Source organism: Streptomyces sp. NBC_00377 (assembly GCF_036075115.1).
Classification (GTDB): domain Bacteria; phylum Actinomycetota; class Actinomycetes; order Streptomycetales; family Streptomycetaceae; genus Streptomyces.
Genome location: NZ_CP107958.1, coordinates 2,574,723 through 3,036,095 on the forward strand (window position 1 = coordinate 2,574,723; position 461,373 = coordinate 3,036,095).

Annotated in this window: 376 protein-coding genes, 6 tRNA genes, 3 rRNA genes, 3 pseudogenes and 2 riboswitches (2 of these 390 running past the window's edge); of the genes and pseudogenes, 120 read left to right on the forward strand and 268 right to left on the reverse strand. The window is 71.0% G+C overall.

What is annotated here, in order from left to right:
* From OHS71_RS11605 to OHS71_RS11630, 6 genes are all read right to left on the reverse strand, one after another.
* Window positions 1-939 carry the 5' portion of a solute symporter family protein gene (locus OHS71_RS11605; protein ID WP_328479308.1) on the reverse strand. 654 nt of this gene lie to the left of the window's left edge, so only the first 939 of its 1,593 coding nucleotides appear in the window; the start codon lies at window positions 937-939; its stop codon lies beyond the left edge, outside the window.
* Complete coding sequence (locus OHS71_RS11610) at window positions 936-1,514, reverse strand: DUF485 domain-containing protein (protein ID WP_328479309.1); 579 nt, start codon at window positions 1,512-1,514, stop codon at window positions 936-938. The genes OHS71_RS11605 and OHS71_RS11610 overlap by 4 nt, the downstream gene beginning before the upstream one ends.
* Window positions 1,515-1,593: 79 nt before the next feature.
* Entirely contained in the window at window positions 1,594-2,277 is a 684-nt protein-coding gene (locus OHS71_RS11615; protein ID WP_328479310.1) for a response regulator transcription factor, read from the reverse strand.
* Entirely contained in the window at window positions 2,274-3,425 is a 1,152-nt protein-coding gene (locus OHS71_RS11620) for a sensor histidine kinase (RefSeq protein ID WP_328479311.1), read from the reverse strand. The genes OHS71_RS11615 and OHS71_RS11620 overlap by 4 nt, the downstream gene beginning before the upstream one ends.
* Window positions 3,422-3,946, reverse strand: a complete 525-nt coding sequence (locus tag OHS71_RS11625) for a DUF1453 domain-containing protein (protein ID WP_328479312.1) — start codon at window positions 3,944-3,946, stop codon at window positions 3,422-3,424. Before OHS71_RS11625 ends, OHS71_RS11620 begins: the two co-directional genes overlap by 4 nt.
* 193 nt (window positions 3,947-4,139) lie before the next feature.
* Window positions 4,140-6,260 (reverse strand): DNA gyrase/topoisomerase IV subunit B, encoded by a 2,121-nt coding sequence (locus tag OHS71_RS11630; RefSeq protein ID WP_328479313.1) that lies wholly within the window; start codon window positions 6,258-6,260, stop codon window positions 4,140-4,142.
* Window positions 6,261-6,706: 446 nt separating this feature from the next.
* Here OHS71_RS11630 and OHS71_RS11635 point away from each other — a divergent pair, with 446 nt between their 5' ends.
* The gene (locus tag OHS71_RS11635; RefSeq protein WP_328479314.1) at window positions 6,707-6,937 is read left to right on the forward strand and encodes a DUF7455 domain-containing protein; all 231 of its coding nucleotides are present in this window, start codon (window positions 6,707-6,709) and stop codon (window positions 6,935-6,937) included.
* A gap of 123 nt (window positions 6,938-7,060) precedes the next feature.
* Here OHS71_RS11635 and OHS71_RS11640 read toward each other — a convergent pair whose 3' ends face one another.
* The 7 genes from OHS71_RS11640 to OHS71_RS11670 all read right to left on the reverse strand — a co-directional run bounded on the left by OHS71_RS11640 (window position 7,061) and on the right by OHS71_RS11670 (window position 19,040).
* Window positions 7,061-7,927: a S1 family serine peptidase gene (locus tag OHS71_RS11640; protein WP_328479315.1), complete on the reverse strand. Its 867-nt coding sequence runs from the start codon at window positions 7,925-7,927 to the stop codon at window positions 7,061-7,063.
* Window positions 7,928-8,061: 134 nt separating this feature from the next.
* Window positions 8,062-9,603 (reverse strand): RNA polymerase sigma factor, encoded by a 1,542-nt coding sequence (locus tag OHS71_RS11645; protein ID WP_328479316.1) that lies wholly within the window; start codon window positions 9,601-9,603, stop codon window positions 8,062-8,064.
* A gap of 424 nt (window positions 9,604-10,027) precedes the next feature.
* On the reverse strand, window positions 10,028-10,915 hold the full coding sequence (locus OHS71_RS11650; protein WP_328479317.1) for a FadR/GntR family transcriptional regulator: 888 nt from the start codon (window positions 10,913-10,915) through the stop codon (window positions 10,028-10,030).
* 162 nt (window positions 10,916-11,077) lie between these two features.
* Window positions 11,078-13,519: an ATP-binding cassette domain-containing protein gene (locus OHS71_RS11655; protein ID WP_443061143.1), complete on the reverse strand. Its 2,442-nt coding sequence runs from the start codon at window positions 13,517-13,519 to the stop codon at window positions 11,078-11,080.
* Window positions 13,520-13,641: 122 nt separating this feature from the next.
* Window positions 13,642-14,400 (reverse strand): NUDIX hydrolase, encoded by a 759-nt coding sequence (locus OHS71_RS11660; protein ID WP_328479319.1) that lies wholly within the window; start codon window positions 14,398-14,400, stop codon window positions 13,642-13,644.
* Between the two features lie 129 nt (window positions 14,401-14,529).
* The gene (locus OHS71_RS11665; protein ID WP_328479320.1) at window positions 14,530-16,455 is read right to left on the reverse strand and encodes a glycogen debranching N-terminal domain-containing protein; all 1,926 of its coding nucleotides are present in this window, start codon (window positions 16,453-16,455) and stop codon (window positions 14,530-14,532) included.
* Window positions 16,456-17,096: 641 nt separating this feature from the next.
* Window positions 17,097-19,040: a DUF4192 domain-containing protein gene (locus OHS71_RS11670; RefSeq protein WP_328479321.1), complete on the reverse strand. Its 1,944-nt coding sequence runs from the start codon at window positions 19,038-19,040 to the stop codon at window positions 17,097-17,099.
* Between the two features lie 164 nt (window positions 19,041-19,204).
* Here OHS71_RS11670 and OHS71_RS11675 point away from each other — a divergent pair, with 164 nt between their 5' ends.
* Window positions 19,205-21,370: a RecQ family ATP-dependent DNA helicase gene (locus OHS71_RS11675; protein WP_328479322.1), complete on the forward strand. Its 2,166-nt coding sequence runs from the start codon at window positions 19,205-19,207 to the stop codon at window positions 21,368-21,370.
* A gap of 343 nt (window positions 21,371-21,713) precedes the next feature.
* Window positions 21,714-22,334, forward strand: coding sequence for a hypothetical protein (locus tag OHS71_RS11680; RefSeq protein WP_328479323.1), 621 nt, complete (start codon window positions 21,714-21,716; stop codon window positions 22,332-22,334).
* Window positions 22,335-22,723: 389 nt separating this feature from the next.
* Here the strand turns inward: OHS71_RS11680 and OHS71_RS11685 are convergent, their stop codons facing one another.
* The 3 genes from OHS71_RS11685 to OHS71_RS11695 form a co-directional block, all read right to left on the reverse strand.
* Window positions 22,724-23,362 carry a hypothetical protein gene (locus tag OHS71_RS11685; protein ID WP_328479324.1) on the reverse strand — a complete coding sequence of 213 codons (639 nt, stop codon included), beginning with the start codon at window positions 23,360-23,362 and terminating at the stop codon, window positions 22,724-22,726.
* A gap of 68 nt (window positions 23,363-23,430) precedes the next feature.
* Window positions 23,431-24,132 carry a ribonuclease HII gene (locus tag OHS71_RS11690; RefSeq protein ID WP_328479325.1) on the reverse strand — a complete coding sequence of 234 codons (702 nt, stop codon included), beginning with the start codon at window positions 24,130-24,132 and terminating at the stop codon, window positions 23,431-23,433.
* A 93-nt stretch (window positions 24,133-24,225) separates the two neighbouring features.
* Window positions 24,226-24,849: a TetR/AcrR family transcriptional regulator gene (locus tag OHS71_RS11695; protein WP_328479326.1), complete on the reverse strand. Its 624-nt coding sequence runs from the start codon at window positions 24,847-24,849 to the stop codon at window positions 24,226-24,228.
* Between the two features lie 187 nt (window positions 24,850-25,036).
* Between OHS71_RS11695 and OHS71_RS11700 the strand changes: the two genes are divergently transcribed.
* Complete coding sequence (locus OHS71_RS11700) at window positions 25,037-26,584, forward strand: MFS transporter (protein ID WP_328479327.1); 1,548 nt, start codon at window positions 25,037-25,039, stop codon at window positions 26,582-26,584.
* 352 nt (window positions 26,585-26,936) lie between these two features.
* Here OHS71_RS11700 and OHS71_RS11705 read toward each other — a convergent pair whose 3' ends face one another.
* The 3 genes from OHS71_RS11705 to OHS71_RS11715 all read right to left on the reverse strand — a co-directional run bounded on the left by OHS71_RS11705 (window position 26,937) and on the right by OHS71_RS11715 (window position 29,250).
* A complete protein-coding gene (locus tag OHS71_RS11705) occupies window positions 26,937-27,842 on the reverse strand; it encodes an ADP-ribosylglycohydrolase family protein (RefSeq protein ID WP_328479328.1) in 906 nt (301 codons plus the stop codon).
* Window positions 27,843-27,854: 12 nt separating this feature from the next.
* Window positions 27,855-28,514, reverse strand: a complete 660-nt coding sequence (locus tag OHS71_RS11710; protein ID WP_328479329.1) for a histidine phosphatase family protein — start codon at window positions 28,512-28,514, stop codon at window positions 27,855-27,857.
* A 130-nt stretch (window positions 28,515-28,644) separates the two neighbouring features.
* Entirely contained in the window at window positions 28,645-29,250 is a 606-nt protein-coding gene (locus OHS71_RS11715) for a YdbC family protein (RefSeq protein ID WP_328479330.1), read from the reverse strand.
* Window positions 29,251-29,406: 156 nt separating this feature from the next.
* On the opposite strand from OHS71_RS11715, the gene OHS71_RS11720 reads away from it, so the two are divergent.
* The gene (locus tag OHS71_RS11720; RefSeq protein WP_328479331.1) at window positions 29,407-29,940 is read left to right on the forward strand and encodes a TerD family protein; all 534 of its coding nucleotides are present in this window, start codon (window positions 29,407-29,409) and stop codon (window positions 29,938-29,940) included.
* Window positions 29,941-30,069: 129 nt separating this feature from the next.
* Here OHS71_RS11720 and OHS71_RS11725 read toward each other — a convergent pair whose 3' ends face one another.
* The gene (locus OHS71_RS11725) at window positions 30,070-32,970 is read right to left on the reverse strand and encodes a vitamin B12-dependent ribonucleotide reductase (protein WP_328479332.1); all 2,901 of its coding nucleotides are present in this window, start codon (window positions 32,968-32,970) and stop codon (window positions 30,070-30,072) included.
* Between the two features lie 164 nt (window positions 32,971-33,134).
* Window positions 33,135-33,704 carry a transcriptional regulator NrdR gene (gene nrdR / locus OHS71_RS11730; RefSeq protein ID WP_328479333.1) on the reverse strand — a complete coding sequence of 190 codons (570 nt, stop codon included), beginning with the start codon at window positions 33,702-33,704 and terminating at the stop codon, window positions 33,135-33,137.
* A gap of 582 nt (window positions 33,705-34,286) precedes the next feature.
* Between nrdR and lexA the strand changes: the two genes are divergently transcribed.
* Window positions 34,287-35,066 carry a transcriptional repressor LexA gene (gene lexA / locus OHS71_RS11735; protein WP_328479334.1) on the forward strand — a complete coding sequence of 260 codons (780 nt, stop codon included), beginning with the start codon at window positions 34,287-34,289 and terminating at the stop codon, window positions 35,064-35,066.
* A 156-nt stretch (window positions 35,067-35,222) separates the two neighbouring features.
* On the opposite strand, the gene OHS71_RS11740 is transcribed toward lexA, so the two are convergent.
* From OHS71_RS11740 to OHS71_RS11755, 4 genes are all read right to left on the reverse strand, one after another.
* Window positions 35,223-37,199 (reverse strand): ATP-dependent DNA helicase, encoded by a 1,977-nt coding sequence (locus tag OHS71_RS11740; protein WP_328479335.1) that lies wholly within the window; start codon window positions 37,197-37,199, stop codon window positions 35,223-35,225.
* A 166-nt stretch (window positions 37,200-37,365) separates the two neighbouring features.
* A complete protein-coding gene (locus OHS71_RS11745; RefSeq protein ID WP_443047162.1) occupies window positions 37,366-38,067 on the reverse strand; it encodes a GNAT family N-acetyltransferase in 702 nt (233 codons plus the stop codon).
* Entirely contained in the window at window positions 38,064-40,007 is a 1,944-nt protein-coding gene (locus OHS71_RS11750) for an IucA/IucC family protein (RefSeq protein WP_443046908.1), read from the reverse strand. Before OHS71_RS11750 ends, OHS71_RS11745 begins: the two co-directional genes overlap by 4 nt.
* Window positions 40,008-40,164: 157 nt before the next feature.
* Entirely contained in the window at window positions 40,165-41,724 is a 1,560-nt protein-coding gene (locus OHS71_RS11755; protein ID WP_328479337.1) for a diaminobutyrate--2-oxoglutarate transaminase family protein, read from the reverse strand.
* Window positions 41,725-42,194: 470 nt separating this feature from the next.
* Between OHS71_RS11755 and OHS71_RS11760 the strand changes: the two genes are divergently transcribed.
* Both OHS71_RS11760 and OHS71_RS11765 read left to right on the forward strand, forming a co-directional pair.
* Entirely contained in the window at window positions 42,195-43,418 is a 1,224-nt protein-coding gene (locus OHS71_RS11760) for a trypsin-like serine peptidase (protein WP_328479338.1), read from the forward strand.
* Window positions 43,419-43,630: 212 nt separating this feature from the next.
* Complete coding sequence (locus tag OHS71_RS11765; RefSeq protein WP_328479339.1) at window positions 43,631-44,845, forward strand: trypsin-like serine peptidase; 1,215 nt, start codon at window positions 43,631-43,633, stop codon at window positions 44,843-44,845.
* Window positions 44,846-44,923: 78 nt separating this feature from the next.
* Here the strand turns inward: OHS71_RS11765 and hflX are convergent, their stop codons facing one another.
* The 6 genes from hflX to miaA all read right to left on the reverse strand — a co-directional run bounded on the left by hflX (window position 44,924) and on the right by miaA (window position 53,245).
* Window positions 44,924-46,414 (reverse strand): GTPase HflX, encoded by a 1,491-nt coding sequence (hflX, locus tag OHS71_RS11770; RefSeq protein ID WP_328479340.1) that lies wholly within the window; start codon window positions 46,412-46,414, stop codon window positions 44,924-44,926.
* A 135-nt stretch (window positions 46,415-46,549) separates the two neighbouring features.
* Window positions 46,550-48,061 carry a M1 family metallopeptidase gene (locus tag OHS71_RS11775; protein ID WP_328479341.1) on the reverse strand — a complete coding sequence of 504 codons (1,512 nt, stop codon included), beginning with the start codon at window positions 48,059-48,061 and terminating at the stop codon, window positions 46,550-46,552.
* Between the two features lie 196 nt (window positions 48,062-48,257).
* Window positions 48,258-50,444 (reverse strand): RelA/SpoT family protein, encoded by a 2,187-nt coding sequence (locus OHS71_RS11780; RefSeq protein WP_328479342.1) that lies wholly within the window; start codon window positions 50,442-50,444, stop codon window positions 48,258-48,260.
* Between the two features lie 300 nt (window positions 50,445-50,744).
* Complete coding sequence (dapF, locus tag OHS71_RS11785; RefSeq protein ID WP_328479343.1) at window positions 50,745-51,614, reverse strand: diaminopimelate epimerase; 870 nt, start codon at window positions 51,612-51,614, stop codon at window positions 50,745-50,747.
* A gap of 74 nt (window positions 51,615-51,688) precedes the next feature.
* On the reverse strand, window positions 51,689-52,198 hold the full coding sequence (locus OHS71_RS11790; RefSeq protein WP_328484477.1) for a hypothetical protein: 510 nt from the start codon (window positions 52,196-52,198) through the stop codon (window positions 51,689-51,691).
* A 108-nt stretch (window positions 52,199-52,306) separates the two neighbouring features.
* Complete coding sequence (gene miaA / locus OHS71_RS11795; protein WP_328479344.1) at window positions 52,307-53,245, reverse strand: tRNA (adenosine(37)-N6)-dimethylallyltransferase MiaA; 939 nt, start codon at window positions 53,243-53,245, stop codon at window positions 52,307-52,309.
* Between the two features lie 182 nt (window positions 53,246-53,427).
* On the opposite strand from miaA, the gene OHS71_RS11800 reads away from it, so the two are divergent.
* Both OHS71_RS11800 and OHS71_RS11805 read left to right on the forward strand, forming a co-directional pair.
* Window positions 53,428-53,733 carry a hypothetical protein gene (locus OHS71_RS11800; RefSeq protein WP_328479345.1) on the forward strand — a complete coding sequence of 102 codons (306 nt, stop codon included), beginning with the start codon at window positions 53,428-53,430 and terminating at the stop codon, window positions 53,731-53,733.
* A 24-nt stretch (window positions 53,734-53,757) separates the two neighbouring features.
* Window positions 53,758-54,027, forward strand: a complete 270-nt coding sequence (locus OHS71_RS11805; protein WP_328479346.1) for an antitoxin — start codon at window positions 53,758-53,760, stop codon at window positions 54,025-54,027.
* Window positions 54,028-54,328: 301 nt separating this feature from the next.
* Here OHS71_RS11805 and OHS71_RS11810 read toward each other — a convergent pair whose 3' ends face one another.
* The 4 genes from OHS71_RS11810 to OHS71_RS11825 all read right to left on the reverse strand — a co-directional run bounded on the left by OHS71_RS11810 (window position 54,329) and on the right by OHS71_RS11825 (window position 58,590).
* On the reverse strand, window positions 54,329-55,045 hold the full coding sequence (locus OHS71_RS11810; protein WP_328479347.1) for a class III extradiol dioxygenase subunit B-like domain-containing protein: 717 nt from the start codon (window positions 55,043-55,045) through the stop codon (window positions 54,329-54,331).
* 61 nt (window positions 55,046-55,106) lie between these two features.
* On the reverse strand, window positions 55,107-56,636 hold the full coding sequence (gene miaB, locus OHS71_RS11815) for a tRNA (N6-isopentenyl adenosine(37)-C2)-methylthiotransferase MiaB (RefSeq protein WP_328479348.1): 1,530 nt from the start codon (window positions 56,634-56,636) through the stop codon (window positions 55,107-55,109).
* A 140-nt stretch (window positions 56,637-56,776) separates the two neighbouring features.
* A complete protein-coding gene (locus tag OHS71_RS11820) occupies window positions 56,777-57,556 on the reverse strand; it encodes a response regulator (RefSeq protein WP_443046909.1) in 780 nt (259 codons plus the stop codon).
* Entirely contained in the window at window positions 57,556-58,590 is a 1,035-nt protein-coding gene (locus OHS71_RS11825; RefSeq protein WP_328479349.1) for a sensor histidine kinase, read from the reverse strand. Before OHS71_RS11825 ends, OHS71_RS11820 begins: the two co-directional genes overlap by 1 nt.
* Before the next feature lie 332 nt (window positions 58,591-58,922).
* Between OHS71_RS11825 and OHS71_RS11830 the strand changes: the two genes are divergently transcribed.
* From OHS71_RS11830 to OHS71_RS11840, 3 genes are all read left to right on the forward strand, one after another.
* Window positions 58,923-59,408: a cation:proton antiporter regulatory subunit gene (locus tag OHS71_RS11830; RefSeq protein ID WP_328479350.1), complete on the forward strand. Its 486-nt coding sequence runs from the start codon at window positions 58,923-58,925 to the stop codon at window positions 59,406-59,408.
* 4 nt (window positions 59,409-59,412) lie between these two features.
* Window positions 59,413-60,672, forward strand: a complete 1,260-nt coding sequence (locus tag OHS71_RS11835; RefSeq protein ID WP_328479351.1) for a cation:proton antiporter — start codon at window positions 59,413-59,415, stop codon at window positions 60,670-60,672.
* 345 nt (window positions 60,673-61,017) lie between these two features.
* Entirely contained in the window at window positions 61,018-62,481 is a 1,464-nt protein-coding gene (locus OHS71_RS11840; protein WP_328479352.1) for a hypothetical protein, read from the forward strand.
* A gap of 15 nt (window positions 62,482-62,496) precedes the next feature.
* Here the strand turns inward: OHS71_RS11840 and OHS71_RS11845 are convergent, their stop codons facing one another.
* The gene (locus OHS71_RS11845) at window positions 62,497-62,901 is read right to left on the reverse strand and encodes a MazG nucleotide pyrophosphohydrolase domain-containing protein (protein ID WP_328479353.1); all 405 of its coding nucleotides are present in this window, start codon (window positions 62,899-62,901) and stop codon (window positions 62,497-62,499) included.
* 99 nt (window positions 62,902-63,000) lie between these two features.
* Here OHS71_RS11845 and OHS71_RS11850 point away from each other — a divergent pair, with 99 nt between their 5' ends.
* The gene (locus tag OHS71_RS11850) at window positions 63,001-63,999 is read left to right on the forward strand and encodes a TAXI family TRAP transporter solute-binding subunit (protein ID WP_328479354.1); all 999 of its coding nucleotides are present in this window, start codon (window positions 63,001-63,003) and stop codon (window positions 63,997-63,999) included.
* Between the two features lie 9 nt (window positions 64,000-64,008).
* Here the strand turns inward: OHS71_RS11850 and OHS71_RS11855 are convergent, their stop codons facing one another.
* Together OHS71_RS11855 and OHS71_RS11860 are read right to left on the reverse strand one after the other, a co-directional pair.
* The gene (locus tag OHS71_RS11855) at window positions 64,009-65,418 is read right to left on the reverse strand and encodes a sensor histidine kinase (RefSeq protein WP_328479355.1); all 1,410 of its coding nucleotides are present in this window, start codon (window positions 65,416-65,418) and stop codon (window positions 64,009-64,011) included.
* 14 nt (window positions 65,419-65,432) lie between these two features.
* Window positions 65,433-66,119 (reverse strand): response regulator transcription factor, encoded by a 687-nt coding sequence (locus OHS71_RS11860; RefSeq protein WP_328479356.1) that lies wholly within the window; start codon window positions 66,117-66,119, stop codon window positions 65,433-65,435.
* 313 nt (window positions 66,120-66,432) lie between these two features.
* Here OHS71_RS11860 and OHS71_RS11865 point away from each other — a divergent pair, with 313 nt between their 5' ends.
* From OHS71_RS11865 to OHS71_RS11895, 7 genes are all read left to right on the forward strand, one after another.
* Window positions 66,433-67,209: an amino acid ABC transporter ATP-binding protein gene (locus tag OHS71_RS11865; protein ID WP_328479357.1), complete on the forward strand. Its 777-nt coding sequence runs from the start codon at window positions 66,433-66,435 to the stop codon at window positions 67,207-67,209.
* A gap of 64 nt (window positions 67,210-67,273) precedes the next feature.
* Window positions 67,274-68,137 (forward strand): glutamate ABC transporter substrate-binding protein, encoded by an 864-nt coding sequence (locus tag OHS71_RS11870; RefSeq protein ID WP_328479358.1) that lies wholly within the window; start codon window positions 67,274-67,276, stop codon window positions 68,135-68,137.
* A 110-nt stretch (window positions 68,138-68,247) separates the two neighbouring features.
* Window positions 68,248-68,913, forward strand: coding sequence for an amino acid ABC transporter permease (locus tag OHS71_RS11875; RefSeq protein WP_328479359.1), 666 nt, complete (start codon window positions 68,248-68,250; stop codon window positions 68,911-68,913).
* The gene (locus tag OHS71_RS11880) at window positions 68,910-69,812 is read left to right on the forward strand and encodes an amino acid ABC transporter permease (RefSeq protein WP_328479360.1); all 903 of its coding nucleotides are present in this window, start codon (window positions 68,910-68,912) and stop codon (window positions 69,810-69,812) included. The genes OHS71_RS11875 and OHS71_RS11880 overlap by 4 nt, the downstream gene beginning before the upstream one ends.
* A gap of 187 nt (window positions 69,813-69,999) precedes the next feature.
* A complete protein-coding gene (locus tag OHS71_RS11885) occupies window positions 70,000-71,622 on the forward strand; it encodes an FAD-dependent monooxygenase (protein WP_328484479.1) in 1,623 nt (540 codons plus the stop codon).
* Window positions 71,623-71,744: 122 nt separating this feature from the next.
* Window positions 71,745-71,912: a putative leader peptide gene (locus OHS71_RS11890; RefSeq protein WP_328479361.1), complete on the forward strand. Its 168-nt coding sequence runs from the start codon at window positions 71,745-71,747 to the stop codon at window positions 71,910-71,912.
* Window positions 71,913-72,003: 91 nt separating this feature from the next.
* A complete protein-coding gene (locus OHS71_RS11895; RefSeq protein ID WP_328479362.1) occupies window positions 72,004-72,531 on the forward strand; it encodes a cysteine dioxygenase in 528 nt (175 codons plus the stop codon).
* Window positions 72,532-72,983: 452 nt separating this feature from the next.
* Here the strand turns inward: OHS71_RS11895 and recX are convergent, their stop codons facing one another.
* Both recX and recA read right to left on the reverse strand, forming a co-directional pair.
* Window positions 72,984-73,772, reverse strand: coding sequence for a recombination regulator RecX (gene recX, locus OHS71_RS11900; protein WP_328479363.1), 789 nt, complete (start codon window positions 73,770-73,772; stop codon window positions 72,984-72,986).
* A 2-nt stretch (window positions 73,773-73,774) separates the two neighbouring features.
* Window positions 73,775-74,905, reverse strand: coding sequence for a recombinase RecA (gene recA / locus OHS71_RS11905; RefSeq protein ID WP_328479364.1), 1,131 nt, complete (start codon window positions 74,903-74,905; stop codon window positions 73,775-73,777).
* Between the two features lie 356 nt (window positions 74,906-75,261).
* Between recA and OHS71_RS11910 the strand changes: the two genes are divergently transcribed.
* Complete coding sequence (locus tag OHS71_RS11910; RefSeq protein ID WP_328479365.1) at window positions 75,262-76,137, forward strand: hypothetical protein; 876 nt, start codon at window positions 75,262-75,264, stop codon at window positions 76,135-76,137.
* A 24-nt stretch (window positions 76,138-76,161) separates the two neighbouring features.
* Here OHS71_RS11910 and OHS71_RS11915 read toward each other — a convergent pair whose 3' ends face one another.
* Entirely contained in the window at window positions 76,162-77,421 is a 1,260-nt protein-coding gene (locus OHS71_RS11915) for an AI-2E family transporter (protein WP_328479366.1), read from the reverse strand.
* A 60-nt stretch (window positions 77,422-77,481) separates the two neighbouring features.
* Window positions 77,482-77,676 (reverse strand): DUF3046 domain-containing protein, encoded by a 195-nt coding sequence (locus OHS71_RS11920; protein WP_328479367.1) that lies wholly within the window; start codon window positions 77,674-77,676, stop codon window positions 77,482-77,484.
* A gap of 79 nt (window positions 77,677-77,755) precedes the next feature.
* Between OHS71_RS11920 and OHS71_RS11925 the strand changes: the two genes are divergently transcribed.
* Window positions 77,756-78,700 carry a hypothetical protein gene (locus OHS71_RS11925; protein ID WP_328479368.1) on the forward strand — a complete coding sequence of 315 codons (945 nt, stop codon included), beginning with the start codon at window positions 77,756-77,758 and terminating at the stop codon, window positions 78,698-78,700.
* 74 nt (window positions 78,701-78,774) lie between these two features.
* On the opposite strand, the gene OHS71_RS11930 is transcribed toward OHS71_RS11925, so the two are convergent.
* The 3 genes from OHS71_RS11930 to OHS71_RS11940 are packed head-to-tail and all read right to left on the reverse strand — an operon-like array spanning window position 78,775 to window position 80,695.
* Window positions 78,775-79,083, reverse strand: coding sequence for an AzlD domain-containing protein (locus tag OHS71_RS11930; protein ID WP_328479369.1), 309 nt, complete (start codon window positions 79,081-79,083; stop codon window positions 78,775-78,777).
* A complete protein-coding gene (locus tag OHS71_RS11935) occupies window positions 79,080-79,826 on the reverse strand; it encodes an AzlC family ABC transporter permease (RefSeq protein WP_328479370.1) in 747 nt (248 codons plus the stop codon). The genes OHS71_RS11930 and OHS71_RS11935 overlap by 4 nt, the downstream gene beginning before the upstream one ends.
* Complete coding sequence (locus OHS71_RS11940) at window positions 79,727-80,695, reverse strand: AraC family transcriptional regulator (protein WP_443046911.1); 969 nt, start codon at window positions 80,693-80,695, stop codon at window positions 79,727-79,729. Before OHS71_RS11940 ends, OHS71_RS11935 begins: the two co-directional genes overlap by 100 nt.
* A gap of 161 nt (window positions 80,696-80,856) precedes the next feature.
* Here OHS71_RS11940 and OHS71_RS11945 point away from each other — a divergent pair, with 161 nt between their 5' ends.
* The 3 genes from OHS71_RS11945 (at window position 80,857) to OHS71_RS11955 (ending at window position 87,588) form a co-directional block, all read left to right on the forward strand.
* Window positions 80,857-85,827, forward strand: coding sequence for an ATP-dependent helicase (locus OHS71_RS11945; protein WP_328479371.1), 4,971 nt, complete (start codon window positions 80,857-80,859; stop codon window positions 85,825-85,827).
* A gap of 45 nt (window positions 85,828-85,872) precedes the next feature.
* Window positions 85,873-86,715 carry an Fpg/Nei family DNA glycosylase gene (locus OHS71_RS11950; RefSeq protein WP_328479372.1) on the forward strand — a complete coding sequence of 281 codons (843 nt, stop codon included), beginning with the start codon at window positions 85,873-85,875 and terminating at the stop codon, window positions 86,713-86,715.
* A 108-nt stretch (window positions 86,716-86,823) separates the two neighbouring features.
* Window positions 86,824-87,588 carry an SDR family NAD(P)-dependent oxidoreductase gene (locus tag OHS71_RS11955; RefSeq protein WP_328479373.1) on the forward strand — a complete coding sequence of 255 codons (765 nt, stop codon included), beginning with the start codon at window positions 86,824-86,826 and terminating at the stop codon, window positions 87,586-87,588.
* 330 nt (window positions 87,589-87,918) lie between these two features.
* Here OHS71_RS11955 and OHS71_RS11960 read toward each other — a convergent pair whose 3' ends face one another.
* From OHS71_RS11960 to OHS71_RS12005, 10 genes are all read right to left on the reverse strand, one after another.
* Window positions 87,919-88,245, reverse strand: coding sequence for a hypothetical protein (locus tag OHS71_RS11960; protein WP_328479374.1), 327 nt, complete (start codon window positions 88,243-88,245; stop codon window positions 87,919-87,921).
* Between the two features lie 205 nt (window positions 88,246-88,450).
* Window positions 88,451-88,921: a Dps family protein gene (locus OHS71_RS11965; protein ID WP_328479375.1), complete on the reverse strand. Its 471-nt coding sequence runs from the start codon at window positions 88,919-88,921 to the stop codon at window positions 88,451-88,453.
* A gap of 311 nt (window positions 88,922-89,232) precedes the next feature.
* Window positions 89,233-89,613, reverse strand: coding sequence for a helix-turn-helix domain-containing protein (locus OHS71_RS11970; RefSeq protein ID WP_190150275.1), 381 nt, complete (start codon window positions 89,611-89,613; stop codon window positions 89,233-89,235).
* 109 nt (window positions 89,614-89,722) lie between these two features.
* The gene (locus OHS71_RS11975; RefSeq protein ID WP_328479376.1) at window positions 89,723-90,268 is read right to left on the reverse strand and encodes a CinA family protein; all 546 of its coding nucleotides are present in this window, start codon (window positions 90,266-90,268) and stop codon (window positions 89,723-89,725) included.
* Window positions 90,265-91,080 carry a CDP-diacylglycerol--glycerol-3-phosphate 3-phosphatidyltransferase gene (gene pgsA / locus OHS71_RS11980; protein ID WP_328479377.1) on the reverse strand — a complete coding sequence of 272 codons (816 nt, stop codon included), beginning with the start codon at window positions 91,078-91,080 and terminating at the stop codon, window positions 90,265-90,267. The genes OHS71_RS11975 and pgsA overlap by 4 nt, the downstream gene beginning before the upstream one ends.
* Window positions 91,077-92,546 (reverse strand): 30S ribosomal protein S12 methylthiotransferase RimO, encoded by a 1,470-nt coding sequence (gene rimO, locus OHS71_RS11985; protein ID WP_328479378.1) that lies wholly within the window; start codon window positions 92,544-92,546, stop codon window positions 91,077-91,079. Before rimO ends, pgsA begins: the two co-directional genes overlap by 4 nt.
* A gap of 89 nt (window positions 92,547-92,635) precedes the next feature.
* Complete coding sequence (locus tag OHS71_RS11990) at window positions 92,636-93,475, reverse strand: helix-turn-helix domain-containing protein (protein ID WP_328479379.1); 840 nt, start codon at window positions 93,473-93,475, stop codon at window positions 92,636-92,638.
* 262 nt (window positions 93,476-93,737) lie between these two features.
* Entirely contained in the window at window positions 93,738-96,464 is a 2,727-nt protein-coding gene (locus OHS71_RS11995) for a DNA translocase FtsK (RefSeq protein WP_328479380.1), read from the reverse strand.
* Between the two features lie 164 nt (window positions 96,465-96,628).
* Window positions 96,629-97,318: a response regulator gene (locus OHS71_RS12000; RefSeq protein WP_328479381.1), complete on the reverse strand. Its 690-nt coding sequence runs from the start codon at window positions 97,316-97,318 to the stop codon at window positions 96,629-96,631.
* Window positions 97,319-97,579: 261 nt separating this feature from the next.
* Window positions 97,580-103,045: a HAMP domain-containing protein gene (locus OHS71_RS12005; protein ID WP_328479382.1), complete on the reverse strand. Its 5,466-nt coding sequence runs from the start codon at window positions 103,043-103,045 to the stop codon at window positions 97,580-97,582.
* Between the two features lie 384 nt (window positions 103,046-103,429).
* Between OHS71_RS12005 and OHS71_RS12010 the strand changes: the two genes are divergently transcribed.
* The gene (locus OHS71_RS12010; RefSeq protein ID WP_328479383.1) at window positions 103,430-106,171 is read left to right on the forward strand and encodes a SpoIIE family protein phosphatase; all 2,742 of its coding nucleotides are present in this window, start codon (window positions 103,430-103,432) and stop codon (window positions 106,169-106,171) included.
* Window positions 106,172-106,228: 57 nt separating this feature from the next.
* Here OHS71_RS12010 and OHS71_RS12015 read toward each other — a convergent pair.
* The 8 genes from OHS71_RS12015 to thyX all read right to left on the reverse strand — a co-directional run bounded on the left by OHS71_RS12015 (window position 106,229) and on the right by thyX (window position 116,504).
* Window positions 106,229-106,304 (reverse strand) — tRNA-Thr (locus OHS71_RS12015).
* Between the two features lie 75 nt (window positions 106,305-106,379).
* The gene (locus tag OHS71_RS12020) at window positions 106,380-107,042 is read right to left on the reverse strand and encodes a DegT/DnrJ/EryC1/StrS family aminotransferase (RefSeq protein WP_328484481.1); all 663 of its coding nucleotides are present in this window, start codon (window positions 107,040-107,042) and stop codon (window positions 106,380-106,382) included.
* Between the two features lie 114 nt (window positions 107,043-107,156).
* Window positions 107,157-107,273 (reverse strand): 5S ribosomal RNA (rrf, locus tag OHS71_RS12025).
* A gap of 90 nt (window positions 107,274-107,363) precedes the next feature.
* A 23S ribosomal RNA gene (locus OHS71_RS12030) occupies window positions 107,364-110,487 on the reverse strand.
* Window positions 110,488-110,802: 315 nt separating this feature from the next.
* A 16S ribosomal RNA gene (locus OHS71_RS12035) occupies window positions 110,803-112,328 on the reverse strand.
* The 16S, 23S and 5S rRNA genes sit together here, the layout of an rRNA operon.
* A 517-nt stretch (window positions 112,329-112,845) precedes the next feature.
* Window positions 112,846-114,531 (reverse strand): ribonuclease J, encoded by a 1,686-nt coding sequence (locus OHS71_RS12040; RefSeq protein ID WP_328479384.1) that lies wholly within the window; start codon window positions 114,529-114,531, stop codon window positions 112,846-112,848.
* Between the two features lie 127 nt (window positions 114,532-114,658).
* Window positions 114,659-115,558 carry a 4-hydroxy-tetrahydrodipicolinate synthase gene (gene dapA, locus OHS71_RS12045; RefSeq protein WP_328479385.1) on the reverse strand — a complete coding sequence of 300 codons (900 nt, stop codon included), beginning with the start codon at window positions 115,556-115,558 and terminating at the stop codon, window positions 114,659-114,661.
* A 205-nt stretch (window positions 115,559-115,763) separates the two neighbouring features.
* Window positions 115,764-116,504, reverse strand: coding sequence for an FAD-dependent thymidylate synthase (gene thyX, locus OHS71_RS12050; protein ID WP_328479386.1), 741 nt, complete (start codon window positions 116,502-116,504; stop codon window positions 115,764-115,766).
* A 187-nt stretch (window positions 116,505-116,691) separates the two neighbouring features.
* Between thyX and OHS71_RS12055 the strand changes: the two genes are divergently transcribed.
* Both OHS71_RS12055 and OHS71_RS12060 read left to right on the forward strand, forming a co-directional pair.
* Window positions 116,692-116,928, forward strand: a complete 237-nt coding sequence (locus OHS71_RS12055) for a hypothetical protein (RefSeq protein WP_328479387.1) — start codon at window positions 116,692-116,694, stop codon at window positions 116,926-116,928.
* An 89-nt stretch (window positions 116,929-117,017) separates the two neighbouring features.
* A complete protein-coding gene (locus tag OHS71_RS12060) occupies window positions 117,018-117,572 on the forward strand; it encodes a hypothetical protein (protein WP_328479388.1) in 555 nt (184 codons plus the stop codon).
* 87 nt (window positions 117,573-117,659) lie between these two features.
* Here OHS71_RS12060 and OHS71_RS12065 read toward each other — a convergent pair whose 3' ends face one another.
* From OHS71_RS12065 to rpsO, 5 genes are all read right to left on the reverse strand, one after another.
* Window positions 117,660-118,115, reverse strand: a complete 456-nt coding sequence (locus tag OHS71_RS12065; RefSeq protein ID WP_328479389.1) for a hypothetical protein — start codon at window positions 118,113-118,115, stop codon at window positions 117,660-117,662.
* A gap of 7 nt (window positions 118,116-118,122) precedes the next feature.
* Complete coding sequence (gene dapB / locus OHS71_RS12070; RefSeq protein WP_328479390.1) at window positions 118,123-118,881, reverse strand: 4-hydroxy-tetrahydrodipicolinate reductase; 759 nt, start codon at window positions 118,879-118,881, stop codon at window positions 118,123-118,125.
* A 46-nt stretch (window positions 118,882-118,927) separates the two neighbouring features.
* Complete coding sequence (locus OHS71_RS12075) at window positions 118,928-120,307, reverse strand: M16 family metallopeptidase (RefSeq protein WP_328479391.1); 1,380 nt, start codon at window positions 120,305-120,307, stop codon at window positions 118,928-118,930.
* The gene (locus OHS71_RS12080) at window positions 120,304-122,523 is read right to left on the reverse strand and encodes a polyribonucleotide nucleotidyltransferase (protein WP_328479392.1); all 2,220 of its coding nucleotides are present in this window, start codon (window positions 122,521-122,523) and stop codon (window positions 120,304-120,306) included. Before OHS71_RS12080 ends, OHS71_RS12075 begins: the two co-directional genes overlap by 4 nt.
* Before the next feature lie 391 nt (window positions 122,524-122,914).
* Complete coding sequence (rpsO, locus tag OHS71_RS12085; protein WP_020128575.1) at window positions 122,915-123,202, reverse strand: 30S ribosomal protein S15; 288 nt, start codon at window positions 123,200-123,202, stop codon at window positions 122,915-122,917.
* Between the two features lie 337 nt (window positions 123,203-123,539).
* Between rpsO and OHS71_RS12090 the strand changes: the two genes are divergently transcribed.
* The gene (locus OHS71_RS12090; protein WP_328479393.1) at window positions 123,540-123,836 is read left to right on the forward strand and encodes a DUF397 domain-containing protein; all 297 of its coding nucleotides are present in this window, start codon (window positions 123,540-123,542) and stop codon (window positions 123,834-123,836) included.
* 533 nt (window positions 123,837-124,369) lie between these two features.
* Here OHS71_RS12090 and eccD read toward each other — a convergent pair.
* Window positions 124,370-125,872 carry a type VII secretion integral membrane protein EccD gene (gene eccD / locus OHS71_RS12095; RefSeq protein WP_328479394.1) on the reverse strand — a complete coding sequence of 501 codons (1,503 nt, stop codon included), beginning with the start codon at window positions 125,870-125,872 and terminating at the stop codon, window positions 124,370-124,372.
* Between the two features lie 280 nt (window positions 125,873-126,152).
* On the opposite strand from eccD, the gene eccCa reads away from it, so the two are divergent.
* The 4 genes from eccCa (at window position 126,153) to OHS71_RS12115 (ending at window position 133,564) form a co-directional block, all read left to right on the forward strand.
* Complete coding sequence (gene eccCa, locus OHS71_RS12100) at window positions 126,153-130,118, forward strand: type VII secretion protein EccCa (RefSeq protein WP_328479395.1); 3,966 nt, start codon at window positions 126,153-126,155, stop codon at window positions 130,116-130,118.
* Between the two features lie 164 nt (window positions 130,119-130,282).
* Window positions 130,283-130,729 (forward strand): hypothetical protein, encoded by a 447-nt coding sequence (locus OHS71_RS12105; protein ID WP_328479396.1) that lies wholly within the window; start codon window positions 130,283-130,285, stop codon window positions 130,727-130,729.
* 5 nt (window positions 130,730-130,734) lie between these two features.
* Complete coding sequence (locus OHS71_RS12110; protein WP_328479397.1) at window positions 130,735-132,912, forward strand: hypothetical protein; 2,178 nt, start codon at window positions 130,735-130,737, stop codon at window positions 132,910-132,912.
* A 22-nt stretch (window positions 132,913-132,934) separates the two neighbouring features.
* On the forward strand, window positions 132,935-133,564 hold the full coding sequence (locus OHS71_RS12115) for a hypothetical protein (RefSeq protein WP_328479398.1): 630 nt from the start codon (window positions 132,935-132,937) through the stop codon (window positions 133,562-133,564).
* Between the two features lie 339 nt (window positions 133,565-133,903).
* Here OHS71_RS12115 and OHS71_RS12120 read toward each other — a convergent pair whose 3' ends face one another.
* The 9 genes from OHS71_RS12120 to eccB all read right to left on the reverse strand — a co-directional run bounded on the left by OHS71_RS12120 (window position 133,904) and on the right by eccB (window position 141,742).
* On the reverse strand, window positions 133,904-134,206 hold the full coding sequence (locus OHS71_RS12120; RefSeq protein WP_328479399.1) for a WXG100 family type VII secretion target: 303 nt from the start codon (window positions 134,204-134,206) through the stop codon (window positions 133,904-133,906).
* A gap of 90 nt (window positions 134,207-134,296) precedes the next feature.
* Window positions 134,297-134,635 (reverse strand): WXG100 family type VII secretion target, encoded by a 339-nt coding sequence (locus tag OHS71_RS12125; protein ID WP_328479400.1) that lies wholly within the window; start codon window positions 134,633-134,635, stop codon window positions 134,297-134,299.
* 97 nt (window positions 134,636-134,732) lie between these two features.
* Window positions 134,733-136,004, reverse strand: coding sequence for a S8 family serine peptidase (locus OHS71_RS12130; protein WP_328479401.1), 1,272 nt, complete (start codon window positions 136,002-136,004; stop codon window positions 134,733-134,735).
* Window positions 136,005-136,032: 28 nt separating this feature from the next.
* A complete protein-coding gene (locus tag OHS71_RS12135) occupies window positions 136,033-137,727 on the reverse strand; it encodes a hypothetical protein (protein ID WP_328479402.1) in 1,695 nt (564 codons plus the stop codon).
* A complete protein-coding gene (locus tag OHS71_RS12140; protein WP_328479403.1) occupies window positions 137,727-138,161 on the reverse strand; it encodes a hypothetical protein in 435 nt (144 codons plus the stop codon). Before OHS71_RS12140 ends, OHS71_RS12135 begins: the two co-directional genes overlap by 1 nt.
* Window positions 138,162-138,324: 163 nt before the next feature.
* Window positions 138,325-138,450 carry a hypothetical protein gene (locus OHS71_RS12145; protein WP_328484818.1) on the reverse strand — a complete coding sequence of 42 codons (126 nt, stop codon included), beginning with the start codon at window positions 138,448-138,450 and terminating at the stop codon, window positions 138,325-138,327.
* Between the two features lie 170 nt (window positions 138,451-138,620).
* Window positions 138,621-138,869 (reverse strand): hypothetical protein, encoded by a 249-nt coding sequence (locus tag OHS71_RS12155; protein ID WP_328479404.1) that lies wholly within the window; start codon window positions 138,867-138,869, stop codon window positions 138,621-138,623.
* A 48-nt stretch (window positions 138,870-138,917) separates the two neighbouring features.
* Entirely contained in the window at window positions 138,918-140,144 is a 1,227-nt protein-coding gene (mycP, locus tag OHS71_RS12160; RefSeq protein WP_328484482.1) for a type VII secretion-associated serine protease mycosin, read from the reverse strand.
* Between the two features lie 71 nt (window positions 140,145-140,215).
* A complete protein-coding gene (gene eccB / locus OHS71_RS12165) occupies window positions 140,216-141,742 on the reverse strand; it encodes a type VII secretion protein EccB (protein WP_328479405.1) in 1,527 nt (508 codons plus the stop codon).
* Window positions 141,743-141,945: 203 nt separating this feature from the next.
* On the opposite strand from eccB, the gene eccE reads away from it, so the two are divergent.
* The 4 genes and pseudogenes from eccE to OHS71_RS12180 all read left to right on the forward strand — a co-directional run bounded on the left by eccE (window position 141,946) and on the right by OHS71_RS12180 (window position 148,344).
* A complete protein-coding gene (gene eccE / locus OHS71_RS12170; protein WP_328479406.1) occupies window positions 141,946-143,271 on the forward strand; it encodes a type VII secretion protein EccE in 1,326 nt (441 codons plus the stop codon).
* Complete coding sequence (locus tag OHS71_RS12175) at window positions 143,268-144,113, forward strand: hypothetical protein (RefSeq protein WP_443046916.1); 846 nt, start codon at window positions 143,268-143,270, stop codon at window positions 144,111-144,113. Before eccE ends, OHS71_RS12175 begins: the two co-directional genes overlap by 4 nt.
* A gap of 328 nt (window positions 144,114-144,441) precedes the next feature.
* Window positions 144,442-144,570: pseudogene (locus OHS71_RS41330) on the forward strand (SCO5717 family growth-regulating ATPase); the annotation flags it as partial.
* 687 nt (window positions 144,571-145,257) lie between these two features.
* A complete protein-coding gene (locus OHS71_RS12180; protein ID WP_443047163.1) occupies window positions 145,258-148,344 on the forward strand; it encodes an AAA family ATPase in 3,087 nt (1,028 codons plus the stop codon).
* A 75-nt stretch (window positions 148,345-148,419) separates the two neighbouring features.
* On the opposite strand, the gene OHS71_RS12185 is transcribed toward OHS71_RS12180, so the two are convergent.
* The 9 genes from OHS71_RS12185 to rimP all read right to left on the reverse strand — a co-directional run bounded on the left by OHS71_RS12185 (window position 148,420) and on the right by rimP (window position 161,145).
* Window positions 148,420-149,364 carry a bifunctional riboflavin kinase/FAD synthetase gene (locus OHS71_RS12185; protein WP_328479408.1) on the reverse strand — a complete coding sequence of 315 codons (945 nt, stop codon included), beginning with the start codon at window positions 149,362-149,364 and terminating at the stop codon, window positions 148,420-148,422.
* A 154-nt stretch (window positions 149,365-149,518) separates the two neighbouring features.
* Window positions 149,519-153,649: a trypsin-like peptidase domain-containing protein gene (locus tag OHS71_RS12190; RefSeq protein WP_328479409.1), complete on the reverse strand. Its 4,131-nt coding sequence runs from the start codon at window positions 153,647-153,649 to the stop codon at window positions 149,519-149,521.
* Between the two features lie 291 nt (window positions 153,650-153,940).
* Complete coding sequence (gene truB, locus OHS71_RS12195) at window positions 153,941-154,849, reverse strand: tRNA pseudouridine(55) synthase TruB (RefSeq protein WP_328479410.1); 909 nt, start codon at window positions 154,847-154,849, stop codon at window positions 153,941-153,943.
* On the reverse strand, window positions 154,849-155,298 hold the full coding sequence (gene rbfA, locus OHS71_RS12200) for a 30S ribosome-binding factor RbfA (protein ID WP_328479411.1): 450 nt from the start codon (window positions 155,296-155,298) through the stop codon (window positions 154,849-154,851). The genes truB and rbfA overlap by 1 nt, the downstream gene beginning before the upstream one ends.
* 50 nt (window positions 155,299-155,348) lie before the next feature.
* The gene (locus OHS71_RS12205; protein WP_328484484.1) at window positions 155,349-155,642 is read right to left on the reverse strand and encodes a DUF503 domain-containing protein; all 294 of its coding nucleotides are present in this window, start codon (window positions 155,640-155,642) and stop codon (window positions 155,349-155,351) included.
* 261 nt (window positions 155,643-155,903) lie between these two features.
* Window positions 155,904-159,044 (reverse strand): translation initiation factor IF-2, encoded by a 3,141-nt coding sequence (gene infB / locus OHS71_RS12210; protein ID WP_328479412.1) that lies wholly within the window; start codon window positions 159,042-159,044, stop codon window positions 155,904-155,906.
* A gap of 147 nt (window positions 159,045-159,191) precedes the next feature.
* Window positions 159,192-159,488, reverse strand: a complete 297-nt coding sequence (locus tag OHS71_RS12215) for a YlxR family protein (protein WP_328479413.1) — start codon at window positions 159,486-159,488, stop codon at window positions 159,192-159,194.
* 101 nt (window positions 159,489-159,589) lie between these two features.
* Entirely contained in the window at window positions 159,590-160,597 is a 1,008-nt protein-coding gene (gene nusA, locus OHS71_RS12220; RefSeq protein ID WP_328479414.1) for a transcription termination factor NusA, read from the reverse strand.
* Between the two features lie 2 nt (window positions 160,598-160,599).
* Window positions 160,600-161,145 carry a ribosome maturation factor RimP gene (gene rimP / locus OHS71_RS12225; RefSeq protein WP_328479415.1) on the reverse strand — a complete coding sequence of 182 codons (546 nt, stop codon included), beginning with the start codon at window positions 161,143-161,145 and terminating at the stop codon, window positions 160,600-160,602.
* A gap of 224 nt (window positions 161,146-161,369) precedes the next feature.
* Here rimP and OHS71_RS12230 point away from each other — a divergent pair, with 224 nt between their 5' ends.
* From OHS71_RS12230 to OHS71_RS12240, 3 genes are read left to right on the forward strand one after another with little or no spacing between them, the layout of a single operon-like run.
* Window positions 161,370-161,993 carry a hypothetical protein gene (locus OHS71_RS12230; RefSeq protein WP_328479416.1) on the forward strand — a complete coding sequence of 208 codons (624 nt, stop codon included), beginning with the start codon at window positions 161,370-161,372 and terminating at the stop codon, window positions 161,991-161,993.
* Complete coding sequence (locus OHS71_RS12235) at window positions 161,990-162,532, forward strand: ferritin-like domain-containing protein (protein ID WP_328479417.1); 543 nt, start codon at window positions 161,990-161,992, stop codon at window positions 162,530-162,532. The genes OHS71_RS12230 and OHS71_RS12235 overlap by 4 nt, the downstream gene beginning before the upstream one ends.
* 37 nt (window positions 162,533-162,569) lie before the next feature.
* A complete protein-coding gene (locus tag OHS71_RS12240) occupies window positions 162,570-163,469 on the forward strand; it encodes an aminoglycoside phosphotransferase family protein (RefSeq protein WP_328479418.1) in 900 nt (299 codons plus the stop codon).
* A gap of 374 nt (window positions 163,470-163,843) precedes the next feature.
* On the opposite strand, the gene OHS71_RS12245 is transcribed toward OHS71_RS12240, so the two are convergent.
* The 3 genes from OHS71_RS12245 to OHS71_RS12255 are packed head-to-tail and all read right to left on the reverse strand — an operon-like array spanning window position 163,844 to window position 166,097.
* On the reverse strand, window positions 163,844-164,452 hold the full coding sequence (locus tag OHS71_RS12245) for a hypothetical protein (protein ID WP_328479419.1): 609 nt from the start codon (window positions 164,450-164,452) through the stop codon (window positions 163,844-163,846).
* Between the two features lie 29 nt (window positions 164,453-164,481).
* Window positions 164,482-165,510: a BN159_2729 family protein gene (locus tag OHS71_RS12250; protein ID WP_328479420.1), complete on the reverse strand. Its 1,029-nt coding sequence runs from the start codon at window positions 165,508-165,510 to the stop codon at window positions 164,482-164,484.
* Complete coding sequence (locus OHS71_RS12255) at window positions 165,507-166,097, reverse strand: sigma-70 family RNA polymerase sigma factor (protein ID WP_328479421.1); 591 nt, start codon at window positions 166,095-166,097, stop codon at window positions 165,507-165,509. Before OHS71_RS12255 ends, OHS71_RS12250 begins: the two co-directional genes overlap by 4 nt.
* A gap of 288 nt (window positions 166,098-166,385) precedes the next feature.
* Here OHS71_RS12255 and OHS71_RS12260 point away from each other — a divergent pair, with 288 nt between their 5' ends.
* Window positions 166,386-166,808, forward strand: a complete 423-nt coding sequence (locus tag OHS71_RS12260) for a helix-turn-helix domain-containing protein (protein WP_328479422.1) — start codon at window positions 166,386-166,388, stop codon at window positions 166,806-166,808.
* 207 nt (window positions 166,809-167,015) lie between these two features.
* A complete protein-coding gene (locus OHS71_RS12265) occupies window positions 167,016-167,234 on the forward strand; it encodes a hypothetical protein (RefSeq protein ID WP_328479423.1) in 219 nt (72 codons plus the stop codon).
* Window positions 167,235-167,593: 359 nt separating this feature from the next.
* Here the strand turns inward: OHS71_RS12265 and OHS71_RS12270 are convergent, their stop codons facing one another.
* The 7 genes from OHS71_RS12270 to OHS71_RS12300 all read right to left on the reverse strand — a co-directional run bounded on the left by OHS71_RS12270 (window position 167,594) and on the right by OHS71_RS12300 (window position 177,007).
* A complete protein-coding gene (locus OHS71_RS12270; protein ID WP_328479424.1) occupies window positions 167,594-169,294 on the reverse strand; it encodes a proline--tRNA ligase in 1,701 nt (566 codons plus the stop codon).
* A gap of 106 nt (window positions 169,295-169,400) precedes the next feature.
* The gene (locus tag OHS71_RS12275) at window positions 169,401-169,931 is read right to left on the reverse strand and encodes a GNAT family N-acetyltransferase (RefSeq protein ID WP_328479425.1); all 531 of its coding nucleotides are present in this window, start codon (window positions 169,929-169,931) and stop codon (window positions 169,401-169,403) included.
* 21 nt (window positions 169,932-169,952) lie between these two features.
* The gene (locus tag OHS71_RS12280; protein ID WP_328479426.1) at window positions 169,953-170,801 is read right to left on the reverse strand and encodes a GNAT family N-acetyltransferase; all 849 of its coding nucleotides are present in this window, start codon (window positions 170,799-170,801) and stop codon (window positions 169,953-169,955) included.
* Window positions 170,802-171,033: 232 nt separating this feature from the next.
* Window positions 171,034-172,191, reverse strand: a complete 1,158-nt coding sequence (gene ispG / locus OHS71_RS12285) for a flavodoxin-dependent (E)-4-hydroxy-3-methylbut-2-enyl-diphosphate synthase (RefSeq protein WP_328479427.1) — start codon at window positions 172,189-172,191, stop codon at window positions 171,034-171,036.
* Between the two features lie 214 nt (window positions 172,192-172,405).
* Window positions 172,406-173,710 (reverse strand): M50 family metallopeptidase, encoded by a 1,305-nt coding sequence (locus tag OHS71_RS12290; protein ID WP_328479428.1) that lies wholly within the window; start codon window positions 173,708-173,710, stop codon window positions 172,406-172,408.
* Window positions 173,707-174,960: a 1-deoxy-D-xylulose-5-phosphate reductoisomerase gene (dxr, locus tag OHS71_RS12295; RefSeq protein WP_328479429.1), complete on the reverse strand. Its 1,254-nt coding sequence runs from the start codon at window positions 174,958-174,960 to the stop codon at window positions 173,707-173,709. Before dxr ends, OHS71_RS12290 begins: the two co-directional genes overlap by 4 nt.
* 109 nt (window positions 174,961-175,069) lie before the next feature.
* Window positions 175,070-177,007 carry an acyl-CoA dehydrogenase family protein gene (locus OHS71_RS12300; RefSeq protein ID WP_328479430.1) on the reverse strand — a complete coding sequence of 646 codons (1,938 nt, stop codon included), beginning with the start codon at window positions 177,005-177,007 and terminating at the stop codon, window positions 175,070-175,072.
* 413 nt (window positions 177,008-177,420) lie between these two features.
* On the opposite strand from OHS71_RS12300, the gene OHS71_RS12305 reads away from it, so the two are divergent.
* The 3 genes from OHS71_RS12305 to OHS71_RS12315 all read left to right on the forward strand — a co-directional run bounded on the left by OHS71_RS12305 (window position 177,421) and on the right by OHS71_RS12315 (window position 181,479).
* Window positions 177,421-178,434: a LacI family DNA-binding transcriptional regulator gene (locus tag OHS71_RS12305; RefSeq protein WP_328479431.1), complete on the forward strand. Its 1,014-nt coding sequence runs from the start codon at window positions 177,421-177,423 to the stop codon at window positions 178,432-178,434.
* A gap of 188 nt (window positions 178,435-178,622) precedes the next feature.
* Complete coding sequence (locus OHS71_RS12310; RefSeq protein ID WP_328479432.1) at window positions 178,623-180,665, forward strand: glycoside hydrolase family 31 protein; 2,043 nt, start codon at window positions 178,623-178,625, stop codon at window positions 180,663-180,665.
* A 136-nt stretch (window positions 180,666-180,801) separates the two neighbouring features.
* Window positions 180,802-181,479, forward strand: coding sequence for an alpha/beta fold hydrolase (locus OHS71_RS12315; protein WP_328479433.1), 678 nt, complete (start codon window positions 180,802-180,804; stop codon window positions 181,477-181,479).
* Window positions 181,480-181,624: 145 nt separating this feature from the next.
* Here OHS71_RS12315 and OHS71_RS12320 read toward each other — a convergent pair whose 3' ends face one another.
* The 6 genes from OHS71_RS12320 to OHS71_RS12345 form a co-directional block, all read right to left on the reverse strand.
* Window positions 181,625-182,338 (reverse strand): glycoside hydrolase family 12 protein, encoded by a 714-nt coding sequence (locus OHS71_RS12320; RefSeq protein WP_328479434.1) that lies wholly within the window; start codon window positions 182,336-182,338, stop codon window positions 181,625-181,627.
* Window positions 182,339-182,570: 232 nt separating this feature from the next.
* Window positions 182,571-184,553 (reverse strand): beta-galactosidase, encoded by a 1,983-nt coding sequence (locus OHS71_RS12325; protein ID WP_328479435.1) that lies wholly within the window; start codon window positions 184,551-184,553, stop codon window positions 182,571-182,573.
* Window positions 184,550-186,772: a WD40/YVTN/BNR-like repeat-containing protein gene (locus tag OHS71_RS12330; RefSeq protein WP_328479436.1), complete on the reverse strand. Its 2,223-nt coding sequence runs from the start codon at window positions 186,770-186,772 to the stop codon at window positions 184,550-184,552. Before OHS71_RS12330 ends, OHS71_RS12325 begins: the two co-directional genes overlap by 4 nt.
* 216 nt (window positions 186,773-186,988) lie before the next feature.
* Window positions 186,989-187,924 carry a carbohydrate ABC transporter permease gene (locus tag OHS71_RS12335; RefSeq protein ID WP_328479437.1) on the reverse strand — a complete coding sequence of 312 codons (936 nt, stop codon included), beginning with the start codon at window positions 187,922-187,924 and terminating at the stop codon, window positions 186,989-186,991.
* Window positions 187,921-188,955 carry an ABC transporter permease gene (locus tag OHS71_RS12340; RefSeq protein ID WP_328479438.1) on the reverse strand — a complete coding sequence of 345 codons (1,035 nt, stop codon included), beginning with the start codon at window positions 188,953-188,955 and terminating at the stop codon, window positions 187,921-187,923. The genes OHS71_RS12335 and OHS71_RS12340 overlap by 4 nt, the downstream gene beginning before the upstream one ends.
* Before the next feature lie 26 nt (window positions 188,956-188,981).
* Entirely contained in the window at window positions 188,982-190,685 is a 1,704-nt protein-coding gene (locus OHS71_RS12345; protein WP_328479439.1) for a Tat pathway signal sequence domain protein, read from the reverse strand.
* Between the two features lie 324 nt (window positions 190,686-191,009).
* On the opposite strand from OHS71_RS12345, the gene OHS71_RS12350 reads away from it, so the two are divergent.
* Entirely contained in the window at window positions 191,010-193,880 is a 2,871-nt protein-coding gene (locus OHS71_RS12350) for a glycoside hydrolase family 3 C-terminal domain-containing protein (protein WP_328479440.1), read from the forward strand.
* A gap of 163 nt (window positions 193,881-194,043) precedes the next feature.
* Here the strand turns inward: OHS71_RS12350 and OHS71_RS12355 are convergent, their stop codons facing one another.
* The 3 genes from OHS71_RS12355 to gabT all read right to left on the reverse strand — a co-directional run bounded on the left by OHS71_RS12355 (window position 194,044) and on the right by gabT (window position 198,078).
* Complete coding sequence (locus OHS71_RS12355; protein ID WP_328479441.1) at window positions 194,044-195,489, reverse strand: aldehyde dehydrogenase family protein; 1,446 nt, start codon at window positions 195,487-195,489, stop codon at window positions 194,044-194,046.
* A gap of 39 nt (window positions 195,490-195,528) precedes the next feature.
* Entirely contained in the window at window positions 195,529-196,299 is a 771-nt protein-coding gene (locus tag OHS71_RS12360; RefSeq protein WP_328479442.1) for a phosphatase PAP2 family protein, read from the reverse strand.
* A gap of 444 nt (window positions 196,300-196,743) precedes the next feature.
* Window positions 196,744-198,078 (reverse strand): 4-aminobutyrate--2-oxoglutarate transaminase, encoded by a 1,335-nt coding sequence (gene gabT / locus OHS71_RS12370; protein ID WP_328479443.1) that lies wholly within the window; start codon window positions 198,076-198,078, stop codon window positions 196,744-196,746.
* A 237-nt stretch (window positions 198,079-198,315) separates the two neighbouring features.
* Between gabT and OHS71_RS12375 the strand changes: the two genes are divergently transcribed.
* A complete protein-coding gene (locus tag OHS71_RS12375; protein ID WP_328479444.1) occupies window positions 198,316-200,694 on the forward strand; it encodes an ATP/GTP-binding protein in 2,379 nt (792 codons plus the stop codon).
* A 549-nt stretch (window positions 200,695-201,243) separates the two neighbouring features.
* Window positions 201,244-202,947: a PucR family transcriptional regulator gene (locus OHS71_RS12380; RefSeq protein ID WP_328479445.1), complete on the forward strand. Its 1,704-nt coding sequence runs from the start codon at window positions 201,244-201,246 to the stop codon at window positions 202,945-202,947.
* A 183-nt stretch (window positions 202,948-203,130) separates the two neighbouring features.
* Here OHS71_RS12380 and OHS71_RS12385 read toward each other — a convergent pair whose 3' ends face one another.
* From OHS71_RS12385 to OHS71_RS12415, 7 genes are all read right to left on the reverse strand, one after another.
* The gene (locus OHS71_RS12385; protein WP_328479446.1) at window positions 203,131-203,583 is read right to left on the reverse strand and encodes a hypothetical protein; all 453 of its coding nucleotides are present in this window, start codon (window positions 203,581-203,583) and stop codon (window positions 203,131-203,133) included.
* A 124-nt stretch (window positions 203,584-203,707) separates the two neighbouring features.
* The gene (locus tag OHS71_RS12390; RefSeq protein WP_328479447.1) at window positions 203,708-205,126 is read right to left on the reverse strand and encodes an NAD(P)/FAD-dependent oxidoreductase; all 1,419 of its coding nucleotides are present in this window, start codon (window positions 205,124-205,126) and stop codon (window positions 203,708-203,710) included.
* Between the two features lie 29 nt (window positions 205,127-205,155).
* Entirely contained in the window at window positions 205,156-205,956 is an 801-nt protein-coding gene (locus OHS71_RS12395) for an ABC transporter permease (protein WP_328479448.1), read from the reverse strand.
* A complete protein-coding gene (locus OHS71_RS12400) occupies window positions 205,957-206,886 on the reverse strand; it encodes an ABC transporter permease (RefSeq protein WP_328479449.1) in 930 nt (309 codons plus the stop codon).
* The gene (locus OHS71_RS12405; RefSeq protein WP_328479450.1) at window positions 206,886-208,031 is read right to left on the reverse strand and encodes an ABC transporter ATP-binding protein; all 1,146 of its coding nucleotides are present in this window, start codon (window positions 208,029-208,031) and stop codon (window positions 206,886-206,888) included. Before OHS71_RS12405 ends, OHS71_RS12400 begins: the two co-directional genes overlap by 1 nt.
* Window positions 208,032-208,036: 5 nt before the next feature.
* A complete protein-coding gene (locus tag OHS71_RS12410; protein ID WP_328479451.1) occupies window positions 208,037-209,284 on the reverse strand; it encodes an ABC transporter substrate-binding protein in 1,248 nt (415 codons plus the stop codon).
* 56 nt (window positions 209,285-209,340) lie between these two features.
* Window positions 209,341-210,855 carry a gamma-aminobutyraldehyde dehydrogenase gene (locus OHS71_RS12415; protein ID WP_328479452.1) on the reverse strand — a complete coding sequence of 505 codons (1,515 nt, stop codon included), beginning with the start codon at window positions 210,853-210,855 and terminating at the stop codon, window positions 209,341-209,343.
* A gap of 222 nt (window positions 210,856-211,077) precedes the next feature.
* Here OHS71_RS12415 and OHS71_RS12420 point away from each other — a divergent pair, with 222 nt between their 5' ends.
* Window positions 211,078-211,638: an NADAR family protein gene (locus tag OHS71_RS12420; RefSeq protein ID WP_328479453.1), complete on the forward strand. Its 561-nt coding sequence runs from the start codon at window positions 211,078-211,080 to the stop codon at window positions 211,636-211,638.
* A gap of 322 nt (window positions 211,639-211,960) precedes the next feature.
* On the opposite strand, the gene OHS71_RS12425 is transcribed toward OHS71_RS12420, so the two are convergent.
* Window positions 211,961-212,941, reverse strand: a complete 981-nt coding sequence (locus OHS71_RS12425; RefSeq protein WP_328479454.1) for a DUF4190 domain-containing protein — start codon at window positions 212,939-212,941, stop codon at window positions 211,961-211,963.
* A gap of 527 nt (window positions 212,942-213,468) precedes the next feature.
* Here OHS71_RS12425 and OHS71_RS12430 point away from each other — a divergent pair.
* Window positions 213,469-214,654 (forward strand): annotated as a pseudogene (locus OHS71_RS12430) (adenosine deaminase).
* A gap of 26 nt (window positions 214,655-214,680) precedes the next feature.
* On the forward strand, window positions 214,681-215,367 hold the full coding sequence (locus OHS71_RS12435) for a glycerophosphodiester phosphodiesterase (protein WP_328479455.1): 687 nt from the start codon (window positions 214,681-214,683) through the stop codon (window positions 215,365-215,367).
* 172 nt (window positions 215,368-215,539) lie between these two features.
* Here OHS71_RS12435 and OHS71_RS12440 read toward each other — a convergent pair whose 3' ends face one another.
* The 6 genes from OHS71_RS12440 to OHS71_RS12465 form a co-directional block, all read right to left on the reverse strand.
* Entirely contained in the window at window positions 215,540-217,252 is a 1,713-nt protein-coding gene (locus tag OHS71_RS12440; protein ID WP_328479456.1) for an RNA polymerase sigma factor, read from the reverse strand.
* Window positions 217,253-217,508: 256 nt separating this feature from the next.
* Window positions 217,509-218,045 (reverse strand): hypothetical protein, encoded by a 537-nt coding sequence (locus OHS71_RS12445; protein ID WP_328479457.1) that lies wholly within the window; start codon window positions 218,043-218,045, stop codon window positions 217,509-217,511.
* Window positions 218,029-218,529 (reverse strand): RNA polymerase sigma factor, encoded by a 501-nt coding sequence (locus tag OHS71_RS12450; RefSeq protein WP_328479458.1) that lies wholly within the window; start codon window positions 218,527-218,529, stop codon window positions 218,029-218,031. Before OHS71_RS12450 ends, OHS71_RS12445 begins: the two co-directional genes overlap by 17 nt.
* Window positions 218,526-219,155 (reverse strand): class F sortase, encoded by a 630-nt coding sequence (locus OHS71_RS12455; protein ID WP_328479459.1) that lies wholly within the window; start codon window positions 219,153-219,155, stop codon window positions 218,526-218,528. The genes OHS71_RS12450 and OHS71_RS12455 overlap by 4 nt, the downstream gene beginning before the upstream one ends.
* Entirely contained in the window at window positions 219,152-219,514 is a 363-nt protein-coding gene (locus OHS71_RS12460) for a sortase-dependent protein (protein WP_328484485.1), read from the reverse strand. Before OHS71_RS12460 ends, OHS71_RS12455 begins: the two co-directional genes overlap by 4 nt.
* Window positions 219,515-219,874: 360 nt before the next feature.
* Entirely contained in the window at window positions 219,875-221,323 is a 1,449-nt protein-coding gene (locus OHS71_RS12465; RefSeq protein WP_328479460.1) for a gamma-aminobutyraldehyde dehydrogenase, read from the reverse strand.
* Between the two features lie 164 nt (window positions 221,324-221,487).
* On the opposite strand from OHS71_RS12465, the gene OHS71_RS12470 reads away from it, so the two are divergent.
* From OHS71_RS12470 to OHS71_RS12500, 7 genes are all read left to right on the forward strand, one after another.
* Window positions 221,488-222,006: an Lrp/AsnC family transcriptional regulator gene (locus OHS71_RS12470; RefSeq protein WP_328484486.1), complete on the forward strand. Its 519-nt coding sequence runs from the start codon at window positions 221,488-221,490 to the stop codon at window positions 222,004-222,006.
* Between the two features lie 19 nt (window positions 222,007-222,025).
* Window positions 222,026-223,390 carry an aspartate aminotransferase family protein gene (locus OHS71_RS12475; RefSeq protein ID WP_328479461.1) on the forward strand — a complete coding sequence of 455 codons (1,365 nt, stop codon included), beginning with the start codon at window positions 222,026-222,028 and terminating at the stop codon, window positions 223,388-223,390.
* Window positions 223,391-223,703: 313 nt separating this feature from the next.
* Window positions 223,704-224,465 carry an ABC transporter ATP-binding protein gene (locus OHS71_RS12480; RefSeq protein WP_328484487.1) on the forward strand — a complete coding sequence of 254 codons (762 nt, stop codon included), beginning with the start codon at window positions 223,704-223,706 and terminating at the stop codon, window positions 224,463-224,465.
* A complete protein-coding gene (locus OHS71_RS12485) occupies window positions 224,447-226,006 on the forward strand; it encodes a hypothetical protein (protein ID WP_328479462.1) in 1,560 nt (519 codons plus the stop codon). The genes OHS71_RS12480 and OHS71_RS12485 overlap by 19 nt, the downstream gene beginning before the upstream one ends.
* A gap of 127 nt (window positions 226,007-226,133) precedes the next feature.
* Window positions 226,134-226,553, forward strand: coding sequence for a VOC family protein (locus tag OHS71_RS12490; protein WP_328479463.1), 420 nt, complete (start codon window positions 226,134-226,136; stop codon window positions 226,551-226,553).
* 34 nt (window positions 226,554-226,587) lie between these two features.
* Window positions 226,588-227,715, forward strand: a complete 1,128-nt coding sequence (locus OHS71_RS12495; protein WP_328479464.1) for an LOG family protein — start codon at window positions 226,588-226,590, stop codon at window positions 227,713-227,715.
* A 162-nt stretch (window positions 227,716-227,877) separates the two neighbouring features.
* Window positions 227,878-228,585, forward strand: a complete 708-nt coding sequence (locus OHS71_RS12500; protein ID WP_328479465.1) for an LAETG motif-containing sortase-dependent surface protein — start codon at window positions 227,878-227,880, stop codon at window positions 228,583-228,585.
* A 115-nt stretch (window positions 228,586-228,700) separates the two neighbouring features.
* Here OHS71_RS12500 and OHS71_RS12505 read toward each other — a convergent pair whose 3' ends face one another.
* The 9 genes from OHS71_RS12505 to rpsB all read right to left on the reverse strand — a co-directional run bounded on the left by OHS71_RS12505 (window position 228,701) and on the right by rpsB (window position 238,816).
* A complete protein-coding gene (locus OHS71_RS12505; protein WP_328479466.1) occupies window positions 228,701-229,720 on the reverse strand; it encodes an ABC transporter ATP-binding protein in 1,020 nt (339 codons plus the stop codon).
* Window positions 229,720-231,393, reverse strand: coding sequence for an ABC transporter permease (locus OHS71_RS12510; protein WP_328479467.1), 1,674 nt, complete (start codon window positions 231,391-231,393; stop codon window positions 229,720-229,722). Before OHS71_RS12510 ends, OHS71_RS12505 begins: the two co-directional genes overlap by 1 nt.
* Window positions 231,369-232,451: a thiamine ABC transporter substrate-binding protein gene (locus tag OHS71_RS12515; protein WP_328479468.1), complete on the reverse strand. Its 1,083-nt coding sequence runs from the start codon at window positions 232,449-232,451 to the stop codon at window positions 231,369-231,371. Before OHS71_RS12515 ends, OHS71_RS12510 begins: the two co-directional genes overlap by 25 nt.
* A gap of 211 nt (window positions 232,452-232,662) precedes the next feature.
* Complete coding sequence (gene rlmN, locus OHS71_RS12520) at window positions 232,663-233,769, reverse strand: 23S rRNA (adenine(2503)-C(2))-methyltransferase RlmN (RefSeq protein WP_328479469.1); 1,107 nt, start codon at window positions 233,767-233,769, stop codon at window positions 232,663-232,665.
* Window positions 233,770-234,006: 237 nt separating this feature from the next.
* A complete protein-coding gene (locus tag OHS71_RS12525; protein ID WP_328479470.1) occupies window positions 234,007-235,203 on the reverse strand; it encodes a phosphatidate cytidylyltransferase in 1,197 nt (398 codons plus the stop codon).
* Window positions 235,203-235,760, reverse strand: coding sequence for a ribosome recycling factor (frr, locus tag OHS71_RS12530; protein ID WP_328479471.1), 558 nt, complete (start codon window positions 235,758-235,760; stop codon window positions 235,203-235,205). Before frr ends, OHS71_RS12525 begins: the two co-directional genes overlap by 1 nt.
* A gap of 173 nt (window positions 235,761-235,933) precedes the next feature.
* Window positions 235,934-236,692, reverse strand: coding sequence for a UMP kinase (gene pyrH / locus OHS71_RS12535; protein ID WP_328479472.1), 759 nt, complete (start codon window positions 236,690-236,692; stop codon window positions 235,934-235,936).
* A 186-nt stretch (window positions 236,693-236,878) separates the two neighbouring features.
* Complete coding sequence (gene tsf, locus OHS71_RS12540) at window positions 236,879-237,715, reverse strand: translation elongation factor Ts (protein ID WP_328479473.1); 837 nt, start codon at window positions 237,713-237,715, stop codon at window positions 236,879-236,881.
* 156 nt (window positions 237,716-237,871) lie between these two features.
* On the reverse strand, window positions 237,872-238,816 hold the full coding sequence (gene rpsB, locus OHS71_RS12545; protein WP_328479474.1) for a 30S ribosomal protein S2: 945 nt from the start codon (window positions 238,814-238,816) through the stop codon (window positions 237,872-237,874).
* 280 nt (window positions 238,817-239,096) lie between these two features.
* Between rpsB and OHS71_RS12550 the strand changes: the two genes are divergently transcribed.
* Complete coding sequence (locus OHS71_RS12550; RefSeq protein ID WP_443046921.1) at window positions 239,097-239,717, forward strand: M23 family metallopeptidase; 621 nt, start codon at window positions 239,097-239,099, stop codon at window positions 239,715-239,717.
* Window positions 239,718-239,786: 69 nt separating this feature from the next.
* Here OHS71_RS12550 and OHS71_RS12555 read toward each other — a convergent pair whose 3' ends face one another.
* The 18 genes from OHS71_RS12555 to proS all read right to left on the reverse strand — a co-directional run bounded on the left by OHS71_RS12555 (window position 239,787) and on the right by proS (window position 254,870).
* A complete protein-coding gene (locus tag OHS71_RS12555; protein WP_328484489.1) occupies window positions 239,787-240,344 on the reverse strand; it encodes a TetR/AcrR family transcriptional regulator in 558 nt (185 codons plus the stop codon).
* 127 nt (window positions 240,345-240,471) lie between these two features.
* On the reverse strand, window positions 240,472-241,314 hold the full coding sequence (gene whiG, locus OHS71_RS12560; protein ID WP_328479475.1) for an RNA polymerase sigma factor WhiG: 843 nt from the start codon (window positions 241,312-241,314) through the stop codon (window positions 240,472-240,474).
* 263 nt (window positions 241,315-241,577) lie between these two features.
* Window positions 241,578-242,735: a DNA-processing protein DprA gene (dprA, locus tag OHS71_RS12565; protein ID WP_328479476.1), complete on the reverse strand. Its 1,158-nt coding sequence runs from the start codon at window positions 242,733-242,735 to the stop codon at window positions 241,578-241,580.
* Window positions 242,732-244,357 carry a YifB family Mg chelatase-like AAA ATPase gene (locus OHS71_RS12570; RefSeq protein ID WP_328479477.1) on the reverse strand — a complete coding sequence of 542 codons (1,626 nt, stop codon included), beginning with the start codon at window positions 244,355-244,357 and terminating at the stop codon, window positions 242,732-242,734. The genes dprA and OHS71_RS12570 overlap by 4 nt, the downstream gene beginning before the upstream one ends.
* A gap of 1 nt (window position 244,358) precedes the next feature.
* Window positions 244,359-244,775, reverse strand: a complete 417-nt coding sequence (locus tag OHS71_RS12575; protein ID WP_443046922.1) for a YraN family protein — start codon at window positions 244,773-244,775, stop codon at window positions 244,359-244,361.
* Window positions 244,776-244,973: 198 nt separating this feature from the next.
* Window positions 244,974-245,282 carry a DUF2469 domain-containing protein gene (locus tag OHS71_RS12580; RefSeq protein ID WP_005311352.1) on the reverse strand — a complete coding sequence of 103 codons (309 nt, stop codon included), beginning with the start codon at window positions 245,280-245,282 and terminating at the stop codon, window positions 244,974-244,976.
* A 56-nt stretch (window positions 245,283-245,338) separates the two neighbouring features.
* Window positions 245,339-245,875 carry an NUDIX hydrolase gene (locus tag OHS71_RS12585; protein WP_328479478.1) on the reverse strand — a complete coding sequence of 179 codons (537 nt, stop codon included), beginning with the start codon at window positions 245,873-245,875 and terminating at the stop codon, window positions 245,339-245,341.
* Window positions 245,865-246,647 carry a signal peptidase I gene (gene lepB, locus OHS71_RS12590; protein ID WP_328479479.1) on the reverse strand — a complete coding sequence of 261 codons (783 nt, stop codon included), beginning with the start codon at window positions 246,645-246,647 and terminating at the stop codon, window positions 245,865-245,867. Before lepB (OHS71_RS12590) ends, OHS71_RS12585 begins: the two co-directional genes overlap by 11 nt.
* A gap of 121 nt (window positions 246,648-246,768) precedes the next feature.
* On the reverse strand, window positions 246,769-247,752 hold the full coding sequence (gene lepB, locus OHS71_RS12595) for a signal peptidase I (protein ID WP_328479480.1): 984 nt from the start codon (window positions 247,750-247,752) through the stop codon (window positions 246,769-246,771).
* Window positions 247,640-248,737 carry a signal peptidase I gene (gene lepB, locus OHS71_RS12600; RefSeq protein ID WP_328479481.1) on the reverse strand — a complete coding sequence of 366 codons (1,098 nt, stop codon included), beginning with the start codon at window positions 248,735-248,737 and terminating at the stop codon, window positions 247,640-247,642. The genes lepB (OHS71_RS12595) and lepB (OHS71_RS12600) overlap by 113 nt, the downstream gene beginning before the upstream one ends.
* Window positions 248,730-249,461 (reverse strand): signal peptidase I, encoded by a 732-nt coding sequence (gene lepB, locus OHS71_RS12605; protein WP_328479482.1) that lies wholly within the window; start codon window positions 249,459-249,461, stop codon window positions 248,730-248,732. The genes lepB (OHS71_RS12600) and lepB (OHS71_RS12605) overlap by 8 nt, the downstream gene beginning before the upstream one ends.
* Window positions 249,462-249,506: 45 nt before the next feature.
* Complete coding sequence (gene rplS, locus OHS71_RS12610) at window positions 249,507-249,857, reverse strand: 50S ribosomal protein L19 (protein WP_328479483.1); 351 nt, start codon at window positions 249,855-249,857, stop codon at window positions 249,507-249,509.
* A 137-nt stretch (window positions 249,858-249,994) separates the two neighbouring features.
* Window positions 249,995-250,828: a tRNA (guanosine(37)-N1)-methyltransferase TrmD gene (trmD, locus tag OHS71_RS12615; protein WP_328479484.1), complete on the reverse strand. Its 834-nt coding sequence runs from the start codon at window positions 250,826-250,828 to the stop codon at window positions 249,995-249,997.
* The gene (rimM, locus tag OHS71_RS12620; RefSeq protein WP_328479485.1) at window positions 250,828-251,424 is read right to left on the reverse strand and encodes a ribosome maturation factor RimM; all 597 of its coding nucleotides are present in this window, start codon (window positions 251,422-251,424) and stop codon (window positions 250,828-250,830) included. Before rimM ends, trmD begins: the two co-directional genes overlap by 1 nt.
* Before the next feature lie 105 nt (window positions 251,425-251,529).
* Window positions 251,530-251,769: an RNA-binding protein gene (locus OHS71_RS12625; RefSeq protein ID WP_005479813.1), complete on the reverse strand. Its 240-nt coding sequence runs from the start codon at window positions 251,767-251,769 to the stop codon at window positions 251,530-251,532.
* 5 nt (window positions 251,770-251,774) lie between these two features.
* Window positions 251,775-252,203: a 30S ribosomal protein S16 gene (rpsP, locus tag OHS71_RS12630; protein ID WP_189926612.1), complete on the reverse strand. Its 429-nt coding sequence runs from the start codon at window positions 252,201-252,203 to the stop codon at window positions 251,775-251,777.
* Between the two features lie 372 nt (window positions 252,204-252,575).
* A complete protein-coding gene (locus OHS71_RS12635; protein ID WP_328479486.1) occupies window positions 252,576-253,172 on the reverse strand; it encodes a hypothetical protein in 597 nt (198 codons plus the stop codon).
* A 282-nt stretch (window positions 253,173-253,454) separates the two neighbouring features.
* Window positions 253,455-254,870 (reverse strand): proline--tRNA ligase, encoded by a 1,416-nt coding sequence (proS, locus tag OHS71_RS12640; RefSeq protein ID WP_328479487.1) that lies wholly within the window; start codon window positions 254,868-254,870, stop codon window positions 253,455-253,457.
* Window positions 254,871-255,069: 199 nt separating this feature from the next.
* Here proS and OHS71_RS12645 point away from each other — a divergent pair, with 199 nt between their 5' ends.
* On the forward strand, window positions 255,070-255,945 hold the full coding sequence (locus OHS71_RS12645; protein ID WP_328479488.1) for an SAM-dependent methyltransferase: 876 nt from the start codon (window positions 255,070-255,072) through the stop codon (window positions 255,943-255,945).
* Between the two features lie 316 nt (window positions 255,946-256,261).
* On the opposite strand, the gene ffh is transcribed toward OHS71_RS12645, so the two are convergent.
* The 5 genes from ffh to nsdA form a co-directional block, all read right to left on the reverse strand.
* Entirely contained in the window at window positions 256,262-257,812 is a 1,551-nt protein-coding gene (gene ffh, locus OHS71_RS12650) for a signal recognition particle protein (protein ID WP_328479489.1), read from the reverse strand.
* Window positions 257,813-257,934: 122 nt separating this feature from the next.
* The gene (locus OHS71_RS12655; RefSeq protein ID WP_328479490.1) at window positions 257,935-260,382 is read right to left on the reverse strand and encodes a [protein-PII] uridylyltransferase; all 2,448 of its coding nucleotides are present in this window, start codon (window positions 260,380-260,382) and stop codon (window positions 257,935-257,937) included.
* Between the two features lie 26 nt (window positions 260,383-260,408).
* Window positions 260,409-260,747 carry a P-II family nitrogen regulator gene (locus tag OHS71_RS12660; protein ID WP_003997576.1) on the reverse strand — a complete coding sequence of 113 codons (339 nt, stop codon included), beginning with the start codon at window positions 260,745-260,747 and terminating at the stop codon, window positions 260,409-260,411.
* Window positions 260,744-262,087, reverse strand: coding sequence for an ammonium transporter (locus OHS71_RS12665; protein ID WP_328479491.1), 1,344 nt, complete (start codon window positions 262,085-262,087; stop codon window positions 260,744-260,746). Before OHS71_RS12665 ends, OHS71_RS12660 begins: the two co-directional genes overlap by 4 nt.
* Window positions 262,088-262,424: 337 nt before the next feature.
* Window positions 262,425-263,909: a transcriptional repressor NsdA gene (nsdA, locus tag OHS71_RS12670; protein WP_328479492.1), complete on the reverse strand. Its 1,485-nt coding sequence runs from the start codon at window positions 263,907-263,909 to the stop codon at window positions 262,425-262,427.
* Between the two features lie 447 nt (window positions 263,910-264,356).
* Between nsdA and OHS71_RS12675 the strand changes: the two genes are divergently transcribed.
* On the forward strand, window positions 264,357-265,013 hold the full coding sequence (locus OHS71_RS12675) for a bifunctional DNA primase/polymerase (protein WP_328479493.1): 657 nt from the start codon (window positions 264,357-264,359) through the stop codon (window positions 265,011-265,013).
* Window positions 265,014-265,432: 419 nt separating this feature from the next.
* Here the strand turns inward: OHS71_RS12675 and ftsY are convergent, their stop codons facing one another.
* The gene (ftsY, locus tag OHS71_RS12680; RefSeq protein ID WP_328479494.1) at window positions 265,433-266,638 is read right to left on the reverse strand and encodes a signal recognition particle-docking protein FtsY; all 1,206 of its coding nucleotides are present in this window, start codon (window positions 266,636-266,638) and stop codon (window positions 265,433-265,435) included.
* A gap of 171 nt (window positions 266,639-266,809) precedes the next feature.
* Here ftsY and OHS71_RS12685 point away from each other — a divergent pair, with 171 nt between their 5' ends.
* A complete protein-coding gene (locus OHS71_RS12685; protein WP_328479495.1) occupies window positions 266,810-267,778 on the forward strand; it encodes an LLM class flavin-dependent oxidoreductase in 969 nt (322 codons plus the stop codon).
* Between the two features lie 86 nt (window positions 267,779-267,864).
* Here OHS71_RS12685 and OHS71_RS12690 read toward each other — a convergent pair whose 3' ends face one another.
* The 4 genes from OHS71_RS12690 to OHS71_RS12705 form a co-directional block, all read right to left on the reverse strand.
* Window positions 267,865-269,283, reverse strand: a complete 1,419-nt coding sequence (locus OHS71_RS12690) for a sugar porter family MFS transporter (RefSeq protein WP_328479496.1) — start codon at window positions 269,281-269,283, stop codon at window positions 267,865-267,867.
* 216 nt (window positions 269,284-269,499) lie between these two features.
* On the reverse strand, window positions 269,500-273,057 hold the full coding sequence (gene smc / locus OHS71_RS12695) for a chromosome segregation protein SMC (protein ID WP_328479497.1): 3,558 nt from the start codon (window positions 273,055-273,057) through the stop codon (window positions 269,500-269,502).
* A gap of 259 nt (window positions 273,058-273,316) precedes the next feature.
* Window positions 273,317-273,520: a hypothetical protein gene (locus tag OHS71_RS12700; protein WP_020128723.1), complete on the reverse strand. Its 204-nt coding sequence runs from the start codon at window positions 273,518-273,520 to the stop codon at window positions 273,317-273,319.
* 379 nt (window positions 273,521-273,899) lie between these two features.
* On the reverse strand, window positions 273,900-274,181 hold the full coding sequence (locus OHS71_RS12705) for an acylphosphatase (RefSeq protein WP_328479498.1): 282 nt from the start codon (window positions 274,179-274,181) through the stop codon (window positions 273,900-273,902).
* A 198-nt stretch (window positions 274,182-274,379) separates the two neighbouring features.
* On the opposite strand from OHS71_RS12705, the gene OHS71_RS12710 reads away from it, so the two are divergent.
* Entirely contained in the window at window positions 274,380-275,546 is a 1,167-nt protein-coding gene (locus tag OHS71_RS12710) for a CAP domain-containing protein (protein WP_328479499.1), read from the forward strand.
* 20 nt (window positions 275,547-275,566) lie between these two features.
* Here the strand turns inward: OHS71_RS12710 and OHS71_RS12715 are convergent, their stop codons facing one another.
* From OHS71_RS12715 to OHS71_RS12785, 15 genes are all read right to left on the reverse strand, one after another.
* Window positions 275,567-276,808 (reverse strand): tyrosine-type recombinase/integrase, encoded by a 1,242-nt coding sequence (locus tag OHS71_RS12715; protein ID WP_328479500.1) that lies wholly within the window; start codon window positions 276,806-276,808, stop codon window positions 275,567-275,569.
* The gene (locus tag OHS71_RS12720) at window positions 276,808-277,002 is read right to left on the reverse strand and encodes a helix-turn-helix domain-containing protein (protein WP_070390434.1); all 195 of its coding nucleotides are present in this window, start codon (window positions 277,000-277,002) and stop codon (window positions 276,808-276,810) included. The genes OHS71_RS12715 and OHS71_RS12720 overlap by 1 nt, the downstream gene beginning before the upstream one ends.
* A complete protein-coding gene (repSA, locus tag OHS71_RS12725) occupies window positions 276,999-278,396 on the reverse strand; it encodes a replication initiator protein RepSA (RefSeq protein ID WP_328479501.1) in 1,398 nt (465 codons plus the stop codon). Before repSA ends, OHS71_RS12720 begins: the two co-directional genes overlap by 4 nt.
* Window positions 278,393-279,088, reverse strand: coding sequence for a DNA methylase (locus tag OHS71_RS12730; RefSeq protein ID WP_328479502.1), 696 nt, complete (start codon window positions 279,086-279,088; stop codon window positions 278,393-278,395). Before OHS71_RS12730 ends, repSA begins: the two co-directional genes overlap by 4 nt.
* Window positions 279,085-279,300 carry a hypothetical protein gene (locus tag OHS71_RS12735; protein WP_328479503.1) on the reverse strand — a complete coding sequence of 72 codons (216 nt, stop codon included), beginning with the start codon at window positions 279,298-279,300 and terminating at the stop codon, window positions 279,085-279,087. The genes OHS71_RS12730 and OHS71_RS12735 overlap by 4 nt, the downstream gene beginning before the upstream one ends.
* Before the next feature lie 5 nt (window positions 279,301-279,305).
* A complete protein-coding gene (locus OHS71_RS12740) occupies window positions 279,306-279,491 on the reverse strand; it encodes a hypothetical protein (protein WP_328479504.1) in 186 nt (61 codons plus the stop codon).
* Window positions 279,492-279,584: 93 nt separating this feature from the next.
* Complete coding sequence (locus OHS71_RS12745) at window positions 279,585-280,127, reverse strand: GGDEF domain-containing protein (RefSeq protein ID WP_328479505.1); 543 nt, start codon at window positions 280,125-280,127, stop codon at window positions 279,585-279,587.
* 3 nt (window positions 280,128-280,130) lie between these two features.
* Complete coding sequence (locus tag OHS71_RS12750) at window positions 280,131-280,445, reverse strand: SpdD protein (protein WP_328479506.1); 315 nt, start codon at window positions 280,443-280,445, stop codon at window positions 280,131-280,133.
* A 14-nt stretch (window positions 280,446-280,459) separates the two neighbouring features.
* A complete protein-coding gene (locus tag OHS71_RS12755; RefSeq protein ID WP_328479507.1) occupies window positions 280,460-280,615 on the reverse strand; it encodes a hypothetical protein in 156 nt (51 codons plus the stop codon).
* Between the two features lie 12 nt (window positions 280,616-280,627).
* Window positions 280,628-280,816, reverse strand: a complete 189-nt coding sequence (locus tag OHS71_RS12760) for a mobile element transfer protein (protein WP_328479508.1) — start codon at window positions 280,814-280,816, stop codon at window positions 280,628-280,630.
* Between the two features lie 3 nt (window positions 280,817-280,819).
* The gene (locus OHS71_RS12765) at window positions 280,820-281,002 is read right to left on the reverse strand and encodes a hypothetical protein (RefSeq protein WP_328479509.1); all 183 of its coding nucleotides are present in this window, start codon (window positions 281,000-281,002) and stop codon (window positions 280,820-280,822) included.
* Window positions 281,003-281,021: 19 nt separating this feature from the next.
* Window positions 281,022-281,675, reverse strand: coding sequence for a DUF2637 domain-containing protein (locus OHS71_RS12770; protein WP_328479510.1), 654 nt, complete (start codon window positions 281,673-281,675; stop codon window positions 281,022-281,024).
* A 73-nt stretch (window positions 281,676-281,748) separates the two neighbouring features.
* On the reverse strand, window positions 281,749-281,916 hold the full coding sequence (locus OHS71_RS12775) for a hypothetical protein (RefSeq protein ID WP_328479511.1): 168 nt from the start codon (window positions 281,914-281,916) through the stop codon (window positions 281,749-281,751).
* Window positions 281,917-281,921: 5 nt separating this feature from the next.
* Window positions 281,922-283,265, reverse strand: coding sequence for an FtsK/SpoIIIE domain-containing protein (locus OHS71_RS12780; protein WP_328479512.1), 1,344 nt, complete (start codon window positions 283,263-283,265; stop codon window positions 281,922-281,924).
* Window positions 283,266-283,267: 2 nt separating this feature from the next.
* Complete coding sequence (locus tag OHS71_RS12785) at window positions 283,268-283,594, reverse strand: SCO3933 family regulatory protein (protein ID WP_030792406.1); 327 nt, start codon at window positions 283,592-283,594, stop codon at window positions 283,268-283,270.
* 189 nt (window positions 283,595-283,783) lie between these two features.
* On the opposite strand from OHS71_RS12785, the gene OHS71_RS12790 reads away from it, so the two are divergent.
* The 4 genes from OHS71_RS12790 to OHS71_RS12805 all read left to right on the forward strand — a co-directional run bounded on the left by OHS71_RS12790 (window position 283,784) and on the right by OHS71_RS12805 (window position 287,583).
* Window positions 283,784-284,104, forward strand: coding sequence for a putative quinol monooxygenase (locus tag OHS71_RS12790; protein WP_328479513.1), 321 nt, complete (start codon window positions 283,784-283,786; stop codon window positions 284,102-284,104).
* Window positions 284,101-285,339, forward strand: a complete 1,239-nt coding sequence (locus OHS71_RS12795; RefSeq protein WP_328479514.1) for a helix-turn-helix domain-containing protein — start codon at window positions 284,101-284,103, stop codon at window positions 285,337-285,339. Before OHS71_RS12790 ends, OHS71_RS12795 begins: the two co-directional genes overlap by 4 nt.
* 627 nt (window positions 285,340-285,966) lie before the next feature.
* Complete coding sequence (locus OHS71_RS12800) at window positions 285,967-287,055, forward strand: HNH endonuclease (RefSeq protein WP_328479515.1); 1,089 nt, start codon at window positions 285,967-285,969, stop codon at window positions 287,053-287,055.
* A 240-nt stretch (window positions 287,056-287,295) separates the two neighbouring features.
* Window positions 287,296-287,583, forward strand: coding sequence for a hypothetical protein (locus OHS71_RS12805; protein WP_328479516.1), 288 nt, complete (start codon window positions 287,296-287,298; stop codon window positions 287,581-287,583).
* A 300-nt stretch (window positions 287,584-287,883) separates the two neighbouring features.
* Here OHS71_RS12805 and OHS71_RS12810 read toward each other — a convergent pair whose 3' ends face one another.
* Entirely contained in the window at window positions 287,884-288,495 is a 612-nt protein-coding gene (locus OHS71_RS12810; RefSeq protein ID WP_328479517.1) for a flavodoxin family protein, read from the reverse strand.
* Window positions 288,496-288,599: 104 nt separating this feature from the next.
* On the opposite strand from OHS71_RS12810, the gene OHS71_RS12815 reads away from it, so the two are divergent.
* Window positions 288,600-289,001, forward strand: coding sequence for a winged helix-turn-helix transcriptional regulator (locus OHS71_RS12815; RefSeq protein ID WP_328479518.1), 402 nt, complete (start codon window positions 288,600-288,602; stop codon window positions 288,999-289,001).
* Here OHS71_RS12815 and mutM read toward each other — a convergent pair.
* The 8 genes from mutM to recG all read right to left on the reverse strand — a co-directional run bounded on the left by mutM (window position 288,974) and on the right by recG (window position 296,466).
* Complete coding sequence (gene mutM / locus OHS71_RS12820) at window positions 288,974-289,834, reverse strand: bifunctional DNA-formamidopyrimidine glycosylase/DNA-(apurinic or apyrimidinic site) lyase (RefSeq protein WP_328479519.1); 861 nt, start codon at window positions 289,832-289,834, stop codon at window positions 288,974-288,976. The two genes, OHS71_RS12815 and mutM, sit on opposite strands and share 28 nt — an antisense overlap.
* An 82-nt stretch (window positions 289,835-289,916) precedes the next feature.
* On the reverse strand, window positions 289,917-290,720 hold the full coding sequence (rnc, locus tag OHS71_RS12825; RefSeq protein ID WP_328479520.1) for a ribonuclease III: 804 nt from the start codon (window positions 290,718-290,720) through the stop codon (window positions 289,917-289,919).
* 19 nt (window positions 290,721-290,739) lie between these two features.
* Window positions 290,740-290,913, reverse strand: a complete 174-nt coding sequence (rpmF, locus tag OHS71_RS12830; RefSeq protein ID WP_007493396.1) for a 50S ribosomal protein L32 — start codon at window positions 290,911-290,913, stop codon at window positions 290,740-290,742.
* 2 nt (window positions 290,914-290,915) lie between these two features.
* Window positions 290,916-291,569: a YceD family protein gene (locus OHS71_RS12835; protein ID WP_328479521.1), complete on the reverse strand. Its 654-nt coding sequence runs from the start codon at window positions 291,567-291,569 to the stop codon at window positions 290,916-290,918.
* 253 nt (window positions 291,570-291,822) lie between these two features.
* Window positions 291,823-292,875 (reverse strand): ATP synthase F0 subunit B, encoded by a 1,053-nt coding sequence (locus tag OHS71_RS12840; RefSeq protein ID WP_328479522.1) that lies wholly within the window; start codon window positions 292,873-292,875, stop codon window positions 291,823-291,825.
* A 111-nt stretch (window positions 292,876-292,986) separates the two neighbouring features.
* Complete coding sequence (gene coaD / locus OHS71_RS12845; RefSeq protein WP_328484491.1) at window positions 292,987-293,466, reverse strand: pantetheine-phosphate adenylyltransferase; 480 nt, start codon at window positions 293,464-293,466, stop codon at window positions 292,987-292,989.
* Between the two features lie 26 nt (window positions 293,467-293,492).
* On the reverse strand, window positions 293,493-294,077 hold the full coding sequence (gene rsmD, locus OHS71_RS12850; protein ID WP_328479523.1) for a 16S rRNA (guanine(966)-N(2))-methyltransferase RsmD: 585 nt from the start codon (window positions 294,075-294,077) through the stop codon (window positions 293,493-293,495).
* 166 nt (window positions 294,078-294,243) lie between these two features.
* Window positions 294,244-296,466, reverse strand: coding sequence for an ATP-dependent DNA helicase RecG (gene recG / locus OHS71_RS12855; RefSeq protein ID WP_328479524.1), 2,223 nt, complete (start codon window positions 296,464-296,466; stop codon window positions 294,244-294,246).
* Between the two features lie 166 nt (window positions 296,467-296,632).
* Between recG and OHS71_RS12860 the strand changes: the two genes are divergently transcribed.
* The gene (locus OHS71_RS12860) at window positions 296,633-298,480 is read left to right on the forward strand and encodes an HSP90 family protein (RefSeq protein WP_328479525.1); all 1,848 of its coding nucleotides are present in this window, start codon (window positions 296,633-296,635) and stop codon (window positions 298,478-298,480) included.
* On the forward strand, window positions 298,480-301,467 hold the full coding sequence (locus OHS71_RS12865; RefSeq protein ID WP_328479526.1) for a tetratricopeptide repeat protein: 2,988 nt from the start codon (window positions 298,480-298,482) through the stop codon (window positions 301,465-301,467). Before OHS71_RS12860 ends, OHS71_RS12865 begins: the two co-directional genes overlap by 1 nt.
* Before the next feature lie 51 nt (window positions 301,468-301,518).
* On the opposite strand, the gene OHS71_RS12870 is transcribed toward OHS71_RS12865, so the two are convergent.
* Window positions 301,519-303,270, reverse strand: a complete 1,752-nt coding sequence (locus OHS71_RS12870) for a DAK2 domain-containing protein (RefSeq protein WP_328479527.1) — start codon at window positions 303,268-303,270, stop codon at window positions 301,519-301,521.
* 277 nt (window positions 303,271-303,547) lie between these two features.
* On the opposite strand from OHS71_RS12870, the gene rpmB reads away from it, so the two are divergent.
* Complete coding sequence (rpmB, locus tag OHS71_RS12875) at window positions 303,548-303,733, forward strand: 50S ribosomal protein L28 (protein WP_013000438.1); 186 nt, start codon at window positions 303,548-303,550, stop codon at window positions 303,731-303,733.
* Between the two features lie 227 nt (window positions 303,734-303,960).
* On the opposite strand, the gene thiD is transcribed toward rpmB, so the two are convergent.
* Together thiD and OHS71_RS12885 are read right to left on the reverse strand one after the other, a co-directional pair.
* Window positions 303,961-304,776: a bifunctional hydroxymethylpyrimidine kinase/phosphomethylpyrimidine kinase gene (gene thiD, locus OHS71_RS12880; RefSeq protein ID WP_328479528.1), complete on the reverse strand. Its 816-nt coding sequence runs from the start codon at window positions 304,774-304,776 to the stop codon at window positions 303,961-303,963.
* Complete coding sequence (locus tag OHS71_RS12885; protein ID WP_328479529.1) at window positions 304,773-305,738, reverse strand: thiamine-phosphate kinase; 966 nt, start codon at window positions 305,736-305,738, stop codon at window positions 304,773-304,775. Before OHS71_RS12885 ends, thiD begins: the two co-directional genes overlap by 4 nt.
* A gap of 206 nt (window positions 305,739-305,944) precedes the next feature.
* On the opposite strand from OHS71_RS12885, the gene OHS71_RS12890 reads away from it, so the two are divergent.
* Both OHS71_RS12890 and OHS71_RS12895 read left to right on the forward strand, forming a co-directional pair.
* Window positions 305,945-306,178, forward strand: coding sequence for an Lrp/AsnC family transcriptional regulator (locus OHS71_RS12890; RefSeq protein ID WP_020128743.1), 234 nt, complete (start codon window positions 305,945-305,947; stop codon window positions 306,176-306,178).
* Between the two features lie 20 nt (window positions 306,179-306,198).
* Window positions 306,199-306,708: a DUF3515 domain-containing protein gene (locus OHS71_RS12895; RefSeq protein ID WP_328479530.1), complete on the forward strand. Its 510-nt coding sequence runs from the start codon at window positions 306,199-306,201 to the stop codon at window positions 306,706-306,708.
* 65 nt (window positions 306,709-306,773) lie between these two features.
* On the opposite strand, the gene OHS71_RS12900 is transcribed toward OHS71_RS12895, so the two are convergent.
* From OHS71_RS12900 to OHS71_RS12910, 3 genes are read right to left on the reverse strand one after another with little or no spacing between them, the layout of a single operon-like run.
* The gene (locus OHS71_RS12900; RefSeq protein WP_328479531.1) at window positions 306,774-307,931 is read right to left on the reverse strand and encodes a D-alanine--D-alanine ligase family protein; all 1,158 of its coding nucleotides are present in this window, start codon (window positions 307,929-307,931) and stop codon (window positions 306,774-306,776) included.
* A 59-nt stretch (window positions 307,932-307,990) separates the two neighbouring features.
* The gene (locus OHS71_RS12905; protein ID WP_328479532.1) at window positions 307,991-309,001 is read right to left on the reverse strand and encodes an NAD(P)H-dependent glycerol-3-phosphate dehydrogenase; all 1,011 of its coding nucleotides are present in this window, start codon (window positions 308,999-309,001) and stop codon (window positions 307,991-307,993) included.
* Window positions 308,998-309,933 (reverse strand): lysophospholipid acyltransferase family protein, encoded by a 936-nt coding sequence (locus OHS71_RS12910; protein WP_328479533.1) that lies wholly within the window; start codon window positions 309,931-309,933, stop codon window positions 308,998-309,000. Before OHS71_RS12910 ends, OHS71_RS12905 begins: the two co-directional genes overlap by 4 nt.
* 163 nt (window positions 309,934-310,096) lie before the next feature.
* Between OHS71_RS12910 and cofC the strand changes: the two genes are divergently transcribed.
* Both cofC and OHS71_RS12920 read left to right on the forward strand, forming a co-directional pair.
* Window positions 310,097-310,735: a 2-phospho-L-lactate guanylyltransferase gene (gene cofC / locus OHS71_RS12915; protein ID WP_328479534.1), complete on the forward strand. Its 639-nt coding sequence runs from the start codon at window positions 310,097-310,099 to the stop codon at window positions 310,733-310,735.
* Window positions 310,736-310,744: 9 nt separating this feature from the next.
* Window positions 310,745-310,948 (forward strand): hypothetical protein, encoded by a 204-nt coding sequence (locus OHS71_RS12920; RefSeq protein ID WP_328479535.1) that lies wholly within the window; start codon window positions 310,745-310,747, stop codon window positions 310,946-310,948.
* Between the two features lie 73 nt (window positions 310,949-311,021).
* Here the strand turns inward: OHS71_RS12920 and OHS71_RS12925 are convergent, their stop codons facing one another.
* From OHS71_RS12925 to leuC, 4 genes are all read right to left on the reverse strand, one after another.
* The gene (locus tag OHS71_RS12925) at window positions 311,022-311,687 is read right to left on the reverse strand and encodes an HU family DNA-binding protein (protein WP_328479536.1); all 666 of its coding nucleotides are present in this window, start codon (window positions 311,685-311,687) and stop codon (window positions 311,022-311,024) included.
* 138 nt (window positions 311,688-311,825) lie between these two features.
* The gene (locus OHS71_RS12930) at window positions 311,826-312,056 is read right to left on the reverse strand and encodes a hypothetical protein (RefSeq protein WP_328479537.1); all 231 of its coding nucleotides are present in this window, start codon (window positions 312,054-312,056) and stop codon (window positions 311,826-311,828) included.
* Window positions 312,057-312,333: 277 nt separating this feature from the next.
* A complete protein-coding gene (leuD, locus tag OHS71_RS12935) occupies window positions 312,334-312,927 on the reverse strand; it encodes a 3-isopropylmalate dehydratase small subunit (RefSeq protein ID WP_328479538.1) in 594 nt (197 codons plus the stop codon).
* A 6-nt stretch (window positions 312,928-312,933) separates the two neighbouring features.
* Entirely contained in the window at window positions 312,934-314,364 is a 1,431-nt protein-coding gene (leuC, locus tag OHS71_RS12940; protein ID WP_328479539.1) for a 3-isopropylmalate dehydratase large subunit, read from the reverse strand.
* Between the two features lie 189 nt (window positions 314,365-314,553).
* On the opposite strand from leuC, the gene ndgR reads away from it, so the two are divergent.
* A complete protein-coding gene (gene ndgR / locus OHS71_RS12945) occupies window positions 314,554-315,270 on the forward strand; it encodes an IclR family transcriptional regulator NdgR (protein WP_007384919.1) in 717 nt (238 codons plus the stop codon).
* Between the two features lie 156 nt (window positions 315,271-315,426).
* On the opposite strand, the gene OHS71_RS12950 is transcribed toward ndgR, so the two are convergent.
* Window positions 315,427-315,921, reverse strand: coding sequence for a DUF4188 domain-containing protein (locus OHS71_RS12950; RefSeq protein ID WP_328479540.1), 495 nt, complete (start codon window positions 315,919-315,921; stop codon window positions 315,427-315,429).
* A gap of 38 nt (window positions 315,922-315,959) precedes the next feature.
* On the opposite strand from OHS71_RS12950, the gene OHS71_RS12955 reads away from it, so the two are divergent.
* Window positions 315,960-316,604: a MerR family transcriptional regulator gene (locus OHS71_RS12955; RefSeq protein ID WP_328479541.1), complete on the forward strand. Its 645-nt coding sequence runs from the start codon at window positions 315,960-315,962 to the stop codon at window positions 316,602-316,604.
* 109 nt (window positions 316,605-316,713) lie between these two features.
* Here OHS71_RS12955 and OHS71_RS12960 read toward each other — a convergent pair.
* The 9 genes from OHS71_RS12960 to OHS71_RS13000 form a co-directional block, all read right to left on the reverse strand.
* Window positions 316,714-316,786, reverse strand: a tRNA-Glu gene (locus OHS71_RS12960).
* Between the two features lie 28 nt (window positions 316,787-316,814).
* Window positions 316,815-316,886: transfer RNA gene (locus OHS71_RS12965), tRNA-Gln, on the reverse strand.
* A 20-nt stretch (window positions 316,887-316,906) separates the two neighbouring features.
* Window positions 316,907-316,979, reverse strand: a tRNA-Glu gene (locus OHS71_RS12970).
* A 62-nt stretch (window positions 316,980-317,041) separates the two neighbouring features.
* Window positions 317,042-317,114: transfer RNA gene (locus OHS71_RS12975), tRNA-Glu, on the reverse strand.
* Between the two features lie 42 nt (window positions 317,115-317,156).
* Window positions 317,157-317,228: transfer RNA gene (locus OHS71_RS12980), tRNA-Gln, on the reverse strand.
* 92 nt (window positions 317,229-317,320) lie between these two features.
* Entirely contained in the window at window positions 317,321-318,049 is a 729-nt protein-coding gene (locus OHS71_RS12985) for an HAD family hydrolase (protein WP_328479542.1), read from the reverse strand.
* A gap of 200 nt (window positions 318,050-318,249) precedes the next feature.
* Window positions 318,250-319,773: a glutamate--tRNA ligase gene (gene gltX / locus OHS71_RS12990; protein ID WP_328479543.1), complete on the reverse strand. Its 1,524-nt coding sequence runs from the start codon at window positions 319,771-319,773 to the stop codon at window positions 318,250-318,252.
* Window positions 319,766-320,551, reverse strand: coding sequence for a fumarylacetoacetate hydrolase family protein (locus OHS71_RS12995; protein ID WP_328479544.1), 786 nt, complete (start codon window positions 320,549-320,551; stop codon window positions 319,766-319,768). The genes gltX and OHS71_RS12995 overlap by 8 nt, the downstream gene beginning before the upstream one ends.
* A 146-nt stretch (window positions 320,552-320,697) precedes the next feature.
* Entirely contained in the window at window positions 320,698-320,886 is a 189-nt protein-coding gene (locus tag OHS71_RS13000) for a hypothetical protein (protein ID WP_328484819.1), read from the reverse strand.
* 600 nt (window positions 320,887-321,486) lie between these two features.
* Here OHS71_RS13000 and OHS71_RS13005 point away from each other — a divergent pair.
* The 8 genes from OHS71_RS13005 (at window position 321,487) to OHS71_RS13040 (ending at window position 332,170) form a co-directional block, all read left to right on the forward strand.
* Complete coding sequence (locus OHS71_RS13005; protein WP_328479545.1) at window positions 321,487-325,278, forward strand: nitrate- and nitrite sensing domain-containing protein; 3,792 nt, start codon at window positions 321,487-321,489, stop codon at window positions 325,276-325,278.
* Window positions 325,279-325,287: 9 nt separating this feature from the next.
* Window positions 325,288-325,701: a roadblock/LC7 domain-containing protein gene (locus OHS71_RS13010; RefSeq protein WP_020128762.1), complete on the forward strand. Its 414-nt coding sequence runs from the start codon at window positions 325,288-325,290 to the stop codon at window positions 325,699-325,701.
* A gap of 114 nt (window positions 325,702-325,815) precedes the next feature.
* On the forward strand, window positions 325,816-326,214 hold the full coding sequence (locus OHS71_RS13015) for a DUF742 domain-containing protein (protein ID WP_009190816.1): 399 nt from the start codon (window positions 325,816-325,818) through the stop codon (window positions 326,212-326,214).
* Window positions 326,195-326,770, forward strand: coding sequence for a GTP-binding protein (locus OHS71_RS13020; protein WP_054239771.1), 576 nt, complete (start codon window positions 326,195-326,197; stop codon window positions 326,768-326,770). Before OHS71_RS13015 ends, OHS71_RS13020 begins: the two co-directional genes overlap by 20 nt.
* Window positions 326,771-327,146: 376 nt before the next feature.
* The gene (locus OHS71_RS13025) at window positions 327,147-330,500 is read left to right on the forward strand and encodes a sensor histidine kinase (RefSeq protein ID WP_328479546.1); all 3,354 of its coding nucleotides are present in this window, start codon (window positions 327,147-327,149) and stop codon (window positions 330,498-330,500) included.
* 10 nt (window positions 330,501-330,510) lie between these two features.
* Window positions 330,511-330,924, forward strand: coding sequence for a roadblock/LC7 domain-containing protein (locus OHS71_RS13030; RefSeq protein ID WP_037737006.1), 414 nt, complete (start codon window positions 330,511-330,513; stop codon window positions 330,922-330,924).
* Window positions 330,925-331,020: 96 nt separating this feature from the next.
* Window positions 331,021-331,608, forward strand: a complete 588-nt coding sequence (locus OHS71_RS13035; protein WP_328479547.1) for a DUF742 domain-containing protein — start codon at window positions 331,021-331,023, stop codon at window positions 331,606-331,608.
* Complete coding sequence (locus tag OHS71_RS13040; protein ID WP_026248371.1) at window positions 331,589-332,170, forward strand: GTP-binding protein; 582 nt, start codon at window positions 331,589-331,591, stop codon at window positions 332,168-332,170. The genes OHS71_RS13035 and OHS71_RS13040 overlap by 20 nt, the downstream gene beginning before the upstream one ends.
* Window positions 332,171-332,384: 214 nt before the next feature.
* Here OHS71_RS13040 and OHS71_RS13045 read toward each other — a convergent pair whose 3' ends face one another.
* The gene (locus OHS71_RS13045) at window positions 332,385-332,576 is read right to left on the reverse strand and encodes an acyl-CoA carboxylase subunit epsilon (protein WP_328479548.1); all 192 of its coding nucleotides are present in this window, start codon (window positions 332,574-332,576) and stop codon (window positions 332,385-332,387) included.
* Between the two features lie 69 nt (window positions 332,577-332,645).
* On the reverse strand, window positions 332,646-334,250 hold the full coding sequence (locus OHS71_RS13050) for an acyl-CoA carboxylase subunit beta (RefSeq protein WP_328479549.1): 1,605 nt from the start codon (window positions 334,248-334,250) through the stop codon (window positions 332,646-332,648).
* 355 nt (window positions 334,251-334,605) lie between these two features.
* On the opposite strand from OHS71_RS13050, the gene OHS71_RS13055 reads away from it, so the two are divergent.
* From OHS71_RS13055 to OHS71_RS13065, 3 genes are all read left to right on the forward strand, one after another.
* On the forward strand, window positions 334,606-335,217 hold the full coding sequence (locus OHS71_RS13055; RefSeq protein ID WP_328479550.1) for a YceI family protein: 612 nt from the start codon (window positions 334,606-334,608) through the stop codon (window positions 335,215-335,217).
* Between the two features lie 93 nt (window positions 335,218-335,310).
* Window positions 335,311-335,949: a hypothetical protein gene (locus OHS71_RS13060; protein ID WP_328479551.1), complete on the forward strand. Its 639-nt coding sequence runs from the start codon at window positions 335,311-335,313 to the stop codon at window positions 335,947-335,949.
* 276 nt (window positions 335,950-336,225) lie between these two features.
* Window positions 336,226-337,011 carry a S1 family peptidase gene (locus tag OHS71_RS13065; protein ID WP_328479552.1) on the forward strand — a complete coding sequence of 262 codons (786 nt, stop codon included), beginning with the start codon at window positions 336,226-336,228 and terminating at the stop codon, window positions 337,009-337,011.
* Window positions 337,012-337,123: 112 nt separating this feature from the next.
* Here the strand turns inward: OHS71_RS13065 and OHS71_RS13070 are convergent, their stop codons facing one another.
* The 10 genes from OHS71_RS13070 to OHS71_RS13115 form a co-directional block, all read right to left on the reverse strand.
* Window positions 337,124-338,494: a hypothetical protein gene (locus tag OHS71_RS13070; protein WP_328479553.1), complete on the reverse strand. Its 1,371-nt coding sequence runs from the start codon at window positions 338,492-338,494 to the stop codon at window positions 337,124-337,126.
* Window positions 338,495-338,556: 62 nt separating this feature from the next.
* Window positions 338,557-341,583 carry a glycoside hydrolase family 3 protein gene (locus OHS71_RS13075; RefSeq protein WP_328479554.1) on the reverse strand — a complete coding sequence of 1,009 codons (3,027 nt, stop codon included), beginning with the start codon at window positions 341,581-341,583 and terminating at the stop codon, window positions 338,557-338,559.
* A gap of 385 nt (window positions 341,584-341,968) precedes the next feature.
* The gene (gene cimA, locus OHS71_RS13080; RefSeq protein WP_328479555.1) at window positions 341,969-343,573 is read right to left on the reverse strand and encodes a citramalate synthase; all 1,605 of its coding nucleotides are present in this window, start codon (window positions 343,571-343,573) and stop codon (window positions 341,969-341,971) included.
* A 307-nt stretch (window positions 343,574-343,880) separates the two neighbouring features.
* Complete coding sequence (locus OHS71_RS13085; protein WP_328479556.1) at window positions 343,881-344,489, reverse strand: TetR/AcrR family transcriptional regulator; 609 nt, start codon at window positions 344,487-344,489, stop codon at window positions 343,881-343,883.
* A 31-nt stretch (window positions 344,490-344,520) separates the two neighbouring features.
* Window positions 344,521-345,588, reverse strand: coding sequence for an agmatine deiminase family protein (locus OHS71_RS13090; RefSeq protein WP_328479557.1), 1,068 nt, complete (start codon window positions 345,586-345,588; stop codon window positions 344,521-344,523).
* Between the two features lie 9 nt (window positions 345,589-345,597).
* Window positions 345,598-347,268 carry an urease subunit alpha gene (locus OHS71_RS13095; RefSeq protein ID WP_328479558.1) on the reverse strand — a complete coding sequence of 557 codons (1,671 nt, stop codon included), beginning with the start codon at window positions 347,266-347,268 and terminating at the stop codon, window positions 345,598-345,600.
* Entirely contained in the window at window positions 347,265-347,963 is a 699-nt protein-coding gene (gene ureA, locus OHS71_RS13100) for an urease subunit gamma (protein ID WP_328479559.1), read from the reverse strand. Before ureA ends, OHS71_RS13095 begins: the two co-directional genes overlap by 4 nt.
* Window positions 347,964-348,158: 195 nt before the next feature.
* The gene (locus OHS71_RS13105) at window positions 348,159-349,247 is read right to left on the reverse strand and encodes a branched-chain amino acid aminotransferase (RefSeq protein ID WP_328479560.1); all 1,089 of its coding nucleotides are present in this window, start codon (window positions 349,245-349,247) and stop codon (window positions 348,159-348,161) included.
* 249 nt (window positions 349,248-349,496) lie between these two features.
* Complete coding sequence (locus tag OHS71_RS13110; protein ID WP_328479561.1) at window positions 349,497-350,540, reverse strand: 3-isopropylmalate dehydrogenase; 1,044 nt, start codon at window positions 350,538-350,540, stop codon at window positions 349,497-349,499.
* A gap of 163 nt (window positions 350,541-350,703) precedes the next feature.
* Window positions 350,704-350,835, reverse strand: a complete 132-nt coding sequence (locus OHS71_RS13115) for a hypothetical protein (RefSeq protein WP_107085114.1) — start codon at window positions 350,833-350,835, stop codon at window positions 350,704-350,706.
* 406 nt (window positions 350,836-351,241) lie between these two features.
* Between OHS71_RS13115 and OHS71_RS13120 the strand changes: the two genes are divergently transcribed.
* Entirely contained in the window at window positions 351,242-352,126 is an 885-nt protein-coding gene (locus tag OHS71_RS13120) for an alpha/beta fold hydrolase (protein WP_328479562.1), read from the forward strand.
* Between the two features lie 142 nt (window positions 352,127-352,268).
* On the opposite strand, the gene pruA is transcribed toward OHS71_RS13120, so the two are convergent.
* Both pruA and OHS71_RS13130 read right to left on the reverse strand, forming a co-directional pair.
* Window positions 352,269-353,909: an L-glutamate gamma-semialdehyde dehydrogenase gene (pruA, locus tag OHS71_RS13125; protein ID WP_328479563.1), complete on the reverse strand. Its 1,641-nt coding sequence runs from the start codon at window positions 353,907-353,909 to the stop codon at window positions 352,269-352,271.
* Window positions 353,910-354,094: 185 nt separating this feature from the next.
* Window positions 354,095-355,021 carry a proline dehydrogenase family protein gene (locus tag OHS71_RS13130; protein WP_328479564.1) on the reverse strand — a complete coding sequence of 309 codons (927 nt, stop codon included), beginning with the start codon at window positions 355,019-355,021 and terminating at the stop codon, window positions 354,095-354,097.
* 164 nt (window positions 355,022-355,185) lie between these two features.
* Here OHS71_RS13130 and OHS71_RS13135 point away from each other — a divergent pair, with 164 nt between their 5' ends.
* Window positions 355,186-356,397: a PucR family transcriptional regulator gene (locus OHS71_RS13135; RefSeq protein ID WP_328479565.1), complete on the forward strand. Its 1,212-nt coding sequence runs from the start codon at window positions 355,186-355,188 to the stop codon at window positions 356,395-356,397.
* An 80-nt stretch (window positions 356,398-356,477) separates the two neighbouring features.
* On the opposite strand, the gene OHS71_RS13140 is transcribed toward OHS71_RS13135, so the two are convergent.
* Entirely contained in the window at window positions 356,478-357,068 is a 591-nt protein-coding gene (locus tag OHS71_RS13140) for a TetR/AcrR family transcriptional regulator (protein WP_328479566.1), read from the reverse strand.
* A 97-nt stretch (window positions 357,069-357,165) separates the two neighbouring features.
* Here OHS71_RS13140 and OHS71_RS13145 point away from each other — a divergent pair, with 97 nt between their 5' ends.
* Window positions 357,166-358,704, forward strand: a complete 1,539-nt coding sequence (locus OHS71_RS13145) for an MFS transporter (RefSeq protein ID WP_328479567.1) — start codon at window positions 357,166-357,168, stop codon at window positions 358,702-358,704.
* 156 nt (window positions 358,705-358,860) lie between these two features.
* On the opposite strand, the gene serA is transcribed toward OHS71_RS13145, so the two are convergent.
* The 6 genes from serA to OHS71_RS13175 form a co-directional block, all read right to left on the reverse strand.
* Window positions 358,861-360,450 carry a phosphoglycerate dehydrogenase gene (serA, locus tag OHS71_RS13150; RefSeq protein WP_328479568.1) on the reverse strand — a complete coding sequence of 530 codons (1,590 nt, stop codon included), beginning with the start codon at window positions 360,448-360,450 and terminating at the stop codon, window positions 358,861-358,863.
* 234 nt (window positions 360,451-360,684) lie between these two features.
* Window positions 360,685-361,683, reverse strand: coding sequence for a ketol-acid reductoisomerase (ilvC, locus tag OHS71_RS13155; protein ID WP_328479569.1), 999 nt, complete (start codon window positions 361,681-361,683; stop codon window positions 360,685-360,687).
* 139 nt (window positions 361,684-361,822) lie between these two features.
* Entirely contained in the window at window positions 361,823-362,347 is a 525-nt protein-coding gene (gene ilvN / locus OHS71_RS13160) for an acetolactate synthase small subunit (protein WP_057584948.1), read from the reverse strand.
* A gap of 22 nt (window positions 362,348-362,369) precedes the next feature.
* Window positions 362,370-364,217 (reverse strand): acetolactate synthase large subunit, encoded by a 1,848-nt coding sequence (locus tag OHS71_RS13165; RefSeq protein WP_328479570.1) that lies wholly within the window; start codon window positions 364,215-364,217, stop codon window positions 362,370-362,372.
* Between the two features lie 279 nt (window positions 364,218-364,496).
* Window positions 364,497-367,643 carry a putative bifunctional diguanylate cyclase/phosphodiesterase gene (locus tag OHS71_RS13170; protein WP_328479571.1) on the reverse strand — a complete coding sequence of 1,049 codons (3,147 nt, stop codon included), beginning with the start codon at window positions 367,641-367,643 and terminating at the stop codon, window positions 364,497-364,499.
* 411 nt (window positions 367,644-368,054) lie between these two features.
* Window positions 368,055-369,008, reverse strand: coding sequence for a 2-hydroxyacid dehydrogenase (locus tag OHS71_RS13175; RefSeq protein WP_328479572.1), 954 nt, complete (start codon window positions 369,006-369,008; stop codon window positions 368,055-368,057).
* Between the two features lie 75 nt (window positions 369,009-369,083).
* On the opposite strand from OHS71_RS13175, the gene OHS71_RS13180 reads away from it, so the two are divergent.
* Together OHS71_RS13180 and OHS71_RS13185 are read left to right on the forward strand one after the other, a co-directional pair.
* Entirely contained in the window at window positions 369,084-370,079 is a 996-nt protein-coding gene (locus OHS71_RS13180; RefSeq protein ID WP_328479573.1) for an aldo/keto reductase, read from the forward strand.
* Between the two features lie 102 nt (window positions 370,080-370,181).
* Window positions 370,182-371,345 (forward strand): PQQ-dependent sugar dehydrogenase, encoded by a 1,164-nt coding sequence (locus tag OHS71_RS13185; protein WP_328479574.1) that lies wholly within the window; start codon window positions 370,182-370,184, stop codon window positions 371,343-371,345.
* A 10-nt stretch (window positions 371,346-371,355) separates the two neighbouring features.
* Here OHS71_RS13185 and OHS71_RS13190 read toward each other — a convergent pair whose 3' ends face one another.
* The 16 genes from OHS71_RS13190 to OHS71_RS13265 form a co-directional block, all read right to left on the reverse strand.
* Entirely contained in the window at window positions 371,356-371,553 is a 198-nt protein-coding gene (locus OHS71_RS13190; protein ID WP_328479575.1) for a DUF6191 domain-containing protein, read from the reverse strand.
* Window positions 371,554-371,576: 23 nt separating this feature from the next.
* The gene (locus OHS71_RS13195; protein ID WP_328479576.1) at window positions 371,577-374,684 is read right to left on the reverse strand and encodes a helix-turn-helix transcriptional regulator; all 3,108 of its coding nucleotides are present in this window, start codon (window positions 374,682-374,684) and stop codon (window positions 371,577-371,579) included.
* 95 nt (window positions 374,685-374,779) lie between these two features.
* Entirely contained in the window at window positions 374,780-374,989 is a 210-nt protein-coding gene (locus OHS71_RS13200; protein ID WP_328479577.1) for a hypothetical protein, read from the reverse strand.
* Between the two features lie 195 nt (window positions 374,990-375,184).
* Window positions 375,185-375,784, reverse strand: coding sequence for a hypothetical protein (locus OHS71_RS13205; protein WP_328479578.1), 600 nt, complete (start codon window positions 375,782-375,784; stop codon window positions 375,185-375,187).
* Between the two features lie 35 nt (window positions 375,785-375,819).
* On the reverse strand, window positions 375,820-376,395 hold the full coding sequence (locus OHS71_RS13210) for a GNAT family N-acetyltransferase (RefSeq protein ID WP_328479579.1): 576 nt from the start codon (window positions 376,393-376,395) through the stop codon (window positions 375,820-375,822).
* Window positions 376,373-378,601, reverse strand: a complete 2,229-nt coding sequence (locus tag OHS71_RS13215; RefSeq protein WP_328479580.1) for an MMPL family transporter — start codon at window positions 378,599-378,601, stop codon at window positions 376,373-376,375. The genes OHS71_RS13210 and OHS71_RS13215 overlap by 23 nt, the downstream gene beginning before the upstream one ends.
* A 208-nt stretch (window positions 378,602-378,809) precedes the next feature.
* A complete protein-coding gene (locus OHS71_RS13220; RefSeq protein ID WP_328479581.1) occupies window positions 378,810-379,271 on the reverse strand; it encodes a hypothetical protein in 462 nt (153 codons plus the stop codon).
* 96 nt (window positions 379,272-379,367) lie between these two features.
* Window positions 379,368-380,882 (reverse strand): Asp-tRNA(Asn)/Glu-tRNA(Gln) amidotransferase subunit GatB, encoded by a 1,515-nt coding sequence (gatB, locus tag OHS71_RS13225; protein WP_328479582.1) that lies wholly within the window; start codon window positions 380,880-380,882, stop codon window positions 379,368-379,370.
* A 15-nt stretch (window positions 380,883-380,897) separates the two neighbouring features.
* The gene (locus tag OHS71_RS13230) at window positions 380,898-381,137 is read right to left on the reverse strand and encodes a hypothetical protein (protein ID WP_020131415.1); all 240 of its coding nucleotides are present in this window, start codon (window positions 381,135-381,137) and stop codon (window positions 380,898-380,900) included.
* Window positions 381,134-382,636, reverse strand: a complete 1,503-nt coding sequence (gene gatA, locus OHS71_RS13235) for an Asp-tRNA(Asn)/Glu-tRNA(Gln) amidotransferase subunit GatA (protein ID WP_328479583.1) — start codon at window positions 382,634-382,636, stop codon at window positions 381,134-381,136. Before gatA ends, OHS71_RS13230 begins: the two co-directional genes overlap by 4 nt.
* A 5-nt stretch (window positions 382,637-382,641) precedes the next feature.
* Entirely contained in the window at window positions 382,642-382,938 is a 297-nt protein-coding gene (gene gatC, locus OHS71_RS13240; RefSeq protein WP_007384860.1) for an Asp-tRNA(Asn)/Glu-tRNA(Gln) amidotransferase subunit GatC, read from the reverse strand.
* 105 nt (window positions 382,939-383,043) lie between these two features.
* Window positions 383,044-385,299 (reverse strand): putative bifunctional diguanylate cyclase/phosphodiesterase, encoded by a 2,256-nt coding sequence (locus tag OHS71_RS13245; protein WP_328479584.1) that lies wholly within the window; start codon window positions 385,297-385,299, stop codon window positions 383,044-383,046.
* 268 nt (window positions 385,300-385,567) lie between these two features.
* Entirely contained in the window at window positions 385,568-387,760 is a 2,193-nt protein-coding gene (gene ligA, locus OHS71_RS13250; RefSeq protein WP_328479585.1) for an NAD-dependent DNA ligase LigA, read from the reverse strand.
* A 15-nt stretch (window positions 387,761-387,775) separates the two neighbouring features.
* Window positions 387,776-388,777 (reverse strand): methionine synthase, encoded by a 1,002-nt coding sequence (locus tag OHS71_RS13255; protein ID WP_328479586.1) that lies wholly within the window; start codon window positions 388,775-388,777, stop codon window positions 387,776-387,778.
* Between the two features lie 49 nt (window positions 388,778-388,826).
* Window positions 388,827-389,525 (reverse strand): SDR family oxidoreductase, encoded by a 699-nt coding sequence (locus OHS71_RS13260; RefSeq protein WP_328479587.1) that lies wholly within the window; start codon window positions 389,523-389,525, stop codon window positions 388,827-388,829.
* Between the two features lie 18 nt (window positions 389,526-389,543).
* Window positions 389,544-390,083 (reverse strand): TIGR00730 family Rossman fold protein, encoded by a 540-nt coding sequence (locus tag OHS71_RS13265; protein WP_328479588.1) that lies wholly within the window; start codon window positions 390,081-390,083, stop codon window positions 389,544-389,546.
* A gap of 50 nt (window positions 390,084-390,133) precedes the next feature.
* Here OHS71_RS13265 and OHS71_RS13270 point away from each other — a divergent pair, with 50 nt between their 5' ends.
* Together OHS71_RS13270 and OHS71_RS13275 are read left to right on the forward strand one after the other, a co-directional pair.
* Window positions 390,134-390,472 carry a DUF427 domain-containing protein gene (locus OHS71_RS13270; RefSeq protein WP_328479589.1) on the forward strand — a complete coding sequence of 113 codons (339 nt, stop codon included), beginning with the start codon at window positions 390,134-390,136 and terminating at the stop codon, window positions 390,470-390,472.
* 38 nt (window positions 390,473-390,510) lie between these two features.
* Entirely contained in the window at window positions 390,511-391,296 is a 786-nt protein-coding gene (locus tag OHS71_RS13275) for an alpha/beta fold hydrolase (RefSeq protein WP_328479590.1), read from the forward strand.
* A gap of 33 nt (window positions 391,297-391,329) precedes the next feature.
* On the opposite strand, the gene mnmA is transcribed toward OHS71_RS13275, so the two are convergent.
* The gene (gene mnmA / locus OHS71_RS13280; protein WP_328479591.1) at window positions 391,330-392,460 is read right to left on the reverse strand and encodes a tRNA 2-thiouridine(34) synthase MnmA; all 1,131 of its coding nucleotides are present in this window, start codon (window positions 392,458-392,460) and stop codon (window positions 391,330-391,332) included.
* Window positions 392,461-392,543: 83 nt separating this feature from the next.
* Between mnmA and OHS71_RS13285 the strand changes: the two genes are divergently transcribed.
* Window positions 392,544-393,203: an N-acetylmuramoyl-L-alanine amidase gene (locus tag OHS71_RS13285; RefSeq protein WP_328479592.1), complete on the forward strand. Its 660-nt coding sequence runs from the start codon at window positions 392,544-392,546 to the stop codon at window positions 393,201-393,203.
* A gap of 316 nt (window positions 393,204-393,519) precedes the next feature.
* On the forward strand, window positions 393,520-395,103 hold the full coding sequence (locus OHS71_RS13290) for a multicopper oxidase family protein (protein WP_328479593.1): 1,584 nt from the start codon (window positions 393,520-393,522) through the stop codon (window positions 395,101-395,103).
* 84 nt (window positions 395,104-395,187) lie between these two features.
* Here the strand turns inward: OHS71_RS13290 and OHS71_RS13295 are convergent, their stop codons facing one another.
* Genes OHS71_RS13295 through OHS71_RS13305 form a run of 3 tightly spaced genes read right to left on the reverse strand, consistent with a single transcriptional unit; the run spans window position 395,188 to window position 396,880 of the window.
* Window positions 395,188-396,351 (reverse strand): cysteine desulfurase family protein, encoded by a 1,164-nt coding sequence (locus tag OHS71_RS13295; protein ID WP_328479594.1) that lies wholly within the window; start codon window positions 396,349-396,351, stop codon window positions 395,188-395,190.
* A gap of 60 nt (window positions 396,352-396,411) precedes the next feature.
* A complete protein-coding gene (locus tag OHS71_RS13300; RefSeq protein ID WP_328479595.1) occupies window positions 396,412-396,678 on the reverse strand; it encodes a DUF4190 domain-containing protein in 267 nt (88 codons plus the stop codon).
* A gap of 34 nt (window positions 396,679-396,712) precedes the next feature.
* Window positions 396,713-396,880 (reverse strand): hypothetical protein, encoded by a 168-nt coding sequence (locus OHS71_RS13305; protein ID WP_200744280.1) that lies wholly within the window; start codon window positions 396,878-396,880, stop codon window positions 396,713-396,715.
* A 122-nt stretch (window positions 396,881-397,002) separates the two neighbouring features.
* Between OHS71_RS13305 and OHS71_RS13310 the strand changes: the two genes are divergently transcribed.
* Window positions 397,003-397,629, forward strand: coding sequence for a TetR family transcriptional regulator (locus OHS71_RS13310; protein ID WP_328479596.1), 627 nt, complete (start codon window positions 397,003-397,005; stop codon window positions 397,627-397,629).
* An 88-nt stretch (window positions 397,630-397,717) separates the two neighbouring features.
* Here OHS71_RS13310 and OHS71_RS13315 read toward each other — a convergent pair whose 3' ends face one another.
* A complete protein-coding gene (locus OHS71_RS13315; RefSeq protein WP_328479597.1) occupies window positions 397,718-398,140 on the reverse strand; it encodes a hypothetical protein in 423 nt (140 codons plus the stop codon).
* Between the two features lie 163 nt (window positions 398,141-398,303).
* A complete protein-coding gene (locus OHS71_RS13320; protein WP_328479598.1) occupies window positions 398,304-399,185 on the reverse strand; it encodes a thioesterase family protein in 882 nt (293 codons plus the stop codon).
* 167 nt (window positions 399,186-399,352) lie between these two features.
* Between OHS71_RS13320 and OHS71_RS13325 the strand changes: the two genes are divergently transcribed.
* The gene (locus tag OHS71_RS13325; RefSeq protein ID WP_328479599.1) at window positions 399,353-400,591 is read left to right on the forward strand and encodes an alpha/beta hydrolase; all 1,239 of its coding nucleotides are present in this window, start codon (window positions 399,353-399,355) and stop codon (window positions 400,589-400,591) included.
* Here OHS71_RS13325 and OHS71_RS13330 read toward each other — a convergent pair.
* The 9 genes from OHS71_RS13330 to OHS71_RS13370 all read right to left on the reverse strand — a co-directional run bounded on the left by OHS71_RS13330 (window position 400,500) and on the right by OHS71_RS13370 (window position 410,630).
* Window positions 400,500-401,156 carry a trimeric intracellular cation channel family protein gene (locus tag OHS71_RS13330; RefSeq protein WP_328479600.1) on the reverse strand — a complete coding sequence of 219 codons (657 nt, stop codon included), beginning with the start codon at window positions 401,154-401,156 and terminating at the stop codon, window positions 400,500-400,502. The two genes, OHS71_RS13325 and OHS71_RS13330, sit on opposite strands and share 92 nt — an antisense overlap.
* A gap of 63 nt (window positions 401,157-401,219) precedes the next feature.
* Window positions 401,220-402,647, reverse strand: coding sequence for an ABC transporter ATP-binding protein (locus OHS71_RS13335; protein ID WP_443046927.1), 1,428 nt, complete (start codon window positions 402,645-402,647; stop codon window positions 401,220-401,222).
* Window positions 402,644-403,741, reverse strand: coding sequence for an ABC transporter ATP-binding protein (locus tag OHS71_RS13340; protein WP_328479601.1), 1,098 nt, complete (start codon window positions 403,739-403,741; stop codon window positions 402,644-402,646). The genes OHS71_RS13335 and OHS71_RS13340 overlap by 4 nt, the downstream gene beginning before the upstream one ends.
* The gene (locus tag OHS71_RS13345; protein WP_328479602.1) at window positions 403,738-404,736 is read right to left on the reverse strand and encodes an ABC transporter permease; all 999 of its coding nucleotides are present in this window, start codon (window positions 404,734-404,736) and stop codon (window positions 403,738-403,740) included. Before OHS71_RS13345 ends, OHS71_RS13340 begins: the two co-directional genes overlap by 4 nt.
* Window positions 404,737-404,846: 110 nt before the next feature.
* Window positions 404,847-406,646 carry an ABC transporter substrate-binding protein gene (locus OHS71_RS13350; RefSeq protein ID WP_328479603.1) on the reverse strand — a complete coding sequence of 600 codons (1,800 nt, stop codon included), beginning with the start codon at window positions 406,644-406,646 and terminating at the stop codon, window positions 404,847-404,849.
* A gap of 118 nt (window positions 406,647-406,764) precedes the next feature.
* Entirely contained in the window at window positions 406,765-407,772 is a 1,008-nt protein-coding gene (locus OHS71_RS13355; protein WP_328479604.1) for an ABC transporter permease, read from the reverse strand.
* A 312-nt stretch (window positions 407,773-408,084) separates the two neighbouring features.
* Window positions 408,085-408,840, reverse strand: a complete 756-nt coding sequence (locus OHS71_RS13360) for an enhanced serine sensitivity protein SseB C-terminal domain-containing protein (protein WP_328484493.1) — start codon at window positions 408,838-408,840, stop codon at window positions 408,085-408,087.
* A gap of 215 nt (window positions 408,841-409,055) precedes the next feature.
* Complete coding sequence (locus OHS71_RS13365) at window positions 409,056-409,862, reverse strand: enhanced serine sensitivity protein SseB (RefSeq protein WP_328479605.1); 807 nt, start codon at window positions 409,860-409,862, stop codon at window positions 409,056-409,058.
* Window positions 409,863-409,940: 78 nt separating this feature from the next.
* On the reverse strand, window positions 409,941-410,630 hold the full coding sequence (locus OHS71_RS13370) for an AAA family ATPase (RefSeq protein ID WP_328484494.1): 690 nt from the start codon (window positions 410,628-410,630) through the stop codon (window positions 409,941-409,943).
* 170 nt (window positions 410,631-410,800) lie between these two features.
* Window positions 410,801-410,900, forward strand: a riboswitch (glycine riboswitch).
* A riboswitch (glycine riboswitch) is annotated at window positions 410,901-411,018 on the forward strand. It begins immediately after the preceding riboswitch.
* Window positions 411,019-411,099: 81 nt separating this feature from the next.
* Here OHS71_RS13370 and gcvT point away from each other — a divergent pair.
* The 5 genes from gcvT (at window position 411,100) to OHS71_RS13395 (ending at window position 416,118) form a co-directional block, all read left to right on the forward strand.
* Entirely contained in the window at window positions 411,100-412,257 is a 1,158-nt protein-coding gene (gene gcvT, locus OHS71_RS13375) for a glycine cleavage system aminomethyltransferase GcvT (RefSeq protein ID WP_328479606.1), read from the forward strand.
* Window positions 412,258-412,375: 118 nt separating this feature from the next.
* Window positions 412,376-412,753, forward strand: coding sequence for a glycine cleavage system protein GcvH (gene gcvH, locus OHS71_RS13380; protein WP_328479607.1), 378 nt, complete (start codon window positions 412,376-412,378; stop codon window positions 412,751-412,753).
* 14 nt (window positions 412,754-412,767) lie between these two features.
* Window positions 412,768-414,045 carry a serine hydroxymethyltransferase gene (gene glyA, locus OHS71_RS13385; protein ID WP_328479608.1) on the forward strand — a complete coding sequence of 426 codons (1,278 nt, stop codon included), beginning with the start codon at window positions 412,768-412,770 and terminating at the stop codon, window positions 414,043-414,045.
* 75 nt (window positions 414,046-414,120) lie between these two features.
* Window positions 414,121-415,503: an L-serine ammonia-lyase gene (locus OHS71_RS13390; RefSeq protein ID WP_328479609.1), complete on the forward strand. Its 1,383-nt coding sequence runs from the start codon at window positions 414,121-414,123 to the stop codon at window positions 415,501-415,503.
* A gap of 72 nt (window positions 415,504-415,575) precedes the next feature.
* A complete protein-coding gene (locus OHS71_RS13395; protein ID WP_328479610.1) occupies window positions 415,576-416,118 on the forward strand; it encodes an MOSC domain-containing protein in 543 nt (180 codons plus the stop codon).
* A gap of 243 nt (window positions 416,119-416,361) precedes the next feature.
* On the opposite strand, the gene OHS71_RS13400 is transcribed toward OHS71_RS13395, so the two are convergent.
* Window positions 416,362-417,024: an NADPH-dependent F420 reductase gene (locus OHS71_RS13400; RefSeq protein ID WP_328479611.1), complete on the reverse strand. Its 663-nt coding sequence runs from the start codon at window positions 417,022-417,024 to the stop codon at window positions 416,362-416,364.
* Between the two features lie 72 nt (window positions 417,025-417,096).
* Window positions 417,097-418,107 carry a zinc-dependent alcohol dehydrogenase family protein gene (locus OHS71_RS13405; protein WP_328479612.1) on the reverse strand — a complete coding sequence of 337 codons (1,011 nt, stop codon included), beginning with the start codon at window positions 418,105-418,107 and terminating at the stop codon, window positions 417,097-417,099.
* Between the two features lie 115 nt (window positions 418,108-418,222).
* Between OHS71_RS13405 and OHS71_RS13410 the strand changes: the two genes are divergently transcribed.
* Window positions 418,223-419,179: an AraC family transcriptional regulator gene (locus OHS71_RS13410; RefSeq protein ID WP_328479613.1), complete on the forward strand. Its 957-nt coding sequence runs from the start codon at window positions 418,223-418,225 to the stop codon at window positions 419,177-419,179.
* Window positions 419,180-419,255: 76 nt separating this feature from the next.
* Here OHS71_RS13410 and OHS71_RS13415 read toward each other — a convergent pair whose 3' ends face one another.
* Together OHS71_RS13415 and OHS71_RS13420 are read right to left on the reverse strand one after the other, a co-directional pair.
* Window positions 419,256-419,468, reverse strand: coding sequence for an EF-hand domain-containing protein (locus OHS71_RS13415; protein ID WP_328484495.1), 213 nt, complete (start codon window positions 419,466-419,468; stop codon window positions 419,256-419,258).
* Window positions 419,469-419,530: 62 nt separating this feature from the next.
* Window positions 419,531-420,225, reverse strand: a pseudogene (locus OHS71_RS13420) (helix-turn-helix domain-containing protein).
* 60 nt (window positions 420,226-420,285) lie between these two features.
* Between OHS71_RS13420 and OHS71_RS13425 the strand changes: the two are divergent.
* Window positions 420,286-420,984, forward strand: a complete 699-nt coding sequence (locus OHS71_RS13425; RefSeq protein ID WP_328479614.1) for a GNAT family N-acetyltransferase — start codon at window positions 420,286-420,288, stop codon at window positions 420,982-420,984.
* 118 nt (window positions 420,985-421,102) lie between these two features.
* On the opposite strand, the gene OHS71_RS13430 is transcribed toward OHS71_RS13425, so the two are convergent.
* The 6 genes from OHS71_RS13430 to OHS71_RS13455 all read right to left on the reverse strand — a co-directional run bounded on the left by OHS71_RS13430 (window position 421,103) and on the right by OHS71_RS13455 (window position 427,754).
* Entirely contained in the window at window positions 421,103-422,299 is a 1,197-nt protein-coding gene (locus tag OHS71_RS13430) for a YncE family protein (RefSeq protein WP_328479615.1), read from the reverse strand.
* On the reverse strand, window positions 422,299-423,171 hold the full coding sequence (locus OHS71_RS13435; protein WP_328479616.1) for a polysaccharide deacetylase family protein: 873 nt from the start codon (window positions 423,169-423,171) through the stop codon (window positions 422,299-422,301). Before OHS71_RS13435 ends, OHS71_RS13430 begins: the two co-directional genes overlap by 1 nt.
* Window positions 423,172-423,353: 182 nt before the next feature.
* Window positions 423,354-423,857 (reverse strand): ATP-binding protein, encoded by a 504-nt coding sequence (locus OHS71_RS13440; RefSeq protein WP_328479617.1) that lies wholly within the window; start codon window positions 423,855-423,857, stop codon window positions 423,354-423,356.
* Window positions 423,858-424,145: 288 nt separating this feature from the next.
* Entirely contained in the window at window positions 424,146-424,913 is a 768-nt protein-coding gene (locus OHS71_RS13445) for an enoyl-CoA hydratase/isomerase family protein (RefSeq protein WP_328479618.1), read from the reverse strand.
* A 173-nt stretch (window positions 424,914-425,086) separates the two neighbouring features.
* Window positions 425,087-426,340: a L,D-transpeptidase gene (locus OHS71_RS13450; RefSeq protein ID WP_443046928.1), complete on the reverse strand. Its 1,254-nt coding sequence runs from the start codon at window positions 426,338-426,340 to the stop codon at window positions 425,087-425,089.
* Window positions 426,341-426,509: 169 nt separating this feature from the next.
* Window positions 426,510-427,754 (reverse strand): L,D-transpeptidase, encoded by a 1,245-nt coding sequence (locus OHS71_RS13455; RefSeq protein ID WP_328479619.1) that lies wholly within the window; start codon window positions 427,752-427,754, stop codon window positions 426,510-426,512.
* Window positions 427,755-427,907: 153 nt separating this feature from the next.
* Between OHS71_RS13455 and glgX the strand changes: the two genes are divergently transcribed.
* The 8 genes from glgX (at window position 427,908) to OHS71_RS13495 (ending at window position 442,923) form a co-directional block, all read left to right on the forward strand.
* On the forward strand, window positions 427,908-430,139 hold the full coding sequence (glgX, locus tag OHS71_RS13460) for a glycogen debranching protein GlgX (protein WP_328479620.1): 2,232 nt from the start codon (window positions 427,908-427,910) through the stop codon (window positions 430,137-430,139).
* Window positions 430,140-430,540: 401 nt separating this feature from the next.
* Window positions 430,541-432,427: an ABC transporter ATP-binding protein gene (locus tag OHS71_RS13465; RefSeq protein ID WP_328479621.1), complete on the forward strand. Its 1,887-nt coding sequence runs from the start codon at window positions 430,541-430,543 to the stop codon at window positions 432,425-432,427.
* Window positions 432,424-434,283 carry an ABC transporter ATP-binding protein gene (locus OHS71_RS13470; RefSeq protein WP_328479622.1) on the forward strand — a complete coding sequence of 620 codons (1,860 nt, stop codon included), beginning with the start codon at window positions 432,424-432,426 and terminating at the stop codon, window positions 434,281-434,283. Before OHS71_RS13465 ends, OHS71_RS13470 begins: the two co-directional genes overlap by 4 nt.
* A gap of 37 nt (window positions 434,284-434,320) precedes the next feature.
* Window positions 434,321-436,138: an ABC transporter ATP-binding protein gene (locus OHS71_RS13475; RefSeq protein ID WP_328479623.1), complete on the forward strand. Its 1,818-nt coding sequence runs from the start codon at window positions 434,321-434,323 to the stop codon at window positions 436,136-436,138.
* Window positions 436,135-437,940 (forward strand): ABC transporter ATP-binding protein, encoded by a 1,806-nt coding sequence (locus OHS71_RS13480; protein WP_328479624.1) that lies wholly within the window; start codon window positions 436,135-436,137, stop codon window positions 437,938-437,940. The genes OHS71_RS13475 and OHS71_RS13480 overlap by 4 nt, the downstream gene beginning before the upstream one ends.
* A 359-nt stretch (window positions 437,941-438,299) precedes the next feature.
* Window positions 438,300-440,348: a M4 family metallopeptidase gene (locus OHS71_RS13485; protein ID WP_443046932.1), complete on the forward strand. Its 2,049-nt coding sequence runs from the start codon at window positions 438,300-438,302 to the stop codon at window positions 440,346-440,348.
* Window positions 440,349-440,667: 319 nt separating this feature from the next.
* On the forward strand, window positions 440,668-442,332 hold the full coding sequence (locus tag OHS71_RS13490) for a M4 family metallopeptidase (protein ID WP_328479626.1): 1,665 nt from the start codon (window positions 440,668-440,670) through the stop codon (window positions 442,330-442,332).
* Between the two features lie 72 nt (window positions 442,333-442,404).
* Complete coding sequence (locus tag OHS71_RS13495; protein WP_328479627.1) at window positions 442,405-442,923, forward strand: DUF1990 domain-containing protein; 519 nt, start codon at window positions 442,405-442,407, stop codon at window positions 442,921-442,923.
* Between the two features lie 111 nt (window positions 442,924-443,034).
* Here OHS71_RS13495 and OHS71_RS13500 read toward each other — a convergent pair whose 3' ends face one another.
* The 4 genes from OHS71_RS13500 to OHS71_RS13515 all read right to left on the reverse strand — a co-directional run bounded on the left by OHS71_RS13500 (window position 443,035) and on the right by OHS71_RS13515 (window position 450,453).
* Window positions 443,035-444,252 carry a vWA domain-containing protein gene (locus OHS71_RS13500; RefSeq protein ID WP_328484497.1) on the reverse strand — a complete coding sequence of 406 codons (1,218 nt, stop codon included), beginning with the start codon at window positions 444,250-444,252 and terminating at the stop codon, window positions 443,035-443,037.
* 245 nt (window positions 444,253-444,497) lie between these two features.
* On the reverse strand, window positions 444,498-445,796 hold the full coding sequence (locus tag OHS71_RS13505; RefSeq protein WP_328479628.1) for an AAA family ATPase: 1,299 nt from the start codon (window positions 445,794-445,796) through the stop codon (window positions 444,498-444,500).
* 277 nt (window positions 445,797-446,073) lie between these two features.
* Complete coding sequence (locus OHS71_RS13510) at window positions 446,074-447,591, reverse strand: hypothetical protein (protein WP_328479629.1); 1,518 nt, start codon at window positions 447,589-447,591, stop codon at window positions 446,074-446,076.
* A 237-nt stretch (window positions 447,592-447,828) separates the two neighbouring features.
* Complete coding sequence (locus OHS71_RS13515; RefSeq protein WP_328479630.1) at window positions 447,829-450,453, reverse strand: glycosyltransferase family 1 protein; 2,625 nt, start codon at window positions 450,451-450,453, stop codon at window positions 447,829-447,831.
* A 289-nt stretch (window positions 450,454-450,742) separates the two neighbouring features.
* On the opposite strand from OHS71_RS13515, the gene OHS71_RS13520 reads away from it, so the two are divergent.
* The 5 genes from OHS71_RS13520 to glgB all read left to right on the forward strand — a co-directional run bounded on the left by OHS71_RS13520 (window position 450,743) and on the right by glgB (window position 460,086).
* Window positions 450,743-451,957, forward strand: coding sequence for a S8 family peptidase (locus OHS71_RS13520; RefSeq protein WP_328479631.1), 1,215 nt, complete (start codon window positions 450,743-450,745; stop codon window positions 451,955-451,957).
* Between the two features lie 192 nt (window positions 451,958-452,149).
* A complete protein-coding gene (locus OHS71_RS13525) occupies window positions 452,150-454,387 on the forward strand; it encodes a maltotransferase domain-containing protein (protein WP_328479632.1) in 2,238 nt (745 codons plus the stop codon).
* A complete protein-coding gene (gene treS / locus OHS71_RS13530; RefSeq protein ID WP_328479633.1) occupies window positions 454,384-456,102 on the forward strand; it encodes a maltose alpha-D-glucosyltransferase in 1,719 nt (572 codons plus the stop codon). Before OHS71_RS13525 ends, treS begins: the two co-directional genes overlap by 4 nt.
* 92 nt (window positions 456,103-456,194) lie before the next feature.
* Window positions 456,195-457,574: a maltokinase N-terminal cap-like domain-containing protein gene (locus tag OHS71_RS13535; protein ID WP_328479634.1), complete on the forward strand. Its 1,380-nt coding sequence runs from the start codon at window positions 456,195-456,197 to the stop codon at window positions 457,572-457,574.
* A 151-nt stretch (window positions 457,575-457,725) separates the two neighbouring features.
* Window positions 457,726-460,086 (forward strand): 1,4-alpha-glucan branching enzyme, encoded by a 2,361-nt coding sequence (gene glgB / locus OHS71_RS13540; RefSeq protein WP_328484498.1) that lies wholly within the window; start codon window positions 457,726-457,728, stop codon window positions 460,084-460,086.
* Between the two features lie 15 nt (window positions 460,087-460,101).
* Here glgB and OHS71_RS13545 read toward each other — a convergent pair whose 3' ends face one another.
* Window positions 460,102-461,373: the 3' portion of a cytochrome gene (locus OHS71_RS13545; RefSeq protein ID WP_328479635.1), read on the reverse strand. It continues 132 nt past the right edge of the window; the window shows 1,272 of its 1,404 coding nt (coding positions 133-1,404); its start codon lies beyond the right edge, outside the window; the stop codon is at window positions 460,102-460,104.

The following is a 461,373-nucleotide window of genomic DNA, read 5'->3' on the forward strand; positions in this document are numbered from 1 at the left end:
GCCCCGCACCGCCGCCGGGCCGACGATCGCCGCCGCACCGAAACCGAGGACGATCGTCATCAGGTAGAAGCCGCCGATCAGCGCGATCGACCAGACGACGGAGCGCCGGGCGGCCTGCGCGGTCGGCACGGTGTAGAAGCGGGACAGGATGTGCGGCAGACCCGCCGTGCCCAGCACCAGCGCGAGTCCCAGACTCATGAGATCGAAGCGCGCGGTCCAGTCCCCGCCGTACTTCAGCCCGGGCGCCAGGAACGCGTCCCCGTGTCCGCTGCGCTCGGCGGCCGTCCGCAGCAACTGGTCGAAGTCACCGTGGAAGCGCGCCAGGACGAGCACGGTGAGCACGATGGCGCCGGCCAACAGCAGAATTGCCTTGACGATCTGGATCCACGTGGTGGCCCGCATCCCTCCGAACGACACATAGACCACCATGAGCGCACCGACCCCGATGACCGCCCAGGCCTGGGCCGCCTCGCCGGTGTTCCCGAGGAGCAGCGCGACCAGGCTTCCGGCGCCCACCATCTGCGCCACCAGATAGAGAACGGACACGGTGACCGAGGAGGTTCCCGCCGCGATGCGTACCGGCCGCTCGCTCATGCGCGCGGCCACCACGTCGGCCAGCGTGAACCGCCCGCAGTTGCGCACCAGTTCGGCGACGAGGAACAGCACCACCAGCCAGGCCACCAGGAAGCCGACCACATACAGCAGCCCGTCGTACCCGAACAGGGCGATGAGTCCGGTGACACCCAGGAAGGAGGCGGCCGACATGTAGTCGCCCGCGATGGCAAAACCATTCTCCATGGGAGAGAACAGCCGCCCGCCGACGTAGAACTCCTCCTCCGAACCGTGCCGGTTGCGACTCACCCAGGTCGTGATCCCCAGCGTGACCGCGACGAAGACGCTGAACAGCGACAGCACCAGCGCCTGTTGGTTGCCGCTCACGACGCACCGCCCTTTGCTCCACGGGTCAGCTCCTGTGTGTCCCAGCGCAGTTCGAGGGCCGCGCGGTCCCTTCGCAGGCGTGCGTGCCGGGCATAGGCCCAGGTGAGCAGAAACGTGCTGAGGAACTGTCCCAACCCGGCCAGCAATCCCACGTTCACCGCGCCCGCCACCGGCCGGGCCATCAGCCCGGGCGCCGTCGTCGCGGTCACGACGTAGGCCACATACCAGATGAAGAATGCGGCGACGGCGGGCACCACGAAACGCCGGTACCGGCTGCGCACCTCCTGAAAGGCCGCGCTGCGCTGCACCTCGAGGTAGATCTGGGCCGCTGCCTGGGCTCCGGTCTCCCGCTGCCGACGTGCTGCGGGAACGTCGGTCACGGACGCGCCCATGACGGCCGACTCGCCCCAGCCCGAGGCGAGCGCGTCGTACCACGGGTCCTCGTAGCGCACTTCCCCTGGCACGTCGACGAACGCTCGGCCCGGAGAGTGAGGGTGTTCGCGCGCCTGTGGCGCGGGGGCACGGCTGTCGTGACCGTCCCCGCCGGCGTGGGCACGACCGTTGCTTGACTGCATGCCCAAGCATGGACAGAACGGGAAGATCCCCGACTCTTCTTCCCCCACACTTCACCCCATCAGGTGACCGACCGGGCGTTCACCCCCTGGGCGGCCGGACCAGCCCCTTCGCGTACGCGTAACGCACCGCTTGGGCCCGGTCCTTGAGTCCTGTCTTGGAGAACATGTTGTTGATGTGCGTCTTCACCGTCGCGGTGGACACGCTGAGCCTGCGCGCGATCTCCTGGTTGCTGAGTCCCTCGGCGATCAGCGTCAGCACCTCCGCCTCCCGCGTCGTGAGCCCGTCGGGGACCGCAGCGGACTCGGCCGGTTCCGGTTCGGGCGCCGACAGGCGCTCCAACAGCCTGCGCTGGACGCTCGGCGACAGGCCCGCGTCCCCGGACAGCACACTGTGCACGGCCCGTACGATCTCGTCCCCGCCCGCGTCCTTGGTCAGGTACCCGCGGGCGCCCGCTCTCAGCGCCGGGAACAGGGATTCGTCGTCCGCGTAGGTCGTGAGCACCACGACCTGCGTCCCGGGATGCTCGGCCCGGATGCGTCGAGTCGCCTCCACTCCGTCGCAGCGGGGCATGCGCAGGTCCATCAGCACGACGTCAGGGGCCAGTTCGGCGACGAGCCGCACGGCCTCCTCCCCGTCCCCGGCCGCGCCGACGACCTCGACTCCCGGCAACAGTCCGAGCAGCATCACGATGCCTTCCCGGACGACCGTCTGATCGTCCGCGACCACAACCCTTGCGGGCTTTCCCTCCGCCTCCTGGGTCATACCGGCACCTTCAGCGTCACCACGAACCCTTCCTCGTCCGGTCCGGCGGCGAGCGACCCGCCCAGCAGTTCGGCGCGCTCCCGCATACCCAGCAGACCGTACCCGCCCCCGGCCCCGGCCAGTTCGCCCGGCGGACCCCCCGAGTCCCTCACGTGCAGAGTCACTTCGTGCGAGCCGTACTCCAGCCGTACGCGAACCTTCGCGCCCGGTGCGTGTTTGCGCGCGTTCGTCAAAGCCTCCTGTGCGACCCTGCGCACCGCCTGCGACGCCTCCACCGGAAGCGGTCGGCGCTCGCCTCCCACGGTGACCTCGGCGCCGTCGGACGCGAGGACGAGGTCGGTCAGGAAGTCCTCCAGGGGCGTCAGCTCACCGCGCAGAGCGGAGAGCGACTGTCTGGTTTCCTCGAGCCCGTCGCGGGCCATCCCCCGTGCCGCCACCACGCGCTCGAGGATCTGCTCGCGATCCGCGCCCCGCTCGATCAGCAGCCGGGCCGCCTCCAGATGCACGAGCTGCGCGGAGAGACTGTGGGCCAGGACATCGTGGATCTCCCGGGCGATGCGGGCCCGCTCCGCGAGTGCGGCCGACTCGGCCTCGGCCATGCGGGCGGCCCGCTCCTGAGCGAGCAGTCGCTGTGCGTTGCCCCTGGCTTCGGCGTCCAGACGCAATGCGTATCCGGCGAGGGCCATACCCCCGATGGCGGCGGCCGTGGTCACCCCCGGATCGTCGTTGACGACGGCGAACGCCGCGAACCCGACCGAAGCCGCCGGAAGCGCCGCCCCCAGCGGCAGCCGTTCCAGTGCCGCGATGGCACATCCGCACCACAGCGCCACGGCGGGAGAGCGGAACTCGGCGGCCTCGGCCCCGGCCGCCAGCCCCAGCAGCATGAGGAGAAGGGCCAGGGACGGAAACAGCCGGTGCTCGAGCGTGGTCCGGAACAGCGCCCACGCCAGCCCACCAGCCACCAGCGCTCCGCCGGCCCCCGCGACCGCGGCCCACCCGTGTGCGCGGCTGTCGTGCAAGGCGCTCCACGACAGCGCGCCCACGACCAGCAGCCGTACAGCCCAAGCCAGCAGTCGCCTGGTGCGTGAGACTCCTCTGGGCCCCAGCGCCTCCCGTGAGGGCCAGCGTGTCCAGACGTTCTCCGTCACACGCGCTCCTTCCACAGGGACCGGGGCACGCGGTCACCGTACGCCGGGGCGTGGACGGGGGCAGGGCTCAAGGACCGCACGCGCCGGATCAGGATCCCGGAGCGGACCAGCAGGGTGGCCGCGAGTCCCAGCATCAGGTCCGAGCTGCCCTGATGGACGCCCAGCAGCGCACCGACCGCGAAGAGAGCCGCTCGCAGACCTATGCCGACGCCCCAGACGGCCACGCTCGCTCCGGTGCTCTTGCTCCACACGGCGCCCTCCGGCTCCACCCAGATGCGGGTGGTCCAGGCCCAGGCTGCTCCCATGGCAAGGGGGACGGCCAGTTCGGCGCCGAGCACCAGGACCGATGCGGTGTGGTGACCGGCGTCGAGCAGGTCGGGCTCGCGCAGCGCCATGACGGCCAGGATGCCCGGCAGAAGCCACCACCGCCGGTCTGTGTCGATGCTGCTTGCACGGAACTGCCGCACGATCACGAATGCGGTCACGGCCACGATCAGCAATGCGTTGACGAGCCCGGACATCACGGCCTCCGCGAGCGGGAAGGGGATGCCGGCAGCGAGCGCTGCCGACGCCTTCGACGCTACGCAGGAGCGCTGGTCCGCAGATCGGAGCTGGGGTGGATCATGGGTGGATCTCCGACGGCCGGGGTTCTCCACCCGCGGGTGGAGAACCCCGGCCCGAAGCGCGCGAGACCGGTTGGCCCGAACGCAGCGGCTACGCGTCGATACGGGACCGGTCCAGCGTCGCCGCCGAGCTCGAGATGAACTCCTTGCGCGGCGCCACGTCATTGCCCATCAGCAGATCGAACACCTGCTCGGCCGACTCCAGGTCGGAGAGGTTGATGCGACGCAGGGTGCGGTGGCGCGGATCCATCGTGGTCTCGGCCAGCTGGTCGGCGTCCATCTCACCGAGACCCTTGTAGCGCTGGATCGAGTCCTTGTACCGGACACCCTTGCTCTGGAACTCCATGAGCTTGTCGCGCAGCTCGCGGTCCGAGTACGTGTACACGTACTTGTCCTGGCCCTTCCTGGGCTGGACGAGCTCGATGCGGTGCAGGGGCGGGACCGCCGCGAACACCCGGCCGGCCTCGACCATGGGCCGCATGTAGCGGTGGAACAGGGTCAGGAGGAGCGTCCGGATGTGGGAGCCGTCCACATCGGCGTCGGTCATCATGATGATCTTGCCGTAGCGGGCCGCGTCGATGTCGAAGGTGCGCCCGGAGCCCGCTCCTATGACCTGGATGATCGCGCCGCACTCGGCGTTCTTGAGCATGTCGGTCACGGACGACTTCTGGACGTTGAGGATCTTGCCCCGGATCGGCAGGAGCGCCTGGAACTCGGAGTTGCGGGCGAGCTTGGCCGTACCGAGCGCGGAGTCTCCCTCGACGATGAACAGCTCGCTGCGCTCGACGTCGTCGCTGCGGCAGTCTGCGAGCTTCGCGGGCAGGGACGAGGACTCCAGAGCCGTCTTGCGGCGCTGCGCGTCCTTGTGCTGACGGGCGGCGATACGCGTCCGCGCGGCGGCGACCGCCTTCTCCATGACGACCCGCGCCTGAGCTGCGGCATCGCGCTTGGCGGAGGTCAGGAACGCCTTGAGCTCCCTGGCGATCACGGTGTTCACGATGCGCCGGGCCGCCGATGTGCCGAGGACCTCCTTGGTCTGGCCCTCGAACTGGGGCTCGGCCAGGCGGACGGTGACCACTGCGGTCAGGCCCTCCAGGGCGTCGTCCTTGACGATGTCGTCCTCGGCGACGCGCAGCAGTTTCTTCGCCCGCAGCACCTCGTTCATCGTCTTGGCGACCGCCTGCTCGAAGCCGGCGACATGGGTGCCGCCCTTGGGCGTGGCGATGATGTTGACGAACGACTTGAGGTTCGTGTCATAGCCGGTGCCCCAGCGCATCGCCACATCGACGCCGAGCTCACGGGTGACCTCCGTCGGCGTCATCTGCCCGTGCTCGTCCAGGACCGGGACGGTCTCCTTGAAGGTCCCCTGTCCGGTGAAGCGGAGGACGTCGCAGACGGGCTTGTCGGCGGCCAGGTACTCGCAGAACTCGCTGATGCCACCGTCGAAGCGGAAGGACTCCTCGCCCTTGCTGCCCCCCTCACCGAGGCCGTACTCGTCGCGGACGACGATGGTCAGGCCGGGCACCAGGAACGCGGTCTGCCGAGCACGCTGGTGCAGGTTCTCGAGGGAGAGCTTGGCGTCCTTGAGGAAGATCTGCCGGTCGGCCCAGTACCGCACCCTCGTGCCGGTGCGGTTCTTGGCGATCCTCTTGACCTTGCGCAGGCCGCCCGTCTCGAACTTGGAGTCGGGGCCGTCGGCGGCGAAAGCACCCGGCACTCCACGCCGGAAGCTGATCGCGTGCGTGTTTCCATTGCGGTCCACCTCGACGTCGAGCCGGGCGGACAGGGCGTTGACCACGGAGGCACCGACGCCGTGCAGGCCGCCGGAGGCGGCGTAGGAGCCGCCGCCGAACTTGCCGCCCGCGTGCAGCTTGGTCATGACGACCTCGACGCCGGACAGGCCCGTCTTGGGTTCGACGTCGACGGGAATGCCCCGGCCGTTGTCGCGGACCTCGACCGAGGCGTCGTCGTGGAGGATCACCTCGATGTGGTCGCAATAGCCGCCCAGGGCCTCGTCGACGGAGTTGTCGATGATTTCCCACAGGCAGTGCATCAGACCACGGCTGTCGGTCGAGCCGATGTACATACCCGGGCGCTTCCGCACGGCCTCGAGGCCCTCGAGGACGAGCAGGTGCCGCGCGGTGTAGTTGGAACCGTCCCGGTCTGCTCCTGCCAGCAGCGCTGTGGACGGCACGGACGTTTCGGCGGTCACGCGGTTCGCTCCTCGCTGAATTTCACTTGGGGCCCTTCTGGGTAAGGGCGCGGCTTGGGTAGCCGCCAAGAGGGTACCGAGGCCTGGTAGAGCCGTTGTAACGCCACCCTCGTCCCAAACTCAGACTAGTCCAGCGTCGCATGCGTGTTCGATCCCTCGTTGGAGTGAAGTACATATCACGTTCCCTTCGAGGCATGAACCATTTAGGCTCCGGGCACGTCCTCATGAACAAACCGGCAAGCCAGCCGGGAGGATGGAACCATGACCGACAGCGCGAAACCGTAAGCACTACAAGACCACGCAATACGGCACATTCGCCGCCAAACCGGCAGCAGACGGCCACCTCGGAAAGATTTTTTCGAGGACAAGCCACGAGCGGGAACGTTTTGGGGCTGGTTGGATGTTGACCCTGGTACGACAGCTCGTCGAGCTAGAGAAGAGGCGACGTGACTACTGTTCTGACCCCCGCGAGCCCGCTGACGGCCGCTGACCGCTGCGACCGCTGCGGCGCCCAGGCGTACGTACGCGTCGTGCTGCTCAGCGGCGGAGAACTGCTCTTCTGCGCCCACCACGGCCGCAAGTTCGAGCCGGAACTCAAGAAGATCGCCGCTGAGATACAGGACGAGACAGAGCGGCTGACGACCGTTCCGGCCTCCAGTTCGGAAGAAGAGCGCTGATCTGCGCGTCCCACGACGAGCCAGAACCGGCACAGGCCGGTATGCGGGCGGGCGTCCCTGCTTTCAGGGGCGGCCGCCCGCTCCTCATGGCACCTCGCGGTGCCATGAGTGGCTCAGACTGGCTCAGACGCCCTCAGAGGGCTTTGTGGAGCTTTCCGAGGTACGCGCCCACCCGAGTGTCCGGACGGCGTCCGACACGCGCGTGTAGACGCCGGGGCTTCCCGGCCTCCCACAGCCACTGCCCCACGACACGAGCCCGATGACCCGGCCCTGGGCGACCAGCGGCCCGCCACTGTCCCCCTGACAGGCGTCACGACCGCCTCGCGCCTCCCCGGCGCACACCATGCTCCGCGCGTCGTAGGTGCCGTCGGTGTTGCCGGGATACGCCCGCTCGCACTGTGCGTCGGCCAGCACATGCACCCGAGCCGCCCGCAGGGTGCGGGCGTAGGCACCGAAACCGGTCACGTCGCCCCAGCCGTAGACGACGGCCTCCGTCCCGGCCTTGTACGCCGCATCACCCTCCCCGGCCATGGCGATGACGGCACCCGCGGGAAGTGGCGCGGCAAGGGTGAGTACCGCGAAGTCCCCGGCGTTGCTGGAAGCGTCGTAGCCCGGGTTCACCCAGACACTGCGCACGGAGACCTCCTGCCCGGCGTCCGCGTACAGGTCCGTACGGCCCGCGACGACCTTCAGGTCGGCCAGTTTGCCCGGCGGTACGCCCAGGACGTCCTCGCCCATGCAGTGGGCCGCGGTGAGCACGATGGACGGGCCGACCGCCACGCCTCCGCAGAACTGCCCGGAACGCATGCCTCCGAACCGGTCACGGCTGGACAGCGCGACCGTCCACGGGCTCTGGGAGATGTCGACCGGGAAGCCCCCCACCACCACGCCGTCTGAGGCCGCCGGCGCGGCAGAGGCCATGGGTATGGCGATCGCCACGGCCGCCAGGATCAGCGGCCGGGACAGGGCCCGGACAAGGGGACGACGCATACGCGCTCCTCACTCAGAAGTGATCGATGAACACCCAGAGTGATCCAGGGCGAGGTGTCCCGCACCCCCACGCCGACGCCGAAGGCCCGGCCCCCTGACGGGAGACCGGGCCTTCGGCGTCGTACGATCGCGACCTAGTCGAGGTAGTCGCGCAGCACCTGCGAACGGGACGGGTGGCGCAGCTTCGACATGGTCTTGGACTCGATCTGACGGATGCGCTCGCGCGTCACGCCGTAGACCTTGCCGATCTCGTCGAGGGTCTTCGGCTGACCGTCGGTGAGACCGAACCGCATGGAGACGACGCCCGCCTCGCGCTCGGACAGCGTGTCGAGGACGGAGTGCAGCTGCTCCTGGAGGAGCGTGAAGCTGACCGCGTCGGCCGGGACGACCGCCTCGGAGTCCTCGATGAGGTCACCGAACTCGCTGTCGCCGTCCTCGCCCAGGGGGGTGTGCAGGGAGATGGGCTCGCGGCCGTACTTCTGGACCTCGATGACCTTTTCCGGGGTCATGTCGAGTTCCTTGGCCAGCTCCTCCGGGGTGGGCTCGCGGCCCAGGTCCTGGAGCATCTGACGCTGCACACGTGCGAGCTTGTTGATGACCTCGACCATGTGCACCGGGATACGGATGGTGCGGGCCTGGTCGGCCATCGCGCGGGTGATCGCCTGACGGATCCACCAGGTGGCGTACGTGGAGAACTTGTAGCCCTTGGTGTAGTCGAACTTCTCGACCGCGCGGATCAGACCGAGGTTGCCCTCCTGGATGAGGTCCAGGAAGAGCATGCCGCGACCGGTGTAGCGCTTGGCCAGCGAGACCACCAGACGGAGGTTGGCCTCCAGCAGGTGGTTCTTGGCTCGGCGGCCGTCCTCGGCGATGATCTCCAGCTCGCGCTTGAGCTTGGGGGCGAGCTTGTCGGCGTTGGCCAGCTTGTCCTCGGCGAACAGACCGGCCTCGATGCGCTTGGCGAGCTCGACCTCCTGCTCGGCGTTGAGCAGCGGGACCTTGCCGATCTGCTTGAGGTAGTCCTTCACCGGGTCGGCGGTGGCACCGGCCACGGCGACCTGCTGGGCGGGCGCGTCGTCCTCGTCGTCGTCGGAGAGGACGAAACCCTTGTTCTCGGTCCCCTCCTCTTCCTCCTCGCCGGGCTTGACGTCCTCGAGGACCTCTTCCTCGCCGGCCTCGGCGTCGTCCTTGCCGCCTGCGGTCTTCTTGGCCGCCGTCTTCTTGGCGACGGTCTTCTTCGCGACCGCCTTCTTGGCGGTCGTCTTCTTGGCAGCCGCCTTCTTGGCAGGGGCGGCTTCCTCTGCGGGATCGTCCACAGCGGGGGCGGCCGGGGTGGCCGGGGCGGCCGTGGCAGTGGCCTTCCTCGTGGTCACGGCCTTCGCCGCGACCGTCTTGGTGGCGGTGCGCTTGGCCGGACTCTTCGCTGCGACGCTCTTTCGGGTGCGCTTGGGCTCCGCGGCACTGACCATCAGCGTCACACCCTCTTCCTCGAGGATCTGGTTGAGGCTGCGCAGTACGTTCTTCCACTGAGTGGCCGGAATCTGGTCAGCTTCGAAGGCCCGACGCACATCGTCGCCGGCGATCTGCCCCTCAGCCTTTCCCCGCTCAATGAGCGCCATGACAGAGACGGACTCGGCGATCTCCGGCGGGAGCGTACGGGATGTGCTGGCCGACACGAACAACCTCTCGGAACGTTGGAAAACGGCTTCCGGCCCCGTCCGTGACGGACAGGAACCGACCACCGGCCTGGGGTGGGCCGACGGCGCGGGCGGGGACCGGGAGGATTCACAGCGCCTTGAACGGCGTCCGTATTCCCTCCGCGGCTGTCACCTCTTAGGTCATCGCGTTGTTTCCACAAGCGTTACGCCCAATCTTCGTGGCCCGAGTCACACCCCGTAAGCGTTCAAAAGTGATCAGACGCGGGCAGAGGAGGTCACCCGTGAAGCCTACCTGTAGCGCCGCCACCGATTCCGCCACGTAGGCCGTCGGACCCCGCAGGCCCCCTGACGGGTTCTGCGGGGTCCGACGGGAGTCCGGGTGGCGCGGCCGAGCACACGGGAGGGAGAAGGTGTCCCCGGACCGGCCCCCCGCGCGGTGCGGTCAGTGCTCGCGCGGCGCCGGGACGACGCGCTCCACCTCGGGATGAACGGTGAGCAGCTGCCGCATGGCCACCTCGGCCGCCGCCCCGTCGCCGGCCGCGAGGGCGTCCGCGATCCGCCCGTGATGTCCCAGCGACGCGTCGTTCGGCCGGTCACAGCCCGTGACCGGCCCGCCGGACACATGGAGGGCGGACGACACGATGCCGGAAAGGTGCTCCAGCATGCGGTTGCCGGCGAGCTGGATGAGCAGAGAGTGGAACTCTGCGTCGGCCCGGGAGTAGGTGAGCCCGTCGCCCTGCGCCGTGGCATGCCCCATGATCTCGACCATGTCGGAGAGCCGCTGCTGGACGTCTGCACGCCCGTGCCCTGCGGCGAGCCGGGCCGCAAGCGGTTCGATCGTCCAGCGCAGCTCGCTGAGCTCGCGCCGCTGATCGTCGCGCTGAGGGCCGAAGGCCCGCCACTCGATGATGTCCGGGTCGAGAAGGTTCCAGTCACTCACGGGACGCACGCGTGTGCCGACGTTCGGCCGGGCGCTGACCAGACCCTTGGCCTCGAGGACACGCAGCGACTCGCGAACGACGGTGCGGGACACCTCGAACCGCTGACCGATCTCCTCGGGCACCAGCGGCCGGTCGGCGCCCAGATCACCGGAAACGATCATCTGGCCCAGTTGCTGGACGAGTTGGCCGTGCAGCCCGCGTCCACGGTTGCCCGCGGTGCGGCGGCCCACACGGCCAAGCTCCGGCTCCGCGGACTCCCACACGGGGGCTCCGACGCGTTCGGTCACAGGGGCTTCGGCGAACGGATAGCGGTCGAGTTCGCCCGGGCCGGCCAGACCGGAGTCGGTGGAGCGGGCGGCGGTCATCATGGTGTGCGCAAGGGTACTCACGGATCCTTTGTCGGCGTCGCTCCCAACTCCCTTGAGGTCTTTGGTGAAAAGCACACGAAAGGGTGATCGCTCACCCCGTCGCAATTGACGCCTTATCGGAAAGAAATGGGCTTTCTCCGGGGAGTTGCGCACATACAGGGATCGGTTCGGCCCGGACGGTGGTCATCGGGCCTTGCTCCGCAGGGTCGTGAGCAGGTAAGCGCACAGCAGGGCGGTCAGGGACAACGCCATTGCCCCGCCGACCGGTTGGACGATCACACGTGCCGCAGCTGCCAGGTAGCGGTCTCCCCCGAAGGGCCACTGCATGAGAAGTGTTTCACGCAACCGGACCGAAAATCCGGTCGCCGTCCGCACGGACGCGCTCTCCACGGCCCTCTGCACGACGGGCAGGACAACGACGGGCATCGCGACCACCGCCGCGAGGCCGGCCGTGGTGGAGCGGAAGACCCCGGCGGCGAGCACACCGGTCCAGGCACAGCCGACCACGAGGCCGAGCCAACTCGCGCTCAGCGACAGCCAGTCCTCGGGAACTCGCGCGACCTCCCGTCCGTAGACGAGATACAGCGCTTCGGCGTCGCAGCCCACCGTCAGGAAGGCCAGCATCAGGGCGGTGAGCGCGGCCACCAGGAGCTTGGCGGTGAGTACCCCCAGCCTCCGGGGCACGGTACCTCGGTCCGCAGCCAGGGCGGGGTGGCGGAACTCGTCTCCGAAGGCCAGGGCGCCGAGCAGCCCCGCACCGAGCGCCGCGGGCGGCAGCGGAAGCTGTACGGGCCACCCGGCCAGCAGCCGCGCCTGTGAGGTGTGACCGACGCGGGCCAGGAGTACGGCGGTGAGGGCGGAGGCGACCAGCACCGCTGCGCCGGTGCGGAATCCGGTGCCGATGCCGGCGGCGCGACGGAGTTCGTAGCGCAGCGGACGCAACGGGCCGGGGGCGGACCGGACGGCGATAGGGGGCGGCAGGGCGGGCAGGATATCGAAGTTGCGGGACGCGGAAGGGCGCGGTGAGCGCCGGGCCGGGGCCGTGGCAGACACCGGCGGGGAGGCGGGGGAAGGGGCGGCCGGGGTGGCGCGGTCGCTCTCGTCCACCTGCTCGGGGCGCGGGAGCCCATGGGCGAGCAGGTCTGCTGGGGTGCCCGGTTCGATCGCGGGGTTCCGTCCAGGGACAGCCCGGGACTCCGTCGCGCTCGGGGTCTCGGCAGCCTGGCCCTCGGCAACCAGGGTCTCCGCGGCCACGGCCGCCGTCGCGTCCGAGGGCTCCGCAGCCGGGTCGTCTGCGGCTGTTGCGGTGACACCGGTCGAGGAGTCGCCGTCACGAGCCAGGACGTCGTCGTGAGGTGGCGCGTCGACCGGCCCGTGCGAGGTGGGGCGAGTCGACTGTGCCTCGCCGGACCCACGTGGCGCGACCGCGATGCCGGTGTGCGGGGCGCCACTCGCCGCATGGACGTCTTCCCGAGCTTGCGTGTGTTCCGGGTTCTGCTCGATGGCTGCGACGGTGGTCGGCGCCCGGTCCCCGGCGACCTGGATCGCCTGCTTCGAGGGATGCGGGGTGGCCGGTTCTCCCACCGCGGCGTTCGGCTCCGCCCGTCCCGACGAACGCCGGGTTGCCGGCTCCCCCTCCAGGATGTTCAGGTCCGCCTCCGGGGTGTTCGGATCCGCCGCTCCCGGGAAGCACGGCCCCGCCTCGGGGCGCGTCCGCCGCGCATTCACCGCGCCCGCTCCCGGCCCCATGTCCCCCGTCTCGTCCGCGAGTTGATGCACCAGGATGTTGTGCCGGAATGCCGTCTCTCCGACGTGGGCACAGCTACTGCCGTACACGGAGAGTCGGTTGCCGTCCTCCTCGATCACCTCGACGGAGCACTGTGCGGCTCGGGCCTCCCTGGTGAGCAGGGTGGCGAGACGCACGGCGTGGGGACTGCGGACGACGACCCTGGGGCGCAGCCGGGTGCGGGCGAAGTCGGCGGCTTCCTGATCCGCGACGAGTGTGCCGTGGTCCAGGGTGACGACCCGGTCGGCGGTGCGAGCGGCCTCTTTGGGGTCGGTCGTGGTCGTCAGGACCGTGCCGCCCTGGTCCGCGTGTGTGCGCAGCATCCCGTACAGCCAACGGTTCTCGCGTCCGGAGAGCCCGCGGGCCGGATCGTCGAGGACGAGAGTGTGCGGGTCCGCGAGGAGAGCACAGGCCAGGCCCAGTCGCCGGTCCATGCCGCGGGACAGGCCGCCGAGGCGTTCGTCCCGCAGGCCGACCAGGCCGACCACCTCGAGCACTTCGTCGGCCCGCCGCGCCGGAACGCCGACTGCCGCGCACAGCATGCGCAGATGGCCGCGGACCGTGCGGGCGGGATGCCCCGGCACGTCACCGAGGAGCACGCCGATCTCACGTGAGGGGTGGGCGATGCGGTGCAGCGGACGGCCTCTGAAGTAGGCGTGGCCGCGGCCCGGCTGCAATTGGAGCATCAGTCTCAGCAGTGTGGTCTTGCCCGCGCCCGGCGCTCCGAGCAGCACGGTGACGCGGCCCGCGCGCGCCTCGAAGGAGACATCGTCGACGGCGGGCGGAAGCGCCTTGCGGGAGTCGCTGGTCAGTCCGAAGGCCTGGATCACCCGTAGCAAGATAGCGACCCATATCCGATTTTTACGGACACCGCACGGGGGCATCGTCCGTCCGGTTGAGCGGAACCCGCCGCTTCGGCCGGGGTCTCACCCCCGGCTTCAGCGGCCGCGGCGGGCCGAGGTCACACCTCGGGCCGCAGCATCGGCGGGTTGAGGAGGGTCGCGCCGCCCGCCCGGAACAGCTGGGCGGGGCGGCCTCCCTGCCGTGTGGTGGTGCCACCGGTGGGCACCAGGAATCCGGGTGTGCCGGTCACCTTGCGGTGGAAGTTCCGCGGGTCCAGCGCCACTCCCCACACCGCCTCGTAGACGCGGCGGAGCTCGCCGACCGTGAACTCGGTGGGGCAGAACGCGGTCGCGAGGGACGAGTACTCGATCTTGGAACGGGCCCGTTCTACGCCGTCCGCGAGGATCTGGGCGTGGTCGAAGGCCAGCGGCGCGACCGGCTCCTCCTCCCAGCCGTACCCACCGTGCTCGAGCAGCTCGTCGACCGGGGCCCAGCGGGCGTTGCTGGCGTCTCCGCCCGCTCGCGGAGCCGGAAGGTCCGGCGCGAGCGCCAGATGCGCGACGCTCACGACGCGCATCCGGGGGTCCCGCTTGGGATCTCCGTAAGTGGCGAGCTGCTCCAGATGGGCACCGTTGTCGTGAGCCGGAGCCGAGGGGTCGTGGGCCCGCAGTCCGGTCTCCTCGGCCAGCTCGCGGGCCGCGGCCTGGGTGAGGTCCTCGTCCTCCCGCACGAAACCGCCCGGGAGCGCCCATCGCCCCTGGAACGGCGCCTCACCCCTGCGCACCGCCAGCGCGCACAGGGCGTGGCGGCGCACGGTCAGCACGACCAGGTCCACGGTGACGGCGAAGGGCGGAAAGGCTGACGGGTCGTAGGGCATGCGGCGATCATAGTCGTCTTCCTGACGATAAACACTCCCTTCGTCGGCCGCTTCCATGGCCGAACCACTCGGTACCGAACGGCCGCCGCCCCTCGACGGGAACGCAGTCCGGATGCACGTCGTACGAGGTCACACTCCCAGTTGGAGTCCCCCGGCCGCCTCCTCGACCATGGCAAGACCGAGCCGGCTGACCCGTACGGAGAAGGGGGCGCCCGCAACCCGCAGGCCGGTCAGGCCGATCTCCCCCAGGGGCGCGTTGCGCAGAGGGCGCAGGGTGACGGTCCCGGCCGGGGCATCGGGCCGGACGCCGGCCAGGGTGGTGAGAAGCAGGACCCCTGCCGCCGCTGCCGTGGCGGCGGGACGACAGGCGGCCGGATGAGGAAGGGGGGCTCCCCCGTCACCGCGCTGCTCCCCCGCGTACATCTCGGGAAGGCGGTGCCCGAAGATCTCGGCCGCCGCCAGGAGCCCTCGCAACAGTGCGGAGCCCTCCTTCTCGTAGCCCGCGGCTGCCAGACCGGCGACGGCGATCGCCGTTTCGTGCACCCGGACGGCGCCACTGCGGTGACCGAAGGGGTTGTAGCCGGTTTCCTTCGCCCCGAGGCCTCGCAGACCCCAGCCCGAGTCCATGACGGGGCTGCCCAGGAGACGGGCGAGCTGTTCGGTCTGCACCCTGTCCAACAGCCCGGCGGCATGGACGCCGCCGCCCAGCAACCCGGTGTCGAGGAGGTGGACGGCCGTAGCGCAGAGATGGGACAGCGGCCGCCCGTCCGCGGTTCGGGCGGCCGCGGGTCTGCCGCCTCCCGGGGTGTCGATCCAGAAGTCCCGCCGGAAGGTGGCCCGCAGTTTGCGGGCCCACTCCCGCAGCCCGTCGCCGCCCGGCCGGGCGCAGGCGTCGAGCAGGTCGGCGCCCAGCAGCGCGGCCCGGTGGGCGTGAGCCTGGGTCTCGCAACGGACGGGGCCGCCGGGTTGGGGATCACTCAGGTAGGGCCCCTCGCCGACCGTGGTGCGCAGCCAGGTCAGGCAGCGCTCGGCCGTCGGCAGCAGTTCCTCCGTCTCCTGATCGGGCAGGCCCCAACGGCGGGCCTCCGCGAGGAGCACCGGGAAGAGCAGGGTGGCCTCCGTTCCCGTACAGCCCGGGGGAAGGTGCGCGCCCGCGTCCCGCCGGGGGCCGGGGATCATGCCGCACCGTGGTCCCGGCCCGGTGACCTGGGTACGGGCCAGCGTGCGCAGTGTCCCGGCGGCGAGGCGGGTACCGAGCGGCAGAGTCATACGGGCCGCCGCGAGCGCCTCGGCCGGAGCCAGGCCGCAGCGCCAGGGCACCCCTGCGGCGAGATGCGTGTCCGCGGGGTGCGTGGGATCCCGCACCAGCAGGGCTTGGAGATCGGCGATGCTCGTCGCCAGGAGCGCCCTGGCGCGCGAATCGTCGCCCGCCGCACGGGCGTGGGCCAAGGGGCTGGAAGCCGCCCGGCCCACGGCCCGGGCCTGCCCGCCTGCGGCACCGTCCAGGCGGACCCTCAGCTCCACGTGCACGATGCCGCCGGGGGGCAGCTCGAACTCCCAGCGCAGCATGCCCGCGGAGGCGATCGCGTCGGTCGGGGGCGGGTCGGCGGTCACGCACGAGGCCGCGGTGGCGCAGGACCACCGCAGACCGGAGTCGTGGACGCTGGCGGGCAGCTCGGCTCCCACGGTGCCCGCCGCGATCGCCCCAAGGTCGGCCAGATCGGTGCCGAGGACCACCTCGACCGGGAGGCGCAGCGGCCGGTCGGCGGCACTGTGCAGCGTGATGCGCTCCGTGCCGTCGGCGGACCGCGTCCGTTCGACGATGACGTCCGGATCCGGGCCGCCGTGCGGGGTGACCCGCAGCGCGCCGACGAAACGGGCCCGGTCGGCCGACGTCATCCGGGCCTGGACCGCCAGCGGCTCGCGTCCCGCCACCCGGACCTGGCAGCGGGACAGGATGCGCCGACCCGCCCGGTAGAACCCCTCCAGCCCACGCCCTGTCAGCTGCCCCTGCTCCGTCGAGATGGCGAGGCCCGGCAGGGCGACGCAGATCATCGCCGTGTGGGCAGCGGGCAGGCCTACTGAGCGCTGCCGGGCCGGTGCCCCGGTCGGAGGTCCGGCCACCCTGGACGAGGGCGTCTGCGGGCGACGCGCCGTGCCCGGCGACCCGAAGGACGGCCGAGGGGCTGTACCGCGGACGCCGCGGTCGACGGACGGGACCGGGCCGCTGTCAGGCCCTGGGGCGCCCGCGGGACGGGCCGGTCCCGCAACGGTGCGGCTGGAGCGTTCGTCGGCGGCGGAGGGCGGAGTCGGCTGATGCATGCGTGACTTCTTCTGCTCTCTGTGCGCCTCGGACAGGGTCGAGGCCGGTCGGGAGGCTCCGGCAGGGCGGGGTTCGCGGTGGCGGCACGACCCGTGCAGGCGTTCCGCCACTCAGGTGAACGGGCCGGGGCTCCCCCGGGTCACGCCCCTGAGTCGCAGGCCTCACCGAATGGCCGCCGGATCGGCATGCGCCGGGCCGGTTGCGGTACGCCGGCCGGTTGCGGGGCTTGCCGGACCAGCGTGGGGGCAGGCCGGGCCGCTCCAAGGTGATGCCCGCGACAGGCGACTGAAGGGCCGGGCAGGTGCCGGTGCGGCTTCGGTCCTCGTGGGCCGACCACCGGCCCGTCCCCCGCACCACGGCGGCCGGGTTGGCTTCACCCCTTCCCCCTGCTGCCGCCGCAGTCGGGCCGCAGACCTTCCGCGGACTCGCCACGACGGCCTGTGGGTGCTTTCCCCGCAGGACGCGGACGGGATCCTCCTCGGTTCGACGCAGCCGGATGCGTGGGCTGCGGCCTCGGCGACCGATTGCGCAGGTCATTTCCCCCATGCGCACGGCGTTCCCGTTCCTGGCCCTCTTCCGCTTCGGCCGCAGCCTGTGCGTGGTCCACGCCGCCACCGGTGGGACGGACGCGGCGGCGCCTTCGAGCGCCCGGGGTCACGGCCGTCGACATGAGCTCCGAGACGTGTGCCGCCGGGCTGTGCGGGGCCGAGCCGACGGCGCCCTGCGCTTCACCGGCGCGGTCCACGTCCTCGGCGTCGCGTGCGCCGTCGCCGTCCGCCGAGGCGCCGGAGCGCATGCCCTCGCCGGAGCAGTTCCCAGGGCTGGAGCAGTTCCCGGGGCTGGGGTGGCGTCCGCGGCAGGAACAGTTCTCCCCTTCCGAACAGCTGAGGACGGCGGGCTCGTGTCCGTCCTGTGTGCCGCGGAGGCGTGCTGTTGCACGACCGTTCGAGGGGATCTCCGTCCCGGGTGTGCGCTGTGGGCCCTCGGAGTCCTCGGGCGCCACTGCACCGGCCGGGCTTCCGGCTGCTGTGTGCTCCTTGTGTCCCTCGCGCTCGGCCCGCAGGCAGCGTCGTACCGACTCGGGGTCCAGGCCTTCGTTGCATGCCTGGTGCAGCAGTCGGGCGAAGAGATAGTCCGGGTCCGCACCCAGCGCCATGGCGAGTGCCTCCCTGGCCTCGAGTTCGTCGCCGCTGGACCAGGCGACCCAGCCGGCCAAGGTCAGGGGCGCCGCCGCGTGTTCGCCGTAGGGTCCGACGCAGCGCCGCGCAAGAGCCCGCCAGAGACGAAGGGCGGGGGCCGCCTCGTCGCCCTCCATCCACTGCGCGGCCCGGTCACGCGTCACCCGGTCCTGAAGGCCGAGGATCAACGCCGCGGCTTCGTCGAACCCGAGCAGTTCGTCGTCCCGGTGGTCCGCCAGGAGGACGCCCGGGACGACCGTCGACTCGGCGTAGCGACGCATGACCCGTCGGGCCAGTTCCAGCGTCTCCTCGGCCACCGCGGGGCGGCTCGCCTCGTCGAGGATCCCCGGGACGAGCGTCTGGCCGGCGGTGTCCAGGGCGACCTCCTGTTCCAGTGCGGCACCGGTCTCCAGCGGTAGCAGCCGGGCCCGCAACTCGCGCAGGGTGCCCCGGACCTGAATCCCCGCGTAGGTCGCCGCCGCGGCCAGCACCGAGGTGCCGGGCAGCCCCATCGGTACACCTTCGGCGGGGCAACAGCCCCTGCCGCCGCAGCAGTACGACCAGAACCGGCCGTCGGAGATGCACAGCGCCTCGATCACGGGGACGTCGAGGTGTCCGCATTCGAGACGCAGTCGGTGGGCCAGCGCCTGGAGCCGTTCCATGACCTGCCGGCCTGTCTCCCCCTTCGCCGGTTCCTGGCACAGATAGGCGACCATCTGCGCGGGCCTGGTGCCCCGGCGCTCGCTGCCCTTCACCAGTCCTCGCGCCAGCTGCTGGGCCACGGCTCCCCAGTCGTCCGGGTTCGCGGGAATACCGAGCCGGGCGCGGCCACCGAACCGGCCCCGTCCGTCCCGGTCGTGCAGGGCGACCAGCACGATGCTGTCCTCCGGCCGGTATCCGAGCAGATAGGGCAGGGCGTCGGCCAGCTCCCCGGGGGTGCGCAGGGTGACCTGGTGGCCGGCGGGGCTTGCGCCGTACTCGGCGTTGGCGCCGTACATCGTGTGGTTCACGTACGCCGTGTGGTCGCCGTTCGCCGACAGTTCCTCGTCCGGGACGCTTCCGGCGCTGCCGTCGCACCCGTCCCGTCCCGTGATGTCGCCGTTTTCGGGGGAACCAGTGGTTTCGCTGTGATTCGTCATGCCCAGACGATCTCGCGGATCACGAGGTCCCGTTTGAGCCTGTGGATAAGTCCGATCAGGAGCACGTCAGACGTACGGATACACAGCGCCGCGACGCCACCGAGCGGCACCCTGCCGCGACCGTCCCCGGCCGGATTGTCGGCGCCGTCCTGTTGTATGGAGGCATGGAGCACACGAGCAACGCGGATCTCCGGGCCGACGCCGACACCGTCCTCGCCCGCCTGGTCGGGGACGCCACGGGCGTGGCCCGCCTTCGCGAGGACCAGTGGCGGGCGATCGAGGCGCTGGTCGCGGACCGGCGCCGGGCCCTGGTGGTGCAGCGGACGGGATGGGGCAAGTCCGCCGTCTATTTCGTGGCGACCTCCCTGCTCCGGGCCCGCGGTGCCGGCCCCACGGTGATCGTCTCTCCGCTGCTCGCCCTGATGCGCAACCAGGTCGAGGCGGCGGCCCGGGCCGGTATCCACGCACGCACGATCAACTCCTCGAACACCGAGGAGTGGGACACCGTGCAGGCCGAGATCGCCGCCGGCGAGGTCGACGTCCTGCTGGTCAGCCCGGAGCGGCTCAACAACCCGGACTTCCGTGACGAGGTACTGCCCGCGCTGGCCGCCGCGACCGGCCTCCTCGTGGTCGACGAGGCCCATTGCATCTCCGACTGGGGTCACGACTTCCGCCCGGACTACCGTCGGCTGCGGACCATGCTCGCCGACCTCCCGCCGGGCGTACCGGTACTCGCGACCACCGCGACCGCCAACGCGCGCGTGACCGCGGATGTCGCCGAGCAGCTCGGCACCGGCGGCACCTCGGACGCCCTGGTGCTGCGCGGACCGCTGGACCGCGAGAGCCTCAGCCTGAACGTGCTGCGCCTGCCCGACGCCGCGCACCGGATGGCATGGCTCGCCGATCACCTCGACGACCTCCCCGGCTCCGGAATCGTCTACACCCTCACTGTCGCCGCGGCGGAGGAGGTCACCGCCTTCCTCCGGCAGCGCGGGCACATCGTCACCTCGTACACCGGGCGCACGGAGAACGCCGACCGGCAGCAGGCCGAGGAGGACCTGCTGGCCAACAAGGTCAAGGCGCTGGTCGCCACCTCCGCGCTCGGCATGGGCTTCGACAAGCCCGACCTCGGGTTCGTCGTACACCTGGGCTCGCCCTCCTCCCCGATCGCGTACTACCAGCAGGTGGGCCGCGCAGGACGGGGTGTCGAGCACGCGGAGGTGCTCCTGCTGCCCGGTAAGGAGGACGAGGCGATCTGGGAGTACTTCGCGTCCCTCGCCTTCCCGTCGGAGGAGCTGGTGCGCCGCACGCTGGATGTCCTCGCCCGCACGGAGCGGCCCGTGTCGCTGCCCGCCCTGGAGCCCCTGGTGGAGCTGCGCCGCTCCCGTCTGGAGACCATGCTCAAGGTCCTCGACGTGGACGGGGCGGTCAAGCGGGTCAAGGGCGGCTGGCTGGCGACGGGGCAGCCCTGGCGGTACGAGACCGAGCGGTACGAGTGGGTCGCCCGCCAGCGCAAGGCCGAACAGGAGGCGATGCGGCAGTACGCCTCGACCGCCGACTGCCGGATGGAGTTCCTTCAGCGCCAGCTCGACGACGAGGGCGCCAAGCCCTGCGGACGCTGCGACAACTGCGCGGGGGCGCGTTACGCCGCCGAGACGTCCACGGCCTCGTTGGACGCCGCACGGGTGGATCTGGGCCGTGCGGGAGTCGAGGTGGAGCCCCGCCGGATGTGGCCGACAGGGCTCCCGGCGATCGGCGTGGAGCTCAAGGGGCGTATCCCGGCCGGCGAACAGGCGTCGACCGGCCGAGCGTTGGGGCGCCTGTCGGACATCGGCTGGGGCAACAGGCTCCGCCCGATGCTCACCGCCCAAGCACCCGACGAGCCGGTTGCGGACGACGTGGCGAGGGCTGTGGTGGGCGTGTTGGCCGACTGGGCGAAGGGGCCAGGCGGTTGGGCCTCCGCAGCTGCCGACGCCTCGCCGCGTCCGGTCGGTGTGGTCACCCTCGCCTCACGCACACGACCGCGTTTGATCCACTCACTCGGCACACGCATCGCGGAGGTCGGACGGCTTCCGCTCCTGGGCTCGGTGGAGTACAACGCCGACTCCTCGCCGGTCTCCCGGAGCAACAGCGCCCAACGTCTCAAAGCGCTCCACGGCATGCTGGAAGTGCCGCCCTCGCTCGCCGCCGCGCTCGCCGAGGCCGGCGGTCCGATTCTCCTCGTGGACGACTACATGGAGACGGGCTGGACCCTCGCGGTCGCGGCCCGGGTGCTGCGCCGTGCGGGCGCACAAGGGGTGTTGCCCCTGGTGCTCGCGGTGCAGGGTTGACCACGGGCAGCAACCGATGGTGCCCGTCACGGACGTTGCGAGCCGGCCTGCGACGGTGCTTCGGTGCCTGCGTGCCGTCGAACATGCGGCGTCAGCAGCTCTTCCGAGGCGTGGGCTGTGGGCTCACGTGTCCTTCCTCGAATCACTGGGTAAGGATATAAGTCACTCATCGTCACATAACGGTCGGTGGCCCCAATTGCTCGTTGCCGCATCCAAGTTCGACAGGAAGAATTGAGCTCCGCTCCCCGCACGGCTTGTCCGTAGTCCGGTAGGGCTCTGCTGCGGCGTGCGCTCCCCCGAACCCGACCCGCCCGCAGTGTGGGCCGTAGCCGAAGGGAGGATCGTGACCTTCGGATTCGCTCCGTCCTCGGCGGCATCGTTGTCGCCGTCCACGTCCGCCACCTCCGCCACTCGCTTGCTCGAGCCTGCCGAATGGGCCGCGGCCGGCATCCCTCTCCTGCGCAACCCGCGGGAAGTCGTCAGCGGGCTGCACTCGCGGCACAGGCCACGGCCGGCCACCGCGGTGGTGGCCGTACTGGACCCGGACGAACGGGTGCGTGCCAGCGCCTCGTTCACCCGGCGCCAGGCCTCGTCCGACGGCTGGATGTTCCGCAACGCCCTGCTCGCCCAACTGCGCCGCGTCATCCCGCACGATCTGCGACTGCGCACCCCCGTGCGCACCGCCGTGCTGCTCTACTGCCGTGACGGCGACGCGCGGTGGACGGAGGAGGACGGGGCGTGGATGTGGGGGCTGCGGGATGCGTGCACGCTGCACGGGCTGCGCTGCGGGGCGTACATCACCCTCACCCGGGACGGCTGGCAGGTCCTCGGGGAGGGGCGCGGAGGACGACGGCCGCACGCGGATTCGACGCCGGAGCCGTTCGCCCTGTCCGAGGCCCCGCCACCGCTGCCCCGGACCGGCGGTGCCGCCTCGGAGGTCCTGCGCCGCGCCGCCGCCCGCTGAGGAGCGATCGTCACGCTCGGTGGCCCTGACCACGGCCGCCGCAGGCGCCGGGCGTGAGCCGAACAGCCGGAGAAGCGCCGGCCCCGAGAGGCGCAGGCCGCCAGGGCCTGGCGTCTCTCGTCGCGCACGGTGCCGAACCGCCCTCCGCGATGCGGGGGTCCTCACTGTGGATCGGGACCGTCCGCTCGTCGGCGGTCGGTCAGCGCCCACGACATGAACTTCCTCGAGGCGCCTCAGGTCGGGCGGCCGGGAGTGCCTGCCGGGTGCACCGAGACCCACCCCGCCCCCCGGCCGTCCCAGCACTCAATAGTGCCGCCAGGGCACACGACAGAGGCGCCGCACCAGCGACGCCTCTGTGACCCTGGCGCTCGTCGGCCTGCCGGAGCGGGCTAGACGCCCACGCCCAGGGCCGCGTTGATCTGCTGCGGGTCACCACAGACGATCAGCAGGGCGGCGGCTCGAGCGCGGGCCAGCGGCAGAGCGGTGGCGGCCACGGTGTCGGGACCGCCGTTGACGGCGACCACGACGACGGGACGCACGCCCGCCCGCTCCACGGCGGCGGCATCGGCGTAGAAGACGTCGTCTGCCGCGTCGTGCTGCGCCCAGTAGGGGGCCTCGCCGAAGGACAGTTCGTGGGCGGCCCAGGGGTGCTGTTCGCCGGTGGTGAGCACCAGCACTTCCCCCGGGGCCCGGCCCGAGTCCAGGAGGACGTCCACGGCCTCCTCCGCGGCGTCCAGCGCGCCCTCGGCCGAGGCCGGGATCAACTGGACCTGGGGGGTCACCGGAGCGGGCGCGGTGACGGCAGTAACGGCCGGGGCCGAAGGCCCCGGCTTGGCGGCCGTGTCACGCGGCATGCGTTGCGCCGGCGGCGTGGGCCGAAGGGGTCCGGGACGCCCGGGACGCGACGGAGCCGCGGGACGGGGTCCGGGTACGGGTCGAGGGGTCGGCGCTGTGCGGCCGCTGGCCGGAGTGGCGCGGGGACCCTGGGCACTCTCGTGAATCTGAGGCTCCTCGGGAATGAGAGGCATGAGCTGTTGTCTATCAAACGGTGGTGCGGCGAGCGCCAGCGGGTGGCACGTCGGTGCGGCCGGAATCGTCAGAAGTCGAAGCCGAGTTGCCCTTCGACCGCCGGAGCGCTTCCGTTGGCCCAGCTGCGGGCTTTCTTGAGGTGCCGCCACTGGGGCAGCGCATCAAGATACGCCCACGACAACCGGTGGAGCGGAGTGGGGCCCCGCTCCTCCAGTGCGGCCTTGTGGACGGGCGACGGATACCCGGCGTTGTCCGCAAAGGCGAAGTCTGCATGGTCGATGCCCAGTTCTGCCATCATTTTGTCGCGCTGCACCTTGGCGATCACCGAGGCCGCCGCGACCGCCACGCAGGACTGGTCCCCTTTGATCACCGTACGGACCTTCCACGGGGCACCGAGATAGTCGTGCTTCCCGTCGAGGATCACCGCGTCCGGGCGGATCGGGAGGGCCTCCAGGGCGCGCCCGGCGGCGAGACGCAGCGCGGCGGTCATCCCCAGGTCGTCGATCTCTTCGGGAGATGCGTGGCCCAGGGCGTGGCACGTCACCCACGGCAGCAGCAGCTCGGCAAGTTCGGTACGCCGCTTGACGGTGAGCAGCTTGGAATCGGTGAGACCTACGGGGGGCCGGCGAAGTCCGGTGACCGCCGCGCAGACGGTGACAGGGCCGGCCCACGCACCGCGGCCCACCTCGTCGACACCGGCAATGATCTTCGCTCCGGTCGTGGCGCGGAGGGAGCGCTCGACGGTGTGGGTGGGTGGTTCGTACGGCATGGCGCCCTTAGATTACGCCGCCCGGGTCACCTGGCGACACCCCGGTCCGCACCTGCCCCGTACCGACCGGCCGCCGGGGAACCGGATCCACGCTCAGGGCCTGGTCGGCCGCAGCAACGGCATCATGAGCCGGTCGATCATCTCATCGAGATCTTGATCATTCCATTCACATCCGCACATTTTTGTTCGATACATCATCATGGCCGGAATGACATCGAAAACATAACCGTCCGCGGCGTCAGGCCGTACTTCACCTCGGCCGATGCCGCGGTTGACCACCTCCCGCAGGAGCTTGACGGTGGGCTCCACCACCCCTTCGACGATCAAGGTATGGAAGCGCTCACCCTGGATGGGATCGCATTCGTGAATGATCGAACGCAACGCGAAACCAGGGCGGGAGAACATCGCGTCACGCGCGTCGCGGCACAGCGCCATCAGATCCGCGCGCACGCTGCCCAGATCCGGCGCGGCATCCAGCCGGGGCAGACCGGCCCGCAGAGCATCCGCGACCAGCGCCTCCTTGGACGGCCAGCGTCGATAGACCGCGGCCTTGCCGGTCTGGGCCCCGGCCGCCACACCTTCCATCGTGAGGCCGTTCCAGCCGACGGTGCCCAACTGCTCCAGCGTGGCATCGAGAATCGCACGTTCGAGCACGGCGCCGCGCCGGCGGGGAGAGGACGCCGGGGCAGGGGCGGCCGTCCAGCGCGAAGTAACCATCTGAGTGTCTCCAGCGAGCAGAAGAAGCGGGGATCAAGGGGTGGAGCGAGGCTCTGCACGACCGCGACGGGGGATACGCCGAGAGGCGACACCGCGAGTGAACGCTTGCGTTCACTACGAGAGACTCACTACCGTTGACGGGCCAGTGAACGCCACCGTTCACTAATGCCTTTGTGGGGGACTCATCGTGACAACCTCTCAGCTGACCAACAAACAGAAACCAGGGCTGGCCCGCCGGGAGGGACACCCCGGCATCGCACTCACCGTGATCGCCGCCTGCCAACTCATGGTGGTGCTCGACGCCACGATTGTGAACATCGCACTGCCGCACATTCAAGACGCGCTCGAGTTCAGCACCACCGATCTCACCTGGGTGGTCAGCGCCTACACGCTCACCTTCGGCGGCCTGCTGCTGCTCGGCGCCCGAGCCGGCGACATCCTCGGCCGGCGCCGGGTGTTCATGGCCGGCATCCTTCTCTTCACCTTCGCCTCGCTTCTGGGCGGCCTGGCCCAGGAACCCTGGCAGCTGCTCGCCGCACGCGCCCTGCAAGGCGTGGGAGGCGCCATCGCGTCGCCCACCTCGCTGGCGCTCATCACGACGACGTTTCCCGAGGGTCCGGAACGCAACCGGGCCTTCGGGGTCTTCGCGGCGGTCTCCGCGGGCGGCGGCGCCATCGGTCTGCTCGCCGGCGGCATGCTCACCGAATGGCTCGACTGGCGCTGGGTGCTGTTCGTCAACGTACCCATCGGTGTACTCATAGCCTTCCTGGCGCCGATCTACATCAGCGAGTCCGAGCGACACCCCGGGCGCTTCGACATCGCCGGCGCCCTGACCTCGACCGCCGGGATGGCGTCCCTGGTCTACGCCTTCATCCGGGTGGCGGAGGAAGGCTGGCGGGACGGCCTGACCCTCGGCGCCTTCGCGGCCGCATTGATCCTGCTGGCGGCTTTCGTGTTCACGGAGAGGCGGGCCAAGGAGCCGATCACCCCACTGAGGATGTTCGCCGACCGCAACCGCTCCGGCACGTACGTGATCATGCTGAGCCTCGCCGCGGCCATGTTCGGGATGTTCTTCTACATCGTGCTCTTCGTGCAGAACGTGCTGGGCTACAGCCCGATCAAGGCCGGCCTCGCCTTCCTCCCCGTCACGGTCGCCATCGCGGCGGGCGCGGGGCTGTCCCAGCGCTTCCTGCCCTCCGCCGGTCCCAGGCCGTTCATGCTGGCCGGTTCGGCCCTCGTGGCGCTCGGCCTCACCTGGCAGGCCTTCATCAGCCCGGACAGCTCCTATGTCGGCGGGGTGCTCGGACCGATGGTGGTCTTCGGCTTCGGCATGGGGCTGAACTTTGTGACGGTGACGGTCACCGCCGTCTCGGGTGTCGCCCAGCACGAAGCGGGCGCCGCGTCCGGTCTGCTCAACGCAACGCAGCAGGTGGGGGGTTCGCTCGGCCTGTCCATACTGACGACGGTCTTCGGCTCTGCGAGCAGGGACGAGGCGGAGCAGCAACTGCCGAAGTTCCTCGCCGACGGATCCGCGGAGCAGAAGGCCGAGTTCGCCAAGACGCACCAACTGCCCGCTCCTTGGGGGCACGAGGTACTGGCCCACGGCATCTCGACGGCCTTCGTCCCGGCCGCCGCGATGGCCGTGCTCGCCCTGGTGACGGCCTGGTTCGTCATCCGCGTGCGAAAGAGCGACCTGGAGGCGCTGTCCGGAGGGGCTGCCCCCACGGTCGGCTGACGGGCTGCTCACACCGGCTGCCCCGGGGCCGCCAACGCCTGTCAGCGTGCAGGCGGGTCCACCGCCTCGGGGTCGGCCGGTCAGGCAACTCAGGATCACCGGCATGATCACCAACGGATCGAACCTCACACGTCACCCCCCACATCGTTCTCCGCGGACACCCGTCCCCTGCACGCGAGCGGCGCACGACGGATACCGGAAGAACGCACGGACGGTCACTCAGAGTTCCCGTCGGACACCGAGAGTTCTCACCCGACCGTCGGTCGTCGAGACGCTCGTCCGACAGTCTCGGGCGGACGTACGGCCGCCGCCGGACAAGACGGCCGTCCGACGCGATCGCGGCGGCTCGGCGTCAAGCGGGCTCGGGCACCCAGCCCGGCAGCGCCTCGACCTGCTGCTCCCAGGCCTTCGGAGGCGTCCCGGCCTCACTGGACGCCAGAATGCCGCCGACGATGGCGCAGGTGGTGTCCACGTCGCCGCCGACCTGCGCGGTCGTCCAGAACGCCGTCTCGTAGTCCCCGAGAGCGCGAGCGGCCGACCAGACCGCGAACGGGACGGTGTCGTGGGCCGACGTACGCCTTCCGCACCCCAGCACCGCGGCGACGGTGGCCGCGTCGGCGTAGTCGAGCATGTCCCTGGCGCGCCGCAGCCCGGCGCCGACGGCACTCTTCGGGACGAGGGCGATGACACCGTCCAGGAGCGCCTCGGCGCCGGGCGGGCCTCCAGGAGCGCCGGCCAGTGCGGCGGCCGCGGCCACGGCCATGGCCCCGACCACGGCCTCACGGTGCTGATGCGTGGGATAGGCGGAGATCTCGGCCTGATGGGTCGCCTGCTCGGGGTCGTCCGCGTACCAGGCCCCCAAGGGGGCGACACGCATCGCGGCGCCGTTGCCCCAGGACCCCTGCCCGTTGAACAGGGCGGCCGCCAGTTCACGCCAGTCGGCACCCTCCCGGACCAGCCTCAGCAGCCGGTTGACCGCGGGACCGTACCCCCGGTCGAAGTCGTGGTGCTGTGCGAAGGAGTGGGCCAGCGCGTCCTGGTCGATGCGGTGGTGGGCGGCCAGTACGGCGACGACGGAGCACGCCATCTCCGTGTCGTCGGTCCACTGCCAGGGCCCAGGCGGCAGCTCGCGGCGCTGGAGCGACGGATAGTTCACCGGCACGAAGAACTGTGAGCCCAGCGCGTCACCCACGGCGAGGCCGCGCAGGCTGGTCAGCGCGCGCTCGAGGCGCCGGTCGGGAGAGGAGTCAGCGGTCATCGCTCTGCCACTCTATCCGGTGATTCCGTACGGTTCCGGATCCCGCCAGCGCTTGAAGGGCCGGTCAAGCGTGTACTTGTCGTCGTCCCCGAGAACGAGCATCCGCATCTCGGCGTTCCCCGGATTGGCGAGCGACTCGAATTCCGCGACGGTCCAGTGGAACCAGCGCATGCAGAACAGGCGCATCGCCAGACCGTGGGTGACGAGGAGCACGTTCGGCGGGTGGTCGGGGGCTTCGAAGCTCCGGAAGAGGCTCTCCAGGAAGCCGCCGACCCGGTCGTAGACGTCGGCGCCGCTCTCGCCCTGCGCGAAACGGTAGAAGAAGTGCCCGTAGGCGTCCCGGTACGCCTTCTGCAGTCGTACGTCGTCGCAGTCCTGCCAGTTTCCCCAGTCCTGCTCACGCAGCCGGGGTTCCTCACGCACCCGTATGAGTTCCGGATCCAGGTGGAAAGCGCGCAGAGTCTCGTGCGTGCGCCGGTACGGGGAGACGTACACGCTGACCTCCTCGCGGCCGAACACCTCCCGGATGTTCTTTCCCGTCTCCTCCGCCTGTCGCCACCCTCGCTCGGTCAGGGCCAGGGCATGGTCGGGTTCACGCTCGTAGACGGTGTCATCAACATTGCCCGTTGACTCCCCGTGCCGGACAAGGACGATGCGCCGTGGTCGTGCCATGCCAAAACCCTAGATCGAGTGACGGCCGATCGAGCACTCGTAGGGCCTCCATACGGCGTAGGTCACACGAATCCCGCAACAGAAGGCACATAACAGTGCACGATCAACAAGGTTGCAGCGCGTCCGGTCTTCATACCGTCCAGGTCGACTCGAGCTCCACGATGTCACCGGTGAGTGAGGCGATGTCCGCCTCCGTCTGCGCGCGCAGCGCCAGCCGCTCCACGCGTTCGGTGCGGTACTTTCCGTGCTCGGCCTGCGAGCGCCACATCGAGAGCACCAGGAACTCAGGCCCCGGCGCCTCGGCGAACAGTCCCCGGATCATGCCCGGGGAGCCCGCCATGGCAGGGTTCCAGACCTTCTCCTGCATCAGGGTGAAGTGCTCGGCACGTTCCTCATGGACCCGGCACAGGGCCACCCGCAGCAGGTCGGAGTCGGTGAAGCGGGGCTCGAAGCCCGTCTTCACGTCGAAGCGGTAGTCGAACAGCCGTACCTGGACGTCCTTGAAAGTGCCCGACTGCGCCGCAGCCAGCCGGTCGTGGGAGCGCGCCATGAACGAGTCGTAGAAGGCGCGGCTCTCCCAGAACGTGAAGACATGCGCAACGGAGGGCCGCCCTCTGCTCCAGCCCCCGCCCTGCCCCCGGAATCCCGGCTCCCCCAGAAGCCCCGCCCACTTTCGCTGTCCCCGTTCGAAACCGCGGCGGTCCACCACGGTGCAGCGAATCCACTTGACCAGCACCGCGCCATGGTAAGGCCAGTCGGCGTGGCGTTGGTCACTCTCGTTCACGAAGCAGCGCTGCGAGGCCGCACGCGCGCGTGGCAGGATGGACAACCGGCCCTGATGGACGGCCCGTTCGGGGCAGTGTCAGACGGGGAAACGGGGAGGGGAATTCCGGTGAGCGGCCTGAACAAGGGAATCCGCAAGGTCGAGATGGCTCTGAAGTGGGATCCGAGTCCGTCGGGGCAGCCACCCACCGATCTGGACATCGTGGCCGCGACCTACCTGGCGAGCGATCCACACGGCGCGCCCGCCTATGTGGTGCACTTCGACAGTCGCTCTCCCGACGGCACGATCTACCTCAACCGGGACAGCAAGGACGGCAAGGGCTTCGGCTGGGACGAGGTGATGACGCTGGAACTCGACCGCCTGGACGCGCGTTACGCGCGCGTGGTCGTCGGCGTCGTCATCCAGCAGAGCCCGGCGCACCGGACCTTCGTCGATGTGCTCAACCCCGCCTTCCGGATACGGGAGGGCTACACCGTTCTGGACGAGGACGACTTCGCCGACGTCCTCGGTGCGACCGCGACGACGGTCGGGGAGTTCCAGCGCGAGTCGTCCGACGGATGGTCGTTCCACTCCGGCGTCCAGGGCTTCGACGACGACCCGGCGACGTTCACGAGGATCATGGGCCAGGTGCGCCGCTCCTGACATCGCGGAACGCGCCACCGACCGCTCGAGCTCGGTGGTGTCCCCGGACAGGACACGAGGGCGGTGGAGCCGAGAACCGGCTCCACCGCCCTCCGTCAGTTCATCGCGAACCGACCGTCACAGCCGGGATCAGCTGCAACCGCTGGTCGAACCGCAGCCCTCGCAGATGTAGCAGGAACCGGCCCGCTGCATCTTCGTCCCGCAGGAGAAGCACAGCGGCGCGTCGGCCTGGATGCCCAGCTGCATCTCCACCAGCTCGGCACTGGTGTGGGCCTGCTTCGGGGCGGGCTCCGCCACCTCGACGTCGGCCTTCGGGGCGGCGACGGCCTTCAGGTCCGTCTGGCGCGGGGCCGACTGGGCGAGCCCTTCGACGTCCACGTCCTCCTCCTCGAAGGTCGGCTCGTACGAACCGGTCTCCAGGTGGCGCTGACGCTCCTCGGCGGAGTGGATGCCGAGCGCGGAGCGCGTCTCGAAGGGCAGGAAGTCGAGCGCCAGGCGACGGAAGATGTAGTCGACGATCGACTGCGCCATCCGCACGTCCGGGTCGTCGGTCATGCCGGCCGGCTCGAAGCGCATGTTGGTGAACTTGGAGACGTACGTCTCGAGCGGCACGCCGTACTGGAGGCCGACGGAGACCGCGATGGAGAAGGCGTCCATCATTCCGGCGAGGGTCGAGCCCTGCTTCGACATCTTCAGGAAGACCTCGCCGAGACCGTCGTCCGGGTAGGAGTTGGCGGTCATGTAACCCTCTGCGCCACCGACCGTGAACGAGGTCGTGATGCCGGGGCGGCCCTTGGGCAGACGCTTGCGGACCGGGCGGTACTCGATGACCTTCTCGACCGCGGCGCGGATCGTCTCCTCGGCCTTCTCGGTGACCTCGGTCTTCTCCTTCTCCTTGGTCTTCGCGGAGAGGGGCTGGCCGACCTTGCAGTTGTCGCGGTAGATCGCGAGCGCCTTGACGCCGAGCTTCCAGGCCTCGAAGTAGATCTCCTCGACCTCCTCGACGGTGGCCGTCTCCGGCATGTTGACCGTCTTGGAGATGGCTCCGGAGATCCAGGGCTGGATCGCGGCCATCATGCGGACGTGGCCCATCGGAGAGATGGCGCGCTCGCCCATGGCGCAGTCGAACACCTCGTAGTGCTCCTGCTTGAGGCCGGGAGCGTCGATCACGTTGCCGTGGTCGGCGATGTGGGCGACGATCGCCTCGATCTGCTCCTCCTGGTAACCCAGGCGGCGCAGGGCCTGCGGGACGGTGCCGTTGACGATCTGCATCGAGCCGCCGCCGACCAGCTTCTTGAACTTGACCAGGGCGAGGTCGGGCTCGACGCCGGTGGTGTCGCAGGACATCGCCAGACCGATGGTGCCGGTCGGGGCGAGCACGGACGCCTGGGAGTTACGGAAACCGTTCTTCTCGCCGAGGCGCAGCACGTCCTGCCAGGCCTCCGTGGCGGCGGCCCAGACGGGGCTGTCCAGGTCGTCCATGCGGACGGCCGTCCCGTTGGCGTCGGAGTGCTGCTTCATGACGCGGTTGTGGGCGTCGGCGTTGCGGGCGTAGCCGTCGTACGGACCGACGACCGCGGCCAGCTCGGAGGAGCGGCGGTAGGCGGTGCCCGTCATGAGGGAGGTGATGGCACCGGCCAGGGAGCGGCCGCCGTCGGAGTCGTAGGCATGACCCGTGGCCATCAGCAGGGCGCCGAGGTTGGCGTAGCCGATGCCGAGCTGGCGGAACGCGCGCGTGTTCTCGCCGATCTTCTGGGTCGGGAAGTCCGCGAAGCAGATGGAGATGTCCATCGCGGTGATGACGAGCTCGACGACCTTCTGGAAGCGGTCGGCCTCGAAGGACTGGTGTCCCTGCCCGTCGTCCTTGAGGAACTTCATCAGGTTCAGCGAGGCGAGGTTGCAGGACGTGTTGTCCAGGTGCATGTACTCGCTGCACGGGTTCGACGCGGTGATCCGGCCGGACTCGGGGCAGGTGTGCCAGTTGTTGATCACACCGTCGTACTGGATGCCCGGGTCGGCGCAGGCCCACGCGGCCTCGGCGAGCTTGCGGAACAGCGCCTTGGCGTCGACCTTCTCGATGACCTCGCCGGTCATGCGGGCGCGCAGGCCGAACTCGGTGCCGTTCTCGACGGCCGTCATGAACTCGTCGTTCACGCGGACGCTGTTGTTGGCGTTCTGGTACTGGACGGACGTGATGTCGTCGCCACCCAGGTCCATGTCGAAGCCCGCGTCGCGCAGGGCGCGGATCTTCTCCTCTTCCTTCACCTTGGTCGCGATGAAGTCCTCGACGTCCGGGTGGTCCACGTCCAGGACGACCATCTTGGCGGCGCGACGGGTGGCGCCACCGGACTTGATGGTGCCGGCGGACGCGTCGGCGCCACGCATGAAGGAGACGGGACCGGAGGCGTTGCCACCAGAGGAGAGCAGCTCCTTGGAGGAACGGATGCGGGAGAGGTTCAGGCCGGCGCCGGAGCCGCCCTTGAAGATCATGCCCTCTTCCTTGTACCAGTCGAGGATCGACTCCATGGAGTCGTCGACGGCCAGGATGAAGCAGGCGGAGACCTGCTGGGGCTGCGGAGTGCCGACGTTGAACCAGACGGGGCTGTTGAAGCTGAAGATCTGGTGCAGGAGGGCGTACGCCAGCTCGTGCTCGAAGATTTCCGCGTCGGCGGGCGAGGCGAAGTACTTGTAGTCCTCGCCGGCCTTCCGGTACGTCTTCACGATGCGGTCGATCAGCTGCCTGAGGCCGGTCTCGCGCTGCGGGGTGCCGACGGCGCCCCGGAAGTACTTGCTGGTGACGATGTTGACCGCGTTCACCGACCAGAAGTCGGGGAACTCGACGCCACGCTGCTCGAAATTGATCGAGCCGTCGCGCCAGTTGGTCATGACGACGTCACGACGCTCCCAGGCCACCTCGTCATAGGGGTGCACGCCGGGGGTCGTGTGGATGCGCTCGATACGCAGGCCCTTGGTGGTCTTGGCACCCTTGGCACGGGTACCTCGCGCCGGACCGCTCGCCGTCTCTGTCATGCCGCCTCCCTCTACGGGCGAAAACGCCCGAAAATGCCACGCTGTTCCCATGGCACGCTGTTCTGTCTTGTGCTGTGGGCACCACGCGCTACCGCCCACAACAGGTCTTGGTCCGCCGCCGCCCGGCCGCCCCCGGGCTGGAAATCCCGGTTTCGGCCCGCCGGTCAGTCGGCGGCGTGGGCGGGCTCGGGAACCTGAACGGTCTCTCCGGGCCCGCCTTCGTCTTCCCGGCTCCCCGCGGCAGCCGCCGCGCCACTCTCGCGGTCTTCGTCGTCCGCGGCGGGGTGTGCCGTCTCGTTCCTGAGTTCCGTGATGGCCGCCTCGAAGTCCTCGAGCGAGTCGAACGCCCGGTAGACGGAGGCGAACCGCAGATACGCGACGAGGTCGAGCTCCTGCAACGGGCCGAGTATGGCCAGCCCCACGTCATGGGTGGTCAACTCGGCGCTTCCGGTGGCACGCACCGCCTCCTCGACCCGCTGACCGAGCTGGGCCAGCGCGTCCTCGGTGACAGGCCGTCCCTGACATGCCTTGCGCACGCCGTTGATGACCTTCGTACGGCTGAACGGCTCGGTGACTCCGGACCGCTTCACCACCATGAGCGAACACGTCTCCACGGTCGTGAAACGACGGGAGCAGTCAGGGCACTGGCGACGCCTTCGGATCGACGTGCCGTCGTCCGTCGTACGGCTGTCGACGACACGGCTGTCGGGGTGCCTACAGAAGGGGCAGTGCATGAACTCCAACCCTCCTCACAGCAGACTCAATGGCCTCGCCGGGCCCCATGGGCCCCTCGAAGCAGCCCCAAGCATAGGGGATCCAAGAGCATCCGAAGACACCAGGGACCACAACTTCTGGGCTGCTGGTGCAATCCAACCACTACATATGGGGGCTTGGCTCATAGACCCAGGCCGTATCGCGTGTCGCGCCCGACAGGTTCACCGCACGCGTTTCCGTGGTCACGCCGAGCACCCGGAATCCACCCGCATCACGCGCGCGTGCACCCTTATCGCGGACCGGATACGGCGATAGCGTGGGCGCCGCAGGGAGGAGGGGTGGGGCTCTCGCGGAGAGCCGGGCCGGCTCCGGCGGGACGCGGCGCCGGATGGCAGACTGGGGCCGCACCTCACAAGGTCATCCGTCTCGGTGGCGAAGAGTACGACCACGAGCCCTTCCCCCGCCGGGCAGCGCGTCAGCCATACACCCAGATACATGATCAAGTCAGGCTATCCTCGCTTTTTCACTCGAACGTGTGTTTGGCGCAACCTTTCGAAAGCCACTACCGTTGTCCAGCAGGGAGACAACCGAGAGGGGCCGACGTGACCACCACCGCAGACAGCGCCACCATCACTGCCCAGGACCGCTCCCAGGGCCGACTCGAGCCGGTGCATGCGATGAACGAAGCCATGAATCCCGAGGCACACAAGCGCTCCTTGCCTGGCCGACCGCCAGGCATCCGCGCCGACAGCTCGGGACTCACCGACCGGCAGCGCCGAGTGATCGAGGTCATCAGGGACTCCGTACAGCGGCGCGGCTACCCGCCGTCCATGCGGGAGATCGGTCAGGCGGTCGGCCTGTCGAGCACGTCCTCGGTCGCCCACCAGCTGATGGCCCTTGAGCGCAAGGGCTTCCTGCGCCGCGACCCCCATCGGCCGCGCGCCTACGAGGTGCGCGGCTCCGACCAGGCTGCCTCCGTGCAGCCCACGGACACCGCCGGGAAGCCCGCCGCGTCGTACGTCCCGCTGGTCGGCCGCATCGCCGCCGGTGGCCCCATCCTCGCCGAGGAATCGGTCGAGGACGTCTTCCCTCTGCCCAGGCAGTTGGTGGGTGACGGTGAGCTGTTCGTGCTCAAGGTCGTCGGTGACTCGATGATCGAAGCCGCGATCTGCGACGGCGACTGGGTCACCGTCCGCCGCCAGCCCGTCGCCGAGAACGGCGACATCGTGGCGGCGATGCTGGAGGGCGAGGCCACCGTCAAGCGTTTCAAGCGCGAGGACGGGCATGTGTGGCTCCTCCCGCACAACGCGGCGTACGAGCCGATCCCGGGTGACGACGCGACCATCCTCGGCAAGGTGGTGGCCGTACTCCGCCGCGTCTGAGCACGGTGGTGGACAGGCCTCTCTGGTCCACCCCCTGAACTGGGCCCCGGAATCCCTGCGCCGGTTCCGGGGCCCTGCGCTGCGCCGATGGTCCATGACGAAGGGGTTGTCCCGAATCCGGGACAACCCCTTCGTCTCACTGCGCCGCCGCCCGTCTCACTCCGCCTCCGCCTGCTTGGCAAGCGCATCGATCGCAGCGAGCGACCTGCGGACCTGTTCACGGTCGGTGGTGTACCAGAAGTCCGGCAGGGACGCCTTCAGATAGCTGCCGTAACGGGCCGTCGCCAGCCGCTGATCCAGCACGGCCACCACTCCACGGTCTCCCGACGCACGGACGAGGCGGCCAGCGCCCTGGGCCATCAGCAGTGCCGCATGGGTGGCGGCGACGGCCATGAAGCCGTTGCCGCCGGCGTCCTCCACGGCCTTCTGGCGCGCGCTCATCAGCGGGTCGTCAGGACGCGGGAACGGGATCTTGTCCATGACCACCAGCTGGCAACTGGCACCTGGCACATCGACGCCCTGCCAGAGCGACAGCGTGCCGAAGAGGCAGGTCTTCGGGTCCGCCGCGAAGTTCTTGATCAGCTCGCCGAGTGTCTCCTCCCCTTGGAGGAGGATCGGGAACTCGGGAACACGCGTGCGCAGTTCCTCGGCGGCGAGCTGCGCGGCCCGCATCGAGGAGAACAGGCCGAGCGTGCGCCCTCCGGCCGCCTGGATCAGTTCCGTCAGCTCGTCCAGCATGTCGCCGCGGTCGCCGTCCCGCGCGGGACGTGACAGGTGCTTGGCCACGTAGAGGATGCCCTGCTTGGGGTAATCGAAGGGCGAGCCCACGTCGATGCCCTTCCACTGCGGCACGTCCTCGCCCTCCGTGCCCTCCGGAGCCAGCCCCATGGAGGCACCCACACCGTTGAAGTCCCCGCCCAGCTTCAGGGTCGCCGATGCCAGGGTCACGGAGCGGTCCGCGAAGAGCTTCTCCCGCAGCAGACCCGACACGGACATCGGCGCGACACGCAACGATGCACCGAACCGGTCGTGCCGCTCGTACCAGACGACGTCCCACTCGGAGCCGTTGACGATCCGCTCCGCCACGTCGTGCACGGACTCCACGGACGCAAGGGCCTGCTTGCGGACCGCGTCCTCGTCCTGGACCGACTTGTCACGGGTCGCGCCGATGCCCGAGATGACGGTCCGCGCGGCGTCGCGCAGCGCCATGAGCGCGTACCCGAGGTCTTCCGGGATCTCCTCCAGGCGGCCGGGCAGCGCCAGCTCCATGAGCCGCTCGAAGCCCTCGGCGGCCGTCTGTAGCTGGTCGGCCGCCTTCTCGTTGACCAGCTTCGCCGCCCGGCGTACGGCCCGGTTGACCTGGCCGGGAGTCAGCTCGCCGGTGGCCACACCCGTGACCCGCGAGACCAGCTCGTGCGCCTCGTCGACGATCAGCACCTCGTGCTGCGGAAGGACCGGCGCACCCTCGATGGCGTCGATGGCGAGCAGCGCGTGGTTGGTGACGACGACCTCGGCGAGCTTGGCCCGCTCGCGTGCCATCTCCGCGAAGCACTCGGCGCCGTAGGCGCACTTCGTGGCTCCCAGACACTCCCGGGAAGACACCGACACCTGGGCCCAGGCCCGGTCGGAGACACCGGGTGTGAGGTCGTCCCGGTCACCGGTCTCGGTCTCGTCCGACCAGTCCCGCAGCCGGAGCAGGTCCTGGCCCAGCTTGCTGGTGGGTGCGGCCGCCTCGAACTGGTCGAAGAGGCCCTCCTCCTCGTCCTGCGGAACTCCTTCGTGCAGCCGGTGCAGGCAGAGGTAGTTCGACCTGCCCTTGAGCATGGCGAATTCCGGGCGGCGGCGCAGCAGCGGATGCAGCGCGTCGACCGTACGGGGCAGGTCCCGCTCGACGAGCTGGCGCTGCAGGGCCAGCGTGGCGGTCGCCACCACGACCCGCTCTCCGTGCGCGAGGGCGGGCACGAGGTAGCCGAGCGACTTACCGGTGCCGGTGCCGGCCTGGACCAGCAGATGGGAGCCGTCGTCGATCGCCTCGGCGACGGCTTCGGCCATGGTCACCTGGCCGGGGCGCTCGGTGCCGCCGACAGCGGTGACAGCGGCGTGCAGGAGTTCGGGGAGTGAGGGCTTCGTCATAGCGCGACCACCCTACGACTCGGCACTGACAAACGGGTGGTCAAGGCGGACAGGAGGGAGGGCATCAAGGCTGTGGGTTCCTCGGTGGCGGTGGGGAAGCCCGGCTTCGGCGGGAACCGATTCGACACGCGGGGCGTTCCGTCTGTGACGGCGCGATCACACAGTGTCATGTCAGATCACGCAGGGCCCGGTCCCGGACCATGAGAGCGGCCCGCTTGGTGGGCAGGTCGACCTCGGCGAAGAACCGGAAACCGGCGTTCAGGAAGGTGGTGACGGACGCAATGTTGCGAAGGTCGGGTTCGGCGACGACACGGGCACAGGCGGGCCTCCTGTCGAGGACGAGGTCGGCGACGGCTGTGAGCAGACGACTGCCCAGCCCTCGCCCGCGGTCGGTGACACACCCGATGAGGAGGTGGATCCCGGTGTCATGGGCAAGGGCCGGGTAGTGGCGCGCAAGCGGGTCGAGGTCGGCTCGATAGATCTCCCAGTAACTCATCGGCCGGCCCGCCAGCACCCCGAGGCAGGGGACGCTGCGTCCGTCGGCGAACTGGCGGCGCAGGTGTCGCCGCGTCACGGACTCGGGACCCGACAGTTCCCAGAACGCCGCGACCGCGGGGTCGTTCATCCACCGGCCGACGAGGGGGAGGTCGCGCTCCATCTGCACGGGGACGAGGCGGAACACACCTGCCGGAGTGGCGGTGGGCCCCCAGTCGCCGACGCGGTCGAGCAGGTCGGAGACGGCGGGATGGGTACGGCGGCTGTCGGTGGCTGTCTCGGCGGGAGGCACGACGGGTCCTCTCAGCGGGTCGGGTGGGACGGGCCCTCGGGGAGGCGGAAGGAGGCGGGGGCAGGTGCGGCGAGGGATCAGGAGTACAGGGGGTTGGTGATGGTGACGTACACGGACTGGGTGGCCACGGGGCCGACGAGTTCGTCGAGCCCCTGCAACCGGGTCAGCAGGTTGGCCTTGCAGCGCAGCCGGGGCGAGTCGAGCAGCCGGGCGGCCACCGAACCTCGCAGTCGGCGGGGGTCCGAGGCGGCGTCGGCGAGAAAGCGCCGGAAGGCGGCGAGCAGGAGTCGCTCGTCGGCGAGCCGCTGGGAGCCGAACGCGCCGATGAGACCGAGCACGTTGTTGATCCCCAGGTAGTAGGCGAAGCGCTCGTCGGCGACGTCGTCGGACACGAAGGTGTCGCTGTGCTCGCCGATGCCGGGCAACCGGGCTTCCAGTTCCGTGCGGCCGGACTCGCGGAAGTAGTAGCCCTGGTTGTCGCGGTAGCGGCCGCCGGCGGGCCAGCCGTCGGGGTCGAGGAGGAGAAGCGTGTTCTGCTGATGCGCCTCCAGGGCGACCCCCGCCTCACCGTCGAGCCAGAGGACCGGACGGACGACCTGCTCCAGGTAGCGCAGGAACCACTCGGCGGAGACTGCCTCCAGCGGCCGGCCCGTCCGTGCGGAGAGGCGTGTGACGAGCGCGGCCAGCCGGGAGCGGTGGCCGCACTCCCAGTCCGGCCGGGGCCCGACGAGTCCGGCGACGCAGGACACGTCGTCCGCCGGTGCGAACGGGTTGTGGCGGACCATCACATCGAGGCCCGGCAAGGGGAGGCCGTCGCGATCGTCGACCGCGAGCCAGGCAGGATCGCGGACGATGTCGAAGCCGGGATGGGCAGCCTGCCACTGTCTGGCCAGGCCCGTGCGCAGAAGCCGGTGGACCTCGACCCCGCGGCGGAGCTCTTTGCGGAGGTTCTCACGGAGGGAGTTGGTGATGCGCAGCCCCAGCGACAGTTTGAGCATCGCGGGGGCGCCGGACCGGTGGAGGGTACGCACGGAGGAGGTCGGATGCCACGAAGGACCAAGAGAGCCCAGGTCCCGGAGGAGTCCGGCGTCGAAGAGGGTCTCGACCTCGGGACGGTGCCGCGCCTCGCGCAGTTGCCAAGGGTGCACCGGCAGGGCGGCGAACCCGTCCGGCAACGGCAGCGGGACGCCGGCGAGACGGGCCGTCAAGCGGGCGGCGGGGACAGGTCGGCCGCCTTCGGTCCAGGCGGATTCGGTGGCGACGACGGAAGGAGCGACAGCCAGCCAGCGAAGGGGGAAGGAGCCACGCGACTCCGGTGAGTAGAGGCGCGCTTCGCCGTCCGACATGCCTTCGCGCCCCTTCGGCGTCGGGTGCAGCGGATGTCCGAGCAGCAACGCCTGTTCGGCCGCCAGGAACAGATCGGGTGAATCGGTCCGGTTCTCCCTGCGCTCGCTGATGAACGCCGCGGTACGGCGGACGGAGTCGGCGACGCGTGCGACGAGGTCGGTGCCTTCGGCGCCCTCTGGGCCGCTCGCGGAGGTGAGGCAGCCCGTCGGGCCGGGGTCGAGGGCTCGCTCGACCGGGAAGGCGTCGGCGCTGTCCTCCGTCATGGCGTCGACGGACGTCTCGGACAGGTGACTGTCCCGAGGGGTCTCGCGGACCAGGAGAGCCGCGACCGTGATCGCGTCCACGGCCGGGGACTGCTCGGGTGCGCCGGCCAGGCGTGGGAGGCCGAAGCGGTGCCAGCCGGTCGGCGACCAGTAGTGGACGGGGGCGAGCAGGGTGATGCCGCTGGCGGGCAGCGGCACGCGCAGGACACCGTCATGGGGCGCGGGCAGGCCCGCCTCGCGCACCCAGCAGCGCAGCAGGTTCTCCACGGCCGCGGCTTGGGCGGCCCTATGGGGATCCGGGTGGTTCAGGAGATCGGCGGCGGTGCCGCGCGGTGGTTCGACGTGAACGGCGTCTCCCGGTCGGCGGGGGTCGGCGGACTCGAGGCGGGACAGGTCGGAGGAGGTGGTCAAGGTGGTTCCTCGTGAAGGGGAGGGGTCGGCCGGGAGCAGCCGGTGGGGCGCGGACCGCTCGCTCTCGGGCCGCATGGGTGTCGCACCCCGGCGGCGAGGGCGGCACCGGTTTCGATGGCGTGCGCGTTCGCACGGGTACGCAGGCGGCTGCCCGGGGTCACCGCGCCCGGTCGGCACTGTCGCCCCGGCGCTGGTCAAGCCCGGGCAGCCGGCTCCGGCTCTGGGGCTGATGCCGATGTGGCTGCTGATCGTTCGGCCGGTCCTTGGTCCCGCGGTCCGCACCGGGAAGGTGGCTGCGGGAGACCGCCGCCATCGCGTCCGCCAGTCGGTCGAGTACCGCGGCGGCCTGTTCGTCGCTGATCGTCAGGGGCGGAAGCAGTCGTACGACGCTGGAGTGGCGTCCGCCGAGTTCGACGATCAGGCCCCGCCGCAGACACTCCCGTCGGACGGCGGCGGCCAACGCGGGGGCGGCCGGGGGCGGGGCCTGCCCGAGGGCCGAAGGCGCCGGACCGAGGGGCAGGGACTCGAAGGCCGGGCCACCGTGGGCCAAGGCGCCGGACCCGTGCGCGGCATGTGCGTCGCGCTGCGGGGCACAGGGCCCGCCGGTCCGGCTCGTCACCTCCGGGTCCACCATCTCGACCCCGATCATGAGCCCGCGTCCCCGCACGTCTCCCATGCACGGGAAGTCCTGGGCGAGACCGCGCAGCCGACCGAGCATGCGCTCTCCGAGGACGGCCGCCCGTTCGGCGAGGCCGTTCTCGCGGACGTAGGCGAGGGTGGCCGCTCCGGCTGCCATGGCGAGTTGGTTGCCCCGGAACGTGCCCGCGTGCGCTCCGGGCTGCCACACGTCGAGGGCGTCACGGTAGACGACGACGGCGAGCGGCAGACTGCCTCCGATGGCCTTGGACAGGACCATCACATCGGGAACGACCCCGCTGTGCTCCACCGCCCAGAAGGCACCGGTGCGACCCACGCCGGTCTGGACCTCGTCGGCGATCAGCGGAATCGAGCGCTCGGCGGTGATCTGCCGCATACGGCGCATCCAGGCGTCCGGCGCGGGGATGACACCGCCCTCGCCCTGCACCGGTTCGAGGATCATCCCGGCGGGGGTCCTCACCCCCGACTTGGGATCGTCGAGGACGGACTCGGTCCAGCGCGCGGCGAGTTCGGCACCGGGCTCGCCGCCGACGCCGAACGGACAGCGGTAGTCGTGCGGATAGGGCAGCCGAGCCACCCGCACGTCGGAGGCGCCCCCGGAGGCCTCGAGGGAACCTGCGGTCATCCCGTGGTAGGCGCCGGTGAAGGCCAGCACACCGGTGCGGCCGGTGGCGGCCCGGACCAGCTTGAGGGCGGCCTCCACGGCGTCCGTACCCGCCGGTCCGCAGAACTGCACGCGCGCGTGGTCGGCGAGACCGGGCGGCAGGGTGCGGAACAGTTCGGTGACGAAGGCGTCCTTGACGGGAGTTGCGAGGTCGAGGACGTGCAGAGGCGCCCCCGAGTCGAGGACCTTGCGGATGGCCTCCAGAACCACGGGGTGGTTGTGGCCGAGCGCGAGGGTGCCGGCGCCGGAGAGACAGTCGAGGTAACGGCGGCCGTCCGCGCCCTCGATGGTCAGCCCGCGTGCCCGGACCGGCACGATCGGCAGGGAACGCGCGTACGTGCGGGCCGACGACTCACGAGCCGACTGGCGTCGGAGGATCCCCTCGTGCACGGTCATGGCGCCCGTCCGGCTCCCCGCGTCGGCATCGCCGGCGACAAGGACTCCCGCGACGGGGCTTGTGCCTGCGGGTGCTTCGCGGGGAGGGGTTGCGGTGGCACACCCCGAGGGCGCGTCCTCGGGCACTGGCTCGACAGCCGCCACGGCTCCCCCTGTCCTCCGCCGGTCGGGGTTGCGGACACACAGCAGCCCCCTCGCTACCAACAGCGGACTGCCGTGCCGGTTACGGGTCGTCATGATCGATCATGTGTGGCACTCCCCTCACGAAACCGGCCCTCGTCCGGCCCTACCGGCCGTCTGTGGCGGAACAGTTGCCATTCCGTCGGGAGTCCCCGACCGTGACCGCATATCGTGTGGTGGCATCACACACGGCCGTGAGACCCGCTTGAACTCGGGGTGAGATCACCATGAGTTCCTCTGTGCGGGCCGGCCTGTGCCTCAAGTTCGTTGACAGCAGGGGGAGTCAGACCATGCGATCCATACGGCCGTCGTTCACCGTCCGTCGGGGGAGGAACGCGCGCCGCAGAACCTCCCCCGTCCTGGGCGCCATGGCCCTCGCTTCGGTGCTCGCACTCACGGCGACCGCCTGTGATTCGGGCGACACCGATGCGAACAGTCAGGCCAGCGCGACGGCGTCGACCGGCGGCGACGGCAAGATCGTGATCCCGGACGACATCAAGGACAGGCTCAAAGAGCACGGGATCGACCTCGACAAGTGGAAGAACGGCGCCTGGAAGAACTGGGACAGGGACGACTGGCTGCGCGAGGCGCAGGACTACGTCAACCCGATCATCAAGGGGCTGTGGGACCCGGACCGGATGCGGGAGGCCGACGACCCGGACCGCAGCGTCGACGAGAACGACCTCTCCGGCGACCAGGGCGTGACCGATCCGACGCCGCAGGCGGTGGACGCCAAGGCCGTCCCGCCCTCGTACCACGCGAATGCCGCCGAGGCGGGCAAGGTGTTCTTCGACTCCCCCGAGGGCACGATGGTCTGCTCGGCGACGGTGGTGAAGGACCCGGCTCACCCCGGGAAGTCAAACCTGGTGTGGACGGCGGGCCACTGCGTGCACGCCGGCAAGGGGGGCGGTTGGTACCGCAACATCGCGTTCGTCCCGTCGTACAACGACTCGGGCAAGTCGGCCGAGCAGCTGGAGACCGCGACCAAGGAGGAGGCTGCTCCGTACGGCGTGTGGTGGGGCGACTGGACGAAGACCTCCGACCAGTGGATCGCGCAGGGCGGGCAGACAGGCGGTGACGGCGCCTCGTACGACTACGCCGTCATCCATGTGACGCCGGAGGAGGGCGGTTCGGGCAAGTCCCTCGAGGAGACGGTCGGTTCGGCGCTCCCCGTGGACTTCAACGCGCCGGCCGTGCCGAAGGTGAGCAGCATCACCGCGACCGGCTACCCGGCGGCGGCACCGTACGACGGGCAGAAGCTCTACCAGTGCAAGGACAAGCCGGGGCGGTTCTCGCTCAGCTCCTCGGACCCGACGATGTACCGCATCGGCTGCACGATGACCGGCGGTTCGTCCGGCGGGGGCTGGGTCGCGACGGGGTCCGGCGGTAAGCCGGCGCTGGTGTCCAACACCTCGATCGGCCCGGTGAACGCGGGTTGGCTCGCGGGACCGCGCCTGGGTGCGGTGGCCAAGGGCGTGTACGACTCGGTGAGCGACAAGTTCGCCGGTCAGTAGCCTGATCGGCGGTGGGGTGTCTGACGGGAACCTTCACCGTCCCACCGCCGTTCGTCCCGAACTCCAGGGGCATAGTGGGGTGTTGTCCGTACTCGATCACCACGCGGACACGACTGCCCATATGTCAGGCCCATGACATTTCCCATGGCGTCGGCCTACCGGATCGCATCACTGCTCGGCGATCCATGCGCTTCAACGGGGGACATCGCACCATGCTTTCCACACGTACACCCACCGCGCACCCGCACGGCCGACGGCGGTTCGTGCTCGCGGTCGCGTCCACCGCCCTGGCTCTGACGGCGACCGCCTGCGACGGCTCCGACGCCACCGGGGCCGACGCCGCCGCCTCCCGGACCGCTTCGGCCTCCGCCTCCGCCTCCGGTGACAGCAAGGGCCACATCCCCGCCGGTGTCGCCGACAAACTCAGGAAGCACGGCGTCGACGTCGGCAAGTGGGCCGACGGCGGCTGGCGGGAGTGGGACCGGGACAAGTGGCTCAGCGCGGCCGAGGACTTCGTGAACCCGGTGATCGAGGGGCTGTGGAAGCCCGAGCGGATGCGGTCGGCGAAGGAGGCCGACAAGACCGTCACCACGAAGGACGCCACCGCCGGCCAGGGCCGGGGCGTCAGCGACCCGGATCCGACGGCTGTGGAGGCCGAGGCCGAGAAGACGCCGTACCACGAGAACGCCGCCCCGGTCGGCAAGGTCTTCTTCGACTCGCCCGAGGGGACCATGGTCTGCTCCGGCACGGTCGTCAAGGACGTGAACCACCCGGGCAGGTCCAACCTCGTGTGGACGGCCGGGCACTGCGTGCACGCCGGTGACGGCGGTGGCTGGTACCGCAACCTCGTCTTCGTCCCGGCTTACAACGACCTCGGCAAGAGCGAGGCACAGCTCGGCGACGCCACGACAGCGGAGATCGCCCCCTACGGCAACTGGTGGGCCGACTGGGCGTCGACGTCGGACGAGTGGATCGCCGGCGGGTCGGCGACGGGAGGCGCGGGCGCCCCGTACGACTACGCGGTGCTGCACGTGACTCCGGAGCAGGGCTCCAGGTCGCTGGAGGAAACCGTCGGCGCGGCACTCGACGTGGACTTCTCCGCGCCGTCCGCGACGGAGGTCGCCGCGATGGGCGCCTGGGGCTACCCGGCGGCACCGCCCTACAACGGGCTGAAGATGTTCAAGTGCATCGACCGGCCCGGGCGGTTCTCCCTCGGTTCGGCACTGCCGACGATGTACCGCATCGGCTGCACGATGACCGGCGGTTCGTCCGGCGGAGGCTGGTTCCGGGTGGTGGGCGGGAAGACCGAACTGGTCTCCAACACCTCGATCGGCCCGGCCGACAACAGCTGGCTGGCGGGACCCCGGCTCGGTCCGGAGGCCAAGGCCCTCTACCAGAGGATGAGCAGGACGTACGGCGGCCGATGAGCCGCACACGCGCGGAAGGCCCGCCCCCTGCGGCAAGCAGGAGACGGGCCTTCCATGCGTTCAGCGGACCGCGACAGCTCAGGCGAGCGGAGCCGGTACGTACGGCGCGAGGTCCGCCGCCAGCTCTTCGTGCACCCGCACCTTGAGCAGCGTGCCCTCCGCCGTGTGCTCCGCGGAGATCACCTCGCCCTCGGTGTGGGCGCGGGCGACCAGGCCGCCGTGCGTGTACGGCACGAGTGCCTCCACCTCGACCGACGGTCGCGGCAGCTCGTTGTCGATCAGCGCGAGCAGTTCGTCGATGCCCTGGCCGGTGCGGGCCGAGACCGCGATGGAGCGCTTCTCGATCCGCATGAGCCGCTGGAGCGTCAGCGGGTCGGCTGCGTCAGCCTTGTTGATCACGACGATCTCCGGCACGCCGGTGGCGCCGACGTCCCGGACCACCTCGCGGACGGCGGCCAGCTGCTCCTCCGGGTCGGGGTGGGAACCGTCCACGACGTGCAGGATCAGGTCGGCCTCGCCGACCTCTTCCATGGTGGAGCGGAACGCCTCGACCAGGTGGTGGGGCAGGTGCCGGACGAAGCCGACCGTGTCCGCCAGCGTGTACAGCCGGCCGCTCGGGGTCTCCGCCCGGCGCACGGTCGGGTCCAGGGTCGCGAACAGGGCGTTCTCGACCAGGACTCCCGCGCCCGTGAGCCGGTTGAGCAGGGACGACTTTCCGGCGTTGGTGTAGCCCGCGATGGCGACGGACGGCACCCTGTGGCGCTTGCGCTCCTGACGCTTGATCTCGCGGCCGGTCTTCATCTCCGCGATCTCCCGGCGCATCTTCGCCATCTTCTCGCGGATCCGGCGCCGGTCCGTCTCGATCTTGGTCTCACCGGGGCCTCGAGTGGCGAGTCCGCCGCCCTTGCCGCCGCCCATCTGACGGGACAGCGACTGACCCCAGCCTCGCAGCCTCGGCAGCATGTACTGCATCTGCGCGAGCGCGACCTGCGCCTTGCCCTCCCGGGACTTGGCGTGCTGGGCGAAGATGTCCAGGATCAGGGCCGTGCGGTCGATGACCTTGACCTTGACGACGTCCTCGAGGTGGATGAGCTGGCCCGGGCTGAGCTCACCGTCGCAGATGACGGTGTCCGCGCCCGTTTCCAGCACGATGTCGCGCAGCTCCTCGGCCTTGCCGGAGCCGATGTAGGTCGCCGCGTCGGGCTTGTCCCGGCGCTGGATCACGCCGTCGAGCACCAGAGCGCCCGCCGTCTCCGCGAGGGCGGCCAGCTCCGCGAGGGAGTTGTCCGCGTCCTGTGCGGTCCCGGTGGTCCAGACGCCGACGAGCACGACCCGCTCCAGACGGAGCTGCCGGTACTCGACCTCGGTGACGTCCTCGAGCTCGGTGGAGAGACCCGCCACACGGCGCAGGGCCGCGCGCTCGGAGCGGTCGAACTGGTCGCCGTCCCGGTCTCCGTCGATCTCGTGGCTCCAGGCGACGTCCTCTTCCATCAGGGCATCGGCCCGGAGACCGTCGGGGTAGGCGTGCGCAACGCGCTGGTCCTGGGAAGGGGAAGAAGAGGAGGTCATTGGGTCCTTACGTCGTGGGATGCCGGTACGGCTGCCTTCATGGAGGACAACGCACGAGTACCCCGGGAGATTCCCGTGTCCCGTGCGGCGCCGACCCGTCGATGGTCGCACGGTACGGCCCGTCTCGTCACGGCCTTATTTCTTGACCCGCCGGGCCTGCGGGGCGACCTTCGGCGCGGCCTTCGGTTCCCCCTTCCTGACCGGTGGCGCCTGCTTCCAGTCCGGGTGGCCGGGCATCGGCGGGGTCTTCTCGCCGTACAGCCAGTCCTTGAAGAACCGGGCCAGATCGCGCCCGGAGATCTCCTGGGCGAGGCGCTCGAAGTCGGCCGTGGTCGCCGTGGCGTCCCGGTGGTTGTGCACCCACGCCCGCTCCAGGTGCTCGAACGCGGTCCGCCCGATCTCCTCGCGCAGGGCGTAGAGGACGAGGGCCGCGCCGTCGTACACGTTGGGCCGGAAGATGCTGATCTTCTGCCCGGGGTTGGGGGCCTTGGGCAACGCCGGCGGGCCTCCCGCGGCGCGCCAGCGGTCCGAGGCGCCGTACGCCGCCTTCATGCGCGCCTCCAGGGTGTGCCCGGACTTCTCGTCGGCGTACAGCGCCTCGTACCAGGTGGCGTGTCCCTCGTTGAGCCACAGGTCGGACCAGGTGCGCGGGCTGACGCTGTCGCCGAACCACTGGTGGGACAGCTCGTGCACCATGATCGACTCGACGTACCACTTGGGGTAGCCGGGCTCGGTGAAGAGGTCCCGCTCGAAGAGGGAGAGGGTCTGCGTCTCCAGTTCGAAGCCGGTCGAGGCCTCGGCCATGAGCAGGCCGTACGTCTCGAAGGGGTAGGGGCCGACCTTGTTCTCCATCCAGGCGATCTGGTCGGGGGTCTTCTTCAACCAGGGTTCGAGCAGTTCGCGGTCCTTGGTGGGCACGACGTCGCGTACGGGCAGGGCGTGCGGCCCCTCGCGGTGCACGACCGTGGAACGGCCGATGGACACCTGGGCGAGTTCGGTGGCCATGGGGTGCTGGGTGCGGTAGGTCCACGTGGTCGACTCGCCCGCCCGGTCGACCCCGGTCGGCAGCCCGCCCGCGACGGCCGTGTAGCCGTTGGGGGCGGTGATCCGGATGGTGAACATCGCCTTGTCGGACGGGTGGTCGTTGCACGGGAAGACCAGGTGCGCGGCGTCCGCCTGGTTGGCCATGGCGAGGCCGTCCGCGGTCTGCACCCAGCCGCCGTCCCGGCCGTCGGTGCTCACGGGATCGCTGGTGTGCCGCACGGTGATCCGCATCCAGCTGCCCACGGGCAGCGCCTTCCCCGGGGTGATCACGAGATCGTCTTCGACGCTGGAGAAGGCCGCGGGCGCGCCGTCGACCTCGACCGACTCGACCTCGCCGTGGGCGAAGTCGAGGTTGATCCGGTCCAGGGCGGTGGTGGTCCAGGCGTCGATGGTGGTGACCGCCTGGAGCGGCTTGGTGTTGGAACCGGGATAGGTGAGGGCCAGGTCGTACGAGGCGACGTCGTACCCGGGGTTGCCCAGGTACGGGAAGAGGCGGTCGCCGACACCGAGGGGCGTCGCCGGGGCGCTCGCCGCGACGAGGCAGACCGAGACGGCCGAGGCGAGGAGTGCGGATTTCAGCCGGGCGCGAGGGGTGAGCAGCATGGACCACCGCTACCAGCGCGCCCCTCTGCCGCGTCGGCGACGCGCGACCGGCCCACCCGAACGGGTTGCGCACGCGCGTGTGGGTGACGCCCGGGAGCACGGCGGCGGCCCCGGCGTCCACGCGCGTGTGGTCACCCGCTCGTGGTCACCTGCTCGTGGTCACCGGCGCGGCTCGCCCCGCGTGCGTGGGCGGCGGTCACGCCGGCTTCGGGGAGGCCGGGGCGTGATGCTGCGCGCGTCCGACGTCGTAGACCCCCGGTACGTTCCGCATGGCGCGCATGAGGGTGGGCAGGTGGCCGGCGTCCGGGAGCTGCACGGTGTAGGTGTGGCGTACCCGCTGCTGGGTCGGTGGCTCGACCGTCGCGGAGACGATCTCAGCGCCTTCCAGTGCCATCGCCTCAGTGAGGTCGGCGAGCAGGTGGGGGCGGCCGAACGATTCGGCGACCAGGGTGACCCGGCATCCCGTGGTGTCGCCCCAGCGCACGTCGACCTCCTCGCGCCCGGCGTTCGCCATGCGTTCCACGGCGGCGCACTCGACGCGGTGAACGGTCACCACTCCCCCGCGTACCGCGAAGCCGGTGACCTCGTCGAGGGGCACGGGCGTGCAGCACCCGGCGAGGCGGACGCTCGCGTCGGGCCGGTCGGCGACGGTGATCGCGGCGCCGGGCCGCGGGCCGGGCGCGCCCGTCGTGGACGGCTCGGCTGCGGACCGTGCGGTCTCCTCGGCGGCCTTGGCCGCGCCGGGGTCCTCCGCAGGGCCGGGTCCCTCGTGCTCGGCCGGGGCGGGGTGCGTCGCCAGCCACCGCTGGATCGCGATGCGGGCTGCGGGCGTGTGGGCGTGCTCCAGCCACTCCCTGGAGGGCTCCGAGGCGGGATCCTGTCCCATCAGGAGCTGGACGGTGTCGCCGTCGCGCAGGGCGGTGCTGAGGGTCGCAAGACGGCCGTTCACCCGGGCGCCGATGCAGGCGTGGGCGTCCTCGCCGTACTGCGCGTACGCGGCGTCGACGCAGGTGGCCCCGTCGGGCAGGCCGAGCGTGCCGCCGTCGGGGCGGAAGACGGTGATCTCGCGGTCCTGGGCGAGGTCCTCGCGCAGGGTCGACCAGAAGGTGTCCGGGTCCGGCGCGGCTTCCTGCCAGTCCAGGAGGCGGGAGAGCCAGCCGGGCCGGGTGGGGTCGACGCGCTCCTCGTCGGCCGCGGTTCTCCCGCGTGTCTGCTCCTCCGGGGGCCCTGTGTAGGGATTGCCGAGGGCGATGACGCCGGCCTCGGCGACCTTGTGCATCTGGTGCGTGCGGATGAGGACTTCGGCGACCTGGCCGTCCTCGCGGGCGACGGCGGTGTGCAGCGACTGGTACAGGTTGAACTTGGGGACGGCGATGAAGTCCTTGAACTCCGAGACGACCGGCGTCATACAGGTGTGCAGTTCGCCGAGGACGGCGTAGCAGTCCGCGTCCTCGTTCACGAGCACCAGCAGACGGCCGAAGTCGGCGCCGCGCATCCGGCCGCGCTTGCGGGACGCGCGGTGCACGGACACGAAGTGCCTCGGCCGGATGAGGACTTCGGCCTGGATGTCGGCATCGCGCAGGACCGTGCGCATCGCCTCCGCGAACTCCGCCAGGGGGTCGTCCGCGCGGGAGGCGTTGTCGACGATCATTTCGCGGGTGTGCTTGTACTCCTCGGGGTGGAGGATCGCGAAGACGAGGTCCTCCAGTTCGGTCTTGAGTGCCTGGACGCCGAGACGTTCGGCGAGCGGGATGAGGACGTCACGCGTGACCTTGGCGATGCGTTCCTGTTTCTCGAGGCGCATCACGCCGAGGGTGCGCATGTTGTGCAGCCGGTCGGCGAGTTTGATCGACATCACGCGCACGTCGTTGCCGGTGGCTACGAGCATCTTGCGGAAGGTCTCGGGCTCGGCCGCCGCGCCGTAGTCGACCTTCTCCAGCTTGGTGACGCCGTCGACGAGATAGCGCACCTCGGCGCCGAACTCCTCGCCGACCTGGTCGAGGGTCACATCGGTGTCCTCGACCGTGTCGTGCAGCAGCGAGGCGGTCAACGCCGTCGTCTCGGCGCCGAGTTCGGCGAGGATCAGCGTCACGGCGAGCGGGTGGGTGATGTACGGCTCGCCGCTCTTGCGCATCTGGCCGCGGTGCGAGGACTCGGCGAGCACATACGCCCGGTGCAGCGGTTCCAGGTCGGCGTCGGGGTGGTGGGCGCGATGGGCCTCGACCACGTGGCCGATGGCGTCGGGCAGCCGGCCCCGGGAGGCCGGACCGAGCAGTGCGGCCCGGCCCAGGCGACGCAGGTCGATCCGGGGACGACTGCGCCTGCGGGGCGCTGAAGGCACTACCGGGCCTGGGGTCGCGGGGTTCGTGGCCTCCGCACTCATGGGCACCTCCGGCTGCGTGGACCGGCGGACGGGGTGTCCCAAGGCGGACACGGCTCAGGGGACTGGCGGACGATTCCCCGTCCGGGCCGGTGCTTGATGCTACCGAGCCCATCACGCGTGACTGACCGCCTCTCGCCGAGCGTGAAACGGATCACCCATTCGAGCGAAGGATCGGGGGTTTACGATTTTGAGACGCCCGAGCCGAAGCCGATCGTGCATCCGAACCCACGACTGGCTCCCGAGGCGCGCTCCTTGGCAGTACCAGGCCGCTCCCGCCTCCGATGCCAAGCCCCGGGCGCATCAGCGGACGACTGTTTCCAGCCACTCGGATTCGATCTCACCTGTGGCGACGATCACTGCCGGCCCGGTCATCTCGATCTCGCCGTCGGGCCGCTCGGTGATGACCAGGCGTCCACCGGGCACGTCCACGACGTAGGTCGCCGGCAGTCCGGTCACCGCGGGGTCGGCGTCGTCCCGGCGCGCCGCGGCCACGGCCACGGCGCACGCGCCCGTGCCGCACGAACGGGTCTCGCCCGACCCCCGCTCGTGCACGCGCAGGGCGACGTGCCGCGGGCCCCGGTCCACGACGAACTCGACGTTGACCCCGTCCGGGTAGGCCGAGGCGGGCCCGACCGGCGGCGGCGTGAAGAGGTCGCCCGCGTGTGCCAGGTCGGCCACGAAGGCGACCGCGTGCGGATTGCCCATGTTCACGTTGCGCGCGGGCCAGCTGCGCTCGCCGACGCTGACCGTGACCTCCCCTTCGGGCAGGCGGGCACGGCCCATGCCGACGGTGACGTCACCCTCCTTGGCGAGGTGCACCCTCTTCACGCCCCCGCGCGTGGCGACCGCGAGGTCCCCCTCGGTGACGAGTCCGGCGTGCTGGAGATAGCGCGCGAAGACGCGGACGCCGTTGCCGCACATCTCCGCGACGGAGCCGTCGCCGTTGCGGTAGTCCATGAACCATTCCGCCTCGGCCGCCATGTCCTTCGCCTCGGGGTGAGCGGCGGACCGCACGACGTGCAGCAGGCCGTCGCCGCCGATGCCCGCGCGGCGGTCGCACAGGGCGGCGACGGCGGCCGGGGAAAGGTCGACGGCGTTCTCCGGGTCCGGGACGATCACAAAGTCGTTCTCGGTGCCGTGCCCCTTGAGAAAGGCGATCCGCGTGCTCATTCCTCGATCGTACGGGGTGGGTACGACACCTCGTCCCCGAGCCCGCGTCGCCGGTGAGCACGCGCGCGTGCGGCTCAGCGCAGCCGGGCGACCCGCCACACGGCCAGGGCCACCACCGCGGCGACCATCACGACGTACGCGAGAACGACCCGCCAGTCGGGACGGCGTCCGGAGCCGCGCTGCGGCAGACCGGGCCAGGTGTGACCGACGCGGCGCGCGGCCGTCATCCCCCACCCGGCCGCACAGAAGCAGATCAGCAGCCCGAGCATGGCGATCATGGCGCCGCTGTCCCCGAAGTCGAAGGCGAGCGGGAACGCGAACATCAGGGAGCCGACCGAGGCCAGCGCCACGATGGGTGCGAGCTGCCAGATCCGGAGCCGACGCTGCGGGCGCAGTTCGACCTCGACCTCCGGGCCGCTCGCGAACATCTCCTCGGGCTCGGGGCCGTCGTCGCTCACGCCGCCCCGGGTGTCGTCGACGTCCGGACCGTCGGGGCTCAGACCGCTCTCCTCGGCCTCCGGTTCACCACGCCCGGTGGTGAGGTGCTCGGTGCCTTCTGCGGTGTCGCGAGGGCCGGCCTCCATCGCCACGCGCCCTCCCAACTCGGACTCCACTTGGTCGATCGAAGCTCGATGATGGCACGCCGTCGGATGCCCGGATGACGGCCTGGGCGTCCCGATGCCATGACGTGATCAGGCTGTGACCGGTCGCTCCACCAATGCCAGCGCGAGCTCCGGAAGTTCTGTGAGGTCGGCAGCGGCCCCACTCAACCAGTGCACCCGCGGATCGCGCCTGAACCACGAATCCTGGCGGCGCGCGAAGCGCTTGGTGGCACGCACCGTCTCGGCGCGCGCCTCGTCCTGTGTGCACTCGCCGGCCAGGGCCGCGAGGACCTGCTGGTAGCCGAGCGCGCGAGCGGCCGTGCGCCCCTCGCGCAGGCCCCGCGCCTCCAGCGCGCGGACCTCGTCCACGAGCCCCGCGTCCCACATCCGGTCGACGCGGCGGGCGATGCGCTCGTCGAGTTCGGGGCGCGCCACGTCGACCCCGATCTGGACGGTGTCGTAGACCGAGTCGTGACCGGGCAGATTGGCGGTGAAGGGCTTTCCGGTGATCTCGATCACCTCGAGGGCCCGGACGATACGGCGGCCGTTGCTCGGCAGGATCGCCTGCGCGGCCTCGGGGTCGGCGGCGGCCAGCCGGGCGTGCAGCGCGCCCGGACCGCGCAGCGTGAGTTCGTCCTCCAGTCGGGCTCGGATCTCCGGGTCGGTACCGGGGAACTCCAGGTTGTCGACGGCACCGCGGACGTACAGCCCGGAGCCGCCGACGAGAACCGGCCAACGGCCCTCGGCGAGCAGGGCGTCGATCCGTTCGCGGGCCAGCCGCTGGTACTCGGCGACGGAAGCGGTCTCCGTGACGTCCCAGACGTCCAGAAGGTGGTGGGGGACTCCACCGCGCTCCTCGGGCGTCAGCTTGGCGGTGCCGATGTCCATCCCTCGGTAGAGCTGCATGGAGTCGGCGTTGACGACCTCGCCGCCGAGCCGCTGGGCCAGGAAGACGCCCAGATCGGACTTTCCGGCCGCGGTCGGTCCGACGACGGCGATGACGTGGGGGGCGGGGGGTGCGCTGCTCACGGGACCAGTCTCGCAAACCCCGGCCGCCGCCCTCGAACGAGTTACGTGACGACGCCGATCCGGCCTCGTTGGCCGTTGGAAGATTCCCGTCACCCTTCGTGGGGGGCGGTGACCCCGGTGACGCAGACGGACGCACCGGCCGACGCGGGATGTCACCCGCACGAGTACCGTATGGAGTGGATATGGGCGTTTTGGCGCGACTTTTCCGGAGGTCCAGGACGACGGAGGCAACGGCTGCCGAGGCGACGAGTGCCGACGAGGCACCCGCCGGGACACCGGCGGACGGCGCCGAGGCGGAGCAGGTCGGGGAGCCCGCGACGGCGGAACCGGCCGGCACCGAGGAAGCCGTCGAGCCGGAGTCGGGGACGACCGTGAAGGGAACGCCGGAACCGGTCGCCGTCGCCGCCGCCGACGGGGTCGAGATTCCCCGGCAGCAGTCCGCCGAGGAGGCGGCCGACAGCGAAGCGGGCGAGGGCGCCCACGCGTGAAGGAACCCTCGAGGAAGGTGACCCATGGGTCTCTTGGACAGTTTGAAGGCCAGACTCACCCCGGCCAAGGGCAAGGTGTCGGGCCTCGCGCAACACCACGGGGACAAGGTCCAGCACGGTCTGGACAAGGCCGCGAGGGTCGTCGACGAGAAGACCAAGGGCAAGTACAGCGACAGGATCCACTCCGGAACCGGTAAGGCCAAGGGCGCCATGGACCGGCTCGCGCACAAGGACGGACCCGCCGGGGGCGGAGACACCTTCACCCCGCCGAACACTCCCCCGCCCACCTCCTGAGCAGTTCCTCACGCCGGCCCATCGGATCGGCGGACGGCCGCGCAGCGGAAACGCTCGCGGCCGTCCGCCGTTCCACGGGCGGGTGCGACTTCCTCGCCGGGCCGTACGGGCACCCCGTGGCGCCCGGAAAGACGGCACGACGGCACGACGGCAACGTCTCGGCCCCGCAGGGCGGCAACATCGACGCCGTTCGACAGCTGAAGCAGACGGCACGTCGAAACCGTCCGACAGCCGTCGAGGGCGACACGTCGGCGCCGTCCGACAACCGAAGGAAGGGAGGAGGAGGGCGACTTCGGGCCGCCTAGGACCAGGTCGCGACGACGTATCCCACGCCGTAGGGCGCGTCCTCGTAGAGCAGCGCGCCCGTCAGCCCGGCGTTCTCCGCGGCCCCCGCGAGCACCTGCCAGGGCGCCCGGCCCGACGCCTTGAGCTCGTACGCCAGCTCGGCGTCCAGCGCCTTGAGGGCGGCGATGTCGGCCGTGCCGAGCGCCCGCCCGACCGCCGCGTCGAACGGCGCCGCACGCTCGTCCAGGTAGCCCGGCGCCTTCAGCGTCCGGCAGGCGCTGGCGTCGCCCATTACCAGCAGCGCGACCCGCTCCGCCGCCGCGCCGATGTCCCGGCCGACTTCGACGCAGCGATCGGCCGCGAGCGGTTCGCCCACGCCGAGCCCCTCGACCGGGGCGGCCGACCACCCGGTCCGCTCCAGCAGCCAGGCGGCGACGGCGAGGGACGGCGGCAGGTCGCGTGCGGACGGCGTGTCCGTGCCGCCGCGCCCCAGCCGCACGGCGAGATCCACGCCGAACCCCCGGAACGAACCCCGGCCGCCCTCCGGATGCGGGCCGCGCCCGGCCTGCTCGGCCGGTCCCACGACCACGAGCCGGTCCGGCCGGGCGGCCGCCAGCACGGCCAGCGCGTCCGAGCAGGCGGCACGCGCGCCGTCCAGCTCGGGAGCGGCGCCCGCGGCGACCTCGGGCACCAGCAGGGGCGGACAGGGGCAGACTGCTGCGGCGACAAGCATGATCGGCAGGGTAACCCCGTACGACGTCCGCCGGGCGGCCGACCGGGTAGGGCGTCGGCCGTCAGTCGCAGCCGCAGCCGCTGCCCGTGGCCACCGGGAGCGGCGCGGGCACCCCGATCCTGGGCAGTCCGAGCAGGACGCCGGCCGGCTTGGCGGCCTTCTCGGCGGTGCGCTTCTCCCAGGCGTCGCCCGCGCGTGTGCGGCGCACGTCCTGCACGGGTCCCTCGGCCAGCAGATGGTGCGGCGCCGCGTACGTCACCTCGACGGTCACGACGTCGCCGGGGCGCACCTCCTGCTCCGGCTTGGTGAAGTGGACCAGCCGGTTGTCGGGGGCGCGGCCGGAGAGCCGGTGGGTGGCGCCGTCCTTGCGGCCCTCGCCCTCGGCCACCATCAGCTCCAGGGTGCGGCCGACCTGCTTCTTGTTCTCCGCCCAGGAGATCTCCTCCTGGAGGGCGACGAGACGCTCGTAGCGCGCCTGCACGACCTCCTTGGGGATCTGGTTCTCCATGGTCGCGGCCGGGGTTCCGGGGCGCTTGGAGTACTGGAAGGTGAACGCCTGCGCGAACCGGGCCTCGGCGACCGCGTGCAGGGTCTGCTCGAAGTCCTCCTCGGTCTCGCCGGGGAAGCCGACGATGATGTCGGTGGTGATCGCCGCGTGCGGGATGGCGGCACGGACCTTCTCGATGATCCCGAGGTAACGCTCCTGCCGGTACGACCGGCGCATCGCCTTCAGGACGGTGTCCGAGCCGGACTGGAGGGGCATGTGCAGCTGCGGCATCACGTTGGGCGTCTCGGCCATGGCGGCGATGACGTCGTCGGTGAAGTCGCGCGGGTGCGGGGAGGTGAAGCGGACGCGCTCCAGGCCCTCGATCGCGCCGCACGCGCGGAGCAGCTTGCTGAAGGCCTCACGGTCGCCGATGTCGGAGCCGTAGGCGTTGACGTTCTGGCCGAGCAGGGTGATCTCGGAGACGCCCTCGGCGACCAGCGCCTCGATCTCGGCGAGGATGTCGCCGGTGCGGCGGTCCTTCTCCTTGCCACGCAGGGCCGGGACGATGCAGAAGGTGCAGGTGTTGTTACAGCCGACGGAGATCGACACCCACGCCGCGTAGGCGCTCTCGCGCCGCGTCGGCAGGGTGGAGGGGAAGGCCTCGAGCGACTCGGCGATCTCGACCTGGGCCTCTTCCTGCACACGCGCGCGTTCCAGCAGGACCGGGAGCTTGCCGATGTTGTGCGTACCGAAGACGACGTCCACCCAGGGCGCCTTCTTCACGATGGTGTCGCGGTCCTTCTGTGCAAGACAGCCGCCCACCGCGATCTGCATCCCGGGCCGGCTCGCCTTCCGCGGCGCGAGCCGGCCGAGGTTGCCGTAGAGCCGGTTGTCGGCGTTCTCACGGACCGCGCAGGTGTTGAACACGACGACGTCCGCGTCGCCGTCCGACCCCTCGGGTGCGCGCACGTACCCGGCCTCTTCGAGCAGCCCGGACAATCGCTCGGAGTCATGGACGTTCATCTGGCACCCATAGGTGCGGATCTCGTAGCTCTTGGGTGCTTGAACGTCCACTGCGAGGCTCCGGTCGCTGCTGCTGGTCATGGCTCAAGGGTAGGCGCTCCCCGGAGAGCGCCCGTCTGCCCTGTGCACGGCCGCCACTCCGCGGCCGGCGCGGCCCGGTCGCCGGCGTGTTCGGCCGGTCGAGGGCCGGGTCCGCGGCACCCTGCCTCCCGAGCCGGGCGTCAGGGGTCGATGAGGCCGGCGCGGATCGCGTAGCGGGTGAGCTCCAGACGGTCACGCATGCCCAGCTTCTGAAGGAGGTTGGCGCGGTGCCGTTCCACTGTCTTGGAGCTGATGAACAGCAGTGCGCCGATCTCCCGGGAGGTGTGCCCCTCGGCCACGAGCTTGAGGATCTCCTCCTCGCGCTCGGTGATGGGGCGCTCCGGCAGGCCGCCGACGTCCATACCCCGGTGCAGCCGGTCCAGGTAGGAGCGGACGAGGGCCCGCTCCGCTCCGGGGTAGATGAACGGCTCGTCCCGCACCACGGCCCGGCACGCCTCGACCAGGTCGCGGTCGGCGACCGACTTCAGGACATAGCCGCCGGCCCCCGCCTTGAGGGCCTCGAAGAAGTACTGCTCGTTGTCGTACATCGTCAGGATGAGAATGCGCAGGGCCGGAAGGCGGCGGGACAGTTCACGGGCCGCCTGAAGCCCGGTCATTCTGGGCATGGCCACATCGAGGACGGCCAGGTCTATGTCTCCGGCCCGGGCGCGCTCCACCGCCTCGGCCCCGTCCCCGGCCTCGGCGACCACCGTCAGGTCGGGCTCGCCGTCCAGGATGAGCCGCACTCCCCGGCGGACGAGAGTGTGGTCGTCGGCGAGCAGGACGCGGGTCGGCGAGGACGCCGACGCCGGTGAGGCCGATGTGGCTGTCGTGCCTGGCGTGCGTGGTGTGGCTGGCGTGCCTCGCGTGGCTGGCGTGCCTGGCGTGCGTGGTGCGCCCGGTGCCGCGTCGTCCGCCATCACCGGCCTCCGAGCGGAGCCGCGACGCCCGCCGGGCCGACGCCCGCAGCGGCGGCAGCGGCGGCGGCAACAGCGCCTTTGTCGGCGTCGGCGGCGGCCCGCAGGCGTACGTCCGTCCCGTGACCGCCTTCGCCGTCCGCCCCCGACGACACCGTGAGGGTCGCGCCGATCAGCAGGGCCCGCTCCCTCATCCCCCGGATGCCTGCGCCCTCCCCGGCGGCCGGGCCCAGGCCGCCGCCGTTGTCCCGCACGAGGAGCTCGACGCCGTGGGCGACCGGGCGCAGGCTGAGTTCGGCACGGTCGGCGCCCGCGTGCCGGGCGGTGTTGGTGAGGGCTTCCTGGGCCACGCGGTAGAGCACGAGTTCCGTCTCCTCGGTCAGCGGGGGCAGGCCGGTGCGGAGGTCGGGGCGGACCGTCAGCCCATGGGTGGTGAACTCGGCCGCGAGGGAGCGCAGCGCGCTGAGCAGTCCGAGCTCGTCGAGGACGCCGGGGCGCAGCCGCCGGGCGATTCGGCGGATCTCGTCGAGGCCGGCCCGGGTGGCCTCCTGCGCCTGGCCCAGTTCCTCGCACAGGTCCTGCGGAGCCCGGTCGGCGACGCCCTTGAGCTGGAGCAGCACGGCGGTGAGGGTCTGGCCGACCTCGTCATGGAGTTCACGGGCGATGCGGTGGCGCTCGCGTTCCTGGGCGGACAGCGCTCCGGCCGCACTGGCCGCCCGCTCGGCCTCCAGCCGGTCCAGCATGGCGTTGTACGTCGTGATCAGTTCGGCCGTCTCGACCGGTCCCGAGACCACGGCACGGGCTCCGGGGTGCAGCAGGTCGGCTTCGGCCATGGCCCGTCCCAGCCGCCCCAGCGGTGCCAGTCCCACCCGCAGAACGGCCGCGTTGACGGCCAGCAGCGCGGCAAGGCCCGCCACCACGACGAGCGCCTCGCCGGGCAGTATGGGCGTGGAGACGGTGACCGGGCCCAGCAGCAGTGCGGCCGCCACGACCAGACCGATGGCGTCGAGGACGAAGATCCGCCAGAACAACGACATGTGCGTGACTCCTCCCCCTCGCCGTTCTCGCCCGGCCGGTCTGGTTCGCGTGTCCCGTCCGCTCGGTCCGGCTGATGTTGCGCGCGTGGCTCGTGATGCGCGGCCGCTTGTCCATGACACTGCCGTGACCAGCCTCTCCGCCCACCGCCGGGCCCGTCCATCCGTCACGACACCCATGTCTTCACCGTACGGGTGGATGGCAGCATGGCGGCTTTGGGCACTCGTTCCAGACGCCACAGGAACGACCGTCCCAGACGTCTTGGGGACGGCCGTTCCAGACGTCACGTGGACGACCGGCGAACGGCCGGCGACGACCAGCAAGGGGAAGAAACGTGCCTGCTCCACGCCTCCGGACAACACCGCTGCCAGGTATCGGAGTCCAGTACGACCTCGTGACGCGGGAGCAGCGCCATCTGTCCGTGGTCGCCCACCGCGACGGCGCCCGTACGGTCAATCTGTACCGGGCCGACGACCCCGACTCCTGCGCCCAGTCGCTGCGGCTGACCGGCGCCGAGGCGGGCTCGCTGATCGACGCGCTGATGCCCTCCCATCACAGCGCGAGCCTGCTCTACACCACGGACCTGGGGCTGGTGGCCGAGCGCGTCGAGGTGGCGGCCACCTCGCGCTGGAACGGTCGGCTGCTGGGCGACACCCGGATGCGCACGGAGACCGGCTCATCGATCGTCGCTGTGCTGCGGCGGGCCGAGGCGATCCCGTCCCCGGCGCCGGACTTCCGTCTCGCGGGCGGCGACACCCTCATCGTCATCGGCACCCGCGAGGGTGTGGACGCGGCCGCGGCCATACTCGGGCGGGAGTGATCGAGTGCACTCCGCAGTCCTGCTGATCGAGTTCGGTTCCATCATCCTGGGTCTCGGCCTGCTCGGCCGGTTCGCCGCCCGTTTCCGGTTCTCGCCGATCCCGCTCTATCTGCTGTCCGGTCTGGCCTTCGGCGAGGGCGGGTTGCTGCCGCTCGGCGCGAGCGAGGAGTTCGTGGCCACCGGCGCCGAGATCGGCGTCATCCTGTTGCTGCTGATGCTCGGCCTGGAGTACACGGCGAGCGATCTGGTCTCCAACCTCAAGGCCCACTACCCGGCCGGTCTCGTCGACTGCGCCCTCAACGCCCTGCCGGGCGCGGCCGCCGCGCTGTTGCTGGGCTGGGGGCCGGTGGCGGCCGTGGTGCTGGCGGGCGTCACCTGGATCTCGTCGTCCGGGGTGATCGCCAAGGTGCTGGGCGATCTTGGCCGGGTCGGCAACCGGGAGACCCCGGTGATCCTCAGCGTGCTGGTCCTCGAGGACCTGGCCATGGCGGTCTACCTGCCCATCGTGACCGCCCTGGTGGCCGGGGTCGGGCTGGCCGCCGGCAGTGTGACGCTGGCGATCGCGCTGGGTGTTGCGGGGCTCGTCCTGTTCGCGGCGGTGCGCTACGGCCGCGTCATCTCCCGGTTCGTGTCGAGCGACGACCCGGAGAAGCTGCTCCTGGTCGTGCTGGGGCTGACGATCCTGGTCGCCGGTGTGGCACAGCAGCTCCAGGTGTCGGCGGCAGTGGGTGCGTTCCTCGTGGGCATCGCGCTGTCGGGTGAGGTCGCCGAGGGCGCGCACACCCTGCTGAGTCCGCTGCGGGACCTCTTCGCCGCTGTCTTCTTCGTCTTCTTCGGCCTTCACACGGACCCGGCGAGCATCCCTCCGGTCCTGCTGCCCGCCCTCGCGCTGGCGGTCGTCACCGCGGCGACGAAGATCGCCACCGGCTACTGGGCGGCCCGGCGGGCCGGGATCTCGCTCAAGGGGCGCTGGCGCGCGGGCGGTGCGCTGGTGGCCCGCGGGGAGTTCTCGATCGTCATTGCGGGACTGGCGGTCACCGCCGGGATCGAGCCGTCGCTCGGACCGCTGGCCACCGCGTACGTCCTGATCCTGGTCGTCCTGGGCCCGCTCACCGCCCGCTACACGGAGCCGGTGGCGACTTGGTGGGCGCGGCGCAGGACGCCCCAGGAACCCGGCACGGCCGACGCCTCCGGAGTGACGGGAGCCCCCGGCCCGGCGGAACAGCAGTCCGAGGCCAGGCCGCCGGCACCGGTGCGCGACTGAGCAGCGGCGGGGGTCTGTTCGTACGCGCGGCCCCTGCGGACCCGGCGCCGGAACGCTCATGGCACCACCGGTGCGGAGGGCGGCGGGTACGGCCATGTCCGTCGAGGGCGGGGCCGGTGCACGAGGGGGCCTGGGCGGTAAGGCTCGGCGGTCGATTCGGTGCCTTTCCGGTGGCGTACGTCACACCGCAGGGTGCCGGGTTCCTGGAGTACTGACGCGACAGTCATGGCATGCTCATGGCTTGTTACCGGCCAGTAGGAATCAACCGTCAGGCCGGCCCCCCTCCTCCCACCCCCACCTCCAGGACTGACCTTGCGCAGACGCACGAGGCACCTCCGTGCCCTCATGCCCGCCTTAGCCGCATCCGCCCTCCTCCTCGCCGCGGGCTGTTCCTCCCCCTCCTCACAGGCGGAGCCCTCTTCCGCCGCCGGCACCAAGGCGGGTGCGGAAACCGCCACCTCCGCGGCCGACCGCACGCTGACCGTGGCCGCCGCTCCCCCGGGCAGCACCGCGACCGCCGCCGCCCGTGCCGGCGCCTCCGACGGGAAGGCCCATCGGACGAAGCTCAGCGTCAGCTCGTACGACAGCCGGACCCGACGGGCCGTCATCTCAGCCGGCGTTCCGTCCGACGGCTCTCATGGCTCCGACGACTCCAGCGACGACACGGGCGGAACGGGTTCCGACTCCCCGTCCTCCACACCCTCCTCGTCGGGCTCCGACTCGGCCCCGCCCGCGCCGAGCGCGTCGCGGGCGCCGCACCGGACCGCCGTCGGCGACGTCATCGCCAGCGCCCCCGCGCCCGGTGCGCCTGACGGGCTGCTCGCCGAGGTCACGAAGGTGATCGGCGAGACCGCCGAGGGCACCGAGGTGCAGACCGCGCCGGCCCGGCTCAACGACCTCCTCGGGGACGACACCGCGAAGGGCAGCGTGCCGGTCGACCCGGCCGCGTTCGACATCGACAAACTGCTGCCCCACGTCGACGTCTCCTGGTCGAAGACGACCGATACGCACGTGGGCCCGGAAGGAGCGACCGTTCCGCTCGGCAGCCTGCGCCTCGATGTGCGAGCCGACCTGCCGACCGTCAAGAACGCCTCCGGGTCGGCGGCCGCCTCCGCCTCCGTCTCCGGCTTCGTGCAGGTAGCTCCGCAGGTGGACTTCCGATACGGGGGCGAGGGCGCCGGCGCCGCACCGGCCTCGGCATACCTGGGAGTGTCCGGCGACTGGACCTCCGGCTGGTCGCTCAAGGGCCGCGCGGGCGCCTCCGCCACCCCGGTACGGATCCCCTTCGCCACCCTGCACGCCGACCCGGTCCTCCAGGTCGGCCCGGTGCCCGTCGTGGTCAACCTGGACCTGACCTGCTACATCCAGATCAGCGGTGACGGCAGGATCACCGTCGACGTGGAGCAGAACGTCAAGGGCGACTTCACGGCGGGCGGCACCTTCGGCACGGGCCGGGGCTGGACCCCCGTCAGCTCCGCGGACATGAAAAGCACCCCGGTGCGCACCTCCGTCACCACCGCGGGCAGCGTCCAGGCGGCACTCGGCGCCCAGGCGACGGTCGGCCTGTACGGCACCGTCGGCGTCGTCGCCGACCTGGCGCCCTACGTCCGCGGCGAAGGCGCAGGCAAGGTCACCGGCACCGACACGGTGTTCGGCGCCGACGGTTCCTGGGCCGTGTACGGCGGTGTCGACCTGAGCGGCGCACTGCGGCTCCAGCTGTCGGTCTTCGGCACGCCCGTGTTCCAGCGGGACATCCCGCTGGGCGCGCTGCACCGCGAGTGGAAGCTGGCGGGCGGCGGCACCTCGTAACCGGCCGCCCCGGCCTCAGGCGCCGTCGGCGGTCCATCCCTGGCGGCGCAGCACCGCGGACACGTCCGGCGCCTCGTAGTGCTCGCCCTTGAGGACCTTGCCGTCGGCACGGCGGGCGACCTGGCCGCCGGGGCCCAGCTTGGTCATGTTGGACCGGTGGATCTCGGCGAGCACCGCGTCGAGGTCCACCCCGTGCACCAGAGCCGTGCCGTAGGCCACGTAGACGACATCGGCCAGCTCGTGCGCGAGCCGGTCCAGCGGGCCGCTCACCGACACCTCGGCGACCTCCGCGGCCTCCTCGGCGAGGAGCTCCCCGCGGTGCGCGGCCAGACGGGGCGACACCTCGGTCGGCGTACTGCGGACGTCGAGCCCGAAGGCGCGGTGGAACTCACGGACCAGCTCGGCGGGCGAGGAACTCATGCACCGACTGTAACGACGGCCACCGACACCGCGGCCCCGGACCGGCCCCGTGAGCCCCGCCCTGGTCAGCACGGCGTCCCGGCTGGCAGGATCGCGTCCATGTCGCAGTTGCTCTCCCGTATCGGCAGGCGCCGCGCCCTCCAGGGCACGGCCGTCGCCGTCGTCGTGACCGGGCTGCTGCTGTGGTGGCTGCGGCCGCTGGGCGAGGACCCGCCCAGCGGGTCGATCACCTTCAGCACGGGCACGACGAGCGGGGTCTACTACGAGTACGGCAGCCAGCTGCGCGACGCGCTCGCCAAGGACATGCCCGACCTGGACGTGAACCTGACGACCAGCAACGGGTCGCCGGAGAACGTCGAGCGCGTGGCGGCGGGCGAGGCCGACTTCACCATCGCCGCGGCCGACGCCGTGCAGACGTACGAATCGCAGCACCGCGGCGCGGCCTCCCGGCTGCGCGGGGTGGCCCGGCTGTACGACGACTACGTCCAGCTCGTGGTGCCCCGCGACTCGGACATCCGCTCCATCGCGGACCTCCGTGGCAGGACCGTGGCGACGGGTCTGCCCCGCTCCGGTGTGCGGCTGATCGCCGAGCGGGTGCTCAGGGCGGCGGGCCTGGACCCGACGAAGGACATCAAGGCGGAATCGGAGGGCATCGACACCGGCCCCGCGAAACTGAAGCGGGGCGAGATCGACGCGTTCTTCTGGTCCGGCGGGGTGCCCACGGCGGGACTGGAGACCCTGGCCGACTCCTTCACCTTCCGGTTCGTGCCGATCAGCCCCGAACTCGTCGCCAAGATGCACGACCAGGACGACTCCACCGGGTTCTACCGGGCCGCGAACATGCCCGAGTCGGCCTACCCCACCATCCAGAACGGCTCGACCGTGGCGACGATCGCGGTGTCCAACCTGCTGGTGACCCGTACGGACATGGCCCCCCGGCTCACCGAGTGGCTGACCCGGACCGTGATCAAGAGCCGGGACGGCATCGGCGCGCATGTGCACTCGGCGCAACTGGTCGACCTTCGCACGGCCATCTACACCGACCCGCTGAAGCTGCACGAGGGCGCCCGGCGCTACTACCGCTCCGTCAAGCCGTAGGAACGCCGGCTAGGACCCCGGCGACCGCGGCACCGACACCGTCGCCCTGAGCCCCCCGGCCTCGTGACGGTCGTACGAGAGCGAGCCGCCGCCCGCCGCGAGCAGAGCCCGGGAGATGGACAGGCCCAGACCCGAGCCCTTGATGTTCTGATGGCGGCCGCTGCGCCAGAAGCGGTCGCCCACCCGGCTGAGTTCCTCGTCGGTCAGCCCCGGCCCGTTGTCGGTGACGACGACGGTCGAGGTCTCGCCGTCGGCCGCGACCGTGACCTCGACGCTCTCACCCTCCGGGGTGAACTTCACCGCGTTGTCGATCACGGCGTCCAGGGCGCTGGACAGCGTCACCGGGTCGGCCCACGCCGTGGTGGGCGGGCAGTCGCCCACCAGACGGACGCCCTTGGCGGCGGCGGTCGGAGCCCAGGCGGCGACCCGCTCGGCCGCCAGCGCGCCGATGTCGGTCACCCGCAGGTCGGCCTCGGCGTGCTCGGCGAGCGCCAGGTCGAGCAGGTCGTCCAGGACCTGGGCCAGGCGCTTGCCCTCGTTCCGTACGGAGACGATCTCCTCGTTGTCCTCCGGGAGTTCGTAGGCGAGCAGTTCGATGCGCAGCAGCAGTGCGGCGAGAGGGTTGCGCAGTTGGTGCGAGGCGTCGGCGACGAAGGCGCGCTGCTGCTCCAGCACGTCCTCGACGTTGTCCGCCATCTCGTTGAACGCTCCGGCCAGCCTCCGCAGTTCCGGCGGTCCGCCGGCCACCGCGACCCGGGACTTCAGACGGCCGCTCGCGATCTCGTGGGTGGTGGCGTCCAGGACGCGCACGGGCCGCAGCACCCAGCCGGTCAGTCGCAGGGCGGCGCCGATGGCCAGCAGCATCGCGGCGACCTCGCCGGCGCCGACGACCAGCCAGCCGTGCAGGATCCGCGACCGCATCGGACCGGTGGGCGAGTCCGTGACTACGACGGCGACGACGTCACCGTCCCGGATGACCGGCGACGCCACGACGAGCCGGTTGCGCTGCCACGGCCACACCTGCCGGGGGTCGTGGCTGCGCCGGCTGAGCTTGGCTTCCTCGAAGGCCTCCCGCACCTCACCCGATTCGGGGAGGTACCAGTCCCGCGGGGCATGAGCCATGGGGGTGTCGGTGCCGTAGAAGACACCGGCGCGGATGCCGTAGACGTCGTAGTAGCTGTCGAGCTCGCGGCCGAGCGTCTCGCGTCGCTCGTTCGTGGACGCCGACGCGGGCTCCCCGGGGCCGGACGGGACGGTGACGAACTGGGCGAGCGCCGCGAACCGCGCGGTGTCGTCGATGCGGTCGACGACCACCTTCTGCTGCTGGGCGCCCGCCACGCTGACGGCCAGCGGCACCCCGAGGGCCAGCAGCACGGCCGCCATCAGGACGATGAGCAGCGGCAGGAGACGGGTACGCAAAGCCGCGGCCCCCGCTACGCGGCCGGGGCGACGAGCCGGTAGCCGACCCCGCGTACCGTCTCGATCAGCGCGGGCATGCGCAGCTTGGCGCGCAGCGAGGCCACATGCACCTCCAGGGTCCGTCCGGTCCCCTCCCAGCTGGTGCGCCACACCTCGCTGATGATCTGTTCCCGGCGGAAGACCACACCGGGGCGCTGGGCGAGCAGCGCCAGGAGGTCGAACTCCTTGCGGGTCAGCTGGACGACCGAACCGTCCACCGTGACGCGCCGGGTGGGCAGCTCGATGTGCACGGAGCCCAGGCGCACCGCGTCCTCCCCGTCGGCGGCCGCGTCCTCGTGGACGGTGCGCCGGCTGACCGCGTGGATACGGGCGAGCAGCTCGCCCGTATCGTACGGCTTGACCACGTAGTCGTCGGCGCCCAGGTTGAGTCCGTGGATACGGGACCGCACGTCGGATCGCGCCGTCACCATGATCACCGGTGTCGCGGTGCGCTTGCGGATCTTGCCGCAGACCTCGTAACCGTCCTGGTCGGGCAGGCCCAGGTCGAGGAGCACGACCCCGAATCCGGGGCCCTCCGGGACGAGCGCCTGGAGTGCCTCCTCGCCGCTGCGCGCATGGGTCACGTCGAAACCGTGCCGCTTCAGCACCGCGGACAGCGCGGCGGCGACGTGGTTGTCGTCCTCGACGAGCAGCAGTCTCATGCCGGCCTCCTCCGGTTCATCGTGCCTACGGTCCGACCTGTTGCGACGGGCGGCTGTTCCTCCCGCGGGAGGAACGCGGCACGCGCGTGTGTGCATCATGGCAGTCACGCTGATGGACGAGGACGCCGTCAAGCGGGTTCCGGTTGCACCCGGCTTCCGTTATGGGCCCGATACGCCCGCAGGTCACAAGTGCTACGACACGTGTCCGATTGCTATCGGATCGTGATGCTCAGATTCCCCTCAGATGTAATGACGCTGGTCGCGGCAGGTCACTACTGTCCTCCGAAACCGAGGAGGACGGAGCCCGAGAGCGATGACCGAAGTATCGGTGACCAAGGAAGACGCGGTCGCGAGCGGTGAACTGGTCGTCCTGAGGAGCGTCAACAAGCACTTCGGCGCGTTGCACGTTCTCCAGGACATCGACCTCACGATCGACCGCGGCGAGGTCGTCGTGGTCATCGGACCCTCCGGGTCCGGTAAGTCGACCCTGTGCCGCACCATCAACCGCCTGGAGACGATCGACGAAGGCACGATCACGATCGATGGCAAGCCGCTGCCCCAGGAGGGCAAGGCGCTGGCGCGGCTGCGCGCGGACGTCGGCATGGTGTTCCAGTCGTTCAACCTGTTCGCGCACAAGACCGTGCTCGAGAACGTGGTGCTCGGCCAGGTCAAGGTCCGCAAGGCCGACAAGAAGAAGGCCGAGGACAAGGCCCGCGCCCTGCTCGACCGGGTCGGTGTGGGCACCCAGGCCGACAAGTACCCCGCGCAGCTCTCCGGCGGCCAGCAGCAGCGCGTCGCCATCGCGCGGGCGCTGGCCATGGACCCCAAGGTCATGCTCTTCGACGAGCCGACGTCGGCCCTGGACCCCGAGATGATCAACGAGGTCCTCGAGGTCATGCAGCAGCTGGCCCGGGACGGCATGACCATGATCGTCGTCACCCATGAGATGGGTTTCGCACGATCGGCTGCAAACCGCGTGGTGTTCATGGCGGACGGGCGAATCGTCGAAGAGGCTGCGCCCGACCAGTTCTTCAGCAATCCGCGCAGCGACCGTGCCAAGGACTTCCTGTCGAAGATCCTGCACCACTGACCTGTAGCACTGACGGAACCCGCACCGCACGCAGTACCTCACCACTCTTCAAAGGAAGTTCCTCATGAAGCTCCGCAAGGTCACCGCCGCCTCCGCCGCAGCCCTCGTTCTCGCCCTGACCGCCACCGCCTGCGGCGGCGACGACAACAAGGACGACACCGGCAGCAGCACCTCCAGCGGCGGCAGCGGCGGAAAGGTCAAGGTCGGCATCAAGTTCGACCAGCCCGGCCTCGGCCTGAAGAAGCCCGACGGGTCGTTCGCCGGCTTCGACGTGGACGTCGCCACGTACGTCGCCAAGCAGCTCGGCTACGAGCCGGACCAGATCGAGTTCGTCGAGACCAAGAGCGCCGACCGCGAGAACGCCCTCGCGCGCGGGGACGTCAAGTTCATCGCGGCCACCTACTCGATCAACGACAAGCGCAAGGAGAAGGTCGACTTCGCCGGCCCGTACCTGCTGGCCCACCAGGACCTGCTGCTCAAGAAGGACTCGAAGATCACCAAGGCGGCGGACCTCAACGGAAAGAACCTGTGTTCCGTGGTGGGCTCGACCTCGGCGCAGAACATCCACGACACGATCGCTCCGAAGGCGAACCTCAAGGAGGTGAGCTCCTACTCGGAGTGCATCGCCGGCCTCCAGAGCGGCGCCGTGGACGCGGTCACCACCGACGACTCGATCCTCGCGGGCTTCGCCTCGCAGGAGCAGTACAAGGACAAGTTCAAGCTCGCGGGTCTGAAGCTGAGCAACGAGAACTACGGCATCGGTGTCAAGAAGGGCGACACGGCGACCGTCGACAAGATCAACAAGGCGCTGGAGAAGATGGTCAGCGACGGATCGTGGCAGAAGGCCGTCGAGGCCAACTTCGGCCCGGCGGACTACAAGAACGAGCCGGCCCCGAAGATCGGCGTCATCGTCCCGAACGCCTCGTAACCACCGCACAGCCAAGCGGGGTTCCCGCGGTGCGCCGCCGTCCGTCGCGATCACGGCGGCGGCGCGCCCCGCCCTCCTCATACGCCACCCACCCGGAAGCGCGGGAGATCGTGTTCGACTTTCTTGAAGGTTACGACGTCCTAGGGGCGTTCTGGATGACGGTGAAGCTCACCGCCCTCTCCGCCGTGGGCTCCCTGATCTGGGGCACGCTCCTGGCCGGGATGCGGGTCAGCCCGGTTCCGCTGATGCGCGGGTTCGGCACCGCCTACGTCAACATCGTCCGGAACATCCCGCTGACGGTCATCATCCTCTTCAGCTCGCTGGGCCTCGCCGACATCTTCGGCATGACCCTGGGCGCCCACGACTTCAAGGTCCAGGGCTTCCGGCTCGCCGTGCTCGGTCTGATCGCCTACACCGCGGCCTTCGTCTGCGAGGCGATCCGCTCGGGCATCAACACGGTGCCCATGGGACAGGCGGAGGCGGCCCGGGCCATCGGACTGAGCTTCAGCCAGACCCTGACGCTCATCGTGCTGCCGCAGGCCTTCCGTTCGGTCATCGGGCCGCTGGCCAACGTGCTGATCGCTCTGACCAAGAACACCACGGTGGCGGCCGCCATCGGCGTCGCCGAAGCCGCCTACCTGATGAAGACGATGATCGAGAACGAGGCGCAGACACTCCTCATCGGCGCGGTCTTCGCGTTCGGGTTCGTGGTGCTGACCCTGCCGACCGGCCTCATCCTCGGCTGGCTCAGCAAGCGACTGGCGGTGAAGCGATGAGCTCGGTCCTCTACGACACTCCCGGCCCCCGCGCCAAGCGGCGCAACGTTGTCTTCTCGGTGGTCTTCTTCGTCCTGCTCGCTCTGCTCGTGTGGTGGATGTGGCAGAAGATGGACGAGAAGAACCAGCTCACCTCCGCCCTGTGGAAGCCGTTCACCGAGTCCGAGGCCTGGACGACCTATCTGCTCCCCGGCCTCGCCAACACGCTGAAGGCCGCGGCGCTCTCCATGGTGATCGCCCTTCCGCTGGGCGCGGTCTTCGGCATCGCACGGCTGTCCGACCACCGGTGGGTGCGGGGCCTGGCCGGCACCGTCGTCGAGTTCTTCCGCTCGATCCCGGTCCTGCTGCTGATGCTGTTCGCCAACGAGTTCTACGCCCGCTCCACGGACGTGACCAGCGATGACCGGCCCTTCTACGCCGTCGTCACCGGTCTGGTGCTCTACAACGCCTCGGTCCTGGCCGAGGTCGTCCGGGCAGGCATCCTCTCCCTGCCCAAGGGGCAGACGGAGGCGGCGTACGCCATCGGCCTGCGCAAGGGCCAGACGATGAGCAGCATCCTGCTTCCGCAGGCGGTCACCGCGATGCTCCCGGCGATCGTCAGCCAGCTCGTGGTCATCGTGAAGGACACCGCGCTCGGCGGTGTGATGATCGGCTTCACGGAGTTGCTCAACTCACGCGGCACGCTGGCGGCCAACTACGCCAACGTGGTCCCGAGCTTCATCGTGGTCGCCGCCATGTTCATCGTGCTGAACTTCATCCTGACCAGCTTCGCGAGCTGGCTGGAGCGCCGACTGCGGCGCAGCAAGCGCAGTACGGGCGCGGTGCTCGGCGTGGACAAGGTCGACGACCTGAACGCGGCCGAGGTCGGTGGCGGCTTCGGGAGCGGCGCGTCGGCCTGACGCTCCCTCAGGTGAACGCTCGGACGAGGTGACGGACGAAAGGCAGTGGCCAGCGCGCCACTGCCTTTCGTCGCTTGACGCAAACAGCGACAATGGGTTGCATACGTTCTGTGATCGTGCACCCTGCTCCAACCTGTTGTTCACTCACGTCCCCGAGAACTCCGTCGCGGGCAGGGGGCGGCACGCCGTGGACCCGGTGATCATCGTCGGGGCGGGGCCCGTGGGGCTCACCCTCGCCCTGGCACTGGCGCGCCAGCAGGTGCCGTCCGTGGTCCTCGACGAGGGACCGGGCAAGGACGAACCACGACTCGCGCGCACCGTGGTCCTGCGCGAGGACACCACCGCCCTCGTCGAGCGGCTCGCCGGAGTGTCCCTCGACAAGGCGGGGGTCCACTGGGCCGGATGGCGCTCGATGCGGCGCAAGCAGGTGACGCGCGAGGTCAGGTTCGACGACGCGACGGACCCCGCTCCCCTGCACATCGCCCAGCATGTGCTGACGGGCGCGCTGCGCGCCGCCCTCGAGGGTGAGCGGCTGGTCAGGATCGCCGTGGACAGCCGCCTGGACGGTATCGAGCAGGAGCCGTCCGGTGTCACGGCCCACACCCGCGGCCCCCGGGGCACCTGGTGGCGCGGCAGTCATCTGGTCGGCTGCGACGGGCCGCGCTCCACGGTCCGCAAACTCCTCGACATCCGTTTCCCCGGCCGCACGGCTGTGGAACGACACGCCGTGGCCGCCCTGCGCACGGAGCTTCCCTGGGCCGACGAGGCGCTGCTCCATCGGACGCCGCCGTGGCGGGTGTCGGGCCCCTCAGCCGGGGAAGTCACCGGCCGCCCGTTGCCGGACGGAGTCTGGCGCCTGGACTGGCTGCTGCCGCCCGGCAAGGACCTCGTCACGCCCGAACTGCTCGTGGCGCGCATCCGCGAGACCCTGACGGGCTGGAGCGGCGGCACCACCCCCACCTACGAACTGCTCGACACCGGCGTCCACACCGTGCACCACCGGCTGGCCCGGCGCTGGCGCGTGGGGCGGGTCTTCGTCGCGGGGGACGCCGCCCACCTGCTCGGCGCCTTCGGCACCCAGGGCCTCGACGAGGGCCTGCGGGACGCCGACAACCTGGCCTGGAAGCTGGCCATGGCCTGGCACCACGGGTCGCACGAGGCGCTGCTCGACAGCTACCAGACGGAGCGGCGGGCGGCCGTGGCCGCCCGGCTGCGCGCCGCCGACCAGGCGCTTCCGGTGCTGCGCGGCGGCGCGGGCATAAAGGCCTACGTCCCGGGCGCGGGCCGCGGCCACGACGTGCTGCTCACCGACGGCCACCTGGGCCGCGGCCCGCTCGGCGCGCCGGGCACCTATGACGGTTCACCGCTGGCGCCCCGGCACCTGGAGGCGGAGGTGCCGGTGGACACGCCTCCCGGCGCGCCGGTCGAGGACGTGCGCGTGACGGCGGAGGACGGCTCGTTCGTCCGGCTGCGCGACCGGCTGGGGCGCGGCGCCCTGCTCGTCCTGCTGATCGCGCCTGGTACGGGCGTGTGGGAGCGCAGGCACTGGGTGGGCGCCGGGATCATGCCGAGGCTCGCCGCCGCGGTGACGGCCCTGCCGAGCCCGGCCGAGCTGCTGGTGGCAGAGAGCTATCCGGGCGCGGCCGCCCACACCGTGCTGCTGATCCGGCCCGACGGCCATCTGGTCACCGCGCTGAACGGAGTACGCGCGGCGGACCTGTACGCGGCGGCCGAGGCGACGGTGGGAGGGCCGGCGGGGTCACGGGGGACGGCCGAAGCGGAGGCCACGGCGGGCTCCGCGGCCAAGTGACGGCGCCGCCCCACCGGCAACGCCCGCACCCTGCTCCCGGGCGCCCCCGGCCCGCGCGTACCCGGCCCGCGCCCGCAACGCAGCCGGCCGACCGGGCACGACGGCCGGTCGCCGAGGCACGGATGCCGCACCGGCTGTCACTGTGCGGTCCACAGGGTGACAGTGAGTTGACCGGGGTACGCCGGCATGGTCTACTCCGGATCGTGACCGACACCGATGTGCGCCTGTGGCGGAGGGTCCATATGGACCTCGTCCGCTATGCGGGCTGCGTGTGTCGCCCCTCCTGCTGAATTCGCACCCCCTTTCCCACCGGCGCGCCGCCGATGCGCACGTGTTCCCGTGCGCCGCCGCGTCCACCCGCGAACGCTCAGGACGGTATCCGTGTCTGTCTCACCCTCCGTGTCCACCACCGTCGCCGCGCCCACGCAGGCGGAACTCCTCGACTTCGTCCGGCGTACGGCCGCCGACGCCGAGCTGATCGCCTCGCTCCCCCTGGACCCGGAGGGCCGCACCTGGGTGCGTCTGGAGGGCCCCGGCGGGAGCGAGGCCTGGCTGATCGGCTGGCCCCCGGGGACCGGGACCGGCTGGCACGACCACGCCGACTCGGTCGGCGCCTTCCTGATCGCGCGGGGCGAGCTGAAGGAGTACTCACTCGCCGCGCGGCTGCCCACCGACGGCTGGAAGACCCTTGAGCTGACGGACGGTGTGGACCGGGAGCGCACGCTGACGGCCGGCCGGGGCCGCTCCTTCGGACGTCACCACGTCCACGAGGTCCTCAACCGGTCCTCCGAGGAACACGCCGTCTCCGTCCACGCGTACTATCCCCCGCTGCCGCGCATCCGCCGCTACAGCCGCACGGGACACGTCCTTCGGCTGGAGCAGGTCGAGCGTCCGGAGGACTGGCAGTAGGCGGTCCCGGCTCACCTCGGGAGGGGCGCGCCCACCCCTCCACCGGCGTCGTCACCGTCGCCGACGGAGGGGATGAGGTCGGGCAAGGCAGCGGGGAGGCCAGAAGCGGGTGAGGAGGGTACGCGCGCCCGGCGGGGTCTCCTCGACGAAGCCGTCCGGCCGGCTCACGCAGGTGGGAGCTGGTGGATCCGGTGTTCCGGCCGAGCGCGCGGGCAAGAGTCGCCCAGGTGGCCGGGCCGTGCAGGCTGAGGTGTCCAGCATGCGTGCCGGCGGAGCTGGGCGAGTGCTCTGAGCGCGGCGGGGTCGCCGAGCTCGACGGAGGCCACGGGGGGTGTGTTCCACCTCGGAGGCTCGTTGACGCCGGGGACAGGCGTACACAGTCGTCTGTGCACCGATGCTTGTGCACGGTGGCGGCCCGGCGGAAAGGGAGCCGAGGCCCCGGGGCCCTTCGCTCAGAACCCCCCGTCCTCCAGGAACTCCGCGTTCTCGCCCTCCTCCTCGAGCGCCTGCCGGACCACCCGCAGGGCCAGGCCCTCGGAATAGCCCTTGCGCGCCAGCATGCCGGCGAGGCGGCGCAGCCGCTTGTCGCGGTCGAGACCACGGGTCGAGCGCAGCTTGCGGGCGACGAGCTCGCGCGCTGTCTCCTCCTCCTGCTCGGAGTCGAGCTGGGCGACGGCCTCGCCGATCAGCACCGGGTCGACTCCCTTGGTCCGCAGCTCCTGCGCGAGCGCGCGCCGGGCGAGCCCGCGGCCGTGGTGGCGGGACTCCACCCAGGCGTCCGCGAAGGCGCTGTCGTTGATCAGCCCGACCTCCTCGAACCGCGAGAGCACCTCCTCGGCCACGTCATCCGGGATCTCCCGCTTCCGCAGGGCGTCGGCGAGTTGCTTCCGGGTGCGCGGGGTCCCGGTGAGCAGGCGCAGGCAGATCGCCCGTGCCCGCTCAGCCGGGTCCCCTGAAGGCTCCCCCCGCTCGGCCCTCGACGAGGAAGAGGTGCCTTCGTCCTCTGCGGACGGTTCTCCGAAGCCGCGCCGACGGCGTCCACGCCCACGGGGACCCCCTTCGCCGCCGCGTCGCGCCCGGCCGCCACGGGGCCGGGCGTCGCCGTCCGTCCCGTCACTCCGGTACGAGCCGCTCTCCGCCCGGCCGTCACCGACCCGGGCGGGACCGCCGTCGGCCCCGCCCCCCTCTTCCCAGGGGGTCCCGGGGTCGACGTACTCGGCCCAGTCCGTTCGTCGCGTCACGGTCAGCTCTTGGCAGCCGTGGCCTTGGTCTTGGCGGTCTTGGCCGCAGGAGCCGCAACCGCCTTGGCGGCGTCGTCCGCGGGCGTGCCCGCGGCCACCGCGGCGACCGTGGCGGACTCGGTGGCGGGCTCCTCCGGACGCACGCCGACGCCCAGCTTCTCCTTGATCTTCTTCTCGATCTCGTTGGCGAGGTCGGGGTTGTCCTTCAGGAAGTTACGGGCGTTCTCCTTGCCCTGTCCCAGCTGGTCGCCCTCGTACGTGTACCAGGCGCCGGCCTTGCGGACGAAGCCGTTCTCCACGCCCATGTCGATCAGACCGCCCTCGCGGCTGATGCCCTGCCCGTAGAGGATGTCGAACTCGGCCTGCTTGAAGGGCGGCGCGACCTTGTTCTTGACGACCTTGACGCGGGTGCGGTTGCCGACCGCGTCCGTGCCGTCCTTCAGGGTCTCGATGCGACGGATGTCGAGTCGCACCGAGGCGTAGAACTTCAGCGCCCGGCCACCGGTCGTGGTCTCCGGAGAGCCGAACATCACGCCGATCTTCTCGCGGAGCTGGTTGATGAAGATCGCGGTGGTCTTGGACTGGTTGAGCGCGCTGGTGATCTTCCGCAGCGCCTGGCTCATCAGACGGGCCTGGAGTCCGACGTGGCTGTCGCCCATCTCGCCCTCGATCTCCGCGCGCGGGACGAGCGCGGCGACGGAGTCGATGACGATGAGGTCGAGGGCTCCGGAGCGGACCAGCATGTCCACGATCTCGAGGGCCTGCTCGCCGTTGTCCGGCTGCGAGAGGATCAGGTTGTCGATGTCGACGCCGAGCTTCTTCGCGTACTCGGGGTCGAGGGCGTGCTCCGCGTCCACGAAGGCGACCTGGCCGCCGGCCTTCTGCGCGTTCGCCACGGCGTGCAGCGTCAGCGTCGTCTTGCCGGAGGACTCCGGGCCGTACACCTCCACCACGCGGCCACGCGGCAGACCGCCGACACCGAGGGCGACGTCCAGTGCGGTCGACCCGGTGGGGATGACCTCGATGGGCTCGTTCGGCCGCTCGCCGAGGCGCATCACTGCGCCCTTGCCGAACTGCCGTTCAATCTGTGCGAGTGCGGCATCCAATGCCTTCTCGCGGTCGGTTCCTGCCATGGGTTCCACCCGGTTTGCTTGAGTCGATCGCTTCACGTCAAAGACGCTAACGCCTGCCACTGACAATGCGCCCCGACGCCGGTCCCGCCTGTGGATAACTCGGGGACTTGTCCGTCCGAACCAGGACGGAACACCCGACCAAGGTCTTACCGGAGCCTCCATGAGAATGGATGTTCGATTTTCGTGTCAAGCGCACCACGCGGCACTTCCGAGGCTGCGTTCGCGGGCCGCCGACACCGCGGACCGGGCCCTCGCGTGGCCCCTTCCCGCCAGGCTCCCGGCTACTCCCCCGGGTGTACGGCCGGTGCCTTCGACCGGACGACGACGGCGTACGACGCAGCCGGGACGCTCGGTGCATGGACGAGCACAAGACCGGCCGGGCGGCAGCACGCGGCAGGGCGGCGACACGGCATCCGGCCCCGCTCCGGGGCTCCTGGCGACCCCGGCGACTCCCGCACCCCGGGGACAGCGGGTACCACCTGTCCCGTGCGCCCCGTCCGTACCGTCCGTACCGCCTCTACGAGGCGACGGCGCTCCTGCTGATCCTCTCCGGTCTCGTCCACCTCGCGGTGTTCGCCGTCGACGGCGGCCCCTGGAACGGGCCCGTCTCCTGGCGCAAGCCGGTGACCTTCGGACTCTCCTTCGGGGTGACGCTCCTCGCGGTCGTCCGGGTCACCTCGTACGTGCGGGTCGGAGCAAGGCTGCGCACGGCACTGCTCGGGGTGTTCGCCGTCGACTGCGTCGTGGAGGTCGGCGGCATCACCCTCCAGGCGTGGCGGGGAGTTCCCTCGCACCTGGACATGGAGACGTCCTTCGACACAGCGGTGTCCATGACGCTCGCGGCCGGCGGCGGGGTGCTCGTGGTGCTGCTCACCGTGTTCGCCGTGGCATCCTTCCGGCGCCCGCCGACGGGCCCGGCGGGAATGGCCCTCGCGGTGCGCTCCGGTTTCGCGATGCTGCTCGTGGCGCTCGCCTCGGGCGCGGTGATGATCGCGCGCGGGGTCGTGCTCACCCGCGCCGGACACCAGGAGGCGGCCTACCGTTCCACGGCCTCGCTCAAGCCGCTGCACGGGGTGAGCCTGCATGCCGTCCTGGTGCTGCCCGCCCTGGCATGGCTGCTGTCCCGGACGCCCTGGAGCGCGACCGTGCGGCGGCGGATCGTGGTCGCGGCGGTGTCCTGTTACGCGGCCGCGGCCGCCACGGCCGGAGTGTGGGCGGTCCTCAGCTACTGACCGGGTACCGGCTCCCGCTCCCCCTCAGTCGGCCCCCTCCCCCGACCCGCCCCGCCGGTCCCGCGCCCGCTCCCACAGACGCCCCACGCGCGCGAGCGGCCCCGGCCCCTCCCCGCGACCCCGGTGTCCGTGGACCCGGGGATCGTCCGTGACGTCGTAACGCTTCACGTAGGCACCCAGGAACGCCTGCAACGTCGCAACGGCAGGGATGGAGATCAGCGCACCGACGGCGCCCAGGAGGGCGGTGCCCGCGATGACGGAGCCGAAGGCGACGGCGGGATGGATGTCCACGGTCTTCGAGGTCAGTTTGGGCTGAAGCATGTAGTTCTCGAACTGCTGGTAGACCACGACGAAGATGAGCACCCACAGCGCGTACAGGGGCGAGACCGTGAAAGCGATCAGCATGGGCAGCGCGCCCGCGAGATAGGTGCCGATGGTGGGGATGAACTGCGAGACCACGCCCACCCAGACCGCGAGCACGGGCGCGTACGGGATGCCCAGGGCCTCGAGCAGCACGTAGTGCGCGACGCCGGAGATCAACGCCATCAGTCCGCGCGAGTACAGATAGCCGCCGGTCTTGTCGACGGCGATCTCCCACGCCCGCAGCACCTCGGCCTGCCTGGCGGGCGGCAGGACGGAACACAGTGCCCGGCGCAGACGCGGCCCGTCGGCGGCGAAGTAGAACGAGAACAGGCCGATGGTCAGCAGCTGGAAGAGACCGCCGAGGACCTGCGTGGAGACGTCCAGGACGCCGGCGGCACTGTTCTGGGCGTACTTCCTCAGCCAGTCGGAGTGCAGCAGCCCCTCCTGGATGTCCACCCGCCGCAGTTCGGTGTGGAACGTCGTGTTGACCCAGTTGATCACGGAGTCGAGGTAGTCGGGGAAGCCCTCGATCATCTTGATGATCTGACCCGCGAGCATCGAGCCGAGCAGCGTGAAGAAGCCGGCGAGCACGATCAGCAGACCGAAGAAGACCAGAAAGGTGGCGAGTCCACGGCGCATCCCGCGGGAGGACAACCGGCTGACCGCCGGCTCCACGGCGAGCGCCAGGAAGAACGCGATCAGGATGTTGAGCAGCAGGCCGATGAGCTGGTGGAAGGCCCAGGTGCCCAGCTGGAACACGGCGATGAGAGCCAGCGCGAGCACCATGGCGCGCGGGAGCCACCGCGGCATGCGTGCGCCCTGCTCGGCGCCCTCACCGGCCGGGGGCGGCCCGGTGGGCGGCGTCACGCCGCGCGGGGATGCGTGCCCGGCGGCCTGCTCGGTCTCGTCAGTGGGTGCCACGGACCAAGTCTCGCCTACGGCGCCGACAATCCGACAGCCGCCTGCGATCTTCGCGACGGATCAGCGCATCTCCTGTGGAACGTTCATCACCGTGCACACCACGCGCCACACGTCCTTGGCCTCCCAGCCGTCCGCCAGCGCATCGCGCACCGTACGCCCGCCGAGTTCCGCCATCACGTGATCGCGCGCGAAGGTCTCGGCGTACCCCGTACCGAAGTGCTCGTCCATCCGCTGCCAGAAGACCGTCAACCGCATGACACCAGTATCCCGCGCGCGGGGGTGCTGCTCGCCGGGACCGCCTGCCGAGACCGCTTTCCGCCCTACGGTCTGACGCATGGCCGAAACCGGAGCATCCCCACTCCCCCCGACGCCCCCGGCGCACTCCCCGATCTTCCGCGCCGAGCACTTCGTCTGGCTCACCGCGCGCGTGCTGGAGCAGCGCGTCTTCGCGCACGACTTCCTGCACGGCGCCGCCGACCCCGTCGAGACCGCCCTCGACGCCTACCGCAACGAAGACGGCGGATACGGCCACGCCCTGGAACCCGATCTGCGGGGCCCGGTGAGCCAGCCCCTGCACACCGCGCGCGCACTGCGCGTCCTGGACTCCATCGGGCGTCTCGGCGGGCGGCGCGTGGAGCGGGTGTGCCGCTATCTGACCTCGGTCTCCACGGGGGACGGCGCACTGCCGGCGATCCATCCCAGCCAGCGCGGGTACCCGGCGGCCCCCTTCATCCCGATCGTGGACGATCCGCCCAGCGAACTCCTGGCGACCGGGCCGGTGGTGGGCCTGCTGCACCGCAACGACGTGTGGCACGCCTGGCTGTTCAGGGCCACGGACTTCTGCTGGCAGGCGGTGGACTCCCTGGAGCGTTCCCATCCGTACGAGATCGAGGCCGCCGTGGCCTTCCTGGACTCCGCCGTCGACCGCCCGCGCGCGGAGGCGGCCGCCGACCGGCTGGGCCGCCTGGTGCGCGCGCAGCGGCTCGCCGTGCTGGATCCCGGCGACCTCGACGCGTATCCCGTCGCGCCCGGCTACGCCCCCGGCGAGCACCACTTCCCGTACGACTTCGCGCGGACCCCGCATTCCCTCGCGCGGGCGTGGTTCACCGACGACGAGATGGCACGCGCCCTGGACCATCTCGCAGACGATCAGCAGAAGGACGGCGGCTGGCCCGTCCGGTGGCGCCGCTGGGCGCCCGGCACCGCGCTGGAAGCACGGCCCATGGTGACGATCGAGGCCCTGCGCACCCTCAGGGCCTACGGTCGCGCCATCGGCTGATACCGCAGGTCTTCACGCCGGACCGGTGCCGGCACCCGGCGTCGCCGAAAGACCGCGTCCGCCCTGCCTCACCGTCACCCGCCCATGGCCCGCACCCCTGCCGTCACCACCACGGCGGCCGCGACGACCAGCAGGAAGGGGGCCCGCAGCATCAGGGCCACGAGGGCCGCGGCCAGCCCCGCGGCCCTGGCGTCCAGCACGAGCGCGTGGCCGTCCGCGAAGGTCTGCTGGGCGGTGAGGGCGGCGAGCAGGGCGACGGGGAGCAGGGCCGCGAACCGTCTGACGCGGGGACGCTCGAGAAGACCGGCGGGCACGAGCAGTCCGGCGAGCTTGACCAGATAGCAGCCGACCGCGGTCGCCCCGATCGCGATCCAGGTGTTCAACGCTTCGCCTCCCCTTCGACGTCGGCCTGTCCGGCCCGGCGCCGGCCCTCGAGGCAGAGGACGACCGGCGCGGCGAGCGCGGCCGCCAGCACGGGCACTCCGGCGGGCAGCACCGGCAGCAGGCCGAGCCCCAGGAGCACCGCGAGGCCGGCGACGGCCCGCTCGGCGGTGGTCTTCACCATGGGCGCGAGCAGCGCCAGGAAGACGGCCGGCCCGGCCGCGTCCAGCCCCCACGCGTCCGTGTCCCCGATGGCCTCGGCGCCCAGGGCGCCCAGCAGTGTGGTGAGGTTCCACAGCACGTACAGGGTCAGCCCGGTGACGGCGAAGCCGAGGCGCGAGGCGCGCCGCCCGGTCTGGGCGAGCGAGACCGCCGCCGTCTCGTCGATCACCCACTGGGCGGCGAAGGGGCGGACCGCGCGCGGGAGGGCCAGCGACTGCGACAGACGCAGCCCGTAGAAGGCGTTGCGCACACCCAGGAAGAAGGCTCCCGCGGCCGCCGTCAAGGGATTGCCGCCTGCCGCCAGCGCTCCGACGAGCGCGAACTGGGACGCGCCCGTGAACACGAGGAGACTGAGCGCGCAGGTCTGCCACACCGACAGTCCGCTGCCCGCCGAGGTCACCCCGAAGGCGAACCCGGAGAGGCCTACGGCGATCCCGACGCCGAGGGCGTCCCGTACGACGGCGGCGTCGGGCCGTCCTCCGCCGTCGGGTCGTATGTCTGTGAAAGCTGTCTGTTCTGCCACACCGACAACGGTAGGAGGAGCCCCTCGCGCGAGTCTTGTACGTTCTTGCGCTCCCGCTGGTAGGCCCCAGGGGGGACTCCGACGATCCGGGCGAAGTGGCGGTTGAGGTGCGGCTGGTCGGTGAACCCCACCGCGACGGCGGCCTCCGCGGGTGCGGTCCCCGCGTCCAGCAGCCGCCGCGCCCGCCGCACGCGCGCGTCGGTCAGCCAGGCATGGGGCGGCAGCCCGTACACGTCCCGGAAGGCCCGCAGCAGCGCGAACGAACTCGTCCCCAGATCCCCGGCCAGCTGCTCCAGCGTCGGCGGATCGGCCAACCGCTCCTCCAGCACGGCACGCGCGCGTGCGGCGACCCGCTCCCCTGCCGACCGCACCTCCCGCTGCGGAAGCGGTCCGCCGTTGAGCCGCAGCAGTCGCGTCACGGCCACCCGCAGCAGCGTGTCGGCGGCCAGCGCATTGCCCTCCTCGGCCGCCCGGAGCACCTGATGGACCAGTCCGACGGCGTACGGATCGTCCAGTACCGGGCTGGTGAACCCCACAGTGCCGCGAAGGGTCGTCGTCTCGGCCGCGATCCCGGCCACCACGTCGGGCGACGGATACACCGCCCCGTACCGCCACCCCTCCGGGACCCCGGCCCGCCCGGTGTGCGGGGTGTCCGGATTGACCAGGGCGAGCGTCCCCGCTCCCGCGTACCGGTCTGCGCCCCGGTGGTGGAAGACCTCCACGCCCTCGGCGATGGCGGCGATCACGAAGTGCTCGTGCGTGTGCCGTACGAAGGTCTTGCGGACGTACCGGGCTCGCAGCAGATCGACGCCGGGCAGCTCGGCATACTGCCAGTGCCGCGCCCGCTCACCCGACCCCGAATTCACCACCTCCCCATTCTCCGTGACGCGCCGCCGCCCCTCCGGTTCCCGCCCCCCTCTTCCCGCCCGGCCCGCCCCTGCCACTCGGCGGACGCCGGCCGCGCGGGCTGGACGACGCCACATCACCGCAGGTCAGAGCGTTTGTCAGTGGCCGGGTGCAGGATGGACGCATGGCCAGTTCCACACATCGAGCCCTCGACGGCTTCTCCCCCGCGACCCGCAGCTGGTTCACGGGGGCGTTCTCCGCGCCCACCGCGGCCCAGGCGGGCGCGTGGCAGGCCATCCGCGAGGGCTCGGACGTGCTGGTGGTGGCCCCGACCGGCTCGGGAAAGACGCTGGCCGCCTTTCTCGCCGCCCTGGACCAGCTCGCCTCGACACCCCCGCCGGCCGACCCGAAGAAGCGCTGCCGGGTCCTCTACGTCTCCCCCCTCAAGGCCCTCGCCGTCGACGTGGAGCGCAACCTCCGCAGCCCCCTGACCGGCATCCGCCAGGAGTCCGTACGCCTCGGCCGGCCCGAGCCGGAGATCAAGGTCGGTATCCGCTCGGGCGACACCCCGCCCGCCGAGCGCCGCGCCTTGTCCACGCGTCCGCCGGACATCCTGATCACGACACCCGAGTCCCTGTTCCTGATGCTGACGTCGGCCACGCGAGACGCGCTGACCGGCATCGACACGGTGATCCTCGACGAGGTGCACGCGGTGGCGGGCACCAAACGCGGCGCGCACCTGGCGCTCTCGCTGGAGCGGCTCGACGCACTGCTGCCGAAGCCGGCCCGCCGCATCGGCCTCTCGGCCACGGTCCGGCCCGTCGACGAGGTGGCGCGCTACCTCTCCCCGCACCGCAAGGTGGAGATCGTCCAGCCGAAGTCCGGCAAGGAGTTCGACCTCTCGGTCGTCGTCCCCGTGGAGGACCTGGGCGAGCTGGGCGGCTCGCCGGTCGCCGACGGCTCCGAAGGGGCGGAGCGTCCGTCGATCTGGCCGCATGTCGAGGAGCGGATCACCGACCTCGTCCAGGCCCACCGCTCCACGATCGTGTTCGCCAACTCCCGCCGGCTCGCCGAGCGCCTGTGCAACCGGCTCAACGAGATCGCCTACGAGCGGGCCACCGGCGAGCCGCTGGACGAGCACCACTCCCCGGCTCAGCTCATGGGCGGCTCGGGCGCGGCCCAGGGCGCCCCGCACGTCATCGCGCGCGCCCACCACGGCTCGGTCTCGAAGGAACAGCGCGCGCTCGTGGAGGAGGACCTCAAGGCGGGCCGGCTGCCTGCCGTCGTGGCGACCTCGAGCCTCGAACTCGGCATCGACATGGGCGCGGTGGACCTCGTCGTCCAGGTCGAGTCCCCGCCCTCGGTGGCCTCGGGCCTCCAGCGCGTCGGCCGCGCGGGACACCAGGTGGGCGCCGTGTCGACCGGAGTGGTCTTCCCGAAGTACCGCGGCGACCTCGTCCAGGCGGCGGTGGTCACCGAGCGGATGCGCACGTGTTCGATCGAATCCCTCAAGGTCCCCGCCAACCCCCTCGACGTGCTGGCGCAGCAGCTCGTCGCCATGACCGCGCTCGACACCTGGCAGGTCGACGACCTGCTGACCACGGTCCGCCGTGCCGCGCCGTTCGCGTCCCTCCCGGAGTCGGCGTTCACCGCGGTCCTGGACATGCTGGCCGGCCGCTACCCGTCCGACGCGTTCGCCGAGCTGCGTCCGCGCGTGGTGTGGGACCGCGTCGCCGGCACGGTCACCGGCCGTCCCGGCGCCCAGCGTCTCGCCGTCACCTCCGGGGGCACGATCCCCGACCGGGGCCTGTTCGGCGTCTTCCTGGCGGGCTCCGACCCCAAGAAGGGCGGGGGCCGGGTCGGCGAGCTGGACGAGGAGATGGTGTACGAGTCCCGCGTGGGCGACGTCTTCACGCTCGGCACCAGCTCCTGGCGCATCGAGGACATCACGCGCGACCGCGTCCTGGTCTCCCCGGCTCCCGGCGTCCCGGGCCGCCTGCCGTTCTGGAAGGGCGACCAGCTGGGCCGCCCGCTGGAGCTCGGCCGCGCGGTGGGCGCGTTCCTGCGCGAGGTCGGCTCCCTGTCCAAGGACGACGCCCGGCTCCGGCTGCTCGCCGCGGGGCTGGACGCCTGGGCGGCCGACAACGTGCTCTCCTACCTGGACGAACAGCGTCAGGCCTGCGGACACGTCCCGGACGACCGCACGATCGTCGTGGAGCGTTTCCGGGACGAGCTGGGTGACTGGCGGGTCGTCGTCCACTCGCCCTTCGGCGCCCAGGTACACGCCCCCTGGGCCCTGGCCCTCGGCGCCAAGCTCTCCGAGCGGTACGGCATGGACGCCCAGGTCATGCACGCCGACGACGGCATCGTCCTGCGGCTGCCCGACGCCGACCTGATGAGCCTGGACCTGCTCGACCGGGAGCCGACGCAGACCGGCGCCCTCTTCGACACGGCGGGCGGCGCCGAGGAAGCGCCGGTGGGCGCCGCGGACGTCGTCTTCGACAAGGGCGAGGTCGACCAGATCGTCACCGACCAGGTCGGCGGCTCGGCCCTGTTCGCGGCTCGCTTCCGCGAGTGCGCCGCCCGCGCGCTGCTGCTGCCGCGCCGCAACCCGGGCAAGCGCACCCCGCTGTGGCAGCAGCGCCAGCGCGCCGCCCAACTGCTCCAGGTGGCCAGCGAGTTCGGCTCGTTCCCCATCGTCCTCGAAGCCGTCCGCGAGTGTCTCCAGGACGTGTTCGACGTGCCCGGACTCGTGGAGCTGATGGGCGACCTGGAGGCCCGCAAGGTGCGCCTGGTCGAGGTCACCACCCACGAGCCCTCCCCCTTCGCCCGCTCCCTCCTCTTCGGCTACGTCGCCCAGTTCCTCTACGAGGGTGACTCCCCGCTCGCCGAGCGCCGCGCCGCAGCCCTCTCCCTGGACTCACGCCTGCTCGCCGAACTGCTCGGCCAGGCGGAACTGCGCGAACTGCTCGACGCGGAGGTCCTCACCGAACTGGAACAGGAACTCCAGTGGCTCACCGAGGACCGGCGGGCGAAGGACCCCGAGGGTGTCGCGGACCTCCTGCGTCTCCTCGGCCCGCTCACCGACGCCGAGCTCGCCGAACGCGGCGCCGAACCGCACTGGGCGCAGGAGCTGGGCGCCGCCCGCCGTGCCATCCGGGTGCGTATCGCGGGCGCCGAGCACTGGGCCGCCATCGAGGACGCCGGCCGTCTGCGCGACGCGCTCGGCACCGCGCTGCCGGTGGGCGTGCCGGAAGCCTTCACGGAGCCGGTCAAGGATCCGCTCGGCGACCTCCTCGCGCGCCACGCCCGCACCCACGGCCCCTTCACCTCCGCCAGCGCGGCCGCCCGCTTCGGCCTCGGCGTGGCGGTGACCGAGGGTGCCCTTCAGCGGCTCGCGGCCGGCGGACGCGTCGTCCAGGGCGAGTTCCACCCGGCAGGCATCGGCCAGGAGTGGTGCGACGCCACCGTCCTGCGCAGGCTGCGCCGCCGCTCCCTGGCCGCCCTGCGGCACGAACTGGAGCCGGTTTCACCGCCCGCGCTCGCCCAGTTCCTGCCCCAGTGGCAGCACATCGGCAAGGGCCACTCCCTGCGCGGCACCGACGGACTGGTGCGTGTCCTCGAACAGCTCCAGGGCGCCTCGGTGCCCGCCTCGGCCCTGGAGAAGCTCGTCCTGCCGTCCCGCGTGCGGGACTACACCCCGGCGATGCTGGACGAACTCACCGCGTCCGGAGAAGTGATCTGGGCCGGAGCGGGCGCCCTTCCCGGCAAGGACGGCTGGATCTCCCTGTACCTGGCGGACTCGGCGCCCCTGCTCCTCCCGTCTCCGCACCCCCTGGAGCTGACAGCACTGCACCAGTCGGTGCTGGACGCCCTCTCCGGCGGCTACGGCCTGTTCTTCCGCCAGATCGCCGATCAGGTGCGCGCCACCACGCACCCCGACGCCACCGACCCGCAACTCGCCGACGCCGTCTGGGATCTGGCCTGGTCCGGCCGGCTCACCAACGACACGCTCACCCCGCTGCGGGCCCTGCTGGGCTCGGGGCGCACCGCCGGCTCCACCGCCCATCGCGCCAAGCGTGCCGTCCCGCGCGGGCGCTACGGCTCGCTGACGGCGGCTGCCCGCCCCGCCTCCCGCGGCGGCCCCCCGACGGTCGCCGGACGCTGGTCCCTCCTGCCGGCCCACGAGTCCGACCCGACGGTCCGCGCCCACGCCCTCGCCCGCACCCTCCTCGACCGGCACGGCGTGGTGACCCGGGGCGCGGTCGCCGCCGAGGGCGTCGAAGGCGGTTTCTCGGCGACCTACCGCATCCTGTCCGTCTTCGAGGAGAGCGGTCAGGCCCGTCGCGGATATGTCGTCGAAGGCCTCGGCGCGGCGCAGTTCGCCATGGACGGCGCCGTGGACCGGCTGCGCGCGGTGTCGAACGCCCGTGACCGCGATGAGCCGCTGCCGGACCGGACCCCGGCCACGGGCACCTCCGACAGCTACCCCTTCTCCGACGGCTTCCCGTCCGACGACACCTGGGACACCTCCGTCCTCGACGGCCGCTCGCCCTCCCCCTTCGGCGTTCCGGCGGCTCCCGCCTCGCGCGACGAGTACGTATCGCCCCTCGACCTCGCCTCCCCCGGCGCGGGCGGCCCCCGAGGAGGCAATGGCTTCCCGGACTTCCCGGGCATCCAGAACGGCGCGGGCCGCCCCGGCCCCCACGACGCCCGACGCGCCCAGAACCGCAAGCCCTACGGCAGCGCCTCGCCCGCCTCCCGCGCCGTCGTCCTCGCCGCTGCCGACCCGGCGAACGCCTACGGCGCCGCACTGGGCTGGCCCGAGCCACCGACCGGCGCCGGGCACAAACCGGGCCGCAAGGCCGGTTCCCTGGTGGTCCTCGTGGACGGCGAGCTCACGCTCTACATGGAGCGCGGCGGCAAGACCCTCCTGGCCTGGCCCTCCACCCCGGGCGGCGAGGACGCCCCCGTCGACGACCCCCGCCTGCGCGCCGCCTCCGAGGCCCTCGCCGAGGCCGCGCGAGCGGGCTCCCTCGGCACGGTCACGGTGGAGCGCGTCAACGGCGCCTCGGCCCTCACCTCCCCTCTCGGCGCCCTTCTGGAAGGAGCGGGCTTCATCGCCACCCCACGCGGCCTGCGCCTGCGCGCGTGACCGCCGCGTCCCGACCCGCGGCGGCTCCCGTGTCACCCTTGACCCATGCCCGAAGGTGACACGGTCTGGCAGGCCGCGAAGCGACTGCACGGCGCTCTCGCGGGCAAGGTGCTGACCCGCTCGGACCTCCGGGTCCCCAAGTACGCCACCGCCGACCTCACCGGTCGCGCCGTCCTGGACGTCACTCCGCGCGGCAAACACCTCCTCACCCGGGTCGAGGGCGGGCTGACGCTCCACTCGCACCTGCGCATGGACGGGTCCTGGAAGGTGTTCGCGAAGGACCAGCGCTGGACCGGTGGACCGGCCCACCAGATCCGGGCGATCCTCGGCACCCATGACCGCACGGCCGTCGGTTACCGCCTCCCGGTGCTCGAGCTGTTGCGCACCGCCGACGAACAGCGAGCCGTCGGCCACCTCGGTCCCGACCTGCTGGGCCCCGACTGGGACCCCGAGCGGGCCCTCGCCAACCTCTTCGACGACCCCGCCCGCTCCCTCGGCGAAGCTCTCCTCGACCAGCGCAACCTCGCCGGCATCGGCAATGTCTACAAGTGCGAACTCTGCTTCCTGCTGGGCGTGACCCCGTGGCTCCCCGTCGGCGCGCTCCCCGCCGACCGCTCCTCGAAGCTGCCCGCCCTGGCGAAGAAACTCCTGGAGGCCAACCGCGACCGCCCGGTCCGCAGCACGACGGGCCGGCGCGGTCAGGACCTGTTCGTCTACGGCCGTGCGCCCCGCCCCTGCCTGCGCTGCGGGACGCGGGTCCGGATGGCCGACCAGGGGGACGGGTCCCGCGAGCGCCCGACCTACTGGTGCCCCACCTGCCAGGCCGGCCCCGCCCCCGCACCGGGCTCCCCGCCGACACGCCGCCTGCACCCACGCACCGCCCGTTGACGGTCCCCGACCGCGCGCCCTCGCAACCCCGTCGTGAGGCGCCATGTCAATGCCCGAACACACGCAGCACAATTGACGGACCGTCAGAAACCCTCGTACGGTCCTTGCATGGCCGTGAAGGCGTACGACCTCACCGGACGCACCGCGTTCGTCACCGGCGCGGCGAGCGGGATCGGCCGCGCCTGCGCCGTACTGCTCGCCGAGGCGGGCGCGACCGTGCACGGCGCGGATCGCGACGCGCGGGGGCTGCACGAAACGGCGACCCTGATCAAGGACGTCGGCGGCACGGCCCGCACCCACCACCTCGACGTCACCGACCGCGCGCAGGTCCGAGAGGCCGTCGAAGCCTGTGAACGACTGGACGTCATGGCCGCCGTCGCCGGGATCATGCACAGCAGCCCGGTCCTGGAGACCAGGGACGAGGACCTCGACCGGGTCCTGGCCGTCAACTTCAAAGGTGTGCTGTACGCATGCCAGGAGGCCGCCCGCCTGATGCTGGCGCACGACACCCGCGGCAGCATCATCACCATGGCCTCCGGCGCCGTGGACACCGGCGGCCCGGGCCTGCTCTGCTACGGGGCGGCCAAGGCGGCCGTAGTCCAGCTGACGAAAACTCTGGCGACGGAGGTCGGCCGACACGGCATCCGTGTCAACGCCGTGGCCCCCGGCTGGATCCGCACGCCGATGACCGACCGCCACGACGCAGGAGCGCAGGCTCACGCGGAGGCGCTCATGGCCCGCATGTCACCGCTGGGCCGGGTCGGCGAACCCGAGGACATCGCCCACGCCGTGCTCCATCTGGCCTCGGACGCGTCGACGTTCACCACAGGCCAGATCCTCCGCCCGAACGGCGGCGTGGCCATGCCCTGGTAGCCCTGCGACGACCACCCGCACGCCCACACGCGCTTCCAAAGACCCGTACCGACCCTCACGCGCCCCGAAGTCAACAGCACCGACCCCCGCCATACCGGCCGCCCACACCCCTGAGAACGCACCCTCCGAAACTCCGACCAGCCGCAGGACCACCGGGTCACCGGGTCACCGGACCGCAGGACCACCGGGCCACCGGGCCACCGGACCGCAGGACCACCGGACCGCAGGACCACCCACTCACCAGCTCACCGGGCCACCGGACCGCAGGACCACCCGCTCACCAGCTCACCGGGCCACCGGGCCACCGGGCCACCACGGGAACCTGAGCCGTCACCTCTCCCGCAGTCCCGCGCCGGCCTCGGACTCCTTGCCTCCCGCGTCCTCGCCCCCGGCGCTCCCACCGCCGGCTCTACCGGTCCTCCCGGTCCCCCGCCAAGCGGCCGACCACCGCCCCTCCGCGACCGCGCCCACCGCACGGGCCTTGGCCACGCAGTGCACCGGCAGCAGGCTCAGCCCCCACCCGCCGGCGGCGACAGCTCCCTCCATCACCCCTGCCCCGGGCACCACGACGAGCCTCACCACGGCCCACCACCACAGGGCGCCCAGTCCCAGGCCGAGCCCCAGCACGACTCCCTGTCCCGCCGTTCGCCCCGCCACGGTCGTCACCTCCGGCCCGAGCCTCACAACACCCCGGAAACCACGACACCCCGCGAACGCCCCCCGTCCTCGGAGAACCGAACGCCAGACGCCCGTGCCCACCCCCGGCAGAGCACCCGGGCGGCACACCGGCGCGTCACCGCGCCGCCCGCCCGTCTCGCACGTTCTTCCTCTCGCGCGTCGGGTGCCTCACACGTTGTGTGCCTCACACGTTCTCCGCCTGGAACATCCAGTGATGCTTCTCGAGATCGGCGGTGATCCCGATGAAGATGTCCTGGGTCACGGGATCCGCGTCCCCGGTCGCCCCCACCCGTTCCCGCATCCGGGTGATCACCGCGCCCAGAGCGTCGACCAGGGTCCCCACCGCGTCGGAGTCCTTGATCCAGCCCGCGGACACCGCACCGATGCCGCTGCCCGCCGACACCGTCGCCGCACGTCCGTCCGGCGAGACGCCGAGCGCGGAGGCTCGCTCCGCCACGGTGTCGGAGTGGGTGCGGGCGACGTCCACGACCTCGTCGAGTTGCAGGTGGACGGACCGGAAGCGGGGCCCGACGACATTCCAGTGGACCTGTTTGGCGACGAGCGACAGGTCGACCAGATCGACGAGGGCGCCCTGCAACGCCTGCGAGACGGTCTTCAGGTCGGCGTCGGACAGGGGACTCTTCACGACGTACATCCGTACCTCCGGTGGTAGACCCCCGTGGTGCCCCTCCACGATGACCTCAGCACCCGGCACCGGCAAACGGACGACCGACGAACGCCAGACGGACGGCGGCCGGCGAAAAGCAGAACCGGCAGCGGACACGAGCCGAACGGCTGCCGGACGACGGACGCGGAAAACCCGGACGCGAAAAACCCCGACCGCACCCTCTCCGGGTGTTCCCGGAGAAACCCCGGCCGGGGCCTCACACGTGCCTGTCGTGCCTGTCCAGGTGGTTGCGTCGCGCGTCTACACGTCCACGCGCCCGACGCCCGCACCAGCGGCTGTCACGCGGCGACCACGTCCACCGCCTCGGCGGGCGCCTTGATGGTCACCCGCTCCGGTGGCACACCGGTCACCGATACGGAACCCAGCATCGGACGAACCGACGCGGGCACAGGCTGGCTGGGGGTGGCCGCTGCAGACTGGGCCAGCTCGGCGAGAGCGAGCTCGTCGCTCACTTCCCGCATGAGCTCGGACATCCGTACGTCCAACGCGTCGCAGATGGCGGAGAGCAGCTCGGAGGAAGCCTCCTTCTGCCCCCGCTCCACCTCGGAGAGATAGCCGAGTGAGACTCGGGCGGACGAGGAGACTTCGCGCAGAGTACGGCCCTGGCGCTGGCGCTGCCGACGCAGCACGTCACCCAGCAGGCGACGGAGCAGAATCATCGGTGGCTCCCTCCTCGGACCGCGTAGCCGCATCCTTCACGCCCCACCGTACCGCCTCGCGCTGCGGCCGTGCGGGGAGCGATGTCGTGTTCACTCAGGGCTGCAAACATCAAAACCCCCCGTTCTGTTCCGTATCCTGTGCCCGCTCGTTCCGGGTCTGTTCGCCCGCAAGCTCGCTCAGGAGCAGTGCGAGTACGCTCCGTACACTCTCTCTACGAATTTCCGCCCGGTCGCCGTTCAACCGCAGGGCCTCCACTTTTCCGCCGCCGGCGGAAACGGAATCCGTTCCGAAGGGCCCGTCCACCGCCACGAAGACCGTCCCCACGGGCTGTCCGTCCTGCGGATCGGGGCCGGCGACGCCCGTGGTCGCGATGCCCCAGTCGGCGCCCAGCGCCTTGCGCACTCCGGCGGCCATCCGGGCCGCGACCTGCGCGTCCACGGCGCCGCGGGCGGCCAGCAGATCCGCGTCCACACCGAGCAGCTCGTGCTTGAGGTCGGTGGCGTAGGCGGTGACCGAACCGCGGAAGACCTTGGACGCGCCCGGAACGGTTGTGATCTCCGCCGCGACCAGGCCACCGGTAAGTGACTCGGCCACGGCGAGCGTCTCTTCCTTCACCGTGAGTAGTCGCACCACGTCCGTGGCCGGGGAATTCACGCTTGCGTCTCCTCCAACGCGGCCTTGCGCTCGGCGATTCCCTGCCTGCGCAGCACGATGGCCTGTCTTACGTAGTCGAGTCCGGTCACCACGGTCAGGACGACCGCCGCGGCCATCACCCACCATCTCAGGGTGGCCAGCCAGCCCGTGAGGGGCAGGACGTACATCCCGACGGCCACGCCCTGGGTGAGGGTCTTCAGCTTGCCGCCCCGGCTCGCCGGGATGACGCCGTACCGGATGACGAGGAAACGCAGCAGCGTGATCCCGAGTTCCCGGCCGAGGATCACGATCGTCACCCACCACGGCAGGTCGCCGAGCGAGGAGAGACAGATCAGCGCCGCTCCCATGATCGCCTTGTCGGCGATGGGATCGGCGATCTTCCCGAAGTCGGTGACGAGGTCGTACGTCCGCGCCAGGTGCCCGTCGAACAGGTCGGTGATCATGGCGACCGCGAAGGCCGCCCAGGCGAAGGCGCGCCACGCCGGGTCGTAGCCGCCGTCGGCCAGCATCAGCGCGACGAAGCCCGGCACCAGGAGCAGCCGAAGCATCGTCAGCAGATTGGCGATGTTCCAGACGCTCGCCTGGTTGACGGCGGCGGCCGCCAGCTTCGCACCACGGGGCGGTCTGGCGACGCCTTCCGGGTCGGCGCTCAGGGCGGCTCCGGCAATGGCGGCCACGTCCGAAGGAGCCGACGCGGCCTCCTCCGCCTGAGAGCTCCGGGAAGCAGACGAGGCCTGGGGGTCCGGCGAGGTCTGCGAAACCGGTGACGCCTGCGAGGAGCCGCCCGCAGCCGATGCCGGAACACCCGTCATCTGCCCGCCTCCTCACTACACCCGACCGAACCCGGCAGGGGCTCGGCCACCAGGTCGACACCTTCCGTCCCGACCACCTTCGCCTCGACCATACGGCCGACGCTCAGGTTTTCGCCCGACGTGAGCAGCACGTGCCCGTCCGTCTCCGGAGCCTGGTGCGCCCCACGGCCGTACACGCCCTCCTCGTCCACGGACTCCACCAGGACGTGCACGGTCTCGCCCACACGCTCCTCGGCGCGCTGGGAGACGAGCTCCTCGGCGAGCCGGGAGACACGGGCCAGCCGCTCGGCCACGACGTCCACGTCGAGCTTGTCGTCGTAGGTCGCGGCCTCGGTGCCCTCCTCGTCGGAGTAGCCGAAGACGCCGATCGCGTCCAGTCGCGCGCCGTTCAGGAAGCGCTCGAGCTCGGCCAGGTCGGCCTCGGACTCGCCGGGGAAGCCCACGATGAAGTTGGAGCGCACGCCCGCCTGGGGCGCCTTGCTCCGGATGGTGTCGAGCAGTTCCAGGAAGCGGTCGGTGTCGCCGAAGCGGCGCATCGCGCGCAGCACCCCGGGCGCCGAGTGCTGGAAGGACAGGTCGAAGTAGGGCGCGATCTTCGGCGTCGAGGTCAGCACGTCGATCAGCCCCGGCCGCATCTCGGCCGGCTGGAGGTAGCTGACCCGCACCCGCTCCAGGCCGTCGATGTCCGCCAGCTCGGGCAGCAGGGACTCCAGCAGACGGATGTCGCCGAGGTCCTTGCCGTAGGAGGTGTTGTTCTCGGAGACCAGCATGATCTCCTTGACGCCCTGCTCGGCCAGCCATCGCGTCTCGTTCAGCACGTCGCTGGGCCGGCGCGAGATGAAGGAGCCGCGGAAGGACGGGATGGCGCAGAAGGTGCAGCGCCGGTCGCAGCCCGAGGCGAGCTTGACGGAGGCGACCGGGGCGCCGTCGAGACGGCGGCGCAGGGGCGCGCGGGGGCCGGACTGCGGGGCGAGTCCCTCGGGCAGGTCCGTCGGCGCGCCGTGCCCCGGCAGGGCCACGTCCGGGGCCGACTGGCGCTCCGCCGGGCTGATCGGCAGGAGCTTGCGCCGGTCACGCGGGGTGTGGGCAGCGTGGATGCCGCCGTTCAGGATGGTCTGGAGGCGGTCGGAGATATCGGCGTAGTCGTCGAAGCCGAGCACGCCGTCGGCCTCGGGGAGGGCGTCGGCGAGTTCCTTGCCGTACCGCTCGGCCATGCAGCCCACGGCCACGACGGCTTGGGTTCTGCCATGCCCCTTGAGGTCGTTGGCCTCCAGCAGGGCGTCGACGGAGTCCTTCTTGGCGGCGTCGACGAAGCCGCAGGTGTTGACGACGGCGACGTCCGCGTCCTCGGCGTCCTCCACGAGGTGCCAGCCGTCCGCCTCCAAACGGCCTGCGAGCTCCTCCGAGTCCACCTCGTTGCGGGCGCAGCCAAGAGTGACGAGTGCGACGGTACGGCGTTCAGGCATGGGCTCAAGACTACTTTGTCCCACCGGCACCGGACGTCGACGGGGTTGGCGATCTCCGCCGACCCCGTCGGCCCGAAGGCACGCCCGGCTCATCCGACCTGCGGGTCGCCCTTCGTGTACGTCAGCCGCTCCACGGCACCGGGCCGGAAGTCGTCGTTGATCTTCTTGCCGTTGACGTACAGATCGATCGCGCCGGCGTCTCCGAGGACCAGGTTGATCTTCTCGCTGTCCTGGAAGGTCTCGGAGTCGCCCTTCTTGAGCAGGTCGTCGAAAAGCAACCGGCCGTTGTGGTCCTTGGCGGAGATCCAGCTGCGCCCGTCCGCGGCGACGACCTGGACGGTCACCTTGTCCTGGGGGGCCGCGGCGATGGCGCTGTCGGAGGGTTCCGGCGTCTTGTCGGCGGGTTTGCCGGTCTTCGTCGTGGGCGAGGCGGTCTTGCCGGTCGTGGGCGTCGCACCGTCGGCGACCTGGTCCTTCGACCCGCCGTCGTCGCCGCCCGTGAAGGCGGTGAAGCCGACGAAGCCGACCACGGCGACGATGGCGGCGACCATGGCCGCGGTCCAGTTCGGCCCGCGCCGCTCGGGGCGGATGCGTTCCGCCTCGAAGAGCGGCGCGGCCGGGGTCGGCGCGGGACGGCCGCCGTGGGTGTCGTCGTACCGCTCGATCAGCGGCGCGGGGTCGAGGTGGACGGCTCGGGCCAGCGTCCGGATGTGCCCTCGGGCGTAGACGTCTCCGCCGCAGGGCGTGAAGTCGTCCGACTCGATGGCGCGGACGATGGCGATCCGGACCCGGGTGGCGGTGCTGACGTCGTCGACGGTCAGCCCGGCCGCGATGCGCGCCTGGCGCAGGGCGCGGCCGATGGAGAAGGGGGCTTCCTCGGACGGGTCTTCGAACGGACGCTCGTCTTCAGGGGAGTTGCCGATGGACACGGGGGCGCCTTTCGAGCGTATAGCCACCTGTGCTGGAGGTTCAGTCTAGGGGGGGTGCCGAAGGGAGGGGCAACCGGGCGGTGGGACCTTTACGCCATCGGTATGGCCGGACACACCGATGACGGGCCGGTTACGGCCCCTGGCGAGGAGCCGTACCTGTCCTCTCGCTCAACTGGACGTATGCCGAAGGGAAACGGTTGCCCACTGTTCTCTAACGGGTGGATCACGGCCGACCCCCGCTTCCCCGGCTGACGTCTACCCCTCAGACTTCCCCGGACTCCCCCCGGATCACCGCGAGCACCCCGTCCAGCTCGTCCGGCTTCACGAGAACGTCACGCGCCTTGGAGCCCTCGCTGGGCCCGACGATGTTCCGCGACTCCATCAGGTCCATCAGCCGCCCGGCCTTGGCGAAGCCGACACGCAGCTTGCGCTGGAGCATCGACGTCGAGCCGAACTGGGTGGAGACGACCAGTTCGGCCGCCTGGCACAGCAGGTCGAGGTCGTCGCCGATGTCCTCGTCGATCTCCTTCTTCTGCTTGGTGCCGACGGTGACGTCTTCGCGGAAGACCGGCGCCATCTGGTCCTTGCAGTGCTGGACGACGGCCGCGACCTCGGCCTCGGTCACGAAGGCGCCCTGCATACGGGTCGGCTTGTTCGCGCCCATCGGCAGGAACAGCCCGTCGCCCTTGCCGATCAGCTTCTCGGCGCCCGGCTGGTCGAGGATGACGCGCGAGTCGGCGAGCGAGGAGGTGGCGAAGGCGAGCCGCGAGGGCACGTTCGCCTTGATCAGGCCGGTGACGACGTCGACCGAGGGACGCTGGGTGGCGAGGACCAGGTGGATGCCGGCCGCGCGCGCGAGCTGTGTGATGCGCACGATCGAGTCCTCGACGTCCCGCGGGGCGACCATCATCAGGTCGGCGAGCTCGTCGACGATCACCAGCAGGTACGGGTACGCCTGGAGCTCGCGCTCGCTGCCCTCGGGCGGCTTGACGGTGCCCTCGCGCACCGCGCGGTTGAAGTCGTCGATGTGCCGATAGCCGTACGCGGCCAGATCGTCGTAACGCAGGTCCATCTCGCGTACGACCCACTGGAGCGCCTCGGCGGCCCGCTTGGGGTTGGTGATGATCGGCGTGATGAGGTGCGGGATGCCCTCGTAGGCGGTGAGCTCGACGCGCTTGGGGTCGACGAGGATCATCCGGACGTCCTCGGGGGTCGCCCTTATCATCACCGACGTGATCAGGCAGTTGATGCAGGACGACTTGCCGGATCCGGTGGCGCCGGCGACCAGCATGTGCGGCATCTTCGCCAGCGAGTGCATGACATAGCCGCCCTCGACGTCCTTGCCGAAGGCGACCAGCATCGGGTCGTCGTCCTCGGCGGACTCGGCGAGCCGCAGCACGTCGCCGAGGTTGACCATCTCCCGGTCGGTGTTGGGGATCTCGATGCCGACGGCGGACTTGCCGGGGATCGGGCTGATGATGCGCACGTCGGGGCTGGCCACGGCGTACGCGATGTTCTTCGCGAGCGCGGTGATCCGCTCGACCTTCACGGCGGGGCCGAGCTCGACCTCGTAGCGCGTGACCGTCGGCCCGCGGGTGAAGCCCGTGACGGCGGCGTCGACCTTGAACTCGGTGAAGACGTTCGTCAGCGACGCCACGACGGCGTCGTTGGCCGCGCTGCGCACCTTGCCGGGGCCCCCGCGCTCCAGAAGGTCGAGCGAGGGCAGCGCGTAGGTGATGTCGCCGGACAGCTGGAGCTGCTCCGCCCGCGGCGGCAGTTCGCGCATCGTCTCGGGGGCCGACTTGGTCAGGTCGGGGACCGGCCCCCCATCGGTCCTGAGCTTCTCCTGCTTGGGCCGCGGGGCCGGTGCGGGTACGGGCGTCGGCGTGGTCGGCTCCCCCTCGCCCGCGCTGACCCCCTGGGTGAGATCGGCGACGATCCGCGAGGGCGGCATGCCGTGCAGGACCGCACCGTCGAGGTCGGCCGCCGCGGCCGCGGCGATGTCCACGGCGTCCAGCCGCCGGTCCATGGCCGGCTGCGGCACCGCCGAGCGCCGGGGACGGCCGCGTCGCTGGGAGAGCGCCTCCTGCTCGGCGTCCTCGGGGTCGTACGCCCGAGGGGCGCCCGAGCGCCGACGGGGGCGCCCGGGCAGCGCCTCGCGCCACTGTTCGTCGTAGCGCTCGTCGTCGTCGAAGTCGTCGTACTCGTCCGCCGCCGGGTCGTGCAGTACGCCCAGCCGGATTCCGAGCCGGCGCAGCCGCTGCGGGATGGCGTTGACCGGCGTGGCCGTGACCACCAGCAGTCCGAAGACCGTGAGCAGCACCAGCAGCGGTACGGCGAGGACCTCGCCCATGGTGTACGTCAGCGGGGTCGCCGCACCCCAGCCGATGAGGCCGCCGGCATCCCTTATCGCCTGCATGCCGCCACTGCGGGCGGGCGCGCCGCAGGCGATGTGGACCTGGCCGAGCACGCCGATGACGAGCGCGGACAGACCGATCACGATACGGCCGTTTGCCTCGGGCTTCTCGGGGTGGCGCACGAAGCGGACGGCGATGACCGCCAGCAGTATCGGCACCAGCAGATCGAGCCGCCCGAAGGATCCGGTCACCAGGATCTCGACGAGGTCGCCGACCGGTCCGCGCAGGTCGGCCCAGGTGCCCGCGGCGACGATCAGTGCGATGCCGAACAGCAGCAGCGCGACGCCGTCCTTGCGATGTGCGGGGTCGAGGTTCTTCGCGCCGTTCCCTATGCCGCGGAACACGGCGCCGACGGCGTGCGCCAGTCCGAGCCAGATGGCGCGCACCAGGCGGTAGACGCCCCCGGTGGGACTCGGGGCCGGTGCGGGCACGGGTTTGCGGGCCGCGGGCTTCCTGGCGGGCGCCTTCTTCGCCGGGGCCTTCTTGGCAACGGCCTTCTTCGCCGGAGCCTTCACGGGAGCAGCCGCCTTCTTGGCGGGCTGCTTCTTGGCTGCGGAAGGACGTGAGGCCATGGGTGTGAGGTTACCGGTGGAGACCACAACGGACACGTGTGCCCACTGCTTCACCCGTTCGTGTCGCTCTCCCGAAGGCGCGGAGCTGTCCCGCCCGCCCTCCCAGAAGGTGGAACTGACGCGTCCTCATGCACAACTCGATGCGTGGCACGCGCCAGTTCCGATCAGTTCTGCGACGACACCGACGCCGCGCCGCTGCCGGTGCCCGGCTCCAGGGCGTCCAGCGCCCGGCGCAGACCCGTGAGTTTGCGCTCCAGGTGCGCCGCCGTGGCCACCGCCGCCGCATCCGCGGACTCGTCGTCGAGCTGCTTGGACAGGGCCTCCGCCTGCTCCTCGACGGCCGCAAGCCGCGCCGAGAGTTCGGCGAGCAGACCCGCCGCCTCCTTGGCGCCTCCACCCGTGGCGGACTTGCCGCCACCGCCCTCCAACTGCAACCGCAGCAGCGCCGCCTGCTCACGCAACTGGCAGTTCTTCATGTACAGCTCGACGAACACCGAGACCTTCGCGCGCAGCACCCACGGGTCGAACGGCTTGGAGATGTAGTCCACCGCGCCCGCCGCGTATCCGCGGAAGGTGTGGTGCGGCCCGTGGTTGATCGCGGTGAGGAAGATGATCGGGATGTCCCGGGTCCGCTCCCGCCGCTTGATGTGCGCGGCCGTCTCGAAGCCGTCCATTCCCGGCATCTGGACGTCCAGCAGAATGACCGCGAAATCGTCCGTCAGCAGTGCCTTGAGCGCCTCTTCCCCGGACGATGCCCGCACCAGCGTCTGATCGAGCGCAGAGAGGATCGCCTCCAGCGCCAGCAGATTCTCCGGCCGGTCATCGACCAGGAGGATCTTGGCCTTCTGCACCATGGCCCGCCCTCCTCGCCCCGGCAGTGCACCGGGCGCCGCCCCTGGGGACGACTCCTTTGCGCCGCCCTTCCTTGTGCCGGTCATGGTAGCCGCACCCCGACCGTCGCCACACCCTGTCACCGTGATGTCACTGTGCACGTAGCAGGAACGCAGCAGAAGACCAGAAGGTTCCCCGGATCGCGCCCCACTACACAGCCGCGGGCACCCTGAGTCAGCAACTCCGGGCGCACGCCGAAGGTTCCCGTCACGCCGCGGGTCCCCTCACTCGTCCCGCATCCACTGCCTCATCACGGACAGCAGGTGATCGGGGTCGACCGGCTTGGTGACGTAGTCGGAGGCCCCCGACTCGATCGCCTTCTCCCGGTCGCCCTTCATCGCCTTGGCTGTCAGCGCGATGATCGGCAGCCCCGAGAACTGCGGCATCCGCCGGATGGCCGTGGTCGTCGCATAGCCGTCCATCTCGGGCATCATGATGTCCATCAGGACGACCGCCACGTCGTCGTGCTGCTCCAGGACCTCGATGCCCTCACGGCCGTTCTCCGCGTACAGCACCGACAGACCGTGCTGTTCCAGGACGCTGGTCAGTGCGAACACGTTGCGGATGTCGTCGTCGACGATCAGCACCTTCTCACCGCCGAACCGGATGCCCGCACGCGCGTCGGCCCCCGTCTCCTGCCCCCGGGCCGGCCACTGCTCCGGACGGCCCACCTGCTCGCCGCCGCTCACCAGCCGTCGGCGGCGCCGGAACAGAGCCGCGGGGCCGTTCTGCGCGTCCTGGTACGACCGCACCTCGGCCGGCATCTCGATCTCCGCCTCGGACAGCTCCGACAGCTCGCGCGCCCCGTTCTCCGAGGCCACCAGGTCACCGGCCTCCAGCGCGGGCACGACCTGCTGGTAACCCTGCGGCGGCAGCTCGCTCGGATGCAGCGGGAGGTACAGCGTGAACGTCGAACCACGGCCCGTCTCGCTCTGCGCGTGGATCTCGCCGCCGAGCAGCTGAGCGATCTCCCGCGAGATCGACAGCCCGAGGCCCGTACCGCCGTACTTCCGGCTCGTGGTGCCGTCCGCCTGCTTGAACGCCTCGAAGATCACCCGCATCTTGCTGGCGGCGATCCCGATGCCGGTGTCGGTCACCGAGAACGCGATCAGCGGCGCGTCGGCGTCGGTCAGCGAACCGGCCTCGAGCAGCTGCTCCCGGATCGCCACCGGCACCTCCGCCCCGGCCGGCCGGATGACCAGCTCGACCGACCCGGAGTCGGTGAACTTCACCGCGTTGGACAGCAGGTTGCGCAGTACCTGGAGCAGCCGCTGCTCGTCGGTGTGCAGCGTGGCCGGCAGCTCCGGCGACACCCGCACGGACAGGTCGAGGCCCTTCTCCGCGGTCAGCGGACGGAAGGTGGCCTCCACGTAGTCGACCAGCTGGACGAGCGCGATACGCGTCGGCGAGACGTCCATCTTGCCCGCCTCGACCTTCGACAGGTCGAGGATGTCGTTGATCAGCTGGAGCAGGTCGGACCCGGCGCCGTGGATGGTCTCCGCGAACTCGACCTGCTTCGGCGTCAGGTTGGTGTCCGCGTTGTCCGCGAGCAACTTGGCCAGGATCAGCAGCGAGTTGAGCGGAGTACGCAGCTCGTGCGACATGTTGGCCAGGAACTCGCTCTTGTACCGCATCGACACCGCCAGCTGCTCGGCACGCTCCTCCAGGACCTGCCGCGCCTCCTCGATCTCGGTGTTCTTCACCTCGATGTCGCGGTTCTGCCGGGCCAGCAGCTCGGCCTTCTCCTCCAGCTCGGCGTTGGACGCCTGAAGGGCCTTCTGACGCTGCTCCAACTCGGCCGACCGCTCGCGCAGTTGCTCGGTCAACTCCTGCGACTGCTTCAGCAGCTGCTCCGTCTTCGTGTTGACGGAGATCGTGTTGACGCTCGTCGCGATCATCTCGGCGAGCTGGTTGAGGAAGTCCTTCTGGATCTGCGTGAACGGCGTGAACGACGCCAGCTCGATCACCCCGAGCACCTGGCCCTCGAACAGCACCGGCAAGACGATCACCTGCGCGGGCGGCGCCTCACCGAGCCCGGAGGAGATCTTCAGATAGCCGCTCGGGGCGTTCGCGACCAGAATCGTGCGCTTCTCCTCGGCCGCCGTCCCCACCAGCGCCTCGCCCGGCCGGAACGACGACGGCATGGAGCCCATCGAGTAGCCGTACGAACCCAGCATCCGCAGCTCGTACAGGTCCGCGTCACCGTCGGCCGGCGGCATCGCCAGGAAGAACGCGCCATGCTGTGCGGCCACCAGGGGTGGCAGCTCGCTCATGATCAGCGAGGCCACGTCCTGGAGGTCGCGCCGGCCCTGCATCAGGGCGGACACGCGCGCGAGGTTCCCCTTGAGCCAGTCCTGCTCCTTGTTGGCGATCGTGGTGTCGCGCAGGTTGGCGATCATCTTGTTGATGTAGTCCTGGAGTTCCTGGATCTCCCCGGACGCGTCCACGTCGATCTTCAGATTCAGGTCGCCGCGGGTCACCGCGGTCGCCACGCGCGCGATGGCACGCACCTGCCGGGTCAGGTTCCCGGCCATCTCGTTCACGGATTCGGTCAGGTCACGCCAGGTGCCGTCCACGTCACGCACGCGTGCCTGACCGCCCAGCTGCCCCTCGGTGCCCACCTCGCGGGCCACCCGGGTGACCTCCTCGGCGAACGACGACAGCTGGTCGACCATCGTGTTGATGGTCGTCTTCAGCTCGAGGATCTCCCCGCGCGCGTCGATGTCGATCTTCTTCGTCAGGTCGCCCTTGGCAATGGCCGTCGTGACCATGGCGATGTTGCGCACCTGGCCGGTCAGGTTGGACGCCATGCCGTTCACCGAGTCCGTGAGGTCCTTCCACGTACCCGCCACACCCGGCACATGCGCCTGACCACCCAGGATGCCGTCCGTGCCCACCTCACGGGCCACCTTGGTGACCTGCTCGGCGAACGAGCTCAGCGTCCGCACCATGGTGTTGAAGGTGTCGGCGAGCTGCTGCACCTCACCGCGCGCCTCGATCGTCACCTGCCGCGTCAGGTCGCCGTTGGCGACGGCCGCCGCGACCTGGGAGATGTTGCGCACCTGCATGGTGAGGTTCTTGGCCATCAGGTTGACGTTGCCGCTGAGGTCCTTCCAGATGCCCGTGACGCCAGGTACGTGAGCCTGGCCGCCCAGGATGCCCTCGGTGCCCACCTCGCGGGCCACCCGGGTCACCTGCTCGGCGAACGACGACAGCTGGTCGACCATCGTGTTGACGGTGGTGACGAGCTCCAGGATCTCGCCCTTGGCGTCGACGGTGATCTTCTTCGACAGGTCGCCCTTGGCGACCGCGGTCGTGACCTCGGCGATCTGGCGCACCTGGATGGTCAGGTTGTTCGCCATGAAGTTCACCGACTGCGTGAGGTCCTTCCAGGTGCCGGAGACACCCTGCACCTCGGCCTGTCCGCCGAGCTGCCCCTCCGTACCCACCTCACGGGCCACTCGCGTGACCTCCTGCGCGAACGACGACAGCTGGTCGACCATCGTGTTCAGGGTGTTCTTCAGCTCCAGGATCTCCCCGCGCGCGTCCACCGTGATCTTCTGGGAGAGATCACCGCGGGCCACGGCGGTGGCGACCTGGGCGATGTTGCGCACCTGGGCGGTGAGGTTGCCGGCCATGCCGTTCACCGAGTCCGTCAGGTCCCGCCACACACCCGCGACGCCCGGCACCTGCGCCTGCCCGCCGAGCCGGCCCTCGGTGCCCACGTCCCGAGCCACCCGCGTCACCTGGTCGGCGAACGCGGAGAGCTGGTCCACCATCGTGTTGATGGTGTTCTTCAGCTCGAGGATCTCCCCGCGCGCGTCGACGTCGATCTTCTGCGACAGGTCGCCCCGCGCCACGGCCGTCGTCACCTGCGCGATGTTGCGCACCTGCGAGGTCAGGTTCCCCGCCATGGAGTTGACGGAGTCGGTGAGTTCCTTCCACGTGCCCGAGACGCCGTCCACCCGCGCCTGACCGCCCAGCCGGCCTTCCGTGCCCACGTCCCGGGCCATCCGGGTCACCTGATCGGCGAACGACGACAGCTGGTCCACCATGGTGTTCACGGTGTTCTTCAGCTGGGCCATCTCGCCGGAGACGTCCACCGTGACCTTCTGCGACAGATCACCGTTGGCCACGGCCGTGGTGACCTGCGCGATGTTCCTCACCTGTCCGGTGAGATTCCTGAACGCCGTGTTGACGGAGTCCGTCAGGTCCTTCCAGGTCCCCGCCGCGCCCGACACCTGCGCCTGACCGCCCAGCTCACCCTCGACCCCGATCTCCCGCGCCACGCGCGTCACCTCGGCACCGAAGGCCGACAGCTGGTCGACCATCCCGTTGACGGTGTTCTTCAGCTCCAGCATCTCGCCGGCCACGTCCACCGTGACCTTCTGCGACAGATCACCGCTGGCCACGGCCGTCGTCACGGCCGCGATGTCCCGCACCTGCGTGGTGAGGTTCCTGAAGACGGTGTTGACGGAGTCCGTCAGGTCCTTCCAGGTCCCCGCCGCGCCCGGCACGTTCGCCTGACCGCCCAGCTGCCCCGCGGCCCCCACCTCGTTGGCCACGCGCGTGACCTCGTCGGCGAAGGTGCGCAGCGTCTCCGTCATCTGGTTGATCGTGTCCGCGAGCTGCGCGACCTCGCCGCGGGCCGACACCGTCACCTTCTGCGACAGATCGCCGTTGGCGACCGCCGTCGTCACCTCAGCGATCCCACGCACCTGGGCCGTCAGGTTCCCGGCCATGGTGTTCACCGAATCGGTGAGTTCCTTCCACACCCCGTCCACACCGGACACCTGCGCCTGGCCGCCGAGGATGCCCTCGGTGCCCACCTCGCGGGCGACCCGTGTCACCTCGACCGAGAACGCGGAGAGCTGGTCCACCATCGTGTTGACGGTGTTCTTCAGCTCGAGCATCTCGCCCTCGACGTGAACCGTCACCTTCCGGGACAGATCACCCTTGGCCACAGCCGTCGTCACCAGCGCGATGTCCCGCACCTGCGCAGTCAGCCGGTACGCCATCGTGTTGACGGACTCCGTGAGGTCCTTCCACGAACCCGACATACCACGCACCTGGGCCTGACCGCCCAGCTTGCCCTCGGTGCCCACCTCACTGGCCACCCGCGTGACCTCGTCGGTGAACGTCGACAGCTGGTCGACCAGGTTGTTGACCGTCCGCCCGACCTTCAGGAACTCGCCGCGCAGCGGCTGCCCTGCCGCGCCCTCCGGCGTCTGCGTCCTGAGCTCCATCCGCGGCGACAGATCACCCTCGGCGACCGCCGACAGCACCCGCCCGACCTCGGAGACCGGCCGCACCAGGTCGTCGACCAGCGCGTTCGAGTTGTCGACGGCCGTCGCCCAGGAACCCTCGCAGGCACCCGTCTCGAGCCGCTCGGTGAGCTTTCCCTCACGACCCACCATCCGCCGCACCCGGGACAGCTCACCCGTCAGATGCAGATTGCGGTCCGCGACCTCGTTGAACACGGCCGCGATCTCCGACATCACGCCGTCCCCGGACACCGTGAGGCGCTTGCGGAAATTGCCCTCCCGCATGGACACCAGGGCGCCCAGCAGCCGGTTCAGGGCCGCCGTGTCCACGACGGTCGTCCCGCCGCGCGGTGTGCGCGGCCTGCTCAGAGACTGTCCGCCTTTCGCGCGCGCCTTAGTGCCCCGCGTCGCTGCGCCAGACTCCACTTGTCCCTCCCGCAGGGCTCGACCGTTACCGCTGTACCCGGGTGCTGCTGCTCGCCGTACCCGGCGCCGTTCATACCGCTCGGGTACCCGCCCGATGAAACCAGGCGGGCCCGTGGGACTGCTGCCCCCTGTACTCAGAAGACACCCGGTCTGCCCGGACCTTCACAAGAAGCCTGCCCAGTGTTTCACCCTTGCCGAACCAGGCCATAACAGTTCGGCAGCTTCGCACATCGTCCGCACACCCTCGGGCGGAAACACTGGTGACCGGCATCCGTACGGACCCGGAAGGTAAGTAACCTTGCATGCGGCTGTCCAGCCACGCCGGTCCTGCCGGCCTGGGCGGTGGCACGAGCACGAGCGGGCATCGGAGGGGCGGCCGCACACATGACCACCGGACTGATCCCGGGGGGACAGACCCCGGACCCCCGGCCTGCCGACACGCGCCCGCCCCACCAGCGGGGCGAGCCGGCCGGCCAGGGAGCCCTGCACGTCGACGACCGGCCGAGGAGTTCAGTGATCACCGCGCGCGCGGCTGCCAGCTTCGAGCCCGTCGGGCGATCGGTAGCGACCGCCCGCTCCTTCGTCCGCGACACCCTTCAGGGCTGGGGGTTCGCCGACATCATCGACGACGCCGTCGTCCTCACCAGTGAACTGGTGACCAACGCGGTCGTCCACGCCGGCACCCACGCGGACGTCCTGTGCCTGCGCAGCGCCGAGGGCCTGCGTATCGAGGTGTCCGACCGGTATCCCGAACGGGAGATCCCCCTCCAGGGCTCTCTCGCCACCATGGGCAGCCCGGACCGCGAGGGCGGCCGCGGCCTCCAGCTGTGCGCTGCCATCGCCGGCCGCTGGGGCGTCGAGTACACGCCCACCCACAAACAGGTCTGGTTCCAGCTGGACCTCCCCGACCGCCCGGTGGGCACCCGCACGGCCGGCCCGTCCCTCCCGGCCGACCTCCTCCCGCTCGCCGACAGCCGCGTCCGCGTGGCGGTCGTCCAGATCGACCGTGCGGGCGCCATCTCGGCCTGGAACGAGGACGCCGAGGAACTCTTCGGCTACTCGGCCGACCAGGTCACCGGCAAGCCCCTCACGGACCTCGCCGCCTGGCCGCACACGCCCGGCACGAGCACCGGCATCGTGGAGGCACTCCAGCTCTCCCGCTGGGAGGGCAGCTACGGCATCCGCGGCGCCAACGGCCGCGTCACCCCCGTGTACGCCTCCCACCTGCGCGTCCGCGACACCGACGGCGAACCGTCCACCGTCTGTCTCCTCGTCCGCGACCACGAACGGGCGGTCCTGCAGACCCCGTCGCGCGTCCCGGCCTCGGACTCCGGCACCACCTCCGACGGCCACAGCACCGATCCCTTCGAGGTGTTCATCGGCTCCCCTGCCCCGGACGACCTCGACGGCCTCCTCCAGCGCACGGTCGAACGCGCCCGCGACATGCTCGACGCCGACTCCGCCTTCCTCCTCCTGGCGACGGACGACGAGACGGAACTGGAGGTCCGCGCCTCCACGGGCCTGCCCTCCGCCCGCCAGCGCTTCGCGCGCGTGCCCGTCGAGGCGGGCCCCGGCCGCTACGGCTCGGCCCGCATGCCGGCCGTCCACGAGGATCTCCTGGCCGTGCCCGGCGCCGTGCCCCTGCTCAACGGCACGGGCATGCGCTCCGTCGTCACGGTCCCCCTGAAGGTCGAGGGCCGCCTCACCGGATCTCTCGGCGTGGCGGCGGAGGCCGCCGGCCGCTACTCGAACGAGGAGGCCCTGCGCCTGCAATTCGCGGCCGATCGCATCGCCCTGGCCGTGGAGTCGGCCCGCCTGGGTGAGCTCGAGCGCCTCCGCAGGGGCTCCCTCAGCTTCCTGGTCGAGGCCTCCGACCTCCTCGCGGGCACCCTGGACCGCGACCAGACACTGGCCCTCATGGCGCAGATGACCGTTCCCACCCTCGCCACCTGGTGCGCGGTCTACACGATCGCCGACCAGGCCTCCGATCCGTTCCTCTCGTACGTCCTGCACGAGGACGAGGAACTGATCGACGGCATCAAGTCGCTGCTCTCGAAGATCGCTCCCCCGGACCCGGTCCCCACCCCCGGCGCGCGGGTCTGGGCGGCTCCTGCCGCCGCCGCGCACGACGCGGCCCTGCGCAGTTCCATGCGCAGCCTCGGCCTCACCGGCGGCCCGACGCACCAATTCTCGTCCGGTATCGGTCCCACACTCGCCACCGCCTCGGCGGTGGGCGGCGAGACGGTCGTCCTCCCCCTGGTCGCCCGCAACCGCGTCATCGGCATGCTGACCCTGGGCAAGCCCACCGACGAACACTTCCGCCAGGAGATCCTGGAGCTGGCCGAGGACCTGAGCCGTCGAGCGGCCCTCGCCCTGGACAACGCCCGCCTGTACTCCGAGCGCACGGCGATCAGCCAGGCTCTCCAGCGCAGCCTCCTCCCCCCGGAGACCCCCAAGATCGACGGCGTCGAGGTGGAGGTCATCTACCGCGCGGCCGGAGAGGGCAACGAGGTCGGTGGCGACTTCTACGACGTCTTCCCCATCAGCGAGGGCGTCTACGGCTTCGCCATCGGCGACGTCTGCGGCACGGGCCCGAACGCGGCGGCGGTGACCGGCCTGGCCCGGCACGCCCTGCGCCTGCTGGCCAGAGAGGGCTTGAGCGGCCCTGCCGTTCTGGAGCGACTCAACTCCGCCATCCTCGACGAGGGAGCCCGCAGCCGCTTCCTGACCCTGCTGTACGGCGAGATGCGCCCCCACGAGGACGGCAGCGCAGAACTGAAGGTGGTCTGTGCGGGCCACCCGCTCCCCCTGCGCCTGCGCCAGGACGGCACGGTCGAGGCAGCTGCCGAACCACAGCCGCTCCTGGGCGTCATGGAGGACCTGGAACTGTACGAGCAGACGGTCACCCTCGATCCGGGGGACGTCCTGCTCTGCGTGACGGACGGCGTCACCGAGCGCCGCGAGGGCACCCGCATGCTGGGCGACGACGGCCTCGCCGACGTCCTCACGACCTGCACGGGTCTCACGGCCGGCGCCGTCGCGGCCCGCATCATGCGCGCGGTGGAACGCTTCGCGTCCGACGCCCCTTCCGACGACATGGCGATCCTGGCGATGCGGGTGGCGTGAGAAAAGAGTACGCAGGCATGAAGAAAGCCCCCGTCCGATGGACGGGGGCTTTCTTTGTGGAGCCCTCTAACGGAATCGAACCGTTGACCTTCTCCTTACCATGGAGACGCTCTACCGACTGAGCTAAGAGGGCCGGTCGCTTTTCGAGGTTTCCCTCGCGGCAACAGAACAGATCGTACCCCGAACTGGCCGGTGTTCCCAAACTCGTTCAGAAGGCGGGCTGAAGCAGTCCGCCGAGCGCGTTGCAGGCGGACACGATCCGCTGCATGTCCCGCTTCGTCAACGAGGCGTCCACCGGCAGCGCCAGGGTCTCGTCCGCCGCCAGCTCGGTCTCCGGGAGCGACACGCACCGCCGGTACTCGGGCAGCCGGTGCAACGGAGTCCTCACCGGCACCCGGCACTCAACTCCCTTGACCCGCAGCGCACGCGCGAAAGCGTCCCGGTCGGGCCGCCCGTTCCCCGGCACTCGCACGACGTACTGCTGATACGTGTGTCCGTCCCCGCCGTCCGGCATCCGCACCCCGCGCAACCGTGCGTCCAGAAAGGCGGCTCGCTCCCGACGTTGGGCGATCTCGTCGTGAGGAGCCTCGGACTCCCCTTGCTCCAACACCAGCAGCCCATGCCGCTGCCCCACCGAGTGCAACCGCCGGACATCCGCCGGCCGTCCGAAGCGGTGCACCACAACGACGGCCGCAGTGCGCGGAGTTACGGCCGCCTCGACAGTCTCCGGGTCCAGGCAGTACGTCACCGGATCGACGTCGGCGAACACCGGTTGCGCGCCGGCCAGGGCGACTGCTCCGGCGACTTCCGCATTCCCGAAGGCCGGCACGATGACCTCGTCACCCACTCCGACGCCTGCGGCCCTGAGCATTGCAGCAGTACTCATGCCGTGGATGCTCGGGGCGGAACATGAACATCAAGTGGCCGAAAACAAAAAAGGGTTGGTCCCTGAACCGAAGTTCAGAGACCAACCCTTTGAATGATTGTTCGGCGGTGTCCTACTCTCCCACAGGGTCCCCCCTGCAGTACCATCGGCGCTGTAAGGCTTAGCTTCCGGGTTCGGAATGTAACCGGGCGTTTCCCTCACGCTATGACCACCGAAACACTATGAAACTGTCCAGCCGCACCACACCGTGACCATGGCATGGGGCTGTTCGTGGTTTCAGAACCAACACAGTGGACGCGAGCAACTGAGGACAAGCCCTCGGCCTATTAGTACCGGTCAGCTTCACCCATTACTGGGCTTCCACATCCGGCCTATCAACCCAGTCGTCTACTGGGAGCCTTAACCCCTCAAAGGGGGTGGGAATACTCATCTCGAAGCAGGCTTCCCGCTTAGATGCTTTCAGCGGTTATCCCTCCCGAACGTAGCCAACCAGCCATGCCCTTGGCAGAACAACTGGCACACCAGAGGTTCGTCCGTCCCGGTCCTCTCGTACTAGGGACAGCCCTTCTCAATATTCCTGCGCGCGCAGCGGATAGGGACCGAACTGTCTCACGACGTTCTAAACCCAGCTCGCGTACCGCTTTAATGGGCGAACAGCCCAACCCTTGGGACCGACTCCAGCCCCAGGATGCGACGAGCCGACATCGAGGTGCCAAACCATCCCGTCGATATGGACTCTTGGGGAAGATCAGCCTGTTATCCCCGGGGTACCTTTTATCCGTTGAGCGACGGCGCTTCCACAAGCCACCGCCGGATCACTAGTCCCGACTTTCGTCCCTGCTCGACCCGTCGGTCTCACAGTCAAGCTCCCTTGTGCACTTACACTCAACACCTGATTGCCAACCAGGCTGAGGGAACCTTTGGGCGCCTCCGTTACTCTTTAGGAGGCAACCGCCCCAGTTAAACTACCCATCAGACACTGTCCCTGATCCGGATCACGGACCCAGGTTAGACATCCAGCACGACCAGAGTGGTATTTCAACGACGACTCCACAACCACTGGCGTGGCCGCTTCAAAGTCTCCCACCTATCCTACACAAGCCGAACCGAACACCAATATCAAACTGTAGTAAAGGTCCCGGGGTCTTTCCGTCCTGCTGCGCGAAACGAGCATCTTTACTCGTAGTGCAATTTCACCGGGCCTATGGTTGAGACAGTCGAGAAGTCGTTACGCCATTCGTGCAGGTCGGAACTTACCCGACAAGGAATTTCGCTACCTTAGGATGGTTATAGTTACCACCGCCGTTTACTGGCGCTTAAGTTCTCAGCTTCGCCACCCCGAAGAGTGACTAACCGGTCCCCTTAACGTTCCAGCACCGGGCAGGCGTCAGTCCGTATACATCGCCTTACGGCTTCGCACGGACCTGTGTTTTTAGTAAACAGTCGCTTCTCGCTGGTCTCTGCGGCCACACCCAGCTCGAGGAGCAAGTCCTCTCACCAGACATGGCCCCCCTTCTCCCGAAGTTACGGGGGCATTTTGCCGAGTTCCTTAACCATAGTTCACCCGAACGCCTCGGTATTCTCTACCTGACCACCTGAGTCGGTTTAGGGTACGGGCCGCCATGAAACTCGCTAGAGGCTTTTCTCGACAGCATAGGATCATCCACTTCGCCACAATCGGCTCGGCATCAGGTCTCAGACTATATGGCGTGCGGATTTGCCTACACACCGTCCTACACCCTTACCCCGGGACAACCACCGCCCGGGATGGACTACCTTCCTGCGTCACCCCATCACTCACCTACTAACCGCTTGGGCCGGCGGCTCCACCACTTTCCTTTCCCCGAAGGGTCCGGAACGGCTTCACGGCCTTAGCATCACGATGCTCGATGTTTGACGCTTCACAGCGGGTACCGGAATATCAACCGGTTATCCATCGACTACGCCTGTCGGCCTCGCCTTAGGTCCCGACTTACCCTGGGCAGATCAGCTTGACCCAGGAACCCTTAGTCAATCGGCGCACACGTTTCTCACGTGTGTATCGCTACTCATGCCTGCATTCTCACTCGTGAACCGTCCACAACTACCTTCCGGTGCTGCTTCACCCGGCACACGACGCTCCCCTACCCATCACAGCCGCCGTTGGGCGTATTGCTGCAATGACACGACTTCGGCGGTACGCTTGAGCCCCGCTACATTGTCGGCGCGGAATCACTAGACCAGTGAGCTATTACGCACTCTTTCAAGGGTGGCTGCTTCTAAGCCAACCTCCTGGTTGTCTGTGCGACTCCACATCCTTTCCCACTTAGCGTACGCTTAGGGGCCTTAGTCGATGCTCTGGGCTGTTTCCCTCTCGACCATGGAGCTTATCCCCCACAGTCTCACTGCCGCGCTCTCACTTACCGGCATTCGGAGTTTGGCTAAGGTCAGTAACCCGGTAGGGCCCATCGCCTATCCAGTGCTCTACCTCCGGCAAGAAACACACGACGCTGCACCTAAATGCATTTCGGGGAGAACCAGCTATCACGGAGTTTGATTGGCCTTTCACCCCTAACCACAGGTCATCCCCCAGGTTTTCAACCCTGGTGGGTTCGGTCCTCCACGAAGTCTTACCTCCGCTTCAACCTGCCCATGGCTAGATCACTCCGCTTCGGGTCTTGAGCGTGCTACTGAAACGCCCTGTTCGGACTCGCTTTCGCTACGGCTACCCCACTCGGGTTAACCTCGCAACACACCGCAAACTCGCAGGCTCATTCTTCAAAAGGCACGCAGTCACGACGCACCAAGCAAGCTCGATGCGCGACGCTCCCACGGCTTGTAGGCACACGGTTTCAGGTACTATTTCACTCCGCTCCCGCGGTACTTTTCACCATTCCCTCACGGTACTATCCGCTATCGGTCACCAGGGAATATTTAGGCTTAGCGGGTGGTCCCGCCAGATTCACACGGGATTTCTCGGGCCCCGTGCTACTTGGGTGTCTCTCAAACGAGCCGCTGATGTTTCGACTACGGGGGTCTTACCCTCTACGCCGGACCTTTCGCATGTCCTTCGCCTACATCAACGGTTTCTGACTCGTCTCACAGCCGGCAGACTGTGAAAGAGAGATCCCACAACCCCGCACACGCAACCCCTGCCGGGTCTCACACGTATACGGTTTGGCCTCATCCGGTTTCGCTCGCCACTACTCCCGGAATCACGGTTGTTTTCTCTTCCTGCGGGTACTGAGATGTTTCACTTCCCCGCGTTCCCTCCACATACCCTATGTGTTCAGGTATGGGTGACAGCCCATGACGACTGCCGGGTTTCCCCATTCGGAAACCCCCGGATCAAAGCCTGGTTGACGACTCCCCGGGGACTATCGTGGCCTCCCACGTCCTTCATCGGTTCCTGGTGCCAAGGCATCCACCGTGCGCCCTTAAAAACTTGGCCACAGATGCTCGCGTCCACTGTGCAGTTCTCAAACAACGACCAGCCACCCATCACCCCCAACCTGAGCTGGAGTGCACTGGGGCCGGCATCAGAAGGACGGCTTCACAGCCGCACCCTCAGATACCCAACAGCGTGCCCGGCACCCTCGCCACTCATGATCAGCTTTCCACGCTCCGAAGAGCAGTACTTGCAGCCCGAGATGACTGAGAATGCCGAATAATCAACGTTCCACCCATGAGCAACCAGCATCGGACGTACGCCGATGTACTGGCCTCTGACCTCACCCCGTGGGGATCGGTAAGAAGTGCTCCTTAGAAAGGAGGTGATCCAGCCGCACCTTCCGGTACGGCTACCTTGTTACGACTTCGTCCCAATCGCCAGTCCCACCTTCGACAGCTCCCTCCCACAAGGGGTTGGGCCACCGGCTTCGGGTGTTACCGACTTTCGTGACGTGACGGGCGGTGTGTACAAGGCCCGGGAACGTATTCACCGCAGCAATGCTGATCTGCGATTACTAGCAACTCCGACTTCATGGGGTCGAGTTGCAGACCCCAATCCGAACTGAGACCGGCTTTTTGAGATTCGCTCCACCTCACGGTTTCGCAGCTCTTTGTACCGGCCATTGTAGCACGTGTGCAGCCCAAGACATAAGGGGCATGATGACTTGACGTCGTCCCCACCTTCCTCCGAGTTGACCCCGGCAGTCTCCTGTGAGTCCCCATCACCCCGAAGGGCATGCTGGCAACACAGAACAAGGGTTGCGCTCGTTGCGGGACTTAACCCAACATCTCACGACACGAGCTGACGACAGCCATGCACCACCTGTACACCGACCACAAGGGGGCGACCATCTCTGGCCGTTTCCGGTGTATGTCAAGCCTTGGTAAGGTTCTTCGCGTTGCGTCGAATTAAGCCACATGCTCCGCTGCTTGTGCGGGCCCCCGTCAATTCCTTTGAGTTTTAGCCTTGCGGCCGTACTCCCCAGGCGGGGAACTTAATGCGTTAGCTGCGGCACCGACGACGTGGAATGTCGCCAACACCTAGTTCCCACCGTTTACGGCGTGGACTACCAGGGTATCTAATCCTGTTCGCTCCCCACGCTTTCGCTCCTCAGCGTCAGTAATGGCCCAGAGATCCGCCTTCGCCACCGGTGTTCCTCCTGATATCTGCGCATTTCACCGCTACACCAGGAATTCCGATCTCCCCTACCACACTCTAGTCTGCCCGTATCGAATGCAGACCCGGGGTTAAGCCCCGGGCTTTCACATCCGACGCGACAGACCGCCTACGAGCTCTTTACGCCCAATAATTCCGGACAACGCTTGCGCCCTACGTATTACCGCGGCTGCTGGCACGTAGTTAGCCGGCGCTTCTTCTGCAGGTACCGTCACTTTCGCTTCTTCCCTGCTGAAAGAGGTTTACAACCCGAAGGCCGTCATCCCTCACGCGGCGTCGCTGCATCAGGCTTTCGCCCATTGTGCAATATTCCCCACTGCTGCCTCCCGTAGGAGTCTGGGCCGTGTCTCAGTCCCAGTGTGGCCGGTCGCCCTCTCAGGCCGGCTACCCGTCGTCGCCTTGGTGAGCCATTACCTCACCAACAAGCTGATAGGCCGCGGGCTCATCCTTCACCGCCGGAGCTTTTAACCTCCACCCATGCGAGTGGAAGTATTATCCGGTATTAGACCCCGTTTCCAGGGCTTGTCCCAGAGTGAAGGGCAGATTGCCCACGTGTTACTCACCCGTTCGCCACTAATCCCCACCGAAGTGGTTCATCGTTCGACTTGCATGTGTTAAGCACGCCGCCAGCGTTCGTCCTGAGCCAGGATCAAACTCTCCGTGAATGTTTTCCCGTAATCGGGACGACACCACGAGAGCGGAACAGCCAGGCGGAATAAGCCCGGCCGTTCACAGCGTCCTCGCTGTGTTTTGTTTCAAAGGAACCTCATCCTCGGCTATCACTGCCGGGGACGGGGTATCAACATATCTGGCGTTGATTTTTGGCACGCTGTTGAGTTCTCAAGGAACGGACGCTTCCTTTGTACTCACCCGATACTCTCGGGCTTTCCTCCGGGCGCTTCCCTTCGGTCTTGCGTTTCCGACTCTATCAGATCTTTTCTCGACCCGATTTCCTCGGTGCTTTCCAGGTTCCCGCTTTTGTTTCGCGGTTTCCTTTCCGGCGGTTCCGACTTTATCAGAAGTTCTGAGTCGGTTTTCCCGGCCCTTCCCGGGGTCGGCCCTAGCGCACGAGGCGCCCGGCTTCCCGTTCTGGCGGAGCCGTAAACGTACTGGAGCAGGGCTCCTCGATGCAAATCGAGGAGCCCCGCCCCGGGTTCACGCGTACGGGATGCCGTACGTCGCTCAGACCTCGACCACGACCGGGAGGATCATCGGCCTGCGGCGATAGGTGTCCGAGACCCATTTGCCCAGGGTGCGGCGGATGAGCTGCTGGAGCTGGTGGGGCTCCACCACTCCGTCCTGGGCCGAGCGTTCCAGGACCTCGGCGATCTTCGGGGTGACGGCGGAGAAGGCCGAGTCCTCGATGCCCGAACCGCGGGCCTGGATGTGCGGGCCGCCGGTGATCTTGCCCGTGGAGGAGTCCACGACGACGAAGACCGAGATGATGCCCTCGTCGCCCAGGATCTTCCGGTCCTTCAGAGCCGGCTCACCCACGTCACCGACCGAGAGGCCGTCGACGTAGACGTACCCGGCCTGGACCTTGCCCGAGATCTTGGCCTTGCCCTCGACCAGGTCGACGACCACGCCGTCCTCGGCGATCACGATGCGGTCGTGCGGGACGCCGGTCGCGGCGCCCAGCTCGGCGTTGGCCCGTAGGTGGCGCCATTCGCCGTGCACCGGCATCAGGTTCTTCGGGCGGCAGATGTTGTAGAAGTACAGGAGCTCGCCCGCGGACGCGTGGCCCGAGACGTGCACCTTGGCGTTGCCCTTGTGGACGACGTGCGCCCCCCAGCGGGTCAGGCCGTTGATCACGCGGTAGACCGCGTTCTCGTTGCCGGGGATGAGCGACGACGCCAGGATCACCGTGTCGCCGGGCACGATGCGGATCTGGTGGTCGCGGTTGGCCATGCGGGAAAGGGCGGCCATCGGTTCGCCCTGGGAGCCCGTGCAGACCAGCACCACCTCGTGGTCCGGGAGGTCGTCGAGCGTCTTGACGTCCACGACCAGACCCGGTGGGACCTTCAGATAGCCCAGGTCCCGGGCGATGCCCATGTTGCGGACCATCGAGCGGCCGACAAAGGCGACGCGGCGGCCGTACTCGTGCGCCGTGTCCAGGATCTGCTGGATGCGGTGGATGTGGCTGGCGAAGCTGGCCACGATGATCCGCTTGCGGGCGTTCGCGAAGACGTTGCGCAGGACGTTGGAGATGTCCCGCTCGGGCGCCACGAAACCGGGGACCTCGGCGTTCGTGGAGTCGGAGAGAAGGAGGTCGATGCCTTCCTCGCTCAGACGCGCGAACGCGTGCAGGTCCGTGAGACGGCCGTCCAGCGGGAGCTGGTCCATCTTGAAGTCGCCCGTGTGGACCACCATGCCCGCAGGCGTGCGGATGGCGACGGCGAGGGCGTCCGGGATCGAGTGGTTGACGGCGATGAACTCGCAGTCGAAGGGGCCGATGCGCTCACGCTGTCCCTCCGCCACCTCGAGGGTGTACGGGCGGATCCGGTGCTCCTGGAGCTTGGCCTCGATGAAGGCGAGGGTCAGCTTGGAGCCGATCAGCGGGATGTCCGGCTTCTCCCGGAGGAGGTAGGGGACGGCGCCGATGTGGTCCTCGTGGCCGTGGGTGAGGACGATGCCCTCGATGTCGTTCAGGCGGTCCCTGATGGACGTGAAGTCCGGCAGGATCAGGTCGATTCCGGGCTGCTCCTCCTCGGGGAAGAGCACGCCGCAGTCGACGATCAGCAGGCGGCCGCCGAACTCGAAGACCGTCATGTTCCGGCCGATTTCACCGAGACCGCCGAGCGGGGTGACCCTGAGGCCGCCCGCCGGGAGCGGCGGCGGCGGGGCAAGTTCGGGATGCGGATGACTCAAAAGACTCTCCTCAACCACACACGCCACGTACCGGTGGGCACGTGGCGCGCGTGACGTTCGTGCAGTAGCAGTTGTCGTTGTGGATTGCAGGCACCGGTGGCCTGCTATTCAGTTGTGAAGTCTGTTGTCAGAGCTGTACCCCGCCCGCCGCAAGATCGATCTTGAGCTGTTCGATCTCTTCGGGCGAGCACTCCACCATGGGCGGGCGGAGCGGGCCGGCGGGCAGGCCCAGCAGGGTGAGGGCCGCCTTCGTCGTCATCACACCCTGGGTGCGGAACATGCCGGTGTAGACCGGGAGCAGCTTCTGGTGGATCTCCGTCGCCTTCTGGACGTCCCCGGCGGTGAACGCCTCGACGAGGGCGCGCAGGTCCGGCGTGACCACGTGACCGACGACCGAGACGAAGCCGACCGCGCCCACGGAGAGCAGCGGCAGGTTCAGCATGTCGTCACCGGAGTACCAGGCCAGACCGGAGCGCGCGATGGCCCAGCTCGCCCGGCCGAGGTCGCCCTTGGCGTCCTTGTTGGCGACGATCCGCGGGTGCGCCGCGAGGCGGACCAGCGTCTCGGTGCTGATCGGGACGCCGCTGCGGCCGGGAATGTCATAGAGCATGACCGGCAGCCCGGTGGCGTCGGCGACGGTCGTGAAGTGCCGGTACAGGCCCTCCTGAGGGGGCTTGTTGTAGTACGGGGTGACGACCAGGAGGCCGTGCGCGCCGGCGCTCTCGGCCGCACGGGCGAGTTCCACGCTGTGGTGGGTGTCGTTGGTGCCGACGCCGGCGACGACGTGGGCGCGGTCTCCGACGGCCTCCAGGACTGCTCGTACCAGGTCCGATTTCTCCGCGTCACCGGTGGTGGGCGACTCGCCGGTGGTCCCGTTGACGATCAGGCCGTCGTTGCCTGCGTCCACCAGATGGGTGGCGAGCCGCTGTGCGCCGTCGAGGTCGAGTGCGCCGTCCGCCGTGAAGGGCGTGACCATGGCGGTGAGGACCCGCCCGAAGGGGGTCTGCGGAGTGGAGGTCGGAGCCATGGGTAACACGCTACTCGTTGCTCACCGCAGGGTCTGCCCGCGGGGGGTACGGAAAGTCATGACAAAGATGGAACCCGGCACTGCCTGCTCGGGGGTTCAAGCAGTGCCGGGTCCGTTTGATCAGGCTAGATGAACTTCTCTAAATGCCGCAATACGGACACTTCGCGCGGATGATCCGTACATACGTCTCCGTAGCCGGGTCGCCTTACGGGGCGACGCGCCCGTTGGCGTTGAAGGCCGCGTACGTGAGAGGCATCAGCGCGGCCCACTCGGCCTCCATCTTCTCGCCCACCATCTCGATCTCCCGCTGCGGGAACGACGGGACCTTCGCCAGCTCGTGCTGGGTGCGCAGGCCGAGGAAGTGCATCAGCGAGCGGGCGTTGCAGGTGGCGTACATCGAAGAGAAGAGGCCGACGGGAAGGACCGCGCGGGCCACCTCGCGGGCGACACCGGCGGCGAGCATCTCCTGATAGGCCGCGTAGGCCTGGCGGTAGGAGTCCTCCATGGTGCGGCTCACCAGCTCCTGCTGGGCCTCGGTGCCCTCGACGAAGACGTACTTGCCCGGACGGCCCTGCTGGACGAGTTTGCGGGACTCGCCGGGCACGTAGAAGACCGGCTGGAGCTCCCGGTAGCGGCCGGACTCCTCGTTGTACGACCAGCCGACGCGGTGGCGCATGAACTCGCGGAAGACGAAGATCGGGGCACTGATGAAGAACGTCATCGAGTTGTGCTCGAACGGGCTGCCGTGCCGATCGCGCATCAGGTAGTTGATCAGGCCCTTCGAGCGCTCCGGGTCCTTGCCCAGCTCGTCCAGGGACTGCTCGCCGACGGTCGAGACACGGGCGGCGAAGAGCACATCGGCGTCGGACGCGGTGTGTTTGACCAGTTCGACGGTGACATCGCTGCGGAAGCCGGGCTTGAGGTCGTCGGCGGGACTGTCGGTCACTGTGCGGGGGTCCTTCCATCGCGTCTTCGGAGCGGCGCCAACTCTACGTGGGGCCGCCGCGCCGGGCTCCCCTGGGCGGCCACGGGATTCGCCGGGATGTCTGCCGATATGGGGCACGTTTTCGGGCACTCGCTCGTCTGTATCAGTGAACGCGTCCGACCGAGAGCCCCAGGAGGATGTACCCATCATGTTCCGCCGGCGCGAACCCGTACCCTTCGCCTTCCTCGCCGAGGCCGACAGGTTTCGCAGCAACATCGCTCCCCCACCTGTGGAACGCCCCTCCGTCGGTCAGACAGCCGGGCAGTGGCTGCTGGGGCTCACCATCGTGGCCGCCCTGGTGGGCTCCCTGGTCGTCGGGATGCCGGCGCTGAGCTCGGACCACTCCTCAACGGGGCAGCAGTCCCAGGCGTCCCAGGGGCGCTGACGCCATCCGGACCCCGATGGTGGTGAGCCGGGACACGGACGGATAGCCTCACCGGGCACAGCCCACGTATGGACGAGTGAGGACCAGCCGTGCCCCTGCCCTTCCTGACGGCCGACCACGCCTTCGACGCGGCGGACGACGTCGCGTTGCCCTTCGACGACCGTCAGCGCTGGCGGCGGCCCTACCGGCCCGGGCCCTGGCGGGTCGGAGTGGCCGCACTGGCGCTGCTGCTCGCCTCGTACGTGCTGTTCGCGGCCGTCATCATCGCGTTGACCGGGTCGGCGTCCGAGGCCGGTGCGGTGCTCGGCTGTTCCCTGGTCGTGATCGCCGGAGCGCTGCGGTTGCTGCGGGTGGGTGTGTGGGTGAGCGAGCGTGGGCTGCGGCACGTGGGTTTCCTCCTGACGCGCACGCTGCCCTGGGAGCGGGTCGTGGCCGTGCGGACCGTGCAGCAGCCGGTGCGCTGGCTGGGGCTGCCGCGCACGGTCCAGGGGCAGGCCCTGACCGTCGTACGGCGGGACCGGCCCGCCGGGGAGGCCCCGGCGCTGCTGACCACGCACGGGGCGGACTTCCTGGCGCGTGCCGAGGCCTTCGACCGGGCGGCGGACGCGATCGAGGCGTGGGCCGCGGAGAACCGGCGCGGCTGAACCCCCGGACGCACGATCGGGCGCCCGAGGGGACGCGTCGAAGGGGCCGGTCCGCACCAGGTGCGGACCGGCCCCTTCGACGTACGGTCAGGCGGTCCTGAGCGGCTTGCCGTCGTGCAGGCTGATCGCGCGCTGCATCGCCTTGCGCGCCCGGGGGGTGTCCCGGGCGTCGTGGTAGGCGATGGCGAGCCGGAACCAGCTGCGCCAGTCGTCGGGAGCCGCCTCGGTCTCGGCCTTGCGGAGCGCGAAGACCTCGTCGGCGGAGTCCCGGTCGACGCGGCCGCCCGCGGTGCGCTTCAGTTCGTCGACGGGCAGCCCGCCCTCGGCGTCGAGTTCGGCGGCGAGGGCGTTGGCGCGGCGGACGAACTGGGTGTTCTTCCAGAGGAACCAGACGCCGATGACCGGCAGGATCAGCACCGCCACGCCGAAGGTGACGGTCAGGAGCGTGCCGGACTGGATGAGCATGACGCCGCGGCTGCCGACCAGGACGAAGTAGAAGACCAGGACGGCGGCCGTGACGGCGTAGGAGAGCTTGGCGCGCATGTCGGCTTCAGCCTCGGCCGAGGTCCAGGAAGTGTTCCAGGCCGAAGGTGAGGCCCGGCGTGGACACCACCCGGCGGGCGCCGAGGAGGATGCCCGGCATGAAGCTGCTGTGGTGGAGCGAGTCGTGGCGGACCGTGAGGGTCTCGCCCTCACCGCCCAGCAGCACCTCCTGGTGGGCCAGCAGTCCGCGCAGCCGGACGGCGTGGACCGGGATGCCGTCGACGTTCGCGCCCCGCGCGCCGTCCAGACCCGTCTCCGTGGCGTCCGGCGCCGGGGCCGCGCCCGCTTCGCGACGCGCCTCGGCGATGAGCTGGGCGGTGCGGGTGGCGGTGCCGGAGGGGGCGTCCACCTTGTTGGGGTGGTGGAGTTCGACGACCTCGACGGACTCGAAGTAGGGCGCCGCGATCTGCGCGAACTTCATGGTCAGGACGGCGCCGATGGAGAAGTTGGGCGCGATGAGCACGCCCGTCCCCGGGGACTCGGCCAGCCGGGCCGTCAGGTGCGCGAGGCGCTCGTCGGTCCAGCCGGTCGTACCGACCACGGCGTGGATGCCGTGCCGTACGCAGTAGTCGAGGTTGTCCATCACCGAGGCCGGTGTGGTCAGTTCGACCACGACCTGGGCGCCGCTCTCGGCCAGGGCCTCAAGCTTGTCGCCCCGGCCGAGGGCGGCCACCAGCTCCATGTCCTCGGCGGCCTCGACGGCCCGTACCGCCTCGGAGCCGATCCGGCCCTTGGCGCCGAGGACCGCCACGCGCAGCTTGCTCATCTCTTGTGCTTCCTTACCGAAGTTGCCGAAGGCCTGGCGAAGAGGGTCAGGCGACCGCGTCGTGCAGCCGGGATGCCTGTTTGTCCTTGAGCGGGCCGATGACCGACAGCGACGGGCGCCGTCCCAGGATCTCGCGGGCCACCGAGCGGACCTCGTCCGGGGTCACCGCCGCGATCCGGGTCAGCATCTCGTCGACGGACATCTGCTCGCCCCAGCAGAGCTCGCTCTTCCCGATGCGGTTCATGAGCGCGCCGGTGTCCTCGAGGCCGAGGACGGTGGAGCCCTTCAGCTGGCCGATGGCGCGGCCGATCTCCTCGTCGGACAGGCCGTTCGCGGCGACCTGGTCGAGTTCGTCGCGGCAGATCTTCAGCACGTCGTGCACCTGGCTGGGGCGGCAGCCCGCGTACACGCCGAAGAGGCCGCAGTCGGCGAAGCCGGAGGTGTACGAGTACACGCTGTAGGCCAGGCCGCGCTTCTCGCGGACCTCCTGGAAGAGGCGGGAGGACATACCGCCGCCGAGGGCCGTGTTGAGCACGCCGAGCGCCCAGCGTCGGTCGTCCGTGCGGGCGAGACCCGGCATGCCGAGGACGACATGTGCCTGTTCCGTCTTGCGGCCGATGAGTTCGACGCGGCCGGAGGCGCGGAGCGTGCGCCGGCCGTCGCGCGGGGCGATGGGCGTGGCGTCCGTGTTCTTGAGGGCGCCGGCCTTCTCGAAGGCCGCGCGGACCTGTCGCACGACCTTGTTGTGGTCGATGTTGCCCGCGGCCGCGACCACGAGGTGGGTCGGGTCGTAGTGCTTCTTGTAGAAGCGGCGGATGCGGTCGGCGGTGAGGGCGTTGACCGTGTCGACGGTGCCGAGGACCGGGCGGCCGAGGGGGTTGTCGCCGAACATGGTCTGCGCGAACAGGTCGTGCACGCAGTCGCCGGGGTCGTCCTCGGTCATCGCGATCTCTTCGAGGATCGCGCCCCGCTCGACGTTGACGTCCTCCTCACGGATGAGAGAGCCCGTCAGCATGTCGCAGACGACGTCGATGGCGAGCGGCAGGTCGGTGTCGAGCACGCGCGCGTAGTAGCACGTGTACTCCTTCGCCGTGAACGCGTTCATCTCGCCGCCGACCGCGTCTATGGCGGAGGAGATGTCCAGCGCCGACCTGCTGCTCGTCCCCTTGAAGAGGAGGTGCTCCAGGTAGTGCGTGGCGCCGTTGAGGGACGGCGTCTCGTCGCGGGAGCCGACGTGGGCCCAGATGCCGAAGGTGGCGGAACGGACCGAGGGGAGGGTCTCGGTGACGATGCGCAGGCCGCCCGGGAGGGTGGTCTTGCGGACGACACCGATGCCGGCCGTGCCCTTGATCAGGGTTTGGGTACGGGCGACGGCCCGCGCCTCCGAAGAGGTGCGGGCCGTCGCCTGGGAGCTACTCGACGTCACTTGTCGGAGTCGTCCTTCGTGTCCTCATCAGCTTCCTCGCCCTCGATCACGGGGATCAGGGAGAGCTTGCCGCGGGAGTCGATCTCGGCGATCTCGACCTGGACCTTGGAGCCCACACCGAGCACGTCCTCGACGTTCTCCACGCGCTTGCCACCGGCGAGCTTGCGGATCTGCGAGATGTGCAGCAGACCGTCCTTGCCCGGGAGCAGCGACACGAACGCACCGAAGGTGGTGGTCTTGACGACCGTACCCAGGTAGCGCTCGCCGACCTCCGGCATGGTCGGGTTGGCGATGCCGTTGATCGTGGCGCGGGCGGCCTCGGCCTGCGAGCCGACCTGGGCACCGATGTAGATGGTGCCGTCGTCCTCGATCGTGATCTCGGCGCCGGTGTCCTCCTGGATCTGGTTGATCATCTTGCCCTTGGGGCCGATGACCTCGCCGATCTTGTCCACGGGGATCTTGACGGTGATGATCCGCGGGGCGTTGGGGGACATCTCGTCCGGCGTGTCGATCGCTTCCATCATCACGTCGAGGATGTGGAGGCGGGCGTCGCGGGCCTGCTTGAGGGCCGCGGCCAGGACGGAGGCGGGGATGCCGTCCAGCTTGGTGTCGAGCTGGAGGGCGGTGACGAACTCCTTGGTGCCGGCGACCTTGAAGTCCATGTCGCCGAAGGCGTCCTCCGCACCGAGGATGTCGGTGAGGGCGACGTAGTGCGTCTCGCCGTTGATCTCCTGGGAGATCAGGCCCATGGCGATACCGGCGACGGGGGCCTTGAGGGGCACACCGGCGTTCAGCAGCGACATGGTGGAGGCGCAGACCGAGCCCATGGACGTCGAGCCGTTGGAGCCGAGGGCCTCGGACACCTGACGGATCGCGTAGGGGAACTCCTCACGCGTCGGCAGGACCGGCACGATGGCGCGCTCGGCGAGGGCGCCGTGGCCGATCTCGCGGCGCTTGGGGGAACCCACGCGGCCGGTCTCGCCGACGGAGTACGGCGGGAAGTTGTAGTTGTGCATGTAGCGCTTGCGGGTCACCGGGGAGAGGGTGTCCAGCTGCTGCTCCATCCGGAGCATGTTGAGGGTGGTGACGCCCAGGATCTGGGTCTCGCCACGCTCGAACAGCGCCGAACCGTGCACGCGCGGGATGGCCTCGACCTCGGCGGCGAGCGTACGGATGTCCGTGACGCCGCGGCCGTCGATGCGCTTCTTCTCCTTGATCACGCGCTCGCGGACCAGCTGCTTGGTGAGCGAGCGGTACGCGGCGGAGATCTCCTTCTCGCGGCCCTCGAACTCCGGCAGGAGCTTCTCGGCGGCGAGCGCCTTGACGCGGTCCAGCTCGGCCTCGCGGTCCTGCTTGCCCGCGATGGTCAGCGCGGAGGCGAGCTCCGGGCGGACGGCGGCGGAGAGCGCCTCGAAGATGTCGTCCTGGTAGTCCAGGAAGACCGGGAACTCGCCGGTCGGCTTCGCGGCCTTGGCGGCGAGGTCGGCCTGGGCCTTGCAGAGCACCTTGATGAAGGGCTTCGCGGCGTCCAGACCGGAGGCGACGACCTCCTCGGTCGGCGCCTCGGCGCCGCCCGCGACGAGCTGGATGGTCTTCTCGGTGGCCTCGGCCTCGACCATCATGATCGCGACGTCGCCGTCCTCCAGGACGCGGCCGGCGACCACCATGTCGAAGACGGCGTCCTCGAGCTCGGTGTGCGTCGGGAACGCGACCCACTGGCCGTTGATCAGCGCGACGCGGACGCCGCCGATCGGGCCGGAGAAGGGCAGGCCGGCCAGCTGCGTGGACGCGGACGCGGCGTTGATCGCCACGACGTCGTACAGGTGGTCGGGGTTGAGGGCCATGATCGTGGCGACGACCTGGATCTCGTTGCGCAGGCCCTTCTTGAAGGACGGGCGCAGCGGGCGGTCGATCAGGCGGCAGGTGAGGATGGCGTCCTCGGAGGGACGGCCCTCACGGCGGAAGAAGCTGCCGGGGATCTTGCCGGCGGCGTACATCCGCTCCTCGACGTCCACCGTGAGGGGGAAGAAGTCGAGCTGGTCCTTGGGGTTCTTGGAGGCGGTGGTGGCCGACAGCACCATGGTGTCGTCGTCCAGGTAGGCCACGGCGGAGCCGGCGGCCTGCTTGGCCAGGCGGCCCGTCTCGAAGCGGATGGTGCGGGTGCCGAAGGAGCCGTTGTCGATGACGGCCTCGGCGTAGTGGGTCTCGTTCTCCACTAGCATTTTCTCCGTTACTTGTCGTCTTTTGTCCCTCGCTGCCCGTGTGGCAGGGGGACGGTTGCGGAGAAGCGCTCCGTCAGGTGCGGGCCGGTCTTCGATCGAAGCACCCGGGGGTCTCTTTCCCGGGGGCCACTACCGAGGACCGGCGGCGGCAAGGAGCGCTTCTCCTCGTTCGGGGGGCGTGGGACGTCTACCCGCAGTGAGTACACGTCGTCGCGCCGTGTCGTACGTATTGCGTTGTGCTACCACACTACAAAGGGTTGGTGACACTCCGCACGTCTGGGCGCTGCGCCAGGGCGTACGACGGGCCCTGTCACCGGCGCGCACCGGTGGGTACAGCAAAAGGAGCGGTCCCGATGGTCCGGGAACCGCTCCCCCTCACGGCGTCCTACTTGGCGCCCGCCGCACCGCGGCGGATGCCGAGGCGGTCGACCAGCGCACGGAAGCGCTGGATGTCCTTCTTGGCGAGGTACTGCAGCAGGCGGCGACGCTGACCGACCAGGATCAGCAGACCACGACGGGAGTGGTGGTCGTGCTTGTGCGTCTTGAGGTGCTCGGTCAGGTCCGAGATCCGGCGCGAGAGCATGGCGACCTGGACCTCGGGGGAGCCGGTGTCGCCCTCCTTCTGGCCGAACTCCGTGATGAGCTGCTTCTTCGTAGCGGCATCGAGCGGCACGCGTACTCCTCGTAGTCTTCGAACGGCCACCGAGTGCCCCCGGTCTTGGTCTCGGGGGAGCTTCGGTTACTCGTGTGGCGGGGATCCGCTGGGCGCGGCCTCCGGGACCTTCAGGGACTGCCTGAGAGTGTTTCCGGGGGTGCGTACACAAACGGCCGAAAGCCAGGGTAGCAGCCCGGCGCGCCGGGCTTGTCCGGGCCGGGCTCTGCCGTGCGGGGGCAGTGTACGGGGACAGCGCCGGGCGCGAGGGTGAACAAGGAACCTCTGAGCTGGGAGAACGACGACAAGTAGGGTTGCGGGACCGCTCGTTGGCACAGAGGAAGGGGTCGGAGCCGACATGGCCGATGCCGAGGACACGGAACTCAAGGCGCGCAAGGAACGGGAGCGGGACGAGCTGTACGCGCTCGACATCTCCGGCGTCGAGTGGCAGTGCGCGCCGGGCACCGAGGAGCACGAGGAGCGGGTCGAGATCGCCTACCTGCCGGAGGGGGCGGTCGCGATGAGGTCCTCGCTCGACCCGGCGACGGTACTGCGCTACACGGAGGCGGAGTGGCGGGCCTTCGTGCTCGGCGCCCGGGACGGCGAGTTCGACCTCGAGCCGGCGCCGGCCGACGGGGGCTCCGCCGCGCAGTAGGCGAGGCGGCCGCCGGAGCGGGGTCCACCGCCCGAGCGGGTCGGCCGCCGGTACGAGTCGGCCGCCGGTACGAGTCCGCCGCTGGTACGGGGCGGCTGCCGGTACGAGTCCGCCGCTGGTACGGGGCGGCTGCCGGTACGGGGTCCACCGCTGGTACGGGGCGGCTGCCGGTACGGGGTCCGCCGCCCGAGCGGGTCGGCCGCCGGTACGGGCCCGCCGCCCGAGCGGGTCCGCTGCCGGTACGGGTCCGCCGCCCGAGCCCGTCGGCCGTCGGTTCAGGTCGGCCGTCGGCAAGGGGCGGCCGCGCGGGCGGGCTGACCTCCGGTACTGGTCCGGTTCGCCGCGGTACAGGCCGGCGCCGCCGACCTCGCTGCGGTTCCGGCGGCTGCGGTGGCGGCGGCCGGGCTACTGCTGCCGCGGCCGCTTCCGGGTCCGCCGCGCATGCCGGGGGTCGACCGCCGCAGGACGGATGAGTCCAACCACTCCTGAGACGGGACCGGTCGCGGACCCGGTGTCGAGGAGACCTGTCCCGGTCAGCCCGTCATCGACCGGGCGGCCGCGTACACGTCGAAGACGGCCAGGGCCAGCGGTACGAGCGTCAGCAGCACGAAGCCCTCGGCGATCTCCGTGAAACGGCCCCAGAACGGGGTGAGGCCGCCGCGCGAGCCGATCAGGCCGATGGCGGTGACGACCGCGGACGCCGCCGCGATCGCCGCGACCAGCCAGACGGTCCGGATGTCCAGGTCGGTGCGGTCGCCCGTCAGCGCGTCGCGGACCGCCGAGTGCGGGGGGTGCAGCGCCAGACCGAGTCCGAGCAGGACGAGGGAGCCGAGCCCCGCCGCCAGCACCGGTGCGACCTGGGCGGTGTAGCGGAAGAGGTGGGCGCGCATCAGCAGCGCGATTCCCGTGGCCAGGGCGAGGAGCCGGGCCCAGACGTCGTCGGAGAACCCCAGGACCGCGCAGGCGCCGACCGTGATCACCGCACTGCCGCCGACCAGTCCCACCAGGAGCTCGTGTCCGCGGCGGGCCTGTGCGGTGATCCGCTCGGCGTCGACCGGTTCACGCGGGGCGGGATCGGCTCCGTACGGGCCGCGGGGAGCGGAGGCCGGCGCGTCGAAGCCGATCGGCAGACGGGCGAAGCGCATGGAGAGTCCGGGCAGGAAGGCCAGCGCGCCCACGCCGACAGGGGCGCACAGGGCGGCGGTCTCGGCCGGCGTCCAGTGCGCGAGGATCGCCGCGAACACCGCAGCCAGTCCGGTCCCGGCGGCGACCACGAAGGCGACGAACGGACCGTCCCCGCGCGGCGAGCACAGGGTCAGGAGCACCGCCGCGAGGAGCACCGCGGCGCAGGCCAGCAGGAACTGGAGTCTGCCGATGCCCTGGCCGTCCGCGAGCGGCAGCAGTCCCGAGCCCGCCACGCCGACGTTGGGCAGCGCGCCGAGTCCGAGGGCGACGGCGGAGCCCCGGTCGTCGTAGACGCGGGCCCGGACACAGGCGAGGGCGGCCAGCAGGACACCGACGACGGCCGCGAGGACTCCGGGGAGGCCGTGCATGTCGTGGCGCGGGTCGCCGGTCCAGGCGACGAAGGCGAGCAGGGCGGGCAGGACGCCTCCGCCGACGAGTCCCGCGGCACGGGTCAGCTCGCCGCTCCACAGGGTGTGCTCGCGTGTCACGGCCGAGGCGACCGCCTCCGACACGTCGTCGAAGACGGCGGGCGGCAGTGACTCGGAGAAGGGGCGCAGGGTGAGGAGTTCGCCGTCGAGGATGTGCTGGGCGGCGAACGAACGGGAACTGTCGAGGACGGTGCCGTCCCGGCGGACGAGGTGGTAGCCGACCGGGGCGCCCTCGGCCGGGCTCTGCCGGGAGAGCCTGAGGATCTCCGGGTGGATGTCGGCGACCGGCACGTCGTCGGGCAGCGCCACGTCGATCCGGCTGTCGGGGGCGACGATGGTGACCCGGCAGAAGCCGAGCCCCGTCCCCGCCGCGGGGGCGGCTCCCGCGCCGCGCCCTTCTCCGGTGGCTGCCGCGATACTCACCTGCTGCTCCCCCTCAGTGATGGTTGCGCGTCGGCGTGTTCGGCGGCGGTGGGCGGTGTGAAGGTTCCGCGACGGCTGGTGGGCCGCGCGGCCCGCGGCTGTGCTCACGCGAACATCCGGCACCCTACCGCCCCCCGGTCGTACCGGCAGTCAGTAGGATCACGCGGCGGCCTGCGTCCGTCCGGCACGGGGCGGCGGACGATATTTTCTCGGGGCCTCGCCAGAGGATTCCGCGCCCTCGCAAGGGGTTTCGGGGGCCTCGCAAGGGGATGGGTGAGCAGTGAGCCACATCGTCGTGAAGCGCCAGCCACGGGCGCTGCCGTCCGAGGTGCCCACGGGCGAGGTCGTCGTGCAGCCTCCGCCGGAACTGCCGCGGGGGCATCAGGAGAGCGTGCTGATGCAACTGCTGCCGACGCTCGGCATGGGCGGTTCGGTGGTCTTCTTCTTCACGAGCGGGCAGCCGTTCATGCGCATCATGGGCATGGTCATGATCGCCTCCACGGTGGCCATGTCGATCGCGATGGTGGTGCGGTTCCGGCGAGGGTCCCAGGGGCAGTTGGCGGACCTGCGCCGCGACTACCTGAGCTATCTGGCGCAGATCCGGCGCACCGCCCTCGACACCGCCCGGGCGCAGCGTGACGCGCAGTACTACCTGCACCCCGCCCCCGAGCAGTTGTGGGCGCTGGTCGCCGAGGGCAGCCGGGTGTGGGAACGGCGGCCGGGTGACGAGGACTTCGCGCAGGTCCGCGTCGGCCTCGGCCCGCAGACTCTCGCCACCCCGCTGGTCGCTCCGGAGACCGGCCCGGTGGAACAGCTGGAGCCGCTGACCGCGGGCGCGATGCAGCGCTTCCTCGCCGTCCACGACAGCCTGGACGACCTGCCGATGGCGGTGTCCCTGCGCGCCTTCTCCCACGTCACGGTCAGCGGCGAGCCGGGGGCGGTCCGCTCCTGTGTCCGTGCCCTGGCCGGTTCGCTGGCCGCGCTGCACTCCTCCGAGGACCTGGTCCTCGTCGTCGCGGCGGGCCGGGAGGAACTCCCGCACTGGGAGTGGGCGAAGTGGCTGCCGCACGTCCAGGCCGCGGGGGCCGTGGACGGGGCGGGCAGCCGACGGCTGATCGGCGCCGACACCCGCGAGCTGGAGAACCTGCTCGGGGCTCGGCTGACCGGTCGCCCGCGGTTCCATCCGCATGCGACGCCGCTGCCCGACGAGCCGCACATCGTCGTCGTCCTCGACGGCGTCTCCCTTCCCCCCGACTCGGTGCTGGCCAACGCGGAGGGCCTCCAGGGCGTGACGGTCCTCGAGATCGTCCCCGGTGAACTCTCGGGAGCGGGCGGTGAGCTGGACATCGTCGTACAGCCGGGCGCGCTGCGGCTGGAGTCGGGGAACGGCGCCGTCTACGAGGGGACGCCCGACGCGCTCTCCCCCGAGTCCGCGGAGGCGCTCGCCCGGCAGCTCGCCCCGCTGCGGATGGCCTCCGGCGGGGACGACGACGAACCGCTGCTGGCCAACCTGGAGTTCACCGATCTGCTGAACCTCGGGGACGCGGCGTCCGTGGACACGCGGCGCACCTGGCGGCCGCGTTCGCTGGCGGAGCGGCTGCGGGTGCCGATCGGGGTGGGCGAGGACGGCCGTCCGGTGATGCTGGACCTGAAGGAGGCGGCGCAGGAGGGCATGGGTCCGCACGGTCTGTGCGTGGGCGCGACGGGTTCCGGCAAGTCCGAGCTCCTGCGCACCCTGGTGCTGGGCCTGGCGGTCACCCATTCCTCGGAGACCCTGAACTTCGTCCTCGCCGACTTCAAGGGCGGTGCGACCTTCGCCGGCATGGCGCAGATGCCGCACGTTGCGGCCGTGATCACCAACCTGGCGGACGATCTGACGCTGGTGGACCGGATGGGCGACTCCATCCGGGGCGAGCTCAACCGCCGTCAGGAGCTGCTGCGGGACGCGGGCAACTACGCCAACATCCACGACTACGAGAAGGCGCGGGCCGCGGGAGCCGCCCTTCAGCCGATCCCTTCCCTGGTGCTGGTGATCGACGAGTTCAGCGAACTGCTCACGGCGAAGCCCGACTTCATCGAGATGTTCGTCCAGATCGGCCGGATCGGCCGCTCGCTCGGCGTCCATCTGCTGCTGGCCTCGCAGCGCCTGGAAGAGGGCCGGCTGCGGGGTCTGGAGACCTATCTGTCGTACCGCGTCGGCCTGCGCACCTTCTCGGCGGCGGAGTCCCGGGCGGCGCTGGGCGTGCCCGACGCCTACTCCCTGCCGAACGTGCCGGGTTCCGGCTTCCTGAAGTTCGGCACGGACGAGATGGTGCGGTTCAAGGCGGCGTACGTGTCCGGCGTCTACCGCTCGGGCGGTCAGCGGACCGCGCCGGGCGGCGGCCCACTGCCGGTGGACCGGCGGCCGGTGTTGTTCACCTCGGCGGAGGTGCCGGTGCGCTACGCGGCGGTGCCGGCGCCCCGCGCCTCCGGTGACGCGGAGGTGGACGACGCGCTGGCGGACACCGTGCTCGACGTGATCGTGCGCCGGCTGGAGGCGCAGGGTCCGGCGGCGCACCAGGTGTGGCTGCCGCCGCTGGACAGTCCGCCATCGCTGGACGCGCTGCTGCCGGGGCTCACGGCGGTGCCGGGCCGCGGCCTCACCCAGCCCGGTTACGAGGGTGCGGGCCGGCTGGTCGTGCCCGTGGGTCTGGTGGACAAGCCCTTCGAGCAGCGCCGTGACTCGCTGTGGGCGGACTTCTCCGGCGCCGCCGGCCATATGCAGATCGTCGGCGGCCCGCAGTCCGGCAAGTCGACCCTGCTGCGCTCGCTGATCTGCTCCTTCGCCCTCACCCACACGCCGGCCGAGGTCCAGTTCTACGGCCTCGACTTCGGTGGCGGCGGGATGGCGTCGGTGGCCGGGCTGCCGCATGTGGGCGGAGTCGCCTCCCGGCTCGACCCGGAGCGGGTGCGGCGCACGGTGGCCGAGGTGTACGGCGTGCTGACCCGCCGCGAGGAGTACTTCCGCTCGGCCGGGATCCCGTCGATCGCGGAGTTCCGGGCCAGGCGCGCCCGGGGGGACATCTCGGTCACGGACCAGCCCTGGGGCGATGTGTTCCTGGTCATCGACGGGTGGGGCAACTTCCGCGCGGACTACGAGGCCCTGGACCAGATCGTCCACGAGATCGCGGCGCGCGGCCTCGGCTACGGCGTCCACCTGGTCCTGACGGCCTCGCGTTCGATGGAGGTCAGGGCCGCTCTCAAGGACCACCTGATGAACCGCCTGGAACTGCGGCTCGGCGACACGATGGACTCCGAGATCGACCGCAAGGTCGCCGCGAACGTCCCGGCGGGCGTTCCGGGACGTGGCCAGTCGCCGCAGAAACTGCACTTCATGACGGCGGTGCCCCGGATCGACGGTCTCGCCTCCGACACGGACCTCGCCGACGCCACGCAGGCGCTGACCGCGGAGGTCTCCCGGCAGTGGCAGGCGGCGCCCGCACCCGAAGTACGGCTGCTGCCGAGGGAGTTCCCGGCCGGGTCGCTGCCGCCGGGCGGCCGCTTCCCGCAACGCGGGGTGGCCTTCGCCCTCGACGAGGACCGTCTCGAGCCGGTCTACGTCGACTTCGAACAGGATCCGTTCTTCCTCGTCTTCGGCGAGAGCGAGTCCGGCAAGTCGAACCTGCTGCGGCTGCTGATCAAGCAGTTGACGGAGCGTTACTCGGGCGACGAGTGCAAGCTGTTCGTGGTGGACAACCGGCGCTCCCTGCTGGACGTGACGCCTGATTCCCACCTGGCCGAATACATCCCGATGTCCAACTCCATGGACCACCACATGGCCGCGCTGGCCGACCTGATGAAGCGCCGGGCCCCGACGGCCGAGGTGACGGCACGGCAACTCCGGGACCGGAGCTGGTGGCGCGGACCGACGGTGTTCGTGGTCGTCGACGACTACGACCTCGTGGCGACGTCGAGCGGCAATCCACTGGCGGGCCTGACGGAGCTGTTGCCGTTCGCCCGGGACGTCGGGGTGCGGTTCATCGTCGCGCGGTCGACGGCGGGCGCGGGGCGGGCGTCGTACGAGGCGTTCATGCAGCGCATCAAGGAACTGGGCGCCCAGGGCGTCGTGCTGGCAGGCGACCCCGGAGAGGGCGACCTCCTCGGGGGCGTACGGCCTCGTCCGATGCCCGCGGGGCGGGGGGTCTTCGTGTCCCGGCGACGGGGGAAGCCGTTGGTGCAGGTGGGGTGGGTGCCGGAGGAAGGCTAGGGGGCGGTCCGTCTTCGAACCTGTCGCAGTGAACTGTGGAAACTGTGGTGAGACCCGTGAGCCCTCTTGAACTGCGCTCACGGATACGGCCTGTTGGTAGCTTGGCAAAACTGTCCCGTCCCACGGACGGGCTTCACGGGGACACCGGGGGAAGGGGTCCACGCATGGCGTGGGAAGAGTGGGAGCAGCTGAAGAGTGCGGCGGCGGAGCAGCATTCCACCCGGATGCAGCTCAACCAATACCCAGCCGACCAGGGCGGGGACGGCACGCAGGGCGACCTCGTGGTGGGCCATAAGGATCTTGAGGCGGTCGGAAAGGCAGCCCATGACCTGTTCGACGACTTCACGACCTACAGCGGGCACGCGCGCGTGGCCTCCGCGGCGGCTGCGGGCGGACTCAAGGGTGAGGGTTTCGCGCTGGGCGCCGCGCTCGACCATGTGACGGAACGCTGGAGCGAGCAAACCAAGACCCTGCTGGACGCCTGCGCCCACATCTCCAACCACCTGCGGTTCACGAAGAACCAGCACGCCGCCGACGACTCGTACATCGCCGGGGCGGTCAGCAGCATCGCCACGCTGGACGAGGGCTTCGACGACCGGAAGGGCCACTGACACCGATGGACCTTGACGCCCTGCGCCACGGGGATTTCTCCAAGCTCGGTGAAGCGGTCACCGACTGGGAGCAGATGACGAAGAAGCTCGCGGACCTGCAGAAGGACGCGGAGACCAACCTCAAGGCCAAGGCGGACACCGCCAAGTGGGCCGGAGTCAACGCCACGGTCAGCCGCGAGTTCATCACCAAGACCGCCGCCGAGTTCGCCGACGCGCATACCCAGGCCGACTCCATCACCAAGATCCTCAGCGACACCCACGGTGAACTCATCAGCTACCGGACCCAGTTGAACGCCGCGATCACGCGGGGCGCACAGCAGAACCTGACGGTGGTCGACACCGGCGAGGGCACGTTCACGGTCACCGGCAACACCCGGCCGGACTGGGCGTCCGATCCCAGTGGCAAGACCGGTGCGACAGACCAGAAGGCGGTCGTCGACCTCCGCGACGAGATCCAGGGCATCCTCACCAAGGCGACGCAGAGCGACAACAGCGCCGCGAAGGTCCTGCGGCTCCTCGTCGACCAGGCCAAGTACGGCTTCGCCGACGCCTCCTACTCCGACCGGGACGAGGCGGCCAAGGCCGTCGCGGCGGCGGAGAAGCTGGCGAAGATGGCCAAGAACCCAGCCGACATGAGCCTCGACGACATCAAGGATTTCAACCGCACGATGGAGACGTACAGCGGCGACTCCCTCTTCGCGGAACAGTTCGCCACGCGCCTCGGAGCCAAGGGGACACTCCAGTTCTGGACCGAGATGACCTCGGCCCACGCCGGCGCGAGGGGTTCGGAGCTGGAGACGATGAAAAGCCTCCAGAACAACCTGAGCCTGACCCTCGCGACGGCGTCCTTCTCGGACTCGGACGCCATGCAGCACTGGAAGAAGGATCTCGTCGGCGAACGGAACACCAACTTCCGTGCCACGAACTCGTTCAGCCCGATCGGGGCGCTGGGCTCCCAGGTCATCAGCAGCCTGATGCGCGAGGGGCAGTACGACACCGAGTTCTTGGACGATTATCGAAAGACGCTCTTCAAGGCCGACAAGGTGGGAGGCGAGAACAACACCGACGCCCTGTGGGTGAAGGGCTACGACGCCCTCGATCTCGTCTTCGGCGACGGCAACGGCCGGGACCCGCTGGAAGGGCTCCTCGAGGGTCTGTCGCACAACCCCGAGGCGGCGGTGCACGCCTTCGATTCCAAGGACGATCTCGACCGTCTGCTGGCCACCACTGCATACACAGACCGGGGGCCCTCACTTGGGCATGCGCTGGAAGCCGCAGTGACGGGGGTCGGGCTGGGAGACTCGATGGACGCGGCTCCGCCCCATAGCGAGACCCAGGTCCAGATCATGGCGAACATCATGGAGGCAGTGGCGCAGTCCGATGGCGGCTCGGATCTCGTAGGAAGAGGAATGGGCGAGAGTTTCGGGCACATGGCGGCTTCCTACATGCCAGAGATAAGCAGAGCATTCGGAGGGCCTAACTCCGAGGCGATCTTCCTGTCGCCCAGCGACAGCCCTGAGGGACTTCAGCGATCGGACGTGGCGCGATTCCTGTCAGCGACCTCATCGAATCCGTCAGGAAGGGCTGGAATCATCTACGGAGAAAGCATCTACACCGGCAGCCTCCTTGATGCGCATCTGTCGGACCCCTCTTTGTTCGACGGAAGCCGCGACCAGGTCCTTCATGGTGTCGGCAGAAACGCAGGAATCATTGAAGGGATCGTCGGCCGTTCCATCGCCGACGCGGATATCGATAAATCCGTCGAAGCCGAGAAGGCGTACAACGACAGTCTGGAAGACCAGGGAAACTTCTTCAATAGCGTGCTTTCGGCCGGCATCGGGTACGGCACTGCCGTACTTGCACCATCCGGACCGGCAGGGGCTGCGTACGCCGGGGGTGGAGGTTTTATCACCGGTGTCGCCGGCATGGCTGTTGGGCGCTTACTCGAAGGCAAGGAATTGGATGGCGCATTGGATGACGCGATATATCGAAACGGGCAAGATCTCAGCAGAGCCCAGGATTCGGTCAACCAGCAGACTCAGTGGTCGGTGCAGGACGCTTTGAAGCGACATCACGTGAACCTCCCGACGGACGGGACCAACACCCTCATCGGAAACGCCGTCAACGAGGGATGGGAGTCAAGCGACGACATCTTGAGAAGCAACAAGAAGCGACCGAACTGAGGAAGAGGTTGACAAATTCCCCATGCGCAAGAATACAAAATTCCTGACTCTCGGCGCCGCCACATTTGCCCTGACCATAGGAGGCTGGTTCTCCTATCAACACTTCTTTACGGACGGGCTCGAAAAGCTTCCGGCCAAAGTGTGCAACGAAAGCATCAAGAGAGAGACGGTTATCCGCATACTTCCGCAAACCCGATCAGCGGAGGAGGGCGCCGATATCAATGGTGTCGGGGCCAGCTTCATGTTCAGCTGTCACATCTACACCGCCGGTGATTCGATATTGTCGGGAGAAGCGCAAATCCAGGACTCATCCCAAGACGCCTGGGAAAGTTACTACAAGTCCTACGGTGGAAAAGCAAAGGGGCCGTCGAAGCAGGCTTCTTCGGGTGGGATCCATGCCCTCTCCAGGGGAGATTTCGCCAGCGTCTACGTTCCATGCGTTCCCGGCGGAAGCAAGGCCGAGGATGCGTCCCAGGCTTACGCTCTGATATCTGAGGTGCGAGTAATTGGGGACAGTCGAGCTGCGGGACTGGACTTGCATCAAGCACTGACCGACTTCGCCTATGAACTTACACAGCGTGCTTACGCCTTGGGTAAATGCGTGGATGCCCAAAGGTTCCCGACCGAACTCCCTCGATTCAAAGAGAGATGACGTCCCTCATGGCGGTACTCGAACGATTCAGCCCTCCGAGGAGGGGCCCGCGGCACCCCGATCCCTATCGGCAGGACAGCCACGGCAGGAGTACCACATCACCTTTGTATCGGCACGCCGCCGCGGACACGAGCCTGGACCGGGCCGATGACATGAGGGCTCGACAAGCCTGCTCAATCAGGCGCTGATGGTCGCGGGACAGTACGAACAGGTGACCCTTGAATAAGGCATACACAACCGCTGTCAGCACCAATCGGGGGTCGGGACCACCCGGCACAGCACAGCACAGGGTGGGCACCTCCCGTGCGTGCCCACCCTGGTGTTGCGGAGTACGTGCAACTACATGAAGTAGCTGGCGCCCTTCAGGTCGCCGCCGCGGTAGTCACCGCCGGCACCGTGGACCTGGTGCGAGATCTGGACCAGTGCCGCGTGGATGCCACGGGCGTGCTTGTTCCACTCTTCGCTCTTGCTCTGGAACTGCTGGAACGCCTCGCCGCCCCATCCCGCGGACACGTTGAGCACGGCCTGGCGCAGCGCCTCGAGGTCTTCCTCGAGCTTCCTGGCCTGGTCGCCGAGCTCGGTGGCGAGCGCGTCCATCGTGCCGTAGGTGACGGCGAGTTCCTCGTAATGGGCTCCGGACATGATTCCCCTCGTTTCTTCGAAGACGTCAGCCGGACGTCGTGGTCCGGCAACGGTCTGGTTCGGCCCTGCCAGCGGCTCGCCCGTGGCTCGTCAGTAGCTGTTGAGCGCCGAAGTCTTCCCACCCAGGTCGTCGACCGAGATCTTGTTCATGTCGGCGGTGATCTGGTCTTCGAGGTTCTGCTTGTCGGTCTTGGTCATGTGGATGCCCTCGAGGAAGTCGTCGAGCATCTTGCCGATCGCGACCATATGGCCGTTGATCTCGGTCTGCTTGACGTTGAAGGCGTTGGCGCCCTGTCCCGTCCAAGCCCGCTCGATCATGTCGATCGTTCCCTGCAGCTTCGCGAGGGAGCCACGGATGTTGTCGTAGCGGTCGATGACTTCCCTCTGGAGCTTCTGTACATCGCCGTCGTTTAGCTTGCGGTCGACCATTTCGGCCCTTCCTTTCGCTGTCGTGAGCTGTGGTTCGCTTCTGTGCGCGGGCTGGCGCCAGAACCGTTGTGTGCGGGCGGTCGTCGGGCGTGGGGCGTCATGCGCTTCGCCGGGACCGGATCACCGCGAAGGCGCCGCCGCCCAGCGCCAGGGCCGCCGCTGCCGCTCCGAGCGCGATCCACATCGTGGTGTTGTCGGAGGTGTCCGAGGTTGATGCAACCGCCGAGGTCTTGCCGCCCCCGGTGGCCTTCGAGGGCTGCGGCGCCGATGCCGATGCGGAGGGTTTGTTGCCTGCCTCGTCCGTGACGCCCGTCGCGTTCTCCCTGGCGAGCGGGTCGGTGTTGGCCGGGCCGGGGTTGAAGGCGCTGTTCTCCAGCACCTTGCGGGGACGGATCAGTCCGTAGCCGAGGTACGTGCTCGGGTCGTTCCTCGCCCAGTCGCGTCCGGCGGTGTCGATCAGGCTGGCGAGGACCTGGTTCGCGGTCCACTTGGGGTGGGCGGACCAGATGAGAGCCGCGGAGGCGGAGGCGATGGCGGTGGCTTGGCTGGTGCCCTGGCTGGTGCAGTAGGAACGGAACGTGTTGTCGCACCAAGTCGGGACGTTCAGACCGGGGGATGCCAGGTCGACATAGTTGCCGTGTTCGGAGAACTTTCCAGTTTTTCCGGATTCGTCAGATGCTGCCACACCGACTACGTAGGGGTAGGCGGCGGGGTATCCGATGAAGTTCTTCTTTTGTGCATCATTACCCGTACCGGCAATCATCAACTTCCCCTTGGACTGGGCGTACTTGATCGCCTCGAGATCTTCAGGGTCATCAATATCGCTGGTGATGGACATGCTGATGATTCGGATGTCGCTGTCGGCAATTGATTTAATCACGTCCGCCAGTACGGGTATCTTCCGCTTCTCGGTGGCGTTGTCCACTCCGCGGATCGCGACCCGAAAGGGAACGATCTTCGCCCCCGGGGCTAGGCCCTTGAGTCCTCCACCGGAGCCAGTACCAGCGATCAATTCTGCCATACTTGTTCCGTGACCCGAAGAGTCGTCCGTCGCTTTGTAATCGACAGCTCTAGGCACTTCCCCGACGAGCACCTGCCCCTTTAGCGCATTCGTCTCGGGATTGACCCCCGTATCGACAACGGCCACCTTGACGCCCTTGCCGGTACTCACCTTCCACATCTCTTCGGCTTTCATCGCCGTCAGGTACCACTGCTGGGACTGGACGTCGGTGGCCGACGCACCAGGAGCCAGACCTGCCGAGAAGACAGCCAAGGCGCCGAGCGCTGAACAGACGGCAGCAACCCGTCTCCCCTTTCGTCCCGCGAAGAAGGCGTCCTGCCCTCCACGTCGGCTGATCTTTGCAACCATGCCTCTGTCTGTCCTCGCTCTTGTCCGGTCAGTCGGTCGTCGACGCATCATCGCGCCGCTCGTCGCGGCGAGAACGAGCCTTGCCGGAACCCTGGTTGCGCCTGGAAGCACGCGCCGCTCCCCGGCCGGCCGACGCGTTGCCGTTGCTCTTGCTCTCGGCTACTCGCCCCTTCGGCGTTCCGACCACGCCGTCGGGGGTACCGACAGGTCCGCGAGCCACTTGCCCTGTCCCCGTGCCCGTCGTCGAACCGGGTGCCCCGACCACCCCCCGCCGACCGGGCCTCTCCCCCGCTGCACGCGAGGTGGACGCGGCTTCACCGCCGACAACCGTGCCGCGCGGCAACTTGGAACCGCCGGCACCGGCGGCGCTCCCGGTGACAGGTCGCCCGCCGATAACACCATCGCCGGTACGACCGGCTACCGGGCGCCCCGGGTTCGTAGCGCCCATGCCGGTTGTGGGACCGCGTGAGACACCACCAGGACGTCCTGCCGACTGCCCACCGGTTTTCGGCATCCCGCCGACTACACTGCGTCCCATGGGGCCAGTGGTGCGACCGCCCGATTTACCTGCCGCGGCGGTGCGTCCTGCCTGTCCCACGGGGCCGGTTCCCGTACGCCCTGCTGAGGTACCGCCCGGCATACCGCCCACGCGCCCCTGAGCCGCAGCTTGAGCCCTATTTCCCGGAACTCCCCCGAAGCCCGGGGCACGCCCAGCCGACCCTTTCGAGACGGGCGGTACGCCGGTGGGAGCAAAGGAAGGAACCGTTCCCGCTGGGGTTGCGCCGGGACCTGCTGTCTGGGGCGGCGTGACGGTCGTCGGCCTCGCTGAGTCCTGCAACGGCAATGTGCCGATACTGTCGATCTCCGTACCCACATGCTGTTCGGGAATCCCGACGGGCTGGCCCCCGCTCCTGGCGGATGACTGCGAGGTCTCCGCACCCGGTCGATCCAGCATGGTGTCCACAGAGTGATGACGTGTGGTTCCCGCTCCACTTGCTGCCGAAAACGATCCGTGGCGCGGCTTTTCCTTGATCGGCGTGAAGTTTTCCGGCTCCGGCACCCCCACATCCGGCATCTTGGGAAACGTCGGCTCCTCCGCCAGTTCCATCATCCCGCTCGACACCGTGTAGAACGACGCCAGTCGGTACATCTGGTTGATGGCTTCCTGGCGGTTCTTCTCCGCCGTGACCGCTGCCGTGTACTCCTCGTTGCCCTCGACCCGCTTGGGCGTCGGGATGTCCTCGGGCTTCTTGGGGTCGATGCGGCTGTCGCGTGGGGGCATCGACTTGCGTACGGAGGCGAGGCCGGCGCTTGCCGCCAGGACCTGGGTGCCCACCTCGTCGGTGTAGCCGGCGAGCGCGAGGGCGGTGGTGGTGAGGTTCATGCCCCAGGTGTAGAAGGCGGTGTGGGCCTCGCCCTCCCAGTCGACGTCGCCCAGGTTGCGGCTGAGCTCGTTGGCGGCGTCGTTGATGGCGTCCCGGGCGTCGACGAGGGCTGTGGCCGCGTTCTCCAGGGTCTCCGGGTTCGCCGACTCGACGATGTCGATCATCGCGTTGAGGTCGTAGCCCTCGAAGCTGGTCTTGCCGAAGCCGCCCGGGCTGCTGAGGGACCCGGGACTGATCACGACTGCCTTGTTCACGGCGTCGTCCACGCCGCTGTTCTGCTGGGCCGCGTCCTGGCGTTCCGTCTGGTAGTGGTCCGACTTGTTCTTGTGGTCGGCCATCAGTACCCCGCGTCGGTGTGGTCGGCGTCGTTGGTCCGCTCGGTCTGCTTGTTCAGCGCCTCTTCACGGTCCCGGTTGACCTCGGTCCGGATCTCGTGGAACCGGAACCGGAGTTCTTCTTCGAGGTTGTCGAAGGTGACGTCCACGCCGTGCACGGCGATCTGCATGGCCTCCAACTGGAGCCCGAGGGATCTGGAGAGGGCCGTGATGCGTTCGTGGACGCGCTCGTACTGGAGGTGGAGTGTCTTTGCCTCCGGGAACTGCCCCGCTCCGAACGTGCCCTCCGGCAGACTGTGCCCGCCGACCTTCGCCGAGCCGCCCGCGGATTTCTCGAAGGCCGTGAGCAGGTCGTCCACCCGTTTTTTGAACGTCGAGAGCGCCATGTATCCGCGCCGTACGTCGGCAGGGCCCCCGCCCATGTCCGCAGGAATCACGCCAGCCACTCTCCCCGTTGTCCCGCCGCCCGTCCTGGACGGCACCGCCCGCGCCTTTCATCTGTTCATGACCGCAACGCATCCACTCTAATGACTTGCTCTGACAGCCCCAACTGCCTTGTGCAACAACCCTGCCACTGCTGAGACACAAGCGGACCATTCCTCACGTTCGGGGGGGTTTCTCCTGCGTCTCCCGCATCCAGCGGCGCGCTCCGGTCTCGCTCGGGTACTCGCGGACCGTGAGCCAGGCGATCAGCCAGCCGACGAGGTAGGCGGCGAAGGCCGGCATGAGGGGGACAGCGCGCGGCAGTTAGCCGACCCGCGACGAGCGCGAGCCAGCCGCTGGGCGCGTAAGGGGCCGACGGGTCGACCTCCACGCCCAAGTCAGCGACGGCCACGGCGTAGTCGGACTCGTCCAGGCCAAGGGCGAGCAGTTCGCGCAGCTCACCGACAAGGTTCTCATCGGCAGTGACGACCTGCGGGTTGCCCACCGAGTGGTCTCGCTGCCGGGTGGGGCGGCACCGCGGGTCCCGCAAAGGGCTTGTCCACCGTGCGCCAACCGCGGGCGTCGCGGGTGTCACCGCGCATCAGGGTGGACAGGTCGAGCACCCAGTTCTCGTGCTCCCTGCTCGTCACCTTGGCAACGGTAGCCCGACGCTCGTACATGTCGATCGCGTCGGACCACGAACGCTCGCCGATTTCGGCCACCGCTGTCTCCTCACGCTTCACTCCCACGCTCGGCGAGCGGACCACCCCCTACTCCGCCCCCGCGACCCTCCGCCCCCGTCGGCGCGCGTCCCGGATCGCGACCGCCGTGCCGCTGAGGCCCGCGGCCAGTGCCGCCGCTGCCACGACGACGTAGGTGGCGAGGCGGGTGTTGCGTTCGTCGGGGGTTTCGCCGGTGTGGAAGGTGGCGGGGCTCGGGGCCTCGGCTCTGGTCAGGCCGTCCTGGGGGGCCGGGGACTCGATGGGGTGGTCGTCCTCCGTCAGGGCGCGGACCGGGTCGACGACGCCCCAGCCGACGAGCCGGTCGTGGCCCGCGATGGTGCGTTCCGCCGTCTGTTCGATCTGGGCGACGATCTCGCGGGCCGTCCAGTCCGGGTGCCTCGCCTTGAGCAGCGCGGCCACGCCCGCGACGTACGGCGCCGAGAAGCTCGTACCGTTGTCGGCGCAGTGGCCGCCCTGGGGGACCGTGGAGACGATGTCGACTCCGGGGGCCGCCACGCCGACGAAGTCGCCGGACTGGGAGAAGGAGGCGCGCTCGTTGTTGCGGTCCGAGGCGGCGACCGCGAGGACGCCCTCGTAGGACGCCGGGTAGGTCTCCTTGACGTTGCCGCCGACGCCGTTGTTGCCCGCGGACGCCACGACCACGATCTTCCGGTCCAGGGCCTCGTCGACGGCCCGTTCCAGGTCGTCGGAGGGCCGGAGCGCGTTCGACGTGTCCTGGGAGATGTTGATGACCCCGGCCCCGGCCCGGACGGCGTAACGGATCGCCTCGGCGAGGGACTTGGTGTCACCGTGGCCCTCGGCGTCGTTCTGCTGGACCGGGATGATCGTCGCCTCGGGGGCCAGGCCCACGAAGCCGGTGCCGTCGAGGGGGCGGGCCGCGATGATGCCGGCGACCTTGGTGCCGTGCCCGACGGTGTCCGTGGTGCCGTTCTCGGCGCCGCGCTCGATGGGGTCGCCGTCGTCGTCCTTGAGGTTCTTCGGCAGCAGGTTGCGGCCGGCCTTCGCGTCGACCGCCTCAATGAGCTGCGGGTTCTTCACGTCCACACCCGTGTCGATGACGGCCACGCGGACTCCTTCGCCCTTGGAGCGGCTCCACAGTTCGTCCAGGAGGACGCGCTGAAGGGCCCAGGGGCGGCCCGGGTACACGCCGTTGGGGAACGTGCACTGGTCCGAGTAGGGCAGCTTGTCCGCGGCCCACGCGGGAGGCGCGAGCACCGTGGCCGTGGCCGCCGTGAGGAGGGTGGCCGTCACCATCGGCAGCACGGCACGCAGCGCCGGGGCCGTACGAGGCGTCGTCGCCGTCCGCAGCACCGTCGTCCTCCTCCTCACGAGCCCTGGGGCTGACGGGCCGCCGCTGTCGACAGACGGGGGCCGGTGGGCAGGAACTTCGACCAGGCGGCCGGGACGGGCGCCGGGTCGACGTCCTTGTAACCCAGCAGCGTCTGGGCCTGCTGGGCCTCCTGCTGCTGCTTCGCGCGCTGTTCGGCGGTGGTGCCGATGCCCGCGTCGTCCGTCGCGCTGTCGCCGTTGGACTGCAGGACGTAGCGCAGGCCCGTGTCGGTGACGAGGAAGACCGGTCCCGCCTTGGTCGCCTCGCCCTGGAACTGGCGGTAGAGCTGACCGGAACCCGGCGTCACATAGGCGCTGGAGGAGCCGGTGGGCAGCTTGGCGGGGAAGTCCGTGCCGGCCCAGGTGCTGAGGGTCGTCGCGCCCGAGCCCGCGTTCACACCGCGCAGGACGGTGCAGATCGTGCTGCGGCTCCCGGCGGCCCCCGAGGCGTCGTTGACCGGCGCCGGGTCGCCGGTGGGCCAGCGGTGCTCGGTGCCGAACGCCTGCCCCGGCACGAGGGCACCGGGGCTCAGCTCACGGGCGTGACCGGCCTGGCCGAGGGGGGCCAGTTCCTTGCTGAACAGCAGGAGCTGGGCGACGAAGGCGGACACGGGAGCGACGCGGCCTTCCAACACCACGTAGTACTGCTCGGTGTTGTTGTCGAACGCCTTGAGCACCATGCCGACCCGGTCGGCCGACGTGTCCAGCTGGCCCGGTGCGCCGGCCGGCTCGCCCGGCTGCCCGGGGATGTCGGGGAAGGCGATCGGGTCGCCCTGGTGGAGGGTCGCCAGCCACTCCGCGGACACCCGTTGGGGCTCCCGGCCGGAACCGACCACCGCGCGCAGCAGCAACTCGTCGCTCTTGCCCACCGGGTAGGCGGTACCGTCCGCGTCCACGACGTAGCGCTTGCCGACCGGGTCCGCCACGTACAGGAGTTGGCCCCCGCGCAGACGGTCCGCGCCCTCGGTGGCCTCCTTCTCCCGGGCGGCGAGGACCAGTGCCGCCTTCTGGACGGAGCCCCCGCCGCCCGCGGCCGGCCGCTCGCAGACCACCCAGCGCTTCGCCTGGCCCGCCTCGGACGCCGAGGGCAGCCGGTCGGGGGCGTACGGGATGCCCACGGTGACGCCGTGCGGGATCTTGCCGTTGTCGAGCACCGACTCCGAGACGGTCACCACGTCGCCCTGTCCCTCCTCGAGGAGCAGTTTGGCGGAGGCCATGTTGAGGACCGGGTGCAGTTGCACCTCGTCGCCGGTCCGCAGCACGACGTAGCGCGTGGTGGACTTGCTCGCGACGATCACCTTGGCGTTGGGCACGTCCCAGCCCTTGGGCGCGGTGGGCCGGAACATGCCCCAGGCCCCGAAGACGGCCATCACGATCACCCCGACGACGATCCCGGGCAGGATCGCGCGCAACGGGCGCGGCGCCCCTTCCTCCGAGCCGTCGGGCGAGGACTGGAGAAAGGCCGCGAGCATCCGCCGCTTCGCGAAGGTGTAGGCGTTGAGCTGGTCCCGCCGAGATGCCATCTGTGCCCGTCTCTCCCCGTTTTCCGGCCGGTCCGCGCGATCCTCTGCACGGGCGGCCCGACTCCCCGTCTCCGATGTCAGAGCGGCCACCTACTATGCCCGGTATCCGTGGGGACTTGAGGAGCGGGTAGGGTTCCTGGGCCGTCGAGTGGCCCGTGCGGTGCCGGAACACGGGCGGTTCGTGAACGGAACGGGGGGACGCGGTGAGGGCTTCGGGTACGGGTGCGCGCTCGGTCGGCCGATCGCGGAGCCGCGGTCCCTCGACCCCGGGGACCAGGCCACCGGAACGGGCCGCTTCGGAGCCGTCGGCGGGCACGCTCCACCTCAGGACGCGTGCCGGCCGGGGCGGGACATTCCGGTTGCAACGCCTCGTCCTGCTGGAGATCGCGGCCGCCGTCCTGCTGGTCGGCTGGGTCGTCGGTCCGATGGTGCTCGTGGCGGCGGCGGTCGTCGCCGCCCTGCTGGTGGCCCTCGCGTTCGTTCGCCGTCGCGGCCGCTCGCTTCCCCGGTGGCTGGCCACGGTACGGGAGTTGAGGACCCGTCGGCGGCTGGCCGGCCGGCTGGAGATACCGCCCGGGACGGAACCGGGGTTCGGACCGGTCGTGGAGTGCGATCCCGGCCTGCGCACGTACGCGTACGGCGGGCGTGACCGGCGGCCCGTCGGGATCGTCGGGGACGGCACGTTCGTCACCGCCGTCCTTCAGGTGGAGGCGGACGCGACCGCGATGCGGGCCGAGCGCGGCCGGCAGCCCTTGCCGCTCGCCCTGGTGCGGGACGCCCTCGAGGTGGACGGCATCCGCCTCGAGTCCGCGCAGATCGTGCTGCACACCCAGCCCGCGCCCGCATTGCACCTGCCCCGGCAGTCGGTGGCCGTGGCGAACTACGGGCCGCTCCAGGAGCAGACCGGAGCGCCCGCGGTGCGGATCACGTGGATCGCGCTGAAGCTGGATCCGGAGCTGTGTCCGGAGGCGGTGGCCGTTCGCGGAGGCGGTCTGGTGGGGGCGCAGAAGTGCGTCGTGCGGGCGGTCGACCACCTCGCGAGCCGCCTGACCGGTGCCGGATTCCGGGCGACCGTCCTCGACGAGGAGGAGCTGACGACGGCCTTCGCCACGTCCGCCTGCGCCAACCCGCTGGTGACGGCGGAGGCCGGCCGGACCGGGGCGGTGGAGCGGCGGACCGAGGAGTCCGGCCGGAGCTGGCGCTGCGACAACCGTCGGCACACCACGTACTGGATGCGCCGCTGGCCCGCGCTGGGCGGCGGCGGCCCGTCGCTCCCGCAGTTCGTCGCCCTGGTCACGGCCGTGCCCGCGCTCGCGACCACGTTCAGCGTCACGCTCGCGCGCGGGGACCGGCAGGAGGTGCTCCTGTCCGGGCACGTGCGCGTGACGGGGCGCAGCGACGAGGAACTCGTGGCGGCCCGGCGGGCGGTGCAGGGCGCGGCCCGGCACACCGGCGCGGGGCTCGCCCGTCTCGACCGGGAGCAGGTGCCCGGCATGCTCGCGACGCTGCCGCTCGGAGGTGCCCGGTGACGGTGACGACGACGGGTGGAGCCGCCGCTTCCGGTGAACCGGAGCGGTACGGCGGCCCCGGCGGCCCCGGCGGTCCTGGCGACTCGGGAAGGTCCGCAGGGTTCGGAAGGGTAGGGAGGTTCGGGAGGTCCGGACGCCGCTCGCCGCGCAGTGGCTTCGGCCTGATCGGGCCGCGGCACGCACGGCACTCGGTGTCCGCGGACCAACTGGCGGCGCTCGCGCTGCCCATCGGGGACGACGGTGTCGTCATCGGCGTCGGCGCCGAGGGCCGCCCCGCCGTGCTGGGGATCAACCGCCCCACGCCGTACGACGTCGTCCTCATCGGCGGTCTGTGGACCGCGCAGGTCCTCGCGCTCAGGACGGCGGCGACCGGGGCCCGGGTGGCCGTGGAGACGGGCCGGCCGCAGGCCTGGGAGCAGATGGTGCACGCGATGGGCGGCGGGCAGAACGGCCTGGCGGTGTACGAGGTCGGGCGGGTGCCCCCGCAGGGCGCCTCGGCGGGTACACCGGTGTTGGTGGTGCGGGACTGCGGGATGCGCCCACCGCGCGGCCGGGTCACCTCGGGCCCCTGGCAATCCGTGCTGACGCTGCTGCCCTATCTGAGTCCGGTCGCCCCCCGACTGGTCCGGCAGGCCCGGCTGGTCGGCGTGCAGCGGATCTCGCCGGACGAATCCGCGGAACTGGGACGGGCGCTGGCCCTGCCCGGGCGGGACGTGGAGGCCCTCCCGACCCTGGCCGACGGCTTCACCCTGTGGTGCACCGACCGGGACCGGCAGTATGTGATGACCCAGCCCACGGATGCGGAGACCGGGTTGCTGGGCAACCCGAGACGGATGGACTGAGACGGCGGCTTCGGCGGGTTTTTCCTTTACCTGTGCGGCACTTCGGCCGCTATGGCCGTTTTGCCGAGTGACCCGAAGCACGCACGCGCCCCCCCGGGGGGTGCGTGACGTGGTGGACTGGTGCTGAGGGGTGGGCGGGCCTGCCGTGGCGCGCCGTCTGGTGATTAGGCTGGTACGGGGCGCGATGCCGGAAACCGTGGGGTGGACGTCGGCGTCTCCCGGGGAGGGCCGCTTCGGACGACGTCAGACGGCCTCGAACCACTCAGGACGACAAGCGAACGGTCGCCCAGGCACGGCATGAGGGTGCTCGACCACACCAGGAGGAATTGTGAGCAGCGATCGGGACGGCATCCGCGGGGGCTGGGCCACACCCGGCGATGACCAGCCCGACGCGGAGTCCGCAGTCGACGCGACGGGCGAGTTCACCATCGACTACGCGCCGCCGGCTTGGTACACGCAGAACACCGGCGGCGGTTCGGCCACGGCGCCGGAAGGAAACGCAGACACGGGCCACGGGGCGAACACCGGTGCGCCGGCCACGCCCGGCGCACCCTTCGCGCCGGCCACGCCACCGGCACCGCCCGCACCGGCTCCGACCCCGGCTCCCGAGGCACCGTTCACCCCGGGTGCACCGCCCCTGCCCGAAGCTCCGTTCATCCCCGCTGTGCCACCCACGCCGGACGCGCCGTTCGCCCCAGCTGCACCTGGTGCACCTGGTGCACCTGGCGGAGAGGTGGGGTTCGCTCCCGCCCCCGCATCGCCCGCACCGGAGGTGCCGGGCGCTCCGGTTGCCTCGCCTGTGCCCGCCCCGCCGCCGGGGGTTCCGTTCACGTCGGCCGCAGCGCCCGCGCCGGCCGCGCCTTCCGCCTCCGACGAGGCGTTCACGCTGGCCGCACCGGAGGGGCCGGTCACTCCGGCGGTGCCTTCCACTCCCCCGGCTCCGCCTGCTCCCGCTGTTCCGCCCGCGCCTCCCGGCTCGGCACCGGTCGCCGTACCCGGCCTTCCGGTGGGCAGCGGGTTCGAGCCGCAGTCCCAACCGCAGCCACACCACCAGCAGGCCGAGGCGCAGTGGGGAGCCTCCGCGGCTTCCGCGGGTGCCGAAGAGGGCGGTTCCGGGAACGGGGACCTGGAGAGCGGCGCCACCATGCGTTTCTCCGCGGCCGCCCTCAAGCGGGAGATCGCGGAGAACGCCGCGGCCGTACGGGCCGAGCCCGAGCACCCTGCGCAGCCGGACGCCGAGGCCGCCGACTCCACCTCGACGGGCTCCGTGCCGCCCGAGGATGCCGGTGCAGCGAGCACCGTGGGCACCTCAGACACCGCAGTCACTGCGGACACCGCGGACACCGCTGCTGAAGCGGGCAACGCCGGTGTGGGGAACGGAAACGAGGCTGCGGCCAGGATCGCCGAGCCCCAGGCCGCAGCCGACGGTACGACTCACGCAGACGGTGAGAGCGCCACCGCACCCGAGCCCTCCGGCGCCGGGACGCAGTCCGACGAGACCGTTTCCGAGGACGAGCCGACGATTCAGGACGCCGAGGCCGTGACGGGTCCCGCACCGGACGGCGCCGCCGTCGACGAGGATGCGGTCCCCCCGCACGTCTCCACCGCCGAGCAGCCCTCGGACGCGGTCCCCACGGGCGCCTCCGAGCCCCAGGACGGGCCCGAAGGGCCTCAGAACGCGCCGGCCGGCGCGCCCCAGGGCTCCGTTCCCGCCGCGCCGACCGCCTGGACTCCTCCGCCCGCCCCGCACAGCGAGCTGCCTCCGCTGCCGCCGTCGTACCAGCCGGCGGCGCCCGCACCGGCGGCGCAGTGGCCGGCGCAGCCGCAGCCGACCGACGTCGGGGCGCCCGTGCCTGCCCAACAGCCGCCGTTCCCGCAGCCGCCGCTCCAGCCGCCCGTTCAGCCGCAGGCAGCCCCGCCCGCGCCGGTCGGCTGGAACCCGCCGGCCCAGGAGCCGGCCCCGGCCGCACCGCAGCCGGGCTACGGCTTCCCGCAGCCCCCCGCTCCCGCCCCGGCGGCCCAGCAACCCCCTGCCCCACAGCAGCCGGGCTACGGCTTCCCGCCCCCCGGTGCCGCTCAAGCCCCTGCCCCCCAGGCGCAGCCCGCCCCGCCAGCGCCCGGCACCCCGGGCGGCTACGGCTTCCCCCCGCCCACCGACGCGCCCGCAGCCCCCACCGGCTACGGCTTCCCCCAGCAGAACACCGGCCCCACGGCACCCCCCGCCGCGCCCAACCCCCACCCACAGCCCGCTGCTCCGGCACCGCAGCCGCCCGCCCCCGGCATCCCCCGCGACGGATACGGCTTCCCCCAGCCCACCCAGGCACCGGCGCCTCCGGCCGCCCACACCACGGCGGAGGCGGCGCCCCCGGCGCCCCAGCCCTCCGTCCCCGGCACCCCGGGCGGCTACGGCTTCCCCCCGCCCACCGACGCGCCCGCAGCCCCCACCGGCTACGGCTTCCCCCAGCAGAACACCGGTCCCACGGCACCCCCCGCCGCCCCCAACCCCCACCCACAGCCCGCTGCTCCGGCACCGCAGCCGCCCGCCCCCGGCATCCCCGGCGACGGATACGGCTTCCCCCAGCCCTACCCCCAGGCACCGCAGCCACAGGCGCCCCAGCCATCGCCGCCGCAGGCGCACCCCGGTTTCCCGCAGCCGGGAATCCCGCAGCAGACGGACGGGCAGCCCCCGGCAGCCGCGCCCCAGGGACTCCCGCAGGGGGTGCCGCAAGGCGCGCCGCAGGGCTTCCCCGGCCAGTTCCCCCAGCCGCCCGCGCCGCAGGCCCCGCACGCACCGCAGACTCCTCAGCCGCCGGCGCCCGACGCCTTGCAGGCGCAGCAGCCGCACGCACCGCAACCGCCCCAGCAGCCGGTCGACCCCCGGGCCGGGGCCGCCTGGCCGCAGCCGATCCAGCACGACCAGCGGCAGCCGGTCAACCCCGGTGCCGCGCCGCTGGGTTACACCGCCGCCGTGGAGCTGTCCTCCGACCGGCTGCTGAACAACAAGAGGCAGAAGGCCAAGAGCGGCCGGCCGGCCGCCGCCTCCTCCCGCTTCAAGCTCGGCGGCAAGAAGGAGGAGGCCGAGCGACAGCGCAAGCTGGAGCTGATCCGCACGCCGGTGCTGTCCTGCTACCGGATCGCCGTGATCAGCCTCAAGGGCGGCGTCGGCAAGACCACGACCACCACCGCGCTCGGCTCCACCCTCGCCACCGAACGCCAGGACAAGATCCTGGCGATCGACGCCAACCCGGACGCCGGTACGCTCGGCCGCCGGGTGCGGCGCGAGACCGGGGCGACGATCCGTGACCTCGTCCAGGCGATCCCGTACCTCAACTCGTACATGGACATCCGGCGGTTCACCTCGCAGGCGCCGTCCGGCCTGGAGATCATCGCCAACGACGTCGACCCTGCCGTGTCCACGACCTTCAACGACGAGGACTACCGGCGTGCGATAGAGGTGCTCGGCAACCAGTACCCGATCATCCTCACCGACTCCGGTACCGGGCTGCTCTACAGCGCCATGCGTGGTGTGCTCGACCTCGCCGATCAGCTCATCATCATCTCGACACCGTCCGTGGACGGTGCGAGCAGCGCCAGTACGACGCTGGACTGGCTGTCCGCGCACGGGTACGCGGAGTTGGTCTCGCGCTCCCTCACCGTCATCTCCGGGGTGCGCGAGACCGGCAAGATGATCAAGGTGGACGACATCGTGTCCCACTTCGAGACCCGCTGCCGCGGTGTCGTCGTCGTGCCGTTCGACGAGCACCTGGCGGCCGGCGCCGAGGTCGACCTCGACATGATGCGGCCCAAGGTCCGGGAGGCGTACTTCAACCTCACGGCGCTGGTCGCCGAGGACTTCATCCGCCACCAGCAGCGCCAGGGGCTGTGGACCAGCGACGGCAACCCGCCTCCGGTGGCCGCCCCGCCCATGCCGGGCCAGCAGATGCCGGGGCAACAGATGCCGGGCCAGCAGCCGTACCCGCAGGCGGGGCAGCAGCCGTACCCGCAGGCGGGGCAGCCCGACCCGGGTCATCCGTACCCCCAACAGGGCCCCTACCCCCAGCAGCCGGGGCAGCCGTACCCGCAGCAGCCGCAGCCCGGTCAGGAGCCGTACCCCCAGGCGCAGCCCGAGCCGCAGCAGCCGCAGCCGGGGTATCCCCCGCCCGGCTACGGCTACCCGCAACAGCCGCAGGCCCCTCAGCCGGGCCGGCCGGGGCAGCCCCCGCAGCAGTGAGAACGGCGAAGGGCGGCCGGTGTCCTGGGACACCGGCCGCCCTTCGGCCGTCGACCGGCTCGCGCCGCGGAGCGGTTACCGCGCCGCCGTCAGCTCCCGGCAGCGCTGTACATCCTCCGCCATCTGGTCCAGCAACCCTTCCAGCGACTCGAACTTCGCCTGTCCGCGCACGAAGGCGAGGAAGTCCACGGCGACGTGCAGTCCGTAGAGGTCGAGTCCGACACGGTCGATGGCGTACGCCTCCACCGTGCGCTCGGTGCCGTCGAACTGGGGGTTGGTGCCGACGGAGATCGCGGCCGGCATCGCCTCGCCGTCCGCGTGCAGCCAGCCCGCGTAGACGCCGTCCGCCGGGATCGCGGTGTGGGGCAGCGTCTCGACGTTGGCGGTCGGGAAGCCCAGTTCGCGCCCCCGCTGCGCCCCGCGCACCACGACCCCCTCCACCCGGTGCGGGCGGCCGAGGATCTCGCCTGCGCCCGCGAGATCGCCCTCGGCGACCAGCCGCCGGGTCAGCGTCGAGGAGAACGGCTGACCGCCGCCCGCCTCACCGCACAGCACCAGGTCGACGACCTCGACGTCGAAGTCGTAGACCTTGCCCTGCTCGGTCAGGAATGCGACGTCGCCCGCCGCCTTGTGGCCGAAGCGGAAGTTCGGGCCCTCGACGACCGCCTTGGCATGCAGCTTGTCGACCAGGACCTTGACCACGAAGTCCGCCGGGGACAGCTTCGAGAACTCCGTGGTGAAGGGAAGGATCAGCGAGGCGTCGACGCCCAGCTCCGCCATCAGCTCGGCGCGGCGGTGGTGCGGGGCGAGCAGCGGGGGGTGGCTGCCGGGGCGGACGACCTCGCTGGGGTGCGGGTCGAAGGTGACGACGACGGCGGGAACGCCCAGTTCGCGGGCGCGGTCCACGGCATGCCGGATGATCAGCTGGTGCCCGCGGTGGACCCCGTCGTAGGAACCGATGGTGACGACGCTGCGTCCCCAGCCCTCGGGGATGTCCTCCAAGCCACGCCAGCGCTGCACTGTGACCGCTCCTCGAACCCGTGTCCGTATCTGTCATTGCCTCTTACGCAGGACTAAGGGTGCCATGCCGGGTGCTTCCGGCCCGCATCGGCATGGAGGCTGTGACCCGGCCCACGTGAGCCGGGCCACGCGAGCCGGCCACGCGAGCGACGGGTCATGCGGGCACCCGTGTGCCCGCCAGGTTCTCGATCGTCCGGCGGGCGCTCGGCCCGACCACCGCCGCCCACTCGCCCGGCGCGTCCGTGAGCCAGGCCACCACCCGCGCGGCGAAACCCGGGACGTGCCGCGCCAGGTCGACCAGGCCGCGGTCGAAACGGGTCGCGCCGTCGGGGGTGCGGACGAGGAGCAGGCCGGTGCGGTGGACGAGGGCGCGCAGCTCGTCGCCGCTGTGTCCGGCGGCCGCGTGCAGCACGGCGTCCAGGACCGCCGGGTCGCTCTCATGGGTGAGGAGGTGCTCGAGGAGTTCGCGCCGCAGGGGCCGGGACTGCGGGGTGCCGACGGCGGCCAGGACGCCCGCCAGGGCGGCCCGCACCTGCTCGGGCCCGCCGCCGTCCAGCATTCCCGTGATCAGCGGCTGGAGGACGGCCCGGGCGGCGGGGCCCTGGTCGAGGCGGCGGTCGACGTGGTCGGCCACGTGCCCGGCGGTCTCCGGCCGCCGCTCCACGGTCTCCCGGACCAGGGCGGCGACCTGGGGGGCCAGGGCCGGCGTCGTGACGTCGGCGAGCGCGCGCAGGAGAGCGCCGGTGTCCGCGCGGCCGGGGCCGCACAGACGGGACCGGACGGCGTCCAGCACCAGCTCGGAGTGGGTGTTCAGGGCGGTGAGCAGGGCGTCCGGCGGCAGGTGCGGATCGCCGGCCGTGAACCGCTCGAGTGCCTGCGGGAGGTGCCGGGAACGGGTCTCGGGGTCCCGGACGAGAAGCGCGAGGGCGCCTCCGTGCAGGGTGTGGTCGGCGGGGCGGGCGAGCAGGGCCAGGGCCGCGTGGCGCAACAGGCGGCGGTCGGCCTCCATGTGGATGTGCGGGGCGGTGCGCAGTCCGTACGTCACCGCCGCGGCCCGGCGGGCGGGCCGCTCGTCGTGCGACCACCGGTCGACGGCCCGGCACAGCGCGGACGGCTCCTCCTCCGCCAGCACGCCGAGCAGCTCGTCGGCGCGGGGATGCGCACAGTCGGCCAGCACCTCCGTGAGGTCGTCCAGCGCCCGGTGCCGGTGGGTGTGCAGCAGCGCCTGCGCAGCCGTCGCCACGGTGGCGTGCGGGGTCGCCGGCAGCGGCCGTTCGTCGCCGAACCAGTGGACGAGGTGCGCCTGTACGGCGGGGGCGTCCACGGTGAGCAGCCGGCCGACGGCGTCCAGGTAGCGGGGCCCGTCCGCGTCGCGCGGGGCGCCGTCGGCGACCACCAGCCGGCGCAGGAGATCGAGACGGGCGTCGGGTGCGAGGGCGAGCTCCGCCCAGAACGCGGGGTCGAAGTCCACGAACCGGCCGTGTGTCCGGGCCCCCGCGCCGATCAGGTCCGCCAGCAGACGCAGGACACCCGTGTACGGCGTCGCGTCCGGGACCCGTGACAGGGTCTCGGTGAGCAGCCGGGCAGCCCACCACGAGTCCGGATCGGCATCCAGAGCGTGAATCAACTCACGGAGTCGCAAGGCGAGTTGATGAGGTCCCTGATGGCGGGCGAGGAGCAGCATGGCCTGCACGACGGGGCCCACCCGATGGTGCGGCACGGGCGGACGGCGCCCTCCGTCGGGAGTGCGGCGGCGGTGGACCAGGGCGCGCAGCGCCTCGTCCAGGTCGAGGTGGATGCCCTGGATCCAGTCGGCGAGTTCCTCGTGGGCGAAGCGGTAGCCACGTCCCGCGGGCACGAGGAGGCCCTCGGTGAGGACGGCGGACGCCCAGCCGGTGCCGCCACCGAGCCGAGCGGGCGCGGGACCCCAGGGGAACACCGCCTCGAACGACGCCCGGTCCAGTTCGCCCTGTCCCGGCCCGAGACTGCGGCGGGCGGCTTCGTGCACCTGACCGGAGACCTTCGCGGCGAGGCGTCGTACGGCGGTGCCGCGCAGCCCGGTGCCGGCGGCGAGGCGCACGGCGACGCGCAGGCACATCAGGTCGAGGTAGGCGGAGAGGACGTCGTCCCGGTCGACCGGCGCCTGTTCCCATGGGCCGGGGAGGGCGGCGCGGATCTCGGAGAGCAGGCGGAGGGTGAGGGGGTGCCGGTCGTCGGGGGCGGCGAGGACGGCCTCCGGCAGGGAGTAGCGGGCGCGGGCCTCGCGCGCCTCGTCGGCGGTGAGATCGCCGAGCCGGACACAGGGCGGGAGCGTGTCCCCGGCTGCCGCGACCCCGTGCAGCAGCTCGGGCGGGAACTCCGCGCCCGCCCGTTCCCAGTACTCCGCGCGGCAGGCCACCACCAGCCGCGTCCCGGTCTCCCGCAACCAGTCGGCCGTGCCCTCGGTCCACTCGGCGAGGCGGTGCGCGAGGATCGGGGGCATCTCCTCCGGCCCGTCGAGGAGGAGCAGCAGGGGGCGTCCGGCGGCGCCCGCGAGGCGGGCCAGCCGCTCGGGACCGACGTCACCCGGGCCGCAGGCTCCGGAAGGCCCGCCCGGGGCGGACGCCGACGCCCACCCGGGAGCCGACCCCGAAGGCGACGCCGTTGCCGCCGCCCACGCCGTGCCGGACCGCGACGCCGCACCCGTGCCGGGCGGCCGGCCCGCACCCGAGGCCGGACCGGATGCCCAGGACGAACCCGGCACCGCTCCCGGCACCGCACCCGACTCGACTGCCGCCGCCCCTGCCGAGCCCGAGCCCGGGTCCCGGACCGAGCCCGGTGTCGTCACGATGCGGGCCGCGCGGTTCAGCGCGCGGCGGGCCGCGTCGGCGAGTGATTCGTCCCCGTCCCTCAGATCGGCACCGCGCAGCCACAGTGTGGGGGCCGGCTCCGCGGCCCGGGCGCGGCGGGCGGCCAGGACGGCGATGGCCGTCGTACGGCCGCTGCCCGGAGCACCGACGAGGCCGAGCACGGCCGCCGGGCCCGTGAGGAAGGCGTCGAACTCCCTTGCCGGTCCGACGCGTTCGACCGGTTCGACCCTGGTGGCGGGGAAGTCGGTCCCGGTGTGGCCGAGATGGCCGCCCAGCGCTCCGGGCGGGCCGTCCGAAGCGACCGAAGTCGCCGTCAGTTCCAGCACGCCCGCCAGGTTGAGGTCGGCGCCGTATGCGGGCACGGTGGCCGCGTTACGGGCGAGCAGCTCGGCGAGCGGACCGCCGGCCGGAGCCTGCGCCCCGGCCGCCCCGCACCTGGCCACTCCCGCCCCGGGCCCTGGCCCCCACGCCCCGGTCGACGCGCTCGCTCCGGACCCTGCCATCCGCGCGCCGGTGTCCCTCCCCGCCGCACCACCCGCATCGCCGCCCGCACCAGCACCCGCACCCGGACCGGCTTCTGCACCCGCACCCGCCCCCGTCAGCGCCTGTCCCGCACCCGCGGCCGTCAGCGCCCGCCTCGCTCCGGCGGGCGGCGGTGTCATCGTTTCGTCGCGACGTTCGTCGCCGCCCGTGAGAAGGCCCGGCGGCCGGTTCGTCCGGTCACCGGTCTCCGGGATGTCGTCGGCGACCGGGCCGCGGGGGCGCAGGGGCACCGCGAAACCGACGTCGCGGTGGCCGGACCGCAGCGCCGTGCCGAGGACCGCGACGACGGCGCCCGTCCCGGCGTCGAGGACCGGCCCCCCGGCCGCGCCCCCGCCGAGCCGCAGCGCGTCCCGGCCCGAGGTGCCGATCGCGAGTTCCAGGGCGTCGTCCAGGAGGTGGAAGCGGTCCGGGGCCGTGTAGGTCACGGACGTCTCGGCCAGTACCCGCGCCTCGCGCCAGCATCCGGCGGCCAGCCGGACGTAGGTGCCGGTCTCGACGCCCTCCCGCACGGTCACCGGCAGCGGGTCCACCCCGAGGCCCTCGGTGCGCACCAGGGCCAGGTCGAGTTCCGGGAGGGGGGTGACCGCGTCGGCGGTCACCGCACAGCTGCGGTCGCCCGCGGCGTACAGGACGAGCCGGGTCAGGCCGTCGACCGCCTCGTGGCTGGTGATCACGGTGCCGTGGTGGTCGGCGACGAAGCCGGTGCCGCGGAGCCGGCCGGCGAGGTCGCGGACACGGACGAGACATGCCTCGGCGTCAGGAACGACGGCAAAGGTGTCCGGGATGTCGGGGGATTCCGGCGACGCCGGGGAATCGGGCGGATCCGCCGGGGCCGGCCGGGTCGCGCCCGGCAGGAAGTCCCGCGGGGATGTCCGCGGGCCTCGTGCCACCATCTCCGTACCTCCCGCCGCGCCCGCGTGCCCTGGGTCCGACGGTAGGGGCGGGATGATCAGCGGGACAGATCACGGCCCGAACGCGCCCCCCTGCGCTCCCTCGGTTCACTCCGAGCGCCTGCCCGGACGGGTGAATGAACGGGGGCCGTTGGATACACCCTAGGGGTGGGGGAACCGAGGGGGGACCGTGGAGCGGCGACGCAGCAGAACCCCGTGTACGCCGCTCCACGGGCACCTCGAATGCCCGTGGCGGAACACGCCACGGGCACCGGAAGAGACTCCTCGAGCCGTTCAGCCGCCGAAGACGGCGAGGCTCTTGGCCTTGCCCTTCTGCTCCTCGACCAGGGCCAGGAAGCGGTCCTCGGGGTCGAAGACGGCCACGGCGCCCGCGCCCGCGTACGCGTCGGGCATCTCCAGGCGCACACCGTTGGTGAGCAGCTGGGCCCGTTTCGCGTCCACGTTCCAGCGGGGGAACGCGGCGGTGGCCGCCTCGGCGATCGGCATCACGCTCAGCTCCTGCTGGAGCTGGTCGAGCGTCCTCGCCGAGTCCAGTTTGTAGGGGCCGACGCGGGTGCGGCGCAGGGCGGTGAGGTGGCCGCCGACACCCAGACCGGCGCCCAGGTCGCGGGCGAGGGCCCGGATGTAGGTGCCGGAGGAGCAGACGACGGACACGACCAGGTCCAGGACCGGGGTGCCGTCCTCGGCGACGGCGTCACGGACGTCGTACACCGAGAAGGACGAGACGGTGACCGGGCGGGCCGGGATCTCGAAGTCCTCGCCGTCACGGGCCCGCTTGTAGGAGCGGACGCCGTTGATCTTGATGGCGCTGACCTTGGACGGCACCTGCATGATGGCGCCGCTCAGCTCGGCGATGCCCGCGTCGATCGCGTCCCGGGTGACCTTCGAGGCGTCCGTGGACCCCGTGATCTCGCCCTCCGCGTCGTCGGTCAGGGTCGTCTGGCCGAGCCGGATCGTGCCCAGGTACTCCTTCTCGGTGAGCGCGAGGTGCCCGAGGAGCTTCGTCGCCTTCTCGATGCCGAGGACGAGGACGCCCGTCGCCATCGGGTCGAGCGTGCCGGCGTGGCCGACGCGGCGGGTCCCCGCGATCCCCCGCATCTTGGCCACGACGTCGTGCGAAGTGAAGCCCGACGGCTTGTCGACGATGACAAGGCCGTCGGGCGGGGTCGGCTTGCGGTTCATCAGGCGGAGTCGTCCGTCTCGTCCTCGTCACCGGGCTTCCTGTACGGGTCGGCCTCGCCCGCGTAGCCGGCGCCCGCGGACACCTCGCGGACCTTCTCGTCGGCGGCCCGCGCCTTGTCGAGGAGGTCGTCGATGGTGCGGGCGGTGTCCGGCAGGGCGTCGGCGACGAAGGCCAGCGTCGGCGTGAACTTCACACCGGCCGCGCGGCCCACCTCGGAGCGCAGGACGCCCTTGGCGCTCTCCAGGCCGGCGGCCGCGGCCGCCCGCTCCTCGTCGTCCCCGTACACGGTGTAGAAGACCGTGGCCTCCCTGAGGTCACCCGTGACCCGGGTGTCCGTGATGGTGACGTGGGAGCCGAGCCGCGGGTCCTTGATCCCGCGCTGCAGCTTCTGGGCCACCACCTGCTGGATGAGGTCCGCCAGCCTCTTGGCGCGCGCGTTGTCGGCCACTGGTCCGTCTCCCGTTCTTTCTTCTTCTCTTGCGTTTCGTGGTCGGTCGGTCAGTCGTCTTCGCCGTGGAAGCGGCGTCTGACCGACAGCAGCTCCACTTCGGGGCGCCCGGCGACCAGCCGTTCGCACCGGTCCAGTACATCGGTCAGATGCTCCGCGTCACCGGAGACCACCGCGAGGCCGATCACGGCCCTGCGGTGAAGGTTCTGGTTGTCCACCTCGGCCGCGCTCACCGCGTACTTGCGCTGGAGCTCGGCGACGATCGGACGGACGACGGAGCGCTTCTCCTTCAGCGAATGTACGTCGCCGAGGAGGAGGTCGAAGGACAGAGTCCCCACGTACATGTGTAACCGGTTCACCCGCCGGTACGGGATCGACGGCCCTGCCATCCATGGGACAGGGACATCAGGAACGGTACAACGATCCGGTCGGCGGCTCGACGGGGTTTTGCCCGCCGGGCCGACCGACGCGGGTCGGACGGGTCGAGCCCGTCGGGCCCCTGGACGAGGCCGTCGGGGCCGGAACGGGAGTCCGGGGGCGCAAGCCCCCGGGACGACGTGCCGGCCGACGGGACCATGTCCCGCCGGCCGGCACGAACCGTGGGCTTACACCCGCGGCTTCTCCCGCATCTCGTACGTCGCGATGACGTCGTCGATCTTGATGTCGTTGAAGTTTCCGAGGTTGATACCGCCCTCGTAGCCTTCGCGGATCTCGGTGACGTCGTCCTTGAAGCGGCGCAGGCCCTCGATGTTGAGGTTCTCGGCGATGACCTTGCCGTCGCGCAGGAGGCGCGCCTTGGTGTTGCGCTTGACCTCGCCCGAGCGGACCAGGACACCGGCGATGTTGCCCAGCTTGGACGACTTGAAGATCTCGCGGATCTCCGCCGTGCCGAGCTCGACCTCCTCGTACTCCGGCTTCAGCATGCCCTTCAGGGCCGCCTCGATCTCCTCGATCGCCTGGTAGATGACCGAGTAGTACCGGACGTCGACACCCTCACGCTCGGCCATCTGCGCCGCGCGGCCCGCCGCGCGGACGTTGAAGCCGATGACGATGGCGTCCGAGCCCATGGCCAGGTCGATGTCCGACTCCGTGACCGCACCGACGCCGCGGTGCAGGACGCGGATGTCGACCTCTTCGCCGACGTCCAGCTGGAGCAGGGAGGACTCGAGGGCCTCCACCGAACCGGAAGCGTCACCCTTGATGATCAGGTTCAGCTGCTGGACCTCGCCGGCCTTCAGGGCGGCGTCCAGGTTCTCCAGGGAGAACCTGCGCGTCCGCTTGGCGAAGGCGGCGTTCCGCTCGCGGGCGGCACGCTTCTCGGCGATCTGGCGGGCGGTGCGGTCCTCGTCGACGACGAGGAAGTTGTCGCCCGCACCCGGGACGTTGGTCAGGCCCAGGACCTGGACCGGCGTCGACGGGCCGGCCTCGGCGACGTTGTTGCCGTTGTCGTCGAGCATGGCGCGCACACGACCGTAGGCGTCGCCCACGACCATCGTGTCGCCGACCCGCAGCGTGCCTCGCTGGACGAGGACCGTCGCCACGGCACCGCGGCCGCGGTCGAGACGGGACTCGATCGAGATGCCCTGCGCGTCCTGGCTCGGGTTGGCCCGCAGGTCGAGCGAGGCGTCGGCCGTGAGGATCACGGCCTCCAGCAGCGAGTCGATGTTCAGACCCTGCTTGGCGGAGATGTCGACGAACATGGTGTCGCCGCCGTACTCCTCGGCCACCAGACCGAACTCGGTCAGCTGACCGCGCACCTTGGTCGGGTCGGCACCCTCGACGTCGATCTTGTTGACCGCGACGACGATCGGGACCTCGGCCGCCTTGGCGTGGTTGAGCGCCTCGACCGTCTGCGGCATGACGCCGTCGTTGGCCGCGACGACCAGGATCGCGATGTCGGTCGACTTCGCACCACGGGCACGCATGGCGGTGAACGCCTCGTGACCCGGGGTGTCGATGAAGGTGATCTTGCGCTCTTCTTCGTTGACCTCGGTCGCGACCTGGTAGGCACCGATGTGCTGGGTGATGCCGCCGGCCTCGCCCGCGATGACGTTCGTCTTGCGGATGGCGTCGAGCAGTCGGGTCTTACCGTGGTCGACGTGACCCATGACGGTGACGACCGGCGGACGGACCACCAGGTCCTCGTCGTCGCCCTCGTCCTCGCCGAACTCGATGTCGAAGGACTCGAGCAGCTCGCGGTCCTCCTCCTCGGGGCTGACGATCTGAACCTGGTAGTTCATCTCGCCGGCGAGGAGGTGCAGCGTCTCGTCGGAGACGGACTGCGTGGCCGTGACCATCTCGCCGAGGTTCATCATGACCGCGACGAGCGACGCCGGGTTGGCGTTGATCTTCTCGGCGAAGTCGGTGAGGGACGCACCGCGCGACAGGCGAATGGTCTCGCCGTTGCCGCGAGGCAGCATCACGCCGCCGACCGACGGGGCCTGCATGGCCTCGTACTCCTGGCGCCTCTGCCGCTTCGACTTGCGACCACGACGCGCGGGACCGCCGGGACGGCCGAAGGCGCCCTGCGTGCCACCACGGCCACCGGGACCGCCGGGACGACCGCCGAATCCGGGACGGCCACCGCCGCCACCGAAGCCGCCACCGCCGCCGGGGCCGCCGCCGCCGGGACGACCGGCGAAACCGCCGCCGCCACCCGGACGTGCACCGCCACCGGGACCGGCCGGACGACCTGCGAAGCCGCCGCCACCGGGACGACCGCCGCCGCCGGGACGACCGGCACCGCCGCCGCCACCCGGACCGCGGCCACCGGGGCCACCGCCGGGACGCGGGCCGGCAGCGGGACGCTGCGGCATCATGCCCGGGTTCGGACGAGGACCGCCGCCGGGACGCGGGCCGCCGGGGCCTGCGCCCTGCGGACGGGGCATACCGCCCGGAGACGGACGGGCGCCGCCCGGAGACTGCGGACGAGGACCGCCGCCCTGGCCACCGGGGCCCTGCGGACGGGGACCTGCGCCGGGAGCGCCGCCGGGGCCGCCGGCCGGCCGGGGCGCGCCCTGCGGACGGGGCGCCTGCGGGCGCGCCATGCCGGCGTTGCCGCCGGACGTGAAGGGGTTGTTGCCCGGACGCGGACCCGACGGACGGGCACCGCCCGGACGGGGGGCGCCGGCGCCACCGGGGCGCTGGCCCTGCGCGGCGGCCGGACGCTGGCCCTGACCGCGGTCACCGCGGTCACCGCGGTCGCCGCGGTCCTGGCCCTGACCGGGCGCGGGACGACCACCGGGACGGGGCGCGCCGGGGCGCGGTCCCTGGGAGGCCGGACGCGGGCCGGAGGACTGGGCCGGAGCCGCCGGGGCAGCCGGCGCGGCCGGCGGAGCGGTGAACTCCGGGGCGGCCGGGGCGGGACGCGGCGCGGGCTTGGGACCCGGCGTCGGACGCGGGCCGGAAGCCGCCGGCGCGGGGGCCGACGAGGCGGCCGGAGCCGCGGGGGCCGCCGGAGCCGCGGGCGTCTGCGCCGCGGGAGGCCTGGGGGCGGCCGGCCGCGGGGCGGCCGGGCCCGGACGGGCACCCTGCGCCGGGGACGGCGCGCCGGGCCTGGGGGCTGCCTTGCGCGGGGCGGGCTTGCCGCCGCCCTGGAAGGCGTCAGTCAGTTTGCGGACAACGGGCGCTTCGATGGTCGAAGACGCCGAACGGACGAATTCACCGAGTTCCTGGAGCTTGGCCATGACGGCCTTGCTCTCCACCCCGAACTCCTTGGCGAGTTCGTATACCCGGACCTTAGCCACTTCGCTCCTTTTAGGTCCGGGTGTGTCCGGACCGTCGCTACTTCATGGGCGTACTCATCGCGTGCTCATCGAGTGCTCATCGCAATCTCGACCTACTTCCAACTCGCGGGGTACCAGAGCCGCACGGAGGTTCCGTGCGACGCCTTCTTACGGTGTTGCCTGTTCGGCAACGGTCGTCTGCTCGACGTACTGGCGCAACACCTTTGTGTCGAGCGCTCCCGGGGCTCGCAACGCCCTCGTGAACGCCCGGCGGCGTACCGCCTGGTCGAGACAGACCGGGGCGGGATGCAGATACGCACCCCGGCCGGGCAGCGTACCGCGTGGATCGGGGACGCATGCGTCCTTGATCGCCACGATGCGCAGCAGCTCCGTCTTGGCCGCCCGGTCCCGGCACCCCACACAGGTGCGTTCAGGGCATACTCCGGCGATCGTCCGGCCAGACACTGTTAAGTCTACCTCCCCGCGGCGACCTCACCCCTTCGGGCCAGGACTCGAACACTTGCCGCGTTACATCTGTCGTGATCTGAGCCCCGGCAGGCCGAGATCTATTCCCCCGCCGCCCCGTGCTGCTCGGTGGGCTGTTCGATGTCCGGACGGATGTCGATGCGCCAGCCGGTCAGCCGGGCGGCGAGGCGGGCGTTCTGCCCTTCCTTGCCGATCGCCAGCGACAGCTGGTAGTCCGGCACCGTCACGCGCGCGGAGCGGGCCCCGAGGTCGACGACCTCGACCTTGGAGACCCGGGCCGGGGACAGCGCGTTCGCCACCATCTCGGCCGGGTCGTCCGACCAGTCGACGATGTCGATCTTCTCGCCGTTCAGCTCGCCCATCACGTTGCGGACCCGGCCGCCCATGGGGCCGATGCAGGCACCCTTGGCGTTCAGACCCGAACGGGTGGACCTGACGGCGATCTTCGTACGGTGACCGGCCTCGCGTGCGATGGCGGCGATCTCGACCGAACCGTCGGCGATCTCCGGCACCTCCAGGGCGAAGAGCTTCTTCACCAGGTTGGGATGTGTACGGGAGAGCGTCACGGACGGACCGCGCACTCCCTTCGCCACCCGGACGACGTACGACCGCAGGCGCATGCCGTGCGGATACGTCTCGCCGGGGACCTGCTCCTGGACCGGCAGGATGGCCTCGAGCCGGCCGATGTCCACCAGCACGTTCTTCGGGTCGCGGCCCTGCTGGACCACACCGGTGACGATGTCGCCCTCACGGCCGGCGTACTCGCCGAGCGTCGCGTCGTCCTCGGCGTCGCGCAGGCGCTGGAGGATCACCTGCTTGGCCGTGGTGGCGGCGATGCGGCCGAAGTCGGACGGGGTGTCGTCGAACGCGCGGGGCTCCTGCCCCTCCTCGAGGTCCTCGGGGTCCTCCTTCGCCCACACGGTCACATGTCCGGTCTCCCGGTTGAGCTCCACGCGCGCGTGTCGGCGGCTTCCCTCGGTGCGGTGGTAGGCGATGAGGAGGGCCGACTCGATCGCCTCGACCAGCAGGTCGAAGGAGATCTCCTTCTCCCGCACCAGGCCCCGCAGGGCGCTCATGTCGATGTCCACGGCTACGCCTCCTCTTCCATCTCGTTCTCGTCGTTCTCGTCGTGCTCGTTCGGGTCGTGCTTGCCGCTCTTGTCCCTGCGGTTGAACTCGACCTGCACACGTGCCTTGTCGATGTCACCGAAGGGGAGTCTGCGGGCGGTGGCCTTGCGGCCCTTCACGCCGGGCACCTCGAGGTCGAGTCCCTCGTCGTCGACCGTCAGGATCCGGGCGACCAGTTCGCCGCCCTCGCTCAGCTGGAACCTGACCAGGCGGTCCACGGCGCGCACGTAGTGCCGGTGCTCGGTGAGAGCGCGCTCCGCGCCCGGGGTGCCGACCTCGAGGGTGTACTCGCCCTCGCCCATCGCGTCCGTCTCGTCGAGCTTCGCCGAGAGCGCGCGGCTCACATCGGCGATCTGGTCCAGGTCCGCTCCGGAGTCGGAGTCGACGACGACGCTCAGCACCCGCTTGCGTCCCACGGAGTCCACGGCGATCTCTTCCAGATCCAGTCCCTGGGAGGCGACGAGCGGTTCCAGGAGCTCTCGCAGCCTCTCGCTCTGGGTGGTGCTCATCCGGGTGACTCCTCGGCCGCGTGTGCTGTTGTGGGACGGTGCGCGTGTCTGGTCAAAGGGTATCCGGTCGCAGGGTGTGTTGCCGTCCACCCGTGCACGCAGGGTGGCGGACCCTCGCGGGGCGGTGCCGCTGAGTGGTGCGGGCCGGGCGCGCGGGTACGGTGATCACGGGCCCGCCGCCCACCAGGACGCCAGTTCCGTACGAGTTCCCGAGGACGCCTGCCGTGCCCTTGCCCCTCCCCTCGCGCACCCCGTCGGGGCCGCGCAGAAGATCCCTGCTCGCGTCGGCCGCGGGAGCGGCACTGCTGGTGGGCTGCACGTCCGGCACCGAGCAGACCGAGGAGAGCGAGAGCGGGACCCCGTCGGCCACCGAACGCGCACGCGCGCGTGCGGCTCAGGAGAGCAGCGCGCTGGTGGCCCGGTACGACGCCGTCCTCGCCGTCCATCCCTCGCTGGCGGGACGGCTCGAGCCGCTGCGGGCGGAGGTCGTCCGGCATGTGGAGGCGTTCGGGGGTGCGCCGAAGGCATCCCCCTCAGCCACCGGTTCCGTCACGGACTCCCCCACGGTTCCTCCCACGACCTCCACCGCGGCTCCACCCGCCGCTCCCACGGCCGGCGCTTCGGCCGGTGCTTCAACCGCGCTGTCCGCCCCGCCGTCCTCCGCGCCGTCCGCCGTGCCGATCACCGACACGGCCGCCGTCGCCTCGCTGGCCGCCGACGAGCGGGCGCTCGCCGACCGCAGGGCCACGGAACTGATGGACGCCCCGGGGGAACTGGCCCGGCTGCTGGCCTCGGTGGCGGCGGCCGGTGCGGCGCACGCCTATCTGCTGACGGAGGGGACTCGATGAGCGAGGCGACGAGCGCGGAGCTGACGGCACTCCAGGCGGCGCTGGCCGCCGAGCATGCCGCCGTGTACGGGTACGGGGTGGTCGGCGGACGGATCGGCGAGGCACGGCGCGCCGAGGCCCGGGCGGCCTACGACGCCCACCGGGCGCGCCGGGACGCACTGGGGCGCGAGGTGCGCGACGCCGGGGCCGAACCCGTCGCCGCGAGCGCCGGTTACGCCTTGCCGTTCCCCGTGCCGGACTCCGTCGCGGCCGTCCGGCTCGCCGCCGAGCTGGAGGAACGGGTGGCCGGGGTGTACTCCGACCTGGTGCGGGCAGCCGGGGCCGCACGGCGCCGGGAGGCGGCGGGTGCGCTGCGCGAGGCCGCGGTCCGTGCGGTGCGCTGGCGCGGCGGGAGCGTAGCCTTCCCTGGTCTCGCCGAGCGGGCCGGTACGGATCCGGCCACAGGTTCGGCGACCGGGGCGGCCACGGGTCCGGCGTCCGTACCGGCACCGGCCACGCCCCCTGCGGCGGCAGCGCCCTCGGGGACACCGGCGGCTTGAGCCGAAGAGGGCCGAAGAGGAAGGGAACGACTCGCGCATGGCTTTCGAACCGCCGCAGCGTCTGGTGAGGGCGCTCGGTGAGACGGCACCGGACGGTGACGGCTGGTTGGAGAAGCTGCCGGAGGCGGCCCGGCAGGCCGTCGCGCTGAGCGAGTCGACCGTCGACCGGGTGCAGGCGCCGGGCGGCCGGACCAGCCTGGTCGTGCTCGTGCGGCGGATGGACGGGACGCCGGCCGTGCTGAAGCTGGCCCCGCCCCGATTCCGGCCGGAGGCCGAGCGCGCCGCGCTGGCGCACTGGGACGGCCTGGGCGCCGTCCAGCTGCTGGAGGGACCGCAGACGGCGGGGGCGCTGCTGCTCGAACGGCTGCATCCCGATGTGTCGGTGCGGTCACTGGCCGAGGCGAAGGCGCTGCTGGAGGCGGCGGGAACGCTGCGGCGGCTGTGGGTGGAACCGCCGGCCGGCCACTCCTTCGAGTCCGTGGCCGACCGTACGGAGCGGCAGGCGGCCGCGATGCGGGCGACCGCCGAAGCACGACCCGAGACGGCCGCCCTCGTGGACGCGGCGCTCGCCGCCCGTACCGACCTGCTGGCGGCGCCGCCCGAGCACCGGCTGCTGCACGGGACGTTCCGGCAGAGCAAGGTGCTGGCCGGTGAGCGGATGCCGTGGCTGGCCGTGGGACCGGACCCGGTGGTCGGCGAGTGCGCCTTCGACCTGGCAAGGCTGGTCCGCGACCGGGTGGAGGACCTGATCGCCTCGTCGTCCGGGGCGGCGACCACCCGGCGCCGGGTGAAGCGGCTCGCGGAGTCCCTGGAACTGGATCAGGAACGGCTGCGCGGCTGGACGCTGTTCCGCGCCGTGGAGTCGGGCCTGCGGGCGCTCCGGGTGGGCCGGCCGCGCGATGCCGAGCTGCTGCTCGAATTCGCGGGCTGGCTGTAGCGGGCCGGCACCCGGCATGCCGGGCAGGGGCGCCTCCGACGGCAGCCGGACGGGCACGGGCGGGCCCTGACACGAACCCGGGCACGGGACCGCCGACGCCGGACACCGGACACCGGACCACTGCTCCGGCCTCGGGCCGCAGCACGACGTCGTACCCCTGGCCCGTCCGAGGCCGGACCGGACAGGGACGTGCCGGACGGTGCCGGAGGCCGTGCCCGACCGTGAAGCCGACGGTGTCGGCACGGGCAAGGCGACCGGACCGTGTCTCCCTGCCGGAGATGACGGCAGGGAGACACGGGGGATCCGGCCGACGTGCCTCCCGAGCCTGCCAACCGGAGTCTCGCGGGGCCGGCCGTGGCGGCAGCCGTGCGCCGTCAGTGGTCGGCGGGGCGCACCGGCGGCCGGCTGTCGGTGGATGCGATGAACTCGGCGGGTGCGGTGAACAGGGTCTCCTCCACGGCCAGCAGACGGGTGTGCCTGCGGATGTGGGCGGACTGGTCCAGGATCCTGTGGTCGTCCTGGCGCGGAAAGACCGGGGCCGGTTCCGCGAACGGGACGTGTGCGAACAGCGGGAGGTCGGCCGGTGGGAGACGCCAGGACAGTTGCCGCTCCCCGGCCACCAGCCGCAACACGTGCGTGCCGCCGGGTGCGGAGTCGGCGGCCGGGGTGATGAGGGCGCTCGAGGGGTGGAGCGCCGCCAGCCAGGCGAGCAGGTGCGCCCGCTCGTGGGAGACGCGGGCCAGTTCCCGTTCGTAGGAGTCGGCATGGCGCTGCCAGCGGGCCAGCTCCTGCCGGGTGGTGACCAGATCCAGGGCGAGGCGGTCACCCGGCCCGGTCTCCTGCCGGGCGATCCGGCCGCGCGGCCTGAGGAGGCGCAGAAGCGCGGCCGCCCGGCCGACGGGACGGTCGGCTCGGGTACGGCGGGATGGGGAGCCGCCGAACCGGGGCTCCCCGGGCCGAGGTCCCGTCGGGGGTGAGGACATGAGGTACTCCGGTGGCGATGAGCGGGTGGTCAGGTCCGACGCGGCAGGTCGGGCGGGGTCCACGGCAGGCCGTCCTCACCACCGCCGCGAGCCTCCTCGCGCACCGTCCCCGCCACCTCGGGCACCACCGGCACCACCGGCACCAGCGGCACCAGCGGCACCAGCCGAAACCCCGGGTCCGTCCCTGGTGCCGTGCCCCTCCCCGGCACCAGGGGCGGCTCCGGGGTCACCGCACGCCTGCGCGCCGCGACTCCCGGGGCCGGTGTCACGCCCCCTTCTTCGCGCGTCGCGGTCGGCTCCCGCTTCCTGGCCCGCCCGGCCGGCTTCGGCGCCTCGGCTCCGAGGGGCGCCCTGCCCCGTACCGGTGACAGCGGCCCCGACTGGGCTTCGACGTTGGCGAGCGAGCACCGCTCGAGCCGGCCGTCGAGGGAGAGCAGCGGCATCCCGTCCTGGTTGCGGGAGCCGTGGAAGTACCAGACGTCCCCGTGTGCGTCGCGCTGGGGAACGGCCAGGTCGTACGTGGCGGCGCCGAGCCGGAACGGGCGCTTCTCCGCCGCGGCGGGCGCCCTCGGCGGCGCCGTGCCGGTGCCCCGGGCCACGACGGTCACCCGGACGCCGTCGCGTTGCCCCTCACCCGTGACCGTGCGGGGGCGGGCCTCGTTCCGGACGGCCGTGATGCCGAAGTACGCGCGCCACCTGACCCATTGCGCGGGATCGTCGACGCGGAGCAGGACGCCCACCCGGTCGCCCTCGACGCGGATGCCGTGCGGACCGGGGTGTCCTTCCAGGTCGCGTGCGACGGCGCGGGCCACCCGCCGGGCCCTGGCGCAGGAGGCGTCCCAGGCCAGGGCCTGCCGTTCCAGTTCGGTGACCGGCCGTGCGGCGGGGGACCATCCGCCGTCCGGCGCCCGGTGCAGCACCACGCCGAAGGAGTGCTCGGGGTCGACGAGCAGACGGGCGGAGTCCAGCGCGTGGGCCACGGCCGTGGCCTGTTCGGGCCGGACGGAATCCAGGACCGCGTGGATCAGGCGCGCGGCATGCGGGAGGTTGCCGTTCACGCGGGCACCGCCCCGGTCGACCAGCGCAGTTTCTGGAGGGCCCGGTAGGTGAGCGTCTTGACGGCGCCGACGCTCCGGCCCATCGCCAGGGCCGTCTCCTCCGCCGTCAGTTCGTCGAGGTAGCGCAGCTCCACGCAGTGCCGTTGGTGGGCGTTGAGCGTGTGCAGGACCGTACGGAGCGTCTCATGGGCCTCGACGGCCTCCAGTTCGCGCAGGGCGAGCGCGTCGGCGCCCCGGCCGTGTTCCTGGGGGTCCCGGATCTCGCCGACGGGGGTCTCCAGCCGGGTGCGCCCGCAGGACAGTTCGTCGAGGTGGAGGTTCTTCGCGATGGTGATCAGCCAGGCGGCGAAGGCCCTGCCCTGCCAGGTATAGGCGTCGATGCGGCGCAGGGCGCGGGTGAACACCTCCTGGGTCAGATCCTCCGCCAGGTGTCTGTTGCGCGTCCGGATGAGCAGGAAGCGGTACACGACGCGGTAGTGCTCGTCATAGAGGGCGGCGAACGCCTCCCGGTCGCCGTTCCGGGCCCGGGCGACCAGTTCGGGCTCCGGGCCGGCCGGCTCGGTGGCGGCGCTGTTCGGTACGGCCATAATGACCTCCGCATCTTCAATATGCTTGTAGATGTAGATTATTTGGAGGAACCTCACCCGCACGTATGCGTCCGGGGATATCTACAGTCTTCAGGTAGATGCATATTGTGTCAAGTGGCCTACGGAGCGTGAGGGGCGGGTGGGGAGAGGCCGGGATCCGCCCTCTGGGGCATCGGGGGCGCACGACGGCGCCACGGCGGCCGCAATGCTCCGGCGTGCACCCGCAGCCCACCCGGCTGGTCTGCGATCTACTTGCGCTTGTAGATATCGATGACCGATCCTGCGATCGTGACGAACCAGCAGAGCCACCCAGGAGACCCGGATTCCGGCGACGATCCCACACGTCGGGAAGCTGACCTCGCCGCTCTGCTCGAACGACTCCTGGCCGGCGCTCCGGGGAGGACGCAGAAGGACCTCGCGGCGGAGGCCGGGATCTCGTACCCGACGCTGAACGCCTGGATGAACCGGACGCGCGGTACCTCCCGCATCGACCCGGAGAAGCTGCGCGCCATGGTCGAGGTGTTCCGGCACTGGGGCGTGCCCACGACGCCCAGGGAGTTCTTCGAGGCGGCCGGCCGTCCGATACCCGGCCCCAGCGGGGACGAGCGGGAGGCCCGACTCCTCAAGCTGTACCGGCAATTGCCCGAGTCACGCCAGCGCGCCCTGCTCAAGGACGCCGAGGCGATGCTCCAGGTCAGCCGCATCACCTGAGGTCAGCCGAGCCGGACGGGACGGGCTGCCGCGCCGACGGCGTTCACGGGGCATCACACACAAGCCTCACTCAACAGATGAATATGACGAAACCCCCCACGATCACGACCGCCATCGGTACCATCACTCAGCCGCTGGCCTCCCGGAGCGGATCACTTCACGGCGTCGTGCATCCCTGGGGAGACAGTTGTGTGCATCCGTATTTGTGTGGCAGACGATCTGCCGAGGATCGCGGTCTGGGATCCGGACGAGGTCAGCATCCGAGTGGCCAGGGGATTTCCGGCCCGCGACGTGCTCCGGGAAGTACGCGACATCCTCATGATCGATCTGGGCGCCGCTTCCGGCGGCGGTCGGCTGCGGTGCTTCTGCGGTATGCGCGTGGAACTCCCGCGCGAGCTGACGCCCTGCGTCGTCGTGGCCGGCTGAACCCTCGTCAGCTTGCCGGTACCGGGGCGAGCCGTAGGGCGAGCACCGGACAGTCACCGGCGGCCCTACGGGCCCGCTTCGCCGTGCGGGCCGGAACGGGCGTGCCATCCACCAGGGGGTAGCCCCGCTCGTCGAGCGTGAGGGCGGGCCGCCGCGGGCGGGACGGCCGCGGCCAGGGCGGCCGTGCGCCACGCACCTCTGCGGACCGCTGCCGCGGCCCCCCGTTCGTTCTCCCTGGTCGCCATGACCGTTCCCCCCGCAGTGACGTGCTGTCACGCCCTACGGTCGGGGAACGGCCTGAGAGCAGGCTGTGAGGCAGCCGTACGCCCCGGCAGAACTCTCCGGGACGTCGCTTCACGTCACGCGGTCAGCCGGGCGATCGCCTCGTCGACCGTGAGCTCCTCGCGCTCACCGGTCCTGCGGTCCTTCAGCTCCAGGACACCTTCGGCGGAGCGGCGGCCCGCCACCAGGATCTTCGGTACGCCCATCAGCTCGGAGTCGGTGAACTTCACGCCCGGGGAGACGCCGGCCCGGTCGTCGACCAGGACGCGCAGACCGGCCGCGCGCAGCTTCTCGGAGACGTCGAGCGCCAGCTCGGTCTGCAAGGCCTTGCCCGCGGCGACGACGTGCACGTCCGCCGGAGCGACCTCGGCGGGCCAGCACAGGCCCTTCTCATCGGCGCTCTGCTCGGCGAGGGCGGCGACGGCGCGGGAGACGCCGATGCCGTAGGAGCCCATGGTGACGCGGACCGGCTTGCCGTTCTGGCCGAGGACGTCGAGCTTGAGGGCGTCGGCGTACTTGCGGCCCAGCTGGAAGATGTGACCGATCTCGATGGCGCGGTCCAGGTGCAGTCCGGTGCCGCACCGGGGGCAGGGGTCGCCCTCCTTGACGACCACGACGTCGACGTACTCGCCGACCTCGAAGTCACGGCCCGCGACGACGTTCTTCGCGTGGGTGTTCTCCTTGTTGGCGCCGGTGATCCAGGCGGTGCCGGGCGCCACGCGCGGGTCGGCGATGTACCTGACCTTCTCCAGGCCCTGCGGGCCGACGTAGCCGCGCACCAGGTCCGGGCGGCCCACGAAGTCCTCGGCGGTGACCAGTTCGACGGCGGCGGGGGCGAAGTGCGCCTCGACCTTGCCCAGGTCGACCTCGCGGTCGCCGGGCACACCGACCGCGACGATCTCGCCGTCCACCTTCACCAGGAGGTTCTTCAGCGTCGCCGAGGCCGGGACGCCGAGGGAGGCGGCCAGGGTCTCGATGGTGGGGGTGTCCGGGGTCGGGATCTCCTCGAGCGCGGCCACGCCGTCGGCGTCCACCGGCTTCAGCTCGTACGTGATCGCCTCGGTGTTGGCGGCGAAATCGCAGTTCGGGCAGTCCGCGAAGGTGTCCTCGCCGGCGCCGGCCGGAGCGAGGAACTCCTCCGACTTGGAGCCGCCCATCGCGCCCGCGGTCGCCGCGCAGATGCGGTAGTCGAGGCCGAGGCGCTCGAACACCCGCTGGTACGCCTGGCGGTGCAGCGCGTAGGACCGGGCGAGGCCCTCGTCCTCGGTGTCGAAGGAGTAGGAGTCCTTCATGAGGAACTCGCGGCCGCGCAGGATGCCGGCCCGGGGACGGGCCTCGTCACGGAACTTGGTCTGGATCTGGTAGAGGATGACCGGCAGGTCCTTGTAGGAGGACGCCTGGTCCTTCACGATCAGCGTGAAGATCTCCTCGTGGGTCGGACCGAGGAGGTAGTCGCCGCCCCTGCGGTCCTGGAGGCGGAACAGTTCCGGTCCGTACTCGTCCCAGCGGCCCGTCGCCTCGTAGGGCTCGCGCGGCAGCAGCGCGGGGAGGCTGACCTCCTGGGCGCCGATCGCGTCCATCTCCTCGCGGACGATGCGCTCGACGTTGGCGAGGACCTTCTTGCCGAGCGGCAGCCAGGACCAGATGCCGGCGGCGGTGCGGCGGACGTAGCCGGCCCGGACAAGGAGCTTGTGGCTGAGGACCTCCGCGTCCGCCGGGTCGTCGCGCAGCGTCTTCGCCATCAACTGGGACATGCGCTGGACCGGTGCGTTCGCCATGGTTGTCGTACTCCTGCCGATGGGGGTCCCCGCCCCCGGGCTGGACCGAGAACGGGGAGGGTAATGGCTAGGAGGTTAGCCGGGAGCGTGGCGGGCCGGAAATCCGTTAACCCCGCAGGAGCGGAAGCGGGGCGCCCATCACCGCGTACGGGCGGGGGGCGCTCGGGAACAGCACCCGGCGTGCGAGGTCCTGGTAGCCGAGGGAGCGGTAGAGGGCGCGGGCGGGGCTGTCGGTGTCGATCGCGGAGAGGATCGAGCGGGGCTGGCTCGCGGTGTCGGTGATCGTGGTGATCAGCGCCCGGCCCGCTCCGCGGTTCTGGTACGCGGGATGCACGTGGAGTTCGGTGATCACGAAGGAGTCGTCCAGCCAGTGCTCGTTGCCCTGGGCCCGGAGGTAGGGCTGTACGACCGTCGACCACCAGTGGGTGCGGTCGTTGGGCATGCCGTAGACGAAGCCGACGAGTCGGTCCCCGGCGGTCGCGCCGAAGGCCCTCGCACCCGGGTGTGCCATGTGGCGCAGGACGATCTGTCTGCGGACGGCCACCTCGTCCGGGCCCAGTCCGAAGGCGATCGCCTGCACGGCCAGGGCCTCGTCCACATGGGCGGGGAGGTCCAAGGGGCCGATCACGAGGTCCATGGCGGGGAGCCTACAGGGGCGCTAAAAGAGGACGCTCATGAACGCCCCGACCTCCTGGAAGCCCACCCTCCTGTAGGTGCGCCTCGCCGCGGTGTTGAAGTCGTTCACGTAGAGGCTGACCACGGGGGCCACGTCGGCCAGGGCGTAGCGCAGGACCGCCGCCATGCCGGGGGCCGCGAGACCCTGGCCCCGGTACTCGGGGGCCACCCAGACGCCCTGGATCTGGCAGGCGTGGGACGTGGCCGCGCCGATCTCCGCCTTGAAGGCGACCCTGCCCCGGTCGTCGAGGCGGGCGAACGAACGCCCGGCGCCGACGAGTTCGGCGACCCGGGCCTGGTAGAGCAGGCCGCCGTCGCCGGCCATCGGGGAGACGCCGACCTCCTCGGTGAACATCGCCACGCACGCCGGCATGATCGTGTCCATCTCGTCCTTGCGGATGCGGCGGACGTAGGGATCCGGGGCGATGTCGGTGGGCATGCGGTCGGTGACCATGAGGGGCTGCTGGGCGCGGACCTCGCGGGCCGGGCCCCAGTGGGGTTCGAGGAGGCGCCAGAGCTGGGTCGTCGGCTCCACGGGGCCGACGATCGAGGAGCACCGGCGGCCCGCGCGCCGGGCGCGGTCGGCGAACGCGCGCACGGCGCGGGGGGTGGCACAGATCGGGACGAGGTTGGCGCCCGCGTAGCACAGGGACGTCAGCATGCCGTCCTCGTACCAGCCCCACATCTCCCCGCCGAGCCGCCACGGGTCGAGGCCCGCGACCTGTACCCGGGAGGTGACGAAGGCGTTGGCGACCGGCTCGCGGTCGAGGACGGCGAGCGCGGCGTCCAGGTCGCTCGGTTCGAGGACCCGGGAGGTGGTCTGGGTCAACACGCGCGGGGCCTCACACTCAGGTCTGCTGATCTCCGCACTGTACCTGCGGAAGCTTTGCGGTGCTGCCCTGTGTTCGGCTGGCGTTCGTCTGTCGTGACCGTCGGCTTGTCCGGCCGTTCCCCGGGGGCCGGCGCCCCCGGGCCCCCGTTTTCGGCCTGCACGGCCTCGTCCTCGAACGCCGGACGGGCTGCTGTGACCCGATCCCGCTCAGAGAAGGCCGAGCCCGGAAACGTCAGCCCGCCACGGAGACCGACGGCTCGCCGGACGGGGTGCCCGCCGCCTCCATCTGTTCGGCCAGCTTCATGGCCTCCTCGATGAGGGTCTCCACGATCTTCGACTCGGGGACGGTCTTGATGACCTCGCCCTTGACGAAGATCTGCCCCTTGCCGTTGCCCGAGGCGACGCCCAGGTCGGCCTCCCGGGCCTCGCCGGGCCCGTTGACGACACAGCCCATCACCGCGACACGAAGAGGAACCTCCATCCCCGTCAGACCCGCCGTGACCTCCTCGGCCAGCTTGTACACATCGACCTGCGCCCGCCCGCAGGACGGACACGACACGATCTCCAGACCCCGCTGCCTCAGGTTCAGGGACTCCAGGATCTGGTTGCCGACCTTGACCTCCTCCACCGGCGGAGCCGACAGGGAGACCCGGATCGTGTCACCGATGCCCTGCGACAGCAGCGCACCGAAAGCCACCGCCGACTTGATCGTCCCCTGGAACGCCGGACCCGCCTCGGTCACCCCCAGGTGCAGCGGATAGTCGCTCTGCGCGGCAAGCTGACGGTACGCCTCGATCATGATCACCGGGTCGTTGTGCTTGACCGAGATCTTGATGTCACGGAAACCGTGCTCCTCGAACAGCGACGCCTCCCACAGAGCACTCTCGACGAGCGCCTCCGGAGTCGCCCTGCCGTACTTCTGAAGCAGACGGCGGTCCAGCGACCCGGCATTCACCCCGATCCGGATCGGCGTGCCGTGCGCCTTCGCCGCCTCCGCGATCTCCTTGACCTTGTCGTCGAACTGCTTGATGTTCCCCGGGTTCACCCGCACCGCCGCGCAACCCGCCTCGATCGCCGCGAACACGTACTTCGGCTGGAAATGAATGTCCGCGATCACCGGGATCTGCGACTTCCGCGCAATCGTCGCCAGCGCGTCCGCGTCGTCCTGCGTGGGACAGGCGACCCGCACGATCTGACAACCGGACGCCGTGAGTTCGGCGATCTGCTGCAACGTCGCACCCACGTCGGAGGTACGGGTCGTCGTCATCGACTGCACCGACACCGGAGCGTCCCCACCCACCGCCACGGACCCGACCTGGATCTGCCGGCTCTTGCGGCGCTCGGCGAGCTTGGTCGGAACGGACGGCATGCCGAGAGAAATCGCAGTCATCTGCTGTGCAACCCCAAGTCGTGGATCAAGGCCCAGGTCCCGTCGGAAGCGGGTTCCAGGCTTCGAGATTACGGCACCGGCCCGCACGCGGGCACATCACAGCCGTCAAACCCACTCGATGGAAGACTGCCCCGCACGGCGCGGGACGGCCCGGCACGAGGAAGGTGCCGGGCCGCCGTGAACCGCGGATGACGGGGAGGTGACCCCGACCCCTCTAGGAGATCTTCACCGGGTTCACCACGTCCGCGATCAGGACCAGCACCGTGAAGCAGATGAAGATGCCTGCCACCACGTAGGCCACCGGCATCAGCTTCGCCACGTCGAACGGGCCCGGGTCCGGCCTGCGCAGCACCTTGGCGAGGTTGCGGCGCAGCGACTCCCACAGGGCGCCCGCGATGTGTCCGCCGTCCAGCGGCAGCAGCGGGAGCATGTTGAAGAGGAACAGCGAGAGGTTGAAGCCCGCGACCAGCATCACGGCCATGGCCAGTTGCTGCGAGGCCGGGATGTCCAGGGTGAAGATCTCGCCGCCGACGCGGGCCGCGCCGACCACGCCCATGGGTGAGTCCGGCTCGCGGGGAGCGCCGTCGAAGGCCGCGTTCCACAGGGCCGGGATCTTGCCGGGGAGGGCGGCGATGGAGTCGACGGCCTCCCCCACGCGGTCGGTCATCCAGGACACGGAGTCGCCGAAGTCCTGCTTGACGACGCCGGTGGCCGCGCTGAAGCCGAGGAAGCCGGCCTTGATGTACTCGCCCTGGGCGTACGTTCCGTCGGAGTTCTTCTTGGCGACCTGGTTGGTGGCGATCTTCGCGTGCAGGGTCAGTTCCTTGCCGCCCCGGTCGACGACGATGGCCACGTCCTTGCCCGCGCTGACCCGGATCAGGTCGGAGAGCGTGTTCCAGTCGTCCGTCCGCTGCCCGGCGAAGCCGACGATCTTGTCACCGGGCTTCATGCCGGCGGCAGCGGCCGGGGAGGCCGGGTCGGTCGACTTGCACGCATCGCGGTTCTCGCTCTGCGAGATGACGCAGGGGGAGACCGAGCTGACGGTGTTGGTCTGCTGCTGGATGCCGAAGCCCATCAGGACGGTGAGGAACAGGCCCACCGCGAGCACCAGGTTCATGAAGGGGCCCGCGAACATCACGATGACCCGTTTCCACGGCTTGCGCGTGTAGAACATGCGCTTCTCGTCGCCCGGCCGCAGCTCCTCGTAGGCGGCCGAGCGGGCGTCCTCGATCATGCCGCGCCAGGGCGAGGTGGAGCGGGCCGTGATCCGGCCGTCGTCGCCCGGCGGGAACATGCCGATCATCCGGATGTAGCCGCCGAAGGGGATCGCCTTGAAGCCGTACTCGGTCTCGCCCTTCCTCCGCGAGAAGACGGTCGGGCCGAAGCCGACCATGTACTGCGGTACGCGGATGCCGAACAGCTTGGCCGTCGACAGGTGCCCCAGCTCGTGCCAGGCGATCGAGAACAGCAGGCCGACCGCGAAGACGACTATGCCGAGGATCATCATCAGGGCTGTCATGCACGCGCCTCCGCGGTAACCGTCAGTTCCCGGGCCCGGGCCCGTGCCCAGGTCTCCGCTTCGAGGACGTCCGACACGGTGAGCGAAGTTCCCGTCGCCGGCGTGCCGTGCTCCTGCACGACCCTGGTGACGGTCTCCATGATCCCGTTGAACGGGATCACACCCTTGCGGAACGCCTCCACACACTCCTCGTTGGCGGCATTGAACACCGCCGGGGCCGTGCCCGCGAGCTCGCCCACGTGCCGGGCGAGGTTCACGGAGGGGAATGCCTCGTTGTCGAGCGGCAGGAACTCCCACGTCGACGCCGTGCTCCAGTCGAACGCGGGCGCGGCGTCGGCCACGCGCCGGGGCCAGCCCAGACCGATGGCGATCGGCCCCCTCATGTCGGGGGGCGTCGCCTGGGCCATCGTCGATCCGTCCGTGAACTCCACCATCGAGTGGACATACGACTGGGGATGTACGACGACCTCAATGCGGTCGAAGGGAATGTCGTAGAGAAGGTGCGCCTCGATCACTTCCAGGCCCTTGTTGACCAGGGTCGCGGAGTTGATCGTGATCACCGGGCCCATGGACCAGGTGGGGTGGGCGAGGGCGTCCTCGACCGTCACGTCGGCCAGCTGCTGCTTCGTACGGCCGCGGAAGGGCCCGCCGGAGGCGGTGACGACCAGCTTGCGCACCTCCGCGCGGGTGCCGGCGGCGAGGGCCTGGAAGAGGGCCGCGTGCTCGGAGTCCACGGGGATGATCTGCCCGGGCTTCGCGAGCGCCTTGACCAGCGGGCCACCGACGATGAGCGACTCCTTGTTGGCGAGCGCGAGGGTGCGGCCCGCCTCCAGGGCGGCGAGGGTGGGCGCGAGGCCGATGGAGCCCGTGATGCCGTTGAGGACGGTGTGGCAGTCCGAGGCGGCGAGGCGGGTGGCGGCCTCCGGTCCCGCCAGGATCTCGGGGAGCGGCTCCCCCGTCCCGTACTCGGCGGCGAGCGCCTCGCGCAGGGCCGCGACGACGTCCTCGCGGGCGACCGCGACCGTACGCACCCGCAGCCTGCGGGCCTGTTCGGCGAGGAGGGCGACCCGGCCGCCGTTGGCGGACAGGCCGGTCACCCGGAAGCGGTCCGGGTTGCGCAGCACGAGGTCGATGGCCTGGGTGCCGATCGAACCGGTGGAGCCGAGGATCACCACGTCCTTCGGGCCGTCGCCCGCGACCGGATCGTAGACGAGGTGCGGGTCGGCGAGGGGGGCTGGACTGTCACTCATCCCCCCATTGTGGCCGCACCGGGGGCGCGGCAGGACAGGGTGCCCCCTGCTCGTCCCCCTCATGGGGGGATCGGAGCAGGGGGCACCCTGCGGATGTGTGCGCGATACCTCACCTGATCGGGCGGTGGACGTTCTCCCGCTCGCTCGGTCCGGGTGTGGTGTCGGCGATCCAGGGGCCCTCGCCGGACGGGTCGACGATGCCCTCTTCCAGCCACTCGTAGGTGCCGGCCATCACACCCTTGACGACCTTGCGGTCCACGTCGTCGGTGTTGCTCCACAGCCGGGAGAAGAGGTCTTCGACGCGGAGCCGGGACTGGCGGCAGAAGGCGTCGGCGAGCTGGTAGGCCTCGCGGCCGTTCTCGCCGCGCGCGCGCAGCATTTCGGCGCGCACGCAGGCCGCGCTCATCGCGAACAGCTCCGCGCCGATGTCGACGATCCGGCCGAGGAACGCCTGCTTGGTCTCCATCCGGCCCTGCCAGCGGGACATGGCGTAGAAGGTGGAGCGGGCGAGCTTGCGGGAGTGCCGCTCGACGTACCGCAGATGCGGGGAGAGGTCGACGCCCTGCTTGAACCCGGCGAAGGACGAGGGCAGTTGGCCCGGTCCCGCGACCAGCTTCGGCAGCCACTTGGCGTAGAAGACCCCGGCGTTCGCGCCGGCCCTCGCCTTGTCCTGGAGGGACTTGTCGGGGTCGATGAGGTCGCCGGCGACGGTGAGATGGGCGTCGACGGCCTCCCGGGCGATGAGGAGGTGCATGATCTCCGTCGAGCCCTCGAAGATGCGGTTGATCCTGAGGTCGCGCAGGACCTGCTCGGCGGGGACGGCCTTCTCGCCCCGGGCGGCGAGCGAGGCCGCCGTCTCGAAGCCGCGGCCGCCGCGGATCTGGACCAGTTCGTCGGCCATGCGCCAGCCCAGCTCCGAGGCGATGAGCTTGGCGAGCGCGCCCTCGATACGGATGTCGTTGCGGTCCTCGTCGGCCATCTGGGAGGACAGGTCGAGCACCGCCTCCAGGGCGAAGGTGGTCGCCGCGATGAAGCTGATCTTCGCGCCGACCGCCTCGTGCTGGGCGATCGGCCTGCCCCACTGCTCACGGGCCGCGGACCACTCACGGGCGATCTTCAGGGACCACTTGCCCGCCGCCACGCAGGACGCGGGCAGCGAGAGCCGTCCGGTGTTGAGGGTGGTCAGGGCGATCTTCAGGCCCGCGCCCTCGGGGCCGATGCGGTTCTCGGCCGGAACGCGCACCTGGTGGAAGCGGGTCACGCCGTTCTCGATGCCGCGCAGGCCCATGAAGGCGTTGCGGTTCTCGACGGTGATGCCCGGCGAGTCGGCCTCCACGACGAAGGCCGTGATGCCGCCCTTGTGGCCCTCGCTCCTGGGCACCCGGGCCATCACGACCAGCAGGTCGGCGACGACGCCGTTGGTCGTCCACAGCTTCACGCCGTCGAGGACGTAGTCTCCCCCCTCGTCCGGCACCGCACTGGTGGCGAGGCGCGCCGGGTCGGAGCCGACGTCCGGTTCGGTGAGGAGGAAGGCGCTGATGTCCGTGCGGGCGCAGCGGGGCAGGAACCGCTGCTTCTGCTCCGGGGTGCCGAACAGTTTCAGCGGCTGCGGCACGCCGATCGACTGGTGCGCAGAGAGCAGCACGCCGATCGCGGGGCTGGCCGAGCCGACCAGGGCCAGGGCCTTGTTGTAGTACACCTGGGTGAGTCCCAGGCCGCCGTACTTGGGGTCGATCTTCATGCCGAGGGCGCCGAGCTCCTTGAGCCCGTTGATCACCTCGTCGGGGATCCGGGCCTCGCGCTCGATGAGGGCCGCGTCCACCTTCGTCTCGCAGAAGTCGCGGAGTTTCGTCAGGAACTGCTCGCCACGCCGGACGGCCTCGTCGGTGGGGAGCGGGTGGGGATGGATGAGGTCCAGCCGGAACCGGCCGAGGAACAGTTCCTTGGCGAAGCTGGGCTTGCGCCAGTCCTGCTCCCGCGCGGCCTCCGCGACCTGGCGGGCCTCGCGTTCGGTGACGGTGGGTTTCTTGAGGGGTGGTGCGGACATGAGGCTCACCTCGCCGCGAATCGGGATCTCGGACCACATTGGTTACCGATGGGTGCTACCCGATCGTTGGTACCCGATCCGGGGCCGGGTGGCCACCCCGCGCGCGTACGTCCGGCCGGCTCCGCCGGGTGCCCGCGAGCTGCGGGCGGCCCGTTTCCTCCCCGCCCCGGGCGTCGGCCCCCTTGCGGGGAGGGCGTGCGGCGCGGGCGCGCGGCCTGGGCCGAACGAGTGGTGGCCACCGTGGCCGGAAATGCTTGCCGTACTCTTCTCCACCAATCCCCCACAACTGGTTGTCGAAGCGCTTCGACAACCTATGGACACCCACCCCCGCTAGGGCTACTGTCGAACCACCCTCACCCGCCCCTGTTCGTTCTGCGCACTGTCGAAGCGCTTCACAAAACTTGGAGAGCTGGATGGTCACCCTCGCCGAGGTCGCCCAGCACGCCGGAGTCTCGGCGAGCACGGTGAGCTATGTCCTCAGTGGCAAGCGGTCCATCTCCACGACCACCCGGCAGCGGGTCGAGCAGAGCATCCGGCAGCTCGGCTACCACCCCAACGCGGGCGCCCGCGCACTGGCCAGCAGCAGGTCGAACATCATCGCGCTGATGATCCCGCTGCGGACCGACATCTATGTGCCGGTGATGATGGAGATCGCCATCGCGGTGGCCACCACGGCACGTACGCACGGGTACGACGTTCTGCTGCTCACCGGCGAGGAGGGTTCCGACGCGGTCCGCCGTGTCACGGGCAGCGGGCTCGCCGACGCGATGATCCTGATGGACGTCGAACTCGACGACGAGCGACTGCCGCTGCTGCGCTCCACCGACCAGCCGTCCGTCCTGATCGGGCTGCCCGCCGACACCACCGGTCTGACCTGCGTCGATCTGGACTTCGCGGCGACCGGCGCGCTGTGCGTGGAGCACCTGGCGACGCTCGGACACCGTGATATCGCTGTCATCGGCGAGGCACCGGCGGTCTATGAACGGCACACCGGCTTCGCCGAGCGCACGCTCGACGGACTCCGGCACCGGGCCAGGGAACTGGGGCTGCGACTGCTGCACCGCCCGTGCGAGGGCGGGTACGACGCCATGGCCGTGACCCTGGCCCGGATCCTGGACGAGCGTCCGGGCACCACCGGGTTCGTGGTGCAGAACGAGTCGGCGGTCGAGCCGCTGCTCGCGCTGCTGCGTCAGCAGGGCCGGGCCGTCCCGGAGGACGTGTCGGTGGTGGCCGTCTGCCCCGACCAGGTCGCCGTCCAGGCCTCGGTGCGGCTGACGTCGGTCGCGATCCCCGCCCAGGACATGGGCCGGCACGCCGTGGAACGCCTGGTCGCCAAGCTGGAGGGGCACGGCGGCGACGAAGTCGTGCTGATCGCGCCCGAGTTGACGGTCCGGGCGAGCACGGGGCCGGCGCCCGCCGTCTTCTGACACCCCACCGTCCTCCGACACCTCCCGCCGTCTCCTGACGCCCCACCGTCCTCCGACACGCCCCGCCGTCTCCTGCCCCCCACCGCCGTCTCCGAGACACCCGCCTGTCCCGACACATCCGCTCCACCGCTGTCGTGCCCGCCGCCAGGGCACCTCCATGTCTGCACTCCTTCTAAGGAGCACTCCACATGAACCAGCCTGCCGAAAACCAGCCTCAGGTCAGCCTCGCGCAGTCGTCTCCCACGGTCGGCACCTTCCGTGAGCAGGACGGCGCCCTGGAGTGGAGCGGCCGCCAGGAGACCCTGCGGGTCGAGCCGTGGGGTCCGGACGCCGTCCGGGTGCGCGCCCGGCTGGGCGGGCCGATCCTCGAAGGGCTGCCGGGCGCGCTCCTCGACGAGCCGCCCGCCACCGAGAGCAGCGTCAAGTCCGGTGACATGGAAGCCCATTTGACCGTCGGCGCCCTCACCGTCGAGGTGAACGCCGAGGGCATGGTCCGCTTCCTGCGGACGGACGACCGTACGGAGATCCTGGCCGAGCAGCGTGCCCACTTCTGGTGGCCGGGGCCGCGCCTCTACACCGCCGTCGGCAACGGCCACCACCGCCTGGAGCAGCGCTTCGCCGCCTACGACGACGAGAAGCTGTACGGCCTCGGCCAGCACCAGCACGGCAGGCTGGACCAGAAGGGCCTGGTCGTCGACCTGGTCCAGCGCAACGCCGAGGTGGGCATCCCGGTGCTCACCTCCAGCCGCGGTTACACACTGCTGTGGAACAACCCGGCGATCGGACGGGTCGAACTGGCCGGGAACGGCACCCGCTGGGTCGCGGACTCGGCCCGGCAGATCGACTACTGGATCACCGCCGGCGACCCTGCCGACGCCCAGCGCCGCTACAGCGCGGCCACCGGCCGCACCCCGATGCTGCCGGAGTGGGCGGCGGGCTTCTGGCAGTGCAAGCTGCGCTACCGCACCCAGGACGAACTCCTCGAAGTGGCACGGGAATACAGGCGCCGGGGACTGCCCCTCGACGCCATCGTCTGCGACTTCTTCCACTGGACCCACCTGGGCGACTGGAAGTTCGACCCGGCCGAGTGGCCCGACCCGGGTGCGATGGTCAGGGAACTCGACGAACTGGGCGTCAAGCTGGTGGTGAGCGTCTGGCCGTCGGTGTCGCCGCTGAGCGAGAACCATCCGGTGATGGAGCAGCGCGGCTACTTCATCGGCACCCAGTACGGACCGATGGCCCACGCCGACTGGCCGGACAAGGGCGTCGCCTCGACCGTCCAGGTGGCGTTCTACGACGCGACGAACCCCGACGCCCGTGAGTTCCTGTGGTCGAGGATCCGCGACAACTACCTCGCCCCGTACGGCATCACGGCCTTCTGGCTGGACGCCTGCGAGCCGGAGCTGAAGCCCGGCTTCCCGGAGAACCTGCGCTACTGGACGGGCCCCGGCCTGGAGGTCGGCAACAGCTACCCGGCCGAGAACGCCCGCACCTTCTACGAGGGACTGCGCGCGGCCGGCGAGGAGGAGATCGTCAGCCTCAACCGGTCGGCGTGGGCGGGCAGTCAGCGCTATGGCGCCGCTCTGTGGTCCGGGGACATCGGCACCGACTTCGCGACCCTGCGCCGGCAGATCGCGGCCGGCCTGAACACCGCGCTGTCGGGCATCCCTTGGTGGAACACCGACATCGGCGGCTTCCACGGCGGCGACCCGGACGACCCCGCGTACCAGGAGGTGATGGTCCGCTGGTTCCAGTTCGGCGCGCTGTCCCCGCTGATGCGCCTGCACGGCTTCCGCGACCCGGGCATGCCGCTGGGCCCGGACATGACGGGCGGCCCGAACGAGGTGTGGTCGTACGGCGAGGAGGCCGGCGCGGTCCTGGAGAAGTACTTGCGGCTGCGCGAGCGCCTCAAGCCGTACGTCCTGAAGGTCATGCGGGAGGCCCACGAGGAGGGTCTGCCGCCCATGCGGCCGCTGTTCCTGGAGTTCCCCGACGACCCGGCGGCCTGGTCGGTGGACGACTCCTACCTCTTCGGCCGGGACCTGCTCGTCGCCCCGGTGCTGACGGCGGGCGCCAGGACCCGCACGGCCTACCTCCCGGCGGGCGCGGCCTGGGCGGACGCGTGGACGGGCAAGACGTACGAGGGCGGCGCGACCGTGACGGTCGACGCCCCGCTGGACCGCCTCCCCCTGTTCCTGCGGGACGGGGCGCGGCTGCCGGTGCCGGAGTAGCCGCAGGGGAAGGGGACGCGGCCGGCACCTCGGTCGGGTGGCCGGTGTCCAGGCACCGGCGGCCGCGCCGGAGCGCGAGCGGCACCGGCGAGCCGAGGCCGGCCTCGTCCGGCCTCGTCCGGCCTACGATGACGCGGTGAAGTTCGTGATGGTGCCGGGTGGCTGGCAGGGCGGGTGGGTGTTCGACCGGGTGGCTGCCGAGCTGCGCCGGGACGGCCACCACGTCGAGGCGGTGACCCTGTCGGGGCTGGAGCCGGACGGCCCGGAAGACATGGACCGTCCGCCGAACCTCGACACCCATGTCGACCAGGTGGCCGGGCTCATCGACCGTGGCGACGGAACGCCCGTCGCGCTGTGCGGGCACAGTTACGGCGGGATGGTGATCGCCGGTGTCGCGGATCGGCTCGGCGACCGCCTCGACCAGCTCGTCTTCATCGACGCCTACGTCCCGGACGACGGGGACTCGTGCTGGTCGTTGACCAGCGACCGCTTCCGGGAGTTGTTCATGGCCGGTGCCCGCGCCGACGGTCGCTGGGTCGCGGTCCCCGAGGGCCTCGACCCTCGCGCGCGACCGCACCCACTGGCGAGCTTCGTCCAGTCGATCAGGCTGGGAGGCACCCCCGGCGGCACGCTCGGCCGGACCTTCATCAGTGGTGGCGCGTGGCCGGGCAGCCCGTTCGTGACCCTGACCGAGCGGCTGCGCGACGACTCGGACTGGCGGGTCCACGAGATCGCCGTCGGCCACAACATCGCCCGCCGCGACCCGCAGGCCCTCGCAGCCGTTCTCGGCGCACTGCCGCCCGCCTCCGCCTGACGCGCAGCCGCTCGCTCCTCCGTGTGGAGACGCGGGCCACGCCCTCGTCCAGGGCGTCCGCTCCCGCTCCTCCGACGCTCCTGCGCGGCAGGGCCACGGCCGGTCCGCGTGATCGCGGGCCGGCCGTGGCCGTCGGTGAGCGTGGTCAGCCGCTGCTGACGGTCAGGTTGTTGGTGGTGAAGTTCAGCCCCCCGGACGAGGAGGTGATCTCGTAGCCGAACTGCACGTCACCGATGGTCTCGTTGCCGAACCAGCCCTTGGTGTCCTTGATCCACTTGAGGATCGGCAGGATGTTGACGGTGCCGGAGGACGAGTTGGACGTACGGACGAAGGAAAAGACCTCGTTCGCGCCGTTGTTGCCCTTGTAGACGGTCCAGGTGTGACCGCCGAGCGTCACGTTCCCCTGGGAGGTGCCGAGGGGGCCGACGGCTCCGGTCTTGTTGACCCAGAGCATGATCTCGTAGTCGTAGTCGGTGTCCCAGATGTCGTACGACGTGTTGTACGCGCCGGACGACGGGACCGTGACGTTGTAGCTGCTGGAGAGGGAGCCCAGTGAGGTGATCGACTTGTTGATCACCTTCTTGGAGTCCGGGTAGGACTTGATACCGCCGGTGTTCGGGTGGTTGGCCCAGACACCCCAGTTGGTGCCCGAGTTGGCCCAGACGCACTGGCTGCCGGCGCCGGAGCCCCAGATGTTGTTGTAGAGCGTGTAGCCGTTGAGGCTGGTGTTGCCCCACTGGTCGCAGGTGTTCCAGACGGCGGCCGAGGCGGGGGCCGAGGCCAGGGCGACGGTGGCGCCGAGCGCGAGCGCGGGGGCCAGCAGGGCCCTGCCGATCCTGCTCAGGGTGCGTGTTGCCATGGTGTCCCTTCCATGGGTGGGGGGAAGTGCGCTTACCGGGGGGAGTCACCACGTCCCCGGGATGAGGACGTGGTCTTCTTCTCCGGCGACGCGATCGAGCGGCTGTGCGTCCGCGTCGTCGGAGGAAGTGCGGACTTCGGCGCGATGACCGCGGTGCGGCCGCGGCACGGCCCGGGCGCGGTCGGGGTCCCGCCGCAGGGGAGGGCGGGGTGCGCACGGGACGACGCGCCGGTCATGAGCGCAGCACCACCACCGAGTGGCGGCCCAGCGTGATCCGGTCCGTGGCGGTCGTCCCGGTGAGCAGGTCGAGGTGGGTGCCCGGCAGTTCGACGGTCACCGGTTCGCGGCCGTGGTGGATCAGGAACAGCAGCTCACCCCGTCGTACGGCCTCCACGCCGGGCGGGAGGCCGTAGAGGACGGGCCGGGCGCCGGCGTCCTCGGCGATCCGGGCCAGCAGCGCGCGGAACGCCTGCGGCTCGGGGAGGGTGGAGACGTACCAGGCGCGGCCCCGGCGCAGGACGGCGGGCAGTCCGTCGAGTTCCCCTCCCTTGTACGCGGCCTCGACCGAGGCGTCGTCGGTGCTCTCGAGTTCCTCCGACCACAGGGTCCCGCTGAAGCCGTCGGTCGCGGCGTGTTCCCCCGTCTCCAGCGGCCACCACTCGTGCAGGGTGCGGATGCCGAAGAGCTCGCGCAGGCGGGCGTCCATACCGCCGGGCCGGACCCGGTCGTCCTCGTCGGCCACGCCGGTCAGGAAGCCGGCCACCAGGGTGCCGCCGCTGCGGACGTAGGCGAGGAGGTTGTCGATCGCCGCGTCCGTCATCGCGTACAGCTGGGGGACGACGACCAGTCGGTAGCCGGACAGGTCGTGTGCGGGGTGGGCGAAGTCGGTGGTGAGGTGGGACTCCCACAGGGCACGGTGCCAGGCGTGCAGGACGGCCGGGTGGTCGACCCGGGTGGAGGGGCGGCCGTCCTGGGCGCCGGCCCACCAGGCGTGCCAGTCGTGCAGGATCGCGACATCCGCCCGGATGTGACCGCCCGTCACCTGTGGTCCTATGCGGGCGAGTTCGGCACCGAGCTGCTTGACCTCCTGGAAGGTGCGGCCCCGCTCCCCCGCGTGGCCGACCATCCCGGAGTGGAACTTCTCGGCGCCCTGCCGGGACTGGCGCCACTGGAAGAAGCAGACGGCGTCCGCGCCCCGGGCCACGGCCTGGAGGGACCAGAGCCGGTTGAGGCCGCGTGGCTTGGGATGGTTCACCCCGCGCCAGTTGACCGGTCCCGCCGCCTGTTCCATCAGCATCCAGGGGCCGCGCGCCTGGGACCGGGTGAGGTCCTGGACCAGTGCGCCGTGCTGGGCGCCCAGCGGGTCGCGGGGGTCCGGATAGAGGTCGACGGAGACGACGTCCTCCTCCTCGGCCCAGCGCCAGCCGTCCTGGCCGGGGAACAGGGGCATGAAGTTGGTGGTGACCGGGAGGTGCGGCGTGTGCCGGGTGACGATGTCGCGCTCGGCGAGGTAGCACTCCAGCAGCATGTCGGAGGTGAAGCGCCGGAAGTCCAGCACCTGGGTGGGGTTCTTCAGGTAGTGGGTGCGGCGGGCGGGCAGGACGGTGTCCCAGCTGTCGTAGCCCTGGCTCCAGAAGTCCGTGCCCCAGGCCCTGTTGAGGGCCTCCAGGGTGCCGTACCTGGCCCGCAGCCAGCGGCGGAAGGCGGCGGCCGCCTCGTCGCCGTGGTCGGCGGTGCAGTACTCGTTGTTGATGTGCCACATGGTGAGGGCGGGGTGGCCGCCGTAGCGGGCGGCCAGGTCCTCGGTGATGGCGGCGGCGTGGCGGCGGTAGGTGGCGCTGGAGTGCGAGAAGTGCTGCCGTCCGCCCCACCACTCGACGTCGCCGTTCTCGTCGCGGGGCAGGGTGTCCGGGTGCAGCCGCCCGAGCCAGGGCGGCGGCGCGGAGGTAGGGGTGGCGAGGACGACGCCGACGCCGTTCTCGTGCAGGAGGTCCATCAGCGTGTCCAGCCAGCCGAACTCCCTGGCGCCCGGCTCCGGTTCGAGCCTGGACCAGGAGAAGACGCCCAGGGTGACCGAGTTGACGCCGGCCTCCCGCATCAGGCGGACGTCCTCGTGCCAGGTCTCCTCGGGCCACTGCTCGGGGTTGTAGTCGCCGCCGAACAGGATGCGGCCGCGCGTGACGTCGGCGAGGCCGGGCCGGTCGGCGGTGGTCATCGGACGGGCTCCCCGTACTGGATGCCCCGGCCGTTGGTGGCGATGTACACGCGGCCGTGGATGCGCGGGTCGGCGGCGATGGTGGCGCCGGTCCAGCCCCACTGGTGGCGGTCGTCGTTGATCCGCGTCCAGGTCTTCGCGCCGTCGTCGGAGCGGTACACGGCGGTGATCGCCTCCGTGGAGCCGACCTGGTAGATCGCCGGGTATGCGGCGCCCTCGGCGGCCTTGCCGAAGGCGAGGGTGTACGAGGCCCAGCAGCTGTCGACCTTCGTGAACCCCGCCCCGCCGTCGGTGGAGCGGTGGAGGCCGTTCCACTTGGTGCTCAGCCACAGGTCGCCGGAGCGGCCGGGGGCCGCGGCCAGCTGGAACTGGCTGTCGCCGAGGGGCAGTCCGCCCGCGCGTCCGGTGAAGGTGAGACCGCTGTCCGTGCTGGCGAACAGGGTGCCCGTGTCGGTGTCGTAGGCGTAGAAGCGCGCCGGGTCGGCCGGGTCGGCGAGCGGGGTGGCGCCCTTGGGGAAGGAGGACACCTCGGACCAGGTCGCGCCGTTGTCCGTGGAGCGGTGCGCGGGGTACTTGGTGCCGTCCCGGTGTACGAGGGTCCAGAGCAGCACGCCGCCGTCGGCACTGACCGCGATCGGTCCCGGTGCCTCCTTGGCGAGGGCGGGCTGGGCCGCGAAGGGCGCCCAGGTCCTGCCGCCGTCGTTCGAGTACGCCCCGTTGCCGTGATCGCCCCAGCCGGTGCGCACGACGTACGACGGCTTCGCCGCGGCCTGGGCGAGTCCGGTCGCCGTCCCGAACACGGGGTTGGCCGCCATGCCCCGCGAAGGCGAGGCCGTGAGCCGCTCGTGGTACATCACCCCGACGTCCCCGAGCCCGCTGAGCAGGTGCGCCTCCCCGGCCGGCGGCGAGATCAGCTGCCGTACGGAGGTCTCCTCCAGGCCGCGGATCTGCGGAGCCCAGTGCTTCAGGTCCCGGGTGCCGTAGAGGGTGGCGCCGGTGCCGAAGACCAGGTGCTTCGAGTCGTACGGGTCGAGGGCGACGGCCTGGATCCACCAGCCGAACTTCGGCCGGTCGGCGCCGAAGGTGAGGAACGGGGTCTCGGACACGTCGAGGACCGCCGAGTCCTTCAGGGACGTCCAGGTGCGGCCGCTGTCGGTGGTCCGGTACAGGGTGTCGACCGCCGCCCAGCGGTTGTTGGTGGAGACGACGGCGGTGCCGGGGCGGCGGGCGTCGACGGCGACGCCGCCGTAGCCGAAGGTGTCGGCGCCCCCGTCCGGGGTCGTCCCGCCCGGCTTCACCGGGGTGACGTCGGTCCACTTCCCGTCCGTGGTGCGCAGCTTGTGCACGCTGCCGTCGGACTGACCGTTGGGACCGGGGGCGTCGGCGTACGTCACGTACAGCTCGCGGGTGTGGCAGTCGTAGGCGGCGCGGACCGGCACCCTGGCGGAGGTTCCGGTGGGCCGCCCGGGGACGGCTTCCCATGCGCCGCCGTCGGCGGTCCGGTAGAGGTTCGGGGAGCCCGCCGAGCCGTCGGTGTCGCCCCAGCCCGCGTAGACGGTACGACCGGCCGCCACGAGGAGGGTGACGCCCTGCCCGCCCGGGCCCGCAACGCCGGGGAAGCCGCCGGCCGCCGCCCAGGTGGCGCCCCGGTCGGTGGACCTGAGCAGCCCGTCGTGCCGCGTCCCGAGCCACAGCGTGTCGCTGTCGCGCGGGTCGACGAGCAGCCGCTCGCCCGCGCCCCGCCCGTCCTCGTTGCCGCCGAGCTTCACGGTGAGGTCGGTACGGGTCCAGGTGGCGCCCCGGTCCTCGGAACGCAGCACGGCTCCGTTGCCCGCCCAGGACTGGGCGTAGGTGCCGAGCGCGAGGTAGAGGCGGTTCGGGTGCGCGGCGTCGACGGCGAGGGCCTCCACACCGAGGAGGTTCCAGTCGTCCCAGCCGAGGTGGTCGGTGAGGGGCGTCCATCTCGCGGCGCCGTCGTCCCAGCGGTAGGCGCCGCCGATGTCGGTACGGGCGTAGGCGAGACCACGGACGGCCGGGTGGAAGAGAACGCCGGTGACGAATCCGGTGCCGCCGATGACCGCGTTGCGCCAGCGGTAGGCTCCGGCGGTCGTGGCGGAGCCGGCGGGTGCGGCCTGGGCCCGGGCGGGGGCGGTGGGGAGTGCGGTGAGCGCGGCGGCTGCTGCGGTGCCGGTGAGGAGGGTGCGGCGGGTGGGGCGCATGTGGGGTACCTCGGTGGGTGGGGGTTCACGGGCAGGGGCGTCGTTCGTCTGTGGTGGCGGGGCCGGTCGCGCGGTTCCCGCGCGCGTGAGCGGGGGCGGCCATGCCCGGCCCGGGCGAATCGGGGCCGTGTCGCCGTGCCGCTCCTGCGCATGGGCACGGCCGGCCCGACGAACCCGCGGCCGCCGTCACCCCGCTTCCGGCGCGGTGGGCGCCCGCTATCCCTTGACGGCGCCCGTCAGCATGCCCTTCTTGAAGTGCTTCTGGACGAACGGCGACAGCACCGCGACCGGCAGCAGTGCCATGACCATCACCGCCATCTGGATGGCCAGTCCCGACAGCTGACCGGTCCTGATGGCCTGGCCCAGGCCGACCGGCGCCTCCTGCTTCTGCACGAGCTGGATCATGACGTTCTGCAGCGGCATCATGTCCTGGTCGTTCAGGTACAGCGACGCGTTGAACCACGCGCTCCAGTACCCGACCGCGTAGAACAGGGTGATCACCGCGAGGACCGCCCGCGACAGCGGCATGACGATCTGCCAGAGGATCCGGAAGTCCCCGGCCCCGTCGATGCGCGCGCTGTCGACGAGTTCCTGCGAGATGCCCATGAAGAAGCCGCGCAGCACCAGGATGTTGAAGACGCTCACGGCGCTCGGCAGGATCAGCGCGAGATAGCTGTCCGTCAGGCCGAGGGACTGCACCAGCAGGTAGGTGGGGATGAGGCCCGCGCTGAAGAACATGGTCGCCAGCAGTGTCATCAGGATCCCGCGGTGGCCGAGGGATCCGGTGCGGGACAGGCCGTAGGCGCACAGGACGGACACCGTCATCGAGAACACGGTGCCGGTGAGCGTCACGAGGATGCTGATGATCGCGGCGCGGGTGACCTGGCCGCCGCCGAGCAGTTCCTGGTAGGCGATGAAGGTGACGCCCTTGGGCACGATCACCAGTCCGCCCGCCTCGTCGATGGTCTTCCGCGAGGACAGACTGGTGACGACGATGATCCACAGCGGGAAGAGGACGGCCAGGCAGGCGAACAGCAGGACGATGCCCTTGCCCGCCAGGCCGGCCTTCGAGGGCTCCTCCTCCCAGACCGGGCGGGGAGGTGCGGCCCAGCGGTGCGGCTCGGCGGCCGGTCGGTCGACGACGGCGGTCACTTCTTGTACACCCCCTGCTCGCCCATGAGATGGGCCACCTTGTTCGCGGTGAGCACCAGACCGATGCTGACCACGCCCTTGATCAGGCCGGCTGCGGCCGCGTATCCGAAGTCCTGGTTGCGCACGCCGTTCCACCACACGAAGGTGTCGAGGACCTCCCCCGCGTCCGGTCCGACGGCGTCGCGTTGCAGCAGGATCTGTTCGAACCCGACGGTCAGGGCGTCACCGACGCGCAGCACGAGAAGCAGGGCGATCACCGGCCGCAGGGCGGGAAGCGTGACGTGCCACATGCGGCGCCAGCGTCCGGCGCCGTCCATGGCGGCGGCCTCGTAGTGGTCCTGGGACACCGAGGCCAGCGCGGCGAGGAAGACGATGATCCCCCAGCCGGCGTCCTTCCACACGCTCTGCGCGGTGATCAGGAAGGCGAAGGTGTGGGGGTCGGTCATGATGTCGAGGCCGTCGTACCCGTGCCGGCGCAGCAGTTGGGAGAGCATGCCCGCGCCGCCGAACATCTGCTGGAAGACGGCGACGACCAGCACCCAGGAGAAGAAGTGGGGCAGGTAGAGCACGGCCTGCGCGACCGCCCGCACCCGCGGCCTGATCACGCTGTTGATGAGCAGCGCGAGCAGGATCGTGACCGGGAAGAACACCGCGATCTGGATGAGGAACAGCACCAGTGTGTTCTGCACGGCCTGCCAGAAGGCCGACGCCTCGAAGATCCGCTGGAAGTTCTCCATGCCCACGAAGGGGCTGTTGAGGATCGAGACGATGCCGTTGTCGCTGATGTACGGGTCGTAGTCCTGGAAGGCCACCACGTTGCCGAGGATCGGCAGGTAGTTGAAGACCATGACCAGCACGACGGCCGGCAGCGTCATCAGGATGAGGACGCGGTCGCGGCGGAACCTGAGCCGAGGGCTCAGCTTGCCCGTGCTTCGTTTCTCCCGGGTGCCGGTGGCGTTCTGGGACGCCACCGGGATCTTCTCCGGCGTACCGGCCTCGGCGGTGCTCCGAGGCACCGTGCTGTGGGACACGGCGTTCTCCTTGCCTCAGAGTCTCGTCAGCTCGCCGCCGGGCCGTTCTCGTCGAGGAGCTTCTGGTACCAGTCGCGCAGCTGGTCCCCGCCCTTCTTCTTCCAGTCGGAGATGGCCTGCTGCATGTCGCTGATCTTCTTGTGACCGCGGGCGATGTCGTCCTCCAACTGCTCGAAGTCGTTCGAGAGGTTGGTGTAGCGGGACGGCTCGGTGATCTGAAGGCCCCAGAAGGACGACTTCTTGGTGAAGGAGCCGACCCGCTGCTGCCACTCGACCATGCCCTTGGTGTACTCGGGGAGGTCGGGGTGGGCGATGGTCGCGGCGGGGCTCGCGACCATGACGTAGGCGTTGAGGACCTCGTTGTTGCCCTTGTCGTTCTTGACGGGCATACCGTCCTTCAGGGTGTAGTGCGTGCCCTCGACGCCGTAGTTGGTCATCATCCACTCCTTGGTGCCGTACGGCGCCGCGGTGACATCGGCGACCGCCAGCGCGTCCCGGACGACGGACTCGGAGGCCTTCTTGTTGACGAAGGCGAAAATGCCGGCCGGGTTCGCGGCCCACAGCGTCGGGTCGCCGCCGTCGTGGTTCCAGATGTCCATGCCCCAGATCTTGAACTCGGGGTTCTGGGTGGCCTGGGAGGCCTGCTGCCCGTACCAGCCGGAGATGTCGTTGTTCCAGATCAGGAACTCGCCGGCGGCGAACTTGGGGGCGGGGTCGGTGGCCGCGCTCTTGCCCAGCTTGAAGTCGGGGTGGACGTATCCGGCGGCGAACAGCTTGCGCGTCCACTCCAGGGCTTCGAGGTACTCCGGGGTCTCCATGCGGTGCACCAGCTTGCCGTCGACCACGGTCCAGCTGAGCGCCTTCTCCCCGCCGCTGATCACCCCGAAGGTGTTCATCGCGGTCCACTTCATGTCACCGCAGGCCCACCGCTTGGCCCTGGCGTTGGTGATGTCCTTGCACAGGGCCATGAAGTCGTCGGCGGACCGCGGGACTTCGTAGCCCTGCTTGTCGAAGACGTCCTTGCGGTAGAGGGGCACGATGTTCTGGACGTACGGGGCCGGCATCGGCAGACCCATCAGCTTGCCGCCGAAGATGGAGCGCTGCCAGGCGTCGCTGGGGATCGCCGCGAGGTTCGGGTACTCCTTGACCTTGTCGCCGGACAGGTACGGGCCGAGGTCGGCGAACTTGCTGATGATGGCGCTGGGTATCTTGCCCATCATGTTCCAGCCGGGGACGACCACCACGTCCGGCACGTCGCTGGAGGCGAGGACCGCGCCGAGCTTCTGGTCGTAGGTGTTGCCGTCCTGGTTGCGCCACTGGACGTCGGCGCCGATCAGGGCGTTCATCGACGTGTAGTAGGCGTTGTCGCCCTTCGGCGGCGAGCCCCAGAACGGCGACATGATGGTGACCTTGCCGCCGCTGCCGAGCTTCTTCGGCACCGAGGTCTTCAGCGTGGCGACATCGAGTTTGGCGGTGAAGCCCATCGCCGAGCCGTTCTTGGACGGGAAGTCCGGCGTCACCACGTTGCTGGCCACGTAGGCGGGGAGGATCTTCTGGGCGCCCTTGCCCGACGTGGTGCCCTCGCGCGAACCCTTGTCCGAGCCCCCGCAGGCGGCCAGCAACGGCATCCCTCCCGCCACCGCGGCGGTGGCGACCGCCGTGGAGGCGAGGAAGCTTCTCCGGCTGGGCCCGGAAGGACCAGTGGAGGGGGAAGCGGCGTTCGGCGTCATTGCGTCAACCCTTCATGGCACACCAGGACACCCGGCGGTGGCCGTCGGCTGCGGTGTCTCGAGTGGAACTGGCTGAGCCGAAGCGATCCTCCGACGCAGTGTCACGGTGTTCGCAGTCGAAGCGCTTCGATGTTGCTGCGAGGTTAAGTGAACACCCTGGGGTGCACAAGGGTCGTTCCCAACATTCCTCGCGGGTGTGCGGGGCGACCTGTTCGCATGCGCTGCTTGAAAAGCAGTCGGGTCCCCTTGACACCCACCCCGCCGTCGAATGAGCATCGAAGCGCTTCGAAAGCGCCCTCCGCTCCATCGCAAAGGGATCCCCACGTGACCGCACACACGCCGCCCACGCCGCCTTTCCGCGATCCGCAGCTGCCGTTCGCGAAGCGCATCGACGATCTGCTGTCCCGGCTGACGCCCGAGGAGAAGGTCTCCTTCCTGCACCAGTTCGTGCCCGCCGTCGAGCGCCTGGGCATCGCCGCGTTCCGCACCGGCCAGGAGGCGCTGCACGGCGTCGCGTGGATGGGCCCGGCGACGGTGTTCCCGCAGGCCGTGGGTCTGGGCGCGACCTGGAACACCGACCTCGTGCGCCGGGTCGGCGAGGCCGTGTCCAAGGAGGTCCGGGCGATGCGCGCCCGCGACGAACGGGTGGGCCTCAACGTCTGGTCCCCCACCGTCAACCTGCTGCGCCACCCCCTGTGGGGCCGTAACGAGGAGGGCTACTCCGAGGACCCGAAGCTCACCTCGGCCATCGCCACCGCCTACACGCGGGGGCTGCGCGGCGACCATCCCACGTACTGGCGCACGGCTCCGGTCCTCAAGCACTGGCTGGCCCACAACAACGAGACGGGCCGGGACGTCACCTCGTCCTCGGTCCGCCCGCGCGTGCTGCACGAGTACGATCTGCGCGCCTTCCGCGCATGCGTCGAGGCGGGCGCGGTGGCCGGGGCGATGCCGGCGTACAACCTGGTCAACGGCCGTCCCAACCATGTCTCGCCGTATCTGCGCGAGCACCTGCGCACCTGGACGCAGGAGGAGCTGCTGGTCTGCTCGGACGCGGGCGCGCCCTCCAACCTGGTGGACTCCGAGCACTACTTCGACACCCACGAGGAGGCGACGGCGGCCGCGCTCGTCGCCGGTGTGGACAGCTTCACCGACCACGGCACGGACAGCTCGAAGATCGTCGCCCGGATCGAGGGGGCACTGGAACAGGGTCTGCTCACCCGGGCCGACATCGACGCGGCGGTCCGCCGCCAGCTCTCGGTCCGCTTCCGGCTCGGTGAGTTCGACCCGCTCCACGACCCGCACGCGGATGCCGGCGAGTTCGACAGCCCGGCCCATCGCGCCCTCGCCCGGGAGGCCGCCGAGCAGGCGATCGTGCTGCTGCGCAACGACGGTGTGCTGCCGCTGGCCGCCGACACCCGGATCGCGGTGGTCGGCCTGCTCGCCGACGAGTGCAAGCTCGACTGGTACAGCGGCACTCTGCTGCACCGCTCGACGCCGCTGGAGGGCCTGTACGAGCGGTTCGGGGCCGAGCGCGTGGAGTTCGCGGAGGGTGTGGACCGGGTCCTGCTGAGGACCTCCGCGGGAACCTTCCTGAAGGTCCCCACCGCCCCCGGGGCCTTCGACGGGGTACGCGGCGCCGAGGGCGCCCTCGACCCGGCGCTGCTCGCGGGCCGCACCGATCTGCCGCCACTGACGACGGACGCGACCGGCACGGAGCTCGCGCTCGTCGACTGGGGCGAGGGGGTGCTGACGCTGCGCGCCCCCGACGGCCGCTACCTCTCCGTCGCCGAGGACGGCTTCCTGCGCGCCTCCGCCGACCAGCCCGGCGGCTGGATCGTCCAGGAGACGTTCCGCCTGGAGCCGCACGCGGACGCCGACGGGAACACCCACGGCGACGGTCACCTCCTGCGGCACCTGGGCACGGGTCGCCCTGTCTGTGTCGCCGCCGACGGCGTCCGGGTTGCCGGTCCCGGCGAGGAGACTTCCGAGGCCCTCGGGATCGTCCTCGTCGAGTCCGGCGCGGACGCGGTGACCCGGGTCGCGGCCGGGGCCGACGTGGTCGTGGTCGTGGCGGGCAACGACCCGCACATCCACGGCCGGGAGACCGAGGACCGCACCACGCTGCGGCTGCCCGACCACCAGGCGCGGCTGCTGGCGGCCGCCCGGGCGGCGAACGCGCGTACGGTGCTGACCCTGGTGTCGGCGTATCCGTACGCGATCGAGCCGGGCGGTCCGGACGCGGTGCTGTGGACGGCGCACGGCGGCCAGGCGGCCGGCACCGCCCTCGCGCGCGTGCTGGCCGGTGACGTCTCCCCGGCCGGACGACTCCCCCAGACCTGGTACGCCGACGACGCCGATCTGCCCGGCCTCCTCGACTACGACGTCATCGGCGCCCGTCAGACCTACCTCTACTTCGAGGGCGCCGCGCTGTTCCCCTTCGGACACGGCCTGTCGTACGCGTCGTTCTCCTACGCGGACCTGGCGGCACGGGTCGAGGACGGCAGGGCGCGGGTCTCCTGCACGGTCACCAACACCGGGGACCTGACGGCCGACGAGGTCCCGCAGCTCTACGTCCGTGCCGTGGACCCCTCGGTCGTCCGGCCCCGGCGCGAGCTGCTCGACCACCGCCGCGTCACGCTCGCCCCGGGCGCCCGGGCGGAACTCTCCTTCGAGGTCCCGCTGTCCGCCCTCGGCTTCTGGGACGTGGCGCAGGGCCGGTGGCGGGTGGAGTCAGGCCCGTACGAGTTCCTGGTCGGCGCGTCCAGCGCGGACGTCCGGCTGCACACGACCGTCACGCTCGAGGGTGAACCGTCCCTCCCGCGGCCGGTCCGCCGACGCGGCCTGGAGGCCGCCGACTTCGACGAGCAGAGCGGCGCCGAGATCGTCGACCGTACGAAGGTGTCGGGCGACGCGGTGACGCCGATGGCGGGCGGGGCGGCCGAACTGGTCTACCGCGCCTGCGACTTCGGCACGCAGAACGGCACGACGGGCGTGACGGTGACAGCGGCGGGCCAGGGCACGGTGGAGCTGTCGCTCGACGGCGGCCCTGTCCTGGCCACACTGACGGTCGCCGCGGCGGGGCCCTACGACCACGTCACCGCCGACGCGGCCCTCGTCGCCGAGGGCATCCGCGATCTGCGCATCGGACTGCGCGGCCCACTGCGGCTGGCGCATGTCGGCTTCTCCGGTTGAGGGGCCGGAGGAAGCCGGCACGAAGAGGGGGTCCGGCACCGGAAGGCATCGGTGCCGGACCCCTTCGGGGACGGCGATCGAGCGCCGGATCCCAGGTTAGATGAAAATGGTTCCCATTTACTGGAGCGCGGGGCCCGGCCCGCCCTGCCGCACGGGTCCCGCCCTAGAGCGCGAGGCCCGTCAGGACCAGCACGCGCTCGTACGTGTAGTCCTCCATCGCGAACCGCACGCCCTCGCGGCCCACTCCGGACTGCTTGGCCCCGCCGTACGGCATCTGGTCGGCACGGTAGGAGGGCACGTCGCCGATGATGACACCGCCGACCTCCAGCGCGCGGTGGGCGCGGAAGGCGGCCTGGAGGTCGTGCGTGAACACGCCCGCCTGGAGGCCGTACTTGGAGGAGTTGACGGCGGCGAAGGCCTCGGCCTCGCCGTCCGTCTTCGTCACGGTGAGGACCGGTCCGAAGACCTCCTCGCAGGCCAGGGTGGTGTCGGCCGGTACGTCGGTGAGGACCGTCGGCGCGTAGGAGGCGCCGTCGCGCTTGCCGCCCGCGAGCAGGGACGCGCCCGCCGCGACGGCCTCGTCCACCCACGTCTCGACGCGCTTGGCCGCGTCCTCGCTGACCAGCGGGCCGACGTCGGTACGGTCGTCGGCCGGGTCGCCGGTGACCTGGGCCTCGACGGCGGCCACGATGCGCGGCAGCAGCCGGTCGTAGACGGAGGCGTCCGCGATCACCCGCTGCACGGAGATGCAGGACTGGCCGCCCTGGTAGTTGGAGAAGGTCGCGATGCGGGTCGCGGCCCATTCGAGGTCCGCGTCGCTCGCGAAGTCGCCGAGGACGACGGCCGCGCCGTTGCCCCCCAGCTCCAGGGTGCAGTGCTTGCGCGGCACCGAGTCCATGATCGCGTAGCCGACCTTCTCGGAACCGGTGAAGGAGATGACCGGCAGCCGCTCGTCCTGCACGAGGGCGGGCATGCGGTCGTTGGAGACCGGCAGGATGCTCCAGGAGCCGGCCGGCAGCTCGGTCTCGGCGAGCAGGTCACCGATGATCAGGCCGGACAGCGGGGTCGCGGGCGCCGGCTTGAGGATGATCGGCGCGCCGGCCGCGATCGCCGGGGCGACCTTGTGGGCGCACAGGTTCAGCGGGAAGTTGAACGGCGCGATGCCCAGCACGACACCCTTCGGGAAGCGCCGGGTGAGGGCGAGACGCCCCTGGCCGCCCGCGTCGGTGTCGAGGCGCTGGGCCTCGCCCCCGTTGAACCGGCGGGCCTCCTCGGCGGCGAACCGGAACACGGAGACGGCCCGGCCGACCTCCCCGCGCGCCCACTTGATCGGCTTGCCGTTCTCCGCGGAGATCAGCCGGGCGATCTCCTCGGTGCGCTCGGCGAGCCGCTTGCTGACGTGGTCGAGGGCGGCGGCGCGCACATGGGCCGGGGTGGCGGCGAACTCGTCCCGCACGGCGTACGCGGCGGCCACGGCCTCCTCGACCTGCGCGTCCGTCGGCACGCTGACCGCGGCGACGAGCCGGCCGTCCCACGGGGAGGTGACGTCGAAGCTGTCCTCGCCGGTGGCCTGGCGGCCGGCGAGCCAGAAGGCGTGGGTGGCCCCCACGTTCTTTTCCTGCGGCATTGCGAGTCCCGGCCCTTCCGCTCAGGGGGTGTCCTGTGGTTTTCGTGCTCCACCGTAGGGCGGCGAAGCGGAAGGGTCGCTTGTCCGACTCGTACGGGTGGACGGCTCAGGCGCGCCGGATTGGCGCGGTCGGCCCCGCACCTTCCTCAGGAAGAGCCACAGCGCGCCGAGCAGCACCGTGCACAGGCACCAGCTGGCCACGACGTCCAGCGGCCAGTGGTAGCCCCGCCGGACCAGCCCGAAGGAGACGGCGAGGACGAGGAGAACGCCCGTGGCAACGGCCAGGCGTCGGGCGAACGCCGTGAGGAGCCACGGCAGCAGGATCAGCACCGCCGAGCCGTAGGCGACGGCCGCCGTCGCCGTGTGCCCGGAGGGGAAGTAGCCGGTGGCCGGCGGAACCGCGGGCGTACCGGACCGCTCGGTCCACTCTTTCAGGGGTACGACGATGAGCGGCACCACCGCCAGCAGGACCTGCGCGGCGATGGACGGCACCCACCACCGCTCCGCGTCGGCAGCCCGCGCCCTGCGGACCACGTACACCGCCACCACCATCAGCGCGGGCACCGCGATCTGGACGTTCCCCAGGTCGGACAGCAGCTCCGAGACCCGGTCCGGGTGGACGAGTGCGCGGCTGAGGCGCTCGTCCGCGCGCAGGAGGGGGCCGTCGACGGCGACCTGCCAGGTGATCAGGGCGAAGAGGAGGGCGGGCAGACCGAGCAGGACTGCGCACCAGGCCGCGGTCCCCCGCGTGGCGGGAGGGTCCTCGGTCGGCGGGCGGAGGGGGGACGACATGGAGCCCAGCTTGTCAGGAGCGGCCGGCCCGACGAACCGGGACGAAAATAGGACCCCGGATCGAGTCCGGGGTCCGCTTTTCGTGGTCAGCGCCCGAGAAGGAGGTCGGCCACCCCGGAACAGGGGGCGTGGTTCCGGGGTGGCCGTCCGGACCGGAAACCGGCCGCCCCGGGGGGTTTGGGGCGGGCGGCCGTCCGATCGGTGTGGAGATCCGAAGCCGGAAACTCCGGTTGTGTGCGCGAGGGCACGACCAGGTCGAAGCTGGGGAGGCCCCGGCCCGGTGTCCGTCCACAGTCCCCTGTGGACGGGGTGTATCTCTCATCTGGTGAGAACTTACGGCAGTGACCGGCGGTAAGACAGGCCGTATCCCGTCCCGCCATCCTCCTCGCACACGTTCTTCACACGCTGTGCGGCCGAGGGGAATCAGCTGTGCGGGCTCCGCGCTCAGATGCGCGCGAAAGCCTGCTCGATGATGTCGAGGCCCTCGTTCAGCAGGTCCTCGCCGATGACCAGCGGCGGCAGGAAGCGCAGCACGTTGCCGTAGGTGCCACAGGTCAGGACCAGCAGGCCCTCCTGGTGGCAGGCCTTGGCGAGCGCGGCGGTCGCCCCGGGGTTCGGCTTCTTCGTCGTACGGTCCTCGACCAGCTCGATCGCGATCATGGCGCCCCGTCCGCGGATGTCGCCGATGACCTCGAACTTCTCGGCCATGGCGGTGAGGCGGCCCTTCATGACGGCCTCGATGTGCTTCGCCCGGGCGTTGAGGTCGAGCTCCTTCATCGTCTCGATCGCGCCGAGCGCACCGGCGCAGGCCACCGGGTTGCCGCCGTAGGTGCCGCCCAGACCGCCCGCGTGCGCGGCGTCCATGATCTCGGCGCGGCCGGTCACGGCGGCGAGCGGCAGGCCGCCCGCGATGCCCTTGGCCGTCGTGATCAGGTCCGGGACGATGCCCTCGTCCTCGCAGGCGAACCACTGACCGGTGCGGCAGAAGCCCGACTGGATCTCGTCCGCGACGAAGACGATGCCGTTGTCGGACGCGAACTCGCGGATGGCCGGGAGGAAGCCCTTGGCGGGCTCGATGAAGCCGCCCTCACCGAGCACCGGCTCGATGATGATCGCGGCCACGTTGTCCGCGCCGACCTGCTTGGTGATCTCGTCGATCGCCTGCGCGGCGGCCTCGGGGCCGGCGTTCTCGGCGCCGGTCGGCCAGCGGTAGCCGTAGGCGACCGGGACGCGGTAGACCTCGGGCGCGAACGGGCCGAAGCCGTGCTTGTACGGCATGTTCTTCGCGGTCAGCGCCATGGTGAGGTTCGTACGGCCGTGGTAGCCGTGGTCGAAGACGACGACCGCCTGCCGCTTCGTGTAGGAGCGGGCGATCTTGACGGCGTTCTCGACCGCCTCGGCGCCGCTGTTGAACAGCGCGGACTTCTTGGCGTGGTCGCCCGGGGTGAGCTCGGCGAGGGCCTCGGCGACCTCCACGTAGCCCTCGTAGGGGGTGACCATGAAACAGGTGTGGGTGAAGTCGGCGAGCTGGGCGGTGGCCCGGCGCACGACGGCCTCGGCGGACGCGCCGACGGACGTCACGGCGATGCCGGAGCCGAAGTCGATCAGGCGGTTGCCGTCGACGTCCTCGATGATGCCGCCGCCCGCGCGCGTGGTGAAGACGGGGAGCACCGAACCCACGCCGGCCGCGACCGCGGCGGTGCGGCGGGCCTGAAGTTCCTGCGACTTCGGGCCGGGGATGGCGGTGACGATGCGGCGCTCCTGCGGAAGGGCGGTCATGAGGGGCTCCTGGGGTTTTGCGGACGCTTTCCTTCTGTTCTCGCAGGCTAGGACGGCGAGTGGGGGGTGGGCATGCTCCATGTGGGCGGTGTCGGCGGGTCGGCTTGTCCGTCATGGACAGTGCCCTCGGACGGTGATCGTCACAGGCCCGGCCGCGTAAGCGGTGAACTCCCCTTGCGGGCGCGTTAGATTGACTCGCTGGTGGTGGACGGAACGGCTGGTCAGGGGGCAGGGGCGATGGACAGCGACGGGACGCAGGACGCGCGGGGTACGCATGCGAATCCTGTGCCGCGCCCGGCGGGGCCGCCGCGGCCGCCCTCGACGCCGCCGCGGCCGGACCGGGCGCCGGGCGTGCCGCCCGCCGCCGCGCCCGCACCGCGGGCCTCGTCCGGCGTCGCCGAATGGCTCGACGAGGAGCGGCCCACGGCGCGGACAGGCATCTGGCGCTTCGGGTACCGGCCGCCGAAGGCCGCGCGGGCCACGGAGCGGCTCGCGCCGGTGACGGTCGTCGGCATGCTGGTCCCGCTGGTGATCGCACTCGTGCTGTGGTCGCTGTGGCGCCGGGGCGGCCTGCCGTACCAGTTCACCCTGCTGCGACTGTTCACCCCGGGCGACTGGTGGTGGGGCGGCACGATCGCGTCCCCGAAGTCCAACGAGGGCGCCGAGGCGCGGGTGGTCTACGACGGCGTGTTCTTCGCCGTCCTCCTCTACGCCATGGGCCGGCTGGGCAGCTGGCCGCACGCGGTGCGGCACTTCGTCGGCCGCCGGCCGCAGCCCGGGCGGGCCCTTCTCGCCCTGCTGCTCGCCCTCGCCGCCCTGAGCTTCGTGTTCCCCGGGGCCTTCGGGGTCGGCTGGGACGCCCTGCCCGTCGTCGACCCGCTGTTCTCGCTCATCGTGCTGATCTCCGGCAGCTACGAGCTGTTCGCCTCCCCCCTGTTCACGAACGCGCTGTACGCGGCCATCACGCTGCTGGTGGTGTGGCCCTTCGCCCGGCTCGGCGGCTGGTCGCCGTACGTGAAGGAACGACTCGCCGCCCGCCGGGCCGGCCCCGGACAGGCCGTGCCGGCGGCCGAGCGGCCCCGCACCCAGTGGCCCGAGCTGCGGGACGCGGGGCAGTACGAGGCTGCCGAGCTGCTGACGGCCGAGGTCGTCGCCGACCGTATGAACGACGTCGACTGTGTGCGGGTACGGCGGGCGTGGACGGCCGGGCTCCCGGACTTCCGGGACACCGTGCTGCGGCACGGCGGAGCGGCCTGGGCGCACCCCTCCGGCGCCCGCGACCTGCCCCGGCGCAGCGCGCGCCACGACCTGCTCACCGGTCAGGTGCGGGTGGGCCGCTGGGTGGCAGCCGAACGCACGGACGGCTATCACGACGCGGGCGCCGCGCTCGGCCCGGACGTGCTGGGCACCTCGCTGCTGGCGGTCGGGCCGTCCGGGTCTGGCAAGACCAGGACCCTGATCGAGCCGCTGACCGAGGCGCTGGCCCTCCAGGCGCTCACGGGGGCGTGCGCCGTCGTCGCGGTGTCCTCGCCCGGCGGCGGACCGCTCGGCTCGGACTCCGCGTTCGACGTGATCGTCCGGATGGGCGACCCGTCGTCCGTGCACGACCTGGACCCGTACGCGGAGTCCGACGATCCCGACGAGGCGGCCGCGATCCTCGCCGAGGCGCTGGTCGGCGACCTCGACACGGTGAGCGCCCAGAGCGCGACCACGGCGCTCGCCCAGCTGCTGGGCCCCTACCGGACCGTCCACGGATGCTTCCCCACCCTTCCCGAGCTGCGCGAACTCCTGGAGGGCGAGCCGGCCGCGCTGTCGGCGCTCCGGGAGGCCCTCGCCGGTGACGAGGTGATGCGGCGCGAGCTGGAGGCCCGCGTCCGGCAGACCGGGACGCCCGGCGACGCGGGGCGGGCCCTCGCGGACCGGCTGTCGCTGCTGAACCGCCCGGTGTTCGCGGAGTTCTTCGGCGGCGGCAGCAACGCGCACCGGGCGTTCTCGCTGCGCGCCGTCGCCCACCATCCGCTGCGGGTCCGCGTCGACCTGCCCGAGCGGGGTCACGAGGAGGCCGCCCGGCTGATCACCCGGCTGGTCCTGGCCCAGTTCCAGACCGTCGTACGGGAACGGCGCGACCACTTCGCCTGTCTGGTCCTGGACGACGCGACGGGCGCGGTGACCGAGGGGTCGGTGCGCCGGCTCCAGCGGCTGCGCTCGCAGAACGCGGGCGTGGTGCTGGCCCTGCGCACGGTCGGCGACGTCCCGGAGGCGCTGCACGGGCCGCTGTACGGTGCCGTCGGCTGCCGGATGGCGTTCTCCGGCGTCACCACCTGGGACGGGAGCAGGTTCGCGCAGACCTGGGGCACCGAGTGGGTGGAGACGACGGAGGTCGCCAAGCACACCGTCTTCGCCGACCAGCCGATGACCCGCGCCATCCACGCGCTGCGCAAGCTGGTGACCGGCAGGGCGGTGACCACGGACGCGGTGACCGTCCGCCAGGTCGAGCGGGAGCGCTGGTCGGCGTCCCGGCTGGCGCACGAGGTGCCGCCCGGCCACGCGGTGCTGTCCCTGACGACCGTGCGGGGCGAGCACGCGCCCCCGCTGATGGTCGACCTGCGGAGCTGAGCACGCGCCCGGGTTCGGTGGTCCACGAGGCTGAGGGCGTGCGGGGTTGCCGCCCGGCGGGGCTGAGAGGGTGCGGGGTGCGGCCCGGCAGGGCTGAGGACGCGTCCAGGGCACCCGGTGGCCTGCGGAGCCCAGGGGCCGTCCGGGTCCGGGGTCCGGCGAACCTGAGCACGCGTCCGGAGTCCGGTGATCCGCGGAGCCGAGGACGCGTCCAAGGGCCGGTGGCCTGACGAGCCCAGAGCCCGTCCGAGGTCCGGGGTCCGGGGTCCGGGGTCCGGCGAGCCTGAGCACGCGTCCGGAGTCCGGTGATCCGCGGAGCCGGGGGCGCGTCCAGGGGCCGGTGACCTGCCGAGCCGAGCACGCGTCCGGAGTCCGGTGGTCCTTCGCGCCCTGGGCTCGTCCGGGGTCCGGTGGTCCGTCGGGCCGAAGGCGCGTCGGCCGGCCGTACAGTGAGGCAGAATCGGGTGAGGCCGTTCATACACGGCGGCCAAAAGATCACACCGCCCGTCACGCCGATCACCGCCGATCGCTCCCCCGACCTGAGGGCCCATGCCTCCCACGCTCGCCTCGCTCGTCCATCACTCCGCGCTGAAGCTGACCGTGCGGGCGGGCGAGGGCCGTCTGGACGTGCCGGTGCGCTGGGCCCACGTCAGCGAACTCGCGGACCCCGTGCCGTACATGGAGGGCGGGGAGCTGCTGCTGGTCACCGCGCTCAAGCTGGACGCGGAGGACCCGGAGGCGATGCGGCGCTATGTGCGGCGGCTGGCCAAGGCCGGGGTTGTCGGGCTGGGCTTCGCCGTCGGCGTGAACTACGAGGAGATCCCGAAGGCGCTCGTGGACGCGGCCGAGGAGGAGGGCCTGCCGCTGCTGGAGGTGCCCCGCCGCACCCCCTTCCTCGCGATCAGCAAGGCGGTGTCGGCGGCGATCGCCGCCGACCAGTACCGGGCGGTGACGGCCGGGTTCGCGGCCCAGCGCGAGCTGACGAAGCAAGCGCTGACGGACGGCCCGCAGGGACTCCTCCGCGCGCTCGCCGCGCAGGTCGACGGGTGGGCGGCCCTGTACGACGCCTCGGGCGCCGTCGTGGCGGCCGCGCCGGAGTGGGCGGGCCGGCGGGCGGCGCGGCTCACGGCGGAGGTGGAGCGGCTGCGCGAACGGCCGGCCCCGGCCTCGGCGGTGGTCGGCGGCGGTGGCGGAGCGGGACCGGAACAGTCCGCATCCGACGACCGGGTCGAGCTGCACTCGCTGGGCACGGGCCGGCGTCCGCGCGCGGCGCTCGCGGTCGGCACGGCCTCGGCGCCCGGCACCGCCGAGCGCTACGCCGTGCACTCGGCCATCGCCCTGCTCACCCTCACCACGGAACGCTCCCGCCCCCTGTACGCGGCGCAGCAGCGGATCGGGGCGGCGGTGCTGCGCATGTTGCTGGCGGGCGAACCGGACCATGCGCGGGCCGTCGCCGGGGACCTGTACGGCGGTCTGCTCGACGCCCCGTTCCGGGTGATCGTCGCCGACTCGGCGCCGGCCGCGGCGGCGCGCTCACACGCGGAGGGGACCGGGCACGCGCGCGTGCCCGTGGCCGACACAAGGCAGCAGGCCGCCGTGGCCGGGGCCGGGGCCGAGGACCCTTTCGGCGGTCTCACCGAGGTCGTCGAGTCGGCGGCGGCCCGGGCGGGGGAGGCCGCGCTGGTGGTGCCCGACGGCGAGCGGCTGGTGGCGCTGGTGACCGACGGTGGCGCCGCCGTGGCGGCGTGCGCGAAGTACGCGGCGGGGCTGGAGGGAGCGCGGGCCGCCGGGACCGCCGGGCACGGTCCCGGCGGCCCCGGTGAAGAGGAGGGACTTGTCGTGGGTCTGTCCGCGCCGGCCGGTCCGATCGCGGCCGCGGCGGCGTACAAGCAGGCCGAGCAGGCGCTGTCGGTGGCGCGGCGCCGGGGCCGGGTCCTCGTGGAGCACGAGCAGCTCGCGGCGGGCTCCGTGCTTCCCCTTCTCGCGGACGACGCGGTGAAGGCGTTCGCGGACGGCCTGCTGCGTGCTCTGCACGAACACGACGCGACCGGCCGCGGCGACCTGGTCGCCTCCCTGCGGGCCTGGCTCTCCCGCCATGGCCAGTGGGACGCGGCGGCGGCCGACCTGGGCGTCCACCGCCACACTCTGCGCTACCGGATGCGCCGGGTGGAGGAGATCATCGGCCGCTCCCTCGACGACCCGGACGTCCGGATGGAGCTGTGGCTGGCGCTGAAGGCCACGTCTGCGGAGTAGGTCGCGGCGGACGACGGAGCAGGCGTCGGCGAGACGGGGAAGGGCCGTCGCCGTGGGCGTCCGCGTCGGCCGCGCGGGCGGCCGACGTGAAAGGGATCTCTCGTGCCTGCGGTCCGGGGCCGGGGTGGCTGCCCGTCCCGGCCCGGTCGGGGCCGGGGAAACACGACGGAGGCCTCCGGCCGGTCAGCCGTCCGTTCCGCTGGCCGGTCCCGCCGCCGCCTCGTGCATGGCCAGCTCGAGGAGCGAGGGGTCGGTCAGGGTTCCGGAGCCGTCCGGCTGCACCAGCCAGCGGACCCCCCGGGTGGAGCGGCCCGGGTACGGCACGACGATCCAGGTGCCGGTCCCGGCGGTGCGGATACCGGTGCCCAGCCAGCGGGCGGCCGTGCCGGGCGGCACGAAGAAGCCCATGCGGTCGTCCCCGAAGTCGACCAGCACGGGGCCCGGCCGGCCGAGGATCCGGGTGAGTACGTCGAGGGTGGGATAGCCGAGCTCACTCGGCAGGGTGAGCACGTCCCAGGCCCTGCCCGCGGGCAGCAGCGCCACGCCCAGGGGGTTGCGCTCCCACTCCCAGCGGCACGCCTCGGGATCCGGTGCGACGGCTGCCAGCCAGTCGACAGCCGTCTTCGCCCCAGCCATGAGAAGACCTCCCTTTCACGTGGACGCGCGGTCGCGTCCACGAGGGAGAGGGGGATTCACGGCGGGCATTACGCGGGTCGGGGCAACCCGTTGGAGTGAACCGGATCAGCCCGCACCGGACCGGTCAGCTGTCGAAGCCCAGCCCGAGCCTGTCCATCGCCTTCAGCCACAGGTTGCGCCGCCCGCCGTGCGCGTCGGCGCGGGCCAGCGACCACTTGGTGAGGGCGATGCCTGTCCAGGCGAAGGGCTCGGGCGGGAACGGCAGCGGCTTCTTGCGGACCATCTCCAGCGACGTCCGCTCGGTGCTCTCCCCGGCCAGCAGGTCCAGCATCACCTCGGCCCCGAAGCGGGTGGCCCCGACGCCCAGGCCGGTGTACCCGGCCGCGTACGCCACCTTCCCCTGGTGCGCCGTGCCGAAGAAAGCCGAGAAGCGCGAGCACGTGTCGATCGCCCCGCCCCACGCGTGGGTGAAGCGCACGCCCTCCAGCTGCGGAAAGCAGCCGAAGAAATGGCCGGCGAGCTTGGCGTACGTCTGCGGCCGGTCGTCGTACTCGGCGCGCACCCGGCCCCCGTAGGGGTAGACCGCGTCGTAGCCGCCCCACAGGATCCGGTTGTCGGCGGACAGCCGGAAGTAGTGGAACTGGTTGGCCGAGTCCCCGAGGCCCTGCCGGTTCTTCCACCCGATCGAGTCGAGCTGCCCGTCGGTCAGCGGCTCGGTCATCAGCGCGTAGTCGTAGACCGGGACGGTGTACGCCCGCACCCGCCTGACCAGGTTCGGGAAGATGTTGGTGCCGAGCGCGACCTGCCGGGCCCGCACCTGCCCGTAGGGGGTGCCCACGGCCATTCCGGCGCCGTAGGGCTTGAGGGTCAGGGCGGGGGTGTGCTCGTGGACGCGGACGCCCAGCCGCAGGCACGCCTGCTTCAGGCCCCAGGCGAGCTTGGCGGGGTGGAGCATGGCCACGCCCCGGCGGTCGTACAGACCCGCCTGGAAGGTGGGCGAGGCGACCTGCTCGCGCACTGCGTCGGCGTCGAGGAACTCGATGCCGTCGGCGAGGCCCTTGCCCTCGAGCTCCTCGTACCAGTCGCGCAGTTCCCACGCCTGGTACGTCTCGGTGGCGACGTCGATCTCGCCGGTGCGCTCGAAGTCGCAGTCGATGCCGTACCGGGCGATCGCCGCCTCGATCTCGTCGAGGTTGCGCGCGCCCAGCTCCTCCAGCTTGTGGATCTCCTCCGGCCAGCGGGCCAGCCCGTTGGGCAGGCCGTGGGTGAGGGAGGCCGCGCAGAAGCCCCCGTTGCGGCCCGAGGCGGCCCAGCCCACCTCACGGCCCTCCAGCAGCAGCACGTCCCGCTGCGGCTCGCGCTCCTTGGCGACGAGCGCGGTCCACAGTCCGCTGTAACCGCCGCCGACGACGAGCAGATCGCAGGTCTCGGGGCCGGTGAGCGCCGGCTCGGGGTGGGGCTTGCCGGGATCTTCCAGCCAGTACGGGACCGGCTGTGCGTCGGAAAGAGAAGTGATCCACCGGTTCATGGCGCCAGGGGCCATGATTCCAACTCCCTACAGGGCTTTTCCGGTCACGCCTTTTGCTTGTTGCGGCGATTTCCGATGACCATCGAGGTCAGGACGAAAAGTACGGCGATCAGGAACATGGCCGTACCGATGACATTGATCTGGACGGGCGTTCCGCGCTGGGCCGAACCCCAGACGAACATGGGGAAGGTGACGGTCGAACCCGCGTTGAAATTGGTGATGATGAAATCGTCGAAGGAGAGCGCGAAGGCGAGCAGCGCGCCCGCGGCGATCCCGGGTGCGGCGATGGGCAGTGTGACGCGCAGGAACGTCTGCGCCGGCCCGGCGTACAGGTCCTGGGCGGCCTGCTCCAGGCGTGGGTCCATCGACATCACGCGTGCCTTGACCGCCGTCACGACGAAGCTCAGGCAGAACATGATGTGCGCGATGAGGATCGTCCAGAAGCCCAGCTGAGCACCCAGGTTGAGGAACAGGGTGAGCAGTGAGGCGGCCATGACGACCTCGGGCATCGCCATCGGCAGGAAGATCAGCGAGTTGACGGCGCCCCGCGCCCGGAAGCGGTAGCGCACGAGCGCGAAGGCGATCATCGTGCCGAGGACGGTCGCGCCGAGGGTCGCCCAGACGGCGATCTGGAGGCTGAGCGACAGCGAGCCGCACAGTCCGGAAACCCCGCAGGGGTCCTTCCAGGCGTCGGTGGAGAACTGCTGCCACTGATAGTTGAAACGGCCCTTCGGTTTGTTGAACGAGAACACCGTGACGACGACGTTGGGGAGAAGGAGATAGGCGAGCGTGAGAAGTCCCGCGATGACCACGAAATGGCGCCTGAGCCAGTTGACGAGAGGCATTTAGACCAGATCCTCCGTCCCGGACCTGCGGATGTACAAGGTGACCATGAAAAGGATCGCGGCCATCAGAATGAAGGAGAGGGCCGCCGCGGTCGGGTAGTCCAGCACCCGGAGGAACTGTGTCTGGATGACGTTTCCGATCATGCGGGTGTCCGTCGAGCCGAGGAGTTCCGCGTTGACGTAGTCGCCGGCCGCCGGGATGAAGGTCAGCAGCGTTCCGGAGACCACACCCGGCATCGACAGCGGGAAGGTGACCTTGCGGAAGGTGGTGACCGGTCTGGCGTACAGGTCCCCCGCGGCCTCGTGCAGCCGCCCGTCGATGCGCTCGAGCGAGGTGTAGAGCGGAAGGATCATGAACGGCAGGAAGTTGTACGTCAGGCCGCAGACCACCGCGAGCGGTGTGGCCAGCACCCGGTCTCCCGCGGTCCAGCCGAGCCAGCTGGTGACGTCGAGGACGTGCAGCGTGTTGAGGGCGCCGACGACCGGGCCGCCGTCCGCGAGGATCGTCTTCCAGGCCAGGGTGCGGATCAGGAAGCTGGTGAAGAAGGGGGCGATCACCAGGATCATGATCAGGTTGCGCCAGCGTCCCGCACGGAAGGCGATCAGGTAGGCCAGCGGATAGCCGAGCACCAGGCACAGGACCGTCGCGGCGCCCGCGTAGAGGACCGAGCGCAGGAACTGCGGCCAGTACTCGCTCAGCGCGTCCCAGTAGGTCGCCAGGTGCCAGGTGACCTTGTAGCCCTCCTCCAGGGAGCCCGTCTGCACGGAGGTGGAGGCCTGGTAGATCATGGGCAGCGCGAAGAACACGAACAGCCAGAGCAGTCCGGGCAGCAGCAGCCAGTACGGCGTCAGGCGCCCGCGCTTGCGGGGCGGCTTCTTCGTGGGAGCCGTCGGTGAGAGAGGCGGGGGCGCCTCGGTGAGCGTCGCCATCACAGGGCCGCCTCTTCCTGGATGCCCGCGTCGATGTCCTGGGCGGCGTCCAGGCCGAAGGTGTGGGCGGGGCTCCAGTGCAGGACGACCTCGGCGCCGGGGGCGAGCCGGGCGTCCCGGTCAATGTTCTGGGCGTAGACCTCGAACTCGGGGCAGACGGCGCTGTCGATGACGTACTGGGTGGAGACGCCGATGAACGACGAGTTGGCGATCCTGCCGGTGATGCGGTTGCGGCCCTCGGGGATCTCGCCGGCGTCGTCGGCGTGGGTGAGGGAGATCTTCTCCGGGCGGACGCCGACCAGCACCCTGCCGCCGGCCGTCGTCGGCGCGGAGCAGCGCGACTCGGGCAGGACGAGCTTGCCGCCACCCGCCCGCAGCACGATGTCGTCGCCGTTCTTGGTGTCGACCTCTGCCTCGATGAGGTTGGAGGTGCCGAGGAAGTTGGCGACGAACGTGGTCTGCGGGTTCTCGTAGAGGTCGGCCGGCGAGCCGAGCTGCTCGACGCGGCCCGCGTTCATCACGGCGACCGTGTCGGCCATCGTCATGGCCTCCTCCTGGTCGTGCGTGACGTGCACGAAGGTGATGCCGACCTCGGTCTGGATGCGCTTGAGCTCCAGCTGCATCTGGCGGCGCAGCTTGAGGTCGAGGGCGCCGAGGGGCTCGTCGAGCAGCAGCACCTTGGGGGTGTTGATCAGGGCGCGGGCCACGGCCACGCGCTGCTGCTGGCCGCCGGAGAGCTGGTGCGGTTTCTTGCGGGCCTGCTCACCGAGCTGTACGAGTTCCAGCATGTCCTCGACCTGCTTCTTCACGCTCTTGATGCCGCGCCGGCGCAGACCGAAGGCGACGTTCTCGAAGATGTCGAGGTGCGGGAAGAGGGCGTAGGACTGGAAGACGGTGTTCACCGGGCGCTTGTACGGCGGGAGGACCGTGACGTCCTGGTCGCCGAGGTGGACGGTCCCGGATGAAGGTTCCTCCAGTCCGGCGATCATGCGCAGGGTGGTGGTCTTGCCGCAGCCGGAGGCGCCGAGCAGGGCGAAGAACGAGCCCTGCGGGACGGTCAGGTCGAGCGGGTGGACGGCGGTGAACGAGCCGTAGGTCTTGCTGATGCCGGTGAGGCGGACGTCGCCGCTGCTGTCCTTTGTCATGGTCGTCACGCCCCTGTGAGCTTCGCGAACTTCTGCTGGTAGGCGGTCTCTTCCTTCGAGCTCAGGGAGCGGAAGGCATGGGACTTGGCCTGCATGGCCTTGTCGGGAAGGATCAGCGGATTCTCCGCCGCCGACTTGTCGATCTTGGCGAGGTACGGCTTCACGTCCGCGACCGGACTCACGTAGTTGATGTACGCGGCGAGCTCGGCGGCCGGCTCGGGCTCGTAGTAGTAGTCGATCAGCCGCTCGGCGTTCGTCTTGTGGCGCGCCTTGTTGGGGATCAGCATGTTGTCGGTCGAGGTCATGTAGCCGCTGTCCGGGATGACATAGGCGACGTCCGGATTGTCGGCCTGGAGCTGCACGATGTCCCCGGCCCAGGCGACACAGGCCGCCAGATCGCCCTTGCTGAGGTCGGAGGTGTAGTCGTTGCCGGTGAAGCGGCGGATCTGGCCCTTGTCGACCGCCTTCTGAAGGCGGGCGATGACCGCGTCGTAGTCGTCGTCGGTGAACTTCGCCGGGTCCTTGCCCATGTCGAGCATGGTCATGCCGACGGTGTCGCGCATCTCGGTCAACAGGCCGACCCGGCCCTTGAGCGCCGGGTTGTCGAGCAGGTCGGAGACCGACTTCACCTCGACGCCGTCGAGCGCCTTCTTGTTGAAGGCCACGACCGTCGAGATGCCCTGCCAGGGGTAGGAGTAGGCGCGGCCCGGGTCCCAGTCGGGGCTGCGGAACTGGTCCGACAGGTTGGCGAAGGCGTGCGGCAGGTTGGACGCGTCCAGCTTCTGGACGTACCCGAGCCGGATCATGCGGGCGGCCAGCCAGTCGGTGAGGACGATGAGGTCGCGGCCGGTGTCCTGTCCGGCGGCGAGCTGCGGCTGGATCTTGCCGAAGAACTCGTCGTTGTCGTTGATGTCCTCGGTGTACTTGACCGAGATGCCGGTCTGCTTGCGGAACGCGTCCAGCGTCGGATGGTGCTTCCCGCTGTCGTCCACGTCGATGTACTCCGGCCAGTTGGAGAAGTTGACGACCTTCTCCTTCGCCGAGTGGTCGTCGGCGGAGACGCCACCCTGGGATTTGCCGGCCGCGGGGATTCCGCAGGCGCTGAGCGCGCCGAGGCCGCCCAGTGTCAGGGCGCCTCCGGTGGAGGCGCGCAGCAGCGACCGGCGGGTCATGGCCGCCCTGCCGTTGCGGAGGCTGCGCCGCATGGCGGCCACTCGGGCCGGGCTCAGGCGGTCGGGCTCGTACTGCTCCATGCGCGTGGTGCCCTTTCGGGAGGGTCGGCCGTGGTCGGCGGCCGGTCGTCGTCGCTCTAACAGTCCCCGAAGATGGTGCGGTGCCAGGGCTTGCGGGCCACCGCCGTGTTATCGAACATAACGTGCTTTACCTGTGTGTACTCCTCGAACGAGTACGCTGACATGTCCTTGCCGAAGCCGGACGCCTTGTACCCTCCGTGAGGCATCTCGCTGATGATCGGGATGTGGTCGTTGATCCACACGCACCCCGCCTTGATCTCACGCGTCGCCCGGTTCGCCCGGAACACGTCCCGGCTCCACGCGGAGGCGGCCAGCCCGTACGGGGTGTCGTTGGCGAGGGCGATGCCCTCGTCGTCGCTGTCGAAGGGCAGGACCACCAGGACCGGGCCGAAGATCTCGGCCTGGACGACCTCGCTGTCCTGGGCGGCGTCCGCGATCAGGGTGGGGCGATAGTACGCGCCGCCCTTGAGATCTCCCTGTGGCGCCTCACCCCCGGTCACCACGCGCGCGTAGGCACGCGCCCGGTCGACGAAGGCGGCGACCCGGTCGCGCTGGAGGTGCGAGACCAGCGGCCCGAGGTCGGTCCCGGGGGCGAAGGGATCACCGAGCCGGACGGTCTCCATCAGGGCGGCCGTCCGCTCGACGAACGCCTCGTAGAGCGGCCACTGCACGTACGCGCGCGTGGCGGCCGTGCAGTCCTGCCCGGTGTTGATGAGCGCCCCGGCGACCGCGCCGTTGGCCGCGGCCTCCAGGTCGGCGTCGTCGAAGACGACGAAGGGCGCCTTGCCGCCCAGTTCCAGATGCAGGCGCTTGACGGTCGCGACCGCGATCTCGGCGACGCGTTTGCCGACGGCCGTGGAGCCGGTGAAGGAGGTCATGGCGACGTCGGGATGTCCGACGAGGCGCTCACCGGCCTCCTTCCCGGTCCCGGCGACGATGTTGATCACGCCGTCGGGGATCCCGGCCTGCGTCGCCGCCTCGGCGAAGAGGAGCGAGGTGAGCGGGGTGAGCTCGGCGGGCTTGAGCACGATGGTGTTGCCCGCCGCGATCGCCGGCAGGATCTTCCAGGCGGCCATCTGAAGGGGGTAGTTCCAGGGCGCGATGGAGCCGACGACGCCGATCGGTTCACGGCGGACGTAGGAGGTGTGGTCGCCGGAGTACTCACCGGCGGACTGTCCCGCCAGGTGGCGGGCGGCGCCGGCGAAGAACGCGGTGTTGTCGATGGTGCCGGGCACGTCGAACTCGCGGGTCAGCTTCAGCGGCTTGCCGCACTGGAGGGACTCGGCGCGGGCGAACTCCTCGGCGCGGTCGGCCAGGACGGCGGCGAACCGGTGCAGGGCGTCCGAGCGCTCGCCCGGCGTGGTGCCGGCCCAGCCGGGGAAAGCGGCGCGGGCGGCGGCGACGGCGGCGTCGACGTCGTCGGCGCCTGCCAGTTCGTAGGTGAACACCTCCTCGCCGGTGGCCGGGTCGACCACGGCGTGGGTCCGGCCGGACGTGCCGTGGGTGAGACGGCCTCCGATGTACTGAGCGCCGTCCGCGAAACGTTCCTGTGCGGGGAACCGGTCCTGCATGTCGCTCTCCTCCGCCTTCGCCCCGCTGTGTGCGGCGGCGGGTGGCGTAGCTCCAGCCTGATTTGATTGCCGATCCTGACAGAGCAGGGGCACTCCAACAAGTGATTCCGTTGTTGCCTTTTGGTTACGCGACGGAATCTGTCGGCAGCGGGTCGACCAGGTGTCGAGTCACGGCGGAAAAGGGGGGACGCAGTGTCAGTGGCGCGTGCCAGACTCGCGTGCATGGAGAGGATCGACTGCCGGGAGGCCCTGGTCAGGCAGGCCCGGGCGGGGGCGAGGATCAAGTATCTGCACTTCTGGGGACACCGGCCGCGGCCCGACGGCCGCCTCGGCTCCAGCTGTCTGAGTCAGTGGTGGCCGTCACCGTTCGTGGTCGACGGGGCCGCCTATGCGACGGCCGAGCACTGGATGATGGCCGCGAAGGCACGCCTCTTCGAGGACGCCGAGGCGGAGAAGCGGGCCCTGGCCGCGAAATCGCCCGCGCAGGCCAAGAAGGAGGGGCGGCTGGTGCGCGGCTTCGACGAGACGACCTGGCAGCGGGAGCGGTTCGCGATCGTGGTCGAGGGCAGCGTCCACAAGTTCGCCGCGGACCCCGGCCTGCGGGCGTTCCTGCTCGGCACGGGCCGGAGGGTGCTGGTCGAGGCGAGCCCGGTGGACCGCGTCTGGGGCATCGGTATGGCGGCGGACGACGAGGCGGCGATGAACCCGGACCGCTGGCGGGGGCTGAACCTGCTGGGGTTCGCGCTGATGGAAGCGCGGGAGAGGCTGCGGACACAGCCCTGAGCGGGCGCCCCGCGCGATGTCTCCAGGGTCGGCTCGATGCCACCGGCCAGAACACGCCTGCCTGGATGGGTGGAGGGCGCCGGCCTGTGCCCGCCGGACGCCCAGGACCAGACGATCGGCCCCACGCCCGGTCGACCGCCCGAAGCGGCGCCGTCCCCGCCCGCCGGAAACCGCCGGCTCCGATCGGCGACACACCCGGCTCGGCCCGTGGCCCCCGCCTGCCGGACGCCGGGGGACGGGCGACGAACTTCCCCGCCCGTTCCGGGAACCTTCGCGGCCCGGGCCCGCCGGGCCCGAAGCCGGGGCGGCGCCTCGCGGAGCCTCAGGGCTGGACGATCAGCAGCACGCCCAGTCCGATCCCGAGGACGATGCCCACGGCTCCGCAGATGATCCCGGCCAGGGCCTGTCCGGCGTTCGACGCTTCACCCCGGCGGGCCTTCCCCCGGCCGACCGAGCCGAACACGACGCCGAGGATTCCGGCGATGATGGCCAGCGGCCACATGCAGAAGAGGACGGCCGAGGCGATCCCGAGCACGAGGGCGGCGACCCCCATGCCGTTGCTCTCCACCGGCCCGCCGTACCAGCCGTAGGGGCCCGGGGCGCCGCCGTAGGGGGGCGGCGGGGACGGGTAGCCGTATCCGGGTCCACCCGGACCGGGATAGCCGACCGGGCCGCCCGGGTATCCGTACGGGGCGGGTCCCGGCCCGTGGGGCGCGAGGGGCGGCGGAGGCACCGCCGCGCCGGGGGCGGGAGGAGCGAAGGGGTTGGCGGGCGGCCCCCCGGCCGCCGCCGTACCGGGGTGGGGCGGCGGGAAGGAGGCGAACGGGCCGTTCGCCGGCGGGGTCCCGACGGGAGTGGCCCAGGGCCGCGGACCGGCGTCGGCCGGCGGCGGGGTCGCCCCGGGCAGCGCGGTGACCGTCCACTGGTCATGGACAGCCGGAGGCGCCTGGTCCGGGGAGCCGGGGGCGGATGCCGGCGGTCCGCTGAAACCGACGGTCTGACCGGGCCCGCTCTGCGGACGGTCCTCCGGGGCGGCCCAGGGATTCGGCTCGACCGGGGAACCGGCAGGGCCACCCGGTCCGGAAACACCGGCGCCGTCGCCCGTCGCGGCCCAGGGATTCGACTCGACCGCGGAACCGGCAGGGCCACCCGGTCCGGAAACACCGGCGCCGTCGCCCGTCGCGGCCTTGTGCAACGGCACCTTGGGCGCCGCGTCCTGCGGGCCGTCCGCCTCCTCGGAAGCCGGCGCGGGCCACGGGTCTCGGGCGGCGTCACCGGCCGGGGTCGGCGCGTCGTCGGACATACGTGGGTCCCCTCTGTCGCCCTCTGCCCTGCGTTCGGTCCTGCGTGCCCTGCACGGCTCGCGTCCCGTCATCCGGACGGCGTTCCGTATGGCGCACGTCCCGTCATGCTACGGCCCACGACCGGAGCGCCGGGCAGCGGGCCGTAAGCCGGCCGAGGCGACAACCGCCCCCCGGTCCCCACGCCTTGGCACGCGCGGGGGGACAGCGAGGCCGGACGCGGGTGAGGCCGACAGCCGCCTCTCCTCCCTACCCGCGGCCGACGCGTACCCGAAACACCAGCCGGCGCCCCACCCCGAACCGCCGGCCCCGAGCAGGCAGCACCCGGCCGAAGCCGACGGCCGTCCCCCGTCCGCCCTGCCCGGCCGACGCGCCGGCCGGGCAGGGCCGGGCTCCACGTGAAGCAGACGGCCTCCCCCGGCACCCGCCTAGTCCTCCGCACACGGGGGCGGCACGCGGCGGACTCCGTGCTGCCGGAGGCCGACAGCCGGTCGGCGAGGGCCCCGCCTACGATGATCCCGACCCATCGATCAGCCGATCACCCGCGTCCCGTCCGGCCCGCCGGGCCGGGGCGCCGTCCCGGGGAGGACCCCATGACCGACCGCCTCGACGCATCCGCAGCAGCCCCCGGCTCCCCCGTTTCCGGCGCGGCCGCCGGTCCCACCGCGGACGCCGCGGCCGGCGCCCGGGACGTGCACGCCTTCATCGCCGGGCTGCCGAAGGCCGAACTGCACGTCCACCACGTCGGCTCCGCCTCCCCCCGCATCGTCTCCGAGCTGGCCGCCCGGCACCCCGACTCCAAGGTGCCCACCGACCCCGAGGCCCTGGTCGACTACTTCACGTTCACCGACTTCGCCCACTTCATCGACGTGTACCTGTCCGTCGTGGACCTCATCCGCACCCCGGAGGACGTCCGGCTGCTGACGTACGAGGTCGCCCGGGACCTGGCCCGCCAGCAGGTGCGGTACGCGGAGCTGACCATCACCCCGTTCTCCTCGACCCGGCGCGGCATCGACGAACTCGCCTTCATGGACGCCATCGAGGACGCCCGCAAGGCGGCCGAGGCGGAGTTCGGGACCGTGCTGCGCTGGTGCTTCGACATCCCCGGCGAGGCCGGACTCGAGGCCGCCGAGGAGACGACGCGGCTGGCGACCGACGACCGCGTCCGCCCCGCGGGGCTGGTCTCCTTCGGGCTCGGCGGGCCCGAGGTCGGCGTACCGCGCCCGCAGTTCAAGCCGTACTTCGACCGGGCGATCGCCGCCGGACTGCGCTCGGTGCCGCACGCCGGCGAGACCACCGGGCCGCAGACGGTGTGGGACGCGCTGACCCACCTGCGCGCCGAGCGCATCGGCCACGGCACCAGCTCCGCGCAGGACGAGAAGCTGCTCGCGCACCTCGCCGAGCACCGCATCGCCCTGGAGGTGTGCCCGACCTCGAACATCGCCACCCGTGCGGTCCGCACGCTCGACGAGCACCCGCTCAAGGAGTTCGTGAAGGCCGGCGTGCTGGTCACGATCAACTCCGACGACCCGCCCATGTTCGGCACCGACCTCGACAACGAGTACGCGGTCGCCGCCCGCCTCCTCGACCTGGACGAGCGGGGCCTCGCGGCCCTCGCGGGGAACGCCGTCGACGCCTCCTTCCTGGACCAGGCCGGCAAGGCGCGCCTCAGGGCGGAGATCGACGCCTACACGACGGACTGGCTCGCCCCCTGAGGACCGGCGGCCGCCACAATGGGCCCATGCAGAACGTGACTGCCGTGGCCCATCGCGGCGACCCCTACCGCTTCCGTGAGAACACCCTCGACTCGCTGCGTTCCGCGCTCGCCCTGGGCGCGGACGCCGTCGAGGTCGACGTGCGGCTCACCCGCGACGGCGTGCCCGTCCTGCTGCACGACGAGACGTTGAAGCGGCTGTGGGAGCAGGATCGGCCCCTGCGGGCGCTGTCCGCCGCCGAGGTGCGCGGGCTGACGGCCGGGGCGGTGCCGACCCTCGCGGAGGCGCTCGCGGCGACCGGGGGCAGCCGGCTGATGCTCGATCTGCCGGGGACGCGAGAGGTGCGCACGGCACGCCGGATCGTGGACGTCGTCCGCGAGGCCGGGGCGGCGGACCGGGTCTACTACTGCGCCGACGCGGCCGCGATGCTCGCCGTGCGGGCCGCCGATCCGTCCGCCGAGATCGCCCTGACCCGCACCAGCCTGGCTCCCCCGCGGCCCGCGCTGCTCGACGCGGTGAAGCCCCGTTGGCTCAACTACCGCTTCTCCCTGGTCGACCATGACCTGGCCGCCCGGGTCCACCACGGCGGCCACCTGCTCTCCGTGTGGACCCCCGACACCCGCCGCTCCATGCGCCGGCTCGTCGGGCTGGGCGTCGATTCCATCACCACCAACCGCGTCGAGGTGCTCACGGCCCTGCGGCGACAGACCTGACCGCGCGGACGGACCTGTCCGCGCGGACGGACCTGTCCGCGCGGACGGACCTGTCCGCGCGGACGGACCGACCGCGCCGAGAACTCCCACCCGCATGACTCCCCCGGTCACCGGCCGGGACGGCGCCCGGGCGCACGACCGCGGAGGCCGGAACGGCGCGGGCCCAGGACCGCTACAGGCGCGAGATCTGAGGGACCGTCGCCGGGTCGGCCGGGGTCTCGCGGGTGGCGTACTGCGGGACCGGGGTGTCGTCCTCGCCGGTGTCCCGGACCAGGCCGTAGCGTCCGGCGCCCTGGCCGGGGCCGCTCGTGACGTCCCTCTCCACGGCGTCCCAGGTCGTCGGGAAGACGTTGAGGCCGTAGTCGGCGCCCCGCTCGTTCACGGTGAGGGTGACACTGCCGGCCAGGTAGAAGTACTCGTTCTGCCACATCTGCTGGGCGCCGGACGGCAGGACGGTGTACCCGGTGGCGGTGCTGCCCATACCGGTGACCGTCGAGTCCGTGGCGCTGACGGGATCGTCCATACGGCGGCCGCCGCCGGAGGCCACGTGGAACAGCTTGCCCTTCAGGCCCGTCCAGCTCGGCATGACCAGACCGCCGGACCGGTACTGCGGGGATATCTGCCAGCGCACCAGGACATAGCCTCGGCCGCTGAGCGTCACGCGGTCCCCACGGTGGTTCAGGGTGGCGTGTGCGCCGCCGCTGCTGGTGACGCCGGGCGCGGGCCGCTGCGGCAGGTGGGCCGGCGGTTTCCCCGGATCAGGTGCGCTGTCGACGGCGTCGACGACCGACCCGTACGGGGCCGTCTTCTTCTCGCTCCTCTTCTCAACCACCGACGCCGAGGGCGAAGGCGAGGACGGGCGGGACGGTGACGGTGACGGCTCGGGCCCGGACGGCTTGGTGGTCGGTGAGTTCGCCGCCGTGGGGGCGACGGCCGCGCGGGCGGGCGGGTCGTCGGGGGTCTGCACGACGACGTAGGCGCCGCCCGCGGCGAGTGTCGCGCCGGCCGTGACCGCGACGGCCGGCTTGGTGAGCGCGGTCAGCACCTTCGCGGACCAGCCGGCGGACGCCGTGGCGGTGGCCGCGGCGGCCGTCTTGCCGCCGAGGGACAGGGAGATCGCGAAACCGGCGGGGACCGGGACCAGCGCGATCCCGACGAGCAGCCGTTCCGCTGGGACGACGGACTCCCGGGCATCGCCGCAGTAGGGGCAGCCGCGGACGTGCCGGGCCAGCCGTTTGCGCCACACCGAGTCCGGTCGGCCGTTCCAGCGGGTGGTCAGTTCGCGCAGGTCGGGGCAGGCGCCGTCGAGCGCGCGCACGATGCCGCGGGAGACTTCCAGGCGCTCCTTCACCCGCTGGACGCGGACGGCGGCGTGCTGCCGGCTGATGCCGACCGCCGCGGCAAGCTCGCGGCGCGTGAGTTCACCCGCGACCTCCAGCCACCACAGGGACAGCAGCTGCCGGTCCTCGTCGTCGAGCCAGCGCGCCGCCTCCGCGACCTCGCGCCGCTGCCCTTCCAACTGGAGCCGGATCACGGTGAGTTCGGCGAAGTCGGCGGCTTCCCCGGGCGAGGCGCTCTCGTCGAGGCGCTGCGTCGTCCTGCGGCGCTCGCGGTCCCGGATCTGCCGCATGGCGATCGCGACGAGCCAGGACCGGAAGCTGTCGGGTTCACGCAGCGAGCCGAGGTGGTCGACGGCGCGCAGCATGGTCTCCTGGACGACGTCGTCGACATCGGCGTGCCCGTTCAGGGCGCGGCCGACGACGTTGTACACCAGCGGCAGCCAGCCCGCCACCAGTGCCTCGAGCGCCCGCCGATCGCCGGCCTGCGCGTCGGCGATGGTCGCCCGCCACCGCCGGCCGGCCTCGGCGTCGGCATATGTCCTCATGCCCGCACCCTCTCAGCCGGGCCCCCGCTGTTGGCAATGTCGGAGATCACACCTTGGAGACGGCCAGGCGTGGCCACGGATAACACTTTTCGCCGCCTGGTCCCCCACGCGGAGGAGGCACTCGGGGCAACTCCCGCAGGCGGCAAGCCCGTTGCTCAGCCGTCCGTCCGGTTCCCCGCCCCGAACCGGCAGCATCCCGCCGCGACGCCGTGCGGGTACGGCCGTCCTCGGAGCCCGAGTCGCGACGCCACCGGGATCAGCGGCTCCGCTCCGGCGCGGCGGAGGGCGTGGGCGGCGCCCCCGAGGGCGTGCTCTGCCGGCTCGCCGTGAGGGGGTCGCTCGTCGCGGTCGGCTCCAGGGACCGGCTACGGCCGCTCCGGGCGGTCGGGGCAGCGGTGGCGTCGGGGGCAGGCGACGTCCGGGGGTCCGGGGCGGGGGTCGCGCCCCTCTCGGTAGGGCGCCCGGTGGTGGGCACGGGAGAGGGTGACGGCGGGGCCGCACTCGGAGCGCCGCTCACCGGCGGCGGGGCAAGCGGCACCACCGGGCGCGCGGGCCCGTCGGACGCCGTCAGGTGCAGTGGCAGCAGGACGGCGAGGGCGGCGATCCCGCAGGCGGCGCCCGCTCCGGCCGCGGTGCGCAGCAGCCGCCGCCGGACCGCGCCCCGGCGGATCTCCTCGTAGCGGCCGGGCGGCGGGCCCAGATGGCCGGCGGCGGTCGGCCGCAGGATGACGGTGAGGGGGTCGGCGGGGTCGAGGTCCGGGCCGTCGTCGAAGTCGTCAGTGGGTGTGATCAAGGCTTCTCCTCAGGTGGGCGCGGAGCAGTTCGCGGGCCGCGTGCAGGTCGGCCTTGACGGTTCCCTCCTTGCGCCCGGTCAGCACGGCCACCTCCCGGATCGGCATGTCAGCGTAGTAGTGCAGCAGGATCGGGACGCGCAGCCGGTCGGGCAGGGACTGCACGAGCAGCCGCACCGAGGGGTCGGCGGGCTCGGCGGGCGGGGCGACGGCGGCCTCGACGGTGGCCCGGCGCAGGGCCCGGCGCTCGCGTTCGAGCTTGCGCCAGTGGTCGCGGACGAGGTTGGCGGCGGTGACGTAGAGGAAGCCCTGGGGTTCGGTCACGGCCGTCCAGCGCGCCCAGAGCCGGGTGAACGCCTCCGAGGCGATCTCGTGCGCCGTCCCGTCGTCGTCGACGAGACGGCGGCACCAGCCGGCGAGGCGCGGGTAGAGGGCGGCGAACAGCTCGGACGCCGCCCTCTCACGGGAGCCGGCGGGCCGTTTCAACGTTCTCCCGCGGGAGTCAGGGCGGCGAAGACGATCACGTTGTCGCGGTATCCGTCCCCGGTACGGGGGCCGCCGCAGGTGATGAGACGCAGTTCGGGCCGGTTCACGTTCCCGTACACCCGCTCGGTCGGGAACTCCGCCTTGTCGACGGTCGTCACCTCGGTGACGGCGAACCGGGCCGTGGTGCCGTTCTCCAGACGCGCCCCGATCCGGTCGCCCCGGCGCAGCCGGTCGAGGTGCCGGAAGACGCCGTCGCCGTACCGGCCGACCGTGACATGGGCGAGGATCACCGACGGTCCGGTCTGTCCCGGTGTCGGCGAGTTCTCGTACCACCCCGCCCGGTCGTGCTCCTCGACCGGCGGCACCTGCACGGTGCCGTCGCCGGCCAGCCCCAGCCGCATCACCGGGGTGTCGACCCCGATGGCCGGGATCCGCAGCGTGACCGGCACCGAGCGCGCGAGGGGACGCGCCGCCCGGGCGGCGGGGGCCGGCGAGGTGTCCGTGGTGCGTGCGGCGGAGCCGGCGCCGCCCGTGTCCCCCGGCTCGGCCGGGTCACCGCCGCAGCCCGTGAGCAGCGGCGCCGCGAGGGCCGAGAGGATCAGTGCGCGCCTGGAGAGCGGGCTCATGCGGCGGTCGTCCTCCGGCGGCGTACGACGTAGAAGCCGGTGCCGGCCACCGCGAACACCGCGGCCGCGCTGCCGCCGATCAGTGCGCCGTGACCCTCGGAGGGCTCCGCGACGCCGGTGTCGGCGGCACCGCGCGGCACGACGCCGACCTGGCTCGGCACGGCGGACGGGTCGGTCCGGTCCCTGGTCGGCGCGGGAACCGTGCTGGCGTCACTGCCCGCCTCGGCGGGGGCCGGTGTCGCACTGCGGTCCGCCGTGGTGGCGGGGGACGGCGTCCCGCCGTCGGCCAGCGCGGGCGCAGCGCCCGCCAGCAGGGCGGTACCCGCAACCATCAGGGCGGCGAGGCCCGTTCGCGGCATGAGTCGCATGAATCGCTCTCTTTCGTCGGTCCGTTGACGGATCGAGCGAAGAGACGAGATACCCCACGACCGGGTTGTAAAGAACTGGCAAACCCCAGAACTTCGCCCCCACAAGGAGCCCGGGGAACGACGCGACCAGCCCCCTCCAGGGGCGCGGGGAACTGCGCGACCAGCCCCGACGCACCCGCACCCGAACCGCGGCCCGGCCCGGCGGGGTGGCCCGGCAGAGCGAACGACCCCCGGTCCGAGGACCGAGGGCCGAACCGACCTCCAGGGGCGCGGGGAACTGCGCGACCAGCCGCAACCCACCCGCACCCGAAACACGGCCCGCCCGAAGACCGACCGCACCCGGCGGAGCCGCTACGCGTCGAGGGACGTCATCACATGCTTGATGCGCGTGTAGTCGTCGAAGCCGTAGCCCGACAGGTCCTTGCCGTAGCCGGACTTCTTGAAGCCGCCGTGGGGCATCTCGGCGACCAGCGGGATGTGGGTGTTGATCCACACGCAGCCGAAGTCCAGCTTCTTGGACATCCGCATCGCGCGGCCGTGGTCCTTGGTCCACACCGAGGAGGCGAGGGCGTACTCGACGCCGTTGGCCCACTCGACGGCCTGGTCCTCGTCCGTGAACGACTGGACGGTGATGACCGGCCCGAACACCTCGTTCTGGATGATCTCGTCGTCCTGCTTCAGCCCGGACACGACGGTCGCGGCGTAGAAGTACCCCTTGTCGCCGACGCGCTGACCGCCGGCCTCGACCTTGGCGTGCGCGGGCAGCCGCTCGATGAAGCCGGTGACCTGCTGGAGCTGGTTGGGGTTGTTCAGCGGACCGAAGAGGACGTCCTCGTCGTCCGGCTGTCCCGTCTTCGTCTCCGCCGCCGCCTTCGCGAGCGCGGCCACGAACTCGTCGTGGATGTCCTCCTGGACGAGGACGCGGGTGGCCGCCGTACAGTCCTGGCCGGCGTTGAAGAAGCCCGCCACCGAGATGTCCTCGACGGCCTTGGCGATGGCCGCGCTGTCGAGGTCCCCGAACACCACGACCGGCGCCTTGCCGCCCAGCTCCAGGTGGACCCGCTTGAGGTCCTTGGACGCCGATTCGGCGACGGACATGCCCGCGCGCACGGAACCGGTGATGGAGGCCATCGCCGGGGTCGGGTGCTCGACCATCAGCCGGCCGGTGTCACGGTCTCCGGTGATGACGTTGAAGACGCCCTTGGGCAGGATCGAGCCGATGATCTCGGCGATCAGGACGGTGGAGGCAGGCGTGGTGTCGGACGGCTTGAGCACCACGGTGTTGCCGGCCGCGATCGCCGGGGCGAACTTCCACACGGCCATCATCATCGGGTAGTTCCAGGGCGCGACCTGCGCGCAGACGCCGACCGGCTCGCGGCGGACGATCGAGGTCATCCCGTCCATGTACTCGCCGGCGCTGCGCCCTTCCAGCATCCGGGCCGCCCCCGCGAAGAAGCGGATCTGGTCGACCATGGGAGGGATCTCCTCGGAGCGGGTCAGCCCGATCGGCTTGCCCGTGTTCTCCACCTCGGCCGCGATGAGCTCCTCGGCCCGCTCCTCGAACGCGTCCGCGATCTTCAGCAGGGCCCTTTGGCGTTCGGCGGGGGTCGTGTCGCGCCAGCCGGGGAACGCCTTGGCGGCGGCCGCCATCGCGGCGTCGACGTCCGCCTGGCGGGACAGCGGCGCGGTCGCGTACGCCTCGCCCGTCGCGGGGTTGACCACCTCGGTGGTCCGTCCGTCGGCGGCGTCCCGGAACTCACCGTCGATGTGATTGCGCAGACGACGCAGCTCGGTGCTCACTGCCGGCCCTCCAAGTTCGGTGTCCATTGACTGAGACACCCACACTAATCCTTGCCCCGACGTTTTCAACACCCCCGATCCCGCCGGGGCTGCGGAATCCGCAGATCTCACACACGTAAACAACGAATTTCATCGCATCGGCCTTGCGGAACCGTCGAGACCTCGTGCACAGTGAGGCCGTGGCCAGTCGAAGCGCAGAGCACAGGGACTCCCGCGAGTCCAGGAACGGCAGCACCCCTCACCTGGATGCCGTCAGCCTCGCCATCATCCAGCAGCTCCAGGAGGACGGCCGCCGGCCGTACGCCGCGATCGGCAAGGCCGTCGGCCTCTCCGAGGCGGCCGTGCGCCAGCGCGTCCAGAAGCTGCTCGACCAGGGCGTGATGCAGATCGTCGCCGTCACGGACCCGCTGACCGTGGGCTTCCGCCGCCAGGCGATGGTCGGGATCAACGTGGAGGGCGATGTCGAGTCCATCGCGGAAGCGCTGACCGACATGGCGGAAGTCGAGTACGTGGTGATGACGGCGGGCTCGTTCGACGTCCTCGCCGAGATCGTCTGCGAGGACGACGACCACCTGCTGGACGTCATCAACAAGCGCATCCGTGCTCTGCCGGGCGTTCGCTCGACCGAGAGCTTCGTCTACCTGAAGCTGAAGAAGCAGACCTACATGTGGGGAACCCGATAACCGTGAGGACCCGATAACAGTGAGCACCAAGGACCTCAGCCGCACCGCGTACGACCACCTGTGGATGCACTTCACCCGCATGTCCTCGTACGAGAACTCGCCGGTCCCGACGATCGTCCGGGGCGAGGGCGCCTACATCTACGACGACAAGGGCAGGCGCTACCTCGACGGCCTCTCGGGTCTGTTCGTCGTCCAGGCCGGTCACGGCCGCACCGAGCTGGCCGAGACGGCCTTCAAGCAGGCGCAGGAGCTCGCGTTCTTCCCGGTGTGGTCCTACGCCCACCCGAAGGCCGTGGAGCTGGCGGAGCGTCTCGCCGACTACGCGCCGGGCGACCTGAACAAGGTCTTCTTCACCACCGGCGGCGGCGAGGCCGTCGAGACCGCCTGGAAGCTCGCCAAGCAGTACTTCAAGCTCCAGGGCAAGCCGACCAAGTACAAGGTCATCTCCCGCGCGGTCGCCTACCACGGCACCCCGCAGGGCGCCCTGTCGATCACCGGCCTGCCGGCCTTGAAGGCCCCCTTCGAGCCGCTCGTCCCGGGCGCGCACAAGGTGCCGAACACCAACATCTACCGCGCCCCGATATACGGCGACGACCCCGAGGCCTTCGGCCGCTGGGCCGCCGACCAGATCGAGCAGCAGATCCTCTTCGAGGGCCCGGAGACGGTCGCCGCGGTCTTCCTGGAGCCGGTCCAGAACGCGGGCGGCTGCTTCCCGCCCCCGCCCGGCTACTTCCAGCGGGTGCGCGAGATCTGCGACCAGTACGACGTGCTGCTCGTGTCGGACGAGGTCATCTGCGCCTTCGGCCGCCTCGGCACGATGTTCGCCTGCGACAAGTTCGGCTACGTCCCGGACATGATCACCTGCGCCAAGGGCATGACCTCGGGCTACTCCCCGATCGGCGCCTGCATCATCTCCGACAAGCTGGCCGAGCCGTTCTACAAGGGCGACAACACCTTCCTGCACGGTTACACCTTCGGCGGCCACCCCGTGTCGGCCGCGGTGGGCGTCGCCAACCTCGACCTGTTCGAGCGCGAGGGCCTCAACCAGCACGTGCTGGACAACGAGGGCGCGTTCCTCAAGACCCTCCAGAAGCTGCACGACCTCCCGATCGTCGGCGACGTCCGGGGGAACGGCTTCTTCTACGGCATCGAGCTGGTCAAGGACAAGGCGACGAAGGAATCGTTCAACGACGAGGAGACCGAGCGCGTCCTGTACGGCTTCCTGTCCAAGGCTCTCTTCGACAACGGCCTGTACTGCCGTGCCGACGACCGCGGCGACCCGGTCGTCCAGCTCGCCCCGCCGCTGATCTCCAACCAGGAGACCTTCGACGAGATCGAGCAGATCCTGCGCGCGACGCTGACGGAGGCGTGGACGAAGCTCTGACCATCGGCCTGATCAGCTGATCAACACCGGCCCCGGCATCGACCGTTCGAGTGAGAAACGGCGGACCGGGGCCGTGTGCTGTGGTATGCCCGCCGCGATGTCCTTAGCGTGCTCGTGACCGATCGGCCCTGCCTTCGTTTCCCGTTCGTTCCCCAGGATGGGGGAGTGGCAAGGAACTTACGGATCTGAACCGAGGTGTACGCCCGTGACTCCTCCCCCACGTGACCGAGGGGGCTTCTCACTCGACCGCAGCGGGTCTCGTGACGGCCAAGCCCTGACCGCCGGCGAAGCAGAAACGCAGCGTAGTACGCCGCTGCGCGGCTCCGGAAATCAGGAGGCCCCGCCGGACAACGACGTGCTGTGGGCACGCTCCCTGTACTTCACGCACCGCGACGGCTCACCGGCGCTCGGCGGCGTCTCGCTGGGCGTGCGGGAGGGCGAGATCCTCGCCGTCAGCGGGCCGCGCGGCAGCGGCAAGACCACACTGCTGCGCTGCCTGTCCGGCCTTTCGCCCGCCCAGCGCGGCGAGGTCTGGTTCAACAGCGTCCCCGTGCACACGATGGGCCCGACGGCCCGCGAACGGCTGCGCCGCGACCGCTTCGGCTGGATCGACCCGGTGCCGGCCCTCGTCCCCGAACTCAACGTCTGGGAGAACGCGGCCCTCCCCCTGATGCTGCGCGGCACCAGCCGCCGCCGGGCCAAGGTCGCCGCGCTGGAGTGGCTGGACCGCCTGGACATCGGCGGCAGGTCGCACCACCGCCCGCACGAACTCACCCAGGCCGAACGCCAGCGGGTCTGCATCACGCGCGCCCTGGCCCCGGCCCCCTCGGTCCTCTTCGCGGACGAGCCGACGGCCCCCCTGCACCGCGCCGACCGGGCCCACGTCCTGCGCACCCTGACGACGGCGGCCCGCTCCCACGGCATCACGGTGGTGCTGGCCACCCACGATCCGGAGACCGCCGCCCTCGCCGACCGCACGGTGCCACTGCTGGACGGCCGCCGGGTCAGGACGGTCCATCTGCCCCCGGTCACGGAGTCGGAAGGCCGGGGGGCCGCGTGCTCGCTCTCCGTCTGACGCGCAGCGCCCATCCCGCCGTCCAGCTCCGCCGCCTCCTGGTCGCGACGGCCTCGGCGGGCACCGGTTTCCTCCTCCTGTGCACCCTCGGCCACGCCCTCGCCCACCCCGACGACCAGGCCGCGTCGGTGCTCCGGCTCGCCTGGTGCGCGGTCCCGCTCGCGGCGACGGTCTACTTCGCCCTGGCGGTGGCCCGCACGGACCCCGGCACCCGCCCGCGCCCCGGACTGGCGGCGATCGGCCTGGGACCGGCCCGCCTGATGGCCGTCTCGGCGATGACGACGGCCCTGTCGACGCTGCTCGGCTCCATGCTGGCCCTCCTCCTCTTCCTCCATCTGCGCGGCGACCTCACGGGCATGCCGTTCGACGGAGCGGCCGCCGACTTCCTGGCGGCGAACCAGCCCCTCCCGCTGCCGGCGTCCCTGACCCTGCTGGCACTGGTCCCGGTGGCCTCGTCCGTCGCGGTGGCGCTGATGCTCCGCCCGAGGGACGCTCGCGTGGCGGCCCAGGCGGCCCCGCGGATGTTCGGCCGGTTCGGGACGTACGGGAGGACCGGGCCGGGAGACAGGTTCGGCGAGTACGGCCGCTTCGGGGCGAGAACGAGACGACCCCGGCCGTCCGGTCCCGTTGCGGGCGTCCGTACCGCAGCCGCGGCCGGCGACCAGGGGGCGGCACCGCGGTGGTCCGCCGACGATCAGGACGGCAGGTCCGCCGATACGTCCACCGGCCCGGCGGCGAACGGCAGGCCGTCCCGCCCCGATCCGGGCCACCGCCCCGCCGAGGCGGCCGCCGTCCTGGCGGCGAACGGCGCCCCCTCGACTCCGGGCACCGTGACCCTCTCCATCGCCTCGCATCCGGAAGGCGGACCGTCGGAGGCCACGGACGGCACCCCGGCCCCGGTCCCCGCCCACCGCATGGACTCCCCGACGCATCCGCCCCACCCCACCGCCCTCCCCTGGGGCGCGGCGCTCCTCGCGGCCGGCCTTGCCGTGGAGGCGTACGCGAACCAGATCGCCGAGCCCAGCACGCTCCCGCTCCCCGGCGGCCTGCCCACCGGCCCCGTCGCGGTCCTCGTCGGCTGGATCCTCACCGCCGTGGGCCTGGCCCTCGCCGGTCCCGGCCTCACCCACCTCTGCGGCCGCCTGCTGCAAGCGGCCCGTCCGGGCGCGCTGCGCCTCCTCGCGGGCCGGGGCCTGATGCAGGAGGCGTCCCGCATCGGCCGTCCGCTGGGAGTGGTCTGCGCGGTGGCCTCGGGCGCGTACACGATGGCCATGCTGTACGACCCGGCGGACCCGTCCTTCGGCCCGCTCGCCACGCTCGGCGCCGTGATCGTGGCGGGCTGCACCGTCGCCACGCTGCTGACGGCGGCCATCGAGGCGAGGCAGGTCCGCGCCGACACCACCGCCGCCCTGCTCCGCCTCGGCGCCCCGGCCAAGACGCTGCGCAGCGCCGCCGCCCTGCGCACGGGCGCGCTGCTCGCCCTGTTCGTCCCGCTCACCCTGATCGTGGCCGAACTGGCGGCTCTCCCGCTGATGCGCTGAAGCGCACGCGCTCGAGCCGACGCGCTGAAGCAGAAAGATCTCCGTCCGCCGATTAGTTCCGCGCGTCCCCCCGGTCTACCCCACAGAAACCAGCCACCAGCAGCACGAACTCCCTGGGAGAGACCAGATGACCACCCCGGCCTACCAGCAGATGATCTTCGTCAACCTGCCCGTGAACGACCTCGACGCCTCGAAGAAGTTCTTCACGGAGCTCGGCTACTCGATCAACCCGCAGTTCAGCGACGACAACGCGGCCTCCGTGGTGATCAGCGACACGATCGTCGCGATGCTGCTCACCAAGCCGTTCTACTCGAGCTTCACCAAGAAGGAGATCGCGGACGCGTCGAGGACCAGCGAGGTCCTGATCGCCCTCAGCGCCGAGAGCCGCGAGAAGGTCGACGAACTCGTCGACAGGGCGCTCGCGGTCGGCGGCTCCCCGAGCGGCGAGACCCAGGACATGGGTTTCATGTACGGCCGTTCGTTCGACGACCTCGACGGCCACACCTGGGAGATCGTGTGGATGGACCCGTCGGCCGTCGAGAGCTGACCACCCGCCGTCCGGCGCTGCCTAGCATGGGCGGGTGCATCCGACGACACCCGCCCAGCCGTTCGACGGCTCCCACGACCGTGAGATCGAGTCCCTCGCCGAGTTCGACGAGGTGGTCCGCGCCCACGGCACGCTCTCCCACTTCCGCGTCCAGTCCGTCGACCTGACGGACCGTACGGACGCCCTCCTCGCCCTCGACACCTCGGGCGCCGTCTTCCTCGGCTGCCCGATGGCCCCGGAGGCGGCCACGAAGACCCGTGCCTCCGGCGCCCTGGTCTTCCCGCCCGTACCGGGCCTGTCCTTCGACCCGTACCGCGGTTTCGTCTACTCCCCCGACGAGTTGTTCGCGTCCCTGGACGAGGGCTACGAGGCGACCCCGGACGCCCGCACGTACGCCTGGTTCCAGCGCACCAAGGCGGACGGCGACATCTTCGGCTCCATGCTCCGCTCGATCCACGACGACGCCGTCACCGACGCGCTCGACGAACTCCTCGTAGGTGAACACGTGGTGGGTGTCATGGGCGGCCACGCCATGGCGCGCGGCACGGAGGCGTACGCGGGCGCCGCCCGCCTCGGCCGTGAACTCACGCGCGCCGGGCTCATGGTGGCGACCGGTGGCGGACCCGGCGCGATGGAGGCGGCGAACCTAGGCGCCTACGCGGCCCCCTTCGACGACGAGATGCTCACGGCCGCACTCGGCATCCTCGTCAAGGCGCCGAAGTTCACCCCCTCGGTCACCGAGTGGGCGAAGGCCGCCTTCGAGGTGCGTGCCGGCTGGCCGGGCGGCGGTCCCTCGGTCGGCATCCCCACGTGGTTCTACGGTCACGAACCGCCGAACCCGTTCGCGGCGCATCTCGCCAAGTACTTCTCCAACGCCACCCGCGAGGACGGCCTGTTGGCCCGCTGCACCGCGGGCGTGGTGTTCCTGCCGGGCGCCGCCGGGACCGTACAGGAGATCTTCGACAACGCGACGCCCAACTACTACGGGTCGCGGGGCGAGCCGACTCCGATGGTGCTGGTGGACCGGGAGCACTGGACCCAACGGCTGCCCGCCTGGCCGCTCTTGAGGTCACTCGCCCAGGAGCGGGCGATGGAGTCCCGTATCGCCCTGGTTGACCGGATCGAGGAGGCGCCGGAGGCGTTGAAACGTCTCGGAGGTTAATAAGCGGGCAAAGCCAGCCGCTCAGAGGCGTCCTCGCATTGACACTTCTTATGGAACGCTTATAGACCTGTGTGTCTGCTGGGGATGGTGACGCACTCGGCTCACCGGGGGCGCCATCTCCCCCTCCACCCCCCGCAGTTGCGCTTCCCGTAAAGGACAAACGTGTCCCTTTCCCGCCGTACCGCCGCCCGTTCGGTGCGCATGCTCGGTGTCACCGCCGCCTCCGCCGCCCTCGCGCTCAGCGCCGCCGGCACCGCGCTGGCCTGCGACATCAGTGAGTTCTCCGCCGCTGCCGCCTGTGACGGCACGAAGGGCGTCATCACCGTCACCGACAAGGACCCCACGGGCGTCCCGGCCGTCATCACCGTGTTCCTCGAGAACAACGGCGCCGACCTCCGTCAGGTCGGTGCCGAGCAGACGGTCGAGGGCTCGAAGAAGGGCGTCACCGTCTCCTTCGCCGAGGACTGGGAGCCGAACGCCGTCTACCGGGTCCACATCGTGGCCGTCAAGGGCAAGAAGACGTTCGTCGACGCCGACATCAGCCCGAACGTGACCACCCCGTCCAAGGCCTGCAAGGCCGACACGTCCACCCCGACCGCCACCCCGTCCTCGACGCCGTCGGGCAGCACCTCCACCCCGCCGCCGGCCGAGACGATCACCCCGTCGCCGTCCGGCTCGACGAGCGACGGCGCCGCGCCCGCGCCCTCCGCGAGCAACGTCCCGTCGGCCGCGGTCCAGGAGTCCAACCTCGCCGAGACCGGCGCGAGCTCCAACACCGGCCTGATCGTCGGCGTCGCGGCCGCCCTGGTCGTCGTCGGCGGCGGCGCGGTCTTCTTCGGTATGCGTCGCCGCGGCTCCAGCCACCGCTGACCCGCACCACCGGCACGACACAGGCACATGTGCGGCCCGCCCCTTCCCGGGGCGGGCCGTCCGCATTCCCGCGCCGTGTCCCGGCCCGTCGGGCGGCCCTCGATCCCGGCTGCGGTCAGTCCAGCACGACGGTTTCGGCCGGGTCGAAGGAGACCCCCACGGCGCTGCCGACCTCCGGCGCGTCGCGCAACGCGCACGCCGCCTCCAGCCTCGGTGCGCCCTCCGGCTGGAGATGCACGGCGACATGCGTGCCGCGGAACGTACGTCCGGTGACCGTGCAGCGCAGGCCCTCGTCCGCGCCCACCAGGCGCACACCGGCGGGCCGCACGAGCAGGGTGCGCGCCCCCTGTCCCGAACCGGCCGGCACCGGCACCTTGCCCCACGGGGTGACCGCGGCCTCCCCCGTGACGGTCGCCTCCACCACGTTGTCGAAGCCGAGGAAACGGGCCACGAACGCGTCCGCCGGCCGCTGCCACACCTCGAGGGGCGTACCGGACTGGGCGATCCGCCCGTCCCGCATCACCACGACCCGGTCGGCGAGCGCGAACGCCTCACCCTGGTCATGGGTGACCGCGAGCACCGTGGTCCCCAACCGGCCGAACAACTCCCGCAGTTCGACCACCAGCCGCTCCCGCAGCGACCTGTCGAGCTGACCGAGCGGCTCGTCGAGCATCAGCAGCCGGGGACGCGGCGCGAGGGCCCGGGCCAGCGCCACCCGCTGCTGCTCCCCACCGGAGAGCGCGGCCACCGCCCGGCCGGCGGCGCCGGGCAGCCCGACCAGGTCCAGCAACTCGGTCACCCGCTCGTCCCGCGCCCTCCCGGGCATGCCTCGCATCCGCAGCCCGAAGGCCACGTTGCCGCCCACGTCCCGCTGCGGGAACAGCTGATGGTCCTGGAACATCAGCCCGAGCTCCCGCTTGTGCGCGGGGACCCCCGCCTGGTCGCGTCCGTCGAGCAGAACCCGCCCGGCGTCCATCGGCTGGAGCCCCGCCACCGCCCGCAGCAGTGTCGACTTGCCGCTGCCGCTCGGCCCCAGCACACACACCACCTCGTGCTCCGTGACGGCGAGATCGACCGCGTCGAGCACCGCCCGCCCACCGAACCGCACGGTCGCGCGCTCCAGCTCCAGAAGCATCAGAACTCCCCCGTCCGGTCGGTCCGCAGCCGCTCCAGCACCAGCAGGGCCACCGCGCACACCACCATCAGAATCGTGGAAAGGGCCATCGCCTGGCCGTAGTTCATCTCTCCGGCCCGTCCGAGCAGTCGCGCCACGGCGACCGGCAGCGTCGGATTGTCGGGCCGGGCGATGAACACCGTCGCCCCGAACTCCCCCAGCGACACCGCGAAGGCGAACCCGGCGGCGACCAGCAGCGCCCGCCGCACCATCGGCAGGTCGACCTCCCGCCACACCCGCCAGGGCGACGCCCCGAGCACGGCCGCCGCCTCCCGCAGCCGCTGGTCCACCGCGCGCAGCACCGGCAGCATGGTCCGTACGACGAAGGGGACGCCGACCAGCGCCTGCGCGAGCGGCACCAGGATCCACGTACCGCGCAGGTCCAGCGGAGGCTCGTCGAGGGCGATGAGGAACCCGAAGCCGACGGTCACCGCGGACACGCCCAGCGGCAGCATCAGCAGCGCGTCGAAGCCACGCACCAGCCGGCCGGCGTCCCGCCGGGTGAGGGCGGCCGCGGCGAGCCCGCCGACGAGCACGGCGATCGCGGTGGCGACGACGGCGTACTCCAGCGAGTTGCCGATGGCGTCGATCGGAGGGACCAGGAAGACGTTGCCGTCGTCGCCGGTCAGCGCCCGGTAGTAGGCGAAGCCGGGTGCGTCGAGGGAGCGCTGCGCCAGCACCGCCAGCGGCAGCACCAGCAGCACGGCGATCGTGCCGAGCACCCCGGCCAGCAGCGCCCACTGCCCGGCCCCGCGCGGCCGCCGCGCGGTCACCGAGGCGTCGACCAGCCGCAGCGCGGTCTCGCGCCGCCGCACCGTCCAGGCGTGCACGGCGAGGATCGCGCCGACGGCCACGAACTGGACGATCGTGAGGACGGCGGCCGTGGACAGGTCGAAGATCTCGGACGTCTGCCGGTAGATCTCCACCTCGAGGGTGGAGAACGTGGGGCCGCCGAGGATCTGCACCACTCCGAAGGAGGTGAAGGTGAAGAGGAAGACCATCAGCGCGGCGGCGGCGACGGCAGGCCCCAGCGCGGGCAGGGTGACCGTGCGCCACGCCCTCGCGCGCGACGCGCCGAGCATCCGCGCCGCCTCCTCCTGCCGCGGGTCGAGCTGCGCCCACAGCCCGCCCACCGTCCGTACGACGACCGCGTAGTTGAAGAAGACATGGGCCAGCAGGATCGCCCACACCGTGGTGTCCAGCCGTACCCCCCACAGGTCGTCGAGCAGCCCGCCGCGCCCGACGAGCGCCAGGAAGGCCGTGCCGACGACGACCGTCGGCAGCACGAACGGGACGGTGACGACGGCCCGCAGCACCTGCTTGCCCGGGAAGTCGAGGCGGGCGAACACATACGCGCCCGGCAGCGCCACCAGCAGCGTGAGCGCGGTGGAGGCGAGCGCCTGCCAGGTGGTGAACCACAGCACGTGCCGGACGCCGGGCTCCGCGAGCACGTCCCAGAGGCGCCCGAAGTGCCAGACCCCGTCGGCGCCGAGCCCCCGGGCGACGATCGCGGCGACCGGGTACGCGAAGAAGACCGCGAAGAACGCGACGGGCGCGGCCATGAGACCCAGCCGCGCAGCCGCGCTCCCCCTGGCGTCCTTGCGCGGGGCTACTTCAGTACGAGCGAGGTCCACGACTTGACCCACTGGTCGCGGCGGTCGGCGATCTTCGCCGGGGCCAGGGTCTCGGGGTCCTTGGCCGCGGGCCCGTACCGGGTGAACTCGGCGGGGACGGCCGCCCCCTTCACCACCGGGTACACGAACATGTTGAGCGGCATGTCCTCCTGGAACTTCCTGCTGATCAGAAAGTCGATCAACGCCTTGCCGCCCTTGTCGGCGGACGCGTTGCTCAGCAGCCCCGCGAACTCGATCTGCCGGAAGCAGGTACCGGAGGCGACACCGGTCGGCGCGGTGGACGGCTTCGGGTCGCCGTAGATCACCTCGGCGGGCGGCGAGGAGGCGTACGACACGACGAGCGGACGGTCGGCCTTCGCCTTCTTCCCGCCGGCCGAACCGGAGAACTCCTCGTTGTAGGCCTGCTCCCAGCCGTCGACCACCTTCACCCCGTTGGCCTTGAGCTTCTTCCAGTAACCTTCCCAGCCTCCGTCGCCGTACTTCGCGGCCGTGCCGAGCAGGAAGCCGAGCCCGGGCGAGGAGGTGGAGGCGTTCTCGGTGACGAGCAGGTCCTTGTAGGCGGGCTTCACGAGATCGTCGAAGGAGGCGGGCGGGGCCAGCTTGTGCCCGGCGAAGTAGGCCTTGTCGTAGTTGACGCAGATGTCGCCGTAGTCGACGGGCGTGACCCGGTGCTTGCCCGCGTCCAGCTGGTACCGCGCGTCGACCTGCTCCAGCCCCTTGGCCTCGTACGGCTGGAACAGCCCGTTGTCGAGGGCACGGGACAGAAGGGTGTTGTCGACGCCGAAGAAGACGTCGCCCTGCGGGTTGTCCTTGGTGAGGATCGCCTTGTTGACGGCCTGCCCGGCGTCGCCGTCCTTGAGGACCTTCACCTTGTACCCGGACTCCTTCTCGAAGTCGGCGAGCACACTCTTGGACACGGCCCACGAGTCGTGACTGACCAGGGTGACGGTTGTGGAGCCCGCCGAGCCCTCCGCCCCCTTGTCGTCCGCCGACCCGCACGCGGACAGCGCGACGAGACCGAGCCCGACGGCGACGGCCACGAAGGTCTTGTTCTGCACCGGATTTTCCTCCTGGGATAGACCAGGAAGAGACGCGGCCCCGCCCGGGTCCGCACGGGACGCCGGGCAGGGCGCAACAGCTCGAGTGATGACCGAACTTCCTACCCAGAATGACCTGGGCGAGGTTCAGAGGGTCTGCGGGCCTGGATGCCGCACTCTCAGCGCTGTGGCGCTCCCCTGTCGGAATATGAAGATGTGTACGGGTCTCAGACTACCGCTCGGTGGCCGCGAGCTGACCGCACGCCCCGTCGATCTCCTGGCCACGGGTGTCCCGGACCGTGACGGGCACCCCGTGCGCCGCGATCGCCTCGACGAACGCCTTCTCGTCCTCGGGCCGCGAGGCCGTCCACTTCGAACCCGGCGTCGGGTTGAGCGGGATGAGATTGACGTGCACGGGCTTGCCGCGCAGCAGTCGGCCCAGCCGGTCACCACGCCAGGCCTGGTCGTTGATGTCGCGGATCAACGCGTACTCGATGGACAGCCGACGCCCGGACCGCTCGGTGTACTCGAATCCGGCATCCAGCACCTCGCGCACCTTCCACCGCGTGTTCACGGGGACGAGAGTGTCGCGCAGCTCGTCGTCCGGCGCGTGCAGGGAGATCGCGAGGCGGCACTTGAAGCCCTCGTCGGACAACCGGTGGATGGCGGGCACCAGCCCGACCGTCGACACGGTGATCCCGCGCTGCGACAGCCCGAGTCCGTCCGGCGCCGGGTCGGTGAGCGCGCGAATGGCTCCCACGACCCGCTTGTAGTTGGCGAGCGGCTCGCCCATCCCCATGAAGACGATGTTGGAGAGCCTGGCGGGGCCCCCGGGCACCTCCCCGTCCCGCAGCGCCCGCATGCCGTCGACGATCTGGTGCACGATCTCGGCCGTGGACAGATTACGGTCGAGACCCGCCTGTCCCGTGGCGCAGAACGGACAGTTCATCCCGCACCCGGCCTGCGAGCTGATGCACATGGTCACCCGGTCCGGGTAGCGCATCAGCACCGACTCCACGAGCGTGCCGTCGAACAGCCGCCACAGCGTCTTGCGGGTGGTCCCCTGGTCCGTCGACAGATGCCGGACGACCGACATCAGGTCCGGCAGCAGCGCCTCACGCAGCTTCTCGCGCGCACCGGCGGGGATGTCGGTCCACTCGGCCGGGTCGTGCGCGTACCGCGCGAAGTAGTGCTGCGAGAGCTGCTTGGCACGAAACGGCTTCTCCCCGATCTCCGCCACGACCTCCTTCCGCTCGGCGGGCGAGAGGTCGGCGAGATGCCGCGGCGGCTTCTGAGCTCCGCGGGGGGCGACGAAAGTAAGTTCTCCGGGCTTCGGCATAACCCCTCCAGTGTCGCAGATCAACTCGGGCAGCCCAGGCCGTAGCAGGGGTGGGGGCGGTCACCCGTGGGTCCCGGCCGTCGGCGTGGGCCGGCCTCGGACGGTGTGTCCTGCACGAGCCGCGCCGCAACGGTGGCGAGTTCCCCCGGCGGCGCTGAGGTCTTGCGGGGTGCACGGCGGCGGGCCCCCTCCCCGAGTCGCAGGGAGGGGGCCCGCCGGAGCCGCTGGGCGGGTGGGTCAGCCGGAGCCCACGAACAGGACGAGCAGCAGCCAGACCACGGGAGCCGTGGGCAGCAGCGAGTCGAGCCGGTCCATGATGCCACCGTGGCCCGGAAGCAGCGTGCCCATGTCCTTGATGCCCAGGTCCCGCTTGATCATGGACTCGCCGAGGTCGCCGAGTGTGGCGCTGGCCGCGACGGCGAGGCCGAGCAGCAGGCCCTGCCACCAGCTGCCGTCGTCGATCAGGAACTGCATCAGCAGCGCGCCGGCGACCATCGCGAACGACACCGCGCCGAGCAGGCCCTCGCGGGTCTTGCCCGGGCTGATGCGCGGGGCGAGCTTGGTCTTGCCGAAGCGCCAGCCGACGGCGTACGCGCCCGTGTCGCTGACCACCGTCAGGAGCAGGAACGTCATGACGCGGAACGCTCCGTCGTCGGCGGTGAGCATCAGGGCGACGAACGTGGCGAGGAAGGGGACGTAGAAGGCCGCGAAGACACCGGCCGTGACGTCCTTGAGGTAGCCCTCGGGCGGTTCGGTCATCCGCCAGACCAGCACCGCGAGCGCGGTGAGGGCCATGGCGACCCAGGCGCCCTCGGGGCCCCGGACGTACCCGGCGACGACCATCGCCGCACCGCCGACCGCGAGCGGCACGAGCGGCGCTTTGATGCCCTTGCGCTCCTGGAGCCTGCTGGTCAGCTCCCACAGGCCCACGACGACGGCGACTGCTATGACGCCGATGAACACGGCCTTGACGACGAACAGCGACGCGACGATCACCACGCCGAGCCCGACCCCGACACCTATGGCCGCGCCCAGGTCTCGGCCCGCGCTCTTCTTCTGCGGTGCGGGCGCCGGCTGAGGGGCGTCGGGCATGGGCTCCGGATTCTGCGGCACCGCCGCATGGGGCTGTGCCGACGGTGTGTCGTGACTTCGGGCGGCGTCGCCGTACGGCTGGTTGCCGTAGGGCGCGTCTCCGTACGGCTCGGCTGGGAACAGGGGGCCACCCAGCCGAGCGGCCCCCCGGTCGTCATCCTGGTTTCCGCCGTGCGCGGGTACGTCGGGGACGATGGGCATGGGGCGAGTCTGCTGCGCCTCAGGCGCATCGTACGCGGGACCCGCCGGGGCGGCCCCCTGGACAGGCCCCTGGTCGGCGGGCCCCCAGTACCCGGCCCGCGACCCGGCGTGTGGCGGTGAGCCCCAGGAAGAGTCGTTCATCAGACCTCGAGCAGCTCCGATTCCTTGTGCTTCAGGAGCTCGTCCACCTGGGTGACGTACTTCGCGGTGGTGTCGTCGAGTTCCTTCTCGGCACGGCGGCCCTCGTCCTCGCCGACCTCGCCGTCCTTGATCAGCTTGTCGATCGCGTCCTTGGCCTTGCGGCGGACCGCTCGGATGGACACCTTGGCGTCCTCGCCCTTGCCCTTGGCGACCTTGATGTAGTCGCGGCGGCGCTCCTCGGTCAGCTCGGGGAACACCACTCGGATGATGTTGCCGTCGTTGCTCGGGTTGACGCCCAGGTCGGAGTCGCGGATCGCCTGCTCGATGTTGCGCAGCGCGGTCTTGTCGAACGGCGTCACGACCGCCATGCGCGGCTCCGGCACGGAGAACGAAGCCAGCTGGTTGATCGGCGTCGGTGCGCCGTAGTAGTCGGCAACGATCTTGTTGAACATCGCCGGGTGCGCACGGCCGGTGCGGATCGCGGCGAAGTCCTCCTTGGCGACCACGACGGCCTTCTCCATCTTCTCCTCGGCCTCGAGGAGGGTCTCTTCGATCACCACTTGCTCCTGCGTGTCTTGAGTAGGCCCGGCTGCGGTTCCTTGCGGAGGCGGCGGCCGGCTGCGTCGCGTCTTCTTCCTGCACGGTTCCCGACCGGCAGGACATTGTCCATCCCCCGACCAGGCTCCGTCCCCCGGTCAGGTGTTGTCGTACAAGACCGGGGTTCTTCCGGTCAGGCCCGGCTGCCTTGCTCACCCACAAGCGTCCCGATCTTCTCACCCTTGACGGCGCGAGCGATATTGCCCTCGGTCAGAAGCTCGAAGACGAGGATCGGCAGCTTGTTGTCGCGGCACAGCGTGATCGCGGTCATGTCGGCGACCTTCAGGTCGCGGGTGATGACCTCGCCGTACCCGAGGGCGTCGAACTTGACGGCCTCCGGGTTGGTCTTCGGGTCGGAGTCGTAGACGCCGTCCACGCCGTTCTTGCCCATCAGCAGCGCCTCGGCGTCGATCTCCAGAGCGCGCTGGGCGGCGGTGGTGTCGGTGGAGAAGTACGGCATGCCCATACCGGCGCCGAAGATGACCACGCGGCCCTTCTCCAGGTGGCGCACGGCACGCAGCGGGATGTACGGCTCGGCGACCTGCCCCATGGTGATGGCGGTCTGCACGCGGCTGTCGATGCCCTCCTTCTCCAGGAAGTCCTGGAGGGCGAGGCAGTTCATGACCGTGCCGAGCATGCCCATGTAGTCGGAACGGGCGCGGTCCATGCCGCGCTGCTGGAGTTCGGCGCCGCGGAAGAAGTTGCCGCCGCCGATGACGACCGCGATCTCGGCGCCGTCCCGTACGACGGCCGCGATCTCGCGGGCGACCTTGTGCACCACGTCGGGGTCCACGCCCAGGCCACCGCCACCGGAGAACGCCTCTCCGGAAAGCTTCAGCATGAACCGGCCGCGTAGTTTGCCGTCGTCGCTCTTCTGGGCCTTGGTGGTCATGGGAGATCCCGCCTCTTTCACGTGGTGCACATGCGAAGAAGGCCATTGCCGGTGGGGTGTTCGCAACCCGTGCGCGGCAATGGCCTCCTCGTCAGATCTGCTGTCGTACGTCACGCACGCGCGTGACGGCGTACCGGACGACTGCGTCCGACCCTATCGGGCCGGAGCGTCGATCGCGGCACGGACTCAGATGCCGACCTTGATGCGCGTGAAGCGCTTCAGGGTGACACCGGCCTCGTCCAGGATCTTCTGGACGGACTTCTTGTTGTCCAGCGCGTACGGCTGGCCGAGCAGCGTGGCGTCCTTGAAGAAGCCGTTGAGGCGACCCTCGACGATCTTCGGCAGGGCGGCCTCGGGCTTGCCCTCGGCGCGGGTGGTCTCCTCGGCGACGCGGCGCTCGGACTCGACGACCTCGGCCGGCACGTCCTCCTTGGAGAGGTACTTCGGCGCGAAGGCGGCGATGTGCTGGGCGATGCCCTTGGCGACGTCGGCGTTCGGCTTGTCCAGCTCGACGAGGACACCGATCTGCGGGGGCAGGTCGGGCATCGTGCGGTGCATGTACGCGGTCACGAAGCCGTCGGCGAACTGCGCGAAGCGGTCCAGCACGATCTTCTCGCCGAGGTTGGCGTTGGCCTCGTCCACGAACGCCTGGACGGTCTTGCCGGGCTCGATCTCGGACGCGAGGAGCGCCTCGAGGTCGGCCGGGGAGGTCTTGACGACGTGCTCGGCGATCGCGTTGGCGACGGCCTGGAACTTCTCGCCCTTGGCGACGAAGTCCGTCTCGCACTTCAGCTCGACGAGGACGCCGGAGGAGTTGTCGTCGGCGATGATCGAGACCACGGCGCCGTTCTCGGCGGAGCGGCCCTCACGCTTGGCGACGCCCTTCTGGCCCTTGATGCGGAGCGCCTCGACGGCCTTGTCGACGCTGCCCTCGGCCTCGTCCAGCGCCTTCTTGCAGTCCATCATGCCGGCGCCGGTGAGCTCACGGAGCTTCTTGACGTCAGCGGCGGTGTAGTTCGCCATGATCTGTGAATCTCTCTCGGAGTTCGAAGTCTCGAAGATCTACGAAGATCTGGGGGCTGTGGGTGAACGGCGGGCGGTGCACTCGGCACCCCCCGCCGTCCCTTCGTCCCTAGGGCCGTACGGACGGACTGGCGCCCGTACGGCCTACGGCCTGACTCAGGCCTGCTCGCCCTCGGCGGCCGGAGCGGCCTCGGCGGCGGGAGCCTCGGCAGCAGGGGCCTCGGCCTCGGCGGCGGGAGCCTCGGCAGCGGGGGCCTCGGCGGCCGGGGCCTCAGCCTCGGCAGCGGCCTCGGCCGGCTTCTCGGCCTCGTCCGCGGTCTCGGCCTTCTTCTCGCCCTCGAGCAGGTCGCGCTCCCACGCGGCCAGCGGCTCGCCGGCGGCCTTGTCGCCCTTGTCGCCGGTGGCGACGCCGGAACGGGAGATGAGGCCCTCGGCGACGGCGTCGGCGATCACGCGGGTGAGCAGGGTGACGGAGCGGATCGCGTCGTCGTTGCCCGGGATCTTGTAGTCGACCTCGTCGGGGTCGCAGTTGGTGTCGAGGATGGCGACGACCGGGATGTTGAGCTTCCGGGCCTCACCGACCGCGATGTGCTCCTTCTTGGTGTCCACGATCCAGACGGCGCTGGGGACCTTGGACATCTCGCGGATACCACCGAGGGTCTTCTCGAGCTTGGCCTTCTCACGCGAGAGGACCAGGAGCTCCTTCTTCGTCAGACCCGAGGCGGCGACGTCCTCGAAGTCGATGAGCTCGAGCTCCTTGAGGCGCTGGAGGCGCTTGTAGACGGTCGAGAAGTTGGTGAGCATGCCGCCCAGCCAGCGCTGGTTGACGTAGGGCATGCCGACGCGGGTGGCCTGCTCGGCGATGGCCTCCTGCGCCTGCTTCTTCGTGCCGACGAACATGACCGTGCCGCCGTGGGCGACGGTCTCCTTGACGAACTCGTAGGCGCGGTCGATGTACGACAGCGACTGGAGCAGGTCGATGATGTAGATGCCGTTGCGCTCGGTGAAGATGAAGCGCTTCATCTTCGGGTTCCAGCGACGGGTCTGGTGACCGAAGTGGACGCCGCTTTCCAGCAGCTCCCGCATCGTGACGACGGCCATGGCCGTTCTCCTTGGGTTTCTCGGTTGTGCCGCGGGAACCGGGCGGCTCCCGCGCCTGACGCCCGCGATGCGCCGAGCCACGAAGGACCGAGGGGCGCGGATACCGGAAAGCCGACCGTGGCCGGCCCCCGATATCGGGGCGTGCGAAGTCGACCCGGTGACCCGGATCGCCAGAAGAAGTGTACGGGACCCGAGGGGTACCGGGTGACGCCGCTGTCCACAACCGTCGGATGGTCCACAGGTTCGGACCCGGCCCGGGGGAACGCGGGACGGTGGCGCCATGCACGCACAGCGACGAGACACACGGCGACTCCTGGCGCGGGGGCACCGCGCACCGCGGTGCCTGGCCCTGCTGCTCGGACTGTCGATCATGACGGCGGCCGCGGCGGCCCGGGCGGACCAGTGGGTTCCGCCCCGGGCCCCGGTGCCTGCCCCGCCGCCCGTCCCGGCGATCGGCCGGGCCTGGCCGGTGGGCGCCCGCCCGGCCGTGGTCCGCGGCTGGGAACCCCCGGCCGGCCCGTACGCCCGCGGCCACCGGGGCGTCGACCTCGCGGCGGCGCCGGGCGCCGATGTACGGGCGGTGGCGGCCGGACGGGTGTCCTTCGCGGGCCGGGTGGCGGGCCGGGGTGTCGTCTCGGTGGAGCTGGCGGCGACGGGCCTGCCGCCGCTGCGCACGACCTACGAACCGGTACGGGCAGCGGTGCGCAAGGGCGACGAGGTGGCGCCGGGCCAGGTCGTCGGCACGGTGGAGACGACGGGCGCGCACTGCCCCGGCACCTGTGTGCACTGGGGGCTGCTGAGAGGCGATGTCTATCTCGACCCGCTGTCGCTGCTTCCCCCGTGGCTGTGGCGGAGCGGCCCGCCCCGGCTGCTACCGGTACTCGGCGTCCCCCTGCCGTGACACCACGCGCCTCGGCCGAGCCCCGGAGTCCGCAATCGGAGTTCGCGGTTCGGTGCCGCGGGCCGTCCCTCAGCCTCGGACGCCCCTCAGCACCATCCCCACAGCCGCCTCCGTGATCGCCGAAGGATCCTCGGCCGCGCCCAGCTCGATCCGCCGCACGGCCGCGTCGACCACGCCCTGCAGCAGCATCGCCGCCAGCCGGGGCTGCGCGTGTCCCAGCTCCGCCAGCGCCTCCCCGATCATCGTCACCAGGCCGCCGTGCGCCGCCCGGATCTTCTCCCGGGCCCCCGCGTCCAGCTCACTCGCCGAGATCGCCACCACGGCCCGGTGCCGCCGGTCCCCGACCAGGGCCAGTTGCCGGCGCACATACGCCTCGACCTTGGCCTCGGCTCCGGCGGCCGCGGCCATGGCCGCCTCGACCTCCGCCGCCCACACGGGGAAGTCGACCTCGCACAGTTCCTCGACGACGGCGGCCCGCGACCGGAAGTACTCGTACACGGACGAACGCGCGAGACCTGTGCGCTCGGCGAGGGCCGGGAAGGTCAGCGCCTCCGTCCCGCCCTCGGACAAAAGGGAGCGCGCCGCGTCCAGCAGGGCGGCACGCTGCATCGACCGGTGCTCGGCCACGGAGGCCGCTCGAATCCTTGGCACGCCGACCACTCTACGGACGCCGCCCGCCCGGCGGGAGGGACTCCGCCCGCACTCGCGCCGTCCACCCGCGCCCGCGGCGTCGGGCCGGGGCGCGCGGGCCGGGTCACCGGCCGAAGCTCGCCAGTTTCGCGCGCAGCTGGAGGACGGACTTGGTGTGGATCTGGCTGACCCTGCTCTCGGTCACACCCAGCACGTTCCCGATCTCGGCGAGCGTCAGCCCCTCGTAGTAGTAGAGCGTGACGACCGTCTTCTCCCGGTCGGGCAGCGTGTTGATCGCCCGTGCGAGGAACCGTCTGAGCTCGCGGTCCTCGGCCACCTCCACGGGGTTGTCGGCGGCGGTGTCCTCCAGGGTGTCCATGAAGCTGAGGCCGTCCCCGTCCTCACCGCCGACATGCAGCAGCTCCTCCAGCGCCACCACGTTGGCCAGCGACAGCTGACTGAACACGGCGTGCAGGTCATCCACCGCGATGCCCAGCTCGGCGGCCACCTCGCACTCCGACGGGGTCCGCCGCAGCCGAGCCTCCAGCGTGGCGTAGGCACGCTCGACGTTGCGGGCCTTCTGCCGCACCGAGCGCGGGATCCAGTCGAGTGCCCGGAGCTCGTCGATCATCGCGCCGCGGATCCGGGTGATCGCGTACGTCTCGAACTTGATCTCCCGGTCGACGTCGAACTTCTCGATCGCGTCGATCAGCCCGAAGACTCCTGAGGACACGAAGTCGGCCTGTTCCACATTGGGCGGCAGGCCGACGCTCACCCTGCCCGCCACGTACTTCACCAGCGGCGAGTAGTGCAGGATCAGCTGCTCACGCAGCCGTTCGTCCCCCGTCGCCTTGTACGACCGCCACAGCTCGTCGAGCGTCGAGGGAGCGGGCGGCCGCACGCTGCCACCGTCGCGGGCGGCTGGGGGGATCGCCGCCCGGTCGGAGCCGGAGGTGTGCTGCTGCATTCGTCGCCTTGTGCCGTTCTGCCGTGAAGTGCGTGTGGTCGGTACCGCGTGGTGCAGAGGTGCCGGTCTGTGCCGTAATCCTCGTGAGCGTAGCGTGACTGGAGCGTCGCGGTGCGCGAAGGGCGTGGCCGGGCGGGTACGCAGATACGTTCCGCTCGGACCCCTCCGGAGTCGCCACGGTCATCGCCTTCGACCCGGGGGCGGGTCAACTACCGGAAACGCCAAGGCTTTCGGCGTTCCCCCGGACGGCCGAACACCCCGGGTCAACACGGACGGCGACCTCCTCGAACGGAGACCATCGCCTGGCGTGTCAACTTCCAGCCGTCGCCGTGTCGTTCGACGTAGCCGAGTGCTCTGAGTTCGTACAGCCTCGCGATCGCGTCGTCCGGTGTGGTGCGGGCCTCGCGGGCGACCTCGTCGACCGCGGCGGGCCTGCGGGCGGGCAGTGCGGCCAGGACGCGCCGGGCGGCCGGCTCCAGCAGGTCGCGCGGCAGCGCCGGGCCGCGCCGGTCGGGGGCCAGCTCTCCCATGTCACCGACCAGTTCGACGACCTCCGCGGCGTCGGTGACCAGCACCGCTTCGCCCCGCAGGAGTTCGTGCACGCCGGCGGAGAGGCCGCTCGTGGCCGGCCCCGGCACCCCCATCGTGTGCCGGCCCAACCGCTGCGCCGCCCGCGCGGTGACCAGCGAGCCGCTGCGGTACGCCGCCTCGACGACGACCGTGCCCCGGGTGAGCGCGGCGATCAGCCGGTTGCGCAGGATGAACCTGCTCGGTGTCGGATGGTCCCCGGGCGGCAACTCGCCGATCACCAGACCCTGTTCGGCGATCCTGCCGATCAACGCCGTGTGACCGCTCGGATAGGGCCGGTCGACCCCGCAGGCGAGGACGGCGACGGTGGCGCCGCCCGCGCCGAGGGCGCCCCGGTGCGCGGCGCCGTCCACTCCGTAGGCGCCGCCCGACACCACCACCCAGCCCTGTTCGGCGAGGCCGGCGGAGAGGGTGGCCGCCATGTGGGCGCCGTACTCGGTGCAGGCGCGGGCGCCGACGACGGCGACCGACCGCAGGGCCCACATCCGCAGACTCGGCCGCCCCCGCACCCAGAGCCCGAGCGGCCGTGCGTCACCGAGTTCGTCCAGGGTCCCCGGCCACTCGGCGTCACCCGGGCACACGAACCGCACCCCTGCCTCGCGCGCGACGGCCAGATCCCGTTCCGGCTCGGCCTGCTCGGCGCGCGCCCGCAGCCCGGCCCAGCGCCGCGCGGTCACGCCGGGCAGCGGCTCCCCCTCGTCCCGCAGGCGCCGCACGACCTCGCGTACCCCGCGCTCCCGCACCCACTGGCCGCTCACCTCGTCGCCGGGCTCGACGACCCGCCCGAGGAAGACGCGGGCCAGCCGGTCGTCGGCGGGCTCACCGGCGCTCATGTCAGGGCCTCCAGGGCCATCGGCACCCCGCGCGGCACCCCGGTGCGCAGTTGCAGTGCCAGGTTCACGTCCATCGGGCCGGGGCGGTCGCGGCCGACGAGGTCGGCGACCGTCCAGGCGACCCGCAGGACCCGATCGAGTCCCCGGGCGGTCAGCACCCCGCGTTCCAGGCTTCTTTCCGCCTCGTCCATGGCCCCGACCGCCGCGTGCCAGCGGTTGCGCAGCTCGCGCCCCGGCACTTCGCTGTTGGTCCGCCACGGAGTACCGGCCAGCCGGGCCGCCGCACGTTCCCGAGCGGCCCCGACCCGGTCGGCGACGGTCGCCGTGGACTCCCCGCCGGGGCCGCGGTGGGCGAACTGGGCCCGGCTGACCGGGTCGACCTCGACGCGCAGGTCGACGCGGTCGAGCAGCGGACCGGACAGCCGTGCCTGGTAGCGGCGGATCGCGGAGGGCGGACACTCGCACAGGGTGTCCCGCTGCGAGAACCGGCCGCACGGACACGGGTTGGCCGCGAGCACCATCAGGAACCGTGCCGGGAACCGCACGACGCCCGCACTACGGGCGATCACCACTTGGCCCGACTCCAGCGGCTGCCGCAGGGCGTCGAGTGCGTGGCTGCCGAACTCGGGGGTCTCGTCGAGGAAGAGCACTCCCCGGTGAGCCAGCGAGACCGCGCCCGGGCGGGCGAAGCCGGCTCCGCCCCCGACCAGCGACTGCATCGTGGCCGAGTGGTGCGGGGCGCAGTACGGCGGCACGTCGATGAGGGGTTTGCCCGGCGGCAGCAACCCGGCCACCGAATGCACCGCGGTGACCTCCAGCGACTCCTGCCTGTTCAGCCGGGGCAGCACGGCCGGCAGGCGCTCCGCGAGCATGGTCTTGCCCGTCCCCGGCGGTCCCTCCAGGAAGAGGTGGTGTCCGCCCGCCGCGGCCACCTCCACCGCGGTCCGCGCCGAGCTCTGCCCGATGACGTCGGCGAGGTCGTGATCGTGGTCCTGCTGGGCGGCGCCCAGGCCGCGCATCCCGGTGGCCGCTCCCGTGCCGGGCATCCGGAGGCCGGCCAGGAGCGGATCCGGGCGGCCCGCATCGTCCGGGTCCTCCTCGGGCACGGGCTCGTCCGCGAGGACGGCGATCAGCTGCCGCAGGCTGCGCACCCCGAGCACGGACACGCCGGGGACCAGTGCCGCTTCGGCGGCTGCGCACTCCGGCACGACCACCTGTTCGTATCCGGCGTCGGCCGCGGCCAGCACCGCGGGCAGGATGCCCCGGACCGGGCGCACCCGTCCGTCCAGGCCCAGCTCCCCGATCATGACGATGTCGGCGAGCACCCGCGGGTCGATCCGTTCGGCCGCGCCGAGCACGGCGCTGGCGATGGCCAGATCGAAGCCGCTGCCTCCTTTGGGCACGGAGGCCGGACTGAGTCCGACGGTGAGCTTCTTCTGCGGCCATTCGCCGCCCGAGTTCACCACCGCCGCCCGCACCCGGTCCCGGCTCTCGGTCAGGCTCTTGTCCGGCAGCCCCACCAGCGTGAACGCGGCCACTCCCGGTTCCAGGTCGGCCTGGACCTCGACGACGACCCCTTCGACGCCCACCAGCGCCACCGAGCACGTACGCGCGAACCCCATCTCAGGCCACCCCCCGCACATGCTCGACGACGGCAGCCCCGCGGCGGGGCAGGACGACGCCGATCAGGTCGATGCGGACGCCGCCCGGCGGGGCTCCTCCGTGTGCCTGGATCCATCGTTCGGCGAGGTCGCGCAACCGCGCGGCCTTCTTCGGGGTCACCGCCGCCATCGGGTGCTGGAATCCCCCGCCGCTGCGGGTCTTCACCTCGCAGACGACCAGGACGTCGCCGTCCGTCGCGACGATGTCGATCTCACCGGTCCTGCCGCAGCGCCAGTTGCGCTCCAGGACCGTCATCCCGGCCTCGGTCAGCCGCCGCGCGGCCAGTTCCTCGCCGTACCTGCCGCGTGCGCCTCGGGCCAGATCCGTGTTCGTGCTCATGTGGCTCATGTGGGGACCACCTCCGGCACCCACGTTCACGCATCCGCCGCCGACGAAAGGATCTTGGTGGAGAACCCGGCGGCTGTGGAAAACCCCGTCACCCGCACGGGTACCGCACGGCGGGCCCCGGCTTCGGGGCCCCGGCTTCCGGGCCCGTCAGCCGCCGAGGCCGTCGACTTCCCGGCAGGTCAGCCCCCGGGAGAGGTCGGCTCCCGGCGAGGTCGGCTCACGTGGAGGTCAGCTCCCGGGGAGCTCCAGATCGCTCTTGTTCAACTCCTCGATGTTCACGTCCTTGAACGTGAGCACCCGGACCTGCTTCACGAACCGGGCCGGCCTGTACATGTCCCACACCCAGGCGTCCGCCATCGACACCTCGAAGAACACCTCGCCCTGGACCGAGTGCACCTGCATCTCGTAGTCGTTGGTGAGGTAGAAACGCCGCTCGGTCTCGATCACGTATTTGAACAGACCGACGACATCGCGGTACTCCCGGTAGAGCTTCAGCTCCATCTCGGTCTCGTACTTCTCGAGGTCCTCGGCGCTCATGGCATGTTCCCCTTCAGCCGTGCGATCCCCCCATTGTGCGCCAGTCCCGGGTACCTCTAGACGATTTCCGTGTCGAGGGTTACGGGTCCGGCGGGAGGACCGTCGTCGAGCAGCCTGCGCAGCAGCCCGGCGAGTCTGGTCGGATACACCGTCTCATGGGTCCGGGTCAGTTCCTGACACGTCCACCAACGCGCTCCGGCGACACTGCGTCGCTCCAGCTCGGTCAGGGCCGCGGGCCGGGTCTGCGTCACCGTCGTACGCGCCAGGTGGTACCACTCGTCCTGGTCCCAGCGGCGGCCGGCGAACGGGAAGGAACACCTCCGGCGCCACAGCACCGGGCCGAGCTCGACCTCGGTGATGCCGGTCTCCTCGACGAGTTCCCGCAGAGCGGCCTCCTCAAGGGTCTCGTCGCCCTCCACACCGCCACCGGGAGTGAACCACCAGTCGTGGGCCGGATCGTCCGGTTCGTGGCCGTGCAGCAGCAGGATGCGGTCCCGCGGGTCCAGGAGGACGACCCGGGCGGCCTTGCGCAACCCGCCTGCGCAGGAGTCGGCACCCTCGGCCGTCGGTCCGCCGGCGATGTCAGCGGACAACGGCCGCCTCCGGCCCGGTGCGGGTGCGGCGGCCGGACGTCCGCTTGGCGATCGGGCCGTACGCGCCGCCGCCGAGGACCAGCACACCACCGGCGACGATCATCCAGCCGATCGTGCCCAGCGGCCCCGGCTCGGAGAGGGCGCCGAGGTCCTCGAAGCCCGTAGGCCGCTTCAGCATGCCGTTCATGGGCCAGACCACGGCGTCGACGCGGGCCTTGACGGCGCTGCGCGCGACCGTGCCCTGGGCGGCGTCCGTGAGGTGGGCGGTGGAGTCCAGGGAGCCCTCCCGCTCGTCGCCGAGCAGGAACAGCCGGCCTTCCGGAACCTTCACGGTCGGGATGTTCTTGTTCTCGGCCAGGCTGCCCGCGGGCAGATACGGTTCTTCGATCTGCTTGCCGTTGACGGTCAGCTTGCCGTCGGTGCAACAGGAGACCGTGTCACCGCCGATCGCCACCACCCGCTTGACCACGGGCGCGTTGCTCGCCCAGGTCTTGTCGGTGAAGACGACGACGTCTCCCCTGCGCACCTCGTCACCGTCGATCCGCTCGGCCAGCACGCGCTCGCCCGCGGTGATCGTCGGGCTCATGGAGCTGGTGGGCACGGTGTACGGCCGGTAGAGCAGGGCTCCCCATCCGAATCCGCCGAGGAACAGCGCGAGGCCCAGTGCGACGGCCAGTCCGGACAGACGCTGTCCGGTCCGGCTGCCCACCGGGCCACTGCTGGTGCCACCGCCACTGTGCGGGGCCGTACGCGTAGTGCTCTCGCCACCCATGGATCCGCACCCTACCCGGCGGTACCGAACCCGGTCAGCCCTTCTTCCCGGGTCTTCCCCAGCCTTGGTCACAAGCTTGGGAAAGGGTTTGCCGAGCGGAACCGGCGCGGAAGCCGCAAGGTCAGCGGGAAGCGGAGTCCTCCGTGCGCCGACGACGCCACAGGACCACCGGCACGACCCCGGCGAGGGCGAGGCCCTGCGGGGCGACCGTGAGGGCCGCGGACGCGGCGGACTGGGTGCTCAGGCCGTCCTGGTCGAAGGTGTCGGGCACCGGCAGCGTGCCCCAGCGGGTGATCGGCCAGGCCTTGACGACGGCACGGCCGACGACCTGGTCGACGGGCACCATTCCGTGGTTGCGGTCCGACTGGTTGTAGCGCGAGTCACGCGAGTTCTGACGGTGGTCGCCCATGACCCAGATGAAGCCCTTGGGGACCTTCACGGTGAACTGGCCGCCCTGGTCGTCCTGGCTGCACGGGGTGTTGCCGGCGTACACGTACGCCGACTCGTTCAGCGCCTTGCCGTTGACCGTGAGCGGACCCGTGCCCTTGCAGGAGACGGTGTCGCCGCCGACGCCGATGACCCGCTTGATCAGGTCCTTCTCCTCGGCGGACGGCATCAGGCCGATCCAGCTGAGGACGGTCTGGAAGGCGTTCGGATCGACGGTGGCCTCGCCCGCCAGCCAGTTGTCGGGGTCGTGGAAGACAACGACCTCACCGCGCTCCGGCTCGGAACCGAACCACGGGGTCAGCTTGTCGACGAGGACCCGGTCGCCCTCCTTGAGGGTGTTCTCCATCGAGGCCGACGGAATGGAGAACGCCTGTACCAGGAACGTCTTGATCAGCAGCGCGAGGACGAGCGCGATACCGATCAGGATCGGAAGCTCCTTCCAGAAGGAGCGCGGCTTCTTCGGCTTCGGGGCCGGGCCACCCGACCCCTCGCCACCGGTCCGGGGCGGCTCGTCCGCCGGCGGGCCGTCACCGCCCGCCGCGGGGTCACTCCCGGAGGTCACGGTGCTGCCGGAAGCCGGGTCGGCTGCTTCCACGGGATGACCGCGGTGCTCCTCGCCGTCGTGCCCGGACCGTGCGCCAACCGCCACATCCCCCACGCCAACTCCTCACTCTGTGCCGCTGCCTGCCCCACGTACGACGCAGGCCCACCACTCCCATAACGAGCGGGAGTTCCGCAGGGCTCGGGAGTTGTCGAATCGATCCGTTCGGATCGCCGGAGGCAACACTATGCGACGGCTGGGCGGACGCGGTCGCCGTGACCGCCGAGCCGGTGACGGAAGCGAAAGTTTGCGGTTCCTTGAGACGGACCCAGTGCCCCAGCGGCCACGCGATCACCATGGCCCGCCCCACCACCTCGTCTTCCGAGACGGTGCCCCCGTAGTCGGTGTTCTGGTGGAAGCGGGAGTCGGCGGAGTTGGCCCGGTGGTCACCCATCACCCACAGCCGCCCCTGCGGGACGGTGATGTCGAACGCCGTGGCCGAGGGCTCATTGCCCGGGTACAGATAGGCGCCCTCCTCGAGGGGGACCCCGTTGACGGTCACCCTGCCCTGGGCGTCACAGCACACCACCCGGTCGCCGCCCACCCCGACGACCCGTTTGATGAGGTCCTTCTCGTTGTCGGACGGCAGCAGACCGATGAAGGTGAGCCCTTCCTTGATCTGCTTGACGACGACGGGGTCGCTCTTCTTCGTGGTGGTCTGCTCGTCGTTGAGCCAGCCGCCGGGGTCCTTGAAGACGACGACGTCCCCGCGCTCGGGCTTGGAGCCGAACCACGGGGTGAACTTGTCGACCAGGACGCGGTCGCCGATCCGGATCGTCTGCTCCATGGAGCCGGACGGGATCACGAAGGCCTGGACGAGGAAGGTCTTGAGGACCAGGGCTATCAGGACGGCGACACCGACCAGCAGCGGTATCTCCCGGGCGGCCGAACGCCTGCGCTTGCGCTTGACCTTGCGCTGGAGCTTGCGACGCTCCGCGCGCGAGCGGCCCGCGCTCGCCCCGGCGGTGCGCCGGGCACCGGTGGGCAGAAGGTTGTCCGCGGCGCTGGTCGGGATGCCGCGCGGCCTGCCGCGGTTACCCATGGGCGCGCTCCGCGCCGGGCACACGCGCGTAGGCGCTCGGACGGGGCAGGCGGGTCAGGTGCGCGAGGGGCCACACGATCCAGTCGGCGCGGCCGATCACCCTGCCGACGGGGATCATGCCACCGCCCGGTGAGCCGAGGTGGTCCCGGGAGTCGCGGGAGTGGCTGCGGTGGTCTCCGAGGACGAACAGGGTGCCCTCCGGCACGTCCAGGTCGAAGTCCACCGTGGACGCGCTGTCGCCGGGATACAGGAACGTCGACTCATCGACCGACCGGCCGTTCACCTTGATCCTCCCCTCCTTGTCGCAGCAGACCACGTGATCTCCCCCTACACCCACGACGCGCTTGATGTAGTCGAAGTTCCCGAAGTACCCGGTGCCGTCGAACACGACGGCATCGCCGCGCCGCGGCTCGGCACCGAAACGGTACGCCAACTTATTTACGAGAACCCGGTCGCCGATCCTCAATCCGTTTTCCATGGATCCGCTGGGAATCTGGAATGGTTGGACCACGAAAGCGTTGAGGACGAGCAAAAACAGCAGGCAGATCAGCAGGGTGAGACCGGTACGGCCACCTGGGAGCCACTGCGTGATCCGCGCCGCCAACGCGAAACGCGACCGTCCCTCCGGTCCCTCCGGGTCCGGGGTCTCCTGGGAGACGTCCACGGATACGGAAGGGCGGGAGGAGCGGTCGCGCTCCGTCGTCGGCTGAGCTTCGGTGTCCATCGGGGCCAGATGCTATCCGGCCCCTCCATGAACTCCGCAGAGTGCTCAGTTGTCGCGCTTCTCCTTGATCTTCGCGGCCTTGCCGCGCAGCTCACGGAGGTAGTAGAGCTTGGCGCGACGCACGTCACCGCGGGTGACGAGCTCGATCTTCTCGACGATCGGGGTGTGCACCGGGAACGTGCGCTCGACGCCGACGGAGAAGGAGACCTTGCGGACCGTGAAGGTCTCGCGGACACCGGCGCCCTGGCGGCGGATGACTACGCCCTTGAACTGCTGCACACGGGAGCGGTTGCCCTCGATGACGCGGACGTGGACGTTGACGGTGTCACCCGGGCGGAAGGCCGGGAGGTCGGTGCGCAGCGACGCGGCGTCGACGGAGTCGAGCAGGTGAGACATTTCGTCTGCTTTCTTCGCTGATGCCACAGGTCATCAACGGAACTAGAAGTTCGGGGATTGAGTGCCGTGTGCCCGTCGAGGCGGGCGTCGTGTCCCCCTGCGGCAGGGGCGCACACCGGACGGCGCACAACAGCGACCTATTCTTCCACGCCCTCGGTCCTGCGCCAAAATCGACCGAACGGAGCACCCTCCGGGTCGGGCGTCCAGCCCAGGATGGAGAGCATCTCGCGGTCCTTCTTGTCGAAGGTCTTCGGTGCGCAGCGCTCGATCAGGTCGGGCCGGTTGGCCGTCGTGCGCCGCAGGGCTTCGTCGCGGCGCCACCGGGCGATCCTGCCGTGGTGGCCGCTGAGCAGCACTTCGGGGATCTCCCGGCCGCGCCAGGCGGGGGGCTTGGTGTAGACGGGGCCCTCAAGGAGGCTGGCCATGGCGCCGGGGGCGAAGGAGTCGTCGCGATGGGACTCGGCGTTGCCGAGCACACCGGGCAGCAGTCGCGCCACGGCCTCCGTGACGACCAGGACGGCTGCCTCGCCGCCGGCCAGCACATAGTCGCCGATGGAGACCTCGTAGACCGGGATCCGGGTGGCGTACTCGTCGACGACCCGCCGGTCGATGCCCTCGTAGCGGGCCGGGGTGAAGATCAGCCAGGGGCGCTCGGAGAGCTCGACCGCCAGTTCCTGGGTGAAGGGCCGGCCGCTGGGGGTCGGGACGACGATCGCGGGGGCGTGCGAGCCCGTCTCGTAGCCGTCGGCGAGGACCGAGTCGAGGGCGTCGCCCCAGGGGTCGGTCTTCATGACCATGCCGGGTCCGCCGCCGTAGGGGGTGTCGTCGACCTTGTTGTGCCGGTCGTACGTCCACTCCCGCAGGTCGTGCACATGGACGTCGAGCTGTCCACGCGCGCGTGCCTTGCCGACCAGGGAGACGTTCAGCGGGTCGAGGTACTCGGGGAAGATCGTGACGACGTCGAGGCGCATTACGGGCGGTCCCCGTCCGCGCCCGCGTCGGCCTCCGCGTCGGCCTCCGCGTCGGCGTCGGCGTCCCGGGAGGAGGCGATCTCCGCGCGGTCGTCGATCAGACCCGGCGGCGGGTCGATGACGGCCCGCTGCTCCTCGAGGTCGATCTCGACGACGATCGACTCGACGAAGGGAATCATCACCTCGCTGCCGTCGGGCCGCTCGACGATGAAGAGGTCCTGGGAGGGCAGGTGCGAGATCTCGGTGATCCGGCCGACCTCGAGGCCGTCCTTGGTGACCACGTCCAGGTCCATCAGCTGGTGGTCGTAGTACTCGTCGTCCTCCTCGGGCAGCTCCGTGGGGTCGACCTCGGCGATCAGGAGGGTGTTGCGCAGTGCTTCGGCGGCGGTGCGGTCGCGCACGCCCTCGAAGCGCAGAAGGAGACGGCCGCTGTGGACGCGGCCGGTCTCGATGGTCAGCGGGCCGGTCGAGGCCGGGTCCGTGGCCAGGACGGCGCCGGGCCCGAGCCGCAGCTCCGGCTCGTCGGTGCGTACCTCGACGGTGACCTCGCCCTTGATGCCGTGGGCGCGGCCGATCCGCGCGACTACGAGCTGCACTTCTGAAGTTCTCCTGTCGTACCTGTCGTCACGACTGCCGTAACGACTACGGGCCGGGGACGGCCCAGTGGCCCTCCCCGGCCCGAGCCGGTGCTGCGAAACGCGTCAGCGGACGTGATCCACGTCGACGAGGTCGACCCGGACGCCACGGCCGCCGATGGCGCCCACGACGGTGCGCAGAGCGCGCGCGGTGCGGCCGTTGCGACCGATCACCTTGCCGAGGTCGTCCGGGTGGACCCGGACCTCGAGCACGCGCCCGCGGCGCAGGTCGCGCGAGGCGACCTGCACATCGTCGGGGTTGTCGACGATGCCCTTCACGAGGTGCTCAAGCGCCTCTTCGAGCATGCTGCTCAGGCCTCGGTCGACTCAGCCGCAGAGGACTCGGCGGCAGCCTCGTCCTTCTTCTCGGCCTTCTTCTTCTGGGTGATGGCCTCACCCTTGCCCGAGTCGTCGCCGCCGAGGGCCTCGAACGACGGGCGAGCCTTCTTCGGCTCGGCGACGAGCAGCGGCGCCGGGGCGGGCTCGCCCTTGAACTTCTGCCAGTCGCCGGTCTTCTTCAGGATGGCGAGCACCGGCTCGGTCGGCTGCGCGCCGACACCCAGCCAGTACGCCACGCGGTCGGCGTCGACCTCGATGATCGACGGGTGGTACGTCGGCTGGTACTTGCCGATCTCCTCGATCGCACGACCGTCACGACGGGTGCGGGAGTCGGCGACGACGATGCGGTAGTGAGGCGCGCGGATCTTGCCCAGACGCTTCAGCTTGATCTTGACTGCCACGGAAGTGGTGTCTCCTGGTCTTGACGTGGTTGGGCACGGCGAGATGGCCGCGTGGGGTTGCGGTACCCGAGTGCCCGATGGACGCGTCAGCCGGAGGAGAGAGGGGTCCTGTGCGACTGTCGAGTACAGCTAGCCATTGTGCCACACCCTGCGGGTCGTCCTCGGCCGCGGGGTCGGCGCTCGCACGGGCATGCTTCGGCGGCACCCGGCGTCGTCACGGTGCACGCACGCCGGGTGCGCGGTCCGGCGCCGCGGGGTGCCGGCCGCGCCCGCCCGTACCGCCGGGGAGGCACGGCCGCCGCGGTGTACGGACACCGCGCGCCCTCACTGTCGACCGGCAGCCACGAGATGCCGGTGCTGGGCCGTCGGATGTTACGCCGCGCCGACGATCTCCGGGATCCGGAACGGCTTGCCGCAGCCCCCGCACACGATCGGCGCCTGGGCCAGGACCGACGGAACGACGCGCACGTTGCGCCCGCAGTCGCACACGGCCTTGACCCGGACGCCGCCGCCCGAGGAGCCGTGCCGGGCCGCGGGACCGCGGAAGGTACGGCTGGTGTCGGCGGAGGTGGCCGCCAGGTGAGCCTTGAGGGCCCGCTGGAGGCGCTCGATCGTCGGACGGTAGCGGCGCTTGGCCTCGGGGTTGAGCGTGACCAGGGAGAAACCGCTGCTGGGGTGAGGTTCCTCGGGGTGGTCCAGACCAAGCTCCTCGGCGATCGCGAGGAATCTGCGGTTGTGGTAGCGGCCGGCGCGGGAGGTGTCGCGCACGCCGCGGGCGGCGGCGATGCCATGGACTGCCTCGTGAAGCAGTCGCTCGAAGGAGAGCTCGTGACCGCAGGCGGACGACGACTCCCCGATCAGGGACTCTGGCGCGGCAAGATCCGGCAGCTCGGGGTGGTACCGCTGAATGTCGGCCCACGCCTCTGCCAGCTCTGCGGCGAGAACAGGTGGTGTCTGTGTCGTGCTCACGTAATGACAACGAGCGGAGGTGCCCCTGTGTTCCTATTCCGGGCCATCCCAAATAATTTGCACGTACCCGTCAGTTGCCGCTGATGCGTCCGGACGAGGGCGGGTGCGCTGATCTGCGGAGAAGCCTCACAGCTCCTACCAAGCTGGTGCGTAGGCCCCGTACGTCCACCCGTCTCCCGCCCTCTTGCCCGGCGCGTAGAAGCGGTCTGCGCGCCGGGGCGGGGGTGTTCCGCGGGGGCGCAAGGGGCGTTTCGGCCGCTTGCACGAGCGGAGTGCGCCGCCTCAGTAAGCGCGCGCGACGATCGCGACGTTACCGGGAGCGTCCCCGTCGTCCGGCACCGACCCGTCCTCCGCGAGCAGACACCGTACGGTCAGCGAGTGCTCGGCCAGCCCGGCCTCGCCCTCTTCGCCGAGGATCGCCCAGGGGACGCGCGCCCAGCCGCCGGCGACGGCCGCCTCGACCGCCTCGGGAATCGTCGAGACGTCCGTCGTACGGGACTCGCGGCGCTCGCGGGACTGCTCCAGCAGCAGCGCCTGGTCCTCCTCGAGGAGGGCGGGCAGCAGACCCGCGAGTGCGTCGATCGCCACCGGCTCCTTGCCTCCCGGGATCCGGCGGACCAGCATCGCCGTGCCGTTCTCCAGGTCACGGGGCCCGATCTCCACGCGGACGGGCACGCCCTTGAGCTCCCAGTCGACCGCGCGCCGCCCGAAGGGGACGTCGGTGCGGTCGTCCACGCGGACGCGGAGCCCCGCCGCCTTCAGCCGGCCGGCCAGCTCGTGCACCTTGGCCAGAACCGGCTCCTCGCCCTTGATCGCCAGGACGACGACCTGCACCTGCGCCAACCGCGGCGGCACCCGCAGCCCGTCGTCGTCGCCGTGCGTCATCACCAGGGCGCCGATCATGCGGGTGGTCGAACCCCAGGAGGTCTGCCAGACCAGTTCCTGGGTGCCCTCCTTCGACAGGTACCGGGTGTTGAAGGCCTTGGCGAAGTTCTGGCCGAGCTCATGGCTGGTGACCATCTGGAGGGCCTTGCCGTCGCCCATCATGCTTTCGAGGGTCAGGGTGTTGACGGCGCCCGCGAAGCGCTCCTTGACCGTCTTGCGGCCGGCGACGAAGTCGATCGCGAGGACGTTGCGCAGGAAGTCTCCGTAGACCTCGCGCTGGATGCGCGCGGCGAAGTCGCGGGCCTCCTCGTACGTGGCGTGCGCGGTGTGCCCCTCCTGCCACAGGAACTCGGACGTCCGCAGGAACAGGCGGGGCCGCAGTTCCCAACGGACGACGTTGGCCCACTGGTTGATGAGCAGGGGCAGGTCGCGGTAGCTCTGCACCCACTTGGAGAAGTACTCGTTGATGATGGTCTCGGAGGTCGGCCGGACGACCGCCGGCTCCTCCAGCTCCTTGCCGCCCCCGTGGGTCACCACGGCCAACTCGGGCGCGAAGCCCTCGACATGATCCGCCTCACGCGCGAGGTAGGACTGCGGGATCAGCAGCGGGAAGTACGCGTTCTCGGTGCCCGTCTCCTTGATGCGGGCGTCCATCTCCGCCTGCATCCGCTCCCACAGCCCGTAGCCGTACGGTCGGATCACCATGGTGCCGCGCACCGGCCCGTTGTCGGCCAGTTCCGCCTTGCTGATCAGATCCTGGTACCAGCGCGGGAAGTCGTCAGCCCGCGGGGTGAGAACGGGAGCCTTTGCCATGGCGCGATCGTACGGCTCCAGGTTGCCGGAATGTGAATTCTCGCCACAGTCCCGCCCGGCGCACAAGCGGGGGCCCGAGACCCCTGGACGCGGTCGCGTACGGGGAGTTACCTGGCATACGGGGGAAGTGCGAGCGCACTGCACGGGGGCCACCTGATCGGTCACCACGGCAACTCTCGGCGGAATGGGGCGCTTATCCATGACACCTACGCTCGTGCGGCAGCACCTGCCACTCGCGGGGCCCACGCCCCGCGCGGACCCGGGTGCACGCGCGCGTGACTGGTCGGAGATCCAGGAGCGGATGCTGGTCCCGCTCTACGAGGCCGTCTACGAGCGACTCGACGTAGGACCCGGCACCCGGCTCCTCGGCCTCGGCTGCGGCTCCGGCCTGGCCCTGCTGATGGCGGCCTCCAGAGGCGCGGCGGCCCTCACCGGTGTCGAGCCCGCCTCCCCCGAACGGCTGGCCCTCGCGCGCGAGCGGCTGTCCGGGAGGGAGCCCGGGGAACGGGCCGCGGGCGGGCGCCGGAACGGCGTCCACCTCACCGACCGGTCGCCCAGGTCCGTGGCCGGCCCGAACCCGTCCGCGTACAACCTGGTGACGGCCTTCGAGCCGATCGGGTGCCTCGCGGGCGACGCCGACGGGCTCGCCCGTCTGCTCGCGGCAGGCGTCCCGCTGGCCGAGCGCGGGGCGCCGGTGGTGCTCGTCGGCTGGGGTCCGCCGGAACGCTGTGCCACGTCCACGGTGCTGCGCGTCGGGGCCAAGCTGGCCGATCCGCTGCGCGGCGGTGCGGTCCGGCTGCGCCCGGCGCTGCGCGACGACCTGGAGGAGGTCGCCGGGCGGGCCGGCCTGAGGCCGGACGGATCGGGGCGGGTGGCCTGCCCCTTCGGGTACGCCGACGTGGAGAGCGCCCTCAAGGGCCTGCTGTCCACCGGCCTCTTCGACGCGGCGGTCGCGGCGACGGACCAGGAGCAGGTCGACAAGGAAGTGACCGAGGCGCTGCATCCGTACCGGCGCGCGGACGGCACGGTGTGGATGCCGAACGTGTTCCGGTACCTGATCGCCCGGACTCCCTGAGGCAGCCACGGCCCCCGGAGACCGTAGCGCCGAGCCTGCCCGCCGCACCGCACGCGTTCCCGTTCGCCCCCAGCCCGCCTTCGACCGGCTCCGGCGGGCTTCGGCGGTCGCGTGACGCCCCCGATCCGGTGGGCGTCGGCCTCCCCCGCCGCGCTCCGCGACGATCTCCGTGTCCCGTGGCCCGTGGCCGACGGCCACGGCGTGTCCGCCGCGAACGCGGCGTGGGGCGCCCCTCCGTGGCAGGAGGGGCGCCCCACGCGACGCGGATGTGCTGACGGGTCCCGGGGCCGAGCCCCGAGCCCCCGTGCGGCTGCTGTCAGCCCATGAACTTCTTGAACTCGTCCGGCAGTTCGAAGTCCTGAGCGCCCTGCTCCGGAAGCCCGAGCGCATTGCCGCCCTGGGCCTGGGCCTCGCGGCGCTGGGCCGCCTCCAGCTCCTGCTGCTTGCGCTTCATGGGGTTGCCCGAGCGCTGCTTGCCCTTGGCCTGCTTCGGCTGCTTCTTCTGCCGGCCGGCGCCGCCACCCATGCCCGGCATCCCCGGCATACCGGGCATCCCGCCGCCCTGGGCCATCCGGGACATCATCTTGCGCGCCTCGAAGAACCGCTCGACCAGGCCCTTGACGGCGCTGACCTCGACGCCCGAACCCTTGGCGATACGGGCGCGGCGCGAGCCGTTGATGATCGTCGGGTCCTGGCGCTCACCCGGGGTCATCGACTTGATGATCGCGGCCGTGCGGTCGACGTCACGCTCGTCGAGATTGGCGATCTGGTCCTTGATCTGGCCCATGCCGGGCAGCATGCCGAGCAGCTTGGAAATGCTGCCCATCTTCCTGACCTGCTCCATCTGGGCCAGGAAGTCGTCCAGGGTGAAGTCCTGGCCCTTCTTGGACGCCAGCTTGGAGGCCATTTTCTCGGCCTCTTCCTGACTGAACGTCTTCTCCGCCTGCTCGATCAGGGTGAGCAGGTCACCCATGTCGAGGATGCGGGAGGCCATCCGGTCGGGGTGGAACGCGTCGAACTCGTCCAGCTTCTCGCCGTTGGACGCGAACATGATCGGCTTGCCGGTCACCGAGGCGATCGACAGGGCGGCGCCACCGCGGGCGTCACCGTCGAGCTTGGACAGCACGACACCGTCGAAGCCGACGCCGTCGCGGAACGCCTCGGCGGTGTTGACGGCGTCCTGGCCGATCATCGCGTCGACGACGAAGAGGATCTCGTCGGGTGAGACGGCGTCGCGGATGTCCGCGGCCTGACGCATCAGCTCGGCGTCGATGCCGAGCCGGCCGGCGGTGTCCACGATCACGATGTCGTGGACCTTGGACTTCGCGAAGTCGATGGAGTCCTTGGCGACCTGGACCGGGTCGCCCACGCCGTTGCCGGGCTGCGGGGCGTACACGGCCACACCGGCGCGCTCGGCGACGACGCTGAGCTGGTTGACGGCGTTGGGGCGCTGGAGGTCGCAGGCGACGAGCAACGGCGAGTGGCCCTGCTCCTTCAGCCAGCGGCCGAGCTTGCCCGCGAGGGTGGTCTTACCGGCACCCTGGAGACCGGCCAGCATGATCACGGTCGGCGGCTGCTTGGCGAAGCGCAGCCGCCGGGTCTCGCCGCCGAGGATCGTGACGAGTTCCTCGTTGACGATCTTCAGGACCTGCTGGGCGGGGTTCAGCGCCCTGGAGACGTCGGCGCCGAGGGCACGCTCCTTGACGTTCTTGATGAACGTGCGGACGACCGGCAGGGCGACGTCCGCCTCGAGGAGGGCGATGCGGATCTCGCGCGCCGTGGCGTCGATGTCCGCTTCGCTCAGGCGCCCCTTGCCGCGCAAGTTCTTGAAGGTCGCTGAAAGGCGATCGGAGAGAGTATCGAACACGGCGGCGTCGGTCCTCGGAGTCGGGGGCAGTCTGAGCGTCTTCCAGGGTATCCGGCCGCGCAAGACATTCGTCCCCGCCTGCTGTATTCAGCGGACGGGGACGCGTGCCACGCGGCAATCGGTCACGCCCTCAGCGTCTCCTCCAGCTTGCGGGTGACGGAGGCGGCCTCGTCGCCGGGCAGGGGCGCGCCCTTGGTCCCGGTGACGTAGAAGGCGTCCACGGCGTTCGCGCCGAGCGTCGAGACGTGCATGCTGCGCACCCGCAGCCCCTCGTCCTCCAGGGCCTGTCCGATCCGGAACAGCAGTCCCGGCGCGTCCTGCGCGCGCACCTCGATGACCGTGGCGTGCCGGGAGGCGGCGGAGGCCACCGTCACACGCGGCGGCGGCGCGACCACGCCCCGGCGGCGGGGGTAGGCGGCGTCCCGTTCCGCGAGCCGTCCGGCGATGTCGAGGGAGCCGTCCAGGGCGCGGACGAGGTCGGCGCGCAGCCGGGCCGCCTGGGGCAGGGAGCCGTACTCGGCGGCGACCCGCCAGTTCAGCAGCAGGACGGAGCCCTCCACACCGGTCGGCAGGTCCAGGGCGCGCAGCTCGGCGGTGCGCACGGTCAGCCGGTGCATGGCGAGGACGCCGGCGACCGCGGGCAGCACGCCCGGCTGGTCGGGCACGGCGATGAGCAGTTCCACGCCGAGCGGTTCGGGGTCGTCCGTAGGCCGGTCCTCGGTCGGGGCCTCGGTCTGGGCGCGCAGGGCCAGCACCGGGCTGCTGGTGGCGACCGCCTCGATGGCGAGCCGCTCCTGCTCGGCCGTGGGCGCGGCGGCGGCGGGTTCCTCGGGTTCGTCCCCGGCGAGCACCGCCGCGACCCGCTTGACCAGGTCCGCCACGAGCGAACCCCGCCAGGACGACCATGCGGCGGGGCCGGTGGCCAGCGCGTCCGCCTCGGTGAGCGCGTGCAGCAGCTCCAGGGTGCTCTGCGTGCCGACCGCGTCGGCGACCGAGCGGACCGTGGCCGGGTCCTCCAGGTCGCGCCGGGTGGCGGTCTCGACCAGCAGCAGGTGATGCCGTACGAGCGCGGAGAGGACGGCGACGTCGGCGCGGTCGAAGCCGATCCGGGCGGCGACGTCCTTGGCGATGATCTCGCCCGCGACCGAGTGGTCGCCGGGCCAGCCCTTGCCGATGTCGTGCAGCAGTGCGGAGACCAGCAGGAGGTCGGGGCGGCTGACCCGGCGGGTGAACTCGGAGGCGCGCACGGCGGTCTCGATGAGATGCCGGTCGACGGTCCAGATGTGCACGGCGTTGCGCTGCGGGCGGCAGCGCACCCGCTCCCAGTCGGGCAGCAGCCGGGTGATCAGCCCCTCGGCCTCCAGCGCCTCCCAGACCTCGATGGTGGGCTGCCCCGAGCCGAGCAGGGTGACCAGTTGCTCGCGGGCCTCGGCGGGCCACGGCGCGGGCAGCGGGCGCACGGTGGCGGCGAGGCGCCGGACGGCGTGCAGGGAGAGCGGGAGGCCGGCCTGCGCTGCGGCGGCCGCCGCTCGCAGCGGGAGCACGGGGTCGCGTTCGGGGCGGGCGGCACGGGCGAGCACCACTTCCCCGTCCTGCTCCACGACGCCTTCGGCGAGCGGGGAGCGCTCGGCGACGGGCTTGCCGCCGCCGAGCATGGCGCGCAGCCGCGGCCGCACGGCGCGCGACCTCAGCACGCGCCCCACCTCGCGCCAGGTGACGTCACTCGCGTACGAGATGACGCGGGCCGCCTCGTACACCTGCCGCAGCAGTGTGTCGGCGTCCAGCAGGCCCAGCTCGGCGGCCACCTGGTCCTGCTCCTGGAGGGCCAGCCGGTCGGTGGCGCGGCCGGTGGTCAGATGCAGGGCGTCCCGTACGTCGAGGAGGCGGCGCCGGGCGTCGTCGAGGCCCTCGCGGGGCGCGTCCGCCAGCCAGGAGGCGGCGACGGCCCGCAGCGCGGTGGCGTCCCTGAGCCCGCCCCGGGCCTCCTTCAGGTCGGGCTCCAGCAGGTACTGGAGCTCACCCTGGCGTTCGGCACGCTCGGCGCAGAGCTCCTGGAGTTCGGGCAGGCGCTTGGGCGCCTGGTTGCGCCAGTCGGCGAGGACGGCCGTACGCAGTCCCGCCGTCAGCGCGAGGTCGCCGGCGAGGTGGCGGGCGTCGAGGAGGCCGAGCTGGACCTTGAGATCCTCCCCGGCGGTCTTACGGGCCTCCGCCGGGGTGCGGACGGAGTGGTCCAGTGCGAGGCCCAGGTCCCAGACGGGATACCAGAGCCGGTCGGCGAGGGCGGCGACCGCCTTGGGGTCGTCGCCGTCGTGCAGGAGCAGGAGGTCGAGGTCGCTGCGCGGGGACAGCTCGCCCCGGCCGTAGCCGCCGACGGCGACCAGGGACACGCCCTTCAGTTCCTCGGTGCCGGCGGTGAAGAGCCCGCTCAGCCAGTCGTCGGTCAGTTCCGCGAGGGCCGCACGGCGCGGCGGCCCGGACCGCGCCCCCTCGGTGAGGAGGCGCAGCCGGGCCGCCGCGTAGCCGCTGGGTCCCGAGTCCTCTGCATCCTTGCGCATGTCCGTACTCGTCACCCAGCGACTCCTGTTCTGTTCTGCCGTCAGAGCGCGTCCGGGCCGCGCTCGCCGGTGCGGACCCGCACAGCCGTCTCGACCGGGAGGGACCAGACCTTGCCGTCACCGATCTTGCCGGTCCGGGCCGCCTTGACGATGACGTCGATCAGCTGCTCGGCGTCGTCGTCCTCGGCCAGCACCTCGATGCGGATCTTGGGAACCAGGTCGACCGTGTACTCGGCACCACGGTAGACCTCGGTGTGTCCCCGCTGACGACCGTAGCCGCTGGCCTCGGTGACCGTGAGACCGTGCACGCCGAAGGCCTGCAAAGCTTCCTTGATCTCGTCGAGCCGGTGGGGCTTCACGACGGCGGTGATGAGCTTCATGCGTCCACCTTCTTGCTCGCGTCGGTGACCGCGGCCGGGGAGGCGGTCGTGCGGGCGGCGCCACCGCCGGCCCCGCTGAAGTCGTATGCGGTCTCGGCGTGCTCGGCCTGGTCGATGCCGGCGATCTCGTCGTCCTCGGAGACCCGCATACCGATGGTCTTGTCGAGGAGGAAGGCGAGGATCGCGGAGACCACCAGCGAGTAGGCGAGGACCGCGAAGACTCCGGCGCACTGCTTCCACAGCTGGTCGAAGGAGTGGTCGCCGTAGAAGACGCCCGTCGCGGTGGACTGGCCCTTGCCGGTGGCGAAGAAGCCGATCAGCAGGGAGCCGATGACACCGCCGACGAGGTGGACGCCGACGACGTCGAGCGAGTCGTCGTAACCGAACTTGTACTTCAGGCCGACGGCCATGGCGCAGAGCAGACCTGCGATGGCGCCGACGGCGATCGCGCCGAGCGGGGAGATCGCACCGCCCGAGGGGGTGATGGCGACCAGACCGGCGACCGCGCCGGAGGCGGCGCCCAGCGTGGTGAACGCGCCGTGGCGGAACTTCTCGTAGATGAGCCAGGCCAGCATGGCGGCGGCGGTGGCGACCTGCGTGTTGACGAACATCAGCGCGCCGACGCCGTCGTCGTTGCCGAGCCACGAGCCCGCGTTGAAGCCGAACCAGCCGAACCACAGCAGACCGGCGCCGAGCATGACCAGCGGCAGGCTGTGCGGGCGCATCGGGTCCCGCTTGAAGCCGACCCGCTTGCCGATGACGAGGATCACGCCGAGGGCCGCGGCACCGGCGTTGATGTGGACCGCCGTACCACCGGCGAAGTCGATGACACCCAGCTCGAAGGCCCAGCCGCCGGCGCCCCAGACCCAGTGGGCGACCGGGAAGTAGACGACCGTGGCCCACAGGGCGACGAACAGCGCCCACGCGGAGAACTTGACGCGGTCGGCGAGTGCACCGCTTATCAGGGCGGGCGTGATGATCGCGAACATCATCTGGAAGACCATGAACACGAAGATCGGGATGGTGTAACCGTCCCACAGCTCCGTCAGGCCGATGTTGCTCAGGCCGACCCAGTCGGAGTTCCAGCCGATGAGACTGCCGGAGTCGGTCCCGAATGCGAGGGAGAAGCCGTACAACACCCACAGGATGGTGACGATCCCGATGCTGATGAAGCTCATCATCAGCATGTTGAGCGTGCTCTTGACGCGGACCATGCCTCCGTAGAAGAAGGCGAGGCCCGGGGTCATGATCAGCACCAGGGCGGAACAGATGAGCATGAAGCCTGTGTTCGCGGAGGACAGCTTGGGTGCCTCCGCGGCAAGCGTGATGGCTGCTGCCATCGGCGTCTCCTCGTCGTAGGTACGGCCCCGTGCGGGCGAAGCCAGAGCGGGTTCGTGAGGGGTGGGCCGGTTATGCGCCATGAGATTCGCGCAGCGCCGTTTCGGTGGAAGCCCCTCGTTGTTTCGCCGTTGTGACGAAGGCGCCCTGCGCGTTACGCCTCGATGAACTGGCTGATGTTCGCCGAGTGGATCGTTATCGTGGCGCAACCTTCGAAGAAGGCAGGAAACCGGCCGCGGTCGGCCTTCCGATGACCTGGCATGGGGGAGCCGAGTCGGGCAGTTCGGGAGGACCGGCCGCGGCCGGGGTTCATGGGTTTTGCCTTGTGGATCAGCCGGATCAGACCGCTTCGGCGGTCTCCGGCAGCTCGATGGTGAGCCGCTCGGTCAGGTCCACGACCTCCGACAGATCCCCGAAGTCGCGTACGGCACTGTCGACCGTCTTTCGGATACGAGTGTTGACGCGCTCGGAGCGCACCTTCTTGGCCTCCTGCATGGCCTGGGTGGCGAGGGTGGCGCTCTGCTCGGGCTCGCGCCGCAGGAGGTGCACGGTGGCCATGCCGATCAGGTTCAGCACGTAGGAACGCTGGTGGTCGCGGTCGCCCGCGAACAGCTCCACGGCCTTGCGCATCAGTGGCTCGGCCAGCGAGGCGTAGGCGGGGCTGCGGCCGGCCACGTAGGCGAGGTCGCGGAAGGAGTGGCTGTTCTCGCCGTAGAGCTCGGCCTCGGAGAAGAAGCGGATCCAGTCGGGGTCCGGCTCGTCCCACTCGTCGGAGTCGGCGAAGGTGTCCTCGGCCATCCGCACCGCCCGCTTGCACCGCCCGGGCTGCCCCATGTTGGCGTAGGCGCGGGCCTCCATCGCATACAGCATGGACTGGGTGCGCGGGCTCGCGCAGTCCCGGCTGCCGTACTGCGCGAGGTGGATCAGCTCCAGGGCGTCCTCGGGCCGGCCGAGGTGGATCATCTGGCGGCTCATGCTGGACAGCACGTAGCTGCCGAGCGGCCGGTCACCGGCCTCCTTGGCCGCGTGCAGGGCGAGGACGAAGTACTTCTGCGCGGTCGGCTGGAGCCCCACGTCGTAGCTCATCCAGCCGGCGAGTTCCGCGAGTTCGGCGGCGACCTTGAAGAGTCTCCTCGCGGTGGCCTCGGGCTGGGGCTCCTGGAGGAGGTCGGTCACCTCGTGCAGCTGCCCGACGACCGCCTTGCGGCGCAGACCGCCGCCGCACTGGGCGTCCCACTGCCGGAACATCACGGTGGTCGACTCCAGCAGGTCCAGCTCGGGCCGCGAGAGCCGGCCGCGGGCCCGGCTGGTCGGCATCGAGTCCGGTTCCTCGGGGGGGGCGGGCGGCGAGGGGACGAGCCAGCGCTGCATGGGCTCGATCAGGGAGGGGCCCGCGCACAGGGCCAGCGACGTCCCGAGGAAGCCGCGCCGGGCCAGCATCAGGTCGCTGCGCGAGAACTCGCTGAGCTGGGCCACCGTCTGCGGGGCCGTCCACGGCAGGTCGACGCCGGTCGCCGAGGGCGCCTGGCGTGCCGTGCGCAGCCCGAGATCCTCGACGGAGACGACACAGCCGAACCGCTCGGAGAACAGCTCGGACAGGATTTTCGGGATGGGCTCCCTGGGGTTCTCGCCGTCCAGCCAGCGGCGCACGCGCGAGGTGTCGGTGGAGATGTGGTTGGCGCCCAACTGGCGGGCGCGACGGTTGACTTGACGGGCCAGTTCACCCTTCGACCAGCCGCTCCGCACGAACCACGAGGCGAGCAACTCGTTCGGGCGCTTGTCCGCACCCGCAGCGCTACTTCCGCTTCCGCCGTTGCCGCTCACTGGAACGCCCCCATCCCTGAGACCACTTGTCACTGAGTGCGCCAAGCCTTATCAGAATGCCGGTAAATACGGCCCGCCGTACGGTACTTGTCACCCTTCGAACGGAATGGCGACTTGCCTCCGGCATACCCACAAGCGCATGTGCCTCCAGGACCCGCACACTCAAAGTAATCCTGCGATCACGGGTCCGGCCACGAGGATCCCGGAAACGCCACCATTCGCCACCCCTTCGAATGAACTCCCGGTGGCCTGGGCGCGATTCACTTGACATAGGACGGCCGGAAGTGGGCGGAGCGGAGCACTCAGGGGCGCACGCAGCCGAGCACACCACCCGGAGCACTTCCGGACCCCGGATGAATCGAGCGGCCGACGGGAAGCGGAAGTACGCAGAGTCACGTCGTTGGACCGCTGCGTAACCATCGGTGCGTCGGACCCGTTGGAGGGGGCATGGGCTTCACGATCGGCGGCATTCGCGAGATCCGCTCCGGCGCGCGCAGGCGCGGTCGCTCGTCCGAGTGCACCACCGTCGCCGAGTTCACGGGGCTCTGGGGCTGGGACGCGGTGCCCGGCGCACGGGCCGCCGCCGGCGTCTGCTCGTGCGGACGCCGCGACTGCCCGGAACCGGGCGCACATCCCCTGGGGTTCGCCCCCCGGGTCCCTGCCGGGGCCACTCTCGACGACGTGTGCAGGGCCTGGTCGGAGTTCCCGGGAGCCGCGGTCATGCTGCCCGTCGGGCGCGCGTTCGACGTGATCGAGGTCGCCGAGCCCGCCGGCCGCCGCGCCCTGGTCCGGCTGGAGCGCATGGGTCTCCCCCTCGGCCCGGTCACCGCCACCCCCGAGGGCCGCACCCAGTTCCTCGTCGCCCCCGGCGCCGCCGCCGAACTGACCGGCCTGCTCTACCGCATGGGCTGGGACGACCCGACCGCCCTCGATCTGCACGGCCTCGGTCCCGGTACGTACATCACGGCCCCGCCCTCCGACCGCGGCGGCCTCGGCCCGGTGCGCTGGCTGCGTCCCCCCGCCCTGGACTCGGCGACCCGCCCCCCGCAGGCCCGCCTGCTGCTGGGCACACTCGCCTACGTCGCCCACCGGTCACGGGCCTAGGGGCCTGTCGTTCGGATCAAGTCGCGGGTCGCGGGGTGTGGCACGCACATCTGCCATCTGCGGCGTTGTCGTCGGTCGCCGACTCCCCCACTCTCGGCTTCGCTCGACCGGGGGACCCCCATCGCGTCGACTCCCTCCGCCGCCTTGCAGCTGCACGCACCACACCCCGCTCGGGCCGGCCCACAAGGCACCGTAAGTCAGGCCGACCTGAGCCGAACGACAGGCCTTGGCCCCGACCTGGGCCCGGCCCAGCCCCCGTCCGGCGGGCCCGTCCGGCCGCCGCGGAACGCGCGGCGGGGACGGCCGGCAGCCGGATCGCCACGGCGGCGTGGTCCGGGCACGAAATGCGGCAGCGCCCGCTCCCACTGCACCTGGGGCGGGCGCTGCTCGCGTCCGTAACACGTGTGACGGCAGGCTGGTCAGTCCCCGATCAGGGCGTCGACGAACGCCTCCGGCTCGAACGGCGCCAGGTCGTCCGCGCCCTCGCCGAGTCCGATCAGTTTGACCGGGACGCCCAGCTCGCGCTGGACCGCGACCACGATGCCGCCCTTCGCCGTACCGTCCAGCTTGGTCAGGACGATGCCGGTGATGTCCACGACCTCGGCGAAGACTCGTGCCTGGACGAGCCCGTTCTGCCCGGTGGTGGCGTCGAGGACGAGCAGTACCTCGTCGAGCGGCGCGTGCTTCTCGACGACCCGCTTGACCTTGCCGAGCTCGTCCATGAGCCCGGTCTTGGTGTGCAGCCGCCCGGCGGTGTCGATGAGGACGACGTCCACCCCCATCTCCTTGCCCTCCTTCACCGCGTCGAACGCGACGGAGGCGGGGTCGCCGGCCTCGGGTCCGCGCACGGTGTGGGCGCCGACGCGCTCGCCCCAGGTCTGGAGCTGGTCGGCCGCCGCGGCCCGGAAGGTGTCGGCGGCGCCGAGGACGACAGTGCGCCCGTCGGCCACCAGCACGCGCGCGAGCTTGCCCGTGGTGGTGGTCTTGCCGGTGCCGTTGACCCCGACGACCATCACGATGCCCGGCTTGCGCTCCGCGGGCTCGGTCCGCACGGTGCGGTCGACCTCGGTGCCGACCAGCTTGAGCAGCTCATCGCGGAGCAGGCCGCGCAGCTCCTCGGGGGTGCGGGTGCCGAGCACCTTGACGCGCTCACGCAGCCGCTCGACCAGCTCCTGGGTGGGCTGCACACCGACGTCGGCGGTGAGCAGGGTGTCCTCGATCTCCTCCCAGGTGTCCTCGTCGAGGTGCTCGCGCGAGAGCAGCGTGAGCAGGCCCTTGCCGAGGGCGTTCTGGGAGCGGGACAGGCGGGCGCGGAGGCGGACCAGCCGCCCCTCGGTGGGTTCCGGGATCTCGATCCCCGGAGCCTCGACGACGGGGGGCTCCTCGACGGCGGTGCCGGTCGAGGAGCCGTCGGGAAGATCCACCTCCTCGATGGTGCGGCGCGGTTCGTCGCGCGGCGTCTCGGCCTCGTCGCCGACCTGGGGCTCGGCCGGCGGGGCGGTGATGTCGGGCGCGGTGGGGGGCGGTGGCGGCAGCGACTTCGTCCGTCGGCTGCCGACGACGAGACCGCCCAGCACACCGAGCACGACCACGGCGATGACTACAGCAAGGATGACGGTTTCCATAACAAGGCCAGTATGCGTGACCCCCCTCCCGCCGAGGCGGGCGGCAGCCCGGGCGAACGGCGGCGAACGTCCCCTCCTCTCCGACCGTGCGCTACCCCTGGTTACCTGACGAGGTGTCAGCTAACGTCCTCCCGCATCGGCATCCACCCGCCCGGCGAAGGGGGCTCCTCCATGCCCGTCACCGTCGTCCGTTTCAATCTCGTCGCGCCCGGTGCGACCCCCGCCGAGCTCGGGCGTCGTTACCGGGCCGCTCTGGAGATGGCCGCGTACGCCGACGAGTGCGGGGTCACGACCGTGCAGACCGAGGAGCACCACGGAGCCGAGAACAACTGGCTGCCCTCGCCGTTCGCCTTCGCGGGCGCCGTGCTCGGCGCGACCCGGCGGCTCGCGGTCACGGTCTCGGCGGTGATCGGCCCGCTGCACGACCCGCTGCGGCTGGCCGAGGACATCGCGGTCCTCGACCTGCTGAGCGGCGGCCGGCTGGTCACGGTCGCCGGGATCGGGTACCGGCCCGAGGAGTACGAGCGGGCGGGAGTGGACTGGAAGCGGCGCGGGCGGCTCCAGGACGAGCTGCTCGACACCCTGCTCAAGGCGTGGACCGGCGAGGAGTTCGCGTACCGGGGCCGTACGGTACGGGTCACCCCGCGCCCGTCCTCCGAGCCGCACCCCCTGCTGCTGGTCGGCGGTTCCTCCGAGGCAGCCGCCCGCCGGGCCGCCCGGTTCGGCCTGCCCTTCTTCCCGAGCGCGCACCTTCCGGAGCTGGAGGCGTACTACAAGGAGCGGCTCGTGGAGTACGGGACGGAGGGCTGGACGATGATGCCCGCGGCCGAGACCCCGCTGCTGCACATCGCCGAGGATCCCGACCGGGCGTGGGCCGAGTACGGCGAACACTTCCTGCACGAGGCGCGGACGTACGCCTCCTGGCAGTCGGGTGAGATCCGTTCGGCGGTGCGGTCGGCGGCGGGCAGCGTCCGGGAACTGCGGGCCGAGGGGGTCTACCGGATCCTGACGCCGGACGAGTGCGTGGAGCAGGGGCTCGACAGCCTCGTGCTGCATCCGCTGGCGGGCGGGATGCCGACGGCGGAGGGGTGGCGCGGTCTGCGGCTGTTCTGCGAGAACGTGCTGCCCCGGCTCGGCTGAGCCGGGGCTGCACGTTCCACGGGGGCCGAGAAGGGGGCGGCGGGGACTGGCCCGGCTCCTCGGGTTCAGGGGCCTCCTGGGGAGGCTCAGCCCATCTCCTCCAGCGCCTTGCCCTTCGTCTCCTTGACGTACTTCAGGACGAACGGGATGGAGAGCGCGGCGAAGACCGTGTAGATCACATAGGTCGCGGAGAGGTTCCAGTCGGCCAGCGACGGGAAGCTCGCGGTGATGGCCCAGTTGGCGATCCACTGCGCGGAGGCGGCCACGCCGAGGGCGGCGGCACGGATCCGGTTGGGGAACATCTCGCCGAGGAAGACCCAGACGACCACGCCCCAGGACAGGGCGAAGAAGAGGACGAAGACGTGGGCGGCGATCAGGGCGATCCAGCCCTGCGTGGCCGGCAGTTTGCCGTCGACCAGGTCGAAGGAGAACGCCCAGGCCTCCAGTGCGAGGCCGACGACCATGCCGACGGATCCGATGAGGGCGAGCGGCCTGCGGCCGACGCGGTCCACGAAGATCATCGCGATCACGGTGCCGATGATGTTGATGATGGACGTCGTGAAGGAGTAGAAGAACGAGTCCGTCGGGTCTACGCCGACCGACTGCCACAGCGTCGAGGAGTAGTAGAACGCGACGTTGATGCCGACGAACTGCTGGAAGACCGACAGGCCGATACCGACCCAGACGATCGGCTTGAAGAAGAAGGAGCCGCCGAGCAGGTCCTTGAACGTGGACTTGTGCTCGCTCTTCATCGCGTGCTCGATCTCGGCGACGCGGGCGTCCAGGTCGATCCTGTCACCCTCGACCTCTTCGAGGATGCCGCGGGCGCGCTCGCGCTTGCCGACGGAGATCAGGAAGCGCGGGGACTCGGGGATGGCGAAGGAGAGCAGGCCGTAGAGGACCGCCGGGACCACCATGACGCCCAGCATGACCTGCCAGGCCTCCAGGCCCATGAGCTTGCCGCGCTGGTCGCCGCCCGCGGAGTTCAGCAGACCCCAGTTGACCAGCTGCGAGATCGCGATGCCGATGACGATCGCGGCCTGCTGGAAGGAGCCGAGGCGGCCGCGGTAGGCGGGCGGGGCGACCTCCGCGATGTAGGCGGGGCCGATCACGGAGGCCATGCCGATGGCGAAGCCGCCGACGACCCGCCACAGGGCGAAGTCCCAGAGGGAGAAGGGCAGGGCCGAGCCGACGGCGCTGACGGTGAACAGCACGGCGGCGATCTGCATGACCCGGATGCGGCCGATGCGGTCGGCCATGCGGCCGGCGGTCGCGGCTCCGATGGCGCAGCCGATCAGGGCGATGGCGATGACCTGTGCCAGGGCCGCGGAACCGACGTCGTAGCGGTCCCGGATGGCCTCGACGGCGCCGTTGATGACGGAGCTGTCGTAGCCGAAGAGGAAGCCGCCCATCGCGGCCGCCGCCGCGATGAAGATGACGTGCCCGAGATGATCGGGATGAGCCGTGCCGGCTCCTGACTTGTGTGCCTGCTCTGTGCTGGTCACGTTCAACTCCTCGGGCCGTCGGCAACGCCGCCGACGGGATCAACCGCTCCAGATAGGTGGTACCTGAAGGTAAAAGCAACGGTGCCGAGACTATTCCTTCAAGTGTCGAAGTCAAGAGGGGGTGACTGTGACCCTTCAGTGCGTGCGTGCAGGAAATGTGTTCAACTCTTGAAGAGACGCTCGGAGCTTTACTCCGGTTACCCCGCCACGGGCGTTTCAGCGCAGGCGCTGGCTGATGACCTTCGACACACCGTCGCCCTGCATGGAGACGCCGTACAGCGCGTCGGCGACCTCCATCGTGCGCTTCTGGTGCGTGATCACGATCAGCTGCGAGGACTCCTGAAGCTCCTCCATGATGCGGATCAGCCGCTGGAGGTTGGTGTCGTCGAGAGCGGCCTCGACCTCGTCCATGACGTAGAACGGGCTGGGCCGGGCCTTGAAGATGGCCACCAGCATGGCGACGGCCGTCAGCGACCGCTCGCCGCCTGAGAGCAGGCTGAGCCGCTTGACCTTCTTGCCCGGCGGACGGGCCTCCACGTCGACGCCCGTGGTGAGCATGTTGTCGGGGTCGGTCAGGATCAGCCGTCCCTCGCCACCCGGGAAGAGCCGTCCGAACACGCCCTCGAACTGCTGGGCGGTGTCCCGGAACGCCTCGGTGAAGACCTGCTCGACCCGCTCGTCGACCTCCTTCACCACCTGAAGGAGGTCGGTGCGGGTCTTCTTGAGGTCCTCCAGCTGCTCGCTGAGGAACTTGTGACGCTCCTCCAGCGCGGAGAACTCCTCCAGGGCCAGCGGGTTCACCTTGCCGAGCTGCTGATAGGCGCGTTCGGCCGCCTTCAGCCGCTTCTCCTGCTCGGCCCGCAGGAACCGCCTCGGCTGGTTGCGCGGGTCCTCGGGATCCTCCGGCAGCACCTCTCCCTCGGCGGGCGGCGAGGGCGGCACCGGCTGGTGCGGCCCGTACTCGGAGACGAGTCCCGCGGGCTCCACCCCGAGCTCCTCCAGCGCCTTGGTCTCCAGTTGCTCGATCCGCATCCGCTTCTCGGCCCCGAGCACCTCGCCCCGGTGGACGGAGTCCGTCAGCTTGTCGAGTTCGGCCTTGAGGTCGCGTCCGGCGGTGCGGGCGGCGGACAGCTCCTGCTCGCGCCGCGCCTTGGCCGCGTCGGCGGCGACCCGCTCCGCCTCGGCCCGCCCGACGGACACCTCGACGTGCGCGAGCAGCTGCCGCGCGCCGGAGGCCACGGCCTCCGCGACGGCGGCCTCGTGACGCAGCCGTGCCTGCCGCTGTTCGGCACGCGCGCGTGCCTCTCGTTCCGCTCGCGCGGCCCGGTCCAGCGAGTCGGCACGTCCGGACAGCCCCTTCACCCGCTCCTCGTGCGTACGGACCTGGAGCCGGGCCTCCATCTCGGTCTGCCGGGCGTTGGCCCCGTCGGCGGCCAGCCGGTCCCGCGCGGAGGTGTCGGGCTCCTCCTCGACCGGCATCTCCTCGGCGACGGCCAGCCGTTCGGCGAGCTCCTCCGCCTCCTCGACGGCCCGGTCCAGCGCGTCCTGCGCCCGCGCCGCGGCCGCCGTGGACCGCTCGGCCTCACCGGCGGCGCCCCGCGCCTGTCCCGCGAGCCGCCCGAGCTGCTGGGCCACGGCCGACTTCTCCCGGTCGGCGGCCCGCCGCCGCTCCCCCAGTTCCTCGACGAGCGCGGCGCACTCCCTGCGCCGCTCCCCGGCCGCCTGCTGCGCCCCGGTCAGCTCCTCGCAGCGCACGGCCAGCTCCTCGAGCTCGGCGGCGGCCTCGTCCACGGACGCCTGCACCTCCAGCAGGCTGGGCGCGCCGGCGGACCCGCCGTGCGCGAAGTGTGCGCTCAGCAGGTCGCCCTCGGCGGTGACGGCGGTGAGCTCGGGGCGGGCGTAGACGAGATCCTCGGCGTCCTCCAGCGTGCCGACGACGACGATCCCCCGCAGGAGTCGCCGTACGGCGGGCAGGAGTTCGGCGGGGGCCCGAACGAGATCGGCGGCGTGACGCGGCCCGTCGGTCTCCTGCGGCTCCTGGGGTACGTCGTCCGGAGCACCGCTCAGCAGCAGCGCGGCCCGCCCCCCGTCCTGCTTGCGCAGAAGGCGGATCGCCTCGGCGGCGGCGGACGGGGTGGTCACGGCGAGTGCGTCCGCCGCCGCCCCGAAAGCCGCCGCGAGCGCGACCTCGTACCCCTGCGTCACCGTGAGCAGTTCGGCCGCCGGGCCCAGCAGGCCGTTCAGCCGGTCCCGTGCGCCGAGCAGCGCGCCCGTGCCGTCCTTGCGGCGCAGGCCCATGGCCAGGGCCTCGTGACGGGCCCGGGTCGCGGCGCGGCTGCGTTCGGCCGCCGTGGCCGCCTCGCGGGCGGCGGTGAGGGCGGCCTCCGCCTCGGCGAGCCGGTGCCTGGCCGTCTCGTGCCGCTCGCCGAGCTCCTGGTCATCGGCGTCGAGGCCGTCGACCTCCGCCTTGAGCGTCTCGTACTCCTCCTGCGCGGTGACGGCCCGTTCCTGGGCCTCGTCGCGGGCGGCGGCCAGCCGGTCGATCTCGGCCCGGGCGGAGGCAGCGCGCGAGCGTGCCGCGTTGACCTGGCCGCCCAGCCGGGCCAGGCCCTCGCGGCGGTCGGCGATGGCCCGGGCGACGTCCTTCAGCCGCCGTTCCTCGAGGGCGAGCTCCCGCTCCAGGTCGGCACGGTGGGCGACGGTGTCGTCCAGCGCGTGCTGGGCCGCTTCCAGGGCGGCCTCCAGTTCGGCCTCCTGCTCGCGGACGCGGGCGGCCTCGCGTTCCATGTCCTCGGGGTCGCGGCCGCGGCGCTCCTCGGGCGGCGCGGAGGTGGCGCTCTTCACGCGCGCGTCGGCGAGCGAGATCGTGCCGCGGACGCGTTCGGCGAGCTGGGACAGCTCGTACCAGGTCTGCTGGGCGCGCTGGAGGCGCGGTGCGAGCCTGCGGACCTCGTCCTCGAGCAGTGCCTCCCGCTGGAGGGCCTTGCGCAGGTCCTGCTCGGCGGCTTCCTTGCGCTCCTTGAGGGCAGCCTCGTCGGCGACCTCTCCCCTCAGGGCCTCACGCAGAGTTACGAGATCGTCGGCGAGGAGGCGCAGGCGGGCGTCGCGCAGATCGGCCTGGATGACGGCGGCGCGGCGGGCGACGGCGGCCTGACGGCCGAGGGGCTTGAGCTGGCGCCGCAGTTCGTCGGTCAGATCCTGCACGCGCGCGAGGTTCGCCTGCATCGCGTCCAGTTTCCTGAGCGCTTTCTCCTTGCGCTTGCGGTGCTTGAGGACGCCCGCGGCCTCCTCGATGAAGGCGCGGCGGCCCATGGGGTCGGCGTGCAGGACGGAGTCGAGCTGGCCCTGGCCGACGATCACGTGCATCTCACGGCCGATGCCGGAGTCGGACAGCAGGTCCTGGATGTCGAGGAGCCGGCAGGTGTCGCCGTTGATCTGGTATTCGCTGCCGCCGTTGCGGAACATGATCCGCGTGATGGTGACCTCGGCGTACTCGATGGGCAGCGCCCCGTCGGAGTTGTCGATGGTCAGGGACACCTCCGCGCGGCCCAGCGGAGGGCGGCCGGTGGTGCCGGCGAAGATGACGTCCTCCATCTTCCCGCCGCGCAGCGACTTGGCGCCCTGCTCGCCCATGACCCAGCTGAGCGCGTCGACGACGTTGGACTTGCCCGAGCCGTTCGGCCCGACGACACAGGTGATCCCCGGTTCGAACCTGAGCGTGGTCGCAGAGGCGAACGACTTGAACCCCCGCAGGGTCAGGGCCTTGAGGTGCACGGCGCTGGACTCTACCTTCCGGGGGTGTCTCACTCCATGAACCCGCGGTTTCACCCATGAACGCGCAGGGCACACCAAACGTTAAGAGACTGAGAGGGTGCACGGGGGAGCAAAACAGCGGGGGCGGCGGCAGCGAAGACGGGGGAAAGAAAGAAGGGACGCCGAAGCGTCCCTTGCAAACTCTGACAACTTAGCGGTCCGACGCGGTTGAGACGAGCCGCCCGACCACTGCGTGTGCCGTTGTGCAGCGGTGCAGCGATCAGGTGAGCGCAGGCTCCGCCTGGCGTGCGTCGATGCTCTCCAGAAGCGATTCGTGAGAAGCGGCAGCCGTCAGCGCGTCGTTCTCGGCCTGGATCCGTCCGAGCTCGGATTCCAGATCCTGTACACGCTGCTGGAGCCGTCGCATCTCGGCGAGGAGTCGCGGGTCGGAGCCGCCGACGTAACCGAGAAGCGCCTTTGCCATGATGGATGGTCCTCCACAATGAGTGACCGACCGAAGCGGTGTGGGTCGGAGGGATTCGCACCCGCGGTGCTTGACAGGATCTTGTTGGTGCTGCCGTTCATCCATGCCAAACAGCTGAGGTGCGCGGGGTGCTTTCAGCGTCTCACCAAAAAGTTTGACGGTCAACACGATCACGCCCCGTATTGGCGGGCGACCCGGTGGCGCGCGGCTCGAACGGCGGCGCTGCGACTCCTGCGGGGCCCTCAGGGCGTGGCGATCATCCTTGCGTGGGGAGCCTCCCACTGCAAGCGATTCTTGGCAACCACCTGCAACTTTCTGCTGGGGGCAGTTGCCGCCGGCATGTTTCGGCACGCGTGCGGCGGCGTTTCGCACGGATTGCTCAGCGGATCGCGAAGCCGTCGTAGCCGCCCCGCGGTGTGTCCCATATCTCTGTGACGCCGTCCACGCGCCCGGGCGTGTCGTCACCGAGGAGCCAGCCGAGCAGTCCCTCACAGCTCTCGCGAGCCCCCTCCGCGACGACCTGGACCCGTCCGTCGGCCAAATTGAGAGCAAAACCACTCAGGCCGCCGATCTCCAGAGCCTTCGCCCTTGTGAACCAGCGGAAACCCACGCCCTGGACGTGTCCACGCACCCAGGCGACCAGCCGTACATCCTCGCTCATGGGTGCAACCTAACCGGGCAAAGTCGCTCGGAGCACTTCCTCACTCAGAGCCATGCGGTACCGTCCCGACCCAATGATTCTCATATGAAACTCACTCGATCGGGTGAGTCAGGTCGACCAGAGGGAGCAGGAGGCGCACGTCGCCCCAGCACTCCGGCCGACCGCCGAGAACACCGCTTGGACGAGGAAGGCAAGGACATGGGACGCCACCGACGCTCCGCCGCCGGCCGCGCCGCCACGAGCCGCGCCACGGGGGTCACACAGACGCACGGCTCGCACGCGGACAGTCACACATCACGGGACGAGCACACGGGCAACCGCCCGACGATGGGCATCGCTCCGTATCTGAACCCGGAGGCCTACGCCGACTCCGTCGCCAGGAGTCAGGATTACCTGTTCGCCACCGCGGGTGACGAGTACGCCCACGCCGACACCGCGGTGTTCGCGGTGGACGGCTTCCGGCCCGACGGCGGTGCGCTGCGGACCGGCCCGGCCGGACCGGTCGCGGGCCGCCGCCGCAAGAGGAAGGTCGCCACGCCGGTCAAGACGGGCCTGCTGGGCGTCTCCGCGGCGGTCGCGCTCGGCACCGTCGCCGTGGCCACGGGCGTGGTGCCCGGTCTCGACAACTACCAGCTCGGCGGCGGCGGCCCGGCCGACAAGGTGCAGGCCGCAGGCTCCCCGAGCAACTCGGCCTCCGAGCAGGGCGGCACGTCCGGCTCCGCCGACTCCGAACGCGGCTCCACGTCGACCAGCCGCGACGCCGGCCGGGCGGCCTCGCCCGCCGCCCCGCCCTCGTCATCGGCTCCTTCCTCCGCCTCCGCCTCCGCCTCCGCCTCGGCCTCCGCCCCGTCGGCGGCGCCGACCAGGACGGCCACCGAGAAGCCGCGGACCACGCCTTCCAAGAAGCCGGAAACCACTCCGTCCAAGTCGAAGAAGACAGCGACCGAAGCGCCGCAGAAGTCCGAGTCCCCGGTGACGGTCTCGGCCGAGACGCAGGCCGCGGCCGAGGTGCTGAAGCTGGTCAACGAGGAGCGGGCCAAGGTCGGCTGCAGTGCCGTCTCCGCCAACAGCGCCCTGTCGGACCTCGCCGCGACGTTCAGCGACGACATGGCCGCGCGCGGCTTCTTCGACCACACCGATCCCGACGGGGCCACCCCGTGGGACCGGGCGGCGAAGGCCGGGATAGCCGGCCTGGGCGGCGAGAACATAGCCCGCGGCCAGGCGGACGCGGCCGCGGTCATGGAAGCCTGGATGAACAGCCCCGGCCACAGGGCGAACATCCTGAACTGCGACTTCAAGACCCTGGGCGTCGGTGTCCACCTCGGCTCAGGCGGCCCCTGGTGGACGCAGGACTTCGGCTACTGAGATAACCGCAGGTCAGACGCCTAAGACTGCCCCTGGGCCGTCTCCGGGCCGTCTTCCGCAGGGTCAACGTCCTGAAAGACGCGGTCCACGGCGGCCCGGGTTCGGGTCCCGCTGGACGGCATCAGGTGCGTGTACGTGCGCAGGGTGAAGCCGGGGTCATGGTGGCCCAGGTACTCGCTGAGAGCCTTGATGCTCTCCCCCGCGTCCAGGAGCACCGAGGCGTAGAAGTGCCTCAGCGCGTGCATGCCGTTGTCCCGCCCGGTCTCCACGCCCGCTGCCCGAAGCGCCGGCCGCCACACTCGATCGTTGAAGCGGTTCCGATCGAGGGCCAGGCCCATGGAGCCGGTGAAGATCAGCGATGCCGTCACCGGAGGACCGTCGAGCGTCTTCCACGGCAAGGTGACCTTCACGGCCGGGTGACGCTTCAGATGCGCAGCCAGCGCGAAGGCCACCGACTCAGGCAGAGGCACGTCACGTTCCTTGCCTCCCTTGGGCGGAGCGAACACCGCCCGATGACGTTGCAGCAGCTTGACCTGCCGGACCACGTGCATCACCCCACCGAGGAAGTCCACGTCCTCCACGGCCAGGCCGAAGACTTCCCCCTGCCGCAGACCGCATCCGGCGGCGACATTCACGAGAGCTTGGTAGCTCTCCGGCAGAGCCGCACGCACCCCTATCACTCGCTCGGCGGGCCAAGGCTTGACCTTGCGAGGCTCGAGACGAGGAGCCCGCACCGATCGGGCCCTGCACGGGTTCTCACGAATGACCCGGTCCTCCACGGCAGCCGTGAAAACCGTGGAGACGTGCGCGAAGATCCCGCGCCGGTACCCGGCCGACAGCCCTCGATCCTCCAAGGTGCGCAGCCACAGACGGAGATGCGACGGGGTGAATGAACCGATCGGCCGCGTACCCAGGTGAGGGATCGCATGGAGCTTCAACCGGCTCTCGACAGACTCCCGCGTCAGAGGGTCCGTGATCTGCGTAGTCATCCACTCCGTGGCGTACTGCTCGAACGTGACCCTGCCAGCGTCCGGGCTGACGTAGTCACCGCGCGACATGTCCGCTTCGATGTTGACGAGCCACTGTTCCGCCTTGCGCTTCTGCTTGTCCGGGAAGCTCTTGGACTTCTCGGAGCCGTCCGGCCCTATGTAGCGGGCGCGATAGCGGAGGCCGACGCCGAAGCGGTCGGTCTTGACCTTCACGGTCTTGCCGTCCGGTCCCGGCTCGGTCTTTAACCAGCGGTCTTGGATGTGTCCGGCCATCAGGCGGCCCTTTCCATCTGGGATTCGACCCAGACGCGGACGTCTTCGGGATCGAAGCGGAGGTGCCGGCCGACGCGGAAGCCACGCGGTCCGGTCTGCTTGCGGCGCCACTGGTAGACGGTCTCGACCGGGACGCCGAGGAGATCGGCCAGGTCGACAGGGGTCAGGTAGCGATCGGGCAGCGAGCGCTTCATGTCCAGGCCTCCATGTCGTCCATGTGGTCCAGGTCGGCGAGTGCTTCGCGTGCCGTCTCCCGGTTCAGGCGCAGGTCACGAGCGATGTTGGCGGCGAGCCAGGACTCACCGGGGGTGTAGCCGTGGCCGGCGTAGGTCCAGTGGGCGAGGGTCAGGGTGGTTGCCTCCGGAGCGTCGGGGTCGGGCAGGCCGAGGGCTTCGCGTTGCTGGGCGGCTCGGTAGTCGGCGCGTGTCTGGCGGAGCGCCCCGAGGGTGGTGGAGTAGCGGCGGGACTTGGTGGAGAAGTGGCCGCGGAAGCCGAGCATGTGGGCCCAGTCGCGGAGCTTGCGGTCCGGGTAGAGCGGGTGGAGGTCGAGGCAAGCCGAGATCAGCCGGGCTGGATGGTCGGGCACACCGAGGAGGGCCAGGGCCTCTTTGTTGCCGATGCGGCGGTCAACGGTGCCGGTGGTCTCGGCTGCTTTGGTGGCGTACTTGGCGACGTAGGAGGCGACGGCCTGTTCGGTGATCTCCTCGCCGTGGCCGAAGGCGCCGATCGGCTGGACGTCGAGTTGAGTGCCCCAGCGCAGGGTTCGGGCGGGCTGGTCACCGGCCGGGGCGACGTCGACCACAACGCGGGCAGCGGCGGCATGGATCGCGTCGGTGAGGAGATCGAGGGTTGCCCACGCCGGGGGCGGATCGTCGGGGCCATCGGGTCCGTCGAAGCGGATCACGGCATGGAAGTGCACGGCCCCGCGCTTCTGGTACTCCGCGACCTTGCCGAAGGAGACCCGGGACTGTTCGCGTGCGTCCTTCTGCGTGAGGCCGGCGCGGCGGGCGATCTCGCGGCGGAGGTAGATCGAGAAGTAGCGCCACAGGTCGGATGCGTGGTTGTTCCACAACACGGCGCCGGCGTAGTCGTAGGTGTCCGGGTCGAGGGGTGTGCCGAGTTGGGGTGCGTCCTCGGTGTGGCGGGTGCCGCAGCGGCAGGGCCGGTTCCCGGGGCGGTTGTGGACCGGGCCGAAGGACGGGGCGGTCAGGGTGGCGAAGACCCGGGGGTGATCGCGGATGGTGTGCGGGGTGCCCTTGGCCGGGTCACCGATGAGCCCGGCGCGGATCAGGTGGTAGGTGTCGCCCGCGTAGGTCCAGGCGCAGGAAGGGCAGCGGGACGCGCGCCGGTTGCCGCAAGCGATGCGGAGCCAGCCGCCGGGTTCGGTGTCCGTGGCGTAGTGGTGCAGGACGTGGCCGGTGGCCTTGTCGCGGGTGACGGTCGAGCCCTGGAGATGGATGGGGTCGGAGCAGCCGCCGGTGCGGCGGATTTGGTCTTGGATGCGGTCGAAGCCGGGGGACCCGGCCAGCCTCAGCACGTCGGCGAGGGTGGCCGGGTCCAGGCCCGCCATGGTGGCGGTGTCGGTCACGCGAAGACCTCCTGGCGTGCGGTCAGGAAGGCGGTGCCGATCCAACAGGTGTAGGCGGGCGGGATCGCCTCGGTGAGTTCCTCGTGGACGTCGGTCCAGGTGATCTGCATGGCCTGTTGCATCTCGGGGACGGTGGCCTTGCCGCCGCCCTTGCCGTACGCGGCGACGTAGGGGCCTTCCCGTCGTACGCCGTGGCGGTGACCGCGCACGTAGCCCCGGTGGGGGGGGTGAGCCGGCTTGGCGGTGGCCCAGCGGCCGAGTTCGAAGTTGCGATGGCGCAGCACGCCGAGCCCGAACATCTCGCCGCACAGAGTGAGGTCCTTGCGGATCTCCGCACGGCCGTTGGGCTGTTCCATCACGTAGGGCAGCCCAGTGGCGTCGAGGAGTTTCCGGGTGGGGGCCACTAGGTCCTCGTGTGTGCCTCCCCAACCCTGCGAGGCGTTCGTGCCCACGGTCAGACCACACTTGTTCTGGCAGGGCGGCGAGGCGTGCACGAGGATGTACCGCTTGATGTCACCCGTGTCGATCAGGCGGGCGAGGTATTCCAGGGCGTCACCCCGGTGCTGCGGAAAGGGGTAGTTCGGGCGGTCGGCCAGGTCGCATCCGTCGACCGTGTACCCGGCGCGGTGATAGCCCATGGCAGCACCACCGGCGCAGGAGAACAGGTCCAGGACCCGCAACGCGGTACTCATCGCCGGCCCCTCCGTCGGTGGGCGGGGCCGTGGTTGTCGGTGTAGTCGTCGACCAGGGCCTTGACGTCGTTGTCGCCATTGGCGTGATCCTCGGCACCGCAGCTGCCGCATACGTAGTCACCCTGCGAGCGGCTGTATTGCGTGCCGCCGCGGACCCGGAGGCCGGGGCTTTCCTCGGTCGGGATGAGGTTGGCGGGCAGTTTGCGGAACATGCCGGTCACCTCCCGGCCGGGACGGTCGAGGCGGTGGCGGGGCGGGCCGTGCCGGTACCCTTGCAGGTCGGGCAGGTCACGCGGAGGGTGGCGCAGGTGCCGTCGGTGTGGCGGGTGCCGGTGGTGATGGCGGCGGTGGCGAAGCCGTCGCAGCTACGGCAGACGGGCGTGTTCCGGGCGTGCTGGGGCATGATGGGGCTTCCCTTTCGGGTCCGTTGGATCTGGATGGGGTCAGGCGCCCGGAGCGGCGGAAGTTTGGCGACCGAGGCCGCTCCGGGGGCCGTTCAGTTGTGGACGTTGCGCCTGCCGTGTCCCTTGGCCGCGTACATCCCGGCGTCGGCGGTCGACAGCGCGTCGGTGAGAGTCGGAACCGGCAGGTCGGTGCGGTGGCAGGAGCCAACCGAGGCGGAGACCGGCAGCAAGTCGCCGGCGTAGAGGACGGGCCGTGCGAGGGTGCTCCGCAGGGCGTCGAGTCCAGGGGTGTGGTGGGAGTCGCTGACGATCGCGGCGAACTCGTCTCCTCCGAGGCGGGCGGCGATGCCGTGGCCGCACCAGTGGCGCAGTCGGCGGGCGGTCGCGGCGAGGACCGCGTCCCCGGCAGCGTGGCCGTAGGTGTCGTTGATGTTCTTGAAGTCGTCCAGGTCGATCAGGACGACCAGTGCGGCCGGGTGTCGGATGAGCAGCTGTTCGGCGCGGGTGGTCCATCCGGCACGGGTGTGCAGGCCAGTCAGCGGGTCGCGGCGGGCGGTGGCCAGGCGGCGGACGAGGAGACCGCCGTGGACGGCCCAGCCGAGCGCCGGTAACGCGGCGGCGATCACGGTTTCCATCGTTCACCTGCCCTTGTGCAGGTCGTTGACGAGCCCGCGCAGGACGACCGCGACCACGGCGACGGAGACGCCCGTGATGGCGACCGCGAGCAGGAGCGAGACCAGGACCGCGCCGACGACGAGGACCACGGCACCACCGCCGGCGGCGAGGGCGAGCGCGCTGCCCGGGGTGAGCTGCACGGTGGGCCGGTTGGAGACCCGAGCGGTCGGGACCGGAGCCGGGGCCGAGGGCTGGACGGGCGCCGGGGCGTGGACTGTCGGGGCGGGGGCCGTAGCGGACGGTGCGATGTCCTGGGGCGGGTACTTCGGCGTGAACACGAGGGCGGTCCCTTCTACTTGACGATCGTGGCGATGGTGGGGGCGAGGAAGCTGTCAGCGACGAGGTAGCCGCCGAGGAGGAGCAGGGCGACCAGCCACCACGGCGGGCGGGCCAGCTTGATGCCGAGATAGCCGACGGCGATCACGGCGAGCCAGAGCGGGACGTCCATGACGAGGGCCTCCTAGGCAGTGCAGCGGTGGGTGCGGGCGGCGAGTTCAGCGGCGGCACGGTCGCGGTAGTCGGTGGAGAAGCCGCATCCGGGGGCCGTGCAGGCGGCGGTGTGCATCTCCCGGCCGCGCCCGTCGTAGTAGGTGGCGACCTGGACGGGGCCGATGCGGATGCGGTCACGGAAGCGGCGGTGAACGGCCACGGGTCAGCCCTCCCGTCGCAGGCTGCGGCCGGGGAACTCGGCGAGGATGCAGGCCGCCGCGTTCCGGTCCGGCGTGCGGTCGGCGGCTTCCTCGGCGAGGAGCCGGGCCAGAGCCGGGCGGCCGGCGTCGGCCATCTCGCGGGCAGCGTCGACGTAGTCGGCGGGGGTGTTGAAGGTCTGGGGCATGAGAGGCACTCCTGTCTGATCAGGTGAGTTGGAGTTGCGCGGCGATGGCGTCAGTCATCGGGGCGGGCAGGCTGAGCCGGGCTGCGAGCACTTCGGCAGGCATGGGGGCGCCGGTCGTCGTCCGGTGGGTGTCGGCGAGCTTGCGGGCGTGGTCCAGCAGCGCGGCCGGGATCGTCGGAGCCGCAGGAGCAGGCCGTACGGGGGCGGGGTCGAGTTCTGGTACGTCCGTGGGCGGGACGGGGATGTCGGTGCGGTGCGTCTCGACTTCCACCACGGCCGGTTCGTCCACAGGCTGTGGGTGAGCGGTCGGTTCGGCCGGGCTGTGGACCAGGAGGGTTCCGCCGAGGAAGGCGAGGGCGGGCCAGCCTGCGACGAGGATCCGCAGCCAGGACGGCACGTTGCCGAGGTCGAGGAGCCCGGCAGTCGCGATGTTCGCGCCGAGCGACGCGGTCAGGGCGATCACGAACCAGGTCCACGCGGAGCGGTCCCGGCGGGCCGTGCGCAGTCGGCGCCAGGCGGCGACCAACAGCAGGTCGACGGAGATGGGGTAGGCCCAGGCTTTCCAGCCGGTCTGTCCGGCGGCTTCGGCAAGGTCGTGCAGGTGGGCGAAGGACAGCGCGCCGGCGATGATGGCTTGGATCAGGACCGCGTCCGGGCGGATCGAGCGGGACATGTGCGCCACCTCCCTTCGAAGGGAGTCGGGCCGGGCGGGCGGAACCAGAGGGCGCCGCCCAGTCCCGGCGGATTCAGTCGGTGGGCGCTTCGCCGCTGCCGAGGCAGTTGAGGCAGAGGCCGGTCTGCTGGCCGACCGTGCGACGCTTGCGGCCCACGTGGACGGTGCGGGAGACCTCTCCAGAGCCCAGGCAGACCGGGCACTTCGTAGGTTCCGGGGCGGTGGTCTTTCGCGCGACCACGGCGATCACTCCGTGACCGGGCGGGGCTTGACCAGGGACGGACCGGTCGCCGGCGGTACCTCAGCGGGCACGAAGGGACGGAACGGGTCCAGGAAGGGCAGGTCCGGGACCAGGTGGGCGAACTCCCGGCAGACCGCCACCGCTTCGGCCTTGGAGGTCTCCGGGGTGCGAATCTTCGACCAGCCGCCGGAGACGTCCGCCGCAACGGCCGTTCCGGGGCGTTCCATCGGGATCAGACTTGCGGTCGGGACCGCGTCCGGGGCGACGTCCGCCAGACCCATTTCGGCGGTCTGTTTGTCGTTGACGCGGTGCACGACCCGGCCGGTGAGCTGGGCACGGAGCATCGTTGCGCCTTTGCCCAGTTCGGAGCCGAAGCGCTGCCCGCAGATCTCCAGGTAGATGCCGGCCGCGCGGGCCATCTGCGCCAGCCGGATCAGCGAGGTGACGAGATGCTCGCGCCGTTCCTCGTCCTTGCGCGAGGAGATCAGGAAGAGTTCCGCGATCTCGTCGACCAGGACGACCACCGGCACCGGCCGGACGCTGTCGGGCAGCTCCCACAGGTCGGAAGCGCCGTGCAGGCTCAGCAGGTCGAAACGCTCTTCCATCTCTGCGACCAGGACACCGAGCAGCGAGACGGCTTCATCCGGGGTGGTGGCCAAGGCGGAGAGACGGGGCGCGAAGCCGGACTGTTCCACACCGCGCTTGCAGTCGATGCCGACCAGCGCCACCGGCAGTTGCGCCAGCCCCTTGATCAGGTTGCGCAGGTACATGGACTTGCCGGACTGGTTCGCCCCGAGCGTGAGAGCCATCGGGGCTTTGCGGTAGTCCCGCTCGAACGCGGTCGCATCCTCGCGAAGCGCCACCGGCACGATCAGGTCGTGAGGCCGGGCCTTACGCGGCATCCGCACCCGGCGCAGCACGTCGTAGCCGGTCATCCGCAGCTCGACGAAGCCGGGCTTCGTTTCCACCACGGTCACTGAGTGCACACCCCACGCGTGACGCAACCGCTCCGAGGACGCCATGAGGTCGGCGGGCTCCAGGCCGGCCGGGAGCCGCAGAGTGACCCGCAGTCCGGTCGACGTGCCCCGCATCCGACGGATCTTCGGCGGAACCGGCTGCACCTCACGGCGGGCGACGTTGCGAGTCACGAACGCCCGCAGGCGCGAGGGCCGGACCGTCAGCCCACACACGTCCATCGTCGACCGGTACGAGAGGACGAACCGCCCCCACGTCACCGGCAGGCCGACCAGCGACCAGTACACCCCCGGGGCGTTGTACTTCGCGTAGCCGAGACCACCGGCCCCCGCTAAGGCCCCCGTGGCTTCGAGCCACACCGACAGGTCCGACATGGTCAGGCCGCCGGGGTGATCGCGACCGCGCTGAACGAGATACCCGAGCGCTTCTCACCCTTGATCACGTTCTCCCAGTCCCGGGCCTTGAGGCCGATGACCGTGACAGGCATACCGGGGGCCAGACCCTCCGGGAAGCCGTTCTCCGGAACGTTGACCTTCAGGAGGTTGCCCTCCCCCTCGTCCGAGACCAGCAGACCCACGGTCGACATGGCCCGCCCCTCAGCGTTCACAGCCCGCTCACCGGTCTGGAAGTTCTTCACCTTCGGCTCCGGCGCGGTCGCCACGAACACCAACGCGGTCGACGTGTCGATCTTGAAAGACGGCATTATGGAGTTCTCCCCTTGTGGGATGAGCCCCGGGCTGCGTTGTGATCTTGGCGGATGGCACGCAGCCCGGGGTGCCTTGTTTCCTGACAGCTTGAAGCTACTCGCAGTTTTTCTGCGGGTCAACAGAAAACCTGCGACTAGCAGCAAAACTCTGAGTCTGCGAGACTGCTACGGGAAGAAGGAGGAGTTATGGCAAACTTTGCTCTCTTTGTCCGATTCACCCTGCGCGACGGCATGGGAGATGCCTTCGATGCCCTGGTGAAGGAGACGGAAGCGGGGATTCGGGCGCACGAGCCAGGAACGCTGGTCTACGCCTGCCACACGGTCGAGGGGGCGCCCAACGAACGGATCTTCTTCGAGATCTACGCCGATCGGGCAGCCTTCGAAGAGCACGAGCGCCAGCCGCACACACTGCGCTTCTTGAGCGAGCGCACGCAGTACATCGAGAAGACCGACGTGGACTGGCTGGAGCCGTACGCCGGCAAGTACCCGGACGGGACTGCGAAGTGAGTACTCCACCGCCCACGACCGGCCAGCGGATCAAGGAGCTTCGGCGGGCCGCAGGCATGTCGCAAGCCGACCTTGCTACCGCCATGGGGCGATCCGAGAGCTGGGTGTCCCAGGTCGAGCGTGGCGTGCAGCCCGTCGAACGCCTGGCGATCCTTCAGGGCCTCGCCGATGCCCTGGGCGTCTCCGTACGAGAGATCCGTCCCGATGCCTCCCCGTCCCTGGCAGCTCCTGTAGACGAGACCGCCGAGCCGGGGAGCAACGATCTAGACGGCTTGCGCGTGGCCCTCACCGGTCACCCTGCCTTGGGCAGCCTGTTCGACCACGCACCGACTTCCCCTGTGCCCACGCTTGCCGAGTTCCGCGACCTCGTTGACCAGGCATGGGAGTACGTGCACGCATCGAGTTTTGCGGCTTTGAGCGATCACCTTGCCAAGTTGCTCCCCGAAATCGAGGTCGCGGTACGCCACGCGCCAGCAGCCGATCGCGTCGAGTTGCACTCACTCAGGGCGCGCAGTTACCAGGCAGCCGCCGCCAGCTTCACCCGGCAGGACCAGGCGGACGCCGCATGGGTTGCCGCGGACCGCGCCTTGCAAGCGGCCGAGATGGCCGGCCAGCCGCTCGAGGTGGTGGCCAGCCTCTTTCGCATGGCTCACGCGTTCATGCGGCAGCAGCGTATGGACCAGGCGGAGCAAGCCGCGAAGTCGGCAGTCGGCGTCTTGGACCCGCGAGCGGAGAACCCCGCCTGCCCACCAGAGGAACTGTCACTTCTCGGCGCCATGAACCTTGTGCTTGCCGTGATCAACGCACGGGAGGGCAACCGGTCTGACACGCAGGTTCACCTCGCCCGAGCCGGGGAGATCGCAACGCGTCTGGGAGAGGACCGGAATGACTTCGACACCGAGTTCGGCCCCACGAACGTCAGGCTTCACGCCGTGAGCACGGCCGTAGAGCTGGGGGATGCAGGACTGGCGTTGGAGATCGCGGCGGAAGTTGACGCAGGCGGACTCTCGGCCGAGCGTCAGGCGCGCTTCCTGCTCGACGTAGCCCGGGCCCATTCGCAGCGCCGACACGTAGGCGAGGCAACCGCCGCACTCTTGGAAGCCGAGACTCACGCACCCGAACAGATTCGCGATCACCACTTGGCCCGCGAGATCATCCGCGACCTGATCCAACTATCGGGCCGACGCGTGCCCGAGACGCTCAGGGAGCTTGCCGACCGAAGCGGCGTGAGCTGAGTTGTTACAGGTTTCTCTACCTCATCAAGTGCTCGCTTCGCTCGCTCCAGGTGGGCGGAGCCACGGGGGAAAGAGCACATCGACGGCGGCAGGGCCACCTGACGATTCCCGGCACCTCAAGGACTGATCAGTCTTCTCACGTCGTTCGAAAAGGGGCCGCGCACAGCGCGGCGGCGCCGGTCGCCGCCGCCGGACCTGCCCCTCCTCGTCTTCGCCGCCGGGGCTGGCCCGCCGTCGACACCCGCGCCCACAAGGGGGCGAAATACATGCCGGGGCTACAAGGGGACAGCTACACGGCTCGCCCACCAGGTGCAGGCAAGGACACATGCCTCCGGCGGGGGCGCTCAGGCTCCAGGATGGCGGGGGCACCGTTCGCGAGTGCCGGCCCGTAGATGGCGGGCGCGGGGAGGCTCCCATCCCGTCTGCCATCGACCCAGGCAGAGCCGAGCAGCCGTGGCCCAGGGCGTCAAGGTCGTTCGTACAGTGGCGCGCTCCACCTTGACGCCCTGAACCACGCCCGCTCCACGGTGTGTGGGTCGACGGCAGACGGGATGGGAGCTGGGGAGCATCGTGGTGAGGCGAGTGGCCGTCTAACGGGCTGTCAGCGGTGACACCTACCCTTCCATCATGCGCAAAGGTGCGATCAGTCGAGACGGTGTCCTCAAGGCCATAGCGGAGTACGAGGAGTTGGGTCGTGAGAGGTTCCTGTCCGAGTACGGGTACAGGCCGGCGACCGGGTACCTCCTCGTGCACGAGGATCGGACGTACGACTCGAAAGCCATCGCCGGAGTGGCCCACAAGTTCGATCAAGGCCGAGCGCTGAGGTCGGATGAGTTGATCGGGGGAAGGTCGCACGCCGCCAGGTGGCTTGCCCGGCTCGGCTTCGTGATCCGTTCGTCCCGGAGTCCCGACTGGACACGCGACGAGATCATCCTTGCCTGCGACCTGGCGATGGCCAACGGTTGGAAGCGGCTGGAGTTCAACGACCCACGCGTGATCGAGCTGTCCGAACTGCTGCAAGCCATGCCGATCCACCCTGAGGAACTCCGCAATGAGCTGTTCCGGAATCCCAACGGTGTAGCTCGCAAAACGGTTGATATCACGTCCCGGCACCCGGACTACCAAGGGAAGCCCACGAACGGCAACGCGCTCGACGTCGAAGTCATGAACGACTTCCTCACGCGACCGACCGAGATGGCGGAGGTGGCCCGACGCATCCGGGACGGCCTCACCGCGGGGGAGTTTCAGAGCCTGCCCCCGGATGGCGAGGAGGAAGACGACTACAGCGCACCCGAGGGCAGGTTGCTGATACGCCGCCACAAGAGCCGCGAGCGGGACAAGGGGCTGCGCAAGAGGAAGATCGATACCGTGTTGCGTCAGGGCCGGCAACTCGCCTGTGAGGCATGCGGCTTTGACTTCGAAGCGACCTACGGCCCCCGTGGCGCCGGATACATCGAGTGTCATCACGTCGTGCCCCTGCACGAGGCCGGCGAGGGACGGACCAAGCTCAGTGATTTGGCTCTGATCTGCGCCAACTGTCACCGGATGATCCACCGCCGCGCCCCGTGGCCCACACCCGGCGAACTTCGGAACCTCATCCAGGAGGCCGCGAACCAGGGGGTCCCGGTTCCCCTCGTACCAAGAGGCCGAGCCGAGCCGGTCATGGCCGAGGACGCGCGGCCCCTCTCCGCACTGGAAGAGCCCGCCGATCAGTGAGTTAATTGCCCGGTTTGGGTAGATCATTCAATCGAAAACGTAAAGCATTGACAAAGAGAATTGGGTCAAGTGGGGTTCGCGTGACCGTAAAGCGCTGATAAGTGTTTGTATCTGCCAATTATGCAGTAGTGGCTGGTCACGAGGGGTTCGTGTAGCTACATAAATGCAGGTGGGGGGCAATTCCGTCGGTTTGACTTGCGGCTTGGCGCGCTTTGCGCGGAGCCTCCACGAGGCTTAACCATGGGACTCACCAACAAGGACGCCCACTCCGGGGCCGAACTAGCTTTAGGCGGCGCGTACGACCCCGGGGTGGGCATGAACCTCAGGAGGCTCATCATGAGTGTCACCCTTGCCCCGTGGGGCCTGTCAAACCCCATGCTGAAACCCTGGGTGATCACGGTGGTGATCGTCGTCGTGATCACTTGGGGGGCGGCTGCCGATGTTATCGGGACAGTCGTGGGCGTCCTCGAGCTGATGGCCATGCTCTGTGCCGGGGAGGTCGTACAGCAGCGGCGTACCGCAACCTAACCGACCGAGGTTGGCTGCGGCTGGCCGTTGCCACCCTTCTGACCGGCCTAAGAGACCTCAGCAACCTCCCCGCCCGTAGTCCGCATCGAGGTGCCATGTAGAAAACCCCCGCTCGGGCCGTCTCTGGGCCGTGCGGGGGTGCTCAACGACGACCAAGGCTGACAACCGCCGACAGCTAAGTCGCAGGTCGTAGCGTTGGTCGATTACACGGCCGCAGGTCAGAGACCCGCCCCTTCACTTCTTCGGCTACTGAGGTCGCGTCAGGAACCGAACGGCGGGTGGCTGACCCCGCAGAAACGATCATGCAACCTGGGCGCGGCCGGCCAGGAAGACCCGTGCGGTCTCGGCGACCCGCCGGCCCAGGTGCTCCGCCGTGGCCACGTCGGCCTTGTGGACGGCCTCCGCACCCTCGTCGACGTTGGTCTGAGCGGCCGCGCCGAGGAACACGCCGAGCCGGTTGAGGTCGTTCTCGGAGCCGGTGCTGCTGTTCCAGCCGGGCAGCAGACCGAGGTTGACCCAGTGCATGCCCAGCTGTGCGGCCAGGATCTGGAAGAACTGGAGCGTGTGCAGCTTGTCTCCGCTCTTGGAGCCGGAGTTGGTGAACCCGGCGGCCAGCTTGTCCTTCCATGCCTGGGTGGCCCAGCGCGCCGAGGTCGCCTCGGCGAAGGCGTGGAAGGCGCCGGACGCTGTTCCCATGTAGGTCGGTGAACCGAACACGATCGCGTCCGAGCCGTCGAGCAGCGTCCACTGCTCCTCGGTGATCTCGTCGACCTTGATCAGACGCACCTCCGCACCGGCGTCGGCGGCCCCGGCACGGACGGCCTCGGCGAGGACGGCGGTGTGGCCGTATCCGGAGTGGTAGGCGACGGAGACGACGGGGACAGGAAGGACGGAAACAGCGGGGACAGACACGCGTACTCCTCGATTCGGCGGTTCAGGGCGGTGACCAAAGGAAAGCACTAACTTTTAGTTAGTGCAACCTACAAGCTAGCGCTACCTTCGCGTACGCTTGAGGCATGGACATCACCCAGGAGCGCACGGAGGACCAGGACCTCCCGTTCGACGTGTTCGCCAGGGCCTGCCCCTCGCGCGGCACGCTGGAGCACGTCACCGGCCGCTGGGGCGGACTCACGCTCGGGGCGCTGTACGAGGGCTCGCTGCGCTTCAACGAACTGCGCCGCCGGGTCGACGGCGTGAGCGAGAAGATGCTGTCGCAGACGCTGCACGCGCTGGAGCGCGACGGTCTGGTGCACCGCGAGGCCCAGCCGACCAACCCGCCCCGGGTGGACTACGAACTGACCCCGCTGGGGCGGGACGTGGCCGAGCGACTGCTGTCCCTCATCCACTGCGTGGAGGGGCGCATGGGTGATGTGCTGGCCGCCCGCGAGCGTTACGACGGTATGCGCGGCACCTTCTGACACTTCGGGCAGAAGTAGCTGGACCGGTTCATCCACGGACGGCGGCGCATCGGTGTGGCACACCGCCTGCACGGCAGACCCTCACGACCGTAGGCGTCCAGTGACCGGTCGAAGTAGCCGGACTCGCCGTTGACGTTGACGTACAGGCTGTCGAAACTGGTGCCGCCCACCGCGAGGGCCGCGTTCATCACGTCCCGCACATGGCCGAGGAGTTCCAACGTGCGCGGGCGCGTGAGGTTCCCGGTCGGACGGTCGTAGTGCAGACGGGCACGCCACAGCGCCTCGTCCGCGTAGATGTTGCCGACCCCGCTGATCAGCGACTGGTCCAGCAGAGCCCGCTTGATGGTGGTGCGTCTGCGTCGCAGGGCCTGATGGAACGCCTCCTCGTCGAACAGCGGGTCGAGGGGGTCGCGGGCGATGTGCGCGATGACGTCCGGCAGGCCGTCGGGGGTGGTGTCGTGCAGCGAGAGACCGCCGAAGGTGCGCTGGTCGACGAAGCGCAGCTCGGTGTTCACCTCGTCCGCGAAGCGGACCCTGACGCGCAGGTGCTTCTCGTCGGGGGCCTCGTGCGGCTGGACCAGGAGCTGTCCGCTCATGCCGAGGTGGGCCAGGACCGCCTGGTGCGTGTCCTCCAGCGGCAGCCACAGGTACTTGCCACGGCGACCGGGGTCGCCGACGCGGTGGCCCTTCAGGCGGTGCGCGAAATCGTCGGCGCCGGCCGGGTGGCGGCGTACGGCGCGCGGATGCAGCACTTCCGCGTCGGCGACCGTGCGATGGGCGACCCATCGCTCCAGACCGCGCCGGACGACCTCGACCTCGGGCAACTCGGGCATGGGATCCCCTGTACCGAGCGCCCGCATCCCAGTGGGGGGCGGGCGCTCGTCTCGTACCGCTGTTCTACTGTTCCGCTGCTGGTCAGGCGGAGGCGGACTCCGTGTCCGGGCTGCCGTCGGCGGCCGGGACGGCCGTGGCCGCCTTGGCTCGCTCGTCCGCCGCGGCCCGGATGGACCGCCACGCGGACTCGGCGGCCTGCTGCTCCGCCTCCTTCTTGCTGCGGCCGGTGCCGGTGCCGTACGAGACGCCTCCGACGCGGGCAGCAGCAGTGAAGGTCTTCTCGTGGTCGGGGCCGGTCTCCGTGACCAGGTACTCGGGGACACCGAGCCCTTCGGTCGCGGTGAGCTCCTGGAGACTGGTCTTCCAGTCCAGGCCGGCACCGAGGTTCGAGGACTTCTCGATCAGCGGGTCGAACAGGCGGTGCACCAGTTCGGAGGCCGCGTCGAGGCCCTGATCGAGATAGACCGCGCCGATCACCGCTTCGAGGGTGTCGGCGAGGATGGATGCCTTGTCCCGGCCGCCCGTGCCCTCTTCACCCCGGCCGAGCCGGATGAAGGAACCCAGGTCGAGGCCACGGCCGACCTCCGCCAGCGCACGCGAGTTGACCACCGCGGCCCGCAACTTGGCCAGCTGGCCTTCGGGCAGGTCGGGGTGGGTGCGGTACAGCGTGTCCGTGACGACGAGACCGAGCACGGAGTCCCCGAGGAACTCCAGCCGCTCGTTCGTCGGCAGGCCGCCGTTCTCGTATGCGAAGGAACGGTGGGTCAGCGCACGCACCAGAAGGGCGGACTCGAGCCGATAGCCGAGCCGCCCTTCCAGAAGCGTGTGGGACGAGGCCGTGTCCGCCTTGTTCTTGGCGGTCGTGTCCGCCTTGGCGTCAGACATGAAGCCTCTCACCAGCCGCTCAGACCTCGAGGACCTGGCGCTTGTTGTAGGTGCCGCAAGACGGGCACGCGATGTGCTGCAGCTTGGGCTCGTGGCAGCGCTCGCACGCAACCAGGGTGGGGACCGCAGCCTTCCACTGCGACCGGCGGTGGCGCGTGTTGCTGCGCGACATCTTCCGCTTCGGAACAGCCACGGCTACTTCTCCTGCTTCTCGTTGGCGGGCGCCGGTCGAGGCGCTTCGCCACTCATCTCGTCCTTCTCGCCGTCTTCGAGTGAACCGGCGAGTCCCTGCAGTGCCGCCCAACGGATGTCGGTGGCGTCATGGTGGTGGTCCGGGTCGTCCGTGAGCCGCGCTCCGCATTCGGAGCACAGGCCCAGACAGTCGTCCTGGCACACCGGCTGCATCGGCAGTGCGAGCACCACCGCATCACGCAGCACGGGTTCGAGGTCGAACAAGCCGTCCTCGATGAAGAGCCTGTCCTCGTCTTCCTCGGCGTCGTCGACCGGCTCCGCTTTGGGGCGGCCCCGGTCGTCGGCGTCAGGGTACGAGAACATCTCCTGGAAATCCGCTTCGAGCTCCAGCTCCAGCGGCTCCAGACACCTTACGCACTCCCCCTCGGCCTGTGCACGGGCGGTGCCTGTGACCAGGACACCTTCCATGACCGACTCGAGTCGGAGCTCGAGCTCCACCGGGGCGCCCTCGGGCACTCCGATCACTCCCTGGATCCCGAGATCCCGGGGAGCCTCGAACTCGCGGGTCAGGCGCTGTAGCGCACCGGGCCGCCGCCCCAGCTCGTGTGTGTCGAACACGAGAGGCTTGCGATGGTCGAGGCGGGCGTTCAGGGCCATTCCTGCTTTCGATCTTCCGAGCTCGGGGGACGCTGCCCCAAGGTACTGCGGGCAGCTTTGATCGCGGGCGTATACGAAGTCAGCAGAACGCACACGCGACCGAAGAGACAGGATACTGGAGCTTTCGCCCACAGCCCAATCCGGGCCCTGCCCCCCTCCCGCCCCGGTCCTGCCCGCACTCCTGCCTGCCGTCCCGCCCGGCGCTGCGCGGGCCTACGGGCACGGTCGCGCGGGCGGGTTCCGCAGCCGACGCCTACAGGCCGCGTCCCTGCTCGTAGGCGCGCAGCTGCTCGGCACTGATCATGCCGGTGTCGAAGAGGCTGGTCTCGTCGAGGGCGTACTCCTGCTGGGCCTGCTGGGCCTGCTGGGCGGCCTGGTTCGGGTCGTAGGGGGCCTGCTGGGTGTCGTAGTAGGCGTAGGGGTCGGCCTGCTGCTGGTAGCCGTACGCGTCCTGCCCGCCGTACCCCTGCTGCTGCTGTTGCTGATAGCCGCCGTAGGGGTCGGGCTGCTGCTGGTAGCCGTACGCCGGCTGCGGTTCCTGCTGGTCGTACGGCTGCTGGGCGGGCTGTGCGGCCGCGGCGTCCTGCTCCGCGAGGGCGGTCAGGTCGGCGAGGTAGTCGGCGTCGGAGGAGTGCTGGAACGTCGTGGCGTCGTCGGCGAGGGCGCCCAGGTCATCCGTGGCGATACGGCCGTGCAGCTTCTGACGGCCGCGGCCGACCGCGTCCAGGGTCTTGGCGAGGACCGCCTCGAAGGCGCCCAGCTTGGTGTCGACGTAGGCGTCGGCGTCACGGCGCAGGGTCTCGGGGTCGTGGCTGCGCTCGGGGGCGTCCTCGTCTTCGTAGCCGTTCTCGTCGACGCCGGGTCCGGTGCCGAGCAGCTTCTCGCGGCCGCGGCCGACCGAGCCGAGGGTCTTGGTGAGGACGACCTCGAAGTTCGCGAGCTTGGAGTCCACGTAGTCGTCGGCCTCCGCTCGGACCTCCTCGGCCTCCTTGCGGGCCTCGGCGAGGATGCGGTCCGCCTCGTCCTGCGAGCGGCGCGCGATCTCGGTGTCCGAGATCAGGGAGCCGCGTTCCGCATGCGCGGTGGAGATGATCCGGTCGGCCTCCTGGCGGGCCTGCTCGACCATCTGCTCACGGCCGCCGATCAGCTCCTCGGCCTGGGCGAGGGAGTCCGGAAGGGCCGCACGCACCTCTTCCAGCAGGGCGAGCAGATCCGCGCGGTTGACCACGCACGAAGCCGACATCGGCATCGACCGGGCACTGGAGACCGCCGTGACGATCTCGTCGAGCTTCTTCTGCACGTCCACCGGTTGCTCGCCACTCTCTACAGCTGTGTTGGAGACGGACGGGACGACTGTACGGCCATGCGGTGTCCGCCGGACACCGGGTGACGGGCCGTCAGGAATCCGGTCCGGGGGTCAGTCCTGGCGCAGCCGCTCGCCGAGGGCCTCCAGGACCAGCGGCGGCACCAGGTGGGAGACGTCGCCGCCCCAGGTGGCGACCTCCTTGACCAGGGAGGAGGAGAGGAAGCTGTACGTGGGGTTGGTCGGCACGAACAGCGTCTCGACGCCCGAGAGGCCGTTGTTCATCTGCGCCATCTGGAGCTCGTAGTCGAAGTCGCTGACCGCCCGCAGGCCCTTGACGATGGCCGGGATCTCGCGCTGCTTGCAGAAGTCGACGAGGAGACCGCGGAAGGCCTCGACCCGGACGTTCCCGTACTCGGCGGTGACCTGGCGGATCAGGTCGATCCGCTCGTCGATCTCGAACAGGCCCTTCTTCGACTTGTTGATCATGACCGCGACATAGACCTCGTCGTACAGCCGAGAGGCGCGGGAAATGATGTCGAGGTGTCCGTTGGTGATCGGGTCGAACGACCCGGGACAGACGGCACGGCGCACTTGTGGTCCCTCGCTCTCCAGTCCGGTCATCGTGCGTCTTCGCACGTAGAGGCGGCGCGACCGTACCAAAACGTTCCCTCGCCGTAGCGACGGGCCCGCAGTGCTTCGAAGCCGTCCGGCCAGGGGAACTCCCCGCCTCTGGTGCTGCGCTCCACGGTGACGAGGGCATCGGCCGCGAGCCAGCCCCCCGAGCGGAGTGTGAGCAGGATCTCCCGAAGATCGTCGTTCGCGACGGCGTACGGGGGATCCAGGAAGACGAGGTCGTACGGGGCCGCCGGCGCTGCCTCGATGATCTGCCGGGCCTTGCCGGCCCTGACCTCGGCGCCGGGCAGACCGAGGGTCTTCACGTTCTCCCGGATCGTGCGGGCCGCTCGCGCGTCGGCCTCGACCAGGAGGGTGTGGCCCGCGCCCCGGGAGAGCGCCTCCAGGCCCACGGCGCCGGACCCCGCGTACAGGTCGAGGACGCGTTCGCCGTCGAGAGGGCCGCCCAGCAGCGACTGCCAGGTGGAGAAGAGGCCCTCGCGTGCGCGGTCGGAGGTGGGGCGGGTGCCGGTCCCTGGCGGCACGGCCAGGCGACGTCCACCGGCTGCGCCGGCGATCACGCGGGTCATCTCGGGGTCCTTGTTCGGGGGCGGTTCGGGTACCGGTACGGATACGGGTCCAGTCTGGCAGGCGGAGGCGTCCGGGCGCCTTTGCCGGGGAGCGGCTCCGCGCCGCCCCTGTGCGGTGCCACGGGAACCGCCCGGTGCTCGCGCCCCGCACACCGGGACGGTGGCTTCAGCCCTTGTCCAGGTACTGCTCCCGCTCCTCGTCCAGGAGGGCGTCCAGGGCCGTGCGCAGACCGGGGAGGGTCTCGAGCTCCGGGTCGGCGGCGACCAGGCGGGCCGCCTCGTCCCTCGCCTCCGCGATGACCTCCTCGTCCTCGATGACCGCGAGTACGCGCAGGCTGGAGCGGGCGCCGGACTGGGCCTGGCCCAGGACGTCACCCTCGCGGCGCTGCTCGAGGTCGATCCGGGAGAGTTCGAAGCCGTCGAGGGTGGAGGCGACGGCGTTGAGCCGCTGGCGGGCCGCGCTCGCCTCCGGCATCTCGGAGACCAGGAGGCACAGGCCGGGCGCCGAGCCGCGGCCGACCCGGCCGCGCAGCTGGTGCAGCTGGGAGACACCGAAGCGGTCGGCGTCCATGATCACCATCGCTGTGGCGTTCGGCACGTTGACACCGACCTCGATGACGGTCGTGGCGACCAGGACGTCGGAGTCGCCTGCGGCGAAGCGGCGCATGACGGCGTCCTTGTCGTCCGGGGGCATGCGGCCGTGCAGGACCTCCACCCGGAGGCCGTGCAGCGGGCCTTCGGCGAGTTGGCCGGCGATGTCGAGGACGGCGAGCGGCGGCCGCTTCTCGGCCTCGTCCTCGGGGGACTGCTTCTTCGCCCGGCCGGACTTCTTGTCCTCCTCCTCGTCGCCGATGCGCGGGCAGACGACGTACGCCTGATGGCCGTTCGCGACCTCCTCGCGGACCCGCTCCCAGGCGCGGGCGAGGAAGTGGGGCTTGTCGGCGGCCGGGACGACGTGGCTGGCGATGGGTGAGCGGCCGGCCGGGAGCTGGTCGAGGACGGACGTCTCCAGGTCGCCGAAGACGGTCATGGCGACGGTGCGCGGAATGGGTGTGGCCGTCATGACGAGCAGGTGCGGGGGCTGCTTGCCCTTGCCTCGCAGTGCGTCGCGCTGTTCCACACCGAAGCGGTGCTGTTCGTCGACCACGACCAGGCCGAGATCGTGGAACTTGACCTTGTCCTCGATGAGCGCGTGCGTGCCGATCACGATGCCGGCCTCTCCGGTGACGAGGTCGAGCAGAGCCTGCCGGCGGGCGGCCATGCCCATGGACCCGGTCAGCACCACGACCTTGGTGGCGCGCTCGGACCCGCCCAGCATCCCGCCCTCGGCCAGCTCGCCCATCATCTCGACGACCGAGCGGTGGTGCTGCTGGGCGAGGACCTCGGTGGGGGCGAGCAGGGCGGCCTGTCCGCCGGCGTCGACCACGGCGAGCATGGCGCGCAGGGCGACCATGGTCTTGCCCGAACCCACTTCTCCCTGGAGCAGCCGGTGCATCGGGTGGTCCGTCGCCAGGTCGTCGAAGATCTCCTTCGAGACCTTCTGCTGGCCGTCGGTGAGGGTGAAGGGGAGGCGGGCGTCGAAGGCGGTGAGCAGGCCGTCGGGGGCGGGCACGCGGGGAACGGCCGGGAGTTGGGCGTCGGCGTGGCGGCGGCGGGCGAGGGCGACCTGGAGGACGAACGCCTCGTCCCACTTCAGGCGGGCGCGGGCGTCGGCGATGTCCGCCTTGGTGTGCGGGCGGTGGATCTTCAGGAGGGCCTCGGGGAGGGTGACCAGGCCACGGCCGTCCCGCAGGGAGTCCGGGAGGGGGTCGACCGCCTCCTGCGCGTGGGGCAGGACGGTCTGGATCGCCTTGCCGATCTTCCAGGACTCCAGTTTCGCGGTGGCGGGGTAGAGCGGGATGAGGGCGCCGGCCCAGGTCTCGACGGATTCGTCGGTGTCGGCCCGCAGCAGTTCGTAGGCCGGATGGGCCAGTTGGAGACGCCGGTTGAAGACCGAGACCTTGCCGGAGAACATCGCGCGCGTGCCGGGCAGGAGGTCCTTGTGGGGCTTGTGGACGCCGCTGCCGAAGAAGACCAGCTGGAGCCGGCCGCTGCCGTCGGTGATGGTCACCTCCAGCCGCTGGCCCTTGCCCCGGGGTGCCTTGGCCGAGGCGAAACTGTGCAGGCGGGCGTCGGCGACCTGGGCGACCACGGTGACGTGCTCGTCCATGGGGAGGTCGGCGAGGTGGGTGAGCTGGCCGCGCTCCTCGTATCTGCGGGGGTAGTGGTGCAGGAGGTCGCCGACGGTGTGCAGGCCGAGGTGCTCGGCCATCACCTTCGCGGTGGCGGGGCCGAGCACTGACTTCAGTGGCTGTTCCAGTGGTTCTTCCAGTGCGGGCACGAGATCCATTCCACACCACACCACTGACATTGCCGCATATGTGTCCCGAAACCCCTGGTCAGGCGGCTCGTTCGGGCTCTAGGATGGCGCGCTCCGGCCATCATCCGCGGTCACCGCCCCACCGGGACCGCCCGACCCCGCGCCGTGTCCTCCCCCAGCCCGCGGCGCTGCAGCGATGGACTCCCAGACCTCACAGTCATCCCAGCCGCCCCACACGTTCCAGGTCGACCTGCGTGGTCTGGTGGACCTGCTGTCCCATCACCTCTACTCCAGTCCCAAGGTCTACCTGCGCGAACTGCTCCAGAACGCAGTGGACGCGATCACCGCCCGGCGGGCCGAGGAGCCCGACGCCCCGGCACGGGTGCGGCTGTTCACCGAGGACGGCCGGCTGCGGGTGGAGGACTCCGGCGTCGGACTCACCGAGGACGACGTGCACAGCCTGCTGGCGACGATCGGGCGCAGTTCCAAGCGCGCGGAAGGGCTTCAGGACGTCCGCTCGGACTTCCTCGGCCAGTTCGGGATCGGGCTGCTGGCCTGTTTCGTGGTGGCCGAACGGATCCGCGTGGTCAGCCGCAGCGCCCGTACGCCGGACGCTCCGCCGGTGGAGTGGACGGCGCGCGACGACGGCTCCTACACCGTGCGGACGCTGCCCCATGAGGAGCGCCCGGAGCCGGGCACCACGGTGCATCTGGTGGCGCGGGCGGGCGCCGGGGAGTGGCTCACGGAGCCGCGGGTGCTGGCGCTGGCCCGGGACTTCGGGTCGCTGCTGCCGTACGACGTCCGGGTCGGCGACGAGGCGGTCACCGACCTGCCGGCGCCCTGGAACCGGTCCTACCCCTCCCCCGCCAACCGTCGGGTGGCACTGGCCCGGCACTGTCACGAGCTGTTCGGGTTCACGCCGTTGGACTCGGTGGAGCTGGACCTGCCGGTGGCGGGGGTGCGCGGGGTCGCGTACGTGCTGCCGTCGGCGGTCAGCCCGGCGCAGCGTGCCGGTCACCGGGTGCACCTCAAGGGAATGCTGCTGACCGAGCGGGGCGAACAGCTGCTGCCGGACTGGGCGTTCTTCGTGCGCTGCGTCCTGGACACCGACAGTCTGCGGCCGACGGCCTCGCGGGAGGCGCTGTACGAGGACGAGACGCTCGCGGCGGTACGGGAGGCGCTGGGCGAAAGGATCCGGTCGTGGCTGACGGGGCTGGCCGCCGGTGATCCCCAGCGGCTGGCGGCCTTCCTGGAGGTCCACCACCTGGGCGTGAAGTCGCTGGCGCGGCACGACGCGGAGATGCTGCGCACGATGCTGCCCTGGCTGCCCTTCGAGACGACGGACGGGCGGCTGTCGCTGGAGGAGTTCGCGCAGCGCCACGCGGTGGTGCACTTCACGCGGACCGTGGAGGAGTACCGGCAGGTCGCGCCGATCGCGTCCGCGCAGGGCATCGGAGTGATCAACGGCGGTTACACGTACGACAGCGAGCTGGTGGAGGTGCTGCCGTCGGTGCGGCCGGGGACGGTGGTCGCCGAGCTGGACGCGGACACCGTGACCGCCCACCTGGACGCCGTCGCCCCGGCCGACGAGCTGGCGCTCGCGGGCTTCCTGGCGGCCGCGCGGGCGAAACTCGATCCGCTGGGCTGTGACGTCGTCCTGCGGGCCTTTCACCCGTTGTCGGTGCCCGCGCTGCATCTCGACGACCGGGGCGCCCGGCACGAGCAGGCACGCGCGCAGGCCGAGGCGCAGGCCGACGACCTCTGGGCGGGCATTCTGGGTTCGCTGCGCGGGAGCGCCCCGCGCGCACGTCTGGTGCTCAACCATCTCAACCCGCTGATACGGCGGATCAGTTCGTTGAACGATCCCGAGCTGATCGGCACCGCCACGGAGTCGCTGTACGGGCAGGCGCTGCTGATGGCGCAGCGCCCGCTGCGGCCCGCCGACTCGGCGCTGCTGAACCGGGCGTTCATCGGCCTTCTGGAATGGGCCACGCACGGGGAGTCGGCGCCCGGGGAGCCGACCGAGGGACAGGGCGGTCACTGATGGGTGAGATCACGGACTTCGACTCCCTGCGCCGGGCGATGGCGGAGAACGGCGAGCAGCCGGAGGGCCCGGCCCGTAACACGCGCGCGGAACAGCTGCTGGCGGAGGCCGAGCGGCTCGGCATCCCGCTCGCCGTGATCGAGGCGCTCGGGCACCAGTTGAAGGTCTACAACTACAGCTCCGAGAAGGCGAAGATGTTCGTCCCGTTCGCGCGGCTGCTGCGCATGTGGGACGAGCGGCCCGAGGACTTCGACGAGTACGAGACGCACTCGCTGCACTGGGTCTTCAAGTGGATGTCGGCCGGCATGCTCGACCAGCCGCACGTGCCGCTGGCTTCGGTGGAGAAGTGGCTCGGCGAGATGGAGCACCGCTACCGGCTCGCCGGGCACTCCGCGCGGGCGGTGCGCAGCGCCGAGTTCAGCGTGGCCGCGCACGTGGGCGATGCGGAGCGGGCCGAGCGGGCGTTCGCCGCCTGGCTGGCCGCCGACCGTGACGCCATGGCCGACTGTCACGCGTGCGAGCTGCACGGGCAGGGCTGGTGGCTCGCTGAGCGCGGCCGGGACGCGGAGGCGCTGGACCTGTGGGCGCCGGTCCTGGAGGGCGAGTTCACGTGCGCGCACGAGCCGCACACCGTGCTCGCGTCGTCCCTGGTGCCGCTGCTGCGGCTGGGCCGCGTGGAGGAGGCCCGCGCCCACCATCTGCGGGGCTTCCGGCTGGTGCGGTCCATGGAGAGCATGCGGGGCGCCTACGCCGACCACGTCGAGTTCTGCGCGCTGACCGGGAACGAGGCGCGGGGCCTGGAACTGCTCGCGGAGCGGCCGGCCTACTTCACGGACGAGGGACACCCGCACAGCAAGCTGGAGTTCCTGAGCGTGGTGGTGCTGCTCATGGAACGCCTGTCCGCCCTCGGGCTCGCCGGTCAGCGGGTGCCCGGACCGGCCGGCCGGGAGTGGACGGCCGGGGAACTCGCGGCGCACGCGCGTGGGGAGGCCCTCGCGCTGGCCGCGCGCTTCGACGAGCGCAACGGCACGTCGTACGTCAGCGAACGGGCCCGCGCGCGGATGACACAGCAGCCGCTGGTGGACCGGCTGCCGCTGGGCGTACGGGCGGCTCGCCCCGCTGCCTCCGCGGCCCCGGCGGCGCCCGTGACCCCGGCTCCGGTTCCGCAGTCCGGCGAGCCGGACCTGCCGGCCCTGATCGCCGAGGCCCGGCGGCTGTCCGACACCCTCCAGCCGCTTGCCGTCGAGGCGTGGGCACACGTGGCGCGGCTGGCCGAGACGATGGAGGGCGTCGAGCTGGGGGCGCGTGACCGCGCGGAGATCGCCGACCACGAGGCGATCGGCCTCGGCCCGGAGGGCGCCGAAACGTTCGAGCGCGCCGCCGAGCTGTACGCGGCGGCGGGCGACCCCGGAGAGGCGCTGGCCGCACGCACGCGTGCGGCGTACGTCCGTGCGCTGGCCGGGGAGGTCGACGAGGCGCTCGCGGCGGTCGCCGACCCCTACGACCGGGTTCTCGCGCTGTACGCCGAGGGCGGCACGCAGGTGCCGCAGGCGGCGGGCGTGCTGATGGGACGCGCGCGGATCCTGATGCGTCGCGTCCACGAGGCCGAGGAAGCGGTGGAGGAGCCGGTCCTGACGGAGGCCGAGGCAGCCGTACGGGAGCTGCTGGCCCTCGTGGACGGGCGGACGGGCGACGACGTACGGCTCGCGGCCCGGGTCGCCGAGGGCCACGCGATGCTGGCGGAGCTGGCGACGCGCTCCGGCGACCCGGAGGCGGGCGCGGAGCTGTTCGCGCGGGCCGCGGCCGAGTTCGTCGAGACGGGCCTGCCGTGGTTCGCGGTGGAGTACGAGGCCCGGCTGGCCGGTCTCGCCCATCAGCTGGGCGACATGCGGGAGGCGGAGCGCGCCCTGCGGGCCGCCCTGGAGCACGGCGGGCCGTACCTGGAGGCGGTCGGGCGGGCACAGCTGCACCTCCAGCTCGCCGAGGTCGTCGGCGGCCGCGGACAGGCCGACGAGGCCGCGGAGCACGCCCTGGAGGCCGCGCACTGGGCGGACGAGGCGGGCGCGGGCCCCACGTTCGGCGCGTGGGCGCGGCACCAGCTCGGCGGGTTCCTGGTGCGCCAGGGCCGCTGGGCCGAGGCCGCCGAGGTGCTGGAGTCCGCGCTGGCGGACCTGACCGCCGAGACGCACGGCGACGGCGCCGTCGTGCAGACGCAGTGGTGGCTCGGTGACTGTCTGAGCGAGCTCGGGGACCACCGGGACGCCGCCGAACGCCGGCTCCAGGCGGCCGAGATCGCCCGGCACTGGCCGGAGCAGCACGACCACGCGACCCTCGCCCACCTGGCCGCCGAGTCACTGGGGCAGGCCGGCCTGCACACCGAGGCGGACCGGGCCTACGTGCGTGCGGGCGAGCTGTGGCGCGGTCTCGGCAACGTCCACGGGCTGGTGCGGTCCCTGCGCGCCCGCGCGTGGCTGGCTTTGCGCACGGAGGGCGGCACGGACACGGCGCGCGATCTGATGACGAGTGCCGTGGAGAGCTGCGCGGACGCGTTCGACGCGGCGGACGACGACGAGGCCCGTCTGCGGCTGATCGCCGAACTCGGCCACACGCACCGCCAGTTCGGGGACCTGCTCGCCCGTTCCGCGGCAGAGGACGCCGACGACGACTCGATCCGGGCCGCCCTGGAGGAGGCGCTGTCCCAGATGGACGAGGCCCTCGCGGTGTTCGTCGCCCTGGGCGAGGAGGCCCTGTACGCCCGGACCGGCGCCGAGCTGGCCGCGGGCTGGCTGGAGACCGACCTGGGGCGTCCCGTGGAGGCGGCCGCACGCGCGCGTGCGGTACTGAGGGCCTACGCCGACGCCGAGGCCGACCAGCACACCGGTTCCGACGCCGTCGGCGGCGAGCAGGGGGAGGACGAGCCGGTGCGGGAGCGGCGGTCCGAGGCGGAGCAGTTGTTGCAGGCGGCGAAGGAGCAGAAGGATCGTTGAACGATCCCTTCCGTCCCGCCGCCCTCTCCCGCCCTCTCCCGCCCTCTCTCCCTACTCCACCCCGATCAACAGCAACGCGCCCTGCCGTCCTCCCCGGTACACGACCGTGTCCACGGCGAGATACGCCTCTCGTACCCGTGTCTCCAGGTGCTCGGCGACGCCCCCGGGAGCCTCGTCGCCCAGCACCAGGGTGACGAGTTCGCCGCCCGCCGCCAGCATGCGGTTCAGGACGGTCTCGGCGACGGCGGTGACGTCGGAGCCGATGACCGCCACGTCGCCGTCGATCAGTCCGAGGACGTCGCCGGCCTGGCAGATGCCGGCCATGGTCCACGACTGGCGCTCGGCGACCACGACCTCGGCGTACCGGGTGGCACCGGCGGCCGAGGTCATGGAGACGACGTCCTCGTCGAAACGGCGCTCCGGTTCGTGCACGGCCAGCGCCGCGATTCCCTGGACCGCCGAGCGGGTGGGGATCAGGGCGACCCGGATGCCCTCCGTTCGAGCCTGCTCGGCGGCCGCGGCGGCGGTGTGACGCAGGTCGGCGTCGTTGGGCAGGAGCACGACCTCGCGCGCGTGGGCCCGCCGTACGGCCTCGACGAGCTCGCCACTGGCGGGTGGCTCCCCTGGACGTGCCAGCACGGTGGTCGCGCCCGCCTCGGTGTACAGCCGAGCCAGGCCCTCGCCGGGCACGACGGCGACGACCGCCCGCTGGACGCGCTCGCGCGGCGGACGCTCACCGCCGCGCGTGTGCGCGTCGTCGATGCCGAAGTGGGTGATGCGGATCCGGTACGGCCGGCCCGCCTCGACGCCCGCCTCCACGGCGGCGCCCGCGTCGTCCACGTGCACGTGGACGTTCCAGAGTCCGTCGCCGCCGACCACGACGAGCGAGTCGCCCAGGGCGTCCAGCCGCTGCCGCAGCCGCCCCACGGCCGCGTCCTCGGCCTCCAGGAGGTAGATCACCTCGAAGGCGGGACCGCCTTCGCCGTCCGTCCCGTCGGCGCAGTCCCCCACCTGACCGGGCTCCACGGCCTGACCGGGCTCCATGACCCGGGCGGGCCGCGTCGCCCGGGCGGGCACCACCTCATGGGTGAGCTCCACGCGCGCGTGCGCTGCGGACACGGCACCGGAGAGGAGCCCCGGCGCCTCCCCCGTGAACGTCTCCACCAGGGCCGCCAGCACCGCGACCAGCCCCCGGCCGCCCGCGTCCACCACTCCGGCGCGTTCCAGGACCGCCAGCTGGCCCGGGGTCGCTGCCAGCGCCACGCACGCCCCCCGGTAGGCGGCCCTGGCGACCGTCCCGCAGTCCCCCTCCACCTCCTGCGCCGAGTCGGCGGCGGCCGAGGCGACCGACAGCACGGTGCCCTCGACGGGATGGGCGACGGCCTGGCGGGCGGAGTCGGCCGCGTGCCGCAGGGCCAGCCGCAGCCCGTCTCCGCCGGTGTGAGGGGTCTCACCCTCGACGGCGAGCACCTGGGCCATGCCCCGCAGCAGTTGCGCGAGGATCGTCCCCGAGTTCCCGCGCGCCCCGATGAGCGCGCCGTGCGCCATCGCGCGTGCGGCGTCGGCGAGGGAGGGAGCGCCGACGGGTGCGGAACCGGCCTCGTACCCGGCGAACACCGCCTCGACGGCGGTCGCCGCGGACTCGACCGTCAGGTACAGGTTGGTGCCTGTGTCCCCGTCCGCGACCGGGTAGACGTTGATCGCGTCGATCTCCTCGCGCGCCCGGCCCAGTGCCGTGAGGGCGAGGCCGCACCAGGCGCGCACCGCGAGAGCATCGAAGAATGTCTGCGGCACCTGCGCCACCTGCGCCTCCCTGAAGCTGGACTGGACGCAGCGTAGACCCCGGGCGGGTGCCCGCCGGAAAGCGGGCCGGACCGGAGCGGGTGGGGGCCGGCCGGGCCGGGGGCCGGGCCCCTGAGCAGCCATGGTAGTTTCGTTGTACTGGCGCAGTCGTTGTATGCTGCTCCGGTTGCCCGATCCGCATCGGGCCATCCCCCTGGCACCGCCACTCAGATCCTAGATCCTGATCCCGGCATGCCGGGATCATCCGTAAGTGCATCTGAAGTCTTTGGAGTGACCCGTGGCTGCCAACTGCGACGTCTGTGGCAAGGGGCCGAGCTTCGGCAACAACATCTCGCACTCGCACCGCCGTACGTCCCGTCGCTGGAACCCGAACATCCAGCGCGTCCGTACCGTGGTCGGCGGGACGCCGAAGCGCGTGAACGCTTGCACCTCGTGCATCAAGGCCGGCAAGGTCTCGCGCTGACCCTCATCCCCCCACTCTCGACTCCGTTCGAGCCGGGGGGACCACCATCGCGCGCGGCCACTGCTGGTTCGCTGCATAGAGCCGGTCCACCTCGGTGGGCCGGCTTTCTGCTGTGCCCGGGCTCAGCCTCGTAGCGCTGCTGCACCGAGGCCACTCCCGCCCCAGGACTCACGGAGAAAGCGCGTGGATCACCGGGCAGGTGGATCACCGGGCAGGCGCGGCGGACATCAGACTCCGTCCGCACCCCGCGTGAGGTCCCACCCGTGGTCCACGGGACCGATGCCTGCTCCGAGGGCGAACCCGGCGGCGATCGCGCCGGTGACGTAGCGCTTCGCCGCCGCCACCGCCTCCGGCACGGATCGGCCCTTCGCCAGGTGGGCCGCGATCGCGGACGCGAGGGTGCAGCCCGTGCCGTGGGTGTGCCGGTTGTCGTACCTCGGCGCCCGCAGCCAGTGCTCCTCGTGGCCGTCCGTCAGCAAGTCGACGGCGGGACCGGGGAGATGGCCGCCCTTGATGACCACCCACCGCGGTCCGTGGGCCAGCACGGCGGCCGCCGCGTCCCGCAGTTGTTCCTCCGACTCGACGCGGACGCCGGTCAGCCGGGCCACCTCGTCGAGGTTCGGGGTGGCGACAGTGGCGACCGGCAGCAGTCTCGTGCGCACCGAGTCGAGCGCGGAGGCGGCGAGCAGCGGGTCTCCGTGCTTGGAGACACCGACCGGGTCGACCACCACGGGAGCGGGAGTGCCGGAGAGCAACTCCGCGACCGTCTCGACCAGTTCGGCCGAGGCGAGCATGCCCGTCTTGACCGCCTGGACACCGACGTCGTCGACGACGCTGCGGTACTGGGCCCGCACCGCCTCCACCGGCAGCTCCCAAGCCCCCTGCACGCCGAGGGAGTTCTGCGCGGTGACCGCCGTGATCACGCTCATGCCGTGCACGCCGAGCGCGAGCATCGTCTTCAGGTCGGCCTGGATCCCGGCCCCGCCGCCGGAGTCGGAACCGGCGACGGTGAGCACCCGGGGCGGGGTTCCGGGCGTGCTCACGACTCCATGTCCCCGAAGTGGTCCCAGCCGCCCTTGGTGGTCCAGGGCGCGCCGTCGACCGTCACCTGGGGCAGCGCGGACGGGTTGAGGACCTCGCCGATCACCTTCCAGCGGGCGGGCAGCTTCACGTCCGGCGGGAAGGTCGCCACGATCGCGTGGTCCTCTCCCCCCGTGAGCACCCACTGGATGGGGTCGACACCCACGGCCTGCCCGATGTCGTTCATCTGGGTCGGGATGTCTATGGCTCCCGAGCGGATGTCGATGCGGACCTTGCTCGCCTCCGCGATGTGCCCGAGGTCGGCGATGAGGCCGTCACTGACGTCGCACATCGCCGTGGCGCCGAGCGAGGCGGCCGCCGGACCCGCATGGTACGGCGGCTCGGGGCGGCGGTGGGCCTCGACGAAGGCCCGGGGCGAGCGGAAGCCGCGGGAGAGGACCGCATACCCGGCGGCGGACCAGCCGAGCCAGCCGGTCACCGCGACGAGGTCGCCCGGCTGGGCGCCGCCCCGGGTGACCGGCTCCTGGTTGCGCAGATCACCGAGCGCGGTGATCGACACCATGATCGTGTCACCCCGTACGACGTCACCGCCGACCACCGAGGCGCCGGCGACCTGGCACTCGTCGCGCAGACCGTCCATCATCTCGGACGGCCAGGTGACCGGCAGTTCGGCGGGCACGACGAGGCCCAGCAGCAGAGCCGTCGGCACCGCGCCCATGGCGGCGATGTCGGCGAGGTTCTGCGCGGCCGCCTTGCGGCCGACGTCGTAGGCCGTGGACCAGTCGCGGCGGAAGTGCCGGCCCTCCAGCAGGATGTCGGTGCTGGCCACGACCCGGCGATCGGGCGCGGCTACCACCGCGGCGTCGTCGCCGGGACCGACCCGGACCGCGGAGGTGGTGGTGAGACGGGAGGTGAGCTCCCTGATGAGCCCGAACTCGCCGAGCTCACCAACAGTGCCCTTCATTGCCCTTTCGCCCCTTCTGTACCTGTCTGTTCCCGGTCGCGCGTAACCAGTGTCCTCGATACGGTCGAGTCAGCCGTCAACTTCGGTCCGGTCCGCACCCCGGCGCGCGGGCCGTGGTTCCCGGAGGTCTCCCCGCGGCGAGCGGCGACGCGATACCGTGGCGTTCCTTTTCCCCACATGATCCTCGTGGCCGCCCTGGAGGTTCCGTGGTACAGGCGTACATCCTGATCCAGACGGAGGTCGGCAAAGCGTCGACCGTCGCCGAGGAGATCGGCAAAATCCCTGGCGTGGTCCAGGCCGAGGACGTGACGGGACCCTATGACGTGATCGTGCGGGCCCAGGCCGACACAGTGGACGATCTCGGCCGCATGGTGGTCGCCAAGGTCCAGCAGGTGGACGGGATCACCCGTACCCTTACCTGCCCGGTCGTGCATCTGTAGCCCCCGTCTACCCTTGGCCGGTGAACCTTTCCCGTCACCGGAACCGCACTGTCTTCGGGCTGCCCGCCCTCGTTCTGCTGATCACGATGGCGGGCTGCTCCTCAGCAGACGACAGCGCGTCGACGGTGGTTCCCAGCCCCGACGCGAAGGCCGCGAAGCTGTGCCGGAACCTGGACCAGGTACTGCCGTCGAAGGTGGACGGTGAGAGCCGCCACGATCCCGGGCCCGCCTCCGCGCTGACCGCGGGCTGGGGAGGCCCGGCGATCATACTGCGCTGCGGTGTCACGCAGCCGCCGAAGATGATCGACCCGAAGGTCCCGGTGGGGGCCGACCCGGACGCGGTGGCGGGCGGGGTGGACGGTGTCCAATGGCTGATGGAGAAGCGGGACGGCGGGGGCAACCGCTTCACCACAGCCAATCGGCTCGTGTACGTCGAGGTGACGGTGCCGGAGGGCGCGGACAACTCCGGGGCCCTCATCGATCTGGCGCCGGCCATCAAGAAGGCGATCCCCGTGGGGATCGCCGACTAGACCGTCCGGCCGGACCGGCCGGCCCTGAGGGATCCGGGACCGGTCCGGGACCGGTCAAGGCCGGATCAACGCAGGCCCGTGGACCTGCGCAGGGCCGCCTGTACCAGGCGGTCCACCAGCTCGGGGTAGCCGATCCCGGTCTCTTCCCACATCTTGGGGTACATCGAGATCGGGGTGAAGCCGGGCATGGTGTTGATCTCGTTGATGACGAACTCGCCCTCGTCCGTGAGGAAGAAGTCGGCGCGGACCAGGCCCTCGCAGGACGCCGCCTCGAAGGCCTCCACCGCCAGCCGCCGCACGTCCGCCGTCTCCTCGGGCGTCAGCGGGGCCGGGACGATCCCGGGGGTCGAGTCGATGTACTTCGCGTCGAAGTCGTAGTACGCGTGCGTGTCCGGCGGCGGGATCTCGGCCGGCACGGACGCCCGGGGGCCGTCCTCGAACTCCAGGACCCCGCACTCGATCTCGCGGCCCCGCAGCGCCGCCTCGACCAGGATCTTCGGGTCGTGGCGCTGGGCCTCGGCGATCGCCTCGTCGAGGCCGGACAGGTCGTCGACCTTGGTGATGCCGATGGACGAACCCGCGCGCGCGGGCTTCACGAAGAGGGGCCAGCCGTGCTCGCCGGCGAAGTCGACGATCTTCTTACGGGCGCCCGGCTCGTCCTGCGCCCACTCGCGCGGCCGGATCACCACGTAGGGGCCGACCTTGAGCCCGAAGGAGGTGAACACCCGCTTCATGTACTCCTTGTCCTGGCCGACGGCCGAGGCGAGCACGCCGGCGCCCACGTACGGGACACCGGAGAGCTCCAGGAGGCCCTGAAGGGTGCCGTCCTCGCCGTACGGGCCGTGCAGGACCGGGAAGACGACGTCCACCTCGCCGAGCGCCTTGGGCACCGATCCCGGCTCGTAGTAGACGACTTCGCGGTTGGCGGGGTCGACGGGGAGCACCACGCCGCCGTCCCTCGACTCGGCGAGTTCGTCGACGTCGGGCGTACGGCGGTCGGTGATCGCCATGCGCTCGGGCGCGTCGGCCGTGAGGAACCAGCGGCCCTCGCGCGTGATGCCGATCGGCAGGACCTCGTACTTGGTCCGGTCGATGGCCCGCAGGACCGCGCCTGCCGTGACCACGGAGATCCCGTGCTCGGAGCTGCGGCCGCCGAAGACGACGGCCACCCGCGGCTTGCGGACGGGCTGCTGAGGGCTCTGGGGGAGGTTCTCGGTGCTCATATCGGGTTGAGAGTACCCGGTGGCCGGGCCAGGAGGCAGCGTCCGCCCACCGGGTTCGCTCAGCGTCGTTCGGGCTTCGCGCTGCGCGACATCAGCTCCTTGAGGGCGACCACGGGGGGCTTGCCCTCGTGGACGATGCCGACGACCGTCTCGGTGATGGGCATGTCGACGCCGTGCCGGCGGGCCAGATCCAGCACCGACTCACAGGACTTGACGCCCTCGGCGGTCTGCCGGGTGACCGCGATGGTCTCCTGGAGGGTCATGCCCTTGCCGAGGTTGGTGCCGAAGGTGTGGTTGCGGGAGAGGGGCGAGGAGCAGGTCGCCACCAGGTCGCCGAGCCCGGCGAGTCCGGCGAAGGTCAGCGGGTCCGCGCCCATCGCCAGGCCCAGCCGGGTGGTCTCGGCGAGACCGCGTGTGATCAGCGAGCCCTTGGCGTTGTCACCGAGGCCCATGCCGTCCGCGATGCCCACCGCGAGACCGATGACGTTCTTGACCGCGCCGCCCAGCTCGCAGCCCACCACGTCGGTGTTGGTGTAGGGGCGGAAGTACGGCGTGTGGGAGGCGGCCTGGAGCTTCTGGGCGACGGCCTCGTCGGTGCAGGCGACCACGGCGGCCGCCGGCATGCGCGAGGCGATCTCCTTGGCGAGGTTGGGCCCGGTGACGACGGCGATCCGGTCGGCGCCCACCTTGGCGACGTCGTCGATGACCTCGCTCATCCGCATGGTGGTACCGAGTTCGACGCCCTTCATCAGCGACACCAGGACGGTGTTCGGGGCGAGCAGCGGCGTCCAGTCGGCGAGGTTGGCACGCAGGGTCTGCGAGGGGATCGCGAGGACGGTGAAGTCGGCGTCCCTGGCCGCCTCGGCCGCGTCGGCGGTGGCGCGCAGGTTGCGCGGGAGTTCGACGCCGGGGAGGTAGTCGGGGTTGGAGCGCGTGGAGTTGACCGCGTCGGCCAGCTCGGCGCGGCGCGCCCAGAGCGTCACCTCGCAGCCCGCGTCGGCGAGGACCGTGCCGAAGGCGGTCCCCCAGGATCCGGTACCGAAGACGGCCGCCTTCACGGACTTGCTCACTTGCTGTTCTCCCCCTTGTGACTGGACTTCGCGTGACTCGTCCGCGCATGGCCGGACTCGGCGCCGTTGATCTCCGCACCCTTGGCCTGTGCACCGTTGGCCGCGACGTCGGTATCGACAGCGGTACCGACACCGGTTTCGGTACCGGGTTCCGCACCGGTTGCGGCGCCGGACCCGAGGCCGGCGTCCGCCGCGGTCTCCGCCTGGGTGCGGCGGCGCTGCTCGATCCGCTCGCGGCGCGGGTCGTAGGGCCTCTCGGGCGCCTTCTCGCCGCGGATCTCCTCCAGCTGGGCGGTGACAGCCGCCATGATGACCTCCGTCGCCTCCTTCAGGAGCTCGGGGGTCATCTCGTGCCCGTAGAACCGTGTGAGGTCCACGGGCGGGCCCGCGAGCACGTGGTGGGTCTTGCGCGGCAGGAGGTCGGGCTTCCTGGCGTAGGGCGGCAGCAGTTCGTTGGCGCCCCACTGGGCCACGGGGATCACCGGGCACCTGGTCTGGAGGGCGACGCGTGCGGCACCGGTCTTGGCGGTCATGGGCCAGCCGTCGGGGTCGCGGGTGAGGGTGCCCTCGGGGTAGAACGCGACGCACTCACCGCGCTCCACGGCGTCGATCGCGGCCCGGAAGGCGCTCAGCGCGTCGGTGCTCTCGCGGTAGACGGGGATCTGTCCGGTCCCGCGCATCGCGGCACCGACGAATCCCTCCTTGAAAAGCCCGCTCTTCGCCAGGAATCGCGGCACCCGTCCGCTGTTGTACTGAAAGTGCGCATAGGCGAATGGATCTACATGGGAATTGTGGTTCACCGCGGTGATAAAACCGCCGTCGGCCGGAATGTGCTCCATTCCGCGCCAGTCCCGCTTGATCAGAACCACCAGCCAGGGTTTGCAGAGGACCGCAGCGAAGCGGTACCAGAAGCCGATTCTGCGGCGGGGCACGCGGACACCTTCCTCTAGGACTTCCCAAGGCCTGCTCCGGGGCCTGGGGCCGCACAAGTGTCACCCCGGGTTGCCGGTCTGTCGAGAACACGGTACGCCCGCCCGCCCGAGCGGCGGATGAGCCGGGTGACAATGGCGGCGACGAGAGAGGGACGGTACGCCGGTGCAGTGGACCTTGGTCATACCCCTGAAGCCCTTGGCGCTGGCCAAGAGCAGGCTCGCGGACACCGCCGCCGACGGGCTGCGCCCGGGTCTCGCTCTCGCCTTCGCCGAGGACACGGTGGCGGCCGCGCTGGCCTCACCTGCGGTGCGCGATGTGGCCGTAGTCACGGACGACGCGCTGGCCGAGCGCGTCCTGGCCGCTCTGGGCGCCCGGGTCGTCCCCGACGAGCCGCGCGGCGGCCTCAACGCCGCCCTGGCCCACGGCGCCGCCGCGGTGCGCGCCTCGCGTCCCGACGCCCCGCTCGCCGCCCTCAACGCCGATCTGCCGGCACTGCGCCCGCAGGAATTGGCCCGGGTCCTGGACGCGGCCGGGGAATTCCCCCGTTCTTTCCTCCCGGACGCGGCCGCGATCGGCACCACGCTTCTCGCCGTCGCCGCCGGCCGTGAATTGCTTCCCGCGTTCGGGACGGATTCCCGTGCCCGGCACCGCGCTTCCGGCGCCGTGGAACTCCGTGTGGAGACGGTGGATTCCGTTCGCCAGGACGTGGACACCGGCGAGGATCTGCGAGCGGCGCTGTCCCTGGGCGTCGGCCCCCGGACGGCCGCCGCGGCGGCGCGCTTGCTGATTCCGGGGCAGTAGGCTGCCGCCATGCAGGCGACCGCATACACGTACGACCCGGACACGCGCAGCGGGCAGGTGCTGCTGGACGACGGCACGCCGGTGCCCTTCGACGGGCCGGCCTTCGACGCGGGCGGGCTGCGGCTGCTGCGGCCCGGACAGCGGGTGCGGATCGAGGTGGAGGGGCCGAGGGACGGCCTGCGGATCACCCTGGTGACGTTGCAGACCTTCTGAGGACCGTGCCGGACGTGCCGCGGGCCGGGCTCCGAGAGGGAGTCCGGCCCGGCGCGTGAGTACCCCTGTGCCGTTACTTCTTGCGGGCGGTGGCCCTCTTGGCGGTGGTCTTGCGCGCTGTCGACTTCGCGGCGGGGGCCGACTTGGCCGTCGCCTTCTTGGCCGGGGCCTTCTTGGCCGTCGTCTTCTTGGCCGTGGCCTTCGTGGCCGTCGTCTTCTTGGCGGCGCTCGGCTGGGCGGTGGTCTTCTTCGCCGTCGCCGTGGTCTTCTTCGCGGTGGTCTTCTTCGCCGCCGCCGTGGTCTTCCTGGCGGTCGTCTTCTTCGCCGCCGCGGTCTTCGTCGCGGTCGCGGCCTTCTTGGTGGCGGCCTTCTTGCCCGCGGCCTTCGCGATGGTGGCCGGGGGGCCGGAGAGGCTGCCCTTGGGGGCCTTCTTGACGGCGACCTCGCCACCGCGCGGCAGCTTCTTCGAGCCGCTCACCAGGTCCTTGAAGCCCTGGCCGGCGCGGAAGCGCGGCACGGACGTCTTCTTGACCCGAACCCGCTCGCCCGTCTGGGGGTTACGGGCGTAGCGGGCCGGCCGGTCGACCTTCTCGAACGAACCGAAGCCGGTGACCGAGACCCGGTCCCCGGCCACGGTCGCGCGGACGATGGCGTCCAGGACCGCGTCGACCGCGTCGGCGGCCTGCTGGCGACCGCCCACCTTGTCGGCAATCGCTTCTACGAGCTGCGCCTTGTTCACGTCTTCCCCTTCGGAGACATTAGCCGGAACGAAAGTGTCCAAGCTTTTTCGCACGTTAGGCAGATATATACCGCAAATCAAACACGAAACGGGCTAATCACCCTTGTGCCGCAACGAAATCGGGTGCTCCGGAGACGATCAACGCTCCCCTCCGGGGATACGCCCCTCGTCGAGGTCCGTCATGAACCGCTCCAGACGCCTTGTCGCATCGGCGAGATCGTGCTTGGCCGCGGCCGTAATGACCAGCAGCTTCCGGGTCAGCGCCATCCGTACGCCCTCCGGGACTTGCAGTGCGCGCACTCTTGTGTGCGCTTCCTTGAGCTGGTTCGCGACCGCCGTATAGAGCTCGAGTTGGCCGTCGTGTTCCATGCACAGATTGTGCCATCTGGGGCGAGTTGTCGCCCGCCCAGGGGGCAACTGCCGCCTCAAACGGCCGCCCCGGAACGTGCGGCGGTCGCGACCTCACCAGGCGCGTACCCCGGCAACGACCGGCCTAACGTGGGAAGTTGGGAGGAACCGCGAAGGTTTCAGGGGGCCGAACGGGTGCAGACACAGCCGTACCCCCGATCGGACCGATCGGGGGTACGGCGGGGGTGTCGCGGTGGCCGAAACTCGACCTGTTCAGGGCCTCGTCGGGGTGCCGGGGTCAGACCTGGAGCGTCCTCGGCTTGTACGACGGACGCTTGGCCTCGTAGGTGGCGATGTCGCCCTCGTTCTGGAGGGTGATGGAGATGTCGTCGAGGCCGTTGAGCAGCCGCCAGCGGGAGTTCTCGTCCAGCTCGAAGGAGGCGGTGATGCCCTCGGCCCGCACCTCACGCGCCTCGAGGTCCACCGTGATCTCCGCCTGCGGGTCCTTCTCGGTGAGCTCCCAGAGCGCGTCCACGATCTTCTGCTCGAGAACCACCGTGAGCAGGCCGTTCTTCAGCGAGTTACCCCGGAAGATGTCGGCGAAGCGGGACGAGATCACGGTCTTGAAGCCGTAGTTCTGGAGCGCCCAGACGGCGTGCTCACGGGAGGAACCCGTGCCGAAGTCGGGACCGGCGACCAGCACGCTCGCGCCCTGCCGCTCCGGGCGGTTGAGGACGAAGGTCTCGTCCTTGCGCCAGGCTTCGAACAGACCGTCCTCGAACCCGTCCCGCGTGACCTTCTTGAGCCAGTGAGCAGGGATGATCTGGTCGGTGTCGACGTTGGAGCGGCGCAGCGGGACGGCCCGGCCGGTGTGCGAGATGAATGCTTCCATGACTGATCAGACTCCAGCGGGCGTACGGGTCTCGGCGTCGGACAGGTCGGCCGGGGAGGCCAGGTGGCCCAGGACGGCCGTGGCGGCCGCGACCTGCGGCGACACCAGGTGCGTACGACCGCCCTTGCCCTGCCGGCCCTCGAAGTTGCGGTTGGAGGTGGACGCGGAGCGCTCACCCGGCGCCAGCTGGTCGGGGTTCATGCCGAGGCACATCGAGCAGCCCGCGTGCCGCCATTCGGCGCCGGCCTCCTTGAAGACGACGTCCAGGCCCTCGGAGACGGCCTGGAGGCCGACCCGCACCGAGCCGGGGACGACCAGCATCCGTACGCCGTCGGCGACTTTGCGGCCCTCGACGATGGCGGCGGCGGCCCGCAGGTCCTCGATGCGGCCGTTGGTGCACGAACCTACGAAGACGGTGTCCACGTTGATGGAGCGCAGCGGCTGCCCGGCCTCCAACCCCATGTATTCCAGGGCCTTTTCGGCGGCGTGGCGCTCCGAAGCGTCTTCGTACGAAGCGGGGTCGGGGACGGCGGCCGAAAGCGGCGCGCCCTGACCGGGGTTGGTGCCCCAGGTGACGAACGGCGACAGTGCGGCTCCGTCGATGACGACCTCGGCGTCGAACTCGGCGTCCTCGTCCGTCCTGAGCGTCTTCCAGTACTCGACCGCCGCGTCCCAGTCCGCGCCCTCGGGGGCGTGGTCGCGGCCCTTGATGTACTCGAAGGTGGTCCGGTCGGGGGCGATCATGCCCGCGCGGGCGCCGGCCTCGATCGACATGTTGCAGATGGTCATTCGGGCCTCCATCGAGAGCTTCTCGATGGCGGAGCCCCGGTACTCCAGGATGTAGCCCTGACCGCCGCCGGTACCGATCTTGGCGATGATCGCCAGGATCAGGTCTTTCGCGGTCACACCGTCGGGCAGCTCGCCCTCGACCGTGATCGCCATGGTCTTGGGGCGGGCCAGCGGCAGCGTCTGGGTGGCCAGCACGTGCTCGACCTGCGAGGTGCCGATGCCGAACGCCAGCGCGCCGAACGCGCCGTGCGTGGAGGTGTGGGAGTCACCGCAGACCACGGTGGTGCCGGGCTGGGTCAGTCCCAACTGGGGGCCGACGACGTGCACGACTCCCTGCTCGACGTCGCCGAGCGGGTGCAGCCGCACGCCGAACTCCGCGCAGTTCTTGCGCAGCGTCTCCAGCTGGGCGCGCGAGACCGGGTCGGCGATCGGCTTGTCGATGTCGAGGGTCGGGGTGTTGTGGTCCTCGGTCGCGATGGTGAGGTCGAGACGGCGCACCGGGCGGCCGTTCTGCCGCAGTCCGTCGAAGGCCTGCGGGCTGGTCACCTCGTGCAGGAGGTGCAGATCGATGAAGAGAAGGTCGGGCTCGCCCTCGGCGCGCCGGACGACGTGGTCGTCCCAGACCTTCTCCGCGAGTGTCCTACCCATCGCTTTCCCTCCGGCCGGCAATGACGCACCGGCCCAACTAGAGATCTTGTGGAGGCGACGCCCTCTGCCCCTGTTCCCGGGCACCCGCCGCCAGGCCCGTCGGTCCGCGGGCCACCATGCGTCCAAGGGTTGCGCGTCTCACGGAAAAATGAACTTGCGTTTCACAGAGTGAGACGGGAGTATCGTTGCATGGACAACAGTAGCGGCGTCGGCGTCCTGGACAAGGCAGCCCTTGTCCTGAGCGCCCTGGAGTCCGGTCCGGCCACCCTCGCAGGCTTGGTCGCTGCCACCGGACTCGCACGACCCACGGCTCACCGACTGGCCGTGGCTTTGGAACACCACCGTATGGTGGCGCGCGACATGCAGGGCCGTTTCATCCTCGGCCCGCGGTTGGCCGAGCTGGCCGCGGCCGCCGGCGAGGACCGGCTGCTCGCCACCGCCGGTCCGGTGCTGACGCACCTGCGTGACATCACCGGCGAGAGCGCGCAGCTCTATCGCCGCCAGGGCGACATGCGCATCTGCGTGGCCGCGGCGGAACGCCTGTCCGGCCTTCGGGACACCGTCCCGGTCGGTTCCACGCTCACGATGAAGGCCGGCTCGTCGGCCCAGATCCTGATGGCCTGGGAGGAGCCCGAGCGTCTGCACCGCGGCCTCCAGGGCGCCCGCTTCACGGCGACGGCCCTGTCGGGCGTACGGCGCCGCGGCTGGGCCCAGTCCATCGGCGAGCGCGAGCCGGGCGTCGCCTCCGTGTCGGCTCCCGTGCGCGGCCCCTCCAACCGCGTGGTGGCCGCCGTCTCCGTCTCGGGCCCGATCGAGCGTCTGACCCGCCACCCGGGCCGTATGCACGCCCAGGCGGTCATCGACGCGGCGGCCCGCCTGTCGGAGGCCCTGCGCCGGACCGGCTGACCCTGCTCCCGGGAAGGGGCGGCCTCAACGCCGCGGCAGCCCTCTCCCGTACGGCAAGGTCACCCGCTCCAGGAGCGCGGGACCGTATCGCCATGCGCCTCCCCCGCGTGGGCGCGACCGCCGCGACGGCCTCGCACCCGGCACACCACAGGGCCCTTACGTGGTGGACCGATGAGCGAAACGGTCCTTCGCGGAGCGCCCCCGCCGCTCCAACGGGACCTGCCCGTGCGCGGCCGCCAGGCCGAACGCCGGCATGTCCCCGTAGATCGCCTCGTACGACCCCTCCGGCACCACATAGGTCTCGTGCCAGATCCCCACGTGGCCCCGCACCTTCCCGCCCCGCTCCAGGCGGTTGACCTTCGCCCAGGCCTTGTGGTGGAACGCGTCGGGCGCGCTCGCGTAGGCGTACAGCTTCTCCTTGGACTCCCAGTACTGGACGACGTAGTACGTCCTCGGCGAGGCCGTCAGCAGCACCCGGGAGAGCAGGCCCCGGCCCGGATCCTTCTTCAGCTCCGCGAGCATGCGCAGCATGGCCAGCATGACCGGCACCCACTGGTGCACGGCCCAGAAGTGGTTGACGCGCATCCCGATCAGCAGGACGACCACGTCTCCACGGGCGTCCGCAGTGGTACGACCGACTTCGACAGACATGCTTGGATAGTGCCGCTGTCCAAAGAAGGGCGCAAGGGATGCGGCTGTCCGAACTGAGCGAGCGCAGCGGTGTGTCCACCGCGACGATCAAGTACTACCTGCGCGAGGGCCTCGTGCCGCCCGGCCGCCAGATCAACGCCACGACCGCCGAGTACGACGAGGAGCATCTGCGCCGGCTGCGCCTGGTGCGCGCGATGATCCAGGTGGGGAAGCTACCGGTGGCCACGGTCCGCGAGATCCTCGGCCATGTCGACGACGACTCCCTGGGCCGCACGATGCGGCTCGGCGCGGCCCTGTGGGCGCTGCCGCAGGTTCCGGAGCCGGACGCGGAGGACGAGTACGTACGCGCCGCCCGCCAGGAGGCGGACGAACTGCTGCGGACCCTGGGGTGGTCGAACGCCCGACTGCTGACGTCCCTCTCCCCCGCCTACCGCTCACTGGTGGTGGAGGTGGCCGCGATGCGCCGGCTCGGCTACGACTGGAACGCCGAACTCCTCGTGTCCTACGCCCGGTTGATGCACCGGGCGGCCGTGCTGGATCTGGACTTCGTGGAGAGCCGGGAGTCGGAGGCTGAGCGGATCGAGGCGGCGGTGCTGGGCGCGATCCTCGTCGACCCGATGCTTCAGGCGCTGCACCGGCTGGCGCAGGAGGAGGAGTCGGCGCGGCGGTACGGCTTCGAATGAGGACCGGCCGGGCGGAGCCCGACGAACAAGGCCCGTCCGAAAGGCCCGGTCGAACAAGGCCGGACATGGGACAAGCCCCTCGCCGAAGCGAAGGGCTTGTCCGTTCACGTACCCCCGACCGGATTCGAACCGGCGCTACCGCCTTGAGAGGGCGGCGTGCTAGGCCGCTACACAACGGGGGCCTGCATCATGCGTTTCCGCAGATCAGAGCTGGTCTACCAGGACTCGAACCTAGAATGACGGTACCAGAAACCGTAGTGTTGCCAATTACACCATAGACCAAGGTGATTCAATGAAAAGCGTACCCCCGACCGGATTCGAACCGGCGCTACCGCCTTGAGAGGGCGGCGTGCTAGGCCGCTACACAACGGGGGCCCTAGCGATCCTGCATCGAAGTGAGGGGGAGCTACCCGAACTCTCCTCGCGGGAAGGATCAGTACCCCCGACCGGATTCGAACCGGCGCTACTGCCGTGAGAGGGCAGCGTGCTAGGCCGCTACACAACGGGGGCTTCGTGGAGTAGATCTCCACAGGTGCAGATAAGCTCTGCGAGCTGGCCTACCTGGACTCGAACCAAGACTAACTGAACCAGAATCAGTCGTGCTGCCAATTACACCATAGGCCACTGGAACGCAAGCCCCGTGGGGGTTCTTGTTCTAGCGTTGCTCCTCCGGTTTGCGGCCTTTCGGCCCGCTCCTCGGCGGCGCAGGAAGAACATTACCCGAAGGTGGACCGGGCTCCAAAACGGGTATCGGGGCCGAGGATCGCGGGCAGTTCGGCGAGCGAGACGATCCGGTGGCGTCCGGACGGCAGCTCGACGGTGGCCGTGCCGTAGCGGTCGATCCACACGGAGAGCAGCCCGGCGTCGGCGGCGCCCCGGCCGTCGATCTCCGGATGGTCGCCGACGTAGGCCACCTGGTGCGGGGCGAGCGACAGGGCCTCGCAGGCCGCGAGGAAGGCGCCGGCCTCCGGCTTGGAGACGCCCAGTTCCGCCGCGCAGAGGATGACCTCGAAACGGTCGTGCACACCGAGGACGCGCAGCTTGTGGTCCTGGACGTGGATGCTGGAGTTGGAGAGCACCGCGTGCCGGTGGCTGGCGGCGAGGGTGTCCAGTACCGGAAGGACGTCCGGGAAGAGCGACCAGGCCGCCTCGTAGTGGGAGAAATACCGCTGGAGCCAGGCGTCGGCCTCGGCGTCGGACATCTCGCGGCCCAGGAACGCCCGTACCCGGTCCCGGCGCTGGTCCTCGAAGGTGATCCCGCCCGCCGAGAACCGGGCCCAGTGCTCGTCGGTGACCTCGCGCCACCGCGCGAGCCCCGCCTCCGCGGTACCGAACCGGCCGAGCAGCCCCTCGGCCGTCAGATACGACCGCATGCCCTCCCGGTCGGCGGTCGTGTAGTCGAAAAGGGTGTCGTCCACGTCCCAGACCACGGCACGAATGCTCATGTCCCGACGGTATCGCGAGGCTGACGCGCTGAGGACATGAGCGGGTGGAGTACGTGGTCGCGGGGGCCGTCACGGTGGTCGTCGTGCTGGAGATCCTCGACGAGTCCGTCTGTCCGGTCGATGACAGCGACGCGGCCCGGGGTGAACGCGTGAGGGGCGGCACCCGGGATCCCGGTGCCGCCCCTCACGTGTGTCCCGGCTTACGCCGCGAGCCTCGCGAGGGCCGCGTCGATGCGGGCCAGCGTCTTCTCCTTGCCCAGGACCTCCAGGGACTCGAAGAGCGGCAGGCCGACCGTGCGGCCGGTGACGGCGACGCGGACCGGGGCCTGGGCCTTGCCGAGCTTGAGCCCATGCACCTCACCGGCGGCCAGGACGGCCTCCTTGAGGGACTCGGACGAGGTCCAGTCGGCGGCCGCCAGCTTCTCGCGGGCCGTCGTGAGCAGCGCGTCGCTGCCCTCCTTCATCGCCTTCGTCCAGCTCGCCTCGTCGAAGACCGGCTCGGGGAGGAAGAGGAAGTCGACGTTGTCGGTGATCTCCGACAGCACCTTCAGACGGGTCTGGGCGTGCGGGGCGATCGCCTCCCACCTGGCCGCGTCGAAGTCCTCCGGGGACCAGGGGGCGTAGGGGGCCTTCAGCCAGGGCGCGCAGCGCTCCGTGAAGTCCTTCACGTCCAGCAGGCGGATGTGGTCGGCGTTGATCGCCTCGCACTTCTTCAGGTCGAAGCGCGCCGGGTTGGGGTTGACGTCCCCGATCTCGAAGGCCGCGGTCATCTCGTCCATCGTGAAGATGTCCTGGTCGGCCGAGAGCGACCAGCCGAGCAGCGAGAGGTAGTTGAGCAGTCCCTCGGGGAGGAAGCCGCGCTCGCGGTAGAGGTTGAGCGAGGACTCCGGGTCCCGCTTCGACAGCTTCTTGTTGCCCTCGCCCATCACGTACGGCAGGTGGCCGAAGCGCGGGGTCCCCTGGGCGATGCCCAGTTCGGTCAGCGCCTTGTACAGGGCGATCTGGCGGGGGGTGGAGGAGAGCAGGTCCTCACCGCGCAGGACGTGCGTGATCTCCATCAGCGCGTCGTCCACCGGGTTGACCAGGGTGTACAGCGGGGCGCCGTTCGCGCGGACGATGCCGAAGTCCGGCACGTTCTCGGCGGTGAACGTCAGCTCGCCTCGGACCAGGTCCGTGAACGTGATCGTCTCGTCGGGCATCCGGAAACGGACGATCGGGGTGCGGCCCTGGGCCTTGTACTCCGCCACCTGCTCCTCGGTGAGGTCGCGGCAGTGGCCGTCGTAGCCGGAGGGCCGGCCGGCGGCGCGGGCGGCGTCGCGGCGGGTGTCCAGCTCCTCCTGGGAGCAGTAGCAGTGGTAGGCGTGGCCGGCGTCGAGGAGCTTGCGGGCGACGTCGGCGTAGAGGTCCATCCGCTGCGACTGGCGGTACGGCGCGTGCGGGCCGCCGACCTCGGGGCCCTCGTCCCAGTCGAAGCCCAGCCAGCGCAGCGAGTCCAGCAGCTGGTCGTAGGACTCCTCGGAGTCGCGGGCGGCGTCGGTGTCCTCGATGCGGAAGACCAGCGTGCCCTGGTGGTGCTTGGCGAACGCCCAGTTGAACAGGGCGGTGCGGACCAGGCCCACGTGGGGGTTACCGGTGGGCGAGGGACAGAAACGGACGCGTGGGGGTACCCCCTGTCCGAGCGAAGTCGAGGACTTGGGGGAGGGAGAGCCGGGTGCGCTAGCCACGCTTGACAACCTTGTTGGTGAGAGTGCCGATGCCTTCGATGGTGACGGCGACCTCGTCGCCGACAGCCAGGGGGCCCACCCCTGCCGGGGTGCCCGTGAGGATCACGTCGCCGGGGAGCAGCGTCATGGCCTCGGTGATGTTGACGATCAGATCCTCGATCGAGTGGATCATCTCGCTGGTGCGGCCGAGCTGCCGCTGCTGTCCGTTGACCGTCGCCTGGACCGTGAGGTCGCTCGCGGTCTTCAGGTCCAGGCCGGTCTCCACCCAGGGGCCCAGCGGGCAGGAGGTGTCGAATCCCTTGGCCCGGGCCCATTGCTTCTCGCGCTTCTGGACGTCGCGGGCGGTGACGTCGTTCGCGCAGGTGTAGCCGAAGATCACGTCCTTGACGCGCTCGCGCGGGACCTCGCGGCACAGCCGGCCGATGACCACGGCGAGTTCGGCCTCGTGGTGGACCTCCTCGGAGAAGGCCGGGTACTGGATGGCGTCGCCGGGTCCGATCACCGAGGTGGACGGCTTGAAGAAGGCGAACGGGGCGTCCGGCACCTCGTTGCCCAGTTCGCGCGCGTGCTCGGCGTAGTTGCGGCCGAAGGCCACGACCTTGTTGGGCAGGACGGGCGGGAGCAGGCGGACCTTGCTCAGCGGCACCTTGGTGCCGGAGAGCTCGAAGTCCGTGAACGGGATGCCCTTGATGATGTCGAGGACGAGCTCGTCCGGCTTGTCGCCCTCGACCGCGCCGAAGGCGACGTTCCCGTCGATGGAGAACCTGGCGATGCGCACGGGTTGATCGGCCCCTTGACTGAGCTGGCTGGAGTGTGATGCCTCAGGCTAACGCGGAAGGGCGTCCCCGGCCGGGGACGCCCTTGACATCCGGGGTGGCCGCTTTGAGTATTCGGCGGCCGATGCCCGTATCTCCGCTTGAAGATCTACTCGGCGACGGAGGCGGCGACCGGCGCCTCCATGAGGATGGTGCGCTTGGGATTGGCGGTCTGGGTGGGGAGTTCGACGGAGTGCTCCTGCTGCTCCGGGAGCTGGAGTTCGTCGGCGTCCTTGAGGTGCGCCAGGGTCGTGCGCCGCGGGTTGGCGATCTTGTGGAACATCGTCGTCGTCTTCACAGTTGTACGTGACCCTGTCGTGTCCGGGCGTCCGGGAAGCCCTCAAGGGCCTCCACTCGGGCGCGGTTTGTCGGATGTGCCATCCCTGTAAAGCGTCAGGCTAAACACGCGATTCCCGGTGAACGCGTGAAGGTCGCATGATCAGCGTGTGAGTTTGCTCACGAATCCATGGGCAAAACGGTCATTCCAGCCCTTCGGGAGACTGGTAAGAAACGGACATCAGGCACCTGAAGCCCCCATTCCGCTCCTGATCATGGCGACTGGGACACCGTCCGGCCGCCACCGCTTCACACACTTATGTCCGCCTTATGCGGGTGGACTTTCTACATCGCGTGACACGACCCTCACGTGGTGTCACGCTTGTCACAGCCTGGCCAACGGGCCTTGTTCGAGATTCTGCACTGTGCTGGAATTCCTCGGACCGCCGCGGGTTCGAGCCGGCGCACAGAGGGCGCTCAGGAGCGCCTGGTGGCGGCGAGATCAGGGGGAGCCAGCGCCGGTGCTCACGACGACGAGGGGGCGTATTCAGGGCGCCCCTCAACACGCCGACACCGTCCTTCCGTTCGCGGAGGGGCGCCTGGTCCAGAGGTTGCGACGCTAGTGCAGGGACGTTTCAAGAGGGATGGCAGCGCTTCGGCCGAGCCGGAGCCGCACGGCGGGACTGGCCCGATGGCAGTCGGCTCCTCGCCCCAGCACGCCCAGAACCCGGGCCAGGCTCCGACCGGTGACGGCGGTGAGCGCCCCGGGCGTCCCGGCGTGTCCGCGTCGTCGAGTTCTGCTCCCCCGACTCCTAAGAAGCCGCCGGCCGGCCCCACCGGGCCCGGTCCCCGTGTGGCGCTGCGCAACTGGCGCATCTCCACGCGTCTGGTGGCGCTGCTGACCCTGCCGGTGGTCGCGGCCACCACGCTGGGCGCGCTGCGCATCAACCAGTCGATGGACGACATCCAGCAGCTCGACAACATGAAGCTGCTGACGGACATGACCAAGCAGGCCACCGACCTCGCCGTCGCGCTCCAGGACGAGCGCGACCGTTCGGCCGGCCCGCTGGCGCACGGCGTCAAGGCGAACGAGCCGGGCATCGTCGGCTTCCGCCAGAAGACGGACCGCGCGCTGAGCGCCTTCCAGGACGCGTCGGAGGAGATCGACGGCGCCACCGCCGACGGCAACCTCCAGGGCGTCCGCGACAGCCTCGTCGGCCTGCTGAGCGACCTGGGCAACCTCGCCAAGGTCCGCACCACGGCCTACGCGGAGAAGAACAACTCCACCCAGACGGTGGAGGCCTACCACCGCCTCATCACCAGCCTGCTCGACCTCTCCCAGGACATGGCGCAGGCCACGAGCAACCCGGAGATGATCCAGCGCACGCGTGCGCTGGCCGCCTTCTCCTCCGCCAAGGAGTACGCCTCCGTCCAGCGCGCCGTGCTCGCGGCGGCGCTGCCGGCGAGCAGCAACGTCTACGGCACCCTCGCCGAGAACGACCGGCAGTACGCCGAGGCCGCGCTCGAGAACGAGGACTCCGAGCTCGCGAGTTTCCGCAGCATCTACGGCGACAGCGGCGCCGAGGAACTGCTGGCGCCCGTCGACACGGGCAACCCGGTCATCGAGGACGCCGACACCTTCGCCAACCGGGCGCTCAGCTCCGCGAACGGTCTGAAGTCGCTGGACAAGCAGTCGTACCAGGACTGGATCGACGCCAGCTCGACCAAGATCAAGCAGATGAACAACATCGAGCTCACGCTGCTCGAGGACATGGAGCAGAAGGCGCGTCAGCTGCGCGCCGAGTCGGAGCGCGAAGCGATCATCTCCGGTGCGCTCATCCTGCTCGTGCTCGGTGTCTCGCTGGTCGGCGCGTTCGTCGTCGCCCGGTCCATGATCCGTTCGCTGCGCCGCCTCCAGGAGACCGCCACCAAGGTCGCCCAGGACCGCCTGCCCGAGCTGGTCAAGCAGCTGTCCGAGTCCGACCCGCAGGACGTCGACACGTCCGTGGAGTCGGTCGGTGTGCACTCCCGGGACGAGATCGGCCAGGTGGCCGCGGCCTTCGACGACGTGCACCGCGAGGCCGTCCGCCTCGCCGCCGAGCAGGCCCTCCTGCGGGGCAACGTCAACGCGATGTTCACCAACCTCTCGCGCCGCTCCCAGGGCCTCATCCAGCGTCAGCTCTCGCTCATCTCCGAACTGGAGTCCCGCGAGGCCGACCCGGACCAGCTGTCCTCGCTCTTCAAGCTCGACCACCTCGCGACCCGCATGCGCCGTAACGGTGAGAACCTCCTCGTCCTCGCGGGTGAGGAGCCCGGCCGCCGCTGGACCCGTCCGGTCCCGCTGGTCGACGTGCTGCGCGCCGCCGCCTCCGAGGTGGAGCAGTACGAGCGCATCGAACTGGCCTCCGTGCCGACCACCGAAGTGGCCGGCCGGGTCGTCAACGACCTCGTGCACCTCCTCGCCGAGCTGCTCGAGAACGCCACCTCGTTCTCCTCTCCGCAGACCAAGGTCAAGGTCACCGGTCACGCGCTGCCCGACGGCCGCGTCCTGATCGAGATCCACGACACCGGCATCGGCCTCTCCCCCGAGGACCTCGCCGCGATCAACGAGCGGCTCGCCTCGCCGCCCACCGTGGACGTGTCGGTCTCCCGGCGCATGGGTCTGTTCGTGGTCGGTCGTCTGTCGCAACGCCACGGCATCCGCATCCAGCTGCGCCCCTCCGACTCCGGCGGCACGACCGCGCTGGTCATGCTGCCCGTGGACGTCGCCCAGGGCGGCAAGAAGCCCCAGCCCAAGCCCGGTCAGGGCAGCGTCGCGGGCGGTCCCGCCGCCGCGCAGGCCGCCGCCGGCGTCGCCGCCGCCCGTCGCCAGAACGGCTCGCAGAACGGCTCGCAGAACGGCTCGCAGGGCGGTGCCCTGGGCGCCGGTCCCGGGTCCGGTGGCCGCCTCGCGGCGGGCCAGGGTCCCCGGGCCGCGCTGCCCGGCCGTGACGGCGGTGGCCGTCCCGGTGGTCAGCCGCCGCGCGGGCCGCAGCAGCCTCCCGCCTCCCCCCAGCAGGGCCGACCGGCCCCGGCCGGCGCGGGCACCGGCTTCGGCGGCCAGGCGCCCGGCGCACCGCAGGGCCTCCAGGCGGCCGGTACGGGTTCGCAGGGCACGGACATGTTCGGCGGACGTCCGCCGCAGCGGGGCAACAAGGCCGAGCAGGGCGGCCGGGGCCGTCAGCCTCAGCTGCCGCCGCGCGGTGGTGCGCGCGCCGAGCTGCCCGGCGGCAACGGGCAGCCGCGCGTGACCAGCTGGGGTGACGAGAACGCCCAGCCGCCGGTCGGGCGCAGCCCGCTGGACGCCCCGCGCGGTCACGAGGAGCCGGACGTCGCCCAGACGTCGCGCATGCCGCGCATCGACGACCGCCAGGGTCCCGCCGCCACTTCCGAGATACCGGCCGTCCCGCGGATCGACGACCGGCAGGGCCCGGCGGGTCCCGCCGACTTCGGCCGTCCCGTCGCGAACGGTGTGCAGAACACGGGCCGGTTCCCGGCCGTGGGCACCCCCCGGGCGGACGTCGACGGAGGCCAGGACACCGGCCGGTTCCAGCGTCCCGGCACCAGTGGCCAGCAGGACGACAACGGCTTCACCCGGTCCGACGTCTTCGGCGCCCCGGGCGGGCAGAACGCTCCGGCGGTCCCGAACCAGTTCGCCCCGCAGGCGTACGACAACGGTTCCACCGGCCAGTTCGCCGTGCCCGGCTTCGACTCCTCCTCGACCGGTCAGCACTCGCTGCCCGGCCGCCAGGACCCCTCGGCCACCGGCCAGTTCCCCGCTCCGCAGACGGGTGCCTACGGCGCCCCGTCGCAGCCTCCGGTTCCGCCGCGCCCCGCCGGGCGTGCGGAGCAGGCAGGCCGGGGCGCCGGGCAGCGTGCCGACGAGGGACGGGGACCGGGCGACGGCTGGGCACTCCCGCCGGCCTCGGGTCCCGGTGACGGGCGCACGCCGCTGTACGACACGCTGGAGACCAACTGGTTCCACGGTCAGCAGGCGGGCGACGCGGCTGCGGCACCGGCTCCTCAGCAGCACCAGCAGCCGCAGACACCGGCTGCCCCCCAGCGTTCCGCAGCCGCGAATGCCTCCTGGCGCACCTCGCCGAACGACGAACTCGTCCGGCAGGCCGAGCGGGTCAGGCAGCCGGCCGCGGGCGGCGTCACCACGTCCGGCCTGCCGCGCCGGGTGCCCAGGGCGAACCTCGTCCCGGGCACGGCTCAGCAGCAACAGCACCAACCCGGTCCGCAGGTCTCGCGTGCGCCTGACGACGTACGCGGCCGACTGACCAATCTTCGTCGGGGCATCGCGCAGGGTCGTCAGGCCGGCAACGGTCAGACCGGCAGTTTCCCGAGCCCCACTCACCAGCAGGAGCGTTAGTTGAGTCAGATGAGCCAGGCGGCACAGAACCTGAACTGGTTGATCACCAACTTCGTGGACAACACCCCCGGGGTGTCCCACACCGTTGTCGTGTCCGCCGACGGGCTCCTGCTCGCCATGTCCGAGGGTTTCCCGCGTGACCGTGCCGACCAGCTGGCGGCCGTCGCGTCGGGTCTCACCTCGCTGACGGCCGGCGCCTCCCGGATCTTCGAAGGCGGCAGCGTGGCCCAGACCGTCGTCGAGATGGAGCGAGGATTCCTCTTCCTCATGTCCGTCTCGGACGGCTCGTCGCTCGCCGTTCTCGCGCACCCCGAGTGCGACATCGGCCTCGTCGGCTACGAGATGACCCTCCTCGTCGACCGCGCGGGCGCGGTCCTCACACCTGATCTGCGCGCCGAGCTCCAGGGCAGTCTGCTCCACTGACCCGCCCCGGCACTACCCGCCTCACGAAATCACCGTCCGGCCGACACAATCCCCCCACCGGCCTCGACGGACGGCACGACTGACCGCGAATCTGCTGTCCCGCCCGGAGGATCCATGACCCCGCCCACCGCCCATCATGATCCGTACGCGGAGCCGTACGGGGATGAGGGCGACCAGCCGCTGGTGCGTCCGTATGCGATGACCGGTGGCCGGACCCGGCCGCGCTATCAGCTCGCCATCGAGGCGCTGATCAGCACCACGGCCGACCCGGCAGCGCTCATGGGGCTGCTCCCGGAGCACCAGCGCATCTGCCATCTGTGCCGTGAGGTCAAGTCGGTCGCGGAGGTATCGGCGCTCCTGGCCATGCCGCTGGGGGTGGCGCGGATCCTGGTCGCGGACCTCGCCGAGGCCGGACTGGTGGCCATCCACCAGCCGGGCGGCGACGAGAACAACGGTGGCGCTCCGGACGTGACGCTGCTCGAAAGGGTGCTCAGTGGACTTCGCAAGCTCTGACGGAGGGCGGGCAACCACCTCCGCGAAGATCGTGGTGGCGGGGGGCTTCGGCGTGGGCAAGACCACGTTCGTGGGCGCCGTCTCCGAGATCAACCCGCTGCGCACGGAGGCCGTCATGACGTCCGCGTCGGCGGGCATCGACGACCTCACCCACACCGGGGACAAGACCACCACCACGGTGGCCATGGACTTCGGCCGTATCACCCTGGACCAGGACCTGATCCTGTACCTGTTCGGCACGCCCGGCCAGGACCGCTTCTGGTTCATGTGGGACGACCTGGTGCGCGGTGCGATCGGCGCGATCGTGCTGGTCGACACCCGTCGTCTCGCCGACTGCTTCCCGGCGGTCGACTACTTCGAGAACAGCGGTCTGCCGTTCGTCGTGGCCCTGAACGGCTTCGACGGCTCGCAGCCCTACCAGCCCGAAGAGGTGCGCGAGGCGCTCCAGATCGGACCGGACACCCCGATCATCACGACGGATGCCCGGCACCGCTCGGACGCCAAGAGCGCGCTGATCACGCTGGTCGAGCACGCGCTCATGGCGCGGCTGCGGTAACTTTCAAGGATTCTGTGCCGTACGACAGTTGTCGTAGACGCTTCGGAGCCGGCTGTGGCCTTTGACACGGTCGGCTCCGGTGTTCATAACGTTTCGGCAGTGGAATCGGGTGGTACCGCAACGCGTCGCGGTCACTTGGTCTCACTGTGCGCACGAAGGCCCCGCCTTTTGGCGGGGCTCGTTCTTTTTGACCGTTTTACGTGGGGCTTACATCACGTCGAACCAGCTCTTTCCCATGTTTGGAGGAGCGCTGGTCGTCATGCTGGAATGCCTGAACTGCCCAATAGTCAATGACGTACTGATGGTCGATGGCTGACCGGGCTCTGAGACACTGCGGCACGACGAAGGTGCCGACCGCCGAGAGGTTGTTGGTCGAGTGAGGCGAAGCAAGCAAAGTCCCGAGCCGGCGGCCCGGGGCAACTTCACCCCGCCGCCGCGCGGAGCGGCGCCCGCCCCTGTGCCCGGTTCGGAGCCGGCGGCCGCACCCGCGAAGAGCGGTGGCCGTCTCTCCCCGCGCAACTGGCGGGTGCCGACCAGGCTGAACGCGATCCTGCTCATACCCGTGGTGGTCGGCCTGGTCATGGGCGGCTTCCAGGTGAAGAACTCGATCGACACCTGGCAGGAGGCCCGCGACGCCGAGAAGGTGGCGAAGATCGTGGCCGCCGCCGGCGAGTACGCCGAGGCCCTCCTCAACGAGCGGGACGTCACCGCCCAGCCGCTGCTCCAGGACAAGAAGGACGACCCGGTCGTCAAGACGGCTCGCGCCGCCACCGACGCCAAGGCCACCGCCTTCCACGACGAAGTCGTCGGGATGCCGGACAAGGAAGGCCTCCAGCGCAGGCTGAAGCTGGTGGAGGAGGCCGAGCCGACCCTCACCAAGATCCGCGCGGCCGCCTACACCAAGGCCCTGGACCCGGTGAAGACCGAAGAGGGCTACGTCGCCGTCGAGCACCTGCTCATGGAGTTCTCCAACGAGCTCGGCCTCGGCACCGGCAACATCACCGCCTACGGCCGTACCGTCTACGCGGTCGCCCTGGCCAAGGGCGCCGAGTCCCTCCAGCGCGCGATCGGTATGCACCTGCTCGTCCGGCCCAGCCCCGACGAGACGGTCTACCGGCAGCAGCTCACCGCCTTCACCTCGTACGCGTACCTCGAGGGCGTCGCCCAGCAGGAGTACGTCTCCGGTGGCACCGTCGACGATGCCGCGCGGCTCGTCCAGGTCATGAAGGAGAAGACCGCAGAGGGCACGAAGCAGGCCGCCGACGCCCAGGCCAAGGCCGAAGCCGCCGGACAGGAGTTCATCCCGCCGCCCGCCATGGACAAGATGATCCAGGCGATCGGCAGCGGGCGTGACCCCGCCCAACTCGCCAAGCAGGGCATCACCGCGCAGGCGTGGATGTCCGCCGCGACGCTGAAGTTCGAGGGCTACAGCCAGGTCGAGAGCGAACTCATCGACCGCGCGGTCACCGACGCGGGGCAGATCGCCTCCGACGCCCAGCGCGACGCCATCATCAACGGCGCGATCGTCATCATCGCCCTGCTCGCGGCGTTCATCGTCGCCAGTCTCATGGCCCGCCAGATGAGCCAGGCCATGCGCCAGCTGCGCAACGCCGCCTTCGGCATCGCCGAGCAGCGCCTGCCGATGCTGGTCGACCAGCTCTCGCGCACCGACCCCGGCCGGGTCGACACCCGGGTCCAGCCGATCCCCATCAACACGAGGGACGAGATCGGCGAGGTCGCCCGCGCCTTCGACCAGGTCCACCGCGAGGCCGTCCGGCTGGCCGCCGAGCAGGCTCTGCTGCGGGGCAACATCAACGCGATCTTCACCAACCTGTCGCGCCGCAACCAGTCGCTGATCGAGGGCCAGCTGACCCTGATCACCGACCTGGAGAACAACGAGGCCGACCCGGACCAGCTGGAGAACCTCTTCCGCCTGGACCACCTCGCCACCCGTATGCGCCGCAACGGCGAGAACCTCCTGGTGCTCGCCGGCGAGGAGCCCGGCCGCCGCTGGGACCAGCCGGTCCCCCTGGTCGACGTCCTGCGCGCCGCCTCCTCCGAGGTGGAGCAGTACGAGCGCATCGAGCTGTCCGGCGTTCCCGAGGCCGAGATCCACGGCCGTGCCGTGACCGACCTCGTGCACCTGCTCGCCGAGCTGCTGGAGAACGCCACGACGTTCTCCTCCCCGCAGACCAAGGTGCGGGTCACGGCCACCCGTCTTCCCGACGGCCGGGTCATGATCGAGATCCACGACAAGGGCATCGGCCTCACCGCCGAGGACTTCGCGGACATCAACCACAAGCTGGCCAACCCGCCGACAGTGGACGCCGCGATCTCGCAGCGCATGGGCCTGTTCGTGGTCGGCCGGCTGTCGGACCGGCACGGTATCCGCGTCCAGCTGCGCCCCTCGGGCGAGCAGGCCGGCACCACCTCGCTGGTCATGCTGCCGGACGCCATCACCCACGGTGGCGGCGGCGAGCAGCAGCAGCCGGAGCGCGACGAGTTCACGGTCTCGCAGATCATCCCGGAGCAGAACTACGGCGCCGGTGAGGACTTCAACAACGGTCTGCCGATGCGTACCGCGGCGGAACTCGGCTTCGACGACAGTCAGTACGAGGTCCCCGACGACATCCGTGACCTGGACCCGGTGGGCCGCTCGCTGATGCGCGAGGAACGCCGTGCCGCCCTGGAGTCCCAGTCGGGCCAGCCCGGTCAGCCGGGTCAGCAGCAGCCCGCCGAGGCGTCCGCGTTCGGCGAGGGCTTCGACGCCCCCCAGCACCAGCAGCCGTACGACGCCGGCCAGAACGGCTACGACCCCGCCCAGCAGGGCGCCGTGGGCGGCTACGACAGCGGTGCGACCGGGTACGCCGAGCAGCCCGCGGCGTACGACCAGCAGACGGCGTACGGGGAGCAGCAGCGCCCGGCGTACGACGATCAGTACTTCCAGTCGAACGGCGGCCGTCCGCAGGGTGAGTCGTTCTCTGCGAACGGCGGCCGTCCGCAGGGCGAGTCGTTCTCCGCGAACGGCGGGCTGCCCCAGAACGAGGGCTTCTCGTCGAACGGCGGTTACCCGGACCCCGCGTATGCGGAGCCCGTCCAGGAGGACCGGACGGCGGCCCCCGCCAACGGGTCCGAGGGCTTCCAGCCGTACCAGGAGCAGCAGTCCTACCAGGACGACTGGCCTCAGCAGAACAGCCACACGAACGGTTACCGGAACGGCTACCCGGACCAGTACGCTCCGGAAGCGGAATCCGCGCAGGCCGCTGACGCGGCTGAGCAGAACCGCGTAGGCTTCGACCGTCCGGGGCCGACTCCTTCCGCCTCTCACGCGCTGACCGACGCAGGTCTTCCCCGTCGCGGATCCGGCGCCAACGGCGCGCGGCCCGCGAAGCAGGAAGCGGCGTCCTCCCCCGCGGAGAACAAGGGCGGCGGCGACATCTGGCGCTCGGCGAACGACGAGCGCTGGCAGCAGGCCTCCGCTCTGAAGAAGCCCAAGGCGGGCGGGGTCACCTCCTCCGGTCTGCCGCGGCGGGTGCCCAAGGCCAATCTGATCGAGGGCGCCGCCGAGAGCACCCCCCAGGGAGGCCCTCAGGTCTCCCGCGCCCCGGAGGACGTCCGAGGCAGGCTGAGCAACCTGCGCAAGGGCGTCCAGCGCGGACGCAGCGCAGGCAGCAGTGAAACGAACGGCCAGGGCTTCGGTCCTGACAGCACCTACAACCAGGAGCGTTAGTGTGAGCCCGATGAGCCAGGCGGCACAGAACCTGAACTGGGTGATCACCAACTTCGTGGACAACACCCCGGGGGTGTCCCACACGGTGGTGGTCTCCGCCGACGGACTCCTTCTGGCGATGTCCGAAGGCTTCCCCCGTGACCGGGCCGACCAGCTCGCGGCCGTCGCCTCCGGTCTGACGTCCCTGACGGCGGGCGCCTCCCGGATCTTCGAGGGCGGCAGCGTGAATCAGACGGTTGTGGAGATGGAGCGGGGATTCCTCTTCCTCATGTCCATCTCCGACGGTTCGTCGCTCGCGGTTCTCGCTCATCCGGAGGCGGACATCGGTCTCATTGGGTACGAGATGGCGCTTCTGGTGGACCGGGCCGGTTCGGTCCTGACCCCCGATCTCCGTGCGGAGCTCCAAGGAAGCCTTCTCAACTAACAGACGGACGGTGCGTTTTGGCGTCCCGAGGCCGTAGGGTTTCGGGACGCGGTTTCCACGTGACGGGTGCCAGGCGCAGTCGGAGGAGGAGAGAGAGTGGCAACACCCCCAGGCGGTTCGAATTCGGGTAACTGGTCGTACGGCCCTGCCCAGGGCCACGGCGACGGTTCCCAGAACCCGAACCGTTACAACTTCCCCTCCGCGCCCAGCCAGCAGCGGCCGTACACGCCCCAGGGTCCGCAGGGCCCCGGGCCGTCGCCGTACGACCAGCCTTCGGCCCCGCGCATCCAGCCCGTGCAGCCGCATCGCCGCACCCCGGAGCCGGCGCCCGCCGGGGCTTCGAACAACCCGCTGGTGCGTCCGTACGCCATGACCGGTGGCCGGACCCGCCCGCGTTACCAGCTCGCCATCGAGGCGCTGGTGCACACCACTGCGCAGCCGCACCAGATGCAGGGCCAGCTGCCCGAGCATCAGCGGATCTGCAACCTCTGCCGAGAGATCAAGTCGGTCGCCGAGATCTCGGCACTGCTGACCATCCCTCTCGGCGTGGCCAGGATCCTCGTCGCCGACTTGGCGGAGGCGGGACTGGTCGCGATCCATCAGCCCGGCGGCGACGAGAACGCCGGCGGCCAGCCAGACGTGACACTGCTCGAAAGGGTGCTCAGTGGACTTCGCAAGCTCTAGCGGGGGTCCCTCCCGCTCCACCACTTCCGCGAAGATCGTGGTGGCGGGCGGCTTCGGCGTGGGCAAGACCACGTTCGTCGGGGCTGTTTCGGAGATCAATCCGCTGCGCACCGAGGCCGTCATGACGTCCGCGTCGGCGGGCATCGACGACCTCACCCACACCGGGGACAAGACGACCACGACGGTCGCCATGGACTTCGGCCGTATCACCCTGGACCAGGACCTGATCCTGTACCTGTTCGGCACGCCCGGCCAGGACCGCTTCTGGTTCATGTGGGACGACCTGGTGCGCGGTGCGATCGGCGCGATCGTGCTGGTCGACACCCGCCGTCTCGCCGACTGCTTCCCGGCGGTCGACTACTTCGAGAACAGCGGTCTGCCGTTCGTGATCGCTCTCAACGGCTTCGACGGCAACCAGCCGTACAACCCGGACGAGGTGCGCGAGGCGCTCCAGATCGGACCGGACACCCCGATCATCACGACGGACGCGCGGCACCGTGCGGACGCCAAGTCGGCGCTCATCACCCTGGTGGAGCACGCGCTGATGGCGCGCCTGCGGTAGGCCGAAGGAGTGACACGCGGGCGGCCCCTCCCGGCTCGGGAGGGGCCGCCCACCTGTTTCAGGGGTGGCCGTCCGCGGGCTCCGCCGCGGGGGCGGGACCCCGGACGGCGTCCGTCGGCCTCTCGGGCGGGCCACGCCCTCGACGCACGGACGACGAAGGGCCCCTCTGGTGCAGAGGGGCCCTTCTCGGTGTTGCTGCGGCCGGGCGCAGCGCCTAGTGCCAGCTGTGCGGGGCGCGGAAGCCGCCCTCGCGCTCCAGGCGGCGCCAGCCGGCCTTGTGGCGGCCTCGGTGGGTTTCGGTCGGGGACGACTGGGCGGCAGCGCGGGCCAGGAGCACCGCCGTGATGGCGGCGACTTCCTCGGGCTCGGCGTGGCCCTTCTCGACGCGGATGTCGGGAGCGTTCATGGGTGCAAGTCTCCGTGGATGAGGTTTCCGCAGGGGATCCAGTGGGTTACCCGTGGTGGATCTGCCGGGTTACTGCGGGGGGTTGCCGTGCTTGCGGGAGGGCAGGTCCGCGTGCTTCGACTGGAGCATGGCCAGCGACCTGATGAGGATCTCGCGGGTCTCGGCGGGGTCGATGACGTCGTCGACCAGGCCGCGTTCGGCCGCGTAGTAGGGGTGCATCAGCTCGGACTTGTACTCCTTGACCATGCGTGCCCGCATGGCCTCGGGGTCCTCGGCCTCTGCGATCTGGCGCCGGAAGATGACGTTGGCGGCACCTTCGGCGCCCATCACGGCGATCTCGTTCGTCGGCCAGGCGTAGGTGAGGTCGGCACCGATGGACTGGCTGTCCATGACGATGTACGCACCTCCGTAGGCCTTGCGCAGGATCAGCGAGATCCGCGGCACGGTCGCGTTGCAGTAGGCGTAGAGCAGCTTCGCGCCGTGCCGGATGATTCCGCCGTGCTCCTGGTCGACGCCCGGGAGGAACCCGGGGACGTCGAGGAAAGTGACGATCGGGATGTTAAAAGCGTCACACATCTGGACAAAGCGCGCAGCTTTTTCCGAAGCCTCGATGTCCAGGACGCCGGCGAGCGCCTGCGGCTGGTTGGCCACGATGCCCACGACCTGGCCGTCGAGCCGGGCCAGGGCGCAGATGATGTTGCGGGCCCAGCGCTCGTGGACCTCCAGGTACTCGCCGTCGTCGACGATCTCCTCGATCACCTTGGTCATGTCGTACGGACGGTTGCCGTCCGCCGGGACCAGGTCGAGCAGGACGTCGCCGCGACGGTCGGCCGGGTCGCCGGACTCGGTGCGCGGGGGGTTCTCACGGTTGTTCTGCGGGAGCATCGAGAGGAGGTAGCGCACCTCCGCGATGCAGGTCTCCTCGTCGTCGTAGGCGAAGTGACAGACGCCGGAGGTCTCGGCGTGCACATCGGCGCCGCCGAGGCCGTTCTGGGTGATCTCCTCGCCGGTGACGGCCTTGACCACGTCCGGCCCGGTGATGAACATCTGCGAGGTCTCGCGGACCATGAAGACGAAGTCGGTGAGGGCGGGGCTGTAGGCCGCGCCGCCCGCACAGGGGCCCAGCATGACCGAGATCTGCGGGATCACCCCGCTCGCCCGGGTGTTGCGCTGGAAGATGCCGCCGTAGCCGGCGAGGGCGGAGACGCCCTCCTGGATACGGGCGCCCGCGCCGTCGTTGAGCGACACCAGCGGGGCGCCGGCCGCGATGGCCATGTCCATGATCTTGTGGATCTTGGTGGCGTGGGCCTCGCCCAGCGCGCCGCCGAAGATCCGGAAGTCGTGCGCGTACACGAAGACCGTACGGCCCTCCACCGTGCCCCAGCCGGTGATCACACCGTCGGTGAACGGCTTCTTGGCCTCCAGGCCGAAGCCGGTCGCCCGGTGCCGGCGCAGCTGCTCGACCTCCTGGAAGGATCCCGGGTCGAGGAGCAGCTCGATCCGCTCCCGGGCGGTCAGCTTGCCCTTGGCGTGCTGCGCCTGGGTCGCCTTCTCGCTCGGGCCGGCCAGCGCCTGGGCACGGATCTGGTGCAGCTCGGCCACGCGGCCCCGCGCGTCCGTGGGCTCCGCAGGCTCCGTGGTCGGCTCGCCGGTCGTCTCTTCCAAAACGGTCATGTAGCGACCTTACGAAGCCCACCAAGGAAAGAGGGACGTCGACTCCGTACAGTCTCCGGCGCGTTTTCCTGGTAGCCCTGAACAGAACGGTTCGGGCATGCAGCCGTTCCGACTGCTCAGAGGCCCTGGGGCTTGTAGGGGTCGCACAAACGGCAGGGCTGAGACCCGGCTCACATTCCGGGCCGGCACATGCCCCACGGGGGTGAAACGGAGAGCCCGGACGGCGGCCCCGCCCCAGGATCACCCTGCGGCCCGGCGAGACAACCGAAGATGTTGAACATTGAACGGAATAGGTCTACTGTCATCCTCGTTGAAGATTAAACATCATCGATCTCCCGTCCCCAAGGAGCACACCATGAGCATCTTCGGCCGCAAGAGCACCGACGAGACCGCCACCGTCGCCGCCGACGCCCCCGTCAGCCCCGAGCTCGCCGCCCTGACCGGCGACTACACGATCGACCCCTCGCACTCGACGTTCGGCTTCGTCGCGCGCCACGCCATGGTCACCAACGTCAAGGGCAAGTTCAACGACTTCACCGGCTCGCTGCACCTGGACGGCACCGACCCGTCGAAGTCCAGCGCCTCGATCGACGTCACCATGGACAGCATCGACACCGGGTCCGCCGACCGTGACGGCCACCTGAAGACCGCCGACTTCTTCAAGACGGACGAGTTCCCGACGATGACCTTCCGCTCCACCTCGGTGCAGGCGCTCGGCGGCGACGACTACCGGATCACCGGCGATCTGACCATCCTCGGCGTCACCAAGCCGCTCACCATCGACCTGGAGTTCAACGGCGCGGCCAAGGACCCGTTCGGCAACGAGCGCGTGGGCTTCGAGGGCAAGGCGGAGATCCTGCGCTCGGCGTGGGGCCTGACCTGGAACGCGGCGCTGGAGACGGGCGGCGTCCTGGTTTCCGACAAGATCAAGCTGAACTTCGACATCTCGGCGATCAAGAACGCGTAAGCGCTCGGCTTCATAGGGCTGAAAGCATCCAAAAGGGGTCGGAAGCGGAGAGCTCCCGGCCCCTTGGTGTGTTCCGTGTCACAGTCGCGAGACATGAGCACCAGGACCGGACCCCAGCACTACCCCGGCTCGAACCGCGACCACTGGTACCAGGACGACTTCGGCGGGGACCGCATGGAGGTCAACGCCGTCGTCCTGCACACCACCGAAGGGCGCTCGCTGCCCGACTACCAGGGCGGCTCCGCCGCGCCCAACCTGACGGCGGTGCCCGACTTCGCCGCCCGGAAGCTGAAGTGGTACCAGCACTTCGAGATCGACGTCTCCTCGCGCGCACTGGTGAACAAGCGCGGCGGGGTCGAGACCAACACGCTGAACGTCTGCCAGGTGGAGCTCGTCGGGACCTGCGCGCCCGACATCCACGCCAAGTGGCAGGCCCGCGACCAGGCCCACGTCTACTGGCCGAAGGCTCCGGAGTGGGCGCTGCGCGCCGTTGCCGAGTACCTGGCCTGGATGCACATCCACCACCATGTCCCCCTTCGCGGACCGGCCCTGTGGCCCGCCTACCCGAAGTCCGCGGGGAACGGGGGCGGCCAGCGGATGGGCGCCGAGCGGTGGAACGCGTTCAAGGGGATCTGCGGCCACATGCACGTGCCGGAGAACACGCACGGCGATCCCGGGGCGATCGACTTCGAGGCACTGCTGGGCTTCGCCAAGGCGGCGGCCCAGGACTGACCCGGCCCATGCGGTGAACCGGCGGCCGGCTTCCGGCGGGGGAAGCGGGGCCACCGGTTCACTGTGCGGCGCGGCCGCCGAACAGGCGGCGGATGGGCCCGCCGCCGACCGGGCGCGGATGGCTGAATCGGCCCCCTTGTGCGGGGGCTCGCGGGGTTCCCATAATCCAGCAACAGATTTGACCTGACCATGCCAGCGCATGGACATCTCTTTGCGGTGCGTACGTCATGTTGACATGTTCACGTCAAAGCCAACCCCCCCACGGAAGGCAGCACCATGAAGAAGCTCCTCACCGCGCTCAGGAGATTCGCCGCCGTCGGCGCGGCCGCGCTCGCGATAGCGAGCCTCCAGCCCCTCTCGTCCGCGCAGGCCGCACCCTCCCCCGTCGTCGGCGGCACCCGGGCCACGCAGGGCGAGTTCCCGTTCATGGTCCGGCTCTCCATGGGCTGCGGAGGGGCGCTCTACACCCAGCAGATCGTGCTCACCGCCGCGCACTGCGTGAGCGGGACCGGCGCCAACACCGGCATCACGGCCACGGCCGGCGTCGTCGACCTCCAGAACACCAGCGGCCGGGTCCAGGTCAGGTCGACCTACGTCTACCGGGCCCCCGGCTACAACGGCAACGGCAAGGACTGGGCGCTCATCAAACTCGCCTCGCCCATCACCACCCAGTCCACTCTGAAGATCGCCACCACCACGCAGTACAACACCGGCACCTTCACCATCGCCGGCTGGGGCTCGGCCAGCGAGGGCGGCGCCCAGCAGCGCTATCTGCTCAAGGCCACCGTCCCGTTCGTGAGCGACGCGACCTGTCGCACCTACAGCGGCTACAGCGGCCTCGTCGCCAGTGACGAGATCTGCGCCGGGTACACGGCCGGCGGCACCGACACCTGCCAGGGCGACTCGGGCGGCCCGATGTTCCGCCGGGACGCGAACAACGCCTGGATCCAGGTCGGCATCGTGAGCTGGGGCATCGGCTGCGCCCGGGCCAACGCCCCCGGCGTCTACTCCGAGGTCTCCACCTTCGCCTCGGCCATCGCCTCGGCGGCGGCCTCGCTCTGACGCACACCGCCACGCCGCACGACCTCCCGTCGTACGACGTCCTCGGGCCCGGCGCCGTCGCGCGCCGGGCCCGAGACCTGTGGCGGCCCCGGTGCCGCCACCGGGACGGGCTCTAGAAGCCTCCGCCGAAGTCACCGCCGCCGCCCCCGCCGAAGTCCCCTCCCCCGCCGCCCCCGAAGCCGCCGCCGAAGTCGCCGGGGTCGAAGTCCGCACCGGAGACGTCGCCGCCCTCGTAGCCCCCGCCGAAGTCGCCGTAGCCGGTGCCGTAGTCGGAGGCGTAGGACGGGGCGGCCATGATGCCGCCGAGCATCGTGCCGACGAGGAGGCCGGGCAGGATGCCGCCGCCGAAGTAGCCGCCCGCCCAGGGACCGTAGGCCGGACCGGCCTCCCAGTACGGGCGGCGGCCGTAGTCGCTGTCGACCTCGCGGATCACGGGGTCGCGCCCGTCGGCCAGGCGCGTCGCGTCCGCCGCGCAGACCGGGACCTCGCGGGTGGCCCCGCCGGGTGGCGTCCAGGTCGCGTCGGTGACCGACGGGCCGTGGCGGGGGTCGAAGAAGCACGGCGGACGGCGCTCGGGCAACGGCCGTCCGGTGCGGCGGGCGCCCAGCCGGGCGAGGGAGAAGCGGCCGTCCTCGAGAGCCTCGGTGACGGCGCGGACGTCCTCGGGCTTCGCAGCAGCAGCCATGAACGACTTCGCCTGCTCGTAGGCGTCCAGGGAGCGTTCGTAGTCGGCGCGCATGGCGTCGTCGGCGCCCGGTTCGGACGGGTGGAAGTCGAGGCGGTCGAGTTCCTCCCCGAAGGCCGTGATGTCCTCGTCCACGACGACCCGCAGCCGGTCGAGGGCGGCCCGCTGCTCCTCCGCCCGCCGCCGGCGGCTCCGTCGCACCAGGGTGTACGCGCCCGCGCCGCCGGCGACCAGCACCACACCCGCCGTGATCAGCGCGCTGGACGAGATTCCGTCGTCGCCTTTCGAGGAGTTCCAGCTCCCGGGGGCCGAGCCGCCCATGTTGGCCAGGGCGCGGTTCGTGAAGTCGGTCAGCTGGGTGTTGGTGTCACTCTCACCCCGGACACTGGCGACCAGGTTGCGGACGGCTGTGCGGGACAGGACGGAGGAGTCGGCGCGGGCGTCGAAGCGGTCACCGAGGCGGATCGCGTAGAGGCCGGTGACGCCGGTGGCGGTGCGCAGGTCCGTGAAGAGGTCCGCCGTGGGGTAGCCGGCCGGCAGCACGGCGACGAACAGGGGCTTGCCGGCGTTCTCGATCTGCCGCTGGAGCGCGTGCGCCTGCGCCGGGGAGAGCTGGCCGGACGCCTCCGGGTCGACGTACACGGGGCTCTCGCGCAGGGACGAGGCGATCGCCGAGACGCTCGTGTCCGCACTCGCGCGCGGGGCGCCCGCCGTCAGGACCGCCAGAGCGGTCAGGACGACGAGCGCCAGTGCGATCAGCGGTCCGGCACAGCTGCGGGCCGATAGAGCGACCTTCATACTTTCGAAGCTACCCCAAAGCCGACAGAAGAGGCCTTTTCATACGGCCGGGGCGGTTGTGGCTACGGCGCCGCCCGGTACGCCGCCGTCAGCCGCTCGACCGCCTTGCCGTACCGGCCTGTCAGGAGCAGGTGGTCCGCGTCGGCGAAGGGCTTCGCGGCCGCCGCCGTGACGGCCCGGCCCATCTTCTGCTGGACGATCAGCCGGGCCTTCCCCACGAGCGTGCGTCCCACCTCGTCGGCACCGGCCCGCTCGGCCGCCGCCGCCGCGGCCCCCAGCCCCTTCAGGGTCGCCAGGCCGCCCTCCGGGACCCTGGTCAGCGTCGTCAGACCCCAGCCGTAGGGGAACTGCGGGTCGTACACCGCGTCGCCCACGTTGATGGGCAACTGGGCCTCGGACCTCGGCCAGGTCACCGGAAGCTGTCCGGTGAAGGGCCGCCTGCCGTACAGGACGTCGGCCACGCCGTCGCCCTCCGTGCCGGGCAGCCAGGAGGCCACCAGCGCGTCGACGGCGCCGATCCGGTCACCGATCAGCTGGGGCCGGCCCGAGACGACCAGCACCGCGCATCTCATCGCGGCGCACACCTTGTCGACGGCCGCCCGGTCGGCGGCGGTCAGCTCCAGGTCGTTGCCGTTGCCGACGTCACCGACGCCCTCGGCGTACGGGGTCTCGCCGACGACCACCACACCCACGTCGTATCCGTCCGTCGGCGCCGAGGCGTCCCTGGAGTAGGTGACATCACCGCCGGCCTTCCTCATTCCCTCCAGGATCGTCGTGCCCTGCGTGATGTCGCCGGAGGCGCCCTGCCAGGTGATGGTCCAGCCGCCGGTCTGGTTGCCGAGGTCGTCGGCGTTGGAGCCCGCGACGTACACCTTCTGGTTCTTCCTCAGCGGCAGGACTCCACCGGAGTTCTTGAGCAGCACCTGCGACTCGGCGGCCGCCTGCCGGGCCACGGCCCGGTGCGCGGCCGAGCCGATCCTCGACGCGCCGCTCGTGTCGGCGTACGGCTTCTCGAAGAGACCCAGCCCGAACTTCTGGGTCAGGATGCGCGCCACGGCGTCGTCGACCCGCCGCTCGGTGATCCGCCCGGCCTTCGCCTCGTCGATCAGGGTCGCCGTGAAGTCCTTGTACGAGTACGGGACCATCATCATGTCGACGCCCGCGTCGACGGAGGTGCGGACGTGGGAGGCGTAGTCGCCGGGGAGCTGGTCGATGGCGTTCCAGTCGCTGATCACGAAGCCGTCGAAGCCCATCCGGCCCTTCAGCACACCGTTGATCATGTCGGCGCGGGCGTGCATCTTCACCGGGCCCCGGCCGTCGCCGAGGATGTCGAGCGACGAGTACGAGGGCATCACCGATCCGACGCCCCGGTCCACGGCCGTCCGGTACGGGGCGAGGTGGACGGCCTCCAGCTGCTGCCGGGTGACCTTGGTGATGCCCTGGTCGATCGTGTAGCTGCCGGTGGTGGAGGAGCCGTACGCCGTGCCGCCGTCGCCGACGAAGTGCTTGGCGGTGGCCAGCACCTTGTCGTCGTCCTTCAGGTCCCTTCCGTCGCGAGCGCCCTGGAGGCCCTGGATGACCGTCTCCATGGACTCGACGAGCGCCGGGTCCTCGCCGAAGGACTCGTACGAGCGGCCCCAGCGTTCGTCGCGGGTCACGCACAGGCAGGGGGCGAAGTCCCAGGGGACGCCCGTGGCCCGGACCTCGGACGCGGTCACCGCGCCCGTTCGCTCGGCCAGTCGCGGGTCGCGGGTGGCGCCGATGCCGATGTTGTGGGGCATGACCGTCGCGCCGGCCAGGTTGTTGTGGCCGTGCACCGCGTCCACGCCGTAGATCAGCGGGATCTGGAACCGGGTGGCCTGCGCCCGGAGCTGGTAGCCGTCGATCATCTTCGCCCAGGCCCCGGCGGTGTTGGGCGTCGGGGTGGAGCCGCCGCCGGAGAGCAGCGACCCGAGGTTGTACGAGGCGATGTCTGCGCCCGTGCCGATCGCGCCGCGCTCGGCCTGGGTCATCTGTCCGGCCTTCTCCTCCAGGGACATCCGGGAGACGAGGTCGGCGACCCGCTTCTTCACGGGCAGTCGCGGGTTCAGGTAGGGCAGTCCGTGGGCGTCGATGACGACCTGCGGGGTCTCGGCGGGGGCCTTGGCGCCGGTGACCGTCAGCCGGAGCGGGACGGTCTCGGCGGACTCGGCCCGCTTGTCCGCGAGGGTGCGGACGGCGACCGTGCGGGTGGCGCCGGAGGGAGTGCCCGCCGGGAAGGTGACGGTGCCGGCGACCGGGGTGTAGTCCCTGCCGGGCTCGGCGGTGCCGGTCGCGGCGGTCTCGTAGGCGACGGTGACGGGGTCGTCGAGGGGGGCGGCGCCGGTGGTGGCGACGGAGACCTTCACCGTGGCGGTGCCGCCCTCCTTCACCGGGTACACGGCGGCGTCGGTGGTGACGGAGGCGCGCAGCGACTGGTCCGCGCGGCCGTAGAGCTCCACGCCGTCCATGGCGAAGTCGCCCTTGACGCCGACGGGGAGGGTGAGGGCGTAGCCCCAGGTCTCGTTCAGGCCGAGGATGTGGTCGATGCCGCCGACGGGCTGGTAGTCCGTGCGGTAGGTGAAGTCGGTGAACGGGATCTCCACCTGTTTCCATCCGGTCCAGTCGTCGGTGAAGGACGTCGTCCAGAGCTCGGACGCCTCTCCGTCGGCCCCGCCGTCCTTGAGCTCGAAGGCGATCTTCCTGCCGTTGCCGCGGCCCTCCCACCAGAACCGGATGCCCCGGTGGGCGGACCAGTCGTGGGCGGGCTCCGCGAAGGCGAAGTCGTGGGTGAAGCCGCCGTAGCCACTGATCTCGTAGGTTCCGGTGAGGACCTGGTCACCCTCGGGGGCGTCCTCGCGGGCGGCCAGCCGGAGGGCGGGCGGGTCGTCGGTGTCGCCGCCCCAGGTGAAGAGACCCCCGGCGGGCGGGCTCGCGAAGGGGACCTCGCCCTCGAAGCGGTCGACGGGCACCGGGGCGGGGTCGTCGGAGCCGGGCGCGCCGGCCGCGGTGGTCATCGGGAGGAGGGCGGTCAGCAGGGTGGCGCAGGCGAGCAGGGCGGTTCTTCGCATGGAACGTCCCTCTGATCTCGTGGTCCACTCATGACTTAGATCAGACCGTGAGTCAACTGGCGGCCCGTCACGCCGTCAAGACTTCACGCCGGAACTGGTACGACGGCAACACCCGTCCAGGTAAGGGGCGTTGTCCGTTCGACAGATGAACGCGCGACCTCTTGACGCGGGCCGGAAGTCGTCATCTACTCACGCCTCGACACGCTTCCCGTCCCCCGTCTCCAGAAGGCCGGCGCTCCATGAGGAGACCCACTCGCGTCCGGCGGCTGCTCCGCGCCGGTCTGCTCCCCGGGGCCGGCCGGCCCTGCCGCGGGGTCCTGCCGCCGACCGCGTGGAGTGCCTCGGCGAGCCGGCGCGCCCGCCGAGGAATCCTGCCGGGCTCCGCCTACTCGGCCGGTTCCACCTTGGCCCGCAGCAGTCCGTACGTGTAGGCGTCCTCCAGGGCCTGCCAGGACGCGGCGATGACGTTCTCCGCGACGCCCACCGTGGACCATTCACCCGTGCCGTCGGTCGTGGAGATGAGGACGCGGGTGGTGGACTGGGTGCCGTGCACGCCCTCCAGGATGCGGACCTTGTAGTCGACCAGGTCGAGCTTGGCCAGCTGGGGGTAGATCTTCTCCAGCGCCACGCGCAGGGCGCGGTCCAGGGCGTTGACCGGTCCGTTGCCCTCCGCCGTCGCCACGATGCGCTCGCCCTTGGCCCACAGCTTGACCGTGGCCTCGTTGGCGTGGGTGCCGTCGGGGCGGTCCTCGACGATGGCCCGCCAGGACTCGACCTCGAAGTACTTCAGCGGCCGGCCCTCGACCTCGGCGCGCAGCAGCAGCTCGAAGGAGGCGTCCGCGGCCTCGTAGGTGTAGCCCTTGAGCTCGCGTTCCTTGACCCGCTCCACGACCCGGCCGACCACTTCACGGTCGCCGCCCAGATCGACGCCCAGCTCCTTGCCCTTGAGCTCGATCGACGCGCGTCCGGCCATGTCCGACACCAGCATCCGCATGGTGTTGCCGACCTGCTCGGGGTCGATGTGCTGGTAGAGGTCCGGGTCGACCTTGATGGCCGAGGCGTGCAGGCCGGCTTTGTGCGCGAAGGCCGAGACCCCGACGTACGGCTGGTGCGTGGACGGCGTCAGGTTGACGACCTCGGCGATCGCGTGGGAGATACGGGTCATCTCCCGCAGCCGGCCCTCGGGCAGGACCTTCTTGCCGTACTTCAGCTCCAGCGCCGCGACCACCGGGAACAGGTTCGCGTTGCCGACCCGCTCGCCGTAGCCGTTCGCCGTGCACTGGACGTGCGTGGCGCCGGCGTCCACCGCGGCGAGGGTGTTGGCGACCGCGCAGCCGGTGTCGTCCTGGGTGTGGATGCCGAGCCGGGCGCCGGTGTCGGCGAGGACCGTGGAGACGACCGCCTGGATCTGGGCGGGGAGCATGCCGCCGTTGGTGTCGCAGAGGACGACCACGTCCGCCCCCGCCTCGGCGGCGGCCCGGACCACCGCCTTCGCGTACTCGGGGTTGGCGCGGTAGCCGTCGAAGAAGTGCTCGCAGTCGACGAAGACCCGGCGGCCCTGTGCCTTGAGGAAGGACACCGTGTCGCTCACCATCGCCAGGTTCTCGTCCAGCGTCGTGCGCAGGGCCAGCTCGACATGCCGGTCGTGCGACTTCGCGACCAGGGTGATCACGCCCGCGCCCGACTCCAGCAGCGCCCTGACCTGCGGGTCCTCCGCGGCCTTCGCGCCCGCCCGACGGGTGGCGCCGAAGGCGACGAGCTGGGCGTGCCGGAAGTCGATCTCCTCCTGGGCGCGGGCGAAGAACTCGGTGTCCCGCGGGTTGGCGCCGGGCCAGCCGCCCTCGATGAAGCCCACGCCGAAGTCGTCCAGGTGCCGGGCGATGGCCAGCTTGTCGGCGACGGTGAGGTTGATGCCCTCACGCTGCGCGCCGTCGCGCAGGGTGGTGTCGAAGACGTGGAACGAGTCGTCGGGTTCACTGGTTGCGGTCATGGTCTGAAGGCTCCTGTGTCGGATCTCGGTCGTTACCGGAATGACCGGCTCCACCATCCCCCCATGGTCCCTCGCGCTCTCGCTCCCGGCTGTGGGTGGGCCAGAAAAGCGAAAAACCCCTCGCGGGTGCGAGAGGTCTGCGCGCGGGTCGAGGACGACGATGGCCGCTCGTACCTGGTCGTACGGAGCGGTCACTGCGGACCGGCGCGCCTGCTGCCAATAATCGTGGCGAACGAGAGCACGGCGGCAGTCTGGCACAGACCGTCCGTCCGCTCACCCTGCGTCTCAGGATGCGAGCAGCGCGCGCTCACGGGACGGGGAGGAGTCCTTCGTCCAGGAACTCGTGGACGTGCGTGAGGACCTGCTCGCGGCCGGTTCCCCGCAGTCCGATGGCCACGTGGATGGAGAAGCCGTCGAGGAGGGCGCGCAGCCGGGCCGCGAACCGTTCGGGGTCCACCCGCCGGAACTCGCCCCGTGAGATCCCTTCCGCCAGGAGGGCGGCGAGGTCGCGGTGCCAGGCGCCCTCGATGGCCGACTGGCGGTCCCTGGCGACCGCGTCGGCGTTCTGCGAGCGGTTCCAGACCTCCAGCCAGAGCGTCCAGTGCGGGTCGCGGTGGCCGTCGGGGACATACAGGTCGACATAGGCGTCGAGGCGCTCGCGGGCGGGAACGGGGCGGGCCAGCAGCCGGGCCCGCTCGGCGCCGAGCCGCCCCTCGCTCCACTCCAGGGTGCGCAGCAGGAGCTCGTCCTTGGAGTGGAAGTAGTAGAGGAGATGGCCGCTGCTCATGCCGACCTCGCGGCCGAGCCCCGCCATGGTGAGCTTCTCCAGACCGCGCTCGGCGATCATCTCCATGGCGGCGGCCAGGACGTCCTCGCGGGGCGGTGCGTTCCTGCGTGCCCGTGCCGCTCCGGCCATGTCCGGCTCCCCTGTGTCTCGTTCCCGGATCTCAGACCCTCGGCTGCTGCTGGGTGATGCAGTGGATGCCGCCGCCACCGGAGAAGATCGTACGGGCGTCCACCAGCGTGACCGTCCGCTCCGGGAACAGGCGGCGAAAAACGCCCGCGGCGAGTTCGTCGCGCGGGTCGTCGAAGCCGCAGAGCACGACGCCGCCGTTGCAGAGGTAGTGGTTGATGTAGGAGTAGTCGGCCCAGTGGCCGTCGGCCTCCAGGACGGTCGGGGCGGCGACCTCGACGACCTCCAGCCGGCGGCCGCGCGCGTCGGTCTGCCCCCGCAGGAGCCCGATGACCTCCTTCGTGACCTCGTGGTCGGGGTGCGCCGGGTCGGGCTGGTGGTGGGCGACGACGACCCCGGGGCGGGCGAAGGCGGCCACGATGTCGACGTGGCCGAGGGTGCCGTAGCCCATGGGGGTCCCCCCACGCCGTTCATGCAGCGGGGGAGGGTAGTCGCCGGTGAGTCCGCGGGGCAGCCAGATCGCCTTGCGGGTGCCGAGCATGGCGTGGATCTCCGCCTCGACGTCCTCCCGCGTCCACCCCGGATTGCGCTCCGGACCGAGCTGGACCGTCTCGGTCAGCAGGACCGTGCCCTCGCCGTCGACATGGATGGCGCCGCCCTCGTTGACCAGCGTCGAGGCGTACGTCCGCGCCCCCACCAGGTCGCAGACATACGCGGCGATCTTCGCGTCGTGCTCCCAGCGGGCCCAGTCCTGGGCGCCCCAGCCGTTGAACGTCCAGTCCACGGCCGCGAGTCGACCGTTCCCGCCGGTGAGGAAGGTGGGTCCGATGTCCCGCATCCAGGCGTCGTCGAGTTCCCGTTCGACCGTGTCGACGTCCGGGCCGAGGAGGGCGCGGGCGTCCGCCGACTGCCCGGGGCCGCACACCACCGTCACCGGTTCGAAGCGGCGGACCGCGCGGGCGACGGCGGCCCAGGCGGCACGGGAGGCGGCCAGGTCACCGGGGTCGTCGAAGGTGGGGTTGGGGCCCGGCCAGGCCATCCAGGTGCGCTCGTGCGGAGCCCACTCGGCGGGCATGTGGAAGCCGTCGGCGGCAGCAGACATCAGCGGTCCTCAGAGGAAGTACAGGCGGTTGAGGGAGACGTACTCGGCCGGCTCGGAGCGCAGCGGCTCGCCGTCGAGGGTGACCAGACCGGTGTGCCGGTCGACGTCGACCGCTCCGGTACGGGAGTTGAGGCGCAGGTCGGCGGGGCCTATGCCGCGGGTGCCGCGCACGGCGACCCGTCGGCGGCGGGTGGGCATCGCGTCGCCTCCCTGGTCGAGGGCCGCCCGGGCGACGAAGGCGACCGAGATGTCGGCGGGGGTGGCCCCGTACGCCCCGAACTGCGGTCCGAGGACGAGGGGTTCGCAGGTGTCGGTGGCGGCATTGGGGTCGCCGACCACGCCGTACGCCGGGAAGCCCGACTTGAGCACGAGCTGCGGTTTGGCGCCGAAGTACTCGGGGCGCCACAGCACGATGTCGGCGAGCTTGCCGGTCTCGAGGGAGCCGACCTCGTGCGCCAGGCCGTGGGCGATGGCCGGGTTGATGGTCAGCTTGGCGATGTAGCGCAGGACGCGCTCGTTGTCGTGGTCGTCCGGGGCGCCGAACTCGGCCTTCATCTTCCCGGCCATGGCGAACGTGCGGCGGACCGTCTCGCCCGCCCGGCCCATGCCCTGCGCGTCGGACGAGGTGATGCCGATCGCGCCCAGGTCGTGCAGAACGTCCTCGGCGCCCATGGTGCCGGCGCGGATGCGGTCGCGCGCCATGGCGGCGTCGCCCGGCAGGTCGGTCTTCAGGCCGTGGACGGAGACGATCATGCCGTAGTGCTCGGCGACGGCGTCCCGGCCGAAGGGGAGGGTGGGGTTGGTGGAGGAGCCGATGATGTTCGCGACTCCCGCCATCTTCAGCACGTTCGGCACGTGGCCGCCGCCGCAGCCCTCGATGTGGAAGGCGTGGATCGTCCGGCCCTCCAGCACCTTCAGGGTGTCCTCGACCGACAGGCACTCGTTCAACCCATCGCTGTGCAGGGCGACTTGGACGTCGTGTTCCTCGGCGACCCGCAGGGCGGTGTCCAGTGCCCGGGTGTGGGCGCCCATGTCCTCGTGCACCTTGAAGCCCGAGGCGCCGCCTTCGGCCAGCGCTTCCACCAGGGGCGCGGCGGACGACGACGAACCCCGGCCCAGGAAGCCGATGTTGACGGGCCAGGCGTCGAACGCGTTGAAGGCGTGCCGCAGCGCCCAGGGCGAGTTGACGCCGACGCCCCACACGGGCCCGAACTCCTGGCCGATGACCGTGGTCACCCCGGAGGCGAGCGATGCCTCCATGATGCGCGGCGACAGCAGATGGACGTGGGTGTCGACGGCGCCGGCGGTGGCGATCAGTCCCTCGCCGGACACGATGGAGGTGCCCGTGCCGACGACGACGTCGACCCCGTCGAGCGTGTCGGGGTTACCGGCCCGGCCGATCGCGTGGATCCGGCCCTCCCGGATGCCGATCGACACCTTCCGGATCCCCTGCACGGCGTCGACCACGACGACGTTGCTGATCACGACGTCGCAGGTGTCGCGGACGGCGGCGGCCTTGAGGTGCAGTCCATCGCGGGCGGTCTTGCCGAAGCCGGCGAGGAACTCGTCGCCGTGCCGCTGGGAGTCCGACTCGACGCGGACGACCAGCCCCGAGTCGCCGAGGCGGACGCGGTCGCCGGCCCGGGGGCCGTGGGTGGCGGCGTACTCGTACGGGTTCATCGGGTCGCTCCCTCTTCTTCCGTCCCGAGGTAGCCGCAGGCGGCGGCCCGGCGCAGGGCCTCCTCCTTCGCCCCCGGCGCGTCGAGCGCCCCGTCGACCAGGCCGGCGAAGCCGACGGCGATCCGGTCGCCGCCGATCGGCACGAGCCCGACCTCGCGGCTCTCCCCCGGCCCGAAGCGCACGGAGGACCCGGCGGGGACGGCGAGCCGCATGCCGTAGGCCCGTCCCCTAGGGAAGTCGAGCCGGGGGTTGGCCTCGAAGAAGTGGAAGTGGGAGGTGACGGAGACGGGCACGCTCGCCGTGTTCGCGACCGTCAGCCGGACGGCCGCCTCGGGCTCGGCGTGCCCGGGTCCCGGCAGCAGCGCCCCCGGCGCCCGGTCCCCGAGCGTGCCCCCGGCGATCGGATCACTGACGACCGCGAGGCGCGAGCCGTCGTCGAAGACGGCCTCGACATGGACCTCGGTGACGATGTCCGCGACGCCGGGCAGGACATCGTCCGGACCGAGGACCGACCGGGCGCGTTCGATCGCCTCGGCGAGCCGGGCGCCGTCGCGGGCGGCCTCGCAGACCGTGTCCGCGACGATCGCGGTCGCCTCGGGGACGTTCAGCCGGAGCCCGCGGGCCCGGCGGGCGCGGGCCAGCTCGGCGGCCCCGAAGAGCAGCAGCCGGTCCCGTTCGGTGGGGGTGAGCCGCACGACGGGCCCCTCCTTGCGTTCAGCGGTTTAGAGCACCACTCTAAACGTGGACGACAATGATCCGGAAGGGCCTTGGCAGACTGTTTGAGCAGCACTCCAAACATGCCTCACGGCAACAGGAAGGGCCGCACCGGACGACAAGTCCGGTGCGGCCCCGCCCAGGTGGGCCGCCGGTGTGGGCCGGCGTCGGGCCGGTCAGCCCAGCTCGTGCATCCACCCGTGCTTGTCCTCGGCCGTGCCGCGCTGGATGTCCAGCAGGGCCCGGCGGAGCTCGCGGGTCACCTCGCCGGGCTCGCCACCCGACTGCTGCCACTCGCCACCGGTGCGCTTGACCGTGCCGACCGGGGTGATCACCGCGGCGGTCCCGCAGGCGAAGACCTCCTTCAGCGTGCCGTTCTCCGAGTCGCGCTGCCACTGCTCGACGGAGACCCGGCCCTCCTCGGCCCGGTAGCCGAGGTCGCGGGCGACGGTGAGGAGGGAGTCGCGGGTGACGCCCTCCAGGATGGAGCCCGTCAGCGACGGCGTGATGATCTTGTCTTCGTACACGAAGTACAGGTTCATGCCGCCGAGCTCCTCGACCCACTTGCGCTCGACCGCGTCGAGGTAGCAGACCTGGGCGCAGCCCTGGGCGGCGGCCTCGGCCTGGGCGAGCAGCGAGGCGGCGTAGTTGCCGCCCGTCTTGGCGTCGCCCATGCCACCGGGGACGGCGCGGACGTGCTCCTCGGAGACCCAGATGGAGACGGGCTTGACGCCGCCCGGGAAGTAGGCGCCGGCCGGTGAGGCGATGACGAGGAACAGGTACTCGTTGGCCGGCTTGACGCCCAGACCGACCTCGGTCGCGATCATGAAGGGGCGCAGGTAGAGGGACTCCTCGCCGCCGTGCGCCGGCACCCAGTCCTTGTCCTGGCCGACGAGCGCGTCGCACGCCTCGATGAACGTCTCGACCGGGAGTTCGGGCATGGCGAGGCGGCGGGCGGACCGCTGGAAGCGCTTGGCGTTCTGGTCCGGGCGGAACGTGGCGACGGAGCCGTCGGGGCGGCGGTACGCCTTCAGGCCCTCGAAGATCTCCTGCGCGTAGTGCAGGACGTTGGTGGCCGGGTCCAGGGGGATCGGCGCGTACGGGACGAGCTGGCCGTCGTGCCAGCCGCGGCCCTCGGTCCACTTGATCGTCACCATGTGGTCGGTGAAGTGGCGGCCGAACCCGGGGTTCGCCAGGATCGCCTGCCGCTCGGCGGCGGTGGTGGGGCTGGCGGAGGGCTTGAGCTCGATCGTGGGCGTCGTCATGAGTGGTTGTCCTTCACCGGTTGTGTAGTGACGGGCCGCGCTCACGCCCGTACGGCCAGTGGCCGATGGTAGGACGTCCGAGCATTCCCTCATACCGCGGCTCCGCGTTCGATTATCGCAAGCGGCGGACGAGGGCCAAAACGGCGGGAATGCGACCCAGGGTTGATGGTGGCACCCGGCGGGGGACATGCGGAAGCCGCCGGGTGCGATGCGACCCGGCGGCTTCGAGAGGTTTCGCGCAGCGCGGGGTCAGCCGGCTACTCGTACGGAGAGTGCGTCACCGATCTCGGAGGTGCTGCGCGCGGGCAGCGAGCCGCGCTCCGCCAGGTCGGCGGAGACGGCGTCCTCGATGCGGACCGCCTCTGCGTCGTAGCCGAGGTGGCGCAGGAGCAGGGCGACGGACAGGACCGTGGCAGTGGGGTCCGCCTTGCCCTGGCCGGCGATGTCCGGGGCCGAGCCGTGCACGGGCTCGAACATCGAGGGGAACTCGCGGGAGGGGTTGATGTTCCCGCTCGCGGCGACGCCGATGCCGCCGGAGACGGCCGCGGCGAGGTCGGTGATGATGTCGCCGAAGAGGTTGTCGGTGACGATGACGTCGAAGCGCGCGGGGTCCGTGACGAGGTAGATCGTCGCGGCGTCCACGTGGATGTAGTCCGTGGTGACGTCGGGGAACTCCTGGGCCACCTGGTTGAAGATGTTCGTCCACAGGTGACCGGCGAAGGCCAGCACGTTGTTCTTGTGGACCAGCGTCAGCTTCTTGCGCGGGCGGGCCTGGGCGCGGGTGAAGGCGTCCCGGACCACGCGCTCGACCCCGAAGGCCGTGTTCACGGAGACCTCGGTGGCGACCTCGTGCGGGGTGCCCTTGCGGATCGTGCCGCCGTTGCCGGTGTAGGGGCCCTCGGTGCCCTCGCGGACCACGATGAAGTCGATCTCGGGCTGGCCGGCCAGCGGGGTGGCGACACCCGGCAGGAGCTTCGACGGACGCAGGTTGACGTGGTGGTCGAAGAGGAAGCGCAGCTTGAGCAGGAAACCCCGCTCCAGAACACCGGAGGGGACGCTCGGGTCGCCGATCGCGCCGAGCAGGATGGCGTCGTGCTGCTTGAGCGCCTCGGCGTCCGCGTCGGTGAGGGTCTCACCGGTGGCGTGGTAGCGCCGCGCGCCGAAGTCGTACTCCTTGGTCTCCAGCTTCACGTCCTGCGGGAGGACGGCGGAGAGGATCTTGAGACCTTCGGCCACGACCTCCTGGCCGATGCCGTCACCGGGGATCACTGCGAGATTGAGGCTGCGAGACATGCGGGAACCCTACTCCCCGTCCCATGGGATGACACGGACTGTCCGCCATGCGGACGCGAGAGAGGGAGGCCGGGTCGGAGTGCGGCGCGGAACCCGCCGTCCCGTGCGGGGCCCGCGCCGCACCCCGAGCGGGTGCGGCTCCCGGAATGCGGGGCGGTCCGGCTCAGTGGCCGGTCTCACCGCCGTTGTCACGGCGGTCGAGCGCACGCTGGAGGGCGGCGGCCGCGTTCTTGCGGTCGGACTCGCTCGTGCGGGAGGTGTGACGGACGCGGCGGCGGACGGTCGTCTCGGCCATGGGGAATCGACTCCTTCGAAATCCAGGGAGTGCCAAAGGGCTTACGAGACTCCCGCTCCGCCTGATGGGCGGGGGGTGCCCCCAAGGGCGGGGAGCGTGGCCGCAGGGATTGCCTGCACGGGCCCGGCTCACGACCGCCGTTCGCTTGGTCGAGCGAGACGTTCGGCTCCTACAAAGCTAAGGGAGGGGCACGCGCCTGTCTCCACAATTACTCGGACTTCCTACTATCTGAGACGGCACACCGGGCCACCCTGCCCCGACCTGCGTTTTCGCGGATGATCTCCACCCGCCGCCACCCCACGCCGGGAACGCGGGCGGGACCCTGGCGTCCGCGGGGGCGGTCATGCGCTCGACTAACCGTCAAAAGACTCTTGACCAGTTAGGGGTCGCATGGTGGACTCATGCCATGACCCTCGACGCCAGGCCCCAGGTCCGTCACCGCACCGTCACCGTCCGCGGCCATGAGGTGTACTACCGGGAGGCGGGCCCGGCCGACGCGCCCGTCCTGCTGCTCCTGCACGGCTTCCCCAGCAGCTCGCACATGTTCCGCGACCTGATCCCGCTGCTCGCCGACCGCTACCGCGTCCTGGCCCCCGACCACCTCGGCTTCGGCCGTTCGGCGGCGCCCGCCGACTTCACCTGGACCTTCGACGAACTGGCCGCGCTCACCGAGGAGTTCACACAACAACTCGGTCTGAAGAAGTTCGCGCTCTACATCCAGGACTACGGCTCCCCCATCGGTCTGCGCCTCGCCCTCGCCCATCCCGACCGCGTCACCGCGATCATCACCCAGAACGGCAACGCGTACGAGGAAGGACTGGGCGCACAGGCCTGGGCACCGGTACGGGCGCTGATCGCGGAGCGCACCCCGCGGACGGAAGCCCCGGTGCGGGAGATCAGCAGCCCCGAGGGAATCAGGTGGCAGTACCTGCACGGGGTTCCCCCCGAGCACCGGGACCTGGTGAGCCCGGACGCGTACGAGCACGACGCCGCCCTCATGGCCCGGCCCGGCCAGTCGGAGATCCAGCTCGACCTGATCTCCGACTACGGCTCCAACTTCGCCCTCTACCCGGCCTTCCAGGAGTACTTCCGCACCAGCCAGGTCCCGCTGCTGGCGGTCTGGGGCGCAGGCGACGAGATCTTCGTGCCGGCCGGCGCGCTCGCCTTCCGGCGGGACCTGCCCGGAGCGGAGGTGCATCTGCTGCCCACCGGGCACTTCGCCCTGGAGACGCACGCGGGACAGATCGCGGCGCTCACCCGGGACTTCCTCGAACGCCACCTGACCGGCTGAGCACGCCCGCCCGACGGCCGCCGCCACCGCCCCGCACGAGCCCCGTCACCCGCACCGCGTCTCAGTGCTCCGGGCCCCCGGACGCGGGAACGGGCCGGGTCCCGGAGGACCTGGCCCGTTCGGCACCGCAGAGCGGACCGTGTCAGCCCATGTGCGGGTACGTGTAGTCGGTCGGCGGGACCAGCGTCTCCTTGATGGCGCGGGTCAGGGTCCACCGCATCAGGTTCTGCGGGGCGCCCGCCTTGTCGTCGGTGCCGGAGGCCCGGCCGCCGCCGAAGGGCTGCTGGCCGACGACGGCGCCGGTGGACTTGTCGTTGATGTAGAAGTTGCCGGCCGCGTAACGCAGCTTCTCCATCGTGTACGCGGCGGCCGCGCGGTCCCCCGAGATGACCGAGCCGGTCAGCGCGTAGTCCGACACCGACTCCATCTGCGTCAGCATGGCCTCGTACGCGTCGGGCGCGCTGTCGTCGTACACGTGCACGGCGAGGAACGGGCCGAAGTACTCGGTCGTGAAGACCTCGTTCTCCGGGTCGGTGCACTCGACGACGGTCGGGCGGACGAACCAGCCGACCGAGTCGTCGTAGGAGCCGCCCGCCACGACCGTGCAGGTCGGGTCGGCCTTCGCACGGTCGATCGCCGCCTTGTTCTTGGCGAAGGAACGCTCGTCGATGACGGCGCCGACGAAGTTGGCGAGGTCGGTGACGTCACCCATGGTCAGGTAGTCGACCTCGGCCGCGAACTCCTCCTTGAAGCCGGAGTTCCAGATCGACGCCGGGATGTAGGCCCGGGAGGTCGCGCTGCACTTCTGGCCCTGGTACTCGAAGGCGCCACGGGTGAGCGCCGTCTTCAGGACCGCGCGGTCCGCGCTCGGGTGGGCGACGACGAAGTCCTTGCCGCCGGTCTCGCCGACCAGACGCGGGTAGGAGCGGTACTTCTCGATGTTGGCGCCGACCGTCTTCCACAGGTACTGGAAGGTCTTGGTGGAGCCGGTGAAGTGGATACCGGCGAGATCGCGGTGGTTCAGGGCCACCTCGGAGACCTCGAGGCCGTCGCCGGTGACCAGGTTGATGACGCCCTTGGGCAGCCCGGCCTCCTCGAGGAGGCGCATGAGCAGCACGGCGGCGTGGGTCTGCGTCGGGGACGGCTTCCACACGACCACGTTGCCCATCAGAGCGGGCGCGGTCGGCAGGTTGCCCGCGATCGCCGTGAAGTTGAACGGCGTGATCGCGTAGACGAAGCCCTCGAGCGGGCGGTGGTCGAGGCGGTTCCACACGCCCGGGGAGTTCGCCGGGGGCTGCTCGGCCAGGATCTGGCGGGCGTAGGCGACGTTGAAGCGCCAGAAGTCGACCAGTTCACAGGGACAGTCGATCTCCGCCTGCTGGGCGGTCTTCGACTGGCCGAGCATGGTGGAGGCGGCGAGGGTCTCGCGCCAGGGACCGGCGAGCAGTTCGGCGGCGCGCAGGATGATGGCGGCACGGTCGTCGAAGGACATCGCGCGCCAGGCGGGCGCGGCGGCGAGGGCCGCGTCGACCGCGTCCTGCGCGTCCTGCCGGGTGGCGTTGGCATAGGTGCCGAGTCGGGCCTTGTGGTTGTGCGGCTGCACGACGTCGAAGCGCTCACCGCCGCCCATCCGGTGCTCGCCGCCGATGGTGCAGGGCAGGTCGATCGGGTTGTCGGCGAGCTCCTTGAGCTTGGCCTCCAGCCGGGCGCGCTCCGGCGAGCCGGGGGCGTAGCCGTGCACCGGCTCGTTGACGGGGGTGGGGACCTGGGTTACCGCGTCCATGTCTTCCGTTACTCCTTCTGAGCGGGTGTTTCGAGCGGGGGCGGGCTCAGCCCTTGCTGATCATCGAGCGGACGAAGTGGAACCGCGGGCCGGCCGGCTTCTCCGGGAGGCGGCGCATGCTGCGCCTTCCTCCGGGGGACGACCCCCGGACCCCCGGCGGACAGGCCGCTGCACGGGCTTCGTCCTCAGCCCCGGGTGAGCATGCTGCGGGCGAAGAACCGCAGGTTGGCCGGCTTCTCCGCGAGGCGGCGCATGAAGTAGCCGTACCAGTCGGTGCCGTAGGCGGTGTAGACGCGCATGCGGTGCCCTTCGGCGGCCAGCCGCAGGTGTTCGTCACCGCGTATCCCGTACAGCATCTGGAACTCGTACTCGTCGAGCTTGCGTCCCGCCTTGCGGGCGAGCTCCTGCGCGATGGAGATCAGACGCGGGTCGTGGGAGCCGATCATCGGGTATCCCTCGCCCTCCATCAGTGTGCGCAGGATCCGGACGTACGCCTTGTCGATCTCGTGCTTCTGCTGGTAGGCGACCTCGGCGGGCTCCTTGTACGCGCCCTTCACTAGCCGTACCCGGCTGCCGCTCGCGGCGAGCCTGCGGGCGTCGGCCTCGGTGCGGAAGAGGTAGGCCTGGATGACACAGCCGGTCTGCGGGAAGTCCTTCCGCAGCTCGTCGTGGATGGCGAACATCGAGTCGAGGGTGGTGTGGTCCTCGGCATCGAGGGTGACGGTGGTGCCGATGGCGGCGGCGGCCTCGACGACCGGGCGCACGTTGGCGAGGGCCAGCTCGTGGCCCCCGTCCAGTGCCTGGCCGAACATCGACAGCTTGACCGACGTCTCGACGCGCTCGCCGAGCTCCAGCTGCGCGAGCCGGTCGATCAGCGCCAGGTAGGCGTCCCGGGCGGCAAAGGCCTGCTCGGGGGTGGTGATGTCCTCTCCGACGACGTCCATCGTCAGCTCCAGTCCCCCGGCGGTGAGCTGCTCGACGATCGGGACGATGTCGTCGACCGTCTCACCGGGGATGAAGCGGTCCACGACCTGCTTCGTCACCGGGGCCGCCGAGATCAGGCGTCGCATCCGGTCGCTGCGCGACGCGGCGAGAATCACGGGACCCAGCACGGGGAACCTCCACATACCAACCCATACGAGGCCGATACCCGACGATCGGGGAACGGCACGGAGAACCACCGTGAAACTTAAGGATCCCTCCGATCGTGGGCCATCGACAGCTGTCACGCATCCGTGCCGCGGATCTCAGACAGATGTATGAAAGGGATGCGGACATGCGGGAGAATGCCCGGGTGACAGCCGATTACCAGGGTGACCACCAGGAGCTCGTCGACGAGATCTCGGAGCTGCTCGACGCTCCCGCGACCCTGGAGAACCGGGATTTCGAGCTGATCGCCTTCGGCGCCTACGACAGCGAAGGCGAACTCGACGCGTCGGCGCTGGACCCGGTGCGCACCCGCTCGATCCTGACCCGGCGCTCCACGGCCGCCGTCCGCACCTGGTTCGAGGGTTTCGGCATCACGCGGGCGACCGGTCCGGTCCGCATCCCGCCGACCCCGGAAGCCGGGGTGTACCGGGGGCGCATCTGCCTCCCCGTGCGGCACCGGGGGGTCGTCCTCGGTTATGTCTGGCTGCTCGACGACGACCCCGGACCCTCGGACTCCCAGCTGGCGGCCGCGATGGAGGTGACCGGCCGCATCGGCGCCCTGCTCGCCGACGAGGCCCAGCACGGCGCCGACCTCACCCGGGAGCTGCGGGCGGTGCTCACCGCGCAGCCCGGCTGGCAGCGGGACATGGCGGTGGCCGAGCTGCGCACCGCGCTGGGCGCCCGTGCGGACGGCCCGCACACGGTGGTGTGCGTGACGCCCTGGCCGTCCGCCGACCCGGAAGACGCCCCCTCGCTGCGTACGCTGCCGGGGGCGACGGCACTGTGCACGGTCCCGTGGGCCGGTGGCGTCCCCCACGCCCACGAGGCGGTCGGCGAGTCCCTGGCCCTGCTCGTCCGTCTGCGCGCGACGGACACCCTCACCCCGGCGACGTCGGCGGCGGCACGGCTGCTGGAACGGGCGGGCGGGTCCGCGGCGGGAGTGGCCGCCGGGCGGCTCGGCCTGGCGGAACTCGGCGCCGCCTGGCAGGAGGCGTCGGCGTCGGCACGTGCGGCGCTGGCGGAGCCCGGCCTCGGCCCGGTCGCCCGGTGGGCGTCCATCGGCCCCTACCGCCTGCTGACCTCCCTGCCCGCGGAGACCGTCCAGGACCCCGCCGTGCGCGCCCTGTTGTCGCCCGCCCACCACGAACTCGCGCGCACCGCAGAGGTGTACCTCGACCGCGCCGGCCAAGCGGGTCGCGCGGCGGCCGAGTTGGGAATCCACCGGCAGACCCTCTACTACCGGCTGTCCCGGGTGGAACAACTGACCGGGCTGGATCTGGACGACGGCGAGGACCGGCTCCTGCTGCACATGACGCTGAAGGCGGCCCGGCTGCCCTGAGAGCCGTCCCGTCACGGCGGTACCCCTCCGGCAGGACCCGGCCCGATCCGCCGGGAGCCCCACGCGTCGCTCCGGGCGGGTCAGTTCTCCTTGGCGCCCGCGATCACCCGCCGCAGCCCCTCGGTGAGCTGTGCCGCGTCGGTCGCCGAGTCCGGGTCGAACAGCCACTGGACCATGAGCCCGTTGAGGAGGGTCTGGTAGAAGCGTCCCTCCGTGTCGACGGTCTCCTTGTCGAGCTCGTCCTCGGGGACGCCGTTGAACATGGGCACGATCCCCGACCGGCCCGCCTCCTGCGCCTCGGCCAGCAGCTTGCGCACCTCGGGGAGCCGGTCCCCCTGGACGATGAGTTCGAAGCTCAGCAGCCAGATCGCCCGCGTCCGGGGCACCGAGCCGATGATGCTCGCCCACACCTCCTGGAAGCGTTCCAGTGACCCGGCGGGCGCCGTCACCTCGCCCTCCGCGCCCCAGCCGGGGTCGAAGTCGTCGCCGGCGCCCTCGATCAACGAGACGTACGCCTGCACCAGCAGCGCGTCCTTCGAGCCGTAGTGGTAGCCGATGGACGCCAGGTTGGTCCCCGACTCCTTGACGATGTCCCGCGCGGTCGTACGCAGGAACCCCTTCTCCAGCAGACAGCGCCTGGCGCCTTCGAGTAGATCCTCACGGTGTCCCATGCCCGCCACCCTACCGCCGATCCATACAGACGTCCTAGACACATGACTTATACATTCGTTCTAGACAACCGTTTAAGACGCTCGTACAGTCACCGTCATGACCAACTCGACGCACTCCACGAACTCCACGGACCCGGTGAGCACCACCGCACCTCCCGCGGCCCGCGCGGGCCGCCGTGAATGGACCGCCCTCGGCGTGCTGATGCTTCCGCTGCTGCTGGTCTCGATGGACGTCTCCGTCCTCTACTTCGCGATCCCCGCGATCAGCGCCGACCTGGCACCGACCGGTACGCAGCAGCTGTGGATCTTCGACATCTACGCGTTCGTCCTGGCGGGCCTGCTGATGACGATGGGCTCGCTCGGCGACCGCATCGGCCGCCGCCGGCTGCTGCTGGTCGGCGCCGCCGCGTTCGGCACCGCCTCCCTGGTCGCGGCCTACGCGGACAGCGCCGAGACCCTGATCGCCGCCCGCGCGGTCCTCGGCATCGGTGGTGCGACCCTGATGCCCTCGACGATGGCCCTGATCCGCACGATGTTCACCGACCCGGCCCAGCGCGCGAAGGCGATCGGCATGTGGTCGGCGGTCATGACGGGCGGCATCGCGCTCGGCTCGGTGATGAGCGGTCTGCTCGTCCAGTACTTCTGGTGGGGTTCGGTCTTCCTGGTCAACCTGCCCGCGATGGTCCTGCTGCTCGTCCTCGGTCCCGTCCTGCTGCCCGAGTCCCGCGACCCCGCTCCGGGCCGCTTCGACTGGCCGAGCGTCCCCCTGTCGATGGCCGCCGTACTCCCCGTGATCTACGGCCTCAAGGAGATCCCGTCCGAGGGCTGGCACGCGCAGTACGTCGTCTCGGTCACCGTCGGCCTGCTCCTCGCGGCCCTCTTCGTCCACCGCCAGCGCACCACGGCCTCACCGATGATCTCCCCCGCCCTGTTCCGGGGCCGCGGCTTCGCCCCCGCCCTCGTCCTCAACCTGGTCTCCGCCTTCGGCATGCTGGGCTCGGCGTTCTTCACGACCCAGTACCTCCAGTCGGTGCTCGGCAGGAGCGCGCTGGAAGCGGCCCTGTGGGCCCTGCTCCCCTCGGTGCCGATCGGCATGGCCGCCCCGATCGCGACCTCCCTGGTCCACAAGGGCGTCGACCGCGCCTACGTCGTGACGGCCGGCTTCGCCATCGGGGCGAGCGGCTACGCGCTGCTGGCCCTCGCCGGCACCGACTCGATGTGGCTGGTGCTGACCGCCTGCGCGGTCCTGGCCTGCGGAATCGTGATGGTCCTGTCCCAGATGACGGACCTGGCACTGAGCACGGCCCCGGTGGAGCGCGCGGGCTCCGCGTCGGCCCTGCTGGAGACCGGCACCGAGTTCGGCGGCGCCCTCGGTATGGCCGTCCTCGGCTCCATCGGTACGGCGCTCTACCGCCACGGCATCCCGGCCACGGCCCCCGCCGAGGCCCGCGAGACCCTCGGCGGCGCCCTGGCGGTGGCGGGTCACCTCCCGGGGCGCACGGGAGACGCCCTGGCCGCGACGGCCCGCGAGGCGTTCACCCACGGCATGCAGGGCGCGGCGATCGCCGGAGCGGTACTCCTGGCCGGAGCGGCGGCAGCGGCTGCGGTGACCCTGCGCAGGATCCGCGTCAAGTAGGACTCATGCGAAAGGGCGCCGGTGGCTGGATCACTCCAGCCACCGGCGCCCTTTCAGCCGAGGCCGGCCATATCAGCCCGTCCGGCGTTCGAGGACGAGGCCGTTCAGGCCGAAGCGGGGGCCTGGGGGCGGCCGCCCCCGGTACGCGCGGCAACCTCAGACGAGGTTCACCGCACGCGCGGACGTCGCGCCGATCTCCTCGGCGACCTCCGCCAGCACACCCGCCGGCACGGTGTCGTCGACGGTCAGCACGGCCAGCGCCTCGCCACCCGCGGCCGCGCGGGCGACCTGCATACCGGCGATGTTGATCCCCGCCTCCCCGAAGACCCGGCCGACGGTGCCGACGACACCCGGACGGTCCTCGTACTTGAGGACGACCATGTGGTCGGCGAGCGCGAGGTCGACGTCGTACTCGCCGACCGCGACGATCTTCTGAAGGTGCTTCGGACCGGCCAGCGTGCCGGAGACCGACACCTCCTCGCCGTCCGAGAGCGTGCCGCGCACGGTGACGACGTTACGGTGGTCGGCCGACTCGGAGCTGGTGGTCAGCCGCACCTCGACGCCTCGCTCCTGCGCGAACAGCGGGGCGTTGACGTAGGAGACGGTCTCGTCGACGACGTCCTCGAAGACGCCCTTGAGAGCCGACAGCTCCAGCACCTTCACGTCGTGCTGGGTGATCTCGCCGTACACCTCGACGTCGAGGCGGACCGCGACCTCGCCCGCGAGCGCGGTGAAGATCCGGCCGAGCCGCTCGGCGAGGGGCAGACCGGGCTTGACGTCCTCGGCGATGACACCGCCCTGGACGTTGACCGCGTCCGGCACCAGCTCGCCGGCGAGCGCCAGCCGCACGGAACGCGCGACCGCGATACCGGCCTTCTCCTGGGCCTCGTCGGTCGAGGCGCCGAGGTGCGGGGTGGCCACGACCTGGTCGAACTCGAACAGCGGGGAGTCCGTGCAGGGCTCCTTCGCGTACACGTCGAGGCCGGCGCCGGCGACGCGGCCCTCCTTCAGCGCCGAGTACAGCGCCTCCTCGTCGACGATCCCGCCGCGCGCGGCGTTGACGATGCGCACGCTCGGCTTGACCTTGCGCAGCGCCTCGTCGCCGATCAGACCGACCGTCTCCGGGGTCTTGGGCAGGTGGACGGTGATGAAGTCGGAGACCTCGAGCAGCTCGTCCAGCGACAGGACCTTCACGCCCATCTGCGCGGCGCGCGCGGGCTGGATGTACGGGTCGTACGCGACGACCTTCATGCCGAAGCCGGACATGCGCTGCGCGACGAGCGCACCGATGCGGCCGAGGCCGACGACCCCGAGGGTCTTCTCGGCGAGCTCCACGCCCGTGTACTTGCTGCGCTTCCACTCGCCGTTCTTCAGCGCGGCGTTGGCCTGCGGAATGTGGCGGGCGGTGGCGAGCAGCAGACCGCAGGCCAGCTCGGCCGCGGTCACGATGTTGGAGGTGGGGGCGTTGACGACCATCACGCCGGCCTTGGTGGCGGCGGGAACGTCGACGTTGTCCAGGCCGACGCCGGCTCGTGCGACGACCTTCAGCTTCTTCGCGGCGGCGATCGCCTCGGCGTCCACCTTGGTGGCCGAGCGGATCAGGATCGCGTCGACGTCGGCGATGGCCGGGAGCAGTTCGGCTCGGTCCGCTCCGTTGCAGTGCCGGATCTCGAAGTCCGGGCCAAGCGCGTCCACGGTCGCGGGCGACAGCTCTTCAGCGATGAGTACGACAGGTTTCGAGCTCACGTGAGTCCTCACAAGTCCAGTGCGTGCGGACGGCCGTCCCGACGGCCGCAGGCGGAGGGAGGGGCTAGCCGCGTGGAAGACGCACGACGCTGTGGGCCTGAACGCGTATATAGGCAGCAGTGTAGTGCCGCGACGGAGGTCGCCTCATGCCTCCGCGGAAGGATCACCCGTCCGTGGTCGGACGGCAGGGACGACGGGGCCGGAGCAGCACGCTCCGGCCCCTGTCCCCCAGGCTCACGCCTCTTCGTTCACCCAGCTCATCAGCTTGCGCAGCTGCTTGCCGGTGGTCTCCAGCAGGTGCTCGGAGTCCGCGTCCTTGTACTCGTTGTACTTCTTCAGACCGCCGTGGTACTCGTCCATCCAGTTCTGGGCGAAGGTGCCGTCCTGGATCTCGGTGAGGACCTGCTTCATCTCGGCCTTGGTGGCGTCGGTGATGATCCGCGGGCCGGTGACGTAGTCGCCCCACTCGGCGGTCTCGGAGACGCTCCAGCGCATCTTCTCCAGGCCGCCCTCGTACATGAGGTCCACGATCAGCTTCAGCTCGTGCAGGCACTCGAAGTAGGCGATCTCCGGCTGGTAGCCGGCCTCGACCAGGGTCTCGAAGCCCGCCTTGACCAGCGCCGAGGTGCCACCGCACAGAACGGCCTGCTCACCGAACAGGTCGGTCTCGGTCTCCTCGGTGAAGGTCGTCTTGATGACGCCGGCGCGGGTGCCGCCGATGCCCTTGGCGTACGACAGGGCCAGCGCGAAGGCGTTACCGGTCGCGTCCTGCTCGACGGCGGCGATCGCGGGGACGCCGCGGCCCTCCTCGTACTGGCGGCGCACCAGGTGACCCGGACCCTTCGGGGCGACCAGGGCCACGTCCACGCCGGCCGGGGCCTTGATGAAGCCGAAGCGGACGTTGAAGCCGTGGGCGAAGAACAGCGCGTCGCCGTCCTTCAGGTTCGGGGCGATGGACTCCTCGTACACCTGGGCCTGGATCGGGTCCGGGATGAGGATCATGATGACGTCGGCCTCGGCGGCGGCCTCGGCGGGGGTCACCACGCGCAGGCCCTGCTCCTCGGCCTTCGCCTTGGACTTGGAGCCCTCGTGCAGACCGACGCGCACGTCGACACCCGAGTCACGGAGCGACAGCGCGTGGGCGTGGCCCTGGCTGCCGTAACCGATGACCGCGACCTTGCGGCCCTGGATGATGGACAGGTCGGCGTCGGCGTCGTAGAACAGCTCGGCCACTTTGGGTTCTCTCCTTGGGTGCGGGTGTTGCGTCCCACCGTATGACGGTGAGGGGAAGGGAAGTCTCGGGGTCTCGGTATCCGGGCGGTCGGCGATCACCGCGCCGCCCGGATCCGTTCGTCGCGGACCGGTTGTGTACTTATGCCGACCGGTCGAGAGCGCGCAGCGAGCGGTCCGTGATCGAACGGGCGCCGCGGCCGATGGCGATCGTGCCGGACTGGACCAGCTCCTTGATGCCGTACGGTTCCAGCATCTTGAGCATGGCGGTCAGCTTGTCGTTGCTGCCGGTGGCCTCGATGGTCACGGCCTCCGGGGAGACGTCGACGGTCTTGGCCCGGAACAGCTGGACGATCTCGACGATCTGGGAGCGCGTCTCGTTGTCGGCGCGCACCTTCACCAGAACGAGTTCACGGTGAACCGCCTGTCCCGGCTCCAGCTCGACGATCTTCAGCACCTCGACGAGCTTGTTGAGCTGCTTGGTGACCTGCTCGAGCGGCAGGGCGTCCACGCTCACCACGATCGTGATGCGGGAGATGTCGGCGTGCTCGGTGACGCCGACGGCGAGCGAGTCGATGTTGAAGCCTCGGCGGGAGAACAGGGCGGCGATCCGGGCCAGGATGCCCGGCTTGTTCTCCACCAGGACGGAGAGCGTGTGCTTGGACATGTCTTCTTTACGTCTCTCTCGCTCAGTCGTCTTCGTTGTCGCCGAAGTCGGGGCGGACGTCCCGGGCGGCCATGATCTCGTCGTTGGAGGTGCCTGCGGCGACCATCGGCCACACCATCGCGTCCTCGTGGACGATGAAGTCGACGACGACCGGGCGGTCGTTGACCGAGTTCGCCTCCTCGATGACCTTGTCGAGGTCCTCGGGGGACTCGCAGCGGATCGCGTAGCAGCCCATGGCCTCCGACAGCTTGACGAAGTCGGGGACGCGCGTGCCGGCGCTCGGCTGCTTGCCGTCCGCCTCCGGGCCGCTGTGCAGCACGGTGTTGGAGTAGCGCTGGTTGTAGAACAGGGTCTGCCACTGGCGGACCATGCCCAGGGCGCCGTTGTTGATGATGGCGACCTTGATCGGGATGTTGTTCAGGGCGCAGGTGGTGAGCTCCTGGTTGGTCATCTGGAAGCAGCCGTCACCGTCGATGGCCCACACGGTCTGTCCCGGGGCGCCCGCCTTGGCGCCCATCGCGGCCGGGACCGCGTATCCCATCGTGCCCGCGCCGCCCGAGTTCAGCCAGGTGGCGGGCTTCTCGTACTTGACGAAGTGGGCGGCCCACATCTGGTGCTGGCCGACGCCCGCCGCGAAGATCGTGCCCTCGGGGGCGAGCTGTCCGATGCGCTCGATGACCTGCTGCGGGGCGAGCGAACCGTCGGACGGCTGGTCGTAGCCGAGCGGGTAGGTCTCGCGCCAGCGGCTCAGGTCCTTCCACCAGGCGGTGCAGTCGCCCCGCTGGCCCTCGCTGTGCTCCTTCTGCACCGCCTGGACCAGGTCGGCGATGACCTCGCGAGCGTCACCGACGATCGGCACGTCGGCGGCGCGGTTCTTTCCGATCTCCGCCGGGTCGATGTCCGCGTGGACGATCTTGGCGTACGGGGCGAAGCTGTCGAGCTTGCCGGTGACGCGGTCGTCGAACCGGGCGCCGAGGGCGACGATCAGGTCGGCCTTCTGAAGCCCGGTGACGGCCGCCACCGAACCGTGCATGCCCGGCATGCCCAGGTGCTGCGGGTGGCTGTCCGGAAACGCGCCCAGCGCCATCAGGGTGGTGGTGACGGGGGCACCGGTCAGCTCCGCGAGGACCTTCAGTTCGGCGGTGGCGCCGGCCTTGAGCACACCCCCGCCGACGTACAGGATCGGCCGCTTGGCGGCGGTGATCAGCTTGGCGGCCTCGCGGATCTGCTTGGCGTGCGGCTTGGTCACCGGACGGTAGCCGGGCAGGTCCATGACGGGCGGCCAGGAGAACGTGGTCTTCGCCTGGAGGGCGTCCTTGGCGATGTCGACCAGGACCGGCCCGGGCCGGCCGGTGGACGCGATGTGGAACGCCTGCGCGATGACCCGCGGGATGTCCTCGGCCTGGGTGACCAGGAAGTTGTGCTTGGTGATCGGCATGGTGATGCCGACGATGTCCGCCTCCTGGAAGGCGTCCGTGCCGATCGCCTTCGACGCCACCTGTCCGGTGATCGCCACCAGCGGCACCGAGTCCATGTGGGCGTCGGCGATCGGCGTGACCAGGTTGGTCGCGCCGGGGCCCGAGGTGGCCATGCAGACGCCGACCCTGCCGGTGGCCTGCGCGTAACCGGTGGCCGCGTGGCCCGCGCCCTGCTCGTGCCGGACCAGGACGTGGCGGACCCTCGTCGAGTCCATCAGCGGGTCGTACGCCGGAAGGATCGCACCGCCGGGAATGCCGAATACCGTGTCGGCGCCGACCTCCTCGAGAGAACGGATGAGGGACTGCGCACCCGTCACGTGCTCGACGGTCGCGGAGTGTCCTCCGGATCGGGGCCGCGGCTGCGGATGGGCCCCGGTGGCCTGCTCGGTCATCGGCATTCTCTTCTCGATGCTGAGGGTTTTACTGAGGGTTCTACTGGGGTCGTACTGGGGTGTCGCTCGGGTCCTGCGGGGGCCGCGGCAGGGGCGCCGCGGCGGGTTTTGTGCAACAAAAAACCCCTCGTGCCAAAAGGCAAGCGAGGGGAGCGCGCCGGGTGGGGTCGCTGGGAGTTCCGGGATTCCGGAGCGTCACCAGCTTCAGCCGACGCGCTTTCCAAGTACGAGAATTCGGGTGCGCATGGCATTGACCCTCCCCCCGGCGCGCACCGACTGTCAAGTGGGTGGGACGGGCGTCTCATTATGTGAGCGAAGGGCACTTCCGCTCCCCAGGACGGCTGTGACACCGCCGGCGACGCCACCGGCGTGTACACCACTGGTGTACACCCCTGAGCCTCCGCCCGCGAACACCGGCTCGGCCGGGCCGTGCGGCACCGGATACCGGCCCGTGGCGAGGGCCCTGCGCAGCCGGTACTCGTCGAGCGGCGCGGAGAACGCCATGCCCTGGCCGTGGGTGCAGCCCATCGCCCGCAGGGCGACCACCTGCTCGGGCAGGTCCACGCCCTCGGCGACCGACGGGAGCCCGAGATCGGTGGCGATCCGCAGCAGGCCACTGGTGATCTTGTGCAGCCGCGCCGACTCGACGACCCCCTCGACCAGCGAACGGTCGAGCCTGAGCACGTCGATCGGGAGCCGGCGCAGCGCCGTGAGGGCCCCGTAGCCGCTGCCGAAGCCGTCGAGGGCGATCCGTACCCCGAGCCGGCGCAGCGCCCCCAGGCGGCGCTCCAGCTCGTCCAGCGGGACCCTCGGGTCGGTGTCGGACAGCTCGACCACCAGGGAGCCCGACGGCAGCCCGTGCCGCGTCAGCAGCGCCTCCACGGAGCCCAGCGGCATCGACCGGTCCAGCAGCCGCCTGGCGCCCACCCGCACGACCACCGGCAGGGTGAGTCCGCTCACGGCCCGGTCGGCGGCCTGCTCGACTGCTTCCGCCAGCATCCAGCGCCCCAGCTCGGCCGTCCTGTCGCTGTCCTCCGCGACCCGCAGGAACTCGGCGGGCGTGAAGAGCACTCCTTGGGAGGAGCGCCAGCGCGCCTGCGCGGCGACAGACGAGATCCGGCCGTCCTCCAGGCGCACCACCGGCTGGTGCAGCAGCGCGAACTCGCCGTCGTGCAGCGCGGCGCGCAGCCGCGTGGCCAGCTCCGCCTTGCGGACGACGTCCTGCTGCATCTGGGGCTTGTACAGCTCGACCCGGCCCTTGCCGCCCGCCTTGGCGCGGTACATGGCGAGGTCGGCGTTGCGCAGCAGCTCGCCGGCGCCCAGACCGGGTTCCGCGAAGGCGACGCCGATGGACGCGGCGACGCGGACCTCGTTGCCGTCGATGAGATAGGGCTGCGACAGCGTGAGCCTGAGGCGGTCGGCGAGTTCCGCTATGTGGCGTTCCCGGGCGGCGCGGTCGCGGGTGCCGTCGCCGACGATCAGGGCCGCGAACTCGTCGCCGCCCAGCCGGGAGGCGGTGTCCCCCTTGCGGACCGCGTCCTGGAGCCTGCGGGCGGCCTGCACCAGCAGTTCGTCCCCGGCCGCGTGGCCGATCGTGTCGTTGACCGCCTTGAAGCCGTCGAGGTCGATGAAGAGGACGGCGGTGTTGCGCAGGGCGGGGCCGCGGTCCGAGCTGCGGCGGCCGGACAGGGCCTGCTGCACGCGGCGGGTGAACAGCGCGCGGTTGGGCAGGTCGGTGAGCGGGTCGTGCTCGGCGTTGTGCTGGAGTTGTGCCTGGAGCCGCACCCGCTCGGTCACGTCCCGGCTGTTGAAGATCAGGCCGCCGTGATGGCGGTTGACGGTCGACTCGACGTTGAGCCAGCCTCCCCCGCCCGCGGCTCCGCCCGAGCGGGAGGCGCCCCCGTCACCGGAGCGGAAGCGGCACTCGATGCGGGTGGTGGGTTCCTCCTGGGGATCGGCGGCGAGGAACCGGCGCACCTCGTGCACCACACAGCCCAGGTCCTCGGGGTGGATCAGGTCGGCCAGTTCCGAACCCACCAGGTCCTCGGCGGACCGTCCGTAGACCCCGGCGGCGGCCGGGGAGACGTAGCGCAGGACGCCGCTGGGCGCGGCGATCATGATGACGTCGCTCGAGCCCTGCACCAGGGAGCGGAAGTGGTTCTCCTTCTGGGCCAGTTCCTGGGTGAGGGTGATGTTGTCGAGCAGCATGATCCCCTGTCGCACCACGAGGGCGAGCACGACCGTGCCTCCGGTCAGCAGCACCACACGGTCGACGCTGCGGCCGTTGAGGACGTTGTAGAGGATCCCCAGGGTGCAGACGGCCGCGGCGAGATAGGGCGTGAGGGCGGCCAGGGACCCGGTGATGGGCCGCGTGACGGGATACCGGCCCTGGTCGCCTCCCTGGGGGGCCGCCGGGTCGGACGTCCGTCCGGCCGGCCGGTCGGGCCGCTGCCCCGGGGCCTGCGCCGCGGTGGCGGACGCCGGTTGCGCCGGCCCGCGCGGGCGCCTTGCGGGGCGCTGGCCGGGTACGTGTTCGTGCACCACACGCGTGTGCCCCTCATCCGCGGCGGACCCCTGCCGGCGGGAGGCGGCCCAGGGCGCGTACGCCAGGAGCAGCGAGCCCGCGAACCACCCCGCGTCGAGGAGCTGGCCCGAGCGGTAGTTGTTGTGCAGCAGCGGCGAGGTGAACAGGGCGTCGCACATCACGGTCAGGGCGAGCGCACCGACGGCCGTGTTGACCGCCGTGCGGTTCACCGGCGTGCGCCGGAAGTGCAGCACCAACACCATGCTCACCAGGGCGATGTCGAGCAGCGGGTACGCCAGCGACAACGCGGCGTGGGCCACGCTCGGCCCGTCGAACTTCGCCGCCTGGGCGAGCGCGAGGCTCCAGGAGAGGGTGAGCAGCGAGCCGGCGATCAGCCAGGCGTCCAGGGCCAGGCAGACCCAGCCCGCCTTCGTCATCGGGCGGGCGGCGAGCACGAGCAGCCCCACGATGGCGGGGGGTGCGAAGCAGAGGAAGAACAGGTCGGCGAAGCTGGGGCTGGGCACGGGCCGGCCGAGGACCACTTCGTACCACCCCCAGACCAGGTTGCCGAGGGCCGCCATCGCCGAGGAGAGCGAGAACAACAGCCAGGCGGGTCGAAAGCGGACGCGGCGGGTGCGCGCGTAGAGGAAGCACGAGACGGCGGCGGTCCCCGCCGCCGCGGTCAGCCCGAAGTCGCCCATGATCAGTGCGAGTTGGTCCGATCCCCAGCCGAGCGCGGAACCGACGGCGTATCCCGCGCACAGGAAGGAGAGAAGCAGTTGGTGGATCAGGTTCGATCCGGGGCCGCCGGTGGACGACGGCGCGGTGCGCGGCGTCCCCGTCGAAGGCTGTGTCCGCAGCGCTCCGTCGAGGAGGGTCGTGGAGGTCGGCGGCGAACTCACCGGACCCTCCCGGTCCGCGTCACTCCCGGATCCCTCGGGTCCCGGGCCGCCGGTGGCGCGTGCTTCCCGTGGCTGCCGCACCTGTGACGGTGACGGCCGTGATGAGTGCCGTGACCGTGTCGGCGCGCGGTGGAGCGCCAGGGTCGCCGTCGGCGGCTCCGCCGCGTCGGATCGTTCGTCCATAGGCCGTGCATCGCCCGTCGCCCCCCTCACAAGTCTGAAATGTCCATCCCTGGCGCCGAACGTGCGCGGCGCAGCCCCTGTCGGGACGATACACCAGTCTCGTCACTCAGGGACATAGTTCCTCTACGCTGCGTGACGATCATCGGCATATGCGCCCGGACGAGGTACGGAGCGCGTCCGGGGGACTGCGGAGGGTGCCCGATTCGGGCCGCGGGAGTGCCGCGGCCGTCACGAACCGTTCGCCGTGCCCGTCGTCAGGATCACGTTGCGCAGCGGCTCCCGGTTCACGAAGCGCCCCAACTGGTCCACCAGCAGGCGCTCGGCCCGCGGCAGGAAGGCGGAGGTGGGTCCGCCCACGTGCGGACTGATCAGCACGCCCGGCGCGCTCCACAACGGGTGGCCGGGGGGCAGGGGTTCGGGGTCGGTGACGTCCAAGGCGGCGAGAAGACGGCCGCCGCGCACCTCGTTGAGCAGCGCCTCGGTGTCGACGACCGGGCCGCGCGCCACGTTCACGAGCAGCGCGCCGTCCTTCATCCGCGCCAGGAACCCGGCGTCGACCAGGCCGGTCGTGCTCTCGCTCAGGGGCGTGCAGAGGATCACGACGTCCGCCTCGGGGAGCAGGGCCGGAAGTTCGGCGATCGGGTGCACGGGACCGCGCGCCGTCGTGCGCCAGGAGCGCGCGACGCGCGCCACCCGCGCCACCTCGAAGGGGACGAGCCGGTCCTCGATGGCCGAACCGATGGAGCCGTAGCCGACGATGAGCACGTTCTTGTCGGCGAGCGCCGGCCGGAACCCGCCGAGCCACTCCCCGCGTTCCTGGGCCCGTACGAAGTCGGGGATCCCGCGCAGCGACGCGAGGGTCAGGGTGAGCGTGAGCTCGGCCGTGCTCGCCTCGTGCACCCCGCGCGCGTTGCAGAGCCGCACTCCGGGACGCAGGGACGCGAGGGCCGGCTGCACGTGGTCGATGCCGGCGGACAAGGTCTGCACGACTTCCAGTGAGCTCATGGCGGGCAACGGCCGCTGCCCGAGGGCGGCGGGCTTCATGTAGGGGACGACGTAGAAGGCGCAGTCGGCCGGGTCCGCCGGAAAGTCCTCCTCACCGTTCCAGAAGCGGTAGTTCGGCCCCTGGGGGAGGCCCTTGATCTGTTCCGGCGGGATGGGAAGCCAGACGTCAGCACTCATGGTCAGGAGGCTATGTCAGGCACGCGCGCGTCCAGAGGTTAGGTTGGGAGGCCGGGAGAGGGAGGGTCCGAGCAGGTGGAGCGCAGGACGATCGGCGCGGGGGCGCTCGAGGTGGGGGCCGTCGGTCTCGGGTGCATGCCGATGAGCTGGGCGTACAGCGGGTCGCGGCAGCGGGGCGACGAGTCGCTGAGGGCGGTGCACCGGGCGCTGGACGCGGGTTCGTCCCTGCTGGACACCGCCGACATGTACGGCCCGTTCACCAACGAGCTGTTGGTGGGGCGGGCGTTGAAGGAACGGCGCGAGGACGCGTTCGTGTCGACGAAGGTCGGTCTGCTCGTCGGTGAGCAGCACATCGTGGCCAACGGCCGGCCCGGCTATGTGAAGCGTGCCTGCGACGCTTCCCTGCGGCGTCTACAGACGGACGTCATCGACCTCTACCAGCTGCACCGGGCCGATCCCGAGGTCCCGGTCGAGGAGACCTGGGGCGCGATGGCCGAGCTGGTGCGGGCGGGCAAGGTGCGGGCGCTGGGGCTGTGCGCGGTGGGGGCCCGGGGTGGTCGCCGGTCGGGCGGGCTGTACGACGGAACGATTCGGCAGCTGCGGCGGGTCCAGCAGGTCTTCCCGGTGAGCGCGGTGGAGGCCGAGCTGTCGGTGTGGTCGCCCGAGGCGCTGGACACCCTGCTGCCATGGTGCGAGGCGCGCGGCGTCGGCTTCCTGGCGGCGATGCCGCTCGGCAACGGTTTCCTCACCGGGACGCTGACCCCGGGCCAGGGGTTCGAGCCGGACGACATGCGTGCCCGGCATCCCCGTTTCACCGCCGAGATGATGGCCGCGAACCAGCCGATCGTCGTCGGTCTGCGCCGGATCGCCGCGCGGCACGGCGGAAGCGTGACGGCCGCGCAGGTGGCCCTCGCCTGGGTGCTGGCACAGGGCGGGCGCGTGATCCCGGTCCCGGGCGCCAAGCGGGAACGCTGGGTGGCGGAGAACGCGGCGGCGTCCGGGCTGCGTCTGACACCGCGGGACCTGACAGAGGTGGCGGCGCTGCCGGGGGCCCGCGGCTCGTGGGAATAGTGCCGCTTTCGGGTCGTGACGGCGCGGATCGGGAACCCGTGAGGCCCGAGCGGCGTAGGAACAGGTGAAGCCTGCCGCGGGAACCGCCGTGCCGAAGGGACCGTGATCGTGCGACGTCGAGCTGTGTCAGCCGTGTTGGCCGCGAGTGCTCTGCTGGGGACGGCCGGCTGCTCCTCCGGCGGCGGCGGGGGGCCGTCGGGCGCCTCCGTCAGCGCGTCCCCGAGCCGCTCGGCGGCGCAGAGCTCCCCGGCAGCCGAGGAGACGCCGCCCGCGAAGGGCACGGTCGAGGTGGTGCGCACGGTCGCCGAGGGCCTGAACACCCCCTGGGGCCTGGTCCCGCTCGCCGAGGGCGGCCTGCTGGTCGCCTCCCGCGACAAGGGGACGATCACCCGGGTGGACACCAGGACGGGGAAGAAGACGGAGCTGGGCGAGGTGCCGGGGGTCTCGGCGGCCGGCGAGGGCGGCCTGCTGGGGCTGGCCCTCTCCCCGGACTACGCCTCGGACCGCATGGTCTACGCGTACTTCACCTCGGCCTCGGACAACCGCATCGTCAGGATGATCTACGATCCCGCGCGGCCCGCCGGCGACCAGCTGGGGGCGCCGGACACGGTCTTCAAGGGCATCCCGAAGGGCATGATCCACAACGGTGGCCGGATCGCCTTCGGCCCCGACAGGATGCTCTACGTCGGCACGGGCGAGAGCGGCGACCGGGGTCTGGCCCAGGACACGAAGTCCCTGGGCGGCAAGATCCTGCGGCTGACCCCGGAGGGCGAACCGGCCCCCGGCAACCCGTTCCCGGACTCCGCGGTGTACTCCTACGGCCACCGCAATGTGCAGGGGCTCGCCTGGGATGCCAAGCAGCGTCTGTTCGCGGCGGAGTTCGGCCAGAACACCTGGGACGAACTGAACGCGATCGAGCCGGGCGCCGACTACGGCTGGCCGGCGGCCGAGGGCAGGACGCAGGACGCGAAGTTCCGCAACCCGGTGGCCCAGTGGCATACCGCCGACGCCTCCCCCAGCGGCATCGCCTACGCCGAGGGCTCTGTCTGGATGGCGGGGCTCAGGGGGCAGCGCCTGTGGCGCGTCCCGCTGAAGGGCACGGCGGCCTCCGCGGATCCGCAGGCCTTCCTCGAGGGCGACTACGGCCGGCTGCGCACGGTGGTGTCCGCGGGCGGCGGCACCCTGTGGGTCACCACCAGCAACACGGACGGCCGGGGCGACCCGAAGACGGGGGACGACCGGATCCTGGAGCTACGCGTCAGCTGAGCCGAGGGCGTCACCCGTCCTCCGCCACCGGCCTGTCCGGTGCGGTCGGCTCGTCGCGCCGCACCACGACCTTCCCGGACGCGAGGTCTATCGGCCCGCGCCCGGGATCACCGTCGCCGACGTCCTCACGGGTCAGTTCCAGTCGGTTCTGCTCGTCCCGGGTGTGCTTGCGGCCCGGCGCGAAGAGGTCCTCGAAGGCGTTGAACATGCGTTCTCCCTGGTGGCCTGGGTTCACTGTCGCGCGATCAGCCGTTCTTCGGCGCCCGGCGGGAACAGTCCCAGCCGGTGGGCCACCGCCGCCGCCTCACCGCGGCCCGAGACGTCCAGCTTGGACAGGATGTTCGAGACGTGGACGCTCGCCGTCTTCGGAGAGATGAAGAGCACCTCGGCGATCTGCCGGTTGGTGCGGCCGGCGGAGACTAGCCGCAGGACATCGCGTTCCCGGCCGGTCAGGCCCAGCGCCGCCAGGGGGTCGCCCGGTGCGTCCGGCGGATCCGCGGCCGGGGTCAGCGGCAGCCGGGCGCGCCGGCCGAGGAGGGTGACGGCTTCGGTGAGGGGACGGGCGCCCAGGTGGGCGGCGACCGCGTGGACGAGGCGGAGGAGCTCGCCCGCCCGCTCGCGCTCGTCGTCGCCGCCGAAGGAGAGGAGGGCCTCGGCGAGGCGGTGGCGGGTGCGGGCGAGGTCGTAGGGACGTTCCAGGCGCTCGAAGGCGGCGACCGCCTCGGACCAGTCGTCCGGGTCCGTCCGGCCCTCGGCGCGCCTCAGTTCGGCCCGCACCCAGCGCTCGTGGGCCTGCCAGACGGGGGCGATCGTGGGGAGTCTCCTGGCGGCCGCCCGGATGCGGTCGAGGACCTCGGCACGGCCCTGGTCGGCGGCGGGCAGCGCGCGGGCGTCGCCCTCGGCGCAGGCCGCGGCGAGCAGCAGCGGCCAGGCGTAGCGCTGGGTGCCGGGCTGGAGGTCACGGTCGAGTGCTAGGGCGAAGCGGGCGCGCGCGTCCAGGGGGCGGCCCCGGGCAGCGGCGAGTCCGACGGCCAGGCGGGTGAGGGGGAGGCAGTTCTGCGGGGCGGGTTCCTGGCGGGCGAAAAAGCCCTCCGCTGAGCCCAGTTGACGTTCGGCCTCGGCGAGATCGCCGCGGACGAGGGCGAGTTCGGCGCGGAGAGTGGCGTGGAAGCCCTGGACCGCCACGCCCTGCCCCACCCTCCCCCAGCGCCTGTACGGCGCGGGGGCACCCACGGCGGCGCAGGCCCGGTCGGCCTCCGTCCATCGGCCGAGGGAGATGAGGGACTCGGCCAGGTTGCCCCGCACCCAGGCCTCGGAGTCGGGCGGGCCGTGCCTCCTGGCGAAGGCGAGGCCCTCCTCCAGGAGGGGGACGGCCTCCCGGGAGCGGCCGACGGCCTCCAGTTCGGAGGGGAGGTTGACGTAGGCGTTCAGCGCGACGGAGGGCGTGCCTTCGCCGAGGGCCTGTTCCCTGACCTCGTGCAGTTCCGCGAGTCCCGCCTCGATATGCCCGGCGTCGACCATGAGGACGCCGAGGACCTGGCGGGCGTCGAGCTCGATCTCGCGGGCGCCCACCAGACGGGCGTACTCCACGGCCCGCTCGGCAGCCCGGTAGGCGTCGGGGCCCGGGGCGTGGACCAAGGACCAGCAGGCGATGTCGGTGAGCACCTCGGCGTGCACCTCGTTGGGTGGCAGACCGCGCAACAGGTCCTGTGCGGTGGCCAGTTCCTCGCGGCCGCCGCCCCTGCCGAGCGACTGCACGAGCCTGCTGCGCTGGACCCGGAACCAGGCGGCGCGCAGCGGGTCGTCCTCGTCCTTCAGCAGGCGCAGCGCCCGCTTGGTGATCTTCAGGGCGCGTTCGCGTTCCCCGCAGTGGCGGCCGGCGACGGCGGCTTCGGCCATCAGGTCGAGGTAGCGCAGCGGAGTGGCGGCAGGATCGCAGCCGGTCGGGGTCCCCCCACGCCGTTCGGGCGGTGCAGGAGCGTACGCCTGTATGTGGTCGACGCGGCGCAGTGCGTTCCTGATGTCCTCGGGAACGGTCTCCCACAGCTCCATCGCCCGTTCCAGGAGCCGTAGTTGCTCGCTGTAGGCGCGCCGGGAACGGGCCTCCACGGAGGCGTCCAGGACGGCGGGGAGGGCTTTGGCCGGGTCATGGGCGTGGTACCAGTAGCTGGCCAGCCGCATGACGCGTTCACCGGCGGGGACGAGGCCCGGATCGTCCTGAAGGGCCTCGGCGTAGCGGCGGTTGAGGCGGGCGCGCTCGCCGGGCAGCAGGTCGTCGCTCACCGCCTCGCGGACCAGGGAGTGGCGGAAACGGTAGCCGTCGCCGTCCGGGGTGGTGAGCAGGATCTTGGCGCCCACGGCGGCGCGCAGTGCCTCGAGAAGCTCGTCCTCGGCGAGCCGTGCGACGGCGTCGAGCAGCCGGTACTCGACGGCGGAGCCGCCCTCGGCGACGATCCGGGCGACGTACTGGGCGCTCTCGGGCAGCGCCTCGACCCGGACGAGCAGCAGGTCGCGCAGGGTGTCGGTGAGGCCGGCGCAGCAGCCCTCGTGCGCCGCCACGGCGAGTTCCTCAACGAAGAAGGCGTTGCCGTCGGAGCGTTCGAAGATGTCGTCGACCTGGGCGGGGTCGGGCTCGGCGGCCAGGATGCCGGCGATCTGGCGGCAGACCTCGTCACGGGTGAAGCGGGCGAGATCGAGGCGCCGGACGGTACGCAGCCGGTCGAGTTCGGCGAGCAGGGGGCGCAGCGGGTGACGGCGGTGGATGTCGTCGGCGCGGTAGGTGGCGAGGACGACCAGACGGCCGGAGCGCAGGGTGCGCAGCAGGTAGGACAGGAGGTGGCGGGTGGAGGCGTCGGCCCAGTGCAGGTCCTCCAGGGCGACCACGACCGTGCGCTCGGCGGCGACGCACTCGAGGAGCCGGGCGGTGAGTTCGAAGAGGCGGGCCATGCCCTCCTCGTCGTGGCGCCGGCCGGGGGAGGTCTCCCGCAGTTCGGGCAGCAGCCGGGCGAGTTCCTCCTCCTGGCCGGCCGCGGCGGCGGCCACTTCGTCCGGCAGGGCTCGGCGCAGGGCGCGCAGGGCGGTGGAGAACGGGGCGAAGGGCAGCCCGTCCGCGCCGATCTCTACACAGCCGCCGAGTGCGACGACGGCGCCCCGGCGACGGGACGCCGCGGCGAACTCCTCGACGAGTCTGGTCTTGCCGACCCCGGCCTCCCCGCCGATGAGCAGGGCCTGCGGCTCTCCCGCGGAGGCACGGGTGAGCGCGTCGTTCAGGGTGTCCGACTCCTCGGCGCGGCCGACGAACACGGGGCTGACGGACCTGGTCTCCACGGTGGCGAGCATCGCACGCCGGTGCGACGACGGCCCAGCGGATATCACCGCGACCCCCGCGGGAGGGCGGCCGACCCCCGTGCGGCCGCCCTCCCCCGCCTCCGTGATCACGCGGGCCGGGCGAACCGGAGCCGGCGGAGGAAGCGGGTATGCGACTCGCTGCCGGCGCCGCCGTCCGACCGCTCGGCGGCGCCGCGTCCGGCCGTCTCACGGCGGGCGGCGCGGCGGCCGCGGACGGCCTCGCGGGCCTGTCGCTCGCCCTCGGCCCGGCGACGCAGTTCGGCGGAACGGGCCTGCTGGAGCTCGTACTCGTACATGGTGTGTCCCCTGAGATCGGTTGTTCCGGCTTCGCTTGCTGCGATGCCTCGACTTTCGTCTGCGAGGGGGGTCCGCCACATCGGGAGAGTTCCGCATCTTTCCCGGCGGACGGCGCCTTAGACGCGCCCGAGGGGCCTCAGTGACGGCCGTAAGCAGCTCACGGTCGACTAAGGCCCCTCATGACCTGCGGGTTCTCAACCGGCGGACGGCAGTCCGAGCAGAGCGTCGGTGTACTTGAGCACGGCCAGGAGCAGGCCGATGACGCCGAGCGCGACGCCGGCCCAGGACACGGACTTGATCCAGGGGGCCTGCGGCCTGCCGGGAGCGCCGAAGGCGGGCCGGGCCAGGACGACCACACCGATGACCAGTGCGGCCAGCGCGAACAGGCCGGCCCACAGTGCGGTGGTCTGCCAGGCGTCGCCGTAGACCTCCTTGATCTGGGTGGCGACATTGGCGCTGGACGAGGTCTGGAGCTGGCCGACCAGCGTCTCGCGGGCGGCGGCGACGGTGCCGATCCAGCCGCCGGTGAGCGACACGAGGCCGAGCGCGACGGAGACGACGGCGCCGGCGCCCTGGCCGACCCCGGTGGAACCCTCCGCCCGGTCGGCGCTCTCCTCGGCGAGGCCCTCGTCACCGTCCGCGGTGTCGTCGGCGGCGGTGTCCTCGACGGCTTCCGCCTCCGTCCCGGTCACTTCGTCCGGGGTCTCGCCCTTCGTGACGTCCACCTTCTCCTGGTCGCGCTTCGCCTCGGTGCCGGATTCCGCGCCGGCCTCGTCAACAGTCTTGGTTCCCATACCTCGCACCGTACGGACGCTCTCTGAGAGGTCCCTTAATGATCGTTGTGAGCGCCGCGCGCGCGTGCGTCGCGCCACTCCTGGGCGAGCACGGACCACACCTCGAGGTCGTGCCGCACCCCACGATAGGGGTACGACTGCCGGCGGACGCCGTCGCGGGTCATTCCCAGCCGCCGGGCCACGTCCAGGCTGGGCGTGTTCCCCGCGGAGGCGATCCACTCGACCCGCTGGATGCCGCGCTGCTCCACCGCGAAGTCGATCAGCACCCGCATGGCCCGGGTGACCAGCCCGCGTCCGGTGCCGGCGGGTTCCAGCCAGCAGCCGACCTCGCAGTTGGCGTCCGCGGCGTCGAAGTTCAGGAAGAGCACACCGCCCACGAGCCTGCCGTCCAGCCACAGGCCGTGCAGCGAACCGGTGTCGGCGGCGCGCATGTCGGCGTACCTCTGGAGCGCCGCCCGCGCGGTGGCCACGTCGGTGGCCTTGGAGCCGAAGGGGACGTACTGGTTGATGAACTCCCTGCCCCGCTCGAGATGGGCCAGGAACTCCTCGGCGTGCCAGGGCTCCAGCGGGCGCAGCTCGGCTCCGTCGTCACCCAGCGATATCGCGTACATCCGGCCGCCGCTCCTTCTCCAGTGCCTCCATTACCTCGGCGAGCCTCTCATGGGCGGCCCGGCACTCCGGCGGCTCGATACTGATCCGCGGCAGGTGGCGGTCGAGGCGGCGGGGCAGCCACCAGTTGGCGCTGCCGAGCAGGTGCATGAGGGCGGGCACGAGCAGGGTCCGCAGGACGAAGGCGTCGAGGGCGACGGCGGCGGCGAGGGCGATGCCGAACATGGCGATCACCCGGTCGCCGCTGAGGACGAAGGCGAGGAAGACCGAGATCATGATGACGGCGGCGGAGTTGATCACCCTGCTGGTCTCGGCGAGGCCGACCCGGACGGCGCGCCGGTTGTCGCCGGTCTCCAGCCACTCCTCGTACATCCGGCTGACCAGGAAGACCTGGTAGTCCATGGAGAGCCCGAACAGCACCGACACCATGATCACGGGAAGGAAGGGCTCGATGGGCCCCGCGCGCCCGAGCCCCAGCAGCTCGCTCCCCCACCCCCACTGGAACACGGCGACGACGATCCCGAAAGCGGCGGCGACGGCGGCGACGTTCATCACGGCGGCCTTGAGCGGTATCCCGACGGACCTGAACGCGAGCAGGAGCAGCAGACAGCCCAGGCCGATGACGACGCCGACGAACAGCGGGAGCTTGCCGACGATGACGTCCGCGAAGTCGTCGTAGCCGGCCGTGACGCCGCCGACGTGCACGTCCAGGGAGGTGCCGGCCTCGGCACGGGGCAGCACCTCGGTGCGCAAGCGGTCGACGAGCTCACTGGTGCGCTGCGACTGCGGGGCGGACTCCGGCACGACGGTGAGGTACGCGGTGCGGCCGCCGGAGGCGAAGGTCACCGGTGTCACCGAGGCCACGCCCTCGGTGGTGCGCAGGGCGGCGTCCAGGTTGTCGAGGGCGAGCCGGTCCTCGCCGTCCGCGACACGGGTGACCAGGGTCAGCGGACCGTTCACCCCGGGCCCGAATCCGTCGGCGAGGAGGTCGTAGGCCTGGCGGGTGGTGGCCGACTCCGGGCCGTTGCCCTGGTCGGAGGTGCCCAGGCGGAGCGAGAAGGTGGGCAGGGCGAGCACGGCGATCACGGCCAGGGCGAACGCGCCGAGCAGCTTGGGGTGGCGCTCCACGAACGCCGACCAGCGGGCGGCGAGGCCGGTCGGCAGCTCGGGCTGGGGTCCGTGTTCGGCGAGGCGGCGGCGTTCGCGGCGGCTGAGGGCGCGCATGCCGATGAACGACAGCAGCGCGGGGAGCAGCGTGACGGAGGCGGCGACCGTGAGGATCACGGTCAGGGAGGCGGCGATCGCCACGCCGTTGAGGAAGTCGAGCCGCAGGATCAGCATGCCGAGCAGGGCTATGCACACCGTGGCGCCGGCGAAGACGACCGCGCGTCCCGTGGTGGCGACGGCGTTCGCGGCGGCCTCGGCGACGGTGAGCCCGCGCTTCAGTCCGCGCCGGTGTCTGGTCACGATGAACAGCGCGTAGTCGATGCCGACGCCGAGTCCGACGAGCAGGCCGAGCATGGGCGCGAAGTCGGCGACGGTCATGGCGTGTCCGAGGAGCGCGATGCCCGCGTACGCGGTGCCGACGCCGACCAGGGCGGTGGCGATCGGCAGGAGGGAGGCGGCGAGCGAGCCGAACGCCAGGAACAGCACCACCGCGGCGACGACCACCCCGGCCACCTCGGCGAGATGCCCGCCGGAGGACTCGGTGAGCCCGATCGCGCTACCGCCCAGCTCGACCTGGAGGCCGTCGGTGCCGGCGGCTTGCGCGGCGTCGACGACGGCCTGCGCCTCGGTCCTGTCGACGTCCTCGGCGCGGTCCTCGAAGGTGACGGTGGCGTAGGCGGTGTGACCGTCCTTGCTGATGCGCGCCCGGCCCTGGTCGTCGTAGGGGCCGGCGACGAAGGCCACGCCCGGCAGCTCGGCGATCTTCTCCAGCGCGCCGTTCATGGTCTGTTCGACGGCGGCGGCGCGGACGGAGCCCGACGCGGTGTGCCAGACGACGGTGTCGCTGTCCCCGCCGAGGCCGGGGAAGCCCTCCGCGAGCAACCGGGTGGCGCGGCCGGACTCGGTGCCGGGGACCTCGTAGTCGTTGGAGTACGCGGAGCCGACGGCTAGCGCGGCGGTGGCGGTGCCGCCGAGGGCGAGGAGCCAGATCAGTACCGCCATGAGGCGGTTGCGGACACACCAGCGTGCGAGGGCTGCCACTTGACGTGCTCCCGGAGGGCGAATTGTGGATCTTTGACCGGGAACAGTCGTGCCTGAACTGAACAGCCCGCAAAGAACGTATGAGCGATGCGAGGCCACTCTTGCAGGTGAATATGATCGTTTGCCGCGTTCGTGGGTCTTTTCACAGGAGTGCGAGGCACGTCACAGGACAATAACGGCCGCTGTGTCATGCCTCGTCGCACACGTGTCAGTCGGCCTGGTCGCCGATCGCCATCACCATCACCCCGGCGATCAGCAGCCACAGCGCGCGCCGGGTACGGCCGCGGGAGCCCAGGAGGGCGGCGAGGGCGCAGACGGCGGCGCCGAGGGCGTAGGCCGCCGGGACGAGCGCGGGGGCGGAGCCGGTGAGGCGCAGGAGGGACGCGGCGAGTCCGGCGAGGGTGAGCAGCGCTCCGGTGCCGGTCGCCGTCCAGCGGGCCCGCCGGGCGTCCTCGACCCCGTGCGGCTCGTCCGGGTCGGTGTCCGCGTCATCCGTGCCGTCGACCGCGTCCTCGCCCGGCGTGGTGCCCGCGTCCTCGTCCGTGTCGTCGTCCGTGCCGGTCGGTTCTGGCGCGTCGGCGGCCTGGGGCGTGCCGGTCGTCCGGGGTGTTCCGGCGCGCGGGCCGCCGTGTATGTCGTCCTGGGTGTCGGAGTCGGTTCGTGCCCTCATGGCGGGCGAGCGTAGCGCGTCGAGCCGAGAGGAGAGACGCCCCGGGGGGACGCGCCGGTGCGGCGCGTCCCCTCGGGGTCGGGCGGAACGGCGGGCTCAGCCCTCGCTGACGCCCAGCTTCTCCAGGATCAGCTCCTTGACGCGGGCGGCGTCGGCCTGCCCGCGCGTGGCCTTCATCACGGCGCCGACCAGGGCGCCGGCCGCCGCCACCTTGCCGCCGCGGATCTTGTCCGCGATGCCCGGGTTGCCGGCGATGGCCTCCTCGACGGCGGTGGTGAGCGCGCCCTCGTCGGAGACGACCTTCAGACCGCGCTTGTCGACGACCTGGTCCGGGGTGCCCTCGCCCGCGAGGACACCCTCGATGACCTGACGGGCGAGCTTGTCGTTCAGATCGCCCTTGTTCACCAGCTCGGTGACCCGGGCGACCTGCTCCGGCGTGATCGCCAGCTCGTCGAGCGGGACGCCCGACTCGTTGGCGCTGCGGGCCAGTTCGCCCATCCACCACTTACGGGCGGAGGCCGCGTCGGCACCGGCGTCGATGGAGGCGACGATCAGGTCCAGGGCACCGGCGTTGGTGATCGACTGCATGTCGTTGGCGGAGATGCCCCACTCGGCCAGCAGCCGGTTGCGCCGGGCGAGCGGCAGCTCCGGCAGCCGGCCCCGGATCTCCTCGACCCACGCGCGGGACGGGGCGATCGGCACCAGGTCGGGCTCCGGGAAGTACCGGTAGTCCTCGGCCTCCTCCTTCACGCGGCCCGAGGTCGTCGACCCGGTGTCCTCGTGGAAGTGGCGGGTCTCCTGGATGATCGTGCCGCCGCCGTTCAGCACGGCGGCGTGCCGCTGGATCTCGAAGCGGGCCGCGCGCTCCACGGACCGCAGCGAGTTCACGTTCTTCGTCTCGGAGCGGGTGCCGAACTTCTCCCGGCCGTGCGGGCGCAGTGACAGGTTCACGTCGCAGCGCATCTGGCCCATCTCCATCCGGGCCTCGGAGACGCCGAGCGCCTTGATGACCTCGCGCAGCTCACGGACGTACGCCCGCGCGACCTCGGGGGCGCGCTCGCCGGCCCCCTCGATCGGCTTGGTGACGATCTCGATCAGCGGGATGCCGGCGCGGTTGTAGTCCAGCAGGGAGTGGGACGCGCCGTGGATACGACCCGTGGCGCCGCCGACGTGCGTCGACTTGCCGGTGTCCTCCTCCATGTGGGCGCGCTCGATCTGCACGCGGAAGGTCGTTCCGTCCTCCAGCTGTACGTCGAGGTAGCCGTCGAAGGCGATCGGCTCGTCGTACTGGGAGGTCTGGAAGTTCTTCGGCATGTCCGGATAGAAGTAGTTCTTCCGGGCGAAGCGGCACCACTCGGCGATCTCGCAGTTCAGCGCGAGACCGATCTTGATCGCGGACTCGATGCCGATCGCGTTGACGACCGGAAGCGCGCCGGGCATGCCGAGGCAGGTGGGGCAGGTCTGCGAGTTGGGCTCGGCGCCCAGCTCGGTCGAACAGCCGCAGAACATCTTCGTCCTGGTGCCGAGTTCGACATGGACCTCGAGGCCCATGACGGGGTCGTACGACGCCAGAGCGTCCTCGTACGACACCAGGTCGGTCGTGGTGGTCACGGTGAAACTTCCCTCTCAGCCCAGCAGGACGTCGTCGTCGCCCAGCCGCTTCAGCTCGCGGTAGAGGATGGCGAGGCCGGTGACGATGGCGACGGCGGACACGGTGGCGTCGATCAGGACCAGCGTGTCCTTCTCGGCGCGGGCCTTCTTCAGCCGCTTGGCGACGCCGAACGCGCCGAACGCGGTTCCGGCGATGGACAGGTACGTACCGGACTTGGACTTCTTGAAGCCCTTGGCCTTGTTCAGTGCGCTCACAGCGACGGAGCCTCCTCGAGAAGCGGGTGCCCCCACCTTTCCACGAAGGCGGCCTCGACGGCGGCGCCGACCTTGTACAGCCGGTCGTCCTTGAGCGCCGGGGCGATGATCTGCAGGCCCACCGGGAGGTTGTCCTCCGGGGCGAGACCGCAGGGCAGCGACATGGCCGCGTTGCCCGCGAGGTTGGTCGGGATGGTGCACAGGTCCGCCAGGTACATCGCCATCGGGTCGTCGGCGCGCTCGCCGATCGCGAAGGCGGTGGTCGGCGTCGTGGGCGACACGATCACGTCGACCTGCTCGAAGGCCTTCTCGAAGTCCCGCGTGATGAGCGTGCGGACCTTCTGGGCCGAGCCGTAGTAGGCGTCGTAGTAGCCGGAGCTCAGCGCGTACGTGCCGAGCATGATGCGGCGCTTGACCTCGGGGCCGAAGCCCGCCTCACGGGTGAGGGAGGTGACCTCCTCCGCCGAGTGGGTGCCGTCGTCGCCGGTGCGCAGGCCGTAGCGCAGGCCGTCGAAGCGGGCGAGGTTGGACGAGCACTCGGACGGCGCGATCAGGTAGTACGCCGACAGGGCGAGGTCGAAGGACGGACAGTCCAGTTCGACGATCTCGGCGCCCAGCTCCTTCAGCAGCGCGACGGACTCGTCGAACCGCTGGATGACGCCTGCCTGGTAGCCCTCGCCCCGGAACTGCTTCACGACGCCCACGCGCATGCCCTCGACGCTGCCGTTGCGGGCGGCCTCGACGACCGGCGGGACCGGGGCGTCGATGGACGTGGAGTCCAGCGGGTCGTGCCCGGCGATGACCTCGTGCAGCAGCGCCGCGTCCAGGACCGTACGGGCGCAGGGGCCGCCCTGGTCGAGGGAGGACGAGAAGGCGACCATGCCGTACCGCGAGACCGCGCCGTACGTCGGCTTCACGCCGACCGTGCCGGTGACGGAGGCGGGCTGGCGGATGGAGCCGCCGGTGTCGGTGCCGATGGCCAGCGGCGCCTGGAAGGAGGCGAGCGCGGCGGAGGAACCGCCGCCGGAACCGCCGGGGATCTTGGTGAGGTCCCAGGGGTTGCCGGTCGGGCCGTAGGCGCTGTTCTCGGTGGACGACCCCATGGCGAACTCGTCCATGTTGGTCTTGCCGAGGATGACGACGTCGGCGGCCTTCAGCCGCTTGGTGAGCGTCGCGTCGTACGGCGGGATCCAGCCCTCGAGGATCTTCGAACCGACGGTCGTCGGGATGCCCTCGGTGGTGAAGATGTCCTTGAGCGCGAGCGGGACGCCCGCCAGCGGGCCGAGCTTCTCGCCCCGCTCCCGCTTCTCGTCGACGGCGCGGGCCTGGGCCAGCGCGCCTTCACGGTCGACGTGCAGGAAGGCGTGGACCTTCTCGTCGACGGCCTCGATGCGCGCCAGGTGCGCCTCGGTGACCTGGACGGCCGTGAGCTCGCCGGAGGCGATCTTCTCGGCGGTCTCGGCGGCCGTGAGCCTGATGATGGTGACGTTGTCCGTCATGGCGGTTAGTCCTCCCCCAGGATCTGCGGCACCTTGAAACGCTGCTGCTCCTGGGCCGGGGCGCCGGAGAGCGCCTGCTCGGGGGTGAGCGACGGACGGACCTCGTCCGCCCGCATGACGTTGGTCAGCGGGAGCGGGTGCGAGGTCGGCGGTACGTCTTGGTCGGCGACCTCGCTGACGCGGGCGACCGCGCCGATGATGTCGTCCAGCTGTCCCGCGAAGTGTTCGAGCTCTTCGGGCTTCAGCTCCAGACGCGCCAGCCGGGCGAGGTGGGCGACCTCCTCGCGCGTGATGCCAGGCATGCAGCGTTCCTCTGGGGTGGAGTGAGTGTGTGGTTTGGGCCCAATCCTAGGGGGCGGGGCTGTCAACCCGTGACACGGATACTCCGAGGCTCTCCGGGACGGGGGCTACTCGTCCGACGCCGCCGCCGGGAGTGCCGCCGCCGGGCGCTGCCAGCCGCGTGAGCCGCGGGCCCGCAGCCAGGCGGTCGTCTCCTCCGGGGGCATCGCGGCGGCCACCAGCCAGCCCTGTACGGCATCGCAGCCGAGGTCGCGCAGACGCTCCCAGGTCTCGTCGTCCTCGACGCCCTCGGCGACCACCAGCAGGCCCAGCGAATGCGCGAGGTCGACCGTGCAGCGCACGATCTCCGCGTCCTCGGTGTCGACGGCCAGCCGGGCGACGAAGGAGCGGTCGATCTTCAGCTCGCTCACCGGCAGTCGGCGCAGATGCACCAGGGAGGAGTAACCGGTGCCGAAGTCGTCCAGGGACATCTTCACGCCGTGCCCCGTCAGGCCGTTGAGGGTGTCGGCGGCGCGCTGCGGGTCCTCCAGGAGGACGTGTTCCGTTATCTCCAGCTGGAGCGCCCCCGCGGGCACTCCGTGCCGGGCCAGCCGGGCCGCGACGGAGCCGGCGAAACCCGGTGTGTGGACGTCGCGGGGGGAGACGTTGACCGCGACCGGCACGTACAGCCCCTGGGCCCGCCACCGCGCGACCTGGCCGAGCGCCGTGTCCAGCACGTACTCCGTCAGGTGGGGCATCAGCCCGGAGGACTCTGCGATCGCTATGAACTCGTCCGGCGGTACCTTCCCGCGCTCCGGGTGCACCCAGCGCACCAGCGCCTCCAGCCCGGCCACCTGCCCGTCGAAGCGGACCTTCGGCTGGTAGTGCAGCTGCACCTCGTGCGCGTCGAGCGCCCGGCGCAGATCGCCCAGCAGTCCGAGCCGGTCGGGGGTGTTGGAATCACGCTTGGACTCGTAGACCTCCACGCCCGTGCGGTCCCGCTTGGCCTGGTACATCGCCACGTCGGCCCGGCGCAGCATGCCCTCCGCGTCGAGGGCGTGGTCGGGGAAGACGGCGACGCCGGCGCTGGCCTCCAGGACGAGGGTGAGGCCGTCCAGGTCGAGCGGCGTGCCGAGGTCGGCGATCAGTGCGCGGGCGACCCTGGAAGCCGAGGTCGTGGAGTCGGCGACGGGCAGTAACACGGCGAACTCGTCCCCGCCGAGCCGCGCCACCTCCGCCCCGCGCGGGAGGGCGAGCCGCAGCCGTTCGGCTATCTGGAGCAGCAGCCGGTCGCCGGCGAGATGGCCGAGGGTGTCGTTGACCGACCGGAAGCGGTCGAGGTCGATCAGCATCAGCGCGGCCCGGGCGCCGATGCGCTCGGCGTCGTCCAGGGCGGTCCAGATGCGCTCCAGGAGCCACTGACGGTTGGGCAGCCCGGTCAGCGGGTCGCGCAGTTGCTCCTCGGCACGGGCCCGGGCCATCCACAGGGTGGAGTCGAGGGCGATGAGCGGGATCGCGAACAGCGGCAGCAGGATCGGCTTGGCCACGGCCACCACGCAGATCAGCGGAGCGATCCCCAGCAAGGCGACCGCGACCAGGCCCTGTCTTACCAGGGCCGTACGGGCGACGGTGGGCAGCCCGCCGGCGCGGGGGGCGTGCAGGTACCAGAGCAGGACGCGGGTGACCGCGAGGTAGGCGACTGCCACCAGGACCACCTGGGGGCCGGTGTAGACCGTCCAGGTGTCCGGGGTCCAGGGATGTTCCACGGACGGCACCCGGCCACAGGCGGCGAGCAGCAGCGCGCCCGTGCCGATGCCGAGTATGTCCACCGCGCCGTGCAGGACGCCCTGCCGCCAGCGGTGGCGCCGGGCTATGCCGACCAGGACGACGACGGTGAGGCTCACCAGACCGGCCGGCACCCAGCCGTACAGCAGCAGGACGGCGAGGGTGAGGGCGGCGCCGGAGCCGGTGCCGCCCCACCAGCGGGCGCGGCCGAGCAGGACCAGATGGCCGACGACGACGCCGACGAGGAGGGCCAGGGCCCAGCCGGCCGTACCGGACGGGAAGAGCGCGTGGTAGCCGGTGAAGGCGCGGTAGAAGCCTGCGCCGAGGGCGAAGGCGGCCGCGGAGACGACGGTCGCGGGCAGCGCGGGCCAGGACAGGTGCCGGTCGGCGTCGGCGTCGGGCAGCCCCGGGTGCGGCGCGGAGGAGACACGGGGGTCGAGGACGGGATGCGGGGCGGTGAGGGCCGCGGTGTGCGGCGGGGGCGCCTGCACGCCCTCGGGGCGCTCGGAGCGCTCCGTCCACCGGCTTCCCCACCAGACGCCGGCAACCCGGCGTCGGCGCAGCCGTGCGTCCGGGGCGGCGCTCTCGGTCGGTTCCATTCCCGTCCCTCTCACAGCCTGCGGTGCCCGACACACGCGGCCCGTCGCCCGACAACCCCGGGCGGCGCCGCGTCGGAGAACCCGTCCCCCCGCTCACCTGGAGCACGGGGATGCCCCGGCCGCGGCTGGGCACGGCGGGCGCACGTCTCAACAGTAGGCCGCAGAAGGCTTCCACGGGCAGCGGTCGTCGACGGTTGCCCGAATGCGTCCCGGCCACCCGTATGCATCTGGTATGCGCCGATCGGGTGGCCTTCAACCGCCACTCTGGCTACTCCTCGATCGGGAGTGCCGCTTCGGCGGCCGCCTCAGGACCCTGTTCCAGCAGGACGGTGAAGCCGTCCTCGTTCAGAACCGGCACCTTGAGCTGCATCGCCTTGTCATATTTCGAACCGGGGCTGTCACCCACAACGACGAATGACGTCTTCTTGGATACCGATCCGGTCACCTTGGCCCCACGGCTCTGGAGGGCGTCCTTGGCGCCGTCGCGGGTGAAGTGTTCGAGGGTGCCGGTGACGACGACCGTCAGCCCTTCGAGGGGACGAGGCCCCTCGTCCTGTGCGGAACCCTCCTCCTCCATGCGGACGCCGGCGGCCCGCCACTTGCGCAGGATCTCCTGGTGCCACTCCTCGGCGAACCACTCCTTGAGCGAGGCCGCGATGATGGCACCGACCCCGTCGGTGGCCGCCAGCTCCTGCTCCGACGCCTGCTCGATCCGCTCGATCGAACGGAATTCGCGGGCCAGCGCCTCGGCCGCGACCGGCCCGACGTGACGGATCGACAGGCCGGTGAGGATGCGCGCCAGCGGGCGTTCCCTGGCGGCCGCGATGTTGTCCAGCATGGCGAGGGCGTTCTTCTTCGGCTCGCCCAGCTGGTTGGCGAAAACCGTGGCGATCTTCTCCTCGCCCGTCTTCGGGTCTCGCTTGGGCAGACCGCTGTCCTGGTCGAGGACGTACGCCTTGATGGGCAGCAGCCGGTCGATGGTGAGGTCGAAGAGGTCGCCCTCGTCCCGCAGCGGCGGGTCGGCCGGTTCCAGCGGATTGGTGAGGGCGGCCGCGGCGACATAGCCGAAGTGCTCGATGTCCAGCGCCCTGCGGCCGGCCAGATAGAACAGGCGCTCACGCAGCTGGGCCGGGCAGGAGCGGGCGTTGGGGCACCGCAGATCGATGTCGCCCTCCTTCATCGGCCGCAGCGCCGTACCGCACGCCGGGCACTCGGAGGGCATCACGAACGCGCGCTCGCTGCCGTCCCGCAGGTCGACGACCGGGCCGAGGATCTCCGGGATCACGTCACCGGCCTTGCGCAGCACCACGGTGTCGCCGATCAGCACGCCCTTGGCCTTGACGACCTCCTGGTTGTGCAGGGTGGCGAACTCGACCTCCGAGCCCGCCACCGTGACCGGCTCCACCTGCGCGTACGGCGTCACGCGGCCGGTACGGCCGACACCCACGCGGATGTTGACCAGCTTGGTGTTGACCTCCTCCGGCGCGTACTTGTAGGCGATCGCCCACCGGGGTGCACGCGCGGTGGACCCGAGCCGGCCCTGGAGGCGGATCTCGTCGAGCTTGACGACCACGCCGTCGATCTCGTGCTCCACCGAGTGCCGGTTCTCGCCGTAGTACGCGATGAACGCCCGTACCCCGTCGAGGTCCCCGACCACCTTGTTGTGCCGGGAGGTGGGCAGACCCCAGGTCTTGAGGAGGTCGTAGGCCTCCGACAGCCGGCCGAGGCCCTCGTAGCCCTCCAGGGCGCCGATGCCGTGCACGACCATGTGCAGCGGACGGGAGGCGGTGACGCGGGGGTCCTTCTGGCGCAGTGAACCGGCCGCCGCGTTGCGGGGGTTGGCGAAGGGCTTGTCGCCCGCCTCGACCAGACGGGCGTTGAGCTCCTCGAACTTCTCCATCGGGAAGTAGACCTCGCCGCGGATCTCCACCAGGGACGGGACGCCGTCGCCAGTGAGGCGGTCGGGGATCTCCGCGATGGTGCGCACGTTGGGCGTGATGTCCTCGCCCGTGCGGCCGTCGCCCCGGGTCGCCGCGCGCGTGAGACGGCCGTTCTCGTAGGTGAGGTTGACGGCGAGCCCGTCGACCTTGAGCTCGCACAGGAAGTGGTACGCGGAGGCGCCCACGTCCTTGTGGACGCGCTCGGCCCACGCGGCGAGCTCCAGGTCGTCGAAGGCGTTGTCCAGGGAGAGCATGCGCTCGCGGTGCTGGACGGCGGTGAACTCCGTGGCGTATGCGCCCGCGACCTTCTGGGTCGGCGAGTCGGGCGTCCGCAGCTCCGGATACTCCTCCTCCAGCGCCTCCACGGCGCGCAGGAGCCTGTCGAACTCGGCGTCGCTGATGACGGGAGCGTCCTTCACGTAGTACCGGAAGCGGTGCTCCTCGATCTGCTCAGCCAGCTGCGCGTGCTTCTCCCGTGCCTCGCTGGGCACCGTCGTCTCCGCTTGCCTGTCGCCGGCCACCGTGTTGTCCTCCCGTTACTCTGGGTTGTCCGCGAGGGATCTCGCCGCCCGGACGCAGTGGGCGAGGGCCTGACGCGCGTACGCGGGGGAAGCCCCCGCGAGACCGCACGACGGCGTGAGCGTGACCGCCTCGGTGAGAAGCCCCGGTCGCAGCCCCAGCCTGCTCCACAGCGTCCTGACACCCATGACGCTACCGGCAGGGTCCGACAATGGAGCGTCCACGCCCGGCACGACACCGGCGAACAGCCGGGTGCCCCCTTCCACCGCCTCACCGATCGCATCGTCGTCACGCTCGGTGAGGAGCGAGAAGTCGAAGGAGACCGCCGCCGCGCCGGCCCGGCGCAGCAGGGCGAACGGTACGTCCGGTGCGCAGGAGTGGACCACGACGGGGCCGCCGGCGTGCACCCCGACGACGTCCCGCAGGGTGGCCTCCACCACCTGCCGGTCGACGGCGCGGTGGGTGTGGTAGCCGCTGGCGGTGCGTACCTGGCCGCGCAGGACCGCGGTGAGGGAGGGTTCGTCGAGCTGGAGCACGAGCTGCGCGCCCGGCAGGCGGCGGCGCATCTCGTCGAGGTGGAGGCGCAGGCCCTCGGCGAGGGAGCCGGCGAGGTCGCGGCGGGCTCCGTGGTCGGAGAGCACCGCCTGGCCGTTCTTCAGTTCCAGTGCCGCCGCGAGGGTCCAGGGCCCGACGGCCTGCACCTTCACCTGGCCCTCGTAGCCCTGGGTGAACTCCTCCAGGGCGTCCAGGTCCTCCCCCAGCCAGGACCGCGCCCGTTTGGTGTCCCGCCCCGGCCGGTCCCCGAGCCGCCAACCGCTGGGCTCCACACGCGCGTACAGCTCGACGAGCATCCCGGCGGTGCGGCCGATCATGTCGGCGCCGGGACCGCGGGCCGGCAGCTCGGCGAGAAACGGGAAGTCCTCGAAGGACCCGGTGGCGGCCTTGGCGGCCTCGCGGGCGTCAGCGCCGGGCAGGGACCCGATGCCGGTGGCGGGGCCGAAACTGAAGTGTGCGTTCACAGGGGAAGCCTACGTAGGCGCGAAAGGCCCTCACGCCCCGCGCGGGGTCTCACCGCCCCGGCCGCACGGTCAGATCGTTGACCTCCGCGTCCCGGGGCAGGTCGATCGCCATCAGGATCGTCGTCGCGACCGACTCGGGGTCGATCCATTCCGCGGGGTCGTACTCCTTGCCCTCCTGCCGGTGGACCTTGGCCTGCATGGGGCTTGCCGTGCGGCCGGGGTAGACGGAGGTGACGCGGACGCCGTGCTCGTGCTCCTCGGCGCGCAGGGCGTCGGCCAGCGCCTTCAGGCCGTGCTTGGAGGCCGCGTACGCGGACCAGTCGGCGTTCGCCCGCAATCCCGCCCCCGAGTTGACGAAGAGCACATGCCCGCGTGTGGTCCGCAGCTGGGGAAGGAAGTGGCGGGTCAGTTCGGCCGGGGCGATCAGGTTGACGTCGAGCTGGTGACGCCAGGCCTTCGGGGTCAGGTCGCCGACCGGGCCGAGGTCGACCACGCCGGCGATGTGCAGCAGCGAGTCCACCCGGTCGGGGAGCGACTGGTGGGAGAAGGCCCAGCTCAGCTTGGCGGGGTCGGCCAGGTCGCCGACCAGGGTCCGGGCCCCGGGGAACTCCGCCGCGAGTTCCTTCGCGCGGCCCGCGTCGCGCGCGTGCAGCACGAGTTCGTCCCCGCGCGCGTGCAGACGGCGGGCGACGGCCGCGCCGATGCCGGAACCTGCGCCGGTGATCACATGAGTAGCCATGCCCGCCATGCTCGCATCACCGGGGGATCACCCGATGCCCTGGCTCTCCTCCAGGTAGGCCAGTGCGCCCACCGGCTCCTCGGCGAAGAACACCAGCTCGGTGAGGGGCCGGGGCAGGAAGCCCTCGTCCTCCATGCGCCGGAACTGCTCCTTGAGGCCGTCGTAGAAGCCCGCGGTGTTGAGCAGCACGACCGGCTTGTCGGTGTGGCCGTGCTTCTTCAGCTCGAGGATCTCGGTCGCCTCGTCCAGCGTCCCGGTCCCACCGACCATGATCACCACCGCGTCGGACTTCTCCAGGAGGAGCCGCTTGCGCTCGGCGAGGTCCCGGGCGACGACCATCTCGTCCGCCCCGGCCCGCGCGGTGGCCGCGAGGAAGTCGACCGACACCCCGCACAGCCGGCCGCCCGCCTCCTGTACGCCGTCGGCGACCACCTTCATCAGACCGACGTCGGAGCCGCCCCACACCAGCGTGTGGCCGCCCTTGCCGAGGAGTTCGGCGAACTCGCGCGCGGGGCGGGTGTAGCGGTCGTCGAGGTCGGCGGCGGAGAGGAAGACGCAGATACGCATGGAGCCACGGTACGCGGGAAGAACCGGGCGCCCGCAGGTGCTGTTCCGGTATGGCCAACGGACACACGATCACGATCGAGCGGGACGCCCGGCACCTCAGGGTCGTCCACGGGGGCCACGTGCTGGCCGAGACCGACCGGGCCCTCGCGCTGCGCGAGACCGGCTGTCCCGTGCGGTTCTACATCCCCGCCGAGGACGTACGGCTCGACCTGCTGACCCCCTCCGACACCCACACCTACTGCCCCTTCAAGGGAACGGCCTCCTACTGGTCCCTGCCGGATGCGGCGGACCTCGTCTGGGCCTATCCCGACCCGAAGCCGGACGTCGCCGAGATCAGGAACCATCTCTGCTTCTACGAAGTGGAAGTCGCGGAAGCCGAGGTGTCGTAGGCCGATGACCGCCGTGCCGTGCGGCAGTCTGCATGAGCATGGACAAGAAGACTGTTTCCCTCGACGGCACCGAACTCGCGTACGCACGCGCCGGTCAGGGCCCCGCGGTCATCCTGGTGAGCGGGGCGATGTCCACCGGCGGCACCATGGCGCCCCTGGCCGGGCTGCTCGCGGACCGCTGCACAGTGCTCCGGTACGACCGGCGGGGGCGTGGCGAGAGCGGTGACACGACGCCGTACGCGGTGGAACGCGAGGTCGAGGACCTGGCGGCCCTCGTCGAAGCGGCGGGCGGCGAGGCCTCGCTGTACGGCATCTCGTCGGGCGGCGCGCTGGTGCTGGAGGCGGCGGCCGCCGGGCTGCCGGTGCGGCGGGTGGCCGTGTACGAGACGCCGTACGCCCTGGACGAGGAGGGCGCGCGGGAGCGTGCCGAGTACACCGCGCGGCTGACCGAGGCGCTCGCGCAGGGGCGGCGCGGGGACGCCGTCGAGCTGTTCCTGCGGCTGACGGGGCTGGCCGAGGAGATGATCCGGGGCGCCCGCCGGTCACCGATGTGGGCGAGCATGGAGGCCGTCGCGCCGACCCTCGCCTACGACGACAGCGTCATGGGCGGCGGGCTGCTGCCCCGGGAGCGGCTGGCGTCGATCGCCGTCCCGGTGCTGGCGGTGGCCGGCGCGGCGAGTCCGCCGTGGCTGTGCGAAGCCACGCGTGCCGTCGCGGACGCGGTCCCGGACGGCACGTACCGCACGCTCGAGGGCCAGACCCACATGGTGGACCCCGGCGTCCTCGCGCCGGTGCTGGCGGAGTTCTTCGGGCAGGGGGACTGAGGCCGGGCCGCCCCGGCCCGCACGGGACCGGGGTCAGGCCACCCCGGCCGCCGCCCGTACGGTGCTCGCGATCGTCGCCGAGCCCACCACGCGCGTGTCGTCGTACAGCACGATCGCCTGGCCCGGGGCCACGCCGCGGACCGGCTCCGTGAAGGTGACCTCGAGGCGGCCGTCGACCAGTTCGGCGGTCACCTCGGTCTCGCCGCCGTGGGCGCGCAGCTGGGCCGTGTAGGTACCGGGGCCCGCCGGGGCGGCGCCGCACCAGCGGGGCTTGATCGCGGTGAGGGCGCCGACGTCGAGGGAGGCGGCCGGGCCGACCGTCACCTTGTTGTCCACCGGGGAGATGTCGAGGACGTAGCGCGGCTTGCCGTCGTCGGCGGGGGTGCCGATGCGCAGCCCCTTGCGCTGGCCGATGGTGAAGCCGTACGCGCCCTCGTGGGTGCCCACCTTCGCACCGGACTCGTCGACGATGTCGCCCTGCGCCCGGCCCAGCCGCTTCGCGAGGAAGCCCTGGGTGTCGCCGTCGGCGATGAAGCAGATGTCGTGGGAGTCGGGCTTCTTGGCGACCGCCAGGCCCCGGCGCTCGGCCTCCGCGCGGATCTCGTCCTTCGTGGTCAGGGTGTCCCCCAGCGGGAACAGGGCGTGCGCCAGCTGCCGGTCGTCCAGCACCCCGAGGACGTACGACTGGTCCTTGGCCATGTCGGAGGCGCGGTGCAGCTCGCGCGTGCCGTCCTCGCGGACCAGCACCTTCGCGTAGTGGCCCGTGCACACCGCGTCGAAGCCCAGGGCGAGCGCCTTGTCGAGCAGCGCGGCGAACTTGATCTTCTCGTTGCAGCGAAGACAGGGGTTGGGGGTGCGGCCGGCCTCGTACTCGGCGACGAAGTCGTCCACGACGTCCTCGCGGAAGCGGTCGGCGAGGTCCCAGACGTAGAACGGGATGCCGATGACGTCGGCCGCGCGGCGGGCGTCCCGGGAGTCCTCGATGGTGCAACAGCCCCGCGCGCCGGTGCGGAACGACTGCGGGTTCGCGGAGAGCGCGAGGTGGACGCCGGTCACGTCGTGGCCGGCTTCGGCGGCGCGGGCGGCGGCGACGGCGGAGTCGACTCCGCCGGACATGGCGGCGAGTACGCGAAGGGGGCGGGAGCGCTGCGAGGTCTCAGTCATAACCCTTCCAGGGTACGGGTCGCCGGGAACCGCAGCCCGCGAGTATCCGTTGACGATCTCGAGGGGCGAGGAAGGGCACGGACATGGGGGAGAAGAAGAGCGACTCCGACCGGCGGATCGGGCGGCGCGCCCTGCTGATCGGCGGGGTGGCGGCCGCGGTCGGCACCGGGGTGCTGGCGCGTGCGGAGCTGGCGCGGCTGTACTGGCGGCTGCCGGGTGTGCGCAGATCGCGGGTGGAGGGCGCGGTGGACTTCCGGGGCGCCCGGTGGATGCCGGCGTCGGAGGCGAACTTCCGCTGGGCGGACCGGCCGGACGACTACGGGATCGACATGGTCGTCATCCATGTCACCCAGGGCGATCTCGGCAGCGCGGTGAAGGCGTTCGAGGACCCGGGGCACCGGGCGGCCGCGCACTACATCGTCGGCAAGGACGGGCATGTCACGCAGATGGTCCGGGAGCTGGACGTGGCGTACCACGCGGGCAACCGGGCCTACAACGAGCGCAGTGTCGGCATCGAGCACGAGGGCTTCGTGGACCGGCCGAAGGACTTCACCGACGCGATGTACACCGCCTCCGCAGGGCTGACCGCCGCGATCTGCCGGCGATACGACATACCCGTCGACCGTGAGCACGTCATCGGGCATGTGGAGGTGCCGGGCACCGACCACACCGACCCGGGCGAGCACTGGGACTGGGACCGGTACCTGCCGCTCGTGCGCAAGGCGCTCGCCGCTGCCGCGTGACGCAGGACCGGAGCGGCTTTTCCCCGACCTGTTGCGGTTCCCGGCCGGCCCTCCGCCCTCCGCCGTCCTCGGGGCTCGGGGCTCACGCGTCAACCTGTGTGATGCAGGTCACTCGCGTGCCATATCGTGCGTAATCCCCGGGGCCCGTCCGCCCGATGTGTCCCGAGCCCGGACCTTGACCTGCGGTCCGGTCAACTCGACAGTCCTGCAAGTGAGTTGGCAACCGAGGTCGCTCACGGCGCCCGCACAGCCACCCGGGCCCGCTCCCAGGTTCGCCCCAGTCTTCACATAGCCCTCAGGTCGAGGCTCCACGGCCATGACACACACCACAGAACCCGCCTCGGGCGCGGAGCGGCCAAGCAGGGGCGCCCACGCCAGAATCGGCCGGGACGGCACGGACGGGCACTCCAAGGAGCCGAAGGGCGCGGGCGGCAAGGGCCTGCACCGGCGGAAGTTCCTCGGCGGGATGGCCGGGGCGGCCGGACTGGCCGCCGTCGGAGCGGCCGGGGCGACCTTCTCCCTGCTGACCGGCGGCAACAGCACCAAGGCGGCCGCCGCCGACGCCACGGGCACCCTCCACATCCCCGACCTGCTGGAGGGCACCGCGTCCGGGGGCACCACCACCTACACCCTGACCGCGAAGACCGGGACGAACGAGGTGATCAGCGGCGTCACCAGCACCACGGCCGGGTACAACGGGTCGTACCTCGGCCCGACCATGAAGTGGACCAAGGGCGACACGGTCCTGCTGAACATCACCAACACCCTCGGCGACGAGACCTCGGTCCACTTCCACGGCGCCCACATCCCGCCCAAGATGGACGGCGGTCCGCAGAACGCCTTCGCGGACGGCGTGACCTGGTCGCCCACCTTCGAGATCCTCGACGAGGCCAAGACCCTCTGGTACCACCCGCACGCCCTGGGCACCACGGCCGAGCAGGTCGTGCACGGCCTGGCGGGCATGATCATCGTCGAGGACGACTCGGACGTCTCGGCCGCGCTGCCCGGCGAGTACGGCGTCGACGACATCCCGATCATCCTGCAATGTCTGGCGGCCGACAGCAGCGGCGACATCAAGTACAACGTGGCCGGCTACCTCGGCGCGGGCCTCAGCTACCCGGTGCTGTGCAACGGCACCAATGTCGACTCGACCACCCTCGGCTTCACCGCCACCAAGAAGCGCACCCGCTTCCGGGTCCTCAACGCCTCCCCCGCCGACATCATGACCGTCCAGCGCGGCGACGGTGGGACCCTCACCCAGATCGCCACCGACCAGGGCTACCTCGCCGAGGCGACCGAGGTGACCACGATCCGGCTGGTGGCCGGCGCCCGTGCGGAGTTCGTCCTCGACCTCGAGGACGCCGTCACCCTCCAGGCCGTCGTCACCACCGGCTGGATCCGCGGCGGAAGCGGCACCTACGACTTCCTGACCGTGACCCCGAACGCCTCCGACACCCCCGCCGACCTGCCGAGCTCACTCAACACGATCACCCGGTACGACACGAGTTCCTTCACCGCGCGGACCATCACCCTCGGCCAGGGCACCGGCGGGACCATGACGATCAACGGCTCGGCGGGCACCACCATGGCCGGGATGGCCATGATCAGCACCACGCTGGGCGCCGAGGAGGTCTGGACGATCAAGAACAGTACGCAGCTGGAGCACTCGTTCCATCTGCACGACGTGCCCTACCAGGTGATCGAGATCAACGGTGCGGCACCGACCGGCGTCGACCTCGGCTGGTTCGACACCTTCGAGGTGGTCGGCGGCGGCTCCATCAAGATCGCGATGAAGTTCACCGACTTCACCGACGACACGTACATGTACATGCTGCACTGCCATCTGCTCCAGCACGAGGACGAAGGCATGATGGCGTCCCTCATGGTCACGGACGGCTAGCCGGAACCGGCGGGACGCTCACCGCGGCCTCCCGGGCAGGCTGCCGCCGGCGGCGGAAGCGCCGGCGGCAGCGGCCCTCGGACGTCAGGTCAGCCCGGCGGCGCGCGCCCGCTCCACCGCCGGACCGATGGCCTTGGCGACCGCCTCGACGTCGGCCTCGGTGGAGGTGTGGCCGAGGGAGAAACGCAGGGTGCCGCGGGCCAGGTCGGGGTCGGTGCCGGTGGCGAGCAGGACATGGCTGGGCTGGGCCACGCCCGCGGTGCAGGCCGAGCCGGTGGAGCACTCGATGCCCTGCGCGTCGAGGAGGAGCAGCAGGGAGTCGCCTTCGCAGCCGGGGAAGGTGAAGTGGGCGTTGGCGGGGAGCCGGTCCACCGGGTCCCCGCCGAGGATCGCGTCCGGGACGGCCGTACGGACCGCGTCGATCAGTGCGTCGCGCAGGGCGCCGATCTCGCGGGCGAACCACTCGCGCTGCTCGGCGGCGAGTCGTCCGGCGACCGCGAAGGAGGCGATGGCGGGGACGTCGAGGGTGCCGGAGCGGACATGACGCTCCTGACCGCCGCCGTGCAACACGGGCACGGGGGTGTACTCGCGGCCGAGGAGAAGGGCGCCGATACCGTACGGCCCGCCGATCTTGTGGCCGGAAACGGTCATCGCGGCAAGCCCGGAGGCGGCGAAGTCGACGGGGATCTGACCGACCGCCTGGACCGCGTCGGCGTGCAGCGGGACGCCGAACTCGGCGGCCACGTCGGCCAGTTCACGAACCGGCAGGATCGTGCCGATCTCGTTGTTGGCCCACATGACGGTAGCCAGGGCCACGTCGTCCGGGTCACGGGCGATGGCTTCGCGGAGCGCCTCGGGATGGACCCGCCCGTAGGAGTCGACCGGCAGATACTCGACCGTGGCGCCCTCGTGCTCGCCCAGCCAGTGCACGGCGTCGAGGACCGCGTGGTGCTCGACGGGACTGGCCAGGACGCGGGTGCGGGCCGGGTCCGTGTCGCGGCGGGACCAGTACAGGCCCTTCACCGCGAGGTTGTCGGCCTCGGTGCCCCCGGAGGTGAGGACGACCTCGCTGGGGCGGGCGCCGAGCGCTTCCGCGAGGGTCTCCCGGGCTTCCTCCACCGTGCGGCGGGCCTGCCGGCCGGCTGCATGGAGGGAGGAGGCGTTGCCGGTGATGCCCAGGTGCGCGGTGAGTGCCTCGACCGCCTCGGGGAGCATCGGCGTGGTCGCGGCGTGGTCGAGGTATGCCATGGTGACCCCGAGTCTACGGGGGTGGGCCGGCACGCCTCGTTGCCAGGTGAGCCCTCGCGGTCAGAAGCTCCAGGAGATCGTCGAGTCGGCCTGCATGAACGCCACCAGGACCACGAGGTCGGCGATGCCCAGGGCCAGACCCAGGTAGGCGCGGCCGCGGCGGGCCGTGCCGCGCCAGAGGGCGACGGCCGCCAGGATGATGGCGATCGGGCCGAGGAAGACGTTGAGGACGAGCAGGCCCAGCAGGCCCAGGACGAAGGACGCGACGGCCATGCCGTCGGTGTCCCGGATGCCGGTGCGGCGGGTGGCCGGTGCGGTGAGTTGCATGACGGGTCAGCTCCTGTGGACGGATGTGCGACGGTCAGTGGGTCGAGGTGTGCCGGCGGCGGCCGTGGCGCTCGCGGAGCGCGAACACGCCGAGCCAGGCGGCGATCACGGCGGCGGCGACCAGGGTGAAGGTGAACGGCGCGTGGGCCACGGTGCCCATGACGAGGCCGAACAGCAGCAGTGCGGCGACGAGGAACAGCATGGGATCGGATCCCCCTCCGTAAAGTTTGGGTGAACAGTTGTAGTTACACTTGTTCACTGACTTTTGAGTCTAACGTGCACTTCGGCTTTCCAATTCCAGAGAACAGTTGTTAACTGGATGATATGAGTCACACCCTCGGCATCCGGCAGGCCCAGAAGCAGAAGACCCGGCAGGCGCTCCTGGACGCGGCGTTGGCGCTGCTGGAGGAGCAGAGCCTGAGCAGCCTGGGCCTGCGCGAGGTCACCCGCGCCGTCGGGGTCGCCCCGACCGCCTTCTACCGGCACTTCCGCTCCACCGCGGATCTGGGTGTCGCCCTGGTCGAGGAGGCGCTGGGCAGCCTGCACCCGATGATCCGCACCACCGTGACCACGGCCGACACGAGCGAGGAACGCATCGCGCGCGCTGTCGAGTTGATCGCCGGTCACGTGAACGCGTACCCCGCTCACGTCCGTTTCATCGCCCGTGAGCGACATGGCGGAGTTCAGCCGGTGCGGGAAGCGATCCGGGAGCAACTGGCCCGGTTCGCCGAGGAGGTGAGGACCGAACTGGCCAAGGACGCGGAGGCCGAGGGCTGGAGCGACGACGACCTGCTGATGCTCTCGCACCTCTATGTCGACCAGATGCTCATCACCGCCTCGCTGTTCCTGGAGGCGCTCGAGGCCTCGCCGGAGGACCAGGAGCGGATCAGCCTGCTCGCTGCCCGGCAGATGCGGCTCATCAGCATCGGTCGCCACCACTGGCTGGGATGACACCCCGCGGCGGCGCACCGCGCGCCCGCACGGCACAGGGGCGGCGCACCCGTCGCCGAGTGCGCCGCCCCTGTGGTCGAACCGCCCGTCAGCCCTGCTGCTGAGCCTGCTGCCCCTGGCCTCCGCCCGGACCGCCGCAGCCGCCGCCCCCGCCGCCTCCGGGGCCACCCTGACCACCGCCGCCGGGCCCGCCGCTCGGCATGCCCGACGGGAAACCGGTCGGCGTGCCGGTCGGGGCGCCCGACGGCTGCCCCGACGCGGCGCCGGTCGGCGCGCCCGACGGAGCGCCGTCCGGCATCCCCGAGGCGTTGCCGGACGGCGGCCGGCAGGACTGCCGGGCGGACGTTCCGCCGTTCGACGAGGAGGAGTCACCCGAGCCGCAGGCCACCAGGGCGAGGGGCGAGAGCGCCAGCAGCGCCACCGCGGGGACGAGACGGACGGGCATCAGCGCACGCTTCATGAGGAACAGCTCCAGGAGGATGAGGAGGACCTGAGGCCGGAACTCAACCAACGGCGCTTAGGGCTTCCTTGAGCCTCGTCTGTCCCCCGCCTGTCAACCAGGTAAAGCGCACCCCAAGGCACCTTGCCCACCTGGGAGTTCACGTCAGGTGCCCGGTCGGTGCGCTGGTACAGCTCCGTGACGGAAACGGCCCGCACCGCGGGGGCGGCATCCGTCAGCCGAGCCTGGCCCGCGCCAACTGCCGTGACTGCGCGACCAGTCGGTCGGCACTGTCCCAGACCTCGGCGTCCTCCTCGAGGAAGCCGCCGGCGAGGTTGCGGGTGGTGATGGAGACGCGCAGCGGGCCGGGCGCCGGACGGCAGCGGACGTGCACCGTCAGCTCCACCGTCGGGACCCAGCCGCGCAGACCGATCTCGAAGGCGGTGGGCGGCAGGGCGTCCACCGCGAGGAGGAGGGAGAGCGGGTCGGGGTCGCGGCCGTCCTTCAGGCCGAACCAGGCCCGCATCTCGCCCTTGCCGGAGGGCTGTCCGAGCGCCCAGCCGAGGGTCGACGGATCCAGCTTGAGCATCAGACGGTCGGCGATGGCGGAGCTGCCGTCGACGGGCGCCGGTCCGTCCTCGGGACCGAAGCACTGGTCCATCGGCGGGATCGTGGGCGGCTTCGCCGTCGTGCGGACGTCGTCCGGCAGGCTGTCCAGATCGCCGTAGGAGGCGAGGACGCGGATGCGCTCGACCTCGGCGCCGTTCTCGTCGTACTGGAAGAGCGAGGCCTGCCCGGTCGACAGGGTGCGGCCGGTGCGGACGACGTCCGTGCGGACGACCGCGGGGCCGGGCTGGGACGCCGTGAGGTAGTGCGCCGAGATCGTGAACGGGTCGCGGTGCGGGAGGGCGTCCCCGAGGGCGCGGCCGAGGACGGCGAGGAGGTAGCCGCCGTTGACGGCGCTGATGATCGTCCAGCCGGCCGAGAGGTCGATGTCGTAGACGCCGGGCGCTCGTCGGGTGAGCGCGGTGTCGCGGTCGAACTCGCTGTCGCCGGTCGAGGCCGTGACGAGGGCGGTGGAGGCCCGCTCGGCTGCCGCGGTAGCTGCTTCTGGCATGGCTGAACCGTACAACAGCTGATTACTAAGCGGTAGCTTTGGTTGATTCCGGCCGGATGGCCGAACTGCACCCCCGCACGGCCGGATCGGGTGAGCGGTCGGCAATTTCTCGGTAAGTGTCCGAACTCGTCCGTAACCTCGACGCCCCGTTTTCCCTCTGCAAAGGCATGAGCCTCACCGGGACTCCGTTCCTCTACACCCTGATCGCGCTGTCCGTCGTCGCCGTGGCGCTGCCGCTGCTGATGTGGTCGCGCCTGCGCGGGCCGCGGGTCCTGCGCGCGGCGGCCCGGGTGGTGATGCTGCTGTTCGCGCAGAGCACGGCCGTCGCCCTGGTCTTCGTCGTGGTCAACAACGCCAACGGCCTGTACGACACCTGGGGCGACCTGCTGGGCACCGGCACCCATGTGCGGCAGGCCGCCGACCTGGGCGCCGACGGCACCGGCGGGATCGCGCTGGACCGGCTGCCCAAGGTCCGGCAGAAGTTCACGCAGGCCGAGGGACCGGCCATGCGCGCCGCCGGCGGGGTGCGCGTCACCCAGCTCAAGGGCCAGGTCTCGGGCATCAACGCCGAGGTCTACGTCTGGCTGCCCCCGCAGTACGCCGAGCCCGCCTACGCACACCGCTCCTTCCCCGTGGTGGAGCTGTTGCCGGGTTACCCGGGCTCCGCGAAGTCCTGGTACGGGACGCTTAAGGTGCATGAGCAACTGGCCCCGCTGATGCGCGAGGGCAAGGTCGCACCGTTCATCCTCGTCACGCCGCGCACCACTCTGCTGCCGGGGGTGGACACCGGCTGCGCCAACGTCCCGGGCACCGTCAACGCCGACACCTGGCTCAGTATCGACGTACCGAAGATGATCAAGGACAACTTCCGGGCCCAGCCCGCGCCCCAGGGCTGGGCGGTCGCCGGGTACTCGGCGGGGGCGCACTGCGCGACGAAACTCGCCATCGCCCATCCCGACCGCTACCGGGCCGCGGTGAGCCTGTCCGGATACAGCGACCCCATGAGCCAGCCCGACTCCCTCACCGCGCAGAACCCCGCGCTGCGCCGGGCCAACAACCCGTACCTGCTGCTGCGCAAGGCCGCCGTTCCGCCTGCCGTGGCCCTCTACATGTCCGGTCAGCCGAAGGACGGCTACGAGGAGGCCCTGGCGATGCGGGAGGCGGCGAAGGCGCCGACCACCGTGCACGTCGTCTACATCCCGAGCAGCGCGGGCGGCCACACCATGGGGCTGTGGCGGCCGCAGGTCGTGCCGGCGTTCCGCTGGCTGACGACGCAGCTGGACCAGCACTGGGTGACCGGCGCGGGCCGCAGAACTACTCCTCACGGACCGTCGAGCGCCGGTTCCAAGCACGCGGCGCTCGCCAGTGGAACCGCATCGCGAGAAGCCGCAGCGCGAAGGCGGTGACCGCGGCCGAGCCGCTGGCCAGCGGGGTGAGCACGTCGTAGCGGATGCAGAGCACCACCACGGTGGCGCCGACGATCGCCGGGACGGCGTAGAGGTCGCGGTCCCAGCGCAGCAGCGAGGGCACCTCGTTGGCCAGCACATCGCGCAGCACACCGCCGCCGACGGCCGTGGCGACGCCCAGCGCGGCCGCCGCGGTGAGGCCGAGGCCGTAGTCGTAGGCCTTGGTGGTCCCGGTGACGCAGAACAGGCCGAGGCCCGCGGCGTCGAAGACGTTGACCCCCTGCTGGATCCGCTCCACCTGCGGGTGGAGGAAGACGACCAGGAGAGCGGCCAGCAGCGGGGTGAGGAAGTACCCCAGGTCCGTGAAGGCGGCCGGCGGCACGGCCCCGATGACGAGGTCGCGGAAGACCCCGCCGCCCAGCGCGGTGACCTCGGCGAGCATGGCGATGCCGAACACGTCGAAGTTCTTGCGGACGGCCAGCAGCGCGCCCGAGATGGCGAAGACGAAAATGCCGATCAGGTCGAGCGTGTGCTGGACGGAGGGGCTGAATATTTGCTGGAGCACCCCTACATTCTCACCCAACACGAAGCCCCCGCCTTACATTGCAAGGCGGGGGCTCGGTGTTACTTACTTCTCCTTGGCCGAAGCGTCGCCCGTGGCGTCGCCTGAGGCGTCGTCGCCGGAGGTCTCCGAGGCGGCCTCGGCGACCGGCTCGGCGTCCCCGGTGGCCTCGGCCGCGGGGGCCTCGGCGGGCTCCGTGGCCTCGGCGGGCTCCGTGGCCTCGGCGGGCACCGTAGCCTCGGCGGGCTCAGCAGCCTCGGCCGGCTCCGCGCTCGCGGCAGCCTCGGCGGCGGCCGCTTCCGCGGCCACCTCCGCCGCCACCGCCGCCGACGTCTCCGCCGACTCCGCGAGCACCTCGTCGGCCACCAGCTCCGCCGCCTCCTTCGCGACGGTCAGCAGGACGGTGTCCTGCGGCGCCTGGTCCGCGAAGTTCTCCGGGTGGTGGCAGGCGACCTGCTGGCCGGGCCGCAGCTCGACGAGCGCCGGCTCCTTGGTCGTGCAGATCTGCGTCGCCTTCCAGCACCGGGTGTGGAAGCGGCAGCCGCTCGGCGGCGAGATCGGCGAGGGCACGTCGCCCTTGAGCAGGATCCGCTCGCTCTTGGCGTTCTTGCGGCGCGGGTCCGGGATCGGCACCGCCGACATCAGCGCCTTGGTGTACGGGTGCATCGGCGACTTGTAGAGCAGGTCGCGGTCGGCCAGCTCCACGATCTTGCCGAGGTACATCACCGCGATGCGGTCCGAGACGTGCCGGACCACCGACAGGTCGTGCGCGATGATCACGTACGTCAGGCCGAGCTCTTCCTGAAGGTCGTCCAGCAGGTTGACGACCTGGGCCTGGATCGACACGTCCAGGGCCGAGACCGGCTCGTCCGCCACGACCAGCCGCGGGTTCAGCGCGAGCGCGCGGGCGATGCCGATGCGCTGCCGCTGGCCGCCGGAGAACTCGTGCGGGTAGCGGTTGTAGTGCTCGGGGTTGAGACCCACGACCGACAGCAGCCGCTGCACTTCCTTCTTGATGCCGCCCTCGGGCTCGACGCCCTGGAGCTTGAAGGGAGCGCCGACGATCGTGCCGATGGTGTGGCGCGGGTTCAGCGACGAGTACGGGTCCTGGAAGATCATCTGCACGTCGCGGCGCAGCGGACGCATGCCGCTCACCCCGAGGTGCGTGATGTCCTTGCCCTGGAACTCGACCTTGCCGGCGGTCGGTTCGAGCAGCCGGGTGATCAGCCGGCCCATCGTGGACTTGCCGCAGCCGGACTCGCCCACGACGCCGAGGGTCTCGCCGGAGCGGACCTCGAAGTCGATGCCGTCGACCGCGTGCACCGCCCCGACCTGCCGCTGGAGCAGGCCCTTCTTGATCGGGAAGTGCTTCTGGAGCCCGGTCACCTTCAGCAGGACCTCGCCGGGGGCGGCGTCCTTGGTGAGGGTCGCGCCCTTCGCCTCGGGGGCGTCGGCCTGCGCGGGGATCTTCACCGCTTTCTCGTCGTCACTCACAGCTTCGGCGCAATCTCTTCGGTCCAGATACGCTCCCGCTGCTCCGTGCCCAGGTGGCAGGCGGCCCAGTGGCGACTGCCGACCTCGGCCAGCTCGGGCCGGACGGTGCGGGTGACGTTGTCCTTCGGCAGGTCCGCGTACGGGCAGCGCGGGTTGAAGGCGCAGCCGGACGGGATGTTGATCAGCGAGGGCGGGGAGCCCTTGACCGGGATCAGGCGCTCCTGCTGCTCACGGTCCAGACGCGGCATCGAGCCGAGCAGACCCCAGGTGTAGGGGTGCCGGGGCTCGTAGAACACCTTGTCGGCCGGGCCGCGCTCGACGCAACGGCCGCCGTACATCACCAGGATGTCGTCGGCCAGTTCGGCGACGACGCCCAGGTCGTGGGTGATGACGATGACCGCGGAGCCGAACTCCTTCTGGAGGTCGCGGATGAGGTCGAGGATCTGCGCCTGGACGGTGACGTCCAAGGCGGTCGTCGGCTCGTCCGCGATCAGCAGCTCCGGGTTGTTGACCAGCGACATCGCGATCATCGCGCGCTGGCGCATACCGCCGGAGAACTCGTGCGGGTAGCTGTCGATCCGCTTGTCCGGCTGCGGGATGCCCACCCGGTCGAGCATCTCGACCGCACGGCGCTTGGCGGTCTTCTTGTCGACGTCGTGGTGGATCCGGTAGGCCTCCACGATCTGCTGACCGATCGTGTAGTACGGGTGCAGCGCCGACAGCGGATCCTGGAAGATCATCGCCATCTCACGGCCGCGCAACTTGCGCACGTGGTCCGGGTCGGCGGACAGCAGCTCGGTGCCGTCCAGCCAGATCTCGCCGGAGATCTGCGCCTTGCGCTTGCCGTACTGGCCGGCGGTGTGCAGGCCCATGATGCCGAGCGAGGTCACCGACTTGCCGGATCCGGACTCGCCCACGATGCCGAGGGTCTTGCCCTTCTCCAGCTGGAAGCTGAGCCCGTCGACCGACTTGACCAGACCGTCGTCGGTCGGGAAGTGCACCTTGAGGTCGCGGACCTCGAGGAAGGAAGTCGGCGCGGGCGAAGCGGGGGTGGGCTCGCCCACGGCCGCTCCGCTCTTGCTGAGTTCGGTCATGCGAGCCTCACTCGGGGGTCGATCACGGCGTACATAATGTCCACCACGAGGTTGGCGACGAGCACCGCCAGAGAAGTGATCAGGGTGACGCCCAGGATGACGGGCAGGTCCTGGTTCTTGATGGCGTTCAGCACCGCCTGGCCGAGGCCGGGCAGGTTGAACGCCGTCTCGGTCAGGATCGCGCCGCCGATGAGGGCGCCCAGGTCCATGCCGAGCATGGTCAGCAGCGGGGTCATCGTGGAGCGCATGGCGTGCTTGCCGATGACGGTCTGCTCCTTGAGGCCCTTGGCGCGGGCGGTGCGGATGTAGTCCTCGCCGAGGATCTCCAGCATGGTGGCCCGGGTGATGCGGGCGTACATGGCCGCGTACAGGAACGCGAGGGTGACCCAGGGCAGGATCATCCCGCCGAACCAGCCGGTGAAACTCTCGTCCAGGGGTACGAACTGCCCGTCGAACAGGTCCAGTCCGTACACGAAGATCGACAGGGCGACCATGCCGGTGAAGTAGATCGGGAGGGAGACACCCGAGAGCGCGATCACCATCGCGCCGCGGTCCCACATGCTGCCCCGCTTGAGCGCGGAGAGCACACCGGCCGAGACACCGAGGATCAGCCACAGCACGGCGGCACCGAGCGCGAGCGCCAGGGTCACCGGGAAGCGGTCGGTCAGCACCGGCCAGACGGCCTGCTCACTGCGGAAGGAGTAACCGAAGCACGGGGCGGCGCAGTGGATGGAGTCGCCACCGCCCGTGTAGGTCCGTCCGGCGAAGATGCCCTTGAAGAACTCCCAGACCTGGGCGTAGATCGGGTCGCCCAGGCCCAGCTTCTCGCGCACACCCTCGACGGCGGCAGGGTCGGCCTGCTTGCCCACGAAGCTCAAGGCGATGTCTACGCCAGCCCACTTGGGGATGAGGAAGAAGATGCCGAAGACCACCATGACGATGACCACGAGCATCACTGCGGCGGCGAACAGCCGCCTGATGAGGTAAGCGAGCACAGCTCTCGGCCCGCCGCGGACCGCGGGCCACCGGATTGTGTCCAGTGACCCGCGGATCCGCCGCGCCGGCCTTCACCTGCCTTTCGTGCCGTTCGGCGGGTGTGCCGGGACTACTTCTTCGGGTTCTTCAGACCGAGGTTGACGAAGTCGTACTGACCGCTGTAACCGTCGGTGGTGTAGACGTTCGCCAGGTTGTCCGAGCGCCAGTTGATGAACCGCTCGAAGACGAAGGGCAGGTAGTACGCACCCTCCATCACCTTGTGGTTGATCTCCGTGGCGATCTTGGTCTTGCCGGCGTCGTCCAGCGTGGTGACGTACGACGAGAACAGGCCGTCGATCGTCTTGTCGTTGATGAGCGCGTAGTTGTTGTTACCGCTCTGAGCGATGTACTTGCTGCTCCACAGCGGCAGACCGAAGCCCTGGACGGACGGGAAGTCCGGACCCCAGCCCATGATGATGATGCCGTAGCCCTTCTTCTTCACGTTCGAGGGGCTGCCGATGATGCCGGCGGTCTGCGAGCCGTCGTACTGGTCGATCTCGGCGGTGATGCCGATCTTCTTCAGCGACGCCTGGAGGGACTGGGCGGTGGCCACCTCGACCGGCTTGTTGTTACGCACCGCGATGGTGGTCTTGAAGCCGTTCGGCTGACCGCAGGCCTTCAGGGCCTCCTTGGCCTTGGCCTCGTTGCCGCTCTTGTTGGCGCCGGAGATCTCGTACGGGTCGTACTTCTGGCCCTCGGCGCCCGGGACGGACGGCGGGAGCATGTTGGTGCCGATGTCGCCGCCGGCGACCGGACCGCCGCGGGCGGTCTGGAGCGACACGTGGTCGGCGCCGAGGATGACGGCCTTGCGGCACTCGATGTTGTTGAACGGCGCGACGCTCTGCGGGAAGACCGCGTAGCGGACGTAGCCGGAGACCGGGTTGTCCAGGTTGCCCTTGTGCTGCTTCAGGGCGGTGGTGCGGCCCTGCGGCGACATGCCGGTCTGGTTCAGGTCGAGGTCCAGGTCACCGCTCAGCAGACGCTGGTCGAGCTGGTTGGCGTCCGAGAAGAACTTGATGGTGATCTCGTCCGGGTAGGCCTTGCGGATCGGGTCCGAGGCCTGCTTCCAGGAGGTGTTGCGGACCAGCTTGAGGTCCTTGCCCGGGGAGTAGGACGCGAACTTGTACGGGCCCGAGGAGAACGGCTTCAGGCCGTACTTGGCCTTGGTGTCCATGTCCTGGCGGACCGGCGAGGCCGAGACCAGGGCCAGCATCTCCTCGAAGTCCGAGTTGGCCTGCGGGAGGTGGAAGACGATGGTCTTGTCGTCGGGCGTGTCTATCGCCTTCAGACCCAGCTTGTCCGCCGAGGTGTCCTTGTAGGGACCCTTGTAGGCGCCCTTGGGGTCGAGCACGTCCTTCAGGTACGTCGGACCGCCGGACAGCACGTCCTGCGCCCAGACGCGCTCGATGCCGTACTTCACGTCCTTGGACGTGATCGGCTTGCCGTCCTCCCACGTGACGCCGTCACGCAGGGTGTACGTGTAGGTCTTGCCGTCGTCCGTGACCTTCGCGGTCGCCGTGGCGAGGTCCGGAGTGACCTCGGCGCCCGCGGCGCCCGGCTCGGCCTTGTTCGTGACGAGCTGGCGGCTGTAGTAGCGGGCGAAGTTCCACATCATGCCGTAGTAGCCACGCGTGGTGTCCCACGAGTCGGCGTCCTGCGCGGCACCGAACTTCAGCGTGCCGCCCTTCTTGGCGGCAGAGGCCTGGGCGACCTTGTTGTTCGCGGCGTCGAAGCCGGCGGCACCGGAGCTCGAGCCCTTGTCGCCGTCGTCTCCACCGCCGCCGCACGCCGCCGTGGTCAGCAGCGCGGCGACCGCGGCAGTAGCGGCAAGCGCCTGCTTCCGCCGCCCTGAGGTGCGTTGGGTAGTCACGATCTCGGATCCTCCGGATAGATGAGAGATACCCCGTGTGAAGGCCACGGGACGGTTGGGGTGCCGTGTTCTCGGCTGTTCTGCGGCTCGCTGTGTCGCTGGTCCCCGTGGGGGCGGATCAGCGGGAGGCCTTCGGGTCCAGCGCGTCCCGGATGCCGTCACCGAAGAGGTTGAAGGCGAGCACGGTGATGAAGATCGCCACACCCGGGACCACCATGTACATGGGGTCGGACTCGTAGTAGTCGATCGCGCTGGAGAGCATCTGTCCCCACGAGGCGGTGGGCGGCTTGACGCCGACGCCCAGGAAGCTCAGCGCCGCCTCGGTGAGGATGTTGGTGGGGATCATCATCGTCGTGTACACGACGATCGGGGCGACCAGATTGGGCAGCAGTTCCTTGAACAGGATGTACATCCGCCCCGCGCCCAGCGATCGGGCGGCCTCGACGTACTCGCGCTCACGCAGCGAGAGCGTCTGGCCGCGCACCACACGTCCGATGTAGGGCCAGCCGAAGAAGCCGATGACCAGGATCATCACGAAGACGCGCACGCTCGAACCGGTGAGTCCCAGCATGTTGTTCGGCATGACGGAGACCAGCGCGATGATGAACAGCAGCTGCGGGAAGGCGAGCAGACCGTCCATCACCCGGCTGATCAGGGAGTCGACCCAGCCGCCGAAGAATCCGGCGAGGATGCCCAGCACGGTTCCGAGGATCACGGCCACCACGGCGGACAGGAAGCCCACCAGGAGGGAGATCCGGGCGCCGTAGAGGATGCGGGCGAAGATGTCGCGGCCGTTGACCGGCTCGACACCGAGCAGGTGGTCCCCGCTGAGGCCGCCCAGGGAGCCCGTGGGCGTGCCGAACAGCGGGTCGATGAGGTTCTCGTGGTACTCGTTCGGGTCCTGCCCCAGAAGCCCCGTGATGACCGGCGCCAGCAGCGCGACCACGACGAGGAGGAGCACCACGACACCGCCCGTCAGGGCGAGCTTGTCCCGCTTGAGGCGCTCCCAGGCGATCCGGCCCAGGGAACGACCCTGAACGGCCTTGGCGCCGCTGGTGGCGACCGCCGCTTCCTCGGCCGCGCTCGGGGCCGCTTCCGCGGTCGGCTCGTGCAATGGTGCCGTCATCTGGCAGGGACCCCTCTCAACCGGCGGTAGCCGGCCCGCACTTGCCGCTGTAGCGGCGTGATCAGTCCGTAATACGCAGGGGATAAGTCCCCTGACGCCGGAGTCTTCAACGGTTTGGCGATCTGTAGCCAGACTTGGCAGTGAATGGATGCGTAAACGTGATCCGGGTAGTGGGGTTCCGTTATCCGGACGGCGGGTAACGGCCCCCGGACGGGGGCCAATTAGGACAGATCGGTAATAACCCGCACTAATCGTTGTCATCTACGCGCGAAGAAGTCCGTTCCCACCTCACGGTGAGACCGTCCACGGCTGTCAGTAACGTCCGGTGGGCGGATAGCCGTAGCCGCCGGCGGGAGCCTGGGCCGACGCGGGTGCGTGCGCCTCGCGGTCGTAGAAGGGCCGGGCGGTGGCGCGCATCCACATCACGACGGGGTCGTACTCGTCGGTCATGGCGACCGTCGACACCGGCAGCCCGTCCGGCACGGCGCCGATGGACTGCTGCATCATCGCCCGTACGGCGTCCACGGCCTGCGGGGAGGAGTCGTACACGTCGAGCCCGATGGCCAGGTACGGCGCGCCCAGCGCCGGCTGCACCCAGGCGCGGCGCAGCGTACGGACCGCCGGCGTGCGATGGGCGTTCTGCGCCAGCAGGGCGTAGAACTGCGGGATCTCGATGCCGGGCTCGGACAGCCGCAGCGGCCCCGCGGGCTGGCGCTCCAGCCCGGTGGCGATACGGCGCAGGTCCAGCCACGGGATGCCGACGCCGCCGCCGGGGGCGTGCGGGTTCAGCCAGAGGCCGTAGTGGTCGGGGTAGAGGGTGCGGGCCACGTCCAGCCCGTCGACCACCTCGTACGACCGGTTCCAGCCACTCGCGCTGAGCTCCTGGGCGGAGGTGACACAGGGGGCGTAGCCGTGCCCGTCCACCTCCATGTTTCCGTACTGGGCGTCCGGGGAGCCGGCCTGGCCGTGCCACAGCAGCATCCAGAGCCGGCCCGAGGAGGGGGTCGCGAGCGCGCGCAGGAGCGCCTCGTAGGCGTCGTAGCGCCCCGGCGTGACCTGGCGCAGCATGTGCTCGACCGAGCCGGTCGCGGCAGTGCCAGCGCTCACTTTTTATCGCCCCTTCGAGAGGTTGCCCCGCGTCCGGGCCCAGTTTAGGCGCTCCGCCGGCCGAGCCGTTGAGAGCTGCGGGCTTGCCGTGAACCGCGGGCCGCGGACCGGACGGAGCCGGCCGCCGACCGTGGCGGAGCCGCACCGCGGCACAGCCCCGCACCGCCGGGGCGGATTCACCGGTCGCTCGTGTAGAAGGGACGGACCCTTTCCCTCAGCCAGTCGCCCACCGGGTCCTGGGCGACGTCCAGGAGAACCAGGTTCACCGGCCAGGGGGCCGAGGTCCTGCCCAGAGCCCTGCCCAGGGCTTCCAGCGGGAGCGCCCTCAGATCGCCCTCCCACCGGGAGAGTTCCACACCCACGAACATCACCGGGTCCGCCGTCTCGATGACGGCCAGGCAGCGCCGGGCCGTGCGGACCACTCCGATGGCCTCGAACTCCTGCGAGGCCGCGGCCAGGAAGTCCATCGGGTCGTCCTGCCAGTCGGGCTCGTACAGACGGACCCGGCCCCCGGCGGCGCCGCCGTCCAGCGGGGTGCGGCCCGCCCGGCAGAGCTCGGCCACCGCGGCCGGGGGCAGCGGGACACCGACCACCCCGTCCGGGTTCACCAGGATGCCCACCTGCGGGGGCAGCCCGCGGGCGAACTCGACGGCGGGCGCGATCGTGTACGACATGTGCGCGCCGACGACCTGCCGGAACTGCTCCTCGGAGCTGAAGACCGGCACGTACACCTGTCCTTCGAGCTCCAGCGTGGCCAGGTCGAGGGGACCGCTGTGCGGGCTGCCGCCCCCGGGCAGCGGCACCCAGACGAAGCTGCGCCCGAGCACCTCGACGATCCGGCCGCCGGCTCCGGGCACGCCGAGGGAGACGGAGAGCACCTCCTCCAGCTCGTTGCCGGGCCACCCGCCGTGCGGATGGTGGTGCGCCTGCGCCGGAAAGTCCGCGGAGAAGTCCGCCGGGAAGTCCGTCGGGGGGAAATCCATCTGCCTACCGCCTGCTGAGAACCGCTCACTCTGGTGTGGCTGAAAGGCTAGCGGGTGCCGGGGGCGGCACCCGAGCCCTCAGCCGGTGAATCCGATGCGGCGCAGCACGTCGGCCGCTTCGCGGTCCAGCAGCACGGCCGAGCCGCAGCCCGCGGGCAGCCGTCCCTTCTCCACCGCGCGCACCAGCCGGGCGGCGGCGTGGCGGTGGCGCAGGAACGCGTACCGGGAGACGCCCCGACCGCGCTCGCGCTGTCCTTCCAGCGCCGTGTCCGTACCCACGTCGAGCAGCAGCAGATGCAGGGTGCCGCCGCGGCGGCGGGCCTCGCGGCCCAGCCAGTCCCGCACCCAGGTCTGGGTGCCGCAGTCGTGCACGACGACTCCCTCACCGCTGCGCAGGGCGCGGCGCAGTCCCGCGTAGTGGGCGAGGCGGACGAGGGGGCGGTAGAGGCCGTAGGGCAGGAAGCGCGGGGCGCGGGCGTCCCAGCGGTCCCTGGTGTCCTGGGAGTCGACGCGCAGGCCCCGGACCGTCCGCCGCATGAGCGTGGACTTGCCGCTGCCGGGCAGACCGGTCACGACGACCAGGTCCCGGGGACCGAAGACCAGGCCGTGCGGGCTGCGGCCGGCCCGCTCGCGCAGGTCGCGGACGACGGGCGCCTGCTGCGCGCCGGACGCCTCCCGGGCCGGGGCGCCGGGCTGTGCCGGCAGCGCGATCCCCGAACCGGTCGCGAATGCGGTGGACCTCGCCGTGCTCGTCCTGTTCACCGTGATCGTCCTCCCCTGGGGTCGGGTAACCCCTTCCCCATCGAGCGTAAAGAGAAGGTAATGCGCCGTGCCCGGCGTTTTGGTGCGCGTCTCGACACAGGCCGGTTACAGATGCGGCCTGCCGGGATCGGGGCGAGCCGTGCAATGATGGCCGCGCCAACTGCATACCGGCCGTTTGAATCCGCGCGGGAGAGTTCTCAGCAGCAGCTTCGCTGGGGCGCCGAAGGAGCAAGTCCCTCCCTTGAATCTCTCAGGCCCCGTTACCGCGCGGGCGAGGCACATCTGAAAAGCGGGCCGCTGACTCCAGTGGCTCCACCCAAGGTGCAAGTCATGGGCGATCCCGTCGCGGACCGTCATGGCGAACCTCTCAGGTTCCGATGACAGATGGGGAGGAACGACCTCGCCCTTCCCTGTGCCCGCGCGCCCCGCTTCGCTCGCACGGGGGGATCCCGTCGCCTTGGGAGACGAACGCCCGATGAGCAGCACCGACCCCGATTCCGTCCAGCGCGCCGAGCAGCGCCACACCGCCCTCGACGCCGTGCACCGTGCGCTCGGCGCGACGATGACCGACTTCGCCGGCTGGGACATGCCGCTGCGTTACGGCTCCGAGCGCGACGAGCACCAAGCCGTCCGCACCCGCGCCGGGCTTTTCGATCTCTCCCACATGGGCGAGATCACCGTCACCGGCCCGCAGGCCGCCGCCCTTCTCGACTTCGCCCTGGTGGGGAACATCGGGGCGGTCAAGCCCGGCCGCGCCCGCTACACGATGATCTGCCGGGCGGACGGCGGCATCCTGGACGACCTGATCGTCTACCGGCTGGCCGAGACCGAGGCCGGGTCCGCGCAGTACCTGGTGGTGGCCAACGCCTCCAACGCGCAGGTCGTGCTGGACGCCCTCGTGGAGCGGTCCGCGGGCTTCGACGCCGAGGTCCGCGACGACCGTGACGCCTACGCGCTGATCGCCGTGCAGGGCCCCGAGTCCCCCGGCATCCTCGCGGCCGTCACGGACGCCGACCTCGACGGCCTGAAGTACTACGCCGGTCTGCCCGGCACCGTCGCCGGCGTGCCCGCGCTCATCGCGCGCACCGGGTACACCGGCGAGGACGGCTTCGAGCTGTTCGTGCGGCCGGAGCACGCCGTCGAACTGTGGCAGGCGCTGACGAAGGCCGGCGAGGGCGTCGGCCTGGTCCCCTGCGGCCTGTCCTGCCGGGACACCCTGCGCCTGGAGGCCGGCATGCCGCTGTACGGGCACGAGCTGAGCACCTCCCTCACCCCCTTCGACGCGGGCCTCGGCCGGGTCGTGAAGTTCGACAAGGACGGCGACTTCGTCGGGCGTACGGCGCTGGAGGCGGCCGCCGACCGGGCCGCCGCCCTGCCCCCGCGCGTCCTCGTCGGCCTGGTCGCCGAGGGCCGCCGGGTCCCGCGCGCCGGGTACGCGGTCGTCGCAGGCGGCGAGGTGATCGGCGAGGTCACCTCCGGCGCCCCCTCCCCGACCCTCGGCAAGCCGATCGCGATGGCGTACGTCGACGCCGCCCACGCGGCGCCGGGGACCGCGGGCGTCGGCGTGGACATCCGGGGCAGCCACGAGCCGTACGAGGTCGTGGCGCTGCCGTTCTACAAGCGCCGCAAGTAGACACTGGGCGCGTCGACGCCCACCCGCGCGTGACCCTGCGCACAGTTCCGCTGTTCACGCGCGCTCCCAGCAGGTCCCCATTCACCAGCACTCCCCCGCGTACAGGAGAATTCAGGCCATGAGCAACCCCCAGCAGCTGCGCTACAGCAAGGAGCACGAGTGGCTGTCGGTCGCCGAGGACGGCGTCTCGACGGTCGGCATCACGGAGCACGCGGCCAACGCGCTCGGCGACGTGGTCTTCGTCCAGCTCCCGGAGGTCGGTGACACGGTGACCGCGGGCGAGACCTGCGGCGAGCTGGAGTCGACCAAGTCGGTCAGTGAGCTGTACGCACCGGTGACGGGCGAGATCGTCGAGGTCAACCAGGACGTCGTCGACGACCCGGCGCTGGTGAACTCCGCCCCCTTCGAGGGCGGATGGCTGTTCAAGGTACGCGCCGCGGGCGAGCAGGACGATCTGCTCAGCGCCGACGAGTACACCGCCTTCACCGCCGGCTGAGGAGTCGTAGACGCATGTCCGTACTGAACACGCCCCTGCACGAGCTCGACCCGGAGATCGCCGCCGCGGTCGACGCCGAGCTGAACCGCCAGCAGTCCACGCTCGAGATGATCGCCTCGGAGAACTTCGCTCCGCTCGCGGTGATGGAGGCGCAGGGCTCGGTCCTGACCAACAAGTACGCCGAGGGCTACCCGGGCCGCCGCTACTACGGCGGCTGCGAGCACGTCGACGTGGCCGAGCAGATCGCGATCGACCGGATCAAGGAGCTGTTCGGCGCCGAGTACGCCAACGTCCAGCCCCACTCGGGCGCCTCCGCCAACCAGGCCGCCCTGTTCGCGCTGGCCCAGCCGGGCGACACGATCCTCGGCCTGGACCTGGCCCACGGCGGCCACCTGACCCACGGCATGCGGCTGAACTTCTCCGGCAAGCAGTTCAACGTGGTCGCGTACCACGTGGACGACGCCGGTCTGGTCGACATGGCCGAGGTCGAGCGGCTCGCCAAGGAGCACCGCCCGAAGGTGATCATCGCCGGCTGGTCGGCGTACCCGCGGCAGCTGGACTTCGCCGAGTTCCGCCGGATCGCGGACGAGGTCGAGGCCTTCCTGTGGGTCGACATGGCGCACTTCGCCGGTCTGGTCGCGGCGGGTCTGCACCCGAACCCGGTCGCCTACGCGGACGTCGTCACCTCCACCACCCACAAGACGCTGGGCGGCCCCCGCGGCGGCATCATCCTCGCCAGGAAGGAGTTCGCGAAGAAGCTGAACTCGTCCGTCTTCCCGGGCTTCCAGGGCGGTCCCCTGGAGCACGTGATCGCGGCCAAGGCGGTCTCCTTCAAGGTCGCCGCCGGCGAGGAGTTCAAGGAGCGCCAGCGCCGTACGGTGGAGGGCGCGCAGATCCTCGCCGAGCGGCTGACCTCGCCGGACGCCCGCGCGGCCGGGGTGAACGTCCTGTCCGGGGGCACCGACGTGCACCTGATCCTGGTCGACCTGCGCGAGTCCGAGCTGGACGGTCAGCAGGCCGAGGACCGGCTCCACGAGGTCGGCATCACCGTCAACCGCAACGCGGTCCCCAACGACCCGCGGCCGCCGATGGTGACCTCCGGTCTGCGGATCGGCACGCCCGCCCTGGCCACCCGCGGTTTCACCGCCGAGGACTTCGCCGAGGTCGCGGACGTGATCGCGGAGACGCTGAAGGCGCCGTCCCCGTTCGCCGAGGCCGACGCGGCGCCGCTGAAGGCCCGGGTCACGGCCCTGGCGGACAAGCACCCGCTGTACCCCGGTCTGAACGGATAGTTCCCTTTCCCGGGTGCCGCGCACACTGTGAGGTGTGGGCGGCACCCCGCACCACCCCGTACGAAGGAGTCCCCCGTGGCCATCTCGGTCTTCGACCTGTTCTCGATCGGTATCGGCCCGTCCAGCTCGCACACGGTCGGCCCGATGCGCGCGGCGCGCATGTTCGCCCGGCGGCTGCGCAGCGAGGGGCTGCTGGACTCCGTCGCGTCGGTGCGCTGCGAGCTGTACGGCTCGCTGGGCGCGACGGGCCACGGCCACGGCACCCCGAAGGCGGTGCTGCTCGGTCTGGAGGGCGCCTCACCGCGCACGGTGGACGTGGAGGGCGCGGACGACAGGGTGGAGCAGATCAAGGACTCCGGCCGGCTGCGGCTGCTGGGCTCGCACGAGGTCCCGTTCTCCTTCGGCGACGACCTGGTCCTGCACCGCCGCAAGGCCCTCCCGTACCACGCCAACGGCATGACGATATGGGCCCGTGACGCGCAGGGCGCCGACCTGCTGTCGAAGACGTACTACTCGGTCGGCGGCGGCTTCGTCGTGGACGAGGACGCGGTCGGCGCGGACCGCATCAAGCTCGACGACACGGTCCTGAAGTACCCCTTCCGCACGGGTGACGAGCTGCTGCGCCTGGCGAAGGAGACCGGCCTGTCGATCTCCTCCCTGATGCTGGAGAACGAGCGTGCCTGGCGCACCGAGGACGAGATCCGAGCCGGGCTGCTGGAGATCTGGCGGGTGATGCGGGAGTGCGTGTCCCGGGGCATGTCCCGGGAGGGCATCCTGCCGGGCGGGCTGCGCGTCCGCCGCCGGGCGGCCATGACGGCACGCCAGCTCCGGGCGGAGGGCGATCCACTGGCGCTCTCCATGGAGTGGATCACGCTCTACGCGATGGCGGTGAACGAGGAGAACGCGGCCGGCGGCAGGGTGGTGACGGCGCCCACGAACGGCGCCGCGGGCATCATCCCGGCGGTCCTGCACTACTACGTGAACTTCGCGGCCGGGGGCGCCTCCGAGGGGGAGAAGGAGGACGGGGTGGTCCGCTTCCTCCTCGCGGCCGGCGCGATCGGCATGCTCTTCAAGGAGAATGCCTCCATCTCCGGTGCCGAGGTCGGCTGCCAGGGCGAGGTCGGCTCGGCCTGCTCGATGGCCGCGGGCGCGCTCGCCGAGGTGTTCGGCGGCTCCCCCGAGCAGGTGGAGAACGCGGCCGAGATCGGCATGGAGCACAACCTCGGCCTGACCTGCGACCCCGTGGGCGGTCTGGTCCAGATCCCGTGCATCGAGCGCAACGGCATGGCCGCGGTGAAGGCGGTCACGGCGGCCCGTATGGCGATGCGCGGCGACGGTTCGCACAAGGTGTCCCTGGACAAGGTCATCAAGACGATGAAGGACACGGGCGCGGACATGTCGGTGAAGTACAAGGAGACGGCCCGGGGCGGGCTGGCGGTCAACATCATCGAGTGCTGAGCGGAGGCGCCCGCCTCCCCTAGGCTCTGGGCTGCGGTTCACTGGGAGTCGCGGGAGAGGGGAACTCGCCGGATGAGTGGGTCGGTCAGCGCGGTCAGCAGGAGCGGTACGTACTCCTTCACCAAGCCCAACCGGGAGAGCGTCACACTGGTCGCCGGGCTCGGGGTGGCGGGGGACGTGCACGCCGGGGCGACGGTGAAGCACCGGTTCCGGATGAGGAAGGATCCCTCGCAGCCGAATCTGCGGCAGGTGCACCTCATCCACGAGGAGCTGTTCGCGCAGGTGCGTGCGGCCGGGTTCGAGGTGGCCGCCGGGGAGCTCGGGGAGAACGTGACCACGCGCGGCATCGATCTGCTCGGGCTGCCGACGGGGACGCTGCTGCGGCTCGGCGGCGAGGCCGTGGTCGAGGTGACCGGGCTGCGCAATCCCTGCGCGCAGATCGACGGCTTCCGGAGCGGGCTCCTGAAGCAGGTCGTCGGGCGGGGTCCGGACGGCCGTCCGGCCTTCAGGTCCGGGATCATGAGCGTGGTGCTGGCCGGGGGCGTGGTGCGCCCCGGGGACCCGATCACGGTCGAGCTGCCCGCCGGACCGCACCACCCTCTGCGGATCGTCTAGAGCCTGCACGGGGCCGGCGGCCCGGGCCGGGACCCCGGCCGTCGGTCGCAGGCTCTGGTGCCGTGACCGGAAGCGTTTGCCGGGCAGCTCGCGGCGTCCGGTGCGGTGCATCGCAAGGCGGAGCACCGCCCGCGTACGGGATGCACTCGGGTGATGCGACAACGCGGCGTGGGGGCTCCCCCGGCCGAAGGCTGGGGGAGTGCCGTGGGCGTCGCGAGCCGGTGAACCCTTCCGGTCACGGCCCTAGCCGCGGAAGGCCGCCGGGCGCTCCGGGTTCGCCTCCGCCAGCGCCCTGGTGACCGCCTCGGTGCCGGCCCGCAGCCCGTACACGGGGGTGTCGGGCTGCTGGCGCCAGGAGTCGTCGATGCCGCCCGCGTCCACGGTGTCGAAGCCGAGCTCGTCGATCAGGGCGCGCACCTTGGCCTTCGCCGTCTCGTCGTCGCCTGCGACCGGGAGCGCGACGCGATCGGGCCCGCCCGCGGTGCGCGGGCGGTCCAGGATGTCCTGGGCGTAGGTGCCGTTGAACGCCTTGATCACCGGGTGGCCGATCTGGCGTTCCGTCCAGCGGCTCTCGGTGAGGCCCTCGTCCTCGATGGCCGCGATCCGGCCGTCGCGCTGCTGCGGGTAGTAGTTGCCGGTGTCGATGACGGCCACGCCGTCGGCCGCGCCGTCCAGGAGGCCGGACGGCAGGTCCGGGACCGCCTTGAGCGGGATCGTGATCACCACGACCTCGGCGCCGCGCGGCGCCTCCTCGACGGTGACGGGGGTCGCTCCCGTCTCCTCGGCGAGTTCCTTGAGCGTCTGCGGCCCGCGGGAGTTCGCCACGGAGACGTCGTGGCCGAGGGCGCTGAGGCGCCGGGTGAGGTTGCCGCCGATGTTGCCCGCGCCGATGATGCCGATCTTCATGACGATCCTTGCCCCTTCCAGAACCGATGCACATGCATGCTTCTGGCCGGGTCAACCCCGGACGGCCGCGGGCTATTCCGTGACGCGAACGACGATCTTTCCCGTATGCGCGTTCGACTCCATCAGGCGATGGGCGTCCCGGATGCGGTCCAGGCCGTCGAAGACCTCGGCGACGACCGGGCGGAGCGTGCCGTCGGCGAGACCGGAGTTGACATAGTGGGAGCCGCGGCGGCGGCCGTCCTCGGTGCCGGTGACGACGAGGTTGGCGTAACCGTGCACGGTCAGCGGCCATCTGCGGGGCAGCAGGATGGGCTGCTGGTCCAGCCAGCCGTAGCTGACCAGCGTGCCGTCTGCGGCGGTCGCCTCGCCCAGGGCGGCGAAGCCGGCGCCGCCGATCGCGTCGAGGACGACGTCGGCGCCCCGGCCGCCGGTGAGCCGCACGGTTTCCTTGATCACGTCCTCGTCGTCGCTGACGATCACGTGCTCAGCGCCCAGGTCGTACAGCCGTCGCCGCTTGGCCTCGGTCCGGGTGGTGGCGATAGGGATCGCGCCTGCCCGGCGGGCGACCTGGATCGCGGCCGTCCCCACCCCGCTGGACGCGCCGGTGATCAGAACGCGGTCACCCGGGGCCAGACCCGCCCGTTCGACCAGGGCGCCGTAGGCGGTGGTGTAGGTGAGCCAGACGGCCGCCGCGTCGACGGCGTCCACCTCGGCCGGGCGCGGGACCAGCGAGGTCTGCGGCAGCAGGATGCGTTCGGCGTAGACCCCGTGGGCGCCGAGTTCGAAGTTGGCCGCCGACATCACCGGGTCGCCGGGCGCGAACGCCGTCACGCCCTCGCCGACCGCCTCGACCTCGCCCGCCGCCTCGTAGCCGTTGCGCGAGCCGGGCAGGGTCGGCCGGTAGTAGTAGCCGCCCGAGCGGAACAGGGCCTCGGCCCGGTTGAGCGCCACGGCCTCCACACGCACGAGCACCTCCCCGGGGCCGGGCGCGGGCAGGTCGACCTCTTCGACGGTGAGGACGTCGGGGCCACCGAGTTCGTGAAAGAGCACGGTACGAACGGGAGTTGAGGAAGAGAATGTCATGTCGTCGACGCTAGGCTCCGGCCACGAGACGATCCATGTCCGCCGGTATCGGTTTCCTGTCCATGCGTCTCACACAGTGCGTCCCGCCCCGCGCGGCGGACGCTACGGTGTCGGCATGGACGTACTCAGTGACGCCGTCGCCGCGATGCGCACCGGGCGGCCGCACTCCTCCCGACAGGACGTGCAGGCGCCCTGGGGGATGCGCTTCGGGGAGTCCGACGGCGCCGGGTTCCACGTTCTGCTGCGCGGGTCGGCCTGGCTGATCCCGGCCGGGGGCGAACCGGTCGCCCTCGCGGCAGGGGATGTGGTGTTCCTGGCGCACGGCCACGGCCACGCGCTGGCCAGCGGACTCGACGCCCCGCTGAAGGAGGTGCGGGTGGGCTCCGACGGTCGCTGGCCCGAACCCCCGCGCCCGGCCGACGCGCACGGGTGCGCGGACGCCGTGGTGATGTGCGGTGTCTACCGACTGGACCGCTCCCGCGCCCACCGTTTGCTGGCCGAACTGCCGGAAGTCATGCACCTGCCCGCCCGGGTCGGCACGCACCGCTCGCTGCGCGCCGCGGTCGAGCTGCTGGGCATGGAGCTGGACGAACGCAGCCCAGGTTCGGACGCCATCGTCACCGCGCTCCTGGACACGCTCCTGCTGTACATCCTGCGTGCGTGGTGGCAGCAGGAGCGGGGCGCCGGACGGACCGCGGGCTGGGCGGCGGCGCTCGCCGACCCGGCGGTCTCGGCGGCGTTGCGCGCGATCCACGGCGACCCGGCCCGGCCGTGGACGGTGCAGGAGCTGGGCGGCGAGGGCGGGCTGTCCCGGGCGGCCTTCGCACGCCGGTTCACCGCGCTGGTCGGCGAGCCGCCGCTGACCTATCTGACCTGGTGGCGGATGACCACCGCCGGCCGACTCCTCCGGGCGGACGACGCCCCCCTGCGGCAGGTCGCCCAACGCAGTGGCTACACCTCGGAGTTCGCCTTCGCCAAGGCGTTCAAACGGGAGTACGGCGTCGCGCCGGGGCAGTACCGACGATCGCCGGGCCCTGCGAATCGAGCGCCGGGCTCGAACAGCCGGGCCTGAAGAGCGGAGCCTGACGGGCCGGGCAGGAACAGACAGGGGGCGCCCCGCTTCTGCGAGGCGCCCCCTGTCGCTCGTCTCACTTGTTCAGGTGCGCCCAGAACTCGTCGAACGAGAGGAGCTTGTCGCCGTTGAGGTCACGGCTCTTGATGATGACCTCGGCGACCGACTCGGTGACGTTCCAGTCACCTTGCTGGGCCAGGGCGGTCTTGAACTCGGCCGCGGTGATGAAGCCGTCCCCGTCCGTGTCGATCCGCTGGAACTGCTTGCGCGCTTCTTCGATGTCGGCCACCGATCCGCCCCTCTTCGTCATGCCTTGCGGTCATACTCGCTGTTCTACTGACGCAGGTCAGGTTAACGGCCCTGGTGAGCCCGCAGCGCGGCGACCACCCAGGAGAACTCGGCGTCGTACGACGGCTGGGGTCCGACGCCGTTCACGATCGCCGACACCCGGCGGTACCGGGCGACCCGGACGTTGGCGGTGGCGGTGAGGCGGTCCAGGACGGCGGCCCGGTCCGCGTCGCCCAGCAGGCCCCGCAGGATCTCCTCGGCCGCCGGGTCCGCGGGGCCGACGCCCTGCCGCAGTGCCTCGCCCCCCGAGGTGGCGAGGTGGTGCACGAGACGGCTCATGAAGTCGTCGACGATCCGCTTGCGCCCGGCCGCCGACAACCGGGCCAGTTTGTTCATCAGGGTCATCTCCTCCGCGGTCGAGCCGCGTCGCGCCACGGACGACAGCACGGCCCGGGTCACCTTCAGCGACCTGATCTGCGCGTCCAGCGCCGTCACGTGCGCCGCCGCGACTTCGGCGACCGTCCGCTCCCCGGCCAGCACCCGGCGCACGTCGGCCAGGCCGAGGCCCAGCTCACGCAGGGTGCGGATCAGTTCCAGCCGGCGGCGCACTCCGCGTCGTAGAGGCGGTGGTCGCCGGCCGAGCGGGCCACGGGGGTCAGCACGCCCTCGTCGGACCAGTAGCGGATGGTGCGCACGGTCAGTCCGGTGGAGCGGGCCAGCTCTCCGATGGTGAGGAGTCCGGTACCGTCGTCGATCATGTGTGTGAGTCTGGGCCCTCCAGTGGGTGGAGATTCAAGGAGTACGAGGGGGCCGGCGCGGTGGGGAATCTGCGGGACATTCTCGACGCGGCCGCGCGCGGGGTCTTCCCTCCCCTCGACGGCCGCACGACCGTCGTCCCCCAGCCCTCCCGCCGCGACGCGGGCGTCCTCTCCTTCACCGCCCACTCCGTGGTCTTCACCGACGAGGACCCGCAGTGGGTGCACGAGACACTGCGCGCCGCCGACTGCGACGCCCTCGCCGCGTCGATGAGCCCGCGCTTCCTGACCGCTCTGCTGGACCGTACGGGCCGGGTCGCGGAGACGATCGACGCACTGGTGGTCGGCTCCCCGCTGCCGGGTGCTCCTTCCCTCTCGCTGACGGAGATCGAGGACCGGGACCACCCCCGGGTGGTGAGCTCCCGTCGGCGGCGCGACGAGGTCCGGGTGTGGGCCGCCGAGGGAGGCGTGGTCGTGCTCGGGCGCGGGGTCGCGGGACGGCTGGAGGTCGCCGTGGAGGTCGAGGAGGACGTACGGCACCGGGGCACGGGGCGGGCCCTGGCGGCAGCGGCGCGGCACCTCGGCGGGGGCGAGCCGGTGTGGGCGCAGATCTCGCCCGGGAACGCCCGCAGCACACGGGCGTTCCAGGCGGCCGGGTACCGGCCGGTCGGCGCGGAGGCGCTGCTCACCGTCAGGCCGGACCGGGGCGTCGCGGCGGCGCGTGGCACGGCCCCCGGTTCGGACCGCTCGCCCGGCCGCTGAGCATCGCGGGGCCCCGCGGCGCTCGCCCTGGAGCCTGTCGTCCGGATCAAGTCGCGCGTCGCGGGGTGTGGCACGCAGGACACCGTGAGTCGGGCCGACCTGATCCAAACGAGAGGCCCTAGCGGAAGATGCCGGTGTGGCCGAGCGAGTAGCGGCCCGGCTGCGGGTAGACGGCGAGGCCGTGCGGGCCCCTGCCGACCTTGATGCGGGCGAGCTGCTGTCCGGTGCGGGTGTCGATGGCGTAGACCTCGGCGTTGTACCGCCCGGACAGCCACAGGACCTTGCCGTCCGCCGAGACGCCGCCCATGTCGGGGCTGCCGCCCTGCGGGAGGCGCCACTTCTTGATGACGGCGTTCTCGTGGAAGCCGAAGACGGAGACAGTGCCCTCGCCCCGGTTGGACACGTACATCTCGCGGGAGTCGCGGCCGACGTACAGTCCGTGGCAGCCCTTGCCGGTGTAGAGGAAGCCGGGCTTGCCGAAGCGGTCGCCGTCGACGATCCACATCCCGTCGGCCATCATGTCGGCGACGTAGAAGCGCTTCCCGTCGGGCGAGACCTTCACGTCCTGCGGCATGGCGCCCTTGAAGGGCAGTTTCTGCCGGCCGACGACCTTCATCTGCTCGGTGTCGACCTTCAGCAGCTCGCCGCTGAACTCGCAGGACACGATGAAGTACTTGCCGTCCAGGGAGAAGTCGGCGTGGTTGACGCCGTAGCAGGTGACCGGTTCCGTCTTGATCCGCTCCATGGTGTGCGGGTCGCGGAAGACGAGTTCGCGGTCGAGGGAGGCCATCACGACGGCGTACTTGCCGTTGGGCGTGAAGTAGAGGTTGTACGGGTCGTGCACCGAGACCTCCTTGCCCGCCTTTCCGGTCCGGGGGTCGATGGGGGTCAGGGTGTGGCCGCGGTTGTTGTTCACCCACAGGGTCTTCAGGTCCCAGGACGGCACGACGTGCTGCGGCTGCCGACCCACCCGGATCGTCTCGATCACCCGGTACGTCTTCGGGTCGATCACGGAGACGGTGTCGGACTCGGTGTTGGGGACGTAGACCCGGGACGGGAAGTCCTTGACCACAGGGGAGAGCCGGCCCGGGCGGTCGGCGGCGTAGACGTCCTTGGGGTCGAGCACCGGCGGCATGCCGGGCAGAGCGTCGGCGGTGGCCTTGTGGGCCTTCTTCGCCGGCTTGGGGGCGGCCGCCCTGGTGGTCCCTCCCGGTCCCTCCCCGGCCGCCCCGCCCCCGGCCCCGGCGCCGCAGGCGGCGAGGACGGCGAGCGCGGCGCCCGCGAGCAGGGTGCTTTTCACGAGGTTGCGGTGCATCAGCCGATCAGCTCCGTGGTGGTGACCGCGCGCAGTCCGCGGTGGCCGAGTTCGTCGAGTACGGCCGGGAGCGCGGCGACCGTGTCCGCGTACCCGAAGTGCAGGCTCACGACGGACCCGCCCCGGACCTCGTCGAGGACGGTGCGGGCGACGGCGGGCGCGCCCGGCGAGGTGAAGTCGAGCGAGTCGACGTCGTAGGAGAGGACGTGCGGGTAACCGGCGCGGCGGGCGAGCCTTTCCACCAGCGGCGAGGCGCGGGAGGCGCGGGAGGGTCGGAACCAGGCGCCGATGGACCCGGTGAGTCTGCGCAGCCGCTCGGCGCAGCCGGTGATCTCGGCCGCCGCCTCCGCCTCGGACATGGCGTTGATGTCCAGGTGGCGCTGGGTGTGGTTGCCGAGCTCGTGGCCGCCGTCGAGGACCCGGCGGGCGAGGTCGGGGTGTTCGTCGAGCCACGCCCCGACGGCCAGCACGGTGACCCGGGCGCCGTGCCGCTCGGCCTCTGCCAGCAGGGCCCGGGCGACGGAGGGTTCACCCTGGCCGTGGAAGGTGAGTGCGATCCGGGGCCGGTCGCGGGGGCCGTGCGTGATCTGGGCGGGCTGCCCGGGGAAGGCGCGGGGGGCCGGGGCGGGCCGGGGACGGGCAGGCGGCCTGGTTGCGGGGGCCGGGGAAGCGGGCGGCGCGGAGCCGGAGACCGCGGAGGTACGGGCCGCTGGGGTCGCGGCTGCGGAGGAAGGAGAGGCTGGGGAGGTGGGGGCGTGCTGGGCGACGGCGCCGGACGAGGACCCGGAGGGCGAGCACGCGGCCGCGAACGCACCCCCGGCGACGAGCCCGGCGCCCGCCCGCAGCGCGGAACGGCGGTCGGATGTGGTCACCGCACCATTTAAGGCCCGGTATGCGCCGATTCCGGCCATTGACGCCCCAGAGCTTGCGGGCTCGGGGACGCACCGTCAGCCCGTCCGGCGGTGGAGGGCGAGGCCGTGCAGGACCGAACCGAGGGCCCGGTGACGGCAACGCCGGAAGACGGCCCCCACCACGCACCCGGCGCAGACCCGACCTAGCGGTCGGCGACCCGCATCTCGAACCACGTCGTCTTGCCGCGGGGCAGCAGGTCCACGCCCCACCGGTCGGACAGTCTGTCGACGAGGAACAGTCCTCGGCCGCTGATGTCCAGCTCCTGGACCGGCATCAGGCAGGGGAGCCCTCGGGAGGGGTCGCGGACCTCGACGCGGATCCAGCCGCGGCGGCGGCGCATCCGCAGGCCGAAGACCCGGGCACCGGTGTGACGCACCGCGTTGCCGACGAGTTCGGAGACGAGGAGGACCGCGTCCTCCGTCATCCTGGGCGTCAGGCCCCACTGGCGCAGCACGACGATCTGGGCCAAGCGGCGGGCCGTGGCGGCGGACTCGGGGCGGGACGGCAGCGGAACCTCGCCGTCGGTCGGGTTGCCGAACAACTCCAGCGCTTTCAGCGCCCGTTCGTCCTCGACCGCAGGCGACCAGCGCGCCGCGGCAGCACGGCTCGGTCCCCGCGGCTGTTCCATGCCCTCCAGCCCCGCCATGCCCCCATCATGGCCGTCCGGAGCCCCCTCCGGGGCCGTTCCGGCGGAATGGACCCCCCGGAACGCACCGTTCCGTATAGATGGATCGGCATATGCCAGCGACAGATCAAAGCCTGACAAACCAGCACTGACCTGCGAGAAGGAGCGGCCGACAGGCACGGTCCGGGCTTCCCCGACAAGACAGGCTTAAGGTCGCCTTAAGGTTTCCATAATCCGCCCCATCGAGGGACCCGGGTGAGACACCCCGTCAATTGCAAGTGTTCACGGACAGCCGGAAGGAGACGTCCCTCACAGGAACTTGGCCTTGCCCGGACCCTCCTCCACGAAGCTGCGCATGCCGATCTCGCGGTCGGCGGTGGCGAACAGCCCGGCGAACCAGTTCCGTTCGATCGCCAGGCCCGTCTCGAGGTCGGTCTCCAGACCGGTGTCGATCGACTCCTTCGCGGCGCGCAGCGCGATGGCCGGCCCCTGCGCCAGCTTCGCGGCCCAGCGGTGCGCCTCCGTGTACACGTCGGCCGCCGGGACGACCCGGTCCACCAGCCCCAGGGCGAGCGCCTCGTCGGCCTTGACCATCCGGCCCGTGAAGATCAGGTCCTTCGCCTTGGAGGGGCCGACCAGCCGGGACAGGCGCTGGGTGCCGCCCGCGCCGGGGATCAGCCCGAGCAGGATCTCCGGCTGGCCCAGCTTGGCGTTGTCCCCGGCGATCCGGAAGTCCGCGCACAGGGCGAGCTCGCAGCCGCCGCCCAGCGCGTACCCGGTCACGGCCGCGACGACCGGCTTGGGGATGCGGGCCACCGCCGTGAAGGAGTCCTGGAGCGCGCGGGCGCGCAGGACCATCGCGGTGTGGTCCATCGCCTGCATCTCCTTGATGTCCGCGCCGGCCGCGAACACCTTCTCCCCGCCGTACAGGACGACCGCGCGTACGTCGTCACGACGGGCCGCCTCCTCGGCGAGCTCCTTGAGCCGGTCCTGGGTGGCGACGTCCAGCGCGTTCATGGGCGGACGGTCGAGACGCAGCGTGCCGACGCCGTCGGCGACTTCGAGATTCACGGTCATGCCAGCAGGTTAACGGTGACTAACGTCGACGGGGCGGGTGCGGTAGGTCACACACGGCCGGGGGCCCGGGCGTCGCCCCCCTCCCGGGCAGGCACAGCGCACGGCGACCGACGACGACGGGCCCGGTGCCGCGTGTGCGGCGCCGGGCCCGTCGTCGTGCGAAGGAGCGGGAGTTACTTCGTCCACTCCGCCCACGGGATGTTCCAGCCGTTGAGGCCGTTGGCCGGGTTGACCGTCGGGTCGGTGGAGTTCTTCACGACGACCACGTCGCCGACCATCGAGTGGTTGAAGAACCAGGCGGCCGGCACGCCGCTGTCGTAGCCGCCGCGCACGTCCCGCAGGCCGATGCAGCCGTGGCTGGCGTTGTAGTTGCCGAAGGCGTCGCCGCCCCAGTAGTTGCCGTGCACGAACGTGCCGGAGTCGGTCAGGCGGATGGCGTGCGGGACGTCCTTGATGTCGTACTCGCCGTCGTAGCCGACCGTGTCGCCGTTCATCCGGGTCACGGTGAACTTCTCGCTCATGACCATCTGGCCGTTCCAGGTGGCGTAGCCGGGCTTGCCGGTGGTGACCGGGATGGTCTTGACGACCTTGCCCTCCTGGGTCACCTGCATCGTGTGCTTCTTGGCGTCCACGACGGACACCTGGTCGCGGCCGATGGTGAAGGTGATGGTCTTGGCCTGCTTGCCGTAGACGCCCTTGCGGCCCTCGACGCCGTCGAGGTTCAGCTTGACCGTCACCTTGGTGCCGGACTTCCAGTACTTCTCGGGCCGGAAGTCGAGGCGGTCGTTGCCGAACCAGTGACCCTGCACGTCGACGGCCGGCACGGTCGTGACGGTGATGGCCTTCTTCACGTCGTCCGGGTGGGTGATGCCCCGGGTGAAGCGCACCGAGAAGGGCATGCCGACGCCGACCGTGGAACCGTCCTCGGGCGTGAAGTTGCCGGTGAAGGTGTTCTGCGGGCTCAGCGTGGTGAAGGACGAGTCCTCGGCGGCCGTACGGCCCTCGGAGTCCTTCGCGACGGCGTGCACCTGGTACTTGGTGGACCCGGCGAGGTGCGTGGCCGGCGTCCAGCCGACGCCGTCCGCGGAGATGGCGCCGGCGACCGCCGTGCCCTTGTCGTCCTTGACGACGACCTCGGTCAGTTTGCCCTTGGCGGCCGTCACCTTCAGGGCGCCGCTGGTGTCGACGTCCTTGGCCCCGGTCTTCGGGGCGATGGTCACGACCGCCTCCGACTGCTTGCTCTCGGCGGTGGCCGAAGCGCCCTTGCCGTCGGAACCCGCGTCCTTGGCGGACCCGGAGTCCGAGTCCCCGCCCCCGCCGCAGGCCGTGACGGCCAGCAGCAGCCCCCCGACGATCAGCGCCAACCGCTTGTCTCGGCCGCGTGAGCGCCCCCCAACCGACGCCCCCGATATCGGTCGCACGTTCAAAGTCGTTCTCCCCACTCCCCCGGGCCCTCCCCGGGCCCGCACCGCGACGCGTCCCCCGCGTTCGCCGCATATTAACCACATGGTCAGCGGCCCGGACGGGACAGGATTGTCACCGTTCAGTCCCAACTTGGACCATGGGAACGCGGGGAAGGTCGCACCGGGGACGAGGTCAGTCCAGGGCGTCGCCGGCGAGCCACTCCTTCCAGCTCATGTTCCAGCCGCCGAGCCCGTTGTCCGGGGCGACCTGCTTGTCCTCGCTGTGGACGACCTCGACGACGTCCCCGACGAGCGAGCGGTCGAAGAACCAGCCCGCGGGCGTGTCCGAGGCGCCGCCCTTGACGTCCCTGAGGCCCACGCAGCCGTGGCTCACGTTGGCCTTGCCGAAGACGTCCTGCGCCCAGTAGTTGCCGTGCAGGAAGGTGCCGGAGTTCGTCAGCCGCATGGCGTGCGGCACGTCCGGGATGTCGTACTCGCCCTTGCCGTCGGCCTTCTTGAAACCGACCGTGGCGCCGTTCATCCGGGTCAGCTCCAGCATCTCGGTCACCACCATCTTCCCGTTGTAGGTGGTGTTCTTCGGCGCCCCGGCCGTGATCGGCACTGTGGCCAGCAGGTCGCCGTCGCGGCGCACCTCCATGGTGTGTTCCGCCGCGTCCACCAGGGACACCTGGCTGCGGCCGACGGTGAAGGAGAACGACTTGTCCTGGAGCCCGTAGACACCGGGCGCCCCCTCGACGTCCCGCAGCCCGAGCGTGACGGTGACCCGGGTGCCGGGCGCCCAGTACTCCTCGGGCCGGAAGTCGAGCCGGGTGCCGCCGAACCAGTGCGGTCTGACGTCCACCGCGGGTTGCGCCGTGACCCGGACGGCGCGCTGGACCGCCACGCGGTTCTCGATCTCGCGGTTGAACTCCAGCGAGACGATCATCCCGGTGCCGACGGTGGAGCGGTTCTCGGGCGTGACGTAGCCGATGAAGCGTTCCTCGGGGACGTGGGTGGTGAAGGTGGTGTGCCGGGCCGAGCGGTTGCCCTCGCGGTCCAGCGCCACCACGTCGACGCTGTAGCGGGCGGCGAGCCCGAGCCGGTCGTCGTCCGGCCGCCAGCTCACACCGTCCGCGGCGATCCTGCCCGGTACCGGGGTCTCCTGCGCGTCCTGCGACCGCACGACCTTCACGGACTCCAGCCGCCCGCCGGGCACCCGCACCCGCAGGGCCTTCCCGGACCCCACGTCCTTGGCGCCGTCCTGCGGGGTGACGCGGATGACGTCCTCGGGAGCCGGGGGTTTGCCGAGCACCCGGTCGAGTCCGCTCCGGCTGTCCTCGCCGGTGCAGCCGGCGGCCCCGGCCAGAAGTCCTGCCCATGTCAATACGGCGGCCAGTGCGACCCCCACGCGCCCTGCGCGCCCATGTACGTGCCTCACACGGTGCCCAACGAGCGGGCATGCTCCGGGGAAACGTGAGTGCGAGGGCCGCTCTGGGCAGAAATGGGGGGAGGACGACGCGACGGGGAGCCGCGGCCGGGACACCGCGCGCTCTTTTCCCACGTCGTCCCACGAGCCGCGGGAGGCTGAACGGTGTCCAGCGCAGCCGAGCAGGAGGCGGTGGCCGAGCGTGCCACGCCGGACACCGTGATGAACGGTGCGTCGCGCAAGGTGCCGGGCCCACCCGTGTGGCCGGGCGCGTCCACACCCCTGGGCGCCCGGTTCCGGGTCGGCCCCGAAGGGGTCGCGGGCACCAACTTCGCCCTGTGGGCGGGTGGGGCCGAGGCGGTCGAACTGTGCCTGTTCGACGAGAGCGGGCGCGAGACACGCGCCCGGCTCACCGAACTCACCCACGAGATCTGGCACGGCTTCGTGCCCGGGATCATGCCGGGCCAGCGCTACGGCTACCGGGTGCACGGCCGCTGGGACCCGTGGACCGGCGGCCGCTGGAACCCGGCGAAGCTGCTCCTGGACCCGTACGCCCGGGCCGTGGACGGCGAGTTCAGCCTGCCGCCGGAGGTCTACGGGCACGTCCGGGACTGGCCCCAGCAGCAGGTCGCCGACACCGTGCGGGACGAACGGGACTCCGCGCCCCACGTCCCGAAGGGCGTCGTCGTCCACGACGACGACGACTGGGCCGACGACCGCCGCCCGAAGACGCCCTGGGCGGACTCGGTGATCTACGAACTGCACGTCCGCGGCTTCACGCGGCTGCACCCGGGCATCCCGGAGGAACTGCGCGGCACCTACGCCGGACTGGCCCACCCGGCGGCCGTGGACCACCTGGTGAGGCTGGGCGTCACGGCCGTCGAGCTGCTGCCGGTGCACCAGTTCGCGCACGAGGACCATCTGCTGCGCCGGGGGCTGAAGAACTACTGGGGCTACAACTCGATCGGTTACTTCGCCCCGCACGCCGCGTACGCCGCCGCCGGGACGAAGGGACAGCAGGTCGGCGAGTTCAAACGGATGGTGCGGGCCCTGCACGCGGCCGGGATCGAGGTGATCCTCGACGTCGTCTACAACCACACGGCGGAGGCCGGCGAGCTGGGGCCGACGCTGTCCCTGAAGGGCATCGACAACCGGGGCTACTACCGGGTGCAGCCGGACGCGCGCAGGTACGCCGACTACACCGGCTGCGGGAACACCCTGCACGTGGTCCAGCCGCATGTGCTGAGGCTGATCACCGACTCGCTGCGCTACTGGGTGACGGAGATGGGCGTCGACGGCTTCCGCTTCGACCTGGCGGCGGCCCTCGCCCGCTCCATGCACGACGTCGACATGCTGTCCCCGTTCCTGGCCGTGATCGCGCAGGACCCGGTGCTGCGCCGGGTGAAGCTGATCGCGGAACCGTGGGACGTGGGATCGGGCGGCTACCAGGTGGGCGCCTTCCCCCCGTTGTGGACGGAGTGGAACGACCGCTACCGCGACGCCGTACGGGACTTCTGGCGGCACGCGCTGCCGGACGTGCGGGAGATGGGCTACCGGCTGTCCGGGTCGAGCGACCTGTACGCGTGGGGCGGACGCCGGCCGTACGCGTCGGTCAACTTCGTCACCGCGCACGACGGTTTCACCCTGCGCGACCTGGTGTCGTACGACCGCAAGCACAACGAGGCCAACGGCGAGGGCAACCGGGACGGCACGAACGACAACCGCTCCTGGAACGGCGGCACCGAGGGCGAGACGTCCGACGAGGAGACCCTGGCGCTGCGGCGCAGGCAGTTGCGCAACCTGCTCACGACACTGCTGCTGTCGACGGGCGTGCCGATGCTGGTCGCGGGCGACGAGCTCGGGCGCACCCAGCGGGGCAACAACAACGCCTACTGCCAGGACAACGAGATCAGCTGGGTGGATTGGGGGTTGCTCGAGGAGCCGGGCTGGCGTGCGCTGTTCGACCTCACCGCCCGGCTGATCGCGCTGCGCCACCGCCATCCGGTGCTGCGCCGCCGCGCCTTCTTCTCCGGGCGGGCGCACTCGGCGGACGGGCTGCGCGACCTCGCCTGGTTCACCGAGCGCGGCACGGAGATGACCGAGGGGGACTGGTACGCGCCCGCGGCGACCCTCGGGATGTATCTGTCCGGACGGGACATCCCCGGCCGGGACGAGCGGGGCGCCCCGATCACCGACGACAGCTTCCTCGCCCTGCTGCACGCCGGGGACCGGCCGGTGGACTTCGTCCTGCCGGGACCACCGTGGGCCGAGCGGTACGAGGTGGTCGTCGACACCTCCAGCGAGGAGCAGGGCGAGGCGCCGGGGGTGACCCGTGCGGCGGGAGCGCCGGTGAAAATCCCGGGGCGGTCGGTTCTGCTGCTGCGGGTGGTGGGGTGAGACCTTGGTCGGGTGGGACAGGGCGGCTCCCGGGCGGGGGGCCCGGCGGACCCGTACGCCCCGGTCCGCTCAGCCGTCCGCCCCGCCCAGGATCCCCCGCTCGTAGGCCACCGCCGCCGCACGGTCCTTGACGCCCAACTCGGTGTGATCCGGCCGTCCTGGTGGGAGACGGACGAGAGATCCGGGAGGGCGTTCAGTTCACGGTCGATGACGGGCATGGCACCAGCCTCGCGGGCGGCGCCGGGCCCGCACATCGGCCGGCTCGCTCGAACGGGCATCGGCCGATTGGTTGACACCGGCCCTACGACCCCCCGGGAACGCAGGTCGTAGGACCAGCGACCGACCCCGGTCCGGCCAAAACCCGGTGGGCGATGTCAGTGCCGGTCCGTAGGCTCGCGGTGATGGCCCATACACGTGCAACCACCCCCGACCGCTCCGCCGTACGCTCCCTGCTGCGCCTGTGGCCGTATGTCCGGCCCGTGCGGATACGGCTGTTCGCTGCCGCCTTCGTCGCCGTGCTCGCCTCCTGTACGGGGCTGGTCATCCCGCTCGTCCTGAAGTGGATGGTGGACGGCCCCGTCGCCGACCGGGACACGGCCGGCGTCTGGCTCGGCGGGCTCTGCCTGCTGCTGCTCGGGTCCGCGGAGGCGCTGCTGTTCGGGATGCGCCGCTGGCTGGTGGCGCGGCCGCTGTCGCACGTCGAGGCGGAGATGCGGGCGGACCTGTACGGGCGGCTCCAGCGGCTGCCGGTGGCCTTCCACGACCGGTGGCCCTCGGGGCAGTTGCTGTCCCGGGCCACGGCCGATCTGGGCCTGGTGCGGATGTTCCTCGCGTTCCCCCTGACGTTTTTGCTGGTCAACTCGGTGACGATCGTCGTCGGCGTCATCATCATGCTGCTTCAGGACTGGACACTCGGGCTGGTCATCCTCGGGCCGGCCATACCGGTCGTCGTGATGTGCGTGTACTTCGAGAAGCGGTACGCGGTCGTGGCGCGGCGCGCCCAGGACCAGGTCGGCGACCTGACGACGGTGGTCGAGGAGAGCGTCCTCGGGATCAGGATCATCAAGGGCTTCGGGCGGCACCGGAGCCAGGCGCGGGCCTTCCGTGAGCTGACTTCGACGCTGCGCGGCACGGAGCTGCGCAAGGCCCGGCTGCTGGCGACGATCTGGGCCGTCATCGTGACGCTCCCGGAACTGGCCATCGGGGCGGCTCTGGTGCTGGGCGCGGTGCAGGTGGCGGACGGCGAGCTGTCGGCGGGCACCCTGGTCGCCTTCCTGTCCACCGCGCTCGCGCTGCGCTGGCCGGTGGACTCGATCGGGTTCCTGCTGGCGATGAGCCAGGAGGCGGCGACGGCGACGGAGCGGTACTTCGAGGTGATGGACGAGGCGCCGGAGGAGCCGGGTGGCCGGACCGGGCAGGCCCGCACGGCCGACGGCGGGCTGCGCTTCGACGGCGTCACCTTCCGCTATCCCGACGCCTCCCCCGACTCCGCGCCCGCCCTCGACGGCGTCGACCTGCACATCCGGCCCGGCGAGTCCATGGCGCTGGTCGGTGCGACCGGCAGCGGGAAGACCACGCTCACGGCCCTCGTCCCCCGGCTCCACGAGGTGACCGCCGGCCGGATCACCCTCGACGGCGAGGACATCACCGCGCTGTCCCGTGAGGAGCTGCGGGCGCGGGTCGCCGTCGCCTTCGAGGAGCCGACCCTGTTCTCCGCGAGCGTGGGGGAGAACGTCCTCATGGGCGCGTCGGACAGTGCGGGCGCCGTCGAGCTGGAACGGGCCCTGGGCGTCGCGCAGGCCGCGTTCGTGCACGCGCTGCCGCAGGGCGTCGAGACCCAGGTGGGCGAGCAGGGGCTCAGTCTCTCCGGCGGACAGCGCCAGCGTCTCGCGCTGGCCAGAGCCGTCGTGGGGCAGCCCCGGTTCCTCGTCCTGGACGACCCTCTGTCGGCGCTGGATGTACACACCGAGGCCGCCGTGGAGGCCGCGCTGCGGCAGGTCCTCGCCGACACCACCGCGCTGATCGTGGCGCACCGCCCGTCCACCGTCCTCCTGGCGGACCGCGTGGCCCTGCTGTCCGGGGGGCGGGTCACCGCCGTGGGCACCCACCAGGAACTGCTGCGCACCAACACCGAGTACGCCCACCTCATGTCCGGAGAGCGGTCCGGCCGCACGTCCGGGGACCGATCGCGGGAGCAGTCGCGGGACCGGTCACCAGATCCACCACGTGACCGATCACCGGACCGGTCCGCGCAACCGTCAGGGGAACAGGAGGCCGACCGCCGATGACCGCCCCCACCACCACGTCCCCCACCACCGACGACGCCTCGGAGGTCTCCCGTCGGGCCGCCGTCGGCGACCCCTTCGACAAGGACGTCCTGCCCACACCGCCCGGCGCCACCGGCGCGCTCCTGCGTTCCCTGCTGGCGCCGATGAGGGGGCGCGTCGCCCTCACCTCTCTCCTTCTGCTGCTCCAGCAGGCGGCCGTGCAGGCCGGCCCGCTGCTGGTGGCGTACGCCATCGACCGCGCCGTACCGGCGTTCCGGGCCGACGACCAGGGGCCGCTGGTCGCGGTGGGAGCCGGCTATCTGCTGTGCGCGCTGGCCGCCGGCGGACTCCAGTACACGTTCCTGATCGCCTCCGCCCGCGTCAGCCAGGACGTGCTGCTCGACCTGCGCGGCCGGATCTTCCGGCACGCGCAGGCGCTGAGCCTCGACTTCCACGAGCGCTACACCTCGGGCCGGCTGATCTCCCGCTCCACCAGTGACGTGGAGGCCCTGCGCGAGCTCCTCAACGAGGGTCTTCAGGAACTCGTGACGGTCGTGCTGTCCTTCGTGTTCATCTCCGCGATGCTGCTCTGGCTGGACCTGGGCCTGGGCGCCGTCGCGGTGGCGTCCTTCGTGCCGCTGTACCTTCTCGTGCGCGTCTACCAGCGGCGCGCGGGCCAGGTGTACACCGCCCGCTCCACGGCGATCGCGGCCGTGATCGTGAAGTTCGTGGAGACGATGAACGGCATCCGGCCGGTGCGCGCGTTCCGCCGCGAGGCCGTCAACGACGCCGGTTTCCGCGTCCTTAACCGGCGGCACGAGCGCAGGAACGGCGACGCGCTCCTCGAGATGGCCCGGTACGTCGTCGGGTCGCGGCTGGTCGCCAACACGGCCGTCGCGGCGATCGTCGTCTGGGGCGCGATGCGGGTCGCGGACGACTCGCTGGAACTGGGTGTGCTGGCGGCGGCCGTGCTGTATCTGCGGCGGCTGTACGACCCGATCGACCGGCTCGCCATGTTCCTCAACTCCTACCAGTCGGCGGGCGCCTCGCTGGAGAAGATCGCGGGGCTGCTCGCGCAGACGCCGTCCGTGCCGGAGCCGTCGGCGCCCAGGGAGCTCCCTCCGCTCGAGGGTGAGCTGCCCGGCCGGCAGGTCGTGTTCGACGGCGTCTCCTTCGGCTACCGCACGGGGGGCGAGGTCCTCCCCCGGTTCGACCTGACCCTTCCCGCCGGACAGACCGTCGCCGTGGTCGGCTCGACCGGCGCGGGCAAGTCCACGCTGGCCAAGCTGCTCGCCCGGTTCTACGACCCGTCCGCGGGGCAGGTGCTGCTGGACGGGGTCGATCTGCGCGAGCTGGCCATGCCCGAGCTGCGGCGCGGGGTGGTCATGGTGACGCAGGAGGCGTTCCTGTTCTCCGGCACGGTCGCCGAGAACATCGCCATCGGGCGCCCGGAGGCGAGCCGGGAGGAGATCGAGCGGGCCGCGAAGGGCATCGGCGCGCACGAGTTCATCAGCGCCCTCCCCGACGGCTACGACACCGACGTCCGCAAACGCGGTGGCCGCATCTCCGCCGGGCAGCGCCAACTGGTCGCTTTCGCAAGGGCGTTGCTCGCCGATCCGGCGGTGCTGATCCTCGACGAGGCGACCAGCTCGCTCGACGTCCCCGGCGAGCGGGCCGTGCAGGCGGCGATGGCGACGGTGCTGAAGGGCCGCACGGCGGTGGTGATCGCGCACCGGCTCTCCACCGTGGAGATCGCCGACCGCGTCCTGGTCATGGAGCACGGGCGGATCGTCGAGGACGGCACTCCGGCCGAGTTGATCGCCGGCACCGGCCGGTTCGCCGACCTGCACCGGGCCTGGCGCGACAGTCTGGCATAGGCATCCGGGGGACGACAGGGGCCGGAAGGACGAGTGGATGGTCGACGCGTACGAGGATCCCGGCACGCCCGACCGCCGGGGCGGCTGGGCGTATCTGGCGTGGCTGGTGCGCTGCCAGCCCTGGCGGTCGCTGGCCGGGGCGGTGCTGGCCAGCGTCTGGATGGTGCTGCTGGCCGTGGCGCCGTACCTGCTGTCGAAGGCGGTGGACGACGGTCTCGAACCCGGTGACACGGCGGCCCTGGCCGGCTGGACGACGGCCCTGTTCGTCGTGGGCGCGCTCAACGCGTGGGTGAGCATCATGCGGCACCGCACGATGACACGGGTCCGCATGGACGCCTACCTCCGCACCACCAAGGTCGTCGTCGGGCACACGGTGCGGCTCGGCGCGGCGCTGCCGGGCCGGATGGGGACCGGGGAGGTCGTCACCATCGGGGTGAGCGACGTGCACACGATCGCGGGCGCCCTGACGGTGGTGGGGCCGGGCGTCGGTTCGGTCGTCGTCTACGTCTTCGTCGCCGGGCTGCTGCTGTCCGTCTCGCCGCTGCTCGCGGCCGTCGTGCTGCTGGGGATGCCGGTGGTCGCGGTGATGGTCGGGCCGCTGATGTCGCGGTTGCAGGGCACGGAGTCCGAGTACCGGGAGCGGCAGGGCGTGCTCACCGCGCGGATCGGCGATCTCGCCGGCGGGCTGCGGGTCCTCAACGGGTTCGGGGGCAAGGAGCTGTTCGCGGACTCCTTCGGCCGCGACTCTCAGCGGCTGCGGGCGCAGGGCTACCGGGTGGGCTCGGTCACCAGCTGGATGCAGGCGCTCGGGGTGGGACTGCCGACGCTGTTCCTCGCCGTGGTGACCTGGCTGGCGGCCCGGCTCGCCGCCCGCGGTGACATGACCGTGGGCGAGTTGGTGTCGGTGTACGGCTATGTGGCGGTCCTGATCGGCCCGGTGGCGTTCCTCGTCGACATGGGCTACCAGCTCAGCAGGGGCGTGGTGGCCGCGCGCCGCGTCGTACGGCTGCTGCGACTGGAGCCGGACCCCGGCACCGGCGCCGGCCCCGGGGCCGCCGACGCGCCCGCCGAGCCGTCGGTGCTGCATGATCCCGCCTCGGGCGTGCGGGTGGCGCCGGGCCGGCTGACCGCGCTGGTCGGTGCGCGGCACGCGGAGGTGACCGCCGTCGTGGACCGGCTCGGCCGGTACGGGCCCTCGGACGTCACCTGGGGCGCGGTACGACTGGACGCCGTCCCGCTGGACCAGGTCAGGGCGCGGATCCTGGTCGCCGACAACGAGGCCGACCTGTTCGCCGGCAGTCTGCGCGAGGTGGTGGGCGGACGGCGCGAGCCCTCCCCGGCGGAGATCGCACAGGCGGTGCGGGCGGCGGCGGCCGACGACATCGTGCAGGGTCTGACGGAGGGGCTCGCATCGCCCGTGACCGCACAGGGCCGCAGCCTCTCCGGGGGCCAGCGGCAGCGGGTCCGGCTGGTGCGGGCGCTGCTCGCCGACGCCGAGGTGCTGCTGGCCGTCGAGCCCACGTCGGCGCTCGACGCTCACACGGAGGCGGCGGTCGCCCGGCGGCTGCGCGCGGCCCGCGCCGGCCGGACCACGGTCGTGACCACCACCTCCCCGCTGGTCCTGGACCAGGCGGAGACCGTGCACTACCTGGTCGACGGGAAGGTCGCGGCGACCGGCCGCCATCACGACCTGCTGGAGCGGGAGCCGGGCTACCGCGCGTTGGTGGCGCGGGACGCCGACGGCGCCGATCAGGACGCCGAACGGGACACGCGGGCGGTTACGGGCGGTTCTCCGGGAGCGGGGACGGGCGCGGACGCGGACAACGGCGCCGACGCCGAGGGGGCTGTGCGATGACGGTGGCCGACGGGCCCTCGGGACGGCTGCCGGTCGCCGAGCCCGCCGACGTGCGCCGGGCAGCGGTGCGGTTGCTGCGGGCCGACCGGCGGGCCTTCGCCGGCGCTCTCGCCCTCAACGTGCTCGCCGCCGGGGCCGGGCTGGCGGGCCCGTGGCTGCTGGGGCGGATCATCGACGAGGTGCGGGCCGGCCACGGCACCGGGGCCGTGGACCGGCTGGCCGCGGCCATCCTGGTGTGCGCGGTCGCGCAACTGCTGCTGGCACGCTGGGCGCGGTACGCGGGGCACCGCTTCGGCGAGCGGACGCTGGCGCGGGTGCGGGAGGAGTTCGTGGGGCGGGCGCTGGCGCTGCCCGCCTCGGTGGTGGAGCGGGCGGGCACCGGCGATCTGACCACGCGTGGCACGGCCGACGTGGCGGCCGTGGGCACGACCCTGCGGGACGCCGGGCCCGAGCTGCTGGTCTGCACGGTCCAGGCGCTGGTCACGCTCGGCGCGGTGTTCGTCATCGATCCGCTGCTCGGCGCGATCGGAGTGCTGGGACTGACCCCGATCTGGTTCGCGCTGCGCTGGTATCTGCGGCGGGCCCGCGCGGCCTACCTCGCGGAGGGCGCGGCGACCTCCGAGGTCGCCGAGATCGTCGCCGCCACCGCGTCCGGCGCGCGGACGGTCGAGGCGTTCCGGCTCCAGGAACGGCGGACGGCGGCGAGCCGGGACGCGCTGGAGGTTTCGCGTCGCACCCGATTGCGCACCCTGTACCTGCGCACCGTCTTCTTCCCGGTGATCGAGGTGTCGTACACACTGCCGGTGGCGGGCGTGCTGCTGCTGGGCGGCGCCCTGCACGCGCGGGGTGCGATGAGCCTCGGCGCGGTGGTGGCGGCGGCCCTGTACCTGCGGCAGTTCACCGAACCGCTCGACCAGATCCTGCTGCGCGTCGAGCAGTTCCAGAGCAGTGGCGCCTCGTTCGCGCGGGTGGAGGGCCTGGCCCGGGCGCCGCGGGCCGAGCAGGACGCGGGGGCGCCCGTCCCGGCGGACGACCGGATCGACGTGACGGGCCTGCGGTACGCCTACGAGCACGGCGGCGAGGTGCTGCGCGGGGTCGACCTGACCGTGCGGCCCGGCGAGCGGCTCGCTGTGGTCGGCCCGTCCGGCGCGGGCAAGACCACGCTGAGCAGACTGCTCGCCGGCGTGGACGCGCCGAGCGCCGGCACCGTGACGGTGGGCGGGGTGCCGGTCGCGGACCTGGCGCCCGGGACGCTGCGCCGGCAGGTCGTGCTCGTCACGCAGGAACACCACGTCTTCCTCGGTACCGTCCGCGACAACCTGCTGATCGCCGAACCGACCGCGAGCGACGCACAGTTGTGGGCGGCGCTGGCCGCGGTCGGCGCCGCCGACTGGGTCCGTGAGCTGCCCGGCGGCCTCGACGCCGAGCTCGGCGGGGCCGGTCGGCGTACGGACGGCTCGCAGGCCCAGCAACTCGCCCTGGCCCGGGTGGTGCTGGCCGACCCGCACACGCTGATCCTGGACGAGGCGACGGCCCTGCTCGATCCGGCCACCGCCCGGCACACCGAACGCGCCCTGGCCGCCGTGCTGCGGGGCCGGACCGTCATCGCCATCGCCCATCGCCTGCACACCGCGCACGACGCGGACCGGGTCGCCGTGATGCAGGACGGCCGCCTCACCGAACTCGGCACGCACGAGGCGCTGGTGACGGGGGACGGGGCGTACGCGGCACTGTGGCGGACGTGGCACGGGGAGCCCGGGGAGAGCGCTGACGGCCGAGGCCGGTCCCCGGGCAGTCCCTGAAGCCCGCTATGCCGTCACGGCGTACGCGTCGCCGTCCTCGCCGCCGGCTCCCCAAGTGACTTTGCCGCGAGCGGACTTCGGGGAAAACGCCTACCGAAAACCACCGTCCGAATATCGAACATGAATTCTCGGACAACGAACAGTTTCCGGCCAACTTCCTGACGCGCTCCTGACAGACAGCGCAATCCACTGCCACTCTTCCCACTGCTGGTTCACAGCAACCCCACAGCTACAGCCGCTTCATGTGCACGCTCCACGTTCCGCCTTTGTTCTGCGTACCGCCTTTGTCGTGCCCGCACGGCTCACCCGCCGTCGGGTCTCCCCTGGCCGCGTGACCCGCGGCCGCGCAGAAGGAGTCAGTGTTGAGCAGCAGTCCCTCTCGCAGACGCACCCCCCACACCTCCCGTCGTGCCGCGGCCGTCGCCCTCGTCGGCGTCTCCGCGCTCATCGCCGCCGCCGTCCAGTCGGGCGCCGCTGTCGCCGCCCAGGAGAAGGCACCGCAGGCGGCGGGCCGGGCGAACCCGGGCGCCGAGTCGGTTCGCCTCACCCCGGCCCAGCGCGCCGCGCTGATACGCGACGCGGACGCCGGCAAGGTGGCGACCGCCAAGGAGCTGGGCCTCGGCGCCAAGGAGGCGCTCGTCGTCCGTGACGTCGTCAAGGACGCCGACGGCACCCTGCACACCCGCTACGAGCGCACCTACGGCGGGCTGCCGGTCCTGGGCGGCGACCTGGTCGTCGAGACCGCGAAGTCCGGCGCCACCGAGGGCGTCACCAGGGCCACCAGGGCGGCCATCAAGGTCGCGTCGCTCACACCGGCCGTCAGCGCGGCCAAGGCGCAGAAGCAGGCGCTCGGCCTCGCCAGGGCCGCCGGCGCCGACAGGGCGGCCACCGACCAGGCGCCGCGCAAGGTGATCTGGGCGGCGAACGGCACACCGGTCCTCGCGTACGAGACGGTCGTCGGAGGCCTCCAGGAGGACGGCACCCCGAACGAGCTGCACGTCATCACCGACGCGACCACCGGCAAGAAGCTCTACGAGTACCAGGGCGTCGAGACCGGTACCGGCAACACCATGTACAGCGGCCAGGTCACCCTGGGCACCACGCAGTCGGGGTCGACGTACAACCTGACCGACGCGGCGCGGGGCGCGCACAAGACGTACAACCTCAACCGCGGCACCTCCGGCACCGGCACGCTCTTCTCGGGCCCGGACGACATCTGGGGCAACGGGGCCGCGTCGAACACGGAGACGGCGGCGGCCGACGCGCACTACGGCGCGGCCCTGACGTGGGACTACTACAAGAACGTGCACGGCCGTTCCGGCATCAGGGGCGACGGTGTCGGCGCGTACTCCCGGGTCCACTACGGCAACAACTACGTCAACGCGTTCTGGCAGGACAGCTGCTTCTGCATGACCTACGGCGACGGTTCGGGCAACACCCACCCGCTCACCGCCATCGACGTGGCCGGCCACGAGATGACGCACGGCGTCACCGCCAACACCGCGGGCCTGAACTACAGCGGCGAGTCCGGCGGCCTCAACGAGGCCACCTCGGACATCTTCGGCACCTCGGTCGAGTTCTACGCCCAGAACTCCTCGGACGTCGGTGACTACCTCATCGGCGAGGAGATCGACATCAACGGCGACGGCTCGCCGCTGCGTTACATGGACAAGCCGAGCAAGGACGGCGCGTCCAAGGACAGCTGGTACTCGGGGATCGGGTCGGTGGACGTCCACTACTCGTCCGGCCCGGCGAACCACTTCTTCTACCTGCTGAGCGAGGGCAGCGGCGCCAAGGTCATCAACGGCGTGAGCTACAACTCGCCGACCTCGGACGGCCTTCCGGTCACCGGCATCGGCCGGGACAAGGCGGAGAAGATCTGGTTCCGCGCGCTGAGCACGAAGTTCACCTCGACCACCAACTACGCGGCGGCCCGCACCGGCACGCTCGCGGCGGCCGGTGAGCTGTACGGCACGACCTCCACCGAGTACAAGGCGGTGCAGGACGCGTGGGCCGGCGTGGCGGTCGGCGCCCGTTCCGGCGGAGGCGGCGGTGGCGGCACCTCCTTCGAGAACACCGCCGACGTATCGATTCCGGACAACGGGGCGGCGGTCACCTCCTCGGTCACCGTCTCCGGCCGGACCGGCAACGCGCCTTCGAACCTCGCGGTGGCGGTCGACATCGTGCACACCTACATCGGTGACCTCCAGGTGCAGCTGGTGGCTCCGGACGGTACGGCGTACACGCTGAAGGCGTACGGCACCGGCGGGAGCACGGACAACATCAACACCACCTACACCGTGAACGCCTCCTCCGAAGTCGCCAACGGCGTATGGCAGTTGCGGGTCCAGGACAACGCGGCCCGGGACACCGGCTACATCAACAGCTTCAAGCTGACCTTCCCGTAGGCCAGGAGGCCCGCACGGGCCGCGCACAGCCGCCGCAGAGGCACCGCACAGGTCGCCGTCCCGGAGGTCCGACTCCCCCGGGGCGGCGTCCCCTTTTTGCCGGTGCCTTACCTACGCCCTGTTGGTCTTTTACCGAGGTCAAGTCCGTTTACATTCCCGCAATGTTCACCCGGGAGTTGGTTTTCAGCCAACATCACTTCGGGGTCCTGACATGTACGCGCCTTGATGCCAGTCTTCGTGTCAACCGCCGCACAACTTCACAACCGTCACGGCCGGCCGCCCCACGCCGACCGGGCACCCCCACATCCAAGGAGCTTGTGTGACCTCCCTCTACGCGCGTCACAAGCGCACCACTCTGGCCATCGCCACCGCCGTCGCGGCCGGAGCCCTGGTCACCACCGGACTGACCTCCGGCACCGCCGCCGCCCAGACCCCGGCGGAGTCCTCCGGCAAGTCCGTCCCGCTGGCCGCACCGGTCCAGCTGTCGGCCGCCGCCCGCACGACGCTGATCAAGCAGCAGCAGGCCGACGCGCCCGAGACCGCCCAGGCGATAGGTCTCGGCGTGAAGGAGAAGCTCGTCGTCAAGGACGTCGTCAAGGACGCCGACGGCACGGTGCACACCCGGTACGAGCGCACCTACGCGGGCCTGCCGGTCCTCGGCGGCGACCTCGTCGTGCACGAGTCGGCGACCGGCGCGGCCAAGGGAGTCACCAAGGCGAACACGGCCACCATCAAGGTGGCGACGCTGACCCCGAAGGTCGCCGCCGCCAAGGCCGAGACGCAGGCCCTCACCGCCGCCAAGGCAGTGGGCTCCGAGGCCGCCTCGGCGGACCAGGCCCCCCGCAAGGTCATCTGGGCAGCGAACGGAACCCCGGTCCTCGCCTTCGAGACGGTCGTCGGCGGCCTCCAGGACGACGGCACCCCGAGCGAGCTGCACGTCATCACCGACGCGGCCACCGGCAAGAAGCTCTACGAGTACCAGGGCATCGAGACCGGCACCGGCAAGAGCCTCTACTCGGGCACGGTCACTCTCGGCACGACCAAGTCGGGCACGACGTACAACCTGACCGACGGCACGCGCGGCGGCCACAAGACGTACAACAAGTCGCACGGCACCTCCTCCTCCGCGGGCACCCTGTTCACCGACGCGGACGACACGTGGGGCACCGGCGCGGCCTCCAGCTCCACCGCCGACCAGACGGCCGCCGTCGACGCCGCCTACGGCGCGCAGGTCACCTGGGACTTCTACAAGTCCACGTTCGGCCGCAGCGGCATCAAGAACAACGGCGTCGCCGCCTACTCCCGCGTCCACTACGGCAACGCGTACGTCAACGCGTTCTGGGACGACAGCTGCTTCTGCATGACGTACGGCGACGGCGACGGCAACACCCACCCGCTGACCTCGCTGGACGTGGCCGGCCACGAGATGAGCCACGGCGTCACCTCGAACACGGCGGGCCTCAACTACAGCGGCGAGTCCGGCGGCCTCAACGAGGCCACCTCGGACATCTTCGGCACGGGCGTGGAGTTCTACGCGGCCAACTCCAACGACGTCGGTGACTACCTCATCGGCGAGGAGATCGACATCAACGGCGACGGCTCGCCGCTTCGCTACATGGACAAGCCCAGCAAGGACGGCGGCTCGGCGGACTCCTGGTCCTCCACCGTCGGCAACAAGGACGTCCACTACTCGTCCGGTGTCGCGAACCACTTCTTCTACCTCCTCTCGGAGGGCAGCGGCGCGAAGACGATCAACGGCGTGAGCTACAACTCGCCCACGTCCAACGGCTCCACGGTCACCGGCATCGGCCGCGCCAAGGCGCTCCAGATCTGGTACAAGGCGCTGACGACCTACTTCACGTCGACGACGAACTACAAGTCGGCGCGGACGGGCACCCTCAGCGCGGCCTCGGCGCTGTACGGCTCCACCAGCACCGAGTACAAGGCGGTGGCGGCGGCCTGGTCGGCGGTCAACGTCAGCTGACCCCTGCCTGATTGCTCATGGGCGGCACCCGGGAGGAAGGCATCCCCGGGTGCCGCCCTACGCTTGGGCCCCATGTCTGAGCAGGACTTCACCTACACCGACGTCGGCGCGACCCGCGACCTCCCCGGCCAGTGCCCTGCGGGCTTCCGCCCGCTCCACGTCCGCACCCGTCTCGGCGAGGGCCACGAGGTCTTCCGCCGCGCCGCGGAAGCGGTCATGACCTGGGAGATGCACCGCGCGCTGGGCGTCGGCATCGACGCCTCGGCGGACCGCGCCGCCCCGGCCGTCGACGTCACGGTCACGCTGGCAGGGCTCATAAAAGCCCCCTGCCGAGTGGTGTGGACGGTGGACGAACACCGGCGGGCCGGCTGGGCCTACGGAACCCTCCCCGGCCACCCCGAATGCGGTGAGGAGTCCTTCGTCGTCGACCGCACGGGAGACGGCACGGTCTGGCTGACGGTCTCCGCCTTCAGCAAGGGCGCGAAGTGGTACGCGAAGGCCGCCGGCCCGGCCGCTCGCGGCCTTCAGCAGGCGTACGCACGACGGTGCGGTCTGGTCCTGCGGGGCCTGAGCGGCGGCGAGGAGTCGTAGCGGACGCGAGGCCGGCCCCGGCCCCGACCCTGACCCCGGCCCCGTCCTCACTCGGCGCTCGGCGCTCGGCGCTCGGCGCTCGGCGACGTGTCCCGCCCCCTGCCCCCACCCCTAGCCGATCTCCACCACCCGCGCCCAGGCGGGTGGGGTGTCCGGGACGTAGTCGGGGTTGTTCTCCATGTACGCGCTCGGACCACGGGGGAACAGACCGACCACCGTGCGGCAGGCCGGGCGGGTTTGCGGCCAGGGGGTCTGGCCGTCGGTGAGGACGACGACCGCGTCAGGGCGGGGCGTCGTGCGCAGTGCCTTGGCGAAGCCGGCGCGCAGATCCGTTCCGCCGCCGCCCAGCAGGGGGATCCCCTCGCCACGGCACAGCGTGTGCACGAACCCGGCCGAGGCGTCGCACGGCACCACGGTGACCAGGTCGCGACGGCCGCCCACCGCGCGGGCGATCGCGGCGACCTCCAGGAGCGCGCTGCCCAGTTCGGCGTCGCTGACCGATCCCGAGGTGTCGATGACCACGCAGACCCGGGGCGGTCTGCGGCGCAGGCTCGGCAGGACGACCCCGGGGAGACCCGCCGAGCGGCGCGCCGGACGGCCGTAACTGTAGTCCTCGCCCGCGCCCGGTCCGGAGGTCGCCGAACGGACGGCCGCGCCCAGCAACTCCCGCCACGGCTGCGTCGGGTGGAACGCCTCCTCCGCCCACCTCTTCCACTGCTTCGGGGCACGTCCCGGCCTGCCGTTGATGCCCTGCGCCACCCGGAACCGGACGGCGTCCCGTTCCTCCTTGCTGAGCCCCTCCGCGCCGTCGGGACCCAGTTCCCACTCCCGGTCCAGTCCGTCGGCGCCGCTCCCGCAGTCCAGCCAGGAGAGCCCCTCCGTGTGCGGCCCGAGCCGGAACCGGGTGAGGTACTCCTCCATCAGCTCCCCCTCCGGCAGCCCCAACGACGCGGGCCGGACAGCGCCTTCGGGCTCCACCAGCCCGTCCCCGAACGCGTCGTCGTTGATCTCGCAGTCGGCGGCGATGTTCATCCGCAGCCGCTCACCCGGTCCGGTCAGTCCGTGCTGCCGGGCGAACCGGTCACTGCGCCCGTGGTGGTCGCGGAGCAGATGCGACACCTCGTGCACCCACACCGCGGCCAGGTCCTCCACCGGCATGCGGTCCACGAACGCGGGTGAGGCGTAGCAGCGCCAGTGCCGGTCGACGGCCATCGTCGGCACCTGCCGCGACGCGACGACATGCAGGGCGAACAGCGCCGTCGCCAGATAGGGCCGCACACGAGCCGCCTGGAGCCGGGCGGCGAGGAGCTTGTCCAGGTCCAGGGCCAGGGCAGGGTCCGAGCTCGGGGTGGGGCTCGTGTTCGGGCTCGGGCTCGGGGTGGGGCTCGGGCTCGGGCGCAGCGGCGGGGAAGGGGCCGCCTCGGGAGCGATGGCCGGTTCTGGTCCCGGTGCCGGGTCCGAGACCGGGCGCAGGTCATGGCCCGGTTCCGGAACCGGGCCCGGAACCGGGTCAAGGCCCGAGCCCGGCACCGGCACCCGCGTCCGCGTCCGCGTCCGGGTCGTCGTCGGCTCGCTCACCGGCCCGCCCTCGCGGTCCCGGCGAGACGTGCCGTCGCCCGGTCCGCCCCGCGGTCCGCCCGCCGTGAGAGGGCCACGGCGCCGGCGAGGCCCTCGATCGCGGCGGGGACGTCCCAGCCCTCCCGGCGGAGGGCGGCGAGGGTGGTCGCGGGGACGACCACCAGGTCAGGGGCGCCGCTCTCCACCGCCTTGACCAGCAGCGCCCATGCCGCGTCCCAGCGGGACCGGTCCGGCCGGGCGCGAACCGCCGCCACGACGCCGTCGAGCACGGCCTGGCGCAGATCGCCCCGCTCGGGCAGTTCGGCACCCGCAGGGTCGGCGAGCAACGTCTCGGGATCGGGCAGATCCAGCCGGTCCAGACTGGCCAGCAGCTCCAGTCCCGGCCCGTCCCCGACCGTGCCCCGGACCAGCTGGGACAGCACGTCGCGGGAGGAGCCGGCGGCGGTCGCGAAAGCGATCAGGCTCAGGGTCATGTCCCAGCTGCGGGGCGACGGCCAGGGCCCGCCCCGCCGGGCCTCCCCGCTCGGCAGCCGGTGCACGAGCGCGGGCCGGGCGGCGAGCAGCCCGCACACCGCGCGCCGGGCGAAGTCCACGGCCTCCGCCAGCTTCGCGGGGTCGAGCCGGGGCAGGGTCGCCCGGGGCCAGGTGCCGCCGAGGCCCCGTACGACGACCTCGTGGTCATGGACCCACTGGAGGTGCACGAACCGGTTGGCCAGCGGCGGGCTCAGTTCCCAGCCGTCGGCCGCCGAGGACCGCGGGTTGGCGGCGGCCACGATCCGGACGCCGGGCGGCAGTTGCAGCGAGCCGATCCGTCGTTCGAGCACGAGACGGAGCAGCGCGGCCTGCACGGCGGGCGGAGCGGTGGACAGCTCGTCGAGGAACAGCAGCCCTTTCCCGGCCCGCACCAGCCGCACCGCCCAGTCCGGCGGGGCCATCGGAACGCCCTGTTCGGCGGGATCGTCCCCGACTACGGGCAGCCCCGAGAAGTCCGACGGCTCGTGGACGCTCGCGATGACGGTGGTGAGCGGCAGGTCCAGGGAGGCGGCGAGCTGGGTCAGGGCGGCGGTCTTGCCGATACCGGGCTCGCCCCAGAGCAGTACGGGCAGGTCGGCGGCCACGGCCAGGGTCAGGGCCTCGAGCTGGCTGTCGGGACGGGGTTCGGTGGTGGAGTCGCGGAGCAGGGACAACAGGTCCGCGGCGACGTCGAGTTGGGACGACGCGCGGCGAGCCGGGTCACCTGGTGCGAACGGGTCGGAGGGGGCGTCGACGAGGGCGGACGGGGTGCACGTGGGCATGGGTGATCACCTTTCGGAGTCGGTGGGATGCGGCCGCCGCCGGCTGAAAGCCGAGGGCGGGAGCCCAGGACTGGGGTGGGAGCCAGGGGGCGATAGCGGGAGCCGAGGGCGGGAGCCAGGGGCTGAGGGCGGGAGCCCAGGACTGGGCGCGAGCCAGGGGCTAGGACTGGGGGCCAGGGGCTAGGACTGGGGGCCAGGGGCTAGGACTGGGGGCCAGGGGCTGGGGGCTGGGGCGGCAGCCCAGGACTGGGGGCGGGGGCCGGAGGCCGGGTGGGATTCAGCGAGTCATGAAGGTGTGGCGCGGGCGGGACCGTCGGGTGGAGCAGCGGTCCCGCCCGGGCGGGACCCGGCCCGGCCCGGGTCCCGCCAGCCCGGCCCGGAACAGCCCGTAGGTGACGCGCCGCCGCGCGGCCGCCTGCAACTCGTCCCGCAGGGGGCCTTCGCGCAGGATCGCGCCCGGGCCGAGCAGCCCTTCGACGACGGCCAGCGCCCCGTCGACATCTCCGTGCACCAGGCGCTCGCGCACGCCGGTGAGGCAGTCGGGGCGCCGGTGGGCGTCGTCGATGGCCTGAAGGCAGGGCAGCGGAGTCCCGGTCAGCGCGACCAGCAACTCCTCCCGCCGCACCTCGTCCGGGTCATGGTCGAACGCGGCCAGTACCCCGTCGACCAACCCGATCCGGTGCCGTTCCCCCCGGCACTCCACGAGATGCGGCTGCCCGGCCCGGCCCGGAGGCGGGAACCGGTCGGGGCGGGTCGGTGGTGAGTGCCCCGGCACCAGCGCCGAGGCGACCAGCGGGTGCAGCCGGTCGGCGTCGATCAGGCCGGCGCGGATCAGCTCCAGGTCGGGCGGCACCCAGGTCGCCGCGTCGGGCAGGACCGGCAGGACGGTCCCCTCACCCCCGTGGCTGAGTACGGCGGTGATCCGCGAAGCGGACGACCCACCACCGAGCCGGAGCCCGGGTCCGGGTTCGGGGCCCGGTCCGGGCCCAAGCTCGGGACCAGGACCAAGTCCGGGACCACGTCCGAACCCGGGTCGGGGATCGAGCCCGGGACCGGGTCCGGGACCGAGTTCGAGAACCAGTCGGTGTCGTCCCCCGAGCCGCACGAGAACGGTCCCGTCGGACCCGGTGCGCCCCTCGGCGCGGAGCAGGATCCCGGCCTCCTCGGCCCACCGGTCGACGGCACAGCCGCGGCCCTCCGGTACGGGAAGCCCGTGGCCGGGCAGGGCGTCACCCCCGCCTCCCGCCCGGGTCCGCAGGTCGGCCGCCCTGCGCGCGTCCCACAGGTGGCGGTGCAGGTCCAGCCGGAACCGCCGGCTGGGACGAGGATGCGGATGCCCGCGATCGCGGTGGGACCCGTCCCACAGCCCGAGGCTGAACCGCTGCCCGGCGTCCGCCCAGGCGGGCGGGGTCCGCACCACGAGGTGCACGGGCCACCGGGTGTCGTCCCGCCCCCCGCCGCCGATACCGACGTCGTACCGGGCGAGGGAGACAGTCGTCCCCGGCCGCAGCAACCCGTCGGGAGCGACCCTCGGCATGTGCCAGCGCAGCAGATCGGGCGCCAAGTGGCGCAGATCGGCCCGGAGTCGGGAAACGAACGCACGACCGTGGGTCCGGGCCACGGCACGGAGGTCGAGGTCGACGTCGATGCCTGCGGCGGCACACGCCCCGGCCCAGTCACCGACGTGGCGGCGGGCGGTCGCAGTCTCGATCATGGAGGCCGGCACGGCGAACTCGCGCACGCGCAGCCAGAAGGAAAGCCGGGAGGACTCGTCGTTCGCGATCTGAGTGAGCATCAGCACTCACCTTGCGCGGACGAGTCCCCCGATCTGTCGAGAGAAGGAGTAGTCATCGCGGGAAGCGTAACCTCCCGCATCCGACCACGCCACGGATTTCCCGCGGCCCCTCAAGTGCGGGACACGGTCTCTGTGTGAGTCGGTCGCCGGGCGCCGAAGCCCGTGTCAGCCCTGCTCGGACGGCAGGACAGCGCCGGGGCGCCGACGGGAACACCGTCGGCGCCCCGGCGGGCGTGCCTACCGCAGCAGCACTCCCGCTCCCTCGACCGCCTCCTCGGACGGCACCTCCACCAGGCCCAGCTCCGCCCCGGAGGCCAGGAGTCGGTGGGCGGGGAGGATGCGGACCGTGTAGCCGTAGGGTCCGGTGCGGTCCAGGGACAGGGGGCCCTCGTACAGCCAGCGGCCCTCCGTGTCGGGGCCGCCGGCCGGTTTCAGCGGGACCTTCGTCGCGTCCGTGATGCGGTCCTCCTCGTCGACCCGGCCCGCGACGGCCTGTACCTCGACGTCGTCGGGGGTGAGGTCGCCGAGGTCGACGCGGACCCGCAGGGCGAGGGTCGTACCGAGTTCGGCGGTGGTCGTGGCCACCGCCGTCTCGACGTGGTCGACCCGTACCGCGTGCCAGGTCGAGCGCACCCGCTGCTTCCAGAGGGCGAGTTCACGCGCGGTGTCGACGCTCATCGTCCGGTGCGCGTGGGCGGCGGGTGTGTAGAGCCGCTCGACGTATTCGCGGACCATGCGTCCCGCCAGCACCTTCGGGCCGAGCAGGGTGAGGGTCTGGCGGACCATCTCGATCCAGCGGTCGGGCAGGCCCGCCTGGCCGCGTTCGTAGAAGCGGGGGGTGATGCGCTGTTCGAGGAGGTCGTAGAGGGCCGCCGCCTCGATGTCGTCGCGGTGGTCGGGGTCGGTGCCGAAGCCGTCGGCGGTGGGGATCGCCCAGCCGAAGTCGGGCTGGAACCACTCGTCCCACCAGCCGTCGAGGACGGACAGGTTGAGACAGCCGTTGAGCGCCGCCTTCATGCCGGACGTGCCGCAGGCCTCCAGGGGCCGCAGCGGGTTGTTGAGCCAGATGTCGCAGCCGGGGTACAGCTTCTGCGCCATGGCCATGCCGTAGTCGGGCAGGAAGACGATCCGGTGCCGGACGCGCGGGTCGTCGGTGAACCGGACCAGTTCCTGGACCAGCCGTTTTCCGCCGTCGTCCGCCGGATGCGCCTTGCCCGCGACGACGATCTGGATCGGCCGCTCGGCGTGCAGCAGCAGGTCCATCAGCCGGTCGCGGTCCCTCAGCATCAGCGTCAGCCGTTTGTACGAGGGGACCCGGCGCGCGAAGCCGATGGTGAGGACGTCCGGGTCCAGGACGCCGTCGATCCAGCCCAGCTCCGCCGTCCCCGCGCCGCGCTGGCGCCAGGACGCCCTCAGCCTCTTGCGCACCTCCACCACCAGTTGCTCGCGCAGGTCGCGGCGCAGCTCCCAGATGTCCTGGTCGGGGATGTCGGCGACGGCGTCCCAGCGCTCGGAGCCGCCGACGCTGAGGGCGTCCTCGGTGCGCTCGGTGCCGATCTGGCGGGCGCCGAGGCGCAGCACCTCCGGGGCCACCCAGGTCGGGGCGTGCACCCCGTTGGTGACGGAGGTGATCGGCACCTCGTCCGGGTCGAAGCCGGGCCACAGACCGGAGAACATCTCCCGGCTCACCTGGCCGTGCAGCAGCGACACGCCGTTCGCGCGCTGTGCCAGCCGCAGGCCCATGACAGCCATGTTGAAGAGGTTCGGCTGGCCGCCCGGGTAGGTCTCCAGGCCCAGCCGCAGGATGCGGTCGACGTCCATGTGCGGGAGTTCGGCCTGGGGGCCGAAGTGGCGGGCGACCAGCTCACGGTCGAAGCGGTCGATCCCGGCGGGGACGGGGGTGTGGGTGGTGAAGACCGTGCCGGCCCGGACGGCTTCGAGTGCGGAGTCGAAGTCGAGCCCCGAGTCGGCGAGTTCGGCGATCCGTTCCAGGCCGAGGAAGCCGGCGTGGCCCTCGTTGGTGTGGAAGACCTCGGGCGGGGCGTGGCCGGTCAGGCGGCAGTACGTGCGTACCGCCCGGACACCTCCTATGCCCAGCAGCATTTCCTGGAGCAGCCGGTGCTCGCTGCCTCCGCCGTAGAGCCGGTCGGTCACCCCGCGTTCGCCGAGGTCGTTCTCCTCGACGTCGGAGTCGAGCATGAGGAGCGGGACCCGGCCGACCTGGGCCAGCCAGACCCGGGCGTGCAGTTGTTTGCCGGCGGGGAGGGCGAGGGAGATCTGCGCCGGGGTGCCGTCCTCCTCCCTCAGGAGGGTCACCGCCAGTTCGTGGGGGTCGAGGACCGGATAGTGCTCCTGCTGCCAGCCGTCCCGGGAGAGCGACTGACGGAAGTAGCCGTGCCGGTAGAGCAGTCCCACTCCGATCAGCGGAACGCCCAGGTCGCTGGCGGCCTTCAGGTGGTCGCCGGCGAGGATGCCGAGGCCGCCGGAGTACTGGGGCAGCGCGGCCGTGACACCGAATTCGGGTGAGAAGTAGGCGATGGCGGCGGGCAGCCCGGCGGAGCGGGGCTGTGCCTGGTACCAGCGGTCGCCGGTCATGTAGTCGTGCAGGTCGTCAGCGGCGGCGCTCAGCCTGCGCAGGAAGCGCCGGTCCTCGGCGAGCTCGGCGAGGCGCGCCGCGCGCAGGCCGCCGAGGAGTCTCACCGGGTCGCCGTCGGAGAGGGCCCAGCGCTCGGGGTCGACGGAGCGGAAGAGGTCGCGGGTCTCCGGATGCCAGGACCAGCGCAGGTTGCGGGCCAGGTCGCTGAGTGGCCGGAGGGGTTCGGGGAGGAGGGGTCGGACGGTGAATCGACGGATCGCCTTCACATTCCACCTCGGCGTGCGTGAGGAACAGACGCACGGCGGTGTGCGTCCACGTCGTCTACGACGGTACCGGCGTCGGCGCGGGCCTCGCTGAGGGCTGGCCGCCCCCGCACCCACCCTTTTCGGACCGACCGGCGACAACGGGCCGAAACCCTGTGGCGCCCCGGCAGGCAACCTTGTGGCCGTTCGCCCCGCACGAGAGGCTGCCCCGTGGCGTACCGGGCGGGGCCGGGGAGAGTCGCGGAAGCCGGTCAGACCGTCGTGCGCCGAGTCGAGGAGGGGAACTCGAACCATGGCACGGACGCGGACACGGCGTCTGCGCGGGGTGGTGGGAGGCTTGGCCGCGGTCGCGACGACCGTGGTCATATCGGCCGTCACCCTGCCCGCGAACGCCGTACCGGAGGGGAACGTACGCGGCGCCGGCCGGCCCGGCTCCGTCCACGGAAGCTACCTGGTGACGCTGAAGTCGGGCGTCCGGGCGTCGTCGCCGGCCGGGCGCGGTCTGGTCGGCTCCTACGGGGCGACCATCAGCCGGACCTACGGCACGGTCCTCAACGGGTTCGCCGTCGAGACCGACGGGAGACGCGCCCGGCGGCTCGCGGCCGACCCGCGTGTGGCGTCGGTCGTCCAGGACACCCGGGTGACGCTGGACGCGGCGCAGGGCGCGCGGAATCCGGCGTCCTGGGGGCTGGACCGCGTGGACCAGCCGGGCCGGCCGCTGGACAACGGCTACCGCTGGCCGAAGTCCGCGGGAGCCGGGGTCACGGTGTATGTCATCGACACCGGCATCCGGATCACGCACGCGGACTTCGGCGGCCGGGCGAGCTACGGCTGGGACTTTGTCGGGGGCGACCGGGTGGCCGCCGACGGCAACGGCCACGGCACGCATGTCGCCGCGACCGTCGCGGGCAGCACCCTGGGCGTCGCCAGGAAGGCCGAGGTGGTGGCGGTACGGGTCCTCGACGACGCCGGTGCGGGCACCACCGCGCGGACCGTCGCGGGCATCGAGTGGGTCACCCGGCACGCGCACAAGCCCGCGGTCGCCAACCTCAGCCTGGGCGGCGGTTACAACCCGGTCCTGGACGCGGCCGTCCGCAACTCCATCCGGTCCGGCGTCACGTACACCGTCGCCGCGGGCAACGCGGGCCGGCCGGCCGCCCTGCACTCTCCCGCCGACGTGCGGGAGGCTCTCACGGTCGGCGCCACCGACCGCGGGGACGCCCGGGCGAGCTTCTCGAACTACGGTTCGATCCTGGACCTCTTCGCGCCGGGCGTGTCCATCACCTCCGCCTCCCACCGGAGCGACACCGGCCGGACGACCCGGTCCGGTACGTCGATGGCGGCCCCGCACGCGGCGGGCGCGGCCGCGCTCGTCCTCGCCGACCGCCCGAGGGCCACGCCCGCCCAGGTCGTACGGACGCTGGTCGCGGGGGCGGTGAACGGCAAGGTCTCCGGCCGGGGCCCCGGTTCGCCGGACAAACTGCTCCAGATCCCCCCGTTCAGGTAACGGAGTTCCATGGCCGGCTTCGTTCCCTCCGGACGGGGCAGGTGTTGTTCCGCCGATATACGAGCGAGTAGTTAACAAAGCGCCGGATTGCTCACCCGAATAGGGTGGAAGGCTCCTCCGGTACTCCTCCGCAGGACCCCCTCCCCACCACATCCATCCGCCTACCCCCCGTTGATGCGGACAGGAGCGGTCATGCCAGCAAGGCACCACCCGTCATCACCCCCGACGCCTCGCAACAAGGGCAAGAACAAGAACAAAAGCGGCAAGGGCGCCGAGAAGACCCCGGGCCCGGAGAGTCCCGGGACTCCCGAGAGCACGGAGAGCCCCGGCGGCGCCGCGAGCGCCGGTGACTCCCAGCGGTCCGCTCCCGTCCCGGTGCCCCCGCCCGCCTCCGGTCCGCCGGCCCCGGAGCGATCCTCCGCGGGCGGCTACGCCACCGCTGTGGGGCGCATACCCGTCCTGGACGTCCGCCCGCTGGTCCAGCAGGGCCGCCGGCCCGCGAAGGCCGTTCCCGGCGAGACCTTCGAGGTTTCGGCGACCGTGTTCCGGGAGGGGCACGACGCCGTGGCCGCCAACGTCGTCCTGCGGGACCCGGACGGCCACCCCGGCCCGTGGACGCCGATGCGTGAGCTGGCGCCCGGCACCGACCGCTGGGGCGCGGACGTCACGCCGGACGCGACGGGCAACTGGACCTACACGGTGGAGGCCTGGAGCGACCCGGTCTCCACCTGGCGCCACCACGCCCGCATCAAGATCCCCGCGGGGATGGACACGGAGCTGGTCCTCGAAGAGGGTGCGCGCCTGTACGAACGGGCGGCCGCCGGAGTCCCCGAGGAACCGGACCGCACCGCGCTGCTGGCCGCGGCCGGCGCACTGCGCGACGAGACCCGCCCGGCCGTCTCCCGGCTGGCGGCGGCCCTGACGCCGGAGGTCGACGACGTACTCGGCCGGTACCCGCTGCGGGACCTGGTCACCGCCTCCGAGCCGCTGCCGCTGCTCGTCGAGCGCGAGCGCGCCCTGTACGGCGCCTGGTACGAGTTCTTCCCCCGCTCCGAGGGGACCGCCGAGCAGCCGCACGGCACGTTCCGCACCGCCGCGCGCAGACTGCCCGCCATCGCCGCGATGGGCTTCGACGTCGTCTACCTCCCGCCCATCCACCCCATCGGCACCACGTTCCGCAAGGGCCGCAACAACACCCTCGACCCCGGCCCCGACGACGTCGGCGTGCCCTGGGCGATCGGCTCGCCGGAGGGCGGCCACGACGCCGTCCACCCCGACCTGGGCACCCTGGAGGACTTCTCCTGGTTCGTGGAGCAGGCACATGAGCTCGGTCTGGAGATCGCCCTCGACTTCGCCCTCCAGTGCTCCCCCGACCACCCCTGGGTGCAGAAACACCCCGAGTGGTTCCACCACCGGCCCGACGGCACCATCGCCTACGCCGAGAACCCGCCGAAGAAGTACCAGGACATCTACCCGATCGCCTTCGACGCCGACCTCGACGGCCTGATCGCCGAGACGGTGCGGGTGCTGCGGCACTGGATGTCGTACGGGGTGCGGATCTTCCGGGTGGACAACCCGCACACCAAGCCGGTCGTGTTCTGGGAGCGGGTCATCGCGGACGTCAACCGCACCGACCCCGACGTGATCTTCCTCGCCGAGGCCTTCACCCGGCCCGCGATGATGCACACCCTCGGCCAGATCGGCTTCCAGCAGTCGTACACCTACTTCACCTGGCGCAACACCAAGCAGGAACTGACGGAGTACCTCACCGAACTCTCGGGGGACGCCGCCTCCTACATGCGGCCCAACTTCTTCGCCAACACCCCCGACATCCTGCCCGCCTACCTCCAGCAGGGCGGCCGCCCCGCCTTCGAGATCCGCGCCGTCCTGGCCGCGACCCTCTCCCCCACCTGGGGCCTCTACAGCGGCTACGAACTCTGCGAGAACACACCCCTGCGCGAGGGCGGCGAGGAATACCTCGACTCGGAGAAATACCAGCTCAAACCCCGTGACTGGGCGGCCGCCGAGCGGGAGGGCCGCAGCATCGCCCCCCTCGTCACCAAGCTCAACGAGATCCGGCGGGCGAACCCCGCCCTGCGGCAACTGCGCGATCTGCACTTCCACCCCACCGACAAGGAAGCGGTGATCGCCTACTCGAAGAGGAGCGCGGACAAGAGCGGTTCGAACACGGTTCTGGTGGTCGTCAACCTCGACCCCCACCACACCCAGGAGGCGACGGTGTCGTTGGACATGCCGCAACTCGGCCTGGACTGGCACGAGTCGGTGCCGGTGCGCGACGAGCTCACCGGCGAGACCTACCACTGGGGCAGGGCCAACTACGTGCGCCTCGAACCGGGCACCCGGCCCGCGCACGTACTCACCGTCCTGCGACCGTCCAACCCGCAGATCGGAGGGTCACCCACAACATGATCGTCAACGAGCCCGTTCCGGACACCTTCGAGGACACCCCCGCCAAGGACCGCGACCCCGAGTGGTTCAAACGCGCCGTGTTCTACGAGGTCCTCGTCCGCTCCTTCCAGGACAGCAACGGCGACGGCGTCGGCGACCTCAAGGGCATCACCGCCAAACTCGACTACCTGCAATGGCTCGGAGTCGACTGCCTCTGGCTGCCGCCCTTCTTCAAATCACCCCTGCGCGACGGCGGATACGACGTGTCCGACTACACCGCCGTCCTCCCCGAATTCGGCGACCTCGCCGACTTCGTGGAATTCGTCGACGCCGCCCACCAACGCGGCATGCGCGTCATCATCGACTTCGTGATGAACCACACCAGCGACCAGCACCCGTGGTTCCAGGAATCGAGAAAAGACCCCGACGGACCCTACGGCGACTACTACATGTGGGCCGACGACGACAAACAGTACGCCGACGCCCGCATCATCTTCGTCGACACCGAAGTCTCCAACTGGACCTTCGACCCCGTCCGCAAGCAGTACTTCTTCCACCGCTTCTTCTCCCACCAGCCGGACCTCAACTACGAGAACCCGGCCGTCCAGGAGGAAATGATCTCCGCGCTGCGGTTCTGGCTGGACCTCGGCATCGACGGCTTCCGGCTCGACGCGGTGCCCTACCTGTACGCCGAGGAGGGCACGAACTGCGAGAACCTCCCCGCCACCCACGAGTTCCTCCGAAGGGTCCGCAAGGAGATCGACGCCGCCTACCCGGACACCGTGATCCTCGCCGAGGCCAACCAGTGGCCCGAGGACGTCGTCGACTACTTCGGCGACTACGCCTCCGGCGGCGACGAATGCCACATGGCATTCCACTTCCCCGTCATGCCCCGCATCTTCATGGCCGTCCGACGGGAATCCCGCTACCCGGTCTCCGAAATCCTCGCGAAAACCCCCGCGATCCCCTCCCGCTGCCAATGGGGAATCTTCCTGCGCAACCACGACGAGCTCACCCTCGAAATGGTCACCGACGAAGAACGCGACTACATGTACGCGGAATACGCGAAAGACCCGCGTATGCGCGCCAACATCGGCATCCGCCGCCGGCTCGCACCCCTCCTGGAGAACGACCGCAACCAGATCGAGCTGTTCACCGCCCTGCTGCTCTCCCTGCCCGGCTCGCCGATCCTCTACTACGGCGACGAGATCGGCATGGGCGACAACATCTGGCTCGGCGACCGCGACGCCGTCCGCACCCCGATGCAGTGGACACCGGACCGCAACGCAGGTTTTTCGTCCTGTGACCCCGGGCGGCTGGTCCTGCCGACCATCATGGACCCCGTCTACGGGTACCAGGTCACCAACGTCGAGGCGTCGATGTCGTCGCCCTCCTCGCTGCTGCACTGGACCCGCCGGATGATCGAGATCCGCAAGCAGAACCCCGCCTTCGGCCTCGGGACCTACACCGAACTCCCGTCCTCCAACCCGGCCGTCCTCGCCTTCCTGCGCGAGGCGCCCCTGAAGGAGGGCGAAGGAGACGACGTGGTGCTGTGCGTGCACAACTTCTCACGCTTCGCACAGCCCACCGAGGTGGACCTGAGCCGATTCAAGGGGCGCTACCCGGTGGAGCTGTTCGGCGGGGTGCGCTTCCCGGCGGTCGGAGATCTGCCGTACCTGCTCACACTCGCGGGCCACGGCTTCTACTGGTTCCGGCTGCGCAGGGACGCGGCCTAGAACTCCGGGCGGGGCGGTTTCCCCCGCCCCGCCCGGGGCACGCAACAGTAACGCCCCGACCCCGACCCCCCGGGGAAAGGAATGTGACCCTCATGGCGGCGACTGTCACAGTGTCCGGCCGGACGGACCCCGGCCTCCTCACCTCGCTGGACCCCCTGCTGCGTGAGTGGCTGCCGCGGCAGCGCTGGTTCGCCGGCAAGGGACGACCGATCACCGGGTTCTCGCTGGTGTCGGCCACCGAGCTGCTGCCCTCAGCCACCCGGCCGGGGCTGTACCACCTGCTGGCGCGCGCCCATCAGCAGGCGGGACCCGGGGACTGCTACCAGCTGCTGATCGGCGTCAGGGAGGCTCTGCCGCCCCGGCTGGCGCCCGCCCTGATCGGACATGTGACACAGGGGCCGCTGGCCGGGCTGACCGTCTTCGACGCCCTGCACGACACCCGGACCGCCGAGGTGCTCCTGGAGGCCCTGCGCACCGGGGCCCGGATCGGCGGCCTGCGCTGCGAGCGGGACCCGGAGCAGGAGATCCGCTCCGGTCTGGTCCCGCGCCTGATGACGGGCGAGCAGTCGAACTCGTCCGTCATCTTTGGAGATACGTTCATTCTCAAGCTGTTGCGCCGGGTCGTGCCGGGCGTGAACCCCGATCTGGAACTGCCGCTGGCGCTGGCCCGCGAGGCCTGCGCCCGGGTGCCCGCGCCGACCGCGTGGATGTACGGGGACCCCACCGAGGGCGAGAGCGAGCCGTACGTCCTGGCCGTGCTCCAGCCGTATGTGCAGGGCGCGGCGGACGGCTGGGAGCTGGCGCTGCGGGAGCTGGCCAAGGGCGAGGACTTCACCGCCGAGGCACGCGCCCTGGGGCGGGCAACCGCCGAGGTGCACGGGGCGCTGGCCCGGACGCTGCCCACGGCGACGCTGGGCCACGCACAGATAGGCGCGATGGTGGACGGCATGACCGAGCGGCTCGACGCGGCCGCACAGGCGGTGCCGGCGCTGCGCCCGTACGCTCGGGCGCTGCGCACCGCCTTCACCGCACTGGCCGATCTCGCGGCCGAGGGCCACACCTGGACCGCCCAGCGCGTCCACGGCGATCTGCACCTGGGACAGTGCCTGCGCTCGGCCTCCGGGGACTGGACGCTGATCGACTTCGAGGGTGAGCCCGCCCGGCCGCTGGGCGAGCGGCGGATGCCCCAGCCGACCGTGCGGGACGTGGCGGGCATGCTGCGTTCCTTCGACTATGCCGCCCGGTCCGCCGATCCGCCGGCTCCGGCCTGGGCACATGCCTGCCGGGCGGCCTACTGTTCGGGGTATGCGGAGGTGGCCGGGGCCGATCCGCGCACCGACCCCGTGCTGCTGCGGGCCCACGAGACGGACAAGGCGGTCTACGAGGTCGTCTACGAGGCCCGGCACCGCCCGGACTGGCTGCCCGTGCCCCTGGCCGCGATACACCGCCTCGCCGCACCCGACCTGCCTTGAGGAGGCTCCGTACGTGACGTCCCCGAAGAAGAAGGCCAAGGCGAAGAAGAAGGCCGCCGCGAAGAAAGCGGTGACCCAGCACGCGGCGGTCCAGAAGGCGACGAGCAAGAGGACGACGGACAAGAAGGCGAAGGCGGCGGGCGGTAAGGCCATGGCCAAGAAGTCAGCGGAAGAGGCCGCGGCCTCTGCGACCGAGGCAACCGAGGCAACCGAGGAGATCACCGCGAAGAAGCCGGAGAAGCCCGCCGTGGACGCCGTCGGCACCACACCCGTGGCCCCCGGCGCCGCCCCGGCGGACACCGCCGGCACCACCCCGGCCGCGCCCGTCGACCCGGCCCTCGGCCGGGCCGACCGTGAACGCCTGCTGCACGGCACCCACCACGACCCGCACTCCGTGCTCGGGGCGCATCAGGTGCCCGGCGGAGTGGTCTTCCGGGCGCTGCGCCCCTACGCGAGGTCCGTCACGGTGCTGGCGGGCGACCTGCGCGCCGAGCTCCACGACGACGGAGACGGCTTCTTCTCCGCCCTGCTGCCCCTGACAGAGGTCCCGGTCCACCGGCTGCTCGTGACCTACGAGAGCACGACCGTGGAGACCGAGGACGCCTACCGTTTCCTGCCGACGCTGGGCGACCTCGACCTGCATCTGATCGGTGAGGGCCGGCACGAACAGCTGTGGACGGTGCTGGGCGCGCATCCGAGGACCCACGAGGGTGTGAGCGGCACGTCGTTCTCCGTGTGGGCGCCGAACGCGCGCGGGGTGCGCGTCGCCGGCTCCTTCAACTTCTGGGACGGCACCGGGTACCCGATGCGGTCGCTCGGCTCGTCCGGGGTCTGGGAGCTGTTCGTTCCCGGGGTCGGCGAGGGCGAGCTGTACAAGTTCGACATCGCCCGGCCCGACGGCTCGCACACCCTGCGCGCCGACCCGCTGGCCAGGCGTACGGAGGTCCCGCCGGCGACCTCGTCGGTCGTGCACGCCTCGCACTACGAGTGGGGCGACGAGGAGTGGCTGGCCCGGCGGGCCGAGATACCCGTCCACGAGGCGCCCTTCTCCGTCTACGAGATCCATCTGGCGTCCTGGCGACCGGGGCTGACGTACCGTCAGCTGGCCGAGCAGCTGCCCGCCTATGTCAAGGACCTGGGCTTCACACACGTAGAGCTGATGCCGGTGGCCGAGCATCCCTTCGGCGGCTCGTGGGGCTACCAGGTCACCGGTTTCTACGCGCCGACGGCCCGGCTCGGCACCCCCGACGACTTCAAGTACCTGGTGGACGCGCTGCACCGGGCGGGCATCGGCGTCCTGATGGACTGGGTGCCGGCACACTTCCCGCGCGACGAGTGGGCCCTCGCCGAGTTCGACGGACGTCCGCTGTACGAGCACGAGGACCCGTTGCGGGCCGCGCACCCCGACTGGGGGACGCTGGAGTTCGACTTCGGGCGGCGCGAGGTGCGTAACTTCCTGGTCGCCAACGCCACCTACTGGTGCGAGGAGTTCCACATCGACGGGCTGCGGGTGGACGCCGTCGCCTCGATGCTCTACCTCGACTACTCGCGCGAGCCGGGCCAGTGGACCCCGAACGAGCACGGGGGACGGGAGAACCTGGACGCGGTGGCGTTCCTCCAGGAGATGAACGCGACGGTCTACCGCCGCAGCCCCGGGGTCGTCACGATCGCGGAGGAGTCCACGGCCTGGGACGGGGTCACGCGGGCCACGCACCACTCGGGTCCGAGCGGCTTCGGCGGGCTCGGGTTCGGGCTGAAGTGGAACATGGGGTGGATGCACGACTCGCTGGAGTACATGAGCCACGAGCCGGTGCACCGCAGGTACCACCACCACGAGATGACCTTCTCGATGGTGTACGCCTACAGCGAGAACTACGTCCTGCCCATCTCCCACGACGAGGTGGTGCACGGGAAACGCTCTCTGGTGTCGAAGATGCCCGGCGACTGGTGGCAGCAGCGCGCCGGTCTGCGGGCGTACCTGGCGTACATGTGGGCCCACCCGGGCAAGCAGCTCCTCTTCATGGGCCAGGAGTTCGCCCAGGGCGCGGAGTGGTCCGAGGCGCACGGACCCGACTGGTGGCTGCTGGACCCGGCGTACGGCGCCGCGGCCGACCACCGGGGCGTCCGCGACCTCGTCCGCGATCTCAACACCGTCTACCGGGCGGCGCCGGCGCTGTGGCAGCAGGACACCGACCCCGCCGGTTTCCAGTGGGTGGTGGGGGACGCGGCCGAGGACAACGTCTTCGCCTTCCTGCGCTACGACGCCGAGGGCTCCCCGCTGCTGTCCGTCTCCAACCTCTCCCCCGTGGTCCGTCCCGACTACCGCCTCGGCGTACCCGACGACGTACCGGCCTGGCACGAGGTCCTCAACACCGACGCGGCCGCGTACGGCGGCAGCGGGGTCGCCCAGCCCGACCCGGTCAAGCCGGAGCCGCAGGGGCTGCACGGCCGGCCGGCGAGCGTCCGGCTGACCCTGCCCCCGCTGGCGACGGTCTGGCTGCGGCCCGCCTGAACCGCGCCCCGTGTCTCAGATGTTCCGCTTCGCGCCGGACATCAGCCGCCGCAGCGCCGCCAGCAGCCCCCTCGTCTGCCCCTCACCGGGGCGGGCGAAGGGGGTGCGGGAGAGCTCGGCCGGACGGAGCACGGGTGCGTCGTCGGCCAGTTCGTAGTTCACCGGCAGCAGCCGCAGCCCCCGTACCACCGGCCCCGAGCGCCAGGGCAGCTGGTCGGCGGGGAGGGTCAGTTCGGCCTGGGCGAAGTGGTCGAAGACGCGCCCGACAGCCGTCGTCACGATCAACTGGCCCAGCTCACGCGCGGCGCTGGGGCACTGGTGGGGGCCCGCGCCCCAGCCCAGATGGGCGCGGGTGGAGACGGTGGAGCCGACCAGGTGGGAGGCGCCGATCGCCAGCAGGTCCTGGTGGGCGGCGGCCGATGAGGGGCAGACGACGTCCCCTGCGCGGATCCAGAACCCGCCCAGCCGCACGTCCCGGGCGGCGAACCGGAAACACATGTTGGCGATGGGCGGATTGGCGAGGGCGGCCCGGTTGACCGTCTCACCGAGCTGTCCCGCCGACAGGCTGCGTCGCACCGTCGCGTTGCCGCGCAACACCTCCAGCAGGGTGTTGAGGACCATGTTGCCGGTGATGTCGTTGAGGTAGACGGCGTTCATGAACAGCTCCCGGCCGAGCTGTTCGTCGCTGAGGTTTGGGTCGGCGAGCATCAGGTACGAGGTGAGGTCGTCGCCGGGCCTGGCCCTGCGGTGGGCGGCGAGCCGGGTGAAGGCGGCCAGCGCCCGGCCGGTGGCGGGACCGGAGTCGGGGCCGCCGTCCAGCATCCGCCACAGGTCCATGACCAGTTCGTCGCCCAGGTCGACGGGACAGCCGAACAGCTTGGTGGTGACCATCAGCAGCAGCGGGCGCGTGTACTGGGCGCCCAGGTCCGCGAAGCCGGAACGGCCCGAGTCGGCGGCCAGCATCGCGATGAGCTCGTCGGCGTAGCGGGCGACGGCCGCCCGCAGTTCCCATCCCTCGGGGCTCCTGGCGTCCTGGAAGGGGCGCAGACAGGCGTGGTGGGTGCGGCGGGCGGCCCGGTGCTCCTCGTCGTCCATGAACATCGTCTGGCGTACCTCGTAGCCCGCCAGCAAAGGCCAGTCGGGCGGCAGTTCACCCTGGGCCCGGCCCCGCCAGTGCCGTACGTCGCGCCGCCACCGGCTCTCGTTGCGCAGGACCTCCAGGACCTCCCGGTAGTCCAGTACGAGCCACACCGGCACGCCGAGGAGACCGACCGGCGCCACGGGCCC

Coding starts and splice junctions, on each gene's coding strand:
- OHS71_RS13140 (WP_328479566.1), bottom strand. CDS start 357,068: ATGGGACACCGTGAGGATCTACTCGAAGGCGCCAGGCGCTGTCTGCTG.
- ilvN (WP_057584948.1), bottom strand. CDS start 362,347: ATGTCCAAGCACACGCTCTCCGTCCTGGTGGAGAACAAGCCGGGCATC.
- OHS71_RS12275 (WP_328479425.1), bottom strand. CDS start 169,931: ATGGACCTCGTGATCGGCCCCTTGGACCTCCCCGCCCATGTGGACGAG.
- rplS (WP_328479483.1), bottom strand. CDS start 249,857: ATGTCTCACCTGCTCGACTCCGTCGACGCCGCGTCGCTGCGCACCGAC.
- OHS71_RS13065 (WP_328479552.1), top strand. CDS start 336,226: ATGAAGAAGCTCCTCACCGCGCTCAGGAGATTCGCCGCCGTCGGCGCG.
- OHS71_RS13430 (WP_328479615.1), bottom strand. CDS start 422,299: ATGCACCGCAACCTCGTGAAAAGCACCCTGCTCGCGGGCGCCGCGCTC.
- OHS71_RS12410 (WP_328479451.1), bottom strand. CDS start 209,284: ATGGAGCAGTACGAGCCCGACCGCCTGAGCCCGGCCCGAGTGGCCGCC.
- mnmA (WP_328479591.1), bottom strand. CDS start 392,460: ATGACTGAGACCTCGCAGCGCTCCCGCCCCCTTCGCGTACTCGCCGCC.
- OHS71_RS13045 (WP_328479548.1), bottom strand. CDS start 332,576: ATGAACGCTCCCGACATCCGCGTCGAGAAGGGCCACGCCGAGCCCGAG.
- nrdR (WP_328479333.1), bottom strand. CDS start 33,704: ATGCACTGCCCCTTCTGTAGGCACCCCGACAGCCGTGTCGTCGACAGC.
- OHS71_RS12110 (WP_328479397.1), top strand. CDS start 130,735: ATGGACCTTGACGCCCTGCGCCACGGGGATTTCTCCAAGCTCGGTGAA.
- lepB (WP_328479479.1), bottom strand. CDS start 246,647: ATGGGTGGCGAGAGCACTACGCGTACGGCCCCGCACAGTGGCGGTGGC.
- OHS71_RS13105 (WP_328479560.1), bottom strand. CDS start 349,247: ATGACGACGCCCACGATCGAGCTCAAGCCCTCCGCCAGCCCCACCACC.
- OHS71_RS12020 (WP_328484481.1), bottom strand. CDS start 107,042: ATGCTCAGGGCCGCAGGCGTCGGAGTGGGTGACGAGGTCATCGTGCCG.
- OHS71_RS12955 (WP_328479541.1), top strand. CDS start 315,960: ATGCGGCTGTCCGAACTGAGCGAGCGCAGCGGTGTGTCCACCGCGACG.
- OHS71_RS13110 (WP_328479561.1), bottom strand. CDS start 350,540: ATGTCTCGCAGCCTCAATCTCGCAGTGATCCCCGGTGACGGCATCGGC.
- OHS71_RS12930 (WP_328479537.1), bottom strand. CDS start 312,056: ATGGAACACGACGGCCAACTCGAGCTCTATACGGCGGTCGCGAACCAG.
- OHS71_RS11920 (WP_328479367.1), bottom strand. CDS start 77,676: ATGCGGTTGACGGTCTTCTGGCAGCGGATGGACGAGCACTTCGGTACG.
- OHS71_RS12660 (WP_003997576.1), bottom strand. CDS start 260,747: ATGAAGCTCATCACCGCCGTCGTGAAGCCCCACCGGCTCGACGAGATC.
- OHS71_RS12455 (WP_328479459.1), bottom strand. CDS start 219,155: ATGAGCCCGCTCTCCAGGCGCGCACTGATCCTCTCGGCCCTCGCGGCG.
- OHS71_RS13340 (WP_328479601.1), bottom strand. CDS start 403,741: ATGACCGAACTCAGCAAGAGCGGAGCGGCCGTGGGCGAGCCCACCCCC.
- OHS71_RS12525 (WP_328479470.1), bottom strand. CDS start 235,203: ATGAACGACTCTTCCTGGGGCTCACCGCCACACGCCGGGTCGCGGGCC.
- lepB (WP_328479481.1), bottom strand. CDS start 248,737: ATGGGTAACCGCGGCAGGCCGCGCGGCATCCCGACCAGCGCCGCGGAC.
- OHS71_RS12735 (WP_328479503.1), bottom strand. CDS start 279,300: ATGTTCCGCAAACTGCCCGCCAACCTCATCCCGACCGAGGAAAGCCCC.
- OHS71_RS11870 (WP_328479358.1), top strand. CDS start 67,274: ATGAAGCTCCGCAAGGTCACCGCCGCCTCCGCCGCAGCCCTCGTTCTC.
- OHS71_RS13210 (WP_328479579.1), bottom strand. CDS start 376,395: ATGTACGCGATATCGCTGGGTGACGACGGAGCCGAGCTGCGCCCGCTG.
- OHS71_RS12730 (WP_328479502.1), bottom strand. CDS start 279,088: ATGAGTACCGCGTTGCGGGTCCTGGACCTGTTCTCCTGCGCCGGTGGT.
- OHS71_RS11775 (WP_328479341.1), bottom strand. CDS start 48,061: ATGCTGCTCACCCCTCGCGCCCGGCTGAAATCCGCACTCCTCGCCTCG.
- pyrH (WP_328479472.1), bottom strand. CDS start 236,692: ATGACCACCAAGGCCCAGAAGAGCGACGACGGCAAACTACGCGGCCGG.
- OHS71_RS13175 (WP_328479572.1), bottom strand. CDS start 369,008: ATGAGTGCTGACGTCTGGCTTCCCATCCCGCCGGAACAGATCAAGGGC.
- OHS71_RS11665 (WP_328479320.1), bottom strand. CDS start 16,455: ATGATCTGCGTCGCCCTGCCGGGCCTCGCCATCTCGACGGAGCAGGGG.
- OHS71_RS12755 (WP_328479507.1), bottom strand. CDS start 280,615: ATGGACGTCCCGCTCTGGCTCGCCGTGATCGCCGTCGGCTATCTCGGC.
- OHS71_RS12805 (WP_328479516.1), top strand. CDS start 287,296: ATGGGACTCACCAACAAGGACGCCCACTCCGGGGCCGAACTAGCTTTA.
- OHS71_RS13090 (WP_328479557.1), bottom strand. CDS start 345,588: ATGTCTGCTGCCGCCGACGGCTTCCACATGCCCGCCGAGTGGGCTCCG.
- OHS71_RS13190 (WP_328479575.1), bottom strand. CDS start 371,553: ATGTTCAACGCCTTCGAGGACCTCTTCGCGCCGGGCCGCAAGCACACC.
- dxr (WP_328479429.1), bottom strand. CDS start 174,960: ATGAGTGACAGTCCAGCCCCCCTCGCCGACCCGCACCTCGTCTACGAT.
- OHS71_RS11610 (WP_328479309.1), bottom strand. CDS start 1,514: ATGCAGTCAAGCAACGGTCGTGCCCACGCCGGCGGGGACGGTCACGAC.
- OHS71_RS11640 (WP_328479315.1), bottom strand. CDS start 7,927: ATGCGTCGTCCCCTTGTCCGGGCCCTGTCCCGGCCGCTGATCCTGGCG.
- OHS71_RS13465 (WP_328479621.1), top strand. CDS start 430,541: ATGGCCCATACACGTGCAACCACCCCCGACCGCTCCGCCGTACGCTCC.
- rsmD (WP_328479523.1), bottom strand. CDS start 294,077: ATGACCCGCGTGATCGCCGGCGCAGCCGGTGGACGTCGCCTGGCCGTG.
- recG (WP_328479524.1), bottom strand. CDS start 296,466: ATGGATCTCGTGCCCGCACTGGAAGAACCACTGGAACAGCCACTGAAG.
- OHS71_RS13365 (WP_328479605.1), bottom strand. CDS start 409,862: ATGGATTTCCCCCCGACGGACTTCCCGGCGGACTTCTCCGCGGACTTT.
- OHS71_RS11825 (WP_328479349.1), bottom strand. CDS start 58,590: ATGTCGTTGTTCTGGCGGATCTTCGTCCTCGACGCCATCGGTCTGGTC.
- OHS71_RS12505 (WP_328479466.1), bottom strand. CDS start 229,720: ATGCTTCTGGAGCTGGAGCGCGCGACCGTGCGGTTCGGTGGGCGGGCG.
- OHS71_RS12345 (WP_328479439.1), bottom strand. CDS start 190,685: ATGACGCCGAACGCCGCTTCCCCCTCCACTGGTCCTTCCGGGCCCAGC.
- OHS71_RS12580 (WP_005311352.1), bottom strand. CDS start 245,282: ATGAGCGCCGAGGACCTCGAGAAGTACGAGACCGAGATGGAGCTGAAG.
- glgB (WP_328484498.1), top strand. CDS start 457,726: ATGGCCAAGAAGTCAGCGGAAGAGGCCGCGGCCTCTGCGACCGAGGCA.
- OHS71_RS13165 (WP_328479570.1), bottom strand. CDS start 364,217: ATGACCGAGCAGGCCACCGGGGCCCATCCGCAGCCGCGGCCCCGATCC.
- OHS71_RS12685 (WP_328479495.1), top strand. CDS start 266,810: ATGCCCGTCACCGTCGTCCGTTTCAATCTCGTCGCGCCCGGTGCGACC.
- OHS71_RS11840 (WP_328479352.1), top strand. CDS start 61,018: ATGCCCGCCTTAGCCGCATCCGCCCTCCTCCTCGCCGCGGGCTGTTCC.
- OHS71_RS12375 (WP_328479444.1), top strand. CDS start 198,316: ATGGACAGCGACGGGACGCAGGACGCGCGGGGTACGCATGCGAATCCT.
- OHS71_RS13405 (WP_328479612.1), bottom strand. CDS start 418,107: ATGACATTCTCTTCCTCAACTCCCGTTCGTACCGTGCTCTTTCACGAA.
- OHS71_RS13305 (WP_200744280.1), bottom strand. CDS start 396,880: ATGCTGTTCCTCGTCGCCGCACTGCTGCTGTTCGGCCTCGTCATGGGC.
- OHS71_RS13245 (WP_328479584.1), bottom strand. CDS start 385,299: ATGGAACCGACCGAGAGCGCCGCCCCGGACGCACGGCTGCGCCGACGC.
- gabT (WP_328479443.1), bottom strand. CDS start 198,078: ATGACCGCCCTTCCGCAGGAGCGCCGCATCGTCACCGCCATCCCCGGC.
- OHS71_RS13265 (WP_328479588.1), bottom strand. CDS start 390,083: ATGCGTATCTGCGTCTTCCTCTCCGCCGCCGACCTCGACGACCGCTAC.
- OHS71_RS11670 (WP_328479321.1), bottom strand. CDS start 19,040: ATGACGAATCACAGCGAAACCACTGGTTCCCCCGAAAACGGCGACATC.
- OHS71_RS11690 (WP_328479325.1), bottom strand. CDS start 24,132: ATGCCGTACGAACCACCCACCCACACCGTCGAGCGCTCCCTCCGCGCC.
- OHS71_RS12765 (WP_328479509.1), bottom strand. CDS start 281,002: ATGCCCCAGACCTTCAACACCCCCGCCGACTACGTCGACGCTGCCCGC.
- gatA (WP_328479583.1), bottom strand. CDS start 382,636: ATGACGGACAACGTCACCATCATCAGGCTCACGGCCGCCGAGACCGCC.
- OHS71_RS12130 (WP_328479401.1), bottom strand. CDS start 136,004: ATGGTTGCAAAGATCAGCCGACGTGGAGGGCAGGACGCCTTCTTCGCG.
- OHS71_RS13055 (WP_328479550.1), top strand. CDS start 334,606: ATGAGCATCTTCGGCCGCAAGAGCACCGACGAGACCGCCACCGTCGCC.
- dapF (WP_328479343.1), bottom strand. CDS start 51,614: ATGAGCACGCGGATCGCCTTTCTCAAGGGGCACGGCACCGAGAACGAC.
- OHS71_RS12950 (WP_328479540.1), bottom strand. CDS start 315,921: ATGTCTGTCGAAGTCGGTCGTACCACTGCGGACGCCCGTGGAGACGTG.
- glyA (WP_328479608.1), top strand. CDS start 412,768: ATGTCCGTACTGAACACGCCCCTGCACGAGCTCGACCCGGAGATCGCC.
- leuD (WP_328479538.1), bottom strand. CDS start 312,927: ATGGAAGCATTCATCTCGCACACCGGCCGGGCCGTCCCGCTGCGCCGC.
- OHS71_RS12860 (WP_328479525.1), top strand. CDS start 296,633: ATGGACTCCCAGACCTCACAGTCATCCCAGCCGCCCCACACGTTCCAG.
- OHS71_RS12240 (WP_328479418.1), top strand. CDS start 162,570: ATGGCTTTCGAACCGCCGCAGCGTCTGGTGAGGGCGCTCGGTGAGACG.
- rpsB (WP_328479474.1), bottom strand. CDS start 238,816: ATGGCCGTCGTCACGATGCGGGAGCTGCTGGAAAGCGGCGTCCACTTC.
- leuC (WP_328479539.1), bottom strand. CDS start 314,364: ATGGGTAGGACACTCGCGGAGAAGGTCTGGGACGACCACGTCGTCCGG.
- OHS71_RS12415 (WP_328479452.1), bottom strand. CDS start 210,855: ATGCAGGACCGGTTCCCCGCACAGGAACGTTTCGCGGACGGCGCTCAG.
- OHS71_RS12065 (WP_328479389.1), bottom strand. CDS start 118,115: ATGCGCGCCAAGCTCTCCTACGCCGTCACGGCCGCCGTCCTGGTCTTC.
- cimA (WP_328479555.1), bottom strand. CDS start 343,573: ATGACCGCAACCAGTGAACCCGACGACTCGTTCCACGTCTTCGACACC.
- OHS71_RS11780 (WP_328479342.1), bottom strand. CDS start 50,444: ATGAGTGCGGAGGCCACGAACCCCGCGACCCCAGGCCCGGTAGTGCCT.
- rnc (WP_328479520.1), bottom strand. CDS start 290,720: ATGTCTGACGCCAAGGCGGACACGACCGCCAAGAACAAGGCGGACACG.
- dprA (WP_328479476.1), bottom strand. CDS start 242,735: ATGAGCGCCGGTGAGCCCGCCGACGACCGGCTGGCCCGCGTCTTCCTC.
- OHS71_RS13095 (WP_328479558.1), bottom strand. CDS start 347,268: ATGAACCCGTACGAGTACGCCGCCACCCACGGCCCCCGGGCCGGCGAC.
- OHS71_RS12675 (WP_328479493.1), top strand. CDS start 264,357: ATGGGCTTCACGATCGGCGGCATTCGCGAGATCCGCTCCGGCGCGCGC.
- OHS71_RS13535 (WP_328479634.1), top strand. CDS start 456,195: ATGGCGGCGACTGTCACAGTGTCCGGCCGGACGGACCCCGGCCTCCTC.
- tsf (WP_328479473.1), bottom strand. CDS start 237,715: ATGGCGAACTACACCGCCGCTGACGTCAAGAAGCTCCGTGAGCTCACC.
- OHS71_RS12800 (WP_328479515.1), top strand. CDS start 285,967: ATGCGCAAAGGTGCGATCAGTCGAGACGGTGTCCTCAAGGCCATAGCG.
- whiG (WP_328479475.1), bottom strand. CDS start 241,314: ATGCAGCAGCACACCTCCGGCTCCGACCGGGCGGCGATCCCCCCAGCC.
- OHS71_RS12380 (WP_328479445.1), top strand. CDS start 201,244: ATGCCTCCCACGCTCGCCTCGCTCGTCCATCACTCCGCGCTGAAGCTG.
- OHS71_RS12385 (WP_328479446.1), bottom strand. CDS start 203,583: ATGGCTGGGGCGAAGACGGCTGTCGACTGGCTGGCAGCCGTCGCACCG.
- OHS71_RS12135 (WP_328479402.1), bottom strand. CDS start 137,727: ATGGCCGACCACAAGAACAAGTCGGACCACTACCAGACGGAACGCCAG.
- OHS71_RS13260 (WP_328479587.1), bottom strand. CDS start 389,525: ATGGCGGGCATGGCTACTCATGTGATCACCGGCGCAGGTTCCGGCATC.
- OHS71_RS12090 (WP_328479393.1), top strand. CDS start 123,540: ATGGCCGATGCCGAGGACACGGAACTCAAGGCGCGCAAGGAACGGGAG.
- OHS71_RS11970 (WP_190150275.1), bottom strand. CDS start 89,613: ATGATTCTGCTCCGTCGCCTGCTGGGTGACGTGCTGCGTCGGCAGCGC.
- OHS71_RS13135 (WP_328479565.1), top strand. CDS start 355,186: ATGCGGGAGAATGCCCGGGTGACAGCCGATTACCAGGGTGACCACCAG.
- OHS71_RS12360 (WP_328479442.1), bottom strand. CDS start 196,299: ATGTCGTCCCCCCTCCGCCCGCCGACCGAGGACCCTCCCGCCACGCGG.
- OHS71_RS12205 (WP_328484484.1), bottom strand. CDS start 155,642: ATGTACGTGGGGACTCTGTCCTTCGACCTCCTCCTCGGCGACGTACAT.
- OHS71_RS12055 (WP_328479387.1), top strand. CDS start 116,692: ATGTTCCGCCGGCGCGAACCCGTACCCTTCGCCTTCCTCGCCGAGGCC.
- OHS71_RS13030 (WP_037737006.1), top strand. CDS start 330,511: ATGAGCCAGGCGGCACAGAACCTGAACTGGGTGATCACCAACTTCGTG.
- gcvH (WP_328479607.1), top strand. CDS start 412,376: ATGAGCAACCCCCAGCAGCTGCGCTACAGCAAGGAGCACGAGTGGCTG.
- OHS71_RS13360 (WP_328484493.1), bottom strand. CDS start 408,840: ATGCTGCGCCAGGTCACGCCGGGGCGCTACGACGCCTACGAGGCGCTC.
- OHS71_RS11710 (WP_328479329.1), bottom strand. CDS start 28,514: ATGGCACGACCACGGCGCATCGTCCTTGTCCGGCACGGGGAGTCAACG.
- OHS71_RS13145 (WP_328479567.1), top strand. CDS start 357,166: ATGACCAACTCGACGCACTCCACGAACTCCACGGACCCGGTGAGCACC.
- OHS71_RS12570 (WP_328479477.1), bottom strand. CDS start 244,357: ATGGGGTTCGCGCGTACGTGCTCGGTGGCGCTGGTGGGCGTCGAAGGG.
- OHS71_RS11880 (WP_328479360.1), top strand. CDS start 68,910: ATGAGCTCGGTCCTCTACGACACTCCCGGCCCCCGCGCCAAGCGGCGC.
- OHS71_RS11755 (WP_328479337.1), bottom strand. CDS start 41,724: ATGACCGTGCACGAGGGGATCCTCCGACGCCAGTCGGCTCGTGAGTCG.
- OHS71_RS11910 (WP_328479365.1), top strand. CDS start 75,262: ATGGACGAGCACAAGACCGGCCGGGCGGCAGCACGCGGCAGGGCGGCG.
- OHS71_RS12625 (WP_005479813.1), bottom strand. CDS start 251,769: ATGCTCGAAGAGGCGCTTGAGCACCTCGTGAAGGGCATCGTCGACAAC.
- OHS71_RS13505 (WP_328479628.1), bottom strand. CDS start 445,796: ATGCCCACGTGCACCCCGTCCGCCCTCGTCGACGCCCCCTCCGACCCG.
- OHS71_RS11705 (WP_328479328.1), bottom strand. CDS start 27,842: ATGACCGCTGACTCCTCTCCCGACCGGCGCCTCGAGCGCGCGCTGACC.
- OHS71_RS12885 (WP_328479529.1), bottom strand. CDS start 305,738: ATGAAGGGCACTGTTGGTGAGCTCGGCGAGTTCGGGCTCATCAGGGAG.
- OHS71_RS11860 (WP_328479356.1), bottom strand. CDS start 66,119: ATGAGACTGCTGCTCGTCGAGGACGACAACCACGTCGCCGCCGCGCTG.
- OHS71_RS13300 (WP_328479595.1), bottom strand. CDS start 396,678: ATGCAACTCACCGCACCGGCCACCCGCCGCACCGGCATCCGGGACACC.
- OHS71_RS11695 (WP_328479326.1), bottom strand. CDS start 24,849: ATGGTTACTTCGCGCTGGACGGCCGCCCCTGCCCCGGCGTCCTCTCCC.
- proS (WP_328479487.1), bottom strand. CDS start 254,870: ATGGCAAAGGCTCCCGTTCTCACCCCGCGGGCTGACGACTTCCCGCGC.
- OHS71_RS13440 (WP_328479617.1), bottom strand. CDS start 423,857: ATGGCGGGGCTGGAGGGCATGGAACAGCCGCGGGGACCGAGCCGTGCT.
- OHS71_RS12745 (WP_328479505.1), bottom strand. CDS start 280,127: ATGGAAACCGTGATCGCCGCCGCGTTACCGGCGCTCGGCTGGGCCGTC.
- OHS71_RS13010 (WP_020128762.1), top strand. CDS start 325,288: ATGAGCCAGGCGGCACAGAACCTGAACTGGTTGATCACCAACTTCGTG.
- OHS71_RS12145 (WP_328484818.1), bottom strand. CDS start 138,450: ATGCCGGCCTTCGCCGCCTACCTCGTCGGCTGGCTGATCGCCTGGCTC.
- OHS71_RS12115 (WP_328479398.1), top strand. CDS start 132,935: ATGCGCAAGAATACAAAATTCCTGACTCTCGGCGCCGCCACATTTGCC.
- OHS71_RS12180 (WP_443047163.1), top strand. CDS start 145,258: ATGCGTTTCTCCGCGGCCGCCCTCAAGCGGGAGATCGCGGAGAACGCC.
- OHS71_RS13015 (WP_009190816.1), top strand. CDS start 325,816: ATGACCCCGCCCACCGCCCATCATGATCCGTACGCGGAGCCGTACGGG.
- OHS71_RS11725 (WP_328479332.1), bottom strand. CDS start 32,970: ATGACAGAGACGGCGAGCGGTCCGGCGCGAGGTACCCGTGCCAAGGGT.
- OHS71_RS12665 (WP_328479491.1), bottom strand. CDS start 262,087: ATGGCAGCAGCCATCACGCTTGCCGCGGAGGCACCCAAGCTGTCCTCC.
- OHS71_RS13510 (WP_328479629.1), bottom strand. CDS start 447,591: ATGCTCACTCAGATCGCGAACGACGAGTCCTCCCGGCTTTCCTTCTGG.
- OHS71_RS11790 (WP_328484477.1), bottom strand. CDS start 52,198: ATGGAGGCCGGCCCTCGCGACACCGCAGAAGGCACCGAGCACCTCACC.
- OHS71_RS12330 (WP_328479436.1), bottom strand. CDS start 186,772: ATGCGCCCCACCCGCCGCACCCTCCTCACCGGCACCGCAGCAGCCGCC.
- rimO (WP_328479378.1), bottom strand. CDS start 92,546: ATGCCTGAACGCCGTACCGTCGCACTCGTCACTCTTGGCTGCGCCCGC.
- pgsA (WP_328479377.1), bottom strand. CDS start 91,080: ATGACGGGTGTTCCGGCATCGGCTGCGGGCGGCTCCTCGCAGGCGTCA.
- OHS71_RS13355 (WP_328479604.1), bottom strand. CDS start 407,772: ATGACGGCACCATTGCACGAGCCGACCGCGGAAGCGGCCCCGAGCGCG.
- OHS71_RS12270 (WP_328479424.1), bottom strand. CDS start 169,294: ATGGCGAACGCACCGGTCCAGCGCATGTCCCAGTTGATGGCGAAGACG.
- OHS71_RS12780 (WP_328479512.1), bottom strand. CDS start 283,265: ATGTCGGACCTGTCGGTGTGGCTCGAAGCCACGGGGGCCTTAGCGGGG.
- OHS71_RS12920 (WP_328479535.1), top strand. CDS start 310,745: ATGCAGGCGACCGCATACACGTACGACCCGGACACGCGCAGCGGGCAG.
- OHS71_RS12245 (WP_328479419.1), bottom strand. CDS start 164,452: ATGTCCTCACCCCCGACGGGACCTCGGCCCGGGGAGCCCCGGTTCGGC.
- OHS71_RS13070 (WP_328479553.1), bottom strand. CDS start 338,494: ATGAAGGTCGCTCTATCGGCCCGCAGCTGTGCCGGACCGCTGATCGCA.
- OHS71_RS11800 (WP_328479345.1), top strand. CDS start 53,428: ATGGGCGTTTTGGCGCGACTTTTCCGGAGGTCCAGGACGACGGAGGCA.
- ispG (WP_328479427.1), bottom strand. CDS start 172,191: ATGACTGCGATTTCTCTCGGCATGCCGTCCGTTCCGACCAAGCTCGCC.
- OHS71_RS13270 (WP_328479589.1), top strand. CDS start 390,134: ATGGCCAACGGACACACGATCACGATCGAGCGGGACGCCCGGCACCTC.
- OHS71_RS12550 (WP_443046921.1), top strand. CDS start 239,097: ATGCACGCACAGCGACGAGACACACGGCGACTCCTGGCGCGGGGGCAC.
- OHS71_RS12390 (WP_328479447.1), bottom strand. CDS start 205,126: ATGGCCCCTGGCGCCATGAACCGGTGGATCACTTCTCTTTCCGACGCA.
- mycP (WP_328484482.1), bottom strand. CDS start 140,144: ATGGTGACGGCCACCCTCCTCACGGCGGCCACGGCCACGGTGCTCGCG.
- OHS71_RS13195 (WP_328479576.1), bottom strand. CDS start 374,684: ATGCTCGCCACCGTGGAGACCAGGTCCGTCAGCCCCGTGTTCGTCGGC.
- OHS71_RS13200 (WP_328479577.1), bottom strand. CDS start 374,989: ATGTACGAGTACGAGCTCCAGCAGGCCCGTTCCGCCGAACTGCGTCGC.
- OHS71_RS12645 (WP_328479488.1), top strand. CDS start 255,070: ATGACACCTACGCTCGTGCGGCAGCACCTGCCACTCGCGGGGCCCACG.
- OHS71_RS12305 (WP_328479431.1), top strand. CDS start 177,421: ATGGTCACCCTCGCCGAGGTCGCCCAGCACGCCGGAGTCTCGGCGAGC.
- OHS71_RS12865 (WP_328479526.1), top strand. CDS start 298,480: ATGGGTGAGATCACGGACTTCGACTCCCTGCGCCGGGCGATGGCGGAG.
- OHS71_RS11945 (WP_328479371.1), top strand. CDS start 80,857: ATGGCCAGTTCCACACATCGAGCCCTCGACGGCTTCTCCCCCGCGACC.
- OHS71_RS12310 (WP_328479432.1), top strand. CDS start 178,623: ATGAACCAGCCTGCCGAAAACCAGCCTCAGGTCAGCCTCGCGCAGTCG.
- OHS71_RS12835 (WP_328479521.1), bottom strand. CDS start 291,569: ATGGCCCTGAACGCCCGCCTCGACCATCGCAAGCCTCTCGTGTTCGAC.
- OHS71_RS12395 (WP_328479448.1), bottom strand. CDS start 205,956: ATGCCTCTCGTCAACTGGCTCAGGCGCCATTTCGTGGTCATCGCGGGA.
- OHS71_RS12425 (WP_328479454.1), bottom strand. CDS start 212,941: ATGTCCGACGACGCGCCGACCCCGGCCGGTGACGCCGCCCGAGACCCG.
- OHS71_RS13445 (WP_328479618.1), bottom strand. CDS start 424,913: ATGACCGTGAATCTCGAAGTCGCCGACGGCGTCGGCACGCTGCGTCTC.
- OHS71_RS12120 (WP_328479399.1), bottom strand. CDS start 134,206: ATGTCCGGAGCCCATTACGAGGAACTCGCCGTCACCTACGGCACGATG.
- OHS71_RS12190 (WP_328479409.1), bottom strand. CDS start 153,649: ATGGTGGCACGAGGCCCGCGGACATCCCCGCGGGACTTCCTGCCGGGC.
- OHS71_RS12700 (WP_020128723.1), bottom strand. CDS start 273,520: ATGGCAAAGGCGCTTCTCGGTTACGTCGGCGGCTCCGACCCGCGACTC.
- OHS71_RS12420 (WP_328479453.1), top strand. CDS start 211,078: ATGGAGAGGATCGACTGCCGGGAGGCCCTGGTCAGGCAGGCCCGGGCG.
- OHS71_RS11685 (WP_328479324.1), bottom strand. CDS start 23,362: ATGCCTCTCATTCCCGAGGAGCCTCAGATTCACGAGAGTGCCCAGGGT.
- OHS71_RS12325 (WP_328479435.1), bottom strand. CDS start 184,553: ATGACCACCGCCGACCGGCCCGGCCTCGCCGACGTCACGCGCGGCCGC.
- dapB (WP_328479390.1), bottom strand. CDS start 118,881: ATGAGCAAGCTGCGCGTGGCGGTCCTCGGCGCCAAGGGCCGGATCGGC.
- rimP (WP_328479415.1), bottom strand. CDS start 161,145: ATGAGCACCACCCAGAGCGAGAGGCTGCGAGAGCTCCTGGAACCGCTC.
- OHS71_RS13120 (WP_328479562.1), top strand. CDS start 351,242: ATGACCCTCGACGCCAGGCCCCAGGTCCGTCACCGCACCGTCACCGTC.
- OHS71_RS13395 (WP_328479610.1), top strand. CDS start 415,576: ATGAGTGGGTCGGTCAGCGCGGTCAGCAGGAGCGGTACGTACTCCTTC.
- OHS71_RS12235 (WP_328479417.1), top strand. CDS start 161,990: ATGAGCGAGGCGACGAGCGCGGAGCTGACGGCACTCCAGGCGGCGCTG.
- OHS71_RS12435 (WP_328479455.1), top strand. CDS start 214,681: ATGCAGAACGTGACTGCCGTGGCCCATCGCGGCGACCCCTACCGCTTC.
- OHS71_RS12460 (WP_328484485.1), bottom strand. CDS start 219,514: ATGCCGCGAACGGGCCTCGCCGCCCTGATGGTTGCGGGTACCGCCCTG.
- OHS71_RS13060 (WP_328479551.1), top strand. CDS start 335,311: ATGAGCACCAGGACCGGACCCCAGCACTACCCCGGCTCGAACCGCGAC.
- OHS71_RS12255 (WP_328479421.1), bottom strand. CDS start 166,097: ATGGCCGTACCGAACAGCGCCGCCACCGAGCCGGCCGGCCCGGAGCCC.
- OHS71_RS11810 (WP_328479347.1), bottom strand. CDS start 55,045: ATGCTTGTCGCCGCAGCAGTCTGCCCCTGTCCGCCCCTGCTGGTGCCC.
- OHS71_RS13520 (WP_328479631.1), top strand. CDS start 450,743: ATGGCACGGACGCGGACACGGCGTCTGCGCGGGGTGGTGGGAGGCTTG.
- OHS71_RS12710 (WP_328479499.1), top strand. CDS start 274,380: ATGGGACGCCACCGACGCTCCGCCGCCGGCCGCGCCGCCACGAGCCGC.
- OHS71_RS11660 (WP_328479319.1), bottom strand. CDS start 14,400: ATGCCCTACGACCCGTCAGCCTTTCCGCCCTTCGCCGTCACCGTGGAC.
- lepB (WP_328479482.1), bottom strand. CDS start 249,461: ATGGACACCGAAGCTCAGCCGACGACGGAGCGCGACCGCTCCTCCCGC.
- treS (WP_328479633.1), top strand. CDS start 454,384: ATGATCGTCAACGAGCCCGTTCCGGACACCTTCGAGGACACCCCCGCC.
- OHS71_RS12400 (WP_328479449.1), bottom strand. CDS start 206,886: ATGGCGACGCTCACCGAGGCGCCCCCGCCTCTCTCACCGACGGCTCCC.
- hflX (WP_328479340.1), bottom strand. CDS start 46,414: ATGACCTCCTCTTCTTCCCCTTCCCAGGACCAGCGCGTTGCGCACGCC.
- OHS71_RS11740 (WP_328479335.1), bottom strand. CDS start 37,199: ATGACGAAGCCCTCACTCCCCGAACTCCTGCACGCCGCTGTCACCGCT.
- OHS71_RS11865 (WP_328479357.1), top strand. CDS start 66,433: ATGACCGAAGTATCGGTGACCAAGGAAGACGCGGTCGCGAGCGGTGAA.
- OHS71_RS12125 (WP_328479400.1), bottom strand. CDS start 134,635: ATGGTCGACCGCAAGCTAAACGACGGCGATGTACAGAAGCTCCAGAGG.
- OHS71_RS13480 (WP_328479624.1), top strand. CDS start 436,135: ATGACGGTGGCCGACGGGCCCTCGGGACGGCTGCCGGTCGCCGAGCCC.
- OHS71_RS11950 (WP_328479372.1), top strand. CDS start 85,873: ATGCCCGAAGGTGACACGGTCTGGCAGGCCGCGAAGCGACTGCACGGC.
- OHS71_RS13075 (WP_328479554.1), bottom strand. CDS start 341,583: ATGCGAAGAACCGCCCTGCTCGCCTGCGCCACCCTGCTGACCGCCCTC.
- OHS71_RS13525 (WP_328479632.1), top strand. CDS start 452,150: ATGCCAGCAAGGCACCACCCGTCATCACCCCCGACGCCTCGCAACAAG.
- trmD (WP_328479484.1), bottom strand. CDS start 250,828: ATGCGCCTCGACGTCGTCACGATCTTCCCCGAGTACCTCGACCCGCTG.
- OHS71_RS12440 (WP_328479456.1), bottom strand. CDS start 217,252: ATGAGGACATATGCCGACGCCGAGGCCGGCCGGCGGTGGCGGGCGACC.
- OHS71_RS12405 (WP_328479450.1), bottom strand. CDS start 208,031: ATGACAAAGGACAGCAGCGGCGACGTCCGCCTCACCGGCATCAGCAAG.
- OHS71_RS11765 (WP_328479339.1), top strand. CDS start 43,631: ATGCTTTCCACACGTACACCCACCGCGCACCCGCACGGCCGACGGCGG.
- mutM (WP_328479519.1), bottom strand. CDS start 289,834: ATGCCCGAGTTGCCCGAGGTCGAGGTCGTCCGGCGCGGTCTGGAGCGA.
- OHS71_RS12785 (WP_030792406.1), bottom strand. CDS start 283,594: ATGCCGTCTTTCAAGATCGACACGTCGACCGCGTTGGTGTTCGTGGCG.
- OHS71_RS11820 (WP_443046909.1), bottom strand. CDS start 57,556: ATGGCGGACGACGCGGCACCGGGCGCACCACGCACGCCAGGCACGCCA.
- OHS71_RS12705 (WP_328479498.1), bottom strand. CDS start 274,181: ATGAGCGAGGATGTACGGCTGGTCGCCTGGGTGCGTGGACACGTCCAG.
- ftsY (WP_328479494.1), bottom strand. CDS start 266,638: ATGGAAACCGTCATCCTTGCTGTAGTCATCGCCGTGGTCGTGCTCGGT.
- OHS71_RS12715 (WP_328479500.1), bottom strand. CDS start 276,808: ATGGCCGGACACATCCAAGACCGCTGGTTAAAGACCGAGCCGGGACCG.
- OHS71_RS13115 (WP_107085114.1), bottom strand. CDS start 350,835: ATGGCCGAGACGACCGTCCGCCGCCGCGTCCGTCACACCTCCCGCACG.
- OHS71_RS12815 (WP_328479518.1), top strand. CDS start 288,600: ATGGACATCACCCAGGAGCGCACGGAGGACCAGGACCTCCCGTTCGAC.
- OHS71_RS13205 (WP_328479578.1), bottom strand. CDS start 375,784: ATGGGAACCAAGACTGTTGACGAGGCCGGCGCGGAATCCGGCACCGAG.
- OHS71_RS12320 (WP_328479434.1), bottom strand. CDS start 182,338: ATGGCAACACGCACCCTGAGCAGGATCGGCAGGGCCCTGCTGGCCCCC.
- OHS71_RS11925 (WP_328479368.1), top strand. CDS start 77,756: ATGGCCGAAACCGGAGCATCCCCACTCCCCCCGACGCCCCCGGCGCAC.
- OHS71_RS13325 (WP_328479599.1), top strand. CDS start 399,353: ATGAGCCTCACCGGGACTCCGTTCCTCTACACCCTGATCGCGCTGTCC.
- dapA (WP_328479385.1), bottom strand. CDS start 115,558: ATGGCTCCGACCTCCACTCCGCAGACCCCCTTCGGGCGGGTCCTCACC.
- OHS71_RS11965 (WP_328479375.1), bottom strand. CDS start 88,921: ATGTACGTCGTGAAGAGTCCCCTGTCCGACGCCGACCTGAAGACCGTC.
- OHS71_RS12490 (WP_328479463.1), top strand. CDS start 226,134: ATGACCACCCCGGCCTACCAGCAGATGATCTTCGTCAACCTGCCCGTG.
- OHS71_RS13310 (WP_328479596.1), top strand. CDS start 397,003: ATGAGTCACACCCTCGGCATCCGGCAGGCCCAGAAGCAGAAGACCCGG.
- OHS71_RS11850 (WP_328479354.1), top strand. CDS start 63,001: ATGTCGCAGTTGCTCTCCCGTATCGGCAGGCGCCGCGCCCTCCAGGGC.
- ndgR (WP_007384919.1), top strand. CDS start 314,554: ATGGACAACAGTAGCGGCGTCGGCGTCCTGGACAAGGCAGCCCTTGTC.
- gcvT (WP_328479606.1), top strand. CDS start 411,100: ATGAGCAGCACCGACCCCGATTCCGTCCAGCGCGCCGAGCAGCGCCAC.
- OHS71_RS12900 (WP_328479531.1), bottom strand. CDS start 307,931: ATGAGCACCGAGAACCTCCCCCAGAGCCCTCAGCAGCCCGTCCGCAAG.
- OHS71_RS12105 (WP_328479396.1), top strand. CDS start 130,283: ATGGCGTGGGAAGAGTGGGAGCAGCTGAAGAGTGCGGCGGCGGAGCAG.
- OHS71_RS13295 (WP_328479594.1), bottom strand. CDS start 396,351: ATGGCATACCTCGACCACGCCGCGACCACGCCGATGCTCCCCGAGGCG.
- rlmN (WP_328479469.1), bottom strand. CDS start 233,769: ATGCCGAAGCCCGGAGAACTTACTTTCGTCGCCCCCCGCGGAGCTCAG.
- OHS71_RS11615 (WP_328479310.1), bottom strand. CDS start 2,277: ATGACCCAGGAGGCGGAGGGAAAGCCCGCAAGGGTTGTGGTCGCGGAC.
- OHS71_RS12985 (WP_328479542.1), bottom strand. CDS start 318,049: ATGAGCATTCGTGCCGTGGTCTGGGACGTGGACGACACCCTTTTCGAC.
- OHS71_RS12790 (WP_328479513.1), top strand. CDS start 283,784: ATGGCAAACTTTGCTCTCTTTGTCCGATTCACCCTGCGCGACGGCATG.
- OHS71_RS13220 (WP_328479581.1), bottom strand. CDS start 379,271: ATGAGGGCACGAACCGACTCCGACACCCAGGACGACATACACGGCGGC.
- OHS71_RS13470 (WP_328479622.1), top strand. CDS start 432,424: ATGACCGCCCCCACCACCACGTCCCCCACCACCGACGACGCCTCGGAG.
- OHS71_RS13050 (WP_328479549.1), bottom strand. CDS start 334,250: ATGACCGTTTTGGAAGAGACGACCGGCGAGCCGACCACGGAGCCTGCG.
- OHS71_RS12720 (WP_070390434.1), bottom strand. CDS start 277,002: ATGAAGCGCTCGCTGCCCGATCGCTACCTGACCCCTGTCGACCTGGCC.
- OHS71_RS13475 (WP_328479623.1), top strand. CDS start 434,321: ATGGTCGACGCGTACGAGGATCCCGGCACGCCCGACCGCCGGGGCGGC.
- OHS71_RS13400 (WP_328479611.1), bottom strand. CDS start 417,024: ATGAAGATCGGCATCATCGGCGCGGGCAACATCGGCGGCAACCTCACC.
- OHS71_RS13410 (WP_328479613.1), top strand. CDS start 418,223: ATGGACGTACTCAGTGACGCCGTCGCCGCGATGCGCACCGGGCGGCCG.
- OHS71_RS13285 (WP_328479592.1), top strand. CDS start 392,544: ATGGGGGAGAAGAAGAGCGACTCCGACCGGCGGATCGGGCGGCGCGCC.
- OHS71_RS11625 (WP_328479312.1), bottom strand. CDS start 3,946: ATGTCCGGGCTCGTCAACGCATTGCTGATCGTGGCCGTGACCGCATTC.
- recA (WP_328479364.1), bottom strand. CDS start 74,905: ATGGCAGGAACCGACCGCGAGAAGGCATTGGATGCCGCACTCGCACAG.
- OHS71_RS13085 (WP_328479556.1), bottom strand. CDS start 344,489: ATGGCCGGAGCGGCACGGGCACGCAGGAACGCACCGCCCCGCGAGGAC.
- OHS71_RS11955 (WP_328479373.1), top strand. CDS start 86,824: ATGGCCGTGAAGGCGTACGACCTCACCGGACGCACCGCGTTCGTCACC.
- OHS71_RS13275 (WP_328479590.1), top strand. CDS start 390,511: ATGGACAAGAAGACTGTTTCCCTCGACGGCACCGAACTCGCGTACGCA.
- gatC (WP_007384860.1), bottom strand. CDS start 382,938: ATGCCTGGCATCACGCGCGAGGAGGTCGCCCACCTCGCCCGGCTGGCG.
- OHS71_RS12010 (WP_328479383.1), top strand. CDS start 103,430: ATGACCACCGGACTGATCCCGGGGGGACAGACCCCGGACCCCCGGCCT.
- truB (WP_328479410.1), bottom strand. CDS start 154,849: ATGAACCGCAAGCCGACCCCGCCCGACGGCCTTGTCATCGTCGACAAG.
- miaB (WP_328479348.1), bottom strand. CDS start 56,636: ATGACCAGCAGCAGCGACCGGAGCCTCGCAGTGGACGTTCAAGCACCC.
- eccB (WP_328479405.1), bottom strand. CDS start 141,742: ATGGCATCTCGGCGGGACCAGCTCAACGCCTACACCTTCGCGAAGCGG.
- OHS71_RS13290 (WP_328479593.1), top strand. CDS start 393,520: ATGACACACACCACAGAACCCGCCTCGGGCGCGGAGCGGCCAAGCAGG.
- pruA (WP_328479563.1), bottom strand. CDS start 353,909: ATGGACGCGGTAACCCAGGTCCCCACCCCCGTCAACGAGCCGGTGCAC.
- OHS71_RS11675 (WP_328479322.1), top strand. CDS start 19,205: ATGGAGCACACGAGCAACGCGGATCTCCGGGCCGACGCCGACACCGTC.
- OHS71_RS12300 (WP_328479430.1), bottom strand. CDS start 177,007: ATGTCCGCACCACCCCTCAAGAAACCCACCGTCACCGAACGCGAGGCC.
- OHS71_RS13320 (WP_328479598.1), bottom strand. CDS start 399,185: ATGCCAGAAGCAGCTACCGCGGCAGCCGAGCGGGCCTCCACCGCCCTC.
- OHS71_RS11760 (WP_328479338.1), top strand. CDS start 42,195: ATGCGATCCATACGGCCGTCGTTCACCGTCCGTCGGGGGAGGAACGCG.
- OHS71_RS12290 (WP_328479428.1), bottom strand. CDS start 173,710: ATGACAGCCCTGATGATGATCCTCGGCATAGTCGTCTTCGCGGTCGGC.
- OHS71_RS12770 (WP_328479510.1), bottom strand. CDS start 281,675: ATGTCCCGCTCGATCCGCCCGGACGCGGTCCTGATCCAAGCCATCATC.
- OHS71_RS11805 (WP_328479346.1), top strand. CDS start 53,758: ATGGGTCTCTTGGACAGTTTGAAGGCCAGACTCACCCCGGCCAAGGGC.
- OHS71_RS12740 (WP_328479504.1), bottom strand. CDS start 279,491: ATGCCCCAGCACGCCCGGAACACGCCCGTCTGCCGTAGCTGCGACGGC.
- OHS71_RS12000 (WP_328479381.1), bottom strand. CDS start 97,318: ATGGTGCAGAAGGCCAAGATCCTCCTGGTCGATGACCGGCCGGAGAAT.
- OHS71_RS11890 (WP_328479361.1), top strand. CDS start 71,745: ATGCCGCACCGGCTGTCACTGTGCGGTCCACAGGGTGACAGTGAGTTG.
- OHS71_RS11845 (WP_328479353.1), bottom strand. CDS start 62,901: ATGAGTTCCTCGCCCGCCGAGCTGGTCCGTGAGTTCCACCGCGCCTTC.
- OHS71_RS13495 (WP_328479627.1), top strand. CDS start 442,405: ATGTCTGAGCAGGACTTCACCTACACCGACGTCGGCGCGACCCGCGAC.
- OHS71_RS11995 (WP_328479380.1), bottom strand. CDS start 96,464: ATGGCCTCACGTCCTTCCGCAGCCAAGAAGCAGCCCGCCAAGAAGGCG.